The 439,657-nt window shown below is 63.0% G+C and carries 439 protein-coding genes, 3 tRNA genes, 1 other RNA gene, 11 pseudogenes and 2 riboswitches; of the genes and pseudogenes, 247 read left to right on the top strand and 207 right to left on the bottom strand.

Going from position 1 to position 439,657, the window contains the following annotated elements; translation table 11 throughout:
• Positions 1-61 precede the first annotated feature (61 nt).
• Positions 62-502, top strand: coding sequence for a hypothetical protein (locus ACFOJ9_RS30545; protein WP_378984613.1), 441 nt, complete (start codon positions 62-64; stop codon positions 500-502).
• Positions 503-591: 89 nt separating this feature from the next.
• Here ACFOJ9_RS30545 and ACFOJ9_RS30540 read toward each other — a convergent pair whose 3' ends face one another.
• Positions 592-939 (bottom strand): hypothetical protein, encoded by a 348-nt coding sequence (locus ACFOJ9_RS30540; RefSeq protein ID WP_378984611.1) that lies wholly within the window; start codon positions 937-939, stop codon positions 592-594.
• 297 nt (positions 940-1,236) lie between these two features.
• Between ACFOJ9_RS30540 and ACFOJ9_RS30535 the strand changes: the two genes are divergently transcribed.
• From ACFOJ9_RS30535 to ACFOJ9_RS30520, 3 genes are all read left to right on the top strand, one after another.
• Positions 1,237-2,010, top strand: coding sequence for a hypothetical protein (locus ACFOJ9_RS30535; RefSeq protein WP_378984609.1), 774 nt, complete (start codon positions 1,237-1,239; stop codon positions 2,008-2,010).
• Positions 2,011-2,071: 61 nt separating this feature from the next.
• A complete protein-coding gene (locus tag ACFOJ9_RS38870; protein WP_449288651.1) occupies positions 2,072-3,130 on the top strand; it encodes a thermonuclease family protein in 1,059 nt (352 codons plus the stop codon).
• A gap of 110 nt (positions 3,131-3,240) precedes the next feature.
• Positions 3,241-4,362, top strand: coding sequence for an ApeA N-terminal domain 1-containing protein (locus ACFOJ9_RS30520; protein ID WP_378984607.1), 1,122 nt, complete (start codon positions 3,241-3,243; stop codon positions 4,360-4,362).
• Here the strand turns inward: ACFOJ9_RS30520 and ACFOJ9_RS30515 are convergent.
• Positions 4,334-5,671: an IS1380 family transposase gene (locus ACFOJ9_RS30515; protein ID WP_378984605.1), complete on the bottom strand. Its 1,338-nt coding sequence runs from the start codon at positions 5,669-5,671 to the stop codon at positions 4,334-4,336. The two genes, ACFOJ9_RS30520 and ACFOJ9_RS30515, sit on opposite strands and share 29 nt — an antisense overlap.
• 132 nt (positions 5,672-5,803) lie before the next feature.
• Between ACFOJ9_RS30515 and ACFOJ9_RS30510 the strand changes: the two genes are divergently transcribed.
• From ACFOJ9_RS30510 to ACFOJ9_RS30500, 3 genes and pseudogenes are all read left to right on the top strand, one after another.
• The gene (locus ACFOJ9_RS30510; protein WP_378984603.1) at positions 5,804-6,742 is read left to right on the top strand and encodes a HEPN domain-containing protein; all 939 of its coding nucleotides are present in this window, start codon (positions 5,804-5,806) and stop codon (positions 6,740-6,742) included.
• 9 nt (positions 6,743-6,751) lie between these two features.
• Positions 6,752-6,868: pseudogene (locus ACFOJ9_RS30505) on the top strand (DUF2312 domain-containing protein); the annotation flags it as partial.
• A 50-nt stretch (positions 6,869-6,918) separates the two neighbouring features.
• Positions 6,919-7,374, top strand: a complete 456-nt coding sequence (locus tag ACFOJ9_RS30500; RefSeq protein ID WP_378984601.1) for a hypothetical protein — start codon at positions 6,919-6,921, stop codon at positions 7,372-7,374.
• Positions 7,375-7,390: 16 nt separating this feature from the next.
• On the opposite strand, the gene ACFOJ9_RS30495 is transcribed toward ACFOJ9_RS30500, so the two are convergent.
• On the bottom strand, positions 7,391-7,900 hold the full coding sequence (locus ACFOJ9_RS30495) for an arsenate reductase ArsC (protein WP_378984599.1): 510 nt from the start codon (positions 7,898-7,900) through the stop codon (positions 7,391-7,393).
• Positions 7,901-8,110: 210 nt separating this feature from the next.
• Between ACFOJ9_RS30495 and ACFOJ9_RS30490 the strand changes: the two genes are divergently transcribed.
• On the top strand, positions 8,111-8,449 hold the full coding sequence (locus ACFOJ9_RS30490) for a hypothetical protein (protein WP_378984596.1): 339 nt from the start codon (positions 8,111-8,113) through the stop codon (positions 8,447-8,449).
• A 97-nt stretch (positions 8,450-8,546) separates the two neighbouring features.
• On the opposite strand, the gene msrB is transcribed toward ACFOJ9_RS30490, so the two are convergent.
• From msrB to ACFOJ9_RS30455, 7 genes are all read right to left on the bottom strand, one after another.
• Positions 8,547-8,951, bottom strand: a complete 405-nt coding sequence (gene msrB, locus ACFOJ9_RS30485) for a peptide-methionine (R)-S-oxide reductase MsrB (protein WP_013529102.1) — start codon at positions 8,949-8,951, stop codon at positions 8,547-8,549.
• 190 nt (positions 8,952-9,141) lie between these two features.
• Positions 9,142-9,939: an MBL fold metallo-hydrolase gene (locus tag ACFOJ9_RS30480; protein ID WP_378984594.1), complete on the bottom strand. Its 798-nt coding sequence runs from the start codon at positions 9,937-9,939 to the stop codon at positions 9,142-9,144.
• A gap of 19 nt (positions 9,940-9,958) precedes the next feature.
• The gene (locus tag ACFOJ9_RS30475) at positions 9,959-11,149 is read right to left on the bottom strand and encodes a vWA domain-containing protein (RefSeq protein ID WP_378984591.1); all 1,191 of its coding nucleotides are present in this window, start codon (positions 11,147-11,149) and stop codon (positions 9,959-9,961) included.
• 6 nt (positions 11,150-11,155) lie between these two features.
• Complete coding sequence (locus tag ACFOJ9_RS30470; RefSeq protein ID WP_378984589.1) at positions 11,156-11,560, bottom strand: type II toxin-antitoxin system HicB family antitoxin; 405 nt, start codon at positions 11,558-11,560, stop codon at positions 11,156-11,158.
• Positions 11,561-11,571: 11 nt separating this feature from the next.
• Positions 11,572-11,766 carry a type II toxin-antitoxin system HicA family toxin gene (locus tag ACFOJ9_RS30465; protein ID WP_378984587.1) on the bottom strand — a complete coding sequence of 65 codons (195 nt, stop codon included), beginning with the start codon at positions 11,764-11,766 and terminating at the stop codon, positions 11,572-11,574.
• 62 nt (positions 11,767-11,828) lie between these two features.
• Positions 11,829-12,275 (bottom strand): GNAT family N-acetyltransferase, encoded by a 447-nt coding sequence (locus ACFOJ9_RS30460; RefSeq protein ID WP_378984584.1) that lies wholly within the window; start codon positions 12,273-12,275, stop codon positions 11,829-11,831.
• Between the two features lie 59 nt (positions 12,276-12,334).
• On the bottom strand, positions 12,335-13,198 hold the full coding sequence (locus ACFOJ9_RS30455) for a LysR family transcriptional regulator (protein ID WP_378988145.1): 864 nt from the start codon (positions 13,196-13,198) through the stop codon (positions 12,335-12,337).
• A gap of 129 nt (positions 13,199-13,327) precedes the next feature.
• Here ACFOJ9_RS30455 and ACFOJ9_RS30450 point away from each other — a divergent pair, with 129 nt between their 5' ends.
• Entirely contained in the window at positions 13,328-14,896 is a 1,569-nt protein-coding gene (locus tag ACFOJ9_RS30450) for an MFS transporter (protein WP_378984581.1), read from the top strand.
• A 55-nt stretch (positions 14,897-14,951) separates the two neighbouring features.
• On the opposite strand, the gene ACFOJ9_RS30445 is transcribed toward ACFOJ9_RS30450, so the two are convergent.
• Complete coding sequence (locus ACFOJ9_RS30445) at positions 14,952-15,791, bottom strand: AAA family ATPase (RefSeq protein WP_203280533.1); 840 nt, start codon at positions 15,789-15,791, stop codon at positions 14,952-14,954.
• A 162-nt stretch (positions 15,792-15,953) separates the two neighbouring features.
• Here ACFOJ9_RS30445 and ssrS point away from each other — a divergent pair.
• From ssrS to ACFOJ9_RS30410, 7 genes are all read left to right on the top strand, one after another.
• A non-coding RNA gene (ssrS, locus tag ACFOJ9_RS30440) (6S RNA) lies at positions 15,954-16,109 on the top strand.
• 96 nt (positions 16,110-16,205) lie between these two features.
• Positions 16,206-16,790, top strand: a complete 585-nt coding sequence (locus ACFOJ9_RS30435; protein ID WP_378988142.1) for a 5-formyltetrahydrofolate cyclo-ligase — start codon at positions 16,206-16,208, stop codon at positions 16,788-16,790.
• Positions 16,791-16,875: 85 nt separating this feature from the next.
• Positions 16,876-17,298, top strand: coding sequence for a DUF3592 domain-containing protein (locus ACFOJ9_RS30430; protein WP_378984579.1), 423 nt, complete (start codon positions 16,876-16,878; stop codon positions 17,296-17,298).
• A 128-nt stretch (positions 17,299-17,426) separates the two neighbouring features.
• Positions 17,427-18,251, top strand: coding sequence for a TIGR00282 family metallophosphoesterase (locus tag ACFOJ9_RS30425; RefSeq protein ID WP_095084226.1), 825 nt, complete (start codon positions 17,427-17,429; stop codon positions 18,249-18,251).
• 74 nt (positions 18,252-18,325) lie between these two features.
• On the top strand, positions 18,326-19,093 hold the full coding sequence (locus ACFOJ9_RS30420) for a TerC family protein (RefSeq protein ID WP_378984576.1): 768 nt from the start codon (positions 18,326-18,328) through the stop codon (positions 19,091-19,093).
• Between the two features lie 79 nt (positions 19,094-19,172).
• The gene (locus ACFOJ9_RS30415; protein WP_378984574.1) at positions 19,173-19,319 is read left to right on the top strand and encodes a BrnT family toxin; all 147 of its coding nucleotides are present in this window, start codon (positions 19,173-19,175) and stop codon (positions 19,317-19,319) included.
• 112 nt (positions 19,320-19,431) lie between these two features.
• Positions 19,432-19,713 (top strand): BrnA antitoxin family protein, encoded by a 282-nt coding sequence (locus ACFOJ9_RS30410; RefSeq protein ID WP_378984572.1) that lies wholly within the window; start codon positions 19,432-19,434, stop codon positions 19,711-19,713.
• 6 nt (positions 19,714-19,719) lie between these two features.
• Here ACFOJ9_RS30410 and ACFOJ9_RS30405 read toward each other — a convergent pair whose 3' ends face one another.
• Genes ACFOJ9_RS30405 through ACFOJ9_RS30390 form a run of 4 tightly spaced genes read right to left on the bottom strand, consistent with a single transcriptional unit; the run spans position 19,720 to position 21,550 of the window.
• Positions 19,720-20,187, bottom strand: coding sequence for an SRPBCC family protein (locus ACFOJ9_RS30405; protein WP_378984569.1), 468 nt, complete (start codon positions 20,185-20,187; stop codon positions 19,720-19,722).
• A 26-nt stretch (positions 20,188-20,213) separates the two neighbouring features.
• Positions 20,214-20,576, bottom strand: a complete 363-nt coding sequence (locus ACFOJ9_RS30400; RefSeq protein WP_378984567.1) for a hypothetical protein — start codon at positions 20,574-20,576, stop codon at positions 20,214-20,216.
• A gap of 53 nt (positions 20,577-20,629) precedes the next feature.
• Entirely contained in the window at positions 20,630-21,022 is a 393-nt protein-coding gene (locus ACFOJ9_RS30395) for a VOC family protein (protein ID WP_378984564.1), read from the bottom strand.
• A gap of 45 nt (positions 21,023-21,067) precedes the next feature.
• Positions 21,068-21,550 carry an SRPBCC domain-containing protein gene (locus ACFOJ9_RS30390; protein ID WP_378984562.1) on the bottom strand — a complete coding sequence of 161 codons (483 nt, stop codon included), beginning with the start codon at positions 21,548-21,550 and terminating at the stop codon, positions 21,068-21,070.
• Between the two features lie 52 nt (positions 21,551-21,602).
• Between ACFOJ9_RS30390 and ACFOJ9_RS30385 the strand changes: the two genes are divergently transcribed.
• The 3 genes from ACFOJ9_RS30385 (at position 21,603) to ACFOJ9_RS30375 (ending at position 23,278) form a co-directional block, all read left to right on the top strand.
• A complete protein-coding gene (locus ACFOJ9_RS30385) occupies positions 21,603-21,926 on the top strand; it encodes an ArsR/SmtB family transcription factor (protein WP_378984559.1) in 324 nt (107 codons plus the stop codon).
• A 213-nt stretch (positions 21,927-22,139) separates the two neighbouring features.
• Positions 22,140-22,889: a YebC/PmpR family DNA-binding transcriptional regulator gene (locus ACFOJ9_RS30380; protein WP_378984557.1), complete on the top strand. Its 750-nt coding sequence runs from the start codon at positions 22,140-22,142 to the stop codon at positions 22,887-22,889.
• Between the two features lie 62 nt (positions 22,890-22,951).
• A complete protein-coding gene (locus tag ACFOJ9_RS30375) occupies positions 22,952-23,278 on the top strand; it encodes a SelT/SelW/SelH family protein (protein ID WP_378984554.1) in 327 nt (108 codons plus the stop codon).
• Positions 23,279-23,308: 30 nt separating this feature from the next.
• Here the strand turns inward: ACFOJ9_RS30375 and ACFOJ9_RS30370 are convergent, their stop codons facing one another.
• Positions 23,309-23,785 carry an anthrone oxygenase family protein gene (locus tag ACFOJ9_RS30370; RefSeq protein WP_378984551.1) on the bottom strand — a complete coding sequence of 159 codons (477 nt, stop codon included), beginning with the start codon at positions 23,783-23,785 and terminating at the stop codon, positions 23,309-23,311.
• 1 nt (position 23,786) lies between these two features.
• Positions 23,787-24,620, bottom strand: a complete 834-nt coding sequence (locus ACFOJ9_RS30365) for an NAD(P)H-binding protein (RefSeq protein ID WP_378984549.1) — start codon at positions 24,618-24,620, stop codon at positions 23,787-23,789.
• 112 nt (positions 24,621-24,732) lie between these two features.
• Here ACFOJ9_RS30365 and ACFOJ9_RS30360 point away from each other — a divergent pair, with 112 nt between their 5' ends.
• Complete coding sequence (locus tag ACFOJ9_RS30360; protein ID WP_378984546.1) at positions 24,733-25,374, top strand: TetR/AcrR family transcriptional regulator; 642 nt, start codon at positions 24,733-24,735, stop codon at positions 25,372-25,374.
• An 8-nt stretch (positions 25,375-25,382) separates the two neighbouring features.
• Here ACFOJ9_RS30360 and ACFOJ9_RS30355 read toward each other — a convergent pair whose 3' ends face one another.
• The gene (locus tag ACFOJ9_RS30355; protein ID WP_378984543.1) at positions 25,383-25,883 is read right to left on the bottom strand and encodes a hypothetical protein; all 501 of its coding nucleotides are present in this window, start codon (positions 25,881-25,883) and stop codon (positions 25,383-25,385) included.
• Between the two features lie 99 nt (positions 25,884-25,982).
• Positions 25,983-26,204 carry a 50S ribosomal protein L31 gene (rpmE, locus tag ACFOJ9_RS30350; RefSeq protein ID WP_352966691.1) on the bottom strand — a complete coding sequence of 74 codons (222 nt, stop codon included), beginning with the start codon at positions 26,202-26,204 and terminating at the stop codon, positions 25,983-25,985.
• A 205-nt stretch (positions 26,205-26,409) separates the two neighbouring features.
• Here rpmE and ACFOJ9_RS30345 point away from each other — a divergent pair, with 205 nt between their 5' ends.
• Positions 26,410-28,209 (top strand): ABC transporter transmembrane domain-containing protein, encoded by a 1,800-nt coding sequence (locus ACFOJ9_RS30345; RefSeq protein WP_378984540.1) that lies wholly within the window; start codon positions 26,410-26,412, stop codon positions 28,207-28,209.
• Positions 28,210-28,245: 36 nt separating this feature from the next.
• Here the strand turns inward: ACFOJ9_RS30345 and ACFOJ9_RS30340 are convergent, their stop codons facing one another.
• Positions 28,246-29,733, bottom strand: a complete 1,488-nt coding sequence (locus ACFOJ9_RS30340) for a carboxypeptidase M32 (protein WP_378984538.1) — start codon at positions 29,731-29,733, stop codon at positions 28,246-28,248.
• Between the two features lie 141 nt (positions 29,734-29,874).
• Between ACFOJ9_RS30340 and ACFOJ9_RS30335 the strand changes: the two genes are divergently transcribed.
• Positions 29,875-30,228 carry a DUF1304 domain-containing protein gene (locus ACFOJ9_RS30335; protein WP_378984536.1) on the top strand — a complete coding sequence of 118 codons (354 nt, stop codon included), beginning with the start codon at positions 29,875-29,877 and terminating at the stop codon, positions 30,226-30,228.
• A gap of 75 nt (positions 30,229-30,303) precedes the next feature.
• On the opposite strand, the gene ACFOJ9_RS30330 is transcribed toward ACFOJ9_RS30335, so the two are convergent.
• The 9 genes from ACFOJ9_RS30330 to ACFOJ9_RS30290 form a co-directional block, all read right to left on the bottom strand.
• Positions 30,304-30,741, bottom strand: a complete 438-nt coding sequence (locus ACFOJ9_RS30330) for a hypothetical protein (protein WP_378984533.1) — start codon at positions 30,739-30,741, stop codon at positions 30,304-30,306.
• A 248-nt stretch (positions 30,742-30,989) separates the two neighbouring features.
• Positions 30,990-32,021 carry a peptidoglycan -binding protein gene (locus tag ACFOJ9_RS30325; protein WP_378984531.1) on the bottom strand — a complete coding sequence of 344 codons (1,032 nt, stop codon included), beginning with the start codon at positions 32,019-32,021 and terminating at the stop codon, positions 30,990-30,992.
• Between the two features lies 1 nt (position 32,022).
• A complete protein-coding gene (locus ACFOJ9_RS30320; protein WP_378984528.1) occupies positions 32,023-33,048 on the bottom strand; it encodes a MotA/TolQ/ExbB proton channel family protein in 1,026 nt (341 codons plus the stop codon).
• A 108-nt stretch (positions 33,049-33,156) separates the two neighbouring features.
• A complete protein-coding gene (gene trhA, locus ACFOJ9_RS30315) occupies positions 33,157-33,843 on the bottom strand; it encodes a PAQR family membrane homeostasis protein TrhA (protein WP_378984526.1) in 687 nt (228 codons plus the stop codon).
• 104 nt (positions 33,844-33,947) lie between these two features.
• The gene (locus ACFOJ9_RS30310; protein WP_136618436.1) at positions 33,948-34,748 is read right to left on the bottom strand and encodes an inositol monophosphatase family protein; all 801 of its coding nucleotides are present in this window, start codon (positions 34,746-34,748) and stop codon (positions 33,948-33,950) included.
• A 24-nt stretch (positions 34,749-34,772) separates the two neighbouring features.
• A complete protein-coding gene (efp, locus tag ACFOJ9_RS30305) occupies positions 34,773-35,339 on the bottom strand; it encodes an elongation factor P (protein ID WP_013529127.1) in 567 nt (188 codons plus the stop codon).
• A gap of 138 nt (positions 35,340-35,477) precedes the next feature.
• Complete coding sequence (locus ACFOJ9_RS30300) at positions 35,478-36,473, bottom strand: tetratricopeptide repeat protein (RefSeq protein ID WP_378988139.1); 996 nt, start codon at positions 36,471-36,473, stop codon at positions 35,478-35,480.
• A gap of 46 nt (positions 36,474-36,519) precedes the next feature.
• A complete protein-coding gene (locus ACFOJ9_RS30295) occupies positions 36,520-37,167 on the bottom strand; it encodes a thiamine phosphate synthase (protein WP_378984521.1) in 648 nt (215 codons plus the stop codon).
• A 134-nt stretch (positions 37,168-37,301) separates the two neighbouring features.
• Positions 37,302-38,219 carry a DMT family transporter gene (locus tag ACFOJ9_RS30290; protein WP_378984518.1) on the bottom strand — a complete coding sequence of 306 codons (918 nt, stop codon included), beginning with the start codon at positions 38,217-38,219 and terminating at the stop codon, positions 37,302-37,304.
• A gap of 132 nt (positions 38,220-38,351) precedes the next feature.
• On the opposite strand from ACFOJ9_RS30290, the gene ACFOJ9_RS30285 reads away from it, so the two are divergent.
• From ACFOJ9_RS30285 to ACFOJ9_RS30275, 3 genes are all read left to right on the top strand, one after another.
• Positions 38,352-38,831, top strand: coding sequence for an Lrp/AsnC family transcriptional regulator (locus ACFOJ9_RS30285; RefSeq protein WP_378984516.1), 480 nt, complete (start codon positions 38,352-38,354; stop codon positions 38,829-38,831).
• A 103-nt stretch (positions 38,832-38,934) separates the two neighbouring features.
• Positions 38,935-39,663 carry a class I SAM-dependent methyltransferase gene (locus ACFOJ9_RS30280; protein WP_378984513.1) on the top strand — a complete coding sequence of 243 codons (729 nt, stop codon included), beginning with the start codon at positions 38,935-38,937 and terminating at the stop codon, positions 39,661-39,663.
• A 115-nt stretch (positions 39,664-39,778) separates the two neighbouring features.
• Positions 39,779-40,549, top strand: a complete 771-nt coding sequence (locus tag ACFOJ9_RS30275) for a sulfite exporter TauE/SafE family protein (RefSeq protein ID WP_378984510.1) — start codon at positions 39,779-39,781, stop codon at positions 40,547-40,549.
• 40 nt (positions 40,550-40,589) lie between these two features.
• Here ACFOJ9_RS30275 and ACFOJ9_RS30270 read toward each other — a convergent pair whose 3' ends face one another.
• On the bottom strand, positions 40,590-41,141 hold the full coding sequence (locus ACFOJ9_RS30270; RefSeq protein ID WP_378984509.1) for a DUF2269 family protein: 552 nt from the start codon (positions 41,139-41,141) through the stop codon (positions 40,590-40,592).
• Positions 41,142-41,475: 334 nt separating this feature from the next.
• Here ACFOJ9_RS30270 and ACFOJ9_RS30265 point away from each other — a divergent pair, with 334 nt between their 5' ends.
• The 8 genes and pseudogenes from ACFOJ9_RS30265 to ACFOJ9_RS30230 all read left to right on the top strand — a co-directional run bounded on the left by ACFOJ9_RS30265 (position 41,476) and on the right by ACFOJ9_RS30230 (position 46,918).
• Positions 41,476-41,856, top strand: coding sequence for a hypothetical protein (locus tag ACFOJ9_RS30265; RefSeq protein ID WP_378984506.1), 381 nt, complete (start codon positions 41,476-41,478; stop codon positions 41,854-41,856).
• Between the two features lie 441 nt (positions 41,857-42,297).
• Positions 42,298-42,831, top strand: a complete 534-nt coding sequence (rcdA, locus tag ACFOJ9_RS30260) for a protease adaptor protein RcdA (protein WP_378984503.1) — start codon at positions 42,298-42,300, stop codon at positions 42,829-42,831.
• 74 nt (positions 42,832-42,905) lie between these two features.
• Positions 42,906-43,415 carry a crossover junction endodeoxyribonuclease RuvC gene (gene ruvC / locus ACFOJ9_RS30255; protein WP_378984500.1) on the top strand — a complete coding sequence of 170 codons (510 nt, stop codon included), beginning with the start codon at positions 42,906-42,908 and terminating at the stop codon, positions 43,413-43,415.
• A gap of 61 nt (positions 43,416-43,476) precedes the next feature.
• Positions 43,477-43,728: an AbrB/MazE/SpoVT family DNA-binding domain-containing protein gene (locus ACFOJ9_RS30250; protein ID WP_378984498.1), complete on the top strand. Its 252-nt coding sequence runs from the start codon at positions 43,477-43,479 to the stop codon at positions 43,726-43,728.
• 2 nt (positions 43,729-43,730) lie between these two features.
• Entirely contained in the window at positions 43,731-44,144 is a 414-nt protein-coding gene (locus ACFOJ9_RS30245; protein ID WP_378984495.1) for a type II toxin-antitoxin system VapC family toxin, read from the top strand.
• A gap of 15 nt (positions 44,145-44,159) precedes the next feature.
• Complete coding sequence (ruvA, locus tag ACFOJ9_RS30240; RefSeq protein ID WP_027037190.1) at positions 44,160-44,780, top strand: Holliday junction branch migration protein RuvA; 621 nt, start codon at positions 44,160-44,162, stop codon at positions 44,778-44,780.
• A gap of 43 nt (positions 44,781-44,823) precedes the next feature.
• Positions 44,824-45,861 (top strand): Holliday junction branch migration DNA helicase RuvB, encoded by a 1,038-nt coding sequence (ruvB, locus tag ACFOJ9_RS30235; RefSeq protein WP_023811851.1) that lies wholly within the window; start codon positions 44,824-44,826, stop codon positions 45,859-45,861.
• A gap of 161 nt (positions 45,862-46,022) precedes the next feature.
• A pseudogene (locus ACFOJ9_RS30230) lies at positions 46,023-46,918 on the top strand (metallophosphoesterase).
• Positions 46,919-46,930: 12 nt separating this feature from the next.
• Here ACFOJ9_RS30230 and ACFOJ9_RS30225 read toward each other — a convergent pair.
• Positions 46,931-48,181: a glycoside hydrolase family 5 protein gene (locus ACFOJ9_RS30225; RefSeq protein WP_378984490.1), complete on the bottom strand. Its 1,251-nt coding sequence runs from the start codon at positions 48,179-48,181 to the stop codon at positions 46,931-46,933.
• Positions 48,182-48,238: 57 nt separating this feature from the next.
• On the opposite strand from ACFOJ9_RS30225, the gene ybgC reads away from it, so the two are divergent.
• From ybgC to ftsH, 9 genes are all read left to right on the top strand, one after another.
• Positions 48,239-48,721 carry a tol-pal system-associated acyl-CoA thioesterase gene (ybgC, locus tag ACFOJ9_RS30220; RefSeq protein ID WP_378984488.1) on the top strand — a complete coding sequence of 161 codons (483 nt, stop codon included), beginning with the start codon at positions 48,239-48,241 and terminating at the stop codon, positions 48,719-48,721.
• A 273-nt stretch (positions 48,722-48,994) separates the two neighbouring features.
• Entirely contained in the window at positions 48,995-49,705 is a 711-nt protein-coding gene (gene tolQ, locus ACFOJ9_RS30215) for a protein TolQ (protein ID WP_378984485.1), read from the top strand.
• Positions 49,706-49,715: 10 nt separating this feature from the next.
• The gene (tolR, locus tag ACFOJ9_RS30210; protein WP_378984483.1) at positions 49,716-50,168 is read left to right on the top strand and encodes a protein TolR; all 453 of its coding nucleotides are present in this window, start codon (positions 49,716-49,718) and stop codon (positions 50,166-50,168) included.
• Positions 50,169-50,176: 8 nt separating this feature from the next.
• Positions 50,177-51,334: a TonB family protein gene (locus ACFOJ9_RS30205; protein ID WP_378984481.1), complete on the top strand. Its 1,158-nt coding sequence runs from the start codon at positions 50,177-50,179 to the stop codon at positions 51,332-51,334.
• 39 nt (positions 51,335-51,373) lie between these two features.
• Positions 51,374-52,684, top strand: a complete 1,311-nt coding sequence (gene tolB / locus ACFOJ9_RS30200; protein ID WP_378984479.1) for a Tol-Pal system beta propeller repeat protein TolB — start codon at positions 51,374-51,376, stop codon at positions 52,682-52,684.
• A gap of 235 nt (positions 52,685-52,919) precedes the next feature.
• Positions 52,920-53,426 carry a peptidoglycan-associated lipoprotein Pal gene (gene pal / locus ACFOJ9_RS30195; protein ID WP_109664780.1) on the top strand — a complete coding sequence of 169 codons (507 nt, stop codon included), beginning with the start codon at positions 52,920-52,922 and terminating at the stop codon, positions 53,424-53,426.
• A 227-nt stretch (positions 53,427-53,653) separates the two neighbouring features.
• Positions 53,654-54,763, top strand: a complete 1,110-nt coding sequence (gene ybgF / locus ACFOJ9_RS30190) for a tol-pal system protein YbgF (RefSeq protein ID WP_378984475.1) — start codon at positions 53,654-53,656, stop codon at positions 54,761-54,763.
• Positions 54,764-54,821: 58 nt separating this feature from the next.
• Positions 54,822-56,195 (top strand): tRNA lysidine(34) synthetase TilS, encoded by a 1,374-nt coding sequence (tilS, locus tag ACFOJ9_RS30185; RefSeq protein WP_378984473.1) that lies wholly within the window; start codon positions 54,822-54,824, stop codon positions 56,193-56,195.
• Positions 56,196-56,320: 125 nt separating this feature from the next.
• On the top strand, positions 56,321-58,246 hold the full coding sequence (gene ftsH / locus ACFOJ9_RS30180) for an ATP-dependent zinc metalloprotease FtsH (protein WP_378984470.1): 1,926 nt from the start codon (positions 56,321-56,323) through the stop codon (positions 58,244-58,246).
• 412 nt (positions 58,247-58,658) lie between these two features.
• On the opposite strand, the gene ACFOJ9_RS30175 is transcribed toward ftsH, so the two are convergent.
• Positions 58,659-59,510: a hypothetical protein gene (locus tag ACFOJ9_RS30175; protein WP_378984468.1), complete on the bottom strand. Its 852-nt coding sequence runs from the start codon at positions 59,508-59,510 to the stop codon at positions 58,659-58,661.
• 369 nt (positions 59,511-59,879) lie between these two features.
• Here ACFOJ9_RS30175 and glmM point away from each other — a divergent pair, with 369 nt between their 5' ends.
• The 7 genes from glmM to ACFOJ9_RS30140 all read left to right on the top strand — a co-directional run bounded on the left by glmM (position 59,880) and on the right by ACFOJ9_RS30140 (position 67,025).
• A complete protein-coding gene (gene glmM, locus ACFOJ9_RS30170; protein WP_136618410.1) occupies positions 59,880-61,232 on the top strand; it encodes a phosphoglucosamine mutase in 1,353 nt (450 codons plus the stop codon).
• Positions 61,233-61,483: 251 nt separating this feature from the next.
• Positions 61,484-62,320, top strand: a complete 837-nt coding sequence (locus ACFOJ9_RS30165; protein ID WP_378984465.1) for an outer membrane protein — start codon at positions 61,484-61,486, stop codon at positions 62,318-62,320.
• Between the two features lie 209 nt (positions 62,321-62,529).
• Positions 62,530-63,288, top strand: coding sequence for an outer membrane protein (locus tag ACFOJ9_RS30160; RefSeq protein WP_378984462.1), 759 nt, complete (start codon positions 62,530-62,532; stop codon positions 63,286-63,288).
• A 200-nt stretch (positions 63,289-63,488) separates the two neighbouring features.
• Entirely contained in the window at positions 63,489-64,664 is a 1,176-nt protein-coding gene (locus ACFOJ9_RS30155) for a phosphoserine transaminase (protein WP_378984460.1), read from the top strand.
• Positions 64,665-64,837: 173 nt separating this feature from the next.
• Entirely contained in the window at positions 64,838-66,436 is a 1,599-nt protein-coding gene (gene serA, locus ACFOJ9_RS30150; RefSeq protein ID WP_378984457.1) for a phosphoglycerate dehydrogenase, read from the top strand.
• A 94-nt stretch (positions 66,437-66,530) separates the two neighbouring features.
• Positions 66,531-66,794, top strand: coding sequence for a DUF1902 domain-containing protein (locus ACFOJ9_RS30145; RefSeq protein WP_378984454.1), 264 nt, complete (start codon positions 66,531-66,533; stop codon positions 66,792-66,794).
• Positions 66,795-66,830: 36 nt separating this feature from the next.
• Positions 66,831-67,025, top strand: coding sequence for a type II toxin-antitoxin system HicA family toxin (locus tag ACFOJ9_RS30140; RefSeq protein ID WP_378984452.1), 195 nt, complete (start codon positions 66,831-66,833; stop codon positions 67,023-67,025).
• Here ACFOJ9_RS30140 and ACFOJ9_RS30135 read toward each other — a convergent pair whose 3' ends face one another.
• Positions 67,026-67,916, bottom strand: coding sequence for a DMT family transporter (locus tag ACFOJ9_RS30135; RefSeq protein WP_378984449.1), 891 nt, complete (start codon positions 67,914-67,916; stop codon positions 67,026-67,028).
• 208 nt (positions 67,917-68,124) lie between these two features.
• Between ACFOJ9_RS30135 and ACFOJ9_RS30130 the strand changes: the two genes are divergently transcribed.
• Together ACFOJ9_RS30130 and ACFOJ9_RS30125 are read left to right on the top strand one after the other, a co-directional pair.
• A complete protein-coding gene (locus ACFOJ9_RS30130; RefSeq protein ID WP_378984446.1) occupies positions 68,125-69,423 on the top strand; it encodes an adenylosuccinate synthase in 1,299 nt (432 codons plus the stop codon).
• Positions 69,424-69,498: 75 nt separating this feature from the next.
• Entirely contained in the window at positions 69,499-71,142 is a 1,644-nt protein-coding gene (locus ACFOJ9_RS30125) for a hypothetical protein (protein ID WP_378984443.1), read from the top strand.
• A gap of 30 nt (positions 71,143-71,172) precedes the next feature.
• On the opposite strand, the gene ACFOJ9_RS30120 is transcribed toward ACFOJ9_RS30125, so the two are convergent.
• Genes ACFOJ9_RS30120 through ACFOJ9_RS30105 form a run of 4 tightly spaced genes read right to left on the bottom strand, consistent with a single transcriptional unit; the run spans position 71,173 to position 74,245 of the window.
• The gene (locus ACFOJ9_RS30120; protein WP_378984441.1) at positions 71,173-71,472 is read right to left on the bottom strand and encodes a CcdB family protein; all 300 of its coding nucleotides are present in this window, start codon (positions 71,470-71,472) and stop codon (positions 71,173-71,175) included.
• A complete protein-coding gene (locus ACFOJ9_RS30115) occupies positions 71,472-71,714 on the bottom strand; it encodes a type II toxin-antitoxin system CcdA family antitoxin (protein ID WP_378984439.1) in 243 nt (80 codons plus the stop codon). Before ACFOJ9_RS30115 ends, ACFOJ9_RS30120 begins: the two co-directional genes overlap by 1 nt.
• A gap of 58 nt (positions 71,715-71,772) precedes the next feature.
• The gene (locus tag ACFOJ9_RS30110; RefSeq protein ID WP_378984437.1) at positions 71,773-73,593 is read right to left on the bottom strand and encodes an ABC-F family ATP-binding cassette domain-containing protein; all 1,821 of its coding nucleotides are present in this window, start codon (positions 73,591-73,593) and stop codon (positions 71,773-71,775) included.
• A 1-nt stretch (position 73,594) separates the two neighbouring features.
• Positions 73,595-74,245 carry a thiamine diphosphokinase gene (locus tag ACFOJ9_RS30105; protein ID WP_378984434.1) on the bottom strand — a complete coding sequence of 217 codons (651 nt, stop codon included), beginning with the start codon at positions 74,243-74,245 and terminating at the stop codon, positions 73,595-73,597.
• An 87-nt stretch (positions 74,246-74,332) separates the two neighbouring features.
• Positions 74,333-74,447: riboswitch (TPP riboswitch) on the top strand.
• Positions 74,448-74,490: 43 nt separating this feature from the next.
• Between ACFOJ9_RS30105 and thiB the strand changes: the two genes are divergently transcribed.
• The 4 genes from thiB to ACFOJ9_RS30085 all read left to right on the top strand — a co-directional run bounded on the left by thiB (position 74,491) and on the right by ACFOJ9_RS30085 (position 79,625).
• Complete coding sequence (gene thiB / locus ACFOJ9_RS30100) at positions 74,491-75,489, top strand: thiamine ABC transporter substrate binding subunit (RefSeq protein WP_378984432.1); 999 nt, start codon at positions 74,491-74,493, stop codon at positions 75,487-75,489.
• Between the two features lie 8 nt (positions 75,490-75,497).
• On the top strand, positions 75,498-77,123 hold the full coding sequence (gene thiP, locus ACFOJ9_RS30095) for a thiamine/thiamine pyrophosphate ABC transporter permease (RefSeq protein WP_378988136.1): 1,626 nt from the start codon (positions 75,498-75,500) through the stop codon (positions 77,121-77,123).
• Positions 77,116-77,898, top strand: coding sequence for a thiamine ABC transporter ATP-binding protein (thiQ, locus tag ACFOJ9_RS30090; protein WP_378984429.1), 783 nt, complete (start codon positions 77,116-77,118; stop codon positions 77,896-77,898). The genes thiP and thiQ overlap by 8 nt, the downstream gene beginning before the upstream one ends.
• A 257-nt stretch (positions 77,899-78,155) precedes the next feature.
• Positions 78,156-79,625, top strand: a complete 1,470-nt coding sequence (locus tag ACFOJ9_RS30085) for a M48 family metalloprotease (RefSeq protein WP_378984427.1) — start codon at positions 78,156-78,158, stop codon at positions 79,623-79,625.
• Positions 79,626-79,647: 22 nt separating this feature from the next.
• Here ACFOJ9_RS30085 and ACFOJ9_RS30080 read toward each other — a convergent pair whose 3' ends face one another.
• Positions 79,648-80,511 (bottom strand): RNA polymerase factor sigma-32, encoded by an 864-nt coding sequence (locus ACFOJ9_RS30080; RefSeq protein ID WP_378984424.1) that lies wholly within the window; start codon positions 80,509-80,511, stop codon positions 79,648-79,650.
• 320 nt (positions 80,512-80,831) lie between these two features.
• Between ACFOJ9_RS30080 and ACFOJ9_RS30075 the strand changes: the two genes are divergently transcribed.
• From ACFOJ9_RS30075 to ACFOJ9_RS30065, 3 genes are all read left to right on the top strand, one after another.
• Positions 80,832-81,605, top strand: coding sequence for an amino acid ABC transporter substrate-binding protein (locus tag ACFOJ9_RS30075; RefSeq protein WP_378984421.1), 774 nt, complete (start codon positions 80,832-80,834; stop codon positions 81,603-81,605).
• A 149-nt stretch (positions 81,606-81,754) separates the two neighbouring features.
• Positions 81,755-82,435, top strand: coding sequence for an amino acid ABC transporter permease (locus ACFOJ9_RS30070; protein WP_378984416.1), 681 nt, complete (start codon positions 81,755-81,757; stop codon positions 82,433-82,435).
• Entirely contained in the window at positions 82,432-83,199 is a 768-nt protein-coding gene (locus ACFOJ9_RS30065) for an amino acid ABC transporter ATP-binding protein (protein WP_378984411.1), read from the top strand. Before ACFOJ9_RS30070 ends, ACFOJ9_RS30065 begins: the two co-directional genes overlap by 4 nt.
• A 164-nt stretch (positions 83,200-83,363) precedes the next feature.
• Here ACFOJ9_RS30065 and ACFOJ9_RS30060 read toward each other — a convergent pair whose 3' ends face one another.
• The 6 genes from ACFOJ9_RS30060 to ACFOJ9_RS30035 all read right to left on the bottom strand — a co-directional run bounded on the left by ACFOJ9_RS30060 (position 83,364) and on the right by ACFOJ9_RS30035 (position 91,476).
• Positions 83,364-83,945 carry a CarD family transcriptional regulator gene (locus ACFOJ9_RS30060; RefSeq protein WP_378984409.1) on the bottom strand — a complete coding sequence of 194 codons (582 nt, stop codon included), beginning with the start codon at positions 83,943-83,945 and terminating at the stop codon, positions 83,364-83,366.
• Between the two features lie 366 nt (positions 83,946-84,311).
• Positions 84,312-84,650: a ferredoxin FdxA gene (gene fdxA / locus ACFOJ9_RS30055; RefSeq protein WP_378984406.1), complete on the bottom strand. Its 339-nt coding sequence runs from the start codon at positions 84,648-84,650 to the stop codon at positions 84,312-84,314.
• 235 nt (positions 84,651-84,885) lie between these two features.
• The gene (locus tag ACFOJ9_RS30050; RefSeq protein ID WP_378984404.1) at positions 84,886-85,272 is read right to left on the bottom strand and encodes an RNA-binding S4 domain-containing protein; all 387 of its coding nucleotides are present in this window, start codon (positions 85,270-85,272) and stop codon (positions 84,886-84,888) included.
• Between the two features lie 15 nt (positions 85,273-85,287).
• The gene (locus ACFOJ9_RS30045; RefSeq protein WP_378984401.1) at positions 85,288-88,719 is read right to left on the bottom strand and encodes a helicase-related protein; all 3,432 of its coding nucleotides are present in this window, start codon (positions 88,717-88,719) and stop codon (positions 85,288-85,290) included.
• A 729-nt stretch (positions 88,720-89,448) separates the two neighbouring features.
• Positions 89,449-90,174, bottom strand: coding sequence for an acetoacetyl-CoA reductase (phbB, locus tag ACFOJ9_RS30040; RefSeq protein WP_378984398.1), 726 nt, complete (start codon positions 90,172-90,174; stop codon positions 89,449-89,451).
• A gap of 123 nt (positions 90,175-90,297) precedes the next feature.
• Positions 90,298-91,476 carry an acetyl-CoA C-acetyltransferase gene (locus tag ACFOJ9_RS30035; RefSeq protein ID WP_378984396.1) on the bottom strand — a complete coding sequence of 393 codons (1,179 nt, stop codon included), beginning with the start codon at positions 91,474-91,476 and terminating at the stop codon, positions 90,298-90,300.
• Positions 91,477-91,775: 299 nt separating this feature from the next.
• Between ACFOJ9_RS30035 and phaR the strand changes: the two genes are divergently transcribed.
• Complete coding sequence (gene phaR, locus ACFOJ9_RS30030) at positions 91,776-92,387, top strand: polyhydroxyalkanoate synthesis repressor PhaR (protein ID WP_378984393.1); 612 nt, start codon at positions 91,776-91,778, stop codon at positions 92,385-92,387.
• A gap of 21 nt (positions 92,388-92,408) precedes the next feature.
• On the opposite strand, the pseudogene ACFOJ9_RS30025 reads toward phaR, so the two are convergent.
• Positions 92,409-93,580, bottom strand: a pseudogene (locus ACFOJ9_RS30025) (citrate synthase).
• 97 nt (positions 93,581-93,677) lie between these two features.
• Between ACFOJ9_RS30025 and ACFOJ9_RS30020 the strand changes: the two are divergent.
• The 3 genes from ACFOJ9_RS30020 (at position 93,678) to ACFOJ9_RS30010 (ending at position 96,937) form a co-directional block, all read left to right on the top strand.
• Positions 93,678-94,766: a citrate synthase/methylcitrate synthase gene (locus ACFOJ9_RS30020; protein WP_378984391.1), complete on the top strand. Its 1,089-nt coding sequence runs from the start codon at positions 93,678-93,680 to the stop codon at positions 94,764-94,766.
• Between the two features lie 208 nt (positions 94,767-94,974).
• The gene (locus ACFOJ9_RS30015) at positions 94,975-95,757 is read left to right on the top strand and encodes a 3-hydroxybutyrate dehydrogenase (RefSeq protein WP_378984389.1); all 783 of its coding nucleotides are present in this window, start codon (positions 94,975-94,977) and stop codon (positions 95,755-95,757) included.
• A gap of 49 nt (positions 95,758-95,806) precedes the next feature.
• Entirely contained in the window at positions 95,807-96,937 is a 1,131-nt protein-coding gene (locus tag ACFOJ9_RS30010; RefSeq protein WP_378984386.1) for a patatin-like phospholipase family protein, read from the top strand.
• A gap of 23 nt (positions 96,938-96,960) precedes the next feature.
• On the opposite strand, the gene ACFOJ9_RS30005 is transcribed toward ACFOJ9_RS30010, so the two are convergent.
• Positions 96,961-97,560 carry a TetR/AcrR family transcriptional regulator gene (locus tag ACFOJ9_RS30005; protein WP_378984384.1) on the bottom strand — a complete coding sequence of 200 codons (600 nt, stop codon included), beginning with the start codon at positions 97,558-97,560 and terminating at the stop codon, positions 96,961-96,963.
• A 124-nt stretch (positions 97,561-97,684) separates the two neighbouring features.
• On the opposite strand from ACFOJ9_RS30005, the gene ACFOJ9_RS30000 reads away from it, so the two are divergent.
• The 6 genes from ACFOJ9_RS30000 (at position 97,685) to ACFOJ9_RS29975 (ending at position 105,956) form a co-directional block, all read left to right on the top strand.
• Positions 97,685-98,146, top strand: coding sequence for a (2Fe-2S)-binding protein (locus ACFOJ9_RS30000; RefSeq protein WP_378984382.1), 462 nt, complete (start codon positions 97,685-97,687; stop codon positions 98,144-98,146).
• 2 nt (positions 98,147-98,148) lie between these two features.
• The gene (locus ACFOJ9_RS29995) at positions 98,149-100,422 is read left to right on the top strand and encodes a xanthine dehydrogenase family protein molybdopterin-binding subunit (protein WP_378984380.1); all 2,274 of its coding nucleotides are present in this window, start codon (positions 98,149-98,151) and stop codon (positions 100,420-100,422) included.
• Positions 100,419-101,027, top strand: coding sequence for a hypothetical protein (locus tag ACFOJ9_RS29990; protein ID WP_378984378.1), 609 nt, complete (start codon positions 100,419-100,421; stop codon positions 101,025-101,027). The genes ACFOJ9_RS29995 and ACFOJ9_RS29990 overlap by 4 nt, the downstream gene beginning before the upstream one ends.
• 154 nt (positions 101,028-101,181) lie before the next feature.
• The gene (locus ACFOJ9_RS29985; RefSeq protein WP_378984375.1) at positions 101,182-102,354 is read left to right on the top strand and encodes an efflux RND transporter periplasmic adaptor subunit; all 1,173 of its coding nucleotides are present in this window, start codon (positions 101,182-101,184) and stop codon (positions 102,352-102,354) included.
• Positions 102,355-102,434: 80 nt separating this feature from the next.
• Entirely contained in the window at positions 102,435-105,614 is a 3,180-nt protein-coding gene (locus ACFOJ9_RS29980; RefSeq protein ID WP_378984372.1) for an efflux RND transporter permease subunit, read from the top strand.
• Positions 105,615-105,797: 183 nt separating this feature from the next.
• Positions 105,798-105,956, top strand: a complete 159-nt coding sequence (locus ACFOJ9_RS29975; protein WP_082525418.1) for a DUF3309 family protein — start codon at positions 105,798-105,800, stop codon at positions 105,954-105,956.
• Between the two features lie 87 nt (positions 105,957-106,043).
• On the opposite strand, the gene ACFOJ9_RS29970 is transcribed toward ACFOJ9_RS29975, so the two are convergent.
• The 3 genes from ACFOJ9_RS29970 to ACFOJ9_RS29960 form a co-directional block, all read right to left on the bottom strand.
• A complete protein-coding gene (locus ACFOJ9_RS29970) occupies positions 106,044-107,003 on the bottom strand; it encodes an SDR family oxidoreductase (protein WP_378984369.1) in 960 nt (319 codons plus the stop codon).
• Between the two features lie 69 nt (positions 107,004-107,072).
• On the bottom strand, positions 107,073-107,282 hold the full coding sequence (locus ACFOJ9_RS29965) for a DUF680 domain-containing protein (protein ID WP_378984366.1): 210 nt from the start codon (positions 107,280-107,282) through the stop codon (positions 107,073-107,075).
• A 47-nt stretch (positions 107,283-107,329) separates the two neighbouring features.
• A complete protein-coding gene (locus ACFOJ9_RS29960; RefSeq protein ID WP_378984363.1) occupies positions 107,330-107,527 on the bottom strand; it encodes a DUF680 domain-containing protein in 198 nt (65 codons plus the stop codon).
• A gap of 112 nt (positions 107,528-107,639) precedes the next feature.
• Between ACFOJ9_RS29960 and ACFOJ9_RS29955 the strand changes: the two genes are divergently transcribed.
• Complete coding sequence (locus ACFOJ9_RS29955) at positions 107,640-108,548, top strand: LysR family transcriptional regulator (RefSeq protein ID WP_378984361.1); 909 nt, start codon at positions 107,640-107,642, stop codon at positions 108,546-108,548.
• On the opposite strand, the gene ACFOJ9_RS29950 is transcribed toward ACFOJ9_RS29955, so the two are convergent.
• Positions 108,512-109,687, bottom strand: coding sequence for an MFS transporter (locus ACFOJ9_RS29950; protein WP_378984358.1), 1,176 nt, complete (start codon positions 109,685-109,687; stop codon positions 108,512-108,514). The genes ACFOJ9_RS29955 and ACFOJ9_RS29950 overlap by 37 nt on opposite strands.
• A gap of 268 nt (positions 109,688-109,955) precedes the next feature.
• On the opposite strand from ACFOJ9_RS29950, the pseudogene ACFOJ9_RS29945 reads away from it, so the two are divergent.
• Positions 109,956-110,473: pseudogene (locus ACFOJ9_RS29945) on the top strand (IS5 family transposase); the annotation flags it as partial.
• On the opposite strand, the pseudogene ACFOJ9_RS29940 reads toward ACFOJ9_RS29945, so the two are convergent.
• The 3 genes and pseudogenes from ACFOJ9_RS29940 to ACFOJ9_RS29930 all read right to left on the bottom strand — a co-directional run.
• Positions 110,449-110,661, bottom strand: a pseudogene (locus ACFOJ9_RS29940) (helix-turn-helix domain-containing protein); the annotation flags it as partial. The pseudogenes ACFOJ9_RS29945 and ACFOJ9_RS29940 overlap by 25 nt on opposite strands.
• A 106-nt stretch (positions 110,662-110,767) precedes the next feature.
• Positions 110,768-111,076, bottom strand: coding sequence for a DUF1244 domain-containing protein (locus ACFOJ9_RS29935; protein ID WP_378984355.1), 309 nt, complete (start codon positions 111,074-111,076; stop codon positions 110,768-110,770).
• 10 nt (positions 111,077-111,086) lie between these two features.
• Positions 111,087-111,884, bottom strand: a complete 798-nt coding sequence (locus ACFOJ9_RS29930; protein ID WP_378984353.1) for an N-formylglutamate amidohydrolase — start codon at positions 111,882-111,884, stop codon at positions 111,087-111,089.
• Positions 111,885-112,171: 287 nt separating this feature from the next.
• Between ACFOJ9_RS29930 and ACFOJ9_RS29925 the strand changes: the two genes are divergently transcribed.
• Complete coding sequence (locus tag ACFOJ9_RS29925; protein ID WP_378988133.1) at positions 112,172-112,618, top strand: DUF1036 domain-containing protein; 447 nt, start codon at positions 112,172-112,174, stop codon at positions 112,616-112,618.
• Positions 112,615-114,051: a pyruvate kinase gene (gene pyk / locus ACFOJ9_RS29920; protein ID WP_378984351.1), complete on the top strand. Its 1,437-nt coding sequence runs from the start codon at positions 112,615-112,617 to the stop codon at positions 114,049-114,051. The genes ACFOJ9_RS29925 and pyk overlap by 4 nt, the downstream gene beginning before the upstream one ends.
• A 28-nt stretch (positions 114,052-114,079) precedes the next feature.
• Here pyk and ACFOJ9_RS29915 read toward each other — a convergent pair whose 3' ends face one another.
• The 3 genes from ACFOJ9_RS29915 to ykgO form a co-directional block, all read right to left on the bottom strand.
• Positions 114,080-115,144: an alpha/beta fold hydrolase gene (locus ACFOJ9_RS29915; RefSeq protein ID WP_378984349.1), complete on the bottom strand. Its 1,065-nt coding sequence runs from the start codon at positions 115,142-115,144 to the stop codon at positions 114,080-114,082.
• Between the two features lie 187 nt (positions 115,145-115,331).
• On the bottom strand, positions 115,332-115,937 hold the full coding sequence (locus ACFOJ9_RS29910; protein ID WP_378984347.1) for a tetratricopeptide repeat protein: 606 nt from the start codon (positions 115,935-115,937) through the stop codon (positions 115,332-115,334).
• A 113-nt stretch (positions 115,938-116,050) separates the two neighbouring features.
• Positions 116,051-116,176, bottom strand: a complete 126-nt coding sequence (ykgO, locus tag ACFOJ9_RS29905; RefSeq protein WP_006327841.1) for a type B 50S ribosomal protein L36 — start codon at positions 116,174-116,176, stop codon at positions 116,051-116,053.
• A 241-nt stretch (positions 116,177-116,417) separates the two neighbouring features.
• Here ykgO and ACFOJ9_RS29900 point away from each other — a divergent pair, with 241 nt between their 5' ends.
• Positions 116,418-116,840: a lysozyme inhibitor LprI family protein gene (locus tag ACFOJ9_RS29900; protein ID WP_378984345.1), complete on the top strand. Its 423-nt coding sequence runs from the start codon at positions 116,418-116,420 to the stop codon at positions 116,838-116,840.
• A 127-nt stretch (positions 116,841-116,967) separates the two neighbouring features.
• On the opposite strand, the gene ACFOJ9_RS29895 is transcribed toward ACFOJ9_RS29900, so the two are convergent.
• The 14 genes from ACFOJ9_RS29895 to ACFOJ9_RS29830 all read right to left on the bottom strand — a co-directional run bounded on the left by ACFOJ9_RS29895 (position 116,968) and on the right by ACFOJ9_RS29830 (position 130,081).
• Positions 116,968-118,053, bottom strand: a complete 1,086-nt coding sequence (locus tag ACFOJ9_RS29895) for a 5-(carboxyamino)imidazole ribonucleotide synthase (RefSeq protein WP_378984342.1) — start codon at positions 118,051-118,053, stop codon at positions 116,968-116,970.
• Positions 118,050-118,547 (bottom strand): 5-(carboxyamino)imidazole ribonucleotide mutase, encoded by a 498-nt coding sequence (purE, locus tag ACFOJ9_RS29890; RefSeq protein ID WP_378984339.1) that lies wholly within the window; start codon positions 118,545-118,547, stop codon positions 118,050-118,052. The genes ACFOJ9_RS29895 and purE overlap by 4 nt, the downstream gene beginning before the upstream one ends.
• A gap of 101 nt (positions 118,548-118,648) precedes the next feature.
• A complete protein-coding gene (locus ACFOJ9_RS29885) occupies positions 118,649-119,542 on the bottom strand; it encodes a ribokinase (protein WP_378984336.1) in 894 nt (297 codons plus the stop codon).
• Complete coding sequence (locus ACFOJ9_RS29880) at positions 119,539-120,414, bottom strand: MurR/RpiR family transcriptional regulator (protein WP_127415931.1); 876 nt, start codon at positions 120,412-120,414, stop codon at positions 119,539-119,541. The genes ACFOJ9_RS29885 and ACFOJ9_RS29880 overlap by 4 nt, the downstream gene beginning before the upstream one ends.
• On the bottom strand, positions 120,411-121,379 hold the full coding sequence (locus tag ACFOJ9_RS29875) for an ABC transporter permease (RefSeq protein ID WP_378984333.1): 969 nt from the start codon (positions 121,377-121,379) through the stop codon (positions 120,411-120,413). The genes ACFOJ9_RS29880 and ACFOJ9_RS29875 overlap by 4 nt, the downstream gene beginning before the upstream one ends.
• Before the next feature lie 5 nt (positions 121,380-121,384).
• Entirely contained in the window at positions 121,385-122,902 is a 1,518-nt protein-coding gene (locus ACFOJ9_RS29870; RefSeq protein WP_378984330.1) for a sugar ABC transporter ATP-binding protein, read from the bottom strand.
• A gap of 69 nt (positions 122,903-122,971) precedes the next feature.
• Positions 122,972-124,024: a sugar ABC transporter substrate-binding protein gene (locus ACFOJ9_RS29865; protein WP_378984328.1), complete on the bottom strand. Its 1,053-nt coding sequence runs from the start codon at positions 124,022-124,024 to the stop codon at positions 122,972-122,974.
• A gap of 41 nt (positions 124,025-124,065) precedes the next feature.
• A complete protein-coding gene (locus ACFOJ9_RS29860) occupies positions 124,066-125,055 on the bottom strand; it encodes a sugar phosphate isomerase/epimerase family protein (protein WP_378984325.1) in 990 nt (329 codons plus the stop codon).
• A 228-nt stretch (positions 125,056-125,283) separates the two neighbouring features.
• Positions 125,284-126,489: an aminotransferase class V-fold PLP-dependent enzyme gene (locus ACFOJ9_RS29855; RefSeq protein ID WP_378984322.1), complete on the bottom strand. Its 1,206-nt coding sequence runs from the start codon at positions 126,487-126,489 to the stop codon at positions 125,284-125,286.
• Between the two features lie 24 nt (positions 126,490-126,513).
• Positions 126,514-126,975, bottom strand: a complete 462-nt coding sequence (locus ACFOJ9_RS29850; protein ID WP_378984320.1) for a RidA family protein — start codon at positions 126,973-126,975, stop codon at positions 126,514-126,516.
• Between the two features lie 38 nt (positions 126,976-127,013).
• On the bottom strand, positions 127,014-127,808 hold the full coding sequence (locus tag ACFOJ9_RS29845; protein ID WP_378984317.1) for an amino acid ABC transporter ATP-binding protein: 795 nt from the start codon (positions 127,806-127,808) through the stop codon (positions 127,014-127,016).
• Positions 127,809-127,810: 2 nt separating this feature from the next.
• Positions 127,811-128,461 (bottom strand): amino acid ABC transporter permease, encoded by a 651-nt coding sequence (locus ACFOJ9_RS29840; RefSeq protein ID WP_378984314.1) that lies wholly within the window; start codon positions 128,459-128,461, stop codon positions 127,811-127,813.
• A 1-nt stretch (position 128,462) separates the two neighbouring features.
• Entirely contained in the window at positions 128,463-129,128 is a 666-nt protein-coding gene (locus ACFOJ9_RS29835; protein ID WP_056586659.1) for an amino acid ABC transporter permease, read from the bottom strand.
• A 71-nt stretch (positions 129,129-129,199) separates the two neighbouring features.
• Positions 129,200-130,081 carry a transporter substrate-binding domain-containing protein gene (locus ACFOJ9_RS29830; protein ID WP_378984311.1) on the bottom strand — a complete coding sequence of 294 codons (882 nt, stop codon included), beginning with the start codon at positions 130,079-130,081 and terminating at the stop codon, positions 129,200-129,202.
• Between the two features lie 121 nt (positions 130,082-130,202).
• Between ACFOJ9_RS29830 and ACFOJ9_RS29825 the strand changes: the two genes are divergently transcribed.
• Entirely contained in the window at positions 130,203-130,991 is a 789-nt protein-coding gene (locus ACFOJ9_RS29825) for an IclR family transcriptional regulator (RefSeq protein WP_378984309.1), read from the top strand.
• A gap of 24 nt (positions 130,992-131,015) precedes the next feature.
• On the opposite strand, the gene ACFOJ9_RS29820 is transcribed toward ACFOJ9_RS29825, so the two are convergent.
• Positions 131,016-131,219: a YdcH family protein gene (locus ACFOJ9_RS29820; protein ID WP_013529216.1), complete on the bottom strand. Its 204-nt coding sequence runs from the start codon at positions 131,217-131,219 to the stop codon at positions 131,016-131,018.
• Positions 131,220-131,458: 239 nt separating this feature from the next.
• Between ACFOJ9_RS29820 and ACFOJ9_RS29815 the strand changes: the two genes are divergently transcribed.
• The 6 genes from ACFOJ9_RS29815 (at position 131,459) to ACFOJ9_RS29790 (ending at position 135,714) form a co-directional block, all read left to right on the top strand.
• Positions 131,459-131,638, top strand: a complete 180-nt coding sequence (locus ACFOJ9_RS29815; protein WP_013529217.1) for a YdcH family protein — start codon at positions 131,459-131,461, stop codon at positions 131,636-131,638.
• A gap of 330 nt (positions 131,639-131,968) precedes the next feature.
• On the top strand, positions 131,969-133,222 hold the full coding sequence (gene ispG, locus ACFOJ9_RS29810) for a flavodoxin-dependent (E)-4-hydroxy-3-methylbut-2-enyl-diphosphate synthase (RefSeq protein WP_378984305.1): 1,254 nt from the start codon (positions 131,969-131,971) through the stop codon (positions 133,220-133,222).
• A gap of 5 nt (positions 133,223-133,227) precedes the next feature.
• On the top strand, positions 133,228-134,082 hold the full coding sequence (locus ACFOJ9_RS29805) for a lytic transglycosylase domain-containing protein (protein WP_378984302.1): 855 nt from the start codon (positions 133,228-133,230) through the stop codon (positions 134,080-134,082).
• Entirely contained in the window at positions 134,058-134,177 is a 120-nt protein-coding gene (locus ACFOJ9_RS29800; protein WP_378984300.1) for a phosphotransferase-like protein, read from the top strand. Before ACFOJ9_RS29805 ends, ACFOJ9_RS29800 begins: the two co-directional genes overlap by 25 nt.
• Positions 134,141-134,989 carry a Stf0 family sulfotransferase gene (locus ACFOJ9_RS29795; protein ID WP_378984297.1) on the top strand — a complete coding sequence of 283 codons (849 nt, stop codon included), beginning with the start codon at positions 134,141-134,143 and terminating at the stop codon, positions 134,987-134,989. The genes ACFOJ9_RS29800 and ACFOJ9_RS29795 overlap by 37 nt, the downstream gene beginning before the upstream one ends.
• 242 nt (positions 134,990-135,231) lie before the next feature.
• Positions 135,232-135,714 carry a GNAT family N-acetyltransferase gene (locus ACFOJ9_RS29790; RefSeq protein WP_378984295.1) on the top strand — a complete coding sequence of 161 codons (483 nt, stop codon included), beginning with the start codon at positions 135,232-135,234 and terminating at the stop codon, positions 135,712-135,714.
• Between the two features lie 51 nt (positions 135,715-135,765).
• Here ACFOJ9_RS29790 and ACFOJ9_RS29785 read toward each other — a convergent pair whose 3' ends face one another.
• The 3 genes from ACFOJ9_RS29785 to ACFOJ9_RS29775 all read right to left on the bottom strand — a co-directional run bounded on the left by ACFOJ9_RS29785 (position 135,766) and on the right by ACFOJ9_RS29775 (position 140,153).
• Positions 135,766-138,105 (bottom strand): response regulator, encoded by a 2,340-nt coding sequence (locus ACFOJ9_RS29785; RefSeq protein WP_378984292.1) that lies wholly within the window; start codon positions 138,103-138,105, stop codon positions 135,766-135,768.
• Between the two features lie 162 nt (positions 138,106-138,267).
• Positions 138,268-139,074, bottom strand: a complete 807-nt coding sequence (locus ACFOJ9_RS29780; RefSeq protein ID WP_378984290.1) for a class I SAM-dependent methyltransferase — start codon at positions 139,072-139,074, stop codon at positions 138,268-138,270.
• Between the two features lie 161 nt (positions 139,075-139,235).
• Entirely contained in the window at positions 139,236-140,153 is a 918-nt protein-coding gene (locus ACFOJ9_RS29775; RefSeq protein ID WP_378984287.1) for a polyprenyl synthetase family protein, read from the bottom strand.
• A 222-nt stretch (positions 140,154-140,375) separates the two neighbouring features.
• Here ACFOJ9_RS29775 and ACFOJ9_RS29770 point away from each other — a divergent pair, with 222 nt between their 5' ends.
• The 3 genes from ACFOJ9_RS29770 (at position 140,376) to ACFOJ9_RS29760 (ending at position 142,107) form a co-directional block, all read left to right on the top strand.
• Positions 140,376-141,137, top strand: a complete 762-nt coding sequence (locus tag ACFOJ9_RS29770; RefSeq protein WP_378984284.1) for a transglycosylase domain-containing protein — start codon at positions 140,376-140,378, stop codon at positions 141,135-141,137.
• Positions 141,138-141,278: 141 nt separating this feature from the next.
• A complete protein-coding gene (rpmF, locus tag ACFOJ9_RS29765; RefSeq protein WP_008834724.1) occupies positions 141,279-141,461 on the top strand; it encodes a 50S ribosomal protein L32 in 183 nt (60 codons plus the stop codon).
• A 244-nt stretch (positions 141,462-141,705) separates the two neighbouring features.
• Positions 141,706-142,107, top strand: coding sequence for a hypothetical protein (locus tag ACFOJ9_RS29760; protein ID WP_292186587.1), 402 nt, complete (start codon positions 141,706-141,708; stop codon positions 142,105-142,107).
• A gap of 165 nt (positions 142,108-142,272) precedes the next feature.
• Here ACFOJ9_RS29760 and ACFOJ9_RS29755 read toward each other — a convergent pair whose 3' ends face one another.
• The 3 genes from ACFOJ9_RS29755 to ACFOJ9_RS29745 all read right to left on the bottom strand — a co-directional run bounded on the left by ACFOJ9_RS29755 (position 142,273) and on the right by ACFOJ9_RS29745 (position 143,702).
• Positions 142,273-142,704, bottom strand: a complete 432-nt coding sequence (locus ACFOJ9_RS29755) for a GlcG/HbpS family heme-binding protein (RefSeq protein WP_378984279.1) — start codon at positions 142,702-142,704, stop codon at positions 142,273-142,275.
• A 165-nt stretch (positions 142,705-142,869) separates the two neighbouring features.
• The gene (locus ACFOJ9_RS29750; protein ID WP_023810948.1) at positions 142,870-143,103 is read right to left on the bottom strand and encodes a hypothetical protein; all 234 of its coding nucleotides are present in this window, start codon (positions 143,101-143,103) and stop codon (positions 142,870-142,872) included.
• A 77-nt stretch (positions 143,104-143,180) separates the two neighbouring features.
• Positions 143,181-143,702, bottom strand: coding sequence for a winged helix-turn-helix transcriptional regulator (locus ACFOJ9_RS29745; RefSeq protein ID WP_378984277.1), 522 nt, complete (start codon positions 143,700-143,702; stop codon positions 143,181-143,183).
• A gap of 97 nt (positions 143,703-143,799) precedes the next feature.
• Between ACFOJ9_RS29745 and ACFOJ9_RS29740 the strand changes: the two are divergent.
• Together ACFOJ9_RS29740 and ACFOJ9_RS29735 are read left to right on the top strand one after the other, a co-directional pair.
• A pseudogene (locus ACFOJ9_RS29740) lies at positions 143,800-144,626 on the top strand (alpha/beta fold hydrolase); the annotation flags it as partial.
• Between the two features lie 113 nt (positions 144,627-144,739).
• On the top strand, positions 144,740-145,396 hold the full coding sequence (locus ACFOJ9_RS29735; RefSeq protein WP_378984275.1) for a glutathione S-transferase family protein: 657 nt from the start codon (positions 144,740-144,742) through the stop codon (positions 145,394-145,396).
• A gap of 136 nt (positions 145,397-145,532) precedes the next feature.
• On the opposite strand, the gene ACFOJ9_RS29730 is transcribed toward ACFOJ9_RS29735, so the two are convergent.
• From ACFOJ9_RS29730 to ACFOJ9_RS29720, 3 genes and pseudogenes are all read right to left on the bottom strand, one after another.
• Positions 145,533-145,796 carry an ArsR/SmtB family transcription factor gene (locus ACFOJ9_RS29730; RefSeq protein WP_378984272.1) on the bottom strand — a complete coding sequence of 88 codons (264 nt, stop codon included), beginning with the start codon at positions 145,794-145,796 and terminating at the stop codon, positions 145,533-145,535.
• A gap of 31 nt (positions 145,797-145,827) precedes the next feature.
• Positions 145,828-147,105 (bottom strand): annotated as a pseudogene (locus tag ACFOJ9_RS29725) (MFS transporter); the annotation flags it as partial.
• A 60-nt stretch (positions 147,106-147,165) separates the two neighbouring features.
• Entirely contained in the window at positions 147,166-147,360 is a 195-nt protein-coding gene (locus ACFOJ9_RS29720; protein WP_023810953.1) for a DUF1192 domain-containing protein, read from the bottom strand.
• Positions 147,361-147,483: 123 nt separating this feature from the next.
• Here ACFOJ9_RS29720 and ACFOJ9_RS29715 point away from each other — a divergent pair, with 123 nt between their 5' ends.
• From ACFOJ9_RS29715 to ACFOJ9_RS29705, 3 genes are all read left to right on the top strand, one after another.
• Positions 147,484-148,494, top strand: coding sequence for an NAD(P)H-quinone oxidoreductase (locus ACFOJ9_RS29715; RefSeq protein WP_378984268.1), 1,011 nt, complete (start codon positions 147,484-147,486; stop codon positions 148,492-148,494).
• 193 nt (positions 148,495-148,687) lie between these two features.
• Positions 148,688-148,828, top strand: coding sequence for a DUF1127 domain-containing protein (locus ACFOJ9_RS29710; protein ID WP_378984265.1), 141 nt, complete (start codon positions 148,688-148,690; stop codon positions 148,826-148,828).
• 352 nt (positions 148,829-149,180) lie between these two features.
• Positions 149,181-149,876 carry a DUF1013 domain-containing protein gene (locus ACFOJ9_RS29705; RefSeq protein WP_378984263.1) on the top strand — a complete coding sequence of 232 codons (696 nt, stop codon included), beginning with the start codon at positions 149,181-149,183 and terminating at the stop codon, positions 149,874-149,876.
• Between the two features lie 65 nt (positions 149,877-149,941).
• Here ACFOJ9_RS29705 and ACFOJ9_RS29700 read toward each other — a convergent pair whose 3' ends face one another.
• The 4 genes from ACFOJ9_RS29700 to ACFOJ9_RS29685 all read right to left on the bottom strand — a co-directional run bounded on the left by ACFOJ9_RS29700 (position 149,942) and on the right by ACFOJ9_RS29685 (position 152,126).
• A complete protein-coding gene (locus tag ACFOJ9_RS29700) occupies positions 149,942-150,661 on the bottom strand; it encodes a helix-turn-helix transcriptional regulator (protein WP_091578656.1) in 720 nt (239 codons plus the stop codon).
• 128 nt (positions 150,662-150,789) lie between these two features.
• Positions 150,790-151,197 (bottom strand): hypothetical protein, encoded by a 408-nt coding sequence (locus tag ACFOJ9_RS29695; RefSeq protein ID WP_378984260.1) that lies wholly within the window; start codon positions 151,195-151,197, stop codon positions 150,790-150,792.
• A 74-nt stretch (positions 151,198-151,271) separates the two neighbouring features.
• Positions 151,272-151,862 (bottom strand): DJ-1/PfpI family protein, encoded by a 591-nt coding sequence (locus ACFOJ9_RS29690; RefSeq protein WP_378984257.1) that lies wholly within the window; start codon positions 151,860-151,862, stop codon positions 151,272-151,274.
• A 96-nt stretch (positions 151,863-151,958) separates the two neighbouring features.
• Positions 151,959-152,126, bottom strand: a complete 168-nt coding sequence (locus ACFOJ9_RS29685; RefSeq protein ID WP_378984254.1) for a hypothetical protein — start codon at positions 152,124-152,126, stop codon at positions 151,959-151,961.
• Between the two features lie 301 nt (positions 152,127-152,427).
• Between ACFOJ9_RS29685 and ACFOJ9_RS29680 the strand changes: the two genes are divergently transcribed.
• The gene (locus ACFOJ9_RS29680) at positions 152,428-153,375 is read left to right on the top strand and encodes a ring-cleaving dioxygenase (protein ID WP_378984251.1); all 948 of its coding nucleotides are present in this window, start codon (positions 152,428-152,430) and stop codon (positions 153,373-153,375) included.
• Between the two features lie 116 nt (positions 153,376-153,491).
• The gene (locus ACFOJ9_RS29675) at positions 153,492-153,653 is read left to right on the top strand and encodes a hypothetical protein (RefSeq protein ID WP_378984248.1); all 162 of its coding nucleotides are present in this window, start codon (positions 153,492-153,494) and stop codon (positions 153,651-153,653) included.
• Between the two features lie 16 nt (positions 153,654-153,669).
• On the opposite strand, the gene ACFOJ9_RS29670 is transcribed toward ACFOJ9_RS29675, so the two are convergent.
• From ACFOJ9_RS29670 to tkt (ACFOJ9_RS29640), 7 genes are all read right to left on the bottom strand, one after another.
• The gene (locus ACFOJ9_RS29670; protein ID WP_378984246.1) at positions 153,670-154,383 is read right to left on the bottom strand and encodes an SGNH/GDSL hydrolase family protein; all 714 of its coding nucleotides are present in this window, start codon (positions 154,381-154,383) and stop codon (positions 153,670-153,672) included.
• A 62-nt stretch (positions 154,384-154,445) separates the two neighbouring features.
• Positions 154,446-155,186 carry a DUF899 domain-containing protein gene (locus ACFOJ9_RS29665; protein ID WP_378984243.1) on the bottom strand — a complete coding sequence of 247 codons (741 nt, stop codon included), beginning with the start codon at positions 155,184-155,186 and terminating at the stop codon, positions 154,446-154,448.
• 233 nt (positions 155,187-155,419) lie between these two features.
• Positions 155,420-156,445 carry a class I fructose-bisphosphate aldolase gene (locus ACFOJ9_RS29660; RefSeq protein WP_378984240.1) on the bottom strand — a complete coding sequence of 342 codons (1,026 nt, stop codon included), beginning with the start codon at positions 156,443-156,445 and terminating at the stop codon, positions 155,420-155,422.
• A 211-nt stretch (positions 156,446-156,656) separates the two neighbouring features.
• A complete protein-coding gene (locus ACFOJ9_RS29655) occupies positions 156,657-157,853 on the bottom strand; it encodes a phosphoglycerate kinase (protein ID WP_378984237.1) in 1,197 nt (398 codons plus the stop codon).
• Positions 157,854-157,996: 143 nt separating this feature from the next.
• A complete protein-coding gene (locus tag ACFOJ9_RS29650) occupies positions 157,997-159,886 on the bottom strand; it encodes a potassium/proton antiporter (protein ID WP_378984234.1) in 1,890 nt (629 codons plus the stop codon).
• Between the two features lie 218 nt (positions 159,887-160,104).
• Positions 160,105-161,115 carry a type I glyceraldehyde-3-phosphate dehydrogenase gene (gene gap, locus ACFOJ9_RS29645; RefSeq protein ID WP_378984232.1) on the bottom strand — a complete coding sequence of 337 codons (1,011 nt, stop codon included), beginning with the start codon at positions 161,113-161,115 and terminating at the stop codon, positions 160,105-160,107.
• Between the two features lie 154 nt (positions 161,116-161,269).
• Complete coding sequence (gene tkt, locus ACFOJ9_RS29640) at positions 161,270-163,261, bottom strand: transketolase (RefSeq protein ID WP_378984228.1); 1,992 nt, start codon at positions 163,259-163,261, stop codon at positions 161,270-161,272.
• A gap of 263 nt (positions 163,262-163,524) precedes the next feature.
• Here tkt (ACFOJ9_RS29640) and ACFOJ9_RS29635 point away from each other — a divergent pair, with 263 nt between their 5' ends.
• The 4 genes from ACFOJ9_RS29635 to ACFOJ9_RS29620 all read left to right on the top strand — a co-directional run bounded on the left by ACFOJ9_RS29635 (position 163,525) and on the right by ACFOJ9_RS29620 (position 166,078).
• On the top strand, positions 163,525-163,797 hold the full coding sequence (locus ACFOJ9_RS29635; protein ID WP_013529251.1) for a DUF4164 domain-containing protein: 273 nt from the start codon (positions 163,525-163,527) through the stop codon (positions 163,795-163,797).
• A 20-nt stretch (positions 163,798-163,817) separates the two neighbouring features.
• Positions 163,818-164,183, top strand: a complete 366-nt coding sequence (locus ACFOJ9_RS29630) for a cell division protein ZapA (RefSeq protein ID WP_109665049.1) — start codon at positions 163,818-163,820, stop codon at positions 164,181-164,183.
• Positions 164,184-164,402: 219 nt separating this feature from the next.
• Positions 164,403-165,062: a peroxiredoxin gene (locus tag ACFOJ9_RS29625; RefSeq protein ID WP_127296837.1), complete on the top strand. Its 660-nt coding sequence runs from the start codon at positions 164,403-164,405 to the stop codon at positions 165,060-165,062.
• Between the two features lie 143 nt (positions 165,063-165,205).
• Positions 165,206-166,078: an MBL fold metallo-hydrolase gene (locus tag ACFOJ9_RS29620; protein WP_378984222.1), complete on the top strand. Its 873-nt coding sequence runs from the start codon at positions 165,206-165,208 to the stop codon at positions 166,076-166,078.
• 302 nt (positions 166,079-166,380) lie between these two features.
• Here ACFOJ9_RS29620 and rpoH read toward each other — a convergent pair whose 3' ends face one another.
• Together rpoH and ACFOJ9_RS29610 are read right to left on the bottom strand one after the other, a co-directional pair.
• Positions 166,381-167,292: an RNA polymerase sigma factor RpoH gene (gene rpoH, locus ACFOJ9_RS29615; protein ID WP_127268033.1), complete on the bottom strand. Its 912-nt coding sequence runs from the start codon at positions 167,290-167,292 to the stop codon at positions 166,381-166,383.
• Between the two features lie 189 nt (positions 167,293-167,481).
• A complete protein-coding gene (locus ACFOJ9_RS29610; protein ID WP_378984219.1) occupies positions 167,482-168,531 on the bottom strand; it encodes an RluA family pseudouridine synthase in 1,050 nt (349 codons plus the stop codon).
• A 26-nt stretch (positions 168,532-168,557) separates the two neighbouring features.
• On the opposite strand from ACFOJ9_RS29610, the gene ACFOJ9_RS29605 reads away from it, so the two are divergent.
• From ACFOJ9_RS29605 to ACFOJ9_RS29575, 7 genes are all read left to right on the top strand, one after another.
• Positions 168,558-168,941 carry a fimbrial protein gene (locus ACFOJ9_RS29605; RefSeq protein WP_378984217.1) on the top strand — a complete coding sequence of 128 codons (384 nt, stop codon included), beginning with the start codon at positions 168,558-168,560 and terminating at the stop codon, positions 168,939-168,941.
• 31 nt (positions 168,942-168,972) lie between these two features.
• Positions 168,973-169,380 (top strand): VOC family protein, encoded by a 408-nt coding sequence (locus tag ACFOJ9_RS29600; RefSeq protein ID WP_378984215.1) that lies wholly within the window; start codon positions 168,973-168,975, stop codon positions 169,378-169,380.
• A 90-nt stretch (positions 169,381-169,470) separates the two neighbouring features.
• Positions 169,471-169,545: transfer RNA gene (locus ACFOJ9_RS29595), tRNA-Glu, on the top strand.
• Positions 169,546-170,056: 511 nt separating this feature from the next.
• A complete protein-coding gene (locus ACFOJ9_RS29590; protein ID WP_378984213.1) occupies positions 170,057-170,428 on the top strand; it encodes a hypothetical protein in 372 nt (123 codons plus the stop codon).
• A gap of 216 nt (positions 170,429-170,644) precedes the next feature.
• Entirely contained in the window at positions 170,645-171,226 is a 582-nt protein-coding gene (locus ACFOJ9_RS29585; RefSeq protein WP_378984211.1) for a VOC family protein, read from the top strand.
• Between the two features lie 22 nt (positions 171,227-171,248).
• The gene (locus ACFOJ9_RS29580; RefSeq protein WP_378984209.1) at positions 171,249-172,106 is read left to right on the top strand and encodes a glutathione S-transferase family protein; all 858 of its coding nucleotides are present in this window, start codon (positions 171,249-171,251) and stop codon (positions 172,104-172,106) included.
• 392 nt (positions 172,107-172,498) lie between these two features.
• Positions 172,499-172,867 carry a hypothetical protein gene (locus tag ACFOJ9_RS29575; protein ID WP_378984206.1) on the top strand — a complete coding sequence of 123 codons (369 nt, stop codon included), beginning with the start codon at positions 172,499-172,501 and terminating at the stop codon, positions 172,865-172,867.
• Positions 172,868-172,922: 55 nt separating this feature from the next.
• On the opposite strand, the gene ACFOJ9_RS29570 is transcribed toward ACFOJ9_RS29575, so the two are convergent.
• Complete coding sequence (locus tag ACFOJ9_RS29570) at positions 172,923-173,138, bottom strand: hypothetical protein (protein WP_378984203.1); 216 nt, start codon at positions 173,136-173,138, stop codon at positions 172,923-172,925.
• 314 nt (positions 173,139-173,452) lie between these two features.
• Here ACFOJ9_RS29570 and ACFOJ9_RS29565 point away from each other — a divergent pair, with 314 nt between their 5' ends.
• Together ACFOJ9_RS29565 and ACFOJ9_RS29560 are read left to right on the top strand one after the other, a co-directional pair.
• Entirely contained in the window at positions 173,453-174,379 is a 927-nt protein-coding gene (locus ACFOJ9_RS29565) for a DUF2865 domain-containing protein (protein WP_378984201.1), read from the top strand.
• A 128-nt stretch (positions 174,380-174,507) separates the two neighbouring features.
• Complete coding sequence (locus ACFOJ9_RS29560) at positions 174,508-174,744, top strand: hypothetical protein (protein ID WP_378984198.1); 237 nt, start codon at positions 174,508-174,510, stop codon at positions 174,742-174,744.
• A gap of 117 nt (positions 174,745-174,861) precedes the next feature.
• Here ACFOJ9_RS29560 and ACFOJ9_RS29555 read toward each other — a convergent pair whose 3' ends face one another.
• Entirely contained in the window at positions 174,862-175,212 is a 351-nt protein-coding gene (locus tag ACFOJ9_RS29555) for a hypothetical protein (protein ID WP_378984196.1), read from the bottom strand.
• Between the two features lie 190 nt (positions 175,213-175,402).
• Here ACFOJ9_RS29555 and ACFOJ9_RS29550 point away from each other — a divergent pair, with 190 nt between their 5' ends.
• The 7 genes from ACFOJ9_RS29550 (at position 175,403) to phoB (ending at position 186,673) form a co-directional block, all read left to right on the top strand.
• Positions 175,403-179,968, top strand: coding sequence for a PAS domain-containing protein (locus ACFOJ9_RS29550; RefSeq protein WP_378984194.1), 4,566 nt, complete (start codon positions 175,403-175,405; stop codon positions 179,966-179,968).
• 519 nt (positions 179,969-180,487) lie between these two features.
• The gene (locus tag ACFOJ9_RS29545) at positions 180,488-181,516 is read left to right on the top strand and encodes a substrate-binding domain-containing protein (RefSeq protein ID WP_378984192.1); all 1,029 of its coding nucleotides are present in this window, start codon (positions 180,488-180,490) and stop codon (positions 181,514-181,516) included.
• A 96-nt stretch (positions 181,517-181,612) separates the two neighbouring features.
• On the top strand, positions 181,613-183,079 hold the full coding sequence (gene pstC, locus ACFOJ9_RS29540) for a phosphate ABC transporter permease subunit PstC (protein ID WP_378984190.1): 1,467 nt from the start codon (positions 181,613-181,615) through the stop codon (positions 183,077-183,079).
• On the top strand, positions 183,076-184,392 hold the full coding sequence (gene pstA / locus ACFOJ9_RS29535) for a phosphate ABC transporter permease PstA (RefSeq protein WP_378984188.1): 1,317 nt from the start codon (positions 183,076-183,078) through the stop codon (positions 184,390-184,392). The genes pstC and pstA overlap by 4 nt, the downstream gene beginning before the upstream one ends.
• 17 nt (positions 184,393-184,409) lie before the next feature.
• Positions 184,410-185,234 carry a phosphate ABC transporter ATP-binding protein PstB gene (gene pstB / locus ACFOJ9_RS29530; RefSeq protein WP_378984185.1) on the top strand — a complete coding sequence of 275 codons (825 nt, stop codon included), beginning with the start codon at positions 184,410-184,412 and terminating at the stop codon, positions 185,232-185,234.
• Between the two features lie 25 nt (positions 185,235-185,259).
• The gene (phoU, locus tag ACFOJ9_RS29525) at positions 185,260-185,967 is read left to right on the top strand and encodes a phosphate signaling complex protein PhoU (RefSeq protein WP_378984182.1); all 708 of its coding nucleotides are present in this window, start codon (positions 185,260-185,262) and stop codon (positions 185,965-185,967) included.
• Positions 185,968-185,983: 16 nt separating this feature from the next.
• Complete coding sequence (gene phoB, locus ACFOJ9_RS29520; protein ID WP_010911896.1) at positions 185,984-186,673, top strand: phosphate regulon transcriptional regulator PhoB; 690 nt, start codon at positions 185,984-185,986, stop codon at positions 186,671-186,673.
• 16 nt (positions 186,674-186,689) lie between these two features.
• Here phoB and ACFOJ9_RS29515 read toward each other — a convergent pair whose 3' ends face one another.
• Complete coding sequence (locus ACFOJ9_RS29515; RefSeq protein ID WP_378984175.1) at positions 186,690-187,937, bottom strand: ROK family protein; 1,248 nt, start codon at positions 187,935-187,937, stop codon at positions 186,690-186,692.
• Between the two features lie 270 nt (positions 187,938-188,207).
• Between ACFOJ9_RS29515 and xylF the strand changes: the two genes are divergently transcribed.
• The 4 genes from xylF (at position 188,208) to ACFOJ9_RS29495 (ending at position 193,332) form a co-directional block, all read left to right on the top strand.
• Positions 188,208-189,248, top strand: coding sequence for a D-xylose ABC transporter substrate-binding protein (gene xylF / locus ACFOJ9_RS29510; protein ID WP_378984173.1), 1,041 nt, complete (start codon positions 188,208-188,210; stop codon positions 189,246-189,248).
• A 148-nt stretch (positions 189,249-189,396) separates the two neighbouring features.
• On the top strand, positions 189,397-190,728 hold the full coding sequence (locus tag ACFOJ9_RS29505; protein ID WP_378984171.1) for a sugar ABC transporter permease: 1,332 nt from the start codon (positions 189,397-189,399) through the stop codon (positions 190,726-190,728).
• A 13-nt stretch (positions 190,729-190,741) separates the two neighbouring features.
• Positions 190,742-191,539 (top strand): ATP-binding cassette domain-containing protein, encoded by a 798-nt coding sequence (locus ACFOJ9_RS29500; protein ID WP_378984168.1) that lies wholly within the window; start codon positions 190,742-190,744, stop codon positions 191,537-191,539.
• 152 nt (positions 191,540-191,691) lie between these two features.
• Entirely contained in the window at positions 191,692-193,332 is a 1,641-nt protein-coding gene (locus tag ACFOJ9_RS29495) for a CHASE domain-containing protein (RefSeq protein WP_378984166.1), read from the top strand.
• A gap of 97 nt (positions 193,333-193,429) precedes the next feature.
• Here ACFOJ9_RS29495 and ACFOJ9_RS29490 read toward each other — a convergent pair whose 3' ends face one another.
• The 6 genes from ACFOJ9_RS29490 to ACFOJ9_RS29465 all read right to left on the bottom strand — a co-directional run bounded on the left by ACFOJ9_RS29490 (position 193,430) and on the right by ACFOJ9_RS29465 (position 196,902).
• Positions 193,430-193,675 carry a YMGG-like glycine zipper-containing protein gene (locus ACFOJ9_RS29490; RefSeq protein ID WP_378984164.1) on the bottom strand — a complete coding sequence of 82 codons (246 nt, stop codon included), beginning with the start codon at positions 193,673-193,675 and terminating at the stop codon, positions 193,430-193,432.
• Between the two features lie 84 nt (positions 193,676-193,759).
• Complete coding sequence (locus tag ACFOJ9_RS29485) at positions 193,760-194,086, bottom strand: hypothetical protein (RefSeq protein ID WP_378984162.1); 327 nt, start codon at positions 194,084-194,086, stop codon at positions 193,760-193,762.
• Between the two features lie 112 nt (positions 194,087-194,198).
• Positions 194,199-194,378 (bottom strand): hypothetical protein, encoded by a 180-nt coding sequence (locus ACFOJ9_RS29480; RefSeq protein WP_378984160.1) that lies wholly within the window; start codon positions 194,376-194,378, stop codon positions 194,199-194,201.
• Between the two features lie 136 nt (positions 194,379-194,514).
• Positions 194,515-195,546, bottom strand: a complete 1,032-nt coding sequence (locus ACFOJ9_RS29475) for a sensor histidine kinase (RefSeq protein ID WP_378984158.1) — start codon at positions 195,544-195,546, stop codon at positions 194,515-194,517.
• 183 nt (positions 195,547-195,729) lie between these two features.
• Positions 195,730-195,897, bottom strand: a complete 168-nt coding sequence (locus ACFOJ9_RS29470) for a DUF1328 domain-containing protein (protein ID WP_013529282.1) — start codon at positions 195,895-195,897, stop codon at positions 195,730-195,732.
• 210 nt (positions 195,898-196,107) lie between these two features.
• Positions 196,108-196,902 (bottom strand): response regulator, encoded by a 795-nt coding sequence (locus tag ACFOJ9_RS29465; RefSeq protein WP_378984154.1) that lies wholly within the window; start codon positions 196,900-196,902, stop codon positions 196,108-196,110.
• Positions 196,903-197,124: 222 nt separating this feature from the next.
• Here ACFOJ9_RS29465 and ACFOJ9_RS29460 point away from each other — a divergent pair, with 222 nt between their 5' ends.
• Complete coding sequence (locus ACFOJ9_RS29460) at positions 197,125-197,328, top strand: NepR family anti-sigma factor (protein ID WP_378984152.1); 204 nt, start codon at positions 197,125-197,127, stop codon at positions 197,326-197,328.
• A gap of 3 nt (positions 197,329-197,331) precedes the next feature.
• Positions 197,332-197,883: a sigma-70 family RNA polymerase sigma factor gene (locus ACFOJ9_RS29455; protein ID WP_027037058.1), complete on the top strand. Its 552-nt coding sequence runs from the start codon at positions 197,332-197,334 to the stop codon at positions 197,881-197,883.
• Between the two features lie 43 nt (positions 197,884-197,926).
• Here the strand turns inward: ACFOJ9_RS29455 and ACFOJ9_RS29450 are convergent, their stop codons facing one another.
• Positions 197,927-198,247, bottom strand: a complete 321-nt coding sequence (locus tag ACFOJ9_RS29450) for a response regulator (protein WP_378988130.1) — start codon at positions 198,245-198,247, stop codon at positions 197,927-197,929.
• Positions 198,248-198,457: 210 nt separating this feature from the next.
• Between ACFOJ9_RS29450 and ACFOJ9_RS29445 the strand changes: the two genes are divergently transcribed.
• From ACFOJ9_RS29445 to ACFOJ9_RS29435, 3 genes are all read left to right on the top strand, one after another.
• The gene (locus ACFOJ9_RS29445) at positions 198,458-199,219 is read left to right on the top strand and encodes a Crp/Fnr family transcriptional regulator (protein WP_378984149.1); all 762 of its coding nucleotides are present in this window, start codon (positions 198,458-198,460) and stop codon (positions 199,217-199,219) included.
• A gap of 130 nt (positions 199,220-199,349) precedes the next feature.
• Entirely contained in the window at positions 199,350-199,676 is a 327-nt protein-coding gene (locus tag ACFOJ9_RS29440; protein WP_378984147.1) for a DUF883 family protein, read from the top strand.
• Positions 199,677-199,687: 11 nt separating this feature from the next.
• Positions 199,688-200,146: a hypothetical protein gene (locus tag ACFOJ9_RS29435; protein WP_378984145.1), complete on the top strand. Its 459-nt coding sequence runs from the start codon at positions 199,688-199,690 to the stop codon at positions 200,144-200,146.
• A gap of 83 nt (positions 200,147-200,229) precedes the next feature.
• On the opposite strand, the gene ACFOJ9_RS29430 is transcribed toward ACFOJ9_RS29435, so the two are convergent.
• Positions 200,230-201,762 carry a sensor histidine kinase gene (locus ACFOJ9_RS29430; RefSeq protein ID WP_378984143.1) on the bottom strand — a complete coding sequence of 511 codons (1,533 nt, stop codon included), beginning with the start codon at positions 201,760-201,762 and terminating at the stop codon, positions 200,230-200,232.
• 154 nt (positions 201,763-201,916) lie between these two features.
• Between ACFOJ9_RS29430 and ACFOJ9_RS29425 the strand changes: the two genes are divergently transcribed.
• Positions 201,917-202,090 (top strand): hypothetical protein, encoded by a 174-nt coding sequence (locus ACFOJ9_RS29425; RefSeq protein ID WP_378984141.1) that lies wholly within the window; start codon positions 201,917-201,919, stop codon positions 202,088-202,090.
• A gap of 30 nt (positions 202,091-202,120) precedes the next feature.
• Here the strand turns inward: ACFOJ9_RS29425 and ACFOJ9_RS29420 are convergent, their stop codons facing one another.
• A complete protein-coding gene (locus tag ACFOJ9_RS29420; protein WP_378984140.1) occupies positions 202,121-203,041 on the bottom strand; it encodes a diacylglycerol/lipid kinase family protein in 921 nt (306 codons plus the stop codon).
• Between the two features lie 275 nt (positions 203,042-203,316).
• Between ACFOJ9_RS29420 and ACFOJ9_RS29415 the strand changes: the two genes are divergently transcribed.
• The gene (locus tag ACFOJ9_RS29415; protein ID WP_378984139.1) at positions 203,317-204,654 is read left to right on the top strand and encodes a PRC-barrel domain-containing protein; all 1,338 of its coding nucleotides are present in this window, start codon (positions 203,317-203,319) and stop codon (positions 204,652-204,654) included.
• 56 nt (positions 204,655-204,710) lie between these two features.
• Here ACFOJ9_RS29415 and ACFOJ9_RS29410 read toward each other — a convergent pair whose 3' ends face one another.
• Positions 204,711-206,273 carry an alkaline phosphatase family protein gene (locus tag ACFOJ9_RS29410; protein ID WP_378984138.1) on the bottom strand — a complete coding sequence of 521 codons (1,563 nt, stop codon included), beginning with the start codon at positions 206,271-206,273 and terminating at the stop codon, positions 204,711-204,713.
• A 227-nt stretch (positions 206,274-206,500) separates the two neighbouring features.
• On the opposite strand from ACFOJ9_RS29410, the gene ACFOJ9_RS29405 reads away from it, so the two are divergent.
• The 4 genes from ACFOJ9_RS29405 (at position 206,501) to ACFOJ9_RS29390 (ending at position 209,562) form a co-directional block, all read left to right on the top strand.
• Entirely contained in the window at positions 206,501-207,433 is a 933-nt protein-coding gene (locus ACFOJ9_RS29405) for a VOC family protein (RefSeq protein ID WP_378984137.1), read from the top strand.
• Between the two features lie 5 nt (positions 207,434-207,438).
• Entirely contained in the window at positions 207,439-208,059 is a 621-nt protein-coding gene (locus tag ACFOJ9_RS29400; RefSeq protein ID WP_378984136.1) for an alpha/beta hydrolase, read from the top strand.
• A 2-nt stretch (positions 208,060-208,061) separates the two neighbouring features.
• Positions 208,062-208,361, top strand: coding sequence for a GNAT family N-acetyltransferase (locus ACFOJ9_RS29395; protein ID WP_056587365.1), 300 nt, complete (start codon positions 208,062-208,064; stop codon positions 208,359-208,361).
• A gap of 142 nt (positions 208,362-208,503) precedes the next feature.
• Entirely contained in the window at positions 208,504-209,562 is a 1,059-nt protein-coding gene (locus tag ACFOJ9_RS29390) for a dipeptidase (protein ID WP_378984135.1), read from the top strand.
• Here ACFOJ9_RS29390 and ACFOJ9_RS29385 read toward each other — a convergent pair.
• The 4 genes from ACFOJ9_RS29385 to ACFOJ9_RS29370 are packed head-to-tail and all read right to left on the bottom strand — an operon-like array spanning position 209,559 to position 214,265.
• Positions 209,559-209,828, bottom strand: a complete 270-nt coding sequence (locus tag ACFOJ9_RS29385; RefSeq protein ID WP_378984133.1) for a hypothetical protein — start codon at positions 209,826-209,828, stop codon at positions 209,559-209,561. The two genes, ACFOJ9_RS29390 and ACFOJ9_RS29385, sit on opposite strands and share 4 nt — an antisense overlap.
• A gap of 2 nt (positions 209,829-209,830) precedes the next feature.
• The gene (locus ACFOJ9_RS29380) at positions 209,831-211,090 is read right to left on the bottom strand and encodes an aminomethyltransferase family protein (RefSeq protein WP_378984131.1); all 1,260 of its coding nucleotides are present in this window, start codon (positions 211,088-211,090) and stop codon (positions 209,831-209,833) included.
• 3 nt (positions 211,091-211,093) lie between these two features.
• Complete coding sequence (locus tag ACFOJ9_RS29375) at positions 211,094-212,659, bottom strand: phytoene desaturase family protein (protein WP_378984129.1); 1,566 nt, start codon at positions 212,657-212,659, stop codon at positions 211,094-211,096.
• Complete coding sequence (locus tag ACFOJ9_RS29370) at positions 212,646-214,265, bottom strand: phytoene desaturase family protein (RefSeq protein WP_378984127.1); 1,620 nt, start codon at positions 214,263-214,265, stop codon at positions 212,646-212,648. The genes ACFOJ9_RS29375 and ACFOJ9_RS29370 overlap by 14 nt, the downstream gene beginning before the upstream one ends.
• Before the next feature lie 201 nt (positions 214,266-214,466).
• Here ACFOJ9_RS29370 and ACFOJ9_RS29365 point away from each other — a divergent pair, with 201 nt between their 5' ends.
• The 5 genes from ACFOJ9_RS29365 to ACFOJ9_RS29345 all read left to right on the top strand — a co-directional run bounded on the left by ACFOJ9_RS29365 (position 214,467) and on the right by ACFOJ9_RS29345 (position 219,592).
• Positions 214,467-215,261: a class I SAM-dependent methyltransferase gene (locus tag ACFOJ9_RS29365; protein ID WP_378984125.1), complete on the top strand. Its 795-nt coding sequence runs from the start codon at positions 214,467-214,469 to the stop codon at positions 215,259-215,261.
• Between the two features lie 6 nt (positions 215,262-215,267).
• Entirely contained in the window at positions 215,268-215,981 is a 714-nt protein-coding gene (gene betI, locus ACFOJ9_RS29360) for a transcriptional regulator BetI (RefSeq protein WP_378984123.1), read from the top strand.
• Positions 215,982-216,011: 30 nt separating this feature from the next.
• Positions 216,012-217,094 carry an ABC transporter substrate-binding protein gene (locus tag ACFOJ9_RS29355; protein ID WP_378984121.1) on the top strand — a complete coding sequence of 361 codons (1,083 nt, stop codon included), beginning with the start codon at positions 216,012-216,014 and terminating at the stop codon, positions 217,092-217,094.
• A gap of 114 nt (positions 217,095-217,208) precedes the next feature.
• Entirely contained in the window at positions 217,209-218,285 is a 1,077-nt protein-coding gene (locus ACFOJ9_RS29350; RefSeq protein ID WP_378984119.1) for an extracellular solute-binding protein, read from the top strand.
• Positions 218,282-219,592, top strand: a complete 1,311-nt coding sequence (locus tag ACFOJ9_RS29345) for a flavin monoamine oxidase family protein (RefSeq protein ID WP_378984117.1) — start codon at positions 218,282-218,284, stop codon at positions 219,590-219,592. The genes ACFOJ9_RS29350 and ACFOJ9_RS29345 overlap by 4 nt, the downstream gene beginning before the upstream one ends.
• Here ACFOJ9_RS29345 and ACFOJ9_RS29340 read toward each other — a convergent pair.
• From ACFOJ9_RS29340 to ACFOJ9_RS29330, 3 genes are read right to left on the bottom strand one after another with little or no spacing between them, the layout of a single operon-like run.
• Positions 219,556-220,629 (bottom strand): ABC transporter ATP-binding protein, encoded by a 1,074-nt coding sequence (locus ACFOJ9_RS29340; protein WP_378988127.1) that lies wholly within the window; start codon positions 220,627-220,629, stop codon positions 219,556-219,558. The two genes, ACFOJ9_RS29345 and ACFOJ9_RS29340, sit on opposite strands and share 37 nt — an antisense overlap.
• 37 nt (positions 220,630-220,666) lie before the next feature.
• Entirely contained in the window at positions 220,667-221,491 is an 825-nt protein-coding gene (locus ACFOJ9_RS29335; RefSeq protein ID WP_378984115.1) for an ABC transporter permease, read from the bottom strand.
• Positions 221,488-222,405, bottom strand: a complete 918-nt coding sequence (locus tag ACFOJ9_RS29330; protein ID WP_109665225.1) for an ABC transporter permease — start codon at positions 222,403-222,405, stop codon at positions 221,488-221,490. Before ACFOJ9_RS29330 ends, ACFOJ9_RS29335 begins: the two co-directional genes overlap by 4 nt.
• Before the next feature lie 254 nt (positions 222,406-222,659).
• Here ACFOJ9_RS29330 and ACFOJ9_RS29325 point away from each other — a divergent pair, with 254 nt between their 5' ends.
• Positions 222,660-224,081, top strand: a complete 1,422-nt coding sequence (locus ACFOJ9_RS29325) for an aminotransferase (RefSeq protein WP_378984112.1) — start codon at positions 222,660-222,662, stop codon at positions 224,079-224,081.
• A gap of 517 nt (positions 224,082-224,598) precedes the next feature.
• Positions 224,599-225,006: a hypothetical protein gene (locus tag ACFOJ9_RS29320; protein ID WP_378984110.1), complete on the top strand. Its 408-nt coding sequence runs from the start codon at positions 224,599-224,601 to the stop codon at positions 225,004-225,006.
• Positions 225,007-225,073: 67 nt separating this feature from the next.
• Here the strand turns inward: ACFOJ9_RS29320 and ACFOJ9_RS29315 are convergent, their stop codons facing one another.
• Positions 225,074-226,276, bottom strand: coding sequence for an aromatic ring-hydroxylating oxygenase subunit alpha (locus tag ACFOJ9_RS29315; protein ID WP_378984107.1), 1,203 nt, complete (start codon positions 226,274-226,276; stop codon positions 225,074-225,076).
• A gap of 494 nt (positions 226,277-226,770) precedes the next feature.
• Between ACFOJ9_RS29315 and ACFOJ9_RS29310 the strand changes: the two genes are divergently transcribed.
• The gene (locus ACFOJ9_RS29310) at positions 226,771-227,181 is read left to right on the top strand and encodes a hypothetical protein (protein WP_378984104.1); all 411 of its coding nucleotides are present in this window, start codon (positions 226,771-226,773) and stop codon (positions 227,179-227,181) included.
• 116 nt (positions 227,182-227,297) lie between these two features.
• Here the strand turns inward: ACFOJ9_RS29310 and ACFOJ9_RS29305 are convergent, their stop codons facing one another.
• Positions 227,298-229,385, bottom strand: coding sequence for an ATP-binding protein (locus tag ACFOJ9_RS29305; RefSeq protein ID WP_378984102.1), 2,088 nt, complete (start codon positions 229,383-229,385; stop codon positions 227,298-227,300).
• A 74-nt stretch (positions 229,386-229,459) separates the two neighbouring features.
• Positions 229,460-230,233 carry a response regulator gene (locus ACFOJ9_RS29300; protein WP_378988124.1) on the bottom strand — a complete coding sequence of 258 codons (774 nt, stop codon included), beginning with the start codon at positions 230,231-230,233 and terminating at the stop codon, positions 229,460-229,462.
• 46 nt (positions 230,234-230,279) lie between these two features.
• Between ACFOJ9_RS29300 and ACFOJ9_RS29295 the strand changes: the two genes are divergently transcribed.
• The gene (locus tag ACFOJ9_RS29295; protein ID WP_378988121.1) at positions 230,280-230,981 is read left to right on the top strand and encodes a winged helix-turn-helix domain-containing protein; all 702 of its coding nucleotides are present in this window, start codon (positions 230,280-230,282) and stop codon (positions 230,979-230,981) included.
• Positions 230,982-231,053: 72 nt separating this feature from the next.
• Here the strand turns inward: ACFOJ9_RS29295 and ACFOJ9_RS29290 are convergent, their stop codons facing one another.
• Together ACFOJ9_RS29290 and ACFOJ9_RS29285 are read right to left on the bottom strand one after the other, a co-directional pair.
• Entirely contained in the window at positions 231,054-231,221 is a 168-nt protein-coding gene (locus ACFOJ9_RS29290) for a hypothetical protein (RefSeq protein ID WP_378984100.1), read from the bottom strand.
• Positions 231,222-231,277: 56 nt separating this feature from the next.
• A complete protein-coding gene (locus ACFOJ9_RS29285) occupies positions 231,278-231,604 on the bottom strand; it encodes a hypothetical protein (RefSeq protein ID WP_378984098.1) in 327 nt (108 codons plus the stop codon).
• 360 nt (positions 231,605-231,964) lie between these two features.
• On the opposite strand from ACFOJ9_RS29285, the gene ACFOJ9_RS29280 reads away from it, so the two are divergent.
• Positions 231,965-232,426 carry a L,D-transpeptidase gene (locus ACFOJ9_RS29280; protein WP_128305040.1) on the top strand — a complete coding sequence of 154 codons (462 nt, stop codon included), beginning with the start codon at positions 231,965-231,967 and terminating at the stop codon, positions 232,424-232,426.
• Between the two features lie 114 nt (positions 232,427-232,540).
• On the opposite strand, the gene ACFOJ9_RS29275 is transcribed toward ACFOJ9_RS29280, so the two are convergent.
• Both ACFOJ9_RS29275 and ACFOJ9_RS29270 read right to left on the bottom strand, forming a co-directional pair.
• Positions 232,541-235,624: an efflux RND transporter permease subunit gene (locus ACFOJ9_RS29275; protein WP_378984095.1), complete on the bottom strand. Its 3,084-nt coding sequence runs from the start codon at positions 235,622-235,624 to the stop codon at positions 232,541-232,543.
• On the bottom strand, positions 235,621-236,979 hold the full coding sequence (locus tag ACFOJ9_RS29270) for an efflux RND transporter periplasmic adaptor subunit (protein ID WP_378984092.1): 1,359 nt from the start codon (positions 236,977-236,979) through the stop codon (positions 235,621-235,623). The genes ACFOJ9_RS29275 and ACFOJ9_RS29270 overlap by 4 nt, the downstream gene beginning before the upstream one ends.
• Before the next feature lie 145 nt (positions 236,980-237,124).
• On the opposite strand from ACFOJ9_RS29270, the gene ACFOJ9_RS29265 reads away from it, so the two are divergent.
• Positions 237,125-237,658: a TetR/AcrR family transcriptional regulator gene (locus ACFOJ9_RS29265; protein ID WP_378984089.1), complete on the top strand. Its 534-nt coding sequence runs from the start codon at positions 237,125-237,127 to the stop codon at positions 237,656-237,658.
• A gap of 19 nt (positions 237,659-237,677) precedes the next feature.
• Here ACFOJ9_RS29265 and ACFOJ9_RS29260 read toward each other — a convergent pair whose 3' ends face one another.
• Entirely contained in the window at positions 237,678-238,118 is a 441-nt protein-coding gene (locus ACFOJ9_RS29260; RefSeq protein WP_136620570.1) for an Lrp/AsnC family transcriptional regulator, read from the bottom strand.
• A 134-nt stretch (positions 238,119-238,252) separates the two neighbouring features.
• Between ACFOJ9_RS29260 and ACFOJ9_RS29255 the strand changes: the two genes are divergently transcribed.
• Together ACFOJ9_RS29255 and ACFOJ9_RS29250 are read left to right on the top strand one after the other, a co-directional pair.
• Positions 238,253-241,309, top strand: coding sequence for an aminotransferase class III-fold pyridoxal phosphate-dependent enzyme (locus tag ACFOJ9_RS29255; RefSeq protein WP_378984086.1), 3,057 nt, complete (start codon positions 238,253-238,255; stop codon positions 241,307-241,309).
• Positions 241,310-241,428: 119 nt separating this feature from the next.
• Positions 241,429-242,436 (top strand): amino acid ABC transporter substrate-binding protein, encoded by a 1,008-nt coding sequence (locus ACFOJ9_RS29250; RefSeq protein ID WP_378984084.1) that lies wholly within the window; start codon positions 241,429-241,431, stop codon positions 242,434-242,436.
• Here ACFOJ9_RS29250 and ACFOJ9_RS29245 read toward each other — a convergent pair.
• Together ACFOJ9_RS29245 and ACFOJ9_RS29240 are read right to left on the bottom strand one after the other, a co-directional pair.
• Positions 242,352-242,750 carry an AMP-binding protein gene (locus tag ACFOJ9_RS29245; RefSeq protein WP_378988118.1) on the bottom strand — a complete coding sequence of 133 codons (399 nt, stop codon included), beginning with the start codon at positions 242,748-242,750 and terminating at the stop codon, positions 242,352-242,354. The two genes, ACFOJ9_RS29250 and ACFOJ9_RS29245, sit on opposite strands and share 85 nt — an antisense overlap.
• An 18-nt stretch (positions 242,751-242,768) precedes the next feature.
• A complete protein-coding gene (locus tag ACFOJ9_RS29240) occupies positions 242,769-243,824 on the bottom strand; it encodes a thioesterase domain-containing protein (protein WP_378984082.1) in 1,056 nt (351 codons plus the stop codon).
• 275 nt (positions 243,825-244,099) lie between these two features.
• Here ACFOJ9_RS29240 and ACFOJ9_RS29235 point away from each other — a divergent pair, with 275 nt between their 5' ends.
• From ACFOJ9_RS29235 to ACFOJ9_RS29215, 5 genes are all read left to right on the top strand, one after another.
• The gene (locus ACFOJ9_RS29235; protein ID WP_378984079.1) at positions 244,100-245,428 is read left to right on the top strand and encodes an NAD(P)H-dependent oxidoreductase; all 1,329 of its coding nucleotides are present in this window, start codon (positions 244,100-244,102) and stop codon (positions 245,426-245,428) included.
• A 2-nt stretch (positions 245,429-245,430) separates the two neighbouring features.
• Positions 245,431-246,459, top strand: a complete 1,029-nt coding sequence (locus ACFOJ9_RS29230; protein WP_109665283.1) for a thiamine pyrophosphate-dependent dehydrogenase E1 component subunit alpha — start codon at positions 245,431-245,433, stop codon at positions 246,457-246,459.
• Positions 246,459-247,457, top strand: a complete 999-nt coding sequence (locus tag ACFOJ9_RS29225; protein WP_378984076.1) for an alpha-ketoacid dehydrogenase subunit beta — start codon at positions 246,459-246,461, stop codon at positions 247,455-247,457. Before ACFOJ9_RS29230 ends, ACFOJ9_RS29225 begins: the two co-directional genes overlap by 1 nt.
• A gap of 3 nt (positions 247,458-247,460) precedes the next feature.
• Entirely contained in the window at positions 247,461-248,870 is a 1,410-nt protein-coding gene (locus ACFOJ9_RS29220; protein ID WP_378984073.1) for a pyruvate dehydrogenase complex dihydrolipoamide acetyltransferase, read from the top strand.
• Between the two features lie 113 nt (positions 248,871-248,983).
• The gene (locus ACFOJ9_RS29215; RefSeq protein WP_378984070.1) at positions 248,984-249,352 is read left to right on the top strand and encodes a hypothetical protein; all 369 of its coding nucleotides are present in this window, start codon (positions 248,984-248,986) and stop codon (positions 249,350-249,352) included.
• A gap of 12 nt (positions 249,353-249,364) precedes the next feature.
• On the opposite strand, the gene ACFOJ9_RS29210 is transcribed toward ACFOJ9_RS29215, so the two are convergent.
• Positions 249,365-250,336 carry a sugar-binding transcriptional regulator gene (locus ACFOJ9_RS29210; RefSeq protein ID WP_378984068.1) on the bottom strand — a complete coding sequence of 324 codons (972 nt, stop codon included), beginning with the start codon at positions 250,334-250,336 and terminating at the stop codon, positions 249,365-249,367.
• Positions 250,337-250,597: 261 nt separating this feature from the next.
• Here ACFOJ9_RS29210 and ACFOJ9_RS29205 point away from each other — a divergent pair, with 261 nt between their 5' ends.
• The 6 genes from ACFOJ9_RS29205 (at position 250,598) to ACFOJ9_RS29180 (ending at position 257,613) form a co-directional block, all read left to right on the top strand.
• A complete protein-coding gene (locus ACFOJ9_RS29205; protein WP_378984066.1) occupies positions 250,598-251,584 on the top strand; it encodes an ABC transporter substrate-binding protein in 987 nt (328 codons plus the stop codon).
• A 90-nt stretch (positions 251,585-251,674) separates the two neighbouring features.
• Complete coding sequence (locus ACFOJ9_RS29200; RefSeq protein ID WP_378984064.1) at positions 251,675-253,378, top strand: ABC transporter permease; 1,704 nt, start codon at positions 251,675-251,677, stop codon at positions 253,376-253,378.
• Positions 253,366-254,445 carry an ABC transporter ATP-binding protein gene (locus ACFOJ9_RS29195; protein WP_378984061.1) on the top strand — a complete coding sequence of 360 codons (1,080 nt, stop codon included), beginning with the start codon at positions 253,366-253,368 and terminating at the stop codon, positions 254,443-254,445. The genes ACFOJ9_RS29200 and ACFOJ9_RS29195 overlap by 13 nt, the downstream gene beginning before the upstream one ends.
• Entirely contained in the window at positions 254,445-255,611 is a 1,167-nt protein-coding gene (locus ACFOJ9_RS29190; protein ID WP_378988115.1) for an MBL fold metallo-hydrolase, read from the top strand. Before ACFOJ9_RS29195 ends, ACFOJ9_RS29190 begins: the two co-directional genes overlap by 1 nt.
• Positions 255,608-256,366 (top strand): 5'/3'-nucleotidase SurE, encoded by a 759-nt coding sequence (locus ACFOJ9_RS29185; RefSeq protein WP_378984059.1) that lies wholly within the window; start codon positions 255,608-255,610, stop codon positions 256,364-256,366. Before ACFOJ9_RS29190 ends, ACFOJ9_RS29185 begins: the two co-directional genes overlap by 4 nt.
• Positions 256,367-256,524: 158 nt before the next feature.
• Entirely contained in the window at positions 256,525-257,613 is a 1,089-nt protein-coding gene (locus ACFOJ9_RS29180; protein WP_378984057.1) for a DUF930 domain-containing protein, read from the top strand.
• 3 nt (positions 257,614-257,616) lie between these two features.
• Here ACFOJ9_RS29180 and ACFOJ9_RS29175 read toward each other — a convergent pair whose 3' ends face one another.
• Positions 257,617-258,291, bottom strand: a complete 675-nt coding sequence (locus ACFOJ9_RS29175) for an HAD family hydrolase (protein ID WP_378984054.1) — start codon at positions 258,289-258,291, stop codon at positions 257,617-257,619.
• Positions 258,292-258,383: 92 nt separating this feature from the next.
• Positions 258,384-259,025: a hypothetical protein gene (locus ACFOJ9_RS29170; protein ID WP_378984051.1), complete on the bottom strand. Its 642-nt coding sequence runs from the start codon at positions 259,023-259,025 to the stop codon at positions 258,384-258,386.
• Positions 259,026-259,220: 195 nt separating this feature from the next.
• Between ACFOJ9_RS29170 and ACFOJ9_RS29165 the strand changes: the two genes are divergently transcribed.
• From ACFOJ9_RS29165 to ptsP (ACFOJ9_RS29145), 5 genes are all read left to right on the top strand, one after another.
• Positions 259,221-259,658, top strand: coding sequence for a transcriptional regulator GutM (locus ACFOJ9_RS29165; protein ID WP_027038061.1), 438 nt, complete (start codon positions 259,221-259,223; stop codon positions 259,656-259,658).
• A 117-nt stretch (positions 259,659-259,775) separates the two neighbouring features.
• Entirely contained in the window at positions 259,776-260,537 is a 762-nt protein-coding gene (gene srlA / locus ACFOJ9_RS29160) for a PTS glucitol/sorbitol transporter subunit IIC (protein ID WP_378984049.1), read from the top strand.
• A gap of 16 nt (positions 260,538-260,553) precedes the next feature.
• The gene (gene srlE / locus ACFOJ9_RS29155) at positions 260,554-261,552 is read left to right on the top strand and encodes a PTS glucitol/sorbitol transporter subunit IIB (protein ID WP_378984046.1); all 999 of its coding nucleotides are present in this window, start codon (positions 260,554-260,556) and stop codon (positions 261,550-261,552) included.
• Between the two features lie 28 nt (positions 261,553-261,580).
• On the top strand, positions 261,581-261,961 hold the full coding sequence (locus ACFOJ9_RS29150; protein WP_378984043.1) for a PTS glucitol/sorbitol transporter subunit IIA: 381 nt from the start codon (positions 261,581-261,583) through the stop codon (positions 261,959-261,961).
• Positions 261,962-262,018: 57 nt separating this feature from the next.
• On the top strand, positions 262,019-263,998 hold the full coding sequence (ptsP, locus tag ACFOJ9_RS29145) for a phosphoenolpyruvate--protein phosphotransferase (RefSeq protein ID WP_378984041.1): 1,980 nt from the start codon (positions 262,019-262,021) through the stop codon (positions 263,996-263,998).
• An 84-nt stretch (positions 263,999-264,082) separates the two neighbouring features.
• Here ptsP (ACFOJ9_RS29145) and ACFOJ9_RS29140 read toward each other — a convergent pair whose 3' ends face one another.
• A complete protein-coding gene (locus ACFOJ9_RS29140) occupies positions 264,083-264,880 on the bottom strand; it encodes a hypothetical protein (protein ID WP_378984039.1) in 798 nt (265 codons plus the stop codon).
• A gap of 159 nt (positions 264,881-265,039) precedes the next feature.
• Between ACFOJ9_RS29140 and ACFOJ9_RS29135 the strand changes: the two genes are divergently transcribed.
• Positions 265,040-266,050, top strand: coding sequence for a sugar-binding transcriptional regulator (locus tag ACFOJ9_RS29135; protein WP_378984037.1), 1,011 nt, complete (start codon positions 265,040-265,042; stop codon positions 266,048-266,050).
• Here ACFOJ9_RS29135 and ACFOJ9_RS29130 read toward each other — a convergent pair.
• The 3 genes from ACFOJ9_RS29130 to ACFOJ9_RS29120 are packed head-to-tail and all read right to left on the bottom strand — an operon-like array spanning position 266,037 to position 269,217.
• Positions 266,037-266,888, bottom strand: coding sequence for a TIGR01459 family HAD-type hydrolase (locus ACFOJ9_RS29130; RefSeq protein ID WP_378984034.1), 852 nt, complete (start codon positions 266,886-266,888; stop codon positions 266,037-266,039). The two genes, ACFOJ9_RS29135 and ACFOJ9_RS29130, sit on opposite strands and share 14 nt — an antisense overlap.
• On the bottom strand, positions 266,885-268,159 hold the full coding sequence (locus tag ACFOJ9_RS29125; protein WP_378984032.1) for an FGGY-family carbohydrate kinase: 1,275 nt from the start codon (positions 268,157-268,159) through the stop codon (positions 266,885-266,887). Before ACFOJ9_RS29125 ends, ACFOJ9_RS29130 begins: the two co-directional genes overlap by 4 nt.
• Before the next feature lie 14 nt (positions 268,160-268,173).
• Positions 268,174-269,217: a class II aldolase/adducin family protein gene (locus tag ACFOJ9_RS29120; RefSeq protein ID WP_378984029.1), complete on the bottom strand. Its 1,044-nt coding sequence runs from the start codon at positions 269,215-269,217 to the stop codon at positions 268,174-268,176.
• A 194-nt stretch (positions 269,218-269,411) separates the two neighbouring features.
• Between ACFOJ9_RS29120 and ACFOJ9_RS29115 the strand changes: the two genes are divergently transcribed.
• From ACFOJ9_RS29115 to ACFOJ9_RS29080, 8 genes are all read left to right on the top strand, one after another.
• Positions 269,412-270,194, top strand: a complete 783-nt coding sequence (locus tag ACFOJ9_RS29115) for a DeoR/GlpR family DNA-binding transcription regulator (RefSeq protein ID WP_378984027.1) — start codon at positions 269,412-269,414, stop codon at positions 270,192-270,194.
• Positions 270,191-271,570 carry an FGGY-family carbohydrate kinase gene (locus tag ACFOJ9_RS29110; RefSeq protein ID WP_378984025.1) on the top strand — a complete coding sequence of 460 codons (1,380 nt, stop codon included), beginning with the start codon at positions 270,191-270,193 and terminating at the stop codon, positions 271,568-271,570. The genes ACFOJ9_RS29115 and ACFOJ9_RS29110 overlap by 4 nt, the downstream gene beginning before the upstream one ends.
• Positions 271,567-273,111 carry a sugar ABC transporter ATP-binding protein gene (locus ACFOJ9_RS29105; RefSeq protein ID WP_378984023.1) on the top strand — a complete coding sequence of 515 codons (1,545 nt, stop codon included), beginning with the start codon at positions 271,567-271,569 and terminating at the stop codon, positions 273,109-273,111. The genes ACFOJ9_RS29110 and ACFOJ9_RS29105 overlap by 4 nt, the downstream gene beginning before the upstream one ends.
• Complete coding sequence (locus ACFOJ9_RS29100; RefSeq protein ID WP_378984021.1) at positions 273,108-274,106, top strand: ABC transporter permease subunit; 999 nt, start codon at positions 273,108-273,110, stop codon at positions 274,104-274,106. Before ACFOJ9_RS29105 ends, ACFOJ9_RS29100 begins: the two co-directional genes overlap by 4 nt.
• Before the next feature lie 76 nt (positions 274,107-274,182).
• Entirely contained in the window at positions 274,183-275,121 is a 939-nt protein-coding gene (locus ACFOJ9_RS29095; RefSeq protein WP_378984019.1) for an ABC transporter substrate-binding protein, read from the top strand.
• A gap of 97 nt (positions 275,122-275,218) precedes the next feature.
• Complete coding sequence (locus tag ACFOJ9_RS29090) at positions 275,219-276,112, top strand: sugar phosphate isomerase/epimerase family protein (RefSeq protein WP_378984016.1); 894 nt, start codon at positions 275,219-275,221, stop codon at positions 276,110-276,112.
• A gap of 108 nt (positions 276,113-276,220) precedes the next feature.
• Positions 276,221-276,574, top strand: a complete 354-nt coding sequence (locus ACFOJ9_RS29085) for a cupin domain-containing protein (RefSeq protein ID WP_378984014.1) — start codon at positions 276,221-276,223, stop codon at positions 276,572-276,574.
• A gap of 293 nt (positions 276,575-276,867) precedes the next feature.
• The gene (locus tag ACFOJ9_RS29080; RefSeq protein ID WP_378984011.1) at positions 276,868-277,242 is read left to right on the top strand and encodes a hypothetical protein; all 375 of its coding nucleotides are present in this window, start codon (positions 276,868-276,870) and stop codon (positions 277,240-277,242) included.
• On the opposite strand, the gene ACFOJ9_RS29075 is transcribed toward ACFOJ9_RS29080, so the two are convergent.
• Positions 277,215-277,433, bottom strand: a complete 219-nt coding sequence (locus tag ACFOJ9_RS29075; protein ID WP_378984009.1) for a hypothetical protein — start codon at positions 277,431-277,433, stop codon at positions 277,215-277,217. The genes ACFOJ9_RS29080 and ACFOJ9_RS29075 overlap by 28 nt on opposite strands.
• Before the next feature lie 622 nt (positions 277,434-278,055).
• Between ACFOJ9_RS29075 and ACFOJ9_RS29070 the strand changes: the two genes are divergently transcribed.
• On the top strand, positions 278,056-278,433 hold the full coding sequence (locus tag ACFOJ9_RS29070) for a c-type cytochrome (protein WP_378984007.1): 378 nt from the start codon (positions 278,056-278,058) through the stop codon (positions 278,431-278,433).
• Between the two features lie 60 nt (positions 278,434-278,493).
• Here ACFOJ9_RS29070 and gph read toward each other — a convergent pair whose 3' ends face one another.
• The 10 genes from gph to ACFOJ9_RS29020 all read right to left on the bottom strand — a co-directional run bounded on the left by gph (position 278,494) and on the right by ACFOJ9_RS29020 (position 288,474).
• Entirely contained in the window at positions 278,494-279,195 is a 702-nt protein-coding gene (gene gph, locus ACFOJ9_RS29065) for a phosphoglycolate phosphatase (protein ID WP_378984005.1), read from the bottom strand.
• Positions 279,192-279,749 carry a thioredoxin family protein gene (locus tag ACFOJ9_RS29060; RefSeq protein WP_378984003.1) on the bottom strand — a complete coding sequence of 186 codons (558 nt, stop codon included), beginning with the start codon at positions 279,747-279,749 and terminating at the stop codon, positions 279,192-279,194. Before ACFOJ9_RS29060 ends, gph begins: the two co-directional genes overlap by 4 nt.
• A 21-nt stretch (positions 279,750-279,770) precedes the next feature.
• A complete protein-coding gene (rpe, locus tag ACFOJ9_RS29055) occupies positions 279,771-280,457 on the bottom strand; it encodes a ribulose-phosphate 3-epimerase (RefSeq protein ID WP_378984000.1) in 687 nt (228 codons plus the stop codon).
• Between the two features lie 61 nt (positions 280,458-280,518).
• The gene (cbbX, locus tag ACFOJ9_RS29050; protein WP_378983997.1) at positions 280,519-281,457 is read right to left on the bottom strand and encodes a CbbX protein; all 939 of its coding nucleotides are present in this window, start codon (positions 281,455-281,457) and stop codon (positions 280,519-280,521) included.
• Between the two features lie 6 nt (positions 281,458-281,463).
• Positions 281,464-281,898, bottom strand: a complete 435-nt coding sequence (locus tag ACFOJ9_RS29045) for a ribulose bisphosphate carboxylase small subunit (RefSeq protein WP_378983995.1) — start codon at positions 281,896-281,898, stop codon at positions 281,464-281,466.
• 18 nt (positions 281,899-281,916) lie between these two features.
• Positions 281,917-283,410, bottom strand: a complete 1,494-nt coding sequence (locus ACFOJ9_RS29040; protein ID WP_378983992.1) for a ribulose-bisphosphate carboxylase large subunit — start codon at positions 283,408-283,410, stop codon at positions 281,917-281,919.
• Between the two features lie 60 nt (positions 283,411-283,470).
• Positions 283,471-284,511 carry a class II fructose-bisphosphate aldolase gene (gene fba / locus ACFOJ9_RS29035; protein ID WP_378983989.1) on the bottom strand — a complete coding sequence of 347 codons (1,041 nt, stop codon included), beginning with the start codon at positions 284,509-284,511 and terminating at the stop codon, positions 283,471-283,473.
• Positions 284,512-284,523: 12 nt separating this feature from the next.
• Positions 284,524-286,536, bottom strand: a complete 2,013-nt coding sequence (tkt, locus tag ACFOJ9_RS29030) for a transketolase (RefSeq protein ID WP_378983986.1) — start codon at positions 286,534-286,536, stop codon at positions 284,524-284,526.
• Positions 286,537-286,546: 10 nt separating this feature from the next.
• The gene (locus ACFOJ9_RS29025) at positions 286,547-287,419 is read right to left on the bottom strand and encodes a phosphoribulokinase (protein ID WP_378983984.1); all 873 of its coding nucleotides are present in this window, start codon (positions 287,417-287,419) and stop codon (positions 286,547-286,549) included.
• Between the two features lie 8 nt (positions 287,420-287,427).
• Entirely contained in the window at positions 287,428-288,474 is a 1,047-nt protein-coding gene (locus tag ACFOJ9_RS29020; protein WP_378983982.1) for a class 1 fructose-bisphosphatase, read from the bottom strand.
• 124 nt (positions 288,475-288,598) lie between these two features.
• Between ACFOJ9_RS29020 and ACFOJ9_RS29015 the strand changes: the two genes are divergently transcribed.
• Together ACFOJ9_RS29015 and ACFOJ9_RS29010 are read left to right on the top strand one after the other, a co-directional pair.
• Entirely contained in the window at positions 288,599-289,537 is a 939-nt protein-coding gene (locus ACFOJ9_RS29015; protein WP_378983979.1) for a LysR family transcriptional regulator, read from the top strand.
• A gap of 265 nt (positions 289,538-289,802) precedes the next feature.
• A complete protein-coding gene (locus ACFOJ9_RS29010) occupies positions 289,803-290,003 on the top strand; it encodes a hypothetical protein (protein WP_378983977.1) in 201 nt (66 codons plus the stop codon).
• 26 nt (positions 290,004-290,029) lie between these two features.
• On the opposite strand, the gene ACFOJ9_RS29005 is transcribed toward ACFOJ9_RS29010, so the two are convergent.
• Both ACFOJ9_RS29005 and ACFOJ9_RS29000 read right to left on the bottom strand, forming a co-directional pair.
• A complete protein-coding gene (locus tag ACFOJ9_RS29005; protein ID WP_378983975.1) occupies positions 290,030-290,656 on the bottom strand; it encodes a hypothetical protein in 627 nt (208 codons plus the stop codon).
• Positions 290,656-291,042: pseudogene (locus ACFOJ9_RS29000) on the bottom strand (ABC transporter permease); the annotation flags it as partial. The gene ACFOJ9_RS29005 and the pseudogene ACFOJ9_RS29000, both read right to left, overlap by 1 nt.
• On the opposite strand from ACFOJ9_RS29000, the pseudogene ACFOJ9_RS28995 reads away from it, so the two are divergent.
• Positions 291,037-291,264: pseudogene (locus ACFOJ9_RS28995) on the top strand (S-(hydroxymethyl)glutathione synthase); the annotation flags it as partial. The pseudogenes ACFOJ9_RS29000 and ACFOJ9_RS28995 sit on opposite strands and share 6 nt — an antisense overlap.
• A 64-nt stretch (positions 291,265-291,328) precedes the next feature.
• Positions 291,329-291,490, top strand: a pseudogene (locus ACFOJ9_RS28990) (YaiI/YqxD family protein); the annotation flags it as partial.
• A gap of 304 nt (positions 291,491-291,794) precedes the next feature.
• Here the strand turns inward: ACFOJ9_RS28990 and ACFOJ9_RS28985 are convergent.
• Positions 291,795-291,871 (bottom strand) — tRNA-Arg (locus tag ACFOJ9_RS28985).
• An 86-nt stretch (positions 291,872-291,957) separates the two neighbouring features.
• The gene (locus tag ACFOJ9_RS28980) at positions 291,958-293,121 is read right to left on the bottom strand and encodes a M20 aminoacylase family protein (protein WP_378983972.1); all 1,164 of its coding nucleotides are present in this window, start codon (positions 293,119-293,121) and stop codon (positions 291,958-291,960) included.
• A 216-nt stretch (positions 293,122-293,337) separates the two neighbouring features.
• Between ACFOJ9_RS28980 and ACFOJ9_RS28975 the strand changes: the two genes are divergently transcribed.
• Together ACFOJ9_RS28975 and ACFOJ9_RS28970 are read left to right on the top strand one after the other, a co-directional pair.
• Positions 293,338-294,501 (top strand): D-alanyl-D-alanine carboxypeptidase family protein, encoded by a 1,164-nt coding sequence (locus tag ACFOJ9_RS28975; protein ID WP_378983970.1) that lies wholly within the window; start codon positions 293,338-293,340, stop codon positions 294,499-294,501.
• A 3-nt stretch (positions 294,502-294,504) separates the two neighbouring features.
• Positions 294,505-295,632 (top strand): CobW family GTP-binding protein, encoded by a 1,128-nt coding sequence (locus tag ACFOJ9_RS28970; RefSeq protein WP_378983968.1) that lies wholly within the window; start codon positions 294,505-294,507, stop codon positions 295,630-295,632.
• 106 nt (positions 295,633-295,738) lie between these two features.
• On the opposite strand, the gene ACFOJ9_RS28965 is transcribed toward ACFOJ9_RS28970, so the two are convergent.
• From ACFOJ9_RS28965 to ACFOJ9_RS28945, 5 genes are all read right to left on the bottom strand, one after another.
• Positions 295,739-295,981, bottom strand: a complete 243-nt coding sequence (locus ACFOJ9_RS28965) for a sulfurtransferase TusA family protein (protein ID WP_378983965.1) — start codon at positions 295,979-295,981, stop codon at positions 295,739-295,741.
• Between the two features lie 9 nt (positions 295,982-295,990).
• Positions 295,991-297,289 carry a L,D-transpeptidase family protein gene (locus ACFOJ9_RS28960; protein WP_378983962.1) on the bottom strand — a complete coding sequence of 433 codons (1,299 nt, stop codon included), beginning with the start codon at positions 297,287-297,289 and terminating at the stop codon, positions 295,991-295,993.
• 215 nt (positions 297,290-297,504) lie between these two features.
• Positions 297,505-298,455: an acetyl-CoA carboxylase carboxyltransferase subunit alpha gene (locus tag ACFOJ9_RS28955; protein WP_109671595.1), complete on the bottom strand. Its 951-nt coding sequence runs from the start codon at positions 298,453-298,455 to the stop codon at positions 297,505-297,507.
• Between the two features lie 99 nt (positions 298,456-298,554).
• Positions 298,555-299,490: a site-specific tyrosine recombinase XerD gene (locus ACFOJ9_RS28950; protein WP_378983960.1), complete on the bottom strand. Its 936-nt coding sequence runs from the start codon at positions 299,488-299,490 to the stop codon at positions 298,555-298,557.
• A 17-nt stretch (positions 299,491-299,507) separates the two neighbouring features.
• Positions 299,508-299,660 carry a histidine kinase gene (locus ACFOJ9_RS28945; protein WP_136620419.1) on the bottom strand — a complete coding sequence of 51 codons (153 nt, stop codon included), beginning with the start codon at positions 299,658-299,660 and terminating at the stop codon, positions 299,508-299,510.
• A gap of 209 nt (positions 299,661-299,869) precedes the next feature.
• On the opposite strand from ACFOJ9_RS28945, the gene ACFOJ9_RS28940 reads away from it, so the two are divergent.
• The 3 genes from ACFOJ9_RS28940 to ACFOJ9_RS28930 are packed head-to-tail and all read left to right on the top strand — an operon-like array spanning position 299,870 to position 302,510.
• A complete protein-coding gene (locus tag ACFOJ9_RS28940) occupies positions 299,870-300,481 on the top strand; it encodes a shikimate kinase (RefSeq protein WP_378983958.1) in 612 nt (203 codons plus the stop codon).
• Positions 300,478-301,620 (top strand): 3-dehydroquinate synthase, encoded by a 1,143-nt coding sequence (aroB, locus tag ACFOJ9_RS28935; protein ID WP_378983956.1) that lies wholly within the window; start codon positions 300,478-300,480, stop codon positions 301,618-301,620. The genes ACFOJ9_RS28940 and aroB overlap by 4 nt, the downstream gene beginning before the upstream one ends.
• Positions 301,617-302,510 carry an HlyC/CorC family transporter gene (locus ACFOJ9_RS28930; RefSeq protein ID WP_378983954.1) on the top strand — a complete coding sequence of 298 codons (894 nt, stop codon included), beginning with the start codon at positions 301,617-301,619 and terminating at the stop codon, positions 302,508-302,510. The genes aroB and ACFOJ9_RS28930 overlap by 4 nt, the downstream gene beginning before the upstream one ends.
• 41 nt (positions 302,511-302,551) lie before the next feature.
• Here ACFOJ9_RS28930 and ACFOJ9_RS28925 read toward each other — a convergent pair whose 3' ends face one another.
• From ACFOJ9_RS28925 to ACFOJ9_RS28915, 3 genes are read right to left on the bottom strand one after another with little or no spacing between them, the layout of a single operon-like run.
• Positions 302,552-304,093 (bottom strand): SpoVR family protein, encoded by a 1,542-nt coding sequence (locus ACFOJ9_RS28925; protein ID WP_378983951.1) that lies wholly within the window; start codon positions 304,091-304,093, stop codon positions 302,552-302,554.
• A gap of 8 nt (positions 304,094-304,101) precedes the next feature.
• Complete coding sequence (locus ACFOJ9_RS28920) at positions 304,102-305,409, bottom strand: YeaH/YhbH family protein (protein ID WP_378983949.1); 1,308 nt, start codon at positions 305,407-305,409, stop codon at positions 304,102-304,104.
• A gap of 18 nt (positions 305,410-305,427) precedes the next feature.
• Positions 305,428-307,377 (bottom strand): PrkA family serine protein kinase, encoded by a 1,950-nt coding sequence (locus tag ACFOJ9_RS28915; RefSeq protein ID WP_378983947.1) that lies wholly within the window; start codon positions 307,375-307,377, stop codon positions 305,428-305,430.
• A gap of 444 nt (positions 307,378-307,821) precedes the next feature.
• Between ACFOJ9_RS28915 and ACFOJ9_RS28910 the strand changes: the two genes are divergently transcribed.
• Entirely contained in the window at positions 307,822-308,628 is an 807-nt protein-coding gene (locus ACFOJ9_RS28910; RefSeq protein WP_378983945.1) for an alpha/beta hydrolase, read from the top strand.
• A gap of 119 nt (positions 308,629-308,747) precedes the next feature.
• Positions 308,748-310,301, top strand: a complete 1,554-nt coding sequence (locus tag ACFOJ9_RS28905; protein WP_378983942.1) for an acetolactate synthase large subunit — start codon at positions 308,748-308,750, stop codon at positions 310,299-310,301.
• A 16-nt stretch (positions 310,302-310,317) separates the two neighbouring features.
• Here ACFOJ9_RS28905 and ACFOJ9_RS28900 read toward each other — a convergent pair whose 3' ends face one another.
• Positions 310,318-310,620 (bottom strand): BolA family protein, encoded by a 303-nt coding sequence (locus ACFOJ9_RS28900; RefSeq protein ID WP_378983940.1) that lies wholly within the window; start codon positions 310,618-310,620, stop codon positions 310,318-310,320.
• Between the two features lie 189 nt (positions 310,621-310,809).
• Between ACFOJ9_RS28900 and ACFOJ9_RS28895 the strand changes: the two genes are divergently transcribed.
• From ACFOJ9_RS28895 to ACFOJ9_RS28870, 6 genes are all read left to right on the top strand, one after another.
• Positions 310,810-311,430, top strand: coding sequence for a J domain-containing protein (locus ACFOJ9_RS28895; RefSeq protein WP_136620370.1), 621 nt, complete (start codon positions 310,810-310,812; stop codon positions 311,428-311,430).
• A gap of 123 nt (positions 311,431-311,553) precedes the next feature.
• Positions 311,554-312,540 carry a cobaltochelatase subunit CobS gene (cobS, locus tag ACFOJ9_RS28890; protein ID WP_378983937.1) on the top strand — a complete coding sequence of 329 codons (987 nt, stop codon included), beginning with the start codon at positions 311,554-311,556 and terminating at the stop codon, positions 312,538-312,540.
• A gap of 11 nt (positions 312,541-312,551) precedes the next feature.
• Positions 312,552-314,450, top strand: coding sequence for a cobaltochelatase subunit CobT (cobT, locus tag ACFOJ9_RS28885; RefSeq protein ID WP_378983935.1), 1,899 nt, complete (start codon positions 312,552-312,554; stop codon positions 314,448-314,450).
• The gene (locus ACFOJ9_RS28880) at positions 314,447-315,475 is read left to right on the top strand and encodes an esterase-like activity of phytase family protein (protein ID WP_378983932.1); all 1,029 of its coding nucleotides are present in this window, start codon (positions 314,447-314,449) and stop codon (positions 315,473-315,475) included. The genes cobT and ACFOJ9_RS28880 overlap by 4 nt, the downstream gene beginning before the upstream one ends.
• A gap of 166 nt (positions 315,476-315,641) precedes the next feature.
• Positions 315,642-315,992 carry an ArsR/SmtB family transcription factor gene (locus tag ACFOJ9_RS28875; protein ID WP_378983929.1) on the top strand — a complete coding sequence of 117 codons (351 nt, stop codon included), beginning with the start codon at positions 315,642-315,644 and terminating at the stop codon, positions 315,990-315,992.
• 14 nt (positions 315,993-316,006) lie between these two features.
• Positions 316,007-316,492 carry an SRPBCC family protein gene (locus ACFOJ9_RS28870; RefSeq protein ID WP_378983926.1) on the top strand — a complete coding sequence of 162 codons (486 nt, stop codon included), beginning with the start codon at positions 316,007-316,009 and terminating at the stop codon, positions 316,490-316,492.
• A 43-nt stretch (positions 316,493-316,535) separates the two neighbouring features.
• Here ACFOJ9_RS28870 and ACFOJ9_RS28865 read toward each other — a convergent pair whose 3' ends face one another.
• The 3 genes from ACFOJ9_RS28865 to rpmB form a co-directional block, all read right to left on the bottom strand.
• Positions 316,536-317,216: a spermidine synthase gene (locus ACFOJ9_RS28865; RefSeq protein ID WP_378983924.1), complete on the bottom strand. Its 681-nt coding sequence runs from the start codon at positions 317,214-317,216 to the stop codon at positions 316,536-316,538.
• Positions 317,217-317,219: 3 nt separating this feature from the next.
• Positions 317,220-317,900, bottom strand: coding sequence for a queuosine precursor transporter (locus ACFOJ9_RS28860; RefSeq protein ID WP_378983921.1), 681 nt, complete (start codon positions 317,898-317,900; stop codon positions 317,220-317,222).
• A gap of 151 nt (positions 317,901-318,051) precedes the next feature.
• Complete coding sequence (gene rpmB / locus ACFOJ9_RS28855) at positions 318,052-318,348, bottom strand: 50S ribosomal protein L28 (protein WP_378983919.1); 297 nt, start codon at positions 318,346-318,348, stop codon at positions 318,052-318,054.
• Between the two features lie 256 nt (positions 318,349-318,604).
• Here rpmB and ACFOJ9_RS28850 point away from each other — a divergent pair, with 256 nt between their 5' ends.
• From ACFOJ9_RS28850 to ACFOJ9_RS28840, 3 genes are read left to right on the top strand one after another with little or no spacing between them, the layout of a single operon-like run.
• Positions 318,605-319,393 carry a DUF3108 domain-containing protein gene (locus tag ACFOJ9_RS28850; RefSeq protein ID WP_378983917.1) on the top strand — a complete coding sequence of 263 codons (789 nt, stop codon included), beginning with the start codon at positions 318,605-318,607 and terminating at the stop codon, positions 319,391-319,393.
• A 43-nt stretch (positions 319,394-319,436) separates the two neighbouring features.
• Positions 319,437-320,345: an aromatic amino acid exporter YddG gene (gene yddG, locus ACFOJ9_RS28845; protein ID WP_378983915.1), complete on the top strand. Its 909-nt coding sequence runs from the start codon at positions 319,437-319,439 to the stop codon at positions 320,343-320,345.
• Positions 320,342-321,028, top strand: coding sequence for a lysoplasmalogenase family protein (locus tag ACFOJ9_RS28840; protein WP_378983913.1), 687 nt, complete (start codon positions 320,342-320,344; stop codon positions 321,026-321,028). Before yddG ends, ACFOJ9_RS28840 begins: the two co-directional genes overlap by 4 nt.
• A 1-nt stretch (position 321,029) precedes the next feature.
• On the opposite strand, the gene ACFOJ9_RS28835 is transcribed toward ACFOJ9_RS28840, so the two are convergent.
• Positions 321,030-321,458, bottom strand: coding sequence for a cupin domain-containing protein (locus ACFOJ9_RS28835; protein WP_378983910.1), 429 nt, complete (start codon positions 321,456-321,458; stop codon positions 321,030-321,032).
• A 23-nt stretch (positions 321,459-321,481) separates the two neighbouring features.
• Positions 321,482-322,249 (bottom strand): hydroxyacylglutathione hydrolase, encoded by a 768-nt coding sequence (gloB, locus tag ACFOJ9_RS28830; RefSeq protein WP_378983907.1) that lies wholly within the window; start codon positions 322,247-322,249, stop codon positions 321,482-321,484.
• A 242-nt stretch (positions 322,250-322,491) separates the two neighbouring features.
• Here gloB and ACFOJ9_RS28825 point away from each other — a divergent pair, with 242 nt between their 5' ends.
• The 3 genes from ACFOJ9_RS28825 to ACFOJ9_RS28815 all read left to right on the top strand — a co-directional run bounded on the left by ACFOJ9_RS28825 (position 322,492) and on the right by ACFOJ9_RS28815 (position 326,129).
• Entirely contained in the window at positions 322,492-323,280 is a 789-nt protein-coding gene (locus tag ACFOJ9_RS28825; RefSeq protein WP_378983904.1) for a class I SAM-dependent methyltransferase, read from the top strand.
• 139 nt (positions 323,281-323,419) lie between these two features.
• Positions 323,420-325,246 (top strand): ABC transporter ATP-binding protein/permease, encoded by a 1,827-nt coding sequence (locus tag ACFOJ9_RS28820; RefSeq protein WP_378983901.1) that lies wholly within the window; start codon positions 323,420-323,422, stop codon positions 325,244-325,246.
• Positions 325,247-325,331: 85 nt separating this feature from the next.
• Positions 325,332-326,129, top strand: a complete 798-nt coding sequence (locus ACFOJ9_RS28815; RefSeq protein ID WP_378983899.1) for a DUF1194 domain-containing protein — start codon at positions 325,332-325,334, stop codon at positions 326,127-326,129.
• A 12-nt stretch (positions 326,130-326,141) separates the two neighbouring features.
• Here ACFOJ9_RS28815 and ACFOJ9_RS28810 read toward each other — a convergent pair whose 3' ends face one another.
• Positions 326,142-327,077 (bottom strand): glycosyltransferase family 2 protein, encoded by a 936-nt coding sequence (locus ACFOJ9_RS28810; RefSeq protein WP_378983896.1) that lies wholly within the window; start codon positions 327,075-327,077, stop codon positions 326,142-326,144.
• 369 nt (positions 327,078-327,446) lie between these two features.
• Between ACFOJ9_RS28810 and ACFOJ9_RS28805 the strand changes: the two genes are divergently transcribed.
• A complete protein-coding gene (locus ACFOJ9_RS28805) occupies positions 327,447-327,767 on the top strand; it encodes a DUF1330 domain-containing protein (protein ID WP_378983894.1) in 321 nt (106 codons plus the stop codon).
• A 6-nt stretch (positions 327,768-327,773) separates the two neighbouring features.
• Here the strand turns inward: ACFOJ9_RS28805 and metW are convergent, their stop codons facing one another.
• Together metW and metX are read right to left on the bottom strand one after the other, a co-directional pair.
• Positions 327,774-328,391, bottom strand: a complete 618-nt coding sequence (gene metW / locus ACFOJ9_RS28800; RefSeq protein ID WP_378983891.1) for a methionine biosynthesis protein MetW — start codon at positions 328,389-328,391, stop codon at positions 327,774-327,776.
• Positions 328,388-329,557 (bottom strand): homoserine O-acetyltransferase MetX, encoded by a 1,170-nt coding sequence (metX, locus tag ACFOJ9_RS28795; protein WP_378983888.1) that lies wholly within the window; start codon positions 329,555-329,557, stop codon positions 328,388-328,390. The genes metW and metX overlap by 4 nt, the downstream gene beginning before the upstream one ends.
• Positions 329,558-329,671: 114 nt before the next feature.
• A riboswitch (SAM riboswitch) is annotated at positions 329,672-329,749 on the bottom strand.
• Positions 329,750-329,886: 137 nt separating this feature from the next.
• Between metX and hisC the strand changes: the two genes are divergently transcribed.
• Together hisC and ACFOJ9_RS28785 are read left to right on the top strand one after the other, a co-directional pair.
• Entirely contained in the window at positions 329,887-330,996 is a 1,110-nt protein-coding gene (hisC, locus tag ACFOJ9_RS28790) for a histidinol-phosphate transaminase (RefSeq protein WP_378983885.1), read from the top strand.
• A 6-nt stretch (positions 330,997-331,002) separates the two neighbouring features.
• The gene (locus tag ACFOJ9_RS28785; RefSeq protein ID WP_378983882.1) at positions 331,003-331,938 is read left to right on the top strand and encodes a prephenate/arogenate dehydrogenase family protein; all 936 of its coding nucleotides are present in this window, start codon (positions 331,003-331,005) and stop codon (positions 331,936-331,938) included.
• An 87-nt stretch (positions 331,939-332,025) separates the two neighbouring features.
• Here the strand turns inward: ACFOJ9_RS28785 and ACFOJ9_RS28780 are convergent, their stop codons facing one another.
• Together ACFOJ9_RS28780 and ACFOJ9_RS28775 are read right to left on the bottom strand one after the other, a co-directional pair.
• Positions 332,026-332,961 (bottom strand): sugar kinase, encoded by a 936-nt coding sequence (locus tag ACFOJ9_RS28780; protein WP_378983879.1) that lies wholly within the window; start codon positions 332,959-332,961, stop codon positions 332,026-332,028.
• 7 nt (positions 332,962-332,968) lie between these two features.
• On the bottom strand, positions 332,969-333,967 hold the full coding sequence (locus ACFOJ9_RS28775) for a DUF2125 domain-containing protein (RefSeq protein ID WP_378983876.1): 999 nt from the start codon (positions 333,965-333,967) through the stop codon (positions 332,969-332,971).
• 151 nt (positions 333,968-334,118) lie between these two features.
• Between ACFOJ9_RS28775 and ACFOJ9_RS28770 the strand changes: the two genes are divergently transcribed.
• The 3 genes from ACFOJ9_RS28770 to ACFOJ9_RS28760 all read left to right on the top strand — a co-directional run bounded on the left by ACFOJ9_RS28770 (position 334,119) and on the right by ACFOJ9_RS28760 (position 336,423).
• Positions 334,119-334,640 (top strand): gamma-glutamylcyclotransferase, encoded by a 522-nt coding sequence (locus ACFOJ9_RS28770; RefSeq protein ID WP_378983873.1) that lies wholly within the window; start codon positions 334,119-334,121, stop codon positions 334,638-334,640.
• A gap of 121 nt (positions 334,641-334,761) precedes the next feature.
• Complete coding sequence (locus ACFOJ9_RS28765) at positions 334,762-335,709, top strand: aldo/keto reductase (RefSeq protein ID WP_378983871.1); 948 nt, start codon at positions 334,762-334,764, stop codon at positions 335,707-335,709.
• A gap of 87 nt (positions 335,710-335,796) precedes the next feature.
• A complete protein-coding gene (locus ACFOJ9_RS28760; RefSeq protein WP_378983868.1) occupies positions 335,797-336,423 on the top strand; it encodes a LysE family translocator in 627 nt (208 codons plus the stop codon).
• A 25-nt stretch (positions 336,424-336,448) separates the two neighbouring features.
• Here the strand turns inward: ACFOJ9_RS28760 and ACFOJ9_RS28755 are convergent, their stop codons facing one another.
• Both ACFOJ9_RS28755 and ACFOJ9_RS28750 read right to left on the bottom strand, forming a co-directional pair.
• A complete protein-coding gene (locus ACFOJ9_RS28755; RefSeq protein ID WP_378983866.1) occupies positions 336,449-337,249 on the bottom strand; it encodes a lysophospholipid acyltransferase family protein in 801 nt (266 codons plus the stop codon).
• 116 nt (positions 337,250-337,365) lie between these two features.
• Positions 337,366-338,268, bottom strand: coding sequence for a LysR family transcriptional regulator (locus tag ACFOJ9_RS28750; RefSeq protein WP_378983864.1), 903 nt, complete (start codon positions 338,266-338,268; stop codon positions 337,366-337,368).
• A 118-nt stretch (positions 338,269-338,386) separates the two neighbouring features.
• Between ACFOJ9_RS28750 and ACFOJ9_RS28745 the strand changes: the two genes are divergently transcribed.
• Positions 338,387-338,857: a nuclear transport factor 2 family protein gene (locus tag ACFOJ9_RS28745; protein ID WP_378983862.1), complete on the top strand. Its 471-nt coding sequence runs from the start codon at positions 338,387-338,389 to the stop codon at positions 338,855-338,857.
• A 24-nt stretch (positions 338,858-338,881) separates the two neighbouring features.
• Entirely contained in the window at positions 338,882-339,514 is a 633-nt protein-coding gene (locus tag ACFOJ9_RS28740) for a pyridoxamine 5'-phosphate oxidase family protein (protein ID WP_378983860.1), read from the top strand.
• 4 nt (positions 339,515-339,518) lie between these two features.
• On the opposite strand, the gene ACFOJ9_RS28735 is transcribed toward ACFOJ9_RS28740, so the two are convergent.
• The 3 genes from ACFOJ9_RS28735 to ftsE form a co-directional block, all read right to left on the bottom strand.
• Positions 339,519-340,244, bottom strand: coding sequence for a YdcF family protein (locus ACFOJ9_RS28735; protein WP_378983858.1), 726 nt, complete (start codon positions 340,242-340,244; stop codon positions 339,519-339,521).
• Between the two features lie 73 nt (positions 340,245-340,317).
• Positions 340,318-341,313: a cell division protein FtsX gene (locus ACFOJ9_RS28730; protein WP_378983856.1), complete on the bottom strand. Its 996-nt coding sequence runs from the start codon at positions 341,311-341,313 to the stop codon at positions 340,318-340,320.
• Positions 341,306-341,965 carry a cell division ATP-binding protein FtsE gene (gene ftsE / locus ACFOJ9_RS28725; protein WP_010911739.1) on the bottom strand — a complete coding sequence of 220 codons (660 nt, stop codon included), beginning with the start codon at positions 341,963-341,965 and terminating at the stop codon, positions 341,306-341,308. Before ftsE ends, ACFOJ9_RS28730 begins: the two co-directional genes overlap by 8 nt.
• Before the next feature lie 192 nt (positions 341,966-342,157).
• Here ftsE and ACFOJ9_RS28720 point away from each other — a divergent pair, with 192 nt between their 5' ends.
• The 3 genes from ACFOJ9_RS28720 (at position 342,158) to ACFOJ9_RS28710 (ending at position 343,975) form a co-directional block, all read left to right on the top strand.
• Positions 342,158-342,802, top strand: coding sequence for a hypothetical protein (locus ACFOJ9_RS28720; RefSeq protein ID WP_378983849.1), 645 nt, complete (start codon positions 342,158-342,160; stop codon positions 342,800-342,802).
• A 184-nt stretch (positions 342,803-342,986) separates the two neighbouring features.
• Complete coding sequence (hpt, locus tag ACFOJ9_RS28715) at positions 342,987-343,529, top strand: hypoxanthine phosphoribosyltransferase (protein WP_056583612.1); 543 nt, start codon at positions 342,987-342,989, stop codon at positions 343,527-343,529.
• Positions 343,530-343,603: 74 nt separating this feature from the next.
• The gene (locus ACFOJ9_RS28710) at positions 343,604-343,975 is read left to right on the top strand and encodes a response regulator (protein WP_164754337.1); all 372 of its coding nucleotides are present in this window, start codon (positions 343,604-343,606) and stop codon (positions 343,973-343,975) included.
• On the opposite strand, the gene ACFOJ9_RS28705 is transcribed toward ACFOJ9_RS28710, so the two are convergent.
• Positions 343,976-344,923: a DMT family transporter gene (locus tag ACFOJ9_RS28705; RefSeq protein WP_378983844.1), complete on the bottom strand. Its 948-nt coding sequence runs from the start codon at positions 344,921-344,923 to the stop codon at positions 343,976-343,978.
• A 224-nt stretch (positions 344,924-345,147) separates the two neighbouring features.
• Between ACFOJ9_RS28705 and ACFOJ9_RS28700 the strand changes: the two genes are divergently transcribed.
• Positions 345,148-346,029, top strand: coding sequence for a LysR family transcriptional regulator (locus tag ACFOJ9_RS28700; RefSeq protein ID WP_378983842.1), 882 nt, complete (start codon positions 345,148-345,150; stop codon positions 346,027-346,029).
• Here the strand turns inward: ACFOJ9_RS28700 and ACFOJ9_RS28695 are convergent.
• The 3 genes from ACFOJ9_RS28695 to ACFOJ9_RS28685 all read right to left on the bottom strand — a co-directional run bounded on the left by ACFOJ9_RS28695 (position 346,008) and on the right by ACFOJ9_RS28685 (position 350,195).
• Positions 346,008-346,379 (bottom strand): glyoxalase superfamily protein, encoded by a 372-nt coding sequence (locus ACFOJ9_RS28695; RefSeq protein WP_378983840.1) that lies wholly within the window; start codon positions 346,377-346,379, stop codon positions 346,008-346,010. The genes ACFOJ9_RS28700 and ACFOJ9_RS28695 overlap by 22 nt on opposite strands.
• A gap of 55 nt (positions 346,380-346,434) precedes the next feature.
• A complete protein-coding gene (locus tag ACFOJ9_RS28690) occupies positions 346,435-349,029 on the bottom strand; it encodes a TIGR02302 family protein (RefSeq protein WP_378983837.1) in 2,595 nt (864 codons plus the stop codon).
• A 224-nt stretch (positions 349,030-349,253) separates the two neighbouring features.
• The gene (locus ACFOJ9_RS28685; protein ID WP_378983835.1) at positions 349,254-350,195 is read right to left on the bottom strand and encodes a threonine/serine dehydratase; all 942 of its coding nucleotides are present in this window, start codon (positions 350,193-350,195) and stop codon (positions 349,254-349,256) included.
• A 50-nt stretch (positions 350,196-350,245) separates the two neighbouring features.
• Between ACFOJ9_RS28685 and ACFOJ9_RS28680 the strand changes: the two genes are divergently transcribed.
• The gene (locus tag ACFOJ9_RS28680) at positions 350,246-350,548 is read left to right on the top strand and encodes an ArsR/SmtB family transcription factor (protein WP_378983833.1); all 303 of its coding nucleotides are present in this window, start codon (positions 350,246-350,248) and stop codon (positions 350,546-350,548) included.
• A gap of 32 nt (positions 350,549-350,580) precedes the next feature.
• On the opposite strand, the gene lysA is transcribed toward ACFOJ9_RS28680, so the two are convergent.
• The 3 genes from lysA to argH form a co-directional block, all read right to left on the bottom strand.
• A complete protein-coding gene (gene lysA, locus ACFOJ9_RS28675; RefSeq protein ID WP_378988112.1) occupies positions 350,581-351,849 on the bottom strand; it encodes a diaminopimelate decarboxylase in 1,269 nt (422 codons plus the stop codon).
• A gap of 70 nt (positions 351,850-351,919) precedes the next feature.
• A complete protein-coding gene (locus ACFOJ9_RS28670; protein WP_378983830.1) occupies positions 351,920-352,126 on the bottom strand; it encodes a lipoprotein in 207 nt (68 codons plus the stop codon).
• A gap of 93 nt (positions 352,127-352,219) precedes the next feature.
• Positions 352,220-353,620 (bottom strand): argininosuccinate lyase, encoded by a 1,401-nt coding sequence (gene argH / locus ACFOJ9_RS28665; RefSeq protein WP_378983827.1) that lies wholly within the window; start codon positions 353,618-353,620, stop codon positions 352,220-352,222.
• 35 nt (positions 353,621-353,655) lie between these two features.
• Here argH and tlpA point away from each other — a divergent pair, with 35 nt between their 5' ends.
• Positions 353,656-354,345 (top strand): thiol:disulfide interchange protein TlpA, encoded by a 690-nt coding sequence (tlpA, locus tag ACFOJ9_RS28660; protein ID WP_378983825.1) that lies wholly within the window; start codon positions 353,656-353,658, stop codon positions 354,343-354,345.
• A 41-nt stretch (positions 354,346-354,386) separates the two neighbouring features.
• Here the strand turns inward: tlpA and ACFOJ9_RS28655 are convergent, their stop codons facing one another.
• Positions 354,387-356,825 (bottom strand): bifunctional diguanylate cyclase/phosphodiesterase, encoded by a 2,439-nt coding sequence (locus ACFOJ9_RS28655; protein ID WP_378983822.1) that lies wholly within the window; start codon positions 356,823-356,825, stop codon positions 354,387-354,389.
• A 351-nt stretch (positions 356,826-357,176) separates the two neighbouring features.
• Between ACFOJ9_RS28655 and ugpB the strand changes: the two genes are divergently transcribed.
• From ugpB to ACFOJ9_RS28630, 5 genes are all read left to right on the top strand, one after another.
• Positions 357,177-358,487 carry a sn-glycerol-3-phosphate ABC transporter substrate-binding protein UgpB gene (gene ugpB / locus ACFOJ9_RS28650; protein WP_378983820.1) on the top strand — a complete coding sequence of 437 codons (1,311 nt, stop codon included), beginning with the start codon at positions 357,177-357,179 and terminating at the stop codon, positions 358,485-358,487.
• Positions 358,488-358,682: 195 nt separating this feature from the next.
• On the top strand, positions 358,683-359,567 hold the full coding sequence (gene ugpA / locus ACFOJ9_RS28645; protein WP_378983818.1) for a sn-glycerol-3-phosphate ABC transporter permease UgpA: 885 nt from the start codon (positions 358,683-358,685) through the stop codon (positions 359,565-359,567).
• An 8-nt stretch (positions 359,568-359,575) separates the two neighbouring features.
• Positions 359,576-360,424: a sn-glycerol-3-phosphate ABC transporter permease UgpE gene (ugpE, locus tag ACFOJ9_RS28640; protein ID WP_378983815.1), complete on the top strand. Its 849-nt coding sequence runs from the start codon at positions 359,576-359,578 to the stop codon at positions 360,422-360,424.
• A 7-nt stretch (positions 360,425-360,431) separates the two neighbouring features.
• Positions 360,432-361,499: a sn-glycerol-3-phosphate import ATP-binding protein UgpC gene (locus ACFOJ9_RS28635; protein WP_378983813.1), complete on the top strand. Its 1,068-nt coding sequence runs from the start codon at positions 360,432-360,434 to the stop codon at positions 361,497-361,499.
• Between the two features lie 171 nt (positions 361,500-361,670).
• A complete protein-coding gene (locus ACFOJ9_RS28630) occupies positions 361,671-362,465 on the top strand; it encodes an inositol monophosphatase family protein (protein ID WP_378983811.1) in 795 nt (264 codons plus the stop codon).
• Here ACFOJ9_RS28630 and ACFOJ9_RS28625 read toward each other — a convergent pair.
• From ACFOJ9_RS28625 to ACFOJ9_RS28600, 6 genes are all read right to left on the bottom strand, one after another.
• The gene (locus ACFOJ9_RS28625; RefSeq protein ID WP_378983809.1) at positions 362,455-363,531 is read right to left on the bottom strand and encodes an ABC transporter ATP-binding protein; all 1,077 of its coding nucleotides are present in this window, start codon (positions 363,529-363,531) and stop codon (positions 362,455-362,457) included. The genes ACFOJ9_RS28630 and ACFOJ9_RS28625 overlap by 11 nt on opposite strands.
• Positions 363,531-365,819 (bottom strand): ABC transporter permease, encoded by a 2,289-nt coding sequence (locus tag ACFOJ9_RS28620; protein WP_378983807.1) that lies wholly within the window; start codon positions 365,817-365,819, stop codon positions 363,531-363,533. The genes ACFOJ9_RS28625 and ACFOJ9_RS28620 overlap by 1 nt, the downstream gene beginning before the upstream one ends.
• A 3-nt stretch (positions 365,820-365,822) precedes the next feature.
• On the bottom strand, positions 365,823-366,851 hold the full coding sequence (locus ACFOJ9_RS28615) for an ABC transporter substrate-binding protein (RefSeq protein ID WP_378983804.1): 1,029 nt from the start codon (positions 366,849-366,851) through the stop codon (positions 365,823-365,825).
• 190 nt (positions 366,852-367,041) lie between these two features.
• A complete protein-coding gene (locus ACFOJ9_RS28610; RefSeq protein ID WP_378983801.1) occupies positions 367,042-368,124 on the bottom strand; it encodes an ABC transporter ATP-binding protein in 1,083 nt (360 codons plus the stop codon).
• Complete coding sequence (locus ACFOJ9_RS28605; RefSeq protein WP_378988109.1) at positions 368,121-369,701, bottom strand: ABC transporter permease; 1,581 nt, start codon at positions 369,699-369,701, stop codon at positions 368,121-368,123. Before ACFOJ9_RS28605 ends, ACFOJ9_RS28610 begins: the two co-directional genes overlap by 4 nt.
• 173 nt (positions 369,702-369,874) lie before the next feature.
• Positions 369,875-370,882 (bottom strand): iron ABC transporter substrate-binding protein, encoded by a 1,008-nt coding sequence (locus ACFOJ9_RS28600; RefSeq protein ID WP_378983799.1) that lies wholly within the window; start codon positions 370,880-370,882, stop codon positions 369,875-369,877.
• Positions 370,883-371,141: 259 nt separating this feature from the next.
• On the opposite strand from ACFOJ9_RS28600, the gene ACFOJ9_RS28595 reads away from it, so the two are divergent.
• From ACFOJ9_RS28595 to ACFOJ9_RS28585, 3 genes are all read left to right on the top strand, one after another.
• Positions 371,142-371,684 carry a sigma-70 family RNA polymerase sigma factor gene (locus ACFOJ9_RS28595; RefSeq protein WP_378988106.1) on the top strand — a complete coding sequence of 181 codons (543 nt, stop codon included), beginning with the start codon at positions 371,142-371,144 and terminating at the stop codon, positions 371,682-371,684.
• A gap of 1 nt (position 371,685) precedes the next feature.
• A complete protein-coding gene (locus tag ACFOJ9_RS28590; protein WP_378983796.1) occupies positions 371,686-372,324 on the top strand; it encodes an NrsF family protein in 639 nt (212 codons plus the stop codon).
• A gap of 166 nt (positions 372,325-372,490) precedes the next feature.
• A complete protein-coding gene (locus ACFOJ9_RS28585; RefSeq protein WP_378983793.1) occupies positions 372,491-374,548 on the top strand; it encodes a PAS domain S-box protein in 2,058 nt (685 codons plus the stop codon).
• Between the two features lie 48 nt (positions 374,549-374,596).
• On the opposite strand, the gene ACFOJ9_RS28580 is transcribed toward ACFOJ9_RS28585, so the two are convergent.
• The 7 genes from ACFOJ9_RS28580 to ACFOJ9_RS28550 all read right to left on the bottom strand — a co-directional run bounded on the left by ACFOJ9_RS28580 (position 374,597) and on the right by ACFOJ9_RS28550 (position 380,254).
• Positions 374,597-375,475: a 3-hydroxybutyryl-CoA dehydrogenase gene (locus ACFOJ9_RS28580; RefSeq protein WP_013529423.1), complete on the bottom strand. Its 879-nt coding sequence runs from the start codon at positions 375,473-375,475 to the stop codon at positions 374,597-374,599.
• 211 nt (positions 375,476-375,686) lie between these two features.
• On the bottom strand, positions 375,687-376,616 hold the full coding sequence (locus ACFOJ9_RS28575) for an electron transfer flavoprotein subunit alpha/FixB family protein (protein WP_378983789.1): 930 nt from the start codon (positions 376,614-376,616) through the stop codon (positions 375,687-375,689).
• Between the two features lie 157 nt (positions 376,617-376,773).
• Positions 376,774-377,523 (bottom strand): electron transfer flavoprotein subunit beta/FixA family protein, encoded by a 750-nt coding sequence (locus tag ACFOJ9_RS28570; protein WP_378983786.1) that lies wholly within the window; start codon positions 377,521-377,523, stop codon positions 376,774-376,776.
• A gap of 213 nt (positions 377,524-377,736) precedes the next feature.
• Positions 377,737-378,537, bottom strand: a complete 801-nt coding sequence (locus tag ACFOJ9_RS28565; RefSeq protein ID WP_378983784.1) for a rhomboid family intramembrane serine protease — start codon at positions 378,535-378,537, stop codon at positions 377,737-377,739.
• Positions 378,538-378,565: 28 nt separating this feature from the next.
• The gene (locus tag ACFOJ9_RS28560; protein WP_378983781.1) at positions 378,566-379,147 is read right to left on the bottom strand and encodes a cob(I)yrinic acid a,c-diamide adenosyltransferase; all 582 of its coding nucleotides are present in this window, start codon (positions 379,145-379,147) and stop codon (positions 378,566-378,568) included.
• Positions 379,148-379,172: 25 nt separating this feature from the next.
• Positions 379,173-379,364: a twin transmembrane helix small protein gene (locus ACFOJ9_RS28555; RefSeq protein ID WP_095084854.1), complete on the bottom strand. Its 192-nt coding sequence runs from the start codon at positions 379,362-379,364 to the stop codon at positions 379,173-379,175.
• Positions 379,365-379,387: 23 nt separating this feature from the next.
• On the bottom strand, positions 379,388-380,254 hold the full coding sequence (locus ACFOJ9_RS28550) for an SDR family oxidoreductase (RefSeq protein WP_378983777.1): 867 nt from the start codon (positions 380,252-380,254) through the stop codon (positions 379,388-379,390).
• Positions 380,255-380,309: 55 nt separating this feature from the next.
• On the opposite strand from ACFOJ9_RS28550, the gene ACFOJ9_RS28545 reads away from it, so the two are divergent.
• Positions 380,310-381,161, top strand: coding sequence for a YihY/virulence factor BrkB family protein (locus ACFOJ9_RS28545; protein ID WP_378983774.1), 852 nt, complete (start codon positions 380,310-380,312; stop codon positions 381,159-381,161).
• 68 nt (positions 381,162-381,229) lie between these two features.
• Here the strand turns inward: ACFOJ9_RS28545 and ACFOJ9_RS28540 are convergent, their stop codons facing one another.
• Together ACFOJ9_RS28540 and gluQRS are read right to left on the bottom strand one after the other, a co-directional pair.
• Complete coding sequence (locus ACFOJ9_RS28540; protein WP_378983772.1) at positions 381,230-382,126, bottom strand: DMT family transporter; 897 nt, start codon at positions 382,124-382,126, stop codon at positions 381,230-381,232.
• A 149-nt stretch (positions 382,127-382,275) separates the two neighbouring features.
• Positions 382,276-383,151, bottom strand: coding sequence for a tRNA glutamyl-Q(34) synthetase GluQRS (gene gluQRS, locus ACFOJ9_RS28535; RefSeq protein ID WP_378983769.1), 876 nt, complete (start codon positions 383,149-383,151; stop codon positions 382,276-382,278).
• A gap of 73 nt (positions 383,152-383,224) precedes the next feature.
• Between gluQRS and ACFOJ9_RS28530 the strand changes: the two genes are divergently transcribed.
• The 3 genes from ACFOJ9_RS28530 to ACFOJ9_RS28520 all read left to right on the top strand — a co-directional run bounded on the left by ACFOJ9_RS28530 (position 383,225) and on the right by ACFOJ9_RS28520 (position 386,319).
• Positions 383,225-383,866 carry a DNA-3-methyladenine glycosylase family protein gene (locus ACFOJ9_RS28530; protein WP_378983766.1) on the top strand — a complete coding sequence of 214 codons (642 nt, stop codon included), beginning with the start codon at positions 383,225-383,227 and terminating at the stop codon, positions 383,864-383,866.
• A gap of 128 nt (positions 383,867-383,994) precedes the next feature.
• Positions 383,995-384,552 (top strand): HNH endonuclease, encoded by a 558-nt coding sequence (locus ACFOJ9_RS28525; protein WP_127259847.1) that lies wholly within the window; start codon positions 383,995-383,997, stop codon positions 384,550-384,552.
• A gap of 474 nt (positions 384,553-385,026) precedes the next feature.
• The gene (locus ACFOJ9_RS28520) at positions 385,027-386,319 is read left to right on the top strand and encodes an IS4 family transposase (protein WP_378979481.1); all 1,293 of its coding nucleotides are present in this window, start codon (positions 385,027-385,029) and stop codon (positions 386,317-386,319) included.
• A gap of 131 nt (positions 386,320-386,450) precedes the next feature.
• On the opposite strand, the gene ACFOJ9_RS28515 is transcribed toward ACFOJ9_RS28520, so the two are convergent.
• Positions 386,451-386,969, bottom strand: a complete 519-nt coding sequence (locus tag ACFOJ9_RS28515) for a disulfide bond formation protein B (protein WP_378983764.1) — start codon at positions 386,967-386,969, stop codon at positions 386,451-386,453.
• Between the two features lie 35 nt (positions 386,970-387,004).
• Complete coding sequence (locus ACFOJ9_RS28510) at positions 387,005-387,592, bottom strand: YqaA family protein (protein ID WP_378983761.1); 588 nt, start codon at positions 387,590-387,592, stop codon at positions 387,005-387,007.
• Between the two features lie 271 nt (positions 387,593-387,863).
• On the opposite strand from ACFOJ9_RS28510, the gene ACFOJ9_RS28505 reads away from it, so the two are divergent.
• The 7 genes from ACFOJ9_RS28505 to ACFOJ9_RS28475 all read left to right on the top strand — a co-directional run bounded on the left by ACFOJ9_RS28505 (position 387,864) and on the right by ACFOJ9_RS28475 (position 394,816).
• Positions 387,864-387,948 (top strand) — tRNA-Leu (locus ACFOJ9_RS28505).
• 92 nt (positions 387,949-388,040) lie between these two features.
• Positions 388,041-389,480 (top strand): tyrosine-type recombinase/integrase, encoded by a 1,440-nt coding sequence (locus tag ACFOJ9_RS28500; protein ID WP_378983759.1) that lies wholly within the window; start codon positions 388,041-388,043, stop codon positions 389,478-389,480.
• A 948-nt stretch (positions 389,481-390,428) separates the two neighbouring features.
• Positions 390,429-391,097 carry a recombinase family protein gene (locus ACFOJ9_RS28495; RefSeq protein ID WP_378983757.1) on the top strand — a complete coding sequence of 223 codons (669 nt, stop codon included), beginning with the start codon at positions 390,429-390,431 and terminating at the stop codon, positions 391,095-391,097.
• 524 nt (positions 391,098-391,621) lie between these two features.
• A complete protein-coding gene (locus tag ACFOJ9_RS28490; RefSeq protein ID WP_378983754.1) occupies positions 391,622-392,275 on the top strand; it encodes a hypothetical protein in 654 nt (217 codons plus the stop codon).
• 332 nt (positions 392,276-392,607) lie between these two features.
• The gene (locus ACFOJ9_RS28485; RefSeq protein WP_378983751.1) at positions 392,608-393,147 is read left to right on the top strand and encodes a hypothetical protein; all 540 of its coding nucleotides are present in this window, start codon (positions 392,608-392,610) and stop codon (positions 393,145-393,147) included.
• Between the two features lie 406 nt (positions 393,148-393,553).
• A complete protein-coding gene (locus tag ACFOJ9_RS28480) occupies positions 393,554-394,060 on the top strand; it encodes a hypothetical protein (RefSeq protein WP_378983748.1) in 507 nt (168 codons plus the stop codon).
• Between the two features lie 624 nt (positions 394,061-394,684).
• Positions 394,685-394,816: a hypothetical protein gene (locus ACFOJ9_RS28475; protein WP_378983746.1), complete on the top strand. Its 132-nt coding sequence runs from the start codon at positions 394,685-394,687 to the stop codon at positions 394,814-394,816.
• Positions 394,817-395,306: 490 nt separating this feature from the next.
• On the opposite strand, the gene ACFOJ9_RS28470 is transcribed toward ACFOJ9_RS28475, so the two are convergent.
• The 3 genes from ACFOJ9_RS28470 to ACFOJ9_RS28460 all read right to left on the bottom strand — a co-directional run bounded on the left by ACFOJ9_RS28470 (position 395,307) and on the right by ACFOJ9_RS28460 (position 399,561).
• Positions 395,307-396,665 (bottom strand): hypothetical protein, encoded by a 1,359-nt coding sequence (locus ACFOJ9_RS28470; RefSeq protein WP_378983744.1) that lies wholly within the window; start codon positions 396,663-396,665, stop codon positions 395,307-395,309.
• Positions 396,666-396,880: 215 nt separating this feature from the next.
• Positions 396,881-398,161: a GNAT family N-acetyltransferase gene (locus ACFOJ9_RS28465; RefSeq protein ID WP_378983742.1), complete on the bottom strand. Its 1,281-nt coding sequence runs from the start codon at positions 398,159-398,161 to the stop codon at positions 396,881-396,883.
• Complete coding sequence (locus tag ACFOJ9_RS28460) at positions 398,161-399,561, bottom strand: lipopolysaccharide biosynthesis protein (RefSeq protein WP_378983740.1); 1,401 nt, start codon at positions 399,559-399,561, stop codon at positions 398,161-398,163. Before ACFOJ9_RS28460 ends, ACFOJ9_RS28465 begins: the two co-directional genes overlap by 1 nt.
• A gap of 295 nt (positions 399,562-399,856) precedes the next feature.
• Here ACFOJ9_RS28460 and ACFOJ9_RS28455 point away from each other — a divergent pair.
• The 4 genes and pseudogenes from ACFOJ9_RS28455 to ACFOJ9_RS28440 all read left to right on the top strand — a co-directional run.
• A pseudogene (locus tag ACFOJ9_RS28455) lies at positions 399,857-401,008 on the top strand (N-6 DNA methylase); the annotation flags it as partial.
• Between the two features lie 356 nt (positions 401,009-401,364).
• Positions 401,365-401,661, top strand: a complete 297-nt coding sequence (locus ACFOJ9_RS28450; RefSeq protein ID WP_378988103.1) for a type ISP restriction/modification enzyme — start codon at positions 401,365-401,367, stop codon at positions 401,659-401,661.
• A gap of 34 nt (positions 401,662-401,695) precedes the next feature.
• Positions 401,696-402,571 (top strand): restriction endonuclease, encoded by an 876-nt coding sequence (locus tag ACFOJ9_RS28445; RefSeq protein WP_378983738.1) that lies wholly within the window; start codon positions 401,696-401,698, stop codon positions 402,569-402,571.
• A gap of 218 nt (positions 402,572-402,789) precedes the next feature.
• The gene (locus tag ACFOJ9_RS28440; protein ID WP_378983736.1) at positions 402,790-403,074 is read left to right on the top strand and encodes a hypothetical protein; all 285 of its coding nucleotides are present in this window, start codon (positions 402,790-402,792) and stop codon (positions 403,072-403,074) included.
• Positions 403,075-403,223: 149 nt separating this feature from the next.
• Here the strand turns inward: ACFOJ9_RS28440 and secA are convergent, their stop codons facing one another.
• Positions 403,224-405,956, bottom strand: a complete 2,733-nt coding sequence (secA, locus tag ACFOJ9_RS28435; protein ID WP_378983733.1) for a preprotein translocase subunit SecA — start codon at positions 405,954-405,956, stop codon at positions 403,224-403,226.
• A gap of 262 nt (positions 405,957-406,218) precedes the next feature.
• Here secA and ACFOJ9_RS28430 point away from each other — a divergent pair, with 262 nt between their 5' ends.
• The gene (locus ACFOJ9_RS28430) at positions 406,219-407,151 is read left to right on the top strand and encodes a peptidylprolyl isomerase (RefSeq protein WP_378983731.1); all 933 of its coding nucleotides are present in this window, start codon (positions 406,219-406,221) and stop codon (positions 407,149-407,151) included.
• Between the two features lie 66 nt (positions 407,152-407,217).
• On the opposite strand, the gene ACFOJ9_RS28425 is transcribed toward ACFOJ9_RS28430, so the two are convergent.
• Positions 407,218-407,817 (bottom strand): TetR/AcrR family transcriptional regulator, encoded by a 600-nt coding sequence (locus ACFOJ9_RS28425; RefSeq protein WP_378983729.1) that lies wholly within the window; start codon positions 407,815-407,817, stop codon positions 407,218-407,220.
• Between the two features lie 324 nt (positions 407,818-408,141).
• Entirely contained in the window at positions 408,142-409,371 is a 1,230-nt protein-coding gene (locus ACFOJ9_RS28420; protein WP_378983727.1) for a caspase family protein, read from the bottom strand.
• 166 nt (positions 409,372-409,537) lie between these two features.
• Between ACFOJ9_RS28420 and argJ the strand changes: the two genes are divergently transcribed.
• From argJ to ACFOJ9_RS28395, 5 genes are all read left to right on the top strand, one after another.
• Entirely contained in the window at positions 409,538-410,779 is a 1,242-nt protein-coding gene (argJ, locus tag ACFOJ9_RS28415; protein WP_378983724.1) for a bifunctional glutamate N-acetyltransferase/amino-acid acetyltransferase ArgJ, read from the top strand.
• A 29-nt stretch (positions 410,780-410,808) separates the two neighbouring features.
• Positions 410,809-411,561 (top strand): GNAT family N-acetyltransferase, encoded by a 753-nt coding sequence (locus tag ACFOJ9_RS28410; RefSeq protein WP_378983722.1) that lies wholly within the window; start codon positions 410,809-410,811, stop codon positions 411,559-411,561.
• 8 nt (positions 411,562-411,569) lie between these two features.
• Positions 411,570-411,992 carry a (deoxy)nucleoside triphosphate pyrophosphohydrolase gene (locus ACFOJ9_RS28405; RefSeq protein WP_378983720.1) on the top strand — a complete coding sequence of 141 codons (423 nt, stop codon included), beginning with the start codon at positions 411,570-411,572 and terminating at the stop codon, positions 411,990-411,992.
• A gap of 128 nt (positions 411,993-412,120) precedes the next feature.
• Positions 412,121-412,438 (top strand): hypothetical protein, encoded by a 318-nt coding sequence (locus tag ACFOJ9_RS28400; RefSeq protein WP_378983717.1) that lies wholly within the window; start codon positions 412,121-412,123, stop codon positions 412,436-412,438.
• A gap of 109 nt (positions 412,439-412,547) precedes the next feature.
• On the top strand, positions 412,548-412,733 hold the full coding sequence (locus tag ACFOJ9_RS28395; protein ID WP_378983714.1) for a Flp family type IVb pilin: 186 nt from the start codon (positions 412,548-412,550) through the stop codon (positions 412,731-412,733).
• A 28-nt stretch (positions 412,734-412,761) separates the two neighbouring features.
• Here the strand turns inward: ACFOJ9_RS28395 and ACFOJ9_RS28390 are convergent, their stop codons facing one another.
• Entirely contained in the window at positions 412,762-413,637 is an 876-nt protein-coding gene (locus tag ACFOJ9_RS28390; protein ID WP_378983711.1) for a class I SAM-dependent methyltransferase, read from the bottom strand.
• Positions 413,638-413,701: 64 nt separating this feature from the next.
• Between ACFOJ9_RS28390 and ACFOJ9_RS28385 the strand changes: the two genes are divergently transcribed.
• From ACFOJ9_RS28385 to ACFOJ9_RS28370, 4 genes are read left to right on the top strand one after another with little or no spacing between them, the layout of a single operon-like run.
• On the top strand, positions 413,702-414,502 hold the full coding sequence (locus ACFOJ9_RS28385) for a ComF family protein (protein ID WP_378983709.1): 801 nt from the start codon (positions 413,702-413,704) through the stop codon (positions 414,500-414,502).
• A gap of 27 nt (positions 414,503-414,529) precedes the next feature.
• On the top strand, positions 414,530-414,799 hold the full coding sequence (gene grxC / locus ACFOJ9_RS28380; RefSeq protein ID WP_136619777.1) for a glutaredoxin 3: 270 nt from the start codon (positions 414,530-414,532) through the stop codon (positions 414,797-414,799).
• 11 nt (positions 414,800-414,810) lie between these two features.
• Positions 414,811-415,677 carry a carbon-nitrogen hydrolase family protein gene (locus tag ACFOJ9_RS28375; protein ID WP_378983706.1) on the top strand — a complete coding sequence of 289 codons (867 nt, stop codon included), beginning with the start codon at positions 414,811-414,813 and terminating at the stop codon, positions 415,675-415,677.
• On the top strand, positions 415,674-416,099 hold the full coding sequence (locus ACFOJ9_RS28370) for a DUF1178 family protein (RefSeq protein WP_378983704.1): 426 nt from the start codon (positions 415,674-415,676) through the stop codon (positions 416,097-416,099). Before ACFOJ9_RS28375 ends, ACFOJ9_RS28370 begins: the two co-directional genes overlap by 4 nt.
• 199 nt (positions 416,100-416,298) lie before the next feature.
• On the opposite strand, the gene ACFOJ9_RS28365 is transcribed toward ACFOJ9_RS28370, so the two are convergent.
• A complete protein-coding gene (locus ACFOJ9_RS28365; protein ID WP_378983702.1) occupies positions 416,299-416,784 on the bottom strand; it encodes a MarR family winged helix-turn-helix transcriptional regulator in 486 nt (161 codons plus the stop codon).
• Between the two features lie 96 nt (positions 416,785-416,880).
• On the opposite strand from ACFOJ9_RS28365, the gene ACFOJ9_RS28360 reads away from it, so the two are divergent.
• Entirely contained in the window at positions 416,881-417,795 is a 915-nt protein-coding gene (locus ACFOJ9_RS28360) for a DMT family transporter (RefSeq protein ID WP_378983700.1), read from the top strand.
• 13 nt (positions 417,796-417,808) lie between these two features.
• On the opposite strand, the gene ACFOJ9_RS28355 is transcribed toward ACFOJ9_RS28360, so the two are convergent.
• The gene (locus ACFOJ9_RS28355) at positions 417,809-418,405 is read right to left on the bottom strand and encodes a winged helix DNA-binding protein (RefSeq protein ID WP_378983698.1); all 597 of its coding nucleotides are present in this window, start codon (positions 418,403-418,405) and stop codon (positions 417,809-417,811) included.
• Between the two features lie 111 nt (positions 418,406-418,516).
• Here ACFOJ9_RS28355 and ACFOJ9_RS28350 point away from each other — a divergent pair, with 111 nt between their 5' ends.
• Together ACFOJ9_RS28350 and ACFOJ9_RS28345 are read left to right on the top strand one after the other, a co-directional pair.
• Complete coding sequence (locus ACFOJ9_RS28350; RefSeq protein WP_378983696.1) at positions 418,517-419,641, top strand: LLM class flavin-dependent oxidoreductase; 1,125 nt, start codon at positions 418,517-418,519, stop codon at positions 419,639-419,641.
• Between the two features lie 114 nt (positions 419,642-419,755).
• Positions 419,756-420,274, top strand: coding sequence for a flavin reductase family protein (locus tag ACFOJ9_RS28345; RefSeq protein WP_378983694.1), 519 nt, complete (start codon positions 419,756-419,758; stop codon positions 420,272-420,274).
• Between the two features lie 2 nt (positions 420,275-420,276).
• Here ACFOJ9_RS28345 and ubiG read toward each other — a convergent pair whose 3' ends face one another.
• Entirely contained in the window at positions 420,277-421,026 is a 750-nt protein-coding gene (gene ubiG / locus ACFOJ9_RS28340) for a bifunctional 2-polyprenyl-6-hydroxyphenol methylase/3-demethylubiquinol 3-O-methyltransferase UbiG (RefSeq protein WP_378983692.1), read from the bottom strand.
• Positions 421,027-421,210: 184 nt separating this feature from the next.
• Here ubiG and ACFOJ9_RS28335 point away from each other — a divergent pair, with 184 nt between their 5' ends.
• Positions 421,211-421,780 carry a putative glycolipid-binding domain-containing protein gene (locus ACFOJ9_RS28335; protein ID WP_378983690.1) on the top strand — a complete coding sequence of 190 codons (570 nt, stop codon included), beginning with the start codon at positions 421,211-421,213 and terminating at the stop codon, positions 421,778-421,780.
• 11 nt (positions 421,781-421,791) lie between these two features.
• Here ACFOJ9_RS28335 and ACFOJ9_RS28330 read toward each other — a convergent pair whose 3' ends face one another.
• On the bottom strand, positions 421,792-422,928 hold the full coding sequence (locus ACFOJ9_RS28330; protein WP_378983687.1) for an ATP-binding protein: 1,137 nt from the start codon (positions 422,926-422,928) through the stop codon (positions 421,792-421,794).
• The gene (locus ACFOJ9_RS28325) at positions 422,895-423,644 is read right to left on the bottom strand and encodes a CHASE3 domain-containing protein (RefSeq protein ID WP_378983685.1); all 750 of its coding nucleotides are present in this window, start codon (positions 423,642-423,644) and stop codon (positions 422,895-422,897) included. Before ACFOJ9_RS28325 ends, ACFOJ9_RS28330 begins: the two co-directional genes overlap by 34 nt.
• Positions 423,645-423,904: 260 nt before the next feature.
• Between ACFOJ9_RS28325 and ACFOJ9_RS28320 the strand changes: the two genes are divergently transcribed.
• The 9 genes from ACFOJ9_RS28320 to ACFOJ9_RS28280 all read left to right on the top strand — a co-directional run bounded on the left by ACFOJ9_RS28320 (position 423,905) and on the right by ACFOJ9_RS28280 (position 437,442).
• Positions 423,905-425,158 (top strand): aspartate kinase, encoded by a 1,254-nt coding sequence (locus ACFOJ9_RS28320; protein WP_109658619.1) that lies wholly within the window; start codon positions 423,905-423,907, stop codon positions 425,156-425,158.
• An 83-nt stretch (positions 425,159-425,241) separates the two neighbouring features.
• Entirely contained in the window at positions 425,242-427,512 is a 2,271-nt protein-coding gene (gene ptsP, locus ACFOJ9_RS28315) for a phosphoenolpyruvate--protein phosphotransferase (protein ID WP_378983681.1), read from the top strand.
• A gap of 10 nt (positions 427,513-427,522) precedes the next feature.
• Positions 427,523-428,602 (top strand): peptide chain release factor 1, encoded by a 1,080-nt coding sequence (gene prfA / locus ACFOJ9_RS28310; RefSeq protein WP_378983678.1) that lies wholly within the window; start codon positions 427,523-427,525, stop codon positions 428,600-428,602.
• Positions 428,595-429,473, top strand: a complete 879-nt coding sequence (gene prmC, locus ACFOJ9_RS28305) for a peptide chain release factor N(5)-glutamine methyltransferase (protein ID WP_378983675.1) — start codon at positions 428,595-428,597, stop codon at positions 429,471-429,473. The genes prfA and prmC overlap by 8 nt, the downstream gene beginning before the upstream one ends.
• A gap of 303 nt (positions 429,474-429,776) precedes the next feature.
• Entirely contained in the window at positions 429,777-430,739 is a 963-nt protein-coding gene (locus tag ACFOJ9_RS28300) for a DUF4167 domain-containing protein (protein WP_378983673.1), read from the top strand.
• A gap of 219 nt (positions 430,740-430,958) precedes the next feature.
• Entirely contained in the window at positions 430,959-433,565 is a 2,607-nt protein-coding gene (clpB, locus tag ACFOJ9_RS28295) for an ATP-dependent chaperone ClpB (RefSeq protein WP_378983670.1), read from the top strand.
• A gap of 59 nt (positions 433,566-433,624) precedes the next feature.
• On the top strand, positions 433,625-433,990 hold the full coding sequence (locus ACFOJ9_RS28290) for an MmcQ/YjbR family DNA-binding protein (RefSeq protein WP_378983668.1): 366 nt from the start codon (positions 433,625-433,627) through the stop codon (positions 433,988-433,990).
• Between the two features lie 148 nt (positions 433,991-434,138).
• Positions 434,139-435,656 carry a L,D-transpeptidase family protein gene (locus ACFOJ9_RS28285; RefSeq protein WP_378983664.1) on the top strand — a complete coding sequence of 506 codons (1,518 nt, stop codon included), beginning with the start codon at positions 434,139-434,141 and terminating at the stop codon, positions 435,654-435,656.
• 226 nt (positions 435,657-435,882) lie between these two features.
• Positions 435,883-437,442, top strand: coding sequence for an MFS transporter (locus ACFOJ9_RS28280; protein ID WP_378983661.1), 1,560 nt, complete (start codon positions 435,883-435,885; stop codon positions 437,440-437,442).
• 6 nt (positions 437,443-437,448) lie between these two features.
• Here ACFOJ9_RS28280 and ACFOJ9_RS28275 read toward each other — a convergent pair whose 3' ends face one another.
• Entirely contained in the window at positions 437,449-439,416 is a 1,968-nt protein-coding gene (locus ACFOJ9_RS28275) for a M23 family metallopeptidase (protein WP_378983659.1), read from the bottom strand.
• Between the last annotated feature and the right edge of the window lie 241 nt (positions 439,417-439,657).

Raw genomic sequence — 439,657 nt, 5'->3', positions numbered from 1 at the left:
GTCTAATTGATGTCGATTAGATATATACTTGTTATCCAATCAAGGATGAAAGGGCTAATCGATGAAAATTTCCAAACTGACCTTCCAAGGAACAGCCGCCGAGTTCGAAGCCGTGCGTTCACAATTTGCCGACTCTCCTGTCATTGAAACGGTTGAGGCAACCACCGCGGACGAAGGCGGCCGCCAGGGCGAACAGCGGACGATTGAACTGATGCGGCGCGTGATCCAAAGGACGGGCTTGGCGCCCAACCACTCGCGGATGTTGAAGGCGATGGCCGGTGCCGGCGACGGTGGTCTGACGAAGACTGAGCTCGTTGGCGCCATGGCTATGACCGAAGATCAGTTTAAGGGCGTTATCGGCAGCTTTGGCCGCCGGACATCGAACACACCAGGTTGGCCTAAAGAGGTCCAGTTCTACAATTGGAAGTGGGACAAGGAAGTCGATGAGTGGCGCTACTGGATCGACGAGCCGTTTCGGTCCGCAATCGCAAAGCTGATATGAGCCGCAGTTTCCACCTGCTCGGGCAGGCCTAGGTGATTTATGTACCGTCGCATGGAGGGATCTGTGCGACGGCCGTCCCGAAGCCTATTTTATTTTGGCTTGAGCGGTCTCGCTATTCGTAGGTCGGCCTGCTTGATACGAGGTTCAATCGCCCTGAGCTTTACGCGATCCGTCGGACGTCGCTTGTCGAGCGACCAGCGCACCTTGGCGCCTAGCTGTGTCAAACGGTATCCGACCTTTCCGGTGAACTCGTTCGCAATCCCCTGTTCCGCCAAGCCCCTCTCGATCATCCAATTGATCATCGGCATCGCCAGCCCGGGAGCGAAGCCCACGGGCTCGAAGCGGCCGAACGCTCCCGCCAGAATCTTGATAGCTTTCACCTGGTGAGGCTCAAGGGACTCCGCGATGAAAATCGCTTGGCGCTCGCTAACGGGCATATTGCTCTCCAGAATCATCGATGCGGCAAGTAAGGCTCATTGCCGCCAAGTCGTCGACCGAAAGTTCGAAGCGGTGCCGAGACGTTTGATCGTTCCAATGATGGCGAATGGGGCGTTGTCCGCCTCGACAATGCAAGGCTGCCCGGATAGTCGGGAGCCGAATTCCGCGCAAACCTGTCGGCGCTCGCCAAATGCGCGGGCATCGCAGAGTCCGGCTGAGAGAAAGGGTCGGCCAGGATGCAACCACTTCGGTCAGCTCGCTTGGATTGGCGATCTTTTTCCGGCTATGTCTGAGTCATGACCAAAGCAAGGCGAAAGCCCCAAGGAACAAGCGGACCCATCGTAGGCGGGCCTGACGGTATCGAATGGGCAAAAATCCGCTTTCCCGAGACAAAGCTTGAACGCGAATGGCTAGTTGCGAATCTCTTTTTCAAGGGCTCGGCCCGGCCCATTATGGAGGAGAGCAAACCTTCTTTGACACCATTCGGCATGCCCCACCCGAATGACGAGAACGATATCGATTTCACGATCGGGACGGCCGAGGGCACGAAGCTTATGGAGCTCGCCGAGATCGCGCCGCTTAAGACACATGGTGGCATTTTCGAGAATGCCCCGAAGAGGATTGCTCCGAAAGAGAAGGCATCGATCGTCTACGATCTCATCCGGGGGAAATCAGATCACCAAGGCGCACCTGGGCGGTTCTTGGTCCTCTATGCCACAGAGCATGCTTTTAAGGCGGACGTCATCACGATCGAACTGGTGCGTCGCCGTCTGGAAAAAACACCGCCGAAATTCGATCGCGTGTATGCACTGAGCATCCATGGCTTGGACGCAGCCTCGATCTGGGAAGTATATCCCGGCAAGCCTCACGATTTCTTCCGCGAACTCTCCGATGACGATCTCGATAGGGGGCAGTCCCCACATCCTACCGAATTTGTCGTCACTCACTCGTTGACCTGGACCGGGGCGGTATTGTCTGGCTTTCGGCGTCTGCCGGCCGAATTTTCGCTCACTATATATCTGCCCGGATATCTTTGCGATTCGATCGGGCAAACCCAGGCCCCCGGCTAACGCGCCACTTCTGGACTCTTAGTCGAAATAGCCGCATCCTACGTTCCGGGGAGTGAGGGGCGTGGGCAAAGTCCAGCGTCATGAAGGTGCCAATCAGGCTGACCGCTGGCGCAAGCGCGCCGGTAGGCCATATCGTAGGCGGCGGCTCGCAGGTATTCCGAAACGCCTGCCCTTGCTGACCTTGGCATCGATGGCTGCATGGATATCACAGTGGGTTATGCAGCACCGCGACAGCATTCCCGATGTCGGTTTCACTCGTTGGGTCAGTTCGAGCCCAGGCCCGATTGTCGGCATCGCCTCAGTAATCGACGGCGACACGATCGAAATCCACGGACAGCGGATCCGCTTTAACGGCATCGATGCGCCCGAGAGCAAACAGTATTGCGACGATGCCAAGGGGTTCGAATATCCTTGCGGTCGAAGAGCGGCCGAGGCCCTCGACAGCTTCCTTGCGACCGCCAAGCCCGTGCAGTGCACCTTTGTCACTTGGGACCGATATGGCCGCTTCGTAAGCGATTGCAGGCGTGCGGACGGCGCCAGCGTGGCCTCATGGATGGTCGAGCACGGCCAGGCGCTAGATTGGCCCCGCTACAGCCACGGGGCCTACGCCGGGCAACAGGCGAAGGCTGAGGCGGCTAACTCGGACTCTGGGCCGGAAGGTTTCAGGCGCCTTGGGAATGGCGTGCAGGGCATGCCGAGAAGACACCTGCGACCAGCAAGCCGCTGGGGATCATCAACAGGCAGGTGGCGCAAAGCTAATCGTGTCAGCCGCGTCGAACATGCCCGCAAATCAGTTCGTGCGACGAGGCAAATTGGTATCTGGCAAACTGCCCTTGGGGCGGAAAACTCGACCGGGACCGCGACGGCATTCCTTGTGAGAGCCTATGCTGACAAGAAACGGCCGAAACCGCTAACCTCACCTAACCCAGGGGGACTTGGAAATGAAGATCTGGTCGTCGTTGCTCTTTGCTCTCTTGGCTTCTACAGCGCCCATTTCGGCCCAGAGCGCATCTCCGCTGATACCTGCCCCGGTCGTCGACGCTCGCCACCTCGGCTACGGCACGATTACAAGCGACATGGAAGGCGACGAGAGTTTCCGGGTATTTTCCATGAGCGATAAGACCATCGCCATGCGCTGCTCAGCAGCGAGGCAATTAGCAATATCCGGATCCTGATCGGCCATTGCCGTGCGGGCTGGAACCGCTCAAAACAAGTGAGTGATAGGAAGGCGTGCTAGATCGCGACGTGCTCACCTGGTCCGCGGTGGCGCTGGTCACCTTCGCGATGGTCTGTTGCCTGGCGGCAGCTCAGCGACGATGTCGTCGGCCCCAGGACGTGGCACATGAAAACAGCCGAACTGCTGAAAATAGTGGAAGAGACCAGATGGCGAAGAAGTGGGTTGATGGTTTCAGGGGACTTGGAAAATTCAACCTTCCATCGCAGAAGGACGTCTATGGCGAGGTCGTGCTTGACGGTAACGATTCAATATTGGTGCTGCTGGATGTCGACCGGGGACGCTATGGTCTGGAAGACCCAACCGTGCACGGCGTAATCGACCAGACCGCGATGCTTTCCCTGTTTGACTGCATTGCAATGCGGGCAACTCGTAGCGTCGATTCACAGGGGACCCCATCCAAATATCGGCTCGAAATATTCCCACATCACATACTCTTTGGGCAAACCCACGTCGGTGACAACGACGCGCTGTTCACTTCAATATCGTTCGTTCTGACCGATGCCATAAACTTGTTTTACGATTTCGATGCCTTCGGCACGGTAATCCACCCTGACGCGCTCATTGATCCGATACTGGCTGCCCAATCAAATATCGGTGGCCGAGAAATCACCAAAGGCGAACATCCCGAGATTGCATACTTCACAGGCCGACACACCATCATTGAAGTTCCGACGGACATTGGAAAAATCTCTGCACAAAACCTGCCGTCGATCTCCTTGGGGGGACCGCAAGGAAGCGGGTTTGTGAACAGCATTTGGGTTGAGATAGACTTCTCGGCGGCCCGAACTTTCAACGACGCCATCGAACCGGCCTACGCACTTGAACCCTTCTTTTCAATGATAGCGGGGAGACCTCAGCGAATGGAGGAAATGCGATTGCTTGCGCCGTCTTCCACTCTTGATGGACCACCTAGCCCGCTTGATGCACGGCGATCGGCTTTCGGCGGCCTGCATGGCGATCTGGCCGCCCTTGGGGTGCATTTTGACAAGCCTCGTCGGGCGCCGGCGATGATCCGTCGTGATGGAAGGCGGGGGTTTTGCGGGTTGAGGTCGGCGGGTTTGTTTCGGGACGTCTGCGCCCCATCGTTTATGTCGCGAGTTGCGGGATGCGACTGAGGACGATGCGCAGGATGCGCTGGTCGGGGCAGGACGTCGGCAGGTGCAGGCGGATCTGGGTTTTCATCTCGACTACGCGGGCGGCGATCTTGATGAGGCGCAATCGCAGCGTGTCGAATTGGGCGACGGCAAAGCTCGAGCGTTTCGGCATCGCGGCGCGCAAGCCCCACATCAACCAGTAGGCGCCGGCATGCAGGAATAGCCGGAACTGGTTGGCCGTCGCTCTTGTGCAGGAGGTGCGGTCGGCGGCGAGATGCGTCTTCCACGACTTGATGTGGTTCTCGGCAGCGCCGCGCCGGCAGTAGACATCCTCGTAGAGTGCCTTGGCCTTGCCACTTGCAAGGTTGGTGACGATGAAGCGGGTATCGGCACCTTGGGCGCCGACCTCGACGCGGGCGATGATGCGCTCTACGCGGCTCCAACTGGCGGCGCCGTCAAAAAACTCCTTGAAGCGGCGGACCTTGTTCGTCTTTTTTGCTTCAAAGCGCGCCATCGTGCTGGTTTCCAGGTCCGCGACATGCTTGCGCAGGGTCGTGGTGGGCGCCACGCCGAGGATGAAGTCGACATCGTTGGCGCGGCACCAGTCGATGACCTGCGGGCTGCAGTAATGCCCGTCGGCCCGGATAAGGATGCCGGTGTTCGGCCAGTTGCTCCGGATCGCCCGCACCAGGCGGCGCAGGTGGGGGCGGATTTCAGCCCCGCTCGGCCGCTTCGCTGGTCGCAGGACCGCACCGACGAACCGGCCGTCGCCATCGAACACAACAATCGGCTGGAAGCCGTATCCGTCGTAATGGGCATTGAACAGCCGCCATTGCTGGCCGCCATGCACGGCGTCAAAAGTGTCGTCAATGTCGAGCACGATCCGCTTCGGAACCTGGCGGAAGGAAGAGCAATAGAGGTCGACCATCGCCCGGCCCATAACGACCAGTTCCCGCACGCCAGGCAAGTTCTCCAGCCGGCACATCGTCGATTGAGAGGCCAGATCCCGACCCGAAGGCAGCGCATCCTGGGCCATCTTGAAGACCGGATCGCAGCGCAGCCGGTTGGCGTCGTTGCCATCCTCGTAGCCGGCGGCAATCATCTTCATGCGAAAGCCGATCATATCGGCCACGCTATGGATGACCTGGTCCGGGCAGCGCGGATCATCGATGCAGCGCGCCAGACGCTCGGCGACACGCAGCCGCTTTTCCACCTCGGCCAGAGCCAGAACCCCACTGTTGGACGACAGCATGCTGCCGTCGAAACGGGCGACGACGGACTTGCCGCCAACAGATGACAAACCGCTCAGCGGCAGCGTAAGATCATTCATGGCGGGTGTGGTCTCCGGGAAATGGTTCGGATCGGCTTAAGCAACCAAATCCTACGTCATTTCAACGGCTTGCACCACATCCGCCAACCTCCATGAATTTTCCGGGCTAGGATCTTTGAGGTGTACAGCACGATGAAACCGCATGTCCGGTTTCCGGGCAGTCCGCCGCATCCGGCTGATTTGCCTATAGATCCCGTCCGAAGACCTGAAGAATATTCTAACGTTTTGACCGATTGGGTAAAACGGGCGCCTAGTTGGATGGATGCCCGCTCGCGATACACGAACTCCCTGCGAACTCAGGTGTTCGATATCGATCGTCTTGTAGGCTCGGCGAATATGTTTGATATTCTTCCAAGCTCAGCAATGCCCAAAGACGTCGAATTGTCCAAGGATTTGATTGCTGCCCGTGATCAGACCAAGCATCTGTTCAGCAAGCTGCCAGATAGTGCGGAACGCAGCAGCATTCTCAACGCCCTCGGTCGACTGGGCAGAAGCGCCCTCAAACATAAAGTTCGCTGGCGTGCCGCACCAATCATAGAAGCGTTGGGTGGGAAATTCCCGGACCTGAACTGGGTCTTGGATGAGGCCGTGAACTGTCGAAATCACTACGTTCACGGCACGCCAAGCAAGGTCGACTATGCCTCCAACTTCCAAGACTCGGCAGGGTTTTTCACGAAGTCGCTGGAATTTGTATTTGCGGCGTCAGACCTGATCGAGGCAGGATGGGATATCAAGGCGTGGGCAGCACGCAGTTCGTCGCTGACCCACCCGTTTTTCGAATACAAGCACAGCTACAAGGCCAATCTGGCGGCGGCCAAGGCTTTGTTGGAAAGATCTAGAACGGCCATGCCAACGCCAGCACGATGCCGGCCGCTAGGGCGAAGTCGCCGTCCGGATCGATGGCGTCCGTGGTGCATGCGGGGGGCGGCTACAGCGTTATTGAGTTACGCGCCGCCCCCCGCACTCCTATGTCGGTGCTGCCTAGACGAGATGGTGCCTAGATGGAATCCGGTAGAGCGCTTGGGTTTGAGGGGATGGAAGGCTTGGGAAGTGGGCGACAGATTCATGTAGGGGCGAAAAGGCTTCGACACCAAGGCGATGCGCGCGATCATCCGGCTGCGCAAGAAGGACCAGGCTGAACGGCAGGAAGAGGAAACCATCCTCGATCTGTACAAGGCCGCACTCGGCATGGTGTAAGACTAGCCTGCCCCGGCACCGACGCGGTTGCCGGAGATACGGTTTGAGCCATGAGCGAATTCGATTTCGGTGCCCGCCGCGCCTCTGAATTCCGCCAGCGCGGCTTCTGGACGCTGTTCGCTGAGCGGCATCCGGAAGAAAGGGCTCTGATGGCGAGGCGCGGACCCTGGTTCTGGCAGCGCGGGCTGCCCGACTTTGCATTGGTCCTTTCCATGTATGTCGCGCCGGCGCAGAACCATGTCGGCGTCTTCTTCGGCCGCAACGAGAAGTTCGGCGCCACGCAAGCCTGGTCGCGGTTGAAGCCTTTCCAGCCTAATATCGAAGACAGGCTGAAGCTCAAGCCGGAACAGAGTTGCGAAGGTCTCGGCATCAATTCGATGTGGCGGGTGAACTGTTATGCCGAAGACAATTGGCCGGCCATGACCGACTGGCTGGTGACCGAATGCTCGCGTATCGAGCGCGCCGTCACCGAGGTTCTTGGCGACACGGGCGACGGCGGTTCGTGAGTCCGATGGCCTGGCGCTAGGTTGGCTTCAGCGTGTCGCGGCCGATCTCGTCCAGATGGTGCTGCAGCGTCAGATTGTCGAGCGAGTCCACCGGTAGGTTGATGAACAGCGAGATGCGGTTGCTGAGCATGCGAAAGGCATCGGCAAAGGCAAGGTGGATTTCGGCGTCGGTGCCATTGGCCTTGGCCGGATCCGGTATCGCCCAAAGTGCCGTCATCGGATGACCGGGCCATATGGGACAGGCTTCGTTCGCGGTGTTGTCGCAAACGGTGAAGACGAAGTTCATCTGCGGCGCATCGGCTGCGGCGAATTCGTCCCAGCTTTTCGAGCGGGCGAAGCCGGTGTCGAAGTTGAGAGTTTCCAGCAGTTGAGGTGCGTGGGGATTGACCGTGCCCTTCGGCTGGGAGCCAGCGGAAAAGGCCTTGAACTTGCCGGCGCCGATCCGGTTGAGGATGGCTTCCCCCATAATGGATCGCGCCGAATTGGCGTTGCACAGAAACAGCACGTTGTAGGGATTGTCGCTCATCTCGAAACCTCCCTGGCAGGCGACTGGATGATTGGGCGACAAATTCCATCAGGACGTCGCCGCTTTGCAAAGTATACCGACAGAGGCGGCGTAGAAAAGTTTCGCGACCGTTTGATGACAACGGGCCGGATCACCTGCCGATACATCGCCTGGCGTTGACAGTTTGCTGCGTTTGACATCTCTGCGGCAGCCGAAGAGAAGGTCGCGTCGATGAGTGTTTCAAAACGTCCCGAAGACGAAAGCGACACCGCAGGTCGCGGCTTCTTTCGCGCGCGCTGGCAAGGCCTGGTGCCGCTCGACCGGCTGTTCTGGCGCGATCTTGCCCTTGTCGGCACGGCGCTCAACATCGCATCTTTGGTGGCCGCGATCATCCTGCTTGGGCTGAAGCTGCCGCTCGTGCTGGTTCTGGCGGTGCATTTCGCGCCGGTGCCCTACAATATTTTTCTGACCTTTGCCGTATGGCGAACCACGGAAAAGGCCAGGAGCGCCAAGGCGTCGCTGATGACGCTCGGCGCCACATTATGGCTGATCCTCACGGTCGTCGTCTGACACCGCGGACACGGGTGCCCATCGCGTTCGCCGGGTTTCCCGCCGGGCAATGAAAAGGGCAGCCGCAGCCGCCCTTTTCATTCAATCGAATTTTGGCTCAAGCCGCCGGCTCGAATTTCAGTGCCACGCCGTTGATGCAATAGCGCAGGCCGGTCGGCGGCGGGCCGTCCTCGAAGACATGGCCGAGATGGCTACCACAGCGGGCGCAATGGCATTCGGTGCGGACCATGCCGTAGCTGCGGTCGACGGTGTTTTCGACCGAGCCCGGCACCGGGTCGTTGAAGCTCGGCCAGCCGGTGCCGCTCTCGAACTTCAGCTTGGATTCAAACAATGGCTGGTCGCAGCCGACGCAGGAAAAGGTGCCGGCGCGCTTCTCGTAGAGCAAAGCGCAGCTTCCCGGCCGCTCGGTGCCGTGACCGCGCATGACGGCATATTGCTCCGGCGTCAGCCGGGCACGCCATTCGGCGTCGGTGCGGGTGACGGGGTAGGTGTGGGTGTCCATTCGATCTCCTCAGCCTTGCCGGCTCGTTACTACAGCGCCGCGCGTCCATCGGACGCGCAAAGGACGCTGTAGCACTTTGGTTTTGCGCATGATCCTTTCCGAAGCTCGGGGTCATGCGCGGATTGCAACCTCATATTCGCACCAAGATAGGCACTTGTTACTGGGTTTGCCCGCATTTTCGATCGGGGTTTCATGCGATCGCCGCGAGATAGCGATCGACTGAAGCAGCCAATGCCGTTTTTGCGCCGCCGATGATGTTCTGGTTCCACCATGCACCATAGATATGGTCGAACGCGAAAGGCTCCAGTGCCGCCGCGATGCGGCGCGCGGCGGCTGCGTTGAGCGGAATGTAATTCGGATAGCTGTACATGAAGCTGACATGGCGACGCGTCGGTGTCACCTGCAAGATGTCGCCGGCCAGCAGGGCATCGCCGCCATCGCGTTTCCAGTGCAGCACCTGGCCGCCGGCAAAGTGGCCGCCGCAGCGGATGAGCGTCAGCGAGGGGTTTATGGCCAGCGTCTCGCCTTCCCAACTGACGATCGCCTTATGCGGCCGCATGATCCACTCACGGTCGTCGGCATGGAGATAGATAGGCACGCCGCCAAACGCCTCGCTCCACTCGACCATCACCGAATAATAATGGCAGTGCGAGATGGCGATCGCCGCAAGGCCACCGCGGCGGTTGATCTCGGCCACCGCCTCGTCGCTGACCATCGAGACGCAGTCCCACAGCACATTGCCGTGCGGCGTCTGCGCCAGCAGCGCCCGCTGGCCGATGGCGAAGCGCGGCTCGATGCCGAAGGCGAGCACGCCGGCGTCGTCCTTCATCACAAGCCGATGCCCTTCAGCGAGTTGCTCCGGCGTGATCCAGGCCTGGCCCTCCCAGCGCACATATTGCCGCTCGTCCTCGCAGATCGGGCAGTGCTCCGGCGGCGTCTCTGTTGCCGCGAACTGGACGCCGCATTGCAGGCAGAGGAAGCAGGTCATCGAATCTCCTGTCGGTCTTTCAGTGCTTTCTTGAAAGCTGCTTCGTGGCGCCTTCGAGCCCGGCCAGCGTCAGCGGGAACATGCGGCCGCCAAAGATGTCGCGGATCATCGCGATCGAATGGGTGTAGCTCCAGGTCTTAGGGTTTTCGGGGTTCAGCCATACCGCGTTCGGCCATTGCTGCAGCAGGCGGCCGAGCCAGACGCTGCCTGCCTCCGGATTCCAGTGCTCGACCGAACCACCGGGGTGGGCGATCTCGTAAGGGCTCATCGAAGCGTCGCCGACGACGATCACCTTGTAGTCCGGGCCGTATTTGTGGAGGAGGTCGAAGGTCGGGATCACCTCGGCATGCCTGCGGCGATTGTCCTTCCACACGCCCTCATAGAGGCAATTGTGGAAATAGAAATATTCGAGCTGGCGGAACTCGGCGCGGGCGGCCGAAAACAGCTCCTCGACGCTCTTGATATGATCGTCCATCGAGCCGCCGACATCGAAAAACATCAGCAGCTTCACGGCGTTGCGCCGTTCCGGCCGCGTCTGCACATCGAGATAGCCGTGCTCGGCGGTGGCGTGGATGGTGCCGGGCAGGTCGAATTCCTCCTCGGCGCCCTCGCGCACCCAGCGGCGCAGGCGCTTCAGTGCGATCTTGATGTTGCGGGTGCCGAGCTCGACCGCATCGTCGAAGTTTTTGAACTCGCGCCTGTCCCAGACTTTCACGGCGCGGCGGTTGCGGCTTTCATGCTGGCCAATGCGCACCCCTTCTGGATTGTAGCCATAGGCGCCGAACGGTGAGGTGCCACCGGTGCCGATCCATTTCGAGCCGCCCTGGTGGCGACCTTTTTGCTCTTCCAGCCGCTGCTTCAAGGTCTCCATCAGCTTTTCGAAGCCGCCGAGTGCCTCGACCAGCTTTTTCTCTTCGTCGGTCAGGTGCTTTTCGGCAAGGCGGCGCAGCCATTCTTCGGGAATATTCGCCACGTCCACGGCATCCGGCCCGCCCAGCGCTTCAATGCCTTTGAAGACATGCGCGAACACCTGGTCGAAGCGGTCGATATGGCGCTCGTCCTTCACCAGTGCTGCGCGGGCGAGGTAATAAAAACCTTCGACATCATAGTCGACCAGCCCGGCTTCCAGCCCTTCCAGCAGCGACAGATATTCCCGCAGGGAAACGGGAACACGCGCTGCCTTCAGTTCGAGGAAGAAGGGGATGAACATTGTCGGTTATCTGTGGCCTTCGATCTTCTCTCGTGCGGCGCTTGCAATGAAGGCGGAGCGCGTCAGGCCACGCCGGCCTGCTTCTTCGTCGATCGCCGCCAGGAGACCGGCGTCGAGCGACAGATTGGCTCGGACGGGCCGGCCAGAGTAGATCAGCACCGGAATCATTACCGCGGATTCGCCGGCGGCAGTATCGAGTTCATCTTGAAGGAGCAGTTGCGCCACCGTACGCGTCGCCGGCAATGGCAGATGTTTCGTCGCACGTGCTTCGATCCATTCGCGCACGGCGGACGTCGTATCGGCAATGGCCTCTTCGGGGCTTGCGCCTCCTCCGTGGCAGCCGGGAAGGTCGGGAACACGCACCCCCCAGACATTATCAGCGCCATCGAGAATTCCGACATAGTGCGTCATATGATCCGTCCTCAAATCCATCCAGCCAGCCGTGCGATCGACCGTGCGACACCCGGAGATTGTTCGCGATGCCTGGGCACGATGATCATCACCTCAGGTCGGTCCGAATGCTCATATTTGTCGTGCTTGCCGCCTCCGACACTTTCCCAGCCATCGCACAAAAGCCTGATGATAATTTTGCGAGTATTGGTCTCGATCAGCGGCATCAGGCATCCAGATAATGCGCAATATATTGCGCAATGGCGACCATTTCAATCATCCAATTTCTTCACAGCAGATCGTACTCGATGAAGCCGGTTCTGCGCGCCACATGGTCGTAGAGCTTGCGGGCTGTGGCGTTGGTCTCGTGCGTCATCCAGTAGACGTTCTTGACCCCGACTTTCTCCGCCGCCTGCTGCACTGCCTTGATCAGCGCCGCACCGATGCCCTTGCCGCGCACCTCCGGGTCGGCGAACAGGTCCTGCAGATAGCAATTGTTTTTCTCCGACCAGCCGGAGCGGTGGTAGAGATAGTGAGTGAGGCCGACCGCCTTGCCGTCCAGCGCGGCGATAAAACCTTTTGGCTCGAACTCACCTTCGGTGAACAGCCGCTTCCAGGTGACGGCGTAGACCTCTTCGGGAAGCTTTGTCTCATAGAAGGTGAGGTAGTCGGTCCACAGGCGCCGCCAGTCGGCGTGGTCGGACTGCGCGAGCGGGCGGACGGTAATCTCGGTCATTTCATTTCCTCCGAAGTTCAGAGCCCGATCCGATAGAATCGGATCGGGAACATCTCTGCCTATCCTGCCGGCAAATTGGACTCGCGAAAAGCGGTCGCGAGCATCTTCAGCGCCTCTCGTGCCCGTGGCGCCAAGACGCGCGCGTGCAGAACGATCTCGGAAGGCGGAATTGGTGGCAGGCCGAGTTTGCGGCCTACCTCGATCAAGCCGGGAGGGGCAACACGGTAAGCGAGGGCGGAAAGAGCAAAGCCGGCCGATACCGCGATGTTGACGGCCGCACCGCCGCCGCCGACGAAAGCCTCATTCCAGGCGATGCCTGCTCTATCCAGCGCCTCGACCGCTCTCAGGCGGTCCGGGCAGTTGCATACAGTGCTTAAAAGAGCCAGGCGCAAGGGCGTCCCCGGTCGCCATTCGAAGGCAGGGGCCGCGAACCAGCCATAATGGGTGCGCGACAAAGCTTCGCCCCGGCGGCTGCCATCTTCCCGGTGCACAATGACCGCATCGAGTTCGCCGCGGTCGAAAGCGTCCTCCAGCAAAGAGCTGGTGTCGATCCTTATATTGAGCGCGAGCGACGGATCGTGGGCATGAAGCTGGGCTATCAGTATGGAAAGCTCTGGCCCCGCGACGTGGTCGACAAAGCCGAGGGCAAGCCGACATGGCGCCTCTGAAAACTCCGTTATGGCGCGTTCATGGGCGGCAAGGAATTCGCGCGCCGCGGGGAGAAAGATCGCTCCCCTCGCTGACAGGCTCACGCGGCGCGGGGTTCGTTCGATCAAACGCGCGCCGAGCTTTTCTTCAAGCCGGCGCAGCTTGACGCTGATCGTCGCCTGGGTACTGCCCAGTGCTGCGGCCGCCCGGGTGAAGCTCTGCAGATCGGCTACCATGACGAAGGTTCGCACGGCGTCGACATCAAGACTGGTCATCTCGAGCATTCCATTTTGTCATCTCTGAAATAGAGATGCATAGCCTTTTTTCATGGTTAGGGCTCGTCTATGTCATGTCGACGGCAGTTTGAAAAGCATTGCCAGCAGCTCCGATAGAAAGTGATCGATATGAGGTTTCAAATTGAGCGAAACACCGTTGCGCTTGTGGGGGCTTGCCTTGCCTCGCTGCTGTTCGGCCTCGAAATCTCCAGCGTACCGGTGATCCTTCCGAAACTCGAAAGCGTGCTCGCCGCCGATTTCAGGGATTTGCAGTGGATCATGAATGCCTACACCATTGCCTGCACCACGGTGTTGATGGCGACGGGGACGCTGGCCGACCGTTTCGGCCGCAAACGGGTGATGGTGATCACCACCATAGCCTTCGGCTTTGCCTCTCTGCTGTGCGGCCTCGCACCGAGCGCTCCAATTCTGATCATCGCCCGCTTTTTGCAAGGGCTCGCGGGTGGAGCGATGTTCACCTGTAGCGTGGCCGTACTGTCCCATCAGTTTCAAGATGGTGGTGAGCGCGGCAAGGCTTTCGTTGCCTGGAGCGTCGTCTCGGGCATAGGGCTTGGCTTCGGTCCCGCCATTGGTGGATTGATCATCGCGTTCTCGAGCTGGCAATGGGTGTTCCTCATCCATGTGCCGCTGGCGATCCTCGCTCTGGTCTTCATCGGCGCCGGTGTCACGGAATCACGCGATCACAACGCGCAGAAGCTTGACCGGGCCGGCATCCTGACGCTCTCTTTCGCGGTGTTCGGCTTCTCTTATCTGATCACGCAAGGCGCCGATCTCGGGTCCGGCGCCCGCATCGGCGTGACCGTCACGGCCGTCCTGTCCTTCATCGCGTTCCTTGTTGCCGAGAAGATCAGCCCTTATCCGATGTTCGATTTCTCCGTCTTCCGCATCCGCCAGTTCTCGGGAGCGATCGTGGGCGGCATTGGCATGAATTTCAGCTATTGGCCGTTCATCATCTATCTGCCGATCTATTTTTCGGGAGTTCTGAGCTATGACAGCACCACGACCGGCCTGTTGCTGCTGGTCTACACGCTTCCCCTGATGCTGATGTCCTCAACCGCCGAGCGGCTGCGCGCGCGCTATCAGGCGCGGGTTGCGATCCCGCTCGGGCTTTTGACATTGGGGATCGGCTTTATCGCCATGTGGATAGGGTCCGGGCTCGAGGGCGCCAATTGGCTGACCATGCTGCCCGGCACGCTGATCGCCGGCATCGGCATCGGCCTGACCAATTCACCGACCACCAACACGACGACCGGCTCGGTGTCGCCGGATCGTGCCGGCATGGCCTCGGGCATCGATATCAGTGCGCGCTTGATCACGCTCGCCATCAACATCGCGGTGCTGGGCCTGCTGCTGACGCAGGGGATTGTTTCTTATCTGCGGAACGCATTTGGCGAGGCATTCGACCCGAATGAACTGGGTGCGCTGGCGGAAAAGATCGCTACTGGAAACCTCGATGGCTTGACGCAATATTCACCCAGGCTCGCGACCCTCGACCCATCCGGCGCCATCGCGCATGCCGCCCTGGTCAACGGTTTTGGCTGGGTCATGCTCTATTGCGGGATCGGCGTTCTCGCTCTTGCCGTCATCAGCTTCGTCATCTTCGGCGCGAAGACCGACGCGCCGCAAGAGCGAAGGGGGCATGGTTCCGCTCAGACCGCGGGCGAGGCCCGCCCGTAGCGTGGCCCTCCGACTTGGTTTCAGACCACGTCGTTGGCTGCTGCGCGGATCGACCCTACCCCTGCCTTCGCGCCATGAAGGCCAGCCGCTCGAAAAGGTGCACGTCCTGTTCGTTCTTCAAGAGGGCTCCATGCAGCTTGGGCAGGGCGTTCTTCGGGTCGGCGCGCAAATCCTCCGGTGCGATGTCGTCGGCGACCAGCAGGCGGATCCAGTCGAGCGCTTCGGAGGTCGAGGGCTTTTTCTTCAGCCCCGGCACGTCGCGGATTTCGTAAAACTGGGTGAGGGCTGCACGCACCAGGTTCTGCTTGATGCCGGGGTAGTGGACGTCGACGATTTTGTGCAGCGTGTCGACGTCGGGAAAGCGGATGTAATGGAAGAAGCAGCGGCGCAGGAACGCGTCCGGCAGTTCCTTCTCGTTGTTGGAGGTGATGATGACGATCGGCCTGACAGCGGCGCGGATGGTTTCGCCGGTCTCGTAGACGAAGAATTCCATCCGATCGAGTTCCTGCAGGAGGTCGTTGGGGAACTCGATGTCGGCCTTGTCGATCTCGTCGATCAGAAGCACGACCTTCTTGCCGGCCGCGAACGCCTCCCACAGCTTGCCGCGCTTGATGTAGTTTCTGATGTCGTTGAAGCGCTCGTCGCCAAGCTGGCTGTCGCGCAGCCGCGAGACGGCGTCATATTCGTAAAGGCCCTGCTGCGCCCGCGTCGTCGACTTGACGTGCCATTCGATGAGGTCGAGCCCAAGTGCCGCCGCCACCTGGCGGGCAAGTTCCGTCTTGCCTGTGCCGGGCTCGCCCTTGACCAGCAAGGGCCGTTCCAGAGCGATCGCCGCGTTGACGGCCACCATCAGATCCTTGTCGGCGACATAGGCCGCCGTGCCTTCGAAACGCATTTTTGCTCCTTGGTTGCCATGACAACCGTAAGGAGGCGGACTTGCCAGTGCAAGGCACGGCGACGAACGGCGCTGAACAGGAGTAACGGATTGGCTGAGAATAAAGTCGCCGGCCACGCCGTCTCTCTGGCGCTTGCCCGATGAGCGGCCTATATTGCGTGTGACGGTCTGTGCTTCCCGGCAGGAGAACATTTTCCCCGGGGCCTTAACGATCCTTAGGGAGCTGTCCCTGGGAAGACCCGTGGGTTTTCTCACACGGCGCCCACCTACTTTGTAGGTTCCCGGGATCGCTCTCTCCACCGGTTGTGTGGATCGTCACTTATTGCAAGACATCCACCCATTTCGGTGGATGATGCGGTGGAAAACGCCGCTTCCAAGACTCCACCCAGCTCCGACCTTTTCTACCCTGGCCGCATGACCTCTCCCAAAGACCTGAAAAAGCAGCTTCGCCGCGAGGCCCTCGGGCGCCGCGACGCGCTCGATGAATTCTGGCGGGTGGAGGTCGCGCTTGAAATGGCCGAGACGGCACGCGATCACCTCCACATCGAGCCGGGCCAGATCGTTTCCGGCTTCTGGCCGATGCGCTCTGAAGTCGACGTTCGGCCGCTGATGTTCGCCTTGCGCGAAAAGGGCGCCCGGCTTTGCCTGCCGGCCATTCTCGACAAAACCACCATCGTCTTTCGCGAACTCGTGCGCGGCGCGCCGATGCTCGAGATGGGTTTTGGCACGGTCGGGCCGCATGAGGAGGCCGAGGTGCTCGATCCCTCGGTGATGCTGGTGCCGCTCGCCGCTTTCGATGCGCGCGGCCACCGCATCGGCTACGGCGCCGGCTATTACGACCGCGCCATCGCCAAGCTGGTCGCCAAGGGACAGCCGCCGCGGCTGATCGGCATCGCCTTCGACTGCCAAGAGGTAGCGCAGGTGCCGGATGAGAACCATGATGTGATCATCCCGGAAATACTCACCGAGAGTGGGCTGCGCCGGTTTATCACCTCTTAGAGTATCCGATCTGGTGATTCTTATACTTATATGACAGTATCCCTGCTATACAATCCAAGTCGATAGTAGAAATGGATTTGTCTTTATGCGCTTTCTCCTGATGCCGTTTGCCCTGATCGCGGCAGCACTGTTAGCGATGACATTGCACGTCGTCGGAACTGCGCTGTACCACCAAGCCGCCTGGAATCGGACGGTCGCCACAGTGACGGATGTCAGGCCCTACACTGAAATGCATAAAAATGGCTTCGCCATAGACCGCATCAATGTCGCCCTCACCTATACGATTGACGACACGCCGATGACCTGGTCCGGAAAAGGAAAGGTTGTCGGCCTCTATAAGGCGTCGATAGGCGATGAGGTGGAATTTTACTACGACCCTGGCGATCCATCGAACCTCGATGCCGCGGGAATGAAAGGCTGGCGCGGCATTCTGCTACTCCTTGCGGGCACCGGCGGCTTCACCGCCTTCTACGTCTGGTTCTTCTGGCTGCGCGGAATGCGCCGTTGACGTTGCCGCTGTGGCCATATCGAGCTCGCGTCATGGGCGCGAGCGCAAAGCCGCCCCTTTCCGCTGGCGTTAGAACCAATCGCGCGGTGCCGCTTGCCTAGCGTCTACAGCTCTGGATAGAAGTGGGTATGAGACTTCTTTTCCTCGGCGACATGGTTGGCAAGACGGGACGCACGGCGGTGTGGGAACAACTGCCCGGCCTGATCTCCGATTTCAAACTCGATTTCGTCATCGTCAATGGCGAGAATGCCGCCGGCGGCTTCGGCATCACCGAAGAGATCTTTCGCGAGACGATCGCGGCCGGTGCGGATGTCGTCACCACCGGCAACCATGTCTGGGACCAGCGCGACGCGCTCGCCTTTGCGCCGCGCGAAGAGCGCTTCCTGCGCCCCTCCAACTTTCCCAAGGGTACGCCCGGGCGCGGCTCCGGCGTCTACATCGCCAGGAGCGGCGCGCGCGTGCTGGTCGCCAACATCATGGGCCGGGTGTTCATGCATCCCGAGCTCGACGATCCGTTCCAGGCCGGCGAACGCGAGCTTGCCGCCTGTCCGCTCGGCGAGCAGGCGGATGCGGTGATCATCGACTTCCACGCCGAGGCGACGTCGGAAAAGATGTGCTTCGCCCATTTCGTCGACGGCCGCGCCAGCCTCGTCGTCGGCACCCACACCCACCAGCCGACCGGCGACCACCAGATCCTCAACGGCGGCACCGGTTATATTTCCGACGCCGGCATGTGCGGCGACTATGATTCTTCGCTCGGCATGGACAAGGAGGAGCCGCTCAACCGGTTCCTGTCGAAAGTGCCGAAAGGGCGTTTCGAGGCAGCCACCGGACCAGCGACATTGTGCGGCGTCGGCGTCGATATTTCCGACCGCACGGGGCTGACCGAGCGGATCGCGCCGTTTCGTCGCGGCCCGCGGCTGGAGGAAACCGCACCGTCTTTCTGGTCGTGACATTGATATAGGCGCACGCAGTACCTAATTGCCGGCGACACTGCTCTAGATCGTTAAAAGAGGGGACGACCTCCATGCAGCTCATCGAATTCCTGGCGCCGTATTTTCACTTCGTGTCCGATCCAACGGCCTGGGTCGCGCTTTTGACGCTGGTGGTGCTGGAGATCGTGCTCGGCATCGACAATCTGATCTTCATCTCGATCCTGACCAACAAGCTTCCTGAAGCCCAGCGGCCCCGCGCCCGCCGGCTCGGCATCTCGGCGGCGCTGATCATGCGGCTGGTGCTGCTGGCCACCATTTCCATCATCGTCCAGTTGACGACGCCGGTGTTCACCGCCTTCGGCCACGGCTTCTCCTGGCGCGACCTGATCCTGATTGCCGGCGGCCTGTTCCTGGTCTGGAAGGCGACCAAGGAGATCCATCACACGGTCGATCCCGACGACCACAGGGACTCGATGATGGGCGAGACGCTGCAGATCAGCCTTGCCGGCGCGATCTTCCAGATCCTGCTGCTCGATCTGGTCTTCTCGATCGATTCGATCATCACCGCCGTCGGCATGACCGACGAGATCGCCATCATGTACATCGCCGTGATCGTCGCGGTCACCGTGATGATGCTGGCGGCGGGGCCGCTGGCCAACTTCATCGCCAAGAACCCGAGCATCGTCATGCTGGCACTGGGCTTCCTGCTGATGATCGGCATGACGCTGATCGCCGACGGCATGGGTTACCATGTGCCCAAGGGCTACATCTACGCGGCGATGGGTTTTTCGGCCTTGGTCGAAGGGCTCAACATGCTGGCGCGGCGGCGCAGGAAAGCGAAGTCGGGCGGCGGGCATTGAGCTTGGGCTTGCGCGCATGCAGCGTTTGGATTGACTTTTACGGATTTGTACATACAATATTGTAGTCGATGATGCTACTTTGCAGTTTGAGTGGGATCCTGAAAAAGCGAGGCGCAATCTTGCCAAGCACGGCGTCGCATTCGATCTCGCCCAGAGAATCTTCGATGATCCGCTTCATCTGATCGTGCCTGACCGGTTCGAAGACGGTGAGCAACGATCGGGATGATCGAAACCGTAGTCGTCCTGCTGGTTGTTCATACTTATCCTGATCGTGACGATGATGAACGTGTTCGGATCGTTGGAAGCCCGGAAAGCGACACCGCATGAAAGGAGGCCCTATGAGCAGGAAGGACCTTAGCCAGGATCAGCGCAATCAGCTCTCCAAGTTGGCTGATTTGCCTGACAGCGAGATTGATACGTCCGACATTCCAGAAGCTCCGGCCTGGATTCATGCCCGTCGCGGGCATCTCTACCGACCACTCAAGCAGCCGGTGACCATTCGGCTTGATGCTGACGTGCTATCCTGGTTCAAGGAACATGTCGGAGGCGGTGGCTATCAAACCGAAATCAATCGCGTACTTCGCCATCATGTGACCGAACAGGAAAAGCGGCGAGGTTGAGCCGATTTAGTTAGCCGGCACGCCCTTCGGGTGGCGGTCGCCGATCAGGCCGAGCGTCAGGCCCTGCTCAAGCCAGGCCTTGGCGCCGGCCAGCACGAGCGTGAAGCCGCCGGTTGAGCCGACGGCTTCTTTCACCTGCTCGTCGCCATTGCCAGCGAAGCCGAAATTGCGAACCTCGAGAAAGGTCGTCTCGTCAGGCATTTCGGTGAAGGTCCAGACCACCGTGGTCCGCGGATCGCTCCATTGCATGACGATCTTTTCGTTCGCGACGATCTCGCTGACATCGACCGTCGTCGAGACGCCGTACATGCGCCACTCCCAGCGAACTTCCTTGCCGCTGTCCAGCCGGCCGCTGCCATGGGTGAACCAGAATTTCGTGGTGATGGCCGGATCGACGATGGCCTCGAATACGTCGGCGACAGGCCGCCGGATCAGCATGCCGGCTTCGGCTGTTGGTGTTTCGCGGATGTCCATCGGATTGTCCTTTCGTGGCTTGGCGCTCACCAGGCGTCGGGTTCGCGCAGCATGTGAATGATGTTGGCCGGATTGGTGATCCAGCCGCCACGGAAGCCCTCGCCCAGGGGCTCGATGGCATCGCAACGCACAACGCCGGCCTTGGCGAGATTTGTGGCGGTGGTAGAAAAATCGTTGGTGAACAGCTCCAGCCACACCTCGGCCTGGCTCATCATCGGCGCCTCGTCGATCCACAGGCGGTTGGGACCAAGCTCGAAGCCGATGGCCGGTGCCTTGTCCGTGAACGGCTTCAGGCCGACGACGTCGCGGTAGAAGGCGATCGTCTCCTCATATTGGTGCGGCGGCACCTTCATGGCGATGTTGATGCCACCGGTGATTGTCACGGTCATAGCTGGCTCCCTTGTCGTGTTCAGCTGTTGTTGGTCGGCTTTGCCCAGGCTGGTTATGCGAGATTGACCTGCCAGGAGACCCCGAACCTGTCGTTCAGCCATGCGAAGCGGCGGCTGAAGCCGTAATTGTCGGGCGGCATCAGAAACCCATCGTCCTTTGCCAGTGTCTCGACAATTCGGTTCAGTTCGTCCTCGGAGGAACAGTCTACGTACAGCGAGACCGACGGCGTGAACGTGAAGGCGTGGTGCACGGGGCTGTTGAAGACCATGACTTCCAGGCCAGCGATCGACACGCGCGCCAGCTTGACCGTTCCTTGCGGGCCGTCTTCGCCGGGGCCGTAATTCGTGACGTCAAGCACGCTGCTGCCGGGAATGGTCTCGCAATAGAGCGTCATTGCTTCTTCGGCCTTGCCCTCGAACATCAGGAATGGCGTTACTTTCTTCATTGCAAGGCCTCCATCTTCTTCCTGGGTGCTCAGTAATGGGGTCGCTCAGATATTGGTCTCGTTGGCGGGTTCGCCCTTCATCTCGCTGCGGTAGTAGCCGTCGCGCAAATTGATGCCGTATTCGACATAGGCCTTCATGCAGGCCAGCATCTGCGACCAGCCCTCGCAATTGAGGTAGGACTTCTTCAGGCCGACCGCGCCTTCCTGCCAGCCGCTCTCAGCAATGGTAACGAAGGTGCCGCCATCGTCCAGCGGCTCGAAATTCATCTCGATGCGGGTCTTGTAAGCGGGTTTGCCGTCGGCATCGGTGGCATCCCAGCGCAGCACGATGCGGCTGTCCTTGACCACTTCATCGACCTCGACCGGCACCTTGCCCCACCAGACGACGCCGGCACCGGCTTCCAGCGGCGCGCTGGCGCCGCCGATCGTGGTGAAATAGTCGCTCAGTTTCTTGGGATTGACGACCGCGTCGAAGACGTCGGCGACCGGCCTGCCGATGCGTCCGGAAACACTGAATCCAAGTGACATATCCACAACTCCTTCCCTTGATTGGCTCAACAATATGTTATAGAAACATAACATGTCAAGCCGATCGCAAGACGACAATGTTTTCAAGGCGCTGGCGCATCCGCGCCGGCGCGAAATGCTGGATCAGCTGAAGGACACGCCGAAGACGACCGGCATGCTGTGCGAGGCGTTTCCCGATATCGATCGCTGCACCGTCATGCTGCATCTCAAGGTGCTGGAGGAGGCCGACCTGATCGTCCCGCGGCGCGACGGACGCGAGCGCTGGAATCATCTCAACGCGCTGCCGATCAAGCAGATCCATGACCGCTGGATCAGCCAGTATGCCGGCCATGCGCTCAGCATCATCGACCGGCTGAAATCCGATCTTGAGGCGTGAGCGCTTGCAGCCGCCGATGTCGTGCGTCCCGTGCGCGGCGCGGCTGGACGAATTGAGCCGATTTATCTATAAGCCGGCCATTCCGACAGAGAACGCCGTGCTTCCACGAGTTGCACCTGGGTCGCTCTGAAATTTTGAATTCGAGCATTGCGGAAGACGCGGTGAGATCACTTCGCTTCGGGATGCTCTAGCCGAGAAGACGACAGGGGTGCCATGGCTGGCCATTCACAGTTCAAGAACATCATGCACCGCAAGGGCCGCCAGGACGCGGTGCGGTCGAAAATGTTTTCCAAGCTGGCGCGCGAAATCACCGTCGCCGCCAAGAGTGGGACGCCCGATCCATCGATGAACCCGCGCCTGCGCCTGGCGATCCAGAACGCCAAGGCGGTGTCGATGCCGAAGGACAACATCCAGCGCGCCGTCAACAAGGCCTCGATGGGCGATGCCGAGAACTACGAAGCCGTGCGCTATGAGGGCTATGGTCCCGGCGGCGTCGCCGTCATTGTCGAGGCGTTGACCGACAACCGCAACCGTTCGGCGTCGAATGTGCGCGCCGCCTTCACCAAGGCCGGCGGGGCAATGGGCGAAACCGGCTCGGTGTCGTTCATGTGGGACCGCGCCGGCGAGATCTACTATCCGGCCTCGGCCGGCAGCGCCGACAAGATCATGGATGCGGCGATCGAAGCCGGTGCCGATGATGTGGAATCGGATGAGGAAGGCCATACGATCTACTGTGCCTTCGAAAATCTCGGCGAGGTGTCGAAGGCGCTGGAAGGCGCGCTCGGCGAGGCTGAATCGGTGAAGCCGATCTGGCGGCCGCAAAACAATATTCCGGTCGACGAGGAGCGGGCACAGTCGCTGATGAAGCTGGTCGCCACGCTTGAGGATGACGACGACGTGCAGAGCGTCTACGCCAATTTCGAAGTCGACGACGAGACCATGGCCAAGCTCAGCGCGGCATGAGCGAAAGCTCAATCCGGCATGAGCGGAACTCAGCCTGAGACATAAGCGGAGCTTAGTCTGACATGAGCGAAAAAGCGCTTCCCACCATCCGCATCACCTATTGCACGCAGTGCCAGTGGCTGCTGCGCGCCGGCTGGATGGCGCAGGAGCTGCTCTCCACCTTCGGCACCGATCTGGGCGAGGTGACGCTGGTGCCCGGCACCGGCGGCATCTTCACCATTTCCTGCAATGACGTGCTGGTCTGGGACCGCAAGCGCGACGGCGGCTTTCCGGACGCGGCAAAGCTGAAGCAGCTGGTGCGCGATGTCATCGACCCGGATCGTGATCTCGGCCATGCCGACCGCAAGGGTCACTCGTCAAAAGACCAGACGCAAAAGGACCCCGCCTGAGCGGGGTCTTTTGCGTTTCGTAAAGCCTCTTTAGAGCAATGCGAAGATAAAGCAGGCCATCGCCACGACTGCGGTGATGGTGCGAACGTGGTTCCACATCACCCATTGGCTCAGATGGTTCGCCCACACGGCGGCGCCGTTGCTGCTGGCTGGGTCGACGGCGGCGAGCGCATCGTTGAGCGGCACGTTGAAGACCATGGTCACGATCGGGTTGCCGACCAGATAGATCACCGCTCCGGCAAGCAGCCAGTACGAGCCGGACTGGCTCCAGCCCATGATGGCGGCGGCGATAAGCACCAGACAGAGCAGGCCGGTGCCGAAGAGCGCCGTCATGAAGGTCGGGGTGATCACTGTGACGTTGATCGAATTCATCGCGGCGATGCCACTTGGGACCGGCAGCCTGGCAAGCGCCGCCATGATGAAGTTGGAAAAGGCGAAGAACACACCGGCGACGAGGCCCGAGCCGATTGCGGCAATGATGGTCAGGATGGGAAGAAGCTTGATCATCTCAGTTGCTCCATATGCCGGTCGCGGCGGTTTCGGTTGCGTAGGCGGAGAAGTCTCTTGGCTGACGGCCGAGCACACGCTGAACGCCATCGGTCAACGTCTCGTTGCGGCCGTCGAGCACTTCGGTGAACAGCTCGTTGAGCAGCCAGGCGAATTCGGGCGGCAGCTCATGCGCGGCCAGCGCGGCGGTGAACTCCTCATGCGAGATCCTGACAAAACGGATGTCGCGGCCGGCGGCCTTGGCTATCTCGGCGACCGCGTCGGCAAAGCTTAGGAGCCGTGGCCCGGTCAGCTCATAGAGCTGGCCGACATGGCCTGGCTCGGTCAGCGCGACGAAGGCGGCTTCAGCGATGTCGTCGGCATCGACAAACGGCTCGCCGACATTGCCGACCGGCAAGGCCACTTCGCCGCCAGCCACGGACTCGACGAGAAAACCTTCGCTGAAGTTCTGCGAGAACCAGGCGCAGCGCAAAATCGTCCAGTCGGCGCCCGAGGCTTTCACCATCTCTTCGGTACGCTGAGCTTCGGTCTCGCCGCGACCAGACAACAGCACCAGCCGGGTGATACCGTTGGCCACGGCGAGCCGGGCGAAGGCATCGACGATTTCGGCGGCGCCCGGCACGGCGATGTCGGGGTAGTAGCTGATGTAGACGGCACTCACACCTTGCATGGCCGGCCCCCAGGTCGCCGGAACTTCCCAGTCGAAGCGTGGGCTGCCGGAGCGCGAACCGATCCGCGCCGGCGTGCCATGCGCGGTCAGCCGTTCGGCAAGACGGCGGCCGGTTTTTCCGGTGCCGCCGAGGATCAGAATTGGGTTTGATGTCGTGTCAGTCATTTCGATTTCCTCTGGCTTACAAATATGAGTAATCCTCACATTTGCAAAACGTGATAAACCCTCGTATTTTGTGAGTCAAGCGATTTTGGGCGGCGAATTTTGGGAGATAGTCATGGAAGACACCGCAGCATCCGTTTCGCCGCCGGAGCAGATTGCCTCAGCGCGCCGGGCGCCCAGCCAGCAACGCAGCCGCGAGCGGGTCGTGCGTATGCTGGCCGCCGCTTCGGCGTTGATCGCCGAGCAGGGCAGCGATGCAATGCGCATGGGCGAGGTGGCGGAACGGGCAGGGGTGTCGATCGGTTCGCTCTACCAGTTCTTCCCGGACAAGCGGGCGATCATCTGGGCGCTGGCCGAGCGCTATACCGCCGAAAGCCAGGCCTGCATCTCGGCCGCGCTCGCCGGTGTCAGCGATGCCGAGGGCCTAAGCCAAGCCTTTTCGGAGTTGGTCGATATCTACTACGGGCTGTTCCTGGCGGAACCGGTGATGCGCGACATCTGGTCGGGCACACAGGCCGACAAGGCGTTGCGCCAGCTCGAACTCGCCGACAGCCGGGCCAATGCGGAGTTCCTCGTCGCGGTGCTGAAACGGCTGCGGCCAGCAGCCGATCCGACAGCTCTGGAAACGACAGCGTTCCTGGTCTGGCAGATGGGCGAGGCCGCGGTGCGGCTGGCGATCTCGGTCGAGCGGCAGGAAGGCGACAGGCTGGTCGCCGCCTACAAGCGCATGGCGCTTAGGGAGCTGCTGGCCGAGTAAGTCTCGCGTTAGCGGCCGAAATAATCCCTCAGCATTTCCGCGCGCTCATCCTCTGCGCACATCGCCATGCGGCCGAGGTTGAACCGGCCCCGATAGAGCGCGACGACAGCCAATGCGCAGTTCACCGTTTCGTCATCGGTGACAGTTGCCAGATCCCGCAATGCCAAGTGTAGAAGTGTTCGCCACGCCGCTTTGTAGTGCGGTTCGATCCGAGCAGGAACCGGCGGATTCCGGTCGTCAAGCAGGCGCGCTTCTTCGATGGTTGCGGCCAGACCATAGGCTCCCCAGTGAGCCGGAGCGTGGCGTTCGGAGATGCGAACGATTTCAACGACCGCCGCGTAAGACGCGTCTCCAACATCTCCCTGATGATGCAACTCATTCCAAAGCTCGTCCCAGGCCGGTTTGTCATCATAGCGAAGGACCAGTGTTCGCAAGGCCGGTCGCGGATCGTAGACCACCTTGTATCCACCTTTAAGGCCGGACCATTGTACATCATCAAGAATTGGCATTTCGCCCTCCGGGAACTAGTGCGTTCCACCAAGGCTAGCCGAGGTCAACAAAAAACCCGCCACGAGGGCGGGTTTTTGATCTGCGAAACGGTGTCTGGCTTAGAGGCCGAAACCTTCGAAACGCTTCTTGAACTTCGACAAGCGACCGCCGCGGTCGAGCAGGGTCTGCTGGCCGCCGGTCCAGGCCGGGTGGGTGGTCGGGTCGATATCGAGGTTCATCGTATCGCCTTCCTTGCCCCAGGTCGAACGGGTCGTGTATTCGGTGCCGTCGGTCATGACGACCTTGATGGCGTGGTAGTCGGGATGGATGTCGGTCTTCATGGTTCGGTTCCTGGCTTGCCGGCGCTGCTGACGGGCATAAGCCTGCGTCGATGCGCCCCTTTTTAAAACTCGAAGCCGCAGCTATTGAGGTGCCACGGCTTCTAAAACGGTCGGCGAGCCTATACATCAGCCGGAATTGAATCACAAGGCCGTGGCAAGCGCATATTGAGGCGCATACGCTGAGGCGGCTAGAGGAAACACCGAGATGGCGCAAATCAGCAGCGCAGACGAGCGCCGGCGCTCGCTCAAGCCGCTCAGGCGTCTGTTCCCGTACATCACGCATTATCGCACGCTGGTCGTTGGCGCCCTCATCTCGCTGGTCATCGCCGCGGCAACGACGCTGGCGCTGCCGCTGGCCGTGCGGCGCATGATCGATCACGGTTTCTCGTCGTCCAGCACCACTTTCATCGCCGAATATTTCGCCGCACTGGTGGCGATGGCCGCGCTGTTGGCGGCGGCATCGGCCGGCCGCTACTATTTCGTCATCACGCTCGGCGAGCGTGTCGTCGCCGATATCAGGCGCGATGTCTTTGCCCATGTCACGACGCTGTCGCCTTCCTTCTTCGACACCGCCCAGTCGGGCGAGATCGTGTCGCGGCTCGCCGCCGACACCACGCAGGTCAAGTCGGCGGTGGGCGCCACGGCTTCGGTCGCGCTGCGCAACGTCATCCTCGGCCTCGGCGCGGTGGGGATGATGGTCATCACCAGTCCGAAACTGTCGGGCCTCGTCATCGCGGCCATTCCCGTCATCGTGCTGCCGCTGGTCGCCTTCGGCCGTTCGGTGCGGCGCAAGTCGCGGCAGGCGCAGGATACGCTTGCCGATGCGACAGCCTATGCCAGCGAGCAGATCGGCGCGGTGCGCACTTTGCAGGCCTTCACCAACGAGAAGCTGGTCACCGGGCATTTCTCCGCCGCCGTGGAAGCCGCTTTCGAGGCGGCGCGCGCTTCGATCTTCGCGCGGTCCTTCCTCACTTTCTTTGCCATCTTCACCATCTTCTCATCCGTCGTGGCGGTGCTGTGGTTCGGCTCGCGCGACGTGCTCGAAGGCACGATATCGCCGGGCACGCTCGGCCAGTTCCTGCTTTATTCGGTGTTCGCCGCCGGGGCGCTGGGCGCGCTGTCGGAAGTCTGGGGCGAGCTTGCGCAGGCGGCGGGTGCCGCCGAGAGGCTGACCGAGATCCTGGCCGAGAAGCCGGCGATCCAGGCCCCGGCCGATCCGAAGCCGCTGCCGGCGGTCGCCAAGGGCGCGATCGTCTTCGACAATGTCTCCTTCTCCTACCCGGCCAGGCCCGACCGCGCCGCCGTGCACGGCCTGAGCTTTCAGGTCATGCCCGGCGAGACGGTGGCGATCGTTGGTCCGTCAGGGGCCGGCAAGAGCACGGTGTTTTCGCTCATCCTGCGCTTCTACGATCCCGAGACCGGCAAGATTCTGATCGATGGCGTCGACGTGCGCGAGGCCGATCCCGTCTCGGTGCGCGAACGCATCGCCATCGTGCCGCAGGACGTCACCATCTTCGCGGCCAGTGCGCGCGACAATATCGGCTTCGGTCGGCCGGGCGCCAGCACGGCCGAGATCGAGATGGCGGCGAAGGATGCGCTCGCCGACGAGTTCATCCTCAAGCTCGACAAGGGCTATGAAAGCCAGGTCGGCGAACGCGGCGTGACGCTGTCCGGCGGCCAGCGCCAGCGGGTGGCGATCGCCCGCGCCATCCTGCGCGACGCGCCGATCCTGCTGCTCGACGAGGCCACCTCGGCGCTCGACGCGCAAAGCGAGACGCTGGTGCAGATGGCGCTCGAACGCCTGATGCAAGGCCGCACCACCATCGTCATCGCGCACCGGCTGGCAACAGTGCTGAAGGCCGACAGGATCCTGGTCATGGATGGTGGCTCGATCGTCGAGGAAGGCACGCATCAGAGCCTGGTCGCCAAGGGCGGCATCTATGCGCGGCTGGCCAAGCTGCAGTTCGAAACCGGCGCCAGCGCCTTCAGGGGCGCGGCGGAGTAGTCAGGAGCATCCGCGCTCCTGACGTACCGACTGTCCCTACACCGCTCCGTAACGCTGCTTCAGATGATCGACGAAATACGTCGCATTGAGCTTTTCGCCGGTGGCGCGTTCGAGCAGGTCCGGCGTCGACCAGCGTGATCCCTGCGACCAGATTTTTTCGCGGCGCCAGTCGTTGATGGCCTCGAAATTGCCTTTGGCAAGATCCTCGTCGGCGGAAGGATGTTGCCGCGTCAGTGCCGCCCATTGCTGCGCCGCCATCATCGCGCCCAGCGTGTAGGAGGGGAAATAGCCGAAGGCGGCTCCGGGCCAATGCACGTCCTGCATCGGCCCGTCGGCGGGGTTGTCTATGGTGGAAAGACCGAGATAGTCGCGCATCTTGGCGTCCCAGGCTTCGGGCAGGTCAGCCGCCTCCAGCCGGCCCGCGACGAGCTCCTGTTCCAGTTCGTAGCGCAGGATGACATGCAGGGGATAGGTCACCTCGTCGGCATCGACACGGATCAGGCCGCGCTCGACGCGATGCACATGCGGCAGGATGTCGTCGAGCGACCAGGCTTCGCCGAGATGCTTTTCGACCACCGGCAGCGCCCAGTGCCAGAAGGCCGGATTGCGGCCGAGCTGCTTTTCGACGAACAGGCTCTGGCTTTCATGCACGGCCATGCCGCGCGCCTTGCCGAGCGGCCAGTGGGACCATGCCTTCGGCAGGTTCTGTTCGTACAGCGCATGGCCGGTCTCGTGCAGAACGCCCATCAGCGCCGACAGGAAGTCGGAGGTCTTGTAGCGGGTGGTGATGCGCACGTCGCTCGGCACGCCGCCGCAGAAAGGGTGGTGCGAGACCGACAGCGACCCGTGCGTCAGGTCGAAGCCGACCGCCGCCATCATGGCAAGGCCGAGCTCGCGCTGCCGGTCGATCGCATAGGTGCCCGAAAGCGGCTTCAGCGGGCGCTTGCGCAGCCGCGCTTCCTGTATCGCCAGCGCCTCCGGCACGAACCCCCCGAGGAAAGTCTTCAGGTCGGCGAAGACGGGCGTGATGTCGGCGGCGCGATTGCCGGGATCGTATTGCTCCATCAGCGCGTCATAGGGGGCAAGGCCGAGCACGTCGGCACGCAGCGCCGCCTCTTCGCGCACCAGCGCCACCACGCCCTCCAGCGCCGGCTGGAAGCCCGCCCAGTCGTTCTTGGCGCGCAGGTCGCGCCACAATTGCTCGCAACGCATGCGCGCGGTCGTCTGGCGCTCGACGAATTGGACCGGCAGGCAGGTCAGGTTGGTGTATTGCCGCCGCAATTCCGCGACGGCGGCCCGCTGGTCCTCGCCAAGCGCTTCGCCTTCGGCGGCGGCGATCCAGTCCGCTATCTCCGGCGCCGTTGCCCTGGCGTGATACATGCCGGCCAGTGCCGACATGGCCTCGGCGCGCTTTTCGCCGCCGCCGACGGCCATGTGGGTGGCCTCGTCGGCGCCAAGGATGGCCAGCGCATGCTCAAGCGCTTCGAGCTTGTGGCCGAGATCATCGAGTTTCTGAAAGGACATGGCCGCTTCCGTGATTGGGACGGCGCGAAAAGATACCAACGCAAAGGCGTTTGCAACCCTGTGGCACTGTGCGACGGATGCACCTTGCGCGGAGGACGCCGCGTATGAAATGCTGCCGGCGACCAATGAAGGGGGGAGCAAATGATCGGCAACATCCTGGTCGGGCTGGTGGCCTTGATCCATGTCTACATCGTCTATCTGGAGATGGTGCTGTGGGATACGCCGCGTGGGCACAAGGCTTTCAATCTGACCCCCGAATTCGCCAGCGCCTCGAAGGTGTTGGCCGCCAATCAGGGGCTCTACAACGGTTTCCTCGCCGCAGGCCTGATCTGGGGGCTTTACCTCGGTGCGGCCGGTTTTCAGGTCAAGGTGTTCTTCCTGTTGTGCGTGGCTGTTGCCGGCCTCTATGGCGCGGCAACGGTCGGCCGCAAGATCCTGCTCATCCAGACCGTGCCGGCGGTGGTTGGCCTGATCGCGGTCTGGCTGGGCTGGTGAAAAGGACGCCCGCGGGATGGCTCCCGAAAACGTCAGGTGGTCCCCTCCTCTTGGACCGTTTCAGCCGCTGTGGTCTCAGCCGTTCGGGTAGTTACCGTCGTCGTCGCCGTCACCCATCAGGAAACCGCTGCCGGTATCGACCCTCAGGCGCTGGTCAACATTGTCGAGACGGCGCAGCAGGTCATGATATTGGGCGGCCGGTATCCTGCCGTGATCCGAAGCTGCGATCTTCTCGGCCGCCTGGCTGATGCGGGCCGTGCGCATTTCCAGATGCTGCGCCACGGCCGGCGTGATGTTGTTGGCCTGTCTTGCGTCCACTATGCCCTGGTGGACGCCTTGAACCTGTTGGATGAGACCCTCGATGCGCGGGCCGGTAAAATCGGTCGGAGCGGTCGCGTCGAGAGCACCCTTGTTGTGATGGCCCGCGGCATAGGCGCCGGCAAGCGGAACGGCGATGAGGAGCGCCGTGAGTGTGGCAGTTCTGAGCGAGGTCCTGGGAATGAAAGAGCGCATCACGCGTCTCCTCTCGTAGAGGAAAGCAGCGGTTGTTCCGCCTGCCTTCCGGCCGTGGGCCGTCCGGTTCCGTCGTGTCGCGATGAGGGGGATCATCGCCGGCGGTTCTCGGCCCAGGCGGGAAGCTAGGATCGCCTTGCGACAATTTGTAATTAAAAAAAGATAATCTTTTCAGGCCTTGTCGGCCTCACTCTGCGCCCTAAGGTTGAGCCGGTGAACAAATTCGCGTGAGTTCGCGTGATGATGGATCAACGTTCGGTGAGCTTCAGTTCAATACGGCGGTTCTTGTTGCGCGCCTCTTCGGTGTCGGCCGGATCGAGCGGCTGGAACTCACCGAAACCGGCGGCGACCAGGCGGTTGGCCGGCACGCCGTTCTCGATCAGGAATTTCACCACCGAGGTCGAACGCGCCGTCGACAGCTCCCAGTTGTCGCGGTAACGGCCGGTTCCGGAGAGCGGCTTATTGTCGGTATGGCCGTCGACGCGCAGCACCCAGTTGATCTCGGGCGGGATTTCCTTCTGCAGTTCGATGATGGCGTCGGCGAGTTTCTTCATCTCGACCTTGCCGGCATCGTTGATCACCTCGGAGCCGGTCGGGAACAGCACTTCCGACTGGAAGACGAAGCGGTCGCCGACGATGCGGATGTTCTCGCGGTCGGCGAGGATTTCGCGCAAGCGGCCGAAGAAGTCGGAGCGGTAGCGGTTCAATTCCTGCACGCGCTGCGCCAGTGCGACGTTCAGGCGGCGGCCGAGATCGGCGATCTTGGTGTTGGAATCGCGGTCACGGGTTTCGGAGACGTTGAGCGCGTCCTCGAGTGCGCCGATCTGCTTGCGCAGTGCGGCGATCTGCTGGTTGAGGATCTCGACCTGGCTCAGTGCCTGCTGGCTGATCTGGCGCTGGTTGTCGAGTTCGCCGCCCAGCGCCGCGGCGCGCTGGTTGGCGGCGTCGCCGGCGCCCGCACCTTGCGCCAGCAATTGCTGGAGCCGGCTCCTTTCCGCTTCCGCCGCCGACAGCGATGCCTGCAGATTGGCCAGCGAGTCATCTTTGTCCTGCGCCGTCGAGCGCTCCAGCGCCAGCAGCTGGGTCAGTTCGTTGATCTGCGAATTGAGGCGCGAGAGTGCTGTATCCTTGCCGGAGATTTCGCGGCCGAGCAGGAACTGCGCCAGCACGAAGACGGTGAGCAGGAACATGATGGCCAAAAGCAGCGTCGACAGCGCGTCGACGAAGCCCGGCCAGTAGTCGATGCGGCGATCGGTGCGCCGCCCACGCGCCAGCGCCACGTCAATGCACCCCGGGTTTCTTCAGGGCGTCGGCGATCTTTTCCAGCGTGTTGCGCATCGCCTTCTGCTCGTCGGACTGGGCCTCGACCCAGTCGCGCATGATCTGCTGCTCCGAGCGCATGTTCTTGACCAGGCCGGAAATGCCGTCGGCGAGATTGGCCATGGCGGTGGCGACGCGCGGATTGGAGCCGCCGCCATTCTCCTGCATGCTGCGCAGCCGTTCCGACAAAACCCGGATCTCATCCGAGGATTCGGTCTTGGCCGGGTCGGCGACGACGATGTCGGAGGACAGATCGGTGACCGAGGACAGCCAGTTTTCCAGCTCGGTGTAGAAGCGCGTCTGGGCGCGGCCGGCCTGCAGGTCGAGAAAGCCGAGCACCAGCGAGCCGGACAAGCCGAACAGCGAGGACGAGAAGGCCGTGCCCATGCCGGCCAGCGGCGCCGAAAGCCCCTGCTTCAGCGAATCGAGCACCGCGGCGGCGTCACCCGTGCCGGGATCGAGCGATTCGATGGTCTCGCGGATCGAGCCGATAGTGTTCAACAGACCCCAGAAGGTGCCGAGCAGGCCGAGGAACACCAGCAGGCCGACGAGATAGCGCGAGGTGTCGCGGGTTTCGTCGAGGCGCGTGGCGATGGAATCGAGCATGGTGCGCATCGAACTGGTCGAGAAGGCCGTCGCCGAGGAGCGGCCGATCATCGCCTTCATCGGCGCCAGCAGCACCGGTTCGGTGGTCTCCGAGCCGGCACGGAAGGAGTTGACCCAGCGCACTTCGCGAAACAGCCGCCCGACCTGGGCGAAGGCCAACAGGATGCCGACCACCAGCACGCCGACGATCAGGCCGTTGAGGCCGGGATTGCTGCCAAAGGCCGTCGAGATCTGTCGGGTCAGAATGGCGGCGATGAAGGCGACGATGACCAGGAAGATCACCATGGTCAGCAGAAAGACCTGTGGGCTCGACAATTTGTGCGGGTCGTAGATCAGGACATCAGAACGTCTGCCCATGCCGAAGGATTTGAGAAAAGCCATCCGTGCCCCGTTTCCGATGCCGCCGCCTGCCAGATTGAACGCGACTCTAAACGGAATTGTGACCAAATTGAATGGCGCTTGGCAATATTGCCGCGTCGATAGTCTGTGTCAGAGGCGATTGATGACCAGACAGTCTACCATGGCGGCCAGATGCAGGCCGGCGCCGGTGACGACGAAACCGTGCCACAGCGCATTGTGGAAGCGCAGCCCCTTCCAGGCGAAGAAGATGACGCCGCAGGAGTAGACGATGCCGCCGGCGACGATGAGCGCGATCGATGTCGTCGGCAGCGTCTGGACCAGCGGCTTGACCAGGATGATGCCGCTCCAGCCGATGGCGAGATAGAAGACGACGGCCAACCGGTCGAAACGGCCGGGGAAAAACACCTTGATGGCAATGCCCAGCGCTGCTGCGGTCCAGACGAGGACGATCATCCAGCGCGCCAGCGGCGAGCCTTCGAGCTGGGCCAGGAAAGGCGTGTAGGTCGCGGCGATCAGCAGATAGATCGCGGCGTGGTCGAAACGCCGCAAAACCCATTTCGCCGGCGACGAGACCGGCCACAGATTGTAGGTCATCGACACCGACAGCACGGTGAGCAGCGAAACCACGTAGAAGGCGGCGGCGATATATTCACCCGGCCCGACACGAAAGGCCGCCAGCGCCAGCAGCGCGGAACCAGCCGATATCGCGAGCACGATGCCGACCGCGTGGACGACGCCGTCGGCGATCATCTCGGCGCGCGAATAGTGCCAGCGTCCGATAAACGGGATGTCGGGGGTGGGCTTGACGTCGTTCACTGCCGGGTTTCCTGCGCCGCGCACTCCAACTTGGGCGCTCGCCGGGCAGTATTTCAAGCTTCCGTTGCGGTTTTGCGACTGCGGCGCATCAGCGCGGCGGTTTGTCAGCGCGCCGAGAGCGGCTTCTTTACGGCCTTCAGCAGCGCGCGTTGAATGACCTCGTTGCCGGCGACAACCGAGCCGTTGTCGAGCATGTCCTGGCCGCCATCCATGTCGGAGACGAAGCCGCCCGCCTCGCGGATCAGCAGCAGCCCGGCGGCGATATCCCAGGCAGACAGGCCGGTTTCCCAGAAGCCATCCATGCGGCCGGCAGCGACATAGGCGAGATCGAGCGATGCGGAGCCGAGGCGGCGGACGCCGGAAACCTCGGCCATGACATTGCGCAGCTCGACGAGGAAATTGCCGTGGTGGCCGCGGCCGAGATGCGGCATGCCGCAGCCGATGACCGTGTCGACCAGCTTGATACGGCCGGCGACGCGCAAGCGGCGGTCGTTCATGAAGGCGCCGCCGCCACGTTCGCAGGTGTAGAGCTCGTCCATCGCCGGATTGTAGATGACGCCGGCAACGATCTGCCCCTGGCGTTCCAGCGCGATCGAAACGGCAAAGAGCGGGATGCCGTGCAGGAAATTGGTGGTGCCGTCGAGCGGGTCGACGATCCAGCGATGCTGGCCGTCGTCACCTTCGACCGCGCCGCGCTCTTCCATCAGGAAGGCATAGCCAGGCCGTGCCTTGGACAGCTCGGCAAAGACGATGTCCTCGGCCTTGCGGTCGGCCTGGCTGACATAGTCGCCGGGACCTTTCATGGAGACCTGCAGGTTCTGCACCTCGCCGAAGTCGCGCGACAGCGAGCGGCCGGCCTTCATTGCGGCCTGGACCATGACGTTGAGGAGGGCTGAGCGTGCCATAGGGGTTCTTCCTGGTGCTGCGCGTCAGTCCGCGCGGCGCACGTAAGTGATTTCGTTGGTGTCGACGATGATGCGCTCGCCGGCGCCGATGAATGGCGGCACCAGAACGCGGATGCCGTTCTCCAGGATCGCCGGCTTGTAGGACGAAGCCGCCGTCTGGCCCTTCACCACCGGGTCCGCCTCGGTGATGGTCAGCGTCACATAGTCGGGCAGCGAAATGCCGATCGGCCTCTCTTCGTAGAGCTGGACCGTTACCATCATGCCGTCCTGCAGGAAGGCGGCGCGATCACCGACGAAGTCCTTGTTCAATTCGAGCTGCTCGTAGCTCTGGGTGTCCATGAACACCAGTGCGTCTTCCTGCGCGTAGAGGAAGGAAAAATCCTTCAGGTCGAGCCGGATCTGTTCGACCGTCTCGGCCGAGCGGAAGCGCTCGTTGAGCTTGGTGCCGTTGATGAGGTTCTTCAGTTCGACCTGATTGTAGGCGCCGCCCTTGCCGGGCTTGACGGTGTTGGTCCTGACCGCCACCCAAAGGCCGCCATCATGCTCGATGACATAGCCGGGACGGATTTCGTTGCCATTGATCTTGGCCATGATGAGGTGATCCGGATGATACCAACGGCCTGGCCGTTGGTAAGGGATGTTCGCTGGAAAGCGATTTCGGGCTCCCAAGACCACAAATCGCCAGAAGAGGCAAGGGAGCGCCAAGTCGGCGCCGAACCGGAGAGGCCGTTACGGCAGGCGGTTTGCCTTCTGCAATGCCTGCTTGGTCTCGTCGTCGCTCAGCCCTTGCAGGAAGTCGTCCATCTGCGGATCGATGAGGCCGGCGCGGCGGGCGACGATGTACCACGCGCCGGCAAGGACAAGATCCGGATCGGTGCCGACGCCTTGCATATAGAGCTTGGCGAGGCGGTTCTGGGCGGCGACATTGCCGCCCTCCGCCGCCTGCTTCGTCCAGCCGAAGGCCGATTTCAGGTCGCGCGCACCGCCGCGGCCTTCGATCATCCAGGCGGCGAGATCGATCTGCGCGGTGTCGTAGTTCTGCCGTGCGGCCTGCGCCAGCAGGCGCCTTGCCTGCACATCGTCACGCGGCTTGCCGCCGACGCCATTGGCGTAGACCTGCGACATCGCATATTGCGCGTCGGCGAGGCCGGTCGCGGCGGCGCGCTCATAGTAGGAGACCGCCTTGGCTATGCCGGCGTCGCCGGGGTCCTGCTGGACCAGCATCTGCGCGAAGTTGAACTGCGCCAGCCGGTTGCCGGCTTCGGCGGCGGCCTGCATCAGTGCATAGGCCCCCTTTTCGTCCTTCTTGACGTAGCGGCCGTCGAGCAGCATCAGCGCATACTGGAACTGCGATTCCGGCACACCCTGCTCGGCGGCCAGCGCGTACCATTTCGCCGCTTCCGCCGAATTGAGCGGCACACCGAGCCCCCGCGACAGGATCTCGGCCACCAGCGTCTGCGCCGCCGGGTCGCCGTTTTGCGCCCGGACCAGCGCAAGATTGTAGGCCGTCTTGTAGAGACCGCGCTGGAAGGCGCCATAGGCCGCATCGGCAGGTTTTGCGCCGAAGCGGTCGGGGTTGATGGTGTCGGCCGACGGCAGCGGCGCGGGCTCGGCCGTGGTGGCGGGCTGCGGCAGCGGTTTGTCGATCGGCTTGTCGGCGTGGGTTCCGAGTTCCGGCTTGGGCTGCGGCAGCGGGATGGTCTCCGCGGCCGCTGCCTGGACCATGAGCACCGCGAGCAGAGCCTGGAGGGAAAGCGTCGCCGAGGGCACGTCAGTCCTCGAAGCGCGGCGCGGTCTCGTCGAGCAGCGCGTTGGCGGTGGCGACCGCTGTCTTGGGATCGGTGCCGTCGGCGAACACGGCGCTCGACAGCGCCACGAATTCGGCACCGGTGGTGCCCACTGCTTCGACCGAGGCGATGTCGGATCCGGCCATGACGATGCACGGGATCTGGATCATGTCGGCCCACCATCTGCCGAGCGACAGGTTGCGCGGGTGTGGTTCGGGCTTGTTGTCGTAACCGAAGCGGCCAAAGAAGATGTAGTCGGGCCGTGTCTCGCCAAGCTCGAGCGCGTCATCACGCGTCTTGGCGCCGCCGGTGCCGACCATCATCTTTGCCTGGAAATGCTCGATCGTCTCGGCGAGTTCGGCCTTGGGGACCTCGACATGGATACCGTCGGCCTGGACGCGGCCGGCTATGCGGGTGTCGCCGGCGATGACGACAGCGACGCCCGCGGCTTGCGCCGCCGGCACGATCTGTTCGGCGAAAGCCTGGAAGGAGGCCTCGTCCATGCCGTTCTCCGGCAGGATCAGCGAGGCGACGTCGCCGCCTTCGAATGCCGCGGTGATCCGGGCCGGCGGCACGCCGGGCGGCGCGATCAGCACGATGCGACAGCGGTTGGGGGGCGTTGCGTCATTCATGGTTCTTCGGGTCCCGCGTTTCGCCTATGCCGGGCGAAGATGGTTGGATTGCGGCATAGAGCAAAGTGCCCGCTTTGAACAGGCGGGCAGCCGGGATCGCGATGTTGACCCGCCGGACAGCCGGCGGGGCCGCTTCACTTGATCGGGTGTGGGCTCGCGACGGGCGGTTTGCCCTTCCACAGCGTCCAGCCGAGATTCATGCCGGCGGCGGCGATCAGGATGGCGGTCGCACCGACGATCTGGCTCAGATGCAGCCGATGGCCGAAGGCCACGACATCGACCAGAATGGCGACAACGGGGTAGATGAAGGACAACGACCCCTGCAGATGCGTCGGCAGCTTCTGGATGGCACCGTACATCAGTATGTACATCAGGCCGGTATGGACGATGCCGAGCGTCGCCAGCATGGCCCAGCTCCACGGGTCGGCGGGCAGATGGGAAAGATTGGCGAAGGGCGCCAGCATGACGACGCCGACGCAGACCTGGATCAGCGCGATCAGATGCGGCGGCGTGCCCTTGAGCTTCTTGGTAACGATGGCGGCGACGGCCCAGAAGAAAGCCGCGCCTAGCGCCATGACGATGCCGGTAAAGTAATCCGTGCCGGCCATGCCGGCATTGGGGCCGGCATCGGGGGCCGACTGCACGATCAGCACCATGCCGGCGAAGGCGATGGCCAGCCAGGTCAGCTTGGTCAGGGTCAGCCGCTCGGCGAAGAAGAGTGCGCCGAAGCTGACCAGCATGAAGGGCTGCGTGTTGTAGACAGCGGTGGCAATCGAGATCGATGCGCGGGAGAAAGCGCTGAACAGCAAAAGCCAGTTGACGACGATGGCGACGCCGCCGAACGCGGCGATGCCGATGATGCGCAGCGACAGCCTGTTGCGCAGCAAGCCCAGCCCGGCGCAGATGATGAGCAGCGTCAGCGCGCCGAAAGCGCAACGCCAGAACACCACATCCATGATCGGCTGACCGGACAGGACGACGAACCAGCCGATGGTTCCCAGGATTGCCATCGCAGCGGACATTTCGACCGTGCCGCGCACTGTATCGTTCACAACAAACCTCCGTATCAGTTGAACCAGCATAATCTCATGCGACAATGCGGCTTTCCATCTGATGAGAAAGGAGGTATGGCTAAATGAGCTAATTATATTAAGCGATGGTTCCAAATCACCGGGAAATGTAAAATGCTGGACGATCTCGACCGAAATCTCCTCGAAATCCTGGTCAGGGACGCGCGGACCTCGCTGAAGGAGCTGGCCGCCCAGGTCGGGCTGTCCTCGCCAAGCGTTTCGGAACGGCTGCGACGGCTCGAGGAGCGCGGTGTCATCCGGGCGTTCACCGTCGAGATCGATCCGCTGGCGCTGGGTTATACCTTGCAGGCGATCGTGCGCATCCGGCCGCTGCCCGGCAAGCTGCACATCGTCCAGAAGCTTATCGAGGAGATTCCCGAATTCGGCGAATGCGACAAGGTGACGGGCGATGACTGCTTCGTCGCCCGGCTGTTCGTGCGTTCGATCGGCGATCTCGACGGGATTCTCGACCGCATCGCCGACAAGGCCGAGACAAGCACCGCCATCATCAAGGCGCAGCCGATCCGGCGGCGGCCGCCGCCGCTCGATGCTGTCTCGCCTCGTGACAGGGCAAAAGCCTTGCAGGCATCCTGAGCCGGACCGGTCGGCCCCGATTTTCAGAGGATTGACCGCAGCCGGGTGGAAAGCCGGCGGCTGGTTGGTTAGGGTGCCGGTCCAAACGAGACCGGGACCCATCATGGCGCAGAACATATACGACCGGGAGGATTTCTTCGCAGGCTACAGCCAGCTCGGCCGTTCGGTCGAAGGGCTGGAGGGTGCGGCCGAATGGCCGGCGCTGCGCGCGATGCTGCCCGATGTCGGCGGCTTGAGGGTCGTCGATCTCGGCTGCGGCTTCGGTTGGTTCTGCCGCTGGGCACGCGAGAATGGGGCGGCGCAGGTGCTTGGCCTGGATCTGTCGGAGAAGATGCTTGCCCGCGCGAGGGCCGCCAGTTCGGACACCGGCATCATCTATGAGCGGGCCGATCTCGATCAACTCAGCCTGCCGCAAGCGCGTTTCGATCTCGTCTACAGCTCGCTCGCTTTCCATTATGTCGAGGACGTGCTGCGCCTGTTCGAGACCGTGCATCAGGCCCTGTCGCCCGGCGGGCATTTCGTCTTCTCGACGGAACATCCGATCTTCATGGCGCCGACCAAACCTGGCTGGGTGATCGATACCCACGGCCGCAAGACCTGGCCTGTCGACCAGTATCTGGTGGAGGGACCGCGCAGCACGGACTGGCTGGCCAAAGGCGTGGTGAAGCATCACCGCACGATCGGCACCACGCTCAACGTTCTCATCCAAGCCGGCTTCACCATCAATCATGTCGAGGAGTTCTGCCCGACAGCCGAGCAAATCGCGGCCAAATCCGAACTGGCAGAAGAGCGTGAACGGCCGATATTCCTGCTGGTCTCGGCCCGCCGATAGGCACGGCCGGCGTCGGCCAGGTGTGAGGCCGCCACGCTCATATTTGCTGTCGCTCCGCCCGGCATTCTGGGCTATTCAAGCGTCGACGCGCTTTCCTCCAGACCAGTCCCCTCCCATGTCAGGCCTGCTTCTCGATCCGTGGTTCTACGCGGCCGCCATTCCGGCTGTCATTCTGGTCGGCCTGTCCAAGGGCGGGTTTGGCGGCGCTGTCGGCTTCGTCGGTGTGCCGTTGATGGCGCTGACCATGCCGCCGGTCCAGGCTGCCGCCATCCTGCTGCCGATCCTGTGTCTGATGGACATCGTGTCGGTGTGGGCATGGCGGGGTGTCTATAACAGAAAGATGCTGGTCGACATGATGCCGGGTGCCGTCATCGGCATCGGCCTTGGCTGGCTGACGGCGGCACTGGTCACCGAAGAGGCGGTGCGGCTGATCGTCGGCGCGGTCGCCATCATCTTCGTCCTGCGCTGGCTCTATCTGCAGTTCCGCCACGGCGCCGACCACGCTGCCGCGCCCAACCGCGTCGCTGCCGCCGTCTGGGGCATGGTCGCCGGGTTCACCAGCTTCGTCGCCCATGTCGGCGGCCCGCCCTTCCAGGTCTATGCCTTGCCGATCCGGCTCGATCCGAAGGTGCTGTCGGGCACGGCGGCGATCTTCTTTGCCGCCACCAATGCGCTGAAGCTGGTGCCCTATTTCGCGCTCGGCCAGTTCGACACCGCCAATCTGATGGCGTCGGCAGTGCTGATGCCGCTGGCGCCGCTGTCGACCATCGCCGGTGCGTGGCTGGTACGGCGGATGCGGCCGGAAACCTTCTATCCCTTCACCTACGCAACCGTCGCGGTCGTGGCGCTGAAGCTGCTGTGGGATGGCATTGTTGGTCTGATGTAGGAAGGTGACGTGGCCGCGCGCAGCCGCTTTCACTGAGGGGTCAGGCGGCGCTCGGCACGAGGCGGCGGTTGCCGCCAAAGGCCAGTGTGGCACCCACCATGACGACCAGCACCATGCCGGCGAGGATGCCGATGTCATGCACGGTCGGCTTGAGCACCATGTCGGCAATGATCACCAGCATCACCGCATAGTCGAAGCGTGCCGCGCTCATCATGCGCTGACCGATGGCAAGAACGGCTGGCGTGACGCCCTCCTTGGCGATCATCGCGCCCATGCGCTCGCCGGTCGGCTTGAAGATGAACATGCCGATCGAAAAGGTCGTGGCGTAGCCGGCCAGGCCGATCAGTATCCACAGGTCGGAAAAGCCGACCCAGAACCAACACATAATGAGGCCGAAGATCAGGGTCAGCATCGACATCGGCGCAAAGAACCTGCCGCCCAGCTGACCGCTGGCGCGCATCGCCTGAAGTTTATCCTCGATGTTGCCTGCCCGCTCGGCAAGCACTCCGAGCAGGAACAGCACGAAGCCACCCCCGACCCACAGAATGGCCGTGGCGACGTGGAGGAATTTGACGATCGAGTACCAGTCCATGGGTTGCTCCTGCGGTGTTCCGGTCAGGTTTGCGGCGGCGCGGATTTGCGCCGGCCGTCAGAGGAGCGGGGCGTTTAGCGCGGCGCCTGTTTCGGCACGATGTCGCGAAAAAACCGGATCTGTTTCAGCCTGCCGCCAGCGCACGAAGCCGCCGAGATTGTGAGTGCGCTATCTGATTTTCTGCTAATGTACGAGGTGTCGGGAGGAGTTGGCGCGACATCGTCCGGAAACATTGCCGATGCTAGTGCGCCGACGCCGGGAGCCCGGTGGCGACAATAGTCGCCTGACGATCAACCCATTCCCACAACGGGAAAAGGCAATTCGGGGGACTATTATGCAAGGGGTAGCACGGAATTTCTTCACGCTGGCCATCATCTATTCGCTGTGCGGCATGGCGCTCGGCCTGTACATGGCGATCAGCCAGGATCACGGCCAGATGCCGACTCACGCTCACACGATGGTGGCCGGATGGCTGATGTCGGCGGTCTTCGCCTTCTTCTACCATCTGTTTCCGGCAATCGGACAAAAGACGCTCGCCACCGTTCATTTCTGGCTGGCGGCGGTCAGCGGCACCGGCCTGCTGATCGGCCTGTTTTTCCTGCTTGCCGGCAATGCCGCGATCGAACCGCTGGTGGCGGCCTCTTCGATGGGCTTCTACGCAGCCATGCTGCTGTTTGCCTTCATCGCATTGCCTGCGGTCTGGAAGACCGCCTGATCTGAACCTGAGGTGAGTAAGACTCTGGCGGCCGTCTGGAAGACGGCCTGAAACGAGGGTCGGTTCTGTGCTGTTACGGCACAGGACAGGGGCGTTCGGTCAAAAAACATCCGCGCCGTTAAGGCTTCATTAAGCTTTACAGGTGTTTACTATGTTCATCCAGTGATCTGGATTCTTACCGAGTGGTTGGAGCCACTTTGTTTGACGCCTCCCTGTTAAACTCCTGAGAGCCGCCTTATCCGCGGCTCTTTTTTTGTCCACATTTCCCTTTTTGTCCGAATTTCAGAGGGAGCGTCCGGCAGCGGCTCGCTGTTAACCTTCTGTTAAACATGTGCTTGCCTTCACCGGTGACGAAGCGCATTTTCAAGCTTCAGTCATATAGGGTTCCGGGTGTATCGGCAGGGAGCCGAATCAGCCGGTTGCAAGTGCAGGGGCGTATCAATGAACGAGCTTTCGAAGGGCAGTGCGAAAACCGTCAAGCTGGCGGAGCGCCGGGTTTTCTCGCAATCCTTCAAGCCGCTTTACCAGGAAGGTATGGGCCTGGTCGAACAGGCCGCGGAATATCTCGACGGCAAGGGCCGGGCCGAGGCGAAGAAGCTGTCGCGACTGGGGGCCACGCTCTATGCCGCCGAATCGATGCGGCTGACCACCAGGCTGATGCAGGTTGCCTCCTGGCTGCTTTTGCAGCGCGCCGCCAACTCCGGCGAGATGACCCGCGACCAGGTCGCGTCGGAAAAGTCCAAGGTGCGTCTCGACACCGCTTCCGCCCATGACGAAGCCGCCGGCTGGGCCGAGCTGCCCGAGGATTTTCTCGACCTCGTCACCCGCTCGCTGCGCCTGCAGGCACTGGTGCGCCGCATGGACGAGGAGGTCTATGGCTCCGGCGCCGTGGTCGACATGCAACCGATGGCTCGCCGCCTCAATCCGGTTTCCGACCAGATCAGCCTGCTGAACACGGCTTTCGCCAGAGGGTAACCTCGGCCACCTCTTCGTTTCCGGTTTGTTCACATTTCGCTGGCATCGCTGTTCGCCGGAGGTAAAGTCGGCAAATGACGGAAGCGATTCGCATCATCGGTATCGATCCGGGGCTTCGGCGCACCGGCTGGGGCATCGTCGAAAGCCTCGGCAATTCGCTGCGCTTCATTGCTTCCGGCACCGTGAAGTCCGACGACAAGGCGGCGCTGGCGACGCGGCTGTGCCAATTGCATGACGGGCTGGCCGAAATCCTGCACACTGCCATGCCGCATGAAGCGGCGGTCGAACAGACCTTCGTCAACAAAGACGCGGTGGCGACGCTGAAGCTCGGCCAAGCGCGCGGCATCGCCATGCTGGTGCCGGCGCGTGCCGGCCTCGTCGTTGCCGAGTATGCGCCCAATGCGGTCAAGAAGGCGGTGATCGGCGTCGGCCATGGCGACAAGAAGCAGATCCACATGATGGTGAAGGTGCTGTTGCCGAAAGCCACCTTCGATACCGAACATGCCGCCGATGCGCTGGCCATCGCCATCTGCCACGCGCATCACCGGCAAAGCGTGGCCTACCGGATGGCGCTTGCCGGCTAGCTATGTTCTTGACTTGTTCGCATGGTTGGAATATTTCTTACTTGTAAGAAAGGTATGTTCCATGCGCGTGACGAGCAAAGGCCAAGTGACAATTCCACGGGATCTGCGGGAGACATTCGGGATTGGCGCCAACAGCGAAGTCATCTTTGGCATTGAGGGGGGTAAGATCACGATCACGCCGAAGCATGACAGGGGACGGCTGGCCGATCGCGAAAGACTCGATCGTTTTCTCGCTGTGCTCGATCGGCTTGAGGGCAGCGGCGATCAGGCAATGAATGCCGATGCCGTCATGGCTTTGACCCGGGATCGTTGATCTTGGCAACGCTTGTCGACACCAATGTACTTATCGATATCGCCGTTCGTGATCCCGTGTGGTCAAAGTGGTCGCGATCCAAAATGGTGTCTGCCCTTGAGCAAGGCAGCTTAGTCATCAATCAGATTATCTACGCCGAGTTTTCGATGCGCTATGAGGCGATAGATGATGTCGATGATGCCTTGCCCGAAGATGAGTTCCGGCGAGAAGGGCTCCCATTCGAAGCGGCCTTTGCGGCGTCGAGAGCGTTCTCGGTCTATCGGCGGTTGGGCGGACCTCGAGAGAAGGTGATGCCCGACTTCCTGATAGGTGCCCACGCTGCCATCCGAGGCTATCCGATTCTTACTCGCGATCCTGCAGGTTTCAGAAAGTATTTTCCAGATGTCGAGCTCATTACGCCCGATACTCACCCCTAACGCGGGCTGCGTCCGATGATCGGCAAGCTCAAGGGCACGCTGGACGAGGTCGACGAGGATCATTGCCTCGTCGACATCCATGGCGTCGGCTACGTCGCCTATTGCTCGGCGCGTACGCTGGCCGCGCTGCCTTCGCCCGGCGAAGCGGTGGTGCTGTTCATCGAGACCTATGTGCGCGAGGACATGCTGCGGCTCTACGGCTTCCAGTCGCAGCTCGAGCGCGAGTGGTTCCGGCTGCTGATGAACAATGTGCCGGGCGTTGGCGCCAAGGTGGCGCTGGCCATCCTGTCGACGCTGGCGCCCGCCGACCTCGCCAACGCCATTGCGCTGCGCGACATCGCCATGGTTTCGCGCGCGCCCGGCGTCGGCAAGAAGGTGGCCGAGCGCATCGTCACCGAACTGAAAAACAAGGCGCCGGCCTATGCCGGAACCGCCTCGGGCACCATCGGCCTGAAGCAGGAACTCGGCGACGGCGTGGCCTCCGCGCCGATCACCGATGCCGTCTCGGCACTGGTCAATCTCGGCTACTCGCGCGATACCGCCGCCAATGCGGTGGCGGCAGCGCTGAAGACGGCGGGCGAGGATGCGGATGCGCCGAAGTTGATCCGCTTCGGGCTGAAGGAACTGGCGCGGTGAACCGCCGCTTGTTCAGCCCCTTGCCGTGTGCAAGGAAGGCGGCATGAGCCTGTCGCCCCGCCTGATTGCTCCCGAAAAACGCGGCGAGGATGCCGAGCAGACCTTGCGGCCGCAGACGCTTGACGATTTCGTCGGCCAGGCCGCGGTGCGGGCCAATCTCAAAGTGTTCATCGAGGCCGCCAAGGGCCGCAACGAGGCGCTCGACCATGTGCTGTTCGTCGGGCCACCCGGCCTCGGCAAGACGACGCTGGCGCAGATCATGGCGCGCGAGCTCGGCGTCAATTTCCGCTCGACCTCCGGCCCGGTCATCGCCAAGGCCGGCGATCTTGCGGCGCTGCTGACCAATCTCGAGGAAGGCGATGTGCTGTTCATCGACGAGATCCACCGGCTGAGCCCGGCGGTAGAGGAAATCCTCTATCCGGCGATGGAGGATTTCCAACTCGACCTGATCATCGGCGAGGGGCCGGCGGCACGCTCGGTCAAGATCGATCTCGCCCGGTTTACGCTCGTCGCCGCCACCACGCGGCTTGGCCTGCTCACCAACCCGCTGCGCGACCGTTTCGGCATTCCGGTGCGGCTCAATTTCTACACGGTCGAGGAGCTGGAGCAGATCGTGCGGCGCGGCGCGCGCATTCTGCAAATGCCGCTCGGCGACGATGGCGCGCTGGAGATCGCGCGGCGTGCGCGCGGCACGCCACGCATCGCCGGCCGGCTGCTGCGCCGTGTGCGCGATTTCGCCTCGGTGGCCGGCGACGGCCATGTCGACCGCAAGATCGCCGACGAGGCCTTGACCCGGCTGGAGGTCGACGCGCTCGGCCTCGACGCGCTCGACCGGCGGTATCTGTCGATGATCGCGCGCAATTTCGGCGGCGGCCCGGTCGGCATCGAGACGATCGCCGCCGGCCTGTCAGAGCCGCGCGACGCCATCGAGGACATCATCGAGCCTTATCTGATCCAGCAGGGCTTCATCCAGCGCACGCCGCGCGGCCGGATGCTGACGGCCAATGCCTGGCGGCATCTCGGCCTCGACGCGCCGAAGGATCTGGCGCAGCAGCAGATCAACCTGTTCCAGGAAGAATAGCGGCCCGGGCGATCCGGCGTAGGTTCCAGGCCGACAAAGGATCCGTGAACGGCCTGCGCAAAATATCCTCAGCTTCGCCGGTTTGCCGGCGCATTCGTCGGCTTTGGTGACGGTGCCATCCCCGGGGCAATCTCGCTCCGATCGAGTGCCGGAGCCATGCAATGATCACCAGACGCGGGTTCCTGCGCTTCGTCGGCGGCTCGTTCCTGTCGGTCGCCGCGTTCAGCGCCTATGCGGTCGGCATTGAGCCGATACTGCTGACGCATGTGAAGCGCTATGCGCTGACGCCGCCGCATTGGCCGGCGGGGTTGAAGCTGCGCATCGTCGCGCTTGCCGATATCCATGCCTGCCGGCCGTGGATGACGCCGGAGCGGATCGCTTCGCTTGTCGAAGACGCGAATGCCCTGCAGCCGGACCTGATCGTCCTGCTCGGCGACTACATTGCCGGTATGCGCCTGGTGATCGATCGGGTGACGCCATCGCAATGGGCATCGGCCCTGTCGGACCTCAAGGCGCCGCTCGGCGTGCTGTCGATCCTCGGCAACCACGACTGGTGGGCAGATGGCTTCGCGCAGCGCGCCGGGGCCGGCCGACCATAGCGCGCAAGGCCTTGGAGAAAGTCGGCATTCCGGTGCTGGAGAACGATGTCGTGCGCCTGGAAAAGGATGGGCATGGTGTCTGGATTGCCGGGCTCGCCGACCAGCTCGCTCTGCTGCCGACTAGGGATCGCGCCGGCTTCACGGGGCTGGACGATCTCGACGGCACGCTGGCCAAGGTCGGCGACACCTCGCCCATCATCCTGCTTGCGCACGAGCCCGATATTTTTCCGAAGGTGCCGTGGCGGGTCTCGCTGACCCTGTCCGGCCACACCCATGGCGGGCAAATTCGGCTGTTCGGCTATTCGCCTGTCGTGCCGTCGCGCTTCGGCAATCGCTATGCCTATGGCCACGTCGTCGAGAACGACCGCAATCTGATCGTCTCGGGCGGGCTCGGCTTTAGCATACTGCCGGTGCGTTTTGGAATGCGCCCGGAAATCCTGTCGATTGACCTTGGTTAAGTCCAGATCGCCTCAGTGAAGCGATTTGATCGCGTTCATGACTTCCGGCTCGGCCTTGTCGCCATTGAAGGCATCGACGATGCCGAAGGCGCCGCCATAGCTCCACACCGACCATGAGAAGCCATGGGCTTCGGCACGCGCGATCATGTCCCTGACATAGGCGGCCCGGAACTCGGCTGGCATCACATAGGCGTTGCCGTATTCCTGGCGGATCATGCCGAACTCGCCCAGCGTGATGTTTTCCGGCTTGACGCCGTTGGCCTTCGCCCACGCCTCGACCTTTTTGAACGGCGCATCCATCAAGCCGAGCAGTCTGTCGGGGCTGTCCATGCTGGCGACCTGTTCGTCGAGATAGGCAAGCAGGCCGCTCTGCCTTGTCCATGGCGCCTCGGCCTTGATCCTGGCGCGGATGGTATCGAGCGTCACGTCGAGTTGTTCCTTCGGCACCGCGGTCAGCGGATAGGGCAGACCGGTCACATAGGGGATGAAGTCGCCGGCCCAGGTCGCACCCTGATGGGTGAGCAGGAACGGGTCGTAGGAATGGAAGGTCCAGATGACGTTGTCGTCAGGGATCGTCTTCGGGTCGATCTTCTCCAGCGAACTCGCGGCGGAATAGCAGGCGCCGGTCAGCACCAGGGTCAGTTTCGTCGCCGAGGATCGCGCCGCGGCGAACAGTTTGCGCTGGCGGTCCGGCCACAGGCTGGTGCTGTCGCTGTCGCAATCGACGATCGGTTCGTTCATCGGCTCGAAAGCCACTTGAGCGGGATTTTCGCCAGCCAGCGTGCGGGCCATCCTGCGCACCATCTCGATATAGGTATCGAAGGTCCGCGGGTCGTCCATCACTTGCGCCATGCCGATCTTGCGGCTGCTGCCGGCCGGGATCAGGTGCATGTCGACGATCACCTTCAGGCCGGCGCGGTTGATCATGCGCACGGAGTCCAGCACGCTGGCATAGAGGTCGTCGCGCAACGCCACGGTCTGGTCGGACAGGAAAGGCGACGGGTCGACCGGCATGCGCAGGAAATCGAAGCCCGCGTCCTTCAGGGCCTTGAGGTCATCCTCCCCAAGGAATTTGCGCCATTCCGGGTAGGGCAGGATGGCCTTGGCGTCGCCCCACTGGTCTTCACCCGGCCATGTCGTCCACTGGTCGAGATTGAGGCCGCGCTTCATCGAGAAGGTTGCCGCCTGGCTGGGCCACGACAACGCCGCAAGCACAAGCAGCGCCGCCATCAAGGTCTTGATCATCGCCGTCAACAGTGCCATCCGATGCTATGTTACGCGGGAAACAGGTGCCTCGTCGGGGCTGAAAAAGGAAGCGCAATGGGCGATCATGGTGAATCGGCGACGCTGCTGGCCGGGCTTTCCGGCGCGCTGACGGCGTTCGGCCACCGGCTGATGGCGCGGGTCTATTATGCCGACACCGATTTCTCCGGCGTCGTCTACCATGCGCGCTATCTCGAATTCTTCGAACGCGGCCGCTCCGACTATCTGAGACTGACCGGCGTGCACCACACCGAGCTTGCCGACGGCAAGCATGGCGAAAGAATAGTCTGGGTGGTGCGCCGCATGGAGATCGACTTTCGCGGCCCGGCCCGCATCGACGACATACTGACGGTCGACACCCGCACCGACGAGATTTCCGGGGCGCGCATCTTCATGGCGCAGCAGCTCAAGCGCGGCGACGAGGTGCTGGTCGAGGCCAAGGTCGAGGCGGCGATCATCGGCGAGAATGGCCGCCCAAGGCGCTTTCCCAAGGAATGGGTGGCGGCATTCCTTCCCAAGGCCTCATCCAAGGCTGATTAGCCTCATTGTGATCAACGGCGATTGCATGTGCCTTGCCACTGGGCGTGGCAATGCGCCGCGCCTTATATACTAACCCATCCTTAACCATAACGGTTCATGAAGAGATTGGTGAAGATTGGCGTTATCCGAGCGCCTTCCTTTCACCAATATTTGCCCCGAAAAGGCCGAGAACGGCACAGTTTGGGGTTGTTCCGGTAGCTTCGTGCGAACCGACCACAAGGGATGCCAGGGGCCAGCCGCCAGCTTCGCCCGGAAAATCTTAAGGACGTAACGATGGAAAATATCGCACTCGCCGATCCGGGCGCGCAATTGTCGGTTTGGTCGCTGTTCATTTCGGCCAGCTGGGTGGTCAAGCTGGTCATGATCGGCCTGCTCTGCGCCTCGGTCTGGACCTGGGCGATCATCGTCGACAAGCTGGTTTCCTACGCCCGCATGCGGCTGGCGCTCAACCGGTTCGAGCAGGTGTTCTGGTCGGGGCAGTCGCTGGAGGAGCTTTACCGCACGCTCGCCGACCGCAAGACCACCGGCATGGGCGCCATTTTCGTCGCTGCGATGCGCGAGTGGAAGAAGAGTTTCGAGAAGGGCGCAAAGTCGCCGCTCGGCCTGCAGACCCGCATCGACAAGGCGATGGACCTGGCGCTGACCCGCGAGATGGAAAAGCTGGAGGGCCGCCTCGGCTTCCTCGCCACCACCGGCTCGGCGGCACCCTTCATCGGCCTGTTCGGCACCGTCATCGGCATCATGACCTCGTTCCAGGCGATCGCCGGCTCCAAGAACACCAGTCTCGCGGTGGTTGCGCCCGGCATTGCCGAAGCGCTGCTGGCGACGGCCATCGGCCTGCTCGCCGCCATTCCCGCCGTCATCGCCTACAACAAGCTGTCGTCAGACGCGAGCAAGATAGCAGTGCGCATGGAAGGGTTCTCCGACGAGTTCTCCGCCATACTCTCGCGCCAAATCGATGAAAAAGTGGCCCCCAAGGCCTGAGGAGTAGCAGATGGGTATGTCCATGGGCATGGGAGGACGCGGCGGGCGCGGCCACAGGCGGCGCGGCCGTCACCATGCATTGATGTCGGAGATCAACGTCACGCCGATGGTCGACGTGATGCTGGTGCTGCTGATCATCTTCATGGTCGCCGCGCCGATGCTGACGGTCGGCGTGCCGATCGACCTGCCGGATACGCAGGCCAAGGCGATGAATGCCGACACGCAGCCGATCACCGTCTCGATCAACGCCGCCGGCCAGATCTATCTGCAGGAAACCGAGATTCCGATCGAGGAGCTGGTGGCCAAGCTGCAGGCAATCTCGAAGACCGGCTATGAGGAGCGCATCTTCATCCGCGGCGACAGGTCCACCGACTATGGCACGGCGATGAAGGTGATGGCCCGCATTTCGGCCGCCGGCTACAAGAACATCGGCCTGGTTTCACTGCAGGAACAGGATCAATAGACAAGAAGATGAAGACCGGCCTCACCACATCGGTGATCTTGCATGCGGCGGCGCTGACATTCGGCCTGTTCACGCTGACGGCGCCGGCCGCGCTTCCGTCCTCCGACGTCGAGTCGGTCGCGGTCGATATCGTGCCGATGGAAGCCATTGCGCAGACGTTGCAGGGCGACAAGAAGGCCGTGATGCATGAAAAGCCGGCACCTGTGCCGACGCAGCGCCCGGACATTGTTCCGGATGCGCAGAAGGTCGGCGAGAACAGCGTCGATACCGACAAGCCGATAACGCCGGAAGCCAAGCCGAAGCCCGTCGACATGACCTCGGCTCCGCCGCCCGCGCCGACCCCGATCGAGAAGCCGAAGCCCGAGGACGTGCCGAAGCCGCAGGAAAAGCCGAAGCCTATTCCGGCAACCGAAGTGGCGCCGGCGCCGACGCCCAAGGAAGAGGTCAAGCCCGAGCCGGTCAAGCAGGCCGACCCCAAGCCGACACCGGCCAAGCCGGCGCCAACCCCACCGCCGCAGGACAAGACCGCCGCAATAGATCCGACGCCCGAGATCAAGCCGGATGCCGTCGCCGAAGCCATAGCCAAGGAGCCGCCTGCCGAGGCGACGCAGCTGCCGGATTCCGCTCCCGCGCCGGAGGCGCGGCCGAAGCCGCAGCCAGCGCAGTCCGAAAGCGCCAAGGCGCCGGAGCGCAAGGATGCCGACAAGCCGGTCAAGGAAGCGTCGTCGAAGCCGAAGTCCGACGACAAGCAATTCAACGCCGACGAGATCTCCGCGCTCCTCGACAAGCAGAAGCCATCCGGCGGCGGCGCCAAGCGCTCGACCCAACAGGCATCGCTCGGCGGCGACAAGGATCAGGGCCAGAAGCTTTCCAGGTCGGAAATGGGCGCCCTGGAAAGCCAGCTTGGCGGCTGCTGGACCCTTCCCGCGGGCCTTGAAGGTTCCGAGAACTTCGTCGTCGTGGTGCGGTTCAACCTGGATGCCTCCGGCAAGCTGGACGGGCGCCCGGCGGTCGAAAAGTCGAGCGGAAACCGCCAGTTCGACGAGAGTGCCGTTCGTGCGGTGCAAAAATGCGATGTCACCGGCCTGCAGGTTCCTGCCGGCAAGCAGGACATCTGGGCCGACGTCCGCGTCACCTTCGATCCAAGGGAGATGCTCGGCCTATAGGCCCGGGTATCCGAAAATCAGTACGAGAAGCGAGAAGACATGAAATCAATCCTCAAGCCGCTCCTGATGGTCGCAGCAATGGCGATGGGCATGACCGCGGCTGGCACGTTGCCGGCGCTGGCGCTCGTCGAGCTCAACGTCAACAAGGGCAATGTCGAGCCGCTGCCGATCGCCATCACCGATTTCCAGGGCGGCGACGCGCTTGGTGCGCAGATTTCGCAGATCGTCACCGCCGACCTGAAGCGTTCGGGCCTGTTTGCGCCGATCGACAAGAGCGCCTTCATCGAGAAGATCACCAACCCGGATGCAGCGCCGCGCTTCGACGACTGGAAGGTGATCAACGCGCAGGCGCTGGTCACCGGCAGCGTCAGCAAGGAAGCCGACGGCCGCATCCGCGCCCAATACCGGTTGTGGGACACTTTTGCGGGCCAGCAGATGTCCGGCGAGCAGTTCTTCGCCAACGACGCCAATCAACGGCGCGTCGCCCACATCATCGCTGACGCGATTTACGAGCGGCTGACCGGCGAAAAAGGCTATTTCGACACCCGCGTCGTGTTCATCGACGAATCCGGCGCCAAGAACGCGCGCAAGAAGCGGCTCGCCATCATGGACCAGGATGGCGCCAACGTCCGCTATCTCTCGGACGGCAAGTCGATCGTGCTGACGCCGCGTTTCTCGCCGAATCGGCAGGAAATCACCTATATGTCCTATGAAAGCGGCCAGCCGCGGGTCTACCTGCTGCAGATCGAGACCGGCCAGCGCGAACTGGTCGGCAATTTCCCAGGCATGACCTTTGCGCCGCGCTTTTCGCCTGACGGCCAGAAGGTGATCATGAGCCTGCTGCGTGACGACGGCAATTCCAACATCTTCGCCATGGACCTGCGCAGCCGCTCGACGACGCGCCTGACCAACTCGACCGCAATCGACACGTCGCCCTCCTATTCGCCCGACGGCAGCAAGGTGGTGTTCACCTCCGACCGGGGCGGCCGTGCGCAGATCTACGCGATGGGCGCCGACGGCTCGGGCCAGACCCGCATCTCCTTCGGCGACGGCGTCTACTCGACGCCGGTGTGGTCGCCGCGCGGCGACCTCATCGCCTTCACCAAACAGACCGGCGGCGAATTCCAGATCGGCGTCATGAAGACCGACGGCTCGGGCGAGCGCATCCTGTCCTCCGGCTTCCAGCAGGAGGGGCCTACCTGGGCGCCGAACGGCCGCGTGCTGATGTTCTTCCGCGATTCCGCCGGTGGCCCCAAACTGGTTTCGGTCGATCTGACCGGCCGCAACGAACAATCGATCCCGACGGCGAACTTCGCTTCGGACCCGGCCTGGTCGCCGCTGCTGGAGTAGGTTCGGCTGAATAGCCACACATGCTGAAAAGGGGCCGAAACGGCCCCTTTTCCACGTCTTGGTCGCGTTTTGGCCGCATTTCCGCCTAGGGTCCGCGCCAACTGTGGCCCCCGGACAAAGAGGTTGCGGACGGCAGCCTAAACCAAAATTTAACCGTGTTTCTTGAATGCCGGTTAACCCAAACGTGGTTACTGGGTGATCAACGAAATCACTCGAAATACGAAGGAGAGGCGGCATGGGCCGTATCGCAGCACTTACCAGAAACCCGGTCATGATCGCGCTGGTGGCGATGCTCGCCATCGCCGGTTGCGCCTCGAAGAAGACGCCGAACAACGCGGCTGACCTTGGCCTCAACGGCGCGGGTGCTGCAACACCTGGCTCGGCGCAGGACTTCACCGTCAACATCGGCGACCGTATCTTCTTCGATACGGACTCGACCTCGATCCGTGCCGACGCGCAGACGACGCTGGCTCGCCAGGCACAGTGGCTGAACCAGTACAAGCAGTATGCCATCGTCGTCGAAGGCCATGCCGACGAACGCGGCACCCGTGAATACAATCTGGCGCTCGGCGCCCGCCGCGCCGCTGCTACCCGCGACTTCCTCGTCGCTAAGGGTGTCTCGGCCAGCCGTCTCAAGACCATTTCCTACGGCAAGGAACGTCCGGTCGCGGTGTGCGACGACATCTCCTGCTGGTCGCAGAACCGCCGTGCGGTCACCACGCTCAGCGGCGCCGGTTCCTGAGGCATCGTGCAGCCGACCGGCGCGTTCAAAAGAACGCGCGGCGGTCTAGCGGTAAAAATGCAACATACCTATGCGAAAGGCGGCCCTGGGGCCGCCTTTTTCATATCCGGATGCCCGAAACAAAATTTGGCCGAAGTCTCGGCTCCTGCTATGAGCCGAGGGCGCTTGGCTGGTCCCATTCTGATTGGAAGGCGCGAACAAGCTAACGAAATCACGGCGAGAGGCACATGCATTTGAGATCGGTTCTGAGCGGCACGCTTGCGCTGCTGCTCCTATCAGGCGTCACCGCCCTGGCTAGCGGCTTGGGCGCTAGCGGCACAGGGCAATCAACCGACAGCGGCTTTTCCTTCCATCTGCCCAGCATCGAATTGCCCAGCCTCTTCGGCCAAAAGAAGAAGCCGGATCAGGTCCAGATGGTGCAGTCCGATCCTGCCGCCGTCACCAGCCTGGAAGAGCAGCTGCGGCAGATGAACGGCAAGATCGAGGAACTCAATTTCCAGGTCCTGCAGATGCAGGAGCAGATCCGCAAGCAGCAGGAAGACAACGAATTCCGCTTCCAGCAGCTTGAAGGCGGCGGCACGCAAGGCGCCCAGCCACCGGCACAGAAGAAATCGGACGCCACCACCGGCACCGACAGCGACGTGGCGGCGGCCCCGGCAACACAGGCGCCGGCCGCTGCCGGCGCCGCGCCCGGCAACGATCAGTCAGCAGGCGGCAAGACGGTCGAGGACGTCATCGTCGAATCGCCCGATGGCGACCCCGGCAAGGTTATTCCCGGTGCGGGGGCGCCGGAAAAGACGTTTGGAACCATTACTGTCGACAAGAACGGCAATGTCATCGATGCCGGAGGCAACACGCAGGCGACCGCGCCGGCGCAGGATACCGCGCCAGTCACTGGCGCGCCGCCCAAGGCCGGCAAATCCGATACGGTGATCGCGGCGTTGCCCGCCACCAACGATCCGGAGGAGCTCTACCGCAACTCCTACCAGTTCATCCTCTCGGGCGACTACGGCACCGCCGAGCAGGGCTTTCGCGACCATATCGCTCGCTTCCCCAAGGATGCAAAGGCAGCGGACGCGCATTACTGGCTGGGCGAGTCACTGCTTGGCCAGCAGAAATACCGCGACGCTGCCGAGACTTTCCTTGCCGCCAGCAAGGACTACCCCAAGGCCAAGAAGGCTCCCGACATGTTGCTGAAGCTCGGCGTGTCGCTGGTCGGCCTCAAGCAGCATGACGTTGCCTGCGCCACCTTCGGTGAGGTCGGCAAGCGTTATCCCGATATTTCCAGTGCGCTCAAGGAACGCGTCAAGCAGGAGAAGGCTCTGGCTGCGTGCTGATCCTTGTCATGCATGTCGTTGTCCCAAAACCGGGGCCACTTTTGGGCGACATGCACTGATGCTCGACACCGAGCCTGATCTTTCGACCAGTCTTTTTTCGCATATCGATTTTACCAGCGGCGCTGTTGCGGCCGTGTCCGGCGGCAGCGACTCGACCGCCCTGCTCCTTCTCCTCAAACACCATCTAGACCGCACGGCGCCGGCAACGAAGCTGCTGGCGGTGACGATCGACCACGGTTTGCGACCCGGTTCGGCAGCGGAAGCGCAAGCGGTGGCGAAGCTGTGCGCCACATATGGAATTCCACACCGCATCCTGGCATGGTCGGGCCCCAAGCCGTCGACCGGCCTGCCCGCCGCCGCGCGCGAAGCGCGCTACCGGCTGCTGGCCGAAGCGGCACAAGCGGAAGGCATCGGCCTGATCCTCACCGGCCATACCGCCGACGACCAGGCGGAAACGGTGCTGATGCGGCACGCGCGGGACGAGGGCCGCGGCCATGCCGACACGGCAGGCCGCGGGCTTGCCGGCATGGCACCGGGCACCCTCTATAACTGGCGCGAGTGGATCGTTCGCCCGCTTCTGGGCACGCGACGCTCGGCGCTTCGCGATTTCTTGCGGCGTGAACATGTCGGCTGGGCCGATGATCCGACCAATATCGACGAGGCCTTCGAGCGGCCGCGTGTGCGCGCCGCACTTGCCGGCGAGAGTGTCGAGTATATGGAGGGCACGTTGATGCTCGCCGGCCAGGCCGCCGTCGAGCGTAGGCAGCTTGGCGCCAGCGCCGCCGATTTGATCGATCGCTTCGCCATCCATCCATCCATCGGTCTCATCCGCCTCGACCCGTGCCTGCTTTCAGCCGGTGACGAGCGGGCGGCCGTCTATGCGTTGCGCATCCTGCTGGCCACGACCGGCGGGATTGCCTTCCTGCCGTATCAGGCGCGCAGCGAGGCGCTGTTCGGCCGGCTGAGGGCTGGATTTCTTTGCGCCACATTGTCGCGGACGGTTGTCGATTCCCGGCGCGCCGGCATCTTCCTGCGCCGCGAGGCGCGCGACTTGCCGGCCCCCGTTGCCGCCACCGGCCGCGCCCTCTGGGATGGCCGCCGGCACATCACATTGAACGACAGCAGCGGCGCATTGTTGATTGCCCCGTTCGGCGCAGCCGCAGCGAAGCGACTGGCGATGGACGAAGGAAAAACCCCGCCGAGCCTGATGCGCGCCGCGCTCGCCGCCGAGCCGGCATTGTGGCCAGCAGGTGAATGCCTTGATTTGTCGGGGGAAAGTCGGGCGCCAATGGCGGTTGAAGCGCGGCCGGTCGTTGCGCCCTTTGCCCGCTTCCTGCCGTCCTTCGATCTGGCGCCGGCGCGGGCCGTTGCCGGGTTGATTGGCACGACCCCGGTTCCACCCTTGCCTTTCAGCGGCCACAGTGCCGGTTGATGGTTGCGCGAAAGCTTAACCCAGACGTGCTGTTATGCTTGGCAATGGGAGACGCTCTCCCTATGTTAGGCGCAAGTTTCCTCTCATGACGCGTGTCCGCCCCGCGGACGCCAACGGGACAATTGATGAATCCGAACTATCGCAACCTCGCGCTCTGGGCGATCATAGCGGTCCTGCTCATCGCCCTGTTCAATCTGTTCCAAACGCCGCAGACGCGAGGGGCTTCCAGCGATGTGCCATATTCGCAGTTCCTGCAGGACGTCGCGGCGGGCCGGGTCAAGACAGTGACCATTGCGGGGGCCCGCATCACCGGCACCTACACCGACAATGCCAGCGGCTTCCAGACCTATTCGCCCGGCGATCCGTCGCTGGTCTCGCGGCTGCAGGACAAGAACGTCACCATCAACGCGCGGCCTGAGACCGACGGCTCCAATTCGCTGTTCGGCTATCTGATCTCGTGGCTGCCGATGATCCTCATCCTCGGCGTCTGGATATTCTTCATGCGCCAGATGCAGTCCGGATCCGGGCGCGCCATGGGCTTCGGGAAGTCGAAGGCCAAGCTTCTGACCGAGGCGCATGGTCGCGTCACTTTCCAGGACGTGGCCGGCGTCGATGAAGCCAAGGAAGATCTGGAAGAGATCGTCGAGTTCCTGCGTGATCCGCAGAAGTTCCAGCGGCTCGGCGGCAAGATTCCGCGCGGCGTGCTGCTCGTCGGTCCTCCGGGAACCGGCAAGACGCTGCTCGCCCGTTCGGTTGCCGGCGAAGCCAATGTGCCGTTCTTCACCATTTCCGGTTCGGACTTCGTCGAGATGTTCGTCGGCGTCGGTGCAAGCCGCGTCCGCGACATGTTCGACCAGGCCAAGAAGAATGCGCCCTGCATCATCTTCATCGACGAAATCGATGCCGTCGGCCGCCATCGCGGCGCTGGCCTCGGCGGCGGCAATGACGAACGCGAGCAGACGCTGAACCAGCTGCTGGTCGAGATGGACGGCTTCGAATCCAACGAAAGCATCATCCTGATCGCCGCCACCAACCGGCCCGACGTGCTCGATCCGGCATTGCTCAGGCCAGGCCGCTTCGACCGCCAGGTCGTGGTGCCGAACCCCGACATCGTCGGCCGCGAGAAGATCCTCAAGGTGCATGTGCGCAACGTGCCGCTGGCGCCCAATGTCGACCTCAAGGTGATCGCGCGTGGTACGCCGGGCTTCTCCGGCGCCGACCTGGCGAACCTCGTCAACGAGTCCGCGCTGATGGCGGCACGCCGTAACAAGCGCCTCGTCACCATGGCCGAATTCGAGGACGCCAAGGACAAGATCATGATGGGCGCCGAGCGCCGCTCGTCGGCCATGACCCAGGCCGAGAAGGAGCTCACCGCCTACCACGAGGCCGGCCATGCCATCCTCGCGCTCAACGTGCCGTCGGCCGATCCTCTGCACAAGGCCACCATCATCCCGCGTGGCCGCGCGCTCGGCATGGTCATGCAGTTGCCGGAAGGCGACCGCTATTCGATGAGTTACAAATACATGATCTCGCGGCTCGCCATCATGATGGGTGGCCGTGTCGCCGAGGAGTTCAAGTTCGGCAAGGAAAACATCACCTCGGGCGCCTCCTCCGACATCGAGCAGGCGACCAAGCTGGCGCGCGCCATGGTCACGCGCTGGGGCTTTTCCGACAAGCTCGGCCACGTCGCCTATGGCGACAACCAGGAGGAAGTGTTCCTGGGTCATTCGGTGGCGCGCACGCAGAACGTCTCGGAAGAGACCGCGCAGATCATCGACGCCGAAGTGCGCCGCCTGATCGACGAGGCCTATTCGACGGCGAAGTCCATCCTGACCAAGAAGAAGAAGGAATGGATCGCGCTGGCGCAGGGCCTGCTGGAATACGAGACGCTGTCCGGCGAGGAGATCAAGCAGTTGATCGCCGGCCACAAGCCCGCGCGCGACCTTGGCGACGATACGCCGCCAAGCCGTGGCTCGGCCGTTCCGAAGTCCGGCCGCCGCAAGAAGGGACCCGAACCCGAAGGCGGCATGGAACCGCAGCCGTCAAGCTGAGTTCGGCCACTGATTTCATCGAACGCCGCGGCTTGGTCCGCGGCGTTTTTTGTTTTTGGGGTTGGGGAGGAGTTGTCCGCGACCTCGCATCTGCGACGGTGACGATTGGCGAAAGCCGGCGTGACGGCCAATCTCCCCCCTTGCGGGGGAGATGCCCGGCAGGGCAGAGGGGGTGTGAAGGATCGCCTACCCTTCCAATTAATCCCGTTCTTTCTTTATCCGCAATCGGTGAAGGCGTGGGCTGTGACTGTTGACTGGTCGGCGGGACAGCACCCCCCTCTGTCCTGCCGGACATCTCCCCCGCAAGGGGGGAGATTGGCAACGTCGCCGCTGGCGTGCCCTCGAAGGCAACAAAAAAGGCCCGCGAACCTTGCGGCTCGCGGGCCTTTTCTTGTTCAGATTTCTACTGCGTTCAGCTCTTCAGCTTGGCGTTGCACAGGCTGTAGAAGCCGCCGCCCTTCTGGATCCACTTCAAGCCGCCAAGCGCATTGGCGTCCTTAAGGGCATAGTACTGGTCGAGGCAAGTATGCATGCGGCCTTTTCCGGGGGTCTCGCTGGCATATTTCGGCGAGATCGCGGACGGGAAGGTGATGCCCTTGGGCGCAGCCGTCGTCGGCTTTGCCGGCTCCTTGGTGTAGCTCGCCTCGTCGGCGGCCGGCACGGTGTCGTCATCCGATGCGCCGGCGCCGCATTCGGTCTTGCGGAAGTCGTTCCACTTCATGCCTTTCAGCGTGTTGGCCGTCTTGGCAGCCTGGTACTTGGTGCTGCATTCGGCCATGGACAGACCCTTGCCGCCATCGTCGGCGGGAGCCGCAGCGGCCTTGGTGGTTGCCGGCTTGGCGGTGGCGGCGGCGGATGCGCCGGCGGCGCATTCGGACTTGCGGAAGTCGTTCCACTTCATGCTGTTCAGCGTACCGGCAGCCTTCGCCGCCTGGTACTTGGTGCTGCATTCCTTCGCCGTCAGGCCCTTGGCCGTGCTGTCGTCCGCCGCAGCGGCTGCCTTGGCCGGCTTCGTCTCGGCAGCCTTCTTGGTGTCGGTTGCTTTCTTGGTGTCGGCTGGCTTGGTGTCGGTCGTCGCCGCGGCATCGGTGCCGCACTGGGCCTTGCGGAACTGGTTCCAGGTCGCCCCGGCGAGTGTCCCCGCATCCTTGGCGGCGTTGTACTTCGTGCTGCACTCGGCCATCGTCAGTGCGTTGGCTGGCGCGGCCAGGAACAAGGTCGCGACGGCGAGGCCGGTCAAAGTGGCAAGTCGGTGGATGAGCATAGCGTTTCTCCGTTGCAGCAGCCCATGATACGTCCCTGCGAATCAATAACGCTCAACGGTCGGTTGCGCCAGATGCTAAGTGGCGTATATAGCGCCGAAAACTGGGCTTCTCCCGATAAGGTGATGAAATCGTTGCGCGTTGCCAGCTTCAGAGCAAGATTTTCCAGGTGCTTCTGCGCTGAAAGGCTCGCATGACTGGTATATTGCAATATGGCAGTCTCGGCATGTTAGGTTGCAGCCAGGTTGTGTGCACTGCACAACAATGATTTTCTAAGGATTGGTAACATATAATCACACAATGTGATCATAGCGCCCTGGCCAATTGTGGCATGACGTGCCGGGGAAGAAACGTCGAGGAAACGGGCTAGCATGGCAGGGAATTATTTCGGCACGGACGGCATTCGCGGGCGCGCCAACAAGTTTCCGATGACCGCGGAAATCGCGATGCGGGTCGGCATGGCCGCCGGCCTCTCCTTCCAGCGCGGCAGCCATCGCCACCGCGTCGTGCTCGGCAAGGACACCAGGCTTTCCGGCTATATGATCGAGAATGCCATGGTCGCCGGTCTCTGTGCCGCCGGCATGGACGTGTTCCTTCTCGGCCCGATCCCGACGCCGGCGGTCGCTATGCTGGTGCGTTCGCTGCGTGCCGATATCGGCGTCATGATCTCGGCTTCGCACAATCCCTATTACGACAACGGCATCAAGCTGTTCGGACCCGACGGCTACAAGCTCTCCGACGAGATCGAGGAGCGCATCGAGAGCATGCTCGACAAGGATATCGAACTGGCGCTCGCCGATTCCGACGGGCTTGGCCGCGCCAAGCGCGTCGACGGCGTGCATGACCGCTACATCGAATTCGCCAAGCGCACCTTGCCGCGCTCGATGTCACTCTCGGGCTTGAGAATCGTCGTCGATTGCGCCAATGGCGCCGCCTACAAGGTGGCGCCCGAGGCGCTGTGGGAACTGGGCGCCGAAGTCGTCGCCATCAATGTCGAGCCCAACGGCTTCAACATCAACAAGGAATGCGGCTCGACGCATCCCGCCGGCCTGCAGAAGAAAGTGCACGAAGTGCGCGCCGACATCGGTATCGCGCTCGATGGTGATGCCGACCGTGTCGTCATTGTCGATGAGAACGGCGCGATCGTCGATGGCGACCAGATCATGGCGCTGATCGCCGAATCCTGGCACCAGAGCGGGCGGCTTGCCGGCGGCGGCGTCGTTTCGACGGTCATGTCCAATCTCGGCCTCGAGCGCTTCCTCGGCGACATGAAGCTGCAATTGCACCGCACCAAGGTCGGCGACCGTTATGTCGTCGAACATATGCGCGCGCATGGGCTGAATGTCGGTGGCGAACAATCCGGCCATATCGTGCTGTCGGATTTCTCGACCACCGGCGACGGCCTCGTTTCGGCGCTGCAAGTGCTGGCCTGCATCAAGCGGCAGGGCCGGCCGGTCAGCGAATTGTCGAAGAAATTCGAACCGGTGCCGCAGCTTCTCAAGAACGTCCATATTTCGGGCGGCAAGCCGCTCGAGGAAGCGCCCGTCAAGGCAGCCATCGAAGACGCCCGCCACCGCCTCGGCAAGGCCGGACGGCTGGTTATCCGGCCATCCGGCACAGAGCCGCTGATCCGCGTCATGGCCGAGGGCGACGACCCGCAGCTGGTCGAGTCCGTCGTCAACGGCATCGTTGAAGTCATTTCGGAAACGCGCAGCGCCGCCTGATCCCGCGCCCGGCAGGGCATCGCTCCGCACACCTTCGCCAGCTCAAAGCCCGCCTTTCCGGCGGGCTTTTTCGTTGGCCCGGCGGTCGATTCCGATCTCCGGGAATCGCGCCCGATTCCTCGAAGTTTCGAGATTCGTGGTTAAGCAACAGGGTTAAACGCCTTTTAACCTTTGCAATTCATTATCCACGACTGAAAGCCAATCGCATTTCGGGCGGATTTGCCGTTCCGAGCTTCTCAGGGGTGACAAGCATGTTCAAGACAGCAAGAAAGGTTCTGCTCGCCTTCCTGTTCGCAGGCCTGGCAGGACCGGTGTTCGCAGCCGACCTGTCGGAACCGATGGTCGAAGAGGCTCCGCCTCAGGCCGTCTACGAGCAGCCGGTCGAAGTCGGCGGCTGGTACATCCGCGGCGACATCGACTATCACAAGTCGACTGTGCGTGGCATCGACTATATGACCTACACCGTCGATCCCTGTAACTGTACGGTCACGCCCGGCACCAGAAGTTTCGATTTCGGCAAGCTCAAGGGCGGGTTCTCGCTCGGCGCCGGCGTCGGCTACAAAATCAACGACCACTTCCGTACCGATCTGACCGCCGACTACTGGTTCAAGTCGAACTTCAACGGCGGCACCTCGGATCTGCTCACGACTTCGACCGAAGTGTCGAAGATGAGCGCCTTACTGCTGCTGGCCAATGCCTATGTCGATCTCGGCAGCTATCATGGCATCACGCCTTACGTCGGTGCCGGCATCGGCGGTGCTCGCGTCAAGTGGGATACTGTCTACGACCCGAACACCACCGAGACCAATCCGGGAACGTCCAACTGGCGTTTCGCCTACGCGGTCATGGCCGGTGCATCCTACTGCCTGACCGACAAGGTGATCCTCGATGCAGGCTACCGGTTCTCCCATATCCAGGGCGGCCGCATGTTCGAGTGGGATGCAAGCAGCGCCGGGCCGGGCTTCGACCGTGGCATCAACACACATGAAGTGCGCGGTGGCCTGCGCTATCAGTTCGGTGGCAACAATGGTTGCGCCGCTCCGGTGGTGGCCTATCAGCCCGAACCCGAGCCGGTCTACACCAAGTAACACTTCAACGCTCGAAAGTTCGCGAACCGCCCGGTGCCAAGCCGGGCGGTTTTCGTTTGGGCCGTCTGGAATGAAAACTCTGCCGGAAATGAATTCGCTAACGCTCTGTTAGCCTTAACCGGCACTTAACCACTATGGTTAACAATACTCCTTGAAACGATGGCTGCCGTTGCGATTGCAGGCGGCGCCAAATTCGGGAGTCGGGGACCATGAAACTCACATTGCGTATGGCGCTTGTCGCACTCGCCCTCGCACCGCTGACGCCCGTGCACGCGGCCGATTACGATCCCCCGATCTATGTCGACCAGGCGCCCGACTATGTCCCGGTCGAGGTCGGTTCCGGCTGGTATCTGCGCGGCGATGTTTCCTATCTGCCGCAAAAGAGCTTCGATAATGAGGATTTTGCCTCCGCGACGGCGAGCTTCAGCAACAAGGAAGATCCGATCTTTGCCAGCATCGGCTTCGGCTACCATTTCAACGACTATCTGCGCGCCGACCTCAATCTCGGCTATCTGCCCGGCAACAAGATCGGCGTCGGCTATGACGATTCAGCGACTGCGGCAGAGCCGACCGTGGCATCGGCGTCCCTGCGGAACTACGCCTTCTCGGGCATGCTCAATGGCTATGTCGATCTTGGCACCTATGTCGGGATCACGCCCTATCTCGGCGCCGGTATCGGTGTCGTCCGCAGCAAGCGCAGCCTGTCGGCAAGCTATCTCACCGACAATGGCGATGACACGGACGATTTCGTGGTGAGCGACAGCAAGATCCAGTACTCCCTGGCCTATACGCTGAATGCGGGCCTTGCCTATCAGCTGTCGAAGAATGTCTCCGTCGATCTGGGCTATCAGTATTTTTCTGCCCCCAATGCCGAGTACGTGACGGCCGAGAGCCTGGATTCCTATCCGATCCGCAAGGGGATCAGCAATCATCAGGTCAAGGTCGGGCTGCGCTACGACCTCTGGTAGGCGCCGCGAGCACGAGGATCAGGACGGCGGATCTTCGGGTCCGCCGTTTGTGTTTGAGGTCACGACGTCCCGATCACAGATCGCCGGTATCCCGACAGCGACAAAAACTTTCCTCTTGACGCCCGAAGCCTGAACGCATATCGCCGTCCGTGGGCCACCCCTCCCCAACGAGGGGCCACTATCTGGAAGGATAGACCACGATGACGACGCATACGAAGCCCGGACTCCGTCCGGCAAACCCCAATTTTTCCTCAGGTCCCTGCGCAAAACGCCCTGGCTGGTCGGTCGAGGCACTAAGAAATGCTGCGCTCGGCCGTTCCCACCGCGCCAAGATCGGCAAGACCAAGCTCGAACAGGCGATCGAGCTGACGCGGGAAATTCTCCAGGTCCCGGCGGGTTACCGCATTGGCATCGTGCCGGCGTCGGACACTGGCGCTGTCGAGATGGCGCTGTGGTCGCTGCTCGGCGAGCGCGGCGTCGACATGGTCGCCTGGGAGAGCTTTGGCTCCGGCTGGGTCACCGACGTGGTCAAGCAATTGAAGCTTGCCGACGTGCGCAAGATCGAAGCCGGCTACGGCGAACTGCCCGACCTCACAAAGATCGATTTCGACCGCGATGTGGTCTTCACCTGGAACGGCACCACGTCCGGCGTGCGCGTGCCGAACGGCGATTTCATTCCCGCGGACCGCAAGGGCCTGACCATCTGCGACGCGACTTCGGCCGCCTTCGCACAGAGACTCGATTTCGAGAAACTCGATGTCGTCACCTTCTCCTGGCAGAAGGTGCTGGGCGGCGAGGGCGCACACGGCATGCTCATTCTCAGCCCACGCGCCGTCGAGCGGCTGGAGACCTACAAGCCTTCATGGCCGCTGCCGAAAATCTTCCGCCTGACATCGGGCGGCAAGCTGATCGAAGGCATCTTCAAGGGCGAGACCATCAACACCCCCTCGATGCTGTGCGTCGAGGACTATCTCGACGCGCTCAACTGGGCGAAGTCGACCGGTGGCCTCGATGCGCTGATCGCCCGGGCGGATGCCAATGCGGCCGTCCTCGATGGCTTTGTCGGCAAGTCCTCATGGCTCGGCCATCTCGCCGCCGTGCCGGCGACGCGGTCGAACACATCCGTGTGCCTGTCCTTCACCGACCCGGATGTGTCCGCGCTCGACGCCGACGGGCAGGCGGCTTTCGCCAAGGGGCTGGTGTCGGTGCTCGACAAGGAAGGTGTCGCCTACGATATCGGCGCCTATCGCGACGCACCGCCCGGCCTGCGTATCTGGTGTGGCGCGACGGTCGAGACGTCGGATATCGAAGCGCTGCTGCCTTGGCTCGACTGGGCCTTCGCCGCACAGAAGGCGTCGCTCAAAGCAGCGGCCTGATCCCTCCCCCTTGAGGGGAGGGTGGCCCAAAGGGCCGGTGGGGTCCTCTCCACCCGCTCAACGATCCACCGTCCAGAAGATTTGGCCGCGTCCGGCCGCACCGACCCCACCCCGGCGCTTCGCGCCGACCCTCTCCTCAAGGGGAGGAATGCCAATCGCAAAGGATCAAACCCATGCCTCGCGTTCTCGTCTCAGACAAACTCTCAACCACCGCCGTGCAGATATTCAAGGATCGCGGCGTCGAGGTCGACTATCTTCCCGATCTCGGCAAGGACAAGGAAAAGCTGCTCGAAGTGATCAGCCAGTATGATGGCCTCGCCATCCGCTCGGCGACCAAGGTCACCGAAAAGCTGATCAACGCCGCCACCAATCTCAGGGTTATCGGCCGCGCCGGCATCGGCGTCGACAACGTCGATATCCCGGCGGCGAGCCGCAAGGGCATCATCGTGATGAACACGCCCTTCGGCAATTCGATCACGACAGCCGAACACGCGGTCGCGATGATCTTCGCGCTGGCGCGCCAGATTCCGGAAGCCAACGCCTCGACCCATGCCGGCAAATGGGAAAAGAACCGCTTCATGGGCGTCGAGATCACCGGCAAGACGCTGGGTGTCATCGGCTGCGGCAATATCGGCTCGATCGTCGCGACGCGCGGCGTTGGGCTGAAGATGCATGTCGTCGCCTTCGATCCGTTCCTGTCGGACAGCCGTGCCGAGGAACTCGGCGTCGACAAGGTCGAGTTGGACGAACTGTTCGCCCGTGCCGACTTCATCACGCTGCACACGCCGCTGACCGACAAGACGCGCAACATCATCGATGCGGCGGCAATCGCCAAGATGAAGAACGGCGTGCGCATCATCAACTGCGCGCGTGGCGGGCTGATCGTCGAGGCCGACCTGGTCGCGGCGCTGAAGAGCGGCAAGGTGGCCGGCGTCGGCGTCGACGTGTTCGAGGTCGAACCGGCCGAACAGAACACATTGTTCGGCATGGAGAACGTGGTGGCGACGCCGCATCTCGGCGCCTCGACGGCGGAAGCGCAAGAGAATGTCGCGCTGCAGGTCGCCGAACAGATGGCCGATTACCTGATCAAGGGCGCCGTCTCCAACGCCATCAACATGCCGTCGATCACCGCCGAGGAAGCGCCGCGCCTGAAGCCGTTCGTCAAGCTCGCCGAAGTGCTCGGCGCCTTTGTCGGCCAGGTCACCGAAGACCCGATCAAGGAGGTCGAGATTCTGTTCGACGGCTCGACCGCGACGATGAACACGCGCGCGCTGATCAGCGCTACCCTTGCCGGACTGATCCGGCCGCAGGTCGCCGACGTCAACATGGTGTCGGCGCCGATCATGGTGAAGGAGCGCGGCATCATCGTCGCCGAGGTCAAGCGCGACAAGTCGGGCGTGTTCGACGGCTACATCAAGCTGACGGTCACGACCGAGCACAAGACGCGCTCGATCGCCGGCACCTGCTTCTCCGACGGCAAGCCGCGCTTCATCCAGATCAAGGGCATCAATCTCGATGCCGAGGTCGGCCAGCACATGCTCTACACCACCAATGCCGATGCGCCGGGCATCATCGGCCTGCTGGGCACCGTATGCGGCGAGAACGGCGTCAACATCGCCAACTTCCAGCTTGGCCGCAACCGGCCGGGCGGCGATGCCATCGCGCTGCTCTATCTCGATGCGCCGTTCCCGGAGAATGTGCTGGAGCAGATCAAGGCGCACAAGTCGATCGACTCGGCCAAACGGCTGCAGTTCGACATCAACGCGATGTGATCCCTGCCTCTGGCAAGGATTTGAAAGGCGCGGAACTGTCCGCGCCTTTCGTTTTTGATGCCTTGATGTATTATCTGGCTGCGGAGACACGAAGATGAAACTGGTTGTTGATGTCCGTTGGGACAACGAGGCGTCGGTCTGGTACGCGATTTCGCGAGGCAAGACCGGACTGGCGACCGAAAGCGAATCTCTCGACGATTTGCGTCAGCGGATATTGGCGGTGCTACCGGATTTGCTCGACTTAGAGGATGCCGAGGAACTCGACGTTGAACTTGTGGTTCACGACATTTCAACCGCGTCTAACCCACTCGCAGCGGATAATCTCCACAATAAGTCTACACCTCCGAAATCCGCTTAGAATGCGCTCAAGATTCTTTGAGGTCAGTGGGCGAGAATGCAGAATTTTGCCAAGCCACTAAAGAAATTACTCACAGAGGCAGGTTGGAGATTGTTGCGGCAAGGCAAGGGCGACCATGAGGTTTGGTACAATCCCGAGACCCAACAACGCGTTACATTGGTTACGTTTTTGAAGTCCCGACATCTCGCCAACGACATTTTGAAGGACGCTGGCCTGCTAAAAGCCTTTTGACTATTTTGCTGCCTTGCGCCCGCTGTATTCGGCGAGCCCGATACCGCCCAGCACGAGCACCAAAGCCATTGCCTGATAGAGCTGGAACGTCTCGCCGACGATCAGCACCGAAAGCAGCGTGCCGAAGATCGGCACCAGATTGATGAACAGGCCGGCGCGGTTGGCGCCGATCAACTCATTGCCCCTGATATAAAAGATCTGCGAGATGACCGATGCGCCAATCGCGGTATAGACGATAACTGTCCAGCCACGTGCGTCGGGCACGATGACCTTGCCGGCGGCGATCTCCCACAGGAAGAAGGGCAACGAGGTGATGAGTGCGGCAACCGACAGGGCCAGCATTAGGCTTTGCCAATGCATCACTGGCTTCAGCCGCAGTCCGACCGAATAGCCGCTGTAGAGAAACACGGCGACCAGCATGATGGCGTCGCCGAAATTGAGCTCCAGCGTCAACAACCGGCGCGGATCACCATGGCAGGCAGTCAGGATCACGCCGGCGATGGTCAGCACGACGCCGACAATCTGCGCCCAGTTCACGCGCAGGCGGAAGAAGACGAAATTGGCGACGATGATCAGGATCGGCATCGCCGCCTGTTCGATCGAGACGTTGATCGCAGTCGTATAGTTGAGCGCCGTATAGAAGATGGTGTTGAACAGGGTGAAGCCGCTGGCGCCGAGGGCAGCCAGCACGAGCCAATGCTTGCGCACCACGGGCCAGTCCTTCTGGATCGTCTTCCAGCCGATCGGCAGCATGATCGCCACGGCCAGCACCCAGCGCAGGAAGACGAGCGTCATCGGCGAGACGTGATCGACCGCCAGCTTGCCGGCCACCGAGTTGCCACCCCACAGCAAGGTGGTGAGCAGCAGGAATATGTAGGCGCTTCGATGCATCGCGGGATTCCGGCCGCCGGAGCTGCGGTGTTTGTCGGCCTATTGCCCCCGTGCGCCCAAGTAAATGATGTCAAAGCCGAAAATTGTTGTGCCTCAAGGCAATTTCGGCGGCAAAGAAAGGTCGCGCTCGCGAGGTCTTGACGTTATAGAGGCCTGTCGTTTCGAACCATATTCAAGCCGCTTGGCGGCGTCTCAAGGGAAAAGAAACATGGCCAATGTGGTGGTCGTCGGCTCGCAGTGGGGCGACGAAGGCAAGGGCAAGATCGTCGACTGGCTGTCGGAGCGCGCCGATGTCGTGGTGCGTTTCCAGGGCGGCCACAATGCCGGCCACACGCTGGTCGTCGACGGCAAGGTCTACAAATTGTCGTTGCTTCCGTCGGGCGTCGTGCGCCAGGGCAAGCTGTCCATCATCGGCAATGGCGTCGTTTTCGACCCGCACGCTTTCGTCGCCGAAGTGGCCAAGCTCAAGGCGCAAGGCGTCGAGGTGACGCCGGATCGCCTGAAAATAGCCGAAAACACAGCGCTTATCCTGTCCGTGCATCGGGAACTGGACGGATTCCGCGAGGACGCCGCCTCCAATTCCGGCACGAAGATTGGCACGACCCGTCGTGGCATCGGCCCCGCCTACGAGGACAAGGTGGGCCGGCGCGCGGTCAGGGTGATGGATTTGGCGGATTTGGAAACACTCCCCTTGAAGGTCGACAGGCTGCTGACGCACCACAACGCGCTGCGTCGCGGGCTTGGCCATGCGGAAGTCACGCATGACGCGATCATGCAGGAGCTGACTTCGGTTGCGCACGAGATCCTGCCCTATATGGACCGGGTCTGGAAAATCCTCGACGACAAGCGCCGGGCCGGCGAGCGCATCCTGTTCGAGGGTGCGCAGGGCACGCTGCTCGATATCGACCACGGCACCTATCCGTTCGTCACCTCGTCCAACACGGTGGCTGGCCAAGCGGCAGCCGGTTCCGGCGTCGGCCCAGGTGCCATCAATTATGTGCTCGGCATCACCAAGGCCTACACGACGCGCGTCGGCGAAGGCCCGTTCCCGACCGAGCAGAAGAACGAGATCGGCGAGTTTCTCGGCACGCGCGGCCATGAATTCGGCGTCGTCACCGGCCGCAAGCGCCGCTGCGGCTGGTTCGACGCGGTGCTGGTGCGCCAGGCCGTCGCCGTCAACGGCATCAAAGGCATCGCGCTGACCAAGCTCGACGTGCTCGACGGGCTGGACGAGATCAAGGTCTGCACGGGCTATCGTCTTGACGGCGAGATGATCGACTATCTGCCGGCCAGCCAGGGCGCACAGGCACGTGTCGAACCGGTCTACGAGACGCTGGAGGGCTGGAAGGGCACGACCGCCGGCGCGCGCAGCTGGAACGATCTGCCGGCCCAGGCGGTCAAATATGTCCGCTACATCGAGGAGCTGATCGGCGCCCCGGTCGCGCTCCTTTCCACCAGCCCGGAACGCGACGACACGATACTTGTGACCGATCCGTTTCAAGATTAGTTTCTGAAGCCTTTCCGGGCATCGTGGCTGATTTGCGGGGGCCGGCGCGGGAACAAAATACAGGTCGACTGAAGCATGGCAGATTTCGTTGCTGTTCTGAAAAAGGCGCTCGACAAGTACGGCGAGCCGACGCCGGACACGCGCACGCGGACATACGATGGCGCTCGCTCCGCACTCGAAAGGAAACTTGCGGAATTCTCGCCGCCGCTGTCTGCCGAGGTCATAGCCAAGCAGAAACGCTCGCTGGAAGACGCCATCACGAGCGTCGAGCGCGACTATGCCAAGAGCGTGCCGGAGACCGACCCGCTCGCGGAACTGGAACACATCTTTTCCTCGATCGATCGCAACAAGAATCAGCCGAGCCATACACGGCAACCGGCGAAGGCGGAATCGGCCTGGCCGGCGCCGCCCGCCAAGCCTGAACCTTATCAACCCGCGCCGCCACCTGCCGCCAAGGTCGAGCCAAGCTGGAAGCCCGCAGCCGCACCTTCCCAGCCAGCTCGCGCCGACACGCCTCTTCCAGGCATGGATGCCGACGAGGCCGACGACGGGGTCGATGTCTTTTCCAGCAACGAAGAGCCGGTGTCGGACACCTTCCAGCGCCTGCGTCCCGCCGAGCGCAAGCGCAGCTATGGTGGGCTGATCGCTGCCGTCGTCGCGCTGTTGGTCGTTGCCGGCGGCGGCTACGGCATCTGGCTGAACAAGGACGCCTTCGGCAAGATGCTGGGGCTTGGCGGCAACCAGGTCGCCAAGACCGAACCGGTGAAACCAGCGCCCGCCAAGCCCGCAACCGATGCCGCGGCAACGCCGCCGGCGCCCGCGGCCGGCGGCACGGAAACCGAAGGCACGAAATTCACCCAGCGGCTGACGCCGCAGGGCAGCGAGGTCGATCCCGGCCCGGCTGGCGGACAAAGCGGCATTGGCGAAGGCGAATCGGTTGCGGCGCTGACCACGCCGCCCTCGGCGACGAACGCGCCGGCGATTTCCGCACCGGCCGCCGGCACGCCTGCCGCGGCTACGCCCCCGGCGACAGGTGCCGCCCCCGCAACACCGCCTGCCAATGGAGCTGCCCCGGCAGCGCCGGCAGATGCCGCCGCCACCCCGCCAGCACCGGCGGGTGCTGCGCCGCCAGCACCGGCAGCCGCGCCAGCGGAAACCGCGCTGCCGGTCGGCCAGAAGGCGATCTTCTATGAAGAGCGCACCAGCACCGCCCAGGGTTCGGCGGAGCCCGGCAACATCGTCTGGTCGCTGGTGCAGGAATCGCCCGGTGGCGACCTGCCGCCGGAACCGGCGATCCGTGCCGAAGCAACCATTCCCGGCAAGGACATCCAGTTGCGCATGACCATCCGCCGTAATACCGACCAGACCTTGCCGGCCAGCCATATCATCGAGATGATCTTCCTGACGCCCGACGGCTTCGAAGGCGGCGGCGTCGACAACATCCTGCGCGTCGCCATGAAGGGTTCGGAACAGGATGCCGGCAGCCCGCTGATCGGCATTCCGGCCAAGATCGCCGACGGGTTCTTCCTCGTCGCGCTCAACGACACCAAGGCCGACGAAGACGCCAACATGACCTTGCTTCGTGGTCAGGACTGGATCGACGTGCCTGTGGTCTACAAGACCGGACGGCGGGCATTGCTGACCATGGAAAAGGGCATTCCCGGCGAGAAGGTGTTCGACGAAGCGATCAAGGCCTGGCAGGCGAAGACGGCGGGCTGAGAAGGGCCCGTTAGCCGAAGCTCCGTTGACTTAGAAGCCTTGAAACAGCATGTCGAGCGCGGTGACAATCTCGTCATGGTGTCTGGAAAGGTTTCCCTCTGGATCCGGCAATTCAGAGGCAGCGAAGGCTGACATAAACTGTGTGACCATCACATGATCTTTGCCGTTTATGGCGAAGGTCGGGTTTAGTCGGCGGCCAGGAACCGGGGCTATCTTGGGCGGCATCAAAGGAATGACGACCCTCGTGCTCAGCCCTTCAAGAAGGTCTGACTGTACATCGAGAAGATAACCGCCGCCCCCGGCATTCCTATAGAAATCGTAACGTGCCATCAGAACGGCCGGTGTTTGGCCAATGGCAGTCCGTTGCGTCTGACATATTCATTGGAGCTTTCGATGGCTTCCTTGTTTTCTTCCTGCCATCGACGCGTTTTTTCTGCCGAGATTGCTTTGGCAATGCCCTCTTCGGCGGCGCGTGAGATATTGATGCCCAACGCTTTGGCGTCGCTGATCAACTGAGAGTCGATGGACGTATTCACAGATTGTCGCTGAGGTTTTGGCGTCGATTGAAGCATAGAGATCGCCTCCTTTTATGCGCATAATGTAGGCGCATAAAAGCCCGCATGCAATCCTTCACCCCTCCATCTCTTCGCGCAACATCTCCAGCTCCAGCCACTCTTCTTCAAGCGCAGCCAGCGTCGCGCGCTCCTTGTCGAGGGCGGCGATGGTTTTCTGGAACGAGGCCGGGTCGCGCTCGTAATAGGCGGGATCGGCGATGTTGTTCTCAAGCCTCGAGATTGATGCCATCACAGCTTCGATTTTCTTGGGTAGCGATTCCAGCGCGAATTTCTGCTTGAACGACAGTTTCTTCGCCGGCCCCTTTGGCGCAGCCGCTTCACTTTTGGTCGTCACTGGCGCTTCGCCGTTTTCGGCCTTCGCGCGCGCCTTGCGGTCGTCCAGCCTAGTGCCGCCGCGCTGCGCCAGCATGTCGGAATAGCCGCCGGCATATTCGATCCAGCGGCCAGCGCCGTCGGGCGCGATGATGCTGGTCACGGTGCGGTCGAGGAAATCGCGGTCGTGGCTGACCAGGATGACGGTGCCGGCAAAGCCGGCAACCAGTTCTTGCAGCAGCTCCAGCGTCTCCATGTCGAGATCGTTGGTCGGCTCATCGAGCACCAGAAGGTTTGCCGGCCGCGCCAGCACGCGCGCCAGCAGCAGGCGTGCCCGTTCGCCGCCGGAAAGCTCGCGTACCGGCGTGCGCGCCTGTTCCGGCTTGAACAGGAAATCCTTCATGTAGGAGACGACATGGCGCTGCTCGCCATTGATGACGAGATTTTCGCCGCGCCCGTCGGTGAGATACTGCGCCAGCGTCTCTTGCGGGTCGACCGCCTCGCGCTTCTGGTCGAGCGTGGCGATCTCCAGATTGGTGCCGAGCCGTATCGAACCGGCGTCGGGCTTCATCTCGCCGGTCAGCATCTTCAAGAGCGTCGTCTTGCCGGCGCCGTTCGGCCCGACCAGGCCAACCCGATCGCCGCGCTGGATGCGGGTCGAAAACCCCTTGACGACAGTGAGATCGCCAAAGTTCTTCTCGATGTTCTTGGCCTCGATCACCAGCTTGCCGGATTCGGCGGCGTCGCTCGCCACCATGGTCGCCGACCCTTCGGCGCCGCGATGGCCGCGGAAACGCTGGCGCATGGTCTGCAATTCGCCGAGACGGCGCATGTTGCGCTTGCGTCGCGCCGTCACGCCGTAGCGCAGCCAATGCTCCTCACGCACGATCTGACGGCCGAGCTTGTGCTGCTCGCGCTCTTCTTCTTCCAGCACAAGGTCGCGCCATTCCTCGAAATGGCCAAAGCCCTTGTCCAGCCTGCGGGTCTGGCCGCGATCGAGCCAGATGGTGGCGCGCGACACGCGCTCGAGAAAGCGACGATCGTGCGAGATGACGACGAGTGCCGAGGAGGTTCGGCTAAGCTCCTCTTCCAGCCATTCGATCACCGAGAGGTCGAGATGGTTGGTCGGCTCATCTAGCAGCAGAATGTCGGGCTCCGGCGCCATGACGCGGGCAAGGGCGGCGCGCCTCGCTTCGCCGCCCGACAGGTCGTTCGGACGCTCCTCACCCGACAGGCCGAGATGCTCCATCAGATAGCTGGCGCGGTAGGGATCGTCAGCAGGGCCAAGCCCCGCCTCGACATACGCGCGGACACTGGCAAAACCCTCCATGTCGGGCATCTGCGGCAAATAGCGGACGGTTGCCGAGGGCTGGCGGAACACCTCGCCGTCCTGCGGCTCGATCAGGCCGGCGGCGATCTTCAGCAGCGTCGACTTGCCCGAACCGTTGCGGCCGACCAGCGCGATCTTGTCGCCGGCCGACGCCGTCAAGGCGGCACCATCGAGCAGCGGCGTGCCACCGAAGGTCAGTTTTATCCCGTCGAGGTTGAGAAGGGGCGGGGCCATATCAGCTTTCAGGTAAGGGATAGGGATAGGGATGAGCGAGCAGCATCGCGCTGCCATGGTCCAGCGCGATTTCGAGGTGGCCTTTGACCTCGTTGGAAATGGTCAGCGACGAGCCGAATGCCACCTTGACGTGATCGAGCGGCCATTTGGCGCCGGTGACGGTCAGGCCAGCAAGCTCGGAAAAGCCGAGCACCGAAAACAGCGTGCCGTCGGCATAGTCGAAGCCAGCCTTTCCATGCAGCAACGGGACGCCTTCCTGGGCGCCGCTGGTCAGGAGCACATCAGTCCCGGCCTCGGCCAGCCGCAGGGCAAGCGCCAGATGCAGGAAAGCGTGGTCGGCGCGCTTGCCGCCGAAAGCACCGGCGAGCACCAGGCTGGTCGCACCGCGCTCGAGTGCCGCGGCGATTGCCAGTTCGCCATCGGTCTGGTCCTTTTCCGCCGGGAAAGTCCGGCGGGGGACAGTGGCGAGATCATCCGGCAGATTGGCGGGCACAGAATCGAAATCACCCACCCACAGTTCCGGGACAAGGCCCAGCAACCGCGCATGGCCGATGCCGGCGTCGGCGGCGATGACGCGGGAGCCTTCGACCTGGCGGTCGAGTCGTGGCGTGCGATTGAGATCGCCGCCAAGCAGGATGGTGAATGTGCTCATATCGTGTGGCCCTTACCAGCCCGGCACCGGAAACGGAAGGCGGCAAACTCCCACTTGCGTGGGGGATCGGCCCGGCCTATGTGTCGAAACGCTCTAACGGGGTGCCGGACGCGATCTTCGCGGACCGGCTGAGAGGCAATCTCGCCAACCCGCTGAACCTGATCCGGTTTGTACCGGCGGAGGGATTAGACGTTTCGGACAGTCCGACGCCTCAATTCCTTTTAATTCGAACGAAGGAGGCGCCGATGCGCACGCTTTTATACGCTCTTGTCTCAGCAATGGCCGTGGTCCTGTCCGGACCGGCCTTGGCCAAGGACAAACTCACCGTCTACACCTATGAGAGCTTTACCGCCGACTGGGGTCCGGGTCCCGTGGTGAAGAAGGAATTCGAGGCCGAATGCGGCTGTGATGTCGAGTTCGTCTCGGTCGCCGATGGCGTCGCGTTGCTCAACCGGGTCAGGCTGGAAGGGGCATCGACCAAGGCCGATATCGTGCTCGGCCTCGACACCAATCTCACCGCCGATGCCAAGGCGTCAGGCCTGTTCGCGCCGCATGGCGGGGTATCCGACATAAATGTGCCGGGTGGCTGGAGCGACGACACTTTTGTGCCTTTCGACTACGGCTATTTCGCCGTCGTTTACGACACCGAAAAGATGAAGACGCCGCCGAAAAGCCTGAAAGAGCTGGTCGAAGGAAGTGCCGACGACAAGATCGTCATCCAGGATCCGCGCACCTCGACGCCGGGCCTCGGCCTGCTTCTGTGGGTCAAGTCGGTCTATGGCGACAAGGCGCCGGAGGCCTGGGCCAAACTCAAGGCGAAGGTGCTGACCGTGACGCCGGGCTGGAGCGAGGCCTATGGGCTGTTCACCAAGGGCGAGGCGCCGATGGTGCTGTCCTACACGACGTCGCCGGCCTATCACATGGTCGCCGAGAAGACAGAGCGCTACCAGGCAGCGTCGTTCGAGGAGGGCGAGTATCTGCAGATCGAGGTGGCGGGTATCACCACGACGGGGGCCAAGAATCCGCTGGCGGCAAAGTTCATGGCCTTCATGACAGGCCCGAAATTCCAGGACGCGATCCCCGAGACCAACTGGATGTTCCCGGCAGGCAAGACCGACAAGCCGCTCAACCCGGCCTTCGACAAACTGGTTAAGCCGACCAAGACCTTGCTGTTCAGCCCCGAAGAGGTCGCCGCCAACCGCAAGGCCTGGGTGGATGAATGGCTGGCGGTGATGAGCAAGTAGGCAGCGCGATGGCGCCGGCGCATTCCACGGATTCCCGCGTCGGCGCTGGCATCATGGCGCTCGCCGCAATCGCGCTGGTGATCTGCGGCGCGTTTGCTGGCCTGCTTTTCGAGGGCGCTCACGATCTTTCCGGCGCCTGGGCGGCCTTCGACCCCTATCTGCTGCGCGTCATGCGCTTCACGCTCTGGCAAGCAGCGCTGTCGACGTTGCTTTCCGTCGGCCCGGCGCTGTTGGTGGCGCGCGCTCTGTCGCGGCATCCACGCTTCCTTGGCCGCGCCTTCATCCTGCAACTCTTCGCCGTACCGTTGGCGCTGCCGGCCATCGTCGCGGCGCTCGGCATCCTGGCGCTTTATGGCCGTGCCGGCTATTTCGCCGGCGTGTTCTCGGTGATCGGCGGCGGAAGCTGGCCGGGCATCTATGGCCTGTCCGGTATTCTCGTCGCCCATGTCTTCTTCAATCTGCCGTTGGCGACGCGACTGTTCCTCGAGGTGCTGCAGACCATACCGACCGACCAATGGCGCCTGGCGAGCCAGCTCGGCATGGCGGCGCCGCCGGCGTTCCGGCTGATCGAATGGCCGACGCTGCGTGCGGCATTGCCGGGAGTCGCCGGGCTGGTCTTCATGCTCTGCATCACATCCTTCACGATCGTGCTGATACTGGGCGGCGGGCCGGCCGCGACGACGCTGGAGGTCGGCATCTACCAGGCGCTGCGCTTCGATTTCGATCCCGCACGCGCGGTGACGCTGACGCTGCTGCAGATCGCCTTGACCTTTATCGTGGTGCTGGCGCTGACGCGGCTTGGCGCCAATGTGGTCGGCGACACCAACCTGCCGGTCGCGCAACGCCGCTATCTCTCAGTCGGCGGGATCGAGACCTGGCTGAACGCCATGCTCATCGTCTTGGCGCTGCTGTTCGTCGTCGGGCCGATGGCGGCGACGGTGGTTGCCGGGTTGGGTGCCGATCTCAGCCGGCTGGCCGGTGAGGCCACTGTCAGGCAGGCGACGCTGACCAGCGTGGTGCTCGCCTTCCTGTCGGCGCTGCTCTCGGTGACGCTGTCGCTGGCGCTGACCATGGCGCGGCGGGCACTGGCGCTAAACCGCCGTGCCGGCGCAAAGACACTGCTCGAACACGCCTCCGATACCGGCGCCGGTTTTGTGCTGGTCGTGCCGCCGATCGTCGTCGGCGCCGGCTGGTTCCTGTTGCTGCGCCATACCGGCGATGTCTTCGCCATTGCCCCGGTCATGGTCGTCACCGTCAATGCGGTGATGGCGATGCCGTTTGCCTTGCGCGCCGTCCGTCCCGCCTATGATGCGGCGAGCGAGCGTCACGAACGGCTCTGTGCACAGCTCGGCATTGCGGGCTGGAACCGGCTGATGCTGGTCGACTGGCCGTCGCTGCGGCGCCCCCTCGCAACTGCCTTCGCCTTTGCCATGGCGCTGTCGCTCGGCGATCTCGGCGTCATTGCCTTGTTCGGCAGTGATTCCGTGCAGACGTTGCCGTACCTTCTCCTGGCGCGGATGGGCAGCTACCGTACCGAGGACGCCGCCGGCCTGGCATTGCTGCTCGGCCTCATCTGCCTCGCGTTGATCGTGGCGGCGCACTGGCTGGGAAGGGAGAAGGTCCGGGATGCGTGACGGGGCGGCCAGCAGGCTTGAAAAGGGTGCACCGGTGCGGCTGGACAAGGTGTCGTTCAGCTATGGCGAAGCGCCGCTCGTCTTCAACGTCGATTTCGCCGCGGCGAAGATCACCGCCATCATGGGGCCGAGCGGTTCGGGCAAGTCGACGCTGCTCAATCTGGTCGCCGGGTTTGAGACCCCACAGTCGGGCCGCGTGCTGATCGGTGGGGTCGATGTCAGCGCCGAGCCAGCCTCAGTGCGGCCGGTGTCGATGGTGTTCCAGGAAAACAATCTGTTTGCGCATCTTTCCGTCGAGCAGAATGTCGGGCTCGGTCGCTCGCCATCCTTGCGGCTGACGGAAGCGGACCGCGCCGCGATCGCCGGGGCCCTTGCGCGCACCGGTCTTGCTGGCAAGGAACGACGCTTGCCGCGCGAACTCTCGGGCGGGGAACGCCAGCGCGTCGCGCTGGCTCGGGTGCTGGTGCGTGACCGGCCGGTGCTGCTGCTCGACGAACCCTTCGCTTCGCTCGGTCCGGCGCTGCGCGACGACATGCTGGATCTGGTCGCCGCCGTTCATGCCGAGCGGGGCATGACGGTGCTGTTCGTCACCCATCAGCCGGAAGACGCCCGTCGCATCGGCGAACACATGGTGTTTTTGGACAATGGGTTGGTTGCCGCAACCGGCAAGGTGGATGATTTCTTTGCCGGGGCTGGTCCGGAAGCGTTCCGGCGCTATATCGGCGCGGGTGCCGGGGATGCCGTATCACGAGATGTTGCCCGAAAGCGGACATAATTTACGGCCAAACCGGCTCCAGGCGATGTGGCGTTTGCTTGCCATGACTGGAGGAGTGTGGCTAGGTCCGCCCTACTGGTCCGGCACAGGACGTGATTTGCCTGCAGTATCCGCCGCCCGCCCCAAGGGCGTGCAACGGATACTGCAGCAGTTTGAGATAGCGCATGACACGTTCCGAAGATCGCCCCCGATTTTCGTGGTCATGCGCCGGGACCCGAAAGGAAGCCGTTCTGGCGATCGGCGCTAACAAATTACGAATGAATCCCCTGGCGCGCTTTCTCGCGCTGGCAGGCTTTGCCGTGGCGCTGGCGAGCTGCCAGATGTTCACGCCGCCGGCGGTTCAGGAATCCGGCTTCCAGCCTTCCGACAGGCCGATCACCGTCGACAATGTCGGCGCCAACAACAAGCTCGCCGAATTGGCGAAAGCGCAGCATCCGCGCATCCTGGCGACTTATGGCGGCGAATATTCCGATCCCAAGCTCGAGCGCATGGTCGCCAAGGTGGTCGGCAATCTGACGGTGGTCTCGGCCAACCCGACGCAGACCTATCGCATCACCATCCTGAATTCGCCCAACGTCAACGCCTTCGCGCTGCCGGGCGGCTATCTCTACATCACGCGCGGCCTGTTGGCGCTGGCCAATGATTCGGCCGAGCTTGCCGCTGTCATCGCGCATGAGATGGGCCACGTCACCGCCAATCACGGCCTGCAGCGCCAGCAGCTGGAGGCCGAGGAAGGCCTGGCGACCAAGGTGGTTTCCGACGTGCTCGGCGACAGCCCGACCGCCAAGGCGGCGCTGATCCGCGGCAAGCTGAGGCTCGCGCAGTTCTCGCGCAACCAGGAGCTGGAAGCCGACGCCATCGGCATCAAATCGATCGGCGAAGCCGGTTACGATCCTTTTGCCGCCGGCCGCTTCCTGCAGTCGATGTCGGCCTATACCGATTTCCGTTCGATCAGCGGCGCCACCGATGCCAGCCTCGACTTCCTGGCCACGCACCCTAACACGCCGCAGCGCATCGACCTGGCGCAGCGCCACGCCCGCCAGTTCGGCGCGCCAGGCTTCGGCACGCGCGACCGCGATTCCTTCCTCGCCGGCATAGACGGCCTGCTCTATGGCGACACGCCCGAGGAAGGCTATGTGCGCGGCGAAACCTTCCTGCATCCGGGCCTCGGCGTGTCCTTCTCGGTGCCGCAGGGCTTCATCATCGACAATTCGGCGGCGGCCGTGACCGCAACCGGCCCCGGCGACATGGCGATCCGCTTCGACGGCGTTTCGATCGACAAGAACCGCGCGCTCACCGACTATATCCGCAGCGGCTGGGTGGCCGGTCTCGACGACAGCACCGTCAAGCAGGAGACCATCAACGGCAATGAGGCGGCGACCGCGCATGCCGGCGCCGAAGGCTGGCAGTTCGACATTGCCGTGATCCGTGCCGGCGGCCAGGTCTACCGGCTGCTGACCGCGGCACCTTCGGCCAGTACCACGCTGGACACCGTGGCGCGTTCGGTGAGCGGCTCGTTCCGGATCCTCAGTGCTGCCGAGAAGGCGGCTCTGAAGCCGCTGCATATCCGCGTCGTCACCGTTCAGCCGGGGCAGACGATGGGTTCGCTCTCGGCCCAGATGGTCGGCGTCGACCGCAAGCTTGATCTGTTCCGCGTGCTCAACGCACTGTCGCCGGGTGCCGCGGTTTCGGCCGGCGACAAGGTCAAGATCGTCACTGACAAGTAAGAGCCTGGACGGTTGTTGCGGATCAGGCGGCAGTCGCCATGAACTCCGGGTTCTGCTTCACCAACGCGACCTTTAGCTTTTCCATGGCGCGGGCCTCGATCTGGCGGACGCGTTCCTTGGAAATGCCGAGCGTCTCGCCGAGCGCTTCGAGTGTCGCGCCCTCGTCATTCAGCCGGCGTTCCTCGATGATCCTCAGCTCCCGTGCGTTGAGTGCGCGAAGCGCTTCCCGCAGCCAGAGCGAGCGCCGCGCGACATCGATCTTGTCGCCGACAATCTCGTCGGGCAAAGGATCGTCCGAGACCAGGAAATCCATGCGCTCGGTCGAGCCCGCATCGTCGGCAACCGGCATGTTGAGCGAGGAGTCGGGCGCCGACAGCCGCGAATCCATCATCGCGACGTCTGCTTCGGAGACGCCGAGTGCCTCCGAGACTTCGCGATAGAGGGTTGCATTGGACAGCGGCTCCGCGCCATTCGCCAGCCGCGCGCGCAGGCGTCGCAGGTTGAAGAACAGCGCCTTCTGCGCCGAACTGGTGCCGCCGCGCACGATCGACCAGTTGCGCAGGATGTAGTCCTGCATCGAGGCGCGGATCCACCACGTCGCATAGGTCGAGAACCGCACCTCGCGCTCCGGCTCGAAGCGGGCGGCGGCTTCGAGCAGGCCGACATGACCCTCCTGGATCAGATCGCCAAGCGGCAGGCCGTAGTGGCGGAATTTCGAGGCCATGGAAATGACCAGCCGCATATGAGCGACGGTGATGCTGTGCAGCGCGTTCTGGTCGTTGTCTTCCTTCCAAAGCAATGCCAACCGATGTTCTTCGTCACGTTCGAGGTAGGGAGCTCTCATTGCCGCGCGGACCATGATCCGTCCTGCCGTGTCTTCCATCATGAGGCGCTCCTGGCGATGGGGATGACTTTGTAAACATGGCTGGCGCCCGGGTTGAAATGGCGGCGTCGTGCCCTAGAACAGCCAAAACTGCTATGCGCGAGAAAGGTTCCGCGACCGTGGTGGCGGGATTGTGTTGCCCGAGGGATTGCAAGGATGATCCGCGATGGTCCCTATCGCGGCTGAAAGACGCTATTTCGAGAATCTGATTTCAGAAACTGGTTGTTTTTGAAATTCTGTTCCTTATTTTTTCGACCTGCATCTGTCAGTTTCCAGCGCTCACAACATGCCGGACAGCCGGCCAAGGACGGGATCACAGAAAAATGAAATGGCTCAAGTCGCTCATTATCGCCGGAACGCTGCAGGTCCTGGCTGTCACCGCTGGCCATGCCGGCGCCAATCTCGACCAGATCAAGCATGCCGGGGTCATCAAGGTCGGCACGGAAGGCACCTATGCGCCATTCACCTACCATGACACGTCCGGCGCACTGGTCGGCTTCGACGTCGAAATCGCCAAGGCGATCGCCGACAAGCTCGGCGTCGAGGTCGAATTCCTCGAAGGCAAGTGGGACGGGCTGATCGCCGGCCTCGACGCCAATCGCTATGACGCCGTCATCAACGAAGTCGGCATCACCGACGCCCGCAAGGCCAAGTACGACTTCTCCGATCCCTACATCGCCTCCAAGGCGGTGCTGATCGTGCGCGGCGACAACACCGACATCAAGAGCTTCGCCGATCTCAAGGGCAAGAAGTCGGCACAATCGCTGACCTCGAATTTCGGCAAGCTGGCCGAAACGAACGGCGCCGAGCTCGTCGGCACCGATGGCTTCGATCAGTCGATTCAGCTGCTTTTGACCGGCCGTGCCGACGCCACCATCAATGACAGCCTGTCATTCCTCGACTTCAAGAAGCACAAGCCCGACGCCAATGTGAAGATCGCCGCGCAAGAGGAAAACGCCGACTATTCCGGCGTCATCGTGCGCAAGGGCGATCCGGAACTGGTCGCGGCGATCAACAAGGCGCTGGCCGAGATCAAGGCCGACGGCACCTACAAGAAGATCGCCGACACCTATTTCGGCCAGGACGTTTCGAAGTAATCTAGTGAGGTGGGTCGGTATCCGGCCCATGAGACATATTGAGACATATCAAGCGGCGAGCCGTCTTTGACGGCCCGCCGCTTTTGTCGTGATATGCCTGACGCATTCGCGCCTTGACGAAGCCGCCGCTACCATCTGGAGGGTCTTACGTGCCGCACTGGCTGCAACTGATGCTGGAGTCGCTGCCTTCGCTGTTGTGGGCGGCGCTGATCTTCACCGTGCCGCTGACGCTGTTGTCCTTCGCTCTTGGCTTGACGGTCGGCCTCGGTGCCGCGCTCGCCCGGCTGTTCGGCCCCAAGCCGCTGGTCGCGCTGGTGCGCTTCTATGTCTGGATCTTCCGCGGCACGCCGCTTTTGGTGCAGCTGTTCCTGATCTTCTACGGCCTGCCGTCGGTCGGCATCCTGCTTGACGCCTTCACAGCGGCGTTGATCGGCTTCACGCTCAACATCGGCGCCTACACGTCGGAAATCATCCGCGCGGCAATAGGCTCGGTGCCGAAAGGCCAGTGGGAGGCCGCCTATTCGATCGGCATGACCTGGAGCCAGGCGATGCGGCGCACCATCCTGCCGCAAGCCGGCCGGGTCGCGGTGCCGCCGCTCTCCAACACCTTCATCTCGCTGGTTAAGGATACGTCGCTGGCCGCCGCCATCACCGTGCCGGAGATGTTCCAGGCGGCGCAGCGCATCGTCGCCACCACCTATGAGCCGCTGATCCTCTATGTCGAGGCGGCGATCCTCTATCTGGCGATGAGCTCGGTGCTGTCGGCCTTGCAGACACGGCTGGAAGAACGGCTTAACCGCTATGGCGGCTTCCTGGAGGCGCGCTCATGATCGGCCTCAGCAACATCGAAAAGCGCTTCGGCGACAATCTCGTGCTGAAGGGTGTGACAGTCACCATTGCCGAAGGCAGCGTCACGGCGCTGGTCGGCCCTTCGGGCAGCGGGAAAAGCACGCTGCTGCGCTGCATCAACCTGTTGGAGATCCCGACCTCAGGCACGGTACGCATCGGCGACGAGACGCTTGAATTCCACCCCGGCGGCAGGGTTCCTGCCAGGGATATCCAGCGCCTGCGGCTGCAGACAGGCATGGTGTTCCAGAACTTCCAGCTGTTTCCGCATCGCACCGCGATCGAGAATGTCATGGAAGGGCTGGTGACGGTGCTGAAATGGTCGCCTGAGAGGGCACGCGAGCGGGCGCTCGCTCTGCTGGAGAAGGTCGGCATGGCGCACAAGACCGACGCCTGGCCAGCGACCCTGTCGGGAGGCCAGCAGCAGCGCGTGGCGATCGCCCGCGCCTTGGCGCCGTCGCCAAAGGTGCTGCTCTGCGACGAGCCGACCTCGGCGCTCGACCCGGAACTGGCGCAGGAGGTGGTCGACGTGCTGGGCAAGCTCGCCAGCGAAGGCACGACCATGGTGATGGCGACGCATGATCTGCGCCTCGCCTCCAAGATCGCGCAGGAAGTGGTGTTCCTGGATGCCGGCGTCATCGTCGAGAAAGGGCCGGCCGCGGTGCTGTTCAACAATCCGGAGCAGCAGCGGACGAAGCGGTTCATTGCGACGCTGAAGCAGGAGGCGGAGAAGGAAGGCGGGAGCTGAGCCTCTACCTCCCCCTTGTGGGGAGGTCGGACCGAAGGTCCGGGCGGGGGTCGGCGCCGCCCCCACCCCGCTGCTTCGCAGCGACCCTCCCCACAAAAGGGGGAGGGTAAAAGCAAAAAACCCGGCGCGAGGCCGGGTTTTTCATGAATTCAAAGGCGAAAAGCTCAGGCAGCTTCTTCCTGCTCGGCTTCCTCATTGTCGGCCTTCGCGCCACGCTTAGGGCCCTTGTTGAGGTTGACCTCGATCAGGCGCACGGCTTCGGTTTCCGACATGCGGTTGACGGCCGCGATCTCGCGGGCCATGCGGTCGAGCGCCGCCTCATAGAGCTGACGCTCGGAATAGGACTGCTCCGGCTGGTTGTCGGCGCGGTAGAGGTCGCGCACAACTTCCGAGATCGAGATCAGGTCGCCGGAATTGATCTTCGCATCATATTCCTGGGCACGGCGCGACCACATGGTGCGCTTGACGCGGGCGCGGCCCTGCACGACCTTCAGCGCGCGCTCGACATAATCCTCTTCCGACAGCTTGCGCATGCCGATGGAGGTCGCCTTGGCGACCGGCACCTTCAGACGCATCTTGTCCTTCGAGAAGTCGATGACGAACAGTTCCAGCTTGTGTCCAGCAACTTCCTGCTCGTCGATCGAGATGATCTGGCCGACGCCGTGCGCCGGATAGACGATGTACTCGCCGGTCTTGAAACCGTGACGCGCAGCGGTGGACTTCTTCTGCGGGGTGATCGTTGCCATTGCGCCCTGAACTCCTTGTTGTGGTACCGGCGTCCTGCCGGCCCGAACTCGCGCGATCGGGGAAACCGATCGTTAGCCGCACAACAGATGAACCCATCGGAAAAGCTAGACCGGCAAACGCAATATTGCGACCGCCTGGCCCAGATCACTCTGGTCCGGATGGGATTTTCACCTTTCAGTGATTTGGGGCGTCTGCGCCATAAATCGACGTTGTGTCACCGGCATGTTTCGCTGATGTAACACAAAAAGTCGGAAGAATCAAGGTTTTGCTGCATAAGCGAAGGCCACAGGTTAGCGCCGCCTGTCAAGGCGGTTAATGTGACGTGCCTCTTACCCCACGTAATACCGGCCTTTGCGGCCGTGTTGTCAATCGCCTTCGCCAGGCTCTGCGGAGAAGTATTTCTCGAACTTGCCGGCCTCGCCGTCGAAGGATTTGGCGTCTGCCGGAGGCTCCTTCTTGGCGGTGATGTTGGGCCATTTATCGGCGTATTCGGTGTTGACCTGCAGCCATTTGTCGAGGCCGGACTCGGTGTCGGGCTTGATCGCGTCGGCCGGGCATTCCGGCTCGCAGACACCACAGTCGATGCATTCGTCGGGATGGATGACGAGCATGTTCTCGCCTTCGTAGAAACAGTCGACCGGACAGACCTCGATGCAGTCCATGTATTTGCATTTGATGCAATTGTCGGTCACGACATAGGTCATCGGTCGGCTCCGGGACGTCCCATTTTGTTGGGCTTTTTCCGTCAGGTAACGCCTTTATCGGCCGCTTGCAAGGGTAGCCATTGCGGGCGGTGCCGGTGTTTCCGGAATGGAATTCCAGACGGCAGGCCAGGCGGGAGTCAGTCATGTCCCGCAAAGCGTCTTGTTTGCCGGGTTCAGTTTTTGCCCCAGGCGTTTCGTTGGCCCAAAACCGCTGCATGTTTTTGGACGCCAGGCATCAATCTTCGCCGAGCAATCGGTCGGTCTGGCGACGTTCCTTCTTGGTCGGGCGGCCGCTGCCGGCCTCGCGCAGCGCAGGAATTGCATCTGCAGGGGCTTGGCCCTTCGGTGTGGGCGGTGGCGACATATCCTCGTAGAGCGTGCGGGCCTCCTCGGCCGGACCTCGTCGCACCCCGGCGCCGAGCACCTTCCAGACGAAGATGCGGCGCTCGAGCGTGATGGTCAACACGTCGCCAGGTTTGACCTGATCGGAGGCCTGCGCTGCTTTGTCGCGATTGATGCGCACGCGACCGGCGACCACCAGCTTCGCCGCCAGCGAACGCGATTTCACGGCGCGCGAGAAAAACAGCCATTTGTCGATACGCTGGCGGCCTTCGACGACCATCGAAGCGAGCCGGGTCTACTTCTTCAGTTGGTCGCGCAACGCGGCGAGCTTGGCAAAGGGCGAGTCCGGATCGAAGCGCACCGGGCGCTCCTCGCGTGGCTTCGGCTGGAAAGCGGGCTTTCCGCCTTGCGGACCTCCCTTGCCATCCGGCCTGCCGCCCTTCCAGTCGGGCCGGCCTTCGCGGCGATCGGGACGCTCGCCTTGCGGCCGGCCGTCACGCCGCTGTTCGCCTTCGGCCTGCGGCTTGGGCTTGAACTTCGAGCGGTCGAAGCGCGGCTTGCCGGCACCGTCACGTCGGCCTTCCTGGGCCGGACGTTCACCTGGCGTGGCTGCGGCCGGTGCGCCGGCGGCATCCGCAGGCGCATCGCTTCGGCCGCGCGCTTGTCCGTTGCGCGGGCGATTGTTCCTGCGGTTGTCGTCGCGGTTGCGCGGGCGCTGTTCGAATCGGCCCTGACGCCACAACAGGATGGGTTTTGGCGCTTCGGCTTCCGGAGCGGGTTCGCCGACGGCTGCTTCAGCCACCGCTGCAGGTTCGTCCGGCGTGATGTCCGTTGCGGGCTCGGCATCTGATACCGGCTCGGCCGGTTCGGCTTCTTTTGCTTCTGCCGCTGCGGCTTCAATCTCGGCAGTTTCAGCCTCTGCCTGCGGTTCAACCGGCGCCGGTTCGGCGGCCTCGGCCGCAATCTCGGCTACCGGCGCTTCGTCCTGCGCGGTTTCGACCGGAGCGTTCGTCTGTTCTTCCGCAGCAGGTTCTGCTGCAGCGTCGGCGATGCTTTCGGCGGGAATTTCGGCCGCGGTTTCCGAAACGGCCACTGAGTCCGATGCCGGCTCCGACCCTTCGACCGCTGCCTCCGCGGCCGCATCGGTTGCCGCGGCTTCCGCCGCTTTGGCCTGCTCGGCTTTTGCAGCCTCTTCCGCCGCCAGCTTGGCCGCCGCCGCTTCGCGGGCGGCATTGTCCTGTGCTTCGAGCCGCGCCTTGACCTCGACTGCCGGCTTCGGCTCGGCACGGTAGCCGAGACCCTTGAGGATCTCTTCCATGTCGTCGGCGGTGGCGCCAAGGATCGACATCATCGGCGGCGTCACCATGAAGGACTGGCCATCATAGGCGCCGTCCGGACGTTGGCCGAGGCCGGGCTTCCAGTTGGTCGCCGGACGGATCAGATCGGCCAGCCGCTCAAGAATGTCGATGCGCACGGCGCGGCGGCCGAGATTGCGGTAGCCGGCGAGCTTGTAGAAGGTCTTGTCGAAGGCCGGATCGATGACCACAGAGGTGCGGCCGGATGCGAGCGCGTGAACCACGTCGCCAAAGCCTGGCTTATCCTTGCCGTCATTCTTCAGCGCCCACAGCAGCGTCACCAGCCCGGCAGGCGCCGGCTTGATCAGCGCCGGCACGAAGACATGGTAGGCGCCGAAGCGCACGCCAAGCCGGCGAAGGGCAGCGCGGCCTTCCTGGTCGAGCGACTTCATCTCCTCGGCGATGTCGCGGCGGTTGATGAGGCCGAAATTCTCGACCAGCTGGAAAGCGATGCCACGACCGATGCCGGAAATCTGGTCGGCATTCTTCAGGTCGACCAGCGACTTCAGCAGCGATTCGATCTGGAAATTGACGAAACGTTCGGCGCGCGCGGCGACCTTGTCGCGCGCCGGGCCGGTCAGTTGTTCGTCGGCCAGCAGCACCAGGCGCGGCTTCAGCGCGTCTTCACCTGAGACCAGCGTGCCGATCGGCGCGCCGATCCAGCGCAGCGTGCCATCCGAGCCGAGCGCGATGTCGCCATTGGCCGAGGCGCCGAAGCGTTCGGCGCGTGCCTCGAATTCGGCGGCCAGCGCCTTCTGGGCAGCGGTGCGCACCGCCTTGGCGTCTTCGCCACCGGCGGTCTGGTCGGCGGTGAAGCGGAACCCTTGCAACTCGCCGACATGGTGGCCTTCGACAAGGACGGTTCCGGTAGGACTAATTTCGGCTTCAGGCATGGTATTTTCTCTAAGGCGCCGCATGAGGACGGAAGTCCTGCGGTCTACGAAGCGTTTCGTCAACCGCTCATGCAGCGCATCCGACAATCTGTCTTCGATTTCGCGCGTCTTTTCCTGCCAGTGTGCCTGATCGGCCAGCCAGCCAGGCCGGTTCGACACGAATGTCCAGGTGCGGATCTGGGCAATGCGATGCGACAGCGTGTCGATATCGCCCTCTGTGGTGTCGGCGCGACGCACCTGCTCGGCCATGTAATTCTCGTCGACATGGCCGTGGCGTGCGAGGTCCGTGTAGATCGAGGCAATGAGGTCGGCGTGCTGGGCCGGCGCGATCTTGCGGTAGTCGGGCAGCGCGCAGGCTTCCCACAGCAGTGCCACGCGTTTGGCGTTGGTGGCAAGCGCGCGGATGTCCTCGTCGCGCGACAGATGCTCAAGCGCCTGTGCGTCGACCGCAGGCAGCGCGCGCGTCAGCCCCTCGACCGGGGCGTTGGTTTCGATCGAGCGCTTCAGCGCATCGAGGCTGGCGAAGTCGAAATGCGCGGTGCGCCACTGCAGCACCTTCACCGGGTCGAAATCGTGGCCTTCGATCTTCTTGACCAGATCCTCGTCCAGCGGGTCGACCTGGCCGGTGACGCCGAAGGTACCGTCGCGCAGATGCCGGCCGGCGCGGCCGGCGATCTGGCCAAGCTCGGCCGCCGTCAGGTTGCGATACTGGAAGCCGTCGAACTTGCGGTTCTGGGCGAAGGCGACGTGATCGAGATCGAGGTTGAGCCCCATGCCGATGGCGTCGGTGGCGATGAGATAGTCGACATCGCCCGACTGGAACAGCGCCACCTGGGCGTTGCGGGTGCGCGGGCTGAGCGCGCCGAGCACGACGGCGGCGCCGCCCTGCTGGCGGCGGATGAGTTCCGCGATGGCGTAGACCTCGTCGGCCGAGAAGGCGACGATCGCCGTGCGCCGTGGCAGGCGGGTCAGCTTCTTGGAGCCGGCATAGGCAAGATGCGACAGCCTCGGCCGCGTCACCACCGAGACACCCCTCAGCAGACGCTGCAGGATGCCGTGCATGGTGGCGGCACCCAGCAGCAGCGTTTCCTGACGGCCGCGCAGATGCAGGATGCGGTCGGTGAAGATGTGGCCGCGCTCGAGGTCGCCGGCCAGCTGCACCTCGTCGATAGCGACGAAGGCGGCGTCGGTCTCGCGCGGCATGGCCTCGACGGTGCAGACCGAATATTTGGCGCCTGCCGGCTGAATCTTTTCCTCGCCGGTGATCAGCGCGACCTTGTGGGCGCCGACCTTTTCGCAGACACGGGCATAGACCTCACGCGCCAGCAGCCTGAGCGGCAGGCCGATGATGCCGCTCTCATGCGCCACCATGCGCTCGATGGCGAGATGGGTCTTGCCGGTGTTGGTCGGCCCAAGCACGGCGGTCACGTCGCGGCCCGACAGGATCAGCGGCTCGGTGTGTTTGGGCTGGATGTTCATTAACCTAGAATAAGGCTTCTGGGACCTGGAAATAAGGCTTTCTGGCCTCTGGTTGTCGGGAGCGTGCCTCAAGTGGCGCGTATGACAGGCGACACATAGGGATTTCGGGCGCGAAGCGAAAGCGGAATATTCCGCCTGTAGGTCGAAGTCGTGCGTGTCAAGCTCCAGATCGTGTGCGGATTGACAGTTGGAACGAGTCTGGAACGAATCAGCGACGAATCAGTGACTCGACCAGATTCAGCTTTTGTTCACGGCTACATGTGGATTTTGCGACCGGGAGTCGCACCACATGCTGAATCGCTGAACTGGCCCGTTTCATGCTAGGCGAGCGTTGCCGTTAACCTTTGCCGATAAACGATCGTAATGGCTTGGCGTGCCTCGCCCAAGCTTATGAAATTGTTTATCTTTCCTAACCGGCATTAACCGTTTGGCAGGCGATTCCGGCTGTCGTCGTTAACGTTCCGCTCAAAGCCAGAACGAATCGGCGACGAATCAGCGATGCCGGAATATTCTTGATTTGTTCACCCCAACATCTTGTGTTGTGAACAACTTATCCACCGAGAATCCACAGGCTTGGGAACAGGTTTCGCACAGGGCAGCGGGTGGCTGTTAACCTCTACGTGCCGGATTGGGTCAGCAGCCGACGAGGACACATCGAAGGACCAGGCTGGCAACGAGAAACGGGCCGGTGTGCCGGCCCGTCGATCTGCCGCTTATATCGCCGCGACCTCAGGCGAAATACTGGCCGCCATTGGCCGTGATGGTCGAGCCGGTGATGAAGCCGGCATCTTCGGACGCGAGGAAGACGACGCAGCGCGCAATTTCTTCGGGCTCGCCGAGGCGGCCTACAGGGATCTGTGGAATGATGCGGTCGTTGAGCACCTTCTCGTCGATCGCCTTGACCATTTCGGTGGCGATGTAGCCGGGGCAGATGACATTGACGGTGATGCCCGCGCGAGCCCCCTCTTGAGCGAGAGCTTTGCTGAAACCGATATCGCCGGCCTTGGCGGCGGAATAGTTGACCTGGCCGGCTTGACCTTTCTGGGCGTTGATCGAGGAGATGGTGATGACGCGGCCGAACTTGCGGTCGCGCATGCCGCCCCACAGCGGATGCGTCATGTTGAAGACGCCGGACAGGTTGGTGTCGATGACCTCTTTCCACTGCTCGCGCGTGATCTTGTGGAACATGGCGTCGCGGGTGATGCCGGCATTGTTGACCAGCACCGAGACGGGGCCGAGATCGGCCTCGACCTGCTTGATGCCGGCGGCGCAGGCGTCGTAGTCGGCGACCGACCATTTGTAGACCGGAATGCCGGTCTCGGCCTTGAATTTCGCCGCCGCGGCGTCATTGCCGGCATAGTTTGCGGCGACCGAATAGCCGACGGTCTTCAATGCGATCGAGATCGCCGCGCCGATGCCGCGCGATCCGCCTGTGACGATTGCTACCTTGGTCATGCGTTCCTCCCTTTGGTCGGGGAGCGAATAGGGAGTAGCGAATAGCGAGCAGGGATTTGATGTCCCGTCGCGCTGACGCCATTCTTCCCTATTCGCTACTCCCTATTCGCTATTCACTTCTCTTCAGAGCGCTTCCACGCACATGGCGACGCCCATGCCGCCGCCGATGCATAGGGTGGCGAGGCCCTTCTTGGCGCCGCGCCGACGCATCTCGAAGACCAGGGTGTTGAAGACGCGGGCGCCCGAAGCGCCGATCGGATGGCCGATGGCGATGGCGCCGCCGTTGACGTTGACGATCGAAGGATCCCAGCCCATGTCCTTGTTGACGGCGCAGGCTTGCGCTGCAAAGGCTTCGTTGGCCTCGATCAGGTCGAGATCGCCGACCGACCAGCCGGCCTTTTCCAATGCCTTGCGCGAGGCGGGAATAGGTCCGGTGCCCATGATCTGCGGATCGACGCCGGCGGTTGCCCAGGAGACGATGCGCGCCAGCGGGGTGATGCCGCGCCTTGCGGCTTCCGCTTCGCTCATCAGCAACGCGCCGGCGGCGCCGTCATTGATGCCGGAGGCGTTGGCGGCGGTCACCGTGCCATCCTTGTCGAAAGCCGGCTTCAGCTTGGTCATGGCGTCGAGCGTGGCGCCGTGGCGGATGTATTCGTCCTGGTCGACGATGGTGTCGCCCTTCCTGCCCTTGAGGGTGACGGCGACGATCTCGTCCTTGAACTTGCCGGCCTTCTGCGCGGCCTCGGCCTTGTTCTGGGAGGCCAGCGCGAACTGGTCCTGGTCGTCGCGGGTGATCTGGAACTGACGCGCGACGTTCTCGGCCGTGTTGCCCATGTGATAACCGTTGAAGGCATCCCACAGTCCGTCCTTGATCATGGTGTCGATCAGCTTGAAGTCGCCCATCTTGACGCCGGCGCGCAGGTGCTGGGCATGCGTCGAAAGCGACATCGATTCCTGACCGCCGGCGATGATCACCTTGGCATCGCCGGTGGTGATCTGCTGCATGCCGAGCGCAATGGCGCGCAGGCCCGAGCCGCAAACCTGATTGAGGCCCCAAGCGGTGGTTTCCTTGGGCAGGCCGGCATTGATCGATGCCTGGCGGGCCGGGTTCTGACCCTGGGCGGCGGTCAGCACCTGACCAAGGATGACCTCATCGACCTCGCCTGGTTCGACACCGGCGCGCAACAGCAATTCCCTGATGACGATGGCACCGAGCTCATGTGCCGGGGTGGCGGCGAAGGCGCCGTTGAAGGAGCCGACCGGCGTGCGCGCCGCACTGGCAATGACGATGGAAGCGGACATTTTCTTCTCCAGACTTCAAGGGTGTTGTTCTGTCGTTGAGGACTTTTCTTGCCCTTTCCCAACCCCAAGTCAAACCGGAAATGGGCATGGCGCCCATGCGCGGCAAGCAGGTCGCGCCTTGCCGTGGCGGCCGTTCGTCCATTGCTGCGCAGCATATTTTGCCTGCTATGCAGCATTTAGTGATCCCGCACTGCACAAACTGCTTGGAATTGTGCGGCTTTTGCGCATATCCTCAAAAAAGGCACAATCGTTATCGGCGGCTTACTCAGAGGCGCGCCGGTGTCCCCGGGAGGATGTAGATGGCCGTTAAAGACGATCCGATCATCATCAAGAAATACGCCAATCGCCGCCTCTACAACACCGGCACCAGCACCTATGTGACGCTCGAGGACCTCGCCGAGATGGTCAAGAAGGGCGAGGAATTCACCGTCCAGGACGCCAAGACCGGTGACGACATCACGCATCCGGTGCTGACCCAGATCATCTTCGAACTGGAGAACAAGGATGGGCAGAACATGCTGCCGATCCCGTTCCTGCGCCAGCTGATCGCCTATTACGGCGACCAGATGCAGATGATCGTGCCGAGCTTCCTCGAACAGTCGATGCTCGCCTTCTCCAAGGAGCAGGAACGTTTTCGCGAGCAGATGAAGGGCGCGCTCGGCAAGTCGCCGCTCGACATGATGAAGATCACCACGCCGATCAAGGCGCTGGAGGAGCAGACGCGCCGCAACATGGAAATGTTCCAGAACGCGATGCGGTTGTTCACGCCGTTTCCGCCGGCTGGCACCGCACCAGCCGCTGCGCCAGCGCCCGAGCCGGCCAGGAAGGAAACGCCAGAAAAACCCGACGACCTTCAGGAACTGAAGGACCAGATCGCGGCCATGCAGCGCAAGCTCGACACGATGTCGTGAGCGCTCAGCGCTCTCGCGATCTTACGGTAGCACTCCCTCATAGCGGCCGCGCGGCCTGATGACACTTCCGCTTGTTATTTGTTCGACCGTGTGCGCGGCCCAGCCGACGCTGCGTGCGAGCGCGAACAGGCGGAACGGTGCATCGCGCGGCAAGCCAAGGCTGCGCGTCAGCGCGGCCAGGCCAAAGTCGATGTTGGGAAGCGCACCGGTCGCGGCAAGGGCAGCGTCGCGCAGCGACGATAGTGCGCCGTCAACCTCGATCACCGACAGCAGCGCCGCCCCCGGGGATCGCCGTCGGGATAGAGTTGATGACCGAACCCCGGCAGCGGCCGGTCATGGCTGAGCCAGCGCCGGATCGTCGCATCGGCGCCATGCCGCGCTGCATCCTCGGCCAGTTGCATCACCGCCTCGCCGGCGCCGCCATGGCGCGGGCCTGACAGTGTCGCGAGCCCTGCCAGCAGGCAAGCGGCCAGCGGCGCGCCGGTCGAGGCTGCGACGCGCGCGGCGAAGGTCGACGCGTTCAGTTCGTGATCGGCAAGCAGGACAAGCGCGCGGCGGATCGCTTGCGCGCCGCCAGCATCCACCGACCAGTCCTGCGCCAGCCGCTGATGGACCGGACCTGATCCCGCCGGTGCGCCCAGCGCGCCGGCCAGCACGCCGACCGCGTGTGCGGCATCGGCATGCAGCGAGGCTGCGTTGCGCCCAAGCGATGGGCGCCCCTGGCCGGCAAGCACGGCAAGTTGCGCAAAGGCCGAGGCCCGGCCCGCTTGATGTTGCGCAAAGGCCGAGGCCCGGCCCGCTTGATAGGGTGCGTCCGGCGACGTTGCTTCGAAAGCCACCGGTTCCGGCAAGGCCCACAGGACGGCAGCGGCTTCTTCCAGTGTGGCGTGCCCGGAGAGCGCTGCGGCGTCCCGCCCGCGATAGATGAGCCGACCGTGCGAGACGGTCGAAATCGCCGTTGCGATCGAGGGCTCGCCCCAGGCAATGGCGCTTTCAGCGATGACTGACGGGCTTCTTCCGCGCGCCCTCCGCGTTGCCAGCACCGCTATGTCGTCGGCGCGATACTGGCTGCGGCGCGGATCGGCATTGTCGGGCCGCATGCCGATGCGGCCACGGCTGACATAGGCGTACAGCGTCTGTGCCCGCACCTTGAGGCGCTCAAGCGCTTCTTCCCTGGATAACCACTCCGACAGGGCTCCATCCTCCTAGATATTGATTCTATTGATCAAGATTGATGGGCATGTTGCCTAGCCTTATCTGCGATCCGGAAACGGTTCAAGGAGACAGGCTATGGCGAATGGGCTCGATGACGTGGTGGTGGCGGAAACAGTGCTTTCCGACGTGGATGGTCTTGGCGGCCGTCTGACGATCCGAGGTCATTCGCTACCGGAACTGGCCGGCCGCTGGAGCTATGCCCAGGTGGTGCGCCTGCTGCTCGACGGCTTCTTTGACGACCTTCCCGGCGATGCGGAACTGGCGAAAGGGATCGGCCAAGCGCGTGCGGACGTGTTCGAGCGGCTTTTGCCCTCACTGCCCTTGCTGGCATCGCTCGATGTCTACAGCGCCATGCGCGCCGGCATGGCGCTGCTGCCGGACGGCGACACGCTGACGGACGCCTTGTTGCTCATCGCGGCACCCGCCGTGCTGACGCCGGCTCTGCTGCGCCAGCAGCGCGGCGAGGAGCCGATCGCGCCGGACAGTCGCGCCGGCCATGCCGCCGACATGTTGAGGATGCTGAGCGGCGCCGTCGCCTCACCGGCGCTGGCGAAAGCGCTCGACACCTATCTGGTGACCGTCTGCGACCATGGCCTCAACACATCGACCTTCGCCAGTCGCGTGGTCGCCTCGGCGCAGGCCGGTCTGACGTCGTCGGTGCTGGCCGGGCTTGGCGCGCTCAAGGGGCCGCTGCACGGCGGCGCGCCCGGCCCTGTCATCGAGATGCTGGATGCAATCCAGGCGCATGGCGATGCCGTCGGCTGGCTGAGAGACGAGATCACGCATGGCGAACGTATCATGGGCTTTGGTCATCGCATCTACCGCGTGCGCGATCCGCGCGCCGATGTGCTGAAAGCGGTCGTGCGGCAACTCGGCGGCGAGAGTGAAACCGGCGGCCGGCTGGCCTTCGCGGAGACAGTGGAACAAGCAGCGCTCGACGTGCTGCGGGTCGCCAAGCCGTCGCGCTCGCTGCAGACCAATGTCGAGTTCTACACCGCGCTGCTGCTGGAGGCGGCGGGCTTTCCCAGCCAAGCCTTCAGCAACGTCTTCGCCGCCGGGCGTGTCGCCGGCTGGATCGCGCATGCGCGCGAGCAGCAGACGACCGGACGGCTGATCCGTCCGCAGTCGCGTTATGTCGGGCCGGTGCCGGACCTCGTTGCCTGAAGCTTTCTTCGGTTTCGCAGGAGAGGGGCGGCGCCCGCCGAAGGACGAGACGATCCAGCTGGCGTCCTCCCAGAGAGCGGCGGTGCGTCCGCTCATGACGAAAATTTCATCTCGCCGCAAATTCTGGCCGCTGTTATTGCGTCGCATTGAGCATATATGCTGCACTGCAACATAAGCCCGCTCTTGCCGCAACCAGAGGATTCCGCCCTTGGCCACTAGGAAAACCGCAGTTATCACCGGCTCCACATCGGGCATTGGCCTGGCCATCGCCCAGGCGTTGGCGGCCGAAGGCCACAACGTCGTCGTCAACTCCTTCTCCGACACGGCCGCCGACCAAGCCGTCGCCGACGCGATCGCCAGACAGCACAAGGTGAAGACCGCCTACATCAAGGCCGACATGTCGAAGCCGGCCGAATGCCGGGCGCTGATCGCCAAGGCGGCCGAGACATTCGGGTCGGTCGATATTCTCGTCAACAATGCCGGCATCCAGCATGTCGCGCCAGTGGAAGACTTCCCGATCGAGAAATGGGACGCCATTATTGCTATCAACCTGTCGTCGGCGTTCCACACCATCGCAGCCGCAATTCCGCTGATGAAAAAGGCCGGCGGCGGCCGGATCGTCAACATCGCCTCGGCACACGGCCTGGTCGCGTCACCGTTCAAATCGGCCTATGTTTCGGCCAAGCACGGCATCATGGGATTGACCAAGACGGTCGCGCTCGAGTTGGCGCGTGAAAAAATCACCTGCAACGCCATTTGCCCGGGCTATGTGCTGACGCCGCTGGTCGAGGCGCAGATCCCCGACCAGATGAAAGCCAACAAGATGGACCGCGAGACCGTCATCCGTGAGGTCATGCTGGACAAGCAGCCGACCAAGGAATTCGTCACGGTCGAGCAGATCGCGGCAGCGGCAGTGTTCCTGTGTTCGGACGCGGCAGCGCAGGTCAACGGCACGCATCTCTCCGTCGACGGTGGCTGGACCGCCGCGTGAGGCGCAAAATTTTCTTATCTACCCAAACAGACAGATCAAGGACGACGCCATGACCAAAAACGGCAAGGCGGAGGAAACGAAGAAGATCAACGTAGCACTTCAGGGCGGCGGCTCGCACGGGGCCTTTTCCTGGGGTGTGCTCGACCGGCTGCTGGAGGACGGACGGCTGGAGATATCAGCAGTGTCGGGCACCAGTGCCGGCGCCATGAATGCGGTGGCGCTGGCCGACGGCTTTGTCCGCGGCGGCGTCGATGGCGCGCGGCAAAAACTCGACGATTTCTGGCGCGCGGTGGCGGCCAAGGGCCGGTTCAGCCCGGTGCAGCGTATGCCGTGGGATGTCGCCTGGGGCAACTGGTCGATCGAGAACACGCCGGGCTATCTCTTCTTCGACACCATGTCGCGGGTGTTCTCACCCTATGTCGCCAACCCGCTCGGCCTCAATCCGCTGCGCGACGTGGTTCAGCAGGAGATCGATTTCAGGAATGTCCGAGCCTGCAAGTCGATGGAACTGTTCATCTCGGCGACCAATGTCGAGACCGGACAGTTGCGCGTCTTTTCCGATGGCGAGATCGACCTCGACACGGTGATGGCCTCGGCCTGCCTGCCGCAATTGTTCCGCGCCGTCGAGATCAAGGGCGTGCCCTATTGGGATGGCGGCTATGGTGGCAACCCGGCGCTTTTTCCGTTCTTCAAGACGGCCGCGACCGAAGATGTGCTTCTGGTGCAGATCAATCCGGTGGTGCGGGAGGGAACACCAAGGAGCGCCAACGAGATTCAGAACCGCATCGACGAGATCACCTTCAACGCCGGGCTGTTGCGCGAATTCCGCTCGATCGCCTTCATCAAGGAGCTGATCGCCGCCGGCCGTCTGCCGCATGGCGAATATCGCGACATCCGCATGCACCGCATCGATGCCGATGAGGCGTTCAAGGACTTGTCGGCGTCATCGAAGGTCAATGCCGAATGGGCGTTCCTGACCTATCTGCGCGATCTCGGCCGTACCGCCGCCAGCGACTGGCTGGAAGAGAATTACGACGCCGTCGGCAAGCGTCCGACGCTCGATCTCTCCGGCGAACTGGATGACGGCTTCAAGCCGGTGCGCGGACCGGCACCTGGCCGGCGGGTCAAGGAATTCCTGGCTGTGCGCAAGAACCCCGAGGTGGTTCGCCGTCGGGCCTGAGCTGAACCCCGGCACAGCTGGTTTCATCGAGCTTTCAAGGTCAGGTCGATCACCCTGATCAGGGCGGCGGCTGCCTGCCGCTGCCCTTCCGGATCTCTGATCCGCGCCTTCATGCCTTCCAGCCCGTCGAGCAGCATGTCGGCAAGCAGTTGCGGCGACAGGCCCCTGGCCGCCAGATCGGCGCCGTTCCTGGCTGCCTCGCCCTGGATCGCGGCGGCAATATGTTCGCCAAGCCCGCCGCGCCAGCAGCCGACCAGATCGCCAAGGCTCGATTTCATGTCCAGCAGTTCGGCGCCGTGCGGCGAGGCAACAACGGCGCCCATCATCGAGATGAACGCCTCGTCGATGGCGCGCATCATGCGCTCCGTGAAAGCGCCGTCGCCGGCCAGGGCCACCCTTGCCGCCTCGACCGAGCGCGACAAGATCATCATGGCGATGGCGCGGAAAATGTCGGTCTTGTTCTTGAACAGGAGATAGAGCGCCGGGCGCGACATGTCGGCGGCGCGGGCGATGTCGTCCATGGTGGTGCGGGAGAAGCCATAGGCCAAAAACACCTTCATTGCGCCATCCAGGATACGGATGCGTTTGGGGTCGGTGGCGGCGATGTCTTCGATCTGGTTCATGGAGCAATTCTATCCTGCAAAATCCAGATTGACAAAATGACGGAATTTGTCAATCTGTTTGAAGGCGAAATGACCGGTTGGCCATTTCGCCCTTGGGCAGTGGACGACAACAAAGGGTATCCCCATGCGCCTCACCGTCGACGGGCAGTCATTCGACATCGATGCCGATCCGGACATGCCCCTGCTGTGGGCGCTGCGCGATCTCATTGGCAAGACCGGGCCGAAGTTCGGCTGCGGCATCGCCGCCTGCGGCGCCTGCACGGTTCATGTCGACGGTCAGCCGGTGCGATCCTGCTCGCTTCCGGTCGGCCAGGTCAGCGGCGCCGTCACCACCATTGAAGGTATCGGCACGGCGGGCAAGCTGCATCCGGTGCAGCAGGCATGGCAGGAGGACCAGGTCGCACAATGCGGCTACTGCCAGGCCGGCCAGATCATGAGCGCGGTGGCGCTGCTCGACGAGGTCGCCGAGCCGAGCGATGCCGACATCGACAACGCCATGGGCGGCAATCTCTGCCGCTGCGGCACCTATCCGAAGATCCGCTCGGCGATCAAGAAGGCCGCAGCGCTCAAGACAGCGGGGCTCTGACCATGGCCAGTGTCGGAAAGATCGCCCGCCGCACGTTTCTGATCGGCGCGGCCGCTGTCGCGGGCGGCGTTGCCGTCGGCTATTACTATTATCGCAAGCCTTTTCCGAACCCGCTCGAGGCCGAGCTCGGCAAGGGCGAGGCGACGTTCAACCCCTATGTGAAGATCGGCGCCGACAACACCATCACCATCATCGCGCCGCGCGCCGAGATGGGGCAAGGCATTTCGACGACGCTTGCCGCCATGGTCGCCGAAGAGCTCGATGTCGGCCTCGACCGGGTCAAGGTCGAGCATGGGCCGGCCTCCCATGCCTATTACAACGCCGCGATCCTGGAAGAGGGCGGTCCGTTCGCCTTTTTCGACGAGAGCATGACCGCGCAAGCGGTGCGCTCGGGTCTCGGCGTGGTCGGCAAATTCTTGGCCCTGCAGGGCACTGGTGGTTCGGCTTCGACACGCGATGGTTTTGACAAGATGCGGCAAGCGGGTGCAGCCGCCCGACAGATGCTGATCGCGGCGGCGGCGCAAAAACTGGGTGTCGCCGCGACCGATCTGGAAACGGCCGACGGTTCGATCCTGCACAAGGCGTCGGGCAAGTCGCTGACCTATGGCGCGGTCGCCGCGGTCGCCGCCGCGATGGTACCTCCGGCCGAAGTCAGGCTCAAGGACCGGGCCGACTGGACGCTGCTGGGAAAACCGCAGAAGCGCATCGACATGTTGGCCAAGGTGACCGGGGCGCCGATCTTCGGCATCGATGTCAGGCTGCCGGACATGGTCTACGGCACGGTCAAGATGAGCCCGCGCTTCTGGTCGAGGCCGGTCAAGGCGGACCTCTCCAGGGCCGAGAAAATGCCTGGCGTGATCAAGATCGTGCCGCTCGAGACGAATTACGGCCATGGCTTCGGCATCATCGCCGACAACACATGGGCGGCGTTCAACGCGGCCGAGGCGATCGACGCCCAGTGGGCCGATCCCGAATATCCGCTCAGCAGCGCCGCCATATCCGATGTCCTGAAGCAGGCGCTCGGCACCAAGGGCTCGGTGATGCGCGACAATGGCGACGTCGAGACCGCCTTTGCCGACGCGCCGCGCGAAAGGATCGTCGAGGCCGACTATGCCGTGCCCTATCTGGCGCATGCGACGATGGAGCCGATGAACGCCACGGCGCAGCTCAGGGACGGCGCGCTCGACATCTGGTGCGGCAACCAGGCGCCGACCCTGGTGCGGCAGCTTTGCGCCAACGCGGTCGGCATCGAGCAGGACAAGGTTACCGTGCACACCACCTTCATGGGTGGTGGCTTCGGTCGGCGCGTCGAGGTTGACTACGCGCTGTGCGCCGCGCTGATGTCGAAGGAGACGGGCGGGCGCCCGATCAAGGTGACCTGGACGCGTGAAGAAGACATGCGCCACGACGCCTACCGGCCGGCCGCTATAGGCAAATTTCAGGCGCGGCTCGGCGACGATGGCATGCCGGTCGCCGTCGACATGAAGATGGCCTCGCCATCGGTGATTGCCGGCACGCTGCGCCGGCTGTTCCCCTCGATATCGCCGCTCGGTCCCGACAAGACCATTGTCGATGGCGCATATGACCAGCCCTACACCATCCCGAATTACCGGGTCACCGGTGTCGCGGCGCCGGTCTCCATCCCTGTCGGTTCCTGGCGCTCGGTCGGCAGTTCGGTCAACGGCTTCTTCCATGAAGGCTTCATGGACGAGATCGCCGTCGCCGGCAAAGTCGATCCGGTCGAGATGCGCAAGAGACTGATGGCCGCCTATCCCTCGGCGGTGAAGGTGGTGGAGAAAGTCGCCGCGATGGCGAAATGGGGCGAGGCGCTGCCCGCCGGCAAGGCCAAGGGCGTGGCCTTCACTCTGTCCTTCGGCAGCTGGGTCGGCGAGATCGTCCAGGTGGCGGACACGCCGGCCGGCATCCGCATCGAGAAGGTGTGGATCGCCGCCGATGTCGGCACCGCGCTCGATCCCGGCATCATCGAGGCGCAGCTGATCTCGGCCGCCATCTACGGCTTGTCGGCGGCGATGGGTCAGGAAATCACCTTCGCCGACGGCATGGTCGAACAGTCGAACTTCCACGATTTCGATGCCATGCGGATCTTCCAGTGCCCGGTCTTCGAAGTCGCCATCCTGGAAAACTTCCACAAGATGGGCGGCGTCGGCGAGGTCGGCACACCGCCGGCGGCGCCGGCGCTGGCCAACGCCATCTTCGCGCTCACCGGCAAGCGCATCCGCACGCTGCCGCTGTCGAAAGCGGTGGCCTTCGCATGAAGAAGCTCCTCATCATGCTGACGCCTGCTGCCATGCTTGTCTTGGCAGTGCCGCTCGCGATCGCGCAAGAGAGCCAGACGCCGGCACTGCCGTCGGTTGACGCCGCAAAAAGCCTGTCCGAATGGGACAAGATCTATGCGGTGTTCTCGCATCCGCGCTGCGCCGACTGTCATGTTGCGGACGACCGGCCGCGCTGGTCCGGTGCGCATTATGGCGGCACCCGCGTTCACGCCTTCAATGTCCAGCGCGGTGCTGACGGATCGGGCTTCGGCAATCCGGGCCTGCGCTGCACGACCTGCCATTTCTCCAGCAATTCCAATGCATTGCATGGGCCGCCCGGAGCCGAGAACTGGCATCTGGCGCCAGCCGAGATGGTCTGGTTCGGCAAATCCTCGGCCGAAATCTGCAGCCAGATCAAGGATCCCCTGCGCAATGGCAACCGCAGCTTGAAGGATATCGCGCTGCATGTTCGCGACGACAGGCTGGTCGCCTGGGGTTGGGCGCCGGGGTCGGGTCGTGAACCGGCTCCGGGCTCTGCCGAAACTACCTATCAAGCGATCGAAAACTGGGCGGCGGCGGGCGCATCTTGTCCGGTGGCGCAATGATCTTGCAACTTTCGGACTATATTGCGGTGCAACTTTGATGTAGAAGCGCGCTTCGCCGATCACGGCAAATTGAACACGGCCCGGCGCGCACCCATATCGGCGACGCGCCCGCGTTATGAGGACGCTGGCCGAACCCGCAGTGGAAAAAACGACGATGAGAATCAGGTTTCACAAGCTTGCAGCCGTTGTTGTGCTCATTGGTTTCGCGGCCTGGATGGCGACAGGCGAGTTTTCGTCGGTCGGCAGCGTAGCCGCCAACAAGGCCAAGGCAGCCGAAGTCGAGCAGGGCAAGGCGCCGGACTCGAGCAAGCCGAAGACGGCGGAAGCCGAGCCGAAGGCACCGCTGCGCACCGTCGCGGTGGTGACGCCGCCGCGCAAAACCTATGCGCGCGCCATCCGCATTTCCGGGCTTACCGAAGCCGACAAGCGCGCGGTGCTCGCAACCCGTGTTGCCGGCGTCATCGACAAGCTGCCTGTCAAGCAAGGCGATCACGTCAAGACCGGTGATCTGGTGCTAATGTTGGCGGCGGAAGAAAAGATCTCGATGGTCGACAACGCCAGGCAGCTCGTGGTGCAGCGCCAGGCCGAGCTGGACGCGGCCCTGCGGCTGATGAAAACAGGCAATTTGCCGAAGCTGCAGCTCGACACCGCCCGCTCCAATCTGACCTTGGCGCAATCGCAGCTGGAAACAGCGCAGGCCGAACTCGACCGCAACGAGGTGAAGGCGCCTTTCGACGGCGTCATCGACCGGGTGCCGGTGGAACTTGGCAGTTCCATCATGCAGGGCGGCGAGGTGGCAACCATCCTCAAGCTTGATCCGGTGATCGCGCGCGGCGAAGTCAGCGAGCGCGACCTCGGCTACCTCAAGCTGGGTGACAAGGCCAATGTACGGCTGGTCAGCGGCCAGATTGTCGAAGGCACCGTGCGTTACATCAGCCGCGACGCATCATCGGCGACCCGCACCTTCCGGGTCGAGGTGGCGATCCCCAATGGCGACGGCTCCGTACCGGCCGGGATGACGGCGGAAATCGCGCTCAACGCGCAACCGACCGATGCGGTCCTGCTGCCGCGCTCGGTGGTGACGCTTGGCGACAAGGGCGACCTCGGTATCCGTGCCGTCGGCAAGGACAACAAGGTGGCGTTCTTCCCGATCGACCTCGTCGACGACACGCCGACCGGCCTCGTGCTCGGCGGCATCCCGGCCGATGCGCGCATCATCGTCGCCGGCCAGGAACTGGTGAAGGAAGGCGATCTGGTCAACCCGGTCGAGGCCGACCAGGCGACCATCAAGAAGCTGCTGGGCGAAGCGACTGCTGGCACGCAGTAGCAAGAGGCAGCGACGGACTAACCCTGGGCGGGGCAATCGGCTGCGACGCAGCTCCTGAAATTCAAGAACAGGCGTTAGCCATGGATATCGTCAGACTCGCAATCAACAATGCCCGGCTGACCATTTCGGTTCTGGTCTTCCTCATTCTTGCCGGCGCGGTCGCCTACCAGTCGACGCCGAAGGAAGCGGAGCCCGACGTTCCGATTCCGATGATGTATATCAGCTTGATCTATCAGGGGATTTCCCCTGAGGATTCGGAACGGCTGCTGTTACGGCCGATGGAAAGCAAGCTGAAGAGCTTGAAGGGCCTCAAGGAAATGCGTTCGGCCGCCTTCCAGGGCGGTGGCTACGTGCTGGTCGAATTCCAGCCGCAGACGAATTTGGCCACGGCGCTGCAGGACACGCGCAGCAAGGTGCAGGACGGCAAGGCCGACCTGCCGCAAGCAGCCGAAGAGCCTGTCGTCACCGAGGTCAACATTTCCGAATTTCCGGTGCTCGTCGTCACGCTCTCGGGAAATCTGCCCGAACGCGTGCTGACCGCCGCCGCGCGCGAGTTGCGCGACCGCATCGAGGAGGTGCCCGGCGTTCTCGAAGGTTCGCTGCAAGGTGCGCGCGACGATCTCATCGAAGTCGTCATCGATCCGATGAAGCTGTCTTCCTATGGTCTGCAGCTCGATCAGCTGATCGGTGCGGTCGGCAACTCCAACAGCCTGGTCGCCGCCGGCAACATCGAGGGCTCGGAAGGCAAGTACGCCGTCAAGGTCCCTTCGCTGATCGAGACGCCGGAGGATGTCGCGGCACTGCCGGTGGTCGCCGGCCCCAATGCCGTGGTGCAGGCCAAGGACATCGCGACGATCCGCTCGACCTTCAAGGATGCCGAGACGGTGACGCGCCTCAACGGCAAGCCGGCCATCGCCATCGAAGTCAAGAAGCGTATCGGCTCCAACCTGATCGACACCATCGCCAAGGTGCGGACGGTTTCCGACGACTTCGTCAAGTCCATGCCCGAAGGCATGAATGTCACCTACACGCAGGACAAGTCGGTCTTCGTCAACCAGCTGCTGGGCGATCTGCAGAATCACGTCATGATCGCCGTCATCCTGGTGTTCATCGTCATTCTCTACGCGCTGTCCGGCCGCGCCTCGCTGCTCATTGGCCTCGCCATTCCGTCGTCCTTCCTGATCGGCATCCTGCTGCTGGCGATGATGGGCTACACGATCAACATGATCGTGCTGTTCAGCCTGATCCTTGCCGTCGGCATGCTGGTCGACGACGCCATCATCGTCACCGAGTTCGCCGAAAGACGGATGAGCGAAGGCATGCCGAAGGAGGAAGCCTTTGCGCTCGCCGCCAAGCGCATGGCCGGTCCCGTCATTGCGGCGACGATGACGCGCATCGCCGCCTTCTCGCCGCTGCTGTTCTGGCCGGGCATCATCGGCGACTTCATGAAGTACATGCCGATCACGCTGATCGTCACGCTGTCGGCCTCGATGCTCTACGCGCTGGTGTTCGCGCCGACCTTGGGTGCGATCTTCGCCAAGGCGCCGCCGCATCACGAGGACGACAATCGCGACGGCTGGTACATGACAATCGTCAAGCAGGCGGTGCGCTTTCCCGTCACCGTGCTGGTGTTGACCGTCGCGCTGCTGTTCGGCGTCGGCTTTGCCTATTCGAAATACGGCGCCGGCGTCGAGTTCTTCCCGAATGTCGAGCCGGATTACGGCCTGCTCTACGTGCATGCGCGCGGCAATCTCTCGCTGGCCGAAATGGATACCGCAACCAAGATCGCGGAAAACAGGCTGCTCGGCTGGCCGGGCGTCAAGTCGGTCTATACCCGCGTCGGCAAGACGCAAGGCGGCGGGCAGGATATCCCCGAAGACGTCGTCGGCGTCATCCAGTACGAATTCATCGACTGGCGCGAGCGCAAGTCGGCGAACCACATCCTGGATGATTTGCGCGGCGTCATGGCCGGCATTCCTGGCGTCGATGTCGAGGTGCGCGTGCCGGAGGCCGGTCCGCCGACCGGCAAGGCGATCCAGATCAGGCTTTCGGCTGTCGATCCCAAGGGGCTCGACGACAAGGCACGGGCTGTCGCGGCGCGCATTGGCAAGGTGCCTGGGGTCATCGACATTTCCGACGGCCTGCCGCCGCCCGGCGTCGACTGGGCGCTCGAGGTCGACCGCGCCAAGGCGGCGCAATACGGCATCAGCCCAACCTCGGTCGGCACCGTGGTGCAGCTGGTGACCAACGGCCTGAAGCTCTCGGAATACCGACCGGCCGGAGCCGATGACGCCGTCGACATAAGGCTGCGCCTGCCCGAGGACCGGCGCACGCTGTCGACGCTCGACGAATTGCGGGTGCAGACCTCGCAAGGCTCGGTGCCGATCTCGAACTTCGTCGTGCGCAAGCCCGAACCGACAGTCGGCATCCTCAACCGCATCGACGGCGCGCGTACGGTGGTCGTCCAGGCCAACGTCGCCGCCGGCGCCCAGGTCGCGGCCGTGCAGGAGCAGGTCACTAAAGCCGTCTCCGATATGGATCTGGGCAGCGGCATCCGCTGGAAGCTGGCCGGCTCGAACGAGGACAGCGCCGAAGCCAGCGCCTTCCTCAGCAAGGCATTCGGAGCGGCGATCTTCCTGATCTTCCTGGTGCTTTTGGCGCAGTTCAACAAGTTCACCAGCGTCTGGCTAGTGCTGTCCTGCGTGGTTATGGCGACGATCGGCGTGTTCCTCGGGCTGCTGATAACAGGCGAGACGTTCGGCATCGTCATGTCGGGCATCGGCGTCATCGCGCTGGCCGGCGTGGTGGTGAACAACAACATCGTGCTGATCGACACCTACGACCGGCTGCGCGAAGAAGGCTGGGACAGGGTCGAAGCGGTGCTGCAGACCTGTCGCGAACGCGCCCGCCCGGTGGTGCTGACGGCGGTGTCGGCCATCCTCGGCGTGCTGCCGATCGCCTTCGGCCTCGGGCTGGAAATCTTCCATCACGAGACGACGATCAACGCGCCGTCGACGCAATGGTGGATTTCGCTGTCCTCGGCGATCGTCTTCGGCCTGTCCTTCGCCACCGTGCTGACGCTGGTGGTGACGCCGTCGATGCTGATGGTGTTCACCCGCGCCAAGGTCAAGCCGGGCGCACGGCGCGGCTGGTTCAGCCGGCTGTTCCGGCGTGGCAAGGGCGAGATCTCGTCGACCGACGCGCCGGGACAGGATGCCGGAGCCGAGCCGGAGATCGCCTTTCCGAAAGCCGCCGAATAGACCCATTGCCGATTTGACCGGCAAAGGCCGCCCGGAACAACCGGGCGGCCTTTTGCATTGTCTCCCCAGGTGCAACGCAAAGCGTTGTCACCGGAGCAATGCGAAGCATTGTCTCGAGCAAGCATGTCTCCGGAGCAACGCGAAGCGTTGTCTCGTGGCAAACGTCAAAGCGCGGGGTTTCTCATGCCGATCACCACCATTCTCATCATCGTCCTGATCCTTGTCCTCATCGGCGCGGTGCCGGCCTGGCCGCATTCGCGCTCCTGGGGTTATGGGCCGTCGGGCATCGTCGGCGTCGTGCTGGTGGTGCTTCTGGTGTTGCTGTTGATGGGGCGGCTCTGAGCCGCCCTTTCGGTCCGTAGAAAGACTTTTCAGTGTGAAGAGAAGATGGGGCGGGCAGACCCGTGGCCGCGCCCGCCGCCTTGCCAATCAGGCAGCTTTCGCAACATCACTCACGGTGGCGATGCCGATATCCTCGAGAGCTTCAGTGACCGCCTGATCCAGAGGCGTGTGTGGGATCGCACCGATGATGCCTTCCAGCCTCGCCGAAGCCAGTTGGTGCGGCTCGAAGCGCAGATAAGACATCGAGACGATCTCGCGCCACATCGCCACGAACGGGCTGCCTGCGCGCAGCACCCACCAGGCCATCGAGGTCATCTTGAGCGAGCGACCAAGCGCCTTTTCGGCTGCTGCCTTGATCTCCAGGTCGGTGACGGCATGGCCCGGAAAGTTCAGTGCTTCGTAGGAGCCGAGCTTATCCAGGTTTTGCGCCAGTCCGACGAAAGCCTTGGCCAGATCCGGCAGGTAGGCCCATTCATGCACCAGATCGACCGGGCCGGGCGCGGTATAGATGCCCTTGTTCATCTTGGCGGCAACGACCAGATCGAACCATGAGCCGCTGCCTGTGCCGCCGAAGAAGTCGCCGGCCCGCAAGAGAATGGTGCGGACACGACCAGCGTCGGCCTCGCGCCGAAACAGATCTTCCATGGCGACGCGGATGCGGCCCTTTTCGGTCGTCGGGTGGAAGGGCGTGTCTTCTGATATCACCGCCGGGATCGGCGAGCCGAAATTGTAGACGTTGCCCGGAGCAAGGTGCAAAGCACCGTTCGCCCGGCAGGCGGCCATGACGTTCTCGGCCATCGGCATGCACTTGACCCATTCGGTGTAGATCGGGTTGAGGCCGTTGAAGATGATGTCGACGCCTTCCGTGGTGCGGATAAGCGCTTCGCGGTCGAGCCCGTCACCGGCAACGGCCGTGGCGCCCTTGAGTTCGGCCGGCACCTTGCCGCTACGGGTGATTGCGCGGACCTCGTAGCCAGCGTCGATGAAGGCCCTGGCGACCACGCGGCCGAGCCGGCCATTGGCACCGAGAATTGCGATCTTGGTCATTGGAAGTACTCCTGGGTTGGGATTTGCGTGGTCGGTTGGGAGCGGGATCAGCGACAAGCGCGATCGGGATCAGCGGTTGCCGAAGAGGTCGCGGTTGCTGCCCTGGGTGACCGGCTTCTGGGCGACGGCGTCCGGCTTCTCGATCGACGTGGTGATCGTGGCGTCGGTGCCGGTGACGGCCGGCTGGCTGGCATTGTTCGAGCCAAACTTGTCGCTGCCTGCGAAGGCGGTGCTGGCGGCGATGAGGAGAGCGGCGGCGGTGAGAGCGATCTTGGTCATTTGAGTTTTTCCTGGGTTCAAGGTTGGGTGGATGTCGGCGGTCGCGATCAACGGCCGAAGAGGTTGAGGTCGGCGCCCTGCGGGGCCTGGGCGGATGCGGTCGACTTCGAGATCGAAGTGGTGGCCGTATGGTCGACCATGACGGTCGGCTGGCTGGCGTCGTTCGAGCCATACTTGTCGCTTCCGCCAAAGGCGGTGGCCGTAGCGATGAGGATGGCGGCGGCGGCGAGTGCGATCTTGTTCATTTCTGGTCTCCTTGTTGGTGTTTGCAGCTTGTTGGTGTTTGCAGTCCGAATATGATCGCCTCACATGCGAATGAAAATTGACTATGAATGGGGTTCTGATATCCATAAATGAATGACTGAAATCGACTGGAACCTGATCAAAAGCTTCGTCACCGTGGCGGAAACCGGCAGCCTTTCGGCTGCAGCGCGAAAGCTCTCGGCAAGCCAGCCGACGCTTGGTCGTCACATCGGCGAGCTGGAACAGGCGCTGGGCGTCACGCTGTTCCGGCGTGGGCGGCGCGGCTATGAACTGACGGAGGCCGGCAGCACGCTGTTCGAACGCGGCAAGGCGGTCAGCGAGCAGGCGAGCGCCTTTTCGCTGCTGGCGCTGGGATCGGTCGAGGCCATCGAAGGCACGGTGCGCATCGCCGCCAGCGAGGTGGTGGCGGCCTATGTGCTGCCGGAGATGACGATGCGGCTAGGGATCGAGGAGCCCGGCATCGAGGTCGAGATCGTGGCTTCCAACCAGGTCGAGAACCTGTTGCGCAGGGATGCCGACATCGCCATCCGCATGGTCAAGCCGGCGCAGAATGAGCTGACGGCGCGTAAGGTCTGCGATATTCCGCTCTGCGCCTGCGCGGCCAAATCCTATCTCGAGCGGCGTGGCCGTCCGCTGGAGCCTGCCGGGCTTGTCAACCACGATTTGGTCGGCTTCGACCGCAGCGACGACATCATCAGAGGCTTTACTCAGTATGGCATCCCCGTCACCCGGAGCAGTTTCCGCTTCAGGGCCGACAACCAGATCGTTCTGTGGGAGGCGGTGCGGGCGGGAAACGGCATCGGTCTCGGCCAGGAGCCGCTGGTCGACCGTGATCCATCGGTGGAGAAATTGCTGCCCGGCCTGCCTTTGCCTGTCCTGCCGGTGTGGCTGGCCATGCATCGCGACGTGCGCACCAGCGTGCGCATCCGCCGCGTGGCGGATTTTCTTTACGAGGAGCTGAAGCGCTATTCGGCCGGCGCGGGCGCGAATTCGGCGCGGTGAGCGAGCCCGGCCATCAGCAACACGATGATCAGCAACCCCGACAAGGCGACGAAGATCGGGCCGAAGCTGGAATGCTCGGCGACGAAGCCGATCGCCGACGGCGCCACCAGTATGCCGCAATAGCCCATGGTGGTGACCACGCTCATGCCGGTGCCCGACGACATGCCTTCCTGGTTGCCGCCGGCCGAAAAGATGATCGGCACCATGTTGGCGATGCCGAAGCCACAAAAGGCAAAGGCCGCAATGGCGAGCCAAGGCGAGGGCGCCAAGCCAGCCACAAGCATGCCGACGGCGGCGACAAGGGCCGACACGCGCAGCGTCGTCACCGCGCCGAAGCGATTGCGCACGCCGTCGCCGAAGAATCGCATGACCGCCATGACGCCCGAAAACCCGGCATAGGCGAGACCCGCGACGGCGAGGTCGGCGCCGAGCTCTTGCCGCAGATACAGCGCTGCCCAGTCGAGCACCGCGCCCTCGGAGATCATCGCCAGCAGCGCCATCAGCCCGACCAGATAAACCAGCGGGTTTGCCGGCAGCGCGAATTTATGGTGCTCGGTTGCCTGCGGCCTGTCCTCGGCGATGAGATGGCGAACCGCCACCGCGATCACCGCGAAGGCAAGGGCTGTCACCACCGCCGCGTGGGCGAGGTGGCCGTAGTGCTGGATGGCAAAGCCGCCGAGGCCACCACCGGCGAAGCCGCCAAGGCTCCAGAAGCCGTGCGAGGACGACATGATGGCGCGGGAGAGCCGCCGTTCGACCGCCACCGCATTGGCATTCATGGCGACGTCCATGCCACCGATCGACCCGCCGAAGATGATCATGGCGACGGCCGCCAGCGGCACGTTGGGCGCCAGCGCCACGACCAGCAGGCCGAGGCTGCCGCACAGGGCGAACCAGCGCAGCACGGTGCGCGAACCATGTCTGGAGATCAGATGGCCACACCAGGTCATGGCGATGACGGCACCGACGCCGAACAGCAGGATCAGCAGGCCGAGCGTGAACTTCGAGATGTCGAGCCGGGACAGGAACACCGGGATCTGCGGCGCCCAGCTGCCGGTCAGGAAGCCGTTGGCGAGAAAAATGGCCGCGACGGCCCGTCGTCCACGAATGGCAGTCAGCATAGCGTCTTGGGCGCGCATCGATACGAATCCGGTCAAAAATAGCGTTTCGCGGCAAATTAGATCGATTCAATTTTCAGTCAAGCGCTTGGCCAAGGAAATGCTTGAACCAAAGGGCAAGTAGTATCGGTATCGTTCATAGCGGGACTTATTAGACGTTGGAGATTAGCGAGGACGCCTCTCTCTTCGTCATCCTAGGGTCTCCGCGACGTCGCTTCGCGACTGCTTCGCCCTAAGCTTGTTGAGATTCAGGATTCCCCCTGAGCTTGGATTGTGATTCAAGCTTTGGATAGAACGATTTGTGCTGACGGACGCCCAATGGGCGAAGATGGAACCGCATTGCCTGGGCAAACCAACCGATCCCGGACGAAGTGGGGGTGACAATCGCCGCTTCATCGAAGCCTTGCTTTGGATCGTGCGGACAGGAAGTCCGTGGCGCGACCTTCCAGCCTTCTTCGGGAGCTGGAACACCGTTTTCAAACGCTACCGCGATTGGGTCAAAGCCGATGTTTTCATTCGGCTTTTCGAGGCTTGTTCGGACCAGCCGGACATGGAGTACGCCATGGTTGATGCTACCATCGTCAAGGTCCACCGCCATGGACAGGGCGCAAAAGGGGGACTCAAAGCCAGGCCATAGGCCGCTCCAAGGGCGGCATGACCACCAAAATTCTGGCGCTCACTGATGCGCTTGGCAATCTTGTGCGCTTTGTTCTTTTGCCCGGCCAGCGGTTCGATACGGTGGGCGTCGCACCGCTCATCGATGGCGTCTGTTTTGGTGGCTTGATGGCCTCCTGCTCGAGCGACAGCACCGTTGAATGCGGGTCTTTCGGGCCGGTCGGCAGATCAGCGACCGAAGTCCGCTTCTTCCATTTGGCGACGGTCTTCTGGTTGATCCCGTAGCGCTTCGCCAGCGCTCTCAGGCTCTCTTGACTATTTTGTATCGCTCGACGGACCGCCTCTGTCGTTGTGGCGCTGCCGTGTAGAATCTGGCCCATAGTGCCTCCTTCCATTCCAAGGAAAAGATTGCACCATCAAAGCTCGGGATCAAACACTTAGGATGACGAAGGCGCGTGGGCATTGTAGGTCAAGAACGTGGCTGACCTAATGGTCCTTGGGGCGCCTTGCCTCGAATTCGGCCTTCTTGGCGTCGGAGGCCTCGGTCTGGTTGAGCGCCTGCCATTGCGCATAGGGCATGCCATAGACGATCTCGCGCGACTGGTCCTTGGTGAGGTCGATGCCGTCGGCATTCGCCGCCTCGCGATACCAGTTCGACAGGCAGTTGCGGCAGAAGCCGGCGAAGTTCATCAGATCGATGTTCTGCACGTCGTTGCGCTCGCGCAGATGCTTCACCAGCCGGCGAAAGGCGGCGGCTTCGAAGTCGCGCTGCTGCTCGTCGCTGAGTTCGGTCATCGAAACCTCCTTACAGTGGCTTAGTGCGGGAGCCGAATTGCTTGACCACATGAATATCGGGACGGCGGTCGATGGCGTCAACGATCGGCGCCAACCGTTCGGCCCAGGCAAGCGCGCCCTTCTGATCTGCTATCAGATCCTGGCGGATCTCGATCAGCGCATGGGCGAAGCCGTTGACGATGGCGTGCTTGTACATGGTGTCGCCGCGCAGCGCGCCGTCATAGGGTTCGTTGTCGCCGACGACGAGGTTTTTGTCCTCGGCCAGCATGTCGATCAGCGGCCGTGCCACGCGGTCGTCGAGGTCCCACAGGATGCCGACATGCCAGGGACGCTGGATTCCTTGCATGGTTGGGGTGAAGGAATGTACCGAGAAGATGAAGGGCGCCTGGGCAGAGGCCCGCGCGACCGAGGCAATCATGGCGCCGACGGCGTCATGATAGGGCCGGTAGAAGCCATCGAGCCGCCTTTCGCGCTCCTCGGGAGCGATGGGGTAATTCCCCGGCACGACGGTGCCGTCATAGAGCTGGCGAATGAGCGTCGGATCGTCCTCGCCACGATTGGGATCGATCAGCAGGCGAGAAAAATTGGCGAGCACCGCCGGCACGTCGAGCAGGGCGGCAAGTTCGCGCGTCACCGCCTCGACGCCGATGTCGTAGGCGATGTGGCGGTCGAACTCCGCTGCCGGCAGCCCGAGGCTGCCATAGTCGTCGGGCAGGTCGCGGCGGGCATGATCGCCCAGGAGCACGATGCCTCGCTTGCGGTCGCCTTCGACAATGTCGAAAGGCGCGAAAACTGTGGATCGGGTCATTGCTGGGAAATGGTCGGTTCGCTGGCTTCCGGGGAGGGTGCTATCGTCATTCCACGAAGACGACGCTTGCGCAATGCCGTTGTTTGGCCAAGGTTTCCCGGGAAATCTGGCAGGAGCCGGCGAATTGTGCGCCGGAGCCTTTCTAAATCGATTGGAATTGAACAAAACGGTGCGTTGACATGCGCCCGGACTTTTCCGAAAAGGGGCGCAGAGAGATGCTGATGTGGTTCTTGAGGGGTTTTCGGATGAGTTCCGCCGGCAGGCAGCGCATGCGCCCTGCCTTTGCCATGCCGCTCCTGAGCCTTGCCATGGGCCTGTCGGCGATGGTCATGGCCTCGCCGGCGCGTGCCGATTTTCGCGTCTGCAACGCTACGCAGAACCTGGTCGGCGTCGGTATCGGCTATCGCGCCAAGGCCGGCTGGATCACCGAAGGCTGGTGGCACATCGAGGGATCGAGCTGCAAGACGCTGATCGAAGGGCCGCTGTCATCAAGGTTTTACTATCTTTATGCAGAAGACGCCGAGCGCGGTGGACGCTGGGACGGCCCGATCAACATGTGCGTGGCTGAAAAAGAGTTCAAGATCGCCGGCGTAACCGACTGCGTCGCCCGGGGCTTCCAGCGCGCCGGATTCCAGGAATATGACACGGGCGAACAGGCAAGCTGGATGGTCCAGCTGACCGATGAGTCCACAACGGGAGGCGCTCCAGCCGCCCCGGGAACAAACAGTCAATGAGACGTAGCCGCAAGGTCAAGATCCTAGCCACCATCGGTCCGGCCTCCTCGTCGGAGGAGATGCTGAAGAAACTGTTCGAAGCGGGCGCGGATGTGTTCCGCATCAATATGAGCCACACCGATCACGAACTGATGCGCACGCTGGTCGGACGCATCCGCACCGTCGAGGAAGCGGTTGGCCGGCCGATCGGCATCCTGGCCGACCTGCAAGGACCAAAGTTGCGCGTCGGCAAGTTCGCCAATGGAAAGGAAGTGCTGACGCAAGGCCAGACCTTCACGCTCGACGACAATCCCGAGCCCGGCACCTCGACCAGGGTCTATCTGCCGCATCCGGAAATCCTGACCTCGGTCGAAGCCGGCCATCGCCTGCTGATCGACGACGGCAAGCTCGAGCTGAAGGCGGTGAAGAGCGACGGCAAGTCGATCGTCTGCACCGTCGTCGCCGGGACCACGATTTCCGACAAGAAGGGCGTAAGCCTGCCCGACACCGACCTGCCGGTCGGCGCGCTGACCGAGAAGGACCGCAAGGACCTCGATGCCGTGCTGGCGACAGGCGTCGACTGGGTCGCGCTGTCCTTCGTGCAGCGGCCGGAGGATCTGGCGGAAGCGCGCAAGATCGCGCGCGGCCGGGCGCTGATCATGGCCAAGATCGAAAAGCCGCAGGCCGTCGCCCGGCTGGCCGAGATCATCGAACTGTCCGACGCGCTGATGGTCGCCCGCGGCGATCTCGGCGTCGAGATGCCGCTCGAGGCGGTGCCCGGCATCCAGAAGCAGATCACGCGCGCCGCGCGCCGCGCCGGCAAGCCGGTGGTGGTTGCAACGCAGATGCTGGAATCGATGATCACGGCACCGGTGCCGACCCGCGCCGAGGTGTCCGATGTTTCGATCGCCGTCTTCGAAGGCGCCGATGCCATCATGCTGTCGGCGGAATCGGCGGCCGGCGCCTATCCCGTCGAAGCCGTGGCGATGATGGACCGTATCGCCACCAAGGTCGAAACCGATCCGACCTATGCCGGCATCATCAACGCCCAGCGCTCCGAGCCGGAAGCAACCGGCGCCGACGCCATTTCGCTGGCTGCGCGCGAGATCGCCGAAACGTTGAAACTGTCGGCGATCATCACCTACACGGCGTCCGGCACCACAGGCCTGCGCGCCGCCCGGGAGCGCCCGCAGGTGCCGATCATCGCGCTGTCGCCGATTGTCAACACGGCGCGACGGCTGTCGCTTTTGTGGGGCACGCATTGCGTCGTCTCACCCGACGCCAGCGATCTTGACGACATGGTCAACCGCGCCTGCCGAATCGCCTTCGATGAAGGCTTCGGCAAGCCGGGCGACCGCGTCATCATCACCGCCGGTGTGCCGCTGCGGACACCGGGTTCGACCAACATGCTGCGCATCGCCTATATCGGGTCCGACACGCAGGCCAGCCGCTAGAGCGGTTCTCGTGAACCAGCAAGCGTGGTCAGGTTGGCGCGAGTTCGGCCTGCGGCACCTTGATATCGGCGCATCTGCCGGCGCCGTAAGCGTCGCCGGCGATGCGCGCCTCCACGGTCCTGGCCATCGCCTGCAAGTCGATCTCCTTGCCGGCGACCTTCTCGATGGCGGCGACGGCCAGGTCGGGCGCGATCCAGTCCGGCTTGTGGCCGAGATTGTGCACCCAAACGAGCTCGGCGCCGGCAATGTCACGCACCAGGCCGACCGAATGGATCTGGGCATAGACGACCTTGTCGCGGTCACCCGAAATGATCACGGTCGGCGCCTTGATCTCGGCGTAACGCGGTGCGGCGCCAAGGGCGTAGCGATAGAGCCCGGCGACATCGGTGGCATTGGCGCGAAAGGCCAATGGCCGCAGCACCAGCGGGATAGAGGCCTCGCCGACATAGTTGTCCGGCACTTTGTTGGGCGAGAAGACGCAGGTGGTGGCGTCCTCCATCTGCAGCGTTCCCGCCGGATAGGTCAGCGTTTCGGAAAACAGCCAGCCGACCACCGGCATGGTGGTCAGATTGTAGTACCAGGACGTTGCGCCGCCCGGCCATGGGTGGGTCGCCGGTGCGAGGAAGACCAGGCCGAGTGTCCTGTCGGGATGCTCGCGGCCGAAGGCCGATGTCACCACACCACCGAAGGAATGGCCGACGATAACAGCCTTTCTGATACCCAGACGGTCCATCAGCGCGGCGATTGTGTTGGCCTGAGCCGACGGGTCCTCGTTGTTGCCGCCACGACCCGACCAGCCGTGGCCTGGCCGGTCGAAGAACAGCATTTCGGCGCGCCCTTGGAGCAGCGGGCGCAGCGGCAGCATCTGATCCCGGAGATTGGCGCTGGCGCCGTGGATGAAGACGATTGGCGGCAGCTCGGCGTTCGCTGGCGCTGGAACATGAACATAGTGGATGCGGGCGCCATCGATGTCGGCGAACTCGCCGATCGGCGGATTGCGGCGCTCGATCAGCCATGAGCCGGCGCGCGTGACGCCGACAAAGCCGAAGACAAGCGCCATCAGGAAGGCAAGGGCGGCGTAGATAAGGTTCATGGGGAGATATACGGAGGTGGGGAGGGATAAGTTGTAGGGCAGTAGGGCAGTAGGGCAGTAGGGCAGTAGGGCAGTAGGGCAGTAGGGCAGTAGGGCAGTAGGGCAGTAGGGCAGTAGGGCAGGTGTTCCGCAGTACAATCTGCCCCCTACTGCCTTACTGCCCTATTCCCTTACACCCTTCAGGGCATTAAATGCCTTCGCCGGCAAGTTCTTCCGAAAGCGTGCCGACCTGGTCCTGGGCGCTGCGCATCATCGGATAGATGGCCAGCACCTTCTGCCAGGCCTCCAGTGCCGATTGCTTGTGGCCGGTTAGCGCCATGATTTGCGCCAGCCCGGCCAGCGCACCGAAATGGCGTGGCTCGAGCTGCAGCGTATGATCGATGTCGGACATCGACTTACCGTAGTTCTTCATCATGAAATGCACCGTGGCGCGCCGGTTCCAGCCTTCGGCATAGGTCGGCTGCAAGGTCACCACCTGGTCGAGGAAATCGAGCGCGACGTCGAACTTCTGGCCTTCGACGGCCTTTTGCGACCATTGCATCATCAGGTCGATCGAGGCGCTGCCGGATTGCGACCACTCGCTCCAGATGTTGCCGGCAATGCGCTCGGCCGCCTTTTCGTTGCGCTCGCGCTTCAGGTCGCTGAACAACTGATCGAGACGGGCCTGTTTTGTCGTTGCCACCGGCGGTGCGTCCTTGGTGGCCGTCGGCGCGACAGCATCATCCGCCCATGCCGGGCCACAAATGACGCCGGAAACAAGCAGAGATGTCAAAAATGCAAAAAGAATCCGCATCGCCGGACTCTAGTCCCGGGCGGCGGAACGTCAAACTGATTTTGGCGTGAAAAGGCCGGCAGGCCGGCAACAAGCATCAAATGGGCGGAGGCAACAGCCTCCTGCCCGAAAACTCAGCCCTGGCGTGCCTTGTAGCGCGGGGCGGTCTTGTTGATGATGTAGACGCGGCCCTTGCGGCGAACCAGCTGGTTGTCGCGGTGACGCGCCTTCAGCGCCTTGAGCGAATTCTTGATCTTCATGGTCTTGCCTGTCGGTGTGGACCCTGTCCGGGTCGAAATTTTAAGGCGCGCCAGAAGACGCGCCTTTGAACTGTGGGTGGCTCATAAACGAGGAGCCTTGTCCGTGTCAACCGCAAGCGTGCTCCATAGCCGATGTGAATCATCCCTATCATCAAATATCCGCCATGTCGGCCTTGCGGCATTGCGCGGCCTTGGGCCGGCTGGGATGATGCGGACGCTGTGAAGTGATTTGGAGACGACTATGCGCCGAATGTTCCTGTCCGCCTGCCTTCTTTTGCTGGCGGAAGGCTCGGTTGCCCATGCGCAGGAATGCGACCGTAGCGACGACAGCCAGCAGATGATGAACATTTGTGCCGGCGAGGACTACCAGGCGGCCGACGCCAGGCTCAACAAGGCCTACCAGGACCTCATCAGCTCGGATGATGCCGACGGCAAGAGATTGCTGCAGGTGGCGCAACGCGCCTGGATCACCTTTCGCGATGCCGAGTGCGCGCATTCCACCGCAGCAAGCGAGGGCGGCTCGATCCATTCGATGGAGGTTTCGCAATGCCTGACCAGATTGACCAATGATCGCATCAAGCAGCTCGCTGCCGCGGCCAATTGCGAGGAAGGCGATGCGAGTTGCGCCAGTCCCGACGAGGACGAGAGCGACGACGTGCAATAAGCGCGTTTCTCAGGTCAGGCGCGACGGCCAGCAACTCATCGTTTCACAGAAACGCTGAACCGCTCTATCTCTTTGTTTGACGCAATTCCCAAGGGAAAGCGCTATGCGCTTTTCCGGGAAAACCGCTTCACACTTTTCCTGGAATTGCTTTAATCCGGGTGAAATGACCCATCTTGCGGCCGGGGCGCGCCTCGGCCTTGCCGTAGAGATGCAGCATCAGATCGGGCTCGGCGAGCAGGGCCGGAACACGCAGCACATCGTCGCCGATCAGGTTCTCCATCACGCAATCGGAATGACGGTCCGGGCTGCCGAGCGGCAGGCCGGCGACGGCGCGGATGTGCTGCTCGAACTGCGAAACGATGCAGGCGGCTTCCGTCCAGTGGCCGGAATTGTGGACACGCGGCGCGATCTCGTTGGCCAGCAGTGAGCCGTCGGCCAGCACGAAGAACTCGACGCCGATGACGCCGACATAGTTCAGCGCCGACAGGATCTTCGATGCCGCCGTTCGTGCGGCTTGCGCTGTTTCGGGCATAATGGCGGCTGGCAAGGTCGATGTGTGGAGAATGCCGTTGCGGTGGACATTCTCGGCCGGATCGTAGGCGCCGACCGCGCCGTCCAGTCCACGCGCCGCGATCACCGATATCTCGCGCTCGAACGGCACGAAGGACTCCAAGATCAGCGGCACATTGCCCATCGCCTCGCACGTGCCGGCAAAACCGCCGGCTTCCATGTTGCGGAAGACGCGCTGGCCCTTGCCGTCATAGCCCATGCGGCGCGTCTTCAATATGCCGCTGCCGTCAAACGCTTTCAGCGCCGCCGTCAGCTGGTCATCGGTGTCGACGGCGTGGAAATCCGCGGTGGCAATGCCGATGCCATTGAGGAATGTTTTTTCGCCCACCCGGTCCTGCGCCACTTCAAGCGCGAGTGCCGGCGGATAGACCGGAATCTTGGCGGCCAGCGCGCTGGCGGCGGCGACCGGCACGTTCTCGAATTCGTAGGTGACGACCGAACTCGACGCTGCCAGTTCGGCAAGGCCAGCTGGGTCGTCATAAGCGGCTGTTATCTGCCGGTTGGCGACCTGCGCGGCCGGGCAATCCGCTTGCGGCTCCAGCACCACGGTGCGGTAGCCGAGACGGGCGGCTGATATCGCCAGCATGCGGCCGAGCTGGCCGCCGCCAATGATGCCGATGGTCGATCCGGCGGGCAGGGTCACGGCGTATCCGTTGGTTCGGTCGCCACCTTGGCGGTCTGCGCGGCGCGCCAGGCATCCAGACGGACGGCGAGCTTGTCATCGTTCAGCGCCAGCACGGCAGCGGCCAGAAGGGCTGCGTTGGCGGCGCCGGCCTTACCGATGGCCAGCGTGCCCACGGGAATGCCGGCCGGCATCTGGACGATGGACAGCAGCGAATCCTGCCCGGACAGCGCCTTCGATTCCACCGGCACGCCGAACACCGGCAGCGGCGTCATTGCCGCCGTCATGCCGGGCAGATGCGCGGCACCGCCGGCGCCGGCGATGATCACCTGGTAACCGGCCGCCTTGGCACCCTTGGCGAAATCATAGAGCCGGTCTGGCGTGCGATGCGCGGAGATGATCAGCCGCTTGTGCGGGATGCCGAGTGCTTCCAGAGTTTCGGCGGCATGGCGCATCGTCGCCCAGTCGGACTGGCTGCCCATGATGATGGCGACGTCGGCGCGTTGATCGTCCAAGTCTGTGTTCCCCGGCGATAAAGGCGCGCCTTAGCGGAATTCGCGCCAAGCCGCAAGGATAGGTGGTCGCCGCTGTGGCCTGGCATGGCTGAATCGGGCCATCAGATGCGGTCGCGCTCGGCCTCCGGTGTCGAGACCAGCAAGGCCGAAGCCGCGTTGGCGGCGGTGATGGCCGCCCGCATGGTCTCCCCCCGGGCAAGTCCCGCGGCCAGCGCGCCAACGAATTCGTCGCCGGCGCCATGCGTGCTGGCGACCTTGACCGGGATGGCCGGCAGCGCGAAGGCTTGGCCGGCCCGATCGCAACAAGCGACGCCCTCGCCGCCCGCCGTGACGATTGCCACCGGATAGAGATCGGCCAGCAGCCGTGCGGCTTGCGCGGCACCGTCGAGCGTTTCGACCACCGCCATGCCGGCCAGGAACTCCGCCTCGATGGCATTGACCACCAATATGTCGACCAGCGCGATCATCTCACCGGAGAGTTTGCGCGCGGGGGCCGCGTTGAGCACGACGCGGCCGCCCTGTGCCTTGACCGCGCGTGCGGCGGCAATGTTGGCGACTTCCGGCACTTCGTTCTGCAACAAGAGCACAGCCGTCTGTGCCACCACATCGGAAGCAGAGGCGGTGTCGGCATCGCCCAGTGTCAGATTGCTGCCAGAGACGATCACCGCGCCATAGTCGCCGCCTTGGTCGAAGATCGCCACGCTCATGCCCGAGCCGACGCCAGCGGCCACCCGCACGAAGCGGCGGTCGACGCCGGCGCGATCGAGATTGGCCAGCAACGCCCGCCCGAAATCATCGTCGCCGATCGCGCCGATCATCGCCGCGCGCACGCCGGCCCGCGCCGCCGAGACAGCCTGGTTGCCGCCCTTGCCGCCGCATTTCGGGTGCCAGGCATGGCCGGTCACCGTCTCGCCCTTGCGGGGGCGGTCGGGCGCGTCGACCATGATGTCGTAGTGCAGGCTGCCGAACACGGTGACCAGCGGCGATGTCTTCATGAGCCCCGGTCTTTTCGTTTCGATGTCACCGCCGACATGGTGCGGCCGAGATTGCGCTCCGCCGCCTGGTAGTCGCGCTGCGCCACCGCCACGAACAACGCGTCGAGGATGTTGAGCTGGGCGATGCGCGCCGCCGCATTCTCGCCCATCAGCGGCGAGCCCTGCGCGGTCGAGCACAGCACGATGTCGGCGACCGCGGCCAGCGGCGAATTGTCGTAATTGGTGATGGCGAGCGTGCGGGCACCGTTCTTGCGGGCCAGCTGGATGGCGTCGATGACGGCCGACGTGTTGCCCGAATGCGAGAAGCCGACGGCGATGTCGTCGCCGCCGAGCAGCGAGGCCGACATCAGCATCATGTGCGAATCGTCATAGACGGAGGCGCGGATGCCGATGCGCAGAAACTTGTGCGAGACGTCGCGGGCGATCTGCGCCGAGCCGCCGACGCCATAAAAATCCCGGTTCTTCGCACGGTAGAGAAGATCGGCGGCGCGGTCGAAATCCTCGATATCGAGGATCGCCAGCGTCTCCTCCAGTGCCTGGATGGAGGTGCGGAACACTTTTTGCACGATCTCGGCCGAACTGTCGTCGGACGACAGTTCCTGATGCATCTCGGCGGTCGGCAGGCGACTGTATTCGTAGACGGCGGTGCGGAAGTCGCGATAGCCGGAGAAGCCGAGCTTCTTGGCGATCTTGACCACCATCGCCTCGGACACGCCGGACTCCTCCGCTATCTGCTTTAGCGGAATGCTCTCGTCGAAGCCGCGCCGGCCGAAGACGGTTTCCACCACCTTCGCCTCCAGCGGGGTGAGATGCGGCATCATCATGCGGATGCGCGGTCCTACCGCTTTCAGGTCCAGCCCGCTCAACGTCATCCACGCCCCCTCGTCACGCGATCGATAAGCATCGCGGCGAGGATTATAAGACCAGTTGCCAGAAGCTGATAGAAGGACTGCACGTTCATCAGCGTCAAACCGTTGCGCATGGCGCCGAGGATGACGGCGCCCAGGATGGTGCCGACGACGCTGCCCTTGCCGCCCATCAGCGAGGCACCGCCGATGGCGGCAGCCGCGATGGCGTCGAGTTCCCAGAGATTGCCGAGGATGGGTTCGGCGGCGCCGAGCCGGCCGATCAGTATCTGCGCGGCAAGGGCCGCCAGCAGGCCTGAGATCATGTAGGCGGCGATCTTGGTGCGGGCGATCGGCACGCCGGCGATGTAGGCCGCCTCCTCATTGCCGCCGACGGCGAGCAGATATTCACCAAAGGGCGTCTTCTTCAAAACGACCCAGGCGACGACAGCCACGAAGGCCACGATGACGACCGCCAGCGGCAGTCCGAACAGCGAGCCGTTGAAGATGGCGCGAAAGCCTGCGGGCAGGCCGAGCACCGGATTGCCCCCGGTGTAGATCAGCGCCAGCGCTCGGTAGGTGCTGAGCGTTCCCAATGTGACGATGAAGGGCTGCAGCCCGACATAGGCGACGAGCACGCCGTTGACGAGGCCGCAGGCAAGGCCAATGGCGAAGCCGCTGGCAATGGCCAGCGGAAATGGCACCCCGGCGACCATCATCGAGGCCGAGATGACGGCCGAGAGCGCCGCTGTCGGGCCGACCGACAGATCTATGCCACCGGAGATGATGACCAGCGTCATGCCCAGCGCCAGACAGGCATTGATGCTCGACTGCTGCAGGATGTTGATCAGGTTGCGTTCGGCGAAGAAGCCGGGCACCAGCGCGCCGAAGACGGCGAGGATCACCACGAGACCGATCAGCGTGCCGGCGTCGCGCATGGAAACCCCGCGCAGGAATTCGGTCCGTGGCCGCACCAGAGTGGTATCCGACATATCCGTCACCTCTGCCTTGCCTTCTGTGCGGCCGGCGTTTGCGTCTGCGGGATGGCGTGCGCCGCGATCGCCTGCTCGCTGATATCGTCCCTGTGGAGTTCTGCGGCGATGGTGCCGTCGCGCATGACCAGCACGCGGTCGGCAAGCCGGATCACTTCGGGAAGCTCGGAGGAGACGACGATCACGGCATGGCCCTCGGCGGCGAGTTCCTCGATCAGGTGATAGATCTCGGCCTTGGCGCCGACATCGATGCCGCGCGTCGGTTCGTCGAACAGGAGGATGCGCGTTCCCGCTGCCAGCCAGCGTCCGATGATCGCCTTCTGCTGGTTGCCGCCGCTGAACAGGCGAATCGGCCGGTCGAGCAGGAACGGCCGCAGGTTGACGCGGTTCATCTTGTCGACGGCCATGTGTTTCAACCTGGCGTGATCGATGAGGCCGCGCGGCGCGAACACACCCATCGAGGCCAGCGCCATGTTGCTGGTGATCGAGCGCAGCGGCACAATGCCTTCGCGCTTGCGCTCCTCCGGCACCAGGCCGATGCCTGCGGCAATCGCATCGCGCGGGCTGGAGAATCGCGCCGCCTTGCCATCGATCGTAATCGTGCCGGCTGTGGCGCGATCGGCGCCGGCCAAAAGCCGCAGCAGTTCGGTGCGCCCGGAACCGACCAGCCCAGCAATGCCCAGCACCTCGCCGCGATGCAAGTCAAACGACACGTTGCGCACCTTGGTCGCCGAAGAGAGGCCACGCGCGCTCAGCATGACCTCGCAGGAGGCATGGGAGTTATGCTGTTCCTGCGCCAGTTCGCGGCCGACCATCATCGCCACGACCGCTTTTTCCGACAAGCTTTTCAGGTCGACGGAATCGACGACGACGCCGTCGCGCATGATGGTGGCGCGCCGGCAAATGCCGAACACCTCGTCCAGCTTGTGCGAGACATAGACGACGGCGACGCCGTCACGGGCTAAACCTGTAATGACTTCGGCGAGCCGTTCGAATTCGCTCGGCGTCAGGCTCGATGTTGGCTCATCCATGGCGACGATGCGGGCGCGATCGAGCAGCGCGCGGGCGATCTCGACGATCTGCCGCTGCGCCACCTTCAGGGTGCCGAGCGGGGCGGCCGGATCGATGGACGGGTCGATGGCTGCAAGAGCCTCGGCAGCTCGGCGCTCCTGCTCCCGCCGGGCGACGAAGATGCCGCCGCGCGTCAGCGGATGACCAAGGAACATATTCTGGGCGACGCTGAGGCGCGGCACCTGCTGCAATTCCTGATGGATCATGGCGACGCCCGCAGCGCGTGCGGCGACCGGGTTGGCGAGTGTGACCGGCTTGCCGTCGATGAGGACGCTTCCCGCTGTCGGCCGGTAGACGCCCGACAGGATGCGCAGCAGCGTCGACTTGCCGGCGCCGTTCTCGCCGAGCAGACCGTGGATTTCACCGGCGCCGACCGAGAACGACACGTCGTTGAGCGCCCGTACCGCCGGAAACAGCTTGGAAATGCCCTGGAATTGCAGCCGGGGTGACATGGGGTTCTATCTCCGGGCAACGGTGCCGGCCGGGAGCGAATTGCTCTGGCCGGCACCGGCCGATTGGCCTTACTGACCCGCAGCGGCATCCTCGAGCAGCGCCTTGCGCGTGCCAGTGCCGGAATAGCGGTCGGCATTGTCCTTGGTGATCAGCGCCTGCGGCGTGGCGACGACGCGCGGCAGCTTCTGCCCGGCCACCAGTCGCAGCGCCGTTTCCAGCGCGACCTCACCCGTCAGCACCGGGAAGCTATCGACCGTGCCGGTCAGTTCGCCGGCGCGGATCGAGGCATAGGCGTCGGAAATGCCGTCGGTGCCGAAGACCGCAACCTTGTCCTGCAGGCCGGCGGCCTTGACCGCCTCGACGATGCCCAGTGCCATGCCGTCATTGTTGGCGTAGAAGCCGATCAGGTCGGGGCGTTGCTGCAGGATGTTGGTGGCCGCGTCATAGGAGGTCTGGCGGTCCCAGTTGCCGGGAACGCTGGCGACGACCTCGAACTTGCCCGCTTCGGTGATGGTCGACTTGAAGCCGTCTGTGCGCTGCACGGCCGCATAGACCCCGGCCTGGCCTTCGACGATGGCGACCTTGCCGCCATTCGGACGGTTCTTGATGAACCATTTGGCGACGCGCACGCCATTGTCGCGCTGGACATTGCCGACATAGTGCTCGGCCTGCGGGATGACAGCGTCATTGACATTGACCACCGGCACATTGGCGGCCTTGGCCTGCTCCATGATAGGCTGCAGATTGGCATCCGTCTGCGGCGAGACGAGCAGTACGTTGTAGCCCTGCGTCACCAGGCCTTCGGCGATGGTGAGCTGGCCGAGCTGGTCGCCCTCGCTCTGAGCCGCCTGATAGACGACGGATACCCCGACCTTCTCGCCGAACGCCGTGTAGCCCTCGCCCAGCGAGCGCCAGTATTCATTGGTCAGCGTCTTGGAGACCGCACCCGCTTTGGTGCCTTCGGGCAGCTTGGGGAACGCGCCGAACTTGGCCTCGACCTGCGACCAGTCGATGCGGTCCTTTTCCGTGTCGGAATTGAGCGGTGCGAGATCGGCGGAAAAGGCCGAGCCGATGGACAGCGCCATCAGTGCGGCGGTAGCGGTGGCAAGCAGAAGTTTCATTGTAGTCCTCCCTTGTTGAAAACGGTGATGGCTCGGATGCCTCAGCTGTCCGGCCCGAGCATGATTTCCTGGATGATGGCCTGCGACGTCACCGCGTCCTGGCTGTCCATGGCGGCGGACAGGCGATTGTCCTGCTCCAGTCGGTCGACGACGCGCAGCATGCGCCTAACGGTGGCGATGTTGAATTCGCACTCACGCACCGGGTCGAGCCCGGTCATGTCGGGGAACGTGTCGAAATAGATGGCGCCCGCGTAACCGTCGCGGCGGATCTGCCTGAGCAGCTCGATGGTCTGCAACGTATGCACCGCGCCGACCATCAGGCCGTCGTCGCGCTTGGCGTAGCCGTCGTTGAGGTGCACGCCGAGCAGCTTGCTGTGGCGCGCCACCAGGGCAGCGGCAAAGGCCGGCTGTTCGTCGGCATAGAGCACATGGGCGAAGTCGAGCGTGACGCCGAGATTGGGCAGGCCGACATCGCGGATCGCCAGCAAGGTCGTCGCTGCATCCGGCATCAGGCTGTACGAGCGCGGTTCGTTGGGTTTGTATTCAAGGCTGATCTGGCAATCCGGATCATGGGCGGTTACTTCACGAATCCCATCGACTTCGTGTTGCCAGAGCGTCGCATAGTCGGCCTGGAAGGCATAGTCGAAGCCATCCTGGCCGAGCCATAGCGTCATCAGGCTGGCGCCCGCCTCGCGCACCGCGTCGATGCCGGCTTTGGTCAGGTCGATGGCCTCACGGCGCACCGCCGGATCCGGATTGGTGAAGGCGCCAAGCTTGAAGGCTGGATTGGAGTAGTAGCGCATGGCGAAGCCATTGATGGAAAGGCCGAGATCGCCGAGTTTGCGGGCGATTTCAGCAGGCTTTTCGTCGACATGGTCGGGGAAATTCAGATCGAGGTCGGTCAGCCCGGCAACCTTGGCGGCGCGCGCCGCCATCTGCAGCAGCGAGGGCTTGCCGGTAAGGTCCGGCCATTCGGCCAGCGGCCGCGAGGCGAAGGAATTCAGACGCGTGGCGAAACGATTGGTTGTCATGATCGACCCTTCAATAGTCATAACTTCACATAACTTCGAATATTTGTAAAGTTATGTTTTAAAGGGCAGCAAGCAGCCGCCGAGCCGCGGTCGGACTGAGCCACGCAAAGGCGCGCCGGCAGTTTCCTGGCCGGCGCCGTAGGGTGGAGACCCGTCAGGGAAGTGGTCGCGTGAAGGCGTGTGCCGATCGTGACCGGCGCATCTTCAGGCAGCGATCTGCCTGGCGTTTCAATCCGGCCAGTGCAAGGCGCCGGACGAATCCTTGCGGGTGGGCTTCATGGCATTGGCGGGCCGCTCGGCGGCGGTCAGTATGGCGCGCAGCCGTTCGGCGACGATCTCGGCCTCGCCGGGATGAAGATTGCAAGGGTCGAGGAAGAAATGGCCGCGCTCCACCTCATGGTTGCGCACGATGATGGGCGGCGAGCCGGCGGCCAGCGCCGAGGCGAGGCCAGCGGCGCTGAAGCGGCTTTCGGGCAATACAAAAATCTGCAACCGGTCGAGAGGGTTAGCGGTCGGGTCGGGGATGATCTGCGCGATGATGCCCGGCAGTCCCTGCAACGCGTCTTTCCACAAATTGAGTGCCGCTTCTTCGCGCCGGCGGATGCCGGCATGGTCGCGCTTTTCCCAAGCTTCCAGTGCGGCCATGGTGCCGGCGATGCTCTCCTTGCCTACCTTCATGGCGCGCGCGACGCCGCGGTTCTGCAGATAGGCGGCCCGCACCAGGTCCTTGCGGCCGGTGACGATGCCGCTGGTTGGCCCGCTCAGGAATTTGTGGCCACTGTAGATGACGATGTCGGCGCCGCGCGCGAGGAAGCCGCGCAGATCGTATTCTGAAGCCGCATCGACGATCACCGGGACGCCCCTGGCGTGGCAGATCTCGCAGAATTCCTCCAGCGACAGCATGCCGTACTGCACGGTGTGGTGGGCGACGACATAGAGGCCTGCCGCCGTGCGGTCACGGATTGCATCGCGGACGTGATAATCCTGCGTCACGCTGACCGTGCCGGCCGGCACGACCCTGGCGCCCGCCAGCCGGACCGACTGGTCGATCGGCGCGCCATAGTTGACGATGTGGCCGAGCTGGACGATGACCTCCGACTTGAGGCCTTCCGTGTCGTCCGGCAGGCGTTCGATGGCGAGCAGGTTGGTTCCCGTCATCGCCCCGGCGATCGCCATGGTGATGCCGCTGGCGCAGCAAGCGGTGATGAAACCGGCCTCGCCGCCCGTCAGTCGCGCGACGATCGTGCTCGCGGCACGCTGCAGATCGTCCATCTCCACCCATTGCGAGGCTATTTCGGCCATGGCGCTGATCGCTTCCGGAACGATGATCGATGCGCCGAGCGCGGTCATCGTGCCGGAGACGTTGATGATCGGTCGAAGGCCGAGCCGTTCGCGGATCGTGGTGTTGGAGCCGTCGGCGGAAGTGGTTTTCATCTCTCGGATTCCATTTCTAGCGGGTCAGGCGGCGATCTCGACGACCGCCTCGATTTCGACGGTGATGTTTCCAGGCAAGGAGCCGACGCCGATCGCCGAGCGGGCATGGCCGCCGATGTTGTCGAACACATCGGCGAACAGGTCGGAACAGCCATTGACCACCTTCGGGTGGTCACTGAAGGTCGGGGTCGCGTTGACGAAGCCGAGCAGCTTGACGATGCGAACGATCCGGCCAAGGTCGCCAGTGGCTGCGTGCATGACGGCGAGCAGATTGAGGCCGGTGAGGCGGGCATGGCCATAGGCCTCCTCGACAGTGACATCGTCTCCCACCTTGCCGGTGAACAGCGTGCCGTCGGTCCGCAACGGCCCCTGGCCGGACAGGAAGATCAGCCGGCCGCTTTCGGCATGGGTGACGAAGTTGGCGATCGGGGCCGGCGGCTCGGGCAGCGTCAGGCCCAACTCGGCGAGCCGGATATAAGGCGTCATGGAAAAAGGCTCCTTGCGACAGCGTTCGCTGTCTCGTTCTAGAAATGCGAGGCGCGGAAACGTGCCAGGAAGGTGCGCAGGCGCTCGTTGTCGGTGTCGGCTGCCAGGATTTCGGCGGGTGGCCCCGCCGCGCTGACGCCGCCATCGGCCATGAAGATGATGCGGCTCGAAGCATCGCGGGCAAAGGCCATTTCGTGCGTGACCATCACCATCGTCATGCCGTCCTCGGCCAGGCTGCGCACGACCTCGAGCACCTCGCCGACCAATTCCGGGTCGAGCGCGGAGGTTATCTCGTCGAGAAGCAGGATCTTCGGCCCCATGGCCACGGCGCGGGCGATGCCGACGCGTTGCTGCTGGCCGCCGGACAGTTCGGCGGGCAGGCTGTCGGCCTTGTGGGCGAGGCCGACCCGGCCGAGCCAGTGTTCGGCGATGGTGCGGGCCTCGGCTTCGCTTTTTCCCCGCACCTTGCGTAGCCCGAGCATGATGTTGCCGGCTGTTGTCAAATGCGGAAAGAGGTTGAAGCTCTGGAACACCATCCCGGTCTCGGCGCGCATCGCGGCGAGATCGCGTTCGCTGCGGCGCTGGCGGGCTCCGGTTTCGCGAAAGCCGACCTCCTTGCCGTCGATGCGGATCGAGCCGCTGTCGTAGCTTTCGAGGAAGTTGACGCAACGCAGCAGCGTGGTCTTGCCGCTGCCGGAAGGGCCGATGACGGTTACCACCTCGCCCTTCGCCACCCGCAGGCTGACCGAACGCAGCACTTCGACGGCGCCGAAGGATTTGGAAACGTCGGAGACGTCGAGAAGGGCCGGGTTGTCGTTCGGACTTGTGGACATTGCTATTCCCGGATGAAGGAGAAACGCCGCTCGAGCCGCCGGCTGGCGAGCGAGAGGGCATAGTTGACCGCGAAGTAGATGAGCGCGCCGAGGATGTAGAGCGGCATGGCCTCGTAGGTGCGGCCGATGACCTGGTTGATGGCCTGCATCAGGTCGGTGATGCCGAGCAGCGACACCAGCGCGCTACCCTTGACCGCATCGGTGACGCCATTGATCCAGGGCGGTAGGAAGCGCCTGAACGCTTGCGGGAAGACGACGTAGGCGAGCCGCTGGCGAAAGGTCAGCCCGATCGCCTTTGCCGCCTCGGACTGTCCCTTCGGAATGGATCCGACCGCACCTCTGAAATATTCGACGACCTGCGCCGTCTTGAACAGGGTCAGCGCCAGCACGGCGGCCCAGAAGGACGGCAGATGAAGCCCGACGGCCGGCAGGCCGTAGTAGACAAAGAAGATGAGCACCAGGATCGGGATGCCGCGAATAGTGTCGCTGAAGATGCGCACGGCCCATTGCAGCGGCACGGGGCCATAGACCAGACCGACGCCCATGATCACGCCGGCAATCAGCGAAAACACCACGACCAGCAGGGATACCCACAGTGTCAGCGCAAAGCCCTGGGCGAGGAAAGGCAAGGCATAGGCGATCTGGGTGAGCATGTCAGCGCGCCGCCCTGAACCGGCGCTCGACAAGCCGAAGCGCAAAAAGCATGATGTAGCCGGTCACCAGATACATCGCCGTGACCACGAGATAGACCTCGACGATGCGGAAGGTGTTGAAGTTGATCCATTGGGCGCCATAGGTCAGCTCAGGCACCGAGATGACCGACGCGACGGAGGTGTCCTTGAACAGCGATATGAAGGTGTTGGACAATGCCGGCAAAGTGATGCGCAGCATCGTCGGCAGGCGCACATTGAGCAGCCTTTGCCAGGGTGTCAGGCCGATTGCCTTGCCGGCGTCCAGCTGTCCGCGCGGAACAGCTTCGAGCCCGGAGCGAAACACCTCGACCAGATAGGCGCCACTGTAGAGCGACAGCGTCACGACAAACGAGGTCGGCGCGCTGTAGGCGATATCGACCACCGTCGGCAGGCCGTAGAAGACGAGATAGACGAGCAGGATCAGCGGCACGTTGCGGATGAATTCGACATAGGCGGCGATGATGGTGCGCACGATGCGCCCGGCGGACACGTACCAGACCGCCAGAACCAGGCCGATGACGATGCCAATGGCGATCGAAATGACGGCGAGCTCGAGACTGAGCAGCAGTCCGCCCCACAGCTTGTCGAAATGCCGCCAGATCAGGTTGAAATTGAGGGCATAGCCCATGCGTCCGCCTCAGTGCCGCAGGCCTTAGGGAGGCGGAAGGGCGCTGGATACGCCCTTCCGTCCGTTGCAGGTCAGATGACCGGGAAGCCGGGATGGCGCGCCGGCGGCTCCTGCCCGAAATAGTCCTTGAACGCCGCGTCATAGAGCGCGGTTTCGTGGCCGAACATGGCGATGGTGAAGGTCTGGTTGACGAAGGTCAGCCAGTCGAGATCGCCTTGCCGGAGCGCTGCGCCGTAGAGCATCGAGAACCAGCTCTTGCCGGCATCGAAGTATCTGTCCGGATTGCGTGAGGCGAGCCAACGGACGGTCGACAGATCGACGGCAGCGGCATCGACGCGCTTCGATTCCAGTGCTTGCAGCACGTTGGCCTGTGTGTCGATCTGCATCACCTGCGATTGCGGCAGCGCCATGTGCACCGAGGCTTCGGCATCGACGTTCTGCAGGATCGAAACGCGTGTCGCCGAACCGGCGGCAAGCAATTTGTCGAAGGTCTTGTTCTCGGCGGTCGGAAGCGTCAGCAAGGCAACGCCTTCGACGTAGTAAGGCCTGGAGAAGTTGATCAACTGCGAGCGTTGGGCGCTCATCGTCATGAACTGAATGGTGATGTCGACCTTGTTGGTGGTCACGTTGGGGATGCGCTGTGCCGGATCCTGCATGACGAACTCGACCTTGGTCGCATCGTCGAAAAGGCCCTTGGCAAGAATGCGCCCCATGGTGATGTCCATGCCGACGAGTTCGCCGGCATCGTTCTCGAAGTGCCACGGTGCGTTGGTGCTGCCGGTGCCGACGATCAGCTTGCCGCGATCGAGCACGGTGCGCAGCAGGCTGTCGGATGCTGCCTGAGCAGCGGCCTTCTGGGCATCGACGGTGACTGCCGCACCCACGACGCCAGCCGTGGCCAGCCCTGCCATTCCCAATTTCAGAAAATCACGTCTTCCGGATGTGTCGTTCACGGCGACCTCCTTTCGTGTTGTGTTCCCCTTGTGCACAGGCAAGACACGCGTCGGCGATTTTGTCTCTTACAAGAGATACGTGTATCCTATACAAGACAGATACTAACACCAGGAATCGACAATGCAAGATGGCAATGCTTCGGCAGTTTCAGCCGGCGAGAAGATTTCGGGCTCCCGTGAAAAGGGGCTCAACCGGGTGCTCGAGATTCTGGAGTTTCTTCACACGACGCAGCGGGCGATCGGCATTGGCGACCTTGCCAAGGGCGTGAACGCGCCCCGCTCGACGACCTACACGCTGGTGCGATCGCTGGTCGATGCAGGACTGCTGGAAATGGAAGGCGACGGCAATCGCGTCTATTTCGGCAAGAAGCTCTATCTCTACGGAATGGATTATGTGCGGGGCAACGACCTCTTGAGGCGGGGGCGCCAGGAGGTCGACAATCTGTCGCGCGAAACCGGCGAGACCTCGGAACTGTGCATGCTGCAAAGCGGGCGCTATACGATCGTCCACGCGAGTCCGGGCAACAGGCCGTTCCGCATCAGTTCCGCCACCGGCTTGCAGATACCGCTGCCCTGGACGGCCTCGGGGCGGCTGCTTCTGGCGGGGCTGGAGAAAGCTGAGATCGAAGACATGGTGTCGGACGACGATCTCGTGCTGCCCGACGGGCGCAAACTGCGGCTCGACGATTTCGTCGCCGACATCGCAAAAGCGCGGATCACCGGCTATTGCGTCACTTCGGGCCTTGTCGATGCCTATACGAAGTGCCTTGCCGCGCCGGTGTTTTCAGCGCCGGGTAAGGTCGAGGCGACAATGTGCCTGGTGGTCCCCATCGATACGTCCGAGGAGCGGACCGGCGAACTCATCGGCCTGCTGCGCAATCGTGCTGCGAAGCTTTCGATCGCCGCATAGGCACTCGAAAGCCGTACACGCCGTTCAGGCAATGATGTCGGGAATGATCTTGTCTTCCAGCGCCATCAGCCGGTCCTTGAGGAACAGCTTTTTCTTCTTCATGCGCTGGATCTGCAGTGGATCGCAGGCCATGGCGATCATCGCGTTGATGGCCGCATCGAAATCGGCGTGTTCCTGCTTCAGGCGGGAAAATTCGAGGCGGATATCGGCCTGTTCCTGATCGGACATTCTCTACCGTCTGCACGTCTGCGGCGCCCAAAACTGGGCCTGATTGGGCGGGGCCGGGGTCTTTTATCACCGGCGTGCTGCCCATATCACATTTCACATTGTCGTGGAATGCTACCACGGACCATTCGACATCGCGGCCGGATGGTGGCACAGTGTCATTGTGCCGTCACAGAAGCGAACCTGCGGTGGACGCGCCGTGACGGCTGCAATCGAGGAAACCATGAAAGGGAGAACCAATCATGTCTCTTGCATCCCATCTTGATGAGTTGCAGCGGAAACACGGCGACATCGAACGTGAAATCGATGACGCGATGAACCATCCATCGGTCGACGACCTCGAAATCGTGAATCTCAAGCGACGCAAGCTGGCACTCAAGGACGAGATTGAAAAACTAAGAGGGAAACCGACCACGCATTGATGCCCTCCTGACATAGCCGCTTACCATCGGCGCCTCTTTTCCCGGCGGCACACGCCGCCGGCGCGGTGGTTTTGATTCCAGCGCCGGGCCATCAGCCTAAGCTGGACCTCCATTCGGCTTAAATTCCGCTTCGGCCGTCGCCAGATTTTCGCCAGATCATCGATTGTTTCTGGCCCCTGGCGCGGGCCGATTCCGGCCAGTGGCGACCTGTCGCCATTGACAAGCCATCTTTGCTCCTCCACCTCATGCCCGGACTTAGCGCATCGGCCCGGAGCGCACTTTGTGCGTTCAAGTGGACGCATGGCGCTCCAGAGACAAAAGGCTGCCGGCATGACCGGATATTTTTCCTCTCCTTTCCCCCGCCGCACATCGGTTGGCGTCGATGTCGGCGGCGTGGTCGTCGGCGGCGGCGCGCCTGTTGTCGTGCAGTCGATGACCAACACCGACACGGCCGACATCGACCAGACCGTTGCGCAGGTTGCAGCACTTCACCGTGCCGGTTCCGAGATCGTACGCATCACCGTCGACCGCGACGAGAGTGCCGCCGCCGTGCCGCGCATTCATGAGCGGCTTCTGCGGCTTGGCATCAACGTGCCGCTGGTCGGCGATTTCCACTACATCGGCCACAAGCTTTTGGCCGATCATCCGGCCTGCGCCGAGGCGCTGGCCAAATATCGCATCAACCCCGGCAATGTCGGCTTCAAGGACAAGAAAGACCGGCAGTTCGCCGCGATCGTCGAGATGGCGATCAGATACGACAAGCCGGTGCGCATCGGCGTCAACTGGGGCTCGCTCGACCAGGAGCTTTTGACCCGGCTGATGGACGACAACCAGACCAAGGGCTTTCCGCTGACCGCGCAGCAAGTGATGCGCGAGGCGATCGTGCAGTCGGCGATCCTGTCGGCCGAGATGGCGGAAGAGATCGGCCTTGGCCGCGAGAAAATCATCCTGTCGGCCAAGGTCAGCGGCGTGCAGGACCTGATCGCCGTCTATACCGAACTCGCCACCCGCTCCAACCACGCGCTGCATCTCGGCCTCACCGAGGCCGGCATGGGTTCGAAAGGCATCGTCGCTTCGTCGGCCGCCATGGGTATCCTGCTCCAGCAAGGCATTGGCGACACCATCCGCATCTCGCTGACGCCAGAGCCGAATGGCGACCGCACGCGTGAGGTGCAGGTGTCGCAGGAGCTGCTGCAGACCATGGGCTTCAGGCAGTTCGTGCCGATCGTCGCCGCTTGCCCCGGCTGCGGTCGCACGACCTCCACCGTGTTCCAGGAACTCGCCCAGAACATTCAGGCCGATCTGCGCAAAAACATGCCCGTGTGGCGGGAAAAATATCCCGGCGTCGAGAACCTCAAGGTCGCGGTGATGGGTTGCATCGTCAACGGCCCGGGCGAATCCAAGCATGCCGACATCGGCATTTCACTGCCAGGCACCGGCGAGACGCCGACGGCACCTGTCTTTGTTGACGGCAAGAAGGCCGCGACGCTGCGCGGGCCGTCGATCGCGGCGGATTTCGAGAAGATGGTCGTCGACTATATCGAACAGAGGTTCGGTCGCGGCGGCAAGGCCGCGGCAGAGTAGAACAGATGCAGCGTTTCCTTTGGGTGGCGCTGATCCTGCTGTATGGGCTGGTCTGGTCGACACTCGCTCAGGCCGATCCGCCGCAATCCGCCAAGCAGCGGCTGATCGACAAGGTCTGCACCCTGATCCAGGCGCATGCCGACCGGAACGGCCTGTCGCGGGATTTCTTCGCCCGGCTGATCTGGAAGGAAAGCCGTTTCGATCCAAACGCCGTCAGTCCGGTTGGCGCCGAGGGCATCGCCCAGTTCATGCCGGGCACCGCCAAGATGCGCGGGCTCGCCAATTCCTTCGACATCAACCAGGCGATCCCGGCCTCGGCCAGATATCTCGCCGAAATGAAAACCGGCTATGGCAATCTCGGCTTGGCGGCGGCCGCCTATAATGCCGGTGAGAGCCGTGTGTCGCGCTGGCTCAGCTCCGGCGGCTTTCTGCCGATGGAAACCGAAAGCTATGTCTTCGACATCATGGGCGAGCCGGCCGACAAATTCGCCGACCGGGCCTATGGCGGAAAGATCGAGCCGCTGGATGCAAACGCGGATTTTGCCGTCGCCTGCCGCAGGCTGCCAGTGATCATGTCGCGGACCGTGGCGATGGCCTCGATCAACATAAAACCATGGGGCATCCAGGTGGCCGGCAACTTCCGCCGCGGTGCCGCAATCAACCAGTGGCTCAGGGTGAGGAGCCGGTTCCCGGCCCTGCTCAACGGGCATGATCCGGTGGTCAGCCGGGTGCGCACGCCAATCGGCCGGCGCGGTATCTACGCGGTCAGGATCGGTGTCGACCGCCGCGCCGATGCCAACGTCATCTGCCAGAAATTGCAAAGTGTCGGTGGGGCGTGCGTGGTGGTGCGCAACCGGTAGCGCACCAGAACATAGACTACGATCTCGAAGTCGACACCAGCGTCCTCACGCCGCTGGAATGCGCCCGTCGCATCCAGCAAAGATTTCAGCTATAGCGGCGGCCATCTTACCAGGGGCGACAGCCCTGCCTTTGACGAGCAGCATGGGCCGTAACATGTTCGACGGATACATTATCTGCGGCACGCCGAGAACCGGAAGCACTTTGCTGTGCAAGCTTCTGGCGGCCACGAAGACGGCCGGCAATCCTCACTCATTCTATCGGCGGCAGGACGTGTCGGAGTGGGCCGAAGAGTGGAATCTGCCTGATCACGGCACGATGAGCGAACTCGAATTCAATGTCGCCTATCTCAACGCGGCGATCGCTGCCGGCAAGGGTGGAACAGGCATTTTTGGCCTTCGTTTGATGCGAGAAAATCTGGATGAACTCTCGGCGATCCTCGACCGGATTTTCCCACAGCTGCCATCTGACAGAGCGCGCCTTGAAAAGGCCTTTGGCCGCATTCTCTACATACACCTCTCCCGGGAGGACAAGCTGGCGCAGGCTGTCTCCCTGATCAAAGCCGAGCAGACCGGCCTTTGGCATATCGCTCCCGACGGCACCGAGATCGAAAGGGTCGCACCACCGAAAGAGCCCCAGTATGATTTCGAGCGGATCAGACGTGAGGTCACGGACCTCGAGAACTATGATGCGGCCTGGAACATATGGTTCGAAGCACAAGGCATTATCCCGCTGCGGGTTGGCTATGAGCGTCTTGCCGCCAACCCGGCTGCGACATTGCTGGGCATCTGCGAAGCCCTGGACGTTCAAGCACCTGACGCCGATGACGTCAGGCCCGACGTTGCAAAGCTTTCCGACGAGACAAGCCTCGACTGGATGCGCCGCTACCATCTGGACGCAGCCGCCTGAATGTATCGATGGCTGCCGGGCAAAGGTACACGGGGCAGGTTCGGGAGCGCGCCTGATTCCAACAGTGATGTTTTGTGATTCAACGAGGTTATGGAGCTGCCGCCGGTTGAATCTGTTGAGACTCTATCGCTTTCAGCGATGCGCAAACTTGTCGGCGGACTTGTAATGCTCGCAATTTTGTCGAGTGGGAAATCTTTTTCCCTAGCATGCAGCGGGGACGTAGGCTCGAAACAGGAAATACAATGATCTCATTCAGACCCATGTGTGATAGCGAATATCCGGCTTACCTCGATTATTTCATCACTGATTATGCAACCGAGATTTCGGCCAACTACGGTCTTTCAGGCCCTCAGGCCTTAGCACAGGCCAAGCAGGAAATCGCGGACGACCTACCACATGGCATCAATACGCCCGGCGAGGTCCTGCTCTGTATCCTAAATCAAACGCCGGAAGCTAAGAGCGTCGTGGGTTATTTTTGGTACCGACCGGATCTAGCAAGTCGCTCCGTATTTATCAAAGACTTCTATATCTTCGCTGCACACCAGAGAAAAGGGTTCGGCAAACAGGCACTATATGCGTTGGAAACTGAACTGGCGCAGACGGGGTTCGAACAGATTAAGTTGCGCGTTGCCGAGGATAACAAGCGCGCCAAACATGTCTATGAGGTAACCGGTTTTCGCGTCACCGGCGTTAACATGAGCAAGACCATCAAAAGTAAATGTTGATGGATCACAGCTAAACGACCTGCCCCCAGATCTGCCCTGTGTACCCCCTGGCTACGCCGTCTTGGCCACCACCGTCTCGCTGAGCCAGGTGCCGATCTTGGTGCCGAGCCGGTCGGGCGAAACCGGCTTCGGCAGATAGTCGTCCATGCCGGACTCGATGCACTTGTCGCGATCGCCCTTCAGCGCATGCGCGGTGACGCCGATGATCGGTATGTGCGTGCCCGTCGAGGTCTCCATGGCCCGGATGGCGCGCGTCGCTTCGTAGCCGTTCATCTCGGGCATCGAGACGTCCATCAAGATCAGCTTGGGGCGAAGCGCCCGGTACATCTCGACCGCCGTGCGGCCGTTGCCGGCGATGCGGTAGCTCAAGCCCAACCCGTTGAGGATCTGGCCGAACACCAGTTGGTTCACGTCATTGTCCTCGGCAATGAGGATGTCGATCGGTCCGTTCGGCGTGGTTGTCGATTCCGGCGCTGCCGCGGCCGGCATTGCCGGGCCTCGAATGACGGTGAAGGCGGGCGGCGCTGCCGGGGGAGCCTGCACGATCGGTTCGCGGACGAACTGCGCTTTGCCGACCTGCGAGCGGGCCTTCTGCACGACCGAGATGACGGTGCCGAGCAGGACCGCGGAGCGCGCCGGCTTGGTCAGGTGCGCGGCAATGCCGAAGTCGATGATCATCTTGCCGAAATCGACTTGGTCGACCGAGGTCAGCAACACCACCGGGATGGAAGACAGCCGGCTGTCGGAAGCAATGGCTCTGGCGACGTCGGCGCCGTTCATGCCCGGCATCTGGTAGTCGAGGATAATGCAGTCGACGGCGGCGCCCAGCTGAAAGGCGCGGTCGAGGAAGGCTAGCCCGACGGCGCCGCTTTCGGCGGCGGCACAATCGAAGCTCCAGCTCCTGAGTTGCTCGAGCAGGATTTCGCGGTTGACCGGATTGTCGTCGATGACCAGCACGCGCGCGCCGGTGACGTCGACCGGCACGATCTCGTCGCGCGCCGCGGCCTGATGCGCGGGCAGCGGCACCGCGAACCAGAACACCGAGCCGCGGCCGATCTCGCTCTCGACGCCGATCTTGCCTGCCATCAGGTCGACGAGGCGGGCGGCGATGGCGAGGCCCAGCCCAGTGCCCTCATGGCGGCGGGTGGACGAGCCGTCGACCTGCGCGAATTTCTCGAACACGTTCTGCAGTTTCTCGGCCGGTATGCCGATGCCGGTGTCCTCGACGCGAACCTTGAGCTGGACCACGTCGTTAACGATCTCGCCGCCGACATCGATCAGCACATGACCCTTTTCGGTGAACTTCACCGCGTTGCCGAGCAGGTTGGTGATGATCTGACGGAACCGGCCGGCGTCGCCGACGACATGGGTCGGCAAGCGCGGGTCGACGCGCACGATCAATTCGAGGTTCTTTTCGGCGACGCGCGCCGAGACCAGCGTCGCCACATCCTCGACCGCCTCGGAGAGACGGAAGGGAGCGGGGTCGAGGGTGAGTTGCCCGGCATTGATCTTCGAGAAATCGAGGATGTCGTTGATGATGGTGAGCAGCGCGTTGCCGGATTTGACGATGACGTCGGTGAAGGTCTTCTGGCGCGCCGTCAAATCGGTCTTGGCCAGCAGTTCGGCCATGCCGAGCACACCGTTCATCGGCGTGCGGATTTCGTGGCTCATATTGGCCAGGAATTCGGACTTGGCGCGGTCAGCGGCCTCGGCCTTGAACAGGGATTCGGCGGATTCGGCAAAGGCGCGGCGGATCGCCACTTCCATCGGGCGGAAGATCCAGAACGCGACGATGGCAAGGGCTGCAAACAGGATGCCGCTCGCCCACAGAAGCAGCCTGTCGCTGGAGGCGTCGGCCAGGTGACGCTCATCGTCCATGGCGGTGCGGACGCGGACCAGCATGGGCTGGGCGAACAGGTCGTTCTGGTTGCGGATTTCGCGATAGCTCCACTCGTCGACCTTCTGCGCCACCGACATCAGGTTGAAATTGCGCACCATGTCGCGCGGCGACCAGAACAGATCGCCGTTGACGGAAGCGGATTGAAGCTCGTTGACGGTCTTGGCAGACAGGCGCGGCTTGATCGCTGCAAGCTGGGCGGTCAGCGTCTCGATCTCGCCGGTCAGGCGCTCCGAATGGCCGCGCGCCGATGTGGTCAGCGCATCGCGCGTCTCCACCCGCCAGGCGGTGCCGGTCGTCTCGGCAAAGCTGGTCGCGTTGCGCAGGTCGCGGGTGAAGACGACGAGGTTGCTGCTCAGCGCATCGATGTCACGGCGAAAGGAATTGACACGATCGAGCGCAATCACGATGGCTGCGGAAGCCAGCGCGAAGATCAGCAACCCTGAAATATAGCGAATCCGGACTGACCGGATGAAGGACGAATATTCTGGCATGCGCAACCCCAACACATACGCACCATTTTAATGGTCGGGATTACGCTTCATTTACATTAAAATTTCGTGTGGATAGGCGAACCACGCGAATCGCCGGATGGATGACAGCTTTTGACCCTGACAATCCTTTCGCAACGAACGCCTGTCGCGTCTGAACATGCGTCAGGCCGCTGCCACGACGAGGGCGCGGATGCGGCCACTCACCGGGCCTTCCCCGAACCGTTTCCCCATGGCATTCGCCACGTATCGCGTCGCCTCTTCCAGCGAGCCGCCGCGCGCCTCGATCTCGGCCCGCAGGGGTGTGCCCTGGCAATAAGCCGCGGCCGCCTCATAGGGTGATGGAGCGGCGCTCACGGCATCCAGAGGCTCGATGGTGACGTCGTGGAATCCGGCGGCATGCAGATCGGCACGGATGGTGTCCGCATTGTGATAGCCATGCGGCGTCCTCGCCATGAAGCGAGGCGGATCGGTGGGGAAGAGATGGCCGAGCGCCCGCGTCACTTCCTCAGCGAACTCGTTCTCTTCGATGGCACTCCAGGCGTTGAACAGGAAGTGCCCGCCCGGCCGCATCACCCGCCGGGCTTGCCCGTAGGCGCCCACTCGATCGGGGAAGAACATCGCGCCAAATTGGCAGACCACGGCGTCAAACTGTGCGTCCTCGAAGGGCAGCGCCTGAGCGTCGGCCTGCTGCCAGATGATCCGAGGATCGTCCGCCATACGTGTGCGCGCGTGGTCAAGCATGGGCTGGTTAAGGTCGGTGGCCACGATGCGTGTTTGCGCCGGCAGTCTTGCTGCGAGCGCCCGTGTCACCACGCCGGTGCCCGCCGCCACTTCGAGCACCGACTGCGGCCCGAGCTTCGACACCCGCTCCGCCAGATCCCGCGCATATGGCTCGAAGATCAACGGCACCATCGCCCGGTCGTAGACCTCGGGAATGGAACCGGTGAACAGCTTGTCGGTGGTCGACATGGCATCCCTCCAACTCTGTCCGCACCGCGTCGTTGCCGTGTGGATGGCAAAGCGATGTCGATCCTCTGCTTCGGCAGGCTTCCGCTCAAGTTCTATTTCTGAATTGGCCGGCGGAGGACGAGCGGGCTTTGATCAGTTCGATGTCTTGGTTGGCCCCAACCTCAGCTGGTACGCGCCGCCACGAACGTCGCCGCTTCCTTCAGCAGCTGGGCATCGTCGCCATAGGGCTCAAGCAGTGCATGTGCCTGTTCGACGAGGCCGTGAAGCTGGCTGCGTGCCCAATTCGCTCCATGTAGCGCCACCAGCGTCGCCTTTCCGGCGGCAGCGTCCTTGCCGGTCGCCTTGCCCATCTGGCTGGCATCGGCGGTCAAGTCGAGCAGGTCGTCGGCAAGCTGGAAGGCAAGGCCGATCGCCGAGCCGAATTCAGCCAGCCGTTCGCGGTCCTCGGCGGGAGCACCGGCGATGATGGCGCCGGCCTCGCAGGCAAAGCGGATCAGCGCGCCGGTCTTCATCGCCTGCAGCCGGATGATGCCGGCCTCGTCCGGTGGCGCCTGTTCGGCTTCGAGGTCGAGCTTCTGGCCGCCGACCATGCCGCCGGCCCCGGCGGCGCGGGCAAGCGCCAGCACCAGGGCTACCCGCCGCTCGGCAGGCAGCATTGTCGCTTCGCCGGCGATGATGTCGAAGGCCAACGTCAGCAAGGCGTCGCCGGCCAGAATGGCGGTTGCCTCGTCGAAGGCCTTGTGCACGGTTGGCTGGCCGCGGCGCAGATCGTCGTCGTCCATGGCCGGTAGATCGTCGTGGATCAGCGAATAGCAATGCACGCATTCAAGCGCAGCCGCGACGCGCAACGCTGCCTCGCCGTCGGCGGAAAAAAGGGCGGCACTTTCCATGACCAGGAAGGGGCGCAGGCGCTTGCCGCCGTTCAGCACGCCGTGCCGCATCGCCGCCATCAGACGGTCGGGCCGGGCGATCTCGCCCGAAAGCGCGCGGTCGTCGAGCAACCGCCGCAGCAGCACCTCGACGGCGGCTGCCCGTCTGATGAGCGCCATTTCGAACGCCATTTCGTCGTCATTCGTCATGGCCGGGACCGGTAGCCGACACTCAGACGTTGCGCAAGAAGGCAAGCGCCATTATGCCGGAGCAGTAAGAGCCCGTTTGGAAACTCTACTCCTGCGGTCATCTGAAGGCGTTTTCTGCGCTTCCGGTGCTCACGTACTCCAATGTACGCTCCGCTCCGGTTCTCGAAAACACCGTCATATGACTCACAGGAGCGAGTTTCAAAACGAGCTCTCTGGCACGGGTTGGGCGGCTTGGCGGAACCGATCGTCGATCATGAAATCGAAAAACTGGACATGGCGACGAGATCGCGAGGCGTGAACCGCCGCGGTCTCAAGCGCTGGGTCCGGCGCGGCATCGTCGTGGCCGCGGTGCTGGCGCTGCTTCCGATCGTGCTGACGTTCCTCTATTTGCCATCCTTCGTGCATCCGGTCTCGACGCTTATGCTGAAGGACCTGGCGACGTTCTCCGGTTACGACCGCCGCTGGGTGTCGATCGACGACGTGTCGCCGGTGCTGGCCAATTCCGTCATCATGTCGGAGGACGGGCAGTTCTGCTTCCACCGCGGCATCGATCTCGGCGAATTGCGGGGCGTCGTCGACGACGCGCTGGCCGGCGAAGCAACGCGCGGCGCTTCGACCATCACCATGCAGACGGTGAAGAACCTGTTTCTCTGGTCACGGCCGCTGGGTTCGGTGCGCAAGGTGGTCGAACTGCCGCTGGCCGTCTATTTCGATGCGGTGATGTCGAAACGGCGCATCATGGAAATCTATCTCAACATCGCCGAGTGGGGGCCAGGCATCTACGGCATCGAGGCCGCGGCACAGCACCATTTCGGCGTTTCTGCAAAACAACTATCGCGACGGCAAGCCGCCCTGCTCGCCGTCTCCTTGCCAAATCCGATCGCCCGCAACCCGGCCAAGCCCGGGCCGGGCTTGAGACGGCTGGCCAATCTGATCGAGCGGCGCGCGGGCCGCTCGGGCGCCTATGTCGGTTGTCTCCGCTAGCCAGCTCAAAAAAATTCGCGCCAGTGCTGGCCAAAACGGCGCAGGGCGTGTATAGGCACCCGACTTTCTCAGATTCCGGCCCCGACATGGCCCTTTCACGAGGGCGGGCGGGGCTTTTTGACCATGTAATGGAGCATATCCATGGCCGTTCCGAAACGAAAAACCTCTCCGTCCAAGCGCGGCATGCGCCGCTCGGCCGACGCACTCAAGGCCCCGACCTATGTCGAGGACAAGAATTCCGGCGAAATGCGCCGTCCGCACCACATCGACCTGAAGACCGGCATGTATCGCGGTCGCCAGGTGTTGACGCCTAAGGAAAGCTGAGACCAGCTTTTTTCGAAGTTTGAGTTGTCAAAGGACCGGCCAGTGGCCGGTCTTTTTGCGTTTGGCGGCCGGGTCGCGCGCATCTCGAAGCGTGGCCGGCAATCGCCGAGATCCTCCAGCCGGGCAGCCGGCTGACATGGTTGTTGCGTGTGGTCTTCGACCGTGTTCAGCACTGCTGCCGAAAAATCTTGACGGCGTGCCTGTGGCGCATTCTACAAAGGATTGCCCCACATGGAGACGCCAGATGTTCGGTGCCATTCCGCTGCTGATCGTGCCTTTCGTGCTCTACAATCTCGGACTGCTGGGAATATTCGGCAGCGGTGACGATCCGTGGGCGAGCGAGGTCTTTTCCTTCAGCATGATGTCGGGCGGGGTGTTCTCGATGACGCTTGGCGACCTGATGGTGCTGATCGGGCTGGTCTTCCTGTTCCTCGAAATGGCGAAGTCGGTGCGCACGACCAATGCCTCGATCATGGACCATCTTCTGTCGACGCTGGTCTTCGTGGCGTTCCTGGTCGAGTTCCTGCTGGTGAAGGGCGCCGCCCATTCTGTTTTCTTCACGCTGATGGTCATCGCGCTGTTCGATGTGCTGGCCGGATTCGCGGTGTCGATGCGGTCGGCGAGCCGGGACATCAATCTCAACTAAGGCTGCATTGATATTCAGGTGATGCCGGCCTGCGAAGGGCGGCTTCCTGCGCTTCCGGTACTCACGTACCCAATAGTACGCTCCGTTCCGGTTCTCGGAATCCACCCTTCTCGACTCGGCCTGACCTGAATCTCAACGCACCCTTGCCTCAAAGCCGAACGATGCTCAGCCCGGATCGGCGGTGAAACCGGCAGCCTCGATGCCGGCGATTGCCGCGGCTTCGTCATTGCCCGACGTATCGCCTGAAATGCCGACGGCGCCGACGATGGCGCCAGCTTTGTCGCGGATCAGCACGCCGCCGACGACCGGCAGCACGCGTCCGCCCGACACGTCCGAGATGCCGGCGACCAAGTGCGGGCGCTCCTTGGCGAAGGCTTCGACGCGGCGTGAGCCCATGCCGATGGCGAGCGCGCCATAGGCCTTGCCGGCCGACATTTGCGGGCGCAGGAACGAGGCGCCGTCCTGGCGCTGGAAGGCGACCAGATGCCCGCCGGCATCGAGCACCGAGACGCCGAGCGGCTTGAGCTTGAGATCGGCACCCTTGGCAAAGGCGGCATCGATGATTTGCCTGGCTTTTTCGAGCGGCAGTGCGGTCATGGCAGTCTCCTGTTTGAAAGCGCGTCGATCATTGACCGTTGGCGGGCGAGATAACATCCCCGTTTCGGTTGAAATTGCTTCGCGTGAAGAGGCGGGATGGAAAGCGGCCTTCGCCGACACCATCCGGATACGGCGTTGCCGCTTGTGCGGCTCCAGGCGTGGCTGCTACTTTTTCTTGGCGCGGGCCGGCTTCTTGGCTGGTGCCGCCGGGGCGTTGGCGAGGTCTTCCGCTTCCTTGGCGAGACGCAGTGCCCGCAGCTTGTTGGTCTTGGCCTGGCGGGCGTCGCTCTCGGCGACGTATTCGGCCATCGCCTTCTGGCGGACGGTTGCCGCCTCTTCCTGCTTCTTGAAACGCAGGTCGGCGCGCGCGCGGGCAGCATCCCGAGAGTTTTCAACCAAGACCTTATCCAATCCCGTGAATTGTGATTTTCCGCCTCTTTTAGCAGAGCCGGCCCCCAAACGGGAAAATAAGTTGGTCAAGCGGCCGGGTTGGCGGCGATGGCCTTGCTGGCAACCACGACCTCATAGGCGGCCTGCAAGGTCGCGCGGACAGAAGGGCCAGAAATTGTATCGAGCGGCATGCCGAGATGTTCGTGGCGCAACTCGTCCATGAATTTGTTCCACATCGGCTGGCCGCCCTTTTCCAGAAGTTCGGCGCGGATCGAGAGTTCTTCGGTGACCGGCAGCCAGACGCGGCCCCAGGCGCCGAGATGGGCCAGGATCGGCACCAGCGTGATCGCCATCTCGGTCAGGCTGTAGATCGCCTTCTGCTTGTGCGAGGGATCGTCGGCCTTGGTCAGCATGCCCAGCTCCATCAGCCGCTTCAGCCGGTCGGCGAGGATGTTGGAGGCGATGCCTTCCATCGATCCGTTGAGCAGTTCGCGAAAATGACGCCTGCCGCCGAAGATCATGTCGCGCAAGATGATCAGGCTCCAGCGGTCGCCGAACACTTCCAGCGACAGATTGATCGGGCACCCGGACCGGCGATCCATGCTCATAAGATTTCTCCAAAACCGGTTGCATTATCATATCAGTTTTATTATCGTGCAACCGATTGCAAAAAGCAATCAGTATTGAAGGAGAGGAGACCGCGCCGTGACGACAATCGAACACCCCGAAATTATATCCGAGGCGTTTGGCGATCCGGCGAACCCGCCGCTGTTGCTGATCATGGGAGCGATGGCCTCGATGCTCTGGTGGCCGGAGGCGCTGTGCCGGAAACTGGCCGATGCCGGCCTGTTCGTGATCCGCTATAACAATCGCGATACCGGCCGCTCGACCAAATATAGACCGGGCGAGCCGCCCTACACCTTCGATGACATGGCTGACGATGCCATTGCCGTGCTTGACAGCCATGGCGTCCAGAGCGCGCATGTGGTCGGCATGTCGATGGGAGGCATGATTGCGCAGCTTGTGGCGTTGAAACACCCCTCGCGTGTCATTTCGCTGACGGTGATCAGCAGCTCGCCGATGGGGATCGACACGTCGCATCTGCCCGGGACGACCGAGGCCTACTTGGAGCACTCCGCCGAGGGCGCGAAGGTCGACTGGTCGAACCGTGATCAGGTGATCGATTTCATCGTCAGGGATGCGCGAGCGATCGCCAGCATCGCGCATCCATTCGACGAGGCCCGGATGCGCGCCTTCGTCGAGCAAGACTATGATCGCTCCGGCGGCTTGCTGAGCGCGACCAACCATTTCATGCTCAAGGGCGGCGGTGCATGGAAGGGCCGGCTGCACGAAATGACGGCGCCGTTGCTGGTCATCCATGGCACGGCGGATCCGATCTTTCCGGTCGAACATGGCGAGGCGCTGGCCGAGGCGGTCACCGGCGCGAAAATTCTTCGGATCGAAGGTGGCACGAGCTGCATCCGGACGACTGGGATGTGATTGTCGCCGGCATCGTCGCCCACGCCCGTGCCGGTCGAAGCGGCAAAAGCGGGGGCCTTGACGGGCAATGCTTGCCGCAGTGTTTAACCCTTGGCGAGCAGCACGGCGCCGGCTACCGACGAACCACCAAACAGGCGAGCAAAAAATGTCCCTGACGCTTCATTTCCATCCGCTGGCCTCCTTCTGCTGGAAGCCGCTGATCGCGCTGTATGAGAACGCCACGCCGTTTACGCCTGATATCGTCGATCTCGGCAATACCGAATCGCGCGCGGCCTTCCTCAAGATTTCGCCGACCGGCAAGATGCCGGCGCTGCGTGACGATGCGCGCGACCGCACGGTGCTGGAATCGACCATCGTCGTCGAATATCTGGCTGCGCACTATGCGGGGCCGGTCGACCTCGTTCCCGCAGACATCGACTTGGCGCTGGCAGTCCGCCAGGCCGACCGCTTCTATGATTTCTATGTGCAGGAGCCGATGCAGAAGATCGTCGGCGACCGATTGCGGCCGCAGGACAAGACCGATCCATTCGGCGTCGAGCAAGCCCGCGATCAGCTGCGCAATTCCTACGCCATCATCGAACAGGACATGCAGTCGAAGACCTGGGCGATGGGCGACACCTTCACCATGGCCGATTGCGCGGCGTCTCCCGCGTTGTTCTATGCCAACAAGGTCGAGCCGTTCGGTGGCAACCACCCGGCCGTGAAACGCTACCACGACCGGCTGCTGCAGCGGGCCGCCTTCGCCCGGGTGATCGAGGAAGCGCAGCCCTACTTCAAGTTCTTCCCCTACAACAACGGCTGATCGCGATGCTGCACGATCCTGCCCAGCTCGATCTGATATTCCAGACGCTGGCCGAATCGGCACGGCGACAGACCGGCTGTCGCGACCCCATATCGGTGATCAACTCACCGAGCCGCTGGCAATGTCGCTGAGAAGCTCAGGCTTCCCAGAACTGATCGAGCCAGATGTTGAGTTTGAGGAAGCCGGTGCTGCTCACCGTATAGACGCGCCTTGTTCCTTCCGGCTTGGCGTGAACCAGCCCAGCATCGAGCAGCACTTTCAGATGTTGCGACACGGCCGGGCGTGAGACCGGCAAGCCGGCGGCCAGTTCGGTGACGGTTTTCGGGCCGCGGCGAAGTTCTTCCAGAAGATGGCGCCGGTTGGGGTCGGCAATCGCCATGAAGGCGTCGGAAAACATCATGCCTCATTTGTGAGGCAAAGCCTTTCGAATCTCAACCGTCTGCTTCTGCTTTTCTTCTGGGATCAAGCCGCAATGCTTCAGGGGTGACCGAACGGTCGGCCGGCTGCGTCTTGAAGGCGTCACGATCGCCGATCGGCACCGGAGCGCGGCGGCTGATGCGCAGCAGCGTGTAGCCGGCCAGGCAAAGATGCGCGAAGGCGGTCGCCAGGAACAGGCCTTCCGGGCGCATCCAGCCCATCAGGGCGGCGGCCAGCAAGGGTCCGATCATCGTGCCGAAGCCGTAAAGCAGCAACAGGCCGCCCGATACCTTGACGAAATCCTCCGATCGCGCGTGGTCGTTGGCATGCGCCACGGCGATCGAATAGAGCGTGTAGGCGAAGGCGCCATAGGCTGCGGTGCAGACAAGGACGAAGACGCTGGAGCGTGGCTCGAACAGGAAGATCATGAGCGCGAACAAGGCCCCGCCGAAAGCCGCCCCCGCCAGCACGAAACGCCGATCGGTCTTGTCGGACAGGCGTCCGGCCGGAAGCTGCATGGCAGCACCGGCAACGACCACAAGGCTCATCATCAGGGCGATCTCGGCCGTGGAAATGCCGATGCGCGCGCCATAGACAGCGCCAAGCGTGCCCCAGGCGCCGTTGGCGATGCCGATCAACACGCAAGCGACCGCCGACACCGGCGAATTGGCGTAAAGGCCTTTGACGTCGAGCGAGACGTCCTGCAACGGCTTGGGGTGGGAAGCGCTCGAGACCGCGGTGGGAATGAGCGACAGGCAAAACAGGATGCCGGTGATCATGAACAGCGACGCCGACTTCACGTCGCCACCGGCAACGATCATCTGCCCGCCCATGATCGAGGCATAGGTGACCATCATGTAGAGGCCGAAGACGGTGCCGCGGTTTTCGTTGGTGGCCTTCTCGTTCAGCCAGCTTTCGATGACCATGAAGGCGCCGGCCATGGTGAAGCCGGTGAAGGCGCGCAGCAGGATCCAGACATATTCGTCGATGATCAGCCCGGTGAGCAGCGCCACGATGGCGCCCGACGCGGCAAAGGCGCCAAAGGCGCGCACGTGGCCTGCGCGGCGCACGATGCGCGGCGCGAAGAAGCAGCCGGTGACGAAGCCGCCGGCCCAGGCCGTGCCCATCAGGCCGAGCGATGCGGTCGAGAAGCCTTCCAGCTGACCGCGCAGGGGCAAGAGTAGCCCGTGCAATCCAGACGCCGCTAGCAGGAAGGCGGTGCCGCGAAGCAGCGAGAGGATCGGTCGGTAGGTTGCGAACATTGTTTGATCCGGCTCGAGTTTGGCGGGTGCGCTGGGTCTGAAGACAGTCGCATTCGGGCTTTTCGGCGGCGGGCTTTTGCGCCCGCACGTTTATCCGCGACGGAAGAGTGCTTCAGCCGCCGATTTGGTGGTGTCCTTGGCCTTGAGTTCGGCTTCCAGGCGGGCGATTTCGTCGCGCAGGATGCCGATCCGCTCGGTCAAGTCACTGACGGAAAGCAGCGACAAATCCTGCCCGATCTCATGCGGGCGCGCCTTCTTCTTGGGTTCGTCGTCGAAGATCGCCATCGTCGCTCCTCCTCCGCCAAGACCAGATTAGCCATTTGCCTGATTTGGCAATCAGCATACATAGGGCAGGGGCGTCGATGCAAACAGCCGGTCGGATAATGGCGAGAAAAGACGGGAAATCTCATGGCGAGCGGACAGAAAATTCCGACAAGAATGACGGCCATCGCGATCTCGGAGCCTGGTGGTCCACGGGTGCTGAAGCCGGAAATGCGCGACGTGCCGCAGCCCGGTCCCGGCGAGATCCTGATCAAGGTGCATGCCGCCGGCGTCAACCGGCCCGATATCCAGCAGCGCAAGGGCGCCTATCCGCCGCCGCCCGGCGCGTCGGACCTGCCGGGCCTCGAGGCGTCGGGTGAAGTGGCAGCCCTTGGCGACGATATATCGCGCTGGCGCATCGGCGACCGCGTCTGCGCCCTGACGCCCGGCGGCGGCTATGCTGAATATGTCAAGGTTCATGCCGGCAGCGTGCTGCCGCTGCCTGCCGGCTTCACCCACACCGAAGCCGCGGCCGTACCGGAGAACTACTTTACCGTCTGGCACAATGTGTTCGAGCGCGGCGGCCTGAAGCGCGGCGAAACGCTGCTCGTCCATGGCGGCTCGTCCGGAATCGGCACCACGGCGATCCAGCTTGCCTCGGCTTTCGGCGCCTATGTCATCACCACCGCCGGCAGCAAGGAGAAATGCGATGCCTGCCTGAAGCTCGGCGCCGATCGCGCGATCAATTATCGCGAGGCGGATTTCGTCGCCGCGGTCAAGGAAGCGACCGGGGGCAAGGGCGCCAATGTCATCCTCGACATGGTCGGTGGCGACTATGTGGCGCGCAACTACGAGGCCGCGGCGGTCGAGGGGCGTATCGTCCAGATCGCCGTGCAGGCTGGTGCTGTCGCAAGCGCGGACTTTTCGAAGATCATGGTCAAGCGGCTCGTCCACACCGGTTCGACGCTGAGGCCGCGAACCGTGGAGTTCAAGGCGGCAATCGCGGCGGCGCTGGAAGCGCAGGTGTGGCCGTTGCTTGGCACGCGCAAAGTGGCGCCGGTGATGGACATGATCTTCCCGCTCAGTGAAGCCTGGCGGGCGCATGAGCGGATGGAAGACGGCGAGCATATCGGCAAGATCGTGCTCGACGTCGGTTAGGCCGTATCGATACTCGGCCGGCCTGCAGGCCGGCCGAGCGAGGTCCGCGCCCGTGGCTGCCTACAAGATGAACAGAAGCTTAATGCTGCAATGCAGCATTTGCATCATTGCTATGCAAAATCAGCCATTCAAGTCCTCATCGATGACGCCTATTTGAGCACCATCGAAACGAACATCATTTTGGAGGACTACCATGAACCCGATCCGCGCTTACCGTAACTGGCGTATGTACAACGAGACCGTCCGTGAATTGAACCGCCTCAACGCGCGTCAGCTCAGCGATCTCGGCATCAACCGCGCTGACATCGAAAAGATCGCCCGCAGGCCCATCTGACGTCGAGCGTGACCTGCTGAGGTCACGCCTTGCAAGCCAGAGCCGCATCGACGGATTTCCGTCGCGGTTCCGAGCCCGCTGGACCCAGTCCGGCGGGTTTTGTCGTTTTGGGCCGGCAGCGACGAATGCGGCTCGACAGCAATCCGCGGTTGACTTCAGCCTTCCGCATGGCACTTGGATTATGCGTTCACTCAGTTTGGCTTGTGGCAATGGCGCGAGCGCTGTCCGGTCTTCGCTTCCAAAAACGTTGCGAAACGACCAGAGAGCGGTTATACAGACCGCGAATTTCCCATTTTGGTGGCTCTAAACCACCGCCCGCGCGGGAACGCGGGCGAACGAGAAGGATTTTTACATGGCCAATACGCTGCTGATGCCCAAAGCGACTGCCGTCTGGCTGGTCGACAACACCGCGCTTTCTTTCGAGCAGATCGCGCAGTTCTGCGGGCTGCATCCGCTCGAGGTCAAGGCGATCGCCGACGGCGAATCGGCGCAAGGCATCAAGGGCATGGACCCGATCATGACCGGCCAGCTGACCCGCGACGAGATCGCGCGTGCCGAGAAGGATTCGAACCAGCGCCTGAAGCTGTCCGACCCTAAGGTGCGGGTGCCCGAATCCAAGCGCAAGGGCCCGCGTTACACGCCGCTGTCGAAGCGTCAGGACCGGCCGAATGCCATTCTCTGGCTGGTACGCAACCATCCCGAACTCAAGGACGCGCAGATCTCGCGCCTCGTCGGCACCACCAAGTCGACGATCGAGCAGATCCGCGAACGCAAGCACTGGAACTCGGCCAATCTGCAGCCGATGGACCCGGTGACGCTGGGCCTTTCCTCGCAGATCGACCTCGACATGGAAGTCAACCGCGCCTCGCGCGGTCGCGAACAGGCGCAGCCGGTCGGTGACACGCTGCTGCCGGCGGCCCTGACCGAGCGGCTGGTGCCGGCTCCCGAGAAGCCGAAGGACGAGGATGCCGAACTCGATGCCAACGCCGTGTTCGCCAAGCTCTCGGCCTTGAAGTCGAAGAACACAGGCAATGACGACGACGAGTAAGGTTGTCCGGCATTCCAACAAAAAAGCCCGCTTCGAGCGGGCTTTTTTGTGGGGTGCGTCAGGTCTCAGGTCCGCGCGGCGCGATCCGGCGCCATGCCATAGTCCTCGCTGCGCTCCACCGCCCGGTAGAAGTCGGCAAGCTGCTTGCCGCGCTCCGGTTTGAAGATGCGGCCGGCGATGACCACGGAGGCGATGCGATCGATGCGGAAGGCGCGAAAATCATCGCGCATCTCGCACCAGGCGACCAGCGTCCACACCTTGCCCCAGAACCACAGGCCAAGCGGACGGATATCGCGGGCGGTGCCGCGGCCGGCCTCGTCGGAGTAGTCGATGGTCAGCACCTGACGCTTTTCGACAGCGCGCTCGATCAGGTCGATCGCCTCGCGCGCGGCGTCGCTGACCACCCACATCGGCGTGTGGATCTCGGTACGGGCGATGCGGTCCTTCTCGGCATCGGGCAGGACGGCGCCGATCTTGACCAGCGCCTCATCGGCGGCGCGTGCCATGGCGGCGCCGCCGAAGGCGCGCACCATGCGGGCGCCGGCAACCAGCGCGACGATCTCGTCACGTGTGAACATCAGCGGCGGAAGGTCGAATCCCTCCCTCATCATGTAGCCAACGCCGGCCTCGCCGTCGATCGGCACCCCGGTCGACTGCAGGTCGGCTATGTCGCGATAGATGGTTCGCTCGGAAACCTCGAGCCACGTGCCAAGCTTCTGAGCGGTGACCAGTCGGCCACCGCGCAGATGCTGCACGATCTGGAAGAGCCTGTCGGCGCGGCGCATCGTATGGTCCCTCGGCGTTGTCTCTATGCATGTCGCCCAAAACCAGTGTCCACTGTTGGGCGATGCGCATCGTGTTTTCTGCGCATGCCGCTATCCCAAAACCGCAGAACACTTTTGGGCGGCATGCATCATGGTTTCAGCCCTTCGCGCTTGCGCTGCGCGGCAACGAATGCCGCGCCGAAGGACAGTTTTCTCGTCGTCGGCGTCTTCGCATCGAGCACGCGCCAGAAAGGTGCCACGTCGCTCAACGTCATGCCGTGCTCCAAATCCTCTTTGGCGGCTTCGGCAACGGTGCGCAGATGGTAGCCTGTTGTGACCGGGCATGTCACTTCGGCGCCGTGCTCGATGGCAAGCGCGGTGCGCAGCGCGCGCACATCCATCTCGACGCCTTCGGGAATCGAGCGGATGAAATCATCGACCTGGCGCGCTGTCGGCACCAGCATCGGCTGACCCTCGATGACATCGGCCATCGTGCGCGGCGTTGGCTTCACGCCGTTGATACCTGGTGTGTTCAGTCTGTCATTCCAACTCTTCATCGATCGTCCTTTCGACCGCCGATGCGCAGTGTTTGAGGCTCGCACCATTGCACGTCCCTCCTGACAGCATACTGTCAGGAGGCTTCAGCATACTCCTTGGCGAACAGCGTCCGCATCTGGGCGAGATCGCTGCCTCTTTCGGGGTAGAGCGTCTTCAGAAAGGCGAGCGCGAAGGTGCCCGGCGCCGAGCCTGGCGCGGAAACAATTTTGCCGTCGGCCACGGCATGCGGCACATCCTGATAGTTGCTGTCGCCGGCATAGCCGGCTTCATGACCATTGATCCAGTCGCGGCCATTGCTGGTGTGTCTGGCGGTCTCGAACAGGCCGGCACGGGCCAGCGCCAGCGTTCCGGCGCAAATACCGCCGACCACGCCGCCGCGCGATGCAATGGCGGTAAGCAGTTCCGCCGCGTCCGGCGGAGCCTTGCCAAACCACAGGTCGGAGCCGATGACGGCGATGGCGTCGAGATCGGTGTTCTCATTTGCCTTTGCCGAGCGATCGGGCGTCAGCCGAAAGCCGCTGATCCCGGTCACCGGCTTGCCATCAGGCGTCAGCGACACGGCACGCGCGCCGAACCATTCGACCGCCGAGGCCGCCAGCAGCCCATATTCCCAGTCGGCAAAGCCTTCGATGAAAAGAAAGCCGATTGTCTTCTGTTCGGGCATAAGCTCGCTCCATCCCTCGCGCGCCAAACCTGCTACTCGGCATCTTATCTGGGCGTTGCGGCGCCCACATCCAACCGCCGTGTCGAAAAATTCGTCTCAATTGCCGCGAAGGCGACGTTCCGCATACATATCCGGCCAGCCGATATCCTTGCGAATGTCCGCTGGCAGCGAGTTCATGAACCGCTGTGTGCGGATCTCGTTGCGCATCGTCCGGATCTTGCCGACATAGTGCTGCATGCCGCGCAGAATGGTGTAACCGTTCATGGCTAGTCTCCTCTCTGTGTATGGAGACACTATCGCACACCCCTCCTGACAGCAGTCTGTCAGGAGGATGGCAGGGCGCGCGACAATGGTTCCGGCCGATGCGCTCCGGAGGGAAAAGCATCGTCCTCGCTGCATCAGACCGTGCCTGAACGACTGCCGATTGTTCACTGCAACGACCCTGGTCAAGACTCCGTTGTTCATCCTCCGGCGACGGACTGTCGGAATACGCGGCCTTCAGCAAGGTGGCCGCAGTTCTGATATGGAAGGAGAAAATTCTTTCCCAAAAAACAGGGAGACGACCATGAGCCTGCAACTGACAGGAATCCACCATCTGACCGCCATCACCGCCAATGCGCCGGGCAATCTTCATTTCTTTACGAAGGTGCTGGGCCTGCGGCTGGTCAAGAAGACGGTGAACCAGGACGATACCTCGGCCTACCACCTCTTCTATGCCGACGGCGAAGCAACACCGGGCACCGACCTTACCTTCTTCGACTGGCCGGTTGGCCGCGAGCGGCGCGGCACGCACAGCATCGTGCGGACCAGCCTCAGGGTCGGCAGCCGGGAAAGCCTTGCCTGGTGGAAACAGCACCTGACCGACGAAAACATAGCGACGGGAGAGATCGCCGAGATCGGCGGCTACCCCTGTCTGGATTTCGAAGATCCCGAGGGCCAGCGTCTGCGCCTCGTCAGCGATGGCGGCAAGGGCGACAGCCATCCCTGGGCGCAAAGTCCGGTACCGGCCGAGCACCAGATTCGCGGGCTCGGGCCGATCGTCATCAGCGTCCCCGACATCACCAACACCGAGGCGGTGGTGACCAAGGTGATGAACATGCGCAAGGCGCGCGACTATACCTCGCCGGAGGGCCAGGTTCATGTGTTCGAAATGGGAGAGGGCGGGCCGGCGGCGGAGTTACATGTCCTGGTGCAGCCGGGACTGGCGCCGGCACGGCAGGGTGCGGGTGCGGTTCACCATGTCGCCTTCAGGGCGCCGGACCAGGAGACGCTGCATCAATGGACGGCGCGGCTGGCCGAGTTCCGGCTGCCGTCGAGCGGCGAGGTCGAGCGCTATTACTTCCGCTCGCTCTATTTCCGCGAGCCGAACGGCATCCTGTTCGAGATCGCCACCGACGGGCCGGGGTTCACCGCCGACGAGCCTCTGGAAACGCTGGGTGAAAGCCTGGCCTTGCCGCCATTCCTCGAACCGAAGCGCGCTTCGATCGAGGCTGGCCTCAAGCCGCTGAAGTAGATCGCTCCCCAGTCAAAGGCGGGCGCCGCGTGCCGGTTCGGGATCGCGGCGCCTATTCTTCCCAGGTAACGAACGAGGTGCTTTGACAGCCGGCCGCGTTGCTGGTCAAAGGCGGCATGTCGAAACTCCTTGCGCTCGTCATTGTTGGCATCATGATCATCCAGCTGATCAAGCCGCTCGGCTGGCCGGGGCTGAAACGACGGAGCGACTTCTGGAAGCTGGCGTTGCTGGCGATGGCGGCGATTTCCATAACAGCCGTGCTTGGGCATTGGACATAGGCAAGGCTGGCGGCCTTCAACTGGCCAGCACTGGGCTGACGAGATGCTCGGCCCAGGCCCGGTAGCCGGCTTCCGAGGCATGAAATCCGTCGGAGGCAAAGCCGGCCTCGGGATTGGTGATCGGCAGGCGCGGCGCCGGCACCGCGCCGCGCTCCAGGCAAAGGCGTTCGCCCATCCGGTTCATTTCGGTGGCGCGGATCTCAAGGATTTTGCCGAGCAGCGGCGGCATCGCCGGCGCCCGCGTGAATTCCAACACCGGCGACCACACCACGCGCGCTTCCGGCCATTTGGCGCGCAGCGCGTAGAGCAGGCCGCCGAACTCCTTCTTGAAGCGCGGCACGGAGTGAAAATTCTTGGTGTCGTTGGTGCCGATGGCCAGCACGATATGCGTCCATGGATCGGCCGACAGATTGGGCAGGACATGGTCGCGAATCTGGCCCGACGTTGCTGAATTGAAGCCGGCGGCACGCCAGCGCACGGCGCGGCCCGTACTTTGTGAAATCAGCACGGCGAGTTGCGCGGCAAGCCCATCTTCCGAATTGCCGATGCCGACCGAAGCGGCGGAGGAATCGCCCAGCACCAGAAGCGAGATCGCCGGCGCCTTGCCTGATATTTCGTGCATGACCGGCCCCTGCGCCGGCAGCATGCGCGTGGTGCGGCGTCGCACGCCGAGGCCCTGCCAGATATAGACAGGGAAAGCGAGCCAGGTGAGCAGGGCCGGGAAGCGCATGACAATACCGTTAAATGATCAGCGGCAGCCTTAGCGTATGTTTGGGCTGACGTGAACGATCTTCAATCGCAGCAACTCGCCTGCGCTGCCTGTCTGTCCTGATATTCATCGTGCAGGCGCACCCAGTCCATCAGGCCGTGATAGGGGCCGGTTTCATTGCGTCCTTTCGGCGTCATGTCGAGATAGTCATACGTGCCGATCAGCGCCTCGCCGCCGCGGGCGCGAGACATGAAGGTGAGGAAGAGGTCGCCGGTCTCGTCCCTGTAGAAAACACTGGTGCCGGGAAGTTCCTTCGATGTCCGGGGACGGGTCTCGAAATTATAAGTGGTGTCGCCGGCGGCGATCTGCCTGTCGGTGAAGGAGACCTGCATGTCGAAGTTGAAATCCGAGGCATAGGACGACACCCAGTCGAACTTCCAGCCCATGCGCTGCTTGTAGGGCAGCAGCTCGGCCAGCGGCGCGCGCGAAACCACGACCAGCGACACGTCGTGATGCCTGAGATGCTGATTGGCGCCGTCGATATGGTCGGCAAGGAATGAGCAGCCCTCGCAATGATTGACGCAGCCCGGCCCGAACATGAAGTGATAGACGATCAGCTGGCTGTTGGAGCCAAACAGGTCGGTCAGTTTCTGCGGCCCTTGCTCGGTCTCGAAGACATAGTCCTTCCTGATTTTCAGCCAGGGCAGTTCACGCCGCTCGGTCGCGATCCGCTCGCAAAGCCGCGTCAGTTCCTTCTCGCGCGCCAGATGCGCCTTGTGCGCCTGGAACCAGTCTTCGCGCGAAACGATCTTGTTGCGATGCATCAACCTCTCCCTGTCTGTCACCCCAAGGACGTTCGGGATGGGCGCAAACCGACATTGCCGGCCGTTTGTTTGAGCATGATCTTCTCCGAAAACCGGATTCCACTTTTCGGGATCATGCTCCAGCGCCGCAAAGGAGATAAGGACGGGGAGGCTCCGTCCCAAGCCCGGCAAAGCCGCAAACGAAAAACCCGGGCGCATCGGCCCGGGTTCGAAGGGGGAAGAAAGAACTGTGTTCAGGCGGCGTGTTCCAGGCTCGCCTTCCATTTTCCAAGCGCCGCCAGATGGTTCATATGGGCGCGGTGGGTGAAGGCGGCCTGGCCGGCTGCAACGTTCGAGGCCTTGCCGCTCCAGGCCTTCTGCGGCGCGGCCTGCAGCGCGCGGCCATAGGAGAAGGTCAGCTTCCACGGGTGCGGCCCGATGGCGTTGATGGCGTTGAGGTTGGCGGTCGCCTCCTCATCCTCCTGGCCGCCGGAGAGGAAGGCGATGCCCGGCACCGCCGCCGGCACGGTTTCGCGGAACAGTTTTATGGTCTTTTCCGCGACTTCCTCCGGGCTGCTCACCTTGCCCGATTTCTTGCCGGCCAGCACCATGTTGGGCTTCAGGATGGTGCCCTCGAGCACGACGCGCGCCGCGTGAAGCTCGTCATAGAGCTTGATCAGCGTTGCCTTCGAAATGTCGTAGCAGGTGTCGATGTCGTGGGCGCCGTCCATCAGCACTTCCGGCTCGACGATCGGCACGATGCCGGCCTCCTGGCAAAGGGCGGCATAGCGGGCAAGTGCGTGGGCGTTCGAGCCGATCGAATTGACTGAGGGCACGCCCTTGCCGGTGTCGATGTCGATCACCGCGCGCCATTTGGCGAAGCGGGCGCCGAGCTTGTAATAGTCGGCAAGGCGCTCACGCAGACCGTCGAGGCCCTCGGTGATGGTGTCGCCGGGAAAACCGGCCAGAGGCTTGGCGCCGGCATCGACCTTGATGCCGGGGATGGCGCCGGCCGCCTTGATGATGTCGACCAGCGGCGTGCCGTCGGCGGCCTTCTGGCGGATCGTCTCGTCGTAGAGGATGACGCCGGAAATGTAGCGGGTCATCGCTTCCCTGGTGCGGAACATCATCTCGCGGTAGTCGCGGCGGCTGTCGGCGGTCGATTCAACGCCGATGACATCGAAGCGCTTCTTGATGGTGCCGGAACTTTCGTCGGCGGCCAGCAGGCCCTTGCCATCGGCGACGATCGCGGCGGCAATGTCTTCGAGACGTTCGCTCATTGTTGCTTCTCCTGAAACGGTTGTTCCGCGCTTAACGGAAGTCTACCGCCAAAGGAATGGCATCGGAAAGCTCGAATCGATTGAAAGCCTCGGGGCGCCCTTGTTCGCTCTCCGAGTGTTGATCGGGTTGTTTGGTTTAGCCGCAATTCCCAAGGGAAAGCGCTATGCGCTTTTCACGGGGAAACCGTTTCACACTTTTCCTGGAACTGCTTTAGCGCTTCAGCACATCGACGCCGGGCAGCGGCTTGCCTTCCATCCATTCCAGGAAAGCGCCGCCGGCAGTCGAGACATAGGTGAAGTCGTCGGCGACGCCGGCATGGTTGAGCGCCGCCACCGTGTCGCCGCCGCCGGCGACCGAGACCAGCTTGCCGGCCTTGGTGCGCGCCGCCGCGTGCTTGGCCGCCGCCACCGTCGCATGGTCGAAAGGCGCGATCTCGAAGGCGCCGAGCGGGCCGTTCCAGACCAGTGTCGCGGCGCGGTCGATCCATTCGCCGATGGTCGTCACGGTTTTGGCGCCGACATCGAGGATCATGCCGTCGGCCGGCACGTCCGAGATGGCGACGGTCTCGCAGGCCGCACCCGCCTTGAATTCCTTGGCGACGACGCCGTCGACCGGCAGGATGATGGCGCAGCCGGCCTCGGCCGCCTCGATCATGATCTGCTTGGCGGTCGAGGCCAAATCATGCTCGCACAGCGACTTGCCGACATCGGTGCCGCGCGCGGCAAGGAAGGTGTTGGCCATGCCGCCACCGATGACGAGTGCGTCGACCTTCTTCACCAGGTTCATCAGCAGGTCGATCTTGGTCGAGACCTTGGCGCCGCCGACTATAGCGACGACCGGACGGACCGGTTTTCCCAGACCTTTCTCCAGCGCTTCGAGTTCGGCCTGCATGGTGCGGCCGGCAAAGGCCGGCAACAGATGCGCCAGCCCCTCGGTCGAGGAATGGGCGCGGTGCGCGGCGGAAAAGGCGTCGTTGACAAAGATATCGCCATTGGCGGCGAGCTTTTCGGTGAAGGCCGGATCGTTCTTCTCCTCGGCCTTGTAGAAGCGGGTGTTTTCGAGCAGCAGCACGTCGCCCTTGTTCATGGCGGCGATGGCGCTTCCCGCTATGTCGCCGACGCAGTCGCTGGCGAAACCAACGGGGCGGCCGAGCACCTCGGCTGTCGCTTTTGCGATCGGCTCCAGCGAGAATTCGGCCGAGGGACCATCCTTGGGCCGGCCGAAATGGGCGAGCAGGATGACCTTGGCGCCCTTGCCGGACAGTTCGGCGATGGTCGGCGCGATGCGTTCGATGCGGGTGGCGTCGGTGACCTTGCCGTCTGCGACGGGAACGTTGAGGTCGACGCGCACCAGCACGCGCTTGCCGCTGATGTTGCCGATATCGTCGAGGGTCTTGAAGGCGGCCATGCGGGTTCCTTTCGCGAAAAATCGGGGGAACATACCCCGCGCCAACGATCATGCAAGGCTTAGGCCGGGTTCGAAACGAAATTTTGAAGTCGGTACGATTTTATGCCGGCGGGCGGGTGAAGGCAGCACTCACAATCGAAGTGTCAGATCTCGGTCGTTGCCTTCTCTTCTGTCGGCTCGGAGGCGGGTTTCTCGTCTGCTCGCGCCTCGGCCATCTGCGTCTCGGTCGGCTTGCGCCAGTTGCGGATGAAGGCGGAGACGCGGTCGCCGATTTCTCCGGCGCTCAGGAAAACCGGCACCCGCGCCACCGGCGCGGTCGGCTCGAAGGAAAGGCCGAGGCCTGTGATCTTGCCCTTCTCATCGACGTCGCGAACGATCAGCTCGATCGGACCGAGCAGCACGCGGTCGGCATATTCGGCATGGCCGCCGAGCCGAGCCGTGACCAGTGCGCCGACGGTGAGCTTTTGCTCCGCTTCGGTCAGGCCGGGCGTATAGGCCGCTTCCAGTTCGGCGGCGGAGCGTGCCGGGTCGACAGCGAAGGCGCCGAAGAAATCGGCATCTTCGGGATCGACCACGGCGCGGCTGGCGAACAGCTTGTCCAGCAGGCGCGGATAGCGATCCGGCACGAAGATGTAGACCTGATCGCCGGCGGCGAGCCGACCCATGTCCTGAAAGCGCATCGAGCGGCCGTCGCGCAGCACCAGCGAGGGCCGTGCCCAGCGCGGGATGCGCTCGCCGCGCGCCACCGGGCTGCCGTGTGCGACGCGATAGGCGAGAAGCTCGTGATGGGCCGAGCCCGGCAGTTCCAGCTCGACCTTGTCCAGCGGTCCGAGCCGCGCCGGCACGATCAGGCCGAGGCGGCGCGCCAGCGGCCCGACCGTCCAGCCCTGGATGACCAGCGACACCAGCACGATGATGAAGGCGGTGTTGAAGATGACACGGCCGTTTTCCAGCCCACCGAGCAGCGGGGTGATGGCGAGCAGGATCGACACCGCGCCGCGCAGGCCGACCCAGGAGACGAAAGCGACTTCGGGGCGTGGCAGGCGGAACGGGATCAGGCAGAGCCAGACGGCGACCGGCCGCGCCACGAACATCAGGAACAGGCCGAGCGCTACCGCCGGCACCATGATCGCCGGAAACTGCGACGGCGTCGCGAACAGGCCGAGGATGAGGAACATGATGATCTGCGCCAGCCACGACATGCCGTCCTGGAAGCGCTTGAGGATGGTGACGGCGCGGATGTCGGAATTGCCGGCGATGAGGCCGGCGATATAGACCGCCAGGAAGCCTGAGCCGCCAATGGCGCCGGCGGCTGCAAACACCATCAGCGACAAGGTCAGCACGAAGATCGGCAGCAGGCCGTGGTCGAGATTGAGCCGGTCGACAAGGCGCACGATGGCGAGGCCGCCGAGCACGCCGACGATGGCGCCGAGGCCCATGTTGAGGAGGAAGCCGAGGAACAGGCTGGTGACCAGGACATTGGTCTCGGGGTTGGCGTGGGCGGCGATGATCTCGACCAGCGTGATGGTCAGGAAGATGGCGATCGGGTCGTTGGTGCCGGATTCCACCTCAAGCGTCGAGCGCACGCGTTCGCGCAGATTGATCTCGCCGGCGCGCAGCAGGAAGAACACGGCTGCGGCATCGGTGGAGGCCACGGCAGCGCCGAGCAGGAAGGATTCCAGCCAGGTGAGGTCGAGCAGATAGTGGGCGGCGGCGCCGAACAGGCCGGTGGTCACAAGCACGCCGAAGGTCGCCAGCGACAGAGCCGGGCCCGCCGCCTGCCGCAAGGCGTTGAGCGGCGTGCCGAAACCGGAATCGAACAGGATGACCGCCAGCGCCAGTGAGCCGGCAAAATAGGCGATGCGGGCGTTGTCGAACTGGATGCCGAGACCGTCGGTGCCGGTGGCCAGGCCAATGCAGAGAAACAGGAGCAGAAGAGGGGCGCCGAAGCGGAAGGCGATCAGGCTCGAAAACGCGGCGGCGACAACAAGCGCTGTGCCGACCAGCGTGACGAGATAGATCGCATGCTCCATCCTGAAATCAGCCCCTCAAATTCGTCTGTCTCCTGCTTTACGAGAGAGTGGGGCGAAGACGTGACTAGTGCAAGGCGGCAGGGTGGCTTTTTGACCTATGCCGCTGATTTTCGGATGTTTTGGCGCTCAGAGCACAAATTGGGAAGGCGCAAGCCGGCCGCATGAAAAACGCCCGGACAAAGCCGGGCGTTCCAGGTCTCGAAAAGAGAGCTTTTCGATCAGGCGATGGTCTTGCCGAAGGCGACCGCAGTGTCGCCCATGCGGTTGGAAAAACCCCACTCATTGTCGTACCAGGACAGCACCGAAACGAAGTTGCCGTCCATCACCTTGGTCTGGTCGAGCGCCATTATCGAGGAGCGCGGATCATGGTTGAAATCGATCGAGACGTTCGGGTGGTGGGTGACGCCGAGGATGCCCTTGAGCTTGCCGTTGGAAGCGGCGATGACCGCGTCGTTGATTTCCTGCACTGTGGTCGAACGCTTGGCGATGAACTTGAAGTCGACGACAGAGACGTTCGGGGTCGGCACGCGGATCGAGATGCCGTCGAGCTTGCCCTTGAGGTCGGGCAGCACCAGGCCGATCGCCTTGGCGGCACCGGTCGAGGTCGGGATCTGCGACAGGGCCGCAGCGCGGGCGCGGTAGAGATCCTTGTGCATGGTGTCCAGCGTCGGCTGGTCGCCGGTGTAGGAATGGATGGTCGTCATCATGCCCTTTTCGATGCCGACCGTCTCGTGCAGCACGGCGGCCAGCGGCGCCAGGCAATTGGTGGTGCAGGAGGCGTTCGAGATGACGATGTGGTCCTTGGTCAACTGGTCGTGGTTGATGCCGTAGACGACGGTAAGGTCGGCGCCTTCGGCCGGCGCCGAAACGATGACACGCTTGGCGCCGGCGGTCAGGTGGGAGGCTGCCTTGTCACGGGCGGTGAAGATGCCGGTGCATTCGAGCGCGATGTCGATGCCGAGTTCCTTCCACGGCAGCTGCGTCGGATCCTTGATCGCGGTGACCTTGAACGTTTCCTTGCCAACGGTGATCTGGTCGCCGGAAACCGAAACTTCGTGCGGGAAGCGGCCATGCACGCTGTCATAGCGCAAGAGGTGCGCGTTGGTTTCGACCGGGCCGAGGTCGTTGACGGCGACGACGTCGATGTCCCTGCGGCCGGATTCATGGATGGCGCGCAGGATGTTGCGGCCGATGCGGCCGAATCCGTTGATGGCAACTCTGACGGTCATTATTCTCTCCCTGGGAGCTGGGGGGCAGACGATGGGTCCGCAGTTTCATAGCGGCGGAAGCGGAAAGAATCCAGCCGCAGCGACGTGGATTTAAATCGATTAAGTTGGGCCAGCCCGGCGAAACCGCCTTACGCGATTTCGCCGAACCTTGAACCTACTTGGCATGCAGGCGGGTTTCCGCCGCCTTGGCAGCGGCTTCGGCGGTGATGCCGAAATGCGGATAGAGCTGCTCAATGGTGCCTGAGGCGCCAAAGCCGGTCATGCCGACGAAGATGCCGTCGGAGCCGATCAGATGATCCCAGCCCTGGCGGATGCCGGCTTCGATCGCCATCTTGATTGGCGCGTTGCCGATCGTTTTCTTGCGGTAGTCGTCGCTCTGCTGGTCGAACAGTTCGAAGCAGGGCACCGAGACGACGCGGGTGGGATGGCCGTGCTTTTCCAGCAGGTCGCGGGCGCCGAGCGCGATCTCGACCTCGGAGCCGGTGGCGAAGATCGTCACCGCTGCCTCACCGCTGGCGGCGGCCAGCTCATAGGCACCCTGGCTGCTCAGGTTCTTGGCAACGAATTCGTTGCGTACCGTCGGCAGGTTCTGGCGTGTCAGCGCCAGCGTCGACGGCGTCTTTTCCGACTCGAGGGCGATCTGCCAGCATTCGGCGGTTTCCACGGCGTCGGCCGGGCGGAAGACATTGTGGTTGGGAATGGCGCGCAATGCGGCCAGATGCTCGACCGGCTGGTGGGTCGGGCCATCTTCGCCCAGACCGATGGAATCATGGGTCATCACGAAGATCGAGCGGATGCCCATCAGCGAGGCCAGCCGCATCGACGGACGGGCATAGTCGGAGAAGCACATGAAGGTGCCGCCATAGGCGATGAGGCCGCCATGCAGCGTCAGGCCGTTGATCGCAGCCGCCATGCCGTGCTCGCGGATGCCGTAGTGGACATAGCGCTGACCGTAATCGTCTGATGTGATGTTCTTGGTCTGGCTGGTCTTGGTGTTGTTGGAGCCGGTCAGGTCGGCGGAGCCGCCGATGGTCTCGGGCACGGCGCCGTTGATGACTTCCAACGCCATCTCGGACGATTTGCGGGTGGCGACCTTCGGCTTGTCAGCCGACAGCTTCTTCTTGTAATCGGCGATGACGGCGTCGAAATTGGACGGCAGCTTGCCGCTGAGGCGGCGCTCGAACTCAGCCTTCAGCTTTGCGTCGGCCTTGGCCAGGTGGCCTTCCCAGTCGGTGCGTGCCTTGACGCCGGCCTTGCCGGCGGTGCGCCAGGCGTCGAGGATGTCGGCCGGAATTTCGAAGGGCGGCGAATCCCAGTTGAAGAACTTCCGGGCGCCGGCGATCTCGTCGGCGCCGAGCGGCGAACCGTGCGCCTTGTTGGTGCCGGCCTTGGTCGGTGCGCCGAAGCCGATGGTCGTCTTGCAGGCGATCATCGTCGGCTTGTCGGAATGGCGGGCGGCTTCGATGGCATAGGCGATGGCTTCCGGATCGGTGCCGTCGATGTGGCTTGCGTTCCAGCCGGAGGCCTGGAAGCGGGCGACCTGATCGGTGTTGTCGGACAGCGAGACCGGACCGTCGATCGAAATGTCGTTGTTGTCCCAGAAGACGATCAGCTTGTTGAGCTTGAGATGCCCGGCAAGCGCGATGGCTTCCTGGGACACACCTTCCATCAGGCAGCCGTCGCCGGCCAGCACATAGGTGTAGTGGTCGACGAGATCATTGCCGAAGGCGGCGTTCATGATGCGCTCGCCGAGCGCGAAGCCGACCGAATTGGCGAGCCCCTGGCCGAGCGGGCCGGTCGTCGTCTCGATGCCGGTGGCGTGACCATATTCCGGGTGCCCGGCGGTCTTCGAGCCCAACTGGCGGAAGTGCTTGATCTGGTCGATGGTCATGTCTTCGTAGCCTGTCAGATGCAGCAGCGAATAGAGCAGCATCGAGCCGTGGCCGGCCGACAGGATGAAACGGTCGCGGTCGGCCCAGTGCGGGGCCTTGGGATCATATTTCAGAAAGCGCGTGAACAACACCGTGGCGATGTCGGCGCAGCCCATGGGCAGGCCTGGATGGCCGGAATTTGCCTTCTCGACAGCGTCCATGGAGAGAAAGCGGATCGCATTGGCCATCCGGTCATGTTGTTCACGCGACGTCATGGTTCCTCCAGAAGTGGGGGTTTGGGAGCTTGGGAGAGCCCTTGAAAAGGGTGCGCGACACATAGCAGGCGCGCGCTTTTAGTCAACAAATCGGGTGCACATTTGCCGGCCTTGTGCTGCCGGCGGCGGGTCTACATTAGCGTTAGCAGGGGACAGTCGCGAGAGCTTTGTTGACGTTGCCTTCACCCGGTGCCTAATGTTTCCTGGATAACGCGTTCTGAACGCGAACGATTCGGTGATGGGCAGGGCACAGGACGAAGGCCATGACCGGGGAAGCCACACTCAAGGAAGTTATCGCCAGGCTGGGCAAGGCCATCGAGGGGCTGGAAAACGCCGTCGCGGCCAAGCTCGAGCATGAACGCGATTACTCGGAAGCCGAGGCCGAAGTGCAGCGGATGAATGCCGATCGCTCCCGGCTGGCGCAGGAACTCGACAATTCCGAAGCGCGCGCCGAGCGGCTGGAAGACGCCAACAAGGAAGTGTCGCGACGGCTGGTGACCGCCATGGAAACCATCCGCGCTGTGTTGGACAGGTAGGGGGCTGGACAGGTAGGCTCATGGCTCAAGTCACGGTTTCCATCGACGGCAAACAGTATCGGATGGCTTGCGACGAAGGTCAGGAAGATCATCTGATCGACCTTGCCGAACGTTTCGACCGCTATGTCTCGCATCTGAAGGACTCCTTTGGCGAGATCGGCGACCAGCGGCTGACGGTGATGGCCGGCATCATGGTGATGGACGAGCTTTCGGAGCTGCAGAAACGCGTCAAGGGCATGGAAAGCGAAGTGCTGACCTTGCGCAAGACGCGCGACGATGCGCTGACCAAGGCCGACAAGAACGACAGCGTGCTGACCAACGCGCTTGGCGCGCTGGCGCAGCGCATGGAAGATCTGACGGTGACGCTCGCGGTCAACAAGACCTGAAGCGGCGCGGCACTTCGCTCAACCAAAAGGCTTTCCTGCGCTTTTGGCTCGACCGGCAGCATGAAAATGCTCGCTCCGCCGCCGACAAGAGTTTCATATTATCTCGCGGTCACGATTTTTGCGCTAAGATGCGGCGACGCCGGAGCGTGGATGCCTTGATGGCGGCATGGTTTGCCGTACCTCGCTCCTGACGGAATCTGTTTACAGGGGAGATGTGCCATGAGCCTTCGTATCAACGACATTGCGCCGGACTTCAGTGCCGAGACCACGCAAGGGACGATCAAATTCCATGACTGGATCGGTGATGGCTGGGCGATCCTGTTCAGCCACCCGAAGAATTTCACACCGGTCTGCACGACCGAGCTTGGCACGATGGCCGGGCTGGAAGGCGAGTTCAAGAAACGCAACGTCAAGATCATCGGTATTTCTGTCGATCCGGTCGCGAGCCATGACAAGTGGCAGGCCGACATCAAGACCGCGACCGGCCATTCGGTGAACTATCCGCTGATCGGCGACAAGGACCTCAAGGTCGCCAAGCTCTATGACATGCTGCCAGGCGGTGCCGGCGAGACGTCGGAGGGCCGCACGCCCGCAGACAACGCCACGGTGCGCTCGGTCTACGTCATCGGACCGGACAAGAAGATCAAGCTGGTGCTGACCTACCCGATGACCACGGGCCGCAACTTCGACGAGATCCTGCGCGCGGTCGATTCCATGCAGCTCACCGCCAAGCATCAGGTGGCGACGCCGGCAAACTGGAAGCAGGGCGAGGATGTGATCATCACCGCCGCCGTTTCCAACGAGGATGCGATCAAGCGCTTCGGCGCTTATGAGACCATCCTGCCGTACCTGCGGAAGACCAAGCAGCCATCTGCCTGACCGCTCTTCGGAACAGTTTTTGGCTTTCTGGCTGCTGCGAGCGAAATGATACTTGACTGGCTCACCCGAGCGGACAACCATGCTCCTCTCGGGTGTCGCCAGAGAAAATCATTCCTGACGACCGAGAGTTGGGGAAGCCGGAATTGGACGTAGCTTTGGCCAGGCCGCAGGTCAGCGGCTTCTATGACAAGCCGACAGGGGCCATCCAGTATGTCGTCGCCGACCGGGCGACGAAACGCTGCGCCATCATCGATCCGATCCTCGATTTCGACGAGAAATCCGGCGCCACGGCAACGACGAATGCCGACGCCTTGCTCGATTTCATCCGGGAAAACGGGCTGGAGCTGGAGTGGATCCTCGATACCCATCCGCATGCCGACCATTTCTCGGCGGCGCATTACCTGAGAGAGAAGACCGGCGCGCCGACAGCGATCGGCGACAGGGTCGTCGACGTCCAGAAACTGTGGAAGGCAATCTACAACTGGCCAGATTTTCCCGCCGACGGTTCGCAGTGGGACAGGCTGTTTGGTGAAGGCGAAACCTTCCGGGTCGGCGCCCTTCCGGTCAAGGTGCTGTTCTCGCCCGGCCACACGCTGGCCTCGATCACTTATGTGATCGGCGATGCCGCCTTCGTCCACGACACGCTGTTCATGCCCGACAGCGGCACGGCGCGGACGGACTTTCCCGGCGGCAGTGCCGCGCGGCTCTGGCGCTCGATCCGGGACATTCTGGCGCTGCCGGACGAGACGCGCGTCTTTGTCGGCCATGACTATCAGGCTGGCGGCCGCGAGCCCTTGTGGGAAAGCACGGTCGCGGCGCAGAAGGCCACCAACACCCATCTCGTCGCCGCGCGCAGCGAGGCCGAGTTTGTCGCCTTGCGCGAGGCACGCGACAGGACGCTGCCGATGCCGCGGCTGATCCTGCATGCGCTGCAGGTCAACATGAATGGCGGGAGGCTGCCGGAACCGGAAGCCAATGGCCGGCGGTACCTGAAGTTTCCGCTGGATGGGCTTTGAGGGGTATTTTTTGTGGCGGCCGGTGAAACTGCCGATCTCCCCACCTGCGGGGGAGATGCCCGGCAGGGCAGAGGGGGGTGCTGTCCCGCTGACCTGTCAGCTAGGCTGTGCCTTCAGTCTTTCGGTTGGGTGACTGACCCGAAAAGTAGCGATCCTTCACACCCCCCTCTGTCCTGCCGGACATCTCCCCCGCAAGGGGGGAGATTGGCTGTCGACCCCGTTTTCGCCAACCGCCATTGCAGTCCGCTACAAAAAAGGCGGCGCCAGTTTCCTGACGCCGCCTTTTGTAACCGAAGCTAACCTTAAGCCGCCGGCTGGGCCTCGATGGTGCGCAGCGCCTGGGTCTGGCGCTTGGCGGCGGCCTTGACCGCGTCCTGCACCTTCTCGAAGGCGCGCACCTCGATCTGGCGCACGCGCTCACGGCTGATGTCGAACTCGGACGACAGCTCTTCCAGCGTCAGCGGCTCCTCGGCGAGGCGACGGGCCTCGAAGATGCGCCGCTCACGCTCGTTGAGCACGGCAAGAGCGCCCGACAGCATGCCGCGCCGGTTTTCCAGCTCGTCCTGCTCGATCAGCATCTCTTCCTGGCTTTCGTGGTCGTCGACCAGCCAGTCCTGCCATTCGCCGGATTCGCCTTCGCTGGCCCGGATCGGGGCGTTGAGCGAGGCGTCGCCGGACAGGCGGCGGTTCATCGACACCACTTCGGCTTCGGAAACGTTCAGCCTTGTGGCGATCTCGGTGATCTGGTCGGGCTTCAAGTCGCCATCGTCGAGCGCCTGGATCTTGCCCTTCACCTTGCGCAGGTTGAAGAACAGGCGCTTCTGGTTGGCGGTCGTGCCCATCTTGACCAGGCTCCACGAGCGCAGGATGTACTCCTGGATCGAGGCCTTGATCCACCACATGGCGTAAGTCGCGAGGCGGAAGCCGCGCTCGGGTTCGAATTTCTTGACGGCCTGCATCAGGCCGACATTGCCTTCCGAGATCACTTCGCCGATCGGCAGGCCATAGCCGCGATAGCCCATGGCGATCTTGGCGACGAGCCTGAGGTGGCTGGTGACGAGCTTGTGCGCAGCGGAGGTGTCTTCATGCTCGGCGTAACGCTTGGCGAGCATGTACTCTTCCTGCGGCTGCAGCATGGGAAAGCGACGGATTTCTTCCAGGTAGCGGCTGAGGCCGCCTTCGCCGGAAACGATACTGGGTAATGACTGGGCCATGATAGCGCCCCCTCTCTATTGGAGTGATGCCCCCGAAACGCGGCGGGCATGTGACGCGAGCACCAAAAGGCTCGCCCGCGACATCAAATCTTATACAGGAACAAAACCAGAAAAGACAGGCATTTGTTCAACACGAAACAGTGTGTCACGCTAAAGTGAACAATGCCGCTCAGGTTTTCTGTGACCGGTTCAGAGCCTACGAAAGCCGCCGACGAGTTCCTCCATATCCCCCGGTAACGGCGCCTCGAACCTCATCGTTAGATGGGTAACCGGGTGGCGAAATGCAAGGAGCCAGGCATGCAAAGCTTGCCGGGAGAATGCCTTGACCTGACTTTTCAAGGGTTCCGGCAGCCGGTTGGCCTTGGTGCGGAAGGCCTGGCCATAGTCCGGGTCGCCGACCACGGGATGGCCGATATGCGCCATGTGGACGCGGATCTGGTGGGTGCGGCCGGTCTCCAGCCGGCACTCGACTAGGCTGGCGGTTGCGAATTCCTGCTGCTTCTCGCCGAAACGCTCCTGCACGGCGAAATGGGTGACCGCATGGCGGGCGTCGTCGCGTCCTTCCGGCACCACGGCACGGCGCACACGGTCGGCGGCGCGGCCGAGCGGCGCGTCGACCCTTCCGGTCGGCCTCTGCGGTATGCCCCAGACCAGCGCCAGATAGGCGCGCTCCAAGTCGCGGGTCAGGCCGTGATCGGCGAAGGCTTCGGACAGAGACTTGTGGGCGCGGTCGGTCTTGGCCACCACCATGACGCCGCTGGTCTCCTTGTCGAGACGGTGGACGATGCCCGGCCGGCGCACGCCGCCGATGCCGGAAAGACTGTCGCCGCAGTGATGGATCAGCGCGTTGACCAGCGTGCCGGTCCAGTTGCCGGCCCCGGGATGAACGACAAGCCCCGCCGGCTTGTTGATGACGATCAGCTCATCGTCCTCATAGAGCACATCAAGCGCGATGTTCTCGCCCTGTGGCGCCGCCGGCTCCGGCTCCGGCATGACAATCGAGACGCTTTCGCCTGGCGTCATCTTGCGCTTGGTCTCGTCAACAGGCTTGCCGTTGACCGAGACCGCGCCCTGCCTGATCAGCATCTGCACGCGGCTACGCGACATGTCCGGGCCGAGGCTCGCCGCCAGCCACTGGTCGAGGCGCTGACCGGTTGCATCTGCGCCCGCCACCAGCACGGCGGGCTGCATGAATTGGTGCTCTATCAATTCAGGGGCCTCTTCGCTATGAGCGCTCATTGAAAAACCGTTCCGGATTATTTGTCATGGCCACCCCAATTGCCGAGGAAGAGCAGGAAAAGCCGCTCGACCCTGAGATCGACAAGGTGCGCGGCAAGCTCATCCGCTTCATGGCCATCAATCTCGGCCTGCTTTTGCTGGCTCTTATGGTGGTGATCGCGGCGATTGTCTACAAATCCCGCAAGGCATCTCCCGAGAACCCGCCGCTGGCCGGCGATATCCAGGCACCGGCCGGCGAACCGGTCAGCGGCGATATCGTGCTGCCGGTCGGCGCCAAGGTGGTCAGCCAGTCGCTGTCCGGCAATCGCGTTTCGATCGACGCCGAGCTTGCCGACGGCAGCCGCACGATCTTCGTCTACGATATCGCCGAGCGCCGCCTGATCGGCCGTTTTGCAATCCGCAACAAATGAGCGGTCGGCAACCTATGAACAAGCCTGAGGCATGACCGAATTCGCCGAACACCGCCGTGTCGCGACCGTCGCCCTGGTCGTCGCCAGCTATGACGAGGCGATTGCCTGGTATGTCGAGCGGCTGGGCCTCCTGCTCGTCGATGATGTCGATCTCGGCGGTGGCAAGCGCTGGGTCACTGTGGCGCCGGCCAGCGGCCAAGGCGCCAGGCTGCTGCTGGCCGAGGCTTCCGACGAGGCACAGAGCAAAAGCATCGGCAACCAGACCGGCGGCCGCGTCTTCCTGTTCCTCGAAACCGACGATTTCGCTCGCGACCACGCGGCGATGCTGGAAAAGGACGTCAAATTCCGCGAAGCACCGCGCTTTGAACCCTACGGCACGGTGGCGGTTTTCGCCGATCTGCACGGCAATCTCTGGGACCTGATCGAGCCGAAACGCTAGGCCTGCGACCGGCTTTTCCCCGATACGACAAAGCCGGTGAAGCCCAGTTGCTTTTTCCCAGCGCTCAGCCTATATCGCCGGTTCTTGAACGCGCCCATCGTCTAGCGGTCAGGACACCGCCCTCTCACGGCGGGAACAGGGGTTCGATTCCCCTTGGGCGTACCAAGCTTTCAAGTACTTAGCTTGAAGCCGGCCGAAATCGTCAAATAACAGTCAAATAAGCATCCGCGCACGGTGGCGGACGGATGCTCGCGCCGGCGTGTCTACGCCAGGCACAGAGACGGCTGGGGGCTAGCCAGCCGGCGGCGCCATCGTCGGGTGCTCTCCAAACAACATTGGTCGGCAAGGCGCTTGCTCTAGGCTTCCGCGATCACACCATAGGCTAACGCGATCACACAGTTCACAATACAACTACAAGCGGTCGATTCCTTCAGGGATGTAGCCACTCCAAAAGCCCGCCGCGGGTCGCTCCTGTGGCGGGCTTTTCATTGATCAGGGACTAGGTTTTCGGCGCACGGCGTCAGCGCCGCCCCTTGTTCACCTTCGGTGTGATCTCTTCGATCTGCGTGCGCCTTAACTTCGTCCTGGACCGCCTCTGCTTCTACCTTGTTCTTGGTGGCGAGCGCCGTACGCCAGTGCGGCCGTTGGGCATCCCAAGGATTGTCCGCCAGATGTGATGCTTGCGCCGCACGGCATGTTGCAGCAAGTTGGCTGCATGAAACAACTGGCCTTGGCCCTCCTCGTCTCCGTGTCCCTGATTGCCCAGTGTGGCCCGTCCTTCTCCAAGGACAGGAAGATCACGGGCACCATTCGAGGTTTCGAATGCGGTGACAATTGTTACCTGACCATTGTCGACCGCAAGAAGGCCGAGCAAGTCGGCCTGTGTTCCGCGCCCGAGTGCGAAAGCTGGAACGAGCAAACCGTGATGCCCTCGCGCTACAAGGGAAAACGTGTGACGGTTACAGTCGGGCAGGGGCAGCAGATCGATGATAGCGGCAACGTCATGGGAGAGATGATGTCTTTCACGAGGATCAGATTTCTCGACTAGCGTGATTTGAGGCAATTCGCTTTCGATCCTAGGCCACGAATCTCCTAGATCTCTCCCTCAATCGCCCGATCCAGACCGCGTTCGTGGCTTCTGGCGCAGCGGGGCCGATTGCATTAGCATCGCGTCATGGGTCCTCGGGCACGGCTCCAGCGGCGCGCAGAACGCCGGGTGTTGGGCGGATCCGGACGGGCAGTCGATGCCTCGGGAGGGAGACCAATGCAGAAACTGCAATCGCAGGGTGTTCATCACGTCACGCTGGTCGGCGCCGGACGCCAGACCTCGATCGATTTCTGGGAAGGCGTGCTCGGCATGCCGTTCATCTTCGAGCAGCCCAACCTCGACAAGCCCAGGGAAAGCCACCTCTATTTCGATCCGGGTGATGGCCGGCTGATCACCATCTTCACCGATGAGAGCCGCACGCCGGAGAAACGACGCACGCCGACCGATCCGGGTTGCGTCCACCACATCGCCTTTTCGGTGTCGCGCGTCACCTTCCTGCAGGCGGTTGCCCGGCTCGACGAGCGCGGCATCAAGCACAGCGGCGTCAAGGATCGCGGCTTCATGGATTCGATCTATTTCGAGGATCCGCTCGGCCTGCTGATCGAGCTGGCGTCCTATCGCTTCGAGCCGCCGGCGGGCTTCACCCATGCCGACGTGCTGATGGAAGCGCACAGGCTGCGTGTCGCGCGCGGCGACTACAACATCGCGGAAGTGCATCTCGCCGATGCGATCCAGGCGCTCGTCGAGCGTTCCCGCGCGACCTTGTCGGACGACCGGGCACCGAAGAACCCATACTGAACAGACCAGAGGGAGGAACAAGATGGCCAAGACAGCGACGAAGAGTGCGAAGAAATCCACGGCCAAGGCAGCCGCCAAGCCGGCGGCGAAAGCTGCCGCCAAGCCGGTGGCCAAGGCAGCCGCCAAGCCCGCCGTGAAGGCAACGGCAAAAGCCGCGCCCAGGGCCAAGCCGAAGCCGGCTAAGAAGCCCGCGCTGAAGCTCAGTATGCTGAAGCCGAGCGTCAACAACATGACCGTGCGGGTGTTTGCGCGCGCGGCCGGCTTCGATCATGCCGAGACCGATGCCTGGGGCCACACCCGCTCGCCGGAATTCATGGCGCGAAACCCCGCCCATTTGACGCCGATGATCGAGGACAAGGGCCTTCCCAGAGGCGTGTTGTGGGAGAGCTGCGCCATCATGCAATACCTCTCCAACAAGCACGGGCTGGAGAAATTCTATCCCAAGGCGCCGGCCAAACGGGCGATGATCGACAGCGCCATGTTCTACCTGGTCGGCACGCTCTACCCCTATGTGGCGCGAGCCACATATCCGTTCCTCGGCTTCCCGCAATATGCCGGCGAGGTCGGCCACAGCGACGCCCATCCCGACAAGAAGTCCGAAGCCCAGAAGGCGGCGATGGCCGCGATCGCCGAACCGCTCGAGGTCTTCCACAGCTTCTTCAGGGACGGCAAGCCGTTCATCGGCGGCAAGAACCCATCCATCGCCGACATCCGCCTGGCGGCGACGCTCGAGTTCCTGGCCGTCATCGACTATCCTCTGCCCAAATGGGCGAAGGACTATGTGGCAGCGGTCGAGAAGAAGCTCGGCAAGGCCTATAGCGAGCCGGCTGGCGACGTGCGCGGCTACATCGCCTATGTGAAGTCGCAGGCCAAGGCCTGAGGTTAAGGATTCGTTAACCAAAGCCCTGTCTACTGAAGGCAATTCGCTTTCGGCCCGCGACCACGGATGTACTGGCGCAGAACGTCGTAGCGATAGGAAAGGTCGGCGCAATGCCGGCCTTTTTGCTTTTCGCATCCTATTTCTTTGTTTGACGCAATTCCCAAGGGAAAGCGCTATGCGCTTTTCCCGGGTAAACCGTTTCACACTTTTCCTGGAATTGCTCTATCGCCGGGGCGTGACCGAGCAGCGATCGGGCCACGCAAGCCTCGTCGGGTGTCGCTTTTTTGGCGTCAACTTTTGCCGAGAGATATTGTCATTGCCGGTGTCGGCCCTACCATCCATTTCGGCAGTCCGGCATGGATTGTCGGTCAGGCGCGAGATGAGGGCTGGCGATGAAAAGCGTTGCGAGGCGGATTGCGATTGCGGGCGTGGTTCTGGTGAACGCCGTTCATCCTTCGAATGCGGCTGAACTCAACACCATGAGCGATGTCGGGGCCGCGATCCAGGCATGCTGGACGCCGCCGGCGGACGCCGGAACCGCCAGCGTCACCCTGAGCTTCAGCTTCAAGCGGGACGGCACGCTGATCGGCCCACCGAGGCCAACGGCCATCAAGGTGGACGGCGATGCCAAGGCGAAAAAATCGTTCGTCGACGCCGCGACAACGGTTTTGCAGAATTGCCTGCCCCTGACCTTCTCGTCGAAGCTTGCGCAAGGGATCGCCGGCAACGTATTCACGTTGCAATTCGCCTCTCCCAAATAGCTCACGAGCGGCGCAAGCCGCATTGCCAAGGTGCGCTCGGCCCATGCCGCACGGCTCAGTGGTGACTGCGCCTCGCCTCGGCATGCCGGGCAAGGTCGGGCGTCTCAAAGACGTAATCGGTCCAGGCCGATTCCGGAACCTGGCCGGCCAGATAACATTCCAGCAACAGGCTTTGCTCGGGGTTGAGAGGCCTTGGCGCGCGCTCGTGATCCAGCCCCAGCGAGTGAAACAGGTTTCGTGTCAGGTCCGAGACCGTGAAGTGGATCGACATCTGGGTTCTCCTTTGGCCATTCAACGCCGAAGACCGGGCAAAGGTTTCAAAAGCACCTGGCGGTAACGGCGGATTGATCCCGGGTTCGTCGCGCTGCGGACACTCGACGATCGTCGCCGCATTGTTTTTTGGTTCGTCTCAATCTTGAAATAAAAATGTAATATCGAATTTACAGAGGGCGATCTAATACACTATGTGAAAGTCTCTCCAGGTTGAAAAGCTTGCAATAATTAGAATTTACTCATTTAGCCGAAGCTTGTCGAAGTCAAGGACTGTAATTCCAGGTTCTCCGCAACAAGGACCAAGTCGTCCCGATGACCCGTTTCTGGCCTCTCATGATGATCGCGCTGATATCGCTGGCGGCGGTTTTGTTCGGTACGCTTTCGTCCTATGCGGACAGCTGCGGAGCGATCAGAAGCCAGTTGCTTTCTGGCCGCAGCGGCGGGGCGAGCCCGGAGCTTGCCCAGCTGCGCCGGCAACTTGCCGCTATCCAGACTATCGAGAGGCAGCGACAGTGCACGGCGAAAAGTTCGCTCGGTGGCCTCTTCAACGCTTGCGCCGATCTCGCCAGGAGCCGCTCGGATGTGCAGCGGCGGATCGCTGCCGGGGGGAATTCGGGCCGGGACACATCGGGCCTGCAGGCGCGCTTCGTCGCGCTTGGCTGCGCGCCCTCGGCAAAGCAACGGCCGGCGCGCGCCGCGCCCAGCACCCAATCGGCGGGTGCCACGCCCGGCGGCAATGCGATGCTGTTTTGCGTGCGCCTGTCGGACGGGTATTTCTTCCCGGCGCCAAAGTCGCAATTCGCCGCCAGCGGCGATCTGAAGGAGACGGCCGATCAGTGCCGTTACATCTGCGATGATCCCGGCGTCGACCTCTACACGCTGAGCGACGCCAGCCTCGAAACCGACCAGATGATCGCGCTCGATACGCGCAAGCCCTACACCGAGCTGCCAGCGGCCTTCAGATATCGCGATGACGCGAATTTCAAGGCATGCGACGGCAAGCGCTATTACCAGCGGGTTGCCGAACTGCGAGCCAGGTCGGTGACGCCCGCCGACATGAGCAACGCCATCATTCCGCTGCCAACGGCAAAACCGGATCTTGCCACCCCGGATCTTGGCACCGTTGCAGCCGTTCCGGTGCCCGACGCCGAAGCGCCGGGCGCAGCCCAGCACCAGTCGATCGAGGCCGGCAATCGGTTGGTACGCGTGGTCGGCCCGGCCTTCTTCCCGGCCGACTGACCACCAGCCTTGCTGATTTGGGATGACGGGTTTCAGCGGGCTGCCGCGATCCGGGCTGGAACACCGGATCTGTCTGGAACGGAGCCGCGCTCACGGCGTTGTGATCGACATCAGCCAGGAGAAACGCCATGGCTACGTTCAGGGAAATGCGGGTGCTGGAGATCGTCGAAGACGACTCCCTGACCACCGAACAGAAAATCGCTGAACTGCGCGAGATCGAATCCGAGGCGCGTGGGCTGCAGCGGGCGGCCTCGGAGAGCCCGATGGACGACGATGACGGCTGGCAGGACGATCTGCGTCAGGTTCGTCTTGCACTCGACAAGCTCGGTGCGAAAGAGCCGAAAAAGGGCGCCGCCTCGCTGTGAAGGCAGTTCACCGAAAACTGTTTGCTGGTTAAAGCGCGTGGTGTCGATTCATGCGACGCGCTTCAAGTTCCATGCATGTCGTTGTCTTAAAACCAGGGCGACTTTGAGCGACACGCGTTAGTCGCAGACCATGCGAGCCCTCTTGCCGGGCTCGCTGACGTTCCTGCAGACCAGCGGCTTGGCCGGAGCGGACAGGGAGGCCGACGCGGGTAACCTCGTCTGGTGCCGTCTCGGCGCGGCATGGGTGATCTTGCGCTCGGAAAATCGCTTTGGCGGCTGCGGTGCCACTGGGAAGGCGCCGTTCTCGACCTCGGATTGCGCGTAGCTGACATTCGGTGGCGGCCGATCCCAGAAGCGCCGGACATCGAGCGGTCTCGGGATGACGACGGTGCCGTCATAGCTACGCGAGCAGCCACTGCCGAAAAGCAGCGCCAGCCCCATGAAAAAAGGCACAATTCGTCCGAACATAAGCAATACCCCTGCCAGCGCTTATATAGCGGCTTCGATCCCGCCGACAACCTGGCGGAATGGAGCAGGCCGTGTCGGCCGATATGTCTAACCGGCCGTTAAGGTTAGCGGATCGTTAATGCTTCTCGGGCACATTCCGCCGGCGAACCGCGGAGGAGGGTTCGGCCTTGGTTTTCGGGGTGGGGGCGGCATGGCGGAAGCGGACGAAACAATCGGCGCGCGCGGCAAGCGCGGGCCTCGCAAACCCACAGCGCATGGCGACGATTCATCATCGTCCGCCGCTTGCATGGATTCTAACGATGCACTTCGCCAACTGGTCGAAGCCGGATCGGATTGGGTCTGGGAGACCGATGCCGAGCTGCGCTTCTCCTGGCTTTCGCAAAACTACCAGGCAGCCACCGGCATCGATCCGGCAAACGTGCTTGGCCGGTTCCGCTTCGACTTCCTCAACCAGGTCCTGAACGGCGACCGCAGTGGCGCCGCGCATCTGGAGGATCTGCAGGCGCACCGGCCGTTTCGCGACTTCGTCTATGAATTGAAAGGTGGCCGCGCCGATTGCCGCTGGGTTTTGACATCAGGCTTTCCAAGGTTCGACGGCGAGGGAAGATTTGCCGGCTATCGCGGCATCGGCCGCAATGTGACGGCGCTGGCCAACGCCTTCAAAAGTCCGGGGCAGGGACCATCGGCGGACGGCGAACCCGACCAGCATCTGGCCGATCTCGAGCGGACGATGGACGCTATGCATATGGGCGTGCTGCTTCTCGATGCCAGGCTCGACACTTTGATCGTCAACAAGGCCTATCGCGACCTCTCCAGGATCCCGGACGGCACTGTCACCGTCGGCGCTCCGTTCAGCCTGTTGATGGAACTCAACCGCCGCAACGGCATCTATGGCGACATCGACGAACAGCAATGGCAGCGCTACCTCGCCACCCGCGTCGAGGAGATTAGCGCCGGCTCCGTTGCGCCACGCGAGTTTGCCCATGCCGACGGCAGGACGATGATGTTCTCGGTGACGGCGCTGTCCGGCGGCAAGCGGCTGTTGACCTACTATGAGGTCACCGAGATCAAGAATCGCGATGCCGAGATCGAGAGCGCCAACGCCCAAATCGCCGAGACGTTCGTCAATCTCCGCACCATGGTCGACCAGATGCCGATCGGGGTCCTCGTCCTCGATGCCGATATGCGCGCCGAAGTCATCAACCGTGCCTTCTACGATTTCTGGCAGATCGACGCCCGGCGCGCCGAGACCGGCTGCAGCTTCCGTGATCTTATGGACGCCAGCCGCGATGTCGACCCGTATGGTTCCGAGGACGCGACATGGCAGCAGCACATAACCGAGCGCGAGGCGGAAATCAGGGCCGGGACCGCCGGATCGCGGCAGTTCCCGCGCAATGACGGCCGCACGCTGATATCGTCGACGGCGCCGTTGGTCGGCGGCAAGCGGCTGATCTCCTATGTCGACGTCACCGACATGAAGGACCGCGAGGCCGAACTTGCCGACGCGCTGGAGAAAGCGCGACTGGCGGAAGCGGTGATCAACGCCGTCAAGGACCCGATCTTCGTAAAGGACGACCATCTGCGGTTTGTGTTCGTCAACGAGGCGTTCGCCGCTCTGTTTGGCCAGACGCCGCAAGCCATGCTCGGCAAGCCCGGCGGCGCTTTCCTCACAACGAACGACACCGCGCTTTTCGAGCAGAGCGAACGGGACGTGCTTGCCACCGGGCGCGCCTACGAAGTGGAAGAGAATTTCCAGGCCGATGGCGCAAGCCGCTCGCGCATCGTCAGGAAGAGCCGCGTCGGCATGGCCAGCGGCCGCAACTACGTTGCCGGTTTTTTGTTCGACATTTCCGACATGAAGCGCCGCGAGACAGAGGCGCAGGATGCGCGCCAGCATCTCGCCAGCGTGCTGGAATCCTTGCCGGCGGCCGTGATCATCTACGATCGCGACGACCGGTTCGTTTTCGCCAACCGCAAGATCCAGGATACGCTGCCGGCCTTGAAGCCGGCATGGCAGCCCGGCTGTACATTCCGCGACGCACTCGTCCTCGGCCGCGAGAACGGCTATTTCCGCAGCAGCGGCGACCCGCAAGTCGACAAGCTCTACGACGACGATCCGGATCGCTGGCTGGACGCGATCCTCGCCCGCTACCGCTTGCCCAGTTCCTCGTTCGAGCGCCACAACCCCGACGGCCGCTGGTATCAGGTCTACGATATGCGGACCGACGACGGCACCTTCATCGGCGTTCGCGTCGACATTTCCGAGATCAAGAGCCGCGAAGCGGCATTGCGCGACTCGATGCGCCAGATCGATCTGTTCCGGCACGTACTGGACGAGTTGCCCGTGGCCGCCTTCATCAAGGGCCAGGACCTGAGCATCGAGTTCGTCAACAAGGCCTGGTGCGCGATAACCGGTTTGGCCAAGGAGGATGTCATCGGCCGCACCGACCGCCAGCTGTTCGGTGCGCAGGATGCCGATGGCTACAGCCATGACGACACGCAGGTTGCCGTGACCGGCGCCGTCAAGGAGGTCGAGGAACCCGTCACCCATCGCGACGGCACGGTTCGGCAATTGATGACGCGCAAGAGCCGCCTGGTGGCGCTGGACGGGTCGGTGCATCTGGTTGGTTCGAGCACCGACATCACCGACGTCAAGGCGCGCGAGCGTGCGCTGGAAGAGAGCATGCGCGAGAACGAGGTGTTCCGCAGCCTGATCGACAACGTACCGGTGTCGATCTACGCCAAACGCTCCGACCTCAGGCAGTTCTACGTCAACAAAGGCTGGTGCGATCTCACCGGCTTCAGCAAGGAAGAGGCTACCGGCAAGACCGATATCGAGATCTTCGGGCCGGATGGCGAAGCCTTCGTCGGCAGCGACCTTGCGGTGTTGCGCACCGGCGAAACCCAAGAGGTCGAGGAGATGGTGACGCTGGCCGACGGCAGCGTCAGGCATCAGTTCGCCCGCAAGGGCGCGATGATTGCGTCCGACGGTTCGCTCTACCTGATCGGATCGACCACCGACATCACCGAGCTGAAGATGCGCGAGGCCGAACTGCGCGAGGCGCGTCAGCGCGCCGTGCTCGCCGACCGCGCCAAGTCGGAATTCCTCGCCAATATGAGCCACGAGATCCGTACCCCGATGAACGGCGTGCTCGGCATGGCCGAACTGCTGGCCAAATCGGACCTCGACCCGAAGCAGAAGACGTTTACCGACATCATCGTGAAATCGGGCAACGCGCTGCTCACCATCATCAACGACATCCTCGACTTCTCCAAGATCGATGCCGGTCAGCTGGTGCTCGATCCGGCGCCCTTCAATCTTGCCGAGGCGATCGAGGATGTGGCAACGCTGGTGTCGACACGCGCCAAGGAGAAGGACCTCGAACTCATTGTACGCATCGAGCCCCGTCTCGAGAGCCTGTTCATCGGCGATGTCGGCCGCATCAGGCAGATCGTCACCAACCTGCTCGGCAACGCGGTGAAATTCACCGATGAAGGCCATGTGCTGGTCGACGTCACCGGCGAGAGGGTTCCGATCGGAACGAAGCTCACCATCTCGGTCACCGATACCGGCATCGGTATCCCCGAGGAAAAGCTGAAACTGGTGTTCGAGAAATTCAGCCAGGTCGACACCTCGTCGACGAGGCGGCATGAGGGAACCGGCCTCGGTCTCGCCATCACCTCGCGGCTCGTCGAGCTGATGGGCGGCGACATCGGTGTCGAGAGCGCCGAAGGCAGGGGCTCGACCTTCTGGTTTTCGGTGACGCTGCCAAGGGCCGGACAGCAGAACGGACAACGCATCACGCCCATCGACGTGACCGGCGCGCGCGTGCTGATCGTCGACGACAATGCCGTCAACAGGGCCATCCTGACCGAGCAGATGACATCGTGGACGTTCGATTCCTGCGCGGCCGAAAGCGGCGCCGAGGGTCTCAAGGTGCTGATCGCCGCCGCCGCCTATGGCGTGCCGGTCGATTGCGTCGTGCTCGACTACCAGATGCCTGAGATGAGCGGCGCCGAAATGGCGCGCATCGTGCGCAACACCGCCGGTCTTGCCGGCACGCCGATCATCATGCTGACCTCGGTCGACCAGTCGCTTGCCAACACTAGCTACCGCGATCTCGGCATCGACGCCCAGCTGATCAAGCCGGCGCGCTCATCGTTGCTGCTGGAAACGCTGGTCGCCACCATCCAGCGGCATCGCCACAACACGAGCGGCAGCGACGCCCCGGCGCTCGCAGCCGACGTCTCTCCAGGCAATGTTGCGCGGCCACAGCCGTCGGCGCCGTCCGAACAGCGGGCGCTGCTGCAGCCGCCTTCGATCCGCCCCCGGCCTGCCGCGGCGGGTGGTGGCGACAGGCTGGATATCCTGGTGGCTGAGGACAATGAGGTGAACCAGATGGTCTTCACCCAGATTCTCGGCGAGACCGGTTATGGTTTCGAGATCGTCGGCAATGGCCGCAAGGCGCTCGACGCCTTCGGCCGGCTCAATCCGTGCATGATCCTGATGGATGTCTCGATGCCGGAGATGAACGGGCTCGAGGCAACCGCCGCCATTCGTCGGCTGGAGGAAGAGACCGGCACGCATGTGCCGATCGTCGGCGTCACCGCGCATGCGCTGAAGGGTGATCGCGAGCGCTGCCTGGAGGCCGGCATGGACGACTATCTGCCCAAGCCGATCAGTCCCCGGGCCCTGCTCGAGAAGGTCGAGCGCTGGGTCGGCGCCAGCCGCCAGGCTCAGCGCAACGCCGGGTAAGAGCCGGCGTTGCGCCGGTTTCGGCCCGATTGCGGGGAATGCGGCGAAGATTCGCGACCCCAGCCAGCGCCAAGACTATGGCGCGATCGCACCATATCAAAGGCGGCATCCAGCCGAGACAATGGGCGCATTCGAATTCCGCTCTTCTCAGTTACGGGCGGGAGCAGCGACCGCCGACATGAGACAGCGTCAACCTACCCCAACGGACCTGTTTTCGGCGATGGCCCGGCCACGACTGGCCGAGAGCAACGCGCTCCCGTCCGGATTTTCTTTATAGAGGCCGGCTGATCCCAAATCGCCCGGCCAGCCTCGGCCCAAACGGAGCAAGTCTCTGATTCCGGGGGCAAAGCCGGGCTCCATCGGGAGTGCCGGCCAGGCGGCATTTTGCTTATCCCGATGACGCGTTACCGGGGTGACATCAAACTGTCATGCGACTGTAATAATCGAAGGCTATTGGCCTCAGCGGGCGCAGAATGACACTGGCGCCGAGAGACCATCTTCCGAACAGGAGCAGGCCACATGAAGAAATTCCTCTATACGGCGTCGGCCGCGGCGCTTGCGCTCGCCGCGTCGTCCGGCTTCGCCGCCGCGCGCGACCAGATACAGGTCGCCGGATCATCGACCGTGCTACCGTATGCCAAGATCGTCGCCGAGCAGTTCGGCGAAACATTCACCAACTTCAAGACCCCAGTCGTCGAATCCGGCGGCAGCGGCGCCGGCATCAAGGAATTCTGCAAGGGCGTCGGCGAAGACACGATCGACATCGCCAACTCGTCGCGTCCGATCAAGAAGGACGAACTCAAGTCCTGCGCCGACGCCGGCGTGAAGGAAGTCCAGGAAGTCCGCATCGGCTATGACGGCATCGTCTTCGCCACTGATATCAAGGGTCCGGACTGGGCGCTGGTTCCCGCCGACATCTACAAGGCGCTCGCCGCCAAGCTGGTCGTCGATGGCAAACTGGTCGACAATCCGAACACCAAGTGGAGCCAGGTCAATCCGAAGCTGCCCGAATGGGACATCGCCGCCTACATTCCGGGCGAAAAGCACGGCACGCGCGAAGTGTTCGAGACCAAGCTTCTCGATGCCGGCTGTGACAAGGCTGCTCTCAAGGCTGCCGGCGTTGCCGACGACAAGGAAATCGGCAAGACCTGCATCGCCATTCGCAAGGACGGCAAGGCCGTCGACATCGATGGCGACTATACCGAGACGCTCGCCCGCATCGACTCCAACAAGACCGGCGTCGGCGTGTTCGGCCTCGCCTTCTACGAGAACAATGCCGACAAGCTGAAGGTCGCCACCGTGGAAGGCATCGTGCCTTCGACCGAGACCATCGCCAGCGGCAAGTACCCCGTCTCGCGCCCGCTGTTCTTCTATGTCAAGAAGGCGCATCTCGGCGTCGTTCCCGGCCTCAAGGAATATGTCGAGTTCTTCCTTGACGACCAGATGGTCGGCCCGGAAAGCCCGCTCGCCGAATACGGCCTCGTTGCTGCTCCGGATGCCGAGCGTCAGGCCCAGCGCGACGCTTTCGCCGCCGGAAAGGCGATGTAATCAAGCTACCGAACCAGGGCGCGGGCCAAATCCGCGCCCTGGTTTCACCGCACGCCGCAATGGCGGCTGCGTTAGAATTTCCCTTGGGGTGGGTCCATGTCGTCCTTGCTCGTACTGGCCATCGTCGTTGCCATCGGCCTGGTTGCCTTTTTCATCGGCCGCCAGCGTGCCGCGGCCCAGGATAATGGTAAGGTCAAGCCGCATTCGCGTGCCCATTATCACGGCTGGTGGGCCTTCCTGCTCGGCGTCCTGCCTGCTCTTTTGCTGCTAGCCGTCTGGGCCGTCGGCTCTTCGGTCTATCTTGACCGACACATTCACGCTGCCTTGCCCGAGCGCACCGTCGACAGCAAGGTTGCCAGCGAGGCGCTGGACGTCAGCCTGGTAAAGAGCCTCGCCAGGGGCCTGCGCAAACTCGATGCAGGCACATTGGCCGGCCTGCCTGCCAGCTTCGCCGAGCTGCAGCCGCTGCTCGCCGCCAGGGGCGTGGCACTGGCGAGCGACACACAGGACTACATGATCCCGATCGCCGTCGAGGCGAACAAGGTCCAGGACCGGCTCGGCCTGTTCGGTGCCGTCGTCATTCTCGCTTCGTCTATCGCCGGCGCCTTCTATGCGCTCAGGCAGATCGCACCGCGCGCCAGGGCGCGCAACAATGTCGAGAGGCTGATGCTGTGGGGCCTGCTCGCCGCCTCCACCATCGCCATCCTGACCACCGTCGGCATCGTGCTTTCGATGCTGTTCCAGACGATCACCTTCTTCGAGAGCGTCTCGCCGATGAGTTTCTTTTTCGGCACGGTCTGGGATCCGCGTTTTGCCGCCGCCGGTTCGGGCGGCAGCCAGGGCCAGTTCGGCCTGATCCCGCTTCTTGCCGGCACGCTCTACATCGCCGCCGTCGCACTGCTGGTGGCGGTGCCGGTCGGACTGATGTCGGCCGTCTACATGGCCGAATACGCAACACCCAGGGTGCGCTCGGTGGTCAAGCCGGCGCTTGAACTGCTGGCCGGCATACCGACCATCGTCTACGGCATCTTCGCCGTCGTCACGCTCGGACCGTTCCTGCGCGACCTGTCCGCGGCGCTGACCGGCGGTTCGCCCTTCATCCAGGGCCAGAGTATCTTCACCGCCGGCCTGGTCATGGGCGTCATGCTGATCCCGGTCGTGTCCTCTCTGTCCGACGACATCATCACCGCGGTGCCGCGCGCCATGCGCGACGGTTCGCTCGGCCTCGGCGCGACCCGCTCCGAGACGATCAAGCGGGTGATCCTGCCGGCGGCACTGCCCGGCATCGTCGGTGCCATCCTGTTGACCGCCTCGCGCGCCATCGGCGAAACGATGATCGTCGTGCTGGCGGCGGGCGTCGCCGCCAACCTCACCATCAACCCGTTCGAGGCGATGACGACCATCACCGTCAAGATCGTCAACCAGCTCACCGGCGACCTCGAGTTCAATTCGCCGCAGACGCTGGTCGCCTTCGCGCTCGGCCTGACGCTGTTCGCGCTGACGCTGGTGATGAACATCGTCGCGCTCTACATCGTGCGCAAATACCGGGAGCAGTACGAATGACCGACATCCCCATGGATACGATGGTCAGGGCCGCGGCCCATCCGCGCCGCGACATCGGCCTGAAGGCCCGTTACGCCGCCGAACGCCGTTTCCGCATCTATGGCGCCGTGGCGATTTCCGTTGGCCTGGCGTTCCTGGCCATCATGCTGATCACCATCGTCTCGAAAGGCTACACCGCCTTTTGGCAGACGACGGTATCGCTGCCGATCACGTTCGACGAGAAGGTGATCGATCCTTCCGGCAAGCGCGCCACCGATCCGAGCGTTCTGATCAAGGCAAATTATCCCAAGCTCGCCGAAAACGCGCTGGTCGCCAAGCTCGGCATCAATCCCGACGACAAGCCGGCAATCAGGCAGCTCAAGGGCTTCCTGTCGGAAGGCGCACGCGTCCAGTTGCGCGACATCGTCGCCGCCGATCCGTCGGTGATCGGCACGACGCGCAACGTCAACATTCTCGCCGCCGCCAATCTCGACTCGGCCTTCAAGGGCCAGATCGATCTCGGCGTCGAGGAAGCGCGACGCAAGGTCTCGGACCAGCAGATCACCTGGATGAACAAGCTCAAGGCCGAGGGTGCGATGGCCGAGCATTTCAACACCGGCCTGTTCACCTATGGCGCCTCCAGCCGTCCGGAAACGTCCGGCATGGGCGTGGCGATCATCGGCTCGTTCTACATGATGGTGATCGTGCTGCTGCTGGCGCTGCCAATCGGTGTCGCCGCCTCCATCTATCTGGAGGAGTTCGCCAAGAAGAACCGCTTCACCGACCTGATCGAAGTCAATATCAACAATCTGGCCGCGGTGCCGTCGATCGTCTTCGGCCTGCTCGGCCTCGCGGTGTTTATCAATTTCCTAGGCATGCCGCGCTCCGCCGCTTTCGTCGGCGGCCTGGTGCTGACGCTGATGACGCTGCCGACGATCATCATCGCGACGCGCGCGGCACTTGCCGCCGTGCCGCCGTCGATCCGCTCGGCAGCCCTTGGTCTCGGCGCCTCCAAGATGCAGATGGTGTTCCACCACATCCTGCCGCTTGCCGCGCCCGGCATCCTCACCGGCACCATCATCGGTCTTGCGCGTGCGCTCGGCGAAACCGCGCCGCTGCTGCTGATCGGCATGGTCGCCTTCGTCGCCGATCCTCCGACGACGCCTTTCGATCCGGCCACCGCGCTGCCGGTGCAGATCTATATGTGGGCGAACGAGGCCGAACGCGCCTTCGTCGAGCGCATGTCCGGCGCCATCATCATCCTGCTCGTCTTCCTCATGGCCATGAACATCACCGCGATCGTGCTTCGGCGTCGGTTCGAGCGGCGCTGGTAGAAAAAAGGCATTTTGGTATGAACATCATGACCGAACAGTCCCTTGAAAACGCAGTGGGCGACAAGGTGAACGCCAAGTCGAACGAAGTGATCAAAATGCGCGGCGACAAGGTCGGCGTGTTCTACGGCGAGAAGCAGGCGCTGTTCGACGTCGATCTCGACGTCCGCCTCAATCAGGTGACCGCGCTGATCGGCCCCTCCGGCTGCGGCAAGTCCACCTTCCTGCGCTGCCTCAACCGCATGAACGACACCATCGATTCAGCGCGGGTAATCGGCAAGATAACGCTCGACGAAGAGGATATCTACGACAAGAACATCGACGTCGTCGAGCTCAGGGCGCGCGTCGGCATGGTGTTCCAGAAGCCCAATCCGTTTCCCAAGTCGATCTACGAGAACGTCGCCTATGGCCCGCGCATCCACGGACTGGCCAAGCGCAAGGCCGACATGGATCAGATCGTCGAGTCGAGCCTGAAGAAGGCGGCAATCTGGAACGAGGTCAAGGACCGCTTGCAGGAACCTGGCACCGGCCTTTCCGGTGGCCAGCAGCAGCGTCTGTGCATTGCGCGCGCCATCGCCGTGTCGCCCGAGGTGATCCTGATGGACGAGCCGTGTTCGGCGCTCGACCCGATCGCCACCGCTCGCGTCGAGGAACTGATCGACGAACTGCGTCAGAACTATACGATCGTCATCGTCACCCACTCGATGCAGCAGGCGGCGCGCGTGTCGCAGCGCACCGCGATGTTCCATCTTGGCTATCTGGTCGAGGAGGGAGCCACCGACAAGATGTTCACCACCCCCGACGACAAGCGCACCCAGGACTACATCACCGGCCGGTTCGGCTGAGTTCAGCATACGAGGGACGAAGATCATGGGTGAACATACCGTCGCATCTTTCGATGAGGATCTGGAGCAGGTCAGCCAGCTGATCCGCGACATGGGCGATCTCGCCCGCTCGATGGTCAGTGGCTCGACCAAGGCATTGCTCAATTCGGACAATGCGCTGGCGCAGCGGGTGGTTTCCGACGATGCCATCATGGATGCACGCCAGCGCGAGTTGGACGATCGCGCCATCACGCTGATCGCCAAGCGCCAGCCGATGGCCAACGACCTGCGTGCGGTGGTCGGTTCGATCCGCATGGCCGGCGACCTCGAGCGCATCGGCGACCTTGCCAAGAACATTGCCAAACGCGTCGGCACTGTCGGCCTGAGCGTCACGCCGCGCGACCTGTCGCATTCGATCGACGGGATGGCGCAGCTGGTGCTGATCCAGGTGCAGGGCGTCATCGACGAGTATGCCGCCGCTGACGCGGCAGCGCTTGCCACGCTCAGAAACAACGACGAGCGCATCGACGTCAAATACACCTCGGTGTTCCGTGAACTGCTGACCTACATGATGGAAGACCCGCGCAACATCACTGCCTGCACGCATCTGTTGTTCTGCGCCAAGAACCTCGAGCGCATCGGCGACCACGTGACCAACATCGCTGAAAATGCCTATTATGTTTTGACCGGCACGCAGCTGCCCGCCAATCGTCCGAAGCAGGACGAGACGGCAATGTCCGCGCCGGCCGCATGACAGGGATGACCAGTCGATGATCGCGCCACGCATCATGGTGGTGGAGGATGAGGAGCCGCTAGGCGTGCTGCTCCGCTACAATCTCGAATCCGAAGGCTATCAGGTCGAGGTGGTGACGCGCGGTGACGAGGCCGAGATCCGGCTGCAGGAGAACGTTCCCGACCTTCTGGTGCTCGACTGGATGGTGCCTGCGGTTTCCGGTATCGAACTCTGTCGTCGGCTAAGAATGCGTCCCGAGACCGAGCGGCTGCCGATCATCATGCTGACCGCGCGTGGCGAGGAGAGCGACCGCGTGCGCGGTCTGTCGACCGGCGCCGACGATTATCTGGTCAAGCCGTTCTCGACACCGGAATTCATGGCCAGGGTCAAGGCGCTGCTGCGCCGCGCCAAGCCGGAGGTGCTGTCCAGTGTGCTGAAGGTCGGCGATATCGTGCTCGACCGTGAATCGCACCGGGTCTATCGCAAGAAGAGCGAGATCAGGCTTGGACCGACCGAGTTCCGCCTGCTCGAATTCATGATGCGCCATCCCGGCCGCGTCTTCTCGCGCAGCCAGCTGCTCGACAATGTCTGGGGCGAGACGATCTACATCGACGAGCGCACGGTGGATGTGCATGTCGGCCGGCTGCGCAAGGCCGTCAACAACGGCCGCATGCCCGACGTCATCCGCACCATTCGTGGAGCGGGCTACGCGATCCGTGAGGATTGAACTCGCCCGTTTGAATTCACGCCACGTTCTTGCCGGCGAGGCCGGATCTTGTTTGCGCGCCGGGTGCGAAAATCTCCTGGTCGACGAAGGTCAGCGCACGCATGGCGCAGCCTTCGCGGATCAGCGGCAGTTCGTTCGGCTCGGTGTCGAAGGAAATCGATTTCGAGTGCTGGCCGCCGGCGGTCTGGGCAATCGCCTTGCGCAATGCCGGCTCGATCAAGTCGAAGGCAGCGGCGCTGACCCCGACCATGGCTACGGGCGCCGGATCGATCAGCGCGAACAGGCTGCCGAGGCCGTAGCCGAGCGCTTCGCCGGCCTTGCGATAGGCCTCGCGCTCGGGTCCGTCGCTTTCGCGGGCCGCGGTGGCCAGGGCACGCATGTCGGCGTCGCTGACATCGGCGACGGGTTCTGCGTCCTCACCCAATTGCCTTGCGCTGCGCCAGATGGCGTAGTTGCCGGCATAGGCTTCGACGCAGCCGCGCCGCCCGCAGCGGCAGAGCGCGCCGTTCGGCCGGTGGATCATGTGGCCGAACTCGCCGCCCGAGGAATGGGTGCCGGTGAACAGCTCGCCCTTCAGCACCAGGCCCATGCCGATGCCGTGCGATAGAAGAATGGCGATGAAATCGTCGCGGTAGCGATCAGGGTCGCGCCAGCGCAGTGCTATAGCCATCATGTTGCAGTCGTTTTCCATGGTGGCGGGGATGCCGAACTCGTCTTCGAGTATGTCGGCGAAGGCGATGTCGGTGTGAGGCGTGATCGGCGACCACAGCATGGCGCGGGCATGGGTGTCGGTGATGCCCTGGATCGCCAGAGCGATGCGGGCGATGCTGCGCACGTCAAGATCGGGGTCTTCGAGGCGGCGCCGCACGATTGCCGTGCATTCGCCGATCAGCGCCTCGCGCGGCATCGTCAGCGTGTCCAGCCTGCGCTGCTCCTCGGCGATCACCTGGCCGGCATAGTCGATGACGGCAACGGAGAGAAAATTCAGCGACAGAACGACGGTCATCACCGCCGCCGCTTCCGGATTGAGGCTGAGGCCGACCTGCGGCCGACCGCGTTTGAGCGAGCCGGCCTCGCTCGGTTTGCTTTCGGTCAGGATGCCTTCGCCGATCAGGTCGGAGGAGATCGCCGATATGGTCGAGTGGCTGAGGCCCGTGGTCGCGGCGATCTCGGTGCGTGACGGTTGTCCGGCGCGGCGCACGGCTGCGATCACCATCGCGCGGTTGCGGCGGCGCAAATCGTCGTGGCGGATTCCGACCGACATGTTTCTTCACATCCTCCCGGTCGCCGCGGTTCTTCCTGCCCCTGGAACGCTGCCGGCAACGCGGTCAAATACTGGCAGAAGCGGCCCGCCCTGTCACTTATTTATTCCGAGGCTCGAAAAAAATTCTGAAGGACATCAAAATCCATCAGAATCGATGTTGACAGCGTTCGGGTGTTGGATCAGTATTTTTTCGAGGCTCGAAAAAATAGAGCCTCTGTGCCGGCCTTCGGGTCAGTTTGGTCGCGCCATACGCGGCGCAGGGAGGATAATATGAAAAGATTCACAGCCGCCATCCTGGCGGGTGTCGCCATGTCGCTGACGCTCGTGTCGGTCGCACAGGCCAAGGACAAGGTCATCGGCGTTTCGTGGTCCAACTTCCAGGAGGAGCGCTGGAAGACCGACGAGGCCGCCATGAAGACGGCGATCGAGGCCGCCGGCGACAAGTACATCTCCGCCGATGCGCAGTCCAATCCCGGTAAGCAGCTCACCGATGTCGAAAGCCTGATCTCGCAGGGCGCCAACGCGCTGATCATCCTGGCGCAGGATGCCTCGGCCATCGGCCCGGCGGTGCAGAAGGCGCTGGATGAAGGCATTCCGGTCGTCGGCTATGACCGGCTGATCGAGAACAAGGATGTCTTCTACCTGACTTTCGACAATAAGGAAGTCGGCCGCATGCAGGCCCGCGAAGTGTTCAAGGCCAAGCCGGAAGGCAACTATGTCTTCATCAAGGGTTCGGGTGCCGATCCGAATGCCGATTTCCTGTTCTCGGGCTCGATGGAAGTGCTCAAGGAAGCCATAGACAGCGGCAAGATCAAGAATGTCGGCGAGGCCTATACGGACGGCTGGCTGCCCGCCAATGCCCAGAAGAACATGGAACAGTTCCTGACCGCCAACGACAACAAGGTCGATGCGGTGGTCGCGGCCAATGACGGCACCGCCGGCGGCGTCGTCGCGGCGCTGACGGCTCAAGGGTTGGCCGGCACCGTGCCGGTCTCGGGTCAGGACGGCGACCACGCCGCGCTGAACCGCATCGCGCTCGGCACGCAGACCGTGTCGGTGTGGAAGGACGCACGCGAACTGGGCAAGAACGCTGCAGAGATCGCCTCGCAGCTCGCCGACGGCAAGAAGACGAGCGACATTGCCGGCGCCAAGGACTTCACGACACCAGGCGGCAATACCGTCAAGTCGCTGTTCCTGACCCCGGTTGCCATCACCAAGGACAATCTCAACGTCGTCATCGACGCCGGCTGGATCAAGAAAGACGAAGTCTGCGCGGGCGTCGCCGCCGGCAGCGTCGCGGCCTGCAACTAAAACCGGGTCGCTATCGGTTCGAAATCTCGGCGCCGCGGCCCAAAGGCCGCGGCGTTTCTCAAGGGGCTTCCGCTTCAAATAACTGCGGAAAGCAAATAGCATCCATGTTCCGGCATCCGCGTCAGACGGCAAACCGGTGGGAGGATCCATGACCGACACGACCTCTAATCAGCCGGTCGCCGGCACTGCAGCGGACCGGGCGCGTGCATCTGAACTCAGCGCCGCCGGGCGGTTTCTCAAGGCTACCGAGCTCGACACGCGCATGCTCGGCATGGTCGGCGCGCTGCTGGTCATCTGGGTCGGCATACACATCCTGTCGGGCGGGCTTTTCCTGACGCCGCGCAATCTGTGGAACCTCTCGGTGCAGACCTCCTCGGTCGCGATCATGGCGACCGGCATGGTGCTGGTCATCGTCATGCGCAACATCGACCTTTCGGTCGGCTCCGTCGAAGGCGTGATCGGTATGATCATGGGCGTGGCGCAGGCCGAATTCCTCATTCGAGTCATCGGCTTCCAGCTTGGAAATCCCTGGCTCTGGGTCATCGCGCTTGCCGCCGGCGTGGTGCTTGGTCTGCTGATCGGCGCGTTCCAGGGCTTCATCATCGCTTATATGGAGGTGCCTGCCTTCATCGTGACACTGGGCGGCCTGCTGGTCTGGCGCGGCATGGCGTGGCTCATCACCAGCGGGCGCACGGTCGCGCCGCTCGACGCCACCTTCCAATTGATGGGCGGCGGACCACGCGGTTCGATCGGTGCCACAGCCAGCTGGATCGTCGGCATCGTTGCCTGTGCGGCGGTTGCCTTCGCGCTGCTCAACGGCCGTTCGCAGCGCAAGCGGTTCAGCTTTCCACTGCGCCCCGTCTGGGCTGAGACCTTGCTTGGCGTGGTTGCCTGCGCCGCCATCCTTGGCGCCGTCTGGATCGCCAATTCCTATCCGTGGCCGATCGGCATCGTGCGCCAGTATGCGCAGCAGAACGGCATCACCATTCCAGAAGGTGGGCTGTTCATCGCGCATGGCATCGCCATACCGGTGCTGATGGCGGTGACCGTGGGCATCATCATGACCTTCATCACCAAACGCACGCGTTTCGGCCGCTATGTCTTTGCTATCGGCGGCAATCCGGAGGCAGCGGAACTCGCCGGCATCAACACGCGCTGGGTGACCATGAAGGTGTTCATGATCATGGGCGTGCTGGCGGCCATCAGCGCGGCAATCTCATCGGCCCGCCTCAATGCGTCGACCAATGCGCTGGGCACACTGGACGAGCTGCTGGTCATCGCGGCGGCTGTCATCGGCGGCACGTCGCTGGCCGGTGGCGCCGGAACGGTGATGGGCGCCATGCTCGGCGCGCTGCTGATGCAGTCGCTGCAGTCCGGCATGGTGCTGCTTGGCATCGACTCGCCACTGCAGAGCATCGTCGTCGGCGCCGTGCTGGTCATCGCCGTCTGGCTCGACACCGTTTATCGCAAACGCGTCTAGGGGAGGAACGATCATGGAAAAGAGTGCTCCCACAGGCACGCCGCTGATCGACATGAGGAACATCTCGATCGCGTTTGGCGGCATCCGCGCCGTCGACGACGCGTCGATCGATCTTTTCCCCGGCGAGGTCGTGGCGCTGCTCGGCCACAACGGCGCCGGCAAGTCGACGCTGATCAAGATCCTGTCCGGCGCCTACAAGCGCGACTTTGGCCAGATCTTCGTCAACGGCGAGGAGGCATCGATCTTCAACCCGCGCGACGCCAAGAAATACGGCATCGAGACGATCTACCAGACGCTGGCGTTGGCCGACAACGTCGATGCCGCCGCCAATCTGTTCCTCGGCCGCGAGCTGATGACCGCCTGGGGCACGCTCGACGACGTTGCCATGGAGGCCGAGGCGCGCAAGGTGATGGGCCGGCTCAATCCCCGCTTCCAGCGCTTCAAGGAGCCGGTGATAAAGCTGTCGGGCGGCCAGCGGCAGTCGGTGGCGATCGCGCGCGCGATCCTGTTCAATGCACGCATCCTGATCATGGACGAGCCGACGGCGGCACTTGGTCCGCAGGAAACGGCGCAGGTCGGCGAACTGGTCAAGCAGCTCAAGTCCGACGGTATCGGCATCTTCCTGATCAGCCACGATATCCACGACGTGTTCGAGCTTGCCGACCGCGTCTGCGTCATGAAGAACGGCCAGGTCGTCGGCACCGCCCGCACCACCGATGTTACCCAGGACGAGGTGCTCGGCATGATCATTCTGGGCAAATGCCCGCCCGGCGCCATTCCCGGACCGGGCGCGCTGAAGATCGCCGCCTGAGCGCGGCGATAGCGATCCCGCATGGCAGGACGAATGTGCCGGGTCTCGGGCCATCTGATATGCCAGCCGTCAGGATGGCTTGGCCTTGCCATTGTGTTGGCGCGGCGACTTGCCCATAAAGGTCCCAATTCGCTCACGGGCCGCATCGACCATTGAAGAAGCTTTTCCCGATCATCGCCTTCATAGCCGTCGCGCTGATTAGCATGATGATGGCGGGGTTTGCCTATTTCGCGACGCAGGAGGCCGCCCGCATCAAATTCGAAGCGACGGCAGACGATGCGCTCAACCGGATCGAGAGCCGCATCGACCTGCATCTGTCGCTGCTGCGCTCGACGCGGGCCTTGTTCGATGCCCGCAACGGCGATATCTCCCAGAATGAGTTCAAGGCGTTCTTCAAGGCACTCGATGTCGACAACAATTTCGCCGGCTTGCGCGGTATCGGCTTCCTCAGGCTGGTGAAGGCGGGAGACGAGGCGGCAGTCGAACGCGATATGTTGCACGACCATGGCGTCAGCCATCCAATCTATCCTGATACCACGCAACCCTGGCGCGCGCCCATCGTGATGTTCGAACCGCTTGGTCCGTCCAACCAGGCCAGCATTGGCTACGACATGTTCAGTGAACCGGTGCGGCGCGCGGCGATCGAAAAGGCGATGTCGGACGACCAGCAGCACGCCAGCGGGCTGGTGCAGCTGGGCCAGGAGACGGGTGCCGCGCAGACGTTCACCGGCTTCCTCGTCCTCGTGCGGCTCAATGTCGAAACCGCACCCGATGGCATCAATGCGTCCAGATCCTCCACGGCCGGTTTTCTCTATGCGGCTTTTCGGGCTCGCGATCTGTTCCAGATCGCGCTCAGCCGGTCGCCGCTGCTGCCGGTCAACACCGAAATCTATGACGGCACGGTGAATGACGACAATCTCTTGTTCCGCTCGGAGACGCCGCCGGCCTCATCCTTCGGAAGCAGGCTGCTGGTCACCCGCAAGATCATGGTGGCTGGCCAACCGTGGACGGTCCTTTTCCGGCCGACAAGTGCCTTTTCGCAGCCGTCGTCGCGCGCCATTCCGGTGATGCTGGGGCTGTTCGGCCTACTGTTGGCGGGCGCCATAGCGCTGGTGGCGCGTTATCAGGAGCGGGCCTATGAGGCAGCGTCGCGATTGCACGAAACGACGGAAAAGAGCCTGCTCGAAAAAGACCTGATGTTGCAGGAGATGAAGCACCGCATCAAGAATTCGATCACCAGGGTGCTGGCGATCGCGCGCCAGACGGCTTCGCGGGCCACCGACGTCAACGAGTTTTCCGCATCCTTCTCGGCCAGGCTGCAGGCGATGGCGGCGTCTCAGGACATGCTGACGCGCTCGCGCTGGCAGAAGGCCGATCTCGGCGATCTGTTGCGCATCGAGCTTGGCCAGGTGTTCGGCAAGGAGCTGCCCGAAGAGCTGTTGTCAGGGCCACAGGTGCTGCTCGACGAAACCACGACGCAAGCGCTCGGCCTGACCTTTCACGAACTGGCGACGAATGCGCTGAAATACGGCGAAGCCGGCAATTCGGCCAATACCCTGAAGGGCGACTGGGCGCTGAAAGTGGACTGGTCGGTCGAAGGGCGCGGGCGCGACAGGACGCTGGCTCTCAACTGGCGGGAAACCGGGCAGAAGAAGCTCGACGCACCCGCCAAGACCGGATTTGGCACCAAGCTGATCGACCTCAACGTCACGCGCGAATTGCGCGGCACGATCAAGCGTGATTTCCGGGCCGATGGGCTGAACGTGGAAATCAGAATCCCTTTGACAAACTGACGGCGATCGTCAGGCAGCCAGGATCAAGCATCCAAACATGGAAAATCCGGAGGCCGGCCAACCGGTCTCCGGATCAACATTTCGATTATCGCCCGAACTAGTTGCAGCGAGCCGTATAGATCCGGCCGCGATGATCGCGATACTGGCAATAGCCGTTGCGCAGATTGCGCACCAGCAGGCCGGAACCGGCACCAACGGCCGCGCCGATCAGCGCGCCCCTGCCGCCGCCGACCAAGCCGCCGACACCGGCGCCAATCAAGCCACCGCCAACCACGTCCTGCTCGGTCGAGGTGCAGCCACTGACCGCGACCACTGCAACCATGGCAATAATGATCTTCCGCATAGAGTCACTCCTCACTTTGTGTCCTCACTTTAGTAAGCTCTAACCGCCATTTAGCATGAAATGGCGCCCGTTGCCCGCTCGAATTTATTGTTGGCTAAGATAGTCTTTTTCGGGGCGCGTCATGTCTGACGCAACCACGATATTTGAAATCTCCAAGGATGCGTCGAGACTGCCGTCCGGGCCGACCTTCCATACCACCTGGTCGTAGTCGTCTTCGAGCGCCGGGTCGACCGCAAGGCATGTGGCGACGATGTGCTCGGCCTGCCCCTGCAAGTCGGCCATGGCGAACGGACGTTCGGCGACACATTGGTCGGCGGTTTCGAAAACACTGACAGGGACTTGAAGTTCACGGCAATCGGCCATCGTGTTCGAGCAGCCGATGACCAGCAGCAACGCGGCGATGTGTTCCATGGTGAAAACGTCCTCTCGCCACAGTAACGGTCCACATTCCGCAAAGTTCCTGCACTGCAGGCTGACCAGCGAATTAACATGGAGCGACCAAGGTCGCAGGTAGTGCGGGACGTCAGTAAGCCAGCTGGAAGAGGACGGCTGCGAGAATAACCGCGGCCAGGCCAAAAGCGACAAGGCGCAACGATGCGTGAGGAACAGGAGGCAGTGGTGGCGCGGGTGCGTCGGAGTCTTCAAACTCGCCCATGGAGATCCGAGCGGCCTGTTCCAGTCTGTTCATGTCGGCAACCGTCAAGGCATTCCTCCCGCACCATGCTGCAAATCCTGCTGCGGAAATGTCCGGCGATGCAACAGGTTCCAGTGGTATCTGGGAAAAACAGCATCCGCTTTTATGGTGAACAGCCGGTTAAGGATCCGGCAAACGGCGTTGCTCATTCCGTCTCGAAATTGCCGTGCGGAACAACAAGGCGGTATTCGAGGCGCCCAGCCGCGATTTCAAGCGTCGCCGTGCCATTCAGCGACGCCGGCACGACCCGTTCGAGTGCGACGCTGCCGAAGCGCTTCTCGCTACGCTGGTTGTCATTGGCTCCGATCGCTTCCGCCCATGTCAGAGACAGGGAAGTCCCGGTTTCGGCGGCGGTCAGGTTGGCAGTAACCTCGACGAATCCATCGGGTCGCGACAGGGCACCATAGCTCACCGAATTGACGGCGAGCTCATGCATAGCAAGGCCGATATGCAAGGCAGCGTTGGGATTGAGATAGGGGTTTGCCCCCTGGAAGCGCAGGCTGCGCACCGGATCCCCGCCGTAGCGGCCAACCTGGCCCGACACCAGTTCGCGAAGCGCGGCACCCCGCCAATTGGAAGAGGTCACCAAATCCTGGGACGATGCCAGCGATTGCAGCCGGCCGCGAAAGCGTGTCAGGAAATCACCGATGCCGTCGGAGTAGCGCCCGGTCTGGGTGGCTATGCTTTGAATGATCGCCAGCAGGTTCTTCGAGCGATGACTGACTTCGCGCAGCAGTGTCGTCAGGGTCTGCTCACGGCGTTTCTGCTCGGTTGTCTCGACCATGGTGGTGACGACGCCTTGCACCGTGCCGCCATCGCCGTGGTCGGCATCGATCCAGACCTGAAACCAGCGGATGCCATCGTCGACGGGAACGCTGATCTCGAGACGTTGCGGGTTGCCGGATGCGATGACGTCGCGCTTGGCCGCGCCAATGCGATCGGCCTGCGCCGCCGGCAGGATGCCGTTGCTGTCGGCGGTGTCGGAAACCCAGGGGGCGCGCATGTTGCGCGCCCATACGGTTTTCATGTCGCTGTCCTGATAGAGAACGGAAATACCGGCATTGTGCAACGCGTGGAGAAGAGCCCGTCCAAGCTGCATGCCGCTTTCGGCAGGATGCAGGGCGATGACTTCATCGCTTTGCACGTCGCTTTTCCTATCTCCGGTTCTGGAACGCATCGGCCAATCTGTCCACCCACTCAGGCTGAACGGTTCACTGTTGAATGGGTTCCCAAAAGAGGTTTCCCGAAAATCAGCCGCCAAAAACGGTCCGCCGGACGGTGTCCTTTGCAGGATACCGCCCGGCGGTGGCTGGAAACCGTTTGAGGGGTGCGGCTTCCAGTGTTCGGTCGCCGTTCGTCCTCACGATGCCCGTTTGAACAGGCCCGCAAGAAGCGAAATGACCAGGAAAGCGAGAAAGATGAAAAACAGTATCTGCGCGATGCCGGCAGACGTACCGGCGATGCCGCCGAAACCAAGCGCGCCAGCGATGATCGCCACGACGAGAAATACGAGCGCCCAGTAAAGCATGGTCCATCTCCTTCGAATGGTGCGATGAAAACGTGAGTAGATGCGGTTTGTTCCACCCTTTGCCGAAAAAGACGATGCTTGCAAATCGTTCGGAGCAGGTGCGCTGGAAATTCGCTGATGACCGGGACCCGGATACCAAAAGGCCGCCCGATGCATCGCATCGGGCGGCCTTTGATGTCGTGTCATGCTGTCAGGGCGTGCTCGCCAAGCCTATGCGGCGGCTTTCGCCTGGCGATCGAAGAACAGCGCCTGGCTGATCAGCGCCTTGACCATGTCGGGATTGAACGGCTTGGTGACCAGGAAGGCCGGTTCGGGACGTTCGCCGGTCAACAGACGCTCGGGAAAGGCGGTGATGAAGATGACCGGCACCGATGTTGACGAGAGGATTTCGTTCACGGCCTCGATGCCCGAACTGCCGTCGGCAAGCTGGATGTCGGCCAGCACCATCTTCGGCCGTGTCTTGGCGAACATCATCACCGCCTCGGCATGCGTGCGTGCCGTTCCAACGACGCGGTGCCCGAGGCTCTCGACCATTTCTTCTATATCCATGGCAATCAGCGGTTCATCCTCGATGATCAGCACGTCGGTTGCGACCTGACGGGATATCTCGTTGCTTGCCTGGGCTAGCAACTCTGAAAACTCCTGGTCGCCGACATCGAGGATCTCTGCCGCCTCATCCTCGCTGAAACCTTCGACCGCAACCAGCAGGAAGGCCTGGCGGGGGCGCGGCGCAATCGCATTCAGATTGGCGGCGGCGCGCTGTTCCCATGCCGATTGCGCCTGCTCCTGCGGAACGCGGATGGCGACCGACGTGAACAGCTTGGCGAAAACCTTGTACAGCGCGATGCGATCGCTCGATGCTTCGGGAAAGATATCGACATCGGCGATGATGGCTTCGAGCATCGCGGCGACCAGCGCGTCGCCACTCTCCTGCGATCCGGAAACGGCCCGCGAGAAGCGGCGCAGAAACGGCAGGTGTGGTGCGATGGTGGCGGATAAGCTCATGATAAGACGTCTCCCTCAGAATGACGTGATTGCATAGATAGCAGGTCAAGCTGACTGCAAGCCCCATCCAACAACGCGGGTTTTTCGAAAAAGTTCCGCCTTGATGGAACTAATGCGGCGGGACGGCGTTTGAGGTCGGGATTGGCAACCAGACGAGGGTGCCGCTTGCGTTATGTTGAGTAATATCATGAGCGGCTTGGGCGCTGGGAATACAAGGGCAAAATGAAGGATATGACGAAAGATATTCTGGCTGGCGTCGCGGGCAGACGCCGGGACGGTTCCGGTGACGCACTGGGACCGAATTCCGAAATCGGACGAAAACTCAAACAATATTATGACGAGCTGGTCTCCGACCATGTGCCGGATCGCTTCGCCCAGTTGCTCAGCCAGCTGGAACAGGCCGAACCCGCACAGAAGAAGGACTGAGGCATGGCAGCGGTCTCCCAAGGCTTCAAGACCGATCTGCTTGGGGCGATCCCGAGCTTGCGCGCCTTTGCCGTGTCGCTGACGCAAAACGCCGACAAGGCGGACGACCTCGTCCAGGAAACGCTGGTCAAGGCCTGGGACAAGCATGAGAGCTTTCAGCCCGGCACCAATCTCAAGGCATGGCTTTTCACCATTCTGCGCAATGAATTCTATTCGCAGATGCGCAAGCGCGGGCGCGAAGTGCAGGATAGCGACGGCATCATGACGGCCAGGCTGGCCGTTCATCCGGCCCAGCATGGCCAGCTCGACCTGAAGGATTTCCGCGGCGCCCTCGAACAATTGCCGGAGGACCAGCGCGAAGCCATCATCCTCATCGGTGCGTCGGGTTTCTCCTACGAGGAGGCCGCCGAGATTTGCGGTTGCGCGGTCGGAACGATCAAGAGCCGCGTCAGCCGGGCCCGCACGCGCTTGCAGGAGATCCTGAAAATATCAGGCGAAGACGAGTACGGTCCGGATGCGATTTCGGCTCAGGTAACGGGCTCGCCGGCCAGCTGACCTGCGATCGCGGGGCGCGATCCGCAAGGGTCGGGATCTTGTTTCAAACGGGAGAAGCGCGTCCGCAGGCCGCCGCCACCGCTTGCACGAGGTCTTCACCCGAATAGGGTTTGCCGACCAACCTGATGCCCGGAAAGGATGCCTTGATTTCATCGGCATCCGAATAGCCCGACGCAAACACGAAAGGCACGCCTGCCGCGCGCAGCCCCGAGGCGAAATCGATCGTCGAGGCGCCGCCCAGCATGAGGTCGACAATGGCCGCATCGAATTGCGTGGCGACCTCCCGGCCATCGACCTCGGTCAGATCGCGGGCGATCACCACCTCACCGGCACCGTGGTCACGGCAAAGCTGCTCGACATCCATGGCGATGAGAAATTCGTCCTCCAGAACGAGAATCCGCAATCCGTCAAGCAATGTGGGCACTGGCAAGGACTCCTTGATCGTATGGAGTCATGATCGCTAATTGGCGTGCTGTCATTTAAAAAAGACATGTGGCCGGCGGAGGAACCTCAATCCTTGCAACGCGTTGAAATGCGGCCTTCCAAGGAGCGGGCTTTCAAAGAGGGGGTCGAGATGCCAGCCCAGAATGGTCGTGCTGTCTCCAGCCGCCAGTATTCTTGCGAGAACTGCCCGTTGCGGCCGTTGCCGGTTTTCCGCGACTTCGAAAAGCAGGAACTGGCCTTCATCAGCAACTTCAAGAAGGGCGAACTCGCCGTCGACAGGGGCGCCACGGTGCTGGTGGAGGGAAGCCATAGCGCCCATCTCTACACCGTGCTCTCCGGCTGGGCGTTCCGCTACAAGCTGTTGCGGGACGGCCGCCGCCAGATCCTCAACTATCTCATGCCCGGCGATCTGATCGGCCTGCAAGGCAGTGTGATGGGCGAGATGCAGCATTCCGTCGAGGCCTTGTCACCGATGTTGCTTTGCGTTTTCGAGCGCGAGTATCTGCACGAACTCTACCGCAATCATCCAGGGCTCGCTTACGACATCACCTGGATCGCCTCGCGCGAAGAGCGCATGCTGGACGAGAACCTGCTCAGCCTCGGGCGTCGCAGCGCGATCGAGCGCGCTGCCTATCTCATCGCCTTCATAGGCAGCCGGGCCAGGGTCGTCGGGCTGAACGGCAAGCAGTCCTTCCAGATACCGATCACGCAGCAACACATCGCCGATACGCTCGGCCTGTCGCTGGTTCACACCAACAAGACGATCCGCAAGCTGATGGATCGCAAGCTGATCGTCTGGCGCGACGGCGGTTGCGAGGTCATCGACGATGAAGGGCTCAAGCGACTCGCTGGTTGGGAAGGGTTGGGCGAGGTGCGTCGCCCGCTGATCTGACGAAGCGTCTTTTTTGCCAGGGCCGGCGGATCGGGTGCGCACGGATGCGTTTTCGGGTACTTTGTCGCGGATGTCGGAACCTTGAGACATGCGGCGCGTTTGAAATCGAGCAATCACAAGGAGTTAAGCCATGGCAACTGCCGCAGGAAAGACCGCCAGCGATGCCCGCACGAATTCAGACCTCGAAGCCGATATCAGGCAGTTGAAGGCTGACATCGACAAGCTCACCAAGCAATTGGCCAAGACCGGCGAGCACGGCTACGGCACCGCGCGCCGTGCGGCCACGGAGGGGGTTGAGCAGCTGCGTGCGCAGGGCGAAGCAGCCTTTGACAGCCTGCGCGGCAACGCCAAGGACATCGAAGCGCAGATGATGGCAAGCGTGCGTGAAAAGCCGGTGACGTCACTGGCGATCGCCGCCGGCGTTGGCTTCCTCGTCGCGCTGCTTGCGCGTCGCTAGTCGCATTCCAGATGGGAATGTTGGCATCCCTGATTTCCGGCCTGGCGTCGGGCGAAACGATTGCCGCCATGCGACGGGCGCGCACGGCGGCAATCGTTTATGTGCTCGCCATATCAGCCGCGCTCTGCGGTCTCGGCTTTCTCATCGGGGCCGCCTATATCTGGACGGCGATGCGTTACGGGTCGCTTGCCGCCGCGCTGGGCTTTGGTGCCGGTTTCCTGGTGCTCGCCGGGTTGATCCTGCTGATTTACCAGATATCCGCAGGCTCGCGCGCCCGGCGCCGGGCGCAACGCCGCAACGCAGACCTGAAAGCGATCGGCATCACCGCCGCACTCGCCGTGCTGCCAACCCTGCTCAAGGGAAAGGGTGGTCTAGGCGTCATTCTGGGGCCGGCCGTAGCGCTCGCGGCTTACGCGATCTACCGCGAGAATGTGAAATCCGACGATCCAGATGAGAGCGAGCGGAAATAGAGCTGTGTTTTCTTTGACCATGATCTCTGGACAAACGGTAACCGTTTGTCCGCGAAAACCGGTTTCCACTTTTCGGGATCATGTCACTTTGACAGATCTTCCAGCGGCATCGATATTTCGGCAAACACCCCTTCCGGCCGGAACTCATGGGTCACTTCGCTTGAAATGACCTTGGCAAGGCTGCGGCGGATGAGGATCGAGCCGAAGCCGTGTCGTTCCGGCGGGGCGACTCGCGGGCCGCCGCTTTCGCGCCAGGTCAGCACAAGGCGCCGGGCACCCTTCCTGCCTTGCGTCTTCCAGCCGAGATCAACCTTGCCTGATACCACCGACAGCGATCCATATTGCATGGCATTGCTGCCCAGTTCATGCAGGATCAGGCCAAGCCCGACGGCCTGGTCGGGCGACAGCAGCAAGTCGTCGCCGGAGATCGTCATGCGCGGCTGCTCGGCCGTTTCGAATGGCCTGACCTCGATCTGGACGAGTTCACGGATGCCGATGCCGCGCCACTCGCGGTCCGACAACAGATTGTGGGCGATGCCCAGCGCCTGAAGCCGGGCGCCGAAGGCCTCGAGGAATTCGCTCGGCTGGCGGGCATGGCGCACGGTTTGCGTCGCCAGCGCCTGCACGGTCGCTAGCGTGTTCTTGACGCGGTGGTTGAGCTCACGCAGCAGCAGCCGTTGCCGCTCGTCGCCGAGCTTGCGCTCCGATATGTCGTAGTTGACGCCGAAGATCAGGGTCGGCTTGCCGTCGCCGTCGCGCTCGATGACACGGCCGCGCGTGGCGAGCCAGCGTGGTGGATGAAAGCCCTTCACCCGGTATTCGCCGAAATAGTCGTCGCTGCCGGTCAAGGCGTCGCGAAAGCGGGTTTCGGTCTGGTAGACGTCGCGCGGATCGATGGCGGTGAGGATGTCGCGTGCCCGCAGCCGGTTCGAGCGCGGCAGGTTGAACAGCTCTGGCAGCAAGGTGTCGCATTCGATGATGTCGGTGCGGACGTCCCATGCCCAGCTGGCGAGCGAAGCCGCATCGAGCGCGATGGCGCGGCGCTTTTCCTCGCGCACGAGCAATGCCTCGGCGATGGCACCGCTGCGGGTCGCATGCTTCAAGGTGAACAGGCTGGCGGCGAGGCCGGCAAGCGCCTTCAACTGCTCGAGCCTGGCGCGGGATGGAAAGGCATGCGGCTTGCGGTCGAGCACGCACAGCGTGCCGATGCGGGCGCCTGCCACGATCATCGGGGCGCCGGCATAGAAGCGGACATGGTGCTTGCCGGTGACCAGCGGGTTGGCCTTGAAGCGGGGATCCGTCGTTGCATCCGTCACCACCATCGGCTCGTCGCCGGCGGCAATCGCATGGGCGCAGAAGGAGATGTCGGTCGCGATTTCAGTCTCGTCCAGACCGACGCAGGATTTGAACCACTGCCGATCATGGTCGACGAGCGTCACCAAGGCGATCGGCGCCTGCATCGCCGCCGCGGCAAGGCTGCTGATGCGGTCGAAATCCGGGTCGGCCGCCGTATCCAACATCTTCAGCCCGCGCAGCACGGCCAGCCGGTCTTCATCCTTGACTGCGCGTGCAACTTCGGCCGGCAGACCCGGCACTGTTTCTGCCTTGCTATTCACCAAGCCCCCAATGCCTCGCCTTGGCCGTCGCTCTCGCGCCGCCTCGCCAACCCGGGACCAGCCCACCGACCCGGAACCATCCTAGCGAGGAACCGTTACCTGACCATGTTGTGCCAGACGCGGCAACTGGTGCGAAACGAGACAAGGACCGACCATGCCCAAGATCATTCCCGAAAACAAAGCGCGTCAGGGACGCTGGGGTTGGCACGGCTTGCGCATCCTGATTGCCGCGTTGCTTCTGGCGTTCGCTGCCTGGGGCATCGCCGAAATCTATGGTGAAATGGTCAAGACGCCGGCAACGGAACAAGGAAGTGCGCCGAGCGGCTAGATTTTCAGCCTTCATCGGTCGAGATCGCATTCAGGCCGCCTCTGCCTTGGCGATCCTCGCCGGCACCAGGACATTCAGTGCGCGAGGCTGGATTTCGATCGTTGTCTCACGGTCGAGCCGCACCAGTTCTCCGTCCATTACGGCGCGAAACTTGCTGCTCCCCGAATGGATTTTCAGGACCGTTCTGCCCGCCTGATGGATTTCGACATGTTCGTTGTCGCGCCATTTGCCGCGCGCCATGTTGAAGAAGAACTTGACCAGTTCGGCGCGCTGCTGCGCCACCGTGACATAGACGCCAAGCACGCCGCCCGCCGGGTTGTCGGCGTAAGGCAAATGGCCTTCGCCGAACAGATTGTTGGTGATGCCGATGCCGGTAATGCGGGCCGCCATCTCGGCTTCGCCAATGCTGAGCGTGACGTTCATCGCCGGTGGGTTGTTGATCGTCGCCCAAGCCGCCTTGGCCGAGGCGCGGATCTTTCCCAGGCGCGAACCGAACTCCATCTTTTGGCGAAGTTGCACCATCCTCGCATGCATGCCGATCGAGAACTGGTGAACGAAGGGCCGGCCGTTGGCAGTCGCCATGTCGACTGCAATGATTTCGCCGTCGGCGAAGGAATTCAGCGCGGCATCGAGGGACTGCGGAATACCCAGCCCGCGAGCGAACAGGTTCATGGTGCCGGCCGGCAATATGGCAAGTGCCTTCTTCGTGCCCATCAGCCGGGCAGCCGCAGCGGAAATGGTTCCATCGCCGCCACCAGCCAGCACGACGTCGACGGAGCGGCGTGAGGCCGCGCTGGCGAGCGTTTCCACCACATCTTGGCCGGCGACAATCTCGATGTTGAGGGAGTGGCCTGCCGTCTCCAGCGTTTGATGCATCCTGTCGGAGAAAGCGACAAGGTCAGTGGTCCGCAACGTGCCGCCATCCCGGTTCAGCACCGCTGCGAATTTCATGCCCCGCTCCGTCATTCAAACATGATGGGCCAGGACAAACCCAGCCGCAGGCTGAAACGCGGCGAAGCGGGAAAGGTTCCGTTTGAGCGCGGCGACATCCGCCGGCGTATTTTACAGCCGCGGCGCATCCGCTCGTTGATTTTGGCACGGACGCCGCGCGCTTCTGTCGGAACAACAGCATGCTCACGACGTTGTGAAGTGTAGAAGATGCCGCGTCCGAGCGACGGTTCAACCGGGCGCGGCGTGCACGAAATCAGGCACGAGGAGAGATTATCATGACCCGCAACCTCTTAGCCACGACCGCACTCGTAGCGCTGGTCGCGACCGGGGCCTACGCGCAGAGTGCGACAACCCCGGCGCCAGCGGATGCCCCTGCCGTTCAGGAGCCAGCCGCCGCTCCGGTACGCGCGGAGGGCAGCATTGTCACCAATATCGTAGGTGAATCCGTCTACAACGGTACCGGCGATGATGCCGAGAACATCGGCAAGGTCACTGACGTCGTCTTCGACAAGGATGGTCAGGCGAAATCCGTTGTTATAGGCGTCGGCGGTTTTCTGGGTGTCGGAGCGAAGAATGTCGCTTTCGACTATGACAAGCTGCAATGGGCCGAAAAGAACGGCGACCGCTGGCTGGTGGCCCAGACAACCAAGGAAGAGTTGACGGCGCAGGCAGAATTCGACAGCAAGCCCTACGCTCCGGCCCCAGCACCCGCTGCATCGCCTGACGCAGCAGCACCGACGGCACCCGCGACGACGGATACGGCGCAGAAGCCTGTCGACATGAATGCCGCTCCGACGGAACCCGTGAAGCGCGCCGACGGCAACCTCGCGACCAACATCATTGGGGAAAACGTCTACAACGGCACCGGCGATGACGCGCAGAACATCGGCAGCGTCAACGACATCGTTCTGACCAAGGAAGGCAAGGCCGAGTCGCTGATCATCGGAGTGGGCGGTTTCCTTGGCCTCGGGGCTAAGAATGTCACCTATGATTTCTCCAAGGCGCAGTGGGCCGACAAGAATGGCGACCGTTGGCTGGTGGCCCAGACCACCAAGGAAGAACTGCTGGCGCAGCCGGATTTCGACCGCAAGGCCTATGATCCGGCGCCGGCAACGACGGCTTCCAATGAGCCTGCGGCCACTGCTCCGGCAGCTGTGCCCTCTGACACCACGGCCCCCGCTGTCGCTCCGGCAGACAAGACCGCCGAGGCTCCGGCAGCGGCGACCCCTGACGCCTCGGCTCCCGACCAGACGCAGACGGCAGCTATCGACAAGTCGACGCTGACGGAAATGCCGGTTGGCGAGATCCGGGGTGACGATCTGAAGGGCACCACTGTCTACGGTGCCAACGACGCCAAGGTCGGCGAAATCGGCGATGTCGTGCTCGCGCCCGACAACAAGACCGACGCGGTGATCGTCGATGTCGGCGGCTTCCTCGGCATCGGCGAGAAGGAGGTCGCGGTCGGCATGGATAACCTAAAATTCATGACCGACAAGGACGGCAAGAAGTACCTGTACACGACCTTCACCAAGGAACAGCTCGAGGCGCAAACTGCCTACGACAAGGGCAGCTATGCCGAGAAGCGCGATCAGCAGCGCATGATTGTGCGGTAGCTCGGTTCAGTCTTGAAGAAGGTCCGCGCCGGCAACGGCGCGGACCTTTTTTCATGTCAGGGCGGAGGTAGATCGGCAGCGTGGCCTGCAATTCCGTGCTCGGTGAGCTCGGCCAGCGCCAGCGACTGGTCGAGATGTTCGGCCCGCCAGGCGAGCAGCCGTTCGGCGAATTCCAGCCGCACGGCGAAATGCTGGGGGTCGGCTGCGAGATTGTTTAGTTCGCCGGGATCGCTTTCCAGATCGAACAGCAGCGGCGGCAGGCCACCACCGAAATGCACATATTTGAATTTTTCCGTGCGGATGACGGCGAGATTGCATTGGCGTGAGGTGATGCCGAAATGGTGTTCGGCCTCGCCTTCGGCGATCGAACGGAAATCGAACTCCCAATGCGCGGCATCGCGCCAGGCTTTCGGGTTCTTGCCGTCCAGGAACGGCCTCAGCGAATATCCGTCGAGATGCGGCTCGGGGTCCTCGCCGAGCAGGTCGAGAAGCGTCGGCACAATGTCCACCGCTTCGGTGAAGCGATCGACGCTGCCGCCTGCCGCCTGGCCGTGTCGCGGATCGCGGATGATCAGCGGAATGTGGTAGCTGCCGTCGAAGTAACCGCCCTTGCCCAGCATGAAATGGTCGCCCATCATCTCGGCGTGATCTGACGTCAGAACGATGATGGTGTCGTCCCACGCGCCAGCGTCCTTGACCGCTTGCCAGATGCGGCCGAGCTGCGCGTCGACCTCCGAGATCATGCCGTAATAGATCGCCCGGATGCGGCGGAAGTCGTCATCGCTCCAGTCGTGCACCTTGCCACTGGCGTCGGCACGGAACTTTGCCTGCTTCTGCCGGCCAATGTCATAGGCGAGGTAGGGATGGCTCTGCACCTCTTCCTGCCAGCTTGCCGCGCGCCGGAAGGCGGGACCTTCCTCCGGATCATACAGCGTGTTGTAGGGTTCCGGCACGATGAAGGGCGGGTGCGGGCTGATGAAGGAAAGATGGGCGAACCACGGTGCGGCGCGTTCCTGCTCGCTGAGCCAACGAGAGAATTCGCCGGTCAGGAAGGCGGCCGGAGTCTCGTCCCTGGAGTAGACGGGCGGTGCGTTGCTGACAGCGCCGGACTTGTCGCCGTTCACCGGTCGATGGATGTCGGGAGATCCGGCGCTGGCGTCGACGCCCCGCAGCTTCAGCCAGGACAGCCATTGTTTCTGATGCTCGGGCAGCAACTGGCGCACGGTAAAGCCCGGCAGCACGCCTTCATAGCTTTGCAGCCGCGGGTCGCCCGGCGCCAGCAGGCGCGGATCGAGCGAGACGTCGGTGTAGCCGAACAGCGTCGGATCATAGCCAAGGCCGCAGGCATGCAGTGCGATGTTGCCGTGACGGGCGTCGAGTGGCGTGCCATTGCGGCAGACGCGGTTGTTCATCTGGTAGAGACCGGTATAGAGGCAGGCGCGGGCCGGCGAGCATGGCGCCGCACCGCCATAATGGCGCTTGAACAGCAAACCCTCTGCGGCCAGCGCGTCGGCATTCGGCGTCTTCACAACCGGATGGCCCGCGGACGACAGGCAATCGCCGCGCCACTGGTCGCATGTGATCAGGAGAATGTTAGGCCGCCTGGCTTTTCCAGTCACTCGCGATACCCTTGTCCCTGGATGATCGAACGCCGCTCATGGAACCGAATTCCGACGACGGCGCAAGCCTGTCATGTGAGCCAGTTGGTGAACAAAATTCTTCAGTTGTTCACTTTTACAGCACAGTCCATTCTGTGTTTGCCGCCTTTGCCTGAAGCGCTCGCGTCCTCATATTGGCGAGGACAGCGGCGAGGGCCGCACAAGTACCCAAGGGAAGGAGCAAGACAATGCTCGACCAGATCAAGGGCCTGCACCACGTCACATCGATGGCCAGGGATGCCCGGCAGAACAATGAATTCTTCACCAGAAAGCTCGGCCAGCGCCGGGTCAAGAAGACAGTCAATTTCGACGCGCCTGATGTTTACCACCTCTATTATGGCGACGAGGCCGGGACGCCCGGTTCGGTGATGACATATTTTCCGTTCCCCGACATCGGCAAGGGCCGGCATGGCGTCGGCGAAGTCGGCACCACGGTCTACTCGGTGCCGGAAGGCACGCTCGCCTACTGGGAAAAGCGTTTTGCCGATGAGGGCGTCACCGGCCTGTCGCGTGACGAGACCTTCGGCGAGAAGCGTTTGGCCTTTGCCGGCCCCGATGGCGACGGTTTCGCGCTGGTCGAGGACAAGGCTGACAGCAGAGTGCCATGGGCGAAAGGTGGTGTTCCCATGGATGAGGCGATCCGCGGCTTTCACTCGGTGTCGCTCCGGCTGAAGGATGGCGGCGCCACCGAGGAGCTTTTGAAATTCATGGGTTACGAGGAAATCGAGAAGTCAGGCAACGTCAGGCGGCTGGCGCTGAAGAACGGCAATGGCGCCGATGTCGTCGACATCGAATCGCTGCCGGCTGCTGCCTTCGCCGATCTCGGCGCCGGCTCCGTCCACCATGTCGCCTTCGCCGTCGAGAACCGCGCCAGGCAGCTCGAAGTGCGCAAGGCGTTGATGGATACCGGCTATGGTGTGACGCCGGTGATCGACCGCGATTATTTCTGGGCGATCTATTTCCGCACGCCGGGTGGTGTGCTGTTCGAAGTCGCCACCAACGAGCCGGGTTTCGATCGCGATGAGGATACCGCTCATCTCGGTGAAACGCTGAAGCTGCCGACGCAGCACCAGCACCTGCGGCCTTATCTCGAACAGCATCTGCAGAAGCTGGAAGGCTAAAGGCCATGAGCAAGGACGCTTACATCCACAAGCTGCTACCCGGTTCGCCGGGCGGTCCACTGCTGTTCGTCTTCCATGGCACGGGGGCCGATGAGAACCAGCTGCTGTCGCTGGGGCGCGATCTCGCACCCCAGGCAACCGTCATCTCGCCGCGCGGCGATGTGTCGGAACATGGTGCTGCGCGCTTCTTTCGCCGCACCGGCGAGGGCGTCTACGACATGGACGATCTGGCACGGGCGACGACCAAGATGGCGGGCTTCGTCAAGGCGCATGTCGAGGCGGCGAAGCCATCGGTCGTGCTGGGTCTCGGCTACTCCAACGGCGCCAATGTTCTGGCCTCGGTGGTGTTTGCGGCACCGCTGCGGTTCGACGCTGCGGTGCTGATGCATCCGCTGATCCCGTTCGAGCCTGAGGTGAAGGGCAGTCTCGCCGGCCGCCATATTCTGCTGACCGCCGGCAAGCGCGATCCGATCTGTCCGCCGAACCTGACGACGCGGCTCGAAGCCTATTTGCGTGCCGACGGTGCCGATGTCACAGTGGAGTGGCATGAAGGCGGGCACGAGGTGCGGCCAAACGAGATCGAGGCGGCACGGCGGTTCTTTGCCGATGCCATCCAGGGAGAATAGCGATGCCTGACCAACTGCCTGAGATCGAACTGGAGGATCGCGGGTCCAAGGGTCGCTATGTCCTGCGCGGGCCCGGTGGCGCGGAGGCCGAGATGACGTTCACCAAGATCGGCGAGCACCAGATCATCATCGACCATACCGAAGTGCCGGACGCTTTTCGTGGCCAGGGTGCCGGGCTTCGGCTCGTCACCCGCGCCGTCGAGGATGCGCGTGCGGCGGGCAAGAAGATCATCCCGCTCTGCCCCTTCGCCAACGCCCAGTTCCGCCGCCACCAGGAATGGGCCGACGTGCTGAAGCAGTAGGATTTCATCGCTCGGAAACGGCGCGGCGAGCGGCTGCCGTCCCACCGGGATGGCTTTGGCATTTGCCCGGGTGGCACATCCTGCCTAAGTAGATATGATATATCTCAGCCCCTTGCCGACAAACGAACCGAATGATCCCCCTATGACCGAAACCGATCTCGTTCCCGTCTTCGACGGCCACAACGATACGTTGCTCAGACTCTACCAGTCGAAAGACACGGATGTCGAAAAGCTGTTCATAGAGGGGAAATCGGGCGGCCATATCGACCTGCCGCGCGCGAAGGCCGGTGGCTTTGCCGGTGGCATGTTCGCCATCTTCCCGCCGCCTGTCGAGAAATCCAGGCGCAGCGCCGTGCCCCTGGCGCCGAGCGCTGCCGAGCCGTTGCCGCCAGAGGTCCCGCGCAATGATGCGTTGAGCTCGACGATCGCGATGGCCTCGATCCTGTTCCGGCTGGAACGGGCCGGAGCGCTCACCGTCTGCCGCAGTGCCGGCGATGTGCGCGGAGCCATGGCACAGGGGTCGATCGCAGCGGTGTTCCACATCGAAGGGGTCGAGGCGATCGATCCTGAGCTCACCATGCTCGACGTGCTGCATGCCGCCGGCCTGCGCTCGCTCGGCATCGTCTGGAGCCGGCCGAATGCTTTCGGCCACGGCGTGCCGTTCCGCTTCCCGTCCTCGCCCGACACCGGACCCGGCCTGACCGATGCCGGCAAGGCGCTGGTCAAGGCCTGCAACCAGCTGAAGATCATGATCGATCTCTCGCATCTCAACGAGAAGGGGTTTCGCGATGTCGCAGCACTCAGCGATGCGCCGCTGGTCGCCACCCATTCCAACGTGCATGCGATCTGCGGCCATTCGCGCAACTTGACCGACTGGCAGCTCGGCGCGATCCGCGAGTCCGGCGGCATGGTCGGGCTGAATTTCGCCACCGGATTCCTGCGCGAGGACGGCCGCATGAATGCCGACACCAGCCTCGACATCATGGTGCGCCATGTCGATTCGCTGCTGCAGGCTTTGGGTGAAGACGGCGTCGGCCTCGGCTCCGATTTCGACGGCGCCATGATCCCGGCCGTCATCGGCGATGTTGCCGGCCTGCCGAAGCTGCTGGATGCCTTGGCGGCACGCGGTTTCGGCCGCGCGCTGATCGAGAAGATCGCCTATCGCAACTGGCTGGGCATGCTCGAGAAAACGATAGGTTAGAACGGCTTATTGGAAGCCATGCGCTTCAGCCAGTCCTTGCCGACGCCGCGATCGCGGATGATCGGTAGCGGATCTTCCGAATCAAGCCGCGCGCAGATGCGGTAGACCTCGAGCGTCTCGGAGGTCATCTCGTCGCGCTTGTAGAAGAACATGGCGGCGGCATAGCGCGTGCGGCCGGACCATTTTTCGCCGAGCGGCGTGTTGACCAGCTCCCACTGCTCGGCTGCTTCCCCATCTTCTTGCTGCTTGTCGGCTTCGTCGGTCATGGTCAGAAGTCCGCCGGCGGGTTGGCGGTGCGGCGGTCGAGCTTGATGAACGGCCGCGCCACCACCTTGGCCCGCTTCATCAGCTTCTGATACTGCAGCTCGCGCATGGCGTAGATCTCGACCCAGAGGTCCTCGACCATGGTATCACCGTACGGCCGCGCCAGCGAGGCGATGGCGATGTTGCGCTTGGCCATCGGTGACCACATGGCGGCGCTGACCAGGCCCACCTCTCGGGCTTTCTTGTGGTAGACGATGGCGTGTTCGGCCGGGATGTTGCCCTCGATCTCCAGGCCGACCAGCACATAGCGTAATTTGCGTTTCGCTCTCGCCTCGAGGATGGCACGGCGGCCATTGAAATGGCCCTTTTCCAGATCGATCATGAAGCCGAGTCCGATCTCGTCAGGCATGCGCAAGCGGTCGGCGCGGATGGCGTGCTCGGCGGTTGTGAAATCCGCATTGGCAACGATCAGCCCGGCTTCGAGCCGGGCACGGTTGAGCGCGGTGTAGCCGATGGCGCGGATGCCGCGCAGTTCGCCTGATGTCATCAGCCGGTCCCACAGGCTCAGCGCCTTGTCGGCCGGCACGAACAGCTCGTAGCCGAGATCACCGGTGAAGCCGGTGCGCGAAATGGTGACGGTGCCGCCATCATGCGGGAAATCGGCGAGGTCGAATATTTTCAGCCTCTCGACGCCAGCGAAGCCGGCATCGCGCAGCACCGCAAAGGATGTCGGGCCCTGCAAGGCGAGGCCGGCGACGGCCTCGGTTTCTTCCTCGACCGTCACATCAAAGCCGATGGCGCTGTCGAGCAGCCAAGGCAAATGCCGCTCCTGCGAACACAGCCGGAAACGCGTTGGCGCGAGCCGGAACAGCGTGCCGTCGTCGAGAACAAAGCCTTCGTCGTCGCACCAGGCGGTGTAGTGGACACGGCCGGATTTGAGCTTGGTGACATCGCGCAGCGTGACTCGATTGAGCAAGGCTTCGGCGTCCGGTCCCTCGATCCGGTATTTGGTCATCGGCGAAATGTCGAACAGCGCCGCCTGGCTGCGGATGGCGAAGTATTCGAGCTCCTCGTCCCACAGTGAGTGGGGGGCGCGGTAGCCGGCCCAATTGTACCAGTCCTGGGTTCTGGCCAGCGCGTCGATGCGCGGCTGGAACGGCGTGCCCAGACGTAGCGTGCGGAAATGAGCCTGCGCTGCGATGCGAGCGGAAACGGCCGCGCCGACTGCCTTTGCAACGGGCTTCTTTCTGGTTGCCTGAGCCATGGCCTATCCCTTCATCGCGATGATGCGCCGCGCAGCGTTGAGGCCAGGCGCGCCGGAGACGCCGCCGCCGGGATGCGAGCCGGCGCCGGCCAGGAACAGCCCTTCGACCGGGGTGTCGTAACCTGACCAGCCGGAGACGGGGCGCGCGACCAGCATCTGGTCGGCCTGCAATTCGCCGTGATGCCAATGGCCGCCCGGCATGCGGTAGCGCACCTCGATGTCGGCTGGCGTCAAAAGCTCGGCGTGGACCACGCTCTTGCCGATGCCGGGCGCGTGAGACTCGAGCTGAGCCATGATCGCCCTCAGGAATTTCGGCTTGCCGGCATCCCAGCCCTCCTTCAGCGCATAAGGCGCGTATTGCACGACCGCCGACAGCACGCAGGCGCCGGCGGGCGCGAGCGATGGGTCGGCGAGGCTGGGCAACGTGATCTCCATCACCGGCTCGGGCGAGAACTCGCCGTATTTGGATGGGTTGAAGGCGCGCTCGACGTGATCGGGCGAGGGCGCGATGACCAGCCGTCCCTTGTGGCCGGCGGCATCGACACCGGTGAACTGCGGCGGCCGGTCGAGCGCCAGGTGGAGCTTGGCCGCATCGCCCTTCATACGGATATTTTTCACCTTGCGCACGAAGCCGGTGTCGATCTCGCGCGGTCCAACGAGGTCGAGGAAGGTCGTCGCCGGGTTGATGGCCGAGACGATCGTCCTCGCGCGCAGCACCTCGCCATTGTCGAGCGCGACACCGACGGCGCGGCTTTTCTCGACGATGATCTTGGCCACCGGAGCCGATGTGCGGATGGCGACGCCGGCGTTCTCCGCCGAAGCGCGAATGGCGGTGACAACCGCGCCTATGCCGCCCTTCGGCACGATCTGCGCGCCGGCTTTGCCGCCGGTCTCGCCCGCCAGCCGATAGTAGAGACCAAGCAGCGAGGTTGGCGAACGCGGACCGAGATGGCTGCCAAGCGTCGCATCGAAGGCGAGCAAGCCCTTCAGCCTGATGTCCGTGAGCTGTTCGTCGAGCAGGTCGGCGACGTTCATCAACAGCACGCGCAGGAAATCGCGCATGTCCTCCTTGCCGAGCTTCTTCAGCGCCAGCGCGGTCTGGCCGAGCGAAGCGGTCTCCAGCAGCGACATGCCGGCGAGATCGGGCGGCCGGCGGGACAGGAGGGGTTTCAGGATGCCGGCATAGCGCAGCAGTTGTGCGCGCAGGTCTTTCCAGGCGGATTGCTCGGACGAACTGGCTCCGGTCAGCATCTCGCCATAGGCGCCATGCAAGACAAGCGGCGGGCCATCCTTCGACAAAGCCACCGACGGCATGAAGTCGGCGCGCGCGAAGTGCAGCCCGTGCTTTTCCAGCTCCAGCACCTTCATCACATCGGGATGCAGCCGGTTCAGCAGATGGGCGACCGAGGAGGCGCGAAAGCCTGGCGCGAATTCCTCGGTGCGCGAGGCGCCACCGACTTCGCTTGCGGCTTCCAGCACCAGCACCTTGCGGCCGGCTCTCGCCAGCGCGGCAGCGGCAACAAGGCCGTTGTGGCCGCCGCCAATGACGATGGCATCAAATGACGTCATGGGCCGGGCTCATATGCGAGGTGGATTTGGCAAGGTCGCGCAGGATTTCCGCCGCGGCATTGCGGCCGGGCGCGCCCATGACGCCGCCGCCGGGATGGGTCGAGGAGCCGCACATATAGAGCCCGCCGACCGGCGAACGGTACTGCGCGTAGCCCGGCACCGGCCGGTTGAACAGAAGCTGGTCGAAGGTCAGTTCGCCCTGGAAGATGTTGCCTTCGGTGAGACCGACCTCGGCCTCGATCTCGCGCGGCGTGCGCACCTCCATATGGACGATGCGGCCGCGGAAACCCGGCGAGTACTCCGCGATCTGCGAAATCACGCTTTCGGCAAAACCGTCGCGGTCGGCATCGGTCCACTCGCGGCCGCCGATCTTGGGCGGGGCGTATTGCACGAAGCAGCTCATGAAGTGCTTGCCGGGCGGTGCCATGGTCGGGTCGAGCGTTGTCGGGATGACCATGTCGAGGAAGGGATCGGCGGACCAGCGCCCGGCCTTCCAGTCGTCATAGGCGCGCTCCATGCGTTCCATCGAATCGGTGAAATGCATGTCGCCGCGATAGACTGGCGAATCCTTTGGCAGTGCCGGGAATTCCGGCAGCGAATCGAGTGCGATGTTGACCTTGCCGGACGAGCCTCGGATCTTGAAGTTCTTGACCCGGCGCAGGAAGATGTCGGGCAGTTCCTTTTCCTCGACCAGATTGAGGAAGGTGCGCTTCACATCGGCATTGGAGACGACGAGCTTGCCGTAGATCTCCTCGCCGCCGGCCAGCACCACGCCCCTGGCCTTGCCGCGTTGGACGAGCACATGGTCGACCTCGGCGCCGGTGCGGATGGTGCCGCCCGAGGCCTTGAAGGAGGCGGCGAGTGCCTTGGTCACGGCGCCCATGCCGCCACGCGCATAGCCCCAGGCGCCGACCGAGCCGTCGACTTCGCCCATATAGTGATGCAAAAGCACGTAAGCCGTGCCCGGCGACATCGGCCCGAGCGCGGTGCCGATGATGCCGGACAATGCGAAGTTCGCCTTGATGACGTCTGTCTCGAAATATTCGTCGAGAAATTCCGAGATCGACATGGTCCAGAAGCGTAGCGTCAGCGCCATTTCCTCAGCCGACAGGCCTGCGAATTTCTTGCCGAGATAAAGCAGCTCGCCGAGGTCGCGCGGCCGCAGGCTGGTCGGGTCGGGCGCGGTGCGCATCAACAGCGGCTGGATGAAGCGGCACTGCCGCGTCACATCGCGGGCGTAGCGGTCATAGGCTTCGGCATCGCGCTTGGAGAAGCGGGCGAATTCGCGCCGGTGTGCGTCGTGGTCGCGGTAGTTGGCAAGGTAGTCGCCGTCGCGGGTGAACACCGCGCCGCCCTCGTAGGAGATGACCTGCAGGCCGAAGTGCGGCAGTTCGAGGTCGCGCATGATCTCAGGGCGAAACAGCGAGCAGACATAGGAGCAGTTGGAGTAGAGGAAGCCCGGCGTCAGTTCCCGGCTGGTGGCGGCGCCGCCGACCCAGTCGTTCTTCTCGACCACCAGCACGTCGAGGCCGGCGCGCTGCAGGTAGCAGGCGTTGACCAGTCCGTTGTGCCCACCGCCGATGATGATCGCATCCCAAGCTTTCATTTTGGCCCAGTCTTCATTCTGACCCGCTCTTCATTTTTGCGTGATCTGTTCCCCGAATACGCGGAATTTGGCACGGCATCAGCCATTCTGTCCAGCCATACTGAATGAATGTTCAACAAATGGTGTTGCGTTTTCTCATCCTTGAGATACGCTTTGCCGGCATTCTAAAGTGCTTAAATCGGCTGACGGGGACGACATCCGATGATTGAGACGGCAGATGCCGGGCCGGAGTACGGCGATACCACCATCCGCTTCCTCGAGGCGCTGTGGGGCGACGGCTATCTGTCGCCGGGCGGGCCGGACGAGGTCGACCGGGTGGTCGAAGGGCTTTCACTCAAGGGCAAGACCGTTCTCGATATAGGGTGTGGCTCCGGCGGCATCACGCTGCATCTGGTCGAGCGCCACGGTGCCGCCCACGCCACCGGCTTCGATGTCGAACAGCCGGTGATCGAAACGGCGAGACAGCGTGCCGCGGTGCGAGGGCTCGCGGATCGTGTCAGCTTCATCCAGGCGTCGCCGGGACCACTGCCTTTCGCCGATCGCTCCTTCGATGTCGTCTTCTCCAAGGATGCGCTGCTGCACGTGCCTGACAAGGATGCCTTGTTTGCCGAGATTTTTCGCGTGCTCAGGCCGGGCGGTGTCTTTGCCGCCTCCAACTGGATGATCTCTCATGACGGTGAACCGTCACCTGAGATGAAGGCCTATATCGCTGCGGAAGGGCTGTCCTTCGCCATGGCTTCACCGGCACGCTATGCGCAGGCGATGCGCAGCGCCGGCTTTGCCGATGTCACTGTCAGGGACCGCAACCCCTGGTACCGCGACGTCGCGCGCGGTGAGCTGGAAAGGCTGAAGGGGCCACTCTATCCGACGGTCGCGGCCGCGGTTGGCGTAGCCTATGTCGACAAGAACATACGAACCTGGGAAGCCATGCAGAAGGTGCTTGACAGTGGTGAGCACCGTCCCACTCATCTTCGCGGTCGAAAGCCGGTTGGATAGCCGGCGATGCTGGAGACCATCAGACCCATGAAGACTTCAGTCGCCAGGGAAGCCCTCCTCGAATCGGCGCGGAAAAGCGAGGCCGAAAAGCGCGGACGCAAGGCCTCGAAAGAGGTCAGGCAGCTTCAGCTCATCGAGGCGACGATCGATTCCCTGGCCAAGCGGGGCTATTCGGAAACGACGATGGCCGATGTCGCCGACGGCGCCGGCCTGTCGCGCGGCATCGTCAATTTCCATTTCGAGAGCAAGGAAAAGCTGCTCATCGCGACCTTGCAGCATATGTATGACGAGTACTCGGCGCACTGGCGCAACGCCTTGCAGAAGGCAGGCGATGACCCCGCCGATCAGCTTCAGGCGCTGGTCTCCGCCGATTTCGACCGCTCGATCTGCAACAAGCGCAAGCTGGCTGCCTGGTGCGCCTTCTGGGGCGAGGCCAAGTCGCGGCCGACCTATCAGGCGCTGAGCAGCGCGCGCGATGCCGTTTATCAGACCATCTTCATCGACCTGTGCGCGACGCTGAAGCAGAGCGGCTCCTATGCCTATGAGCCGCAGGTCATGGCGCTGGCGCTCAGCGCCATGCTGGAGGGGCTGTGGCTGCGGCTGATGATGGGGACCGAGGACACCAGCCGCGAGACCGCCTTGCAGGCGGCCAACGAATTCCTGTCGGTGGCCTTCCCGAAACACTATCCGTCGAAGGCCGCCAACGCGACGAAACCATAAGAAAATCAGAAGAAGACAGAGGATGGAGCAATGAAGAAACTGACCCGACGCCTGACATTGACCCTGGCGCTGACTGGTGCGCTGGCGGCTTCGGCCGCGGCACTTGCGGTCGCGGCCGACAAGGACCTGATCGTGTTCGACTGGTCCGGCTATGAGGACCCAAGCTTCCACCCGAAATATGTCGAGAAGAACGGCGACTCGCCGACCTTCGCCTTCTTCGGTGATGAGGACGAGGCGTTCGAGAAGGTACGCTCCGGCTTCAAGGCCGATCTCGGCCACCCCTGTTCGCAAAGCGTGGCGAAATGGCGCGAGGCCGGCCTGCTGCAGCCGCTCGACCCCTCGAAGATCACAGGCTGGAAAGACCTCAATCCCGGCATCATGGCGATGAAGGATCTTGCCACCACGCCGGATGGCAAGGCGTGGTTCATGCCCTGGGACTGGGGCAATACGCAGCTCACCTACAATACCTCCAAGATCGACGCCAAGGATGTGCAATCGCTGAAGGCTTTTGCCGATCCCAAATTCAAGGGCAGGGTATCGATCGGCGACAATGTAGACGACGCCTATGCGCTGGCGAGCCTCGCTATCGGCCTCAAGGACTGGACCAAGATGACGGACGACCAGTTCAAGCAGGCGTCCGACTTCCTGCGCCAGGTGCACAAGAATGTGCGCTCCTACTGGACCGACACCACCGACGTGGTGCAGCTGCTGAGCGGCGGCGAGGTCGATCTTGCCTGGGCCTGGAACGATGCCACCGTGCAGTCGGTCGCCGCCGGCGTGCCGATCATGGCCAAGAAGGACATCGACGAAGGCATCTCAACCTGGGTCTGCGGCTATGTGCTGTTCAAGGACGCGCCCGGCAATGTCGACAAGGCCTATGACTATCTGAACGCCGTCAACGATCCGGAGACCGCCAAGGTGCTGGTCAAGGACTGGGGCTACGGCCAGGCCAATGCCAAGGGCATGGCCGGTGTCGATCAGGCAGTGCTGAAGGAAAAAGGCTATGACGACGTGCAGAAATTCGTCGACAAGACGCTGTTCCAGTCGCCGGTGCCGTCCGACCTCAAGCTCAAGATGATCGCCGAATTCGAGAAGATCAAAGCTGGCTATTGAGCCTGTCCCGACTGCCCGTTCGTCCCCTCCACGGCGGGCGGACGGGCTCGCCAAAGCGGTCGAATTCTCCTAACCTCGTAGCAACCTTTTTCGCGACCGGGGGAGTTTCGCGCCATGAAGTCAGTGCTACGCCGCCTTGTCCTCGCCGCCGTGTGCGTGATCGGCGCCGGTGCGGTTCATGCCTTGGCGCAAGGCGGCGGCGATCTCGTCGTGTTCGACTGGTCGGGCTATGAGGATCCGCTGCTGCATCCCGCCTACACCGCCAAATACGGCGCCGAGCCGACCTTCGCTTTCTTCGGCGACGAGGACGAAGCCTTCGAGAAGATGCGGGCGGGCTTCAAGGCCGACATCGCCCACCCCTGCTCACAAAGCGTGGTCAAATGGCGCGATGCCGGCATACTGCAACCGCTCGACACCTCCAGGATATCAGGCTGGAAGGACCTCAATCCCGGCATCATGGCGATGAAGGATCTCGCCACCACCGCCGACGGCAAGACCTGGTTCATGCCGTTCGACTGGGGCAACACCTCGTTGCTCTACCGCACCGACAAGGTTTCTGCTGAACAGGCGCAATCGCTCAGGGTCTTCGCCGATCCCAAGTTCAAGGGCCGCGTCACCATCGGCGACAATGTCGATGACGCCTATGCGCTGGCGAGCCTGGTGATCGGCCTCAAGGACTGGACCAAGATGACCGACGCGCAGTTCCAGGAGGCGTCCGCCTTCCTGCGCGACGTGCACAAGAACATCCGCTTCTACTGGACCGACGACACCGACCTCAACCAGGCTTTTATCGGCAATGAGGTCGATCTCGTCTGGGGCTGGAACGAGACCTTCGTGACGCTGAAGGGGCAAGGCATGCCGATCGCCATGAACCGCGACACCAAGGAAGGGATTTCGACCTGGGTGTGCGGCTATGTGCTGATGAAGGATGCGCCTGATAAGCTCGATGCAGCCTATGATTTCCTCAGTGCGGTCAACGCACCAGCCGTCTCGGACTACATGGTCAAGACTTTCGGTTACGGTCATGGCAATGGCGCCGGCATGGCTGCGATCGACCACAAGGTGCTGGTCGAGCGCGGCTTCGACAATCTCGACAAGTTTCTCGACAAGACGCTGTTCCAGCAGCCGGTGGCGCCGGAACTCAAGCAGCGCATGGTCGCCGAGTTCGAGAAGATCAAGGCCGGCTATTGAGGGGCGAACCGGAAAAAACCGATGTCGTCATCGTCGGCGCCGGCTTCACCGGCCTGTCGGCAGCGCTTGAGCTGAAGGCAGCCGGCATCGACTTTCTGTTGCTCGAAGCGCGCGACCGCGTCGGCGGGCGGGTTGAGTCCATGGAGATCGGCGACGGCGAGCGTATCGACAGCGGCGGTCAGTTCCTGTGCGAGGATATGCCGGCGCTGATGGCGTTGGTCGAGGAGCACGGCAAGACGCTGGTCGAGGCCTATGTCGACGGTGAATTTATCGCCCAGCCGGCAATGTCCGCGGGGGAGGCGGAACGAACCTATGTCGGCTCGATGATGATCCGCGATCGCATGAACGCGATCGCGCCCGATGATCCAGATATCGCCGGCTTGTCAGTCGCCGCCTGGCTCGATCGCCAGAACGATCCCGAAGACGCCAAGGCAGCCTTTCGCTCGATGATCGAAGGTCTGTGGTGCCAGGCACTGGAGAAGCTGCCGCTTTGGCACCTCATCGACAATGATCGCCGTATCACCAACGAGGTGTCGGAGCTGCAATACTTTCTCGCGGAGACGATGCATTCGCTGGCAGAGGATTTGGCTCAAGATCTGGGCGCCCGGGTGCGGCTTGGTGTGCATGTGACGCGCATCGGGCAAGGCGCAAATGGCGTGTCCATCCATGCCGGCGCGGGTTCGATAGAGGCTCGTTGTCTGCTCGTCGCCGTGCCGCCGGTCATGGCGTCGAGGATCGACTATTCGCCGCCACTGCCGGCGGCCCTGGAGAAAGCACTCGGCGTCTGGCGGAGCGGTACGGTGATCAAGATGCTGGCGCGCTATCCTACCGCCTTCTGGCGCGCCAAGGGCCTGAGCGGCATGGTGATGTGGCGTGACCAGCCAGGTTTGTTTGCCTGCGACGCCAGCAAGGATGACGATCATCCGGCGCTGGTGGTTTTCATTGGTGGTCCATCAGCCATCGAATGGCGCGGCTTTGGGCAGGAAGGCCTCCGCACCAGAATTGCGGCGCGCCTCGTTGCGGCACTCGGTCCGGAAGCTGCGAAATGGATCGGCTTTGCCGTCCGATACTGGTTCGACGACCTCGGGAGCGTTGGCGGCTACAGCGACCTCATCGTCAATATGGATGCGACCGACGCCGAGCGTACCATCCTGGCCGGCGCGCCACCTGTGCATTTCGCGAGTTCAGAATTGTCGCCGTCATTCCCGGGCTATGTCGAAGGCGCCATCGTTGCCGGTCGCATCGCCGCGCGCAAGATCATCGCGGAGCTTCAGTCGGCCATCGCCACCAAAGCCTCGGGATCGTAGGCGAGGCGGATCGAGGTGCCGACCGGAATGTCGTCGGCGCCGAAGTCGTTCGTCTCGGTCACCGACAGTGGCTTTTCCAGTCCTGGTATCTCGACGATCAGATGGGTGATCTCGCCAAAATAGTGGCGTTCGACCACCTTGCCGGCCACCTCGAACTTGGCCGTCGCATTGTCCCACAGGACACGCAGCCGCTCCGGTCTTATGCCGAGCGTGGCGCCGCCGCCATTGCGGACAAAAGCCTTCGGCTTGTCCGTCTTGATCCGGCCGAAGCCAAGCGTGTCGACGATCAGCGACGCGCCATCCTCCTCGACGATCTGCGCCTTGACGAAATTCATGCCGCCGAGGAAGTCGGCGACCTGGCGGGTGACCGGCCGCTGGTAGATCTCCTTGGGCGAGGCGACCTGCGCGATCCGGCCGCCGAACATCACGGCGATGCGGTCGGACATGGCGAGCGCCTCGTATTGGTCGTGGGTGACGAGAACGAAGGTGATGCCGACCGCCTGCTGCAGGCGGCGCAGTTCGACCTGCATCTGCTCGCGCAGTTTCTTGTCGAGCGCCGACAGCGGTTCGTCGAGCAGCAGCACCTTGGGCCGCATCACCAGTGCGCGTGCCAGCGCCACGCGCTGCCGTTGGCCGCCGGACAGTTCCGTCGCCAGGCGCTTGCCGAGCCCGGTGAGCGAGACCTGCGCCAGCGCCTCCTCGATCCGGCGTTTCTCCTCGCCGCCCTGCAGCTTCAGCCGCTTCAGCCCATAGGCGACATTCTGTTCGACATTGAGATGCGGGAAGATCGCATAGCTCTGGAAGACCATGTTGGTCGGGCGGCGATTGGCCGGGATGCCTTCCATCGGCTGACCGCCGACAGAGATCGAACCGCTGGTAGGATTGTCGAAGCCGGCGATCATGCGCAGCAGCGTGGTCTTGCCGCAGCCGGATGGGCCGAGCAACGAGAAGAACTCGCCTTCCCGGATGGTCAAGGAGGCGTCGTCAAGCGCTTTGAACGCTCCATAGCTGCGGGTGACGTTCTTGATCTCGATCATGGATCGGTCGGATTGGGGGCGCAAGATCTGGGGCTGCTCAGGCATAGAGGCCTCCCTCGTTCCGGGTGCGTCTGGCCGCGCGGCGACGCAGGATTTCGGCGACGGTCATCAGCAGAAACGAGGCAACCAGCAGCAGCGTGCCCAGAGCCAGCACGCCCGGCAGTTTGGCGGCGAAGCGCAACTGGCCCCAGATGTAGATCGGCAGCGTCGCCTCGGTGCCGGTCAGAAAGAAGGCGATGATGAACTCGTCGAGCGAGATGGTGAAGCAGACCAGCAGGCTGGAAATGATGGCCGGCGCCACCATCGGCAGCGTCACCCGCCGGAAGGTGCCGAAGGCGCTCTCGCCGAGGTCGGCGGAGGCCTCTTCCAGGCTGCGGTCGAAGCCTTCGAAGCCGGAGGTCAGCACCGTCATCGAATAGGGAATGCAGACCAGCACATGGCCGAGCACGACGGTGAACAGCGACAGGCTGAGGCCCAGCTGCAGCATCACCAGCAGCATCGAGATGGCGACGATCACCTCCGGCAACACCAGCGGCGCCATGATCAGGCCGTGAATGGTGCTGCGGCCGGGATAGCGATAGCGGGTGATCGAGCGCGCGGCGAGGATGCCGAGCAGAGTGGACAGGACGGCGGCCGACACGCCGACGATCAGGCTGTTCCAGGCGGCGTCGAGCAGAGCCGGCGTGCGTGGCAGATCCTCGTACCAATGCAAGGTGAAGCCGGTGAGCGGAAATTTCGGTGTCGCCGCCGTGTTGACCGAGAAGATCGGCAGGAAGATCACTGGCAGATAGAGGAACACGACGTAGAGCAACGCATAGGCACCCAGCCAGCCGCCGGACAGGAAACGCCGCACCGCAATCATCGCGCCAGCCTCTGCACGGCGCGGATGATCAGCACCGTGGCGCCGGCCATCAGCGTCACGATCAGCATGGTGGTGACGGAAAGGGCGGCACCCAGCGGCCAGTTGGAGGCCTTGCCGAACTGCGCCTGGATGGCGTTGGCGATCATGACGCCGTCCTTGCCGCCGACCAGCTTCGGCGTGACGTAGTCACCGACGGTCGGGATCATGACGATCAGAGCCGCCGAGATGACGCCAGGCGCCGACAGCGGCAAGGTCACGCGCAGGAACGAGCGCAGTGGGCCGTCGCCGAGATCGGTGGCTGCTTCGACCAGCGTGCGGTCGACCTTTTCCAGCGAGACGAAGATCGGCAGGATGGCGAAGGCCGCCCAGGCATGGGTGAGCGTGATGATGACGGCGCTCGAATTGTAGAGCAGCGCGGTCGACGGCTCGTCGATGATGCCGAGGCCCATCAGGCCGGAATTGAGCACGCCATTGTAGCCGAGGATGACCTTCCAGGACATCACCCGCAGCAGGTAGCTGGTCCAGAACGGAATGGTGATGAGGAACAGCCACAGGCTCTTGTGGCGGCCGCCGTGGAAGGAAATGAAGTAGGCGATCGGATAGGCCAGAAGGACGGTGAGCAGACTGACCGTCAGCGAAATGTAGAGCGAGCGCCACAGGAGATCGCGGTAGATCGGCTCGGTCAGCGCGACGCGGTAGTTTTCCAGCGTGAAGGTGCGGTCGATGGTCAGATAGTGCTGCGTCCAGAAGGAGTGCGCGATGACCACCAGAATCGGTAGCACCAGAAGGATGAGCGCGTAGATGAAGGTCGGGCTGATCAGGGCAAGACCCTGTACGGGTTCGGACTGCAGAAGGGCATTTCGTCTGGCCCGCGTCATGCGCAACGGGGGCGACCCTTCCGCGGCCGCCGTCATTGCAGGGCTCCGGGTGTGATCTCTGTGGCTGGCCTGGACTGTCCCGCCATGCGGCATCCCATTGTGCTGGCGCCGGCTGCTCGTCCCCTTGCCGGCTTTCTTTCATCATGCGCGCATCCGTGGATTGAAATCAAGCGCTAATTCTGCAATATTGATTGAACGGACATTCAAAATGAAGTGAAGAAAGCCGACTTTCCTGCGCTTGGCGTCACACTTCGTGTCCGATGAAGTCTGTGAAGCAATGTGAGGCGATGATGGCTGCGGCAAGAGACCTGAAGGCGACCGAAATGGCCGGTGCGGAGCCCGGCGACGATGCCGTCGAACTGGCCAAGCGCCATCTCATCCAGCCCTGGCCGTTCGCCGGTTCGGTCGGTGCCGAAGCGCGCGCGTTGATCGGCGAAGGCGACGGCATTTACATCACCGACAGTACCGGCAAGCGGCTGATCGACGGACCGGCCGGCATGTGGTGCGTCAATGTCGGCCACCGCCGCGAGGAGCTCGCCAAGGTGATGTACGATCAGGCGATGGCGCTGTCCTACAACACGCCGTGGTACACGATGAACGCGCCTTCGGCGGAACTCGCCATGCGCATCGCCGGCCACGCGCCGGGCGATCTCAGCCATGTCTTCTACACCACCGGCGGCTCTTCGGCCGTCGAGACGGCGCTGCGCTTCATGCAGTTCTACAACAATGTGCGCGGCCGGCCGGAAAAGAAGCTGATCCTGAGCCGCGGCGGCGCCTATCACGGCTCCACCTATCTGTCGGCCTCGCTCAACGGCCGCCCGCGCGACCGGGACTGGATGGACGGCGCCGACGAACTGGTCATCAAGCTGTCGTCGCCCGATCCGTTCCGCCGCCCGCACGGCATGAGCCTGGCCGCCTTCACCGATTTCCTCGTCGATCAGTTCCGCGACACGGTCGCCCGGGTCGGCACTGAGCGGATCGGTGCTTTCGTCGGCGAGGCGGTCCAGGCATCCGGCGGCGTCGTCGTGCCGCCCGACGGCTATCTCAAACGCATTCGCGAGATCTGTCGCGACAACGACATCCTCTATGTCTCCGACGAGGTCGTGACGGCTTTCGGCCGGCTTGGCCATGTCTTTGCCTCCGGCGACGTGTTCGGCATCGATCCGGACATGATCACCTTCGCCAAGGGCGTCACCTCGGGCTATTTCCCGCTCGGCGGCGTCATCATCTCGGAACGGCTGCTGGAGGAACTGCGCCGCTCGAACCATCCCGACGCGATGTTCGGTCACGGCCTGACCTACACCAGCCATCCCGTCGGCTGCGCGGTGGCGCTGAAAAACCTCGACCTGCTGGAAGAGGGCGTGCTTGCCCACACGCAGGCGGTCGCGCCCTATTTCCAGGCGCAGCTGAAAACACTGGAAGAACTGCCGCTGGTCGGCGAAGTGCGCGGGATGGGGCTGATGGGCTGCGTCGAATGCGTGGCGGACCGCGAAAGCAAGGATCTGCTGCAACTCGACAAGGATGTCGGCAAGCGCATCGACGCCCATTGCCATGAGCTTGGCCTCCTGGTCCGGCCGCTGATCAACATGTGCGTGATGTCTCCGCCGCTGGTCATCACCCGCGAGCAGATCGACGACATGGTCGGCATCTTGCGCGAGGGCATTTCGCGGACGATGGACGATCTGAGGAAAGAAGGCGTGTGGCGGGGATAGCTCCCTTCTCCCCGTTCTACGGGGAGAAGGTGCCGGCAGGCGGATGAGGGGCGGCGCCGGGCCATGCTGTTCGGTCAGGCAGCTGCTCGCCTGGCAAGCGGCCGGCGGCGCAGGTCCGCCTTCAGGATCTCCGGTTTGCAGGCCTGCTCGAGCGACCCGACATTGGTGCCGGCGGCACGATCTCATAGGTCCGATGAAGTCGTCCCTCAGAACGACGTTGATGCCAGCGATTATAGCAATTTTCCCCAAGCCCGGGACACCGCAACGCTGCAAGTTGTGGCGGCGATGTTCCGGCGCCGAAAGGGGCTTCCGTCGCAAAATTTCCACAAGGCGCGCTTGCCGGACGCGATATGGACGGTCGGGACTGCGCTAGGCAGTTGAGTCCGTCTGCCTGGAAACGATAGGCAGTATGACGATGGCGATTTCTCCGTTTCTCACCGCTCTCGGATCCGAAGGTCCCCCAGCCGACCACGCGAAAGACATGGAGCTATACGGTTGGCTCATTGGAAGTTGGGAAATGGATACGATCCACCACCTGGACGACGGCACGATCGAGAAATGGGATGGAGAATGCTATTTTGGCTGGGTGCTCCAAGGCCGCGCGATTCAGGATATCTGGATCAGGCCCAAGCGCCCTGCACCGTCGACGATGTATGGTACGACCTTGCGCATCTTCGATCCTGAGATCGATGGCTGGCACATCATATGGAACGACCCCCTCAACCGGGACCAATCACGCCAGATCGGGCGGGCCGAGGGTAAGGACATTGTCCAGCTCGGCAATGACTCGCGCGGTCTGAAAACGCGATGGCGTTTCACTGAGATCACCGCCAACAGCTTCCACTGGATCGGCGAGGAAAGATCTTCCGAGAGTGACTCTTGGAAAATCACGTATGAACATCTAGCCCGCCGAACAAAACCCTGAAGCTGGTGGTGTCCGCTTGGTACGACACCCGCATCTGTTTTGAACCAAGCCACCTTGCCATTCGCTCCTACGACCGCGATCTGAGCGCGTCGTTCAAATTCCACATGTCCTTCTCCTCGGGCGCGGTCTCCAGGCCCAGCACCGGCAGCATCTTGCGCAGATGATCGTGGTGGGTGCGCACGCCATATTCGAGGTCCGAGAGATAAAAGCCCTCGAAGGCTTCGGACAGCATGGATTCGTTCGACCACACCGACAGCTGCACATCTTCCGACATGGTGTCGCGGTCGATGCGGAAGGAGAGGTAGCGGGCGGCGGCCTGCTCGCGGCTTTCGTCGCGGTAGCGGTAGATGGCGCCGCGCAGGAGCGTCTCACCCGTCGACAGCGGAAACTCCTGATAGAACTGCACCGATTCCGGCATCACCGAAATGACCGCATTGGGGAAGATGCCGTAATAGACCCAGGCCTTCTTCAGATAGTCGGGCAGATGTGCCGGCTCGGGCGCAATCTTGACGTAGTTCTTGACGCTCCAGCGCCGGCCGGCATGCGGGTTGTAGGTGGCGAAGGAGCGCGACACGCCGTTGATGAAAGGCTCGTCGAAATAGGTGGCGCCATAAAGATCCTGCAAGGCGGGATGCGCCATGGCGACGTGATAGCCCTCATTGTCGACATCGCGCACTGACTTCCAGTTCACCGGGGTCTTCTGGTTCCAGATGCCCCAGGACGGCACCATGTCGGCGGCGTTGTAATGTGCGAATTCGGGCTCGATCGGCTTCATCAGCTCGGCGACCGAGGGCTGCGGCCCGCCATTGCGGAAGCGGATGAAGATGAAGCCCATCCAGACTTCCAGATCGAGCGGCATCAAGCCGAACTCGGTCTTGTCGAGGTCGGGGAAGGAACGCGGGCGTGCTGCGCCGCGCAGCGTGCCGTCGAGATTGTAGACCCAGCCATGGAACGGGCACACCAGCGCGTTCTTGCAATTGCCCTGGCTGTCGGCGACGACGCGGCTGCCGCGGTGGCGGCACATGTTGTTGAAACCGCGCACGACGCCATCCTTGCCGCGCACGATCAAGGCGCGCTCGCCGACGACGTCCATGGTCAGATAGTCGCCGGCGTGAGGGACGTCCGAGACATGCCCGACGATCTGCCAGTGATTGCGAAAGACGTGCTCCTTCTCGAGCTCGAGAAGGGCATCGGAATGGTAACTCCAGCCCGGGAGTCCCCGCCGGTCCCAATCGTTGGGGATCGCCACGTCACGGAGGTGCGGGTTCATAAACGTCTCTTCTTTTTATTGAATACTCATTCAAAAAAAGCATATTTTTCATTGAAATGCAATGGCTTGTGAAAATTCGGCGATTTCTGTGGCGGGATCTTCATGTCGTCCGGAGCCAAAATCTATACGGCTGTCGACCGGGAAAATCCCGGAGAATCCGGGTGTTAGTCGGGGTTTCAGGGACGCTGTCCCGACCCCGCTTTGCGCAGCGGACGGAGCGCAGCACAACGCAGCTTTCCCGAGGACAAAATGGCCTCGCCATTCTCCGGCCGGCCAGCTGATTCATGGGCATCGGGATGTGAGCAGCCGGCTGGAATTGGGCCGAAGATCACCTGTTGGCATGAGCAGCGTTCGCATGCCCGATTTTGACCGATTCTGCCCGAAATTCTGTTTCAAGCTCGTTACATTGTCAGCCTTGCGCCACCGTCGCCTTGTTACAGAGCGCGTCTAAGTTCGTTTCATCACCAAAAAGAAACTCAGCGAAGGGGAAGGCAATGCATGCGAAAATCCACACGATCCGCGGCGAGAGCCGCCTTCAGGCTCCAGAGCGCAATGACCGCCGTCCGAAATTGGCGCTGCGCCAGCGGGCCAGCGACCACCCCATGGCGATGTTCATGGTGCTGGTTGCTTGCACCTTCATCGGCATGGCGTTCACGCCAACAATCGGGCCGGCCTTCGCTTCGTTGAATCCGCCGGCCAACCTCGTTGAGGGCGCGCAGACCACGACCAGGACCGCGCGTCTGCCGATGCCGGTGACCGACTTCGCCTGCAAGGGCCAGGCCTGGGGCGCCGAGAGCATCGACTGCCTGCGCGCCATTGCCGAGCAGTCCGGAGCGCACAAGGGCCGCGCGATCCGCATGATCGCCACCGCCGCGCCGTTGACCGGCACGCCGAACATTTTCTGATTTTCCGTCGAAGCCTGATCCCGAAACCGGTTCCCACTTTGGGATCATGCTCTGAACTCCCCGAGCGCTCCCTCCAGCGCGCTCTTCTTCGGCCCCCGCCCCCGGGGGCCTCTTTTTTATCCTTTCAGGGCCGCCTGTTCGGCGATGGCGGACAGCACACTGCGCACATCCAGCGTGCTGAACGGCTTTTCCAGGATCTGCGGGCGCTGCTGTGCCGGCAGGGCCTCGATTTCGGCTTTCGCGCCGATCAGGTCGCCGGTGACCAGCACGAAACGCCGCGCCAGGTCAGGCTTTTCGGCGAGCAGCTCGCGATAGATCGATATGCCGCTGACGCCGGGCATGCGCAGGTCCGAAAAGACGATGTCCGGCGGCATGTGGCCGCTCAAGGTGGCGGCGGCCGATTCCCAGACCGGCACGATCCGCGACTTGATGCCCATCAATTCGAGAATGTCGGAGAGCGAGCCGGCGACATCCGGCTCGTCATCGATGATCAAGGCATGGCGCAAGCCGCTCGATCGCGGCTGGTTCTCGCCGCCGGTGGCGAGACCGGCCACGATAGCGGGCAGCTGGACGACGAAACGCGCGCCTCTCGGCAGCACTTCCTCGAACCAGACATTGCCATTGTGCCGCTCGATGATCGATTTCGAGATCGACAGGCCGATGCCGGTGCCGACGCCGACGGGCTTGGTGGTGAAATAGGATTCGAAGATGCGGCTGCGGATCGCTTCCGGCACGCCAGGCCCATTGTCCTCGACCGAGAAGCAGGGGTGACCCCGGTCACTGCGGAACGTCCGCACCTTGATCAGCCGGTCGCCGGCAATGCCGGCCAAAGCGTGCTGGCTGTTGATCAGGAAGTTGGCCGCCACCTGCGTCACGTGGTCGGCGTCGGCCATGGCCAGCAGCGGGCCGGCGGCGAAGTCGGTATCGATGATGATGCCGCTCGAACGCGCGCCATAGGCGGTCACCTCGAGTGCTGCCCGGATCACCTGGTTGAGGTCGGTCTCGGCTTGTGCCGCGGGATGAAGGCGAACCATCGACAGGAAGCTTTTGACGATGCGGCCGCAGCGCTCGGCGGCCGCGCGCACCTTCTCGGCACGAACCTTGGTCTGCGGATCGGAGGCGAATTCATGCAGCAGCGTCGATTGCGCCACCACCACGGCCAGCGGGTTGTTGAGCTCGTGCGACACGCCGGCCAGCAACGAACCCATCGCCGCCATCTTCTCATTCTGGTGCAGCTTCTCGCGCTGGCGGCCGATCTCCTCCTCGGCGCGCAATTTGTCGCGCAGGTCGCGGATGGAGCCGAAGATCAGGTGGCGGTCGGCGACCCGCATCTCGGTCGCTGTCAATTCGATCGGGAACACTTCGCCGGCGGCGTTCTGGGTCACGGTCTCGAGCCGTTGGCCGACCATCGGCGCGCCGCGGCCGGACATGTATTCTGCCCCGGAAGCGTAGCCCTTTCGGTAATAGATCGGCACGATGGTATCGAGCAGATCCTTGCCGAGGATGTCGCTGCGCTGGAAGCCGAACATTTTCTCGGCGGCCGGATTGAATTCGATGATCGAGCCGGTCTCGTCGATGACGACGATGGCGTCGAGCGAGGCCTGCAGCATGGTGCGGCGAATGACCTCGCTGGCATGGGCGTCGGAAGGCGAGCGCTCGATGGCATCGCCGATGGCGAGCGCGATGATGTGCAGCGTCGCCTCTTCCTCGTCGGTCCATTCGCGCTCGTCGACGCAGTCATTGACCGCCAGCGTGCCCCACAGATGGCCATGCGCGAAGACCGACACCGACAGGAACGACTTGATGTTCTGTTTTTCGAAGTCGGTTCTCAGAAAGCCTTCGAGATCGCGCGTATGCCCGGCGAAGATCTTGCCTTGCCGTTCGTCCTCGGCTAGCCGCTCCAGCAGCGGATCCGAATTGACGACCGATTGCATGATCACGGTCGGCGACGCGAGTTCGCCGCCGAAAAGAGGATCGATCCAGTAGGCGGCAACGGATTGGGCGAAGCCCTGGCCGGGCAGTTCGCGCAAGCGAAACAGGACGCCGCGCTGGCAATCCATGGCCCGGCAGAGCGTTTCCAGGATGCCGTCCATCTCGCGCTGCCAGTCGCCGGCTTCACGCAGCCGGCGAACGACACGCACCGCCGCCATCGCCGCGCCTTGCCTGAACCCTTGCATATCCGTGCTTGCTGCTTCAGCGATCATCTTTTGCCGTCATTCCAGGGGCGTGCCAATTCGATCGACGAGCAACGGCCGCGAATCCGAACTGGCCTCGGTGCTCAGTTGCCGTCGCCGGTCGGCAGCGAGAAGATATAGCCTTCGCCGCGCACCGTGCGCAGGAATTTCGGATTGGCCGGATCGGTCTCGATCTTCTTGCGCAGCCGCATGATGCGAATGTCGACCGCGCGCGACGATTCCGGATCTTCGGTGAAGCCGATCGCCTCGGAGATCGCGGCGCGGGTCAGCAGCCGGTTGGCGCGGGTGAGGAAAATCTCCAGCACGTCGAATTCGCTCTTGGCCATGTCGATCACCGCGCCATTGGCGCCGGTGACCAGCCTGCCGTCGAGATCGGCCTGAAAGGACCCGAAGACCACGGAACGGCGATCCGTCCCAGCCTTCTTGTCTTGAAGCTCCTGCGGCTGGGGAACCCGGCGCAACACGCTGCGGACCCTCGCCAGCACTTCGCGCAATTCATAGGGCTTGACGATGTAGTCGTCGGCACCGAGTTCCAGCCCGACGATGCGGTCGAGCGCGGTGCCGGCGGCGGTCGCGTAGATGATGCCGATCGGCAGTTTCGAGCGCAGCCAGCGGCCGAGCGACAGGCCGTCCTCGCCGGGCATGGCAATGTCGAGGATGGCGAGATGGAACGACTGCGTTTCAACCAGGCTGCGCGCGGCAGCCGCACTTTCAGCGGTGACCACCTCAAAGCCGGCGGCGCCAAGATATTCGGCGACCGCGTCCCGCAAATCGGGCTCGTCCTCGACGATGACAATTCTTGCCCGCACGATGCTTTCGCTCCCACTTTCAGTGGAAAGTAGATTGGGTATAAACATCATGTCCAGCACTCATATCCGGGTTGCCAGGGAACGGTTGGAAAACATGGCTGCACGATCCGTTATTGCGCTCGTTTCGGTAGCCGAAGTGGTGGCGACCGAACTCGCCGACCATCTCGAGCGACGCGGTCACGATGTGCATCAGGCGCGCCAGCCATGGGAGGCCGAATCGCTGCTGTCGGGAAGGGGTATCGACGTCGTCGTTGTCGGCGACAGTCTCAGCCAGGCGGAGGGGCGGGACCTGCTCCGGCGTTATGGCGGCCAAGGCGGGGGCGGCGAGGGCGGACCGGATTTCATCCTGATCTGCCGGCCGGCCGATCTCGTCGACAAGGTTCTGGCGCTTGAGCTTGGTGCGGCCGACGTCGTCGAGAGCCCGCTCAATGTCAGGGAACTGGCCGCCCGTGTTGGCGGCCTGCTTTCGCGACGCGGCAGGGGCACCCAGGAACTGATCGTTTTGGAGAACGCGACCGTTGATCTGAGGTCGGCCATGGTCATGCATCGCTCCGGCACGGAGGAACAACTTTCGCCCGGCCAGGTGGCGCTGCTCAGGCTGTTCCTGGCCAGTCCGCGCAAGGTTTTGACGCGCGACGATATCATCGCCGCGGCACCGGCCGAAAACGCCGACGCCTTCGATCGCTCGATCGATTCGCGCATCGTGCGGCTGCGCCGCAAGCTCGACACCGAAACCATCACCACCATACGCGGCGCCGGCTACCGGTTCGATCCGCCGCAGCAATTCACCGACTGATTGCCGGGCACCGACGCAGCCTCTTTTGTTGGGCATCGGATTTTCCATCTCTGGGCCCGATGCTCTTGACGCTCAGCGTACCAGCAGAAGCGATGGGCCTACCGGCATGTCACCGCCCATGGTCAGCTCGCTGGCATGGGCGCGGTCCCTGAGCAGCACAGTGGCAAGGCCGGCAAAGCCGAGCAGGCCCTGCGCGTAAAGCAGTGCGGAAAGCACCGAAGCGGCAAATTTCGTTTTCATCGTAGCAGTTCCCAAAAATGCCAATTCTTCAAGAATGAAGGGTGTTGCGGGTCGCTTCAGGATACCCCCGAAGTGCCCGCGCCGCCCACGGAGCCCCCCGTCGCGGCGCGGGCCTTCGGTCCTCTCGGCAGCAAGTTGCCGGAGGCGCCGCGCAAACCCGTCAGCCTAAGGCCGACCCGCCAGAGGGCCTTTAGCCGGGCGATGCGCAGGCTGGAAACAATCCAGACCGTGGCGAAAAACAGTGCGGCATGCAGCGTCGAAATCTCGCCTGAATTCATCGCGCCGAGCCTTGCCAGCGGGGTGCCGGCAACCGTGCCGACGCCGCCGATGACCGCTGCCGCGATGCTGATCCTGAGTAGCCAGGACAGCGCGTTCGATTTCATTCCCATGTTTCGTTACCGGCTGTTTTCGTTGCGTCAACTTTGCTTGCGGCCGGTATCCGGATCATGCCGCTTGAAGCCTCGCTTTGTTGCAGTTTGGTTTCGAGATCAGGGGTCCTTCTTTCGTATGCTGTTGATTCGCACTTTCGTTTAGAGGCGGATGCCTATGTTCCCGGCTTTGATCTCGCCGTTAGGCTGCAGAGACGACTCTTATTCGCTTCTATAAAGGCTGCGCTTGTTAACCTGAGGAAACAGATTCGAAACACAAATGAGCGTTTTGCGAAATATCCCCGAAACATGACGCTGGGATAAGCAGCCATCGAATTGGAGCCGGCTGGACCGGCAGAGAGAGGGGACTTCATCATGCATACCGCCATTTCCGCCAAGCTCATCAACATCACCGCCGCCGCGCTGACGGGTGCCGCACTGCTGCTCGGCGCCGGCTCGGGCGCAGCGCACGCCGCCAACAAGATCGTGGCGCGCGTTTCGCTTTCACAGCAGGTCATGGAAGTCTCGGTCGACGGCCGGCCGACCTTCGCCTGGAAGGTTTCCACCGGCGACCGGGCCCATGTGACGCCGACCGGCTCGTTCAAGCCGACGCGCATGCATGCGATGTGGTATTCGAAGAAGTACGACAACGCCCCGATGCCGCACTCGGTCTTCTTCAGCGGCGGCTATGCGGTGCATGCGACCTATGCGATCAAGCGTCTCGGCCAGCCGGCTTCGCATGGCTGCGTGCGGCTGCATCCCGACAACGCCGCCGATTTCTACCAGCTCGTCGAAACCTTCGGGGCGACCAACACCAGCATCGTCATCGTCAAGTAGCAAGCTGGAAACGATGGCGTGTCAGCATGCTGCCACGCCTTGTTCAAGGCTCCCGCGGGCGGGGTTGAGCACAGCCAAAAAAGAGGCCGGAGATTTCCGGCCTCTTTTCGTTTCTCAGCTCGGCAGTGCGGGCATCAGCTTGGGATCCGGTTTCTCGGCCAAATGAGGCAGGTCCTTGCTGGCGATGAAGGTGTAGAACATGGGCACGACGAAGAGCGTGAACAGGGTGCCGACCAGGATGCCGGTGAAGATGACCAGGCCCATCGAATAGCGGGCCGCGGCACCAGCGCCGCTGGACGTGATCAGCGGCACCACGCCAAGCGCCATCGCCGCTGTCGTCATCAGGATCGGCCGCAGGCGCACCTTGGCCGAGGCGATGATGGCGTCGCGCCGCCGCATGCCATGCATTTCGCGCTGCTGGTTGGCGAACTCGACCAGCAGGATGCCGTGCTTGGTTATGAGACCGATCAATGTGATCAGGCCGACCTGCGTGTAGATGTTGAGCGTGCCGAGGCCCAGATTGAGCGGCACGATCGCGCCGAAGATCGACAGCGGCACCGCCATCATGATGATCAGCGGGTCGCGGAAACTTTCAAACTGCGCCGCCAGCACCAGATAGATGACGACAACGGCGGCCGCGAAAGCGATCAGGATGGTGTTGCCCTGTTCCTTTTCTTGTCGCGATTGACCGGAATAGTCGAGGAAGAAGGTGTCGGGCAGGCTCTCCTTGGCGATGTCCTCCAGCGCCTTCAGCCCGTCGCCAGTGGTGACGCCAGGCAGCGGAAGCGCTGAAATCGTCGACGAATTCAGTTGGTTGAACTGCTCGATTGCCGCCGGCGCGGCATTGCTCGAAATCTTGACCACCGCCGATAGTGGCACCATCTCGCCCGTCACGCTGCGCACGAAGTATTCGCCGAGCTTGTCGGGGTTGTCGCGAAATTCCTGCGGCACCTGCGGGATGATGTCGTAGCTGTTGGAGTCGCGGTCGAACTGTGCCACCTCGGCGCCGCCGACCAGCAATGTCAGCGTGCGGCCGATATCGGCGATCGGCAGGTTCAGAGCCGCGGCGCGGTCACGGTCGATGGTCACCGTCACTTCCGGTGCGTCATAAGCCATCGAATTCTGCACGACGATGAAGCGGCCGGAGGCTTGCGCCTTGTTCTTGATCTGCTCGGCCACCTCGTACACTTCCGAGGAAGCGCCGGTCGATCGCACCACCATGGAAATGGGCAGGCCGCCGCCGGAGCCCGGCAGCGTCGGCGGTGCGAAGACGAAGGCCTCGACACCCGCCACTTTGGCGATACGAGCCGTAATATCGGCCTGCAGTTCCTTCGAATTGCGCTTGCGTTCCGCCCAGTCCTTGAAGGCATAGCCGACGAAGGCGCTGTTTGTCGTGCCGCCGAAGGCGACGGCCGAGAACTGCGCCCGTGTTTCGGGAATATCCTTCACCAGACCGAGAATCTGGTTGACGTATGTCTCGGTGTAATCGGAGGTCGCATAACGTGGCCCTGTCACAATCGAGAGCAGGAAGCCCTGGTCCTCTTCCGGCGCCAGTTCGCTTGAGGTCTTGGTGAACATGAAGCCGGTGACGCCGACAAGCGCAAGCACGATGATCAGCGTCAATGGGCGATAGTTCAGCGACCCGGTGACGGCGCGTTCATAGACATGCTCGACGCGCGCGAAGGTGCCGTCGACAATGCGCTGGAAACGGCCCGGCGTGCCGGACTTCAGGAGGCGTGCCGCCATCATCGGGGTGATGGTGATGGCGATGACACCCGACAGCACCACCGAGCCGGCGAGCGTGACCGCGAATTCACGGAACAGCGCGCCAGTCAGGCCGCCGGTGAAGGCCAGCGGCGCGAACACGGCGGCCAGCGTCATGGTCATGGCAACAATGGCCGACGATATTTCGCGCATACCGCTGAACGCGGCCTGCATCGGCGACATGTGGTCTTCTTCCATATGGCGATGGATGTTCTCCACCACCACGATGGCGTCGTCGACGACAAGGCCGATCGCCAGCACCATGGCCAGCAGCGACAGAAGGTTGATCGAATAGCCGACCGCAAACAAAAGGAAACAGACGCCGATCAGCGATAGCGGGATGGTGATGATCGGCATCATCACCGAACGGAAGGAGCCAAGGAACAAAAGGATGACGACGACGACGATGGCGACTGCCTCGGCGATGGTCTTGAACACTTCGTAGATCGAGGCGCTGATCTGCTCGGTCGAATCGTAGACGACCTCGATCGTCATGCCTTTCGGCAGCGTTTCCTGAATCTGCGGCACCAGCTTGGTGAGCGCCGCCGCCGTGGTCAGAGGATTGGCCGCTGGCGTCGGGAAGATAGCGAGGAAGGTGCCGGGCTTGCCGTTGAAGGAGACCCTGGTGTCGGTGTTTTCGGCAGCGAGTTCGACGCGAGCCACGTCGCGCAACCGCACTACATTGCCGTCGGTCGAGCGCAGCGGCAGCTCGGCGAACGCCTCCGGCGTCTGCAATGTCGAGCGCACGGTAATCGACGAGACGACATACTCGTTCTGGGTGTTGCCGGGCGCCGACAGGAAGTTGGAATTGTTGATCGCCGTCAGCAGTTCGGAGGCCGTCACGCCGCGCGCGGCAAGCTTGATCGGATCGATCCAGACGCGCATCGAGTATTCCTGGGCGCCGAAGATCTGCACGTCGGCGACGCCTTCGACCGTCGACATGCGCGGCCTGATGACGCGCTCGATATACTCCGTCAGCTGCTCCTTCGTCATGTTCGGATTCTGCATCGAGATGTACATCATCGCGAACTGATCACCAGTGCCCTTGACGATGACCGGGTCCTTGGAGGCGTCCGGCAAGGTGCCGCGCACGCCCTGGACCTTGGACAGCACTTCGGTCAGCGCGACGTCGGGGTTGGAACCGAGCTTCATCTGCACCGTCACGGTGCTGGAGGACGGGCGGCTGGACGAGGTGACGTAGTCGATGTTCTCGGTCGAGGCGACGGCGCGCGCGATCGGGGCGGAAATGAAGCCCTGGATCAGGTCGGCGCTGGCGCCTGGATAGGCCGTCGTGATGGTGATCGCCGTTTCGTCAACCTTCGGATACTGCCGGATCGACAGGTTGAAGATGCCCTGGAAACCCAAGAGCAGGATCATGCAGGCAAGCACCGTCGAAAGGACAGGCCGGCGAATGAAGAGATCGGAAATGCTCATTGCTGGTCGGCCTGCTTGTTCGCCGATTTGGTCGGGTCGATGGTGTTGTCTACAGCGACGGACATGCCGTTGAAGAGGCGGTTCTGACCGGCGGTGACGACCTCGTCGCCGGCCTTCAGGCCCTCGACGATCTCGACCATGCCTTGATTGCGGCGACCTGGCTTGACGAACACCTGTGACAGCACCAGCGCAGGCTTGTCACCTTCCGCCGCCGGCTTGGCCGGATCGGCAGCCTTGTCCGCTGGTTTTGCCGCATCGGCGGCGGGCTTGGCGGCATCAGCGGCGGGCTTGGCTGTATCAGCCGCCGGCTTCATGGCATCTGCCGACTTGGTGTCAGCCGGCTTGGCTTCCGATGATTTGTCGGTGGCCGCCGCAGCGGGTTTTTCTTCCGGCTTGGCTGCCTGCGCCGGGGGCGCCTCGGCGGGCTTGGCCGGCTGCACCACGAATATGTAGTCGCCATAGAGGCTTGTCGTCAGTGCCGTCTGCGGCAGCGTCAGCACGTTCTGCTCTTCGGGCAATTCGACACGCACCTGCACGAACTGGCCGGGGGTCAGCTTGCCGTCGGGATTGGCGACTTCCGCCCTGATATTCACCAGCCGGCTGGACGAGTCGATCTTCGGGTCGATGCCGCGAATGGCGCCGGCAAACGGCCTGTCCTCACCGCCGAAGCCCAATCGAACCGTCTGGCCGATCTTGAGCAGCGGGAGTTGCTGTTCGGGAACCGAGAAATCGACCCGCATCGTGTCGAGATCCTGCAGCGTCACCACGGCGGTGCCGGGCGCCAGATACTGGCCGATATCGATCTTCGGAATGCCCACCGTGCCGCCGAAAGGCGCCGTCAGCTGCTTCTGTTCGAGCACGGCCTGCAGCTTGGTGACCTGAGAGGCCGAGGCCGAGGCGGCCGCACGCGCCGTGTCCAGCGTCGAGTCGGAGCCGACGCCACGCCTGGTCAGTTCGATGGCGCGGGCCAGCGACGTCTGATCGAGCGCGGCCTGCGCTTTCTGGGCGTCGAGATCGGCGCGCTCGACGGCGTCGTCGAGCTGCAGCAGAACCGCATTGTCGGCCACTTTCTGGTTGGCATGGAAAAGGATGTCCTTGACGATGCCGGTGGTCTCAACCGTCAGGTCAACACCGCGAACCGCCTTGACCGTACCGATCGCCTCGACGCCCGGCGTCCAGGTCGACGGCTTGGCGATGGTGGTCGACACGGTAGCCGCCGGCGGCTTCATCGAAGCGAAATACTGCTTGATGCCGTTGTCGCGCAGGAAGTTGAAGCCGACGATGCCGCCGACCACGACGACGAGCACGGCCAGAACCAGAACGATGAGAAAGATACGGAGTATGCGCTTGAACAAGGAAGTCCCCTCAGTCGAAATCCGGCGCGAAGCGCGGACATCGGGACACATATCGACTGCGGGTCCCGATTTCAAATAATGGCGGTCTTACTGTACCGTCTGGACGGTCTTGTCAATTGGGCCTAGACTTGCGAAGGGAGGCGCCATGAGAGCCCAACGAACGAACTCGCGCGAGAAAATTCTCGCTGCGGCGGCCGATGTTGCGCGGGAATCCGGACCCGGCAGCCTGTCGCTGGAAGCGGTCGCCAGCCGCGCGGGTGTATCGAAGGGCGGGCTGCTCTACAATTTCCCGACCAAGGCCAAATTGATGCAGGGTTTGGTCGAAGGCTATCTGCGTGAATTCGAGCAAGCGCTTGAATCCGCCCGCACGAATGACAAGGACGAAAATCCGCTGGCCGTCTACATCAGGCTGTCGGCCAATGATTGCGAGGAAAAGCAGCCGTCCGCGTCCTGGATATTCTCGGCGATCGCCGAGGATCCCGAGTTCATGACGCCGATAAAGACATTCAAGCGGCAACTTTTCGAGCGGCTGAAGGGCGAGACGCCGGACCTCAAATCGCTGCTGGTCTGCTACCTCGCCATCGAGGGATTGCGCAGCATGAACCTGTTCGATGCGGATGTGCTGTCGAAAGACGAGCGAGAGTTGCTGGTATCGTCCTTGCTTGAGATTGCCAAATAGGCGCGGCTGATCGAAGCGCTCAATCCACGGCGCGCTCGATGTCGCGGCGCAGGACGATCGCGGTTGTCAGGTCCTCGACACCGCCATGACTGGCGATCAGATCGCGCAGCGTGTTCAGCCTGTCGATAGACGGCACCTCGACCTCGACGATGAGATCGAGCTGGCCGCTGACCGATGACACCCGCCGGACTTCCGGATAGCGCGCCAGCTGGTCGAGGATACCGATCGATGGCGTGCGTATCAGTGTGACAAGCAGGAAGGCGCAGATCAGCCCCTTGTCCATCTGACCGATATCGGCGCGGTAGCCACGGATGACGCCGCTTTTTTCCAGCGAGGCCACCCGCTCGCTCGTCGCGCTGCGCGACAGGCCGATGCGTCCCGCAAGCGTCTTCAGCGGGATGCGGGCCTCCTTCGACAGGATGCCGAGAATGTCCCTGTCCTTGGCGTCCAGTTCCCTCATCACACCACGCGCTCCCATCCGCTTCCGTTAATGTGCCGGCCAATGCGGTCATTGTGACGGCGTAACCGACGCTTTGCCGGATGCCCGATTTCTAAGCCCATGCCAAGCTTTGAGAAAGCAGATGCGGATCGCCGATGACCAATGTTTCCCACCCAGCGCCTCAGTTCTCGCAAAGCGATGCCATCGATATCGCCACGCGGCATTTCGGCATTGCCGGCAGCGTCACACCGCTGGACAGCGAGCGCGACCAGAATTTCAAGCTGACCGCGCCCGACCATTCGTTGTGGATCCTCAAGATCGTCAACGCCAGCGAGCCGCTCGATGAGAGCGAATTCCAGACGGCGCTGTTCGATCACCTTGAGCGCAACAGCCCTCATCTCGCCGTACCGCGTCTCAGGATGACGGTGCGGGGAACATCGCTCGCTCATGCCACCGGCGGCGGTGGCGAAGATCATGCCGTGCGCCTGGTGTCGTGGCTTGCCGGCCGACCGTTGGCCGAGAGCCCGTCCACTCCTGCGCTGCTTGAAAGCCTCGGTGGCGCGCTCGGTCGGCTGGACCGCGCCCTGCAAGGCTTCATCCACCCCGGCGCCCTGCGCTCGTTCGACTGGGACATTCGCCGGGCAGGCGATGCGCGGCAACGCCTTCACCATATCGACGATGATCAGGATCGCGCCTTGCTGGAGCGGTTTCTCGATCATTTCGATGCCGCGATCGCGCCCCGGCTGCCGGCGTTGCGGGCTCAGGTGATCCACAACGATGCCAATGACTGGAATGTGCTGGTCGATCCGGAGCGGCCCGAGCGTGTCGCCGGACTGATCGATTTCGGCGATGCCTTGCACAGCGTGCTGATCGCCGAGGTAGCGGTCGCCTGTGCCTATGCCATCCTCGATGTCGAGGATCCGATCGGCGCCGCCGCCCGTCTTGCCGCCGGGTTCCATGCCGAATATCCGCTGCGCGAAGAGGAGCTCGATCTGCTCTTCGATCTCATTGCGATGCGTCTCGTCACCTCGGTGACGCTGTCGGCGGCGCGCAAGGAGCGGACCACCGACAATCCCTATCTGTCGATCTCGGAAGCGCCGGCCTGGCGCCTGCTGCGACGCTTGGGAGCGATGAACCGGCGCTTCGCGACGGCGATCCTGCGCCATGCCTGCGGCTTCGAGGCCGCGCCCGGAGCGCGTGCCGTCACGGGCTGGATCGCGGCCAACCGCGCGCAGCTTGCGCCCATTCTCGACCTCCACCCGGCGACGCTTGCCAAGGCGTTGGTGCCTTATGGCGATCCGCAAAATCCGATGACGGTGACATCGGCGGCGCAACAGCCCGACAAGGCGACCGCATGGTGGGATGCCTATTGCGCCGAGCATGGCATTACGCTCGGCATCGGCCCGTGGGGCGAGGCGCGCACGGTCTATACCAGCGACATCTTCCGCTCGCGGTTCGTGGAAGGCGCCCGCCGCGCCAATCATCTCGGCCTCGATCTTTTCATGCCAGCGGGCACGCGGCTCTACACGCCGCTGGCCGCCACCGTCAGAAGTGTCGAGATCGAGGAGGATCCGCTCGGCTATGGCTGCCTGGTGGCGCTGGAGCATGCGCCGCCGGCGTGTCCGACCTTCATCACTCTGTGGGGGCATATGGCGCATGAGGCGGGAGGCCGGCTGAAGGCCGGCGAGCACCTCGAAGCCGGCGCGCTTGTCGGCGAGATGGGATCGGCCACCGAAAATGGCGGCTGGGCGCCGCATCTGCATTTCCAGATATCGACGGACACAAGCCTTGCGGCACGCGACATCCTCGGTGTCGGCGAGGAACGCTATCTCGCCGTCTGGAAGGAGCTGTTTCCGGACGCCGCCGACCTCGCCGGCATTCCACCCGAGACCTTCCGGCAAAGCGGTCGTTCCCGACCGCAGATCGTCGCCGCGCGCAAGGCGTCGCTGCTGCCCAATCTCTCGATCTCCTATTCCGAGCCGATCAAGTTCGTGCGCGGCGAAGGCGTCTGGCTGATCGACGACAATGGCCGCGCCTATCTCGATTGCTTCAACAATGTCTGCCACCTCGGCCATGCCCATCCCGACGTGGTCGAGGCGATCGCCAGACAGGCGGCGAAGCTCAACACCAACACGCGCTATCTGCACGACGCCATCGTGACCTATGCGGAACAGCTGACGGCGACCTTGCCCGCCGGCCTGTCGGTGGCGTCCTTCGCCTGTTCGGGCAGCGAGGCCAACAGCCTGATGCTGCGCATGGCGCGAACCCACACCGGCCGCAGCGAGGCGATCGTGCTCGACTGGGGCTATCACGGCACGACGCAGGAGTTGATCGACCTCAGCCCCTACAAATACAAGCGCAAGGGCGGCAAGGGGCGTCCGCCGCATGTGTTCGAGGCGACCATTCCCGACAGCTACCACGCCCCGGCCGAATGGCCGCTGGAGGAGCATGCAAGGCGCTTTGCCGAAAGCGTCGCCGAACAGATCTCGACGATGGCCAGAGAGGGCCGCGCGCCTGGCCTGTTCCTGGCGGAATCGATCCCCAGCGTTGCCGGCCAGGTGTTCCTGCCGGACGGCTATCTCGCGGAAGTCTACGCGATGGTGCGCGCCGCCGGCGGCATCTGTGTGGCCGATGAGGTGCAGGTCGGCTTTGGCCGTGTCGGCAGCCATTGGTGGGCTTTCGAGACGCAAGGGGTGACGCCAGACATCGTTACCATGGGCAAGCCGATCGGCAACGGCCATCCGATGGCGGCCGTGGTGACGACCGCCGAGATCGCCGCCTCGTTCAACAACGGCATGGAATATTTCAACACTTTCGGCGGCAATCCAGTGTCCTGCGCGGCCGGGCTTGCGGTGCTCGACGTCATCGAACGCGACGGCCTCAGGCGCAATGCGTTGGAGATCGGCGACTATCTCATAGCGCGGTTCAAGGCCTTGCAGACCCGCTACGACATCATCGGCGATGTGCGCGGCCAAGGGCTCTTTCTCGGCATCGAACTGGTCGAGGACCGCAACAGCAAGGCGCCGGCGACAGCATTTGCCCGCCGCGTCAATGACGGGGTCAGGGCACGCGGCGTGCTGATCGGCACCGAAGGGCCGCACGACAATGTGCTGAAGATGCGCCCGCCGATGATCTTCAGCCGGGCCAATGCCGATCATCTGGTCGGCGTTCTCGACGAGACGCTGGCGGCGGCTCTGGCGGAAGGGGCTTAGAACGGATCCAGCGCGCCCAGCCGGCACGCGGGCGGAATTTACGGACAACGATTTCGCGAACTTCCGGCGCTCGACGTGCCGGCGGGAGGAGAGGCTTTGCCTCATCAAGGGAGGAAACCATGAAACATGCATTGATCACCGCGCTCTTGCTCGCATCGGCCACGATGCCGGCGCGGGCGGACACATTCGACATCGTCAAGCAGAGGGGGTCGATCCTGTGCGGCGTCAGCCAGGGCGTCGCCGGTTTTTCGTCACCCGACGACCAGGGCAAATGGGGCGGTTTCGACATCGATTTCTGCCGTGCTGTCTCGGCCGCCGTTTTCGGCGACCCCGACAAGGTGAGCTACGTGCCGCTGTCGACCAAGGAACGCTTCACCGCGCTGCAGGCCGGTACCGTCGACATCCTGTCGCGGCAATCGACCTGGACGTTGTCGCGTGACACCGGCATGGGCATCCATTTCGTCGGCGCCGCCTATTATGACGGCCAGGGTTTCATGGTGCGCAAGGAGCTCGGCGTCGACAGCGCGCTCAAGCTGTCGGGCGCCACGGTCTGCGCGGAGCAGGGCACGACCACCGAGCAGAATGTCGCCGACTATTTCACCGCCAACAAGATGAAGTACGAGGCGGTCGTCATCGATTCCGCCGACAGCATCATCAAGGCGTTCGATAGCGGGCGCTGCGATGCCTACACCACGGACGCCTCGGCGCTGTATGCGCAGCGCCTGAAGCTGACCGATCCCGCCGCCTTCACCGTGCTGCCCGAGATCATCTCGAAGGAACCGCTTGGTCCGGCCGTTCGCAAGGGCGACGACAAGTGGTTCGACATCGTGCGCTGGACGCTGTTCTCGTTGATCGAGGCGGAAGAGGAAGGCGTCACCCAGGCCAATGTGGAAGCCTCGCTGAAGTCACAGAATCCGACGATTCGCCGCTTCCTCGGCGTTGACGGAGACAATGGCCAGCAGCTTGGGCTCGACCCTGCCTTCGCCTACAGTATCGTCGCCAAGGTCGGCAATTATGGCGAGATGTTCGAGCGCAATCTCGGTCAGTCCAGCCAGTTGAAGATAGCGCGCGGCATCAATGCACTGTGGAACGCCGGCGGCCTGATGTACGCGCCACCGGCGCGCTGATATCCCAGCAGGGCCGCGTGCGTTTCGGTGACGCGCGCGGCCCTGTTTCGGCGATCCTGAAGACGCAATCCAGCGGCGCCTGATGCGCGGAAACTGGTGCCGAAGGAGTTGCGGACGCCGGCCGATGGAACGATCGAAAGAACGACTTCGATATTGTCGACCATGGCAAGGCCGACGCGGTCGCCGGCGCGCAGTCCCGACGTCCTGAAATTGGCGGCGAGATGAGCGATCTGCTCCAGACACTGGCTGTATGTTATCTGCTGGCGGCCGCTGACCATCGCCACGCGGTCGCCATGGGCGGCGAAGGCCTCCAGTATGTCCTGGCCAAAAATTCATTGCTGGTGCTGAACGTCGCGCGCTGCCGGGTCTCTCGCGGCGAGGAAAGCGATGATCTCCGCGTCGATCGCATCCATGTTGGCCGCGAGGAACTTGTTGTGCTCACCCGGCATGACGACGGTTTTCATGGTGGCCATGTCGGATGCCCAGCCCTTGTATTGCTCCGCCGTCGTGGCGCCCCACTCGGAACTGGCGAGAATGAGGATGTCGCAGGGATAGGACGAGGGCACGAATCCGGCCGCTGCCTGCAAGAGCGCGCTCTTGAACGCCTTCTTGCGCAGATGCCGCCCAAGGCGCGTCTGCCCCAGGCCGACCATGCTGACACCGTCACGCAACAGGCGCCAGTAGATCACCTTGCGGGCGATCTGGCGGCGCCTGCTCTCGGTCATGCGATCGTCCGGCATCGGTTTCAGCCAGGCCGAGCCGGGCGAGGGCGGATCGATGAGCACGAGTGCCGGCCGCTTGCCGGTTGCTTCATGGCTCAGCCGGCCGACCTCGATCGCCAGCAGGCCGCCCGCGCATATGCCGCCGATGATGTCGGGATGCTGGCCGGTCACCGAAGTGAGTGCTTCAAAATAGTTGGAGCTTAATTCGGCCATGCTGGAATAGGGCGTCTCGCGGGGCTCGAGCCCCATGCCGCGCACGGCCAGGACGGCGTATTTCTGCTTCAGTCGCTTGCCGAAGCGATTGGCGAACAGGGCCGAACCGGAAATGCCATGGATCATGGCGATCGGCTCATGGCCGACACTGCCCGACACCGACATGATCAGCAGACGGGCAGGATGGACCGGCACCAGCGATGCGATCAGCCGGCCGAACTCGCGTGGCGTCTGCGCCCCGAGCAGGACGGAGGTCTGCAACTTGACGCCGAACCGCTTCTGCACGGCCAGCACCAAAGTCTCGGCCGTCAGCGAGTCGCCGCCGAGATCGAAGAAGTTGTCGTCGAGCTGAACTGTCGGAATCTGCAGTTCCGCGGCGAAAATACCGGCGATCGCATGCGCCGGGCCATCACCCGGCAGCGCGGCAGGCCGCACCCATTGTTGAACGTTCATCGGAAAGCCCCTAACCGATGCCTCTATGCGCCTTTTGCGCACGGACAGTCCAGCGAACAAGCTCCGGCTGCCTTTTGCCGGGAACAGGCGGCGTCAAAATCGTCTGACTTTCATGGGGGTCATCTGCTTTTCCAGCCTCTTTTTCGCCTGCGGTCGGGCAGCCGGGAAAGTAGCTTAAAAGCCGACGGATTTGGACATTAGTCTTGACAGAAATACAGATGTTCAATACCCGTCAGGCAGTTGAACAAGCCTGCAATGTGGGAGGAATAAGCGGTATGGCTTCCAATGTTTCGTTGACGGGTCTTGCCCGCGATCTCGAGGAACGCGCCAAGTCGGGCAAGCCTATCCGCATCGGCCTGATCGGCTCCGGCGAGATGGGAACCGACATCGTCACCCGCGTCGCCCATATGTCGGGCATCGAGATCGGCGCCATTTCCGAACTGAACCTGCCCGCGGCCAGCAAGGCGGTGGATATCGCCTTCCAGGAAACCGGGCATGCGCGCGAAGTCTCGAACGCTTCGGCGATGACGGCGGCGATGGAGGCCGGCAAGATCGCGGTCACCAACGATGCCAGCCTTGTCATCAACAACGATCTGATCGACGTCGTCATCGACGCCACCGGGGTTCCCGCTGTCGGCGCCGAGATCGGGCTGCGCGCCATGGAACATGGCAAGCATCTGGTGATGATGAATGTCGAGGCCGACGTCACCATCGGCGCCTATCTGAAAAGCGAGGCCGACCGCCTCGGCGTCACCTACTCGCTGGGCGCCGGCGATGAGCCGTCTTCCTGCATGGAGCTGATCGAGTTCGTCTCGGCCATGGGGCACCCGATCGTTGCCGCCGGCAAGGGCAAGAACAATCCGCTCAACATCGACGCCATTCCCCCCGACTATGAGGAGGAAGCCAAGCGCCGGCACATGAATGTGCGCATGCTGGTCGAATTCGTCGACGGCTCCAAGACCATGGTCGAAATGGCGGCGATCGCCAATGCCACCGGGCTGGTTCCCGACAAGGCCGGCATGCACGGCCCGGCCGCGACGCTCGGCGAATTGTCCAAGGTGCTGGTGCCGCAGAAGGATGGTGGCGTGCTGTCGAAGGTCGGCGTTGTCGACTATTCGATCGGCAAGGGTGTCGCGCCCGGTGTCTTCGTCGTTGCCGACATGTCGCATCCCCGCATCTCCGAGCGCATGGAAGATTTGAAGATGGGCAAAGGCCCGTACTTCACCTTCCACCGTCCCTATCACCTGACCTCGCTCGAAGTGCCGCTGACCTGCGCCCGCGTCGTGCTCTACGGCAAGGCCGACATGGTGCCGCTGGCCAAACCGGTGGCCGAGGTCTGCGCGGTGGCCAAGAAAGACATGAAGCCGGGCGAGAAGCTCGATGCGATCGGCGAATATTGCTACCGCGCCTGGATTATGACGACGCCGGAGGCGCGCGCCGCCAAGGCCATTCCCTGCGGCCTGCTGCAGGGCGGCTCGGTCACCGCGCCGATCAAGAAGGGCGAACTCATCACCTACGCGAATGCCGCTCCCGCGGCGGGCTCCAAGATCGCTGAACTGCGCGCCCGCCAGGACAAGCTCGTCTATGGGTCCGCGGGAGCGTGATCATGGCCGGAGCCAGCAAAGCCGTCACTGATAGTCGCGCCAATCTGCCCTTCGTCTATCGCCAGTACAGCGCCGAGCAGCTCAGGCAGGTGCTCTACAAGATGTACCTCATCCGCCGCTTCGAAGAGGGCGCGGAGGAGTGCTACACGCGCGGCCTCATCCACGGCACCATGCACCTGTCGATCGGCCAGGAGGCCAGCGCCATGGGCATCTGCATGCCGCTTGCCGAGGATGACCAGATCACCTCGACGCATCGCGGTCATGGCCACTGCATCGCCAAGGGCGCCGAGGTCAAGCGCATGTTCGCCGAGTTCTTCGGCAAGACCACCGGCTACTGCAAGGGGCGTGGCGGCTCGATGCACATCGCCGATGTCGGCAAGGGCAATCTCGGCGCCAACGGCATTGTCGGCGGCGGCATTCCGATCGCCGTCGGGGCGGCACTGTCGTCCAAGATGATGAAGACCGGCAAGGTCGTGGTCTCCTTCTTCGGCGATGGCGCCAACAATGAAGGCGCCTTCCACGAGGCGCTGAACATGGCGGCGATCTGGAAGTTGCCGGTGATCTTCGTGTGCGAGAACAATGGCTACGGCATGTCGACATCGACGGCCCGCTCGACCGCCGTCAAGAACATCGCCGAGCGCGCCGCCGCCTATTCGATGCCGGGCGTCATCGTCAATGGCAACATCTTCTCCGAGGTCGCCGAGGCATCGCATCAGGCTGTCGCCCGAGCCCGCGCGGGCGAGGGGCCGACGCTGATCGAATCCAAGACCTATCGCCATCGCGGCCATTCCAAGAGCGACCGCAACCGCTATCGCACCAAGGAGGAGATCGAGGACTGGATGTCGAACCGCGATCCGATCACCCTGTTTGAAAGCGAGCTCAGGGAATTCGGCTTCATCGACAACAAGGGCATCGAGGCCATTCGCGACGCCGTGGCGCAGGAGATCGCCGACGGCATAGAGTTCGCCAAGGCGAGCCCGTCGCCTGACGTTCGCGACACCGGGAATTATGTCTATACGGAGCAGGCGTGATGGACGCGATGGTGCGTGAACTGAGCTACGCCCAGGCGATCCAGGAAGCCATGGCTATCGCCATGGACATGGACGAACGCGTTTTCCTGATGGGTGAGGATATTGGCGTCTATGGCGGCGCCTTCCAGGTCACCGGCGATCTTGTCGAGCGTTTCGGTACCGAGCGGGTGATCGACACGCCGATTTCGGAACTGGGCGGCGCGGGCGTTGCCGTCGGCGCCGCCCTCACCGGCATGCGGCCGATCTTCGAATTTCAGTTTTCCGATTTCGCCACGCTCGCCATGGAGCAGATCGTCAACCAGGCGGCCAAGATGCGCTTCATGCTGGGCGGCGAGGTTTCGGTTCCGGTGGTGATGCGTTTTCCCGCCGGTTCCGGCACCGGTGCGGCGGCCCAGCACAGCCAGAGCCTCGAGGCCTGGCTTGGCCACGTGCCGGGCCTCAAGGTGATCCAGCCGGCGACGCCTTATGATGCCAAGGGCATGCTGCTGGCGGCGGTCGCAGATCCCGATCCGGTGATGATCTTCGAGCACAAGCTGCTCTACAAGATGAAAGGCCCGGTGCCCGAAGGCTATTATACGGTGCCGATTGGCAAGGCCGATATCCGCCGCGAGGGCCGGGATCTCACCATCGTCGCCACCTCGATCATGGTGCAGAAGGCGCTCGACGCCGCTGCCGCGCTGGAGAGCGAAGGCATCGACGTCGAAGTCGTCGACCTCCGAACCATCCGGCCGATGGACAAGCAGACCGTCATCGACAGCGTCAAGAAGACGTCGCGGCTGATGTGCGTCTACGAAGCGGTCAAAACGCTGGGCATCGGCGCCGAAGTCAGCGCCATGATCGCCGAGAGCGAAGCGTTCGACTATCTCGATGCGCCGATCGTGCGGCTGGGCGGCGCCGAAACGCCGATCCCCTACAATCCGGAACTCGAGAAGGCGACGGTGCCGCAGGTTCCCGACATCATCACCGCCGCGCGCGACCTCGTGAAAGGGGTCCGCTAACCCATGCCGACCGAAGTCATTCTTCCCAAGGTCGACATGGACATGGCGACCGGACAGATCTCGCGCTGGTTTGCCGAGGAAGGCGCCAGGGTAAAGAAGGGCGATGTGCTGTTCGAGATCGAAACCGACAAGGCCGCGATGGAGATCGACGCGCCGGCCAGCGGCGTGTTGCGCGACGTCACCGGCAAGGAAGGTGTCGATATTGCGGTCGGTGCAGCTGTTGCATGGATTTATGCCGACGATGAAAGCTATGCGCCAATCTTCCCCCTTGAGGGGGAGATGTCGACGAAGTCGACAGAGGGGGTCGCCTCAGGAGGCACCGCCCTTGAGCCGCGTCCGGTCGAACCGACCCCACCCGACCGGCCTGCGGCCGGCCACCCTCCCCTCGAGGGGGAGGGGAAAGCCCGCGCGACACCTTTGGCGCGGCGTCTGGCTCGCGAAACCGGCCTCAGCATTTCAGCCATATCCGGCACAGGCCCATACGGCCGCGTTGTAAAAGCCGACGTCGATGCAGCGCTTTCCTCCCCCCTCGAGGGGGAGGTGTCCGCGAAGCGGACGGAGGGGGTCGCCTCAGAAGGCACCGCCCAGTCCAGCACCGCCCTGGCGTCGAGCACTGCCGAGGCGACCCCACCCGACCGGCCTACGGCCGGCCACCCTCCCCTCAAGGGGGAGGGGGACGTGCTGCGTCTGTTCGAGGCCGGCTCCTACGACCTCGTCCCGCATGACAACATGCGCAAGACCATCGCGCGCCGGCTGGTCGAGGCCAAGACCACAATCCCGCATTTCTACCTGACGCTCGACTGTGAGCTCGATGCGCTGTTGGCGCTGCGCACGCAGATCAATGCCGCAGCCCCGGTGAAGAAGACCGATAAGGGTGAGGCACCTGCCTACAAGCTGTCGGTCAACGACATGGTCATCAAGGCGATGGCGATGGCGCTGAAGGCGGTGCCGGATGCCAATGCCTCATGGACCGAAAGCGCCATGGTCAAGCACAAGCATGCCGATGTCGGCGTTGCGGTCTCGATCCCCGGTGGCTTGATCACGCCGATCATCCGCAAGGCGGACGAAAAGACGCTGTCCACCATCTCCAACGAGATGAAGGATCTGGCCAGCCGCGCGCGCAGCCGCAAGCTGAAGCCGGAGGAATATCAAGGCGGCACCACGGCGGTGTCCAACCTCGGCATGTTCGGCATCAAGGACTTTGCCGCTGTCATCAACCCGCCGCATGCGACCATCCTGGCGGTGGGTGCCGGCGAGGAGCGGGCGGTGGTCAAGAATGGCGAGATCAAAATCGCTACCGTGATGTCGGTGACGCTGTCGACCGACCATCGCGCCGTCGACGGTGCGCTGGGTGCCGAACTGCTGGTTGCCTTCAAGCGGCTGATCGAGAATCCGATGGGCATGCTCGTGTAGGTCCTGATGTAAGCCGGCGCCAGACGATGCGCCGGCTTACATCAGAAACGACTTGTCAGGCGCCAACCCTTGACCCATGTTCTATCTGGATTGCGATCCAGGGAGGCCAAATTATGCCTGCATTCGACCCATCTGACGTCAAAACCTTGTTCGGCAAGGTCATGGGCGCGTCGCCGTCCGATATCAAGCTGGTGGCGCAGCGCCTGCACGATCATGCCTTCGAGCCGCGCATGTCGGCGGAAGCGACCAAGCAGCTTGTCGCGAGCCTCGGCTATGACAGTCTGGATGCGTTCTGCGCCGACATCGGCCTGCCCACGCACATCGCCGAGCGGTGGAGCCGTTTTGGTGTGTCCGGCGAGATGAAGCAGGTGTTCACGCTGCTGGCGGCCCAGCGCAAGCGGGTGGCCGAAGCGGTCGCCGAATTCGAATCCATGACCCATGTCGGCGTCGAGGATTTCTTGCGCGAGCGCGGGCTGATCTAACCGAAAGTCGGCTCAGCCGCCCTTCGCAAGCAGTGCCGTGGCCGTATCGCTGTCGGTGATCAGCACATTGGTGTCGACGGCCTTCAGCGCGGCGAGGATCGCCGCGACCTTGCGCTTGCCGCCGGCGGCAAGAACGACATTCGGCACCTGGCCGACCACATCGAGATCGATGGCCATGACGCGTCGGTTGACCTCGTGGTCGACCAGCCCGCCGGCGGCGTCGACGAAATAGCACAGCATGTTGGCGACCGCGCCCTTCGCTTTCAGCGGAGCGATCAGCGATGACGGCACGATACCGTGCCGAAAGATGGTGGCGTCGGGCGACATGTCGCCGACGGTGAGCAGCGCGATGTCGGCGGCGGCGGCGCGTTGGCGTACATCCTGCAGGGTTGGCTGCGCCCAGAGGAGATCGCGCAACGAGGAATCGTCCACCATCACCGGCGCGGTGATCTGGTAGCTGTCGACCTCGAAGACATCGGCGACCTTGGCAGCAACGATGGATGGATTGATCCATTGCGAATGCGGCAGGCTGCCGACAAGCGCCACCACGGAGGCGCGCTTCAGTTGCCGGCGGGCGAGGAAGCCGAGGCTGGCATGCAGCGTCGCTCCGCCGCCGATCGCCAGCGTCATGCCGTCCTGCATCTGCTCGCCAAGATAGGCGGCGACGGCATGGCCGATCGCCTTTTCCAGATGGTCATGCGCCGACGGCGTTGGGATGACGACGGCGGCGTTGAGACCCCAGCGCTTCTCGAGCGCCCGCTCGAGTCCAACCTGTTCGGCCGTCGGGGCATTGATCATGGTAACGACGATGCCCTCGGCGGTGCAGGCGGCCAGGGTGCGCATGACCTTTACCCTGGAGACATCGAGCTTTTCGGCGATCTGCTCCTGCGTGAAGCCTTCGACATAATAGAGCCATGCCGTCTTGACGTTAAGGTCCGATGAGACCATCGGCAGGTGAGCCGGTCGGGGTTTTTCCGTGGGCATCGGTCTTCGTCCTCATGAGCCATGGCCTGGCCGGGTTGCTCTCTTCGGAGAAACGGCCGCCGGATGTCAACTGATGCGGATCCCCGACGCGTCGATTGTCGCACAGTCCTGTTCATTTGTAATTGACATCATACATATGAACATATTTTGTGGGTTTCACGCGCTGTGTCATCCACCAGTCATATGCGCCGTGCAGGGAGGAAGAGACGGGGAACTGGCCAGGGGCCGGACCGGTCATGCACAGACAAGACAGGAGGTCTCATGAAGACGCACTTCATCAAGCTGCTCGCCAGCCAACTGGCGCTCGCGGCAACTTTGTTTGCCGGCGTGGCAAACGCCGAAACACTGACACTCTACACATCCCAGCCGGAAGCCGACGCGGCCAAGACCGTGGATGCGTTCAAGAAGGCGCAGCCCGGTATCGACGTGACCATCTATCGCTCGGGAACGAGCGACATCCTCACCAAAATGGCAGCGGAGTTTGCCGCCGGCAGTCCGCAGCCTGATGTGCTTTTGATCGCCGACGCGGTCAGCATGGAGCTGCTGAAGAAGGACGACCGGCTGCTGCCTTATCCCGAGGCCAAGCTCGATGGCATCGAGGCTGATGCCTATGACGCCGACAAGACCTATTTCGGCAGCAAGCTGATCACCACCGGCATCGTCTACAACACCGCTGCGGCCGAGAAGCCTGAGCATTGGGCCGATCTCGTCACGCCGGCCTATGCCGACGGCCTGGTCATGCCGAGCCCACTCTATTCGGGTGCGGCCGCCTACCTGCTTTCGGGCTTCGCCGGCGACGCCAATTATGGCTGGGATTTCTTCCAGAAGCTGAAGACCAACAACACCGTCAGCGTGCGCGGCAACGGCGCCGTGCTGAAGTCGGTGGCATCAGGCGAGAAGCCCTATGGCATCCTGGTCGACTTCATGGCGATGAACGCCAAGAAGAAGGGTTCGCCGGTCGAGTTCGTGTTCCCCAGCGAAGGCGTGCCGGCGGTGACCGAACCGGTCGCCATCATGAAGACGGCCCAGAATGTCGACGGCGCCAAGAAATTCGTCGACTTCATTCTTTCCGATGACGGCCAGAAGCTGGCGCTGTCGATGGGCTATCTGCCGGCGCGCGCCTCGGTCGGCCGCCCCGAATGGCTGCCGGAAGGCGTCAAGGTCAAGGTGATGCCGTTCGACACCAAGGCGATCGTTGCCAAGACCGACGCCGACAAGGCGAAGTTCTCGGAACTGTTCGGCGGCTGAGCCGGCAATCCCAGCGGGATGCCGTTCAAGCGGCATCCCTGACGGGCGAAACCTGATCGCATCGGCTGATCGACCCTAGGAAACGCAATCATGTCAACACGGATCAGGGAAAGCCGGGGCCAGGAAATGGCCCTGACGGCGGCGGTAGCCATCGTCATCGTGCTGCTTTCGCTGCTGCCGATGCTGCGCCTGATCAAGGAGATCGTGGCGCCCGGCGGCACGCTGTCGACCGCCGCGATAAAGACCGGGCTCGCCAGCCCGGCGACCTGGATCGCGACCTGGCACACGCTGGTCGTCGGCGTCGGCGGCACCCTGCTTGCGGTGCTGTCGGGAACGCTGGTCGCCGTCCTCGTCACCCTGACCGACATCCGTCGCCGCAGCGCCCTGGTGCTCTGCTACGTCATGCCGTTGATGATCGCGCCGCAGGTGACTGCGCTGGCCTGGCTGCAACTGTTCGGCCCTGCCAGTCCATTCCTCAAGCTCTTCGGTGCGGCACCCCCGCTCGGCACCAAAAACCCGCTCTATTCCACCTCGGGCATCATCCTGCTGCTCGGCGTGCAGTATGGCCCGCTGGTTTTCCTGCTGGTGCGCGCCGGCCTGCGCAAGCTGCCGCGCGAGCTGGTCGAAGCGGCGCGGGCGGGCGGCGCCGGCTGGTTCACCGTGCTGGTCACCATCGTGCTGCCGTTGATGACCCCGTCGATCATGGCGGCCGCGGCACTCGCCTTCGTCTCCTGCGTCGGCAATTTCGGCATTCCGGCCTTTCTCGGCATTCCCGCCAACTATCTCGTGCTGCCAACGCTGATCTACCAGCGGCTGGCCGGCGGCGGTCCCGCCGTGCTCGGCGAAACCGCGTTCCTGTCGGTGCTGATCGGCGTCATCGCCATGGCTGGTATCCTCGCCCAGGAGGTCATGAGCCGCCGCCGCGACTATCGCATCAGCTCCACCTCGCTGGCGGCCGAGCCCTATGAGCTCGGCCGCTGGCGGCCCACCGTCCAGGCCGGCATGGGGCTGCTGATCGTGGTGGTGCTGTTCTTGCCGCTGTTCGGGCTGGTGCTGACATCGCTGGTGCCGGGCTACGGCATTGCGCTCACGGCCAAGACGGCGACGCTCGACAATTACCGCTTCGTGCTGTTCGAACATGACGCGGCCAGCCGCGCCTTCTTCAACAGCTTCTGGCTATCGATCTCGGCGGCCTTCTTCGCGGTCCTGGTCGCCGTGCCGATCGGCTATCTGATCGCCTGGGGCAAGCAGCGCTGGGTGCGGCTGCTCAATCTCTCGGTCGAACTGCCCTATGCCTTGCCCGGCGTGGTGCTGGCGATCGCCTCGCTGCTGCTGTTCCTGCGGCCGATCCCGCTGACCGGCCTCCAGCTCTATAACACCGTCTGGATCATCCTCTACGCCTATCTCGCCCGCTTCCTGGTGCTGGCGCTGCGGCCGACCATCAGCGGTTACCACCAGATCGACCGGGCGTTGGAGGAGGCAGCGCAAGTGGCGGGCGCCGGGCTGTTCACGCGCATGCGCACGATCATCTTTCCCTTGGTGGCACCGGCGGCAATCGCCGGCGGCCTGCTGATCTTCATGACGGCGCTCAGCGAGCTCACCGTTTCGGCGCTGCTGTGGTCGTCGGGGTCGGAAACGATCGGCGTGGTGATGTTTTCCTTCGAGCAGGGCGGCGATTCCAACTACGCGGCGGCGATGTCCGTCATCACGGTAGCGGTCACCTTCGTACTGATGCTGGTGACCAATCTGCTTGCCCCCTACCTTCCGACCGGAGTGCTGCCATGGCGCGATTGAGCCTGGACAAAGTGACCAAGAGCTTTGCCGATTTCGATGCCGTCAAGGACGTGTCGATCGACGTCGCCGACGGCGAGTTCCTGGCGGTGCTCGGCCCCTCCGGCTGCGGCAAAACGACGTTGCTGCGGCTCGTCGCCGGATTCGAGAAGGTGACGTCAGGCGAAATCCGCATCGGCAGCGAGGTCGTGTCGGGCAAAGGCGGCAGCGTCGCGCCGGAAAAGCGGCGCGTCGGCATCGTCTTCCAGAACTATGCGCTGTGGCCGCACATGACGGTCGCCGAGAACATCGGCTATTCGCTGAAGGTGGCGAAGCTGGACAAAGCGGTCGCGCGCCAGAAGGTTGAAGACGCACTCGCCCTGGTCAACCTGCAAGGGCTGGGCGACCGCAGGCCGGCCAACCTCTCGGGCGGCCAGCGTCAGCGGGTGGCGCTCGCACGCTGCCTTGTCGCCGCGCCCTCGCTGGTGCTGTTCGACGAGCCGCTCGCCAATCTCGACGTGCATCTGAGGGCCTCGATGGAGGACGAGTTCGCGTCCTTCCACAAGCGCACCGGCACGACCATCGTCTACATCACCCATGATCAGGCCGAGGCGATGGCGCTGGCCGATCGTATAGCAGTGATGGACAACGGGCGTCTTGCCCAGCTGGCGACGCCGCGCCAGCTCTATCATGAGCCGGCAAATGAAATGGTGGCCTCGTTCATTTCGCAAGGCATTTTGTTGCCCGCAGATGTGTTGAGCGCGGAAGAAGGAGGCCATTGCAAGGTCCGGGTGCTCGGCGCTGAACTGGTTGTCCGCTGCCGGCCTGGCGAACAGCCGAGAGCCGGTGCGAAGATTTGCTGCCGGTCAGCCGATCTCTACGTGTCGCCCGATGGCCCCGGCTTCGACGGCTTGGTCAAGCGGGTGATCTATCAGGGCGGCTCGGCGCGCATTGAATTCACGCCTTCCGCCAGCCCTGTCCTCACCTTGCATTTCGAGCAGCCCGACCCGGTTGTACTGCAGAGCGGAGCGAAGGCGCGTCTGCGGATACGATCGGGCTGGCTGATCCCGGCGGTGGGGGCAGCATCGTGATGATGCTCGACCTGCTCGGCGGTTTTGGCGAAAAGGGCCGCATCAGCCTTGCCGTCAGCAGCGACAACGATCGTATCCTGCTCGACATCGGCATCAAGGTCGGCGCCTCCGGCACGGACTACTATCCGGCCCTGAACGGGTCGGTCGCCGACATCGATGCGCTGTTCGTCTCGCATGCCCATGAGGATCATGTCGGCGCGCTGAGCTGGCTGTTGGCGCGCGGCTATGATGGCCCGATTTTCATGACGACCGAGACCCGCGACGAGGCGCCGGCCACGCTTGCCGGCTATGGCGATCCCGGGGATCTCCGACGGTTTCCCTTTCCAGGCGATCGCATCGAGCTTTTCGAACCCGGCGATACGCTGAAGAGCGGCAATCTCGCGATCAGGACGGGACGGTCCGGGCATGTCGTGGGCGGTGTCTGGTTTGCGGTCGACGACGGCGAAAACCGCGTCGCCTATTCGGCCGATGTGGTGCCGGACAGCAATGTGTTCGTCATGGACACGATCCCGCACTGCGACCTGCTTGTTCTCGACGCCTCCTACGGTGCCGATCCGGTGCCGGGGGCGGCCCGGGCGCGAGAAATCTCGCAATGGGTGGCCAGGCATTCAAAGGGTTGTCTGTTGCCGACGCCACTGTCGGGCCGATCACTGGAACTGATCGCGGCCTTGCCGGGGCCGTTTGCCGTCCATGCCGGCATGCGTTTGTCCCTGGAAGCGCAGATCGGTGCTACGGCGGCTTTGCTGCCGGGTGTTCCAGATTTGCTGCGCCGCCGCTTGCAGGATGCCGCCGACTGGACCGATGCCGATCCCCTGCCGTCAATGCCGTTGCTGGCGGATGACGGCATGGGTGAGGCTGGCCCGTCGTCGCGGCTGCTGCCGCGTGCCGACCAGGCCGGTTTTCCGGTGCTGCTCACCGGGCATCTGCCGTCAGGTTCGCCGGGCGATCTGTTGCACAAGGCCGGCCGGGCGGACTGGGTGCGCATGCCGACCCATCCGACGCTGTCGGGCAATGTCGACATCTGGGAGAAGGCCGGGCGACCCACGGCACTCGGTCATTCCTGCACGCCGGACCTTCTCGGCGATCTGCAAACCCACATCCCGTCGCTGCGCACGCAATGCCATACCGGCCAGCGCATCACCGTGCCGGAGGCAAGAAAACGATGAGAATTCTGATCTGCAACGATGACGGCATCGAAGCGCCGGGGCTTGCCCGTCTCGTCAACGCTGCTGGCCGGTTGAGCGACGATGTCTGGGTGGTCGCGCCCGACGGCAAGCGCACCGCTGCCGGCTCGTCATTGACGATCGCCAGGCCCTTGACGATGCGGCGCGTCAAACCGAACTGGTACTCCTGTTCCGGCACGCCGGCCGATTGCGCGGTCAGCGCGATGACGTGGCTGTTCGCCGATGCGCGGAAACCGGACCTGGTGCTGTCGGGCGTCAATGACGGCCGCAACGTCGCCGAGGACCTTGCCTATTCCGGCACGCTCGGCATTGCGCGCGAGGCGACTTTCTGGGGTCTGCCGGCCATCGGCTTCTCGCGCGTGAAAAATCCCGATTTCACCGGCGGCGACGACCAATGGCTTGGTGCGCTGATCGCGCCCCTGTGGCGATCGCGCGCCGACTGGGGGGCGGAGGGGCATTGGCTTAGCGTCAATCTACCCACCTCGCTTCCAGCCGAGATCCGCCAGCCGCGCATCGGCCGCGACAAAATCGCCCGCAAGGCCGAGATCGTGGAGACAGATGGCGAGCGCACGGTCATCACCATTCCCCGAGGCCGCGCCCATGCGAGCCAGCCAGGCGACGAGAATGAGGCGATCGATGCCGGCTTCGTCAGCATCAACCGGCTTAACTGGTTTGGTGAAACGCGGTTGGACGAACGGTTTCTGGATGGGATTTCGAGCCAACGGCAAACCGGCTGATCTCAGATCTTGAATCGATCGTAGAGCTGGTTGAGTCGCACCGTGCCTCACTGGCGCTGCTCTGCGCATCGTCCGATCAGCAACCTGTCAGGGGTTAAATTAAGTCAATCCACTACCTATGCTTGAAGCCGCCGCTATTTCATTCCACATCGGTCAGTATGAAGAGCGAGACAGGAGAACGGTGGCGGCATCTGCTGTGGGCTTTGCCCGCATCGCTGGTCCTGCATGCGCTCATCGCGGCGTTCCTGGTCTATGGCTTGCCCGTGCCTCCCCAACAGCCGCAGGAGGAGCAGCCGGTCAATGTCGCGCTCGTGCTTCCGCCCGATCAGCCGAAACCGAAACCTGCTCCTGCACCGCCGCCAAAGAAAGCCGAAAAGCCGCCGGAACCGAAGGTTGAAAAACCGCCCGAGCAGAAAGTTGAAAAACCACCTCCGCCGGAAAAGCAGGCTCAGAAATCTCCACCAATCGAAGTCCTGAAGCCTGTTTTCGAGTTCGGCGAGAAGGACGCCGGCCCGAGGAAATCCCTGGATGGGGCCAATGCTCAGGACAGTTCGCCGTCGCCGGCCAAGGATGACACGTCGAAGCCGCCTGCTGAGCCGAAGCAGGCAGAGAACAAATCGGCCGAGCCCACACAGGATGCAGAGAAGCAGGCAACTTCAACCGAGGAGATGGATAAACAGCAGGCAGACAAACAAGAGCCGGAAGCGTCACCAACGCCATTGGCTGCCGGCGAAGGTGAGATCGAGCTTCCCACATCAGCCGAAGCGCCGAAGCCTAAACCCGCAAATGCGCCGAAACCCAGCCCTTCAAAGGTCTCTAAATCCGGAAGCGGAAGCGCCAGGAAGCCAAGCTCGACGGACGTGGCCGTTGCTAAATCGCGGATCTATTCGGGCCTCCCGGGCGTCCGCAAGCTTTACTCACAAGGCGCTACCGGCGATGCGTTGGCCACGACCTCGATGGCCGGTGTGCCTCGCGGCAAGCGGGCTGCCCAACTTTGCGCCAGCGCGTTGCAGCAACAATTGCTGGACGCCTCCTATTTCCCCGAGTTGATCCCAAGTGTTCCGCTGAAGGCCGGTAATATCCTCGACGCCCCGGATGTCGCCTTCCGCACGACAACCACATGGTATCATCTGGGCTTCCGGTGTGAGGTCGACACCGATGCGACGAAGGTCTTGTCCTTCAACTTCCGTGTTGGGCCAGTGATCCCGCCCGACCAATGGGTCCGCCTTGGACTGCCTGTTCGCTAAGAGCTAGGCCGGCACGCCGAGTCCAGCCAATTGCCGGCTAACCTCATGCCAGTCGGCGCAGATGAAATCGGCACCGGCCGCCGTCAGCCGCGCGCTGTGCTCGGCATAGGTATGGCCGCCACCGGTGTAGCCGATCGCCGTCATGCCGGCGGCGACCGCGCCCTGGATGCCGAAGGGCGAATCCTCGATGACGATGCAGTCAGCTGGGTTGGCGCCCATCCTGGCGGCGGCGAACAGGAAGATGTCCGGCGCCGGCTTGCCGTTCTTGACCATCGAGGAGCTGTAGATCGCATCGCCGAAAAACCCTGCCAGTCCGGTCACGGCAAGGCTGTGGTTTATGCGCTCGACGGAGGATGACGAGGCAACGCAGCGGTCGCCGGCAAGCGTCTGCAGAAACGCGGCGATTCCCGGTGTCGGCTTCAATTCCTCGGAGAACAGCGCCTTGGTCTCGGCCCAGATGTCGCTGTCTGCCGCCGGCGGAAACTGGTGGCCGGTCAATTCCCTAATCTTGGCGATGATGTCGGACTGCTTCATGCCGATGCACTGGGCGATGATGCCGACGTGAACGCCGGGCATGCCGTGCTTTTCATAGACGCGCTCATAGGCCCGGGCGGCCAGCGGCTCGCTGTCGACGAGAACGCCGTCGCAATCGAAAATGATAGGCCTTGATTGCGCCACGCGCTTCTCCCTCAAGTCAATTCCGCACATCGCTATCGGCAAAAAGTCAAATGTTCAATAGTGCGGGTGTTTTGAGCGCAAAACCGGCAGGCTCAAAGCTGGCGCAGCGCATCGCTCGCTCGCGTCGATCCGAGAGCCCTTTGCATGGCTTGCCGGGACTGTGCGCGATCCGGCGTGATCCAGTTCGGTTCGGCGCCGAGGAAGCGATCGAGGAAGGCCACCGCATAGGCCGGCATCTCGGTCACGTTCTCGCGATAGGACCACCAGGTGCGCAGGTCGTCGGCGCATTTGTCGATGCCAGGTGCTGTGCCGAATTCCTGCTCGTGGATCGCCGAAATCACCGAGACGCAGTAGTTGGTGTAGAGGTACCCCTCCGGCCAGAAGCGGACGATTTCCAGTGTGCCGGCATTCGTTTCCGTCTCGATCAACTGGGTGAGGCCGGAGATTTCCCTGGCCGGCGCCTGTTTTATCAGCTCGCGCAGCACGAGGCCGGCGGCAAAGACGATGAAGTCGGCGCGGTCGATCGCGGCGAAGCGCTTCTGCGCCTCCATGATCTCGACCCAGTCGAGAAAGGCCCTGGTGAGCTTGGCCTCGTCGATTTCAAAGCGCACGCCGAACGTGTCCGAGACCACCTTGGCGCTGCCGCGGAAGGTGGCGCGGAACCAGCGCAACTGTCGCAACCGATGGCGAAGGTCGGGCATCAAGGCCAGTTCGTCCCTGAAGGGCAGATCCATGTTCCTCGTATCCTGTTTCCCGATCAGGCTAGCACAACGGCGCCGCCGCTGAAATCTGTCAGCGTCCCTGTGGATGACGGCAGCTAAGGCCAATATCATACATATTGACATTCTCGGAAACAAATGTTCTCACTTTGCTGTTGTCACGCGTCGGTCCAAGGTGCGGTTCAACATAGGCTTCGGGAGGAGAACCGAATGGCGATTTGGCAGTGGGGACTGCTTCTGCTGGTTATTGTGTGGGCGCTGCAGTCGCTCGGCGTCTGGCTCCAGATGCGGCACTATTCCGATGTCTTTAGGGGCGTCACCGACCAGTACAAGGATGGCTTCGTCGGAGCCGGCAATTTTCGCGGTCGATTGGCCAAGGGCACCATCGCGCTTGTCGTGGTGACACCCGACCTGATCGTGCGCCGCCTGATGGTGATGAGCGGCCGGTCCGTCTTCACCAAATTCAAAAGACATGAAGAGTTCGAGGGTGTTCCCCTCGATCGACTCCGGTCCAATCCTGCAATCATGGGGGAGGGGGAACCCGGTGTGGCCGAGGCCGTGAAGCGGGCGATCGAACAGATCGACAAAACACGGTCGGAGCCGGGGAAGAAGCCGGGTCTGTCCGGTTTGAACATAGCAAGGGCCTAGAGCCGGATGAATTTCAGGACGAATCGACCTGAAAATCTGAATCCGTCTCTAAATCAAAGGGATAGAGGACGCCGCGCACCGACTGGGATCAACCGGCGGGCGGCATAAGGAGGAGAAATGTCTGTATTTTCGTTGTTGGCGCAGCATGCCGACATGGCCGTGCACAATCTGCATGTCGCAGGTGCCATGGTCTCGGATGCTGCATTGCATGGCAAGCTCGCCGTCGAGCATGCCTCCGACCATCTCGTTGTCCTGGCGCAAGCGGACAGCGCACCGATCACCGTCGATCAGTTCAAGGAAAAACTGAAGGACGTCCAGCAGGAAGAGCAGCTCGGCTGGCTGACCGCCATCGGCAAGTATTTCATCGGTATCTTCCAGAAGGGCGGCGAGGTCTTCGCCGGCTTCGTCACCGGCATCATTCCGACGCTGGTGGTGCTGATGACCGCCTTCTACGCCGTCACCGAACTGGTCGGCGAAGAGCGCGTACACGGCCTGGCGCGCGGCGCCGGCCGGATCGCGCTGACGCGCTATACGCTTTTGCCGCTGCTGGCGGTGTTCTTCCTCACCAATCCGATGGCCTATACGTTCGGATCGTTCCTGGAAGAAAAGCACAAGCCGGCCTTCTATGACGCGGCCGTGTCCTATGTGCACCCGCCGCTCGGCCTGTTCCCGCACATCAATCCCGGCGAGTATTTCGTCTGGGGCGGCATTCTCGTCGCGCTGCTGGAGCTGGAGAAGAAGGGCGTCGTCGTCGCCGGTTACCACGTCAAGGTGGCGATCTGGTACGCCATCGTCGGCCTCGTCGTCATCCTGCTCAAGGGCATGCTGACCGAACGCATCACCGCCATCATGGCACGCCGCCAGGGCGTCGAGCTGTAAGGGCGGGGAGGACATCATGGCCAAGACATACAAAGCCGTAAGGATCTCCCAGGGCAAAACCGGCTGGGGTGGCCCGCTCATCATCGAGCCGACCGAACAGCGCAGCAAGGTTGTTTCCGTCACCGGTGGTGGCATTCACCCGGTGGCGCAGCTCATCGCCGATATGACCGGTGCCGAAGCCGTCGACGGCTTCAGGGCGCCGCCGATCGAAAGCGAGATGGCGGTTGTCGTCGTCGATTGCGGCGGCACCGCACGATGCGGCGTCTATCCGCGCAAGCGCATCCCGACCGTCAATCTGACGCCGGTCGGCCAGTCCGGGCCGCTGGCCCAGTTCATCACCGAGGACATCTACGTTTCGGGCGTGAAGCCGGCGAACATCACAATGGCGGACGGATCCGAAACGGTCACCACTGCAGGGGGAGCAGCAGCGATGAGTTCAAGCAGCAACAATGCGACGCCGACGGCGCTGCCTAGCGAGGGCGGTCTGATCGGCCTCATCAGCACGATCGGCCGCGTCATGGGGCGTATCGTCGGCATCTTCTTCAATGCCGGTCGCCGCACCATCGATCAGGTCATCCGCAACGTGCTGCCGTTCATGGCCTTCGTGACCATGCTCATCGGTCTGATCCTGTACACCGGCATCGGTGATGTGCTGGCGCAGCCAATGGGTCCGCTGGCCAACAACATCGTTGGCCTGTTGATCATCTCGGCCATCTGCGGCCTGCCGTTCCTGTCGCCCATCCTCGGGCCAGGCGCTGTCATCGCGCAGGTCATCGGCGTCGCCATCATCGGCCCGCAGATCGCCAACGGTACGATTTCGCCGGCGATGGCGCTGCCAGCGCTGTTTGCCTACAACACCCAGGTGGGCTGCGACTTCGTCCCCGTCGGCCTGGCGCTCGGTGAGGCGAAACCGAAGACGATCGAGATCGGTGTTCCGGCGGTGCTCATCAGCCGCCAGATCATGGGCCCGGTCTCGGTGCTGATCGCCTGGATCGTCAGCCTGATCGTGTTCTAAAGACAGCTACAAAAATGAGGTTCGCCATATGACGGTTCTTCTGAGAACACGGGTCACTGCCATCGGACCCGAAGTGGCGGACCTTGCCGAAGCGGGCGTGGTCATCCTGTTTGCGGATGGCTCGCCGCCGGAGCTTGCCGAGGTTTCGGTGCTCCACAAGACGGAGCAGGGACCAAGTGACGGAGCGCCCGCCAAGGGCGCTTCGATCACCCTCGGCCCGGTTGCCGCTGTTATAACGGCGGTCGGCTCCAGCGCCTGGAGCAAGGTGCTCGAAATGGGCCATGTCGTCATCTCGTTCAACGGCGCCACCGAGGCCGAGAGGCCGGGCGAAATCTGTGCGTCGCAAGTCGACCCGCAAGCGCTCGTGGCCGCCCTGAAGGCGGGCGCGATCATCACCATCGCCGCCTGACAGCATTCGCGCCGCCACCCGTCTGGTCATGGCGCCAAGAAGAGCAGAGTATTTGCCATGGAACGCTCGACCATCGTCAGAGTGCATGAAGGTTTGCACGCCCGTCCCGCGACGCGGTTCGTCAAGCTCGCCAAGGGTTTCGAATCCGATGTCGAGCTGGTCAAGGATGGCAAGGCGGTCAGCGCCAAGAGCTCGGTCAAGCTGATGCTGCTGGCGGTTAAGGAAAACCAGGAAGTCACGGTCCGGGCGAATGGTGCCGACGCCATCGAGGCCATCGAGGCCTTGATCGGCTATCTCGAAAATCCGAGAGCGGGCCTGGATGATGAAGCGGAGTCGCAGAGCCCGGCGAATGATGCCGGGCAGGAAGTGGCACCTGCGCCCGAATCCGCGCCGGCGGCGCTTGGTCGAGCAAACGGCTTGCGCGGCGTGGCGGCAAGCGAAGGTTTCGCCATCGGTCCGGCCTTTGCGCATTTCCCACCCGATATCGCCGGACAAGGCCGCATGCTGCAGGCCGACGAGATCGCCGGCGAGATCGACAGGTTCCGCGCTGCGGTCCGCGCGGTCCAGGCACGCATGGACCAGGCGTTGGCGCAGGACAGCCTGTCGGCTGGAGACCGCGGCATCGTCGCCGCGCTCCGTGACATCGCCGCCGACGAGAGCCTGACCGGTGAGGCCGAAGGCCTGATCAAGGGCGGCAATGATGCGATTTCGGCCGTCATCACTGCCGCCTCCATCATCGCCGCCGATTTCAGCGCCGTCGACGATCACTATCTCAACGCCCGAGCCGACGATGTTCATGCGGTCGGCCGGCAAATCTGCCTCGTACTGCTCGGGCAAGACGATGTCAGCCTCGAAAACATACCCGAAGGGGCTATTCTCATCGCCGACGATATCGGCGCCTGGGATCTGGCACGCGCGCCGCTGAAGCGCATCGGCGGCGTGGTGTGCGGCCATGGCGGCGCCACCTCGCACATCGCCATCATTGCCCGCTCGCACGGCATTCCGGCGGTGCTCGGCCTCGGCGACCAAGTCAATGCCTTGCGCACCGCGCGAGAAGTCGCGCTCGACGGCAACAGCGGCTACGTGATCATCGACCCCGACGAGGCGACCCGTGCCGATTTCGCCGGCCGCGTCGAAGCGGCGGCAAAGGAGCGCGCCGGCTTGACCGTCTTCAAGACGGTGACGCCGAAGCTCGCCGACGGCACGATCATCGAGGTCGCGGCCAATATCGGCTCGCTTGAGGAAATCGAGGCGGCGCAGGAGGCTGGCGCGATGGGCATCGGCCTGTTCCGCACCGAGCTTCTGTTCATGCGCCACATGCACCTGCCCTCGGAAGACATGCAGGCGGAGACCTACGCGGCGCTGGCCAAGGCTTTTGCGCCTTATCCGGTCATCGTGCGCACGCTCGACATCGGCGGCGACAAGCCGATCGCCGGCATCGAATTTCCCGATGAGGAAAATCCCTTCCTCGGCTGGCGCGGCATCCGCATGTGCCTCGACCGACCCGACATCTTCAAACGCCAGCTGCGGGCGCTGCTGCGGGCCGCCGTGCACGGCAACATCAAGGTGATGCTGCCGATGGTGTCCGACATCGGCGAGGTCAGGCAGACGCGGGTGCTGGTCGAGGAATGCGCCGCCGAGCTGAAAGCCGAAGGCGTGCCGCATGCAACGTTCGATCTCGGCGTGATGATCGAAACCCCGGCTGCCGTGCTGATCGCCCCGGCGCTGGCCAAGGAGGTCGCTTTCTTCTCGATCGGCACCAATGATCTCACGCAGTACATCATGGCCGCCGACCGGCTCAACCCGACCGTGGCGAAGCTCAACGACGTCACCAATCCGGCCGTCATGGCGGCGATCGAAATGACGGCAAAAGCCGGCGTCGCCGCCGGCATCATGGTCGGTATGTGCGGTGAGGCGGCCGGCCGGCCCGACCTCATTGCTACCTTCGTGAAGATGGGGCTGACCGAGCTCTCGATGAGCCCGGCCTCGATCCAGCGCGCCAAGAAGACGATCATGGCCATGGCCGCTGGAGACTAAATCTCCGCGGCCGCGCTGTTTGTTTTGCGCAATTCCGAACGGAAAACCGCGACACACTTTTCCTGGAATTGCGCTGGCGGCAGTTTACGGCAAATGGGCAAGCAAGGTGGCGAAAACGGGTGTCAATTCAGCGATTGGGCTCGCCTTGGCGCAGGCCTGAACGATGCGGTCATGACGGATTTCGGCGGCAAGGATCGCGATCTCCAGCATGTCCGGCTCCGGCGCGCCGTCCCTGCCGGCGGTCGCCAGGCCGCAGGCCAAGGCGAGCGGCGCCAGGCAGCTTATGTCGAGCGCCCGGCCGCCCGCCGGCGTTTCCGGCGCGGTCTCGGCAAAGCGAACGGGACGCTGGTTGAGGCACTCGACCAGCAGCGCCGAACAGGCGGCCGCGATTGCCTGCAGTCCAGCGCCCGGCGCGGCCAATGCGGCCAGGAGATCACCATGCCGCTTGCGCATCGTGGCGTGGACGGCCGCGAAATCGGCTTCGTGGATGCGGGCATTGTCGATGTTCAGGCCGGCAAGCACCGCCTTGGTCAGATAATACATATCGCGCCGGAACAGGCGCTCGGCGCCCAGCTGGCGATCCTCGTTGCCGACCGGGAAATAGGTGCCGAGGCCCTTTACGGTCGTGCCGTCCACCTTTATCGGGCGCTCATGCGGGACAAAGGATTCGGCGATCGACAGCGCTTCGTCGACGGCACTCGCCGCATGGCTGAGCAGACCTTCGATGCCCTTGCCCGGAAACGGCGGCAGATGGCTGGTTGCTTCGCGCAGGACACTGGCGTCGCCGCTGCCGTCATGGCGGCTCTGGCGGATGATTTCGCGGACTTCCCGCAACCGGTCCTTCAGGTTGACGCGGACGTCTTCGGAGATTTGTCGGAGCATCGCGGATCGCCTCGAAATTGCTGCGGATGGCCACCAACAGGGGGGCGGTCTTCACCTCTACATTGTTCCTATCGATTGGTAGATCAATAGGCGATACTAGACCAGCATGCAGAATCGGCGACGGCGCGCTCGTCCGTCGCCGCAGGAGGAGAGACAGGCGTGGGCAGGCGACGACAGGGCGAAAGCGAAGACGGCCGAGGCGAGGCAACCGAGCAGGTCGCCAGCGAAAGCCGGACGGATCGCCTCAGGATCCGCGCCGCCTGGATGTATTTCGTCGAACAGATGACGCAGAACGAGATCGCCGATGTGCTTGGCGTCGGCCGCGTCACCATCGTGCGCATGCTGGCGGACGCGCGCGCGCGCAATGAGGTGAAGATCAGCATCGAGAGCGAATTGTCGGAGATCGTGCGGCTGGAGCGCGCTCTGGAGAAGACGTTCGGCCTGCAGCAGGCGCTGGTGGCGCCGCTTTCCGCGCCCGATGCCGACCCCCTACAGGCGATCAGCGCCAAGACCGGCAGTTTCCTGTCCGACACGATGAAGTCCGGCATGCGCGTCGGCGTCGGTTGGGGTCGGACGCTGTTCTCGAGCCTGCCCTTCATCAGCGCCAAGTCGCTCACCGACTTCAAGGTCATTTCGCTGCTTGGCGGTGTCGGCGTCGTGCGCCGATTCAACCCGGCCGAGTTCGCCTGGCGCTTCGCCCAAATCTTCCAGGGCGACGGTTATCTGATCCCGACGCCGGCCGTCGTCGACAGCGTCGAGACCAAGATCGCGCTGGTCGAGCGCTGCGGCCTGCAGGAGGTCTTTGAAATGGCCAACGTGCTCGATGCCGTTCTGCTCAGCGTCGGCGGCATTGCCTCGGCCACCACTTTCTCTCGCGGCGGCTTTCTCAAGGAAGCGGATCGGGAGGCCCTGCTTGCGCGTGGCGCCGTTGGCGACCTTCTGTTCCATTTCTTCGACCGCAATGGCGATCTGGTCGACCATCCCGTCAACAGCCACGTGATGTCGGTCGATGTCGACCGTCTGCGCAAGGCGCCGATCCGCATCCTCACCTCCGGCGGTGCGGAGAAGACCGAGGCGCTGCTCGGCGCCATGACCCTCATCGCCCCGACCATCCTGATCACCGACGAGGAAAGCGCGCGGCGCATGCTGGAAGCGGTCAGCGGAAACTGAAGCTATCGGCGATATAGTCCGGCCAGGCTTGCTGTTCTTCGAAAACAGCGGCGAGATCTGATGTGTCCGCCAGTATTCCACTCAGAACCAGCGCCGTGGCGATGCCGGCGCCATCGCCGCCTGATATGTCGTGCTCGACGCTGTCGCCGACGCAGACCACGGTGCCACGGTCCGGCTTGCCCGCCAGCGCCAGTGCTGTGTCGAAAATCGCCTTGTGGGGCTTGCCGATGCGGGTGACGCTGCCGCCCAGACTCTCATAGAGGTCGGCAAGCCGGCCGGCGCCGAAGCGCGGCCCGTTGGCCGTCAGCATGATAGTGTCGGGATTGGTGCAGAAGCACGGCACCTGCCGCGCTGCTGCCGGCGCAAGCAGCCTGCGATAATGGTCGAGGTCGTAGCGATCACCCTCGCTGGCCGAGATCAGCACCAGTTCGGCCTCGTCGCCGGCGCCGGTCAGCACAAAAGGCAGGCCGTCAATGGCCGAGCGATCGTCGTCGCGGCTGATCAGCAGGCATTTTATTCCAGGGCGCAGCTTCCCCGAAGCCGCCATGTCGTTAAAAGATCGCCACGCCACCTCGCCGGAAGATACAAAATGGTCCCAGCTTCCCGGTTCGAAGCCGAGTTTTATGAGCCGGCTTTCATTGGGTCGTGCCCGCCTACCGGAGTTCGAAACCAGCACCACGGTCTTGCCGGCGCGCTTCAGCGCCGACAGTGCCGCCACCGCGCCCGGATAGGGCCGCGTGCCATCGTGCAGCACGCCGAACTGGTCAAGCAGGAACACGTCATAGCGCTCCACCAGCAGCCCGATGCCGTCGAGACGTTCGACCCGTTTCATGCTCATAGAAGCCCCGCCCGGCTCGCGCCCGTCAGCGCCAGCCGCGCCGTGCCGGCGGCGGCCTCGTCGGAAAGCGCGGGCAGGAAATCGACGCCGAGCTTGCGCTGCCGGATTGCCGTCCATGCCGGGTTCGCGGCGCCGCCGCCGACGCTCCTGACCGATGTCAACGCAGGCGCGCCGAGTTCGGCAAGCCTGACATAGCCGAGCGCTTCGATCGCGGCGATGCCTTCGAACATCGCTTTCAGATAGTTGGCGTCGTCCGCTGGCCGGGGCGTGAGGCGTGGCGGCAGCGCCGGATCGGCGATGGGGAACCGTTCGCCCGTCGCGGGAAGCGGATAGTAGTCGAGGCCGGTGTCCGTCCCCGGGTCGATTGCCGCACTGAGTTCGATGATACGCGCAAGCGGAAAATGCTGTGCCAGCACCTTGCCTCCGGAATTCGACGCACCGCCCGCCAGCCAGGCGTTGCCGAGCCGATGGCTGTAGATGCCGAAGCGCGGCGCCGAGATCGGCCGGTCGGACAGGATCTTGATGGTCAGCGAGGATCCCAGCGCGGAGACGCCGTCGCCGATGGCCGCGGCACCGGTCGCCAGGAACGAGGCGCAGCCGTCCGTCGTTCCAGCGACAACGGCCACATCGTGCGGCAAGCCGAACTGCTCCACGGCGGCGGCGGTGAGAGCGCCGGTGACATCGCCCGGTTCGACGACGCGCGGCAGCAACTCCATGCGCATTCCGGCCGCCGCGATCCAGTCCGGCCAGCGGCGAGCCTCGACGTCATAGCCCGTCTTCAGGGCATTGTTCTCGTCGCTGACATCGAAGCGGCCGGAGAAGTTTCCGGCAATCCAGTCGGCCTGGTGCAGCACCGCTGCAATGCCTGGCAGATGCTGGAAGCGCAGGGCCTTGGCGAGGCCGGATGTCGCTCCGTGCGCGGCACTTGCGGCCGGTGCCGCGCGGGCGATCACGGCCAGGATGTCGTCGTCGGCGACCTTGTCGTTGTACATCAATGGTTTCGCGAGCGGCCGCCCGGCCGCGTCGACCGGCAGCAACGTGCCCGAGGTGCCATCGATGGCGATCGCGCGGACCGCGGCCCGGTCGATGCCGGAAAGCAGCTCCGTCAGCGCCGCCTGGGCTGCTAGCCACCATGCCGCCGGGTCGCGGCCATCGCGACCAAATCGGTCGAGCGGAACAGCGGAATGCCCGGCTATGGAGAAATCCGGTCGCATGGCGACGGCGCGCGCACCTGATGTGCCGATGTCGATGCCGATGGCAAGTGGCAGCATAGCCTCTGTCCTTGCTAGCCGCCGGCCGCGTTGAGCTTCTGGCGATACTGCTCGGCGTCCCAGTTGACCAGTTCGTCATTCTCGGCGGCGGTGAGGTAGTTCAGCCGCGCCGCGATGTCGATGCGCGCCGTCACATCGGCAAGGCAGCGTTGCATGGCATCGGCGCCGGCGCTGGCGTCGCCCCGCATCAACACGCCAGCGTCAGGAAATAGGATCGCCGCCGGCGGCGTGCCCAGTCGCGCGATGATATCAGCCACGGTCTCGCCACGCCCCGCCACGACGGAGCCCTGGCCGAGGAAGATGACGTGGTCCGGATAGAGGCTGCCGGCCTTCGCTATGCGACGGCTCTCCGAGTCGAGCGCAACCGCATGCGCTTCGACATCGGCCGGCAATCTGTAGAAGCTGTCGCCGGCAAGCCTCGTCAAGGCGGCAAGGTCGGGTGCGGCCGTCGCGCGCGCCGGCCGAGCTAGCAATGATCTGACACGGTGCAGCAGAAGTTCCGCTTCGGCAACGGTTTCGGCGGCGATGACCAGCCCGTGATTGCCAAGGATCAACACGTCGACATCAGGCCGAAGTTTCTCGGCAATGCCGCGGGCAAGCGGCAGGCCCGGCCGGAAATAGGGCACATAGGCCCATTCGATGCCATCGAGCCGCCTGGCGACCTCGGCCTCGCCATCGGCCTGCACGGCAAGCGCAATGGTGTCGACGCAATGGACATGCACAACGACGCGCTGCGGCATCAAGGCGTGCACCGTGGTCTCGATCGACGGACGCAAGCCGCGCGGGTTGAGCGCCGCAATGGTGAAACCCTGCGGCTGGTCGGCGGCGCGGTCGCGCTGTTCGACGGCTTTGAGCAGCGGCGCCATCGCCACCGGCACCATGATGTCGTCGGTGAGCGCGTCCTTCAGCCAGGTGCCGGAGGCCTTGATCCACAAAGTGTCGTCGGCTTTCAAGGAGGTGTTGCCGCCCGCTGCCTGGGTCAGATGCGGGCTCTGCCCGATGCTGGCCGAAAGCGCCCGCAAGGCGGCCAGTTCCTGCGCGTCAGCTTGGGTTGCCATGGCGCTTTTCCTCCAACGGCTCGGCCGTGTCCTGCGCGAAATCCCGTTGCCGGGATCGAATTGGCGCTGATATCGCAGATACGAGTGATCTACGTCAATAGTGATCTACTATCATCAAAACCCGCTTGCAATCTGGCTAATGTTGAGTAAGTTGCGCCAACTGCCATGGAAAAATGGCATCGGGGAGGAAAGTGTTGAGCGACTCCGGCCGCCAGCGTCAGATCGTCGAACTGCTGCGGGATCGCCCGTTCGCCTCGGTGCGCGAGTTGCAGGAGCGGCTCGGCGTTTCAGCCGCGACGGTCAGGCGCGACATCGACAGGATCGACGAAGCCGGGGAAGCGCGGAAGGTCTATGGCGGCATCTCAGCGCTCGACGGCGCTTCCCAGGCTGGTGTCGCCTATGCCAGGCCATACGACGAGAACCGCGACCTTGCGGTCGAGGCCAAGCGGCAAATCGCCTCTCTCGCGGCGACCATGGTGCGTGACGGCGATGCGGTCATCGTGCATGGCGGGTCGACCTGCTTCCATCTCGGGGTCAAGCTCGCCGAGCGCAACATCCGGCTCTACACCAACTCGATGCCGCTGGCGGCCTATCTCAGCGACCACGGCCATTGCAGCCTGACGGTTGCCGGCGGTGACCTGCATCGCGAACCCGGCATCATCCATTCGCTCACTCAGGCCGTACCCTTCTACGCCTCGAAATTTTTTCTCGGTGCACAAGGCCTTGGCCAGGAAGGCGTGATGGAATCGCATCCGCTGCTGGTGCGCTCCATCATCGACCTCAGCCTCTGCGCCGACCAGATCGTGGTGCTGGCCGACAGCCGCAAACTGTCGATCCACGCGCGCAACGTCGCGCTGCCGCTTTCCCGCATCGGTACGCTGGTCACCGACGACGGCCTCTCGGACACCGATGCGCGCATGCTGGAGGACGCCGGCGTCATGGTGCGGATAGCCCCATCCTCGGGAGCCATCCAGTGAAAGTGGCGGTCCTCGATTTCGGCAAGACCAATTCGAAGCTGTTCGTCTTCGATCAGGGAGGGCGCATTCTCGACGAGCGTCGGACACAGCCGAAATGGGTGCGCCAAGACGGTTTCAGCGTGCTCGACGAGGCAGCGCTCCACGATTGGGCACTCGGTGCCGTAGGCGAGGCGGTCGACAGCCATGGCGTCGAGGGGCTGATGGTGTCGGGCCATGGCTGCACCTTCGCCTTGATCGGCGAGGCGGCGCTGACGCATCCGATCCTCGACTACGAGCAAGAGCCGCCGGCCGAGATAGCCGCGCGGATCGATCGCCGCATTCCTGACTTTTCCGAGACGTTCTCGCCGCGACTGCCGCTCGGCTTCAATTACGGTCGCCATATGCTGTGGCTGCAGGAGGTCGATCCGGATGCATTCGCTGCGTCGAAATCGATCCTCGGCTATCCGCAATACTGGAGCTGGCGCCTTGGCGGCCGAGCGGTCTCGGAAGTGTCCTATCTTGGCTGCCACTCGCATCTGTGGGCGCCGCGCCAGCGCGATTTTTCCTCACTGGTAGATGCGCAGGGCTGGCGCGACCGGATGCCTGCCTTCGAGCGCGCCGGCACCGTGACCGGCGAACGGCGCCTTGGCGGTGCAGCGAAGCCGATCGCCATCCACAACGGCGTCCATGACTCGAATGCGGCGCTGCATGCCTATCGCCGGCAGGAGCTTGGCCCGGTCACCGTCGTTTCGACCGGCACCTGGGTCATCGTGCTCAATCCCAACTGCCCGCTCGACGCGCTCGACCGGGACCGCGACATGCTGGTCAATGTCGACGTCGATGGCGGCCCGGTGCCGACCATCCGTTTCATGGGCGGACGTGAATTCGCAACGATCAGCGGCGGCTGGCAAGGCGAGATCGCCGGCCCGGTGGTGCAGCGGGTGATCGACGCCGGCATCATGGCACTGCCAAGCTTCGCGCCGGGCGGGCCGATGCCCGGCCATTTCGGCCGGCTGGTCGGGCGTACGCCCGATGCCGAGGAACGCGCGGCGGTGGCCGTGCTCTATGTTGCGCTGATGGTCGATCTGTCGCTCGACCTCATCCATTCGAACAACACCGTGATCGTCGATGGCGGGCTGAACACGGGCGGCCTGCTCGCCGGCCTGCTGGCGCAACTGCGTCCCGGCCAGGTCTTCCTGCAGGGCGCCACTCTGGAAGGCAGCGCCACGGGTGCCGCAGCGCTCGCCTTCGAGAGCGTGGGGCGCGACTTTGCCGCCGAGGTTCCGGAGCCGGTGAGCGCTTCGCGTTTCACTGGATTAGCCGGCTATCGCAGTGATTGGCGTGCCTTCGCCATGGACCGTGGCATCGCTGGTGCCGCCGCGGGAGGCGCGCGATGAGTGCGGCTGCCAAGGTCGAGACGACGCGCCAGCCGGTGCTGGAAATGCGCCACATCTCCAAGACGTTCGGCGCCATCCGTGCCTTGCAGGATGTCTCGCTCAGCGTCCATGCCGGCGAGTTGCACGCCTTGATGGGCGAAAACGGCGCCGGCAAGTCGACATTGATGAAGGTGCTGTCAGGCGCCTATCGGCCGGATCCCGGTGGCGAGATCCTGATCGACGGCATGCCCGCTGCGACCGGCGATCCGATCAAGGCGCGCGCCAGCGGCGTCGCGGTGATCTATCAGGAGCTCTCGCTGGCGCCCAATTTGACGGTGGCGCAGAACATCTTCCTCGGCAACGAGCCGCGACGCTTCGGCATCGTCGACCGCGACCAGTGCACCCGGCGCGCCAGGGAAATCATCAAGCGTCTCGGCGTCTCCTTCTCGGCCCGCGACATGGTCTCCAACCTGTCGCTTGGCGAACGCCAGCTGGTCGAGATCGCCCGCGCGCTGTCGACCAATGCGCGCATCATCGTCATGGACGAGCCAACGACGTCGCTGACCTCTCGCGAAACCGACCGGCTGTTCGAGGTCATTGCGACGCTGAAATCGCAAGGTATCGCCATCATCTACATCAGCCACCGCATGGAAGAGGTCTACCAGCTTGCCGACCGCGTCAGCGTGCTGCGCGACAGCGGCTATGTCGGCACGCTCGAGCGCGCCGAGCTCAGCGCCTCGCGCCTCGTCTCGATGATGGTCGGCCGCGATCTCACAGCCTTCTATAAGAAGGACCATCGGCCGCCGGACGCAAAGCGCGCGGTGGCACTCTCGGTGCGCGGCATGTCCGACGGCCGTCTCCTGAAGAACTGCTCGTTCGACCTGCACAAGGGCGAGGTGCTGGCGCTGGCGGGCCTGGTCGGCTCCGGCCGCACCGAGCTTGCGCGGCTGATCTTCGGCGCCGACAGGCGCACATCCGGCACGCTGGAGCTCGACGGCAAGCCTATAACCATCGGCTCGCCGCGCGAGGCGCTGGATGCCGGCATCGCCTATCTGACCGAGGACCGCAAGGAACTCGGCCTTTTCCTCGACATGTCGATTTCCGACAACATCAGCATGGGCGTGCTGGCGAGGGATTCCCGCGCCGGCGGCTTGCGCGACTTCGCGGCCGCCGAAAGACGCGCTTCCAAGGCTGTTGCCGATCTCTCCATCCGCACCAGTTCGGTGCAGGCCAATGCCGGCTCGCTGTCGGGCGGCAACCAGCAGAAGGTGCTGCTCGCCCGCCTGCTCGAAACCGAGCCGAAGGTCGTCATCCTCGATGAGCCGACCCGCGGCGTCGATGTCGGGGCGAAGTCGGAAATCTACCGGCTGATCGACAATCTCGCCAAGCAGGGAATCGCCATCCTGATGATCTCCAGCGAACTGCCGGAGGTGATCGGCGTCGCTGATCGCGTGCTGGTGATGCGCGACGGCGCGATATCGGGCGAGGTGACGGCATCCAAGGGCGAGCCGCTCAGCCAGGAGAAAATCATGGAACTTGCAACGGGAGCGGCTCAGCAATGACCGACAAGGCGACCGAGATCAGCGCAGGCGGCCAGGCCACCGGCACGAGCCGGCGGTTGCGCACTGCAATCGCTGCCCTTGGCATGCTGCCGGTCCTGATCCTGCTGGCGGCCGGCTTCCAGTTCATGAACCCGCGTTTCCTGACCGAGACCAACCTTTTGATCGTCACCCAGCAATCGTCGATCAACATCGTGCTGGCGGCCGGCATGACCTTCGTCATCCTGACCGGCGGCATCGACCTGTCCGTCGGCGCAATCCTTGCCGCATCGGCGATGGTGGCGGTGATGGTGTCGCTGGTGCCGGACTGGGGCCTGCTCGGCGTGCCGGCGGCCGTTCTGGTCGGCCTCGGCTTCGGCCTGATCAACGGGCTGCTCATCGCCTATATCAAGCTGCCGCCCTTCATCGTCACGCTGGGTTCGCTGACCGCGGTGCGCGGCGTCGCCCGCCTGCTCGGCCAGGACACGACGGTGTTCAATTCGGACCTGCCGTTCGACTTCATCGGCAACGGTTCGCTGTTCGGCATCCCGTGGCTGGTGATCATCGCGCTGTCGGTCGTGGTGCTGTCCTGGCTGGTGCTCAAGCGCACCGTGCTCGGCACCTGGATCTATGCCGTCGGCGGCAATGCGGAGGCCGCCCGGCTGACCGGCATCAAGGTGCCGCTGGTGCTGCTGTTCGTCTATGGCGTATCCGGGATGCTGGCCGGCCTTGGCGGCGCCATGTCGGCGGCCCGGCTCTACGCCGCCAATGGCCTGCAGCTCGGGCAATCCTACGAACTCGACGCCATTGCCGCGGTCATTCTCGGTGGCACCAGCTTCGTCGGCGGCGTCGGCTCGATCTGGGGCACGCTGATCGGCGGCCTGATCATCGCGGTGCTCTCCAACGGGCTCATCTTGGCCGGTGTCTCGGACATCTGGCAGTACATCATCAAGGGATTGGTCATCATCGTGGCGGTCGCCCTCGACCGCTACAGGCTCCAGGCAGGAGCAAGAACGTGATTGACCTTAGTCGCCGGCGTCAACGACCGGTTTGTGTAACGCACCGTGAGAGGCGCGGGGCAATCGGAGGAAAGCAATGAAGACCATCGCCAAACTGCTCTGCGGCGTCGCACTCGCGTCGCTCGCCATCGCGCCTGCTTCGGCCAAGGACCTCAGCAAGGTCGGCATCTCGGTCGGCCTGCTCGGCAACCCCTTCTTCGTCGCCACCATCAAGGGCATCGAGGACGCGGCCAAGAAGATCAACCCGAAGGTCGAGGTGACGTCGGTGTCGGCCGACTATGACCTCAACAAGCAGGTCTCGCAGGTCGATTCGTTCATCGCCGCCGGCGTCGACGTGATCATGCTCAATGCGGTCGACGCCAAGGCGATCGCACCGGCGGTGAAGAAGGCACAGGCGGCGGGCATCGTCGTTGCCGCCTTCGACGTTTCGGCGCCCGGCGCCGATGTCACGGTGATGACCAACAACGTCAAGGCGGGCGAAGAGGCCTGCCAGTACCTGGTCGACCACACCGGCGGCAAGGGCGATTACGTCATCCTCAACGGGCCGGCATCGTCGTCGATCCTGGAGCGGGTGAAGGGCTGCAAGAACGTGCTGGCACAGCATTCCGACATCAAGATCCTCTCCGACGACCAGAATGCCGAAGGCTCGCGCGACGGCGGCCTGAAAGTGTTCCAGTCGCTGCTCACCCGCTTCGACAAGATCGATGCGGTGTTTGCCATCAACGATCCGACGGCGATCGGCGCCCAGCTCGCGGCCAAGCAGCTCAACCGCTCGGAATTCATCTTCACCGCCGTCGACGGCGCGCCGGATATCGAGAAGGAACTCTCTTCCGGCACCTCGATGATCAAGGCTTCGGCCTCGCAGGATCCTTACGTGATGGCCGGTCAGTCGCTGACGATGGCGGCTGAATTGCTTGCCGGTAAGAAGCCGGCGGAGCCGACCGTTCTGCTCGACCCGAAGCTGATCACGGCCGAGAATCTGAAGGACTACAAGGGCTGGACCGCGGCCCGCTAAATCAACGACGTGCGGCCGGGATCACCCGGCCGCACTTCCTGTCCCGGCATCGGATTCCACTCCTGGGTCCGATGCTCCGCAGAAGCCGGAGACGATGATGTCGCGCATTGGAATCCATTCCTTCGTCTGGTCGGCGAGCTCGGCACAGGCCGATCTCGAACGGACGCTGGCCAACACCAGGGAAGCCGGCTTCGACCTGATCGAATTCTCCTATCTCGATCCCGCCAATGTCGACATCAGCGGACTCGCCAGGCGCATCGCCGATCTCGGCCTCGGCGTCGCAATCAGCATCGGATTGCCTGGTGATGGCGACATTTCGAGCGCCGACAAGGCGATTGCCGCGCGCGGCGTCGAGATCCTCAACGACACCGTCGCGCTGACGCGCGATCTTGGCGGCCGGAAGGTCGCCGGCATTCTCTCGACCAGTCACGGATTGCAGGTCGAGGCACCGACGCGCGATCAATGGCAGCGCAGCGCCGGAACGCTGGCGAAGGTCGCGGAGACGGCCAAGGCGGCCGGTGTCACGCTCAATCTCGAGATCGTCAACCGCTTCGAAAGCAACCTGCTCAACACCGCCGCGCAAGGACTGGCGTTCATCGAGGATACCGGCTCGGACAACATCTTCCTGCATCTCGACACCTTCCACATGAACATCGAGGAGGCCGATGTCGGGCTGGCCATCCGGCATGCCGCAAGCAAGATCGGCTACGTCCATATCGGCGAAAGCCATCGCGGTTTCCTCGGCACCGGCAACATCGACTTCGCCGCGATCTTCGATGCGCTCACCGCCATCGGCTACAGTGACGACCTCAGCTTCGAATCCTTCTCGTCGGAGATCGTCGATGAGAACCTGTCTAAGAAAACCGCCATCTGGCGCAATCTGTGGACCGACAATCTGGCGCTCGCCAAACACGCGCGCGCCTTCATCGGGCTCGGGCTGGAGACGGCGCGGCGCAAGGCCGAACTGGTTTCGGCGCAGCACAGACCCTGAACCCCCACCGTGCCATGCGCTGCATGGCGCTGGCATTGCCCGAGACAGGTGCATCGGCTATCTGACCGTCCAGGCACATAACGCCGGCACACTAGACGGAGCCCTGACATGACAAACAAGACGATTCTCAAATTCGGCGCCGTCGAAAAAGCGGACGCCGGCGATCTGGCTGGCTGGATCGTCGTCGAGGGCAAGCCGACCATGCAAACCGCCGTCCAGCATACGACCGAGGACGGCAAGGTGTTGTCGGGTACATGGCGGGCTACGCCCGGCACCTATCACGCGACCTACACGGACTATGAGTTCGTGCACATGATCGCCGGCCGCATCATCATCACCCCCGACGGCGGCACACCGGTCGAGGTCGGCCCCGGCGATGCCTTCGTGGTGGAAGCCGATTTCAAGGGAACCTGGAAGATCACCGAGCCGGTGACCAAGCATTTTGTTGTGCGGGTTGGCTGAACGGGCTGATCGCAGTTGCATCATGAAAAACCCGCCATGGTTCGCCCATGGCGGGTTTTTCGCTGCCGCATTCGTTTCGACCGTTCTTTCTTGATGACCCCGTTGAGTGGACCCAAATGCAGGGTGTCTGGCACTGCTACCCAGCAGCGTGGCCCACCAGGCTGGCGTGATCCGTGGCCTCGTCGCTTCAAATGATTGACAATGATAACCGTGTCTTCGCCTCATCGGAGCTATCTCCTTTGTGGGGAAAAAGCGTTCTGTGTATGCTCCACAAGCTTTAGGAGAGGCTTCGGATGAGAATTGCCATGTTGGTCGCGATGGCAGCGATATTGGCTGGATGCGTGACCTCGCCGGTCGACTACGAAGCGTCGCTTTCGAAGCAAGATCCGAAATGGGTGTCGCCGGAATGCCAGCAAGCTCGCATGGAGGCTTCGGACTACGACGCTCGCGAAAAAGAGCATCCGGGTTGGGGCTTCGGCGTCTTGCTTGGCCCGTACTCATTAGGACTCGTAGCAGCCATTAAGGAGCATGAGCAGAAGCAACGAAAGTTGTTCGCCCGTGAAGTGCACTTGCGATGCTCAAGTCTTCCACTGCCAAAGGAGTTGCAGAGCGATCCAAGCCTCCAGGCCGCGAGTTCAAATCAGACGAAATATCCACCGGCGAAGTAGACTATTTCCAGATCGATCCCGTTGGCCTCGTCGAACTTGTTTTGTTTCAGCGTATCGAGTTCCCAACTCACGGTGCCGAACTTCAGGACACCAATTCGGACCTTAGCTGCTGCAAAGACAGCAACCGGCCTTGAGGCGAGGATGGCGGTCCCGAGAGCCGCCAAACGTAGTGTTTTGCGCCGCGAAATCATCGTGACGGCTCCTCTTCCTGGGCTGCCGATGAATCAGGGATGTCGATCAAATCGCTCGTTCCCTGCTCGGAAAGGCACATTTCCAGCGCACGATCTTGAGACCCGGATGTTCCTGAGACCATTTTGCGATCTCGCTGGGCGCCAGGAACATGCATTGGAACAGAGAGCCGCGGCTCTCGAAATAGAGGTGTTCATCTCGGCAATTACCCGGATTGGCGCTCAGGCATACCGTTAATATGAGATCGACCATATCCATTTGGCACTTATCGTCGCCTCTGCGGCGATCTCTCCAGAGTTCGTGCTTTGGAGTTGCATCGGATTTCCTGAAGGTGCCCAAACAGGAAACCGGTTGAAGTTAGGCTACGCGTTCGGCCAATACGCGTCAATAATATGAGCCGCATGTCGCTATGCGCTTCTACTTCGCGCAGCCGGGAAACGAAACAGGACCTTTGTACGATTGACTTCCTTCATCGGCAGTCTAGCTTTTCAAGGCGTGCAGGTGCTGCCATTCCAGGGAGGAACGGCGAAGAGTTCGCCCTCCCGCGTAAAGACGGATGCCGGCGGTCAAGCATCGACACGCGCTAATCGTCCAGGGCACCCAGACGATCAATGAGGAAATGTCATGCGCGCAATTGCATTTTTCGCCGTCGTGTCCGTTGTGACCTTCACAAGCCAATCCCAGGCACAGGATGCCGCGGCAGGTGAGAAAGTGTTCACCAAATGCAAGGTCTGCCATGTCGCCGACCAGGATAAGAACAAGCTCGGTCCGTCGTTGAACGGCGTCATGGGCCGGACGGCAGGCACGCATCCGGGTTTCAGCTATTCTCAAGCGATGGTCGCAGCCGGAAAATCCGGCGTCAAATGGGACGAGACCACGCTGGCGACCTACCTTCACGATCCCAAGGCCATGGTCAAAGGTACGAAAATGGCGTTTGCCGGGCTCAAGCAGGACGAAGACGTCGCCAATGTCATCGCCTATCTGAAGCAATTCTCCAAGTAACCCGGTTCTTCCACCGGCCGTACATGTGGCCGGCGAGCGCCTCGGTGTTGGCGCCGCTGTTCACGTTGCGTCTTGCAGCCTCTGCATCACGGACGGCAGGTCGAGCAGGCTGTCGCAAACGAGGTCGGCGCCAAGCTCTTCAACGGGAATTCGCGTGTAGCCGCCGCGCAGCAGGATCACGGGCATGCCGGCGGCGCGCGCGGCGCCGACGTCGGCGCTACTGTCTCCGACCAGCAGCGCGTCATAGGGTTCGACCCCAAGCTGGGCGAGCGCCAGTAGCAGAGCGTCGGCCGCCGGCTTCAGGTATGTCACCGCGTCTCCGCCAACGATCGCACCGAAATATTCCGTCAATCCGAAATGCAGCAGGATTTCGCGGGTCGCCAACTGCGGTTTGTTGGTAGCCACGCCCATGGCCACTCCCTTCAAGTGGAAGTGCGTGAGAACCTCCCTGACGCCAGGCATCGGCCTTGTCAGGCCGGTCAGATGCCGGCGGTAGATGGGCGCCATGACGCGGTTGGCCTCATCGAGCGCGCCGCCGAGGAGTGGCGCTCCGGACGCCGCGAAGGCCCGCTCGACCAGCTTCCTGACGCCGCCGCCGATCATGGCCTTGACCTGATCCAGGCACAGCGGCGGCAGATCGCGGCTGGCCAGCAGCTCATTGACAGCGGCGGCTATGTCGGGCGCCGAATCGACCAGCGTGCCGTCGAGGTCGAACAAGATCGCTTTCGGCGGTCGAAGCGGCCTACCTGCGCCGACATTCATGCGGGTTCTTTCCATTTGATCGAGCAGCCGATCGAAGCGATCTGGTCCAGCGGCCCATCGCCGGTTCGGGCAACCTGCTTCATCGCCTCGAACAGATCGCGTCTCAGCCCGGGCGGTCCGGCGTCTCGTCGCGACGCGTCCAGCCGGCCGCGATATTGCAACCTCAATTCGCCGTTGAGCCCGAAGAAATCGGGAGTGCACACGGCTGCGTAGTTGCGCGCTACAGTCTGACGCTCGTCGTGCAGGTAAGGGAAGCTGAAGCCGTTCGTCGTGGCGAAGAGCTTCATTTGGTCGAAGGAATCATCCGGGTAGGTGTCGGCATCGTTGGAGTTGATCGCGACAAAGCCGATGCCTTCGGCTTTGAGGTCATTGGCATCGCGCACGATGCGTGAAATCACCGCCTTCACATAAGGGCAGTGATTGCAGATGAAGGCCACGACCAGACCGTTCGGGCCGGCGTGGCCGAAGATCGAATGCGACCTGCCGTCGACGCCAGGCAAAACGGCATCGATGGCGTGCCAGCCGAAATCGCAGACAGGGGGGATTGCCGCCATGCTTGCCTCCGATGGAGTGGTTTACGCGGCTTTCCGGATCGCGCCGTCGGCCGCCTGTCTGATGGCTCCGATATTGGTGCGATAGGCTGCCTCGGTGCCGCCCTTGAACACAGCCGATCCGGCGACCAGCACATTGGCGCCGGCCGCGGCGACCAGCGGGGCGGTTTCGGCCGTGACTCCGCCGTCGATCTCGATGTCAATCGGGCGGTGGCCAACAAGTGCCTTGATCCGCCTGATCTTCTCGATGACCGCCGAAATGAAAGCCTGGCCGCCGAAGCCTGGATTGACCGTCATCAGAAGCACCAGATCGAGCCTGTCGAGCACATACTCGATGACGCTTTCCGGCGTCGACGGGTTCAGCGATACGCCGGCCTTCTTGCCGAGATTCCTGATCGCCTGCAGCGAACGGTCAAGATGCGGCCCGGCTTCTGCATGCACCGTGATGATGTCGCAACCGGCATCGGCGAAGGCGGCCAGATAGGCGTCAGCCGGCGCGATCATCAGATGGCAGTCGAACACCTTGTCCGTTCGATCCCGGATCGCCTTGATCACCGGCGGACCAAAGGTGATGTTAGGCACGAAATGGCCGTCCATCACGTCGAGATGGATCCAGTCGGCACCCGCCCGGACGACAGCTTCGACCTCGTCGCCGAGCCGCGAGAAATCCGCGGAAAGCACGGAGGGTGCGATGATTGTCCTGGTGACCATTGTCGTCGTCTCCAATTCTGTCTTCCGTTTCGGTCGCTGCAAGCTAGCCGGCTTGATCCTGTCAGCGCGCCTTCGTCTCCGGTTCCCCTTCGAGTCTCCCTTCCACGAATACGCGGCTGCCGCGAATATCGGATTCCTCAATGGTGATAAGGTCGGCCTTGGTCAACGCCCGGCTGCGCGACGCGAAAAGCCGGTTGGCCTGGCGAAGCCGCGCCCGGTCGAGCCCATTGCGGACCGAGCGCGCGTTGGAGAAATGCGGCAGCCTCATGCGGATCGGAAGATACTCTTCGAGCGCCTGGGACGCCGCCTCACTGAGACGGTAATTCTGTTCCGCCAACATGATCTCGGCGATCGATTTCAGTTCGCTGACGCCGTAGTCAGGAAAATCGAGGTGGTGGGCGATGCGCGAACGCATGCCGGGATTGCTGTCGAAGAAGCGGTCCATCTTGTTCTTGTAGCCGGCAAGGATCACAACCAGATCGTCACGATTGTTTTCCATGCACTGCAGCAGGATTTCGATCGATTCCTGGCCGTAGTCGCGTTCGTTCTCGGGCTTGTAGAGATAGTAGGCCTCGTCGATGAAAAGCACGCCGCCCATGGCACGCTTGATCACGTCGCGGGTCTTGGGCGCGGTGTGGCCCACATACTGGCCGACGAGATCGTCTCGCGTCACGGCGACCATGTGGCCTTCGCGGACATAGCCGAGACGATGCAGGATTTCGGCCATCCTCAACGCCACGGTGGTCTTTCCGGTACCGGGGTTTCCCGTAAAGTTCATGTGCAGCGTCGGCGCGCCCGAGGTCAGCCCGAACTTGCGGCGAAGCCGGTCGACCAGGAGGAGAGCCGCGATCTCGCGGATGCGGGTCTTGATCGGCTTCAAGCCAACGAGTTCGCGGTCGAGCTTGTCCATCACCTCGTCGATGTTGGATGCCTCGAATTCGGCCTGCAGATCGACCGATTCGTCCTGCGCGGCAGCGCCCTTTGCTATCGCGTTCAGCATGCTCAGCTAGCTCCGCTCTCCTTCGGGCCTGTCGGTCGCATAAGGCACGATCGAATAGCCCTGGCTGCGGCCGTCACGCTCCTGGCGCAGGAGGCGGAACCCGGGTTCGCTGGGTGGCCGGTTGACAATGAACGACATGCGCGGCGCTTCCCAGCCCTTGGTCGAATCGAAGGCGGTTACCCGCACATACATGTTCGGATAGGTTTTCCGGCAAGCGTTGATTTCAAGCAGGATGCCCGCCGGATCTCTCAAGTCGAACATTGGGTTGCCGTACATTTCCCAATAAGTGTTTCGCGGATGCGGATCGTCCGTGTACTCGACGCTGACCGCCCAGTGGTTCTTCAGCGCGTATTTGATCTGCGCCGAAATCTGCTCATTGGTCAGGTCGGGCAGGAACGAGAACTGTCCCTGTGTGACCTTGTTTCCCGGATTGGTCATCATGACGACGGTTCCTTTCGTCTAGAAGCTGGGCGTTGCGGTTGGCACGAAGTCGGCCGTGTCGGTCGATTCGTAGTTGAAGGTGACGTCCTTCCAGGTCTCCAGGGCCGCCTTCAGCGGCGTGCACCATCTGGCCGCCTGTTCGAGGATTTTGGTCCCTTCGCGCAAATAATCGCGACCCTCGTTGCGGGCGAGGATCATCGCTTCCAAGGCGACGCGATTGGCCGTCGCGCCTGCCTGGATTCCGTCCGGATGGCCGATCGTGCCGCCGCCGAACTGCAGGATGACGTCCTCGCCGAGATAATGGATCAATTGGTGCATCTGGCCGGCATGGATACCGCCCGAGGCGACGGGCATCACCTTGTTGAGCGAGGCCCAGTCCTGATCGAAGAACAGCCCGGTTTCGAGGTTCTGTGGCGTGCGCTCCTCGCGCAGCGTGTCATAAAACCCCTTGATCATGAGCGGGTCGCCTTCCAGCTTGCCGACCACCGTGCCGGCATGGATGTGGTCGACGCCGGCCATGCGCATCCATTTGCAGATGACGCGAAAATTCATGCCGTGGTTCTTCTGACGCGAATAGGTCGAGTTGCCGGCGCGGTGCAGGTGCAGGATCATGTCGTTGCGGCGTGCCCACTTGGCCATCGACTGAATCGCCGTGTAGCCGATGACGAGGTCGATCATGACGATGCAGGAGCCAAGCTGTTTGGCGAATTCTGCGCGCTCGTACATCTCCTCCATGGTGCCGGCGGTGACGTTGAGATAATGGCCCTTGACCTCGCCGGTGGCAGCTGACGCCTTGTTGACTGCCTCCATGCAGTAGAGGAAGCGGTCGCGCCAGTGCATGAAGGGCTGCGAGTTGATGTTCTCGTCGTCCTTGACGAAGTCGAGGCCACCCTTCAGCGCCTCGTAAACGACGCGGCCGTAGTTGCGGCCTGACAGACCGAGCTTCGGCTTCGTCGTCGCGCCGAGCAGCGGCCGGCCAAACTTGTCGAGCCGCTCACGCTCCACCACGATGCCGGTCGCCGGTCCCTGGAAGGTTTTGAGATACGCGACCGGGATGCGCATGTCTTCCAGCCGCAGCGCCTTGACTGCCTTGAAGCCGAACACGTTGCCGATGATAGATGCGGTCAGGTTGGCGATCGAGCCCGGCTCGAACAGGTCGAGGTCGTAGGCGATGTAGGCGAAGTACTGTTGCTCGGTCTTGGTGCCGGGACCGGTGTTCGGCACCGGCTCGGATTTGAACGCCTTGGCGCGGTAGAGCTCGCAGGCTGTCAGCCTGTCGGTCCACACCACGGTCCACGTCGCGGTGGAGGATTCACCGGCGATGGCGGCCGCTGCCTCCTCGTGGTCGACACCGGGTTGCGGCGTGATCCGGAACATGGCGATCAGATCGGTCTCCTTGGGCCTGTAGTCCGGCTCCCAGTAGCCCATCTTCTTGTAGGGGATGACCCCTGACTTGTAGCGCTCCTTGCCTTCCTTGAGCGTACCCGCTGACAGCATATCGATCTTGTTCATGACAGGTCTCCTGTTTGTTGCTCAGGCGGCTTTCGCGGTTGCGATATGGGGATCGAGTTTTCACGCGGCGTAACGTTTCGCCATCTCGTCCATGGCGATGACCTTGATCTTCGAGGCGTTGGACGCCGTACCGAAACGCTCGAAGCGGTCCCGGCAAAGATCGCGCAAGGCATCCATGGCGGGTTTCAGGAATTTGCGGGGATCGAACTCGCGCGGATTCTCCGTCGCGACGCGGCGGAACTGTCCGGCCATGGCCATGCGGCAATCGGTGTCGATGTTGACCTTGCGCACGCCGTAGCGGATGCCGCGCTCGATCTCCTCGACTGGAACGCCAAAGGTCTGGGGCATCTCGCCGCCGTATCTGTTGATGATGTCCTGCAGTTCCTGTGGCACAGAGGAAGAACCGTGCATGACCAGATGCGTGTTGGGCAGCTTCTCGTGGATCGCCTCGATCACCTGCATGGCCAGGATGTCGCCGTCCGGCTTGCGGGTGAATTTGTAGGCGCCGTGCGAGGTGCCGCAGGCGATCGCCAGCGCGTCGACCTGGGTGGCGGTCACAAAGTCGACCGCCTGATCGGGATCGGTCAAGAGTTGGTCGTGGGAGAGCGCGCCTTCGGCGCCGTGACCATCCTCGGCCTCGCCCTGGCCGGTTTCCAGCGAGCCGAGCACGCCGAGCTCGCCTTCGACGGAAGCGCCAACCCAATGCGCCATGCGTGTGACGCGTTCGGTTATGGCGACGTTGTAGTCATAGCTTGCCGGCGTCTTGGCGTCTGCCATCAAGGATCCGTCCATCATTACCGAGGTGAAGCCGTGGCGGATCGCGGAAAGGCAGGTGGCCTCGTTGTTTCCGTGATCCTGATGGATGCATAGCGGAATGGCCGGATGGATTTCAGTCAATGCCTCCATCATCCTGGCCAGCATGATGTCGTTGGCATAGGACCGGGCGCCGCGTGAAGCCTGGATGATGACCGGCGCGTCGCAGGCTTTGGCCGCTTCCATGATGGCGAGGCCCTGTTCCATGTTGTTGATGTTGAATGCCGGCACGCCGTAGCCGTGCTCGGCAGCATGGTCGAGAAGCTGGCGAAGGGTGATGCGGGCCATTGTTCAGTCCTCCTAGATGATGAGCTTCAGCGCCGCCGCAGCAACCGCTTCGGGCGTTATGTTGAAATGCCGGTAGAGGTCGGGGGCAGGGGCGCTGGCGCCGAAGCCGGTCATGCCGACGAAAGCGCCCGTCTCGCCGATCCAGCGGTCCCAGCCCAGCCGGGCTGCTGCTTCGACCGCGACGCGCGGCGCCGAGCCGAGGACGGCCTTGCGGGCGGCGGTTTCCTGCTCCTCGAAAAGCTCCCAGCACGGCATCGAGACAACCGCGGCGGCGATGCCGTGTTCGGTCTCCAGCCTTTCGGCGGCAGCAACCGCGATCTCGACCTCCGAGCCGGTGGCGATCAGGGTGACGGCGCGGTGCTCGGCTGGCTCGCGCAGGATGTAAGCGCCCTGGCGGGAGCGGTTCTCGTCGCCGTACGCCTGACCCAGCATCGGCAGGTTCTGGCGCGACAGCACCAGAACGCTCGGCCGATCCTTGCTCCTCAGCGCGAGTTCCCAGCACTCCGCCGTTTCGATGATATCCGCTGGGCGGAAGACATTGAGGTTCGGCGTGGCACGCAACATCGCCAGGTGCTCGACCGGCTGGTGCGTCGGGCCGTCCTCGCCGAGGCCGATGGAATCGTGCGTCATCACGTAGATGACGCGCTGGCCCATAAGCGCCGAGAGCCGCATCGCGCCGCGCGCATAGTCGGCGAAGCACAGGAACGTACCGCCATAGGGCACGAAGCCTCCATGCAGCGCGATGCCGTTCATGGCGGCGGCCATGCCGTGCTCACGGATGCCGTAGTGAATGTAGCGGCCGGCGTAGTCACTCGGCGCAATGCGGTTCATGCCCTTGGTGATCGTCAGATTCGAGTGCGTCAGATCGGCCGAGCCGCCAACGGTTAACTCCGTTGCGCCGTTGATGGCGTCTAGCGCCATTTCGGAGGCTTTTCGCGTCGCCACCTTGGTTGCCTTCTCGACATGTTCGCGGCGAAAGGCGTCGAGCGCTTCGAAGACCGCATCGGGCAGTTGGGCGGCGACCGCGTTCTCGAAGGCCTCGCGCCGTGGCGAGGCGGCAAGCCGCTGCTCCCAGGCACGCCGCATCGCTTCGCCGCGACCGGCGATTTCGCGCCAGGCGAAAAGGATGTCATCCGGCACCTCGAACGGCGCGTACGCCCAGCCAATGTTTTCGCGTGTCGCGGCGATCTCTGCTTCGCCCAGCGGCGCGCCGTGCGTCTTTTCCGAGCCGCCGAGATTGGGGGCGCCCTTGCCAATCACTGTGCGGCAGGCAATTAGCGACGGACGATCCGACCGCTGCGCCGCCTCGATTGCCGCGGCGACAGCTTCCATGTCGTGGCCGGCGACGCTTTGGACATTCCAGCCGGCGGCTTCGAAGCGTGCCGGCTGGTCCATCGACGTGGAGAGGGAGGTCGGCCCGTCAATGGAAATGGCATTGTCGTCCCAGAAGACGATCAGGCGGGAGAGCTTCAGGTGACCAGCGAGGTCTATCGCCTCGTGGCTGATGCCCTCCTGCAGGCAGCCGTCGCCCGCAATCACATAGGTATGGTGATTGACCAGATCGGCACCGTAGCGGGCAGCGAGCATGCGTTCCGCGAGCGCCATGCCGACCGCCGTGGAAATACCTTGTCCGAGCGGGCCGGTGGTCGTCTCGATACCAAGCGCATGGCCATATTCCGGATGTCCGGCGGTGCGGCTGCCCAACTGCCGAAATCGCTGCAATTCCTCGATCTGCATATCGTCATAGCCGAGCAAATAATGCAGCGCGTATTGCAGCATCGAGCCATGGCCGGCTGAAAGCACGAAACGGTCACGGTCGGGCCAGTCCGGCCTCGACGGATCGATATTGATGAAGCGGTTGAACAGCACCGTAGCGACATCGGCCATGCCCATCGGCATGCCGGGGTGTCCCGAATTTGCTTTCTGGACGCTGTCCATTGCCAGCACGCGAATGGCGTTGGCCATGTCTTGTTCGGAGACCGTTGCTGCGGTGGTGACAGGCTTCAGTGCTGTTTGGCTGGTCATGGCGTCCTCCTCACGACACACGGCTCTTGCGTTCGATCAATTGCAGGATGAGCGGCGTCAGGATCAGCTGCATGGCAAGGTCGAGCTTGTTGCCTGGCACCACGATGGAATTCGGCCGCGACATGAACGAGTCGTGGATCATTGACAGCAGGTAAGGAAAATCGATGCCGCGCGGATTGGCGAAGCGGATAACCAGCATCGATTCGTCCGGCGTCGGAATCCAGCGCGCGATGAACGGGTTGGACGTATCGACGATCGGCACGCGCTGGAAGTTGATGGCGGTCTGCGAGAATTGCGGGACAATGTAGCGGACATAGTCGGGCATCCGGCGCAGGATCACGTCCATCACCGCCTCGGTGGAATAGCCGCGTGTCGAACGGTCGCGATGGATCTTCTGAATCCATTCCAGATTGATGACCGGCACGACGCCGATCCTGAGATCCGCATGCTTGGCCAAATTGATCGTGTCGGTGACGACACAGCCGTGCAGCCCCTCGTAGAAGAGCAGGTCGCTGGGAGCGAACTCGCGCCATTCGGTAAAGGTTCCCGGTGGCGTGCCGTGCTGCTTTTCCTCTTCTTCGTCATGAATGTAGGTACGGGTCTTGCCGGTCCCCCGGCGGCCATATTCCGCGAACACCTCTTCGAGAATTCCGAGTTCGTTGGCCGCGGCATGGAAATGGGTGAAGTTCGGGTTGCCGGCCTTTTCCTCGTCGGCCACCTTTGCCTTCATCGCGGCGCGGTCGTAGCGGTGGAATGCGTCGCCTTCGATGAAAGCGGCCTCGATGTTCTCGCGCCGGAAAATCAGCTCGAAGATGCGCTTGACCGAGGTCGTGCCGGCGCCCGACGAACCTGTAATGGTGATGATGGGGTGCTTGGCTGACATGGTGCTGCTCAGGCTCTGAACAAGCCGCGGCGGCTGAACAGCGGCGCACGTTCGCCGATGTTGCTCGGCTCTGTGTGGTAGCGGGTGATGCGCGCGACTTCCCGCGCCGACCCGAAGATCATGGGCACGCGCTGATGCAGGCTCTCGGGTTCGATTTCCAGGATGCGGGTGATCGCATCGGTGGCGGCACCGCCAGCCTGTTCTATCAGATAGGCAATCGGGTTGGCCTCGTAGACGAGGCGCAGCCGTCCCTGGCCGTAGCCCTTGCGCCTATCGCCGGGGTAGAGGAACACACCGCCGCGCATCAATATGCGGTAGCAGTCGGCGACCAAGGAGGCGATCCAGCGCATGTTGAAATCCTTCTCACGCGGTCCTTCGGTGCCCTCCAGGCAGTCGTCGACATAGAGCCGCACGGCCTCGTCCCAGTGCCGGTAGTTGGCGGCGTTGATGGCGAACTCCTGGGTGCGTTGCGGAATGATCCGGCTCTCGTAGGCCTGGACGAAGGTGCCGAGCCTGGTCGAGAAGACGAAGACATGCGTGCCGCTGCCGAGCGACAGGACGAGTGCCAATTGCGGCCCATAGATGAAGAAACCGGCGCCTAGCTGGTTCACGCCCGCTTGCAAGAAAGAGGCGGCCGGATCAGCATCCGGCGCGCCAGTTGCGGTCAGGAGCGAGAAGATCGTTCCGATCGACACGTTGGTGTCGATGTTGGAAGAGCCGTCGAGCGGGTCGATGGCAATGGCGAGTGGCGCTTGCCTGTCGAGCAGGACCGGCTGCTCCAGTTCCTCGGAGGCGTAAAGCGCGACCGGAGCGCGGCGCATGGCGTCGAGGAAGATGTCGTCGGAGAAGACGTCGAGGTCCTTCTGGACATCGCCGTCGGCGTTGGCGCCACGGGTTTCGGCAAAGGCGGCGCCGAGCACCCCTTGGTTGATGGTGTTGCGGACCTTGATGGCGGCCTGTGTCAGCTGACGGACGGTCGTCACAACTGCCGAGCGGATTTCGTCAGGCTGGCCGAGATAGGAGTTCAGAAAAGCGTCGAGCGTTGCCGCTGGCATCGTAACCTCCCGATCCAGCCGCATCTCCTCGGATCGGCTGGACTGGGGAAATGGAACCAAACGAGAGGGGATAAGTAAAATTCAATAACTTTACCTAAGGACTAAAAATAATTTAGTATGCGGCATGAGGAACCTCACGCTGAAGCATTTCAAGACCATCCAGGCGATCATCAAGTCTGGAAAAATTGTCAGCGCGGCCAAGGTGTTAGGCCTGTCTCCCTCTGCGTTGACGATTCAGTTGCGACAGGTGGAGGAAGAATTCCAACTGGCTCTGTTCGACCGGACGTCGGACGGCATGCGTCCCACTGCCGCAGGTTTGGCCTTCGTCGAGACGGCGCAGGCTATCGAGGAGCACCTCGGTCTGCTCGAAGACAAGATGGATGCCATCAAGGGCGTACGCACCGGCAGCTTGAGGCTCGGCGTCGTTTCCACCGCCAAATATTTCGCGCCGCGGCTGATGGCTGCGTTCATGAAGGACCATCCCGACATCGACATGCGGCTTGCCATCGGCAATCGTGCCCAGACGATCGACAGCCTCAGGAACCATGACATCGACATCGCGCTGATGGGGCGCCCGGCGAAAGAGGTTCCGGTGCGTGCTTCGGTCTTCGGCGATCACCCGCTGGTCATCATCGCGCCGCCCGAACATCCGCTGGTGGCGGCGCGCGATATCTCCAAGGAGCGGATCGCCGAGGAGCATTTCCTTATTCGCGAGCCCGGCTCCGGAACCCGCATCTCGCTGGAAATATTCCTGAGCGACGTGCCTGGCCGCATCGACGACCTCGGTGTCGAGATGGGCTCGAACGAAACGATCAAGCAGGCGGTGATGGCTGGTCTGGGCATCGCCTTCATCTCTGCCCACACCATCGCTGCAGAAACCGAAGCTGGCCGGCTCGTCATCCTCGACGTTGTCGGCATGCCGATCCGCCGGCAATGGTTCTCGGTGATGCGAACCGATCACGCAATCTCGCCGGCCATGGCTACGTTCAACGATTTCCTGATGCGCAAGGGTGCGATGTATCTGCCGCTGTTCGGCAAGCTGTATCCAGACAAAGCGGGATGACGTTGCACGGACGCAATGGGTGAAGTCCGGTAGTCGATCGAAGCCCCATGTCGAACGTCAAAGATCGTGTGAATGGGTTCGAGAAACGGTGGAGAACGCCGGCGATCGTTGGTGTTATATAAGCGACATGTTATGTTGCGGTGCGAAAGAGCGGGGGCCACGTCCTTTCACGCCGTAAGCGATCTATATGTGCGACCCCTGCAGACTGGTGAGATTTGGGAAACCTCCCGGACATGGGGTTCGGGAATTCGAGGGGAAAGGGGCAATGCTTTACACACTCGTTATGATGGTCTGCCTGACGGATGTACCGCAGACCTGTGAACAACGCGAACAAATGGTGGACGGTCTGGCGATGAACCCCGGGACTGCCTTCATGCAGGCGCAGCCGCTGGTGGCCCACTGGATGGAGACGCACCCCGGCTATTTCGTGCAGCGCTGGCGCGTGCTGCCCGGCCGAGGGACGTGAGATCCGCCGCCAAGATCGAATGAGGCCTATTTCCCGGCAGCGAGCTGTTCTGAAGCGGTCTTGGTCAATTGATAGAGCCGCTGCTCTATTATCGTCGGCACTTCGCAGACGTAGGTCAGCGACTGGACACGTTCATTGAAAATTCGGGTTGCGAAATTCAGCTGATCGGTGCGCTGCGTCACCTCGTCGGGATCAGCATCCGGCTTGGCGCGCAATGCATCGACGTCGGATGCTTCCTTGCGGAGCTTGGCGGCCATTTCGAGTTGCTTGTGGGCGTAACGGGAAATGCCCGAAATCACGTGCGAACGCTCGGCGTCCATGTGATCGAACATCCCCTGCACCAGCATCGCCATTTTCGGCGTAAGCTGCCCGGCCGGCAGGGAGGCGGCGAAATCCTTGATCTCCTTCTGGGCGTCGGCAATCGGCACCCGCCGTGCCGCCACTTCCTCGACCAGGGCGGAGACGGCGGCATCCTTCGACCAGTCCTTGGCCGATGGCGGCAGATCCGGCCCGTTCCAGACCTGGCCGAGTGAAAGTTGCGGCACCTTGCGCTGCGCGCAGGGCCAGTCCGGATCGGTCGCCGCATTGGCGTTCGCGATCGGGGCAAAACTGGCGACCAGAGCCAGGCTGCGAACAAGACTCATCCCTGCCATCAGGCGTTTCCTCCGGTGTCCTGTTTGCGGGTCATCAAACCGCGCGAGGGGTCGTAGGCGATGATGGCGCCGGCCAGAAACAGCAGCGTGCATCCGGCGACGATGCCCAGCGACATCCAATCGACCTGCCCATAGAAAGCGAAGCGTATCAGCTCGACGGCATAGGTGAACGGATTGGCGAGGCATATCTTGTAGAGCAGCGGGCTCGCCTCCTGGATGCGCCACAAGGGATAGAGTGCCGGAGACGCGAAATAGCCGGGAAAAATGACGAAGTTCATGATGCCGGCGAAGTTTTCGAGCTGCTTGATCATCGAAGACAAAAGCATGCCGAGCGCGCACAGCATCATGCCCGACAGGAACAGCGCCGGCAGCACCGTCAGATGTCCTTCATCCATCCCGAGCGCTTCGAGGAGGATGGCTGGTCGCCGCCGGGCTTCACCGCCTTTGTCTCGTCGATCATCGAGTCCGGTGTCGATCCAAAGCGCATGGACGGCATCCGCGCGCAGCTGAAGACAATCGGGCTGGAGCCCTATGACTGCCTCAATCCCGGCCTGATGGACTATATCGCCACCTGGACCGCGAAGAAGTCCGGCGCTCTGCCGGCTTAGCAACCGGTAGGATTGTACCCATGGGTCGGACGAAATCGCCCGGCCCAGCTCATTGGAACCAGCAATGCCCTCACCCGCCATTCTCGTCGATGCCGATGCCTGCCCGGTCAAGGCCGAGGTGGAAAAGGTCGCTGAGCGCCATGGCGTCGTCGTCACCTACGTCTCCAACGGTGGCCTGCGGCCTTCGCGCGATCCGATGATTCGCAATGTCGTGGTGTCCAAGGGAAAGCGCTATGCGCTTTTCCCGGGAAAACCGTTTCACACTTTTCCTGGAATTGCTCTAGGAAACGTCGACGCTGAGGGACGGTAGCGGCTGCCGTCCCTAGTCTCGGTGCGTCGAAAAACGGGCAAGGGTGATTGGCAATGCCGACAACCTACCCCAATTTGGGCATCGCAGTGCCCCGCTTCGCAGCGGGTTTGGGTCGTTTCGTCCTTCGGGCAGACGTCCCCAACGACTGAAGATTCACGAAGTTCGCCGTACTAAATTCGCAAAAAAGTACGGCGTCAATTCGCTAAGTGTTTGAAAAGCATGGTGATCCCGACAGGAATCGAACCTGTGACCTACAGATTAGGAATCTGCCGCTCTATCCTACTGAGCTACGGGACCACGCGGCCCGACACATAGCCGCTTCGGATCGTTTCGCCAAGAGGCCGGCCGAACGCAAATTCGGCCAGCCCGTTGCGCTGATGGTATCAGGCCGCCAGCGCCGTTTCCGCCAGTTTCACCCAATAGCTCATGCCGTGCGGGATGACCTCATCGTTGAAGTCGTAGGCCGGGTTGTGGAGGCCGGCGGTGTCGCCATTGCCGATGAAGATGAAGGCGCCGGGGCGGGCTTCGAGCATATAGGAGAAATCCTCGCCGCCCATCACCGGCTGGATGCCGCGGTGGACATGCGCGTCGCCGGCGACACCAGCCGCGACATCGCTGGCAAACACCGTCTCTTCCGCGTGGTTGAAGGTCACGGGGTAGTTTGCCTGGTAGTCAACCTCGATCCTGGCACCGAACGCGGTCGCCAGTCCTTCGCAGATGGTGCGGATGCGCTCTTCCGACTTCTTGGCGATTTCCTTGCGCAAGGTGCGCACCGTGCCGGCAATTTCGGCGGTTTCCGGGATGATGTTGTAGGCGTCGCCGGCGTGGAATTTGGTCACCGACACCACCACGGCCTCGACCGGGTCGGTGCTGCGCGAGGCGATGGTCTGCAAGGCGCCGACCAACTGGCTGGCGATGACGATCGGGTCGATCGTTCCGTGCGGCATGGCCGCATGGCCGCCCTTGCCGCGCACGGTGATGGTGAACTCGGCGGTTGCCGCCATGATCGGGCCCGGGCGGATGGCGAACTGGCCGACAGGCAGGCCCGGCATGTTGTGCATGCCGAACACTTTGGAGATGTCGAAACGGTCCATCATGCCGTCCTTGACCATCTCGTTGCCGCCGCCGCCACCTTCCTCAGCCGGCTGGAAGATCACCGCCACGGAGCCGGTGAAGTTGCGCGTCTCGGCGAGATATTTGGCGGCGCCTAGCAACATCGCCGTGTGGCCGTCATGGCCGCAGGCATGCATCTTGCCGGGAATGGTCGACGCGTAGGGCTTGCCGGTGATCTCGTTGAGCGGCAGCGCGTCCATGTCGGCGCGCAGGCCGATGGTGGGGCCCTCGCCCTGGCGGCCGCGGATGATGCCAACCACGCCGGTCTTGCCAAGACCGGTCACCACGTCGTCGCAACCGAAGGCCTTCAGTTTTTCGGTGACGAAGGCGGCGGTCTTGAAGACGTCGAAGTTCAATTCTGGCGTCTGGTGCAGATGCTGGCGCCAGCCGGCAACTTCGTCCTGCATTTCGGCGGCACGGTTCAGGATTGGCATGATGGTTCCATCTCGCTGTTGGGACAGGCGGGTGTTGTCCGCTGCCTTCTAATTGTGATCGCCAGGCACTTTGCCATCTTGGCGTCACATAGGGTAAATAGCACCGCATCGATGCGGTCCGGTTTTTGAGGGTCGGACCTATCATGCTGGCGATCGCGTAACGAAATCTTACGGAGCCAGGGGCGACTACGGCAAGAGGCGATTTCGGATTTGATCATGCGGCATAGGCATTTCCTCAAACTATTCTCGGCAGGCACAATCGCGCTGTCGGTCCTGGCCGGGCCGGCGCTGGCCAATCCGGTGGTTGTGTTCGACCTCAGCAGCGGCAAGATCCTGCAGCATCAGGATGCGTTCAAGCGCTGGTATCCGGCGTCGCTGAGCAAGCTGATGACCGCTTATGTGACCTTTCGGGCGATCGCCGCCGGCGAGGTTCAGCTCGATTCGCCGATCAAGGTGACCAAGCATTCGGCCGGCGAACCGCCGAGCAAGATGGGCTTCAAGCCTGGTTCGGTGATGCGGCTCGACAACGCACTGAAGATGATGCTGGTCAAGTCGGCCAACGACATCGCCATGGCCGTCGGCGAAAATGTCGGCGGTTCGCAGGCAGCCTTTGCCGAACGGATGAATGCAGAGGCGACCCGGCTCGGCATGAACGGCACGCATTTCGTCAATCCGAACGGGCTCTATTCGCCGGACCAGTACACGACGGCGCGCGACCTCGCCGTTTTGGTGATGGCGATCCGGCGTGAGTTTCCGCAATATGTGCCATGGTTCTCGATCGAAGGCCTTGCCGTCGGCAAGAAGGCTATTCCCAACTACAATCTGCTGATCGGCCGGTATCCCGGCGCCGATGGCATGAAGACCGGCTTTGTCTGCCCCTCGGGCTTCAACATGATCGGTTCGGCGACCCGCAACGGGCGCACGCTGGTGGCGGTGGTGCTTGGCGAGAAATCGGCAGTCACCCGTGCCGAGACCGCCGCGAAACTGCTCGACCAGGGTTTTGACACGCCTGCCGCCGGTTCGACCACCGTTACCACGCTGGCACCCTATGGCGACACGGTCTCGCCAAACGACATGCATGACGAGGTCTGCAAGAAGAAGGCGCCGGCGGAGCAGTCCGAAGCGCCACCGGTTGCCGCCAAGGATGTGCCGAAATCGCCCTATCAGGAAAAGCTCGACCATGTGCCGACGCTGGTTGCCGTCGGCCTCGGCGGTGCCACCGGTCCGGCGCCGAAGGCTATCCTCGACCAGGGTGCGCAGGAATACGCCGACGTGCCGATCCCGAGCTGGCGGCCCGACAGACCGGCACCCGCCGGCACGGGTCCAAAGATTGCCGGATCCGCCGCGCAGGGCGATCAGCCGGTCAAGGTTGCAAACTAACCGATGAGCGGCTTCCCGATCCCCGTCTCGGTGCTGACCGGTTTCCTCGGCGCCGGCAAGACGACGCTGCTCAACCGGCTACTCAAGGATCCGGCACTGGCCGACACCGCAGTCATCATCAACGAGTTCGGCGAGGTGGCGATCGATCATCTGCTGGTTGAGCAGTCTTCCGACGGCATCATCCAGCTTTCCGATGGCTGCCTGTGCTGCACGGTGCGCGGCGAACTGGTCGACACGCTGGCCGACCTGGTCGACCGGCTGCAGACCGGCCGCATCGCCCGTCTAGCCCGCGTCATCGTCGAGACCACCGGCCTTGCCGACCCGGCGCCGGTGCTGCAGTCGATCATGGCGCATCCCGCACTTGTCCAGGCCTTCCGGCTCGACGGCGTCATCACTTTGGTCGATGCCGTCAATGGCAATGCCACGCTCGACGCCCATGTCGAGGCGGTCAAGCAGGCCGCCGTCGCCGACCGCATCGTGCTCAGCAAAGCCGATCTGGCCACCGACCCCGGCGACCTCGAAACGCTGCGGGCGCGCTTGCGGCAGATCAATCCACGGGCCGAGGTGCTCGATGCCGCCGACACGGGGACAGGCGTGGCGGCGCTGTTTGACTGCGGCCTCTACAATCCCGCCACCAAATCCGCCGATGTGCGGCGCTGGCTTGGCGAGGAAGCGGCGCATGATCACGACCACCACCATCATGACCATGATCATCAAGATGGGCATGATCACGAACATGGCCATGACCACGGCCATCGCCACGATTCGCGCGTGCGTTCCTATTCGCTGGTCCATGACGAGCCGGTGCCGTTTTCAGCCATCGAGATGTTTCTCGACCTGCTGCGTTCGACACATGGCGAGCGCCTGCTGCGGATGAAGGGCGTCATCGAGCTCAGGGAAGACCCGTCGCGGCCGCTGGTGATCCATGGCGTGCAGAAGATCCTGCACCCGCCGGTGCAACTGCCGTCCTGGCCGGACGGCCAGCGCGGCACGCGGCTGGTGCTGATCACGCTCGACATGCCGGAAGACTATATCCGCAGGCTGTTCGCCGCCTTCACCAACCGGCCGGCGATCGACACGCCCGACCGCGCGGCGCTGGAAAACAACCCGCTGGCGATTGCCGGACGGTAAACTCTAAAGCGCGTCGCGGCCAAACGGATTCATGCGACGCGCTTTAGGTCTTTGTTTTTATGCATGTCGTTGTCCCAAAACCGGACCCACTTTTGGGCGGCATGCACTACGATTGCTGTTCGCCGCGCTCGACCAGGAAGCGGTGGCCGCCGGAGACCGCCGCCGTTTCAATCAACTGGTGGCCACTGTCAGAGCAGAATGCCGGAATATCGATGACGGCGAGCGGGTCGGTGGTCTCGAGCCACAGCCGGCTGCCTGGCTGCATCCCGGCCAGGCGCTTCTTAGCCTTGAGCACGGGCAAGGGACAGTTCAGTCCCTTGAGGTCATAGACAGCGGCGCGGTCAGCCACGGGTGAAAATCAACCGCCGAACATGCCAAGCAGCTTGTTCTTCAGCTTCGTCACCCGGCTTTCGTCGGCACTCGCCGCTTGCGTTTCGGCCACTGGCGTGGCTTCGGAAGGGGCCGCGATGGTCGCGGTGGCGACAGGGGCTTCCTTGGCGGCCTTCTCGGCCTCCTTTTCAGCCAAAGCCTGAGCCTTGGCGGCTTCCTTGGCTTGCTTGGCGGCCTCTATGGCAGCCAGCCTCTGCTCCTCGGCCTTCTGCTTGGCCGCCTTTTCGGCGTCGAGGGCGGCCATCTTGCGGCCGGCCGGCGAATCGATGCGGCCCATGCGCGCCGTCTCGGTCACCGAGCCGTCGTTGTTGAGCGACGGCGGATCGATCGGCACGCGCTCGCCGCGGGCGCGGCGCTTGGACCAGTCGGAGACGATGCTGGCTTCCTTGATGCCGGCGATGGTCGGCTTGGGCGCCGGCACGCTGGCCTTGACCGCACCGCTGAACGCCGCGTCGTAGGTGCTCATGTAGGAATTGTAGGCGCTCTTCAGCGAATCAGGCTGTGTCGTCGCCGGGCAGGCGCCGGCCGGATCGAATGTCTCGCCGTCGGCGGCAACCTGGTTGAAGACATAGCGCTTCTCGCAGACGTCGACCTTCGGCGGAACCTTGGTGATCTCGAAATTGTCGTAGCCGATCTTCAGCATCTTCCAGAAGTCGTAGTTCGGGTCGCTGCGATAACGCGCCATGTTGGCGGCGGTCATGCGGAACGGAAACGCCTGGATCTGGAATTCGGTCTGGCCGCCCTGGAAGGCGTCGCGGCCGAAGGCATAGATCTGCTCGATCTGCGCATCGGTCATCGAATAGCAGCCAGACGACGAACAGGCGCCGTGCACCATCAAATTGGAGCCGGTGCGGCCATTGGCGCGGTCATAGGCATTGGGATAGCCGATGTTGAACGACAGATGGTAGTTCGAGCGCGGGTTCATCTGCGCCGGGCGCACCGTGTAGAAGCCTTCCGGCGCCTGGCGGTCGCCTTCGGTGTATTTCGGTCCGAGCTTGCCCGACCATTTGCAGATGTCGTAGCTCGCCACCATGTCGTAGCGGCCGTTGGTCTTGGCCTTCCAGATCTCGAGCTTGCCCTCTTCCTTGAAGATGCGGGCCATCACCGACGAGGTGCGAACCATGCCCTTGGCCCTCATGTCGGCGAGGATCTTGTCGGGCAGCGGCTTGTTGGCCTCCGGCGCGAAATCCTTCATCGACGAATTGTTGCAGCCGGCAACGCCGAGGGCGGCGATCAGAAGTCCGGTGCGGGCAAGCTTGACAAACATGGCTACGGATTCGTCTTTTCTCTGGCGCCAGGGCGGTTCACGCCACGGCTACTGCACTGAACCTGGACGGACCCTAAGCCCGTTAACCTTGAAAATTCCTTACCGCAAGTGTCGACGCGTCCCCTCACGGCAGTCCCATTGAGCCGAATGCAGCGGCATTTTTGTGGCAAAAATGCTCCGAGCCGCCACATTGTGGCGGGCAAGGCTGCCTGCGGTCAGAGGCTGCGGCCCATAGCCAGGTATTTCTCGCGGCGCTGCTCGCGGAAGTCGGTGTTGGCGCCGGCAAATTCCTTCATCGTCCTGGCGATGAGGTCGCCGGTCGCGGCAATCACGGTTTCGGCGCCACGATGCGCGCCGCCGAGCGGCTCGGGAATGATGGCGTCGATGATCTTCAGCTCCAGAAGATCCTGCGCGGTGATCTTCATGTTGGTCGCCGCGTCCTTCGACCGCGTCGTGTCGCGCCACAGGATCGAGGCCGCGCCCTCCGGCGAAATCACCGAATAGATGGCATGTTCGAGCATGTAGACTCGGTTGGCGGTGGCGATGGCGATGGCGCCGCCCGAGCCGCCTTCGCCGATGACGACCGAGATCGACGGCACTTTCAGGCCAAGGCAGGCCGAAGTTGAGCGCGCAATGGCTTCGGCCTGGCCGCGCTCCTCGGCGCCGACGCCGGGATAGGCGCCGGCGGTGTCGACCAGCGTCAGCAGCGGGATCTTGAAGCGGTCGGCGAGTTCCATCAGCCGCACCGCCTTGCGGTAGCCTTCGGGCCGCACCGAGCCGAAATTGTGCTTCAGACGGCTGGTCGTGTCGGAACCCTTTTCCTGGCCGATGATGGCAACGGGCTCGCCGCGGAAGCGGGCGAAACCGCCGACGATCGCCTGGTCCTCGCCGTAATTGCGGTCGCCGGCCAGTGGCGTGAAATCGTTGAACAGGCCCTTGATGTAATCGACGCAATGCGGTCTGTCGGGATGGCGCGCCACCTGCACCTTCTGCCACGGCGTCAGCGCCTTGTAGGCGTCGCGCAGCGCGTCGCGGGAGCGCTTCTCGAGACGGCTGATCTCGTCGCCGACATCGACCGCCTCGCCATTCTCGGCAAGCTTCTTCAGCTCAAGGATCTTGCCCTCGAGGTCCTGCACCGGCTTTTCGAAATCGAGGTAATTGTACATGCGTGAGCGGACCGATACGTCGGAAGGCAATGGCTGACGGAACCCTTGAATACATGGTTCCGGGCGGTGAAACGTCGTCCTCACATAGCGATATGAGGCCTAGTCGGCAAGCGGATGATGATCGTTGACCAACCGCACCAGCCGCTCTTCCAGCACATGGGTGTAAATCTGTGTCGTCGATATGTCGGCATGGCCGAGCAACTGCTGCACGGCCCTGAGATCGGCGCCGTTCTGCAGGAGATGGCTGGCGAAAGCATGGCGCAGCACATGCGGCGAGATTTTGGCCGAGGCGATGCCGGCCCTCGCCGCCAGCCCCTTCAGGTCGCGAGCGAAGACCTGGCGCGAGAGATAGCCGCTGTCGGATGCGGCCGGAAACAGGAACGGACTGTCGGCAAAGGCGGGTACCTTGGCGCGGGCGGCAAGCCAACTCTTCATCGCCGTGCGCGCCTTGGCCGAGAGCGGCACCATGCGCTCCTTGTCGCCCTTGCCGCGCACCATGAAGAAGCGGTCATCGCGTTGCGCCACCGTCACCGGCAGGCCGACCAGCTCGGAAACGCGCAGGCCGGTGGCATAGAGCACCTCGACCAGCGCATGCAGGCGCAGTGAGGCCAGCCACTCAGTGGTGCCGAGCGCGGCATCGTTGCCGAGCCTGGGATCGCCGGCCTCAAGTGCTGCGCGGTCGATCAGCCGGCCGGTGTCGGCCTCGCTCATCGTCTTGGGCAGCGGACGGCCCTTTTTCGGGCTGTCCAGTGTGCCGGTCGGGTCATCGCCGCGCAGACCCTCGGCGTAGAGGAATTTGAAGAACTGGCGGATCGCCGACAGTTTGCGCGCCTGCGACGTGGCGGCAAAGCCGCGCGCGGCGATGTCGTCGAGATAGGCGCGGATATCGGCGGCGGCCGCGCCGGCTAGTCCGCCATCGATCGCGTCCGAAGCGTCCTCGAGGTCACGGCGGTAGGAGGAAAGCGTGTTTTCGGCCGCACCCCGCTCGGCGCTCATCATTTCCAGGAAGGCTTCGATGCGGGCGGCGCTGTTCATTCAGCTTGTCTTGTCATTCAACTTTTCTTGGGATTGAGCTTTTCCGGAGGGATGCGCACGCTCATTTCCCCCTTCTTGGGCTCGACGAACATCACCAGTGCGAACATCGTACCATAGGCAATGCCAGCCAGAATCGCTGTTATCACGACAAAGCGAAACAGTGTCGGCATCAATTTTCGCCCGTCTTCTTGTTCTGCGTTTCCAAACCCTGTCCCCTTATGGGACGCCAATCCGGCCAATTCAAGGAAGAAGCTGAGGCCTGTTAGCAACTTCTGATGCGGACCCTGCCAGTCCATATCGGGTTCAAGCTGCTGGCACGCTTGACGCAAACGGGCTTTTCATGTCGATACGCCGGCAAAGAGGGCCCTCGAAACACCAGATGAACGCGCTGCCAGCAAATCCTCCAGACGAGACCCATGCCGCGCTGCTTGGCCGGCTGGGCAGCCGTTCCGTCGTCTTTGTCGGGCTGATGGGCGCCGGCAAGACCGCGATCGGCCGCAAGGTGGCAACGATGCTGGCGCTGCCCTTCATCGACAGCGACCAGGAGATTGAAAGCGTCTCGCGCATGACCGTTCCGGAGCTGTTCGAGCGCTATGGCGAGACGGAATTCAGAGCACTGGAGCAGCGCGTCATCCTGCGCGTGCTGGAAAACGGCCCACAAGTGCTGTCGACCGGCGGCGGCGCCTTCATGAACGCGCAGACGCGCGAGGCGATCGCTGCCCACGGCGTGTCGGTGTGGCTGAAGGCCGAACTCGACCTTTTGATGGACCGCGTCTCCAAGAAGCAGAACCGGCCGCTCCTGAAAAGCGCTGACCCCCGCGCCGTGCTGGAGCGGCTGATGAGCGAGCGTTATCCGGTCTACGCGACATCTGATGTCACCGTGCCGACCCGCGATGACCGCAAGGAGGTCATCGCCACCGAGGTGGTGGACGCGCTATGCCGGCATTTCGGCATCGATGAGACTGCCGCGACAGGCGAGGTGGAATCGTGAGCGGGGATCAGCCAGTCACCGTCGAAGTCGGGCTTGGCGACCGGACCTACGACATTCTGATCGGCTCCGGCCTGCTGTCGCGCGCCGGCGCGGAGATTTCGCGCCGGCTGCCGGGCACACGCGCCGCGGTCATCACCGACGCCAACGTCGCGGCAGCGCATCTCGATGAGCTGAAGGCCGGCCTCGAAACGAGCGGTATCCAGCCCGCCATCATCACGCTGCCGCCGGGCGAGAAGACCAAGAGCTTTGCCCATCTCGAAGAGGTGGTCGACGGTGTGCTGGCCGCCAGGCTGGAGCGCGGCGACATCGTTATCGCCTTCGGCGGCGGCGTCATCGGCGACCTTGCCGGCTTTGCAGCCGGCATCGTGCGCCGCGGCATGAATTTCGTGCAGGTCCCGACCTCGCTGCTGGCGCAGGTCGATTCCTCGGTCGGCGGCAAGACCGGCATCAACAGTGCGCGCGGCAAGAACCTCGTCGGCGTCTTCCATCAGCCGAAGCTGGTGCTGGCCGACACCGGAGTGCTCGACACGCTGCCGATCCGCGAATTCCGTGCCGGCTATGCCGAGCTTGCCAAATATGGGCTCATCGACCGGCCGGAGTTTTTCGCTTGGCTGGAAGAGAACTGGGCGAAGGTGTTTGCCGGCGGGCCGGAGAGGGTGCGGGCGATTGCCGAAGCCTGCCGCGCCAAGGCCGACGTGGTTGCCCGCGACGAGTTCGAGACCGGCGACCGCGCGCTGCTCAATCTCGGCCACACGTTCGGCCACGCACTCGAAGCCGCCACGCAGTATGACGGAGCCCGCCTCGTCCATGGCGAAGGCGTCGCCATCGGCATGGCGCTGGCGTACCGGTTCTCGTCGCGGCTCAACCTGGCCAGCCCCGACGATGCCGCGCGCGTCGAGGCGCATCTGCGAGCCGTCGGCCTGCCCTGGCGGATAGTCGACATTCCGGGCGATTTGCCTGACGCCGAGGCGCTGCTGGCCTTCATCACCCAGGATAAGAAGGTGTCGCGCGGCGCGCTGACCTTCATCCTGACGCGCGGCATCGGCCAGGCCTTCATCGCCAAGGATGTGCCGGCTTCGGAAGTGCTGTCGTTCCTCAGGGAGAACCATCCAGGCCCGAAGGAAAGCGATCGGAGATGAACGAGACCGGCTGGATTGTCGTCGCTGTCCTTGCCGCCCTCGTCCTGCTGGCCGTTGCCTTGCGCACGCGCCTGCTTGCCGCGTTCGGCTACGAGCTGTCTCGCATCGAGCCGCAGCGCTCGACCCAGGACGAATTGCGCGGCGCGGTCGACGATTTCCGCCGTGACGGCCAGGTGGTGCGCGAGGATCGCGACCGCGTCGGTGGTCTGTTCGATCTCGCCGAGCTCGAAGTCTCCGATATCATGGTTCACCGCACCAACATGCGCTCGGTCAACGCCGACAACGCGCCGGAAGCCGTAGTGCGCGAGATCCTGCAGAGCCCGCACACCCGCATGCCGCTGTGGAAGGGCTCGCTCGACAACATCGTCGGCGTGCTGCATGCTAAGGATCTGCTGCGTGCGCTCAACGAAGTCGGCAACGACTTCTCCAGGATCGATGTGATGAAGATCGCCTCGAAGCCATGGTTTGTGCCCGACACCACGACCTTGCAGGAACAGCTCAATGCCTTCCTGCGCCGCAAGGCGCATTTCGCCGTTGTCGTCGACGAATATGGCGAGGTCGAAGGGCTGGTGACGCTGGAGGACATCATCGAGGAGATCGTCGGCGAGATCGCCGACGAGCATGATGTCGACATCCAGGGCGTCAAGCAGGAGGCCGACGGCTCCGTCGTCGTCGACGGCACGGTGCCGATCCGCGACCTCAACCGGGCGCTTGACTGGAACCTGCCGGACGAGGAGGCCACCACCATTGCCGGCCTCGTCATCCACGAGACGCAGTCGATCCCTGAGGAGAAGCAGGCCTTCACCTTCCACGGCAAGCGCTTCGTCGTCATGAAGCGCGACAAGAACCGGATCGCCAGGCTGAGGATCAGGCCAGCCGGCGACGCTTGAAGCGCGTCGAGAGCCACCATAACCAGCGCAACCGCGGAGCCTCATTCCGCGATCTGGCTGGTCGAGCGTTCGTGGATCGTCGCCCCCGTCTCGGCGTCTACGGCCGCCAAGCTGACATCATAACCCCAAAGCCTGCGGATGTGACGAAGCGTGGCGTCGCGGCTGGCATCCTCGAGAAGGATGCCGTCATTGACCTTGTGCTGCAGTCGCAAATGGCGGTCGCCGAGCAGATCGACATCCATCACCTGAATGTCCGGCCGGTTCGCGCCGAGATCATAACTGTTAGCGAGCGCGGCGCGTATCTTCTCATAGCCGCGTTCGTTGTGGATCGAGGCGACCTGGCAATGCGGTTGGTCGGCAGCGTCGCCGAGCACAAAGAACCGCCATTTCCGGATCAAGGCCGGACTGAGGTACTGGCGGATAAAGGACTCGTCGCGGTGGTCCGCCCAGGCGTCGAGCAGGACCTCGCGCCAGTTGCCGTGGCCGGCTATGTCGGGAAACCAGTCCCGGTCCTCGGCCGTCGGCTCGGTCGAGATGCGCTGAATGTCCTGCATCATATCGAGGCCGAGAGCATAGGGGTTGATGCCGGAAAAGCGCGGATCGTCGAAGGCCGGCTGGAAGACCACGTTGGAATGATTGCGCAGAATTTCGAGCATGGCGCCTTCGCTGATCTGGCCGCGGTCGAACAGCATGTTCATCAGCGTATAGTGGACGAAAGTGGCGCAGCCCTCGTTCATCACCTGTGTCTGCCGCTGCGGATAAAAATATTGTGCTATGACACGAACGATCCTGATGATCTCACGCTGCCAAGGCTCCAGGACCAGGCTGTTCTTTTCCAGGAAATAGAGCAGGTTTTCCTCGGGCAGGTTGAGCGATTTCTTCCGCTCCGGGTCTTGTCCCTTGTTGCTGGCCCCTTGCTGCGAAGGCGGCAGCGTACGCCACAAATCATTGTAGGAGCGCTCCTCGTATTCGAGACGCTCGCGAAGCCCTTCGCGCTGCCGTTCCGACGACAGCTTGGGCGGCCGGTGGTAGCGGAACACGCCCTGCTCCATCAGCGCGTGGGCGGAATCGAGAACAGCCTCGACGGCGGCGAGGCCGTGCCGCTCCTCGCAACGGACAATGTAGCCCTTGGCGAAGTCCAGGTAGCCGAGGATCGCCCCAGCATCCGTCCACTGTTTGAACAGCTGATTGTTCTTGAAGAAATGGTTGTGCCCGAGCGCGGCATGGGCCGTTACCAAGGCCTGCAGGGCCATGGTGTTTTCCTCCATCAGATAGACGATGCAGGGATTGGAATTGATGACCAGTTCATAGGCAAGCCCTCGCCCGCCTTTGCGATAGAGCAGATCCTGGTGGAGGAAATGTTTGCCGAAAGACCAGTGACGGTACATCAGTGGCATGCCGATGGATGAATAGGCGTCGAGCATCTGTTGTGAGGAGATGATCTCCATCTGCACGGGGTAGGTATCCAGATGAAGCTCTTCGACCGCGATTGCCTCGATCGCGTCATAGGCCCGCGACAATGTTTTAAAATCCCAGTCGGACCCTGAAAAAAGCAGGCTGGATTTGCTGGCTTGTCTGGCCATCGGACCCCTCACGCTCTCTTAACGAGAGCCGGCTGTCTGCCGAAGAGCTGGCGAAAGACCGGATAGATATCAGCGGGCGTGGCGATGCGGCTCATCTGGAAGTTCGGCCATCTCAGGTCGATTTTGCTATAGGCACGCCATAGCGATGTGCCGTTTTCGGTCGTGCCGAAGATATGGGCTTCACGCTCGTCGATGATCTCGACATAGGCAAAATACTGGCACAGCCGCATGAGCTTGCCGTTGAGCAATGTTATGCATCGCTCGGAATCGCCGGCGAAATTGTCGCCGTCCGAGGCCTGGGCGGCGTAGATGTTCCATTCGTGGGCAGGGTAACGTTCGTCAATAATGCGGTGCATTTCCTCCAGCGCGGTGGAAACGACAGTGCCGCCGCTTTGCGTGTTGTAGAAAAATGTTTCCTCATCGACCTCTTGGGCCAGGTGCGTGTGGCGGATGAAGACGATCTCGATGCGGGCGTAGCGCCGTTTCAAGAACAGGTGCAGCAGCACGAAGAAGCGCTTGGCCAGATCCTTTTCGCGCTCACCCATCGAGCCGGATACGTCCATCAGACAGAACATGACGGCATTGGCGTTCGGCACAGGTCGGAGATCGAAGCGGTTGAATCGGATGTCGACCGGATCGACATAGGCAATTCGCCTGCGCCGCCGCTCCAGCCGGTCCAGCTCTTCGCGCAACGCCGCAATGCGCTGGCGCGCCGCTGCGCTGGATGGCACCAACTCAAGCGTGGCGATTTCCTGGAGGATCGCGTCCAACTCCTCCTGCTTAGGGCGCCTCAGCGCAATGCGGCGGCCGTGGCTGTTGCGCATCGTGCGCCCAACATTGATGTTGGTCGGTGAACCGGTAGCGGCGAAGCCAGCCCGGCGCGGCTTGAAGGCAAGGATCTCCTTGAGGTTGAGCTTGACCATGTCTGGGAGTTCGAGATCCTCGAAGAAAAGATCGAGCACCTCTTCGCGTGACAGCACGAAACGAAAATCGTCCTCAGATGCCGTGTTTCCCGGGGACGACGCTCCCGCGCCTCCGCCGGGCTTGGGGATCAGGTCTCCAGGGGAGAAATGCTTGTTGCCTGGCAGGATGTGCTGGCGCCTGCCGCTGTTCCAGGCGTTGTTGAAGCTCGGCTCGCCCGTGCCTCTTTCGGGCATGGGCACGGCGTGCTCGGCATCCACGTCGGCGATCCTGCCGGTGCGGATCTGATCGCGTATACTCCGCTTCAGTTCCTCGCGCGCACGCCTGAGAAAGCGCTGGCGATTGCCGAGGCTCTTGTCCTTTGGATTCAGGCGACGGTCGATGAAGATCGGCATGAAACCATCCGGGCTCTCTCAGCCCGCCTTGTTCACTCGCATGTACCAGTCCACAAGGCGACGCACCTGCCGCTGGGTGTAGCCGCGCTCGACCATCCGCTGCACGAATTCATTGTGACGTTTTTCCGTGACGCTGTCCTGCTTGGAACCGAAGCTGATCACCGGCAAGAGATCCTCGACCTGTCCGAACATCCGCTTCTCGATGACTTCACGCAGCTTTTCATAACTCGTCCATGACGGGTTGCGCTCGTGGTTTCTTGCGCGCGCGCGCAAGGTGAACTTCACCACCTCGTTGCGGAAATCCTTGGGATTGGCGATGCCGGCCGGTTTTTCGACCTGCGACAATTCCTTATCCAATACCTCGCGATTGAGAACCTGGCCGGTATCGGGATCCTTGTAGTCCTGATCCTCGATCCAGGCATCGGCATAGGCGATGTAACGGTCGAAGAGGTTCTGGCCATACTCGCTGTATGATTCCAGATAGGCCTTCTGGATTTCGTGGCCGATGAACTCGGCATAGCGCGTTGCCAGTTCCGACTTGATGAACTCGAGGTAGGCAGCTTCCGTCTCCTTTGGAAACTGCTCGCGCTTGATCGCCTCTTCCAGGATGTACATCAGATGCACAGGATCGGCAGCCACCTCCTTCGTATCGTAGTTGAATGTCTGCGACAGGATCTTGAAGGCGAAGCGTGTGCTGACGCCGGTCATGCCTTCGGCGACGCCGGCGGCGTCGCGATATTCCTGAACCGACTTCGCCCTGGGGTCGACGTCCTTCAGGTTTTCGCCGTCATAGGCGCGCATCTTGGTGTAGAGTGGCGAATTGTCATGCTCGGCAAGGCGGGTCGAGACGGTGAACCGGCTGAGAATGTCCAGCACCTCGGGGGCGCAGGGGCTGGCGGCCAATTCGCTCTCCCGCAGCAGCTTCTCGTAAATCTGCCTCTCTTCGGTGATCCGCAGACAATAGGGCACCTTGACCACGAGGATGCGGTCGAGAAAGGCCTCATTGTTCTTGTTGTTCTTGAACTGCTGCCATTCCGATTCGTTGGAATGGGCCACGATGATCCCCTGGTAGGGAAAGGCGCCGAAATTCTCGGTGCCGTTGTAGCTGCCCTCCTGGGTCGCGGTCAGCAGCGGATGCAGGACCTTGATAGGCGCCTTGAACATCTCGACGAATTCAAGCAGGCCCTGGGTGGTCCGGTTCAGTCCGCCGCTGAAGGAATAGGCGTCCGGATCGGACTGGCTGAAATTTTCCAATTGCCGGATGTCGACCTTGCCGACCAGGGCCGAGACGTCCTGATTGTTCTCATCGCCGGGCTCGGTCTTGGCGATGGCGATCTGGCGCAATCGCGAAGGCATCAGCTTGACCACGCTGAACTTGGAAATATCACCGGACAGTTCGTCGAGGCGCTTGGCCGCCCATGGCGAAATGAGCCCGTTCAACCGGCGCCGGGCAATGCCGTATTTATCCTGCAGCAGGTCGCCCATGCGATCGGGATGGAAAAGGCCAAGTGGCGATTCGAAAACCGGGCTGACCTGGTTGCCGACCTTCAGCGTGTAGATCGGGCGCTGCTCCATCAATTTCTTCAGCCGTTCGGCAAGGGAGGATTTGCCGCCACCGACCGGGCCTAGGAGATAGAGTATCTGCTTGCGCTCCTCGAGCCCCTGGGAGGCATAGCGAAAGTAGCCGGCGATGCGCTCGATCGTGTCCTCCATGCCATAGAAATCTGCAAAGGAGGGGTACACCTTGACGGTCCGGTTGGAGAAAATGCGGCCAAGCCGCTCATCCTTACTGGTGTCGACCAGGTTCGGCTCGCCGATCGCCTCGACCATCCGTTCAGGCGCCGAGGCATACATCGATCTGTCTTCTCGGCAGGCAAGGAGATATTGCTGGAGGCTGATCTCCTCCTGCGCCGCGCCCGTATAAATTTCCGAAAACAGATCGAAGACGTCAGACTGGTTCTCTCGCATGATGTTCTTGCCCTCGGAGCCGTTCTGGGTGCCTGACGGCTCATCATAGATTCAACTGCTGGAAAGCATTGTGGTTCCCTTCACATGAAGGAGAGCGCGAGCATCTGGCATTGAAACCCGGGGACACCACTCATGTGGCTGGAATGCTTGCCCAAATACTTAGGTGGTGATGGCCAGATGAGACCGTCAAGGGGCAGATATTGATTTCGTGAACTGAACTGCAAGGGCAGTGCATTTGATGCGGCCTGATGCTGCGAGAGTTGCGCCCCGATGCGAGTTCGACGAAGCCGGTTGATCCGGCCTCCTCTACCCAAAAGCTCGAGTGCCATTCGAGGTTCGGATCGATGATCGATCGCCGAGCCAGACCTCTGGGTATTACCAATCCTTAACTGGACGCTCGTGGCGCCTGCGGGCACTGTTGGCCTACACGGTCGGGAGACCATGATGATCGATCGACGAAGCTTCATTCTGGCCTCCGCGGCGGCGATGCTGCCATTGGGAGCATCGGCCGCGCGGCGCCCGCGCCAACCCGCGCCAAAAACCTTCGATTACGGGCCGGCCAAGCTCGACATCTATGCGCCCGAGGGCGCGAGCGGCATGCCGGTCGTCTTTTTCGTCCATGGCGGCACCTGGCAGTTCGGCAAACGCAGCCAGGTCGACGCCAAGCCGGCCTTCCTGCTCGCCAACGGCTTCTGCTTCGTCTCCATCGATTACCGCCTGTTGCCTAAGGCCGATGTCGCCACCCAGGCCAGCGACGTCGAAAAAGCCTATGCCTATGTGCGCGCCAACATTGCCCAGCATGGCGGCGACCCCAACCGCATGGTCGGCATGGGCCATTCAGCCGGCTGCCATTTGATTGCATTGACCGGCATGCGCGGCGGGTTGCCTGGCATAGCTGCGCTCATCCTCGACGACACCAGGGCCTATGATCTTGCAGCGCTTGCCGAAAATGGCGGCATGGTGCGGGTCTATGCGCGCGTGTTTTCCGACCCCTCGCAATGGGCGGCACTTTCGCCGGCCAGCTATGTCGACGGCCGCAAGCATCCGCCGACCTTCATTGCCTATTCGCGCGCCTCGGGGCGTGGCGAGGAGTCGAAGGCCTTTGCCTCGCGCCTGCGCGCCACCGGTACCAAGGTCACCGTGTTCGACGGCAGCGCCTATACGCACATGTCGATCAATCGCGATTTCGGCGAGGACGGCGACGCGCTGACCGCTGCCGCGCTGGCATTCCTGAAATCGACGGTCGGCTGATCCCGAGCCTCCCGAGGCAGCTGCATCAGCGCGACTGGATCAGATCAAAAGCACTGGCGGGATATTGCCGCGCGGGCGCCCGCGGGTGCAATTGCTCTCTTCGATCGGGAGAGAATCTCATGAACGGCGCCGATGTCCTGTGTGACGTGCTTCTGGCCAATGATGTGACGGTCTGCTTCGCCAACCCCGGCACGTCCGAAATGCATTTCGTTGCCGCACTTGACCGGAAACCCGAGATGCGTTGCGTGCTCGGCCTGTTCGAGGGGGTGGTGACCGGTGCCGCCGACGGTTATGCGCGGATGACCGATCGCCCCGCCGCGACGCTACTGCATACCGGTCCCGGCCTGGCCAATGGTCTCGCCAACATGCACAATGCGCGGCGCGCGCTCAGCCCGATGATCAACATTGTCGGCGACCACGCCTCCTACCACCTGCCGCTCGATGCTCCGCTCACCAGCGATATCGAAGGCCTTGCGACACCGATGTCGAACTGGGTAGGCCGCGTCAAAGGACCGGCGGATATCGCGCCGGCCGCAGAGGCCGCCTTCCGCGCCTCGCTGGCCCCACCAGGTGTCGCGACGCTGATCCTGCCGGCGGATGCCGCCTGGGGTGAAGTCGGGGCGGTCTCGGTTGGCAAGGTGAGGCTGGCGCCGCCGCCAGCCATCGATATGGACGTCGTACGAAAGATCGCCGCGGCGATCCGTGCCGCTCCGGGTCGCGTCGGCATGGTCGTTCGCGGGAAGGCCGCACGAGCCGATGCGCTTGCTATCGCCGGGCAGATCTCGACGGCCAGCGATGTCCGTCTGTTCAGCGACGTCCTGATCGCGCGGATGCAGCGCGGGCGCGGGCGTGTCGCGCCGACCCGCATCCCCTATCCGGTCGATGCGGCGACGGCTGTACTCAGGGATATCGACGTTCTGATCCTGGTCGGCGGGAAGGAACCCGTTGCCTTCTTTGCCTATCCGGGAAAACCGGGACGGCTTGTCCGTGAGGGTTGCCAGGTGCTGGCGCTGGCAGCCCACGGCGACGATCTGCATGCAGCGCTGGAGGCGCTTCGCGACGAACTTGGCATAAAGCCGACGCAACAACAGGTGTTCGCAACCGCTTTCCCCGACGAGGGAACGCCCACCGGAAGGCTGACGGAAGATGCCATCGCATTGTCGGTGGCGCGAAAGCTTCCCGTGGATGCGATCGTCTGCGACGAGGCGGTCACTTCGGCGCGGCGTTTCTTCGCGCTGTCGGCCTTTGCCGCGCCGCACGACTACATGATGGGCACAGGCGGATCGATCGGTGGAGGCATTCCGATGGCGACGGGGGCGGCAATCGCCTGTCCGGAGCGCAAGGTGATCAATCTGGAGGCCGACGGCAGCGGCATGTACACGGTGCAGGGATTGTGGACCCAGGCGCGGGAAAAGCTCGACGTGGTGACGATCGTCTTTGCCAACCGAACCTACGCGATCCTGCATGGCGAGATGAAGAATGTCGGTGTCAACGCCATCGGCGAGAACGCCAGGCGCATGCTCGACCTCGACCATCCGTCGCTGGACTGGGTCTCGCTGGCCAAAGGGATGGGCGTCGAGGCGGCTCGCGCCGATACATGCGAACGCTTCGATGCGCTGCTGGACAGCGCCTTGTCGCGGCGCGGACCGTTCCTTATCGAAGCGGTGCTCTGAGCGCGGCGGCGCCGACCTACCAGCGCGTCTTTTCGCCGGGAGCCGCCGGTTCGATCGCCAGTGCGTGAACGCCTGCCTTCAGTTCGTCGGCTAGCAGTTCGTTGACGGCGCGGTGACGGTCGATACGGCTCATGCCGGCAAAGGCGGATGAGACGACGCGGACGCGAAAATGCGTCTCGCCGGTGCCGTCATAGGTGCCGTGATGGTCGGAGCCGTCGTGGTGATGACCGGCATGGAGATGGCTCTCGTTGATGATGACCAGCCGCTCCGGCGAAAGTGCCTTGTTGAGCTTGTCTTCCATGGTCGTCTGTGTGGACATCGCCGTCTCCCTTCACCACATATGGCTGGCACATCAGCCTTGAAACCGAAAATCGGTCCGTGCAAAGCCGCTGCCGCGCAACAAAATCCGCCATTCGCCTGCTTTATGCCGCGATTCAGCGGTTAGGGCGATGATCGCGAAAATGTCAATTCTTGTTTCGCATCTGCGAACGCCCCATAAATGGGTTAGATGAAGCCGTACCCCAAATATTTCGAGAAGATTCGCGTCCGCCCCGACAAGGACGCGGAGCTGAAGTCGCACTCGCCGATTTGCCAGTGGGACGGCTGCAAGGAAGCGGGCACCCATCGTGCGCCGGTCGGGCGTATGAAGGAGGGCGAGTATTTCCGCTTCTGCTTCGACCATGTGCGCGAGTACAACAAGGGCTTCAACTATTTCTCCGGCGTGCCGGACACCGAGGTCGCGCGCTTCCAGAAGGAGGCGATGACCGGTCACCGGCCGACCTGGAAGATGGGCGTCAACGGCGCCTCGACGCGTTCGTCGCCGGATATGGCGCAGCTGCGTTCCGGCCGCGCCGGCTACTATAATCGCATGCGCGACCCGTTCGACCTGTTCAAGGGGCCGAAGGATCCGCGCGAGGCGCGCGAGCGCAAGGCCAAGCCGCTTGAGGCCAAGGCGCTGGAAACGCTTGGCCTTGATACAAAGGCGACTGGCAAGGAGATCAAGGCGCGCTATAAGGAACTGGTGAAACTCCACCATCCGGATGCGAATGGTGGCGACAGAGGTTCGGAAGACCGGTTCCGCGATGTGCTGCAAGCCTATCGCGTGCTCAAACAGGCGGGCCTGTGCTGAGCGACCATTCGGTTCGTGTCGTTTTCCAACTTTCATAAGGTTGGAAAAGGCTCTAAGACCGCCCCCGGACAAAATCGATTGCCGGCGAAATCAGGCTTTTCGCCCGTGGAGATGTTGAGAGATATGAACAAGGTCGATCGTGACATCGCCAACCTGCCCGACACAACGGTGTCGGTGAAGGAAAAATTCGGTTTCGAGTCCAAGATGGTGGTGCCGGCCTATTCGGTGACATCAGAGCATGTTCCCGACATCGATCCGGACTATCTGTTCGAAAAGAACACGACGATGGCGATCCTTGCGGGCTTTGCCTACAACCGCCGCGTCATGGTGTCGGGCTATCACGGCACCGGCAAGTCGACCCATATCGAACAGGTCGCCGCCCGCCTCAATTGGCCCTGCGTGCGCGTCAACCTCGACAGCCATGTCAGCCGTATCGATCTCGTCGGCAAGGACGCGATCGTCGTCAAGGACGGGTTGCAGATCACCGAATTCCGCGACGGCATCCTGCCCTGGGCCTATCAGCACAATGTCGCGCTGTGCTTCGACGAGTATGATGCCGGCCGCCCGGATGTGATGTTCGTCATCCAGCGCGTGCTGGAATCGTCGGGCCGGCTGACGCTGCTCGACCAGAGCCGGGTCATTCGTCCGCATCCGGCGTTCCGGCTGTTTTCGACCGCCAACACGGTCGGCCTGGGCGACACCACTGGCCTTTATCACGGCACCCAGCAGATCAACCAGGCGCAGATGGACCGCTGGTCGATCGTCACCACGCTGAACTATCTGCCGCACGACAATGAAGTCGCCATCGTGCTGGCCAAGGCCAAGCACTATCGCGACGTCAAGGGCAAGGAGATCGTCAACAAGATGGTGCGCGTCGCCGACATGACGCGCTCGGCCTTCATCAATGGCGATCTGTCGACCGTGATGAGCCCGCGTACCGTCATCACCTGGGCCGAGAATGCCGAGATTTTCGGCAATATCGGCATGGCGTTCCGGCTGACCTTCCTCAACAAGTGCGACGAGCTGGAACGCTCGGTGGTGGCCGAGTTCTATCAGCGCGCCTTCGGCGAGGATCTGCCGGAATCAGCGGCGAATGTCGTGCTGGGCTAAGCAGAGTCTCGATGGCGGGTCCGGGCGACAATACGCGCAACAAGTCGAAGACGGGGTCTGAAGCCGACAGCTTCAAGCGCGCCGTCACCGTCTGCATGCGCGCCATCGCCGGCGACAAGGAATTGGAAGTCGGTTTCGCCAAGGACAGGCCGGCGTTCGCCGGCAGCCGAGCCCGGTTGCCCGAATTACCGAAGAAAGCGTCGAAGACCGACATCGCGATTACACGCGGGCTCGGCGATTCCATGGCGCTGAAGCGTGCCTGCCACGACGTTCGCATCCACACCAAGCTGGCGCCGGAAGGCAAGGCGGCCCGTGCCATCTATGATGCGGTCGAGCAGGCCCGTGTCGAGGCGATCGGCTCACGCGCCATGCAGGGCGTCGCCGACAATATCGGCTCGATGCTGGAGGACAAATACGCCAAGGCGAACCTTGTCGACGTCAAGGACAAGGCCGACGCGCCGATCGAGGAAGCACTCGCCCTGATGGTGCGCGAGAAGCTCACCGGCCGGCCGATCCCGAAAAGCGGCGAGCGGCTGGTCGAACTCTGGCGCCCTTGGGTCGAGGAAAAGGCCAAGGCCGATCTCGACGGACTTTCCGCCAAGCTCGGCGACCAGCAGGCGTTTGCCCGCGTCGTGCGCGAGATGCTCGCCTCCATGGAAATGGCCGAGGAACTCGGCGACGACCAGGAGACGGAAGACTCCGAGGACAATGACGACAACCAGCCGCAAGGCGAGGAGCAGAGCGAGGAGGGCGGCGAAGACGCTTCCGGCTCCGAGCAGTCGCAGTCCGAGGATGCCGAGGCTTCGGCCGATGACGAGCAGTCAGCCGAGACGGAAGCCTCCGACGCCACCGCCGACGACCTGTCCGATGATGACGATGCGGATGCCGAGACGCCCGGCGAGGCGCGCCGCAACGACAATCCCTTCACCAATCTGCCGAAGGAAATCGACTACAAGGTCTTCACCACTGCTTTCGACGAGACGGTCGGGGCCGAGGAGCTTTGCGAAGAAGAAGAGCTCGACCGGCTGCGCGCCTTCCTCGACAAGCAGCTTGCCAATCTGTCCGGCGTGGTCGGGCGGCTCGCCAACCGGCTGCAGCGGCGGTTGATGGCACAACAGAACCGCTCCTGGGATTTCGACCTGGAAGAGGGCTACCTCGACCCGGCGCGGCTGGTGCGCGTCGTCATCGATCCGATGCAGCCGCTATCCTTCAAGCAGGAGCGCGACACCAAATTCCGCGACACGGTGGTGACGCTGGTGCTCGACAATTCCGGCTCGATGCGCGGACGGCCGATCACGGTCGCCGCCACCTGCGCCGATATCCTGGCGCGCACGCTGGAGCGTTGCGGCGTCTCGGTCGAGATCCTCGGCTTCACGACCCGTGCCTGGAAGGGCGGGCAGGCGCGCGAGAAATGGCTGAAGGACGGCAAGCCGCCGAATCCTGGCCGGCTCAACGATTTGCGCCATATCATCTACAAGTCGGCCGACCATCCGTGGCGGCGGGCACGGCGCAATCTCGGGCTGATGATGCGGGAGGGCCTGCTCAAGGAAAACATCGACGGCGAGGCGCTGCTGTGGGCGCACAACCGCCTGATCGCCCGGCCGGAACAGCGCAAGATCCTGATGATGATCTCGGACGGCGCGCCGGTCGACGATTCGACGCTGTCGGTCAATCCGGGCAACTATCTCGAACGCCATCTGCGCGCCGTCATCGAGCTGATCGAGACGCGTTCGCCGGTGGAACTGCTGGCCATCGGCATCGGCCATGACGTCACGCGCTACTACCGTCGTGCCGTCACCATCGTCGATGCCGAGGAACTGGCCGGCGCCATGACCGAGCAGCTGGCTTCGCTGTTTGCCGAGGAAAGCGCGAAGGATACGCGGCGCGGCGGCATGCGGCGCGCCGGATGATCTTTTCGCGCGGCGGCTTTCAGCAGACGCTTTTCGCCGCAATCGCCCTGCTTTCCGGCGTGGCTTCGGCGGCAGCCGGCTCGGCTGATTCCACCTCGGTCGAACCGGTCGAAATCTTGGCCCGACCGATCGCCGAATTCCACATTGGCCATGCCGACAAGCAGTTCGGCCCGCTCGAATTCGTCGGCGGGCTGGAGATGACCTCGCCGACGCGCGATTTCGGCGCGCTGTCGGCCTTCCGTTTCCTGAAAGCCGGCGGCGACTTCATCGGCGTTGCCGACACCGGCTTCTGGTTCTTCGGCACGGTGGTCCGCGACGCCGACAAGCGGCCGTCCGGCATCCAGAATTTCCGCATGCAGCAGATGGTCGACGAGACCGGCCGGCCGATCGACAAGAAATGGGAGGTCGATGCGGAAGGCCTCGCGGTCAAGGACGGCATTGCCACCATCGGCTTCGAGCGCAGCCACCGCGTCGCCCAGTTCAAGATCGACGCCAACGACATGAAGGCGCCGTTCAGGCAGCTGGATTTCGTGGTTCCGGCCCAGGAATTGCGCCAGAATCGCGGCTTCGAGACCGTCACCCATGCCAATGCCAACGGCCAGCATGAGGGTGGGCTGGTCGTGGTCTCCGAGAAGAGCCTCGACAAGGCCGGCAACATCTATGCTGCCATCATCGAAGGGCCGCACAAGGGCGTCTTCACCGTCAAGCGCAATGGCGATTTCGACATCACCGACGGCGCTTTCCTGCCGGATGGCGACCTGCTGCTTCTGGAGCGCAGCTTCTCGATGGCCCGCGGTGTCAAGATGCGGCTGCGGCGCATCTATGGTGAGAGTGTAGAAAAGGGTGCCGTCGCTGACGGGCCGGTGCTGCTGGAGGCCGACATGGGCTACCAGATCGACAATATGGAAGGGCTCGACGTCTGGACCCGCGACGACGGCGCGCTGATCGTGTCGCTGATCTCCGACGACAACCACTCGACCCTGCAGCGCAACCTCTACCTGGAATTCATTCTCCATCAGGATTGAGCAACGCCGATCCGGCGGGCACGCTCGGGTTTTCCCGATAGCCGCTCATCCTGGCGCCTACCTAACAAGCCATTGAAGTTGAACGATTTTCCGGTCACGCTTTCCTTGGCCAAAATACTTTAGTGTAGGCTTGACAATTTGTGGATCGAGCACAATACTCAAGGCCATGCTTAACTATTCCGAGATCGACAGCATCCTTCGCGCCCTTGTCGAGCCGACACGCCGGCAGATCCTGGAAAGGTTGAGTCGTGGGCCGGCCACTGTCAGCCAGCTGGCGGAGCCGTTTGGAATGACCTTCGCGGCAGTCCTGCAACATTTGCAGACGCTGGAGGCCTGCGGGCTGATCCGCAGCGAAAAGATCGGGCGGGTGCGCACCTGCCGGATCGAGCCGGGCGGGCTTGCCCCGCTCGCCGACTGGATTACCGAACGCCGCTTACCGGCGGAACGCCACCTCGACAGGCTCGGCCAGATCCTGGCCGAGACAGACCAATCCCCCAAGAAAAATCAGGACCAGTAAAAGGACGAACAGACATGAATCAGATCGACCCCGTGAAAGACGAGCATTCCGTCATCCATTCCACCTTCACCATCGAGCGGACCTATCCGCAATCGCCCGAACGCGTCTTCCACGCCTTCGCCGACAAGGCCACGGTGCGGCGCTGGCGGGTTGAAGGCGATGGCTTTGCGATCGCCGAATTCAGCTTCGACTTTCGCGTTGGCGGTGGCGAGGTGTCGCGGTTCAGCTATGCCGGCGGTCCGGAGATCAGGCTCGACGCGCAGTTCCAGGACATCGTTCCCGACCAGCGCATCGTGTTTTCATACCGCATGGCAATCGGGCCGCAGCCACTGTCGGCATCATTGACAACAGTCGAACTTGCCCAGTCCGGCAACGGCACGCGGCTGACCTATACCGAGCAGGGCGCCTTTTTCGACGGTGTCGATTCCGCCAAGGGACGAGAAGAAGGAACCCGTGGGTTGCTGGAAGCCCTCGGCGCGGAACTTCAGAAGTCGGAGTAAACTTGGCTGAGTACCATCTGCGGTCGACCCGCCCAGCCTCCGGTCAGGATCGTGAGCAGTTGGTGGCTATCCAGATGACATGGCGGGCGCCACGCTTGCCGTTGGCGCGGGTGTTGACCTCCTCAACAGCGAAGCCTGCCTGCTTCAGCCGCCGCGTGAAGCCGCTGTCGGGGCCTTGCGACCACACCGCCAGCACGCCACCCGGCTTGAGGGCGGTGCGGGCAGCTCCGAGACCTTGCAGGCTGTAAAGCGCATCGTTGGATTTGTGGACGATGCCTTCGGGACCGTTGTCGACATCAAGCAGGATGGCGTCCCAAGCTGCGGGGGCCGAGCGTATCAGCTGCCCGACATCGGTCTCCTGGATGGTGACGCGCGGATCATCGAGACAGCCGCCAAAGATTTCAGCCATCGGACCGCGTGCCCAGGCGACGACCGCCGGCACCAGCTCCGCGACGACAATGTTGGCATCATTGCCGAGTTCAGCAAGTGCGGCGCGCAGCGTAAAGCCCATGCCGAGCCCGCCGATGAGGATTGTTGGCTGCCGCCGGCCGGCAATCCGCTCGCAGGACAATCTTGCCAGCGCTTCCTCGGAGCCGCTGAGGCGGCTGTTCATCAACTCGTTGGTGCCGAGCATGATCGAGAATTCTGACCCGCGCCGCTTGAGGCGAAGCTCCTGCGCGCCATCCGGGGCCTTTGCCGAATCGAGCTGGACCCACGGGATCATGGTTTAAGCCGCAACCGCCGGCTGGCTCCAGCGGGCGGCGAGCAGCCGGTAGGGGATCAATGCCACCACGGCGATGATCAGTTTCACGCTGAGGTCGCCAAGTGCCCAGGAAACCCAGCGCATGGCGTCGACATGGAACACGCCCATCAAAGGTGCGGTTTCCAGCGCAAAACTGTCGTTCGGACCAGCGAAGGCAAAGGCGGCCGAGAAGGCGACGGTGAAGAACATGGCGGTGTCGAACACCGATCCGACCAGCGTGCCGATGATCGGCGCGCGCCACCAGCTCTGCCGGCGCAGCCGGTTGAAGACAGTCACATCGAGCAATTGCGCGGCAAGGAACGCCGCGCCGGAGGCGGCTGCGATCCGCACCAGCCGGCCGGCGGAGGTCTCGAATTCGATGAGGCCGTGGCGAAACAGGAAGGGTGGGACAACGATCGAGCAGACCACCGCCGTCATGAAGCCGACAAAGACGATCCTGCGCGCCACGGTGGGCCCGTAGCGGCGGTTGGCGAGGTCGGTGACCAGGAAGGAGAAGGGGTAGGTGAAGGCGCCCCAGGTCAAAAGGTCGGCCAGCGACAAGCCACCGATCTGGCCCTGCATCGGGAATTGCACGAGAATGTTCGACGCCACGACGACAAGCGCCATGGCGGCCACGAATGGCAGGTATCGCGAGAAGGAAGTCATTTTTTTATCCTGGGTAATGGAACCAGCGGAGCGTCATGCCAAAACCCGGATCACGCTCGCTTCGTAATTTGAGCACCGGATTGCCGAAACCTTGCGGCTTCGATCCGATGCCCAAGGCCAACAAGAGGTCGTCCCCCGCCTTTGAACGAAATTAAGCGGCAGCCTGCTCGGCGGTCTTCTTGGCGATCTGCTTCTTCAACAGACGGGCGCGCTGCGACAATTCCTTGATGTCGGCCTTGGCCAGGAAGGCGTCGAGGCCGCCGCGATGTTCGACCGAACGCAGCGCGTTGGCCGAGATGCGCAGGCGCACATTCTGGTTCAGCGCTTCCGAAATCAGCGTCACATTGACGAGATTCGGCAGGAAGCGACGCTTGGTCTTGTTGTTGGCGTGGCTCACATTGTTGCCGGACATGACTGCCTTGGCAGTGAGTTCGCAGGTGCGGGACATTGTTCTAACCTTCAGTTCTCGGGGTCTGCCAAACCTTTGTGCCCACGCCGGGTGGCGCGCGGTTCTGGTCAGGCGGCCTTATGGAAAAAGTTGGCGTTCCATAGTTGCATTTAGCCGGGGCGTCAAGCTCCGGCTTCCCCACGGACGCGCCCGGCATTTCATATTAAGGCCGGAATTCATCCTATAAGCGGTCTGACAGGGACATGCCAGACCGGAGTTGCCCACCTCCGGCCGAAAATCAAGGACCCGATCCGCCATGCTTCGTTCGTCTCATGCCCTTGCTGCCCTGCTCGCCATTGCCTTTCCGTCCGCGGCTACAGCTGCCTCGCCACAGTCGTTCAAGGGCGAGTACACGGTATCGTTCCTTGGCCTTTCGATAGCGAAATCAACGTTTTCCAGCCGCTACGAGAATGGCGCCTATGCGATCGAAGGCAGCGTCACCGCAGCGGGTCTGGCCAAACTGTTCGACGACACGCGTGGCACGGTCTCGTCCAAAGGCACGATTGCGGGCAAGAAGATGGTGCCACAGGCGTTCCGCGCCGATTACACTTCCGGCAAGAAGGCATCGGTGGTCGATATTCGCTTTGCCAATGGCACGGTCACCTCGACGCAGGTCGTCCCGACGCCGGGCAAGCGCGACCCCAAGAGCTGGGTGCCGATCAGTGCCGGCGACCTGGCCTCGGTGCTAGACCCGATGGCCGCCACCGTCATCCATGCCGACAGCCTCGACCAGGTCTGTGGCCGCACGGTGAAGTTCTATGACGGCGAGATGCGCGCCAACCTGACGCTGGCCTACGCTTCGAAAGGCACGATCTCGGTGCCGGGTTACAAGGGCGATACGGTCACTTGCCGGATGGGCTTCGAGCCGGTGGCGGGCTACCGCAAGGGCCGCAAGGCGCTCAACTATCTCAAGAACCGCAGCCGCATGATGGTGACGTTTGCACCGCTCGGTCAAACCGGCGTATATGCGCCGATACACGCCACGGTGGGCACGCAGATCGGCACCTTGACCATCAGCGCCGGGCGTTTCGAAGCAGTACAATAGGCGCGCCACTGGGGACAGAATGGGGCGCGCCACTGGAGACAGAATGGCGCGCGCAACACTGATCGGTTTTTCGGCGGTCGCCATGTGGGCGCTGCTGGCGCTGCTTACCGATGCATCGGGCCAAGTGCCGCCGTTCCTGCTGTCGGCGATCACCTTCTCGATCGGCACTGGCGTTGGGCTCGTCGCGCGGCTGTTCATGCCTGCGCCCGACAAGAGTCAGAAAATACCGCCGCAAGTTTGGCTGATCGGCATTGCCGGCCTGTTCGGCTACCATTTCTTCTACTTCACCGCGCTGCGCAACGCGCCGGCGGTGGAGGCGAGCCTGATCGCCTATCTGTGGCCGCTGCTGATCGTGCTCGGTTCGGCGCTGATGCCGGGCGAGCGCCTGGCCTGGAACCATGTCGTCGGCGCGCTGCTCGGCCTGGCCGGCACCGTGCTGATCGTCACCAAGGGCGGTGGGCTGGCCTTCGACGCGCGCTATGCCTTCGGCTATGCCATGGCCGCCGTCTGCGCTTTGCTGTGGTCGTCCTATTCGCTGTTGTCGCGGCGCTTCCCATCGGTGCCGACCAGCATCGTCACCTGGTTCTGCGCGGCGACCGCGGTGCTGTCGCTCGCCTGCCACCTTGCGCTGGAACAAACGGTGCTGCCTGAGGGCGCCGGCCAGTGGCTGGCCGTGCTCGGCCTTGGCCTGATGCCGGTGGGCGCCGCCTTCTACGCCTGGGACATCGGCGTCAAGCGCGGCAACATCCAGGTGTTGGGTGCTGCGAGCTATGCAGCGCCGCTGTTGTCGACGCTGGTGCTGATCGTGGCCGGCGTCGCCGAGCCGTCGCTGCGCATTCTCGCAGCCTGCGTGCTCATTACCGGCGGTGCGGCGCTCGCGGCAAAGTCGCTGTTCCTGCGCAAGCCGGTCGCGACCGGAGCCGGGGCATCCGAAGGCGGAGCCGGGGCATGACGATGCCGTTTGCGGGCGGCATCGACGCCAATGCCAATGCGACGCTGATCTTTTCGCTGGCAGCGGCGGTGATCTATGCCTTCACGCTTGGCATGCCGCCGACGCTCGCCCGCTCGGCGGCAAAGACGCTCGCCGTGGCGATGCTTGCTGTGCTGGCGGCGCTGCAAGGCGGCCCGCTACTGCTGGTCGCAGCCCTCGCGCTCAGCGCCGTTGGCGACGCCTTCCTGTCGCGCGACGGCGAAAAGGCCTTTCTCGGCGGGCTGGCCAGTTTTCTCATCGCGCACATCGTCTATGTCGCGCTGTTCCTGCGCAGCGGTAGCGGACTGGGAGTGCTTGGCGCCGAATCGTGGCGCGGAGCGATTGCGCCCGCATTGGTCGTCTTTGCACTCGTCATGCTGGTGGCGCTGTGGCGCCGCGTCGGCCCCGGTCTGCGCGTTCCGATCACCGTCTATATCGCTGGGATCCTGGCGATGGGCGTTTCGGCGCTCACCACCAGCGACGTCTGGGTGATCGGCGGTGCCCTGTTGTTCATGGCATCCGACGGGCTGCTGGCCACGGACAAATTCCTGGTGGCTGCCATCTCGCCGCACCGCGCCTGGATGCGCTTTGCGGTCTGGGTGCTCTACTACGCCGCCCAACTCGCGATCACGCTAGGCTTCCTGCTAAATCAGGGTTCTTATTGAGTTAAAGGTTGTTCGGCTGCCAGCCGGGTGCTGCCAGCTCAAAGGCAGCAAAATCAAAGCCCGGCGCGACGGTGCAGCCGACCAGCGTCCATTCGCCCAGGCTGTGCGCCGATTGCCACCAGCCTGCCGGCACGACGATCTGCGGCCGCTCGCCGGCGGCGAGATCGATGCCGAGCACCTGCTCTATAACGGCGCTGCCTTTCTCCCACATCGCCAGCGCCAGCGGGGCGCCGGCATGGAAATGCCAGACCTCGGCGGCGTCCTTGACCCGGTGCCAGGCCGAGACCTGATGCTGTTCCAGCAGGAAATAGATCGCGGTCGAATGGCCGCGCGCGCCGCCGGCGCCATCGCGAAAGGTCTCGGCGTACCAGCCGCCTTCCGGATGCGGTTTCAGGCCGAGCGTCGCGACGATTTCGGCTGAACTGGTCATGGCGTCGACGATACCATCGGGCTCTAGAAATTATCCTTGCGCTTGCGGATCTCGGCAAAAACCTCGGCGTCCGAGGCTTTCTCCAGCCCAAGATGCTTGCGGATCGCCGGATCGTGCCAGCGCAGGAAGGGATTGGTCGACAGTTCCTCGCCGATCGTCGTCGGCAGCGTCGGCTTGTCGGCGGTGCGCAGCGCCTCGATCTTGGCGGCGCGTTCCTTCAGCGCCGAATTGGTCGGGTCGACGGTCAGCGCGAAACGGGCGTTGGAGAGCGTGTATTCGTGGCCGCAATAGATGACGGTTTCAGCCGGAAGTGCCGCCAGCTTCTTCAGCGAATCATACATGACCGGCGGCTTGCATTCGAACAGCCGCCCGCACCCCAGTGCAAACAGCGTGTCGGCGGTGAATGCCACTTTCGACGACGGCAGATAGTAGGACACGTGGCCGGCGGTGTGGCCGGGCGTGGCAATCACCTCAATCCGCTCATCGCCGAGATGAAGGACTGAACCGCCTTCGACGGTTTCGTCGATGCCGGGAATCTTGGCTTTTTCCGCTTCCGGGCCGACGATGCGCAGCTTGAAGCGCTCCTTCAGCGCCAGATTGGCCTCGACATGATCGACATGGTGATGCGTCGTCAGGATCATCGTCGGCGTCCAGCCGGTACGCTTGATCGCGGCCAGGATCGGGGCTTCCTCGGGCGCATCGATGATCGCGGTCTGACCGCTTTTGGGGTCATGCACCAGCACGCCGAAATTATCGCTGCGGCACATGAACTGTTCGATTTCGACCGGCATCGCATGTCTCCATTAGAGCGCCGTGCGTCCAGTTGGACGCACAAGGACGCTCTAACACTTTTTATCTGCTGCATCGTGCTTTCCGAAATCGAAACCGATTTTCGGGCCGATGCAGAAGTCGCCGCAGACATAGGGCGCTGGCGCACGGATGTCATCCCAGGATGTTGAATGTCATTCCCGGAACGTCGGGCTCATCAAGGCCTTTTGTTGAAACCCGCTGATATCACGGCTACATCCCTGCCATGCATTCCGACATCGTCGATCTTCGCTCCTTCTATTCGACAACGCTGGGCCGGTTCGCCGAGCGTTCGATCACCATGGCATTGTCGTCGATATGGGCAACCGTACCCAACGAGCGGCTGGTCGGTCTCGGATACACCTTGCCGTGGCTGGAGCGCTTCGGCACTGACGCCGAGCGGGTCTTCGCCTTCATGCCGGCGACGCAAGGCGCCGTGGTGTGGCCGGCGACAGGGCCGACAGCCACGGCACTGGTCTTCGACGAGGAACTGCCGCTGGTCGATTCCTGCATAGACCGCATGCTGCTCGTCCATTCACTCGAACATGTCGAGAACCCGCGTGAAACGCTGAACGAGATCTGGCGTGTGCTGTCGCCGGCGGGGCGCGTGGTCATCGTCGTGCCCAACCGGCGCGGTGTCTGGGCGCGCTTCGAGCACACGCCGTTCGGCAATGGCCGGCCTTTTTCGCGCGGGCAGCTCACCGAATTGCTGCGCGAGGCGAATTTCACGCCCGCTGCCTGGTCTGATGCGCTGTTCTTTCCGCCCTCGCGGCGGCGCTTCATGATGCGGTTCCACAATGTGCTTGAACGCGCCGGCCGGCGGCTGTGGCCGATCTTTTCCGGGGTCATTGTCGTCGAGGCGCAGAAGCGGCTCTATCAAGGCGTGCCGGTCGCCCAGCGCGCGTCGCGGCGTGTCTTCGTGCCGGTGCTGTCGCCGCATGGCGCCACCCGGCTCGGCCGCCGGAATGAGGCCGGGGATGCCAAGCCATCGGTTGCGCGGGTGACGGCTTCGTGATCACGGCAAGAGTGCCTGGCGACGTTTCCCTGCCTATCTGTCGCAAGTGGACTGACAGCCCGTTTGGCAGCCCATTCTAACGACGGATGCCTTCAAGTCTCTCGAACCGGTTTCAGCACTGAACGCAAGGACCTCGGCTATGGCTGATCAACCGGACAACGCCGCCGCCGCTCAGCCGGTTGCCGTGGCGGTCGAAGCCAGCAGCCTGCGCGATCAGGTGGCGACGATCAGGCGGGCGCTGGCGGGATCGCCGGTTCGCAAGTGGTTGCTCTGGACATCGGTTGGCATCATGGCCGTGATCATCGCAACGTCGATCGGCCAGGTTCTGCTCAACCGCTGGAATCAGCCTTTCTACGATGCGCTTGCGCGCCGCGACATGGCGGCCTTTCTGCACCAGCTTCTCGTCTTTGCGGCGATAGCCGGTGGACTTCTGGTGCTCAACATCGGCCAGACCTGGCTCAACCAGATGATCAGGCTCAAGCTGCGCGAGGCGCTGACGCTCGACCTGATCGACCAATGGATGCGGCCGGCGCGCGCCTTCCGGCTGGCCAATGCCGGCGCCATAGGCGTCAATCCCGACCAGCGCATGCAGCAGGACGCCGCGCATCTTTCCGACCTTTCGACGGATCTCGGCGTCGGCCTGCTGCAGTCGTGCATCCTGCTCGTGTCCTTCGTCGGCGTGCTGTGGCAGCTGTCCTCGGGCTTCGTGTTCCATATCGGCGGGACCTCGCTGGCCATACCGGGCTACATGGTTTGGGCCGCCATCCTCTATGCCGGCACCGCCTCCTGGCTGAGCTGGCTGGTCGGACGCCCGCTCATCAGCCTGAACAGCAACCGTTACACACGCGAAGCCGAACTGCGCTCCTCGATGGTGCGCGTCAACGAGAATGTCGATGCCATTGCGTTGTACCATGGCGAGGCCGACGCCAGGCGACGGCTTGAACTCGACCTCGGCACGGTGCTGGGCGCCATGCGGCGCATCTACAGCGCCCAGATCAACCTGTCCTGGGTGACCGACACCTACGGCTGGATCACCGTCGTGGCGCCCATCCTGGTTGCCTCACCGGTCTATTTCTCAGGTGATATCAGCTTTGGCGGACTGATGATGGCGGTCGGCGCCTTCAACCAGGTCCACTCTTCCTTGCGATGGTTCATCAACAACATCGGCAGCATTGCCGATTGGCGCGCCACGTTGATGCGTGTCGCCGACTTCCGCATCGCGCTCGATGAAACCGATGTGCTGCACGACACGGAAAAGCGCATCGCCTTTGATGAAAACGCCAATGGCAGTCTGACTTTCGAGAAGCTTGAAGTGGCCTCGCCGGAGGGCTGCACCAAGCTCGCCGACCAGCATGTCGAAATCCGTGCCGGCGAGCGCATCATGATCACAGGCGACCGGGGTGCCGGCAAGACGCTGTTCTTTCGCGCCATTGCCGGCCTGTGGCCATGGGGAAGTGGGCGGATCGGCCTGCCTGTGGGAGAAACCCCCATATTCGTACCGCGCGTCCCGTATTTCCCGGTCGGTACGTTGCGCGAGGTGCTCGATCATCCGAACGGAGCTGCGCCGGCGAGCGATGCCGACATTTCGGCGGTGCTTGCCGAGGTCGGTCTTGAACGGCTGTCGTCCTCGCTCGACCGAGCCGGGCGCTGGGACCACGAGCTGGGCGATGATGAACAGCGCTCGCTGGCCTTCGCCAGGCTCGCCTTGCGGCAGCCGAAATGGGTGATCATCGACGAAGCGCTGGATGCGTTCGACGGCCCGTCGCTTCGACGCGTGCTGTCGATGCTCGAGAAGCGTTTGCCGGGGACCGCGATCCTCAACATCGGGCGCGGCCAGCACAACAATCACTTCTTCTCGCGCGCCTTGACGATCGTCAAGGATTCCGGTGCGCCGGCCCTAAAGCCCGCCCGTATCAGGGCCGGCGCGATCGAACCGCCGCCAGTCGCCGCCCATCGCAAGACATAGGCCGATTTCGGCTTACCGGTGCCAAGCTTTATTTTGCCGTGATCGCGAGTGAAGCTCTCTGGGAGAAACAACCCTGGCGACGGCCATGCTTGATGCTCTGCGCCTGCTTGCCTGCCTTGCTTGCGCCCAGGCCGCTCCCGCTGCCTCGCCGGCGGATGCGCCGGCCGTCGACGTCGAGCTTGTGCTGGCGGTCGACATCTCGCTGTCGATGGACGAGAGGGAGTTCGCCCTGCAGCGCGCCGGTTATGTCGAGGCGCTGCGTCATCCCGATTTCATCAAGGCCGTCCGCGCCGGCGCCACGGGCCGCATCGCGCTTGCCTATTTCGAATGGGCCGGCACGGTGCGCGACGACGCGGTCATCGGGTGGCAGATCATCGACAGCGCCGAGAGCGCGAACAGTTTTGCCGACAAGGTAGCGGCCCGCCCGTTCCGCAGCTTCCGCGGCACGTCGATCTCCGGCGCGCTCGCCTTCGGCACCGAGCTATTCGAGCGCACGTCTTTCCAGGGCGAGCGCAGCGTCATCGATATTTCCGGCGATGGCCCGAACAATATCGGGCCGCCGGTCACCGCGACGCGTGATGCTGCAACCGCCAGAGGAATCGTCATCAACGGCCTGCCGATCCTGATCAATCCGTCGCCAACCTTCAGCCATCTCGACCAGTATTATGCGCAATGCGTGACCGGAGGGCCCGGTTCCTTCGTATTGCCGATCCATGCCGCCACCGAATTTTCGACAGCCATCCGACGCAAGCTGATTCTCGAGGTGAGCGGCATCCAGGGCCGGATCATTCCCGTCGATGCGGCCGCGCCCATCGACTGCCTGCAAGGGGAGCGGGACAGACGGTTCCTGTCCGATCCGTATTTTCCGGAACTCGACCGCTGAGCCTCGCCGAATTTAGGCCGGCCGGGCGCCAAATTTGTCGCGGAACTCATTGTAGAGATCACGGCGCCAGCGCCGGCCGTGAACATAGCCGTGCATCAGCTCCGGCAGCGAGTAGCCGAGCGTTTCCGACGAGCGATTGGCCATGTAGCCCTTGAACGCCTCCGGTATCCGGCCTCTGAGGATATCGGCGATGATCTGCCGCGAGATCATGTAGGGCGGAATGTGCGGGTAGGCGTGGGCAATGTGCGGATGCTTGCCCATCAGGTTCGCATAGGCTTCGACATAGCCGTCACGGCGGCCCGAAATCGAGTTTTCCGAATTGTATTTCGTCCAGTCGATATCCTCGGACAATTGGGCGCCATGGCGGCGGGCAAGGCGCAGCAGCAATTCCCGGTCCTGCATCCGGGTGATGTCGCTGTCGTAGCCGCCAATGCCCAGCAAGGCCTCGCGGCGGGCTGATATCGCGGAGCCGGCAATGAAGATCGTCTGCGCGACGAGCGTCCGCTCCAGCATCGTCGGGCTCACGAATGCATCGCGGTTGACGCAGTTGGTGGCGCGATTGCCCTTCAGGGAGACAAACGAGCTGAGCAGCACCTGAAGTGCGGGATTGTCATCGAACCAGGCCAGGGTCCGTTCAAGCCGGTGCGGCAGGTAGACGTCGTCGGAATCGAGGAATGTCACGACGGGCGCCCGCGCCCGCTCGATGCCGGCATTCCTGGCGGCGTTGGCGCCTCGCCATTTGGCGCCGACATAGATCAGCCGCGGGTCGCGAATGCGGGCGAGCGCGGCTTCGGTCCCGTCGGTCGAGCCATCGTCGACGACAATATGCTCGAGCCGCGACATGCCCTGGGACAGCACGCTTTCCACAGCGCGCAACACCGTCTCACGCCGATTGTGGGTCGGCGTTATGACCGTGATGAGAGGTGTTGGTTCGATGATCCCGGCCATGTCGTGTCAGCCGTTTCCCGCGCTCGGTTGCGCGTCTATCCAAGGCTTTTCGATTTTCAGAACGGTCGGATGGATTGGCCTTCCCCTTCCATGACACCTCTTCATAGTGGACGCGACGCTACAAAAAACAGATGCCCATGTCACCCACGTGCCGCTACTCAACCCGCGCGAGATAACGAATTCCCATTGTTAGCGTTCCAATTGCAACAGCTTGCCGGACAGAACGCCTGCGAATCACCATGGAACGGTCCATCATGCCTAGATAACATGAATCCCATTACCTCGGGCGTAATCGCTTCGCGCTCGGCGTTCGGCCAAATTGCCCTTGCGAAGCCGGCAACCCGGCTTCGATGACAAGGGAGCACAGTCATGACCGCTTACGCCGTTGCCCATATGCGCCAGGCCACGATGGGTCCGCGGATCGTCGAATACCTGCACAAGATCGATGCCACGCTGGAGCCTTTCGGCGGCCGTTTTCTGGTCCATGGCGGCGATGTGGAGGTGATCGAGAACAATTGGCATGGCCATCTGATCATCATCGAATTTCCCGACAGGCAGCATGTGCATGGCTGGTACAATTCGCCCGCCTACCAGGCGATACTGGCGCTGCGCACGGACAATTCGGAGGCCGATGTGGTGTTCGCTGACGGCGTCGAACATCCGCACAAGGCCACGGATCTTCTGAAATAACGGGGGCTATTGCCGTTTCAGCAAGAACACTGCCTGCTGGCCGAAGAAGTTCCAGAACCACCACGGCATCGACAGGCCGATCTTCTGGCCGTTGGCGTCGAGGGCGGTTGCCTTCTCGACTGTCGCGCCGAGCTCGTCGCACAGATTGACGAAGTCGCGGATGGTGCAGAAATGGATGTTGGGCGTGTCGTACCAGGAATAGGGCAGGTCCTTGGTCACCGGCATGCGGCCGTTGAGGAACAGCGACAGGCGCACCCGCCAATGGCCGAAATTGGGGAAGGATACGATGGCGCGGTTGCCGATCCTGAGCAGTTCGTCGAGAACCAGCTTCGGGTTGCGGGTGGCCTGCAGCGTCTGCGACAGGACGACGAAGTCAAAGCCTTTGTCGGGATAGAATTCGAGATCCTTGTCGGCATCGCCCTGGATAACCGAAAGGCCGCGCGCCACGCATTCGTTGACGCCGCGCTGCGACAGCTCGAGTCCACGGCCGTCGACCTGCTTGGTGTCCTGCAGCAATTCGAGCAGCGAGCCGTCGCCCGAACCGACGTCGAGCACACGCGACTGCGGCGGAATGAGGTTGGCGACGACCTCGAGGTCGACGCGTTGGCTGCCGTTGACGCTCATGATGCGAGCCCCCTGGCGCGCGCCGCCGAGCCGATGAAGCCATTGATGGCGGCAAACAGTTCCGGCTCGTCGAGCAGGAAGGCATCGTGGCCACGGTCGGTCTCGATCTCGACGAAGGATACCGATGCGCCGGCCGCGTTGAGCGCATGCACGATCGAGCGGCTCTCCTCGGTCGGAAACAGCCAGTCCGAGGTGAAGGACACCAGGCAGAAGCGAGTTTTGGTGCCGGCAAAAGCGTCGGCCAACCGGCCACCATGGTCGGCGGCGAGGTCGAAATAGTCCATCGACCGTGTCATGTAGAGGTAGGAATTGGCGTCGAAGCGATCGACGAAGGTCATGCCCTGGTGGCGCAGATAGCTTTCGATCTGGAAGTCGGCGTCGAAGCCGAAGGTCAGCGCTTCGCGATCCTGCAAATTGCGGCCGAACTTTCTGTGCAGAGCGGCTTCCGACAGATAGGTGATGTGGGCGGCCATGCGCGCCACCGCCAAGCCCTTTTCCGGGCGTTTGCCGTGCTCGAAATATTTGCCGCCATGCCAGTCCGGATCGGCCATGACAGCCTGCCGGCCGACCTCGTGGAAGGCGATGTTCTGCGAGGAATGGCGTGCGCCGGTGGCGATCGGCAGCGCCGAGAAGACGCGCTCCGGATAACTCGACGCCCATTCCAGCACCTGCATGCCGCCCATTGAGCCGCCGAGCACGCAGAACAGTTTTTCGATGCCGAAATGGTCGATCAGCATCTGTTGCGCCCGCACCATGTCGCGGATGGTGATGATCGGCAGGTCGAGCCCATAGGGCTTGCCGGTGGTGGGGTTGGTCGAGGCCGGTCCGGTGGACCCAAGACAACCGCCGATGACGTTGGAGCAGATGACGAAGAAGCGGCTGGTGTCGATGATCTTGCCGGGGCCGATCAGCACTTCCCACCAGCCCGGCTTGCCGGTCACCGGATTGGTGCTGGCGACGTGCTGGTCTCCGGTCAGTGCGTGGCAGACGAGGATGGCGTTGGAACGGGCATCGTTCAGCGTGCCATAGGTCTGGTAGGCGATCTGGAACGGCGACAGCAGCGTGCCGGCGTCCAGCTTGAGCGGCTTGTCAGACCCGAAACGCAAAACCGGGCTCGACGGCTGGTCGGCCTCGTTGTTGGTTTTGCGGGCGCGCAGAACGGCCATGACATCCATCTCACACTTTGAATCCACGGCACCGCGCTTTTCGAAAATCGATGCCAATGTGGTGTCCGGCCGGCGCGGACAACAAAAAACCGGCATTGCAGTCGCAAAGCCGGTTACAGGATGCAAACGGCCCTTTAGCAAGTTGTTTAACGTGGCTGCAAGCCGACCGGCCAAATCACCACGGAAGTTCGCACCTCTTCTAGGACTGTGGCGCGCTGGCGTCAACGGCCAGCCTTGGTGCGGAGACTGTCACCTCTCGACATTGCGGGCCACGGCTTGTATTTCCGCTGCGGCTTCCCTCAGGAAGCGTTCTCGACGGATTTTGCGACATGAGCCAGACACCGGACAAGGCACGTCCAACCCCGCGCGCGGGCATCATGGACATCGACGCCTATGTGCCGGGCAAGAGCATAGCGCCTGCCGGCGTCGCCAAGGTCTACAAGCTGTCATCGAACGAGAATCCGCTTGGACCCTCGCCGAAGGCGATCGAAGCCGCGCGTGAGATTGCCGGCAAGCTCGACATCTATCCCGACGGCACCGCCAGGCGGCTGCGCGAAGCGATCGCCGAGGTGCATGGCCTCAACCCGCAGAACATCATCTGTTCCAATGGCTCCGACGAGATCCTCGGCCTGCTGGCGCAGACCTATCTGGCGCCCGGCGACGAGGCTGTCATCACCGAACACGCCTTCATGGTGTACAAGATTTACATCCAGTCGGCGGGTGCCGTTCCGGTGACGATCAAGGAAAGAGACGAGCGCGCCGACATCGACGCCATCCTGGCCGCCGTCACGCCGCGCACGAAGATCGTGTTCCTCGCCAATCCCAACAACCCGACCGGCACCTATGTGCCGTTCCAGGAGGTGCGCCGGCTACATGCCGGTCTGCCCAGGCACGTGCTTCTGGTGCTCGACGCGGCCTATGCCGAATATGTCCGCCGCAATGATTATGAAGCCGGCATCGAACTGGTCGGTGGCGCTGAGAATGTGGTGATGACCCGAACCTTCTCCAAGATCGGCCTTGGCGGGGCGCGGATCGGCTGGATGTATGCGCCGATGCACATCGTCGACGCCATCAACCGCGTGCGCGGACCCTTCAACGTCAATGCAACGGCGATCGAGGCCGGCATCGCCGCGATCCGCGACCGCGCCCATGTCGAGCGCAGCGTCGCGCACAACGAGACCTGGCTGGCCTGGCTGAGTGAGGAATTCACAAAGCTTGGGCTGCGGGTAACGCCGAGCGTCGGCAATTTCATCCTCGTTCACTTTCCCGAGGACGAGAAATATTCCGCAGCGGCGGCGGACGACTATCTGACGGCGCGCGGCTATATATTGCGGCGCGTTTCCGGCTACGGCTTTCCCAACGCGCTGCGCATGACCGTCGGCACCGAAGAGGCCAATCGCGGCGTTGTCGCCGCTCTCACGACATTCCTGAAAAGCTAGAACGCCATGACATCACCGATGTTTGAAAAGATCGCGCTGGTCGGCATCGGCCTGATCGGCTCGTCGCTGGCCCGCGTCATCCGCCGCGAGGGCCTGGCTGGTCACGTCGCCATCTCGACCCGCAGTGCCGCGACGCTGGCGCGGGCGGAAGAGCTTGGGCTGGGTGATAGCTACACGACCGATGCGAGAGAAGCGGTCCGCGATGCGGATTTGGTCATCGTCTCGGTGCCGGTCGGCTCGTCCGGCGCGGTCGCCGAGGAAATCGCGCCGGCGCTGAAGCCGGGGGCGATCCTCACCGATGTCGGCTCGACCAAGGCATCCGTGATCGCGCAGATGCAGCCTTATGTGCCAGCCGGCGTCCATTTCATTCCCGGCCACCCGCTGGCGGGCACGGAAAAATCTGGCCCCGATGCCGGTTTCGCCGATCTGTTCGACAATCGCTGGTGCATCTTCACGCCGGTGCCCGACACCGACCCAGACGCGCTGGAACGGCTGTCGGAGTTCTGGCGCCGCTGCGGCGCCAACATCGACACGATGGACCCGCAACATCACGACATGACGCTGGCCATCGTCTCGCACCTGCCGCACATCATCGCCTACAACATCGTCGGCACCGCCGATGATCTGCAGTCGGTGACCAAGTCCGAAGTGATCAAATATTCGGCTTCCGGTTTCCGCGACTTCACACGTCTTGCCGCTTCCGACCCGACAATGTGGCGCGATGTCTGCCTGCACAACAAGGACGCCATCCTCGAAATGCTGGCGCGGTTCTCGGAAGATCTGGCGTCGCTGCAACGCGCGATCCGCTGGGGCGACGGCGAAAAACTCTTCGACCTGTTCACCCGCACCCGCGCCGTGCGCCGCTCGATCATCGAGGCCGGCCAGGACATCGACGTGCCCGATTTTGGCCGCCAGGCGGTCGAACACCCTAAAGGGAGCTGATATTCAGGTGAGGCCGGCCAAGTACGCTCCGCTCCGGTTCTCGGTATCAGCCATTTTCGACTCGGCCTGACCTGAATCTCAGCTCCCTTAGCCTTGTTGGGATGTTGGCCAGGTCGCGGCGACCATGGCCAGCGTCTCGGCGCGGTCCGGGGCACCCAGCCTGCCGCCGAAACGCAGGCATTTGAGCGCGGCGGCCGCACTGGCAAAGCGCAAAGCCTGCTCGACCGGCATGGCTTCCGCCAGCCCGACGGCGAAGGCGCCGTGAAAGACATCGCCGGCGGCCAGTGTGTCGACCGCCTTGATTTTCGGTGCCGCGACATGGCGCACACAGCCTGCGGAACGGTCGTGCCACCAACTGCCCGCCGCGCCGCCGGTCACCGCGACAAAGGCGTCGGTGCGGCTGGCGAGATCGGCGCAAGCCGTTTCCGGATCGAGCGCCTGGCCGCAGACAATGCGCGCCGCCGGCTCCGAAGCGACGATGTGCGTGGCGAGCGGCAACAGCCGTTCCAGGACCTCCAGTGGCGCGGTGTCGGCATCGAGGATCGCCGGCCGGCCAATGGCGCGCGCGGCCTTCAGGGCAAGTGCTGCCGCACCTGACCAGCGGACATCGACCAGTACGGCGTCGAATGCCATGAGGTCGGCGACCGGCAAGGCTTCGGGATCGGCCTGGGCAAGCCTGTCATAGAACGGCACGATGATGCGCTCGCCATGCGCGTCGACCAGGATCGAGGCCAGCGCCGAGCGGGCGCCTCTGACGCGGCGCACAAAGGTGCAATCGACGCCTTCGGCCTCGACGCCGGCGATGAGCTGGTCGGCGATGGCATCGTCGCCGGCACTCGCCCACAGCGATACCTCGGCGCCCAGGCGGTGGGCGGCGCAGGCCGCGCTCGTGGCCATGCCCGAGGCGATCTGGACGCCGTCGGAGGCGATGAACTTGCCCTGATGCACGGGCAGTGTCTCGACACGCAGGATCGTGTCCAGCGTCAGCGCGCCAACACTCAGCAGCTTCACGGGTCTTGCCATGGCAGCGCTATTCCACCGGCTTGATCTTGCCCAGCGGAATGAAGCCGAGCGAAGCCTTGCCCTTGACCACCTTCAGCGGCATCGACGGTTCGCTACCGAGCACTGCCAGGGCAGCAAAGCCCTGCTCGATCTGGCTTTTCTGCTCGGGTATGGCGGCGCCGAGGATGGCCGCCACGGCCTTCGGGTCCTTCAGCCTGATCATCAGATCGGCGTTGATCAGGCCTTCCGCGTCGACCGACAGCGGTCCCGAAACAGTGATGCGCGCCGTCCCTGACGACAGGTCGAGGTTGCGGATTTCGACCACCTGGCCGCGCAGGCTCTTCACCTGCGTGCCGATCAGCGCGACGCCGTTCTTCAGCGTGACGTCGCCGCTGGCATCGAGCGCCGGCAACACGCGTCCGCCGATCGCACCGGGATCGATCTCGAGATCGCCAAAGCTGCCGACATAGTCGATATCTCCGCCATTCGGCTGCAATTGACCTGATGCCTTGCCGGCGCTGAACAGTTGCACCGGATCGGTGTCGTCGGCCGGATCGGTCTGGCCGGACAGGCCCTCTGCCTGCAGAGAAATCCGCTGCGGCAACGGCCACCATAGTTTGACGTTGGCCTGCAGATTGTCCCAGTCGATCCACAGCGGCACCATGTCCGGAACGGAGGTCCTGAGCGGACCGCGGAGATTGGCAACCGGTGACAAGGGTTGGATGATCTGGGCGGCTGCGTTGAAGCTGCCGGCCGAAGCGGCGATGTTCCTGGCATCGTCCTCGTAGGCCAGGTTGTCGCAGGAGACGGTAAAGCTCAGCGGATAGCCGCTGACCTGGAGGTTGGCGCAGCCGGCCTCGACGCCATTCTTGTTGAGCGTGGCGACCGCCTTGTCTGCTTCGCTCCTGACCCGGTCGGCCAGATAGAACCAGCCGCCGCTGTAGATGGCAAACAGCATGACGACGAACGCGGCAAGCCAGAACAGGCGGCGACGGTTACTCGGCTGGCGTTCGTCACTTGACGTCATGCTTTGGCTCTCGTTAACGCATGGATGTTGCGGACGGACAGTCGATTCCGCCAACGATAGGTAGACAGAGACGCATAGGTAGACAGAGACGGGCGGAAAAAACACCGGTCCCAGCACGGTGTTGGTATCTTTTGCAATCAGGCGCGGCGATATGGGCGATTTTTGGGTGTTTGGCTATGGTTCGCTGATCTGGCGGCCGGGTTTCGCGCATGTCGAGACCCAACGCGCCCGCCTGCATGGCTACCGCCGGTCGCTCTGCGTCTATTCCTTCGTGCATCGCGGCACGCGTGAGCGGCCGGGGCTGGTGCTCGGCCTCGATCGTGGCGGCTCCTGCATCGGCCTGGCATTCCGCGTTCCCGGCGACTTGCGCGACGAGGTCATCGCCTATCTGCGCGAGCGTGAGCTGGTCACCAATGTCTATCTGGAGCGCATGCTCAAGGTTCGCCTCGACGGTGGTGGCACGGTCGATGCGGTGGCCTACATCGTCGACCGCCAGCATGAGCAATATGCCGGCGGGCTTGACGCGGCGGATGCGGCGGCCGTGGTGCGCGGCGCGGTCGGCCAGTCCGGCAACAACGAGAACTATGTGCTCAGCACACTGGAGCACCTCAAGGCGCTGGGCATCCGCGACCACTGGCTGGAGGATGTCGCCAGGCAGGTCGCGCCTTTGTGAAGCTGGCTCGGCGGAAAAAGGCGGCCAGGCCTTTGACCTCGATCAGGCACGACCTAGGTTAGGCTCCGAACCTCAGCCGCGGGCGTCCTTCGCCCGCCCCAAATCATCCCGGAGATATGCCTTGCAGAAACGCCGTCTCGGTCGCACCGACCTGTCCATCGCGCCGCTGGTTCTGGGCGGCAATGTCTTCGGCTGGACCGCCGACGAGAAAACCTCGTTCGACCTGCTCGACCGTTTCGTCGGGGCCGGCCTCAACGCCATCGATACGGCGGACGCTTATTCGCGCTGGGTCTCCGGGCACAAGGGCGGTGAGTCGGAAACCATCATCGGCAAGTGGATGAAGGAGCGTGGCAATCGTGACAAGGTCGTGGTGATCACCAAGGTCGGTTCGGATATGGGGCAGGGGCACAAGGACCTGTCCGCCGCATACATCGAAAAGGCCGTCGACGCATCGCTGAAGCGGCTGCAGACCGAATTCATCGACCTCTATCTGTCGCATTGGCCGGACCCGACGACGCCCTATGAGGAAACCCTCGGCGCCTACGAGAAGCTGCTCGCCAAGGGAAAGATCCGCTATGCCGGCTGCTCGAACCTCGACGCCGGCCAGTTGCGTGCCGCACTCGATGTGGCGAGCCTGCGCAGCCTGCCGCGCTACCAGGTGCTGCAGCCTGAATACAATCTCTACGATCGCTCGTCCTTTGACGGGCCGCTGCGCGATCTGTGCGTGGCCGAGGACATCGGCGTCATCACCTATTTCAGCCTGGCCAAGGGTTTTCTCAGCGGCAAATATCGCAGCGAGGCCGATCTCGGTCAAAGCCCGCGTGGCGGCGGGGTGAAAGACTACCTCAATGCGCGCGGCATGCGCATCCTTGCAGCCCTCGACGCGGTGTCGGCCAGGCATTCGGCCAAGCAAGCGGAAGTCGCGCTTGCCTGGGCAATTGCGCGCCCAGGTGTCACCGCACCGATCGCCAGTGCGACCAAGCCTGAGCAGATGGACAGCCTGATCAAGGCGGCGTCGCTGAAACTGACCGCCGCCGACATGGCCGAACTCGACAAAGCGAGCGGTTAATTCCGGCTGTCGCTGCGCGCACGAACGTCCAAGACGACCCTTTTGTCTTGCCATAGCTTCCTTCGCACGGGGCAAGGCAGAGGGTGAGTGACTGAGCCGCTTCTTTCGCAGCCCGACCTTTGGCGTCAGCTGTTCGCGCTGGTGGTTGCCGCCGCCGTCGTCATGGGCAGCCCCGGACCGGCAACGATAAGCGTCACCGCCGTTGGGGCCGCCTTTGGTTTGCGCCACTCGCTGGGCTATGCCTGCGGGATCATCCTGGGCACGATCGCTGTGCTGCTGGTGGTGGCGACCGGAGTCATGGCCGTGCTCACGTCGATGCCGAAGCTGGCGCCGTTGCTGGCTGTCGCTTCCGCGGCCTACATCTTCTATCTCGCCTTCAAGATCGCTACGGCCCCGCCGCTGGCGGCGCGCGCCGCCGAGGCTTCGCGTCCAACATGGCTGGCTGGATTTCTTCTCGCGGTCGCCAATCCAAAGGCCTATGTGGCGATTGCCGCGGTGTTCGCCAGTGTTTCGTCGAAACAGGGCGCCGCTGAGCTTGGTCTATGGCTGAAGCTGACCGTTCTCGCCGTCATGATCGTTGCCATCCACGCCGTGTGGCTTGTCGCGGGGGCGGCGTTCGCACGCTTCCTGCGCCGGCCGGCGGCCTCGCGGGTCATCAATCTGGTCTTTGCCGCGACGCTGGTGTTGACCACCGCGCTGGCCATGTTCGGCTGAGGCCTGCCGGCCGTAGACTTCCGGTTCAGACTTCGGTTTTTGCGGCTGCGTCCAACTCTTGCAGCCTTTTCACCGCTGTCGGCGGCAAGGCAGGTGGGTTCGGGCCGCGTGCGGCATCAATCAGGAACTGGTCGCAGGCAGCCTCCGTCTCGCCGATCAGCCGTTCCATGAATTCATCCTTGCTCAAGCCAGGCGGGATCGGCGGCAGGAACCTCGCCTTGATGGTGCCGGGATAGCGCAGGAATTTCCGGCGCGGCCAATAGAGGCCGGCGACATGGGCAACCGGCACCACCGGAATGCCAAGCTGCGCATAGATTTCGACGATGCCGTATTTGTAGGCGGGTTCATCGCCCGGCGCGCGTCTGGTACCTTCGGGATAGATGATGAGCTGGCGGGGGTTGCGCGCCATCTCCTCCTTGGTCGCGGCGACCACGGCCTTCAGCGCTTTCGAGCGGCTGCCGCGATGAACCGGGATCATGCGCATCTTCATGATGTACCAGCCGAAGAACGGGATCCAGGTCAGTTCCCGCTTGAGGATATAGAGCGGGTCTTGGAGGAAGGGGAAGAAGGCGATCGCATCCCAGAACGACTGGTGCTTGGGCGCCAGGATGAAGGAGCCTTCGGGCAGGTTTTCCTGGCCGGTGATCTCGTTCTTCGTTCCGGCGATCTTGTCATGGAGCCACATCGAGGTGCGCGACCAGAATTTCGGCACGAACCAGGCGCGGTGCCGGGGCGACAGGAAATAGTAGGGGGTCCAGAGGATCATCTGGACGATCAGATTGACGTAGAAGACGAAATTGAACGTCAGCGACCTGAAATAGAGCATGGGGGGAGGCCCGGTGAGGAGTTGAGCGTTGGTTACACCAAGCGCGGGGAAAAAGGAAATGGCCGCACGGCGCTTTGAACTGCGAAGAAGAACGGTCGCCGATTGGACCGGTTCCGCTACACCAGTCGCGCCAATCGCTCCTTCAGGCGTGGGGCGGCAAAATCGAGGAATGCGCGCAGCTTGACCGGCAGCAGGCCGTGGCCCGCATGCACCAGGCTTACCGGCCATGGCTTTGGCTCGAACTCCTCCAGCAGGACGCGCAGCGTGCCGGACCGCAGCGCGGCTTCGATCTGGTAGGAAAGCACTTTGGTCAGCCCGACGCCGGCAATCGCCGCGTCGATGGCCGCTTCGGCGGTGTTGACCTGAAGCCGCGAGCGGACCTGAACCGGGATTTCGGCCTTGCCCCTGGTGAAGCTCCAGGTGGCGGCCGAAGCAAGTCCCTCGAAGGTGATGCAACTGTGTGTTTCGAGATCCTCCGGAGCTGTCGGCGTGCCGTGTTCGGCCAGATAGACCGGGCTGGCGCAAACGACGCGGCGGATCGCGCCGACGCCAATGGCGACCAGGCTCGAATCGGGTAACTGGCCGAGGCGGATGGCGAGGTCGAAATGGTCCTCGACCAGCTGGGTTATACGGTCGGCCAATGTCAGGCGGATGTCCACGTCGGGATAGGCGGCGAGAAAGCCGGTGACCACCGGCAGCACGTGCAGGCGGCCAAAGACGACCGGCGCGGTGATGGCCAGTTCGCCGGTCGGAGCGCTGTATTCGCCGGCTGCCGTGCGTTCGGCCTCACCGACGTCGTCCAGGATGCGGCGGCAGGCGGCAAGATAGGCCTGGCCGGCATCGGTCGGCGTCAGGCGGCGCGTCGAGCGGTTCAGGAGGCGTGTGTTCAGATGGCGCTCGAGATCGGAAATCTTGCGGCTGACCGTCGCCAGCGGAACGCCGAAACGGCGGCTGGCCGCGGAAAGGCTGCCGGCCTCCACCGCGGCGACAAAGAGCGACATGGCTTCGAGACGATCCATAGCTTCTTCCGAAAAATGGAAGGACGGGTTGCGAATATGTCATCTGCATTTGAATGATGGAAGGCTTTATATTGGATCTGTCGGCCTGCCTGCAGCATGGCCTCGCAAAGGAGTTGCCATGTCCGAAGCCCGCTCGCCGCTGCCGCCGTTCAACGCCGAGACGGCAGCACAGAAGGCGCGCATGGCCGAGGATGCCTGGAACTCCCGCGATCCGGCACGGGTCGCGCTTGCCTACACAACCGACAGCCGTTGGCGCAACCGCGCCGAATTCCTGCAAGGGCGCGATGCCATCCAGGCGTTCCTGACGCGCAAATGGAGCCGCGAATTCGACTACCGGCTGATCAAGGAGGTCTGGGCCTTCCACGGCAACCGTATCGCCGTGCGCTTCGCCTATGAATGGCACGACGACAGCGGTTCATGGTTCCGCAGCTATGGCAACGAGAACTGGGAATTCGACGAACATGGGCTGATGCGCCTGCGCATTGCCAGCATCAACGACCTGCCGATCGGCGAGGCCGACCGCAAATATCACTGGCCGCTCGGCCGCCGTCCGGACGATCATCCGTCACTTTCGGCGCTCGGGCTTTAGCACCTTCCCGCAAGGAGGTTTTCGATGAACGCACATGCTTTCACCAGCGACGTCGCCTTCACGCCGACGGTCAAGGAGATCCAGGCCCGCAAGGGCTCGCGGCAATCCTATGCCCGCGTCGAGGAGCGTGGCGGCTGGCAAGCTGTCATCACCCCTGACCTTGCCGCCTTCATCGAGATGCAGACCAGCGTCTTCCTGTCGACGGCCAACGGCAATGGTCAGCCCTACATCCAGCATCGCGGCGGCCCTGCCGGGTTTCTCAAGGTGCTGGATGAACACACGATCGGCTTCGCGGATTTCTCCGGCAACCGGCAGTTCATCACGCAAGGCAATCTGGCCGACAACCCGCAGGCCTTCCTGTTCCTGATCGACTATATGCACCGGCAGCGTATCAAGCTCTGGGGCACCGCGCGCGTTGTCGAGAACGATGCCGAGCTGATGGCGAAGCTGATGCCGCAGGATTACAAGGCGCGCCCCGAGCAGGTCATCCTGTTCACGATCTCGGCCTGGGATGCCAATTGCCCGCAACATATCCCGCAACGGTTCGAGGTGGCCGATGTGGCAGCGGCACTCGGCGAGCGGGACAGGCGCATCGAGCGCCTCGAACAGGAGATCGCACGGCTCAAGGGGAATTCAGGCGCGGCCGCCGGGGAATAATGGTTCAGCCGCCGGCCGCGGTTTCGGCGAGCGCGATGCCGTTAGGCGTCGGCTTGACCGGCACGATGCCGCGCGCCAGCGCCAGCAAATATTTGTTGTATTCGGTGAACAGCACGCGCAATGCCCTCGGCTTGGTCAGCCAGCCGCCATTGTCGAGGTTGGAATTGACCACCGGATAGGGCTCAAGCTTGGCGCGATGCAGCAGCCGGCCCATTTCCAGCAGGCTGCGCGGCATATGATAATTGTTGGTGACGAGGATCACCGTGCCATAGGCGTGGCTTTCGACCCATTTTGCGCTCTCCTCGGCATTGCCGATCGTGTCGAGCGCAGCACGGTCGATGTCGACGCAGCAGGAGAACAGCCTGACGTCACCACCGGTCGCCGCCTGCAACTGGCGACGGCTGGCGGAAGGATGCACACCGCTGATCAGCAGCCGCTCGCCCTTGCCGGACGCCAGTAGATCCATCGCGGCATCCAGGCGGGACTGGCCGCCAGTCAGCACGATGATCGCGTCTGCCTTGGCCGGATTGGCAGGCGTCGTCAGATGGCTGACCTTGTTGGCGAACCAGCCGAAGCCGCCGGCAAACAAAATTGCGAGGATGAGGACGGAGAGAGCGGACAGGCGCAACGCGGCCCTTAGACGGCCCACCGTGCGGCGGTCATGCGAACGGGCAACCACCACTGGCATCTGCCCAGCCGTACCGGTCGAATCCCGCGCGTCCATCGCCATATGGTTAACCCTGAAATGCGGCCTTGGGTAGGTAAAAGACGCACTTTGCGTTACGTGAATTCTCCATCCGTGATCACCCTGCATCCGGTTGGCGGACATCGATGTCGCTGAGATAGGCAACGACGGTGGCGTGGGAGGTCGCAGCCGTGAGCCCGCCGATCACCAGCACCATCAAGACGACACCGAGATAGCCTGCCGAACCGATGGCGAAATTGCCGAACAGGGCGGTCGCCTGGTCGGCCTGCGGCGTCGCCATGTTGCGCGACGACCACCAGGAAAAGACGATGAAGACGAGCACTGCCGCGGCACCGCCGGCAGCTGCCCCCTTCATGCCGGTGACCAGGAAATGCCGGCGGAATTCGCGTGCGATGAATTGTGCCTCGGCGCCGACGAAATGCAGCACTTCGATGATGTGGCCGTTGCCGGCCATGGCGCCGCGTGTGGCGAACACCACGGTCAGCACGGTTGCCGACAGCATCAGCGCCAGCACGGCGATGCCGATGGTCACCGTCGTGCGCGCCATGGCCACCAGCCGGTCGACCCAGGTGCGGTGATCGTCGAGCGACGCGCTCGCCAATTTCGGTGTGATCGCGGCGCGCATGGCGGCGAAATCGGGTGGGCTGCTCTCATCGATGGTGACGATGATCAGGCGCGGCACCGGCAGCTCGTCGATGTTGAGGCCTGAACCCAGCCACGGCTCCAACAGCCTCGCGGTCGCCTCGCGATCGATGATCCGGGTCGCCTGCACGCCCGGGAATTCGCCGGCGATCTGCGAGGCCTGGGCAAGGGCCGCCTCCATGTCGAGGCCGTCGACCGGCTTGATCTGGATTGTCGCCTCGCGCGAAATCTGGTTCTCCCAGACGGAAGCCGTGTCACGCACCAGCGTCACCGCGCCGAAGGTCAGGCAGGACAGGAAGGTCATGATGGCAATGACCAGCACCAGCGCCCGGCCGGCGATGTTCTGCGCCGGTACGATTGGCGCCATCCTGCGCTGGGCGCGCGGCTTTGCCTCGGTCGCCTCGGCGTCCTGTTCTCTTTCCACGAGATGTTCGGCGGACAGTTCAGTCATAGATGTCCAGCCTTCCGCCGGCCAGGATCATGCGGCGCGCGTCGACCTGCTCCATCAGGCCAAGGTCGTGGGTAGCGATCACCACGGCGGTGCCGAGACGGTTGAGTTCGATGAACAGCCGCAGCAGACGTCGCGCCAGCGGCGGATCGACGTTGCCGGTCGGCTCGTCGGCCAGCAGGATTTCCGGCTGCTCGATCAGCGCGCGCGCGATCGCCGCGCGCTGCTTCTCGCCGCCGGACAGAACCGGCGGCAGCACATGCATGCGTTCGCCCAGCCCGACCCACTTCAACAGCTCGGTGACATCGGTGCGGTAGCTCGCTTCCTCGCGCCCGCGCACGCGCAGCGGCAGCGCGACGTTCTCGTAGGTGGTCATGTGGTCAAGCAGGCGAAAATCCTGGAACACCACGCCGATGCGGCGCCGCAGATGCGGCAGTTCGGTGCGCGAGATGCGCGAGCGATCCTTGCCGAAGATGGTGATCAGTCCGCGCGTCGGCTTCAGCGACATGAACAGCAGGCGCAGCAAGGTCGTCTTGCCGGCGCCCGAAGGCCCGCTCAGGAACTGGAAGGAGCGCTCCGGGATGTGCAGGGAGATGTCGCGGAGGATTTCCGGACCCATGCCATAGCGGAGGCCGACATTTTCGAAACGAATCAATTTCGACGACCTGAAATTCGCGGCGGGAGTGAGCCAGCCTGTTCTGGGAAAAGACCATCGGCCGGCATGGTTAACCGGCGGTTAATTCTTGGGCTGTTTCGGCTCGTCACGAGGGCTCCGGTGGGGAAGCGTTAACCATTTGTGTTTACGCAAAAGAAACGAAAAGCGAACACGTGCTGCAATGCTGGGGCCATGATGGCTGACGATCGAACCGCGCGCCCGGTTTCCGGCGAAATCATGACCGATCCGGCGGCAATCGCCGCAGCGGACCGGTTCATGCGTGGTTCGGCGGTCGACATCGTCGATGCCGACTATGTGGTGATGCCGCGTCTTGTCCCCGCCGTGGAAAGCGTCTCGCCGCTACCGCGTGCGATCGTCACGCCGTCCATCGAAGGCATGGACATGCTGCGCAAGCCCGAGGCCCCGGCGGAGCGGCCACCGGCCTCGCGCGGCGGGCCGATCTTCTGGATCGCCGGCATCGGCGCTGCCTTGGCCGCCTTCTGGGTCTCCGGCGGGCATGCGCTGGTGCGCCAGGCGCCGTTCCTGTCCAGCGCGCAGGCGTCGGCGCTCAGCATTTCAGGCGTCACGTCACGCGTCGACACCTCCGGGCCGAACCCCGCACTGTTCGTCGATGGCGAGGCCGCCAATGACGGCGCGAAACCGGTGCAGCTGCCGCCGCTCGAAATCCGGGTGACCGGCAATGACGGGCGCACAACCCGCTATACGTTGGGGACATCCGGCCGCGCGCTGGCATCCGGCGAAAGATTCGGCTTTGCCAGCCGGCTCGACGTGCCTAAGAACGGCGTAAGAACTGTATCGGTCACCTTCGCCGAATAGCGTGTGCTGATATTCAGGTGAGGCCGGCCTGCAAACGGCGGTTTCCTGCGCTTCCGGTGCTCACGTACTTCAAGTACGCTTCGCTCCGGTTCTCGGAAACCACCGTTTTCGACTCGGCCTGACCTGAATCTCAACACACGCCAGGCGTGAAGGCGTTTAGGTAAAAATATTCAGGGGGCGAAAAATGCCAATTGTACGCGGCAAGGACATCGAAGTCCTGTTTTCGGCATCGGCGATCGCACGGCGCAATCTCGAGCTCGCCAAGGAGATCGCCGGCCACGACTATCATGATCTCTTGGTGATCTCGGTGCTGAAGGGCTCGTTCATCTTCGCCGCCGATCTCATCCGCGCAATGCACGATGTCGGTCTGTCGCCCGAGGTGGAGTTCATCTTCATCTCCAGCTACGGCGCCGGCACCACCAGCGGCGAGGTGAGGGTGCTGCGCGACATCGATAATGAAGTTGCCGGCCGCGACGTGCTGTTGATCGACGACATTCTCGAATCAGGCAAGACGCTGAGCTTCACCCGCGACCTGATGCTGTCGCGGGGCGCCAAAAGCTGTTCCATCGCCGTGCTGCTCGACAAGCGCATGCGCCGCCAGACCGCGCTCAATGCCGATTATGTCGGCTTCGACTGCCCCGACTATTTCGTCGTCGGCTACGGCATGGACGTTGCCCACGCTTTTCGCGAGTTGCCCTTCGTCGGCGTCGTCAAAGGGGATGTGTGAGCGACTTCAAAAAGGTTTGTTGACGCTCCGCACTTTCAGGAAAAGTCAACTTTTCGCGGCCAAATATGCCAGCCATGGCAAAGCTTCTGATCGTCGAGGACGATGAGTCCGTCCGCACCCTGGCCGCCCGCGCGCTTGAGCGCGCCGGGCACACAATCGATATCGCGGCGGACGGCGCGCAGGGGCTTTCGCTGATCCAGGCCGCGCGTGGCGGTTACGATCTCGTCGTCTCCGATATCCGCATGCCGGAGATGGACGGCATCGAGATGGCGATCGCGGCGGCGGCACTCTTTCCGGCGATGAAGATCGTGCTGATGACCGGCTATGCCGACCAGCGCGAGCGTGCCGAGGAGTTGAACGGCATCATCCTCGATGTCGTGCAGAAGCCTTTTACGCTGGCCGAAATCCGCTCGCGCGTCGAACGGGCACTGATCTGCTTCGCCTGATCAGGCTGGATCGGCAGCAGTGAGCACGGGTGGAACACTCTTGCGCCGCTCGGTGTTGAGCGCCAGCAGGCCGGCGCCGATGATCAAGGCCGCGCCGATCACGGTCGTCGACCGTGGTACTTCGGCGAAAAACAGGAAACCCCACAGCGGCGACCACAGGATGCCGGTGTATTCGAAGGTGGCAACGCGGTTGGCCGGCGCCATCCGGTAGGCCTGCGACAGCAGGATCATGCCGGCGGAGGCGACGAAACCGCAGGCCGCCATCTTGAGAAAATCCGGCAGCGTCGGCCACAGCCAGGGCCGCACCAGGAATTCCAGGCTCGGATGGATGGCATGGGTAATGCCGGCAAGGTGAAAAGCACCGGCCACCACGGCGGCGCCAACCAGATAGGCGCCGTTTTGATAGAAGGCCATGACGGTGGACGATTCGGTATCGCCGATCTTGCGGGCCATCAGCTGCGAAAAACCGTAGAGCGCTGCCGAGCCCAGTGACAGCAGCGCCGCCCAGTCGAACAGCCCGGCGCCCGGGCGCAGCATCACAAGCACGCCGAACAACCCGATCAGCACGGTCGCCATCGTCTGCCAGGAGACGCGCTCGCCAAGATACGGCCCGGCCAGCATCATGATGAACAGCGGCGCCATGAAGTAAAGCGCCACCGCATCGGCCAGCGGCAGAGCGGCGATGGCCAGATAATACATCGTATAGGAGGTGAACTGGATGAAGGCGCGCACCGTCAGCATGCCGAATCGTTTCGACAGGACCGCCCGCAAGCCGACATCGGCATGGACCAGAACAATCAGGATCGGCAGGGCGACGATCGAGCGGATCGCCATCACCTCGGTCACCGGATAGCCGCTCGACACGGCTTTGACGAGCGGATCCTGCAGTGAGAAGACCAGCACGCCGAGGCACAGGCTCAGGATGCCGCGCACCATCCGATTCTGCATGAGGATTCCAGGCTCCAGTACCGCGGCCGCTAGCACGCTTGCCGCAAGTGAAAAAAGAACCCGCCACCGTTTCGGGCAGCGGGCATGAGTGAGGACTCTTGATTGGTCCGCGGCTGATTTCGCAGCCGCATATCCAATGGGTGAGATCACTATCATCCTGCGTTTGACATGTTGCAAACGAATTGGAATGATACCAGCAATCAAATTTCCTTATGGCGGATTTCATGCGGCCGACCCTCGACAGTGAACTCCTGCGCACCTTCGTGGCGATTGCCGAGACTGGCAATTTCACCAAAGCGGCGGAGCAGGCCGGCCGCACCCAGTCGGCGGTGTCGATGCAGATGAAGAAGCTCGAAGAACTGATCGGCGACAGCCTGTTCGAGCGCGGCTCGCGCGGCGTTGCGCTGACGCGGCGCGGCGGCGAACTCATCGTCAATGCCCGCCGCATTGTCTCGCTGCTCGACGAGACGGCGGCGTCGATGGCGGCGGCGCCGCTGGGCGGGCCGGTGCGCATCGGCATTCCGGAGGAATATGGCCACGCCATCCTGTCGCGCGCGCTCGGCGCTTTTTCGAAGCGCCACACGCAGGTCGAGGTCACCGTGCGCTATGCGCATTCTGGGGCGCAGATAGCCGCGCTTGCCGCCGGCGAACTCGATCTGTGCGTGGTTTTCGAATGGCAGGATCCTGCCGGTGGCGAAGTGCTGATGCACGACCCGACCGTATGGGTGACGTCGACCCTGCACCACATGCATGAGGAACAGCCGGTGCCGATCGCGCTCTACAACCGGGCCGGCTGGTGCAAGGATTTTGCCATCAAATCACTGGAGCAACGCGATCTTGCCTATCGTGTTGCCTATACCAGCGACACCACCGGCGGCCTCAAGCTCGCCGTCACCTCCGGACTGGCGATCGCGCCGATTTCGCGCAGCAACATTCCGGACGGCTGCCGTGAACTGACGACCGCGGACGGGTTCGGCGCCATCGATTCCTCGAATGTGGTGATGCACCGCAGCCCGAATGCCTCCGGTGAGGCGATCGACGGCATGCAGGAGGCAATCCGCGAAGCGTTCGTCAACCGGCTGAATCAGCCGGCCGCATCCTCGTAGAAATGCAGGCGGTTGCCGAATGGATCGGCGACCGATACCTCGCGGGTCTTCCACGGCGTCTCTTCCAGGCCCGGCCTGGCGAAGCGGTAGTTCTTGCCGATCAGTTCGCCATGCAGTGCGGCGATGTCCTCGACCTTGATGCGCACGGCAATGCCGGGCGCACCATCGCCGTGATGTTCGCTGAGATGCAGGACGCAGCCATCGCGGCCGACCGCCATGTAAAGCGGCGCGTTGTCGTCGAAGCGATGCTCCCACTGCACCTCGAAGCGGAGGAAGCCGACGTAGAATTCACGCGCCTTGATAATGTCGAAGATGCGCAGGATGGGTGTGACGGCGCCAAGTTTCGGCATGGGGGTGCAACCGTTCGAGAGGGTTTTCGGGTGGGGTGGAGGCGGGCGGCAATCCCTATTTCAGCTCGAGCAGCCGTTCGAGATAACTGCGCTCGATGTCGGGGCTGAGCGCATTGCTGAGCCGTTTGCGGATCGCTTCAAGAATCTGACGGGCGCGCTGCACGTCGATCTCGTCGGGCACCTTCACCGAATCGCCGAAATCGGGACCCTGGCTGGCGCGCGGCCGGCCGAGCGGATCACGATCGGCGTTCTGCTGGCGGCCGCCTTCCTCGCTGCCGCCCTGGTCGCCCTGCATGGCCTGCATCTGCTTCATCATGTCCTTGGCGCCCTTGCGCAGCGCTTCCAGCGCCCGGCCCTGATGGCCGACGGCCTCGTCGCCTTCGCCTTCGCCGAGCGCCTGTTCGGCATTGCCCATGGACTTGCCGGCATCGCCAAATCCTTCATTGGGCTCCATGCCCATGCCTTCGAGCCCCTTCTTCAGCTGCTCGAGATCGCTTTTCAGCTGTCCCTGTCCCTGCTGCAGCTGTTTCAGCGCGTCGGCGAATTCCTGGGGCGTCATCGGCTTTTGCCGGGCGAGCGGATCGCGGTCCTCGCCGACCCCTGGCTTGTCATCATCCTGACCGCCGCCTTCGCCGAGCTGCTCGTCGCGGTTCTGTCCGCGCTGGCGCTCGCCGCGCTGCATCTGGTCCATGCGGAAGGTGTCGTTCATCATCTCCTGCTGGCGCCGCAGGATCTCGCCGAGCTTGTCCATCTGCTGGCGCATCTCGCTGTCCTGCTGGCCGCCTTGCTGCTGACGGCCGGCCTGCAGATTGTTCATCATGTCCTGCAGTTGCGACAGCAATTGCTGCGCCTTGTCGCGATCGCCCGACTTGGCCAGGTTCTCGATCTGGTCCATCATGCGGTCGATGTCACTCTGGCGCAGTTCCTGGCCGTTCTGCTGCATCTGCGGTGCGTTGGGGTTCTGCTTGGCACGCTCCGCGAATTCCTGCAGGAACTGGTTCATCGCCTCGCGCAGTTCCTTCATCGCCTTCTCGATTTCAGCGTCGCTGGCGCCATTCTTGATGGCCTCCTGCAGTGCCTGCTGCGCCTGGCGCAGCCGCTTTTCCGCAGCCGAGAGATTGCCTTCCTCTATACCGAGCGCGATTTCCCAGAGATAGGAGACCTCGCTGCGCAACTGATCGTCGCTGTCGGCCATCTTCAGCCGGCTGCGGGCGCTCATAATGGCGAGGTAGTGGGACATGTTGTCGAACGTGTCTTCCGGACGCAGCGTGATGGCGTCCATCAGGTCGAGCACGCGCGGCTTGGCGTTGGCGTCGAGCGCCAGCAGGCGGCGCTGCTCGATCACCGCACGCGCCAGCGGATTGGCAAATGGCCGCTCCGGCATCAGCAGCGTCTTGGTCTCGCTCGATGCGGTGTGCCCGGCATCGTCGGTGGCAACCAGCGTCAGCTTGATGCTGCTGCCGGCCCAGACATGCTCGGTCAGATCCTTGGAGGTCCTGGCGGCGTTCGACTTGCCACCACGACGCGGCAGCGACAGCGGCATCTCAGGTGGACCATAGAGCGGATGTGCATTGGGCGCCTGCGGATCGGCGAGCGCGAACACCGCCTTGGCGGTGGCGGCGCCATAGTCGTCGTCGATCTGGTAGTTGAGTTCGAAAGCGCCGTTGGCGGCGCGCTTGGGCTCGCCGACGAAGCGGATCTGCGGCGGCTTGTCCGCCAGGACCGCGAAGGCCCAGCGGCCGAGCTGGTCCCCGCCCGATGTCAGCGTCAGCGTGCCGTCACCGGTCAGCTTGCCGGTGAATTGGCGTACCTTGGACGGCGTCGCCGGGCTTGCCGCCGGCTTGGCCGTGGCGGCCTGCGGGCCGGCCGGGTCGATGGCGCGGGAATTGCCCTGCTTGTCGGCGTAGGCAAGCGTTTCCTCGCCTGAGCCGCCGGTCACGCGCAGCGAGACGTCGCTGCCTTCGGGAACGGTGAAGGTCGGCGTCGCCTGGTTGGCGTCGGCGGTCAAGAAGATCGGCGGCTTGCCGGTGTAGGCCGGTGGCGTCACCCAGGCGTCGATGCGCGGCGGCACGGCATCGTGCGCGCCATGGGCATTGAAGCCGTCGCTGATCCTGCCGCCTGTCGGCCCGAAGGAGAAGGCAAAGGCGGTAACGAGCACAAGTGCCGCCACGGCGCGCAGCCCCCAGGGGTCGCGTTCCGGCACGCGTGTGCGCGGCAGGTCGGCGCCAAGGTTGTCGAGCTTTCCGGCCATGCGCTTCTGGTGTTCGCGCCACAACGCCTGCGAAAAGCTGCTTTCCCGGCCGCTTGGCCGGTCGGTCTGCACCAGCACCGGGCTGTGCAACAGTTGATTGGCCGCCTCGATCCGGCGGTCGATTTCGGCGGCGCCCGGCAGGCGGAAGAAGCGCAGCGGGTAGAGCGCGGCCAGTGCCGCGATGGCGAATGCGGCGACGAGGCCGATGCGTGCCATGTCCGGCAGCCGGGAGAAGAGGCCGAGCCAGGAGACGCTTAGGAACAGGCTGGCGACGATGACGAGCGGAAGCAGCAACGGCCAGCCACGCTCGACCATCATCGAGACCCGCGTCGCCAGCCGGCTCAAGGCAAGGCGCCCGGCCAGGCCGCGATCGCTGCTGAAGGTGGGTCGTTCCGTCATCGGCCCTTCCTAAAGCCTATTCCATCCCGAAAGAACCGGATGGGGCCCTATCTCTTGAGCATGATCTGTCCCGAAAACCGGATTCCACTTTTCGGATCATGCTGTGGGGCGGGCAGGATAGCCCAAAGCCTCACGACTCGAAGAATACCAGCAAACACGGCAAAGGCGAGGCAGTTTGGAAAAACGTGAAGGCCGCCATTATAGTTCCATAGTCATGGTTGTAGTCAGAATGTTGCGGGGTTCGCATTCGCCCCACAGACCAGCACGGCGACCTGCTCGCCCGGCGCCGGCACATAGCGACCGGACAGGACCGCGGCGAAGGCGGCGGCGCCGCCCGGCTCGGAGATGATGCGCACCCGGTTCCACAGCGCCTTCTGCGCGGCGATGATGTCGTCGTCACTGACCAGGATCGAGCGTTCGACAAAGGCCTCGGCGATCGGGAACATCATTTCGCCGACGCGCTTTGGCGCCAGCGAATCGGCGGCGATGCCCTCGGCCGGCGCGTCGACGGGGTGTCCGGCTTCGAAGGCGCGATGAAGCGTCGGTGCCCCTTCCGGCTCGACAGCGATGATGCGGATGCGGCCGGCAAACCAGGCGGCGATACCGCCGATCAGGCCGCCGCCGCCGACAGCGACCAGCAGCGTGTCGATCTGAGGTAGGTCGCTCTCGATTTCGAGCCCGAGCGTTCCCTGGCCGACCAGCGTTTCCTCCTGGTTGAAGGCATGGATCTGCAAGGCGCCGGTTTCCTCGGCGAAACGTTCGCTGGCGGCCAGCGCCTCGGCATAGCGTGCGCCGCCGACGATCAACTCGGCGCCATAGCCGCGGATCCGCTCCAGCTTGGCCGCCGGGCTCACTTCGGGAACGAAGATGGTCGCCTTGTGGCCAAGCCGCATGGCGGCATAGGCGACGGCCGCACCATGGTTGCCGCCCGATGCGGCAACGACACCGGCCTTGGGAACTGCACGCTCCAGCAGGTTGGTAAAGGCGCCGCGCGCCTTGAACGATCCGGAATGCTGCAGGCATTCGAGCTTCAGGTCGACCGCCAGCGGCGCGCGGTCGAAGTCGGCCATGTCGACGCGCAGCACCGGTGTGTGTCTGATATAGGGGCGGATGCGCGGTTCCATCGCGGCAATGCGCTCGCGTGTGACGGTATTGCCCTGCGACATGGCGATCTCCTTGGGATTGACAGCAATTAGTAACTTGGCAAAATGCCTAAATGCAAGAGGTTGATGTCTTCAAGGCGATCGCCAACGAACGCAGACTGCAGATCCTCGACTGGCTGAAGGATCCGCGCGCGCATTTCCCGCCCCAGGCCGACGGCGATCTGGTCGAGGACGGCGTTTGCGCGCTGCTGATTGCCGAAAAGCTCGGCATCACGCAAGCGACGCTCAGCGAGCATATGCGTGTGCTCACCCAGGCCGGCCTGCTGCGCGCCAGGCGCATCAAGCAGTGGACATTCTACCGCCGCGACGAGGACAGGATCGCCGACATCAGGGCGCTCATCGAGAGCCGGCTGTAGCGTTGCCGGCCGGCATCCAGGTCGGGCAGCTTCTATGCGAGCCAGTCGGGCACAGAATCCAGCCCGATCAGGTCGTCATAGGTCAGGCGCGGACGCACGACATGGAACCGATCGCCGTCGACCAGCACTTCCGGAACCAGCAGACGGGTGTTGTAGGTGCCGGCCTGCACCGCGCCATAGGCGCCGGCGGTGGAGACGGCAATCAGGTCGCCGGCCTTCAGCCTCGGCAGATCGCGGTCGAGGCCGATGTAGTCGCCGGTCTCGCAGACCGGGCCGACCACATCGACCATCATGCGCGGCATGTCGGCCGGCGGCTGCACGACCGGACGAATGTCGTGGAAAGCATCGTAGAGCGTCGGCCGTATGAGATCGTTCATGGCGGCGTCGACGACAAGGAAATTCTTGGCGTCGCCCTCCTTCACGAAGATTACTTCGGAAACGAGGATGCCGGCATTGCCTGATATCAGCCGGCCCGGCTCGAACATCACCTTCAGCCCGAGCTTGGTGACATGCTTCCTGACGATCTGGGCATAGGCATCGGGGAGGGGCGGCGGGTTGTTGTCGACGCGATAGGGAATGCCGAGGCCGCCGCCGAGATCGACATGCTCGATGGCATGGCCGTCGGTGCGCAGCGCGCCGACCAGATCGACAAGCAGGGCGAAGGCGTCGTCGAAAGGCTGCAGTTCGGTGATCTGGCTGCCGATATGGGTGTCGATACCGGTGATCTTGATGCCGGGAAGCTTTGCCGCGCGGGCGTAGACCTGACGCGCCTTCTGCCACGGGATACCGAACTTGTTCTCGGCCTTGCCGGTGGAAATCTTCTTGTGGGTCCTGGCGTCGACATCGGGATTGATGCGCAGCGAGATCGCCGCCACCTTGCCAAGTGCGGTGGCTCGCGCCGACAAGAGTTCGAGTTCAGGCTCGGACTCGACGTTGAAGCAGAGGATGCCGGCGGCAAGGGCAAAGTCCATTTCGCGCGCGGTCTTGCCGACGCCGGAAAACAGGATCTTGCCTGCCGGAATGCCGGCGGCCAGCGCCCGGCGCAATTCGCCCTCCGACACCACGTCGGCACCGGCACCGAGCTTGGCCAGCGTCCGCAGGACGGCCTGGTTGGAATTGGCCTTCATGGCGTAGCAGACCAGCGCGTCGAGCCCGGCAAAGGCCTGTGCAAACACCCGGTAGTGCCTGGTCAAGGTGGCCGTCGAATAGCAGTAGAACGGCGTGCCGACCTGTGCGGCGATATCGGGGATCGCCACGTCCTCGGCATAGAGCACGCCGTCGCGGTAGTCGAAATGGTTCACGAGGATGGTTCCGGAAAGTTGGAGCACGATGAGATCGGGGTTTAGAACAACCAAACCGGTCTCATCGGCTCTAGATCAGCGGGTCGAGGATGAACTTCTTGTCCTCGACCGGTTTTTCCGGCTCCGGCGGCACAGGCTGATGGGCCTTCGAGGCATCCTTGCGCGCTTGCACGGCCGCCTCATAGGGCGTGTCGAGACCGCCCCTCCTGCCGCAGGCCGAAACGGCCGCGATCGCCACCAGCAGCGTCAGCGTCACCAAAATCCTGCTTCCGGTCATCAATCCATCCGTCCGAAACGTTTGCCAGCCGCCGCTTTTAGCCGAGTTCTCAGCGCATTGCACCCCGGATATTGCTGGTTGCAATATCCGGCATCACGCTTTCGCCAGCCGCTTTTTCCAGGCGCGGATCTGCTTCCTCACTTCCGACGGCGCGGTGCCGCCGAAACTGGTGCGGCTCTTGACCGAGTTCTGCACCGCCAGCACCGAAAATATGTCGGCCGTGATGCCGAGATTGATCGACTGCAGGTCCTCCAGCGAAAGCTTGTCCAGCCCCACCTTCTTGTCTTCGGCCAGCGCCACCGCCCGGCCGGTGACATGATGCGCCTCGCGGAACGGCAGGCCGAGCGTGCGCACCAGCCAGTCGGCAAGGTCGGTCGCTGTCGCGTGGCCGGAGCCGGCTGCCTTCTTCATCGCGGCCGCGTTGACCGTCATGTCCGAGACCATGCCGGTCATCGCCGCCAGCATCAGGTCGAGCGTCTCGGCGGCATCGAATACCGATTCCTTGTCTTCCTGCATGTCCTTGCCATAGGTCAAAGGCATGCCCTTCATCACCGTCAGCAGGCCGACCAGATGGCCGGTGACGCGGCCGGTCTTGCCGCGCACCAGCTCGGCGGCATCGGGGTTTTTCTTTTGTGGCATGATCGAGGAGCCGGTTGAAAACGAGTCCGACAGCCTGACGAAGCCGAATTGCGGCGTCGACCAGATGATGATCTCTTCGGCCAGCCGCGACAAATGCGTGGCGCAGATCGCCGCAAGAGCGAGGAACTCGAGCGCGAAATCGCGGTCCGAAACGCTATCGAGCGAATTGCGCATCGGCTCGCGGAAGCCGAGCGCCTTGGCGGTCTGGTGGCGGTCGATCGGGAAGCTGGTGCCGGCGAGCGCCGCGGCACCGAGCGGGCTTTCGTCCATCCGCCCGATCGCATCGCGCACACGCGACAGGTCACGCGAAAACATTTCGACATAAGCCATGCAGTGATGGCCGAAGGTCACCGGTTGCGCCGCCTGCATATGGGTGAAGCCCGGCATCACCGTCGCCGCATGCTCCTCGGCCCGCTCGAGCAGCGCCTTGATCAGCCCTTTCAACGCCTCGGCGACGCGGAAGCACTCGTCCTTCACCCACAGCCTCAGGTCGACCGCGACCTGGTCGTTGCGCGAGCGGGCTGTGTGCAGCCGGCCGGCCGCCGAGCCGATCAGGTCGGCAAGGCGTGCCTCGATGTTCATGTGGATGTCTTCGAGCCGGGTCGAGAACTCGAAGCTGCCGGCCTCGATCTCTTTCAGGATCGTGTTCAGCCCGTGAGCGATTTTTTCTTGATCGGCTGCCGAAATAATGCCCGTTTGCGCCAGCATCTCGCTATGGGCGATCGAGCCTTTGATGTCCTGCGCATAGAGTTTGCGGTCGAACGAGATCGACGCGTTGATCGCTTCCATGATCGCGGCCGGACCCGAGGCAAAACGTCCGCCCCACATCTGGTTGCTGGTCTTCTTGTCGCTCATCGCTATAACCCGTGCTTCGGAGCAGTTTTGAGAAAATGGCAGACGGTAATAGATTCTTCCCGGCCCCGCGCCTGATCCTCGCCGCCTTGGTGGCGGGCGCGGTGGCCGGCGCGGTCGCGGTATATGTCAGCGAGAGCCGGTCTGGCAACAATGCACCGGCACAAGCTGCCGTCGGCGAGAGCAAGGACGACGTCGCCTGCGCGGCCAAGAGCGACCGCGCCAAGAAGGTCGCGGCCTCGGCCACCGGTGAGGTCGCGGCACTTTTACCGGCCGATCCGCCGCAATCCTTGAAGAGCCTTGCCTTCAATGGCCCGGACGGCAAGCCGATGACGCTTGCCGATCATGCCGGCAAGACGGTGCTGCTCAATCTGTGGGCGACATGGTGCGCGCCGTGCCGCGCCGAAATGCCGGCGCTCGATGCGCTGCAGAAGGAAAAGGGCAGCGACGCCTTTCAGGTGGTCGCCGTCAATGTCGATGCCGGCGACGATGTGAAGCCGAAGAAGTTCCTCAGCGATACCGGCGTCGAGACGCTCGGCTATTTCAGGGATTCGACGATGGCGCTGTTCAACGACCTCAAGACGCGCGGCCTGGCGCTTGGCCTTCCCGTCACCATGCTGATCGACGGCGAAGGCTGCTTGATCGCCCATATGAACGGCCCGGCCGAATGGTCGGGGCAGGATGCCAGGCGGCTGGTCGAGACCGCGCTCAAGCCCGAAAGCCTCTAAAAGCGCCTCGTTGTCCCGAACCGCTACGCCCTTTCGGGCGGTCAGGCTCGATTCAGACCGAGTGCGGGCGCGGGTGCGAAGCCCAGAACGCTTCTGTCGCGCAAGCTGGCGGGTTTGCTGCTGCCAGTGGGTGCGACGACACCGGTCAGGTCGCCGAATTCCTCGATGAGAGCTGGCCTGCCGATATAGTAGCCCTGGCCGATCTCGCAGGCTTCGGCGTCCAGGAATTTCAGTTCGCCGAGCGTCTCGACACCCTCGGCCAGAACCGGCAGGCCGAGGCCGCGTCCAAGTCCCAGAACGGCGCGCACGATCGCCGCGACCTGGCCATTCTTGTCGACGGACTTGATGAAGGAGCCATCGATCTTGATCTTGTCGAAGGGGAAGGCGCGCAGGTTGGAAAGCGAGGAATAGCCGGTTCCGAAATCATCCATGGCCACGCGTACGCCCAGCGCCTTGACCTGCCGCAAGGTCGCCAGCGCGCGCGGCATGTCCTTCACAAGCGCCGTCTCGGTGATCTCAAGTTCGAGCCTGCTGGGCGCCAGGCCTGAATTCAGCAGTGTTTCGTGGACCTTGCGGCTGAAATTCGGATTGTGAAGCTGCACCGCCGAAACGTTGACGGCCACCGTCAGCGGATTTTGCCAACGGGCGGCTTCCTCGCAGGCCGCCGTCAGCACCCATTCGCCAATCTGGCCAATGGCTCCGCTGTCTTCGGCCACCGGGATGAATATGCCCGGGGGCACGTCGCCGCGCGTCGGATGCCGCCACCGGACCAGCGCTTCGAAGCCCACCATCTTTCCGCTGCTGATCTCCTTCTGCGGTTGGTAGACGAGGTAGAACTCCTCGCGAGCGACCGCCTGGCGCAGTTCGTGCTCCATCACGCGTTTGTCGCGGGCCTCGGCCCCCATCGAGGCCTCGAAATAGCGGTAGGTGTCCTTGCCTTCGGTCTTGGCCCGGTAGAGGGCCGTATCGGCGTGGCTTATCAGGCTGGCCTGGTTTTCGGCATCCGATGGATAAAGCGCAATGCCAATGCTGGCCGACACAAGGCCGCCGCCGACCGAGAGCCGGTTTTCCTCACGCATGACGGTCAGCACGGCGTTGGCGATACGGCCGGCCTCCAACGGGTCGGTCAGGTTCGGGGCGATGATGGCGAATTCGTCGCCGCCCAGCCGCGCCACCATCTGTCCCTGACGAAGGACGCCGGTGACGCAATGCGCAACCTTCTGTAGCATGGCGTCGCCAGCGCCGTGCCCGTACAGGTCGTTGACCTCCTTGAAGCGGTCGAGATCGAGCAGCAGAAGCGCAAGGTGGCCGCCTTTCCTGGCCCGGCCCATCGCAGCAATTTCCGCCTCCAGCCGGCCGGAAAAGCTGCGGCGATTGGCCAGTCCGGTCAATGGATCGAAATGGGCAAGGCGCAGGATCTCCTGTTCCGCCTTCTTGCGCTCGCGAATGTCGCGGACCGCAACCACGTTGTGAGGCTTGCCACAATAGTCGATGCTCCTGGCGATCAGCTCGACAGGAATGCTTGTGCCATCGCGGCCCCTCAGTTCGACCTCCTGCGGCTGTTCGCCGAAGCCGGACATGTCGGACCCGAAGAGATCGCCAAGCTGCATTCCGTTCAGAATGGCGGTTGCCATGCCTGTCAGCCTCGCAATGCTGTCATTGGCGCTGATGATGCGGTTGCCGTCGCAGACGATCAGGCCCTCCACGGCGGCGTTGGCCAGGCCGTGCATACGGTCGACCTCGAGCTTCTGGCGCCGGAAGCGCAAATCGATCCACAGCGCCGATGCCGACAGCACCAGGATCACCAGCGTGGCGGCCGCGGCCGCGAAAGCCTGCGAGGTCGGCTCGATCGTGTACTCGGATATGTCGATCGAGGAATCGGGAAAGATCGAGACGGCACCCATGCCGATGAAATGCAGGGTACAGATCGCCAGCGTCAGCAGCACCGCGCCGACGGATGTCGCCCGCAGGGAGGGGCGGCGCAGGACGACACGCAGTGCGAGCGCGCCAAGCGTTACGCCGGCCAGCAGGGAAACGGCGACAAGCAACAGGTTCCATTCGATCCGGCCCTGGACTTCGAATGCCGCCATGCCGATGTAGTGCATGGCTCCGATACCGCCGCCCAGGACGGCGCCGCCGACGAGATGATAATCGAACTCGTCCCGCAAGGTGGCGATCCACATGCCGGCCGCCGTCAGCGCGACCGAAGCGGCGAGCGACAGCACGGAGAGCGCCGGATCGTAGGCACTGGCTATGCCCGGCGTGAACGCGAGCATGGCGATGAAATGCGTTGCCCAGATGCCGAAGCCAGTCGACATCGCCGCGATCATCAGCCAGACAAGCCGGTTCCGATCTGTAGAGCGGCTGATGTGGTGAAGCAGGTTGACGGCAGAAAAAGAAGATATTCCGCAGATCAGCGCGGCGAGTGCGACCAGTCTCAGATCGTGTTCGTTGACGATACAATTGTAGACCGTCAGCATCTTATTTCACCTGATCTATTGGAAATAAACAAGGCAGCAGAATTGAGTAAGCGCTTTGCCGTTGAAGGATCGATAAAGTCGCCTGCAACCCTGGCGTGTCTCCTCGGGTTGCAGCGGCTGCAATCAGGGTTGTCAGGCCGAAAGCCAGTTTGCCAGTCCTGTCGCGTTCGTTGTCTCGCTAAGCCGGCTAACCCGATCGCTTTCCATCGCCTCCACGCGAAGGCCAGCGTGGCGTGAAGCATGAGGTGAAGTTCGTCGATCTGCAACAAAACCGTTGTCTGATTGTCATGAGCGACACATATTGCCTTTGCGGGAGTGCCCCTTTCGCCAATGACAAACGGGAGATGAAACATGAAACCCTTCGGCTTCGCGGCCGGTGTCGCCGCCACCTTGACGCTGCTTTCCACCACCTCCGCTTTTGCTGTCACGCAGATCAGCTGGTGGCACGCCATGACTGGCGCCAATGCCGAGGTCGTCGACAAGATTTCCAAAGATTTCAATGCCAGCCAGAGCGATTATGAGCTCGTTCCGGTGTTCAAGGGCACGTATCCAGAGACCCTGAATGCCGGTATCGCCGCCTACCGCGCCGGCCAGGCGCCCGACATTATGCAGGTGTTCGACGTCGGCACCGGCGTGATGATGGCGGCCGAAGGTGCCATCAAGCCGGCAGCCGACGTGCTGACGAGCGCTGGAATGACCTTCGACAAGAGCCAGTATCTGCCAGGCATCGTCGGCTATTATTCGAAGCCGGACGGCACCATGCTGTCCTTCCCCTACAACTCCTCCTCGCCGATCCTTTATTATAACAAGGACATCTTCCAGAAGGCTGGCCTCGACGTGGACAGCCCGCCCAAGACCTGGAAGGAGGTGTGGGAAGATGCCAAGAAGATCAAGGCGAGCGGCGCCGCCGCTTGCGGCTACACCTCGACCTGGCTGACCTGGATCCATCTGGAGAATTTCGCGGCGTGGAATGATGTGCCATGGGCCACCCAGCAGAACGGTCTGGCCGGCGGCGATGTCGAGCTCAAGATCAATGCGCCGATTTTCGTCAACCACTTCCAGGCGCTCGCAGACCTCGCCAAGGACGGCACCTTCAAATATGGCGGGCGCACCTCCGAGGCCAAGCAGATCTTCCTCGCCGGCGAATGCGGGATCATGACCGAATCCTCCGGCGGTCTTGGCGATATCGTCAAGTCCGGCATGAATTACGGCATCGGCCAATTGCCGTATGACAGCGACGCCAAGGGCGCGCCGCAGAATACAACGCCGGGCGGCGCCAGCCTGTGGGTTTTCGCTGATAAATCCGACGAGGAATACAAGGGCGTCGCGGCCTTCTTCGCCTACCTATCGAAGACCGACGTGCAAGAATACCTGCACCAGAAGTCGGGTTATCTGCCGGTAACGCTTGCCGCCTACGAAGCGACCAAGAAATCCGGTTTCTATGACAAGAACACCGGTCGCGAGACACCGATCCTGCAAATGACGGGTAAGGCGCCGACCGACAATTCGAAGGGCGTACGTCTGCCGAACCTGCCGCAGGTGCGCGATATCCAGAACGAGGAGTTCGAGAAGATGCTAGCCGGCCAGCAAACGGCGCAGCAGGCGCTTGACAATGCGGTCACGCGCGGCAATGCCGCGATCAAGGAAGCGCTGGGGAATTAAAGCGAGCGCAAAAGTCCTTGTTCTACGGCGCGACCACCTGTCCTGTCAGGAATCTCCCCCGGAGAGGGGAGATTTGCTGTCCTTAGTAATTTCGCCAATTGTTAATGTTGCCGAATCTGAAACGTCCATCAAAGCCATCCTGACAGAGAGCGGCACCATATGGTGCAGCCCGCCTAACCAGCCCGGAGTGGCTCCTTGACCCCTCGCGTCGTCTTTCCCAACAAGGTTCTCCCCTATCTCCTGGTGGCGCCGCAACTTGCCATCACGCTCGTCTTTTTCTACTGGCCGGCCGGTCAGGCGTTCTACCAGTCCATGCTCAGGCAGGATCCGTTCGGACTGAGGACCAAGTTCGTTTGGTTCGACAATTTCAGGAAAGTGCTTGCCGATCCAGCCTACCTCAACTCGATCAAGGTCACGGTGGTGTTTTCCCTTGCGACCGCTATTGTCGCCATGTGCGCGGCGCTCCTGCTTGCGGTCATGGCAGAGAAGGTGGTGCGCGGCAAAGGTCTCTACCGCACGCTGTTGATCTGGCCTTACGCAGTGGCGCCGGCGATTGCCGGTATGCTGTGGCTGTTCCTGTTCAACCCGTCGATCGGGTCGCTGGCTTATATGCTGAGAAGTTTCGGCATCGCCTGGGATCCGCTGCTCAACGGCACCCACGCCATGATCCTGCTGGTGTCGGCCGCTGCCTGGAAGCAGATCAGCTACAATTTCCTGTTCTTCGTCGCCGGCCTGCAGGCGGTGCCGAAAACCCTGATCGAGGCGGCGGCCATGGACGGTGCCGGGGAGACCAAGCGCTTCTGGACCATCGTCTTCCCGCTGCTTGCGCCGACAACCTTTTTCCTGCTGGTCGTCAACACCGTCTATGCCCTGTTCGACACCTTCGGCATCGTCCATGCGGTCACCGGCGGCGGGCCGGGAAAAACGACCGAGACGCTGGTCTACAAGGTCTACAATGACGGTTTCGTCAATCTGATCCTCGGCGATTCGGCGGCGCAGTCGGTCATCCTGATGGTCATCGTCATCTCGCTCACGGCCATCCAGTTCCGCTATGTGGAACGCAAAGTCCACTACGGCTGAGGCGAGCGATGATCGGCCAGTCACCGCTCCGCACCGTCATCGCCCACGCCGTGCTCATCCTCGGCATACTGATCGTCGCTTTCCCGATCTACTACACCTTCGTCGCCTCCACGCAGACGCTGCAAACCATCCTCAAGCCGCCATTGCCGCTCTTGCCCGGCGACCAGTTCTGGAACAATTACAACGAGGCACTGTTCGGCGGTGTCGGCCGCATCGGCGGCGTCAGTGTCGGTCGATTGCTGCTCAACACCACGGTCATGGCGCTCGGCATCGCGGTGGGGAAGATTTTCATCTCGATCCTGTCGGCCTATGCGATCGTGTTCTTCCGTTTTCCGCTGCGCATGGTCTTCTTCTGGCTGATCTTCATCACCCTGATGCTTCCCGTCGAGGTGCGCATCCTGCCGACCTACAAGGTGATGGTCGATCTCGGCATGATCGACACTTATGCCGGCCTGATCATCCCGCTGATCGCCTCGGCCACCGCAACGCTGTTGTTCCGCCAGTTCTTCATGACCATTCCGGGCGAACTGGTGGAGGCCGCGCGTGTCGACGGTGCGGGGCCATGGCGGTTCTTCTTCGATATCCTGTTGCCGCTGTCGCGCACCAACATCGCGGCGCTGTTCGTCATCCTCTTCATCTATGGCTGGACGCAATATCTGTGGCCGCTGCTCGTCACCAACAGCAACGACATGAACACCATCGTCATCGCGCTGAGGAAGATGGTGTCCTTCGCCGATGCCGACACCCAGTGGCATCTGGTCATGGTCACCGCGATGCTGGCCATCGTGCCACCGATCCTGGTCGTGGTGCTGATGCAACGCTGGTTCGTGCGCGGCCTGGTCGATTCCGAAAAGTGAGAAGCTGATGGCGACCGTCGATCTGAAGGATGTGAAGAAGGTCTACCCTAGCGGCTTCGAGGCCGTGAAGGGCGTCTCCATCGCCGTTCCCGACAAGGAGCTCTGCGTGCTGGTCGGCCCATCCGGTTGCGGTAAGTCCACGCTGCTCAGGATGATCGCCGGGCTCGAAACCATCTCCTCGGGAACGGTTGCGATCGACGGCAAGATCGTCAACTCCATCGGCCCGACCGAACGTGACATCGCCATGGTGTTCCAGAATTATGCGCTCTATCCGCATATGAAGGTCTACGACAACATGGCCTACGGGTTGCGCAACCGCGGCACGCCGAAAGACGAGATCGACAGCCGGGTCCGCGCGACGGCGAAAGTGCTGGAACTTTCAGCGCTGCTCGACCGACGCCCGCGCGAGCTTTCCGGCGGCCAGCGCCAGCGTGTCGCCATGGGTCGCGCCATCGTGCGCAACCCGAGAGTTTTCCTGTTCGACGAGCCGCTCTCCAATCTCGATGCCAAATTGCGCGGCCAGATGCGGGTCGAGATCAAGAATTTGCAGCGCTCGCTCGGTGTCACCTCGGTCTACGTCACCCATGACCAGCTTGAGGCGATGACGCTGGCCGACATCCTCGTCGTCATGAATGCCGGACTGGTCGAGCAGATGGGCGCGCCGCTCGACATTTACGAGAAGCCGGCCTCGACCTTCGTCGCCTCGTTCATCGGCGCGCCGCCGATGAATCTTCTGCCTCTTTCGCAAGGGCCGGCTGGTCCGGCGCTGGCTGATGGCAAGACGATTGAATTTGCGCCTGCGAACGCCGTCACGCTCGGCTTCCGCCCCGAAGATGCCGACGTCACCTTCGGGGCCGGGGCACCGTCTGGCGCGCTCATCCTGCCGGCGATGGTCGAGGCAGCCGAACCGGTGGGAGCCGAAAGCTTCCTTCACTGTGCGGCAGGCGGCAACCGCATCGTCGTGCGTGTGGCCGGCCGTGCAACAGCCAAGCCCGGCGACCAGTTGCGCGTCGTGGCCAAGGCCGAGAAACTCCACTGGTTCGACGGGGCAGGAAGACGTTTGCTCGAACGATAATCGGCGGCCAAAATACAAGCACCCCCTTCGCAACGGCAGCAACAAGAGAGAGGGGAGGCGCTTGACAGGTGGCCCGGCAGACAGGCCCACGAGTCATTTGCAGACCCTCGTTTTGACCGTTAAGCTTCTCTACCTAGACTATCTTTAGCCTTTATCAGTCCCAAGGACCTCATGACGCCCGACACCGCAGTGCGCGAACATTTCGCCATCGATCTCGCGCAGCGCGCCGGCGAGCTCGGCCTGAAATATTTTCGCGATCTCGACAGCCTTACCATCGAGAGCAAGGGCCATCAGGATATGGTTTCGCAGGCCGACCGTGAGGTCGAGCTGTTCATCCGCGCGGCGATGAAAGCTGCCTACCCGGACGACGGCATTGTCGGAGAGGAACATGCCTCGGTCACCGGGTCGACCGGGCACGTCTGGGTGATCGATCCGATCGACGGCACTGCGAATTTCGTGCGCGGCATTCCAGCCTGGTGCGTGGTCATCGCCTGCGCCAAAGATGGTGATACCGTCGTTGGCGTCATCCACGAGCCCTCTACAGGCGAGACCTTCCATTGCCGCAAGGGCGGTGGTGCGTTTCTCAATGGCAAGCCGATCAGGGCAAGCGTCGTCACCAGCCTGACCGAAGGTTCCGTCGGCACCGGCTTCTCCAACCGCGCCGAGATGCAAAATGTCGCTACGCTCATCCGCTCCCTGATTGCCGAAGGCGGCGTGTTTTTCCGCAACGCTTCGGGTGCGCTGATGCTCGCCTATGTCGCTGCCGGCAGGTTGCTCGGCTATGTCGAAGAGCACATGAACGCCTGGGATTGCCTGGCCGGCATGCTTTTGGTGGAAGAAGCCGGCGGCACGATCGTCAAGCCGGATCCGAGAACCGTTCTGGAGAAGGGTACGCTGGTGATCTGCGCCGGCAACGGTGTGTTCGCCCAGATTCGCGACCTCTGCGTCGAACCCTTCAAGCTTTGATCAGAACCGGACCGCGATCCGGAAAGCCGATGCCGACACTGTCGCCCGCCTGAAACGACGCATCGACATTGCGCGACAACACGAACACGTCGCCAAGCGCCGTGGCAACGACCAGTTCTAGATGGCTGCCGGCATAGGTGACCTTTGCGAGCGTGCCCTCGATCGTTTGCGGCGCACCGGCCGGACCAATCTCGATGCGGCTTGGACGGACGGCCAGCTTCGCGGGGCCTGCTTGGTGGCCACGCGCCGGCAGTTTCAAGGCAAGTGTACCAAGCCGGACGGCCGCTTCGTCCCCTTGCACCGCAACCACCTCGCAATCCAGGATGTTGGCTTCACCGATGAAGTCGGCAACGAAAGCGTTGGCAGGCGCATCGTATAGTTCGCGCGGCGTACCGTCCTGCGCGACCACCGCCCTGTTCATGACGATGATGCGGTCCGAAACCGCCAGCGCCTCTTCCTGGTCGTGCGTAACATAGACCACAGTCAGCCCGAGCTTGGTCTGGATCTCCCTGATTTCCTCGCGCACGTGCCGGCGCAGCTTGGCGTCGAGGTTGGAGAGCGGCTCGTCGAACAGCAGCACTTGCGGTTCGAGCACCAGCGCGCGTGCCACCGCCACGCGCTGCTGCTGACCACCCGACAGTTCGCTGGGCAGACGCGCCTCGAACCCTGTCAGGCCGACCAGCTCCAGCCCGGCGCGGGCGCGGGACGCCGCCTCCTTCTTGTCATGGCCGGAGAAGCGCAGGCCATAGGAGACATTCTCCATCACCGTCATATGCGGGAACAGTGCGTAGGACTGAAAAACCATGGACACGTCGCGGTCGGTGGCCGGCAGCCGGGTGACATCGTCGCCGCCGATCAGGATACGGCCGCTTGATGGCATCTCCAGGCCGGCGATCATACGCAGCGTGGTCGTCTTGCCGCAACCGGAAGGTCCGAGAAGCGTCACCAGCCTTCCGGCCTCGATCGCAAGTGAAATGTCGTTGACCGCCGGCGTGGTGGCGCCGGGATACGTCTTGGTGACATGCTCGAAGGTCACCGAGGCAGCGTTGCCGCGAATTTCGGCCATCACCCGGCTCCTGCAATTGTCGTCTGGCCGCCTGGCGTTGCCGGCAGGCTGGCATTGGTGCGCACGCTCCAGCCGCCGTCGCCTTTCTGGATACCGCGCCGGCCGATATTGCGGCTGCCGACGATCAGTTGCATCAGGCCGATGACGACCAGCATGACGACGATCAGCACCGTCGAATAGGCGATAGCGATGCCGTATTCATTGTTCTCGACACGTCCGACGATATAGCTGGTCGAAAGATCGTAGCGCGCACTGACCAGGAAGATGACGGCGCTGATCGCGGTCATGGCGCGCACGAAGGAATAGACGAGCGCCGCCAGCATTGCCGATTTCAGCAATGGCAGAATGACGCGTCTGAAGGTCTGCCAGGAGTTGGCGCCAAGCGTCAGCGAGGATTCATCCAGGCTGCGGTCGATCTGCGACATCGAGGCGACGCCAGCGCGTACGCCGACTGGCATGTTGCGGAAGATGAACGACAGCACGAGGATGATGCCGGTTCCAGTCAGTTCGATCGGCGGCACGTTGAAGGCTATGATGTAGCTGACGCCAATGACCGTTCCTGGAATCGCGAAAGACAGCATGGTCGCGAATTCGAAGGCATTCTTGCCACGGAAGTTCTGGCGGACTAGAAGATAGGCGGTCAGAAGCCCTATGCCGGCGGTCAGCGGCGCTGATATCAGTGCGATCTCCATTGTCGTCCAGAACGAACTCCACGCCGACCCCGACCAATGGATGCCGAATTCATTCCAGCCGACGGCGAACGCCTTCTTGTAGTGCTGCAGGGTCAGGCTTTGATCGACCCCCCACAGCCTGACAAAGCTGCCGTAGAAGATGACCGCGTAGACCAGAACGGTGAACGCCGTCCACAGGCCGGCGATGACATAGAGCGCACGCGTCAGGCCGTCCGGCAGACGCGGATGGACGCCGGCGTCGCCCTTGCCGGTGACGGTGGTATAGGAACGCCTGCCGATCCAGAAGCGCTGTGCGTAAAAGGCGCCAAGCGTGAAGCCTAGCAGCACCAGCGCCAGGATCGCCGCAAGTGCCGCATCGTTCTGTGCGCCGACAATGGCGAAGAAGATTTCCGTCGACAGGACGTCGTAATTGCCGCTCAGCACCAACGGATTGCCGAAATCGGCCATGCTTTCGATGAAGCCGAGCAGAAAGGCGTTGGCGAGGCCTGGCCTCATCAGCGGCAAAGATACGGTCCAAAAGGTCTGCCAGCGGCTGGCGCGGAGCGTCTGCGAAGCCTCTTCCATGGACGGGCTGACGCCTTCGACAACGCCGATCAAAACCAGGAAGGCGATCGGCGTGAAGGCGAGAACCTGGGCGATGAGCAGGCCGGGAAGTCCATATACCCAGCGTGTTGGCTGGATGCCGAAGACGCCGGCGACGCTCTGTGTTACCGCGCCCGACAGTCCGAACAGCAGGATGATGGCAAGGCCGATGACGAAGGCCGGCGTGATGATCGGCAATACGGTCAGCGCACGCAGCAGTTTGCCGTGGCGGAACCCCGTGCGTGTCACGACAAGTGCAAACACCAGCCCCAGAAACATGGTCAGCAGGCCGACGAGCACGGCGAGCAGCAGCGAGTTCCAGGCCACGCCGCAGCGGCTGCCGCCAGCGAGACAAGCCAGGCTCCACAGGCGCGAGCTGAATAGCTTGGCAAGGAACGAGACAAGCGAATAGCTGCCGTCGTTGGTCTGCAGGGCGTTGGCCAGCATCATCAGGATAGGCATGAAGATGAAGATCGAAACCATCGCAACGACGAAGCCGATCGAACTGACGACGAATACGTCGCCGCCGACGGCACCGCGCGCGGCAATGCCAAGGGTGAGCAGGAACAGAAAGGCGCCGCTGACCAACAGGGCGCCGTAACCCATGCCGAACTGGCGGTCGCCGAGCTCGCCGAACAGGCTGGTCAGCCAGGCGAACCGCCAGCCATGCAGCCCGATGGCGAAGCCCTGGAACAAAAGCCAGCCAAAACCGGCGGCACCGGCAATGATCAGCAGCCGGCCGAAAAACGGATCGGATTTGTTGCGGCTCCATAGAAGCAGCGGCGTCGCCAGCAGGAAGCCGAGCGGCGCCAGCCACAGTTTCTCGCCCTTGAGGGCCAGAACCAGCGCCGGTGCGAATTGGCTGTCGAACGGGTAGCCGTCGAACAGCCAAGAAAAGCCGAAGAACCCATCCTCGATGCCGTACCAGGGCAGCAGAGCAAACCCCACCCATCCGACCGCCATCCAAAGGACGACGGTTGGTTCAAGTGACCAGCGGGTTTCGCGAAAGCGCATCTGCTATTGCGGCAACGATGCAACCTCTTCGTCCCACTTTTTCAGCAGGCGCTTGCGCTCTTCGCTCGACCCATACTTCTTGAAGTCGTAGTCAATCAGCTTGATGGCCGAGAGGTCAGGCGCCTTGTCGGAGGTTTTTGCAGCCTTGTTCGACGGAACCTGGAACGACCCCGCGTCCTGTGCCTTGGACTGGACGTCGGCCTCGAGCGCCCAATCGTAGAATTTTTTCGCCGCTTCCATGTTGCGGGCGCCCTTGATGATCGATTCCGAGCCGATCTCGTAGCCGGTTCCCTCGCAAGGGGTGACGGGAACGATCGGAAAGCCGGCAACAACCTGCGATACGGCGTCGTGGATGAAGACGATGCCGATCGTGGTCTCGCCAAGCCCGGCGGCCTTGATCGGCGCCGAACCCGACTTGGTGTACTGGTTGACGTTCTTGTGCAGGGCTTTCATGTACTCGAAACCCTTCTCCTCGCCGAACAGCTGCACGATCGTGGCCAGCATGTTGTAGGCGGTACCTGAGGAATTCGGGTTGGCGACCTGGATCTGCCCCTTGTACTCCGGCTTGATCAGATCGGCCCAGCATTTCGGCTCGGGCAGATTGTTCGTTGCCAGCAGATCCTTGTTGTAGCCGAAGCCCAGCGCGCCGGAATATATGCCGACCGTTCGGTGGCCGGATGTTTCCGCCTGCTTGATCGCCCAGGGCTGCAACTGGTCGAGCAGTGGCGACTTGTACTCCTCGGTCAGGCCCTCCTCGGCCGCCTGCAGATGCGGGTCGCCGGTGCCGCCCCACCAGATGTCACCCTTGGGATTGGCGGCCTCGGCGCGTAGCTGCGCATAGATCTCGCCAGCGCTCTTGCGGGTCATATTCACGGTGATGCCGGTCTTTTCCTCGAAGGCCCGCGCCGTCTGTTGGCACCAGACCTCGTCAACGCCGCAATACATAGTCAGGCTTTCAGCGGACGCCGATGACGACACGACCCACATTCCGGCGGCAAGGATGCCGACGCCAAGAATTGCCCTTCTTGTCATTTTGAATACCTCCCTAAGTTATTTGCCGACTTATGAAACCCAGATAGGCGCAAAATACAAGTTGTAAGGTCGCTCGGCAATTTTGTTCCCAAGGCCTGGCGAATTTGATGCATTTGACTGGTTGTTTCATGCGGCGTCGCTGCCACCGGAGGGCCTGTACACAACGACGCCGTCGCGTCGTTCAGACCGTTCAGGCGAAGACATGCGCCTTTCCCGATACGGTCAGCCGGACGATCTCGCCGACGGCGGGCGCGTCCATGCCCGGCTTGTGCAGGACCAGCGGCGTGTTGCCGATCGCGGCCGCGTCGGGCGGATCGGCGCTGTTCAGAAGCCGCACCGCGATCGTGCACATCGAGCCGGCGAATTCCGATTCCGTCACCTCGCCGAACAGCATGTCAGGAGTGCCCGACATGCCTTCGCGCGATGTTCTCTTCAAGGCGATCTGCTCCGGCCGCAACATGATGCGGGCAATATCGCGGCTGTCATTGCTGTCGACCGCGATGCGGCCGAGCGGCGAGCTGGCGAAGCCATCTGAAATCTTTGCCGGCAGGATGATGGCGTCGCCGAGGAACTCGGCAATCATCCTGTCCTTCGGCTTGAGATAGAGGTCGCGCGGCGTACCGATTTGCGAGAACTTGCCGTCGCGCATCACCGCGACCTGGCTGGCGAAGGACAGCGCTTCGGCCTGATCGTGCGTCACCAGGATGGTGGTGATGCCCGCAGCCTCCAGAAGCTCGGCCACCGCCTTGCGCATAGAGGCGCGCAGGCCGGTGTCCAGAGCCGAGAACGGCTCGTCGAGAAGCATCAGCCTGGGTTTCATCGCCATGGCGCGGGCGAGCGCCACACGCTGCTGCTGGCCGCCGGAAAGCTCGTGCGGGCGACGTTTGAGGATCCCCTTGTCGAGCCCGACGATATAGGCGAGCTCGACGATGCGCTCGGTGCGCTTGTCCTCGCCGCGGCCCATGCCGAAACCGATATTGTCGCCAATGGTCAGATGCGGGAACAGCGCGCCGTCCTGCGCTACCACGCCGATGCCTCGACGATATGCCGGCACCGCCGCGCCGCCATTGGCCAGCACCTCGCCGTCAAGCGTGATGCGGCCCTGGTCCGGGGCCTCGAATCCGGCGATCAGCCGCAGCAAGGTCGTCTTGCCGCAGCCGGACGGGCCGACAATTGCCGTGCGGCTGCCGCTGGTGACGTTCAGATCGACACCGGCAAGTGCGGCCACCGGGCCGTAATGCTTGTGCAGGCCGCTGATTTCGAGAAAGCTCATCGTCCGGCCATCCGTTTCGACTGGACATAGAGCAGCCAGGTCAAGGGCAGCGACATCGCCACCATGATGAAGGCGTAAGGCGCCGCCGAGGCATAATCAATCTCGCCGCTATAGGACCAGAACGCCATCGCCAGCGTGCGGGTGCCGTTCGGTGCCAGCATCTGGGTGGCGGTCAGTTCGTTCATGATGCCGAGGGCCACCAGCGCCATACCGGCCGCGGCACCTGGCGCCGACAGACGGATCGTCGTCGACCACAGTGCCTGCAGCGGCGCCCGGCCGAGGCTGGAAGCGGCGCGTTCGAGCTCGACCGGCGCCTGCGCGATCGACGCCCGCAGGCTGACCAGCGCGCGCGGCAGGAACATCAGCGCATAGGCCGCCAGGATGGTGAACAGCGTCTGGTAGAGTGGCAGCGCGATGCGCACGGTGATGGTTACCAGCGCCAGCGCGATGACGACCCCCGGCAGCGAGCCGACGATGTAGTTGCAGCCCTCCAGAAGACGCTGCAATGGCCCCGGTGCGCGGATCGAGATCCAGGCCATCGGCATTGCGGCGACAGTGGCGAGCAATGCGCCGGCGAGTGCCAGGAACAGGGTCTGGCCAAGCGCCAGGCCGATCTCGTCGAGGCGCCAGACAGCCGCGCCGCCGGCGGCAAGCCAGCCGCCGATGGTGACGAACGGTACGCCAAGCGCCAGCAGCGTGGTGACGACAAGCAAGAGCAGGCTTGGGATGGTGGCGCGTCCAAGGCTCGTGCGCTGCTGATAGCGTGCGGCGCCGGAGCCGACACGGGCATAGCGCTCCTCGCCGCGCACCAAAACTTCAAGGCCGAGCAGCACGAAGCAGCAGCTCACCAGCACGCCGGCCAGCATGTTGGCAGCCGGTCCGTTGAAGGTCGACTGGAACTGGTCGACGATCGCCGTGGTGAAGGTGTCGAAGCGGATGAAGACATAGAGGCCATATTCGGCGAGCAGGTGCAGCCCGACCAGCAGCGAGCCGCCGCAGATGGCGAGCCGCAGTTGCGGCAGCACGACGCGCCAGAACACGCGCCGGGGCCCAAGGCCGAGTGCGGCGGCGGCGTCCTCCAGGGCGGGATCGAGACGGCGCAACGCCGCCGACACCGGCAGATACAGGAACGGGAAATAGGCGATCACGGACACCAGCACGCCGGCCCACAGGCCATGCAGCCCGGGCACCATGGTGATCCAGGCATAGCTGTGCACGAAAGCGGGGATGGCAAGCGGCGCCACGCACAGCCAGGCCCAGAGCCGGGCGCCCGGCAGGTCGCTGCGCTCGGTCAGCCAGGCCAGCGAAACCGACAGCACGATGGTGATCGGCACGGAGAGCGCGACCAGCAGGACCGTGTTGACCAGAAGCTCGCCGACACGCGGCCGGAAGACCAGCGCCGAGACGGTTTCCCAGCCGGTCTGCACCGCGATCCAGATGATGAAGGCAAGCGGCAGCAGCGCCAGCAGCGCAACGAAGATGGCGGCGATGACCAGCCAAAGCGGTGCACGTCGCCGAGCCCTTCGGCCTGTGCCCGAAGGCAGGCCCGAGCGCGCGAGATCGACCGCAGACTGCATCAGGTCAGACGCCGTGCCGTTGCCGTCCAGCGGCAGCAATTGAAGGACCGCGATCGCGGTCGGGAACACAGCGTGTCGTCATCGACGAATGCCATCTCGAAAAACAAATCACTCCCGCGGAAGGCGAAGTCCCGCGGGAGCGTGGTCGGTTGTCCTTTTAGGACGAATGGCAACTAAAGCAAGCCGGCTGCCGTCATCAGGTCGGTGACCTTCTTGGAGTTGAGCGTCGTTGCATCGACCTTCGGCGCCTGCAGATCGGCGAGCGGCACCAGCTTCGGGTTGGACTCGGCACCCTTGCCGACCGCGTATTCGAAGGAATCGCCGGTCTTCAGCACGTCCTGGCCGCCCTTGCCGGTCACCCATTTCAGGAAGGCCTGGGCTTCCTTCGGATGCTTGCTCGAGGCCAGCACGCCGCCGCCGGAGATCGAGACGAAGGCGCCCGGATCCTGGTTCTTGAAATAGTGCAGCTCGACATTCTTGCTGTTTTCACCGGTCTTGGCCTGATCGCCGAAGTAGTAATAATGGTAGATCACGCCGCCCTCGATCTCACCGGCATTGACCGCCTTCATCACCATGCTGTTGCCCTTGTAGGCGGTGAAATTGGTTTTCATCGCCTTCAGCCAGTCCGCCGTGGCGGCCTCGCCCTCGAGCTGCAGCAGCGCGCTGACGATGGCCTGGAAGTCGGCGCCCGACGGGGAGGCGGCCCAACGGCCCTTCCAGCTCGGATCGGCGAGGTCAAGCATCGACTTGGGCAGCTGGTCGGCGGTCAGCTTGGTCTTGTTGTAAGCAAAGACCGTGCTGCGCGCGGCGACGCCGACCCATTTGCCGCTGGCCGGCTGATAGTCCTGGGGAACCTGTGCCAGCGTGTCGGCATCGACCGGCGCGAACAGGCCGGCGCTCTCGACCAGCGCCATGGCCGGTGAGTTTTCCGTCAGGAACACGTCGGCGGGCGAAGACGTACCCTCGGCGACGATCTGGTTGGAGAAGTCGCTGTCGCCGCCATTGCGCACCGTGACTTTGATGCCCGTTTCCTTGGTGAAGCCTTCGGCCCACGCCTTGGTCAGGGTTTCATGCTGGGCGTTGTAGACAATGATGCCGGCATCCTCGGCCATCGCCGGGCTGCCGATCAGGCTGATTGCCAGCGCGGTGGCGCCGACGAGGGTGGAAAGAGCATATTTCATAGCATTGTCCTCGATCTCGGGGGCTTCGGTCTGTCACGGCTGCACCTATCGATACCTGACATCAGTAGTCAACATTGTTGATGTGCTTCAATCGGTCGCTGAAGTGCAAAGGTTGGTGCCGGACGGACAATTCCGCCTGATGCTCACGGCTCGGCGGGCCGCAAACTTTCGCGATTTGCCGATAGTTTGGCTTGGACATTATTTCGCCGGCCACGTAACAAATCAGCGCCGAGACGCGAAAATCGGGGGAGTAACTCTTGTGAGCGGCAAGGATGAGGCCGAGCTTTCCCGGCTGATGCGGGCCGCGATCGCGGGAGATGAAAGGGCTTACGCCGACTTTCTGCACCGGATTGCCGCGCTGGTCCGCGGTTTTGTCCGGCGCAAGATCGTGCAGGGCGGGGTCGATCCCGAGGATGTCGTGCAGGAAACCTTGCTGGCCATTCATGTGAAACGGCATACCTGGCGCCAGGATGCGCCGGTGTTGCCGTGGGTCTATGCGATCGCCCGCTTCAAGCTGATCGACGCGTTCCGGCGACGCGGACGGCGCATCGAGATCGATGTCGACGATATCGCCGAGACGTTCGCCGAACCGGAAACCGAGACCGTCAGCGAGCGCGACATCAACCGGGCATTGGACGGCCTGTCGCCGGCACAGCGCTCCGTGGTCTCGGCCGTGTCGGTGGAAGGGCGGTCAATCGGGGAGACGGCGGCAAAGTTCGGCATCAGCGAGACGGCGGTGCGTGTGTCGCTGCATCGGGGACTTGCCGCGATAGCCAGGCGATTTGGGCAGGGGCGGGAATGACATGAGGACGGACGATCTCATCAAGGCGCTGGACGCCGATGCAAGCAGCAAGGCGATGCCGCTGCAATCGGCCTGGTGGATGGCCGCCGGTGCGGCAGCGGTGATCGCGGCCGTCGTTTTCCTGCTGACCATCGGCCCGCGTCCGGACTTCATGGCGGCCGCGTACACGATGCGCTTCCTCTCCAAATTCGTCTTCACCATCGTGCTTGCCGTCAGCGCCTTTGCCCTGGTCCGCGCCCTGTCGACGCCGGGTGCCTCGACGGGCCGGGCAATGGCCTGGATGGCCGCGGCGCCGGTGCTGGTAGCCGTGGCGGTGGTTCTGGAGCTTTTTATGGTGCCAGAGGCGCTGTGGGGTACAAGGATGGTCGGCAACAACATGATGATCTGTATGGGTTTTATCCCGCTGATCGGCCTCGGTCCGCTTGCCATCTTCCTGTGGATGCTGCGCTACGGCGCGCCGACACGGCCGGTGCTTGCCGGCGCGGTGGCAGGCCTGCTCGCCGGCGGGCTGGCGGCGACCTTCTATGCCGCGCATTGCTTCGACGATTCGCCGCTTTTCGTCGCCACCTGGTACACCATAGCGATCGCAGCGCTCGCGTTGCTTGGCGCGCTCGGCGGACGGTTTTTCGTGCGCTGGTAGCGTTCCACCACGATCGCGACCCATGCACACCGATCCTTAATCATGCGGGCAATTGTTTGCCGGTTAGCGATGGTACCGGTATGCCGGACGCAACCTTTCCTTAAAACCGATCCGTCAAGATTGATGCGACAACATGCGTTTGCGCACGGGGGTGGCACGTATCGTAATGTGGCGAGTATTCACCGACCGAAAATTTCTGAGGCATGCAGGGCTGGCGTTGCTCGTGGCCGGCCTGTGCGTCGTGGCGGCCTCGATCCTGCTGTCGCGCCTGGACCTCGGCACCGAGGCGCTGAAACTCTGCCTGCAGATCTCGGTGGCGGTGGCGGCGGGTGCGCTGTTCCTCGCCGCCCTGTTCATCCGTCGGATCGGTGGGGATCGCCGGCAGATCGCGGAGAGCGAACTGCGCTTTCGCCGCGCCATGGAGGATTCGGCGATCGGTATCGTCGTTGTTGGTCTCGATGGGCGCATTATCGAGACCAATCCGGCCTTCGCCGCCATGCTTGGCTACACGAGCGAGGAAATTGAGGCGCTGACCTTCTTCCAGATCACGCATCCCGAAGATCTGCATATCGGCCGGGAAACGATGGACGGCATGAGAGCCGGTACGGTCAATTCCTTCCACTTCGAGAAGCGGTATCTTCGCAAGGACGGCACACCCGTCTGGGCTCATCTTGCCGGCTCGGTCATTCGCGACGAAAACAGCGGCCGCCCGCTCTATCTCGTCTCGCAGATCGAGGACATCGACGCGCGCAAGCAGGCCGAGGCACGTGTTGCCGAAGCGGAAACGCGCTGGAATTTTGCGTTGGCCGGCGCTGGTCAAGGTGTCTGGGACCTCGACATGCGCAAGGGCGGCACGACCTATTCCTCAACCTGGGTCAAGATGCTGGGCTATGCGGATGGCGAACTCGATGGCGACACCGACCTCTGGCTGACGATGATCCATCCCGACGATCGCGAGACTGTCGCCGAAGCGGATCGCTCCCATCTCGAGGGCAAGACGCCATTCTTTGAAGCCGAATTCAGAATGCGCCACAAGGATGGCCACTGGATGTGGATCCTCGACCGAGGCAAGGCCATCGAGCGTGACGAGGACGGGCGGCTGGTCAGGGCCATCGGCAGCCTGACCGACATCACCCGGCGCAAGGAAGCCGAAGCACGCCTCACCGTATCGGCGGCGCTCCTGGCCGATGAAAAAGAGCGGCTGAGGGTGACGCTGCAGTCGATCGGCGATGCCGTCATCTGCACCGATGCCGCAAACCGCGTCACCTTCATGAATCCGGTCGCCGAAAAGCTGACCGGTGTTGCTAGCGGCGAGGCTCTCGGCAAGATGCTTGGACACGTCTACTGGGCGGTCGACGAGGAGACGGGGCACAGGATCGGCGTGACCCGACCGGCGATCGGTGGCCAGGCGCCCGCAGACCAGAACAGCCGCGCCGTTCTCATCCGGCGCGACGACACGCGCTGCAGCATCCGTCAGGTCGTCTCGCCGATCATCAATGAGCTGAACGAATTCTGCGGGCTGGTCATCGTTTTCCAGGACTTTACCGATGCGCGCGCGCTGCAGCGCCAGCTCGCCCACGCCGCCGCGCATGATGCACTGACCGGCCTTGCCAATCGCTCGAGCTTCATCCGCGCCATGGAGGAACTGGTCGGTCAGGCGCGCAAGGACGGCACGGCTGGCACGACAAAGTCGGTCGGCGACACGACAAAGTCGACCGGGGGTACGACAAGGTTGACCAGAGGTACGACAAAGTCGACCGAAGGCAGCGTACATCAGTTCATGTTCATCGACCTCGATCACTTCAAACTGGTCAACGACACGGGCGGCCACGCGGCGGGAGACGCGCTGCTGAAGCGGGTTGCCGCGGCGGTTCGCGGCGTGCTTGGCCCCGAGGACATCGTCGCTCGCCTTGGCGGCGACGAATTCGCGGTCATTCTGAAATCGGGTTCGGCAGCCGGCGCCAAGATCGCGGCGCGCTCCATCATCGATGCGATCGGCGGCCTGGACTTCACCTGGGACGGCCGTCCTCACGTGATCGGCGCCAGCATCGGGCTGGCAGCGATCAGCGCCAATTGCGGCGAGGCCGACGAGATCATCGCAAGGGCGGATGCGGCTTGCTATGCGGCCAAGGCGGCCGGCCGTGGCTGCGTTTGTGTGGCGCCGGATGGCGAGAGCAGGGACGACAGGGAAGAACCGCCCGAGCCACTGGCCGCGGCCTCCTGATCTCCGAACGGAGCCGGTCCGGAAAGCCTGCTGCTGATGCGAATCTGATCAGCGCGTCGGAACGGGATGCTCGCCGCGATAGTCGTAGAAGCCGCGCCCGGTCTTGCGGCCGAGCCAGCCGGCCTCGACATATTTGACCAGCAGCGGGCAGGGGCGGTACTTCGAATCCGACAGGCCGTCATGCAGCACCTGCATGATCGACAGGCAGGTATCGAGCCCGATGAAATCGGCCAACTGCAGCGGCCCCATCGGATGGTTGGCGCCGAGCCGCATGGCGGTGTCGATGGCGTCGACCGAGCCGACACCCTCATAGAGCGTGTAGATCGCTTCGTTGATCATCGGCAGCAGGATGCGGTTGACGATGAAGGCCGGAAAATCCTCCGAGACCGTGATGGTCTTGTCGAGCTGCTTCACATAGGTCTTCGCCGCTTCGAAGGTCTGATCCTCGGTGGCGATGCCGCGCACCAGCTCGACCAGCTTCATCAGCGGCACCGGATTCATGAAATGTATGCCGATGAACCGCTCCGGCCGGTCGGTCTGCGCGGCAAGCCGCGTGATCGAGATCGACGAGGTGTTGGTCGCCAGGATGGCTTCGGGGTTGAGCTGCGGACAGAGCTGGGCGTAGATCTTGCGCTTGACCGTCTCGTCCTCGGTCGCCGCCTCGATGACCAGATCGGCGCCAGCAAGATCGGCCATCGCCGGGGCGGCCGAAATGCGGCCCATCGCGTCGTTGCGAACTTTTTCGTCGAGCTTGCCGGACCCCACCTGGCGGGCCATGTTGCCGCTGATGGTGGCGATGCCCTTCTCGATACGGTCGGGCGATATATCGTAGATCAGCACCTTGTAGCCCGAAAGCGCGGAGACATGGGCGATGCCGCCGCCCATCTGGCCCGCGCCGATGATGCCGATCGTCTCGATCTTGCTCATTACACCGATCCCGTCCGGAGCCCTTCCGCATGAATTGCGAAAGCGCTCCACCTTTTTATTTTACCGCAATTCCGGACGCAAAACCGCTACGCACTTTTGCTGGAATTGCTTTTAGCCTTTGCGGCCTGCTTTTTGTGCGGTGCAAACTAAAAGGGCGGGGCGACTTCGTCTACCCCACCCCTCACTATTTAATACGCTTTGGCAGAAAGCGTCAAAGCGCCTTTTGCAGCTCCGGCAAAATGACGAAGAGATCGCCGACGAGGCCGTAGTCGGCAACCTGGAAGATAGGCGCCTCCTCGTCCTTGTTGATGGCGACGATGACCTTCGAATCCTTCATGCCGGCGAGGTGCTGGATGGCGCCGGAGATGCCCACCGCAATGTAGAGATCAGGGGCAACCACCTTGCCGGTCTGGCCGACCTGCCAGTCGTTCGGCGCATAGCCGGCATCGACCGCGGCACGGGAGGCGCCGACGGCTGCACCGAGCTTGTCGGCGACCGGCAGGATGACCTCCTGGAACTTCTCCGCCGAACCCAGTGCGCGGCCACCCGAGATGATGATCTTGGCCGAGGTCAGTTCCGGGCGATCGGTCTCCGAGAGCTTGTTCTCGACGAAGGTGGACAGGCCGGGATTGGCGGCCGCCTTGACGGTCTCGACCGCGGCCGAGCCACCCTCGGGGGCTGCCTGGAAGGAGGCCGTGCGGACAGTGATCACCTTCTTGGCGTCGGTCGACTGCACCGTCTGGATGGCATTGCCGGCATAGATCGGCCGCTTGAAGGTGTCGGGCGATACCACTTCGATGATCTCGGACACCTGCGCGACATCGAGGAGCGCTGCAACGCGCGGCGTGACATTCTTGCCCGACGAGGTCGCCGGCGCGATGATGGTGTCGTAAGCGCCTGCCAGCGACACGACGAGTGCTGCCGTCGGTTCGGCGAGGCGCTCGGCAAGCTCGTCGGCTTCCGCCAGCAGCACCCTGCTCACGCCCTTCAGTTTGGCGGCGGCGTCGGCCGCTGGCTTGGCGCCCTTGCCGGCAACCAGCACATGCACGTCCGAACCGATCTGCAGCGCCGCCGACAGCGCCTTGGCGGTCTGGTCGGAAAGCGTTGCGTTGTCGTGTTCGGCAATCAGAAGAATAGCCATTGATGATATTCCTGATTTTCGTTTTCGAGGCTCCCTGAAATCCGGTCAGGCCGAGTCGAAAACGGTTGGTTTCGAGAACCGGAGCGGAGCGTACTTCAGTACGTGAGCACCGGAAGCGTAGAAACCGGCCGTTTGCAGGCCGGCCTCATCGGATTTCCTAGAGCACGCCGGCTTCGTTCTTCAGTTTGTCGACCAGTTCGGCGACGCTCTTGACCTTGACGCCTGCCTTACGGCCACTCGGCTCCTCGGTCTTGATGACCTTCAGCCGCGGCTTGACGTCGGCGCCGTAGTCGGCTGGGCTCTTCTCGTCGAGCTGTTTCTTCTTGGCCTTCATGATGTTGGGCAGCGAGGCATAGCGCGGCTGGTTGAGGCGAAGGTCGGCGGTGACGATCGCCGGCATCTTCAGTTCCACTGTCTGCAGGCCGCCGTCGACTTCGCGCGTCACCTGGGCCTTGTCGCCGTCGAGCACGATCTTGGAGGCGAAGGTGCCCTGCGCCCAGCCCAGCAATGCGGCCAGCATCTGGCCGGTCTGGTTGGAATCGTCGTCGATCGCCTGCTTGCCGAGGATGACGAGGCCGGGCTTTTCCGCGTCGACGACGCCCTTCAGCACCTTGGCGACGCCGAGCGGCTCGGTCTGTTCATCGGTCTTGACCAGGATGGCGCGGTCGGCGCCCATGGCGAGTGCGGTGCGCAGGGTCTCCTGCGCCTGCTGCGGGCCGATCGAGACGACGATGATTTCTTCCGCCTTGCCGGCTTCCTTCAGCCGGATTGCTTCTTCCACCGCGATCTCGTCGAACGGGTTCATCGCCATCTTGACGTTGGCGAGCTCCACCGCCGAACCATCAGCCTTCACGCGAACCTTGACGTTCGCATCCACAACCCGCTTTACGGGCACAAGGATCTTCATTTGCCTGTCACCTCTTCACGCTAGTTGGGCGCGCTATAACAGCCTGCGCCCGTTCTGAGTTGTCGAAAGCCGACATTCCTGACTGAATTCCGGCCAGACGGAATTCTGGCCGGATGGAAATTCTGGTCTTTGACCGCCTTAGGCTGCGGCGGTGACGTTTCCGTAGTTGCGGCAACCCTGCACGTCAATACGCTGCAAGCCGCTCAAATCGGTTCAGTCCGAACTGGAAGCGTTTCCTCGCCCCCAACGCGGCGTCGCGGCGGGTGGCTCGGGGATCAGCGGTTCCGTGGCGACCGGCGGTTGGTTGGGAGCGGTGGGCGCGACGTCCTCGTCAGCGCCGGCAAACAGCGGCACGCCGCGGCTGCGCAAGACAAGCACCAGAACGGCGCCGGCGATGATGCCGCCGATGTGGCAGGCCCAGGAAATCTGGTCCTCGCCGCCGGCGGCAAACATCACCACCTGGAACAGCACCCACAGGATGAGCGGGATGAAGGCCGGAATGCGCAGCGGGATACGGGCAAAGGCCAGCACCCAGACCTTCACCCTGGGATAAAGGATCAGATAGGCGACGACCACGCCGGCGATGGCGCCGGACGCGCCGATCAGCGGCACCTGCGAATCCCAGGCGACGAGGCCCTGGAAGGCAGCGCCCGCGATGGCGCACAACAGGTAGAAAATGAGGTAGCGGATGTGGCCGAGCGCATCCTCGACATTGTCGCCGAACACCCACAGAAACAACATGTTGCCGCCAAGGTGGAAGATGTCGGCGTGCAGGAAGGAATAGGTGAGGTAGCTCAGGCTTTCGGGGATGACGACAAAGCGTGGGTCGAGCTCGGCGGTGTCATGGACGACCGACGGGATGAAGCCGAGACCAAGCACTGTGGCATTGGAGAAATTCTCGCCGCCGAGCGCGGTGGCGAGGTAGACCAGGGCGTTGACCACGATCAGCCCGATCGTCACATATTGCAGGCGGATGTGCCGCAGCCTGTTGGTGTCGTAAAGCGGGATGAACATGCCCCAGGCCCTCTTCCGCTTTCGACAATCAGCGGTTCTTGCCGGGAACCCATAGCACGTCGGCGTTTCCGTTGTCATTGACCGCACGGGCGGCGACAAACAGGAAATCCGAGACGCGGTTGATGTATTTCAGTCCGTCGCGGTTGGCGTGTTCGCTCGGGTCCTGGGCAAGTGCCACCATCAGCCGTTCGGCCCGCCGCGTCACGGTGCGGGCAAGGTGAAGTGCCGCCGCTGCCGGTGTGCCGCCATTGAGCACGAAGGATTTGAGCGGCTGAAGGTCCTTGTTGAGCAGGTCGATGTCCTTCTCGACCCGGTCGGTCTGCACGGCGACGATGCGAAGCGGCTCGTAGCCTAGCGGCTTGCCGTCGTCGGGCACGGCGAGATCGGCGCCGAGGTCGAAAAGATCGTTCTGGATGCGGGAAAGCATGGCGTCGATCGCGGGGTGGGTCGCGGCCGTGTGGACCCGGGCGATGCCGATGCAGGCATTGGCCTCGTCGACCGTGCCGTAGGCGTCCACCCGCAGATCGGATTTCAGCCGCCGTTCGCCGGTGCCGAGACCCGTGGTGCCATCATCGCCGGTGCGGGTGTAGATCTTGTTGAGCTTGACCATTTCGCCTCCCCAGCCGCCGACATCCTCACTTGCGGGTGAAATACACCGCCAGCAGGATCAGCGCCAGCGCCACGGCCTGCAGCAGAACGCGCGCCTGCATGAGCTTGTTCGAGGTGACGCCGGAGCCGCCGCGCATCATGTTGATGAGGCCGCGAACAAGCACGATCACCACGGCGACCATGACCAGAATGGCGAGGATGTTGAAGACGGTTGCCATGTGTGTTCCCAGTTCGGTTTGGTTCAGGCGCGTTTGGCAAGGATGCGATAGAGCATCGATGCGGGCAGGATGCGTTTGAGCACCGCACCGATCCTGGCCGGTACTGTTACCACATAGTGTGGGCGCGGGCGCCGCGACAGAAGTGCATGGCGGAGCGCCGCGTGAACCACTTCCGGTCCTGGCTTCAAGGCCGATTGGCTGCCGCCGGCCCGCAGCCGCTCGAGTTGCGCTGCATAGTCCACGCGGTGCACGGAATTCTCGTGGTCGATATTCCTGAGAAACCAGGTGAGGCCATTGCTGGCGATCTTTGACTTCACCGGCCCTGGCTCGATCAGCGAAACATGGACGCCGCTGTTGGCCAGTTCCTGGCGCTGGCAGAGCATCAGGGCCTCCAAGGCGTGCTTCGACGCCGAATAGGCGCCGCGAAAACGCACCGGCGTCAGGCCGAGGATCGACGAGCAGTGGACCATGCGGCCGTGACCCTGGCGACGCATCACCGGCACCAGCCGGCGGGTCAGGTCATGCCAGCCGAAGAAATTAGCCTCGAACTGCTCCTTGAGCGCTGCAACGGGCAGATCCTCGACGGCGCCCGGCTGAGCATAGGCGCCATTGTTGAACAGGGCGTCGAGCCGGCCGCCGGTGCGGTCGAGCACCGCCGCCACCAGCGCGGCGATGGAGTCCGGTTCGCAATAATCGAGATAGAAGGCCTCGATACCGTCGGCCTCGAGTGCGGCGATGTCCTGCGGCTTGCGCGCCGTCGCGAACACCCGCCAGCCTTCCGCCTTCAACGCACGAGCGCAGTAGGCGCCTATTCCAGAAGATGCGCCGGTGACGATAATCGAACGCAACTCTTGCGTTGAACTGTTCGTGGTTTCGCCAAGGGTTGCCATTTGCCGCAATCCCTTCCCATATTCGCGATGTGGAGACAATTGGAGGGCGCGGTTCTTGTTGCGGAAGATCGTAGCCCTCAAGCGGGTCCTCTACGACGCGCTTGGCCATTTCAACACCGATGACGGCTGGGCGATGGCCAGCCATCTGGCGATCACATCGCTGATGGCGCTGTTTCCGTTCCTGATCTTTGCGACGACGCTGGCGAGCTTCCTCGGCGCACAGGCGTTCTCCGACACGGCCGTGCACCTGGTCTTCGACACCTGGCCCGAACAGATCGCCAAGCCGATCGCGCGCGAAGTGCTCAATGTGCTGACCGTCAGGCGCACCGACCTTTTGACCTATGGCGTGCTGCTTGCCGCCTACTTCGCCTCGAATGGCATCGAGGCGCTGCGCACGTCGCTCAACCGCGCCTATCGCGTCTCGGAAACGCGCGGCATCATCTACCGCCGGGTGCAGAGCATCATCTTCGTTCTGATCGCGACGGCCGGTTTCCTGGCGATCAGCGTGCTCCTGGTGTTCGCGCCGCTGCTGGCGCGGCTCGCCGAAGCCCATATCGACTGGATCAAGCCCTACATGGGCACGATCACGCTGTGGCGTTATGTCATCGCCTCGGCGGTCATTGTCGGCGGATTGTTTGCCGTCCATTTCTGGCTGCCGGCGGGCAAGCGCCGCCTCGTCTCCATCGTCCCGGGCATCATCTTCACGCTTGCGGCATGGCTCGTCGGTTCGACCGTCTTCGCCACCTATCTCGACCACTTTTCGTCCTATGTGACGACCTATGCAGGCCTTGCCTCGATCATGATCGCCGTGGTCTTCCTCTACATGGTCTCGGCGATCTTCATCCTTGGCGGCGAGCTCAATGCCGCGATCAGCCGCTATCTGGAGGCACGCGCCCGGGTCGGATGAGTCGATGCTGGGCGGATAGAGGAATTGAAGAATTGAAGAATTGAAGAATGGGCTGTCGCTTGGGTTCCTCAATTCCTCAGTTCTACAATTCCTCCCTTGTTCGGCCGAGCGGTGGCCAGGCCGACGCCGAATGTGGTGATGGCCATGCCGACAATCTGCAGCGCGTTGAGCTGCTCGTCGAACAAGGCCCAGGCGATCAGGGCCGTCACCGCCGGCACCAGGTAAAACAGTGAGGCCACTTTCGACATCTCGCCGTCGCGGATCATCACCATCAGCAGGAAGATGGCGCCCAGCGACAACACCAGCACCAGCCAGGCCATGGCGAAGATCAGTTCGCCATTGATGACGACCGTGTGCGTCTCGAAGGCCAGCGCGGCCAGGATCATCACAGCCGCGCCGCCGACATATTGCCACATGGTCGCCGCGACGAGGTCGCCGCCGGAAGCAAAGCGCTTCTGCCAGATGGTGCCGGCGCTCATGCCGAGCACCGAGACCAGCGAAGCGGTCAGCGTCGCCACTGTTACGCCGCCGCCCAGCGCGCCGAGCTTCGGCCACAGCACGATGACGATGCCGATAAGGCCGATGCCGAGGCCGGCCCAGTGGCGCGGCAGGATCGCCTCGCCGAGAAACTTGCCGGCAAGCACCGCCGTGATCAGCGGCTGCAGGCCGACAATCAGGGCCGAAAAGCCGGCCGGCATGCCCCTGTGGATGGCCCAGAACACGGCACCGAGATAGACGCCGTGCATCAGGATGCCGGCACCGGTGGCATGCAATGCCTCTTTGCGCGTGGCTCTTTTCGAGCTCAGCACAAGCATCAGGACGGCCAGCAGGATAGCGGCGATGACGAAACGTGCGGCTAGGAAGGTGAAAGGCTCGGCCCACGGCATGGCGTAGCGAGCACCGATGAAGCCGGTCGCCCATAGGACAACGAAGGTGGCGGGAATGAACCGCTTGATGCTGTGCATGTTCGGAGACCGCCGTGCTGGGGAGAGTTGACCGTGGCCGCTGCTCTACTGCGCTTCAACCCGGCGCGCAAAACGAAACCGTTGATCCATGCATCACCGGAATTCAACGGCCGGCGCATTTGGCGGGCGGTTCTTGGGCCTCGCTGGCCTCAAAGCCCGACCGCTCGCTTGATGTCATCCGGCAATGCGCCAGTCTTGCGCAAGGCCGCAAGGCCGGTGTCGCCGAGGCTCTTGGACAGCTTTCGTCCGTCGGACCCGAGGATGAGACGATGATGGAAATAGGCCGGTTGTGGCTGCCCCAGGAGTTCCTGCAGCAGGCGCTGCACGCTGGTGGCGGAAAACAGATCCTGCCCGCGCACGACGTGGCTGACGCCTTGCAGCGCATCGTCCATGACGACGGCGAGGTGGTAGCTGGTCGGGATGTCGCGGCGCGCCAAGATCACGTCGCCCCAGTCCTGCGGGCGGGCTTCGATGGAGCGCGTCGCGGAAAGCGTCTCATCGACGAATTCGGTCCATGAAAGGTCCTTGCCGACACGCGCCATGGCGGCATCGACATCCAGCCGCCAGGCGAAGGGCGCATTCTCGGCGATCCGCCGCTTGCGTTCCTTGACCGGCAGCGCCTTGTCGGCGGCGGGATAGAGCGGCACGCCGTCGGGATCGCGCGGCCAGTCGTGCCCACGCCCTTCCCTGTCGGTGATGAAGGCGCGGATTTCGCCACGGCTCATGAAGGCGGGATAGACGAGTTCCTCCCGGATCAGCCGCTCGAGCACCAGTTGGTATTCGGCGAAATGCTCGGATTGGCGGCGCACCGGCTCTTCCCAGCCAAGCCCAAGCCATTTCAGCTCGGCGAGCACGCCTGCCTCGAATTGCGGCGTGCAGCGCGTCGTGTCGATATCCTCGATGCGCAGCAGCAGGCGGCCGCCTGCCTGTGTCGCCAGCTTCTGGTTGAGCAGCGCCGAATAGGCGTGGCCGAGATGCAGGTCGCCGTTGGGGCTGGGGGCGAAGCGGAATGTCAGGAGTGTCATCTCTCAGGCGGCAATCATGTTTTGCGGCGCTTCGCCAATTGCTACCTTGTCGACGGTCAAGGAACAAGAAAGCATGCAGCGTATCGTGACATCAGACGACATTGCCCGGGGGCTCGACGCGCTTTGCGTGATCGACCCGCGCCTGGAAAAGGTGCGCGGCATGGCCGGCGAGGTGCCGCTGCGGCTGTCCGAGCCGGGCTTTCGAAGTCTGGCCTCGATCGTCGTCTCACAGCAAGTGTCCCGCGCCAGCGCCGATGCGATCTTCGGCCGGCTGACCAAGCTCGTCGATCCGCTGACGCCCCAGGCGATCCTTGCCGCCGGTGAAGACATGTTTCGCGAGGCCGGTCTGTCGCGGCCGAAGCAGCGCGGCCTGATCGCCGTTGCCCAGGCCGTGGTCGACGGCCTCGACCTGCATCACCTCTGTTCGCTCGATGCCCAGGCGGCGATCGCGACGATGACGGCAGTGTCCGGCATCGGTCCATGGACGGCGGAAGTGTATCTGTTGTTTGCCGCCGGGCACCCCGATATTTTCCCCGCGCGCGACGTTGCCTTGCAGAGCGCGGTTGGCCACGCGCTCGGCATCGAGCCGCGTCCGCCGGAGAAAACACTGATCGCATTGGCCGAATCATGGAGCCCGTGGCGAGGTGTCGCATCACGGCTTTTCTGGTCCTATTATCGCGAAACCAGAGGGCGGGACGCCGCGCCACCGGCCTGAAACCGCAAAAAATCATAAAAATCATGCTTTTTCGGCGCTTCAGCGACGCGACAATCCGCTTCACATCCCTGTCATGTCGGGCTTACAGTATCCGCGCCGTTCGGGTCTAGAACCAAGGAGGTAAACACGTGACGGTCGCCGTATCTCCGGATGGGCTTCCAGCACTGGTGCTGAATGCGGATTACCGTCCGCTCAGCTATTACCCCTTGTCGCTCTGGTCGTGGCAGGACGCCATCAAGGCGGTGTTCCTCGACCGGGTGAACATCGTCGCCGAATACGAGCACGCCGTCTCCTCGCCGACCTTCTCGATGAAGCTGCCGAGCGTGGTCAGCCTGAAGGCCTATGTGAAGCCTTCCAGGCATCCGGCCTTCACCCGCTTCAACGTCTTCCTGCGCGACCGCTTCCAGTGCCAGTATTGCGGCACGCCGGAGGATTTGACCTTCGATCACGTCGTTCCCCGCCACCGCGGGGGGGCGACGACGTGGGAGAATGTCGTTGCGGCCTGCTCGCCCTGCAATCTCAGGAAAGGCGGCATGATGCCGGCGCATGCCAAGATGTGGCCGCTGCAGAAGCCTTTCCAGCCGACAGTGCATGATTTGCACAACAACGGCCGCCTGTTCCCGCCCAACCATCTGCATGAGAGCTGGATGGATTATCTGTACTGGGATGTCGAACTCGAACCCTGAGATCGTTCGAGAATTCGGGAGGCTGGCCGTCTGGAGCGACTGTCTGCGCTTCCGATGCTTACGGGCCCCCACCAGACCATGATAATCTGACACTCCCCGATATCGGACCAGCTCGGTCGCGCTCACTTATCAGCGGCTTTGCCCTTAAGGACCGGCTTCCCCCACTCCGTCGCTGCTTCGCAGCGCCACCTCTCCCCCCTCCGGAGGGAGAGGAAGGGAGCCTAGCGTGAGGAGCGTTGGCTAGAATAAGTTCGTGCCCTTCCTCTACCCCGTCGATCGGCTAGGGCATATACATATCTCGGTGCGGCGGATTGACTCGCCTTGGCTGGGTCGGATTCCGCGAATGCCTGAGGTATGATTTTTTCTGCGACGGTCTGATTTGCAAGGATTGTCGCCGATGTCGTGCCCGTCGTGGTCATTAGGTTTGTTTGGAGATCGCCGCCTCGATAAAGGGGGGCGTCGCTGCTCCAAGGCATGGTGCTGCGCGAAACGGTGTGCTTGCGCCAGCTTTCTGGCGGCAACCATTCCGAGGAGATCCGCTATGGGCGCTTTCTCGGCAATGATGCGGTGACGGTCGAGCGGGTGATTGAAGGCTGGAGCCAACCGACGCGGGTTGCAGTGGACGGCCGGCATGTTTTGGCGCTGCAAGACACCAGCGAGATCAGATTCCCAACGACGCAGGACAACCGGCGCGATCTTGGCAGGATCAAGAAGGGCAATTGCTGGGGCATGCTGCTGCATCCGATGCTCGCCCTTGATGCCGAGCGCGGTTCTTGCCTTGGTCTTGTGGGCGGGCGGGTTTGGACACGGGGCGATGAAGAGCTGCCACCGCACGCTGATCGCTCGTTGAGCGAGAAGGAATCGTGCCGCTGGGTCGAAACCGCGCAAGCGGCCAAGCCAGTGCTGGCCCGGGCCCGTATGGTCACTTTCATCGCCGATCGTGAGAGTGACTTTTATATGATGTGGGCGCGTGTGCCGGATGGCTCTTTCCACGTGCTGACACGCGTCATGCATGACCGCGCACTGCTTTCGGGCACAACGCTGCGCCGTGCCGTGCAGGAGGTGGCGTTCAGTGACACCCAGGTGATCGAGCTGCGCGAACGGGCCGACCGCCCGGCGCGTCGAGCCGAGCTTTGCTTGCGCTTTGGCGAAGCCACGATCCGGCGGCCGGGCAACCTGCGCGAGGCCAACCTGCCCAAAGGCGTGACGCTGCGCTGGGTCGAAGTCATCGAGACGGCTGCGCCCGCCGACGTGGAGCCGCTTCACTGGCTGCTGCTGACCACCCATGCGGTGGCCACACCCTCCCAGGCCTGGCAGATCGTCGACTGGTACAAGCAGCGCTGGGTCATCGAGCAGTTCTTCCGGGTGATGAAGAGCCAAGGCTTGAAGATCGAAGACAGCCAGCTGCAATCGGCCGCGCGCTTGGAAAAGCTCGTCGCCATCGCCGCCAAGGCCGCCATCATCGTCATGCAGCTCGTGCAGGCCCGCAATGGCCAAGGCGATCAACAGGCGAGCCTCGCCTTCACGTCCAACGAGATCGATACGCTCTCGGCGATCGAGACACGCTTCAAGGGCAAGACGCGGCTGCAATCCAATCCCTACCCCAAAAACTCACTCGCATGGGCGGCCTGGATCATCGCAAGGCTCGGCGGCTGGAACGGTTATGCCTCCTCAAGGCCACCAGGCCCTATCACCTTCTACAACGGCTTGGCCTACTTCCGTGCCTGTGCCGATGGTTGGGCCTTGCGAGATGTGTATATGCCCTAGCGTCGATCGGGGGAGAGGTGGCTCGGCGAAGCCGAGACGGAGTGGGGGTCGACCTGGCCCTGACGTAGAAAGCCGCGCCATCCGACTCAGCCTGCCGAATTTTTGCTCGAACTCCGCGTCGCGCTGCTCAATCAGTCGCGTGTGAAAGCGCCGCGGAAGGCGATGGCGGCGAGGACCAGGCTGGCGATGGCGTTCCAGCCGGCCAGGGACAGGCCGAGGATGCGCAGTGCGGCCTTGTCGCAGGATGGCGGCACGAATTTGTCGAGCGCGTCGAGCACGCCCTTGCCGCCGGTGTCGACCGGCCCGGCGCCGGCGGTGCAATCGGTCGGGCCGGCCCACCAGGCCCATTCGACGCCGGAGTGGTAGACGCCGAGATAGAGGCCGTAGAGCATCAGCAGACCGCCGACGCCCAGCAGGCCGCGCGTCAGCCATGCCGGCGCGTGCAGCATCGATGCAATCACCGCCAGCACCATCAGCGGTACGCCGACATAGTAGGGCGTGCGCTGTTCCAGGCAGAGGTGGCAGGGGATGTAGCCGCCGAGATACTGGAAGCCGAGCGCCGAGCCGACGGTGGCGGCCATGGCGACGGCGAGGAACAGGGCCGTCAGCGTCCGCTGGCGTCCGGTGTCGGCATTCATCGTCGCGGTCATTTCAATCGGCTCCGTCCGGCTCGCAATGGCTGTGTTCAGAACGCGTATTTGACTGTTATATAGAGCAAAATCAGGGCAGCCGCCGCGGCGCCGGCGATCAGGCCGAGGCGCTTTTCGATGAACTCGCGGATCGGCTCGCCATAGCGGCGCAGCAGCCATGCGAGCAAGAGGAAGCGGCCGCCGCGCGCCACGATCGCCAGCACGATGAACAGCAGCAAATTGACGCCGATGACGCCGGACAGGATCGTCACCACCTTGATCGGCGGCAGATGGGCAGCCCCGGAAGTGATCAGCATCAGGATGATGAAACCGATGCCAGACGAAATGCGCAGGGCTTCGAACTCGTCATACTTGCCGTAGAATTCGAGGATCGGCCTCGCCACCGCGTCATAGGCGTAGTGGCCGATGAACCAGCCGGCGATGCCGCCCAGCACCGAGGCGACGGTGGCGATCAGCGCATAGCGATAGGCGCGATCCGGCCGCGATAGCGCCATCGGCAAATAGAGCACGTCGGCCGGCACCAGAAACACCGAGCTTTCGACGAAAGCGATGAAGGCCAGCCACCATTCGGCGGATTTGCGGGCTGCCAGCGACAAGGTCCAGTCGTAAAGTCCGCGAAGCATCGGCACTCCTAATGCATGTCGCCCAAAGGTGCGCAGCGGGTTTGGGCACGGCGTGCACAAAAACAAAGACCCAGAGCACGCCATCCGTCCCTGCAGACGTGCCGCGCTTTGATGTGCCGCCTGTCTAGAAACATTTTCCGCGCTGCACAATGGCAGCCCGTCACGAAATCGAAAGGCGCAGTTGGTCGCATCCGGGACCGTCAACATTTGGCCAGTTGACGAACAGGCCTCCAACCGTATAGTCCCGCGCCATCCAGGCCACCCAGCCTGAGCCCCTATGGCGGAATTGGTAGACGCGCTCGACTCAAAATCGAGTTCCGCAAGGAGTGCTGGTTCGATTCCGGCTAGGGGCACCACTGACCATCGACAAGCCCAGTAATTGCAAGGCTTTCAAGGGCTTAGACGTCCCCCGAGGTACATCCTAGAGGTACATCGAGGGGTCCAACAAATGAGCAGCGTGATCGTGGAACACTGGCAAGAGCGCAAGAGCAAGAAGCTGGGGACCTCCAGCTATCGCTACAGGCGCGTCGTCAAACCTGAGCTTCGATCTACATTAGGCAAGGGCGAGATCACCATTGCCTTGGGAAGTGTCAAAGGCGAGGCGCTGGCGAAATATCGGCAGGTGCATCGCGAGGTCGAGCAGACGCTGGCAGCGGCGTGGGATGAGTTGCGCGGCATCAATCGCCCCATGACTGCGCGGGAGTTGTTCCACGAGACGGTCCAACGGATCAAGGCGCTAGGTCTCAATCCGTACCGGCAGCCGACTGACGAAGATGGGGGGGAGGGGGACGACCAAGAGACCCGTGACTGGATAGAGCGTAGCGCTGTGGTTGATGGCATTGCTGCCAAGTACCCGACCGACCCCGAGACGGATCATCCGATTGGGGTGAGCCCCGAAGACACACGGCTTGTGCGGATGCTCAATACCGCCAGCCCCAAGACCCCCGCGCCGACCATTGAAGATGCCGCGAAGCTCTATCTCAAGGACCGCTTTGCGTTGAATGAGCCGGGGCCACTTGCGAAGAAGAAGGATGAGCAGCGGGTGGCCCGAGCGGTTGCGTCCATCGTGAAGGCCCTTGAGCGGGTGCCGACCGTGGCCAGTATCAGGCGCGAGGATGCGAGGAAGGTGCAGGGGTTCATCCGGGGAGAGGTTAAGGGCAAGGGGACGGTCGACCGCTATCTGAATGACATTCGAGCGATTATCACTCATGCCATCCAAGAGTTTGACGAGCTGCACGGGCTAACCAACCACTTTACCGGCCTGCCCGATCTGGCTGGGGGACGGAATGGAGGGGTGCTGCCACAAGAGGAGCGGCGCGCCTTGACCGTGACCGAGTTGCAGAAGATGCGCGAGAGGATCGACACCAAGGCGAGGTTGCCCGAGGTCACACTGATCTGGCGGATACTGGAGGGGACCGGCTGCCGATTGTCGGAAGTTACCGGGTTGCGTGTTGAGGATGCCGTGACGACTGGCGATATGCCTTATATCGATGTCGCATGGCACGACGAACGACGCCTAAAGAACGTCATGTCAAGGCGTCGTGTGCCGCTGCTAGGGGACGCGCTGGTTGCCACTCAAGCGGCTGTGAAGCTGGCTGGAAAGTCGCTGATGCTGTTCCCGAGGTTCGGCAGAGAAGGGGGCGGGACGGCGGCGTCTGCTATGTTGATGAAGCATGTGCGCGCTATCACTGACGACCCCAAAGCCGTGGTGCATTCGTTGCGGCGGAATATGAAGGAACGGCTCATGCGAGCGGGCGTCGACAAGGGCCACCAGAACCTAATCCTAGGCCATACGCTGGAAGGCGAGGGGGAACGCTATGGGGGACCGGAGGCGCGTCTTGACGTAGCCACGCTGGCTATGCGGAAGGCGGTCTTGGAGGAGACCTGACGACCTAACGTCTCAGCCTGCTCAATTCTCGCCTGACCACGACTGCAATGGTGGTGGACGTTGCAACAGCATACACAATCAGCTGCGCAGCCGTGCCGCTGATCGGCGGGCCTTGTGGGGGTCCAATCTCATACTGCCCCGCCGGTCAACGCCTAGGCATAACCCGCCGGTTCCGCAAAAGAGATCGAAAGCAGACGTATGCGCTGCCTCGTTGTGACGCCAATGTGACTAGGCTCGGCCTTGCGTCGGCCACAGGTCAATGCTTGGATGGTAGACGGTGACGACGCGCCAGCCACGGTCTTGCAGGAAGTGACCGGCGCGCCGCCTTCATGGGATTAGATCAGGTTTGGACGCTGATCGGGGTGCTGGTTGTGGACGCCGGCCCCCGTTTCCCATGCTCCAAGTCTATAGCTTGGAATACCGCTGACAAGCGGAACAACAGTGACTATTTCGTGACCATGACGGCCCGGGTTTGCCTTGTGATGACCAAGGGTGGGCCGGGAATATATGACGGAAAAATCCGCCCGACCCATCAGATATGTGGCAGCGCGCGATACCCCCCGTACCCCCTTCGGTTCCCACCACAGGCTACCCTCAGGAAAGCTAAGACAGCCTCGCCTTGCCCAGCGGTTGACGCGCCAGAGGCGTTGGGCAGCACGGCTGAGGATTGCACTCTCGCGATATGAGCGAGGCCCAGTAGGAGGAGCGTCGCGGAGGGGAGGGCGACGGACAGGCCCATGCCCCCATGGGTCTCTCCTCCTACCTGTTGCCGAGCAAAGCTAAACAACGGCTGATTATACGCCCGCCTCACGGTAAGCGCCAATCCTGTTTCGTAGAGCCGTCATCCTTGCCAGCCTGAGACGGCCTTGACTTTGTACCTAATTCTCAGGTACAAGGTACAGATAGCGAGCCGAACGGCTTGCAGCGCAAGGGATTGGACAACAGAGAATGACCACGGCAGTTGCCTACCTCCGGACCTCCTCACGGACCAATGTCGACGGCGACAGCGCACCACGGCAGCAGCAGGCTATCGACGCCTATGCCAAGCGGCACGGGATCAAGGTAGTTGAGGAGTTCCACGACGAGGCCGTAAGTGGGGCTGACCCGATTGATACACGCCCGGGCTTCCAAGACCTCCTTGAGTACATGGCCGGCAATGGTGCGAGGGTGATCCTTATCGAGAACGCCAGCCGGTTCGCCCGTGATCTTGCTGTGCAGATAGCTGGCCACAAGCTCCTACAGGGTCTCGGCTATGAACTGATCCCAGTCGACGCGCCGGATAGCTTCACGAACGACACGCCGACCGCTGCGATGGTGCGGCAGATACTCGGTGCTGTCTCAGAGTTTGAGAAGGCGCAGCTCGTGGCGAAGCTGAAGGGTGCCCGTGATCGGAAGTCAAGGGAGCTTGGAAGGCGCGTGGAGGGCAACCATGGATACCGCGTCGACAAGCCGGACCTAATCAAGGAGGCGAAGCGATTGGCGCGCAAGAGCCCAAAGACGGGCAAGGCGAAGAGCCTGCGGGAAATTGCAGCGGAGCTTGCACGGCTTGGCCACATGACGGCGAAGGGGCAGCCGTTCTCTGCGTCTCAGGTGCAGCGGCTGGTAGAAACGGGTTAGGGGGACCAGTAGGTTTACGGAGCCGGTCCGTTAGCAACTGCTAATCAGGGTGAACCGTGGCACTGCGAGACGGAACAGGGCCGCGACGACATGACAAGAGGGCCCAGCCGGGTAAAGCATTCCGGCCAAGTCTATCGATCGTCGCCTGAAGAACACGATAGAACACTGGGTGTTCTGTTAAGCGTTGGTTTCGTCGCTGCGCAGCTCCATCGTGTATGATGGTGGATACTGGCTATTATTGCTTGGATATTATTTGCACAACGTCTATGAGATGACGTTAGCATTACTTGCGCCGAATAGGGCTAACCGTAGGACAGGAAACAGTTTTTCGGGCCGCGTTTACTTGCTGTGTTCTCACCCTTCCCCGCCGAAATCCTCACGCGCTCGCCTGCCCCTCAGTGTCTTTCTAGGCGACAGGCGCGCACCACTACCCCACGACATCCTCAGGTCGACCCCAACGGCACCGCAAGGCAGCCTGAGGGGACATTTTGCGGACGCGACAGTCAAACCCCAGAAAGGATACCTTGGAATACACCGCAGAAACCGTCGACAGCACCACGGGTGAAGTCGTCCAGGCACCGATAGGCTCATGGATCACCATCACCGAGTACGGCCAGACCAAAGGCGTCGGTCGCAAGCAGGTCCGTGATGTCCTGTCTGGGCTGGGCATTCTCCAGAATGAGACTGAAGACCACACCCCCAAGCATGCTTCATTCGCTGAGAGGAAGCTGACCACTCGTCAACGGCTGACCACCAAGTCAGTCAGGTCAGGTCTGGGGAAACGCATCTTCTCAATCGTCGGGCGTCCATTCGATGTCATATCACCTAAAGGGCAGGCATGGATTGACCAGCGATGGGCGGATGCCGTCCAGACAATCAAGACCGACATCACGTCCAGTCCGGTGGCGGTTGCTGCTCAGGTGGCGCTTGGCGAGTTCATGGTCAGTCGTCGGGTCAGGCTGGACCCTGAGGGACAGGTTAGATGGCTTCTCGACCATTCCCCGGATGTTGCTCAGGCTGACATGAGCAGGATCACAGGAGCATCTCCGAGGATGGTCTCCCACTATGTCAGCAACCGCACTGACCAGATCAGCAAGGCTCATGCTCAGATCAAGGTGACACTTAAGGTTCCCCTCAGGATGTCTTATCAGCCCTGTATAATCGACATAGCATGTTGATCCATACACAGGAGCGGACGGAAGTCCCTCCTCCTGATGTCTCAGCCTTCAGGCTCCCTTCGGATCAACACCTAAGCTCTGTGGTCTGACATCTTAGAGTAATGGCCCGAAGGGCACCTGAAGGTTGATGTGAAGGGGGAGGCTTCCGCCTCTTTCTTCTGGTGGTCTCAGTCTGATGTCTCCAGCTTAGGGGAAACCCTCAGGGTGAACCTTAAGGGTCGTTACACGATGCTTATTACACATGACGTTACATCGGCCGAAAATGACCCTGCCAGCTTCCCCTTTTCCAAGCGACAGGCTCCAAACAATCCCGAGAGAGGAACACGCATGACATGACCGACGACGCACGACCGTTCGACAGGGCCTTATTTCTGCATGAACGCGAGATCACCCAAGACGATCAGGACCACGACCCCGACGACGCCATTGCCACAGCAGTCACCGCCAAGCGGCAGGCCAAGTCGGCCCTCAGGGCAGCGCAAGGCGACCGCATCGACTGGAAACAGCACCTCGTCAACGCCCCCGGCTATCGCAACGTCCCCGACACCCGGCTTTCTCTCAGGACCAAGCAAGCCCGCACCCACTCAATCAAGGCGGCTGGAGATCGACGTGAGAAGCGACGCGAGAAAGGCGTCACCATCCACTACGCCCAGTTTGCTTGGAAGCGGCTGGGGCAGGCCAAGCGTGACCAGTTCGACCTAATCCGCAAGTCGTTGGCTTGGATCGGCCCGAGGTGGGATGCTGACCGCGACTTTGGCCGGTACGATGATGAGCGTGATGGTGGCCAGCACCTCGACCACCTATGTCGCTTCGGAACGGCCAAGGCCCATGCCAAGACGCCGTGGCTCCAGCACAACAGGGAAGGCCTGTGAGCCAGTTCCTCCCAGCCCTCGCTGATTGGCCGACCCGCGATCAGGCCCTCGCCATCATCGAAGCCTTAGGTAGGATGGAGGAGGGTCGACCATCCGAACTGGACCGACTTTCCGGCATCCCAGACGCCATAATCGTCGCTGGACGATGCTACGCGGTCTACGGTTACCGTGAGCTTGAAGGCGGGAACATGATGCGGCGAATGGCCGAGCTGTACATGCATCCGCGCACTGTCAGCCTAAGCCCTGCCGTAGCGCCTCCAGAGGCCGACCACACTCGAGCGCTACCAATCCACAGCTATGGGCTCCAGCCGCGCGTCTGAGCCCTACCACCACCATCACCAAACCGACCACGACAGAACCTCGCAGCATTCCGCTGTGGGGTGATCACCCTTGAAAGGAACGACCTATGTCCAACTACAGCGACGAACAGATGCGTGAGAGCGCCAGCCACAAGCCTACAACGATGCCGACCATGGCCGAGTTCGCGATTATGAACATGACCACAGCCGAGCGCGAGACGCATATTGACAAGATGCGCCATGCCGCTGCGGTGGCCAACTATAACGAGAAGGAGGCCCGCATTAAGGCCCAGGTCGCCGCCGCGACGGAGGTCTCCTTAGCCGGCAACCAGTGGTATCAGGCGCAGCAGCGTGGCGAACTTAGCCAGCGGGTCTCTGTCAGCAACGGCAAGACCACCGTGGAGCAGCTTAACGCCAAGGCTGACCCGTCGAACAGCGCCTTTGCCGTCCCACCCCGCGCCCTTGTCGACATCCTTCCGGTGACGGTAGGTGGCATTCAGCTCAGTCCTAAGCAGGCCCGCCAGATGGTTGAGGCCGGTGAGATCAGCACCGCTGATTATGCGGCTGCGGTCGAACTGGCCGTTGCGCCATACGGCTACGGTTCTTTCCGGTAAGCACTAGCACTACCACCATTCCCGAAGGGGGGTCAGGTCGCCATCCCGGTGAACCATTGCCCCAAGCTCAAAGCCCCCTTCGGGCTCTCCCTACACGCCCTGCGCACAGCGGCACTTTGATCTGGAGGCACATCGTGCACCCGGATTGCTTCACCGCGTCTGGCGCAGCCCCGGCAGCCCGGGAAACATCAACATCAACAGGAAGGTAATTTAGACAGTGAGCAGAAGCAGAACCCCGCGTGCCCTTAACCCGGCTTGCGAGGAAGCAGACAACTATTCCCGCGTGGTCCTGAGGTGGGACTTCAGCGAGGCCAAGGCGACCCGGATCATTGAGTGTCGCAACCAAATCCAATGGATCATTCAGCACAGATCAGGAACGCGCGGCGGCCACCCGGCGTGGCGACCTCAGTCGTATTGCAGGAGCCGTCAGGCCCTCGAAAGGCTGTTGCCGGGGAAGGCTGAAGAGATCGCCGCAGCGTTGCCCGTGAGGTTCGCTGAGGTCGGCGCAGAAGGGGGAACAGGCCACTCTTAATACTTCGGTGGCCCCCTGTAGATACACCAGAGCGGATACGCCACAAGACCGAGCAGGATTGCGATCAATCCACCCCAATAAAGGAGCGGGTGTTGGATCCGATCTATGAGATAGATGCCACTGCCATAGATTGCGGCGATGCCTTTCCCGGTCCAAAGGGAGGCGGCCACGGCAATACCACCAATCAGCATCTCTGCGATGAGAATGCCCTTGAGGATTGGTGAGTGCCTACTGCTTCCGGCCATAGGTGTTCCCCCTGTAAGCGGCTACCCATTCCATTCACCCACGGCTAACACGGCTTGGTTGCACCAGAGTTAAGCGGGCGGCTTGACCCGAGGTACAGCGCCTGATACCCGTTGAGGTACATTGAGACTATCGGACTTCGGGGGCGACATGCCCATAACGTCTTGTTATTACTGATAGATTGTTCGGTCTAAGCGCTGGTTCGATCCAGCCCCAGTACCCCGGCTAGGGGCACCACCCTTCGCTCTTCGAGCTTCGGGTGGCAAGCCACTCGAAGTTAGATAGACGAAGGAGTGTCCTCCGAAGCCTTGGCGAAGGAGGGCAGCTGTAGGTTCGATGCAGCGCCGCCAAGGCGCGAATCACTGCCTTTTCGAAGAATCGACGGCGTGCGATTAGGGAACGGTGGTTGTGGGTGGGCATCCGACCTGGCGTCACGGTCGCCTTGCCTGCGGATATGCCTCAGCAGCGCGATCAAGACGCTTTGCGCGTCACAGTGGAGTCGCCGTCGTTGGCCGCGCTAAGCTCGCCGGTCGCCAGCAATTCGTCGAATGCCCGTTCGAGATCGGCACCGTCATCCGCTGCCGGTCCGCTGTGCCGGTCCTGGCGTGCTAGCGTTTCCAGCCTGTGGTGAAGCTCGCGGTTCGCATCGCGGCAACGGGTATGCGCGAGCTCGTCGGTCATGCCGCGCAAGCGGAGATCGGCGAGTTGAGCCTTCACCGCGGCACAGTCCCTGCGCGCCGCGTCGCGCTCCTCACGTAACTTCGCGATCTCGGCTTCGGGGCGCCAATGCTCGGCCGCTCCCTCGGCTCGTTGCCCGACGTGGATCGGCGGTGCGTGGACCACGGCTTGATCGACAAGCAGAGCGGTGGCGCGGCGTTGGAGCGAGCGCAACTCCCTTTCGAGTTCCACGGCCCGCTCTTGCGCGGCGGCGATGCAATCGTTGAGAACGCTGCGCTCATGCTCGATCATGGACAGCCGCGCGTGCAGGTCTTGCTGCACCGCCATCTGCCGTGACAGTTTGCCGGTCAGTTGCTCGTTAAGCAGTTGGTAGTCCGCGACCCTGGAATGAAGCAGCATGGCGGCCTGTTCCAAATCGGCGAGCCGCGACGCAATTTTCTCACGCGCTTGCTCGGCGGCTTGCCTGGCCATTATCTCATCGCAAAGCTGCTCTGAGATCCGCGCCAGGTTCCGTCCCAGGCACTCGACCTCGACTTTCGCCTTCAGGAACCGCGCTTCACGCTGGTTGCCGTGCCTGTCGGCCTCTGCAGTGGCCTGTCGGGTCCTGTTGCGTTCGACCTGTAGGTCGGCGATGGTCGCACCCGCGATCGATAGCTCGCGCGATTTTCGCTCAAGCTCTTTCGAGGTGCGATCGTGCAAGCGTTTGAGCTTCGCCACCTCCTCTTGCAATTCCCATTTCTCGGTATCGGGAGCGTCGGCATGGCGCGTTTGCGCATCCAGCCTGGCAAAATAATCCTGCACGGAGGACCATGTATGACGCGACAATTCCAGCCTCTCCTCCGCGCCTTTCAGATGGGCGGCCAAGTCGTTGCCGGCACGCAGAATCGACTGATAGCTGGACAAGGGGGAGGAAACGCGATTGGTCTGGGTCTGGCTTGAGTCCGTCTGACTCGAACCAACGGATGCAGCCAGCGTGTCTGGCTGGGCCAATCTGGTCGCGGGCTTCTCTTCGAAGAGAGACGAAGCTTGATGCGTGGCGGCTCGAATGCTTCGGATCAGTTCTTCGAACGCGTCATCGTCGCCCTTTGGAACAACGGCGCTGCCCTCTGCACTGCTGTGCCGGGCGCCGTTGGCCTCATGATTCAGCGACATTTTTCCCTCATCGCGAGCGAATCACTAGACTATCGCGGATCAGGAACAAGATTGCGAGTAGATCTTGACCGCTTTCACTGAAAATTGCTGCGGGAAATCTCGCTTTTCCATGAGCAGAGGTAATATTATCGTTTACTGTTCTCTATCACCGCTATCATCTATCCAAATCCTGCAACGAGAATATGCCGTTTTTGAAGAACCGCACCCTGCCTGCCTCACCGCCGCCCCAGCAAGCTCTTCATCCGGTTGCGCAGCAGGCGGGCCATGTTGCGGGTCTCGCGGTAGAGATGCAGCTGCGAGGCGGCCTGGCGGGTGAGGCGGTCGGCGTCCGGCGTCAGGCCGATGACCAGCGTGCCCATCGGCTTGCGCTCGGCCCACAGCCGGCTCATCACCGGGTGGTCGGGTACGGCGCAGGAATCGGTCATCATGATGTTGGGATCGTCGAGATGCTGCCTGGTCACCTCGATCATCAGCAGCGTGCCCGGCGAATAGCTGGCCAGCGTCTCGTCATAGGCCGTCTTCCAGGTGTAGGCGACGCCGGCCTCGACGAAGACGATCAGGCAGGCGATGGTGCGGCCGTCGAGCGTCAGCGAATGGATGCGGCACATGTCCTGTTCGGCCAGCCTGTGCACGGCTTCGCGGGCAAAGGCGGCGCGGTAGCGGTCGATCGCCATGGCGGTGCGTTCGCGGCCCTTCCAGCCGGCCGCTTCCTGCGTCAGAAAGCCTTCGATGGCATGGCGGATGTCTTCGGGGCCGCGCGCCACGACATGCTCGAGCTTGCCGAGGTCGCCGAGGCGCCGCTTTAGGCGGCGGAACTCGCGATAATGGTGCGAGCGCAGCGAGGCCTTCAGATAATCGTCTCCATCGAGCTCGCTCTCCAGCGCCGGGCGCTGGGTCTGGCCGGTGGTGACCAGCATCAGGCCGCGCGTCTCGGCCACGGTGGCAAGCAGGCTCGCCACCGGGCCATCGAGCCGGACATCGGGCAGGACGAACACTTTCGGCAGCTTGAGGTGCGGGCGCGACAACATCGAGAAGAAGTCCTCGACGACGCCGACCGGGTCGTCGCGATCGACCAGCGGCGTGCCGAGCGGACCGAACGGGCTCGACCATGTGCGCATGACCGGCACGCCGAGCGGCACCACCGGCCGTTCCACCGAGAACGGCACCAGCAGGCGCAGCCGGTTGCGGTATTCGTCGCCGTCGCGGATGACGGCCAGCCGCACCTCGCGATCCTCCAGCCGCGGCATGGCGGGCGCCAGGAAGCGCGGGTTGAAGAACACGTTGGGCTCGACCGTGCGGGCACAGAGATAATCCAGTTCCTCGACCAGGTCGAAGCCGGCCGATGCCGGGTAGATCGCGAGCTTGCGCTCGGGCCGGTTGTTGGCGAGGATTTCGATGTGGGCGGGATCGGCGTCGCGGGCCAGCCCGGCAAGGCCGGACACCATGGCGCCGGCCGTGCCACCGCTGGTTTCCTCAAGCAACGGGATGGCAGCCATCACGCGGCTCCTTTCGCAGGCACGAAGATGAGCATAACGATGCCGAGCTTGCGCCACACCGTGAAGGACAGTGCGCCGGCTTCGAAGATCATGGCAAAGGCGGTGGCCATGGCCGCGCCCCACAGGCCGAACAGCGGGATCAGCATCACGTTGAGGGCGATGTTGAAAGCCAGCGTCATGGCATAGACGGCGGCGCAGATGTTCTGGTTGCCGCTCATCGTCAGCAGGCTTTCGCAGGGGCCGACGGCGGCCCGCGCCACGACGCCGAAGACGAGCAGGAACAGCAAGGGATAGCCGCTGCTGAATTCAGGCCCGAACAGCACCAGCATCGGCTCGCCGAGCGCAAGCACCAGCAGCGCCATCAACAGCGAGGGCCAGAACGTCCACGACACCGTCTCGCGGGCGAAGGCGGCGAGCCTTTGCGGCTCGCCATGGGTGAACTGCGCATAGCGCTGGGCAACGCCGGCCTTGACGGCGAAATAGACGAAATGCACCAGCGCCAGCGTCTTCACCGTGGCGAAATAGACGGCGACGTCGTTGGGATCCATATAGGCGCCGACCATCAGCACGTCGGCATTGGTGAGCAGGAAGAAGAAGCTCTCGACCAGGAAGATCGGCAGCGAGACGACGAACCATTGCGCGAAATGGACTTTCATCGGCCCGGCCGGGATCTGCCTTTCCATACGCTGGGTGACACCGATGAGCTGGCCAAGCGTTGTGGCGTAAGTGGCAGCGATCGAGGCGAAGATCGCCGTTTTTGCGTCAGGGGCATAGCCCGCCAGCAGCATCAGCGCCATGAACAGCAGGATCAGCACCGGTCGCACCAGATAGGTCGGCGACAGCGCAAACAGCGCCCAGCTGTTGGCGCGTGCCAGTCCGGACAGAAGGTCGGACATGGCGATCATCGGCAGGCAGATGATGCCGAGGATGAACGGTATCACATAGTAGTTCTCGATCCACGGCGCGGCCAGCCAGACGCCGAGCGCGCCGAGCCCGGCGATGAGCGTGGAGGCGATCAGCACGAACAGGCGGCTGGCCAGCACGATGCCGCGCAGTTCGTCCATCAGGCCGCGTTCGCGGTATTCAGGAATGAAGCGGATGACCGAGGTGTGGAAGCCGAGGCAGGCGAGATTGCCGACGATGACCATCGTCACCCAGACGAGGACGAAGATGCCGTATTCGAACGAGCCCATCCAGCGCGCCATCAGCACCTGGCTGATGAAGGCGATGACGGCGCTGACGATGCGAACGGAGAAGGCGATAACAGACATGCGGCCGGCCTCGCCGCGCTCGTCGGCGGTGAACAGCACGGCATCGATGCGGCCAAGCAGCGGCTCCATGCGCAGCGCCAAACGCTGCGGCAAGAACCGCCCGGCAGTCGTGGCCGCGGAAAAGCGCACCCCGATCTCTCTCCGTTTTCCGCTTCTTTTCAGGGTTCTGTGTAGCGGAGACACATTAAGAAACGGTTGGGTGAGGGGCTTCCTTCTCCCCGTCACTATACGGGGAGAAGGTGCCGGCAGGCGGATGAGGGGCAGCGCGGAGTTGGAGACTCGTGCTGTGCTCGTCCATCCGCGCTTGGCAAAGGACAAAGGAAGCACGAACGTACAAAGGTCGCGAAATGATGTCTGGGATCAGCGTTCAAGCACTTTCCCAGAGGCGCGAAACCCGATCTAATGCGCCTGCTCTGGGGGAAATATGTCGCAACTTATAATTCAGCAGTATCTCAACGAAATCGACAGGTTGCGGAAGTTTTCCGGCTCACTCACCGAGGGCGTGATCTCGGAAGCGTTCAAGGATTTGCTCAAGGCATGGGCACGCCAACACAATCTGCATTTCATCAGCCAATACGAATTTCTGTCTCCACAGAAGAACCGTATTCGGCCGGATGGAACGATCCTGCATGATCTCCGTGTGCCACTCGGCTATTGGGAGGCGAAGGATACCGCCGACGATCTCGATGATGAAATCCGCAAGAAGCTGGCCAAAGGCTATCCCCAGGACAACATCATTTTTGAAAATTCAGAAACGGCGGTCCTGATCCAGAATCGGCAGGAAGTCTTTCGCTGCTCGATGACGGAAACTGAAAAGCTGCTCAAACTGGTGTCGCTGTTCTTCAAATACGAGCGCGAGGAAATCCGCGATTTCCGTAAAGCCGTCGAGCAGTTCAAACATGACATTCCGGCAGTGCTGACGGCGCTGCGCGAGCGCATCGACACGGCTTATGACACCAATGCCGATTTCAAGGCAGCAGCGGACAAATTCCTGCAGCACGCCAAGGACACGATCAATCCCTCTGTTGGCGAAGCCGACGTTCGGGAAATGCTCATCCAGCACATCCTGACCGAGGAAATCTTCGCTCACGTATTCGACCAAGGGGACTTCCACCGCGAGAACAATATCGCCAAAGAACTCTACGGGCTTGAGGCAAAATTCTTCACCGGCCAGCTGAAGCGTGAAACGCTGAAGGGGTTGGAAACCTACTATTCAACGATCCGCGCCAATGCGGCTTTGATATCCAGCCACCAGGAGAAGCAGCAGTTCCTGAAGCTGATCTACGAGAATTTCTACAAGGTTTACGACAAGAAGAAAGCCGACCGACTGGGCGTCGTCTACACGCCGAACGAGATCGTGAAGTTCATGATCGAGGGTGCCGACTGGCTGACCCAGAAGCATTTCGGCAAATCGCTGATCGACGAGCATGTCGAGATTCTGGACCCGGCGACGGGCACTGGCACGTTCATCTGCGAGCTGTTGGAACATTTTCGCGGGCAACCGCAAAAGCTGGCGCACAAATACAAGAACGAACTGTACGCCAACGAGGTGGCGATCCTGCCCTACTACGTCGCTAATCTGAACATCGAGGCGACCTACGCCGCGATCTCGGGCCAATTCGCCGAGTTCCCGAATCTTTGTTTCGTCGACACGCTGGACAATGTGGCTGGGCTAGGCATCAAAGCCGGTCACCAGCATGACCTATTCGGAGGACTTTCCGATGAGAACGTGATGCGCGTGAAACGGCAGAACGCGCGCAAGATTTCCGTCATTATCGGCAACCCGCCTTACAATGCCAATCAGGCCAACGAGAACGACAACAACAAGAACCGCGAGTACAAGCGCATCGATGAACTGATCAAGTCGAGCTACATCAGGCTCTCTACGGCGCAGAAGACCAAGGTTTACGATATGTATGCCCGCTTTTTCCGCTGGGCGAGCGATCGGATGACCGCGACAATGGCATTATTCGCCTCGACACAGAGACACAGCTTTCCGGCATTCCTAAAGAGGCATGGGACTACCGGCTCGGAAACCGCTCCGGCCTCGACTGGGTTCTCGACCAGTACAGGGAAAAGACCCCAAAAGATCCGACGATCCGGGAAAAGTTCAACTCCTACCGCTTTGCTGACCACAAAGAGAAGGTGATCGACCTTCTGGCGCGGGTGGCGCGCGTGAGTGTCGAGACGGTGGCGATCACGGAAGCGATGAAAGCGGCGGGTCGATGACGAAGGCACCTTCAATCATTGCGCGTAGGGTGGCATGAAGATGGGGACAATAAAAGCGCCCGTTCCACCCTTCGCCGAATTTTTCGTGCCTGTTCTCAGAGCGCTGGACGCCCTTGGTGGATCGGCTTCGATCGAAGAGATCGACGACAAGACGGCCGCGTTGATGAGTATCTCCGATGCGGCGCGGGCTGTGCTGGTTGGCGATGGACCAAGGTCGAAATTCGATTATCGCTGCGCTTGGGCGCGGAGCTGGTTGAAGAATGCGGGCCTGACTAACAACAGCGAGCGCGGCGTCTGGACCCTTACGGCGGAGGGCCGTGCATCGCTACCACTTGATCCGGAAGAGATTGTACGGCGTGTAAGGCGAGCCGACGCGGCTTTGCGCAAGGCGAAAGTTGTTGCTGCCCCAGAGCGCGTTGAGGCCGAAGCGGAAGCAGCTGATATCGCCCTGAAGGACTGGCGTGAGCAATTGCTCGACATTCTTCTGGTGCTTGATCCGGCCGCCTTCGAGCGGTTGTGCCAAAGGCTTCTGCGAGAGGCTGGCTTCATCAAGGTCGAGGTGACCGGGAGGAGCGGCGACGGTGGCATCGACGGCACCGGCGTATTGCGGGTCAACCTGCTTTCGTTCCACGTGCTGTTCCAGTGCAAGCGTTGGAAAGGCTCGGTCGGGGCAGGGGTCGTGCGCGACTTTCGCGGCGCAATGGTTGGTCGAGCCGACAAGGGCCTTGTTATCACCACCGGAACATTTACCGCGGACGCTCGCCGCGAGGCCGTGCGCGACGGAGCTCCGGCCATCGACCTAATCGATGGTGACGGATTATGCGACCTGCTCAAGGATCAGAAGATCGGTGTGCGGGTGAAGATGGTCGAGGAAGTGACCGTTGACGAGGCGGCATTCGCGGGGTTTTAGAGAAGCCAATCGCAACACTTTGCTCAATGTGCTCGGCCGGCTTGTAGTTCTGGAGGCCGCGCGGCCGATCTGCTGGAGCGCAGGTCGCGGAGGCGGCGCGGAAAAGGTCGCCTGACAGGTCGCGTCAGGAATACGTAGACAGTCGCTCACGGGTGGTCGCTTCACGAAACGGGATGAGGCATAGTCGCGTGGCAGATCGAACCTTGCATTCCGTGGACATGGCAAGAAATCAACTCGACCTTTTTGGTGCTGAAGAACAGTCCGAGCTGTTCGACGAAAATGCGCCAACCGTCTATTATCACGGCGATCCGGACCGGGTGCGCGCGCGATTGCACAGGCTTATCGCCGAGGCGCGGAGCGCGGAAACGCTGCCGTGGGATCAGGACAGCACTCGGCTTTACCGCAAGATCGTCCCACAGATGGTGCTTTGGCTGCCGGAAGAAGAAGCCGCACAGTTGAAGTTCGAGTTCGAAGCCGAAATGGTGCGGCTGAAGGCGGCTTAGTCGCAGCGGGACAGCGCCCCCCTCTGGCCTGCCGGCCATCTCCCCCTCAGGTGGGGAGATTGGCTAATCGCGAACGTCAGTGCCGCCCCTCATCCGGCCCTGCGGGCCACCTTCTCCCCGTGAACGGGGAGAAGGAAAGCGCCGCGTCCTTACGCGAAAGCGCCGTGGCAGTGCTTGTATTTCTTGCCGGAGCCGCAGGGGCAGGCTTCGTTGCGGCCGACCTTGCCCCAGGTGGCCTGGTTGTTGGGGTCGCGGTCCTCGGGGGCGACGACAGCGGTTGTCTCCGGGCGGACCAGGAGGGCGGTCTCGCCGCCTTCGAAATCATTCTCGCCGGTGGTGCCGTCGATATGGGTGCCGAACATGTCGGGGGCTTCGGGGGGCGGCGCTTCGGCGGCCTGGCGGACCAGTTCGACGCGCATCAGCTGCGCGGTGACGGCCTGGCGCAGATTGCCCAGCAGTGCCTGGAACAGCTCGAACGCCTCGCCCTTGTATTCCTGCAGCGGATCGCGCTGGGCGTAGCCGCGGAAGCCGACGACCGAACGCAGATGGTCGAGATTGACGATGTGCTCACGCCACAGATGGTCGAGCGTCTGCAGCACCACCGAACGTTCGACATAGCTCATCACTTCGGGGCCGAAGCGCTCGGAGCGCTCCTTGGCGGCGGCGTCGGCGGCCTGCGTGATGCGCTCGCGGATGTCGTCCTCGGCGATGCCCTCTTCCTTGGCCCAGTCCTCGATCGGCAGGTCGAGATTGAGGAATTCGGCGACCTCGGCCTTCAGGCCGGCGACATCCCACTGCTCGGCATAGGCGTTTTCGGGAATGGCCTTGGCGACGATCTCGTCGATGACGCCCTCGCGCATCTCGCCAATGGTTTCGCTCAGGCCTTCGCCATCCATCAGCTCGATGCGCTGCTCGAACACCACCTTGCGCTGATCGTTGGAGACGTCGTCATATTTCAAAAGGTTCTTGCGGATGTCGAAGTTGCGAGCCTCGACCTTCTTCTGCGCCTTTTCCAGCGCCTTGTTGATCCACGGATGGATGATCGCTTCGTCTTCCTTGAGGCCGAGCTTCTGCAGCATGCCGTCCATGCGCTCGGAGCCGAAGATGCGCATCAGGTCGTCCTGCAACGACAGGAAGAATTTCGAGCGGCCGGGGTCGCCCTGACGGCCGGAGCGGCCGCGCAGCTGGTTGTCGATGCGGCGCGATTCGTGGCGTTCGGTGGCGAGCACGTAAAGGCCGCCGGCAGCAAGCGCTTTTTCCTTCAGGCGCTCGACGTCGGCGTTGATTTCCTTTTCCCGCGCTTCGCGCTCGGGTCCGGCCGGCATGTCGCCGAGTTCGTCTTCAATGCGCATCTCGGCATTGCCGCCGAGCTTGATGTCGGTGCCGCGGCCGGCCATGTTGGTGGCGATGGTGATGGCGCCCGGCTTGCCGGCCTGGGCGACGATCGCCGCCTCGCGCTCGTGGTGGCGGGCGTTCAGAACCTCGAAATCCTTGAAGCCTTCCTTGCGCAGGCGCTCGGCCAGCTGCTCGGATTTTTCGATGGAGGTGGTGCCGACCAGCGTCGGCTGGCCCTTAGCGCTGGCTTCGCGGATCTCCCTGACGATCGCCTTGTATTTCTCCTCGACCGTCCTGTAGACCTCGTCGTCCTCATCGATGCGGACGACCGGCAAATTGGTCGGGATCTCGGTGACTTCGAGGCCGTAGATGTTGCCGAATTCCTCGGCCTCGGTCAGCGCCGTGCCGGTCATGCCGGAAAGCTTCTTGTAGAGGCGGAAGTAGTTCTGGAAGGTGACGGAGGCGAGCGTCTGGTTCTCCGGCTGGATCGCCACATGCTCCTTGGCTTCGAGCGCCTGATGCAGGCCTTCCGAATAGCGGCGGCCCGGCATCATGCGGCCGGTGAACTCGTCGATGATGACGATCTCGTCGTTGCGGACGATATAGTCCTTGTCCTTCTGGAACAGCCGGTGCGCCTTCAGCGCGTTGTTGACATGGTGGACGATGGCGACGTTCTCGACGTCGTAGAGCGACTCGCCCTTGAGCAGGTCGGCGTCGCGCAAAAGGTTCTCGAGCTTCTCGGTGCCTTCCTCGGTGAAGATCGACGTCTTCTGCTTCTCGTCGATCTCATAATCCTGCGGCTGCAGCTGGATGATGAAGGTGTCGATGGTGTTGTACATTTCCGAACGGTCCTCGAGCGGACCGGAAATGATCAGCGGCGTGCGCGCCTCGTCGACCAGGATGGAATCGACTTCGTCGACGATCGCGTAATTGTGACCGCGCTGCACCATCTGTGCGCGCTCGTACTTCATGTTGTCGCGCAGATAGTCGAAGCCGAGCTCGTTGTTGGTGGCGTAGGTGACATCGGCGGCGTAGGCGGCGCTGCGCTCCTCGTCCGACAGGCCATGGACGATGACGCCGACCGAGAGGCCGAGGAACTTGTAGACGCGGCCCATCCATTCGGAGTCGCGGGTAGCAAGATAGTCGTTGACGGTAACGACGTGGACGCCGTTGCCGGCAAGCGCGTTGAGGTAGACCGGCAGCGTCGCGACCAGGGTCTTGCCCTCGCCGGTGCGCATCTCGGCAATGCCGCCATTGTGCAGCACCATGCCGCCGATCAGCTGGACGTCGAAGGGTCGCATGCCGAGCACGCGGCGGGCCGCCTCGCGGGCGGTGGCAAAGGCCGGCACCAGAAGGTCGTCGAGCGTGGCGCCGTTGGCGATGTCCTGGCGGAATTTCGCGGTGCGGCCGACCAGCTCCTCGTCGGAGAGCGCCCGCATCTCGTTTTCCATGGCGTTGATCGCCTCGACACGGGGCCGGGTCGATTTGACCCGACGGTCGTTGGAGGAACCGAAAACCTTACGGGCGAGACCGCCGAGACTGACCATCCAATGGTCCTTTCGATAGAATTCTCAATCTTGAGATGAGCGCCGGCTGGCCCCATCAATTCCACGTGAACGCACCGCCTGAACACGGGCAAACACAAAAAGCGCCCGGAAAACGGTTCTGGACGCAAAGTCGTTGGACAGATAAGAGGGGGCTCAACTGATGTCAACGCCGCGCTGGCCCTGCCGGTCGCGCCAAATTCCGCCACAATCCGGCTGATCTGGAAACCTCCCCGCCCTCATAATCCCTTACCGGAGTCGCCTTATGTCCTTGTTGTTCCGCCGCGCGTCGCTCGCCAGCCTTGGTCTGGCCTTCGGCCTGTCGGCCCTTTCGCTGTCGCCGCTGATGGCGCAGGAAACCGCTCCCGCTCCCGCGCCGGCGGATGCGGCAGCGCCAGCCGCGGCACCTGCGGCACCTGTCGACCCGAATAAGGTTATCGCCACGATCAACGGCCAGCCCCTGACCGAGGCCGACCTGGTGCTTGCCGAAGGGGAATTGTCGCAGCAGTTCGCGCAACTGCCGCCCGAGCAGCGCCGTGCCGCCGCCCTTTCGGCTGCCATCGAGATCCGCGTCATGGCCGCCCAGGCGGTCACGTCAGGGCTCGACAAGGACCCCGACTTCCAGCGCCGCATGGCCTTCCTGCAGCAGCGCGCGCTGCATGGCGAGATGGTCGAGAAGGGTGTTGTCGACAAGGTCACCGACGCCGAGGTCCGCGCCCGCTACGACCAGGAAATCGCCAACACGCCGCCCACCAACGAGGTGCATGCCCGTCACATCCTCGTGAAGACGAAGGAGGAGGCCGAGGCCATCATCAAGCAGCTCGGCGGCGGCGCCGATTTCCAGAAGCTCGCCAACGAGCACACCAGCGATCCCTCCGGCAAGACCAGCGGCGGCGATCTCGGCTGGTTCGGACCTGGCCAGATGGTGCCGGAGTTCGACAAGGCGGCCTTCGCGCTCGAGGTCGGCAAATACACCGAGCAGCCGGTGCAGTCGCAGTTCGGCTGGCATGTCATCAAGCTCGAGGATAAGCGCACCAAGCAGCCGCCGGCCTTCGACGACGTCAAGGACCAGGCCAAGCAGGCGGTCATCCGCGACAAGTATTTCGCGCTGGTCAAGTCGCTGCGCGCCGGCGCCAAGGTCGAAATCCCCGACGCCAACCTGAAGAAGGCCGTCGATACGCTGGAAAGCGCCAAGTAAGCCTAAGGAATTTTTCGAAAGGGCGCGGCGGCCAAGGGTTGCCGCGCCTTTTTTGTTGACCGTGTTTTACTTGCCGGGCGCTGCTATGCCGCTCATCACGTAGCTGACAGCTTTGCGTATCGTCGCTTCGTCCTCGTCGAGCCGGTTGGTCAACAGATGCCTCCAGGCGAAGGAGGCGATCAGGTCGGCGACAACAGCTGAATCAATTTCGGCCGAGATTTCGCCCCTTGCCCTGGCGCGATCGACCATCTGGCCAGTATGAGACCGTCGGCCCAGCGCATAGTCGGCAAGGGCCGCAGACGCCGTATCATCCGACTGCGCCTCGGCGATCAGCGACCTGAACACGCTGCCCGACGATGTCTCGCGCCAGTGGGCGAACAGGTTTTTCAGGAAGCCGACGAGATCCTCCTCCAGCCGCCCGGTATCGGGAACATCGACGCGTTTCTGGCGCTGGTAGACTTCGAGCAGCAATGCGGCCTTGCTCGGCCACCAGCGATAGATCGTGGGTTTGCCGGCGCGCGCCCGCCGCGCCACCGCCTCGATCGAGAAACCGGCATAACCGGCCTCGACCAGCACAGCCTCGGCGGCTTCGAGAATGGCATCGGCGCTGTCGGGGTTGCGCCGTGCACCGATCGATCTGCGCGCCGGATCGGCGTCTGCGGCCATCTCTGTCGTCCTCGCCAACAATTTCGCCGGCAATATAGGTGACCCGACGCTCAAACGAAACGGCGCGTTTTCGAGGCCGGTGATGGTCGCGGCAGGGCAGCGAAGCCGGGCTAACTTGTTCCTTTGGAGTGTTTGCCTGCGTGTTGGTTGGCGAAGCCCCCAACGCAAAAACCCGCCTGTGCGGCGGGTCACTGGCGCAAATCAGCACCATGGATAAACACGTAGCATAACTGCCCTCACGGGTCAAGAAAATATTCCTATCGCCATGAAGCGCGACCGGCACAAAAACCACCCGACAACGCCGGACTGGCCGTCGGGTGATGCCTACTGCATCGCTTGCGATGTCTCGGATTCGATGCGCCAGCCGTCGTCGGCCTTTACGAGTTCAAGCGTGACGCGCGCCTTGCCGGTCAGGCGTGCCGCCGTCTTGTCCTTTGGAAGATAGTCGTAGCGCATCGCAAAGACGGCCTCGGCACGGTCCTCGCCATGTGGGGTGACCTCCAGGCTGCCGTACTCCAGGGCGAGCGACCAGGAGGCCCATTGCGCGAACCAGTCGGCCTTGACCTTGGCAATGGCATCGGCGTCGTAGCGTGTGCCGAAAATGGTGGCAGACGGGCCGTAGAGCCGCTTGACGGTCTCGCTCATCGCCTTGGTGTCCGGCGCCAGATAATCCTGGCGCAGGAATTTCTCGATCGATCCCTTGTCGTCTCCCACCGAGCGTTCGAGCGCGGCAACTTCCGTCGCGGGCGCCGGAGCCGCGGCCGGCTTCTGCTGCTGGGCGGGTTGCCCGTCCGAGACGAATTCGAAGCGTTCGAGCAGCGAGCCCTGCTCCCAGGGGCGCTGGGCTTCGCGCGTTTGCGAAACCACATCGCGGCGCACCGCGATCATCATGTCGTTGATGCTCTGGCCGGGTTCGGCGATGTGGCGCAGCAGGGCCTCGGCGAAGGGCGAGTTGCGCCCGCTTCCATCCATGGCAACGGCACCAGGTGCCGTCGAGAAGGCAATGAACGAGCCGCGCGTCGAATCGAACTGCGCCAGCCCGGCCAGCGCCGTCGCCGAGCGGGTGGTGGCGGTGCGGCTGAGACTGCGGGCAAACGGATTGTTGCGGCAGGCATCGAGAAACACCAGGCTGACCTTGGTCTGCTGTTCCATGATGTCGAGGACTTCGTCGATCGGCACGGCTTCGAGCTGCAACTTGACCGGCACGTCCAACCTGGCATCGACCGGCACGATGTAGTTGCGCCCGTCGACCTGCAAGCCGTGGCCGGCATAGTAGAAAAGCCCGACGCCGGCGCCTTCGAGCGCATCGGAGAACTCGCCGATGCTGCGCTCGAGCTCACGCTTGCCGAGATCATTGCCTTCGATGACCTCGAAGCCGATGGAGCGCAGCTTGTCGGCGATGTCGAGCGCGTCGTTCACCGGATTGGCCAGCGTGCCGGCTTCCGCGTAAGTGCCGTTGCCGATGACAAGCGCTACGCGCCGTTGCGGCTGCGCATCCGCGCTCAGCAGCAAAAGTCCCAGAAATGCCAATGCGAGGATCGCAAGCCTGCCCATAGGGCAGGATCATAATGCCATAGGCCCCGGCGACGCCAACAGAATTGAAATGCAAGCTTAATCCCGAATGGTCCCAGTCCTGTAAGAGCGACGAAAACGCCCTTGCGCCCGCGCGGCGTATCGGGCAAACCGGCCTTCCCTTGCGATTTTCCCGCCCGAGGTCCCCATGTCCACGACGATTTCGCCGCTTGCGCCGAAGAAATACCCCAAGATGCCAGAAATCGAGGGGGTGCGCATCGCCACCGCAGAAGCGGGGATAAAGTACAAGAACCGCACCGACCTTCTGACCATGGTCTTCGATGAAGGCACCGCGGTCGCCGGCGTGTTCACGAAATCCAAGTGCCCCTCGGCGCCGGTCGATTTCTGCCGGCAGAATCTCGGTGCCGGCAGCGCGCGGGTGCTGGTCGTCAATTCCGGCAATGCCAACGCCTTCACCGGTAAGAAGGGCCGCGAGTCCACCGCACTGACGGGGGAGGCGGCGGCGAAGGCAGCCGGCTGCAAGGCAAGCGAGGTTTTCCTGGCGTCGACCGGCGTCATCGGCGAGCCGCTCGACACCAGCAAATTCAGCCATCTGCTCGCGGGGCTGGTCAGCAATGGGAAGCCTGAGCTGTGGACCGAAGCGGCAAAGGCGATCATGACCACGGATACTTATCCGAAAGTGGCGACCGCGACCGTCAAGCTCGGTGATGCCGACGTCACCATTAACGGCATTTCCAAGGGCGCCGGCATGATCGCGCCCGACATGGCAACGATGCTCTCCTTCATCGCCACCGACGCGCCGATCTCCGCCCCTGTTCTGCAGGACCTGTTGTCGCGCGGCACGGCCAAGACCTTCAACGCTGTCACCGTCGACAGCGATACCTCGACCAGCGACACGCTGCTGATCTTCGCCACCGGCAAGGCCGCCAAGCGCGGTGCGCCTGAGATAACCGATCCCAAGGATGCCCGCCTCGGCGCGTTCCGCCGGGCGCTCGGCAAGGTGCTGAAGTCGCTGGCGCTGCAAGTGGTGCGCGACGGCGAGGGCGCCCGCAAGCAGGTCGAAGTGACCGTCACCGGCGCCAAATCGGCGCGGTCGGCCAAGCGCATCGCGCTGTCGATCGCCAATTCGCCGCTGGTCAAGACGGCGGTCGCCGGGGAGGATGCCAATTGGGGCCGCGTCGTCATGGCCGTCGGCAAGGCCGGCGAGCCCGCCGATCGCGACCGGCTGTCGATCTGGTTCGGCGACAACAGGCTGGCGCATGAAGGGGAGCGCGACCCCAGCTATTCCGAGCAGGCGACCTCGGCCTACATGAAGCGCGACGACATCCGCATCCGCGCCGATATCGGCATCGGCCGCGGCAAGGCGACGGTGTGGACCTGCGACCTCACCAAGGAATATGTCGCCATCAACGGCGATTATCGGAGCTGATGGTTTTGGGCTCCAGGCATCCGGCAAGCATGCTCGCGATCGTGCGCCGCTACGAGGCGGCCGGCTTTCGCGCCTGGCCGGCGGCCGCCGTCCACTATGACGGCACCTGGGTGGTGCGGTTGACCGCCGGTCATCCGGCCAAGCGGCTGAACTCGGTCAATCCGCTCGATCCCGGCGACACCCAGCACATGGCCGACCGTATCGGCCGGGCCAGCCGCCGTTTCGATGCCTATGGCAGGCCGCTGACGTTCCGCATGTCGCCGCTGTCAGGTCCGGATCTCGCCAGCCATCTCGACCGCGAGGGCTGGAGCCGCTTCGACGAGTCGCTGGTCATGCGGTTGCCGCTGGCCGACGCACAACTCGACGACGCCATGGACCAGATTCCGCTGAAGGACATCAGCCGCTTCATCGGCGCGTCGCTCAAGGTCAGCGGTTCGGATGTTTCGCTGCGGCCCGGCCTCTCGGAGATCATCGGCGCCATCCAGCCCGAGGCCGGACTGTTCGCGCTCGAAGATGGCGCCGAAGCGCTGGCAACGCTGATCTGCGTGCACGACGGCGATCTTGCGGGCCTGTTCGAGGTCGCCACCGACAAGTCGGCGCGCAACAAGGGCCACGGCCGCAACCTGATCCTGTCGGCGCTGAAATGGGCGCGGCTGCGGGGCGCGCGGGAAGCCTGGCTGCAGGTCGAGGCCGGCAATGTGCCGGCGCTGGCGCTCTACCATTCGCTCGGCTTCGACGAGGTTTATCGCTACCACTACCGCCGGCCGCCTGTTCATGGGTGAAATTGGGCATGAGTGATGTGACGATCGCCGGCAAGCGCCTGCTCCTGGTCGCCGCCTGCGCGCTGGTCGATGCCGATGGCCGCGTGCTTTTGGCGCAACGGCCCGAGGGCAAGCAACTTGCCGGGCTGTGGGAATTTCCCGGTGGCAAGGTCGAGCCCGGCGAGACGCCGGAACAATGCATCATTCGCGAACTGCACGAGGAAATCGGCATCGAAACCGACATTCCGTGCTTGGCGCCGCTCACCTTCGCCAGTCATTCCTATGACGATTTCCACCTGCTGATGCCGCTGTTCATCTGCCGCCGCTTTCGCGGCATCGCCCAGCCCAGGGAAGGGCAGGCGCTGAAATGGGTGCGGCCAAAACAGATGCGCGACTATCCGATGCCGCCGGCCGATGCGCCGCTGATCCCGTTCCTCATCGATCTTCTTTGAGGGCGCTCCCGCCCGATTGCCGGTCCGGGAGTCGTATCAGCCAGCGTTAATGGAAGATTTATCTCGTCATGAAAAATTGAAGCATGGCCGTTCGCGGCCGCGCCGCCGATTTGCTGGGGAGCGATAGCATGAGCCTTGACAGGGATTGGGACTCGATCCGGCCCGAGCGCAGCTTTCGCGCCGCCGATGCGGGCATGGGCATATTGCGCATCACGCTGCTGTTCGGTTCGGCCGCGGTGGCGCTGGCGCTGATCGCAACCCCTTTCCTCGACAGCCAGACACGCGCGCTGTCGGCCCGCGATGATCTTGCCGGCGGGCTCGACATGACGGCCACCGGCTCGGTCGGCCATCGCGAAACCTATACGCTGCGCCGCAGCGTGCTGCAGCCGCAGCCCAGTTCGGTCTGCATCATCAGGTCGAATGGCAGAAGCAGCGGCGACTGCTGACATGGTTAAGAGATTTCGGAAAGGCGGCGGTTTCACCGCCTGTTAAGCCTTTGCCGTTAACCTTTCTTAACAGATCGGCGGTAGGGTCACGGATAGAGGGGTTGAGGCCATGAAAGCAGTGCTGCTGCGTTTTCTGACGGACGAAACCGGCGCCACGGCCGTCGAATATGGCGTGATCATCGCCGTGCTGTCGCTGGCCATCGTCGGCGGTATCGGTGAGGTCCGCGACGGGATCATCTGGCTGTTCAGCGACAACAACAGCAGGCTTGCGAACGCCTTCGCACCCACACCCTGATCCAACTTTTCCGCGCTTGTGGGCAGGATCATTGCCCGTCGGGCGCCTCCAGGATTGCCTTCAGCGAAACCTTGGCCGAACCCGGCTTCAGCGGTTTTTGCTGCGATGCATCGGGCGCCCAGCCGGACATCCAGACAATCGAGAAACTTGCCCTCACGCGGCCGTCGGGGTCTGAAAACCGCTCGGCGTAGATTTCCGCCGCGCGGGCAAACAGCTTGCGTGAGCCCGGCCGCCGGCTGCGATCGGTGAGCGCACTGGTCTCGCCCATGGCCCGCAGATCCGCCATCAGGTTAAACAGGCTGGCATAGCGCACCGTCACCGTCTCGACGTCGGCGACCGGCAGAGCGAGACCGGCGCGCTGCAGAAGCGCACCGGCATCGCGCACGTCGGTGAACGGCATGACACGCGGGCTGGCGCCGCCGTAAAGCTCGGTCTCGGCCGTAAGCAGGCTTTCGCGCAATTCGAAAAGCGTGCCCGCGCCGGCAAAGGCACCGAGGAAAAGCCCGTCCGGCCGCAGCGCGCGGCGGATCTGGACCAGCATGCCGGGAATGTCGTTCATCGCCTGCAGCGACAGCAGAGACACTGCCAGATCAAGGCTTTCGGGTTCGAATGGCACGGTTTCGAGCGGTGCGATCAAGCCGACGCCGCCACCGCTCAGGAAAGCCGTGTCGGTCTCGACGCGGACAATGTCCGTGACCTTGCCGCTTTCGGCGAGCGTTTCGGCCGCCGCCGGCGTCTGGCAAAACAGCACGGCTGCCTTGCCGAACCTGCGCTCGACGGCACCCAGCCGGTCGGCAAGGTCCTCGACCGTGCGGCGCATCAGGAAGTCCGCGCCGTCAACCGGATGGGCAAGCGCGCGCCGCTTGTGCGCCAGCCATAGAGAGGTATCCATTATCGGCTGCAACGGGCAGATCCTTGTTTGTCCACGCTCCGAGATAGTTGATATAGTGGCGCGCAGGACCAACCACGTGGCCGATCCGATGCCCAAGATCAAGTCCATCGAGATCATGAACCTCGCCCGGTCGATTGTCGGCTTGCCGGCGCGCATCCTGTTTCCGCCGGTCTGCGCCGGTTGCCGCAGGCATGTCTCGCAGCCCGGCGTGCTGTGTGGCGCCTGCTGGCCAAAGCTCAGGCTGCTGGAACGGCCATGGTGCCCGGTGATGGGCACGCCGTTCACCCACCATATGGGCGAGGGCTTTCTGTCCGCCGAGGCAATCGCCGATCCGCCGCCCTTCGAGCGGGCGCGGGCGGCGGTGGCCTATTCCGGCGTTGCCCGCCAGATGGTGCAAGGGCTGAAATACCAGGATCGCACGGATCTCGCGCCATGGATGGCGCGTTGGATGGTGCGCGCGGGTGCCGATCTCATCGCCGAGGCGGACGTGGTGGTGCCGGTTCCGCTGCACTGGCGGCGCTTTTTCAGGCGGCGGTTCAACCAATCGGCGGAACTGGCGAGGGCGGTGTCGGCGCTTAGTGAATTGCCCTTCGCGCCCTCGGCGGTGCGGCGCGTGAAACTCACCCGCCAGCAGGTTGGGCTGGAACGCGGGGAACGCGAGGAGAATGTGCGGGCGGCCTTTCGAGTGCCCACCGAGGCGGAGATCGAGATTGCCGGCCGCAGGGTGCTGCTGATCGATGATGTCTACACCACCGGCGCCACCGTGCGTTCCGCCACCAAGGCGCTGAAAAGGGGAGGTGCGGCCGCCGTCGACGTGCTGACCTTTGCCCGTGTGTTGCCGGGGGACTTCCGGGCGGACGAGTCCGCGACTATATAAGTCGGCAACGAACAGCGGAAATTCGTCATGGCCGACGTTACCATCTACACTCGCATGATGTGCGGCTATTGCACGGCAGCCAAGCGGCTGCTCGAGCGCAAGGGCGTCGCCTTTACCGAGCACGATGCCTCTTTCTCGCCGGAACTGCGCCAGGAGATGATCTCCCGCGCCCATGGCCGCTCGACCTTTCCGCAGATTTTCATCGGCGATACGCATGTCGGCGGCTGTGACGACCTCCACGACCTGGAGGCTGAGGGCCGGCTGGACAAACTGCTCGCCAACGGCGCGACGATTTGAGGGATATGACGATGGGTGTTTTCAAGGCGGCTGCGATCCAGATGCGTTCAGGCGAGAGCCCCGAGCGCAACGCGGTCGATCTCGAACGGCTGGTGCGTGAAGCCGCAAGCCAGGGCGCGACCTACATCCAGACGCCGGAAATGACCGGCGCGCTGATCCGCGACAAGCAAGCGCGCGCCGCCTCCTTCACCTCGCAGGACAAGGACATCGTCGTTTCGACTGCGCGCAAGCTGGCCAAGGAGCTCGGCATCTTCCTGCATATCGGCTCGACCGCCATCCTGCGGGCCGACGGCAAGCTCGCCAACCGGGCGCTGCTGTTTGGTCCGGACGGCGCCATGCTCGCCACCTACGACAAGATCCACATGTTCGACGTCGATCTCGACAATGGCGAGTCGTGGCGTGAATCCGCGGCTTACGAACCCGGTACCGAAGCCGTCGTCACCGAGATCAAGGGTGCGAAACTGGGTTTCGCGGTCTGCTACGATTTGCGCTTTCCGCAATTGTTCCGCGCCGAGGCACTGGCTGGCGCCGATCTGCTTTCTGTACCTGCCGCCTTCACCCGCCAGACGGGCGAGGCGCACTGGCACGTGCTGCTCAGGGCGCGCGCCATCGAGAATGGCGCCTATGTCGTCGCGGCCGCGCAAGGCGGCCTGCATGAGGATGGCCGCGAGACCTACGGTCATTCGCTGATCGTCGATCCGTGGGGCCGTATCATCGCGGAAGCCGCGCATGACGAGCCGGCGGTGATCATCGCCGAGATCGACCCGGCGCAGTCGCTTGCCGCGCGCAAGAAGATCCCCAACCTCAAAAACGCGCGGGATTTCGCCGTCAATGCCGGTTCGTCCGAGGCGCCGCGTCTCAGGGGTGCAGCCTCTTGATCCGCTTTGCCCTGATTTGCGAGCATGAGCACGAATTCGAGGGCTGGTTTCGTAGCAACGACGATTTCGACACCCAGAAGAAGCGCGGCTTCGTCGATTGCCCGACCTGTGGCTCGCACAAGGTGCAGAAAGCGCTGATGGCGCCGGCCGTCTCCACGGCGCGCAAGCAGGAAAGGATAGCGCTCGCCATGGGCGAAGCGCAGAAGCAGGCTTTGGCACAGCTCAAGGCAATGGCCGAGAAGGTGCGCGAGAATGCCGACTATGTCGGCGACAAGTTCGCCGAGGAAGCGCGCAAGATCCATTTCGGCGAAAGCGACGCGCGCGGCATCTATGGCGAAGCGACGCTGGACGAAGCCAAGAGCCTGGCCGAGGACGGCGTCGAGTTCATGCCGATCCCGGTGTTTCCGGACGACCGCAACTGAGTCTTTCGACGCCAGCGGGACAGCGCCCCCCTCTGTCCTGCCGGACATCTCCCCCACGAGGGGGGAGATTGGACGTCACCTCGGCTTTCGCCAACCTCTAACGTGGCAGGAGCAGGCGCAGCGTCGAAGCTGCCAATCTCCCCCCTCGTGGGGGAGATGTCCGGCAGGACAGAGGGGGCGCGAAGGATCGCAACAGAAATTAGCTCACGCTCCCGATCAACTTTTCTAGCAGACGCGAGAGTGTTTCCCGCTCCGCCTGTGTAAGGCCCGCGAGAATCTCATGCTCGTTGGCCACATGGGCGGTAACGGCCTCATCGATCAAGGCCAGGCCCTTTTCGGTCAGCCTCACGACAATGCCGCGCCGATCGTTGGGATGCGGCCCGCGCAGGATCAATCCGGACGTTTCGAGCCGGTCGAGCCGGTTGGTCATGGCGCCCGATGTGACCATCGTCGCCTCATAGAGAGCGGTCGGCGTCAGCGCATAGGGTGAGCCAGCGCGGCGCAGCGTCGCCAGCACGTCGAATTCCCCGGACTGCAATCCATAACGGGCAAACAACGGCGCCAGGCGCTCGCGGGCGATCAGCGAGGAGGCCTCGTTCAGCCGCCCGAGCACAGCCATCGGCGAGACATCCAGATCGGGCCGCTCCCGCTTCCATTGCTCGATCGCTCTTGCTGCTCTGTCCACTGTCTGACCGCCATATATCTTGACGTTAAGAATCTTTGCGTTATCTTACCTCAAGATGCAATGCCGGCCAAGGGCCGCGCGCGACAGGGTTCGGTCATGAAACTTCTCTGGGATTCGGCGCTCGGCCTGCTGGTCGTCACCGGCGGCCTGCTCGGCCTGACGCTGCCGTTCGGCAAGCTCGCCACGGCTGCCGGCGCGCCGGCCATGGTCTGGGCCTTCGTCATCTCGCTCGGCGCCGGCGGCGTCTTGCTGTGCGTGCTCTTGGCTCGCGGTCAGCGCGTCCGGCTCACCGCGCACAAATTGCGCTACTTCTTCGTCACCGCGGCGGTGTCCTATGCCGTCCCCAATCTCCTGATGTTCTCGGCCATCCCGCATCTTGGCGCCGGCTTCACCGGCATCATGTTCACTCTGTCGCCGGTCATCACGTTGGTGTTCTCGATCCTGTTGCGTGTCCGGCGCCCCAACATGCTGGGCATTGTCGGCATCGCCGTTGGCTTTCTCGGCGCCGTCATGGTGGCGGTGACGCGCGGCGAGGCCGGCCAGCCGGCCGATTTGTTCTGGGTGGTGATGGGGCTGCTCATCCCGGTCAGTCTTGCCGCCGGCAACATCTACCGCACGGTCGACTGGCCGGAGGGCACCGGCCCGATCGAGCTTGCCGTCGGCAGCCATTTGGCGTCGGCGGCGATGCTGCTTGTCGGCATTCTGGCCCTGTTCGGCGTCAAGGCCTTCGCTCCACTCGGCGACGTGCCGCTGGTCGTCGTCGCGCAGGTTGCGTCGGCGTCGGCGATGTTCGCCTTCTTCTTCAGGCTGCAGGCGGTTGGCGGTCCGGTCTATCTCAGCCAGATCGGTTATGTGGCGGCGGCCGTCGGCCTGTTTGCCGGCACCATCTTCCTCGGCGAGCACTATCAGCTGCTGACCTGGGCAGGCGCGGTCATCATCACCGCCGGCGTGTTCATCACCACCAAGGCACAAAGCCGGACCAGCATGAAGGCGCAAAGCCAGGCGGCGTGAACGCCTTCGCGCCTCAGCCGGCGCCGGTTTCGTTCTCTTCGCCACCCGGTTCCGGCCTTGGGTGCCGGCGGCGGTGGGTGGCTGCAGCGCGGGCCGCCTGTTCGTAGATGCCGGTCATCAGTTCGAGCGTACGCGCCGCTTCCTCGAGCTTGGCCGCCATCTCGGGGACGCGCGTCACCGCTTCGATGAGCAGGACGGAACGGATATCGGCATAGCGTTCGGTCACACGGTAACCGAGCGGCGTGACCTCGTAGGTGACGCCTGCCCTGCCGCTGCCGGTTCGCTTGACCAGGCCGCCCTTGAGCAATTTGCGCAGGCTGTACTGGATGTTGGGGATGTCGTCGCGGTTGGTCATCTGCGCCAGGTCGCGGACGCTCTTTGGCCGGTCGTTCATCCTGATGATGTGGAGCAGCGCATTTTCCGGCCCGCTGGCGGAAAACTCGATCACCGTCGCCAGGCATTCGGCCTGCCAGTGGCCGAATGCCTCGTAGGAGCGCATCAGCGCATATTCGATTTCGGCGACGTCGATTTCGAGCGGCGTCCGCGCCAGATGCCAGCCGCGATCCAGCAGCTTGGCTTGCGTTTCCGAAGGCTTGCGCCGGTCGTTCATCCATGTCTCCCCGCCCTGCAGCATGCGCCGATCCGGCCGATTGCGTCCACACGATTTTATGATAGACTTTCTATCATAAAATATAATCAAAAAATGAGGAGAACACGACCGATGAGCATGCTCGACAAGACCGCAGCCAATGCGCAGCCCTTCTTTCTCGGGACCTTTGCGTCCAATTGCTCCGGCGGCATGACCGTCACCAAGGTTCCCGAACGATGGGTCAGTTCCTGGGACAACAATCTGCGGCTCGCGCATCTGCTCGACGAGGCCGGCATCGACTTCATGCTGCCGATCGCACGCTGGATCGGCTATGGCGGCGAGACCAATTTCCACGGCAATGTGCTGGAGACGATCACCTGGGCCGCCGGGCTGTTGGCGCTCACCCGCAACATCACGGTTTTTGCCACCACCCACACCGCAGCCAATCATCCCGTGGTCGTCGCCAAGCAATTGGCGACTATCGACCAGATCAGCCGCGGCCGTATCGGCCTCAACATCGTCGCCGGCTGGAACAAGCCGGAATATGAAGCGCTCGGGCTGACTCTGCCCGACGATCACATCACACGATACGGCTATGCACAGGAATGGTTCGACATCGTCAGGGCGCTGTGGGATCGCACCGAGGCGTTCGACTGGGACGGCACCTATTTCAAGCTCAAGAACGTGCTTGGCGATCCGCGGCCGTCGGCGCGCCTGCCGATCCTCAACGCCGCCGGCTCGGAAGAAGGGCGCAAATTTGCGGTCCGCAACGCGGACTTCCTGTTCACGCCGGCAATCGATCTGTCACGCTCCAGGGACGAGATCGCGGCGCTGAAGCAACAGACGATCGCCGCCGGCAGCACTGTCGACGTGCTGACCTTTGCCCATGTCGTCTGCCGGCCGACCGAGAAGGAAGCGACGGACTATCTCGAGCATTTCGCCCGCGCCAATGCCGACTGGGCGGCGGTCGACAATCTGGTGCGGCTGCAATTTGCCCATGCGCAGTCATTCCCGCATGACCTCCTGGCGCTCATCCGCGACCGCATGGCGGCGGGCCATGGCGGCTTCCCGCTCACCGGCACGCCCGAACAGGTCGCCGATGGGATCACCGCCCTGCACGAAGCCGGATTTCGCGGCTCGACCCTGTCCTTTGTCGACTATCTCGAGGAATTCCCATATTTTCGCGACACCGTTCTGCCCATCCTTGAGCAGCGGGGCATCCGCATCGCGCCGGCCGCCATGCAGTCGGCGGCCTAGAGCGGTTCATCGTTTCACGGAAACGCCAAACCGCTCTACTTCTTTTTGTTTTTGTCGCAATTCCGGACGGAAAACCGTTTCACACTTTTCCTGGAATTGCTTTTGGAGCAAGCCATGACCGAAGCAAAGGTTCCTGACGGAACTCCTGTCGATGTCGCGGACTTTCGCGCCGCGATGCGGCTGATCGTTGGCAATGTCAGCGTCATCACCGCTGGCACTGGCGAGGATTGCTCCGGCCTGGTCGTCATTTCGGTCGTTTCGCTGTCGGCCGAACCGCCCAAGGTGATCGCCTGCATCAACCGGTCGTCGTCGACCTGGCCGCTGATCGAACGCTACCGGCATTTCGGCGTCAATTCGCTTGGCCCCCAGCATCAGCGTGTGGCCGAGCGGTTCTCCGGCTTTGGCGGCATCAAGGGCAAGGACCGCTATGAGGGCGCCGAATGGATGACGCTCAAGACCGGAGCTTTGTTGCTTTCGGACGCGGTCGCCGCCTTCGACTGCAGCCTCGACGAGATGATCGATCGCGGCACGCATTCGATCGTCATCGGCTCGGTCGAAGCCGTGCGCACCCGCGATGCCGGCCAGGCGCTGATCTACTGGCGGGGCGGCTACCGGCCGCTCGATTCTGAATAGGATCAGACCGAGCCCTTTTCCGCCAGCACCATGTAGTTGACGTCCATGTCCTTCGACCGCGCCCAGCGGTCGGCAAGCGGGTTGTAGGTGACGCCGGTGCGGTCGATGATGGTCAGGCCGGCGCTGCCAAGCGCCTTTTCGAGCTCTTCCGGGCGCACCAGCTTGCCGAACTGGTGGGTGCCGCGCGGCAGCCAGCGCAGCACATATTCGGCGCCGATGATGGCTAGCCCGAGCGCCTTCAGCGTGCGGTTGATGGTGGCCACGAACATGATGCCGCCAGGCCGGACCATCTCGCCGCATTTGGCGACGAACAGGTCGATGTCGGCGACATGCTCGACCACTTCCATGTTGAGGATGACGTCGAATTTTTCGCCGGCATCGGCAAGGTCCTCGGCCGTCGTGGCGCGATAGTCGACGCTGACATTGCCCTCGGCCGCGTGCAACTTCGCCACTTCGATGTTTGTTTGGGAGGCATCCGCCCCCACCACCTCGGCGCCAAGCCGCGCCATCGGCTCGCACAAAAGGCCGCCGCCGCAGCCTATATCGAGGATGCGCAGGCCCTCGAAAGGCCTTGCAGCGCGTGGATCACGGCCGAAGCGCGCCGCTATCTGGTCGCGGATATAAGACAGCCGGACCGGATTGAATTTGTGCAGGGGACGGAACTTGCCGTTCGGGTTCCACCATTCGGCGGCAAGGGCGGAAAAGCGTTCCACTTCTCCGGCATCGATCGTCGATCGTCGGGGCTCTGGCATCGGTTGGTCTCCTCGAGCGCTAGGAAGTCGGGCGTGAGGCCGCGAATGTCAAGGCAACAATTTTCCTCTGCCGGCAGGGAGCCGGATTCTGTCAGGGCATGTCAGTTGACGAACGCCGCAGTGAAACACGATTGGCTTGGCGGGCGAAGGAGAGAACATCGTTTTGAATTCGAGGGAGGTGGCGATGACAGCAATGACGGCTTCGATCTTTTGGCGTCGGCTGGACGTGGAGGGTCACGATGCCTGCCTGCTTGCGCAGACCGATGGCGGGCATAGGCTCAAGGGGCAAGCCGTCTTCATCCAGGACGGCAAGCCGTGCTGCCTTGCCTACGAGGTGGATTGCGATACCGGCTGGCACACACGAGCGGCCAGGGTCGACGGCTTTCTCGGTATGCGCGAGTTGCACTATGCGATCGAACGAAGTTCCGACGGTCAGTGGACGCTGAACGGCGAAGCCCAGCAGGGCGTCGCCGGCCTTGTCGACGTCGATCTTGGCTTCACGCCGGCATCGAATCTTCTGGCGATCCGCCGGTTCGACCTCGGCATCGGGGAGGCAACGCCTGCCCCGGCCGCCTACCTGACCTTCCCTGAACTGAGGCTGGTGCGCCTCGATCAGACCTACCGGCGTCTCGACACGGTTCGCTACGCTTATGCCGCGCCCATGTTCGGCTATGACGAGACCCTCGACGTCTCGCCGCACGGCTTCGTTGTCGACTACCCCGGCCTGTGGAGAAGCGCGGCTGCGTCAGGCTGAAGCGATCGAGATCATTCCGGTACGACCTGCTTCATGCCCAGCACGTCGCGCAGTTTGGCGGCCAGTTGCTCGATGGTGAAGGGCTTGGCCAGGAAATGCACGTCATGGTCGAGCACGCCATTGCGGACCACGGCGTTCCTGGTGAAGCCGGTGGTGAAGATCACCTTCAGCTGCGGCATGCGCGCGACCGCCTCTTCCGCCAGCTTGCGGCCGTTCATCACCGGCATGACGATGTCGGTGAACAGAAGCGTGACGCCGGGGTTTTCAGCCAGCTTCTGCAACGCCTCCTGGCTTGCGGCAGGGATGACGGCGTAGCCGAGTTCGCGCAAGGCATCGGTGGTGGAGGCACGCACGCTGGCATCGTCCTCGACGACGAGGATCGTTTCGGTGACTGGTGCGGCGGGATTCTCGCCTCGCCCGGTGGGCACGGCAGGCTCGTCGGGACCGAAGAAACGCGGCAAGTAGATCTTGATCGTCGTGCCTTCGCCGGGTTCGGAATAGATCTTGACGTGGCCACCCGACTGTTTGACGAAGCCGAACACCTGGCTCAGCCCCAGGCCGGTGCCCTTGTTGACCGGCTTGGTGGTGAAAAAGGGCTCGAAGGCCTTGGCTATGATTTCCGGAGCCATGCCCGAACCGGTGTCGCTGACGGCGATCATCACATACTGGCCGGCCGCGACCTCGGCATGGGTGATGGCGTAGCTGTCGTCGAGATGGCTGTTGGCGGTCTCGATGGTCAGCTTGCCGCCGTCTCCCATGGCGTCACGCGCGTTGACGGCCAGGTTGAGAATGGCGTTCTCGATCTGGCTCGGGTCGGCGTGGGTTTTCCACAAGCCGCCCGCCAGCACGGTTTCGATGCGGATGGTTTCGCCGAGCGCCCGCCTAATCAGATCCGACATTCCGGTCAGCAGACGGTTGGCGTCGACGATCTGCGGCGCCAGCGGCTGCTGGCGCGAGAAGGCGAGCAGCCGGGCCGTCAGATTGGCGGCACGGGTCGCCGCGTCGATCGCCGCGTCGATGAATTTTTCGATATCGTGTTCGCCGCGCGCCAGCTTGCGCTGAGCGAGGTTCATGGCGCTGATGATCACCGCCAGCATGTTGTTGAAGTCGTGGGCTATACCGCCTGTGAGTTGACCGACCGCCTCCATTTCTGCATCTGGCGGATCTGGGATTCGGCCTTTTCACGTGTCTCAATCTCATTGCCGAGCGCGACGTTCTTGCGCATCAACTCATCCTGGGCGACGGCCACCTCACGGAAGCGGCGACGCGATTCCCTGATCGCGTAGGCGGCAAGCAGGAAGATCGCCAGCAGCGCCGCCAGCGAACCGATGCGAAGCCAGGCCTCGAGCTGGTCGGTATGGTCTTCGCGCGCAGCGACGGCGGCGGCGCTGATGCGTCGGACTGTATTCATGCTGGTCCGGATTTCGTCCATGGCGGCCTTGCCCTGGCCGCTGCGGACCAGATCCAGCGCCTTCGTCGCATTGCCCTGGTCGTACAAGGCAATCGTCTCGGCCAGTTCAGCCTGCTTTTGTGAAAGCGCGTCCTTGATGTGATTGATCTGCTGGACGAGTTCGTCGTCCGGGGCAGTCAAGCTATTGATGCGTGCAAGTTGCCCCGGAATGGCACCGACAGCCCGCCGATAAGGTTCGAGATAGGATCTCTCGCCGGTCAGCAGGTAGCCGCGCTGGCCGCTCTCCGCGTCCTGCGCCAGCGAAAGCAGGCCGGAAAGCAATTCCTGATACTCGATTGCTTCGCGCGCGGCGACGCGATTAGCCCTCTGTTCCTCGACCAGCATGGCACGGCTGCCGACGATCAGCGCCAGCACTGCGAAGCCAATGACAAGCGGGAGCGATTGCCATCGCATGGCGCGTCGAAGACGAGCAATCATCATCTGTTATGCCGAACCAAAGGAATTCCCCGCGGGCAGCATTTCGTAGGCGGCGACGGGGCGGAACGCAATATGCCGTCTTCTTGAAGCCGGCAATCCGCCGCCAGCCTTGCGAAACCTTCATCATTTGGCTAAGGAGGCCGCGCATTCAACGGCCGGCGTCAGCCGGCCTTCCGCTTTTCGGGATTCCCGCTTTTGGGCTGGGGTCCGGCTTCAGTCAAAGGCTTTTCGCTTCCATGGCGCGCATCGTGATGAAATTCGGCGGAACCTCCGTCGCCGATATCGCCCGCATCCGCAATGTGGCGCGTCACGTCAAACGCGAGGTCGACGCCGGCCATGAGGTGGCCGTGGTCGTCTCGGCGATGGCCGGCAAGACGAATGAACTGGTTGGCTGGACGCGCGAGGCCTCGCCGATGCACGATGCACGCGAATATGACGCGGTCGTCGCTTCCGGCGAACAGGTCACGGCGGGCCTTCTGGCAATCACCTTGCAGAACATGGGCGTGCATGCCCGCTCCTGGCAGGGCTGGCAGATCCCGATCAAGACCGACAATGCGCATGGCGCGGCGCGCATCCTCGACATTGACGGCGCGTTCCTGGTCAAGCGTTTCGGCGAGGGCCAGGTGGCGGTGATCGCCGGCTTCCAGGGCATCGGCCCGGACAATCGCATCGCCACGCTTGGCCGCGGCGGCTCCGACACCAGTGCGGTCGCCATCGCGGCGGCGGTCAAGGCCGATCGCTGCGACATCTACACCGACGTCGACGGGGTCTACACCACCGATCCGCGCATCGAGCCCAAGGCGCGGCGGCTGGCCAAGATCTCGTTCGAGGAAATGCTTGAAATGGCCTCGCTCGGCGCCAAGGTTCTGCAGGTGCGTTCGGTCGAGCTTGCCATGGTGCACAGGGTGCGTACCTTCGTGCGGTCGTCCTTCGACGATCCCGATGCGCCCGGAATGGGGGATTTGCTCAATCCGCCCGGAACGCTCATTTGCGACGAGGAAGAGATCGTGGAACAGCAGGTCGTCACCGGAATTGCCTATGCCAAGGACGAGGCGCAGATTTCGCTGCGCCGGGTCGGCGACCGGCCGGGCGTTGCCGCCGGCATCTTCGGGCCGCTGGCCGAGGCCAACATCAATGTCGACATGATCGTCCAGAACATTTCCGAGGACGGCAAGTTCACCGACATGACCTTCACCGTGCCGTCGGGCGATGTCGACAAGGCGCTGGCCGTGCTTGAGCGCCTCAAGGCCTCGATCGGCTACGATGTCGTGCAGTCGGAAGCCGGCATGTCGAAGGTTTCGGTCATCGGCATCGGCATGAGGAGCCATGCTGGCGTTGCCGCCACCGCTTTCAAGGCGCTGGCCGACAAGTCGATCAACATCCGTGCCATCACGACCTCCGAGATCAAGATTTCGATCCTGATCGACGGTCCGTACACCGAACTTGCGGTTCGTACTTTGCATTCCGTCTACGGTCTGGATAAGCAGTAGCCAGAACGATTTGACTTGTTGCGTGTGCGCCGGTCGCAGTGGAAACTGGGGCGGGCAAAATGCCCATTGGAGAAGAAGCCGCGATGCGTGATCAGGCCAGTGGCCCGCGCGTTTTGCTGAAACGGCTCCGCGAGCTCATGCAGGAGCCGCTGGAGCCGCAGGAGCGGCTTGACCGGATCGTGCGCGATATCGCCTCCAACATGGTCGCCGAAGTCTGCTCGCTCTACGTGCTGCGCGCCGATTCGGTGCTCGAACTCTATGCCACCGAAGGTCTGAACCCGAACGCCGTCCACCTGGCGCAGTTGCGATTGGGGCAAGGCCTGGTCGGAACGATCGCGGCCAGTGCGCGGCCGCTCAACCTTTCCAATGCGCAGGAACATCCGGCTTTTGCCTACCTGCCGGAGACCGGGGAGGAGATCTACAACTCCTTCCTTGGCGTGCCGGTGCTGCGGGCAGGGCGCACGCTCGGCGTGCTGGTCGTGCAGAACAAGACCATGCGCCACTACCGCGACGACGAGGTCGAGGCGCTGGAAACCACCGCGATGGTGATCGCCGAGATGATCGCCACCGGCGATCTGGCGCGGCTGACCAGACCCGGCCTCGAACTCGATCTGCGCCGCCCGGTCAGCTTCACCGGCCTGTCCTTCAATGAAGGCGTTGGGCTTGGCCATGTCGTGCTGCACGAGCCGCGCATCGTCGTCACCAATTTGTTCAATGAAGACAGCGAAGAAGAGGTCCGCCGGCTCGAAACCTCGCTCGGCTCGCTCAGGCTCTCGATCGACGACATGCTGGAACGCCGCGACGTCGCCTTCGAAGGCGAGCATCGCCAGGTGCTGGAAGCCTATCGCATGTTCGCCAATGACCGCGGCTGGGTGCGCCGGCTGGAGGAGGCGATCCGCAACGGCCTGACGGCGGAAGCGGCAGTGGAAAAGGTGCAGAGCGATATGCGCGCCCGCATGCTGCACATGACCGATCCCTATCTGCGCGAGCGGATGAGCGATTTCGACGACCTCGCCAACCGGCTGCTGCGCCAGCTGATGGGGCGCGGGCCTGAGGATGTCGCCGCATCGCTGCCGAAGGACGCCATCATCGTCGCCCGCTCGATGGGGGCCGCCGAGCTGCTCGATTATCCCAGGGACAAGATGCGCGGGCTGGTGCTCGAGGATGGTGCCGCGACCAGCCACGTCGTTATCGTCGCGCGCGCCATGGGCATCCCGGTCGCCGGCCAGATGAAGGGCGCCGTTTCCATGGCGGAAAATGGCGACGCCATCATCGTCGACGGCGAGGAGGGTGTGATCCATTTGCGGCCGCAGCCCGATCTCGAGGCCGCCTATGCCGAAAAAGTGCGTTTCCGGGCGCGCCGGCAAGAGGTCTATCGCGAGCTGCGCAAGAAACCGTCCACGACCAGGGACGGTGTCCAGGTCGACCTTTTGATGAACGCCGGCCTTGCCGTCGACCTGCCGCAGCTTGCCGAGTCGGGTGCGGCCGGCATTGGCCTGTTCCGCACCGAACTGCAGTTCATGGTCGCCTCGACCTTTCCTCGTGCCGAGGCCCAGGAAAAGCTCTACCGCGACGTGCTCGAGGCAGCGCGCGGCAAGCCGGTCACCTTCCGCACCATCGATATTGGCGGCGACAAGGTGCTGCCCTATTTCAAGGGTGCGATCCAGGAGGAGAACCCGGCGCTTGGCTGGCGGGCGATCCGCCTGACGCTTGACCGGCCGGGGCTGCTGCGCACACAGATACGCGCCTTGCTCAAAGCCAGTGGCGGGCGTGAGCTCAAGCTGATGCTGCCGATGGTGACCGAACTTGGCGAGATCGCCCAGGCGCGCGAGATCATCGACCGCGAAGTGCGGCATTTGTCGCGTTTTGCCCATCATTTGCCGACCAGCCTGAAACTGGGCGCCATGTTGGAAGTGCCGTCGCTCCTGTTCCAGCTCGATGAACTGATGAAGGCGGTTGATTTCGTCTCGGTTGGTTCGAACGACCTGTTCCAATTCGTCATGGCCGTCGATCGCGGCAACACGCAATTGGCCAACCGCTTCGATACGCTGTCGGCGCCGTTCCTGCGCGTCCTGAAGCAGATCGCCGATGCCGGTGTCCGCAACCACACGCCGGTGACGCTGTGCGGTGAACTCGCCGGCAAGCCGATCTCGGCGATGGCGCTGATCGGGCTCGGATTCCGCTCGATCTCGATGTCGCCGGCCTCGATCGGCCCGGTCAAGGCGATGCTGACGGAACTGCCGCTGGATGAATTGGAGGCGTTCTTCGACGACAATCTGATGGCGCCGGCGCAGGGGTTGCCGATGCGGGCGCTGCTGCAGGCCTTTGCCGACGACCGTTCGATCCCATTGTAGCATCCTCATCATGGTCAACCTGCCCCGCGATCGTATGGATCAAGTCGTCAAGCGTTTCGAGATGCTCGAAGCGCAGATGTCGGCTGGCCCGGCGCCGGATGCCTATGTGCGGATGGCGTCCGAATATGCCGAAATCCAGGACATGGTGGCCAAGGTCAGGGCGCTGCGCCTGGCCGAGCATGAGCAGGCCGACCTCGAAGCCATGCTTGCCGACAAGGGCACGGATGCCGAGATGCGGGCGCTCGCCGAGGCCGATCTGCCGGAGGTCGAGGAACGCATCGAGGTGCTGCAGAAAGACATCCAGATCCTGCTGTTGCCCAAGGATGCCGCCGATGACAAGAACGCCATTCTCGAAATCCGCGCCGGCACCGGCGGCGATGAGGCCGCCCTTTTCGCCGGCGACCTGTTTCGTATGTACGAGCGCTACGCTGCCGAACGCGGTTGGCGTTTCGAGACGGCCTCGGCCAGCGATGGCGATGCCGGCGGCTACAAGGAAATCATCGCCACGGTATCGGGCAAGGGCGTCTTTGCGCATCTGAAGTTCGAATCCGGCGTGCACCGCGTGCAGCGCGTGCCGGCGACCGAGGCGAGCGGGCGCATCCACACCTCGGCCGCCACCGTCGCTGTGCTGCCGGAAGCCGAAGAGGTCGACATCGACATCAGGGCCGAAGACATCCGCATCGACACCATGCGCGCCTCGGGCTCGGGTGGCCAGCACGTCAACACCACCGATTCGGCTGTCCGCATCACCCATTTGCCGACCGGTATCATGGTGGTGCAGGCCGAAAAGTCGCAACATCAGAACCGGGCCAAGGCGATGCAGATCCTGCGCGCCCGCCTCTATGATTTGGAGCGCGGCAAGGCAGACGAGGAACGCTCCGAATCGCGCAAGTCTCAGGTTGGCTCCGGCGACCGCTCCGAGCGCATCCGCACCTACAATTTCCCGCAAGGCCGCGTCACCGACCACCGCATCAACCTGACGCTCTACAAGCTCGACCGGGTGATGATGGGCGAACTCGACGAGATCATCAACGCATTGATCGCCGATCACCAGTCGAAGCTTCTCGCCGACATCGGTATCGATGGTTGACCAACTGCCCGACACGCTCGGGCCGCTGCTGCGGGAAGCGCGGGAACGCCTTGTCGTGGCTGGTGTCGTTGACCCGGTGTTGGATGCGCGGCTGATCGTCGAGCATTTTTCAGGCACGACCCGAACGCAAGCCATCGCGGATCCCGAACGCAAGGTCGACGCTGGCGTTGTTGCCGAAATCGATACCGCCTTGCGACGCCGCGCCGGCGGCGAGCCGGTGCACCGCATCCTCGGCTATCGTGAATTCTACGGTTTGCGCCTGTCGCTGTCGCCGGAAACGCTGGAGCCGCGGCCCGATACCGAAACGCTGGTCGAAGCGATGCTGCCTTTCGTCAGGGCGGTGGCGGTCCGGGAAGGCGAATGCCGCATCCTCGATCTTGGCACCGGCACCGGCGCCATTGCACTGGCGCTGCTCAGCGCCGTGCCGGCCGCGATCGCCACCGGCGTCGATCTGTCCGCGGGCGCGCTGGCGACGGCGACCCGCAATGCCGGGCAACTGGGCCTTGCAGGCAGGTTCACAGCGCTCCAGTCGGACTGGTTCGAAAAAGTTTCCGGCCGGTACCATGTAATTGCCGCAAACCCTCCCTATATACCTTCCGAAGACATTGGAAATCTGCAGGACGAAGTCCGCAATTTCGACCCGCGCTTGGCCTTGGATGGCGGCGCGGACGGTCTGAACCCCTACAGGATCATCGCTGCGGAGGCGGCAAGGTTTTTGGAAACTGAAGGCAGGATTGCGGTCGAGATCGGCCACACACAGCACGATGAGGTCTGCGAGATATTCGCTGCCGCCGGCTACGTGGCGGGCAGTGCTTTTCGGGACCTCGGCGGAAACGACAGGGTTATTGTCTTTGAAAGGATAAAGCCTTGACGCAGTGCAAAAAAGCGCTTGGCAATACCGGGGAATGCGGCTAGGGTCGCCTTAACCGGATGAGACGAAGCAGGCAGTGCTCTTAGCGATTCGGTTTTCCTTGGAAATAGCTGCCTTCTTGCGCAAACGATGCCCAAGCTTCGTGCGGGAATCGTCCGGCAAGTGATGTAACCGGAACAGGATGGCACGTGGCGCCAACGCAATCGATGCGGGCGAACGCCGGTGAAGAGACGAAACGGCTGGCTGCATGAGCGCCTCCGTTCGTGAAGAGTTTTTCGAAAATTTCAAAATGAAGAGAGTTTGATGAGGCCACAACAGCAGAACAGGCGCATGCGCGGTCGCAACAACAATGGCGGCGGCGGCGGTAACAATAACAATAATAACAACAACAACAACAACCGCAAGGGACCAAACCCCCTGACGCGCAACTACGAGAGCAATGGCCCGGACGTGAAAATCCGAGGTTCGGCTCAGCAGATCGCCGAAAAATACGCCACCCTTGCCCGTGATTCGCACAGTTCCGGCGATCGGGTCATGGCGGAGAACTATCTCCAGCATGCCGAACACTACAATCGCATCATCGCGGCCGCGCAGGCGCAGATGCCGATCCAGAACGCGCAGCAGAATCGCGATGATTTCGACGATGACGGCGACGAGGATCGCGACGATTTCGACAATGCCGGCAACAACAGCAACACTGTTTCCGACGCCCAGGTGCCGGTGATCAATCATGGTGCCGGCCCGCAGCCGGTCATCGAAGGCATGCCGGCCGAGGTTGCGCTCAACCGGGAAGGTAGCCGCGAGAATCGCGACAATGCCGGGCGTGACAATGGCGGGCGCAACAGTGGTGGCCGCGACAACAATGGCGCACGCCATCGCGATCGTCGCCCCGCTGGCGGTTACGGCCAGAACGGCCAGCGCGACTATTCATCGTCCGCCGAGCAAGGTGGTCAGCCCCAGAGCAACGAGGCCCCGATCCAGGGCGAAGCCGCTTCGCCGGCCGAGTCCGTTGCGGCGACTGAGCCGGCTCCGTTGTTCGAGAACCTGTCGCCGGCAGGTCTTGCCGCCCAGGCCGAGCTCAACGAGGCGGCCGCCGAAAGCGGTGCTGCCCGTCGCCCGAGGCGTCCGCGCCGTCCGCGCGTCAACGCCGATCAGGTTGGCGGCGGCGGCGACAATGCCAACTCCGGGGCCGAGGCCAGTGAGGCTGCTGCGGCCCCGGTCGACAGCGGCAATGCTGAACCGGTCATTGTCGACGTCGACAACTGATCGAACGACATTTCAAGACGTTGGACGGCGGAGAGAAATCTCCGCCGTTTTCGTTTGGGCGGCTGTAGAATATTATGCGATTGCCGATATCGACGCGTCTTGAGGGTTCGGGGCCTGTGCACCATATCAGCCTCAACTGGACCCGGCTCGAATGGGCGGGTCCGTCACCGCAATCGGATCCGGTGCCGCAAAGCGGGCCGGTGATGGAAGGAGACAGATATGAACCTTGAGAAATACTCAGAGCGCGTGCGCGGCTTTATCCAGTCCGCGCAGACCATGGCGCTCTCCCGCAACCACCAGCAATTCACCCCCGAACACATCCTGAAAGTGCTCGTCGACGATGACGAGGGCTTGGCCGCGTCGCTGATCGAGCGCGCCGGCGGCAACGTCCGCGACGTCAAGCTTGGCGTCGAAACGGCGCTCGAGGCGATGCCCAAGGTCGAGGGCGGCAATGGCCAGCTGTATCTGGCGCAGCCGCTGGCAAAAGTGTTCTCGACCGCCGAGGAACTGGCCAAGAAGGCCGGCGACAGTTTTGTCACCGTAGAGCGGCTGCTGCAGGCGCTCGCCATGGAGAAGTCGGCCAAGACCGCCGACATCCTGGCCAAGGCCGGCGTCACCGCGCAGGCGCTCAACCAGGTCATCAACGACGTCCGCAAGGGCCGCACCGCCGATTCGGCGAGTGCCGAACAGGGCTACGACGCGCTGAAGAAATACGCGCGCGACCTGACCGCGGATGCCCGCGCCGGTAAGCTCGATCCGGTCATTGGCCGTGACGACGAGATCCGCCGCACCATCCAAGTGCTGTCGCGCCGCACCAAGAACAATCCGGTGCTGATCGGTGAGCCGGGCGTCGGCAAGACGGCGATCGCCGAAGGCCTGGCGCTGCGCATCGTCAATGGCGACGTGCCGGAATCGTTGAAGGACAAGCAATTGATGGCGCTCGACATGGGCGCGCTGATTGCCGGCGCCAAATATCGCGGCGAATTCGAGGAGCGTCTGAAGGCCGTGCTGTCCGAGGTCACTTCGGCCAACGGCAACATCATCCTGTTCATCGACGAGATGCACACGCTGGTCGGCGCTGGCAAGGCGGATGGTGCCATGGATGCGTCGAACCTGTTGAAGCCGGCGCTGGCGCGCGGCGAGCTGCACTGCGTCGGCGCCACCACGCTCGATGAATATCGCAAGCATGTCGAGAAGGATGCAGCCCTCGCCCGACGCTTCCAGCCGGTGTTCGTCGATGAGCCGACGGTGGAAGACACCGTTTCGATCCTGCGCGGCCTGAAGGAAAAATACGAGCAGCACCACAAGGTGCGTATCTCGGATTCGGCGCTGGTGGCGGCTGCAACGCTGTCCAACCGCTACATCGCCGACCGCTTCCTGCCCGACAAGGCGATCGACCTTGTCGACGAAGCCGCATCGAGGCTGCGCATGCAGGTCGATTCCAAGCCCGAAGCACTCGACGAGATCGATCGCCGCATCATGCAGCTCAAGATCGAGCGCGAGGCGCTGAAGGTCGAGACGGACGATGCCTCGAAGGACCGGCTTGCCCGCCTGGAAAAGGAACTCGTCGGCCTCGAGGAGGAATCGACCGAGATCACCGCCAAGTGGCAGGCCGAGAAGCAGAAGCTCGGGCTTGCCGCCGACCTGAAGAAGCAGCTCGACGAGGCGCGCAACGACCTCGCCATTGCCCAGCGCAAGGGTGAGTTCCAGCGCGCCGGCGAGCTTGCCTATGGCAAGATCCCGGAACTGGAGAAGAAGCTGAAGGAAGCCGAAGCCCAGGACGGCAAGGTGGGTATGGTCGAAGAGGTGGTCACGCCCGACCATGTTGCCCATATCGTGTCGCGCTGGACAGGCATTCCGGTCGACAAGATGCTGCAGGGCGAGCGCGACAAGCTGTTGCGCATGGAAGACGAGATCGGCAAGCGCGTCGTCGGCCAGGGCGAGGCGGTACAAGCTGTGTCGAAAGCGGTGCGGCGCGCCCGCGCGGGCCTGCAGGATCCGAACCGGCCGATCGGCTCGTTCATGTTCCTCGGACCGACGGGCGTCGGCAAGACCGAACTGACCAAGGCGCTGGCGAGCTTCCTGTTCGACGACGAGAGCGCCATGGTGCGCATCGACATGTCGGAGTTCATGGAAAAGCATTCGGTCGCCCGGCTGATCGGCGCACCTCCCGGCTATGTCGGCTATGAGGAAGGCGGCGCGCTGACCGAAGCGGTGCGGCGCCGGCCCTATCAGGTCGTGCTGTTCGACGAGATCGAGAAGGCGCATCCTGATGTCTTCAACGTGCTGTTGCAGGTGCTCGACGACGGCCGTCTGACCGACGGGCAGGGCCGCACCGTCGACTTCCGCAACACGCTGATCATCATGACCTCGAACCTCGGCGCCGAATACCTCGTCAATCTCGGCGAGGGCCAGGATGTCGATGAGGTTCGCGACGAGGTGATGAATGTCGTCAAGGCGTCGTTCCGGCCGGAGTTCCTCAACCGCGTCGACGAGGTGATCCTGTTCCACCGGCTGCGCCGGCAGGATATGGGCCGCATCGTCGAGATCCAGCTCAAGCGGCTGGAGAGCCTGCTTGTCGATCGCAAGATCACGCTTTCGCTGGACCAGGAGGCGGTCGACTGGCTGGCGGCCAAGGGCTACGACCCGGCCTATGGCGCGCGACCGCTGAAGCGGGTGATGCAGAAGGAACTGCAGGACCCGCTGGCGGAGAAGATCCTGCTTGGCGACATCCTCGACGGCTCGACCGTCAAGGTGACAGCCGGTTCCGACCGGCTGAACTTTCGCTCGAAGCCGACGATCGTCGCGGCGGAAGTGGCAGCCTGATCCAAAGCCGCGCGTCCATCCCGGACGCGCGGCTTTTCATACAAACGCGGGGGGCGGGGATGACACTGGACGACTACAACAGCTTCTGCGCCTCGCTGCCCGCGACGAGCCATGTCGTCCAGTGGGGCGGCGCCCATGTCTGGAAAGTCGGGGCCAAGGTCTTCGCGATCGGCGGCTGGGACCGGGGCCAGCAGCTCTTCGTCACCTTCAAATGCTCCGATATCGCCTATGATGTGCTCAAGGAGCAGCCGGGCCTGCGGCCCGCGCCCTATCTTGCCTCGCGCGGTATGACATGGATCCAGCGTCGGACAAGCCAGAGCATGGATGATGCTGCGCTGAAGGACTATCTGCGCGAAAGCCATCGCCTTATCGCCCTGAAGCTGACCAAGCAGGCGCGCAAGGAATTGGGACTTGCCGCAAGCTAGCTGATATTCCTTCAGGCGCCGGAAAACCGCCATCTTCATGCCCGGTTCATGTTGGAACCATATGCTGGGCAAGTGGTTTGCTGGCGAAGGGGTTCGCCAAGGGAAAATGCCGGGCGGCGGCAATTACGGACCGGAGAGTTTGGCTACCATGTTCCGCACGATCTTGACCCTTTCGGCACTCGCAGCCGGGATGCCCTTTTCCGGCGCGCTCGCCGCCCCGACGCAGGACAGCGCACCACCGATTGTCCGCGCCGCCCATGACGGTGGCATCCTGCTCGCTCAGGACGGCAATGTGGACATTTACTACGACGCCAGGGGCAATCGCGTCATCGTCGATGCCGATACCGGCAAGGTCATCGCCATCCAGCCGCCGCAGACCCGGCTCGACCGCCGCGTGTTGCGTCGAGAGACACGTCTGCGCGAGTTGGGCCGCGCCCCAGACGGCGACGACCGCTACTATCTCGACGATCCGGAAGACATGGCGCGGTTCCGCCGCAAGCAGTTGGAAGAGGAAGGCCGGGTTATCCCGCCGCCGGACGAATACGATCCCTATGGGGACAATTCGGTGGAAGCCTATCCGCCTGCACCGCAGGACGATGGCTACGACAACAATTATCCCGACGCGCCGCAGCCGGCAAAGCCGGGTACGATCAAGCGCCAGCCGCTGAACGAGGCCTCGATAGACCCTGCCCAGCCGGAATCTCCCACCGAACAGGCGCTGCCCGCCGACCAGGCGGCTCTGCCGCCGAAGGCTGGCGATAAGACCACTGTTGCCCCGGCGCTTTCGCTGGGAGCGCGCCAGGATGTCGCCGCACTTCAGGTGCTGCTCGACCGGGGCGGCGCTTCGCCTGGCGTCATCGACGGGCGTTTCGGTTCGAATGTCGACAAGGCGCTCGCCGCCTACAACCAGATCACCGGCAGCAATCTGCGATCGACCGATGCAGTCGGCATCCAGGCGGCACTGGCGCAATCGGGCGGCGATGCTCTCGCCAACTACACGATCACACCGGAGGATGCGGCCGGCCCCTATGTCGCCTCGATCCCGGAAGACTATAGCCAGAAGGCGCAGCTCGACCGCATGGGCTACACGTCGGTGACCGAGGCGCTGGCGGAACGCTTCCACATGGACGAAAATTATCTCAAGGCGCTCAACCCGGACGCCAACTTCAATCGTCCTGGCACGATCATCAAGGTCGCCAATTTCGGCAAGCTGGTCTCGACACCGGTTGCCCGTATCGTCGCCGACAAGGGCAAGAAAGAGGTTTTCGCCTACGATGCCGGCGGCAGGCTGGTGGCAGCCTATCCCGCCACCATCGGCTCATCGGATACGCCGTCGCCGTCCGGCACGCACACCGTATCGCGCGTCGCGCTCGATCCGAACTACACCTACAATCCCAGCATCAATTTCAAGCAGGGCCAGAACGACAAGGTTCTGACCATTCCGCCGGGGCCGAACGGCCCGGTCGGCTCGGTCTGGATCGCCCTGGACAAGCCGACCTACGGCATTCACGGCACACCGGACCCATCGAAGATCGGCAAGACCGAAAGCCATGGCTGCGTGCGCCTGACCAATTGGGATGCGCGGGAACTGGCCAAACTGGTTTCGCCGGGTGTCACGGTGGAGTTTGTCGGCGGACCTTCAGCCGATGACCTTGCGCAGCAGTGAACTCCGAAGTGCGGCGGCATAGACCTGCACGACCAGGATGAAGCCGATGCTTCAAGTGGCCGCTTCATCGATGTCTCCCCGCCTGCACCTTTCCAGAAAACCTAGCTAGCACGGCTGCCGCCGTTTGCATCCGGATAGGGTATGACCCTGGCCAACTGGCTGGTTTCAATGACCGCAAGGTACTGGCCGGTTGTTGCCGGTGCGCCGGAGGTCTAAGCAAGGTTCCATGCATTCACCAAGTAAAGTCGCCGCCGTCCCGCTGACCAGTCCAGTCACGAATGGAACGTTCTGTCCGCAGTCGCAGCGGCGATTTGTGCTGATCGCGGCCATCCTGGCCTCGGCGCTCGGCTTCATCGACGGTTCGATCCTGGCCATCGCCACGCCGGCGATCCGCGTCGACCTCGGCGCCAGCCTGGCTGAGGCGCAATGGATTTCCAATGCCTATGCATTGACGCTGTCGGCGTTGATCCTTGCCGGGGGAGCTGCCGGCGATCGTTTCGGCCTGCGCCGCGCCTTCGTGGCAGGCATTGCGCTGTTCATTGTCGCTTCGCTTGCCTGTGCGCTGGCGCCGAATGCGGTGGTGCTGATCGCATTTCGTGCCGTCCAGGGCATTGGTGCGGCGATCATGGTGCCGGGCAGCCTCGCCATCATTGCCAAGGCCTACCCGAAAAAGGAACGCGGCCGCGCCATCGGCATCTGGGCGGCGGCTTCGGCGCTGACCACGGCAATTGGCCCGGTGCTTGGCGGCTTCGTGCTGTCGGCCTTCGGCGACGGCATCTGGCGGGCGATCTTCGCCATCAATCTGCCACTCGGCCTGATCTCGATCTATCTTCTGCTGGCCAAGGTTCCAGCCGACGCGCCAACGGAGAAACGCAGCCTGGATCTCGGCGGTGCCGCGCTCGCGACATTGGCCTTCGGCGCGCTAGCCTATGGGCTGACCTCGATGAGCGCCAGCGGCGAGGGCCACATGGCCGGGCCGAGCATTGCCGCCGGCGTCGTATTGCTGGCGGTCTTCATTGTCTTCGAACTCCGGCAGCGCGAGCCGATGATCGACCTCAGCCTGTTTCGTGTCGGCGCTTTCGCCGGCGCCAATGTCGCGACGTTCTTCCTCTATTTCGCGCTGTCGGCCAACCTTTTCTATCTGCCGATGCTGCTGATCGCCGGCTGGGGACTGAGCACGGCCGAGGTCGGCTTCATCTTCCTGCCCCTGTCTGCGTCGATCGCACTTTTGTCGGGACCGGTCGGCCAGCTGTCGGACCGGATCGGTCCGCGTTTTCCGATCGCCTGCGGCAGCCTCGTCGTGGCTTTCGCCTTTGCCGGACTAGCCTTGCTCACCCATGCCGGCATCCACAATTTCTGGACGGGAACATTCCCGCTGATGGCGCTGATGGGGCTCGGCATGGCGCTGGTCGTGTCGCCATTGTCGACGGCGATCATGACGGCGGTGGAAGACAAGGATACGGGTGCGGCTTCCGGCATCAACAATGCCGTCTCGCGCATCGGCGGTCTGATCGCGGTGGCGGCGATGGGTTCGCTTGCCGCCTGGGTCTATGCGAATGCGCTGGATGGGAACGCGACACCCGGCGTGCCAGGCTTTGGCGAACCGGCGCCAGCCGGGCTTGCGCCGGCCGTCGAAGCAGTCAGGCTCGCCGCCAGCGATGCCGCGTTTGCCGTGGTCTCTTCGGTGACGGCGCTGCTTTGCCTGCTTTCGGCTGTCATCGCCTGGACGACCATTTCCGGCCAACGGCTGCCATGGCCGCGGCGTGCCGAAGATTCACAAGGCTGAGGCGGATCAACCGTCGATCTTGGCACTCGCAACCTTGAGCGAATCGCTGTCTTCCTGCTTCAGCAGTTCGTCGATGCGCTCGCGCTCACGCTTGAAGGCGACGAGGTCATCGCCCTTCAGCACCTTGCCGACCGGCAGGCGGACACGCATCGGATCAACCTTGGTTCCGTTGACGATCAGCTCGTAGTGAAGATGCGGACCGGTGGCGAGGCCGGTCTGGCCGAGAAAGCCGATGGTCTGGCCCTGGCGGACGCGCACGCCCGGTTCGATGCCTTTGGCAAAGGCGCTCTGGTGATTGTATGATGTCTCATAGCCATTGGCATGGCGGATGATGATCTGTTTGCCGTAACCGCCGGCCCAGCCGACCTTCTCGACAGTGCCATTGCCGGCGGCGATGATTGGCGTGCCGATCGGCGCGGACCAATCGACGCCAGTGTGCATGCGGACATAGCCGAGGATCGGATGCTTGCGCGCGCCGAAACCGGAGCGGAATTTTCCGGCGGGCAGGGGATTTCGCAACAGGAACTGCTCGGCGCTCGAGCCGTCCTCGTCGAAATAGTCGGTGCTGCCGTCCTGCAACTGGAAGCGATAGAAGTTGCGCGTGGTGCCGCCGAACGTCGCCGACACGTAGAGAAGCTCGGAGCTGTCCGAGGTCTGGTCGTCGCCATCGGGCTGCGAGAACAAGACCTCGATGCGGTCGGCAGGGTTGAGCCGGGACTGGAAGTCGACATCGGACGCCAGCAGCTTGATCAGCCGCTGCGTCATCGCCTTGGACATGCCGTAAGAGTAGGCGGCGCGATAGATGCCGTCATAGACATTGGGCAGGTTGCCGCGCACCACCACCGGCGCCGACGAATCATCGAAGGCCGTCAGCAATTCGGGGTTTGGATCCGGCTCCTGCGCGGGCACATACTGGCCGCGATCGTCGAGCGCGATGGTGACGATGTGCTGGGTCCGGTCGTAGACACTGGTGCGCACGACCTTGGCGGCATCGCCGTGAACTTCAAGGCCGACACGCAGCACGGTTCCAGCCTTGAGCGCCGTCGCGTTCAACAGCTTGGCGATGGCTTCGGCCATGCCGGTGGCGTCTTCACCCGTGTAGCCCGAATCGGCAAAAGCTTCGGTGACGTCGAGATCCTTGGTGAAGGGGATGATTTCCTCGGCGAAAGCCGGCGCCTGGTCGTCGGCGGTGGCGCGCGGCGCCACCGAGACGTTTTCCGGCACGATCTTGACGTCGTAGGAGCCTGCCATGCTCTCGGCAAAGGCTTCGCCGAAACGCTGCGGGTCGACATAGTGAAGTGAAGCGACCTGCACGGCGCCGTCGCTGAGGTCGGTGCCGGCTTCGCGCACAACCTTTTCCACCTCGTCGGCGGACAGGTCGCTCTTTTCGTCGAAGGAAGCCGTCGAGATCGGGAAATCGACGGTCTTCAGGCTCATCTCGCTTTCGACCTTGGCGCCGTAGATCTGGCCGGAAGCGGCTGAGGCTGTCGCCGGTTGAGCACTGTCGTCGCTGTCGTCGCCGAACACCTGCATCGGGTCGAAGGGCGGGTAGGCGCGGCTGGTGGTGTGGCCGGCGGCCAGCGCCATCTTGATCTGCACGAAAGGCATGGTGTGGATGACGTCGCGGTCGCCGACCTTGGTCACCATCGACACTTCCATGCGGCGGCGGTCCTTGGCCTTGGCGATCTGACGCGGCGCCACCAGCCTGGTCGTCTTGGCGACTTCGCCGGAATCGCCGTTGCCGGCAAGACTGGTCAACTCGGCGATCTCGGGTGGAGTGGCCAGCTGCTGGCGACCGTCGAGGGCGGCAAACAGCGCCACGCCCATCAACACGCTCGAGGTCACGCCAGTGAGAAAGGTTCCCGAGAGCCAGCGTGCAGAAACCTCGCGCCGGTCGGGCGGGCCGCTGCGGCCGTCCGCGATAAGCGGCGGCTCATTGCCGAGTTCGGCTATGACATCTTCCGTGTCTGGCATCCAGAAAGGCTGCTTCTTCCCCGGGCGGAACGGCTTGTCGCTTTTGTTGTGGCCGTGACATTTGCCTGTCATGGCAGGTGAAGTCAACGAAGCGCCAGGCTCCGACGGAATTCCCCTCGCGCACTTTTCTTATAGAGCGCTCTATCAGGAGGGGCGGTGCACCTTCTCTGCAAGGCTCATCGCGCACTCCTATATGACACTCCTAAAAGAGGCACTGCGCCATCGGCACTGCGCCCGCTCT

The sequence above is a fragment of the Mesorhizobium cantuariense genome (genome assembly GCF_042647205.1).
In the GTDB taxonomy this organism is placed as follows: domain Bacteria; phylum Pseudomonadota; class Alphaproteobacteria; order Rhizobiales; family Rhizobiaceae; genus Mesorhizobium; species Mesorhizobium cantuariense.
Note: the sequence above shows the minus strand (reverse complement) of the source record. Positions and strands in the feature narration are given on the sequence as shown.

What these genes read in the sequence shown, in the direction of transcription:
- ACFOJ9_RS28850 (WP_378983917.1), top strand. Translation starts at nt 318,605, where the DNA reads ATGCTTCGTTCGTCTCATGCCCTTGCTGCCCTGCTCGCCATTGCCTTT.
- srlA (WP_378984049.1), top strand. Translation starts at nt 259,776, where the DNA reads ATGTCTGTATTTTCGTTGTTGGCGCAGCATGCCGACATGGCCGTGCAC.
- ACFOJ9_RS28620 (WP_378983807.1), bottom strand. Translation starts at nt 365,819, where the DNA reads ATGCGCTTTCGCGAAACCCGCTGGTCACTTGAACCAACCGTCGTCCTT.
- ACFOJ9_RS29260 (WP_136620570.1), bottom strand. Translation starts at nt 238,118, where the DNA reads ATGAGGGAACTGGACGCCAAGGACAGGGACATTCTCGGCATCCTGTCG.
- ACFOJ9_RS28495 (WP_378983757.1), top strand. Translation starts at nt 390,429, where the DNA reads ATGACCACGGCAGTTGCCTACCTCCGGACCTCCTCACGGACCAATGTC.
- ACFOJ9_RS29310 (WP_378984104.1), top strand. Translation starts at nt 226,771, where the DNA reads ATGCATGCGAAAATCCACACGATCCGCGGCGAGAGCCGCCTTCAGGCT.
- ACFOJ9_RS29125 (WP_378984032.1), bottom strand. Translation starts at nt 268,159, where the DNA reads ATGCTGCCACTTGCCATCGGCATCGACATCGGCACATCAGGTGCGCGC.
- ACFOJ9_RS29780 (WP_378984290.1), bottom strand. Translation starts at nt 139,074, where the DNA reads ATGTCGACCACCGACAAGCTGTTCACCGGTTCCATTCCCGAGGTCTAC.
- ACFOJ9_RS29020 (WP_378983982.1), bottom strand. Translation starts at nt 288,474, where the DNA reads ATGCCAGCGGCAACGCTCGACGCTTTTCTGAACTCCTATCTCGGCCAG.
- ACFOJ9_RS29915 (WP_378984349.1), bottom strand. Translation starts at nt 115,144, where the DNA reads ATGAACCTTATCTACGCCGCCCTTGCCTTCCTGATGGCGCTTGTCTTC.
- ACFOJ9_RS30495 (WP_378984599.1), bottom strand. Translation starts at nt 7,900, where the DNA reads ATGAGCGACAATCCCTACAACGTGCTGTTTCTGTGCAACGCCAATTCG.
- ACFOJ9_RS29850 (WP_378984320.1), bottom strand. Translation starts at nt 126,975, where the DNA reads ATGACGCCTTATATCCGGCTCGCCGAGTTGGGCCTGACGCTGCCCGAG.
- ACFOJ9_RS29095 (WP_378984019.1), top strand. Translation starts at nt 274,183, where the DNA reads ATGAAGACCATCGCCAAACTGCTCTGCGGCGTCGCACTCGCGTCGCTC.
- ACFOJ9_RS28740 (WP_378983860.1), top strand. Translation starts at nt 338,882, where the DNA reads ATGAACGCACATGCTTTCACCAGCGACGTCGCCTTCACGCCGACGGTC.
- ACFOJ9_RS28945 (WP_136620419.1), bottom strand. Translation starts at nt 299,660, where the DNA reads ATGCCGACACTGTTTCGCTTTGTCGTGATAACAGCGATTCTGGCTGGC.
- metW (WP_378983891.1), bottom strand. Translation starts at nt 328,391, where the DNA reads ATGAGCGTCAACGGCAGCCAACGCGTCGACCTCGAGGTCGTCGCCAAC.
- ACFOJ9_RS30105 (WP_378984434.1), bottom strand. Translation starts at nt 74,245, where the DNA reads ATGAGCACATTCACCATCCTGCTTGGCGGCGATCTCAATCGCACGCCA.
- pstB (WP_378984185.1), top strand. Translation starts at nt 184,410, where the DNA reads ATGAACATCATGACCGAACAGTCCCTTGAAAACGCAGTGGGCGACAAG.
- pstA (WP_378984188.1), top strand. Translation starts at nt 183,076, where the DNA reads ATGACCGACATCCCCATGGATACGATGGTCAGGGCCGCGGCCCATCCG.
- phbB (WP_378984398.1), bottom strand. Translation starts at nt 90,174, where the DNA reads ATGACCAAGGTAGCAATCGTCACAGGCGGATCGCGCGGCATCGGCGCG.
- ACFOJ9_RS29655 (WP_378984237.1), bottom strand. Translation starts at nt 157,853, where the DNA reads ATGGCCGCCTTCAAGACCCTCGACGATATCGGCAACATCAGCGGCAAG.
- ACFOJ9_RS28820 (WP_378983901.1), top strand. Translation starts at nt 323,420, where the DNA reads ATGGCTGATCAACCGGACAACGCCGCCGCCGCTCAGCCGGTTGCCGTG.
- ACFOJ9_RS29875 (WP_378984333.1), bottom strand. Translation starts at nt 121,379, where the DNA reads ATGTCGGATACCACTCTGGTGCGGCCACGGACCGAATTCCTGCGCGGG.
- ACFOJ9_RS29235 (WP_378984079.1), top strand. Translation starts at nt 244,100, where the DNA reads ATGGCTTCCAATGTTTCGTTGACGGGTCTTGCCCGCGATCTCGAGGAA.
- ACFOJ9_RS29210 (WP_378984068.1), bottom strand. Translation starts at nt 250,336, where the DNA reads ATGCCCACGGAAAAACCCCGACCGGCTCACCTGCCGATGGTCTCATCG.
- ACFOJ9_RS30375 (WP_378984554.1), top strand. Translation starts at nt 22,952, where the DNA reads ATGAGCGAAAAAGCGCTTCCCACCATCCGCATCACCTATTGCACGCAG.
- ACFOJ9_RS29295 (WP_378988121.1), top strand. Translation starts at nt 230,280, where the DNA reads ATGGCTGCACGATCCGTTATTGCGCTCGTTTCGGTAGCCGAAGTGGTG.
- metX (WP_378983888.1), bottom strand. Translation starts at nt 329,557, where the DNA reads ATGGCCGTTCTGCGCGCCCGCAAAACCAACAACGAGGCCGACCAGCCG.
- ACFOJ9_RS29930 (WP_378984353.1), bottom strand. Translation starts at nt 111,884, where the DNA reads ATGACCCGATCCACAGTTTTCGCGCCTTTCGACATTGTCGAAGGCGAC.
- fba (WP_378983989.1), bottom strand. Translation starts at nt 284,511, where the DNA reads ATGGCCCGCATCACCCTTCGCCAGCTTCTCGACCATGCTGCCGAGCAC.
- ACFOJ9_RS29880 (WP_127415931.1), bottom strand. Translation starts at nt 120,414, where the DNA reads ATGACGTTGAGCGGGCTGGACCTGAAAGCGGTAGGACCGCGCATCCGC.
- ACFOJ9_RS29355 (WP_378984121.1), top strand. Translation starts at nt 216,012, where the DNA reads ATGAAGAAACTGACCCGACGCCTGACATTGACCCTGGCGCTGACTGGT.
- ACFOJ9_RS28625 (WP_378983809.1), bottom strand. Translation starts at nt 363,531, where the DNA reads ATGGCCGAAATTCGCGGCAACGCTGCCTCGGTGACCTTCGAGCATGTC.
- tolQ (WP_378984485.1), top strand. Translation starts at nt 48,995, where the DNA reads ATGGAAAATATCGCACTCGCCGATCCGGGCGCGCAATTGTCGGTTTGG.
- ACFOJ9_RS29325 (WP_378984112.1), top strand. Translation starts at nt 222,660, where the DNA reads ATGGCTGCGGCAAGAGACCTGAAGGCGACCGAAATGGCCGGTGCGGAG.
- ACFOJ9_RS28880 (WP_378983932.1), top strand. Translation starts at nt 314,447, where the DNA reads ATGATCTTTTCGCGCGGCGGCTTTCAGCAGACGCTTTTCGCCGCAATC.
- ACFOJ9_RS29720 (WP_023810953.1), bottom strand. Translation starts at nt 147,360, where the DNA reads ATGGCGATCTTCGACGACGAACCCAAGAAGAAGGCGCGCCCGCATGAG.
- ACFOJ9_RS30130 (WP_378984446.1), top strand. Translation starts at nt 68,125, where the DNA reads ATGGCCAATGTGGTGGTCGTCGGCTCGCAGTGGGGCGACGAAGGCAAG.
- ACFOJ9_RS28425 (WP_378983729.1), bottom strand. Translation starts at nt 407,817, where the DNA reads ATGGCCGCAGACGCCGATCCGGCGCGCAGATCGATCGGTGCACGGCGC.
- ACFOJ9_RS28870 (WP_378983926.1), top strand. Translation starts at nt 316,007, where the DNA reads ATGAATCAGATCGACCCCGTGAAAGACGAGCATTCCGTCATCCATTCC.
- rpmF (WP_008834724.1), top strand. Translation starts at nt 141,279, where the DNA reads ATGGCCGTTCCGAAACGAAAAACCTCTCCGTCCAAGCGCGGCATGCGC.
- ACFOJ9_RS29265 (WP_378984089.1), top strand. Translation starts at nt 237,125, where the DNA reads ATGAGAGCCCAACGAACGAACTCGCGCGAGAAAATTCTCGCTGCGGCG.
- ACFOJ9_RS29375 (WP_378984129.1), bottom strand. Translation starts at nt 212,659, where the DNA reads ATGACGTCATTTGATGCCATCGTCATTGGCGGCGGCCACAACGGCCTT.
- ACFOJ9_RS29335 (WP_378984115.1), bottom strand. Translation starts at nt 221,491, where the DNA reads ATGATTGCGGTGCGGCGTTTCCTGTCCGGCGGCTGGCTGGGTGCCTAT.
- ACFOJ9_RS29925 (WP_378988133.1), top strand. Translation starts at nt 112,172, where the DNA reads ATGCCGCTCCTGAGCCTTGCCATGGGCCTGTCGGCGATGGTCATGGCC.
- ACFOJ9_RS30445 (WP_203280533.1), bottom strand. Translation starts at nt 15,791, where the DNA reads ATGCGTTTCGAAGGCACGGCGGCCTATGTCGCCGACAAGGATCTGATG.
- ACFOJ9_RS29290 (WP_378984100.1), bottom strand. Translation starts at nt 231,221, where the DNA reads ATGAAAACGAAATTTGCCGCTTCGGTGCTTTCCGCACTGCTTTACGCG.
- ACFOJ9_RS29845 (WP_378984317.1), bottom strand. Translation starts at nt 127,808, where the DNA reads ATGTCCACAAGTCCGAACGACAACCCGGCCCTTCTCGACGTCTCCGAC.
- ACFOJ9_RS29985 (WP_378984375.1), top strand. Translation starts at nt 101,182, where the DNA reads ATGAGAATCAGGTTTCACAAGCTTGCAGCCGTTGTTGTGCTCATTGGT.
- ACFOJ9_RS30295 (WP_378984521.1), bottom strand. Translation starts at nt 37,167, where the DNA reads ATGAATGACGCAACGCCCCCCAACCGCTGTCGCATCGTGCTGATCGCG.
- ACFOJ9_RS30250 (WP_378984498.1), top strand. Translation starts at nt 43,477, where the DNA reads ATGCGCGTGACGAGCAAAGGCCAAGTGACAATTCCACGGGATCTGCGG.
- ACFOJ9_RS29950 (WP_378984358.1), bottom strand. Translation starts at nt 109,687, where the DNA reads ATGCGCGCCCAAGACGCTATGCTGACTGCCATTCGTGGACGACGGGCC.
- ACFOJ9_RS29785 (WP_378984292.1), bottom strand. Translation starts at nt 138,105, where the DNA reads ATGCCAGAATATTCGTCCTTCATCCGGTCAGTCCGGATTCGCTATATT.
- ACFOJ9_RS29515 (WP_378984175.1), bottom strand. Translation starts at nt 187,937, where the DNA reads ATGTCGGTCGGAATCCGCCACGACGATTTGCGCCGCCGCAACCGCGCG.
- ACFOJ9_RS29660 (WP_378984240.1), bottom strand. Translation starts at nt 156,445, where the DNA reads ATGAGCGAACGTCTCGAAGACATTGCCGCCGCGATCGTCGCCGATGGC.
- ACFOJ9_RS29735 (WP_378984275.1), top strand. Translation starts at nt 144,740, where the DNA reads ATGTCCCTGACGCTTCATTTCCATCCGCTGGCCTCCTTCTGCTGGAAG.
- ACFOJ9_RS29560 (WP_378984198.1), top strand. Translation starts at nt 174,508, where the DNA reads ATGGCTACGTTCAGGGAAATGCGGGTGCTGGAGATCGTCGAAGACGAC.
- ACFOJ9_RS29610 (WP_378984219.1), bottom strand. Translation starts at nt 168,531, where the DNA reads ATGAGCGCTCATAGCGAAGAGGCCCCTGAATTGATAGAGCACCAATTC.
- hisC (WP_378983885.1), top strand. Translation starts at nt 329,887, where the DNA reads ATGAGCCAGACACCGGACAAGGCACGTCCAACCCCGCGCGCGGGCATC.
- ACFOJ9_RS28930 (WP_378983954.1), top strand. Translation starts at nt 301,617, where the DNA reads ATGAACGAGACCGGCTGGATTGTCGTCGCTGTCCTTGCCGCCCTCGTC.
- ACFOJ9_RS30125 (WP_378984443.1), top strand. Translation starts at nt 69,499, where the DNA reads ATGGCAGATTTCGTTGCTGTTCTGAAAAAGGCGCTCGACAAGTACGGC.
- ACFOJ9_RS30450 (WP_378984581.1), top strand. Translation starts at nt 13,328, where the DNA reads ATGAGGTTTCAAATTGAGCGAAACACCGTTGCGCTTGTGGGGGCTTGC.
- ACFOJ9_RS28670 (WP_378983830.1), bottom strand. Translation starts at nt 352,126, where the DNA reads ATGACCGGAAGCAGGATTTTGGTGACGCTGACGCTGCTGGTGGCGATC.
- ACFOJ9_RS30365 (WP_378984549.1), bottom strand. Translation starts at nt 24,620, where the DNA reads ATGACTGACACGACATCAAACCCAATTCTGATCCTCGGCGGCACCGGA.
- ACFOJ9_RS28980 (WP_378983972.1), bottom strand. Translation starts at nt 293,121, where the DNA reads ATGCCAATCCTGAACCGTGCCGCCGAAATGCAGGACGAAGTTGCCGGC.
- ACFOJ9_RS28290 (WP_378983668.1), top strand. Translation starts at nt 433,625, where the DNA reads ATGACACTGGACGACTACAACAGCTTCTGCGCCTCGCTGCCCGCGACG.
- ybgC (WP_378984488.1), top strand. Translation starts at nt 48,239, where the DNA reads ATGGGCGATCATGGTGAATCGGCGACGCTGCTGGCCGGGCTTTCCGGC.
- ACFOJ9_RS30045 (WP_378984401.1), bottom strand. Translation starts at nt 88,719, where the DNA reads ATGAACATCCAGCCCAAACACACCGAGCCGCTGATCCTGTCGGGCCGC.
- ACFOJ9_RS29585 (WP_378984211.1), top strand. Translation starts at nt 170,645, where the DNA reads ATGCAGAAACTGCAATCGCAGGGTGTTCATCACGTCACGCTGGTCGGC.
- ACFOJ9_RS28735 (WP_378983858.1), bottom strand. Translation starts at nt 340,244, where the DNA reads ATGGCGATGGACGCGCGGGATTCGACCGGTACGGCTGGGCAGATGCCA.
- ykgO (WP_006327841.1), bottom strand. Translation starts at nt 116,176, where the DNA reads ATGAAGATCAAGAATTCGCTCAAGGCGCTGAAGGCGCGTCACCGCGAC.
- ACFOJ9_RS28330 (WP_378983687.1), bottom strand. Translation starts at nt 422,928, where the DNA reads ATGGAGGCGGTCGGTCAACTCACAGGCGGTATAGCCCACGACTTCAAC.
- gap (WP_378984232.1), bottom strand. Translation starts at nt 161,115, where the DNA reads ATGACCGTCAGAGTTGCCATCAACGGATTCGGCCGCATCGGCCGCAAC.
- ACFOJ9_RS29755 (WP_378984279.1), bottom strand. Translation starts at nt 142,704, where the DNA reads ATGACCGCACTGCCGCTCGAAAAAGCCAGGCAAATCATCGATGCCGCC.
- ACFOJ9_RS29910 (WP_378984347.1), bottom strand. Translation starts at nt 115,937, where the DNA reads ATGCGGATTCTTTTTGCATTTTTGACATCTCTGCTTGTTTCCGGCGTC.
- ACFOJ9_RS29685 (WP_378984254.1), bottom strand. Translation starts at nt 152,126, where the DNA reads ATGAACGGTTACACCATTCTGCGCGGCATGCAGCACTATGTCGGCAAG.
- glmM (WP_136618410.1), top strand. Translation starts at nt 59,880, where the DNA reads ATGGCAGGGAATTATTTCGGCACGGACGGCATTCGCGGGCGCGCCAAC.
- ACFOJ9_RS30110 (WP_378984437.1), bottom strand. Translation starts at nt 73,593, where the DNA reads ATGGCCCCGCCCCTTCTCAACCTCGACGGGATAAAACTGACCTTCGGT.
- ACFOJ9_RS29400 (WP_378984136.1), top strand. Translation starts at nt 207,439, where the DNA reads ATGAGCAAGGACGCTTACATCCACAAGCTGCTACCCGGTTCGCCGGGC.
- ruvA (WP_027037190.1), top strand. Translation starts at nt 44,160, where the DNA reads ATGATCGGCAAGCTCAAGGGCACGCTGGACGAGGTCGACGAGGATCAT.
- prfA (WP_378983678.1), top strand. Translation starts at nt 427,523, where the DNA reads ATGGTCAACCTGCCCCGCGATCGTATGGATCAAGTCGTCAAGCGTTTC.
- ACFOJ9_RS29790 (WP_378984295.1), top strand. Translation starts at nt 135,232, where the DNA reads ATGATCTCATTCAGACCCATGTGTGATAGCGAATATCCGGCTTACCTC.
- ACFOJ9_RS29330 (WP_109665225.1), bottom strand. Translation starts at nt 222,405, where the DNA reads ATGACGGCGGCCGCGGAAGGGTCGCCCCCGTTGCGCATGACGCGGGCC.
- cobS (WP_378983937.1), top strand. Translation starts at nt 311,554, where the DNA reads ATGAACAAGGTCGATCGTGACATCGCCAACCTGCCCGACACAACGGTG.
- ACFOJ9_RS29990 (WP_378984378.1), top strand. Translation starts at nt 100,419, where the DNA reads ATGAAGAAGCTCCTCATCATGCTGACGCCTGCTGCCATGCTTGTCTTG.
- ACFOJ9_RS28540 (WP_378983772.1), bottom strand. Translation starts at nt 382,126, where the DNA reads ATGCACAGCATCAAGCGGTTCATTCCCGCCACCTTCGTTGTCCTATGG.
- ACFOJ9_RS30410 (WP_378984572.1), top strand. Translation starts at nt 19,432, where the DNA reads ATGAGCAGGAAGGACCTTAGCCAGGATCAGCGCAATCAGCTCTCCAAG.
- grxC (WP_136619777.1), top strand. Translation starts at nt 414,530, where the DNA reads ATGGCCGACGTTACCATCTACACTCGCATGATGTGCGGCTATTGCACG.
- ACFOJ9_RS29425 (WP_378984141.1), top strand. Translation starts at nt 201,917, where the DNA reads ATGCCCAAGATCATTCCCGAAAACAAAGCGCGTCAGGGACGCTGGGGT.
- ACFOJ9_RS29605 (WP_378984217.1), top strand. Translation starts at nt 168,558, where the DNA reads ATGGCCACCCCAATTGCCGAGGAAGAGCAGGAAAAGCCGCTCGACCCT.
- ACFOJ9_RS28465 (WP_378983742.1), bottom strand. Translation starts at nt 398,161, where the DNA reads ATGGCTGCCATCCCGTTGCTTGAGGAAACCAGCGGTGGCACGGCCGGC.
- ACFOJ9_RS30000 (WP_378984382.1), top strand. Translation starts at nt 97,685, where the DNA reads ATGCGCCTCACCGTCGACGGGCAGTCATTCGACATCGATGCCGATCCG.
- ACFOJ9_RS28750 (WP_378983864.1), bottom strand. Translation starts at nt 338,268, where the DNA reads ATGGATCGTCTCGAAGCCATGTCGCTCTTTGTCGCCGCGGTGGAGGCC.
- ACFOJ9_RS28920 (WP_378983949.1), bottom strand. Translation starts at nt 305,409, where the DNA reads ATGCCGATCTTCATCGACCGTCGCCTGAATCCAAAGGACAAGAGCCTC.
- ACFOJ9_RS29075 (WP_378984009.1), bottom strand. Translation starts at nt 277,433, where the DNA reads ATGATTTCGCGGCGCAAAACACTACGTTTGGCGGCTCTCGGGACCGCC.
- ACFOJ9_RS29865 (WP_378984328.1), bottom strand. Translation starts at nt 124,024, where the DNA reads ATGAAACTTCTGCTTGCCACCGCTACCGCCGCACTGATGGCGCTGTCC.
- ACFOJ9_RS30050 (WP_378984404.1), bottom strand. Translation starts at nt 85,272, where the DNA reads ATGGTCGTCGAAGGCCGCCAGCGTATCGACAAATGGCTGTTTTTCTCG.
- ACFOJ9_RS28690 (WP_378983837.1), bottom strand. Translation starts at nt 349,029, where the DNA reads ATGACGGAACGACCCACCTTCAGCAGCGATCGCGGCCTGGCCGGGCGC.
- ACFOJ9_RS30330 (WP_378984533.1), bottom strand. Translation starts at nt 30,741, where the DNA reads ATGCGCTCTTTCATTCCCAGGACCTCGCTCAGAACTGCCACACTCACG.
- ptsP (WP_378984041.1), top strand. Translation starts at nt 262,019, where the DNA reads ATGGAACGCTCGACCATCGTCAGAGTGCATGAAGGTTTGCACGCCCGT.
- ACFOJ9_RS29835 (WP_056586659.1), bottom strand. Translation starts at nt 129,128, where the DNA reads ATGGGCTATGCCCTCAATTTCAACCTGATCTGGCGGCATTTCGACAAG.
- ACFOJ9_RS29975 (WP_082525418.1), top strand. Translation starts at nt 105,798, where the DNA reads ATGCCGATCACCACCATTCTCATCATCGTCCTGATCCTTGTCCTCATC.
- ACFOJ9_RS30540 (WP_378984611.1), bottom strand. Translation starts at nt 939, where the DNA reads ATGCCCGTTAGCGAGCGCCAAGCGATTTTCATCGCGGAGTCCCTTGAG.
- tolB (WP_378984479.1), top strand. Translation starts at nt 51,374, where the DNA reads ATGAAATCAATCCTCAAGCCGCTCCTGATGGTCGCAGCAATGGCGATG.
- thiB (WP_378984432.1), top strand. Translation starts at nt 74,491, where the DNA reads ATGCGCACGCTTTTATACGCTCTTGTCTCAGCAATGGCCGTGGTCCTG.
- ACFOJ9_RS28785 (WP_378983882.1), top strand. Translation starts at nt 331,003, where the DNA reads ATGACATCACCGATGTTTGAAAAGATCGCGCTGGTCGGCATCGGCCTG.
- ACFOJ9_RS28485 (WP_378983751.1), top strand. Translation starts at nt 392,608, where the DNA reads ATGACCGACGACGCACGACCGTTCGACAGGGCCTTATTTCTGCATGAA.
- ACFOJ9_RS29395 (WP_056587365.1), top strand. Translation starts at nt 208,062, where the DNA reads ATGCCTGACCAACTGCCTGAGATCGAACTGGAGGATCGCGGGTCCAAG.
- ACFOJ9_RS28575 (WP_378983789.1), bottom strand. Translation starts at nt 376,616, where the DNA reads ATGGCTATTCTTCTGATTGCCGAACACGACAACGCAACGCTTTCCGAC.
- ACFOJ9_RS30285 (WP_378984516.1), top strand. Translation starts at nt 38,352, where the DNA reads ATGCTGGACGATCTCGACCGAAATCTCCTCGAAATCCTGGTCAGGGAC.
- ACFOJ9_RS28630 (WP_378983811.1), top strand. Translation starts at nt 361,671, where the DNA reads ATGACGCCCGACACCGCAGTGCGCGAACATTTCGCCATCGATCTCGCG.
- ACFOJ9_RS28895 (WP_136620370.1), top strand. Translation starts at nt 310,810, where the DNA reads ATGAAGCCGTACCCCAAATATTTCGAGAAGATTCGCGTCCGCCCCGAC.
- ACFOJ9_RS28360 (WP_378983700.1), top strand. Translation starts at nt 416,881, where the DNA reads ATGAAACTTCTCTGGGATTCGGCGCTCGGCCTGCTGGTCGTCACCGGC.
- ACFOJ9_RS30340 (WP_378984538.1), bottom strand. Translation starts at nt 29,733, where the DNA reads ATGTCCTTTCAGAAACTCGATGATCTCGGCCACAAGCTCGAAGCGCTT.
- ACFOJ9_RS30435 (WP_378988142.1), top strand. Translation starts at nt 16,206, where the DNA reads ATGACCTCTCCCAAAGACCTGAAAAAGCAGCTTCGCCGCGAGGCCCTC.
- ACFOJ9_RS29100 (WP_378984021.1), top strand. Translation starts at nt 273,108, where the DNA reads ATGACCGACAAGGCGACCGAGATCAGCGCAGGCGGCCAGGCCACCGGC.
- ACFOJ9_RS29840 (WP_378984314.1), bottom strand. Translation starts at nt 128,461, where the DNA reads ATGCTCACCCAGATCGCCTATGCCTTGCCTTTCCTCGCCCAGGGCTTT.
- ACFOJ9_RS28510 (WP_378983761.1), bottom strand. Translation starts at nt 387,592, where the DNA reads ATGCTTCGCGGACTTTACGACTGGACCTTGTCGCTGGCAGCCCGCAAA.
- ACFOJ9_RS28430 (WP_378983731.1), top strand. Translation starts at nt 406,219, where the DNA reads ATGTCCTTGTTGTTCCGCCGCGCGTCGCTCGCCAGCCTTGGTCTGGCC.
- ACFOJ9_RS30355 (WP_378984543.1), bottom strand. Translation starts at nt 25,883, where the DNA reads ATGCCAATTCTTGATGATGTACAATGGTCCGGCCTTAAAGGTGGATAC.
- pstC (WP_378984190.1), top strand. Translation starts at nt 181,613, where the DNA reads ATGTCGTCCTTGCTCGTACTGGCCATCGTCGTTGCCATCGGCCTGGTT.
- ACFOJ9_RS29340 (WP_378988127.1), bottom strand. Translation starts at nt 220,629, where the DNA reads ATGATCGAGATCAAGAACGTCACCCGCAGCTATGGAGCGTTCAAAGCG.
- ACFOJ9_RS28605 (WP_378988109.1), bottom strand. Translation starts at nt 369,701, where the DNA reads ATGCAGTCTGCGGTCGATCTCGCGCGCTCGGGCCTGCCTTCGGGCACA.
- ACFOJ9_RS29635 (WP_013529251.1), top strand. Translation starts at nt 163,525, where the DNA reads ATGACCGGGGAAGCCACACTCAAGGAAGTTATCGCCAGGCTGGGCAAG.
- tkt (WP_378983986.1), bottom strand. Translation starts at nt 286,536, where the DNA reads ATGACCAGCCAAACAGCACTGAAGCCTGTCACCACCGCAGCAACGGTC.
- ACFOJ9_RS30135 (WP_378984449.1), bottom strand. Translation starts at nt 67,916, where the DNA reads ATGCATCGAAGCGCCTACATATTCCTGCTGCTCACCACCTTGCTGTGG.
- ACFOJ9_RS29070 (WP_378984007.1), top strand. Translation starts at nt 278,056, where the DNA reads ATGCGCGCAATTGCATTTTTCGCCGTCGTGTCCGTTGTGACCTTCACA.
- phaR (WP_378984393.1), top strand. Translation starts at nt 91,776, where the DNA reads ATGGCCGTTAAAGACGATCCGATCATCATCAAGAAATACGCCAATCGC.
- tolR (WP_378984483.1), top strand. Translation starts at nt 49,716, where the DNA reads ATGGGTATGTCCATGGGCATGGGAGGACGCGGCGGGCGCGGCCACAGG.
- ACFOJ9_RS28970 (WP_378983968.1), top strand. Translation starts at nt 294,505, where the DNA reads ATGAGCGGCTTCCCGATCCCCGTCTCGGTGCTGACCGGTTTCCTCGGC.
- ACFOJ9_RS30320 (WP_378984528.1), bottom strand. Translation starts at nt 33,048, where the DNA reads ATGGCTTTTCTCAAATCCTTCGGCATGGGCAGACGTTCTGATGTCCTG.
- ACFOJ9_RS30475 (WP_378984591.1), bottom strand. Translation starts at nt 11,149, where the DNA reads ATGTTCATCCCCTTCTTCCTCGAACTGAAGGCAGCGCGTGTTCCCGTT.
- ACFOJ9_RS29745 (WP_378984277.1), bottom strand. Translation starts at nt 143,702, where the DNA reads ATGAGCATGGATCGCCGGTCCGGGTGCCCGATCAATCTGTCGCTGGAA.
- ACFOJ9_RS29625 (WP_127296837.1), top strand. Translation starts at nt 164,403, where the DNA reads ATGAGCCTTCGTATCAACGACATTGCGCCGGACTTCAGTGCCGAGACC.
- ispG (WP_378984305.1), top strand. Translation starts at nt 131,969, where the DNA reads ATGACCGGATATTTTTCCTCTCCTTTCCCCCGCCGCACATCGGTTGGC.
- rpoH (WP_127268033.1), bottom strand. Translation starts at nt 167,292, where the DNA reads ATGGCCCAGTCATTACCCAGTATCGTTTCCGGCGAAGGCGGCCTCAGC.
- ACFOJ9_RS28755 (WP_378983866.1), bottom strand. Translation starts at nt 337,249, where the DNA reads ATGCTCTATTTCAGGTCGCTGACGTTCAATTTCGTCTTCTACGTCAAT.
- ACFOJ9_RS29315 (WP_378984107.1), bottom strand. Translation starts at nt 226,276, where the DNA reads ATGAACCCGCACCTCCGTGACGTGGCGATCCCCAACGATTGGGACCGG.
- ACFOJ9_RS30425 (WP_095084226.1), top strand. Translation starts at nt 17,427, where the DNA reads ATGAGACTTCTTTTCCTCGGCGACATGGTTGGCAAGACGGGACGCACG.
- prmC (WP_378983675.1), top strand. Translation starts at nt 428,595, where the DNA reads ATGGTTGACCAACTGCCCGACACGCTCGGGCCGCTGCTGCGGGAAGCG.
- ACFOJ9_RS28375 (WP_378983706.1), top strand. Translation starts at nt 414,811, where the DNA reads ATGGGTGTTTTCAAGGCGGCTGCGATCCAGATGCGTTCAGGCGAGAGC.
- ACFOJ9_RS30515 (WP_378984605.1), bottom strand. Translation starts at nt 5,671, where the DNA reads ATGAATGATCTTACGCTGCCGCTGAGCGGTTTGTCATCTGTTGGCGGC.
- ACFOJ9_RS29380 (WP_378984131.1), bottom strand. Translation starts at nt 211,090, where the DNA reads ATGGCTCAGGCAACCAGAAAGAAGCCCGTTGCAAAGGCAGTCGGCGCG.
- pyk (WP_378984351.1), top strand. Translation starts at nt 112,615, where the DNA reads ATGAGACGTAGCCGCAAGGTCAAGATCCTAGCCACCATCGGTCCGGCC.
- ACFOJ9_RS30395 (WP_378984564.1), bottom strand. Translation starts at nt 21,022, where the DNA reads ATGAAGAAAGTAACGCCATTCCTGATGTTCGAGGGCAAGGCCGAAGAA.
- ACFOJ9_RS28615 (WP_378983804.1), bottom strand. Translation starts at nt 366,851, where the DNA reads ATGACAAGAAGGGCAATTCTTGGCGTCGGCATCCTTGCCGCCGGAATG.
- rpmE (WP_352966691.1), bottom strand. Translation starts at nt 26,204, where the DNA reads ATGAAGACCGACATCCATCCCGACTACCACGCCATCAAGGTCGTCATG.
- ACFOJ9_RS29415 (WP_378984139.1), top strand. Translation starts at nt 203,317, where the DNA reads ATGACCCGCAACCTCTTAGCCACGACCGCACTCGTAGCGCTGGTCGCG.
- tilS (WP_378984473.1), top strand. Translation starts at nt 54,822, where the DNA reads ATGCTCGACACCGAGCCTGATCTTTCGACCAGTCTTTTTTCGCATATC.
- pal (WP_109664780.1), top strand. Translation starts at nt 52,920, where the DNA reads ATGGGCCGTATCGCAGCACTTACCAGAAACCCGGTCATGATCGCGCTG.
- ACFOJ9_RS28350 (WP_378983696.1), top strand. Translation starts at nt 418,517, where the DNA reads ATGAGCATGCTCGACAAGACCGCAGCCAATGCGCAGCCCTTCTTTCTC.
- ACFOJ9_RS29120 (WP_378984029.1), bottom strand. Translation starts at nt 269,217, where the DNA reads ATGGCAACCCAAGCTGACGCGCAGGAACTGGCCGCCTTGCGGGCGCTT.
- ACFOJ9_RS28445 (WP_378983738.1), top strand. Translation starts at nt 401,696, where the DNA reads ATGAAGATGGGGACAATAAAAGCGCCCGTTCCACCCTTCGCCGAATTT.
- ACFOJ9_RS30020 (WP_378984391.1), top strand. Translation starts at nt 93,678, where the DNA reads ATGGCGAATGGGCTCGATGACGTGGTGGTGGCGGAAACAGTGCTTTCC.
- ugpE (WP_378983815.1), top strand. Translation starts at nt 359,576, where the DNA reads ATGATCGGCCAGTCACCGCTCCGCACCGTCATCGCCCACGCCGTGCTC.
- ACFOJ9_RS28915 (WP_378983947.1), bottom strand. Translation starts at nt 307,377, where the DNA reads ATGCGAGAGAACCAGTCTGACGTCTTCGATCTGTTTTCGGAAATTTAT.
- gluQRS (WP_378983769.1), bottom strand. Translation starts at nt 383,151, where the DNA reads ATGACACTCCTGACATTCCGCTTCGCCCCCAGCCCCAACGGCGACCTG.
- ACFOJ9_RS29860 (WP_378984325.1), bottom strand. Translation starts at nt 125,055, where the DNA reads ATGACAACCAATCGTTTCGCCACGCGTCTGAATTCCTTCGCCTCGCGG.
- ACFOJ9_RS29820 (WP_013529216.1), bottom strand. Translation starts at nt 131,219, where the DNA reads ATGTCCGATCAGGAACAGGCCGATATCCGCCTCGAATTTTCCCGCCTG.
- ACFOJ9_RS29805 (WP_378984302.1), top strand. Translation starts at nt 133,228, where the DNA reads ATGCAGCGTTTCCTTTGGGTGGCGCTGATCCTGCTGTATGGGCTGGTC.
- ACFOJ9_RS30510 (WP_378984603.1), top strand. Translation starts at nt 5,804, where the DNA reads ATGAAACCGCATGTCCGGTTTCCGGGCAGTCCGCCGCATCCGGCTGAT.
- ACFOJ9_RS28680 (WP_378983833.1), top strand. Translation starts at nt 350,246, where the DNA reads ATGCAAGAGGTTGATGTCTTCAAGGCGATCGCCAACGAACGCAGACTG.
- ACFOJ9_RS28565 (WP_378983784.1), bottom strand. Translation starts at nt 378,537, where the DNA reads ATGTTCATCCCGCTTTACGACACCAACAGGCTGCGGCACATCCGCCTG.
- ACFOJ9_RS30405 (WP_378984569.1), bottom strand. Translation starts at nt 20,187, where the DNA reads ATGGACATCCGCGAAACACCAACAGCCGAAGCCGGCATGCTGATCCGG.
- ACFOJ9_RS29670 (WP_378984246.1), bottom strand. Translation starts at nt 154,383, where the DNA reads ATGCGCTTCCCGGCCCTGCTCACCTGGCTCGCTTTCCCTGTCTATATC.
- ACFOJ9_RS29195 (WP_378984061.1), top strand. Translation starts at nt 253,366, where the DNA reads ATGGCGCGATTGAGCCTGGACAAAGTGACCAAGAGCTTTGCCGATTTC.
- ptsP (WP_378983681.1), top strand. Translation starts at nt 425,242, where the DNA reads ATGCGTGATCAGGCCAGTGGCCCGCGCGTTTTGCTGAAACGGCTCCGC.
- ACFOJ9_RS28860 (WP_378983921.1), bottom strand. Translation starts at nt 317,900, where the DNA reads ATGACTTCCTTCTCGCGATACCTGCCATTCGTGGCCGCCATGGCGCTT.
- phoU (WP_378984182.1), top strand. Translation starts at nt 185,260, where the DNA reads ATGGGTGAACATACCGTCGCATCTTTCGATGAGGATCTGGAGCAGGTC.
- ACFOJ9_RS30010 (WP_378984386.1), top strand. Translation starts at nt 95,807, where the DNA reads ATGACCAAAAACGGCAAGGCGGAGGAAACGAAGAAGATCAACGTAGCA.
- ACFOJ9_RS28285 (WP_378983664.1), top strand. Translation starts at nt 434,139, where the DNA reads ATGTTCCGCACGATCTTGACCCTTTCGGCACTCGCAGCCGGGATGCCC.
- argH (WP_378983827.1), bottom strand. Translation starts at nt 353,620, where the DNA reads ATGAGCGACAAGAAGACCAGCAACCAGATGTGGGGCGGACGTTTTGCC.
- ACFOJ9_RS28730 (WP_378983856.1), bottom strand. Translation starts at nt 341,313, where the DNA reads ATGACTGAACTGTCCGCCGAACATCTCGTGGAAAGAGAACAGGACGCC.
- gph (WP_378984005.1), bottom strand. Translation starts at nt 279,195, where the DNA reads ATGAATGTCGGCGCAGGTAGGCCGCTTCGACCGCCGAAAGCGATCTTG.
- ACFOJ9_RS30140 (WP_378984452.1), top strand. Translation starts at nt 66,831, where the DNA reads ATGCAGAATTTTGCCAAGCCACTAAAGAAATTACTCACAGAGGCAGGT.
- ACFOJ9_RS28590 (WP_378983796.1), top strand. Translation starts at nt 371,686, where the DNA reads ATGAGGACGGACGATCTCATCAAGGCGCTGGACGCCGATGCAAGCAGC.
- hpt (WP_056583612.1), top strand. Translation starts at nt 342,987, where the DNA reads ATGCCAATTGTACGCGGCAAGGACATCGAAGTCCTGTTTTCGGCATCG.
- ACFOJ9_RS29665 (WP_378984243.1), bottom strand. Translation starts at nt 155,186, where the DNA reads ATGCATCGCAACAAGATCGTTTCGCGCGAAGACTGGTTCCAGGCGCAC.
- rcdA (WP_378984503.1), top strand. Translation starts at nt 42,298, where the DNA reads ATGAACGAGCTTTCGAAGGGCAGTGCGAAAACCGTCAAGCTGGCGGAG.
- ACFOJ9_RS28300 (WP_378983673.1), top strand. Translation starts at nt 429,777, where the DNA reads ATGAGGCCACAACAGCAGAACAGGCGCATGCGCGGTCGCAACAACAAT.
- ACFOJ9_RS28955 (WP_109671595.1), bottom strand. Translation starts at nt 298,455, where the DNA reads ATGTACAATTACCTCGATTTCGAAAAGCCGGTGCAGGACCTCGAGGGC.
- ACFOJ9_RS29350 (WP_378984119.1), top strand. Translation starts at nt 217,209, where the DNA reads ATGAAGTCAGTGCTACGCCGCCTTGTCCTCGCCGCCGTGTGCGTGATC.
- ACFOJ9_RS28325 (WP_378983685.1), bottom strand. Translation starts at nt 423,644, where the DNA reads ATGCGATGGCAATCGCTCCCGCTTGTCATTGGCTTCGCAGTGCTGGCG.
- ACFOJ9_RS28875 (WP_378983929.1), top strand. Translation starts at nt 315,642, where the DNA reads ATGCTTAACTATTCCGAGATCGACAGCATCCTTCGCGCCCTTGTCGAG.
- ACFOJ9_RS29465 (WP_378984154.1), bottom strand. Translation starts at nt 196,902, where the DNA reads ATGAGCTTATCCGCCACCATCGCACCACACCTGCCGTTTCTGCGCCGC.
- ACFOJ9_RS28585 (WP_378983793.1), top strand. Translation starts at nt 372,491, where the DNA reads ATGTGGCGAGTATTCACCGACCGAAAATTTCTGAGGCATGCAGGGCTG.
- ACFOJ9_RS29205 (WP_378984066.1), top strand. Translation starts at nt 250,598, where the DNA reads ATGAAGACGCACTTCATCAAGCTGCTCGCCAGCCAACTGGCGCTCGCG.
- ACFOJ9_RS30455 (WP_378988145.1), bottom strand. Translation starts at nt 13,198, where the DNA reads ATGACCAGTCTTGATGTCGACGCCGTGCGAACCTTCGTCATGGTAGCC.
- ACFOJ9_RS30085 (WP_378984427.1), top strand. Translation starts at nt 78,156, where the DNA reads ATGAATCCCCTGGCGCGCTTTCTCGCGCTGGCAGGCTTTGCCGTGGCG.
- clpB (WP_378983670.1), top strand. Translation starts at nt 430,959, where the DNA reads ATGAACCTTGAGAAATACTCAGAGCGCGTGCGCGGCTTTATCCAGTCC.
- ACFOJ9_RS29870 (WP_378984330.1), bottom strand. Translation starts at nt 122,902, where the DNA reads ATGTCACCCCGGCTGCAATTCCAGGGCATTTCCAAGCTGTTTCCGGCG.
- ACFOJ9_RS29590 (WP_378984213.1), top strand. Translation starts at nt 170,057, where the DNA reads ATGCTTGCGCCGCACGGCATGTTGCAGCAAGTTGGCTGCATGAAACAA.
- ACFOJ9_RS29255 (WP_378984086.1), top strand. Translation starts at nt 238,253, where the DNA reads ATGACCAATGTTTCCCACCCAGCGCCTCAGTTCTCGCAAAGCGATGCC.
- ACFOJ9_RS29545 (WP_378984192.1), top strand. Translation starts at nt 180,488, where the DNA reads ATGAAGAAATTCCTCTATACGGCGTCGGCCGCGGCGCTTGCGCTCGCC.
- ACFOJ9_RS29980 (WP_378984372.1), top strand. Translation starts at nt 102,435, where the DNA reads ATGGATATCGTCAGACTCGCAATCAACAATGCCCGGCTGACCATTTCG.
- ugpB (WP_378983820.1), top strand. Translation starts at nt 357,177, where the DNA reads ATGAAACCCTTCGGCTTCGCGGCCGGTGTCGCCGCCACCTTGACGCTG.
- ACFOJ9_RS29440 (WP_378984147.1), top strand. Translation starts at nt 199,350, where the DNA reads ATGGCAACTGCCGCAGGAAAGACCGCCAGCGATGCCCGCACGAATTCA.
- ACFOJ9_RS30335 (WP_378984536.1), top strand. Translation starts at nt 29,875, where the DNA reads ATGATCGGCAACATCCTGGTCGGGCTGGTGGCCTTGATCCATGTCTAC.
- ACFOJ9_RS29190 (WP_378988115.1), top strand. Translation starts at nt 254,445, where the DNA reads ATGATGCTCGACCTGCTCGGCGGTTTTGGCGAAAAGGGCCGCATCAGC.
- ACFOJ9_RS28910 (WP_378983945.1), top strand. Translation starts at nt 307,822, where the DNA reads ATGATCGATCGACGAAGCTTCATTCTGGCCTCCGCGGCGGCGATGCTG.
- ACFOJ9_RS29370 (WP_378984127.1), bottom strand. Translation starts at nt 214,265, where the DNA reads ATGAAAGCTTGGGATGCGATCATCATCGGCGGTGGGCACAACGGACTG.
- ACFOJ9_RS29650 (WP_378984234.1), bottom strand. Translation starts at nt 159,886, where the DNA reads ATGGAGCATGCGATCTATCTCGTCACGCTGGTCGGCACAGCGCTTGTT.
- ACFOJ9_RS29680 (WP_378984251.1), top strand. Translation starts at nt 152,428, where the DNA reads ATGAGCCTGCAACTGACAGGAATCCACCATCTGACCGCCATCACCGCC.
- ACFOJ9_RS29630 (WP_109665049.1), top strand. Translation starts at nt 163,818, where the DNA reads ATGGCTCAAGTCACGGTTTCCATCGACGGCAAACAGTATCGGATGGCT.
- ACFOJ9_RS28655 (WP_378983822.1), bottom strand. Translation starts at nt 356,825, where the DNA reads ATGCTGACGGTCTACAATTGTATCGTCAACGAACACGATCTGAGACTG.
- cbbX (WP_378983997.1), bottom strand. Translation starts at nt 281,457, where the DNA reads ATGCTGAACGCGATAGCAAAGGGCGCTGCCGCGCAGGACGAATCGGTC.
- ACFOJ9_RS30300 (WP_378988139.1), bottom strand. Translation starts at nt 36,473, where the DNA reads ATGGTCCAGGCAGCGGCCGCGGAGACCATCCCGCTGCCGCAGCCCAAG.
- ACFOJ9_RS29275 (WP_378984095.1), bottom strand. Translation starts at nt 235,624, where the DNA reads ATGAGCATTTCCGATCTCTTCATTCGCCGGCCTGTCCTTTCGACGGTG.
- ACFOJ9_RS30160 (WP_378984462.1), top strand. Translation starts at nt 62,530, where the DNA reads ATGAAACTCACATTGCGTATGGCGCTTGTCGCACTCGCCCTCGCACCG.
- ACFOJ9_RS29405 (WP_378984137.1), top strand. Translation starts at nt 206,501, where the DNA reads ATGCTCGACCAGATCAAGGGCCTGCACCACGTCACATCGATGGCCAGG.
- ACFOJ9_RS30535 (WP_378984609.1), top strand. Translation starts at nt 1,237, where the DNA reads ATGACCAAAGCAAGGCGAAAGCCCCAAGGAACAAGCGGACCCATCGTA.
- ACFOJ9_RS30465 (WP_378984587.1), bottom strand. Translation starts at nt 11,766, where the DNA reads ATGCCGCTGATCGAGACCAATACTCGCAAAATTATCATCAGGCTTTTG.
- ACFOJ9_RS29600 (WP_378984215.1), top strand. Translation starts at nt 168,973, where the DNA reads ATGACCGAATTCGCCGAACACCGCCGTGTCGCGACCGTCGCCCTGGTC.
- ACFOJ9_RS30165 (WP_378984465.1), top strand. Translation starts at nt 61,484, where the DNA reads ATGTTCAAGACAGCAAGAAAGGTTCTGCTCGCCTTCCTGTTCGCAGGC.
- ACFOJ9_RS30265 (WP_378984506.1), top strand. Translation starts at nt 41,476, where the DNA reads ATGCAAGGGGTAGCACGGAATTTCTTCACGCTGGCCATCATCTATTCG.
- ACFOJ9_RS28695 (WP_378983840.1), bottom strand. Translation starts at nt 346,379, where the DNA reads ATGCCGAAACTTGGCGCCGTCACACCCATCCTGCGCATCTTCGACATT.
- ACFOJ9_RS28405 (WP_378983720.1), top strand. Translation starts at nt 411,570, where the DNA reads ATGAGTGATGTGACGATCGCCGGCAAGCGCCTGCTCCTGGTCGCCGCC.
- ACFOJ9_RS28580 (WP_013529423.1), bottom strand. Translation starts at nt 375,475, where the DNA reads ATGAGCAAGATCGAGACGATCGGCATCATCGGCGCGGGCCAGATGGGC.
- ACFOJ9_RS28320 (WP_109658619.1), top strand. Translation starts at nt 423,905, where the DNA reads ATGGCGCGCATCGTGATGAAATTCGGCGGAACCTCCGTCGCCGATATC.
- ACFOJ9_RS30115 (WP_378984439.1), bottom strand. Translation starts at nt 71,714, where the DNA reads ATGCTTCAATCGACGCCAAAACCTCAGCGACAATCTGTGAATACGTCC.
- ACFOJ9_RS30155 (WP_378984460.1), top strand. Translation starts at nt 63,489, where the DNA reads ATGACGACGCATACGAAGCCCGGACTCCGTCCGGCAAACCCCAATTTT.
- ACFOJ9_RS29575 (WP_378984206.1), top strand. Translation starts at nt 172,499, where the DNA reads ATGAAAAGCGTTGCGAGGCGGATTGCGATTGCGGGCGTGGTTCTGGTG.
- srlE (WP_378984046.1), top strand. Translation starts at nt 260,554, where the DNA reads ATGGCCAAGACATACAAAGCCGTAAGGATCTCCCAGGGCAAAACCGGC.
- ACFOJ9_RS28805 (WP_378983894.1), top strand. Translation starts at nt 327,447, where the DNA reads ATGACCGCTTACGCCGTTGCCCATATGCGCCAGGCCACGATGGGTCCG.
- ACFOJ9_RS28745 (WP_378983862.1), top strand. Translation starts at nt 338,387, where the DNA reads ATGTCCGAAGCCCGCTCGCCGCTGCCGCCGTTCAACGCCGAGACGGCA.
- ACFOJ9_RS28975 (WP_378983970.1), top strand. Translation starts at nt 293,338, where the DNA reads ATGCGGCATAGGCATTTCCTCAAACTATTCTCGGCAGGCACAATCGCG.
- ACFOJ9_RS29490 (WP_378984164.1), bottom strand. Translation starts at nt 193,675, where the DNA reads ATGCGGAAGATCATTATTGCCATGGTTGCAGTGGTCGCGGTCAGTGGC.
- ACFOJ9_RS29815 (WP_013529217.1), top strand. Translation starts at nt 131,459, where the DNA reads ATGTCTCTTGCATCCCATCTTGATGAGTTGCAGCGGAAACACGGCGAC.
- ybgF (WP_378984475.1), top strand. Translation starts at nt 53,654, where the DNA reads ATGCATTTGAGATCGGTTCTGAGCGGCACGCTTGCGCTGCTGCTCCTA.
- ACFOJ9_RS28410 (WP_378983722.1), top strand. Translation starts at nt 410,809, where the DNA reads ATGCTCGCGATCGTGCGCCGCTACGAGGCGGCCGGCTTTCGCGCCTGG.
- ACFOJ9_RS30280 (WP_378984513.1), top strand. Translation starts at nt 38,935, where the DNA reads ATGGCGCAGAACATATACGACCGGGAGGATTTCTTCGCAGGCTACAGC.
- secA (WP_378983733.1), bottom strand. Translation starts at nt 405,956, where the DNA reads ATGGTCAGTCTCGGCGGTCTCGCCCGTAAGGTTTTCGGTTCCTCCAAC.
- ACFOJ9_RS30345 (WP_378984540.1), top strand. Translation starts at nt 26,410, where the DNA reads ATGGCGCAAATCAGCAGCGCAGACGAGCGCCGGCGCTCGCTCAAGCCG.
- ACFOJ9_RS30430 (WP_378984579.1), top strand. Translation starts at nt 16,876, where the DNA reads ATGCGCTTTCTCCTGATGCCGTTTGCCCTGATCGCGGCAGCACTGTTA.
- ACFOJ9_RS29025 (WP_378983984.1), bottom strand. Translation starts at nt 287,419, where the DNA reads ATGTCAGCCAAGCACCCCATCATCACCATTACAGGTTCGTCGGGCGCC.
- ACFOJ9_RS29230 (WP_109665283.1), top strand. Translation starts at nt 245,431, where the DNA reads ATGGCCGGAGCCAGCAAAGCCGTCACTGATAGTCGCGCCAATCTGCCC.
- ACFOJ9_RS28520 (WP_378979481.1), top strand. Translation starts at nt 385,027, where the DNA reads ATGGTGCTGCGCGAAACGGTGTGCTTGCGCCAGCTTTCTGGCGGCAAC.
- ACFOJ9_RS29500 (WP_378984168.1), top strand. Translation starts at nt 190,742, where the DNA reads ATGGAAAAGAGTGCTCCCACAGGCACGCCGCTGATCGACATGAGGAAC.
- ACFOJ9_RS29795 (WP_378984297.1), top strand. Translation starts at nt 134,141, where the DNA reads ATGCGCCCGTCGCATCCAGCAAAGATTTCAGCTATAGCGGCGGCCATC.
- ACFOJ9_RS29570 (WP_378984203.1), bottom strand. Translation starts at nt 173,138, where the DNA reads ATGTCGATCCACTTCACGGTCTCGGACCTGACACGAAACCTGTTTCAC.
- ACFOJ9_RS28400 (WP_378983717.1), top strand. Translation starts at nt 412,121, where the DNA reads ATGAGCCTTGACAGGGATTGGGACTCGATCCGGCCCGAGCGCAGCTTT.
- ACFOJ9_RS28700 (WP_378983842.1), top strand. Translation starts at nt 345,148, where the DNA reads ATGCGGCCGACCCTCGACAGTGAACTCCTGCGCACCTTCGTGGCGATT.
- ACFOJ9_RS30175 (WP_378984468.1), bottom strand. Translation starts at nt 59,510, where the DNA reads ATGCTCATCCACCGACTTGCCACTTTGACCGGCCTCGCCGTCGCGACC.
- ACFOJ9_RS29675 (WP_378984248.1), top strand. Translation starts at nt 153,492, where the DNA reads ATGTCGAAACTCCTTGCGCTCGTCATTGTTGGCATCATGATCATCCAG.
- ACFOJ9_RS28280 (WP_378983661.1), top strand. Translation starts at nt 435,883, where the DNA reads ATGCATTCACCAAGTAAAGTCGCCGCCGTCCCGCTGACCAGTCCAGTC.
- phoB (WP_010911896.1), top strand. Translation starts at nt 185,984, where the DNA reads ATGATCGCGCCACGCATCATGGTGGTGGAGGATGAGGAGCCGCTAGGC.
- ACFOJ9_RS29215 (WP_378984070.1), top strand. Translation starts at nt 248,984, where the DNA reads ATGCCTGCATTCGACCCATCTGACGTCAAAACCTTGTTCGGCAAGGTC.
- ACFOJ9_RS29150 (WP_378984043.1), top strand. Translation starts at nt 261,581, where the DNA reads ATGACGGTTCTTCTGAGAACACGGGTCACTGCCATCGGACCCGAAGTG.
- ACFOJ9_RS29900 (WP_378984345.1), top strand. Translation starts at nt 116,418, where the DNA reads ATGCGCCGAATGTTCCTGTCCGCCTGCCTTCTTTTGCTGGCGGAAGGC.
- ACFOJ9_RS29455 (WP_027037058.1), top strand. Translation starts at nt 197,332, where the DNA reads ATGGCAGCGGTCTCCCAAGGCTTCAAGACCGATCTGCTTGGGGCGATC.
- ACFOJ9_RS28940 (WP_378983958.1), top strand. Translation starts at nt 299,870, where the DNA reads ATGAACGCGCTGCCAGCAAATCCTCCAGACGAGACCCATGCCGCGCTG.
- ACFOJ9_RS29220 (WP_378984073.1), top strand. Translation starts at nt 247,461, where the DNA reads ATGCCGACCGAAGTCATTCTTCCCAAGGTCGACATGGACATGGCGACC.
- cobT (WP_378983935.1), top strand. Translation starts at nt 312,552, where the DNA reads ATGGCGGGTCCGGGCGACAATACGCGCAACAAGTCGAAGACGGGGTCT.
- rpmB (WP_378983919.1), bottom strand. Translation starts at nt 318,348, where the DNA reads ATGTCCCGCACCTGCGAACTCACTGCCAAGGCAGTCATGTCCGGCAAC.
- ruvC (WP_378984500.1), top strand. Translation starts at nt 42,906, where the DNA reads ATGACGGAAGCGATTCGCATCATCGGTATCGATCCGGGGCTTCGGCGC.
- thiP (WP_378988136.1), top strand. Translation starts at nt 75,498, where the DNA reads ATGGCGCCGGCGCATTCCACGGATTCCCGCGTCGGCGCTGGCATCATG.
- ACFOJ9_RS30360 (WP_378984546.1), top strand. Translation starts at nt 24,733, where the DNA reads ATGGAAGACACCGCAGCATCCGTTTCGCCGCCGGAGCAGATTGCCTCA.
- ACFOJ9_RS29300 (WP_378988124.1), bottom strand. Translation starts at nt 230,233, where the DNA reads ATGTTTATACCCAATCTACTTTCCACTGAAAGTGGGAGCGAAAGCATC.
- ftsH (WP_378984470.1), top strand. Translation starts at nt 56,321, where the DNA reads ATGAATCCGAACTATCGCAACCTCGCGCTCTGGGCGATCATAGCGGTC.
- ACFOJ9_RS29710 (WP_378984265.1), top strand. Translation starts at nt 148,688, where the DNA reads ATGAACCCGATCCGCGCTTACCGTAACTGGCGTATGTACAACGAGACC.
- tlpA (WP_378983825.1), top strand. Translation starts at nt 353,656, where the DNA reads ATGGCAGACGGTAATAGATTCTTCCCGGCCCCGCGCCTGATCCTCGCC.
- ACFOJ9_RS29995 (WP_378984380.1), top strand. Translation starts at nt 98,149, where the DNA reads ATGGCCAGTGTCGGAAAGATCGCCCGCCGCACGTTTCTGATCGGCGCG.
- ACFOJ9_RS29705 (WP_378984263.1), top strand. Translation starts at nt 149,181, where the DNA reads ATGGCCAATACGCTGCTGATGCCCAAAGCGACTGCCGTCTGGCTGGTC.
- ACFOJ9_RS29775 (WP_378984287.1), bottom strand. Translation starts at nt 140,153, where the DNA reads ATGACGAATGACGACGAAATGGCGTTCGAAATGGCGCTCATCAGACGG.
- gloB (WP_378983907.1), bottom strand. Translation starts at nt 322,249, where the DNA reads ATGCCGGTCGAAATCGAACAGTTCATGTGCCGCAGCGATAATTTCGGC.
- ACFOJ9_RS29470 (WP_013529282.1), bottom strand. Translation starts at nt 195,897, where the DNA reads ATGCTTTACTGGGCGCTCGTATTTCTCGTCGTGGCGATCATCGCTGGC.
- ACFOJ9_RS30385 (WP_378984559.1), top strand. Translation starts at nt 21,603, where the DNA reads ATGTCAAGCCGATCGCAAGACGACAATGTTTTCAAGGCGCTGGCGCAT.
- ACFOJ9_RS28480 (WP_378983748.1), top strand. Translation starts at nt 393,554, where the DNA reads ATGTCCAACTACAGCGACGAACAGATGCGTGAGAGCGCCAGCCACAAG.
- ACFOJ9_RS29450 (WP_378988130.1), bottom strand. Translation starts at nt 198,247, where the DNA reads ATGGATGTCGAGCAGCTTTGCCGTGACCACGGTGCCGGTGAGGTGGTG.
- ACFOJ9_RS29390 (WP_378984135.1), top strand. Translation starts at nt 208,504, where the DNA reads ATGACCGAAACCGATCTCGTTCCCGTCTTCGACGGCCACAACGATACG.
- ACFOJ9_RS29695 (WP_378984260.1), bottom strand. Translation starts at nt 151,197, where the DNA reads ATGAAGAGTTGGAATGACAGACTGAACACACCAGGTATCAACGGCGTG.
- ACFOJ9_RS29130 (WP_378984034.1), bottom strand. Translation starts at nt 266,888, where the DNA reads ATGAGCATGAAACGGGTCGAACGTCTCGACGGCATCGGGCTGCTGGTG.
- ACFOJ9_RS28810 (WP_378983896.1), bottom strand. Translation starts at nt 327,077, where the DNA reads ATGGCCGGGATCATCGAACCAACACCTCTCATCACGGTCATAACGCCG.
- ACFOJ9_RS29700 (WP_091578656.1), bottom strand. Translation starts at nt 150,661, where the DNA reads ATGCGCCGCGCCGACAGGCTCTTCCAGATCGTGCAGCATCTGCGCGGT.
- ACFOJ9_RS28775 (WP_378983876.1), bottom strand. Translation starts at nt 333,967, where the DNA reads ATGACGTCAAGTGACGAACGCCAGCCGAGTAACCGTCGCCGCCTGTTC.
- ACFOJ9_RS29760 (WP_292186587.1), top strand. Translation starts at nt 141,706, where the DNA reads ATGTTCGGTGCCATTCCGCTGCTGATCGTGCCTTTCGTGCTCTACAAT.
- ACFOJ9_RS28530 (WP_378983766.1), top strand. Translation starts at nt 383,225, where the DNA reads ATGCAGCGTATCGTGACATCAGACGACATTGCCCGGGGGCTCGACGCG.
- ACFOJ9_RS28560 (WP_378983781.1), bottom strand. Translation starts at nt 379,147, where the DNA reads ATGGTCAAGCTCAACAAGATCTACACCCGCACCGGCGATGATGGCACC.
- ACFOJ9_RS30205 (WP_378984481.1), top strand. Translation starts at nt 50,177, where the DNA reads ATGAAGACCGGCCTCACCACATCGGTGATCTTGCATGCGGCGGCGCTG.
- msrB (WP_013529102.1), bottom strand. Translation starts at nt 8,951, where the DNA reads ATGGACACCCACACCTACCCCGTCACCCGCACCGACGCCGAATGGCGT.
- ACFOJ9_RS30005 (WP_378984384.1), bottom strand. Translation starts at nt 97,560, where the DNA reads ATGAACCAGATCGAAGACATCGCCGCCACCGACCCCAAACGCATCCGT.
- ACFOJ9_RS28865 (WP_378983924.1), bottom strand. Translation starts at nt 317,216, where the DNA reads ATGATCCCGTGGGTCCAGCTCGATTCGGCAAAGGCCCCGGATGGCGCG.
- ACFOJ9_RS28345 (WP_378983694.1), top strand. Translation starts at nt 419,756, where the DNA reads ATGACCGAAGCAAAGGTTCCTGACGGAACTCCTGTCGATGTCGCGGAC.
- ACFOJ9_RS29040 (WP_378983992.1), bottom strand. Translation starts at nt 283,410, where the DNA reads ATGAACAAGATCGATATGCTGTCAGCGGGTACGCTCAAGGAAGGCAAG.
- ACFOJ9_RS30370 (WP_378984551.1), bottom strand. Translation starts at nt 23,785, where the DNA reads ATGATCAAGCTTCTTCCCATCCTGACCATCATTGCCGCAATCGGCTCG.
- ACFOJ9_RS29180 (WP_378984057.1), top strand. Translation starts at nt 256,525, where the DNA reads ATGAAGAGCGAGACAGGAGAACGGTGGCGGCATCTGCTGTGGGCTTTG.
- ACFOJ9_RS29730 (WP_378984272.1), bottom strand. Translation starts at nt 145,796, where the DNA reads ATGATGTTTTCCGACGCCTTCATGGCGATTGCCGACCCCAACCGGCGC.
- ACFOJ9_RS28960 (WP_378983962.1), bottom strand. Translation starts at nt 297,289, where the DNA reads ATGTTTGTCAAGCTTGCCCGCACCGGACTTCTGATCGCCGCCCTCGGC.
- ACFOJ9_RS29420 (WP_378984140.1), bottom strand. Translation starts at nt 203,041, where the DNA reads ATGAAATTCGCAGCGGTGCTGAACCGGGATGGCGGCACGTTGCGGACC.
- ACFOJ9_RS28905 (WP_378983942.1), top strand. Translation starts at nt 308,748, where the DNA reads ATGAACGGCGCCGATGTCCTGTGTGACGTGCTTCTGGCCAATGATGTG.
- ACFOJ9_RS30075 (WP_378984421.1), top strand. Translation starts at nt 80,832, where the DNA reads ATGAAATGGCTCAAGTCGCTCATTATCGCCGGAACGCTGCAGGTCCTG.
- ACFOJ9_RS29580 (WP_378984209.1), top strand. Translation starts at nt 171,249, where the DNA reads ATGGCCAAGACAGCGACGAAGAGTGCGAAGAAATCCACGGCCAAGGCA.
- ACFOJ9_RS28610 (WP_378983801.1), bottom strand. Translation starts at nt 368,124, where the DNA reads ATGAGCTTTCTCGAAATCAGCGGCCTGCACAAGCATTACGGCCCGGTG.
- yddG (WP_378983915.1), top strand. Translation starts at nt 319,437, where the DNA reads ATGGCGCGCGCAACACTGATCGGTTTTTCGGCGGTCGCCATGTGGGCG.
- ACFOJ9_RS29185 (WP_378984059.1), top strand. Translation starts at nt 255,608, where the DNA reads ATGAGAATTCTGATCTGCAACGATGACGGCATCGAAGCGCCGGGGCTT.
- ACFOJ9_RS28900 (WP_378983940.1), bottom strand. Translation starts at nt 310,620, where the DNA reads ATGTCCACACAGACGACCATGGAAGACAAGCTCAACAAGGCACTTTCG.
- ACFOJ9_RS30065 (WP_378984411.1), top strand. Translation starts at nt 82,432, where the DNA reads ATGATCGGCCTCAGCAACATCGAAAAGCGCTTCGGCGACAATCTCGTG.
- ACFOJ9_RS30310 (WP_136618436.1), bottom strand. Translation starts at nt 34,748, where the DNA reads ATGGCACGCTCAGCCCTCCTCAACGTCATGGTCCAGGCCGCAATGAAG.
- ACFOJ9_RS30035 (WP_378984396.1), bottom strand. Translation starts at nt 91,476, where the DNA reads ATGTCCGCTTCCATCGTCATTGCCAGTGCGGCGCGCACGCCGGTCGGC.
- ACFOJ9_RS29005 (WP_378983975.1), bottom strand. Translation starts at nt 290,656, where the DNA reads ATGGCAGGGATGAGTCTTGTTCGCAGCCTGGCTCTGGTCGCCAGTTTT.
- ACFOJ9_RS29690 (WP_378984257.1), bottom strand. Translation starts at nt 151,862, where the DNA reads ATGCCCGAACAGAAGACAATCGGCTTTCTTTTCATCGAAGGCTTTGCC.
- ruvB (WP_023811851.1), top strand. Translation starts at nt 44,824, where the DNA reads ATGAGCCTGTCGCCCCGCCTGATTGCTCCCGAAAAACGCGGCGAGGAT.
- ACFOJ9_RS30545 (WP_378984613.1), top strand. Translation starts at nt 62, where the DNA reads ATGAAAATTTCCAAACTGACCTTCCAAGGAACAGCCGCCGAGTTCGAA.
- ACFOJ9_RS29015 (WP_378983979.1), top strand. Translation starts at nt 288,599, where the DNA reads ATGAGGAACCTCACGCTGAAGCATTTCAAGACCATCCAGGCGATCATC.
- ACFOJ9_RS28720 (WP_378983849.1), top strand. Translation starts at nt 342,158, where the DNA reads ATGATGGCTGACGATCGAACCGCGCGCCCGGTTTCCGGCGAAATCATG.
- ACFOJ9_RS28550 (WP_378983777.1), bottom strand. Translation starts at nt 380,254, where the DNA reads ATGGCAACCCTTGGCGAAACCACGAACAGTTCAACGCAAGAGTTGCGT.
- ACFOJ9_RS29435 (WP_378984145.1), top strand. Translation starts at nt 199,688, where the DNA reads ATGGGAATGTTGGCATCCCTGATTTCCGGCCTGGCGTCGGGCGAAACG.
- ACFOJ9_RS30380 (WP_378984557.1), top strand. Translation starts at nt 22,140, where the DNA reads ATGGCTGGCCATTCACAGTTCAAGAACATCATGCACCGCAAGGGCCGC.
- ACFOJ9_RS30120 (WP_378984441.1), bottom strand. Translation starts at nt 71,472, where the DNA reads ATGGCACGTTACGATTTCTATAGGAATGCCGGGGGCGGCGGTTATCTT.
- ACFOJ9_RS29555 (WP_378984196.1), bottom strand. Translation starts at nt 175,212, where the DNA reads ATGTTCGGACGAATTGTGCCTTTTTTCATGGGGCTGGCGCTGCTTTTC.
- ACFOJ9_RS29960 (WP_378984363.1), bottom strand. Translation starts at nt 107,527, where the DNA reads ATGAACAAGATCGCACTCGCCGCCGCCGCCATCCTCATCGCTACGGCC.
- ACFOJ9_RS30145 (WP_378984454.1), top strand. Translation starts at nt 66,531, where the DNA reads ATGAAACTGGTTGTTGATGTCCGTTGGGACAACGAGGCGTCGGTCTGG.
- ACFOJ9_RS29305 (WP_378984102.1), bottom strand. Translation starts at nt 229,385, where the DNA reads ATGATCGCTGAAGCAGCAAGCACGGATATGCAAGGGTTCAGGCAAGGC.
- fdxA (WP_378984406.1), bottom strand. Translation starts at nt 84,650, where the DNA reads ATGACCTATGTCGTGACCGACAATTGCATCAAATGCAAATACATGGAC.
- ACFOJ9_RS28440 (WP_378983736.1), top strand. Translation starts at nt 402,790, where the DNA reads ATGGCAAGAAATCAACTCGACCTTTTTGGTGCTGAAGAACAGTCCGAG.
- ACFOJ9_RS29200 (WP_378984064.1), top strand. Translation starts at nt 251,675, where the DNA reads ATGTCAACACGGATCAGGGAAAGCCGGGGCCAGGAAATGGCCCTGACG.
- ACFOJ9_RS29060 (WP_378984003.1), bottom strand. Translation starts at nt 279,749, where the DNA reads ATGGCGGCAATCCCCCCTGTCTGCGATTTCGGCTGGCACGCCATCGAT.
- rpe (WP_378984000.1), bottom strand. Translation starts at nt 280,457, where the DNA reads ATGGTCACCAGGACAATCATCGCACCCTCCGTGCTTTCCGCGGATTTC.
- ACFOJ9_RS29045 (WP_378983995.1), bottom strand. Translation starts at nt 281,898, where the DNA reads ATGATGACCAATCCGGGAAACAAGGTCACACAGGGACAGTTCTCGTTC.
- ACFOJ9_RS29955 (WP_378984361.1), top strand. Translation starts at nt 107,640, where the DNA reads ATGACTGAAATCGACTGGAACCTGATCAAAAGCTTCGTCACCGTGGCG.
- ACFOJ9_RS28275 (WP_378983659.1), bottom strand. Translation starts at nt 439,416, where the DNA reads ATGCCAGACACGGAAGATGTCATAGCCGAACTCGGCAATGAGCCGCCG.
- betI (WP_378984123.1), top strand. Translation starts at nt 215,268, where the DNA reads ATGCTGGAGACCATCAGACCCATGAAGACTTCAGTCGCCAGGGAAGCC.
- ACFOJ9_RS29485 (WP_378984162.1), bottom strand. Translation starts at nt 194,086, where the DNA reads ATGGAACACATCGCCGCGTTGCTGCTGGTCATCGGCTGCTCGAACACG.
- ACFOJ9_RS29080 (WP_378984011.1), top strand. Translation starts at nt 276,868, where the DNA reads ATGAGAATTGCCATGTTGGTCGCGATGGCAGCGATATTGGCTGGATGC.
- ACFOJ9_RS29965 (WP_378984366.1), bottom strand. Translation starts at nt 107,282, where the DNA reads ATGACCAAGATCGCTCTCACCGCCGCCGCTCTCCTCATCGCCGCCAGC.
- ACFOJ9_RS28420 (WP_378983727.1), bottom strand. Translation starts at nt 409,371, where the DNA reads ATGGGCAGGCTTGCGATCCTCGCATTGGCATTTCTGGGACTTTTGCTG.
- ACFOJ9_RS30270 (WP_378984509.1), bottom strand. Translation starts at nt 41,141, where the DNA reads ATGGACTGGTACTCGATCGTCAAATTCCTCCACGTCGCCACGGCCATT.
- ACFOJ9_RS29105 (WP_378984023.1), top strand. Translation starts at nt 271,567, where the DNA reads ATGAGTGCGGCTGCCAAGGTCGAGACGACGCGCCAGCCGGTGCTGGAA.
- ACFOJ9_RS28925 (WP_378983951.1), bottom strand. Translation starts at nt 304,093, where the DNA reads ATGGCCAGACAAGCCAGCAAATCCAGCCTGCTTTTTTCAGGGTCCGAC.
- ACFOJ9_RS29505 (WP_378984171.1), top strand. Translation starts at nt 189,397, where the DNA reads ATGACCGACACGACCTCTAATCAGCCGGTCGCCGGCACTGCAGCGGAC.
- xylF (WP_378984173.1), top strand. Translation starts at nt 188,208, where the DNA reads ATGAAAAGATTCACAGCCGCCATCCTGGCGGGTGTCGCCATGTCGCTG.
- ACFOJ9_RS28780 (WP_378983879.1), bottom strand. Translation starts at nt 332,961, where the DNA reads ATGGCAAGACCCGTGAAGCTGCTGAGTGTTGGCGCGCTGACGCTGGAC.
- ACFOJ9_RS29140 (WP_378984039.1), bottom strand. Translation starts at nt 264,880, where the DNA reads ATGCTCCGACAAATCTCCGAAGACGTCCGCGTCAACCTGAAGGACCGG.
- ACFOJ9_RS29085 (WP_378984014.1), top strand. Translation starts at nt 276,221, where the DNA reads ATGACAAACAAGACGATTCTCAAATTCGGCGCCGTCGAAAAAGCGGAC.
- ACFOJ9_RS29970 (WP_378984369.1), bottom strand. Translation starts at nt 107,003, where the DNA reads ATGACCAAGATCGCAATTCTCGGTGCCAATGGCCGGCTCGGCCGCGTG.
- ACFOJ9_RS29550 (WP_378984194.1), top strand. Translation starts at nt 175,403, where the DNA reads ATGGCGGAAGCGGACGAAACAATCGGCGCGCGCGGCAAGCGCGGGCCT.
- ACFOJ9_RS29715 (WP_378984268.1), top strand. Translation starts at nt 147,484, where the DNA reads ATGGCGAGCGGACAGAAAATTCCGACAAGAATGACGGCCATCGCGATC.
- ACFOJ9_RS30080 (WP_378984424.1), bottom strand. Translation starts at nt 80,511, where the DNA reads ATGATGGAAGACACGGCAGGACGGATCATGGTCCGCGCGGCAATGAGA.
- ACFOJ9_RS28710 (WP_164754337.1), top strand. Translation starts at nt 343,604, where the DNA reads ATGGCAAAGCTTCTGATCGTCGAGGACGATGAGTCCGTCCGCACCCTG.
- ACFOJ9_RS28335 (WP_378983690.1), top strand. Translation starts at nt 421,211, where the DNA reads ATGACAGCAATGACGGCTTCGATCTTTTGGCGTCGGCTGGACGTGGAG.
- ACFOJ9_RS29165 (WP_027038061.1), top strand. Translation starts at nt 259,221, where the DNA reads ATGGCGATTTGGCAGTGGGGACTGCTTCTGCTGGTTATTGTGTGGGCG.
- ACFOJ9_RS29365 (WP_378984125.1), top strand. Translation starts at nt 214,467, where the DNA reads ATGATTGAGACGGCAGATGCCGGGCCGGAGTACGGCGATACCACCATC.
- ACFOJ9_RS29090 (WP_378984016.1), top strand. Translation starts at nt 275,219, where the DNA reads ATGTCGCGCATTGGAATCCATTCCTTCGTCTGGTCGGCGAGCTCGGCA.
- ACFOJ9_RS28835 (WP_378983910.1), bottom strand. Translation starts at nt 321,458, where the DNA reads ATGACCAGTTCAGCCGAAATCGTCGCGACGCTCGGCCTGAAACCGCAT.
- ACFOJ9_RS29445 (WP_378984149.1), top strand. Translation starts at nt 198,458, where the DNA reads ATGCCAGCCCAGAATGGTCGTGCTGTCTCCAGCCGCCAGTATTCTTGC.
- ACFOJ9_RS28355 (WP_378983698.1), bottom strand. Translation starts at nt 418,405, where the DNA reads ATGAACGACCGGCGCAAGCCTTCGGAAACGCAAGCCAAGCTGCTGGAT.
- ACFOJ9_RS29250 (WP_378984084.1), top strand. Translation starts at nt 241,429, where the DNA reads ATGAAACATGCATTGATCACCGCGCTCTTGCTCGCATCGGCCACGATG.
- ACFOJ9_RS29855 (WP_378984322.1), bottom strand. Translation starts at nt 126,489, where the DNA reads ATGAAAACCACTTCCGCCGACGGCTCCAACACCACGATCCGCGAACGG.
- ACFOJ9_RS29010 (WP_378983977.1), top strand. Translation starts at nt 289,803, where the DNA reads ATGCTTTACACACTCGTTATGATGGTCTGCCTGACGGATGTACCGCAG.
- ACFOJ9_RS29935 (WP_378984355.1), bottom strand. Translation starts at nt 111,076, where the DNA reads ATGACCGAACTCAGCGACGAGCAGCAGCGCGACTTCGAAGCCGCCGCC.
- ACFOJ9_RS29170 (WP_378984051.1), bottom strand. Translation starts at nt 259,025, where the DNA reads ATGGATCTGCCCTTCAGGGACGAACTGGCCTTGATGCCCGACCTTCGC.
- ACFOJ9_RS30460 (WP_378984584.1), bottom strand. Translation starts at nt 12,275, where the DNA reads ATGACCGAGATTACCGTCCGCCCGCTCGCGCAGTCCGACCACGCCGAC.
- ACFOJ9_RS28555 (WP_095084854.1), bottom strand. Translation starts at nt 379,364, where the DNA reads ATGGCAACCGTCTTCAACATCCTCGCCATTCTGGTCATGGTCGCCGTG.
- ACFOJ9_RS30225 (WP_378984490.1), bottom strand. Translation starts at nt 48,181, where the DNA reads ATGGCACTGTTGACGGCGATGATCAAGACCTTGATGGCGGCGCTGCTT.
- ACFOJ9_RS28840 (WP_378983913.1), top strand. Translation starts at nt 320,342, where the DNA reads ATGACGATGCCGTTTGCGGGCGGCATCGACGCCAATGCCAATGCGACG.
- tkt (WP_378984228.1), bottom strand. Translation starts at nt 163,261, where the DNA reads ATGACGTCGCGTGAACAACATGACCGGATGGCCAATGCGATCCGCTTT.
- ACFOJ9_RS30500 (WP_378984601.1), top strand. Translation starts at nt 6,919, where the DNA reads ATGAGCGAATTCGATTTCGGTGCCCGCCGCGCCTCTGAATTCCGCCAG.
- argJ (WP_378983724.1), top strand. Translation starts at nt 409,538, where the DNA reads ATGTCCACGACGATTTCGCCGCTTGCGCCGAAGAAATACCCCAAGATG.
- ACFOJ9_RS30470 (WP_378984589.1), bottom strand. Translation starts at nt 11,560, where the DNA reads ATGACGCACTATGTCGGAATTCTCGATGGCGCTGATAATGTCTGGGGG.
- ACFOJ9_RS29225 (WP_378984076.1), top strand. Translation starts at nt 246,459, where the DNA reads ATGGACGCGATGGTGCGTGAACTGAGCTACGCCCAGGCGATCCAGGAA.
- ACFOJ9_RS28600 (WP_378983799.1), bottom strand. Translation starts at nt 370,882, where the DNA reads ATGAAATATGCTCTTTCCACCCTCGTCGGCGCCACCGCGCTGGCAATC.
- ACFOJ9_RS30275 (WP_378984510.1), top strand. Translation starts at nt 39,779, where the DNA reads ATGTCAGGCCTGCTTCTCGATCCGTGGTTCTACGCGGCCGCCATTCCG.
- ubiG (WP_378983692.1), bottom strand. Translation starts at nt 421,026, where the DNA reads ATGCCAGAGCCCCGACGATCGACGATCGATGCCGGAGAAGTGGAACGC.
- ACFOJ9_RS28500 (WP_378983759.1), top strand. Translation starts at nt 388,041, where the DNA reads ATGAGCAGCGTGATCGTGGAACACTGGCAAGAGCGCAAGAGCAAGAAG.
- ACFOJ9_RS28685 (WP_378983835.1), bottom strand. Translation starts at nt 350,195, where the DNA reads ATGTCGCAGGGCAATACCGTCACACGCGAGCGCATTGCCGCGATGGAA.
- ACFOJ9_RS29280 (WP_128305040.1), top strand. Translation starts at nt 231,965, where the DNA reads ATGCATACCGCCATTTCCGCCAAGCTCATCAACATCACCGCCGCCGCG.
- ACFOJ9_RS29885 (WP_378984336.1), bottom strand. Translation starts at nt 119,542, where the DNA reads ATGAAGACATCGCCGCTGGTCACCGTGTTCGGCAGCCTGCACTACGAC.
- ACFOJ9_RS28470 (WP_378983744.1), bottom strand. Translation starts at nt 396,665, where the DNA reads ATGTCGCTGAATCATGAGGCCAACGGCGCCCGGCACAGCAGTGCAGAG.
- ACFOJ9_RS28815 (WP_378983899.1), top strand. Translation starts at nt 325,332, where the DNA reads ATGCTTGATGCTCTGCGCCTGCTTGCCTGCCTTGCTTGCGCCCAGGCC.
- ACFOJ9_RS29475 (WP_378984158.1), bottom strand. Translation starts at nt 195,546, where the DNA reads ATGCGTTCCAGAACCGGAGATAGGAAAAGCGACGTGCAAAGCGATGAA.
- ACFOJ9_RS29240 (WP_378984082.1), bottom strand. Translation starts at nt 243,824, where the DNA reads ATGAACGTTCAACAATGGGTGCGGCCTGCCGCGCTGCCGGGTGATGGC.
- ACFOJ9_RS30480 (WP_378984594.1), bottom strand. Translation starts at nt 9,939, where the DNA reads ATGACCTGCTTCCTCTGCCTGCAATGCGGCGTCCAGTTCGCGGCAACA.
- ACFOJ9_RS29460 (WP_378984152.1), top strand. Translation starts at nt 197,125, where the DNA reads ATGAAGGATATGACGAAAGATATTCTGGCTGGCGTCGCGGGCAGACGC.
- efp (WP_013529127.1), bottom strand. Translation starts at nt 35,339, where the DNA reads ATGGCCAAGATCAATGGCAACGAAATCCGTCCCGGCTATGTCATCGAG.
- ACFOJ9_RS29565 (WP_378984201.1), top strand. Translation starts at nt 173,453, where the DNA reads ATGACCCGTTTCTGGCCTCTCATGATGATCGCGCTGATATCGCTGGCG.
- ACFOJ9_RS29285 (WP_378984098.1), bottom strand. Translation starts at nt 231,604, where the DNA reads ATGAAATCGAACGCGCTGTCCTGGCTACTCAGGATCAGCATCGCGGCA.
- ACFOJ9_RS30490 (WP_378984596.1), top strand. Translation starts at nt 8,111, where the DNA reads ATGAGTGTTTCAAAACGTCCCGAAGACGAAAGCGACACCGCAGGTCGC.
- ACFOJ9_RS29320 (WP_378984110.1), top strand. Translation starts at nt 224,599, where the DNA reads ATGGATACGATCCACCACCTGGACGACGGCACGATCGAGAAATGGGAT.
- ACFOJ9_RS28515 (WP_378983764.1), bottom strand. Translation starts at nt 386,969, where the DNA reads ATGACCGCGACGATGAATGCCGACACCGGACGCCAGCGGACGCTGACG.
- ACFOJ9_RS28825 (WP_378983904.1), top strand. Translation starts at nt 322,492, where the DNA reads ATGCATTCCGACATCGTCGATCTTCGCTCCTTCTATTCGACAACGCTG.
- ACFOJ9_RS28395 (WP_378983714.1), top strand. Translation starts at nt 412,548, where the DNA reads ATGAAAGCAGTGCTGCTGCGTTTTCTGACGGACGAAACCGGCGCCACG.
- thiQ (WP_378984429.1), top strand. Translation starts at nt 77,116, where the DNA reads ATGCGTGACGGGGCGGCCAGCAGGCTTGAAAAGGGTGCACCGGTGCGG.
- serA (WP_378984457.1), top strand. Translation starts at nt 64,838, where the DNA reads ATGCCTCGCGTTCTCGTCTCAGACAAACTCTCAACCACCGCCGTGCAG.
- ACFOJ9_RS28950 (WP_378983960.1), bottom strand. Translation starts at nt 299,490, where the DNA reads ATGAACAGCGCCGCCCGCATCGAAGCCTTCCTGGAAATGATGAGCGCC.
- ACFOJ9_RS29385 (WP_378984133.1), bottom strand. Translation starts at nt 209,828, where the DNA reads ATGACCGACGAAGCCGACAAGCAGCAAGAAGATGGGGAAGCAGCCGAG.
- ACFOJ9_RS28705 (WP_378983844.1), bottom strand. Translation starts at nt 344,923, where the DNA reads ATGCAGAATCGGATGGTGCGCGGCATCCTGAGCCTGTGCCTCGGCGTG.
- ACFOJ9_RS30400 (WP_378984567.1), bottom strand. Translation starts at nt 20,576, where the DNA reads ATGACCGTGACAATCACCGGTGGCATCAACATCGCCATGAAGGTGCCG.
- ACFOJ9_RS28770 (WP_378983873.1), top strand. Translation starts at nt 334,119, where the DNA reads ATGGGCGATTTTTGGGTGTTTGGCTATGGTTCGCTGATCTGGCGGCCG.
- ACFOJ9_RS30390 (WP_378984562.1), bottom strand. Translation starts at nt 21,550, where the DNA reads ATGTCACTTGGATTCAGTGTTTCCGGACGCATCGGCAGGCCGGTCGCC.
- ACFOJ9_RS30060 (WP_378984409.1), bottom strand. Translation starts at nt 83,945, where the DNA reads ATGGCAACGATCACCCCGCAGAAGAAGTCCACCGCTGCGCGTCACGGT.
- ACFOJ9_RS30420 (WP_378984576.1), top strand. Translation starts at nt 18,326, where the DNA reads ATGCAGCTCATCGAATTCCTGGCGCCGTATTTTCACTTCGTGTCCGAT.
- ACFOJ9_RS28635 (WP_378983813.1), top strand. Translation starts at nt 360,432, where the DNA reads ATGGCGACCGTCGATCTGAAGGATGTGAAGAAGGTCTACCCTAGCGGC.
- ACFOJ9_RS28570 (WP_378983786.1), bottom strand. Translation starts at nt 377,523, where the DNA reads ATGAAGATCCTTGTGCCCGTAAAGCGGGTTGTGGATGCGAACGTCAAG.
- ACFOJ9_RS29825 (WP_378984309.1), top strand. Translation starts at nt 130,203, where the DNA reads ATGCAAGATGGCAATGCTTCGGCAGTTTCAGCCGGCGAGAAGATTTCG.